The sequence below is a fragment of the Rhodococcus sp. WB1 genome (assembly GCF_001700945.1).
GTDB lineage: Bacteria > Actinomycetota > Actinomycetes > Mycobacteriales > Mycobacteriaceae > Rhodococcus > Rhodococcus aetherivorans.
Genome location: NZ_CP015529.1, coordinates 2,174,562 through 2,635,934, shown reverse-complemented (window position 1 = coordinate 2,635,934; position 461,373 = coordinate 2,174,562). Strand labels below are relative to the sequence as shown.

General features: G+C 71.6%; 376 protein-coding genes, 4 tRNA genes, 3 rRNA genes, 3 pseudogenes and 1 riboswitch (2 of these 387 running past the window's edge). Of the genes and pseudogenes, 153 read left to right on the top strand and 233 right to left on the bottom strand.

Annotated features, from left to right (window positions below; translation table 11 throughout):
• From A4U64_RS11575 to A4U64_RS11565, 3 genes are all read right to left on the bottom strand, one after another.
• Window positions 1-1,505: the 5' portion of an alkyl/aryl-sulfatase gene (locus A4U64_RS11575; RefSeq protein ID WP_065922576.1), read on the bottom strand. It extends 382 nt beyond the left edge of the window; only the first 1,505 of its 1,887 coding nucleotides appear in the window; it begins with the start codon at window positions 1,503-1,505; its stop codon lies off the left edge, out of view.
• A gap of 160 nt (window positions 1,506-1,665) precedes the next feature.
• A complete protein-coding gene (locus A4U64_RS11570; protein ID WP_006936588.1) occupies window positions 1,666-1,860 on the bottom strand; it encodes a hypothetical protein in 195 nt (64 codons plus the stop codon).
• An 11-nt stretch (window positions 1,861-1,871) separates the two neighbouring features.
• Window positions 1,872-2,360: an SRPBCC domain-containing protein gene (locus A4U64_RS11565; protein ID WP_050035217.1), complete on the bottom strand. Its 489-nt coding sequence runs from the start codon at window positions 2,358-2,360 to the stop codon at window positions 1,872-1,874.
• 150 nt (window positions 2,361-2,510) lie between these two features.
• Here A4U64_RS11565 and A4U64_RS28225 point away from each other — a divergent pair, with 150 nt between their 5' ends.
• On the top strand, window positions 2,511-2,672 hold the full coding sequence (locus A4U64_RS28225; protein ID WP_157127583.1) for a hypothetical protein: 162 nt from the start codon (window positions 2,511-2,513) through the stop codon (window positions 2,670-2,672).
• 3 nt (window positions 2,673-2,675) lie between these two features.
• Here the strand turns inward: A4U64_RS28225 and pgl are convergent, their stop codons facing one another.
• From pgl to tkt, 5 genes are read right to left on the bottom strand one after another with little or no spacing between them, the layout of a single operon-like run.
• Complete coding sequence (pgl, locus tag A4U64_RS11560) at window positions 2,676-3,443, bottom strand: 6-phosphogluconolactonase (RefSeq protein WP_050035218.1); 768 nt, start codon at window positions 3,441-3,443, stop codon at window positions 2,676-2,678.
• On the bottom strand, window positions 3,436-4,344 hold the full coding sequence (gene opcA, locus A4U64_RS11555) for a glucose-6-phosphate dehydrogenase assembly protein OpcA (protein ID WP_373566476.1): 909 nt from the start codon (window positions 4,342-4,344) through the stop codon (window positions 3,436-3,438). The genes pgl and opcA overlap by 8 nt, the downstream gene beginning before the upstream one ends.
• Window positions 4,341-5,882, bottom strand: coding sequence for a glucose-6-phosphate dehydrogenase (gene zwf / locus A4U64_RS11550; RefSeq protein ID WP_006936597.1), 1,542 nt, complete (start codon window positions 5,880-5,882; stop codon window positions 4,341-4,343). The genes opcA and zwf overlap by 4 nt, the downstream gene beginning before the upstream one ends.
• A gap of 4 nt (window positions 5,883-5,886) precedes the next feature.
• Window positions 5,887-7,023: a transaldolase gene (tal, locus tag A4U64_RS11545; protein ID WP_029543636.1), complete on the bottom strand. Its 1,137-nt coding sequence runs from the start codon at window positions 7,021-7,023 to the stop codon at window positions 5,887-5,889.
• Between the two features lie 5 nt (window positions 7,024-7,028).
• The gene (gene tkt / locus A4U64_RS11540) at window positions 7,029-9,131 is read right to left on the bottom strand and encodes a transketolase (RefSeq protein ID WP_065922575.1); all 2,103 of its coding nucleotides are present in this window, start codon (window positions 9,129-9,131) and stop codon (window positions 7,029-7,031) included.
• Window positions 9,132-9,315: 184 nt separating this feature from the next.
• Between tkt and A4U64_RS11535 the strand changes: the two genes are divergently transcribed.
• Window positions 9,316-10,293, top strand: a complete 978-nt coding sequence (locus tag A4U64_RS11535; protein ID WP_050035221.1) for a heme o synthase — start codon at window positions 9,316-9,318, stop codon at window positions 10,291-10,293.
• 87 nt (window positions 10,294-10,380) lie between these two features.
• Here the strand turns inward: A4U64_RS11535 and A4U64_RS11530 are convergent, their stop codons facing one another.
• Entirely contained in the window at window positions 10,381-11,346 is a 966-nt protein-coding gene (locus A4U64_RS11530; protein WP_006936604.1) for a quinone oxidoreductase family protein, read from the bottom strand.
• A 22-nt stretch (window positions 11,347-11,368) separates the two neighbouring features.
• Between A4U64_RS11530 and A4U64_RS11525 the strand changes: the two genes are divergently transcribed.
• Entirely contained in the window at window positions 11,369-11,710 is a 342-nt protein-coding gene (locus A4U64_RS11525; RefSeq protein ID WP_006936605.1) for a hypothetical protein, read from the top strand.
• Window positions 11,711-11,789: 79 nt separating this feature from the next.
• Here A4U64_RS11525 and A4U64_RS11520 read toward each other — a convergent pair whose 3' ends face one another.
• The 4 genes from A4U64_RS11520 to mptB are packed head-to-tail and all read right to left on the bottom strand — an operon-like array spanning window position 11,790 to window position 16,290.
• On the bottom strand, window positions 11,790-12,755 hold the full coding sequence (locus tag A4U64_RS11520) for a COX15/CtaA family protein (protein ID WP_006939252.1): 966 nt from the start codon (window positions 12,753-12,755) through the stop codon (window positions 11,790-11,792).
• A 54-nt stretch (window positions 12,756-12,809) separates the two neighbouring features.
• On the bottom strand, window positions 12,810-13,607 hold the full coding sequence (locus tag A4U64_RS11515) for an ABC transporter permease (RefSeq protein ID WP_044476100.1): 798 nt from the start codon (window positions 13,605-13,607) through the stop codon (window positions 12,810-12,812).
• Complete coding sequence (locus tag A4U64_RS11510; protein WP_006939255.1) at window positions 13,604-14,548, bottom strand: ABC transporter ATP-binding protein; 945 nt, start codon at window positions 14,546-14,548, stop codon at window positions 13,604-13,606. Before A4U64_RS11510 ends, A4U64_RS11515 begins: the two co-directional genes overlap by 4 nt.
• Window positions 14,545-16,290: a polyprenol phosphomannose-dependent alpha 1,6 mannosyltransferase MptB gene (gene mptB, locus A4U64_RS11505; protein ID WP_029543646.1), complete on the bottom strand. Its 1,746-nt coding sequence runs from the start codon at window positions 16,288-16,290 to the stop codon at window positions 14,545-14,547. Before mptB ends, A4U64_RS11510 begins: the two co-directional genes overlap by 4 nt.
• A gap of 59 nt (window positions 16,291-16,349) precedes the next feature.
• Between mptB and A4U64_RS11500 the strand changes: the two genes are divergently transcribed.
• The 8 genes from A4U64_RS11500 to A4U64_RS11465 all read left to right on the top strand — a co-directional run bounded on the left by A4U64_RS11500 (window position 16,350) and on the right by A4U64_RS11465 (window position 23,375).
• Window positions 16,350-17,129, top strand: a complete 780-nt coding sequence (locus A4U64_RS11500) for a helix-turn-helix transcriptional regulator (RefSeq protein WP_065922574.1) — start codon at window positions 16,350-16,352, stop codon at window positions 17,127-17,129.
• Window positions 17,130-17,218: 89 nt separating this feature from the next.
• The gene (gene sufB / locus A4U64_RS11495; RefSeq protein ID WP_006939262.1) at window positions 17,219-18,664 is read left to right on the top strand and encodes a Fe-S cluster assembly protein SufB; all 1,446 of its coding nucleotides are present in this window, start codon (window positions 17,219-17,221) and stop codon (window positions 18,662-18,664) included.
• Window positions 18,665-19,900, top strand: a complete 1,236-nt coding sequence (sufD, locus tag A4U64_RS11490; RefSeq protein WP_065922573.1) for a Fe-S cluster assembly protein SufD — start codon at window positions 18,665-18,667, stop codon at window positions 19,898-19,900.
• A 44-nt stretch (window positions 19,901-19,944) separates the two neighbouring features.
• On the top strand, window positions 19,945-20,745 hold the full coding sequence (sufC, locus tag A4U64_RS11485; protein ID WP_006939265.1) for a Fe-S cluster assembly ATPase SufC: 801 nt from the start codon (window positions 19,945-19,947) through the stop codon (window positions 20,743-20,745).
• Between the two features lie 14 nt (window positions 20,746-20,759).
• Entirely contained in the window at window positions 20,760-22,013 is a 1,254-nt protein-coding gene (locus A4U64_RS11480) for a cysteine desulfurase (RefSeq protein ID WP_006939266.1), read from the top strand.
• Window positions 22,013-22,510 (top strand): Fe-S cluster assembly sulfur transfer protein SufU, encoded by a 498-nt coding sequence (sufU, locus tag A4U64_RS11475; RefSeq protein WP_006939267.1) that lies wholly within the window; start codon window positions 22,013-22,015, stop codon window positions 22,508-22,510. The genes A4U64_RS11480 and sufU overlap by 1 nt, the downstream gene beginning before the upstream one ends.
• Complete coding sequence (locus A4U64_RS11470; RefSeq protein ID WP_006939268.1) at window positions 22,510-22,890, top strand: metal-sulfur cluster assembly factor; 381 nt, start codon at window positions 22,510-22,512, stop codon at window positions 22,888-22,890. Before sufU ends, A4U64_RS11470 begins: the two co-directional genes overlap by 1 nt.
• A gap of 8 nt (window positions 22,891-22,898) precedes the next feature.
• Window positions 22,899-23,375, top strand: a complete 477-nt coding sequence (locus A4U64_RS11465) for a MarR family winged helix-turn-helix transcriptional regulator (RefSeq protein WP_029543656.1) — start codon at window positions 22,899-22,901, stop codon at window positions 23,373-23,375.
• 63 nt (window positions 23,376-23,438) lie between these two features.
• On the opposite strand, the gene ku is transcribed toward A4U64_RS11465, so the two are convergent.
• Genes ku through A4U64_RS11450 form a run of 3 tightly spaced genes read right to left on the bottom strand, consistent with a single transcriptional unit; the run spans window position 23,439 to window position 26,370 of the window.
• A complete protein-coding gene (ku, locus tag A4U64_RS11460) occupies window positions 23,439-24,416 on the bottom strand; it encodes a non-homologous end joining protein Ku (protein ID WP_043798807.1) in 978 nt (325 codons plus the stop codon).
• 52 nt (window positions 24,417-24,468) lie between these two features.
• On the bottom strand, window positions 24,469-25,578 hold the full coding sequence (locus tag A4U64_RS11455) for a lycopene cyclase family protein (RefSeq protein ID WP_006939274.1): 1,110 nt from the start codon (window positions 25,576-25,578) through the stop codon (window positions 24,469-24,471).
• A gap of 3 nt (window positions 25,579-25,581) precedes the next feature.
• On the bottom strand, window positions 25,582-26,370 hold the full coding sequence (locus A4U64_RS11450; RefSeq protein ID WP_043798805.1) for an SDR family oxidoreductase: 789 nt from the start codon (window positions 26,368-26,370) through the stop codon (window positions 25,582-25,584).
• Between the two features lie 125 nt (window positions 26,371-26,495).
• Here A4U64_RS11450 and A4U64_RS11445 point away from each other — a divergent pair, with 125 nt between their 5' ends.
• Together A4U64_RS11445 and A4U64_RS11440 are read left to right on the top strand one after the other, a co-directional pair.
• Window positions 26,496-28,124, top strand: a complete 1,629-nt coding sequence (locus A4U64_RS11445; RefSeq protein ID WP_006939277.1) for an ABC-F family ATP-binding cassette domain-containing protein — start codon at window positions 26,496-26,498, stop codon at window positions 28,122-28,124.
• A gap of 154 nt (window positions 28,125-28,278) precedes the next feature.
• Complete coding sequence (locus A4U64_RS11440) at window positions 28,279-28,524, top strand: helix-turn-helix domain-containing protein (protein ID WP_006939279.1); 246 nt, start codon at window positions 28,279-28,281, stop codon at window positions 28,522-28,524.
• A 5-nt stretch (window positions 28,525-28,529) separates the two neighbouring features.
• Here A4U64_RS11440 and A4U64_RS11435 read toward each other — a convergent pair whose 3' ends face one another.
• Together A4U64_RS11435 and acnA are read right to left on the bottom strand one after the other, a co-directional pair.
• The gene (locus A4U64_RS11435) at window positions 28,530-29,102 is read right to left on the bottom strand and encodes a TetR/AcrR family transcriptional regulator (RefSeq protein ID WP_006939281.1); all 573 of its coding nucleotides are present in this window, start codon (window positions 29,100-29,102) and stop codon (window positions 28,530-28,532) included.
• Between the two features lie 97 nt (window positions 29,103-29,199).
• Window positions 29,200-32,004 carry an aconitate hydratase AcnA gene (gene acnA, locus A4U64_RS11430; protein WP_065922572.1) on the bottom strand — a complete coding sequence of 935 codons (2,805 nt, stop codon included), beginning with the start codon at window positions 32,002-32,004 and terminating at the stop codon, window positions 29,200-29,202.
• Window positions 32,005-32,261: 257 nt separating this feature from the next.
• Between acnA and A4U64_RS11425 the strand changes: the two genes are divergently transcribed.
• The 8 genes from A4U64_RS11425 to A4U64_RS11390 all read left to right on the top strand — a co-directional run bounded on the left by A4U64_RS11425 (window position 32,262) and on the right by A4U64_RS11390 (window position 40,996).
• Complete coding sequence (locus tag A4U64_RS11425; protein ID WP_006939285.1) at window positions 32,262-32,807, top strand: Rv1476 family membrane protein; 546 nt, start codon at window positions 32,262-32,264, stop codon at window positions 32,805-32,807.
• 344 nt (window positions 32,808-33,151) lie between these two features.
• The gene (locus A4U64_RS11420; protein ID WP_065922571.1) at window positions 33,152-34,987 is read left to right on the top strand and encodes an NlpC/P60 family protein; all 1,836 of its coding nucleotides are present in this window, start codon (window positions 33,152-33,154) and stop codon (window positions 34,985-34,987) included.
• Window positions 34,988-35,140: 153 nt separating this feature from the next.
• Window positions 35,141-36,301, top strand: a complete 1,161-nt coding sequence (locus A4U64_RS11415; protein WP_006939288.1) for an AAA family ATPase — start codon at window positions 35,141-35,143, stop codon at window positions 36,299-36,301.
• Window positions 36,298-37,251, top strand: coding sequence for a DUF58 domain-containing protein (locus A4U64_RS11410; protein ID WP_029543665.1), 954 nt, complete (start codon window positions 36,298-36,300; stop codon window positions 37,249-37,251). The genes A4U64_RS11415 and A4U64_RS11410 overlap by 4 nt, the downstream gene beginning before the upstream one ends.
• On the top strand, window positions 37,248-38,228 hold the full coding sequence (locus A4U64_RS11405; protein WP_006939291.1) for a VWA domain-containing protein: 981 nt from the start codon (window positions 37,248-37,250) through the stop codon (window positions 38,226-38,228). Before A4U64_RS11410 ends, A4U64_RS11405 begins: the two co-directional genes overlap by 4 nt.
• Window positions 38,229-38,307: 79 nt before the next feature.
• Entirely contained in the window at window positions 38,308-39,057 is a 750-nt protein-coding gene (gene fabG1, locus A4U64_RS11400; RefSeq protein WP_029543667.1) for a 3-oxoacyl-ACP reductase FabG1, read from the top strand.
• A gap of 52 nt (window positions 39,058-39,109) precedes the next feature.
• Window positions 39,110-39,922: an NADH-dependent enoyl-ACP reductase InhA gene (gene inhA, locus A4U64_RS11395; RefSeq protein WP_006939295.1), complete on the top strand. Its 813-nt coding sequence runs from the start codon at window positions 39,110-39,112 to the stop codon at window positions 39,920-39,922.
• Window positions 39,923-39,931: 9 nt separating this feature from the next.
• Entirely contained in the window at window positions 39,932-40,996 is a 1,065-nt protein-coding gene (locus A4U64_RS11390) for a ferrochelatase (RefSeq protein WP_065922570.1), read from the top strand.
• A gap of 85 nt (window positions 40,997-41,081) precedes the next feature.
• Here A4U64_RS11390 and A4U64_RS11385 read toward each other — a convergent pair whose 3' ends face one another.
• Window positions 41,082-41,891: a hypothetical protein gene (locus tag A4U64_RS11385; RefSeq protein WP_006939299.1), complete on the bottom strand. Its 810-nt coding sequence runs from the start codon at window positions 41,889-41,891 to the stop codon at window positions 41,082-41,084.
• 107 nt (window positions 41,892-41,998) lie between these two features.
• On the opposite strand from A4U64_RS11385, the gene A4U64_RS11380 reads away from it, so the two are divergent.
• The 3 genes from A4U64_RS11380 (at window position 41,999) to A4U64_RS11370 (ending at window position 44,553) form a co-directional block, all read left to right on the top strand.
• On the top strand, window positions 41,999-42,820 hold the full coding sequence (locus A4U64_RS11380) for a DUF3097 domain-containing protein (RefSeq protein WP_065922569.1): 822 nt from the start codon (window positions 41,999-42,001) through the stop codon (window positions 42,818-42,820).
• A gap of 62 nt (window positions 42,821-42,882) precedes the next feature.
• Window positions 42,883-43,314, top strand: a complete 432-nt coding sequence (locus tag A4U64_RS11375; RefSeq protein WP_029543671.1) for an NfeD family protein — start codon at window positions 42,883-42,885, stop codon at window positions 43,312-43,314.
• On the top strand, window positions 43,315-44,553 hold the full coding sequence (locus A4U64_RS11370; RefSeq protein ID WP_006939305.1) for an SPFH domain-containing protein: 1,239 nt from the start codon (window positions 43,315-43,317) through the stop codon (window positions 44,551-44,553).
• A gap of 12 nt (window positions 44,554-44,565) precedes the next feature.
• Here A4U64_RS11370 and A4U64_RS11365 read toward each other — a convergent pair whose 3' ends face one another.
• The 3 genes from A4U64_RS11365 to A4U64_RS11355 are packed head-to-tail and all read right to left on the bottom strand — an operon-like array spanning window position 44,566 to window position 46,377.
• Window positions 44,566-45,102 carry a hypothetical protein gene (locus A4U64_RS11365; protein ID WP_050035231.1) on the bottom strand — a complete coding sequence of 179 codons (537 nt, stop codon included), beginning with the start codon at window positions 45,100-45,102 and terminating at the stop codon, window positions 44,566-44,568.
• Window positions 45,099-45,680, bottom strand: a complete 582-nt coding sequence (locus tag A4U64_RS11360) for a hypothetical protein (RefSeq protein WP_006939314.1) — start codon at window positions 45,678-45,680, stop codon at window positions 45,099-45,101. Before A4U64_RS11360 ends, A4U64_RS11365 begins: the two co-directional genes overlap by 4 nt.
• A gap of 31 nt (window positions 45,681-45,711) precedes the next feature.
• Window positions 45,712-46,377 (bottom strand): TVP38/TMEM64 family protein, encoded by a 666-nt coding sequence (locus A4U64_RS11355; RefSeq protein WP_170914090.1) that lies wholly within the window; start codon window positions 46,375-46,377, stop codon window positions 45,712-45,714.
• Window positions 46,378-46,601: 224 nt separating this feature from the next.
• Between A4U64_RS11355 and mutA the strand changes: the two genes are divergently transcribed.
• Genes mutA through meaB form a run of 3 tightly spaced genes read left to right on the top strand, consistent with a single transcriptional unit; the run spans window position 46,602 to window position 51,740 of the window.
• Window positions 46,602-48,467, top strand: a complete 1,866-nt coding sequence (mutA, locus tag A4U64_RS11350; RefSeq protein ID WP_065922568.1) for a methylmalonyl-CoA mutase small subunit — start codon at window positions 46,602-46,604, stop codon at window positions 48,465-48,467.
• Window positions 48,468-50,714: a methylmalonyl-CoA mutase gene (gene scpA / locus A4U64_RS11345; protein WP_065922567.1), complete on the top strand. Its 2,247-nt coding sequence runs from the start codon at window positions 48,468-48,470 to the stop codon at window positions 50,712-50,714. It abuts the gene before it with no gap.
• 6 nt (window positions 50,715-50,720) lie between these two features.
• Window positions 50,721-51,740 (top strand): methylmalonyl Co-A mutase-associated GTPase MeaB, encoded by a 1,020-nt coding sequence (gene meaB / locus A4U64_RS11340; protein ID WP_006939329.1) that lies wholly within the window; start codon window positions 50,721-50,723, stop codon window positions 51,738-51,740.
• Here the strand turns inward: meaB and A4U64_RS11335 are convergent.
• The 6 genes from A4U64_RS11335 to A4U64_RS11310 form a co-directional block, all read right to left on the bottom strand.
• Window positions 51,685-53,115 carry a CoA transferase gene (locus A4U64_RS11335; RefSeq protein ID WP_084648632.1) on the bottom strand — a complete coding sequence of 477 codons (1,431 nt, stop codon included), beginning with the start codon at window positions 53,113-53,115 and terminating at the stop codon, window positions 51,685-51,687. The two genes, meaB and A4U64_RS11335, sit on opposite strands and share 56 nt — an antisense overlap.
• A gap of 21 nt (window positions 53,116-53,136) precedes the next feature.
• Window positions 53,137-54,081, bottom strand: coding sequence for a sulfite exporter TauE/SafE family protein (locus A4U64_RS11330; RefSeq protein WP_006939331.1), 945 nt, complete (start codon window positions 54,079-54,081; stop codon window positions 53,137-53,139).
• Between the two features lie 284 nt (window positions 54,082-54,365).
• Window positions 54,366-55,610 (bottom strand): saccharopine dehydrogenase family protein, encoded by a 1,245-nt coding sequence (locus tag A4U64_RS11325; protein WP_006939333.1) that lies wholly within the window; start codon window positions 55,608-55,610, stop codon window positions 54,366-54,368.
• A gap of 10 nt (window positions 55,611-55,620) precedes the next feature.
• The gene (locus tag A4U64_RS11320) at window positions 55,621-56,007 is read right to left on the bottom strand and encodes a DUF2784 domain-containing protein (protein WP_006939334.1); all 387 of its coding nucleotides are present in this window, start codon (window positions 56,005-56,007) and stop codon (window positions 55,621-55,623) included.
• Between the two features lie 47 nt (window positions 56,008-56,054).
• On the bottom strand, window positions 56,055-56,453 hold the full coding sequence (locus tag A4U64_RS11315) for a universal stress protein (protein WP_006939335.1): 399 nt from the start codon (window positions 56,451-56,453) through the stop codon (window positions 56,055-56,057).
• A 141-nt stretch (window positions 56,454-56,594) separates the two neighbouring features.
• Window positions 56,595-58,037 (bottom strand): SDR family oxidoreductase, encoded by a 1,443-nt coding sequence (locus tag A4U64_RS11310; RefSeq protein WP_006939337.1) that lies wholly within the window; start codon window positions 58,035-58,037, stop codon window positions 56,595-56,597.
• A gap of 146 nt (window positions 58,038-58,183) precedes the next feature.
• Between A4U64_RS11310 and A4U64_RS11305 the strand changes: the two genes are divergently transcribed.
• Complete coding sequence (locus tag A4U64_RS11305; RefSeq protein ID WP_065922566.1) at window positions 58,184-58,408, top strand: PLDc N-terminal domain-containing protein; 225 nt, start codon at window positions 58,184-58,186, stop codon at window positions 58,406-58,408.
• A gap of 76 nt (window positions 58,409-58,484) precedes the next feature.
• Here the strand turns inward: A4U64_RS11305 and A4U64_RS11300 are convergent.
• A tRNA-Leu gene (locus A4U64_RS11300) sits at window positions 58,485-58,570 on the bottom strand.
• A gap of 225 nt (window positions 58,571-58,795) precedes the next feature.
• Window positions 58,796-58,881 (bottom strand) — tRNA-Leu (locus tag A4U64_RS11295).
• Window positions 58,882-58,994: 113 nt separating this feature from the next.
• Here A4U64_RS11295 and A4U64_RS11290 point away from each other — a divergent pair.
• Window positions 58,995-60,356, top strand: coding sequence for a M20/M25/M40 family metallo-hydrolase (locus tag A4U64_RS11290; protein ID WP_006939341.1), 1,362 nt, complete (start codon window positions 58,995-58,997; stop codon window positions 60,354-60,356).
• 29 nt (window positions 60,357-60,385) lie between these two features.
• Window positions 60,386-60,919: a YbhB/YbcL family Raf kinase inhibitor-like protein gene (locus A4U64_RS11285; RefSeq protein WP_006939343.1), complete on the top strand. Its 534-nt coding sequence runs from the start codon at window positions 60,386-60,388 to the stop codon at window positions 60,917-60,919.
• A gap of 110 nt (window positions 60,920-61,029) precedes the next feature.
• On the opposite strand, the gene A4U64_RS11280 is transcribed toward A4U64_RS11285, so the two are convergent.
• The 3 genes from A4U64_RS11280 to A4U64_RS11270 are packed head-to-tail and all read right to left on the bottom strand — an operon-like array spanning window position 61,030 to window position 63,412.
• Window positions 61,030-62,100 (bottom strand): quinone-dependent dihydroorotate dehydrogenase, encoded by a 1,071-nt coding sequence (locus A4U64_RS11280; protein ID WP_006939345.1) that lies wholly within the window; start codon window positions 62,098-62,100, stop codon window positions 61,030-61,032.
• Window positions 62,101-62,141: 41 nt separating this feature from the next.
• Window positions 62,142-62,402, bottom strand: coding sequence for a DUF5703 family protein (locus A4U64_RS11275; RefSeq protein ID WP_006939347.1), 261 nt, complete (start codon window positions 62,400-62,402; stop codon window positions 62,142-62,144).
• On the bottom strand, window positions 62,402-63,412 hold the full coding sequence (locus tag A4U64_RS11270) for a lipoprotein (protein WP_043798797.1): 1,011 nt from the start codon (window positions 63,410-63,412) through the stop codon (window positions 62,402-62,404). Before A4U64_RS11270 ends, A4U64_RS11275 begins: the two co-directional genes overlap by 1 nt.
• 138 nt (window positions 63,413-63,550) lie before the next feature.
• Between A4U64_RS11270 and A4U64_RS11265 the strand changes: the two genes are divergently transcribed.
• Window positions 63,551-63,898: a hypothetical protein gene (locus A4U64_RS11265; RefSeq protein WP_006939351.1), complete on the top strand. Its 348-nt coding sequence runs from the start codon at window positions 63,551-63,553 to the stop codon at window positions 63,896-63,898.
• Here the strand turns inward: A4U64_RS11265 and A4U64_RS11260 are convergent.
• The 5 genes from A4U64_RS11260 to A4U64_RS11240 form a co-directional block, all read right to left on the bottom strand.
• Window positions 63,851-64,753 carry a heme ABC transporter ATP-binding protein gene (locus tag A4U64_RS11260; RefSeq protein ID WP_072635255.1) on the bottom strand — a complete coding sequence of 301 codons (903 nt, stop codon included), beginning with the start codon at window positions 64,751-64,753 and terminating at the stop codon, window positions 63,851-63,853. The genes A4U64_RS11265 and A4U64_RS11260 overlap by 48 nt on opposite strands.
• Complete coding sequence (locus A4U64_RS11255; protein WP_006939355.1) at window positions 64,750-65,829, bottom strand: FecCD family ABC transporter permease; 1,080 nt, start codon at window positions 65,827-65,829, stop codon at window positions 64,750-64,752. Before A4U64_RS11255 ends, A4U64_RS11260 begins: the two co-directional genes overlap by 4 nt.
• Window positions 65,826-66,836 carry a heme/hemin ABC transporter substrate-binding protein gene (locus A4U64_RS11250; protein WP_006939356.1) on the bottom strand — a complete coding sequence of 337 codons (1,011 nt, stop codon included), beginning with the start codon at window positions 66,834-66,836 and terminating at the stop codon, window positions 65,826-65,828. The genes A4U64_RS11255 and A4U64_RS11250 overlap by 4 nt, the downstream gene beginning before the upstream one ends.
• Window positions 66,833-67,507, bottom strand: a complete 675-nt coding sequence (locus A4U64_RS11245) for a biliverdin-producing heme oxygenase (protein ID WP_065922565.1) — start codon at window positions 67,505-67,507, stop codon at window positions 66,833-66,835. Before A4U64_RS11245 ends, A4U64_RS11250 begins: the two co-directional genes overlap by 4 nt.
• A gap of 108 nt (window positions 67,508-67,615) precedes the next feature.
• On the bottom strand, window positions 67,616-68,554 hold the full coding sequence (locus A4U64_RS11240; protein WP_029543698.1) for an aldo/keto reductase: 939 nt from the start codon (window positions 68,552-68,554) through the stop codon (window positions 67,616-67,618).
• Window positions 68,555-68,745: 191 nt separating this feature from the next.
• Between A4U64_RS11240 and A4U64_RS11235 the strand changes: the two genes are divergently transcribed.
• From A4U64_RS11235 to pglX, 7 genes are all read left to right on the top strand, one after another.
• Window positions 68,746-69,591 (top strand): undecaprenyl-diphosphate phosphatase, encoded by an 846-nt coding sequence (locus A4U64_RS11235; RefSeq protein ID WP_170914091.1) that lies wholly within the window; start codon window positions 68,746-68,748, stop codon window positions 69,589-69,591.
• 56 nt (window positions 69,592-69,647) lie between these two features.
• Window positions 69,648-70,328 (top strand): histidine phosphatase family protein, encoded by a 681-nt coding sequence (locus A4U64_RS11230; RefSeq protein ID WP_006939362.1) that lies wholly within the window; start codon window positions 69,648-69,650, stop codon window positions 70,326-70,328.
• A 42-nt stretch (window positions 70,329-70,370) separates the two neighbouring features.
• On the top strand, window positions 70,371-70,955 hold the full coding sequence (locus A4U64_RS11225; protein ID WP_006939363.1) for a DUF3090 domain-containing protein: 585 nt from the start codon (window positions 70,371-70,373) through the stop codon (window positions 70,953-70,955).
• A 4-nt stretch (window positions 70,956-70,959) separates the two neighbouring features.
• Window positions 70,960-71,763 carry an SCO1664 family protein gene (locus A4U64_RS11220; RefSeq protein ID WP_050035239.1) on the top strand — a complete coding sequence of 268 codons (804 nt, stop codon included), beginning with the start codon at window positions 70,960-70,962 and terminating at the stop codon, window positions 71,761-71,763.
• A gap of 51 nt (window positions 71,764-71,814) precedes the next feature.
• A complete protein-coding gene (mshC, locus tag A4U64_RS11215) occupies window positions 71,815-73,056 on the top strand; it encodes a cysteine--1-D-myo-inosityl 2-amino-2-deoxy-alpha-D-glucopyranoside ligase (RefSeq protein WP_029543703.1) in 1,242 nt (413 codons plus the stop codon).
• Window positions 73,057-73,170: 114 nt separating this feature from the next.
• Entirely contained in the window at window positions 73,171-77,379 is a 4,209-nt protein-coding gene (gene pglW, locus A4U64_RS11210; RefSeq protein WP_065923471.1) for a BREX system serine/threonine kinase PglW, read from the top strand.
• Window positions 77,379-80,972 carry a BREX-2 system adenine-specific DNA-methyltransferase PglX gene (gene pglX / locus A4U64_RS11205; RefSeq protein ID WP_065922564.1) on the top strand — a complete coding sequence of 1,198 codons (3,594 nt, stop codon included), beginning with the start codon at window positions 77,379-77,381 and terminating at the stop codon, window positions 80,970-80,972. The genes pglW and pglX overlap by 1 nt, the downstream gene beginning before the upstream one ends.
• 6 nt (window positions 80,973-80,978) lie before the next feature.
• On the opposite strand, the gene A4U64_RS28220 is transcribed toward pglX, so the two are convergent.
• A complete protein-coding gene (locus A4U64_RS28220; RefSeq protein WP_146034285.1) occupies window positions 80,979-81,296 on the bottom strand; it encodes a hypothetical protein in 318 nt (105 codons plus the stop codon).
• Window positions 81,297-81,382: 86 nt separating this feature from the next.
• On the opposite strand from A4U64_RS28220, the gene A4U64_RS11200 reads away from it, so the two are divergent.
• Together A4U64_RS11200 and A4U64_RS11195 are read left to right on the top strand one after the other, a co-directional pair.
• Window positions 81,383-82,189 (top strand): hypothetical protein, encoded by an 807-nt coding sequence (locus tag A4U64_RS11200; RefSeq protein ID WP_146034286.1) that lies wholly within the window; start codon window positions 81,383-81,385, stop codon window positions 82,187-82,189.
• Between the two features lie 1,639 nt (window positions 82,190-83,828).
• Window positions 83,829-84,215, top strand: coding sequence for an MBL fold metallo-hydrolase (locus A4U64_RS11195; protein WP_146034287.1), 387 nt, complete (start codon window positions 83,829-83,831; stop codon window positions 84,213-84,215).
• A 260-nt stretch (window positions 84,216-84,475) separates the two neighbouring features.
• On the opposite strand, the gene A4U64_RS11185 is transcribed toward A4U64_RS11195, so the two are convergent.
• On the bottom strand, window positions 84,476-84,859 hold the full coding sequence (locus A4U64_RS11185; RefSeq protein ID WP_065922560.1) for a hypothetical protein: 384 nt from the start codon (window positions 84,857-84,859) through the stop codon (window positions 84,476-84,478).
• A gap of 87 nt (window positions 84,860-84,946) precedes the next feature.
• Between A4U64_RS11185 and A4U64_RS11180 the strand changes: the two genes are divergently transcribed.
• The 6 genes from A4U64_RS11180 to A4U64_RS28210 all read left to right on the top strand — a co-directional run bounded on the left by A4U64_RS11180 (window position 84,947) and on the right by A4U64_RS28210 (window position 97,321).
• The gene (locus A4U64_RS11180; protein WP_335740038.1) at window positions 84,947-88,975 is read left to right on the top strand and encodes a DUF6079 family protein; all 4,029 of its coding nucleotides are present in this window, start codon (window positions 84,947-84,949) and stop codon (window positions 88,973-88,975) included.
• Window positions 88,972-91,632, top strand: a complete 2,661-nt coding sequence (gene pglZ / locus A4U64_RS11175) for a BREX-2 system phosphatase PglZ (RefSeq protein WP_065922558.1) — start codon at window positions 88,972-88,974, stop codon at window positions 91,630-91,632. The genes A4U64_RS11180 and pglZ overlap by 4 nt, the downstream gene beginning before the upstream one ends.
• On the top strand, window positions 91,629-92,909 hold the full coding sequence (gene brxD, locus A4U64_RS11170; protein ID WP_198163415.1) for a BREX system ATP-binding protein BrxD: 1,281 nt from the start codon (window positions 91,629-91,631) through the stop codon (window positions 92,907-92,909). Before pglZ ends, brxD begins: the two co-directional genes overlap by 4 nt.
• Window positions 92,906-93,553, top strand: a complete 648-nt coding sequence (locus tag A4U64_RS11165) for a hypothetical protein (RefSeq protein WP_146034288.1) — start codon at window positions 92,906-92,908, stop codon at window positions 93,551-93,553. Before brxD ends, A4U64_RS11165 begins: the two co-directional genes overlap by 4 nt.
• 775 nt (window positions 93,554-94,328) lie before the next feature.
• Window positions 94,329-96,431, top strand: coding sequence for a DEAD/DEAH box helicase (locus A4U64_RS11160; RefSeq protein WP_065922556.1), 2,103 nt, complete (start codon window positions 94,329-94,331; stop codon window positions 96,429-96,431).
• A 389-nt stretch (window positions 96,432-96,820) separates the two neighbouring features.
• The gene (locus A4U64_RS28210; protein WP_146034289.1) at window positions 96,821-97,321 is read left to right on the top strand and encodes a hypothetical protein; all 501 of its coding nucleotides are present in this window, start codon (window positions 96,821-96,823) and stop codon (window positions 97,319-97,321) included.
• Between the two features lie 584 nt (window positions 97,322-97,905).
• Here the strand turns inward: A4U64_RS28210 and A4U64_RS11155 are convergent.
• The 5 genes from A4U64_RS11155 to A4U64_RS11135 form a co-directional block, all read right to left on the bottom strand.
• Complete coding sequence (locus A4U64_RS11155; RefSeq protein WP_065922555.1) at window positions 97,906-102,057, bottom strand: TIGR02680 family protein; 4,152 nt, start codon at window positions 102,055-102,057, stop codon at window positions 97,906-97,908.
• The gene (locus A4U64_RS11150) at window positions 102,054-103,424 is read right to left on the bottom strand and encodes a DUF2398 family protein (protein ID WP_029543726.1); all 1,371 of its coding nucleotides are present in this window, start codon (window positions 103,422-103,424) and stop codon (window positions 102,054-102,056) included. Before A4U64_RS11150 ends, A4U64_RS11155 begins: the two co-directional genes overlap by 4 nt.
• Window positions 103,421-104,887 carry a TIGR02677 family protein gene (locus A4U64_RS11145; RefSeq protein ID WP_065923469.1) on the bottom strand — a complete coding sequence of 489 codons (1,467 nt, stop codon included), beginning with the start codon at window positions 104,885-104,887 and terminating at the stop codon, window positions 103,421-103,423. Before A4U64_RS11145 ends, A4U64_RS11150 begins: the two co-directional genes overlap by 4 nt.
• A 183-nt stretch (window positions 104,888-105,070) precedes the next feature.
• Window positions 105,071-106,108: a hypothetical protein gene (locus tag A4U64_RS11140; protein WP_232334189.1), complete on the bottom strand. Its 1,038-nt coding sequence runs from the start codon at window positions 106,106-106,108 to the stop codon at window positions 105,071-105,073.
• Window positions 106,109-106,603: 495 nt separating this feature from the next.
• Window positions 106,604-107,209 (bottom strand): helix-turn-helix domain-containing protein, encoded by a 606-nt coding sequence (locus A4U64_RS11135; RefSeq protein WP_065922553.1) that lies wholly within the window; start codon window positions 107,207-107,209, stop codon window positions 106,604-106,606.
• Window positions 107,210-107,289: 80 nt separating this feature from the next.
• On the opposite strand from A4U64_RS11135, the gene A4U64_RS11130 reads away from it, so the two are divergent.
• Together A4U64_RS11130 and A4U64_RS11125 are read left to right on the top strand one after the other, a co-directional pair.
• Window positions 107,290-108,309, top strand: coding sequence for an NAD(P)/FAD-dependent oxidoreductase (locus A4U64_RS11130; RefSeq protein WP_185113654.1), 1,020 nt, complete (start codon window positions 107,290-107,292; stop codon window positions 108,307-108,309).
• Window positions 108,310-108,533: 224 nt separating this feature from the next.
• The gene (locus A4U64_RS11125) at window positions 108,534-109,592 is read left to right on the top strand and encodes a tyrosine-type recombinase/integrase (RefSeq protein WP_202917443.1); all 1,059 of its coding nucleotides are present in this window, start codon (window positions 108,534-108,536) and stop codon (window positions 109,590-109,592) included.
• 6 nt (window positions 109,593-109,598) lie between these two features.
• On the opposite strand, the gene A4U64_RS11120 is transcribed toward A4U64_RS11125, so the two are convergent.
• Window positions 109,599-110,684, bottom strand: a complete 1,086-nt coding sequence (locus A4U64_RS11120) for a hypothetical protein (protein ID WP_029543732.1) — start codon at window positions 110,682-110,684, stop codon at window positions 109,599-109,601.
• A 365-nt stretch (window positions 110,685-111,049) separates the two neighbouring features.
• Here A4U64_RS11120 and A4U64_RS11115 point away from each other — a divergent pair, with 365 nt between their 5' ends.
• A complete protein-coding gene (locus tag A4U64_RS11115; RefSeq protein WP_231385904.1) occupies window positions 111,050-111,946 on the top strand; it encodes a DUF4436 family protein in 897 nt (298 codons plus the stop codon).
• Here A4U64_RS11115 and A4U64_RS11110 read toward each other — a convergent pair.
• The 4 genes from A4U64_RS11110 to A4U64_RS11095 form a co-directional block, all read right to left on the bottom strand.
• Window positions 111,933-112,268 carry a Rieske (2Fe-2S) protein gene (locus A4U64_RS11110; RefSeq protein ID WP_006931155.1) on the bottom strand — a complete coding sequence of 112 codons (336 nt, stop codon included), beginning with the start codon at window positions 112,266-112,268 and terminating at the stop codon, window positions 111,933-111,935. The two genes, A4U64_RS11115 and A4U64_RS11110, sit on opposite strands and share 14 nt — an antisense overlap.
• Window positions 112,265-114,775, bottom strand: coding sequence for a nitrite reductase large subunit NirB (gene nirB, locus A4U64_RS11105; protein WP_050035254.1), 2,511 nt, complete (start codon window positions 114,773-114,775; stop codon window positions 112,265-112,267). The genes A4U64_RS11110 and nirB overlap by 4 nt, the downstream gene beginning before the upstream one ends.
• Window positions 114,776-114,865: 90 nt before the next feature.
• Window positions 114,866-116,005: an MFS transporter gene (locus A4U64_RS11100; RefSeq protein WP_050035255.1), complete on the bottom strand. Its 1,140-nt coding sequence runs from the start codon at window positions 116,003-116,005 to the stop codon at window positions 114,866-114,868.
• Window positions 116,002-116,895 carry a PAC2 family protein gene (locus A4U64_RS11095; protein ID WP_006931159.1) on the bottom strand — a complete coding sequence of 298 codons (894 nt, stop codon included), beginning with the start codon at window positions 116,893-116,895 and terminating at the stop codon, window positions 116,002-116,004. Before A4U64_RS11095 ends, A4U64_RS11100 begins: the two co-directional genes overlap by 4 nt.
• A 51-nt stretch (window positions 116,896-116,946) precedes the next feature.
• Between A4U64_RS11095 and metH the strand changes: the two genes are divergently transcribed.
• The 6 genes from metH to hisG all read left to right on the top strand — a co-directional run bounded on the left by metH (window position 116,947) and on the right by hisG (window position 124,281).
• Window positions 116,947-120,516, top strand: coding sequence for a methionine synthase (gene metH, locus A4U64_RS11090; RefSeq protein WP_029543737.1), 3,570 nt, complete (start codon window positions 116,947-116,949; stop codon window positions 120,514-120,516).
• On the top strand, window positions 120,509-121,198 hold the full coding sequence (locus A4U64_RS11085; RefSeq protein ID WP_065922552.1) for an HAD family hydrolase: 690 nt from the start codon (window positions 120,509-120,511) through the stop codon (window positions 121,196-121,198). Before metH ends, A4U64_RS11085 begins: the two co-directional genes overlap by 8 nt.
• A 1-nt stretch (window position 121,199) precedes the next feature.
• Window positions 121,200-122,060, top strand: coding sequence for an oxygen-dependent tRNA uridine(34) hydroxylase TrhO (gene trhO, locus A4U64_RS11080; RefSeq protein WP_006931162.1), 861 nt, complete (start codon window positions 121,200-121,202; stop codon window positions 122,058-122,060).
• 2 nt (window positions 122,061-122,062) lie between these two features.
• The gene (locus tag A4U64_RS11075) at window positions 122,063-122,950 is read left to right on the top strand and encodes a pseudouridine synthase (RefSeq protein WP_050036363.1); all 888 of its coding nucleotides are present in this window, start codon (window positions 122,063-122,065) and stop codon (window positions 122,948-122,950) included.
• 77 nt (window positions 122,951-123,027) lie between these two features.
• Entirely contained in the window at window positions 123,028-123,291 is a 264-nt protein-coding gene (locus A4U64_RS11070) for a phosphoribosyl-ATP diphosphatase (protein WP_003937712.1), read from the top strand.
• 126 nt (window positions 123,292-123,417) lie between these two features.
• Window positions 123,418-124,281 (top strand): ATP phosphoribosyltransferase, encoded by an 864-nt coding sequence (hisG, locus tag A4U64_RS11065; protein ID WP_006931171.1) that lies wholly within the window; start codon window positions 123,418-123,420, stop codon window positions 124,279-124,281.
• Between the two features lie 22 nt (window positions 124,282-124,303).
• Here hisG and A4U64_RS11060 read toward each other — a convergent pair whose 3' ends face one another.
• The 3 genes from A4U64_RS11060 to A4U64_RS11050 all read right to left on the bottom strand — a co-directional run bounded on the left by A4U64_RS11060 (window position 124,304) and on the right by A4U64_RS11050 (window position 127,890).
• Entirely contained in the window at window positions 124,304-126,100 is a 1,797-nt protein-coding gene (locus A4U64_RS11060; RefSeq protein ID WP_050035257.1) for an alpha/beta fold hydrolase, read from the bottom strand.
• Between the two features lie 90 nt (window positions 126,101-126,190).
• A complete protein-coding gene (locus A4U64_RS11055; protein WP_006931174.1) occupies window positions 126,191-127,012 on the bottom strand; it encodes a thioesterase family protein in 822 nt (273 codons plus the stop codon).
• Complete coding sequence (locus A4U64_RS11050) at window positions 127,009-127,890, bottom strand: RecB family exonuclease (RefSeq protein WP_006931176.1); 882 nt, start codon at window positions 127,888-127,890, stop codon at window positions 127,009-127,011. Before A4U64_RS11050 ends, A4U64_RS11055 begins: the two co-directional genes overlap by 4 nt.
• Window positions 127,891-127,960: 70 nt before the next feature.
• Here A4U64_RS11050 and A4U64_RS11045 point away from each other — a divergent pair, with 70 nt between their 5' ends.
• Window positions 127,961-128,812: a tRNA (adenine-N1)-methyltransferase gene (locus tag A4U64_RS11045; RefSeq protein WP_029543751.1), complete on the top strand. Its 852-nt coding sequence runs from the start codon at window positions 127,961-127,963 to the stop codon at window positions 128,810-128,812.
• A gap of 35 nt (window positions 128,813-128,847) precedes the next feature.
• Here A4U64_RS11045 and A4U64_RS11040 read toward each other — a convergent pair whose 3' ends face one another.
• The gene (locus A4U64_RS11040) at window positions 128,848-129,321 is read right to left on the bottom strand and encodes a nuclear transport factor 2 family protein (RefSeq protein ID WP_050035259.1); all 474 of its coding nucleotides are present in this window, start codon (window positions 129,319-129,321) and stop codon (window positions 128,848-128,850) included.
• Between the two features lie 174 nt (window positions 129,322-129,495).
• Here A4U64_RS11040 and arc point away from each other — a divergent pair, with 174 nt between their 5' ends.
• From arc to prcA, 6 genes are all read left to right on the top strand, one after another.
• Window positions 129,496-131,271, top strand: a complete 1,776-nt coding sequence (arc, locus tag A4U64_RS11035) for a proteasome ATPase (RefSeq protein WP_029543755.1) — start codon at window positions 129,496-129,498, stop codon at window positions 131,269-131,271.
• A gap of 73 nt (window positions 131,272-131,344) precedes the next feature.
• Window positions 131,345-131,785 (top strand): nitroreductase family deazaflavin-dependent oxidoreductase, encoded by a 441-nt coding sequence (locus A4U64_RS11030; protein WP_050036364.1) that lies wholly within the window; start codon window positions 131,345-131,347, stop codon window positions 131,783-131,785.
• A 10-nt stretch (window positions 131,786-131,795) separates the two neighbouring features.
• A complete protein-coding gene (dop, locus tag A4U64_RS11025) occupies window positions 131,796-133,289 on the top strand; it encodes a depupylase/deamidase Dop (RefSeq protein ID WP_065922551.1) in 1,494 nt (497 codons plus the stop codon).
• A 138-nt stretch (window positions 133,290-133,427) separates the two neighbouring features.
• Window positions 133,428-133,619: a ubiquitin-like protein Pup gene (locus A4U64_RS11020; RefSeq protein ID WP_003937722.1), complete on the top strand. Its 192-nt coding sequence runs from the start codon at window positions 133,428-133,430 to the stop codon at window positions 133,617-133,619.
• On the top strand, window positions 133,616-134,482 hold the full coding sequence (prcB, locus tag A4U64_RS11015) for a proteasome subunit beta (RefSeq protein WP_006931184.1): 867 nt from the start codon (window positions 133,616-133,618) through the stop codon (window positions 134,480-134,482). Before A4U64_RS11020 ends, prcB begins: the two co-directional genes overlap by 4 nt.
• Window positions 134,479-135,258: a proteasome subunit alpha gene (gene prcA / locus A4U64_RS11010; RefSeq protein ID WP_006931185.1), complete on the top strand. Its 780-nt coding sequence runs from the start codon at window positions 134,479-134,481 to the stop codon at window positions 135,256-135,258. The genes prcB and prcA overlap by 4 nt, the downstream gene beginning before the upstream one ends.
• Here the strand turns inward: prcA and A4U64_RS11005 are convergent.
• Window positions 135,246-136,787 (bottom strand): phosphatase PAP2 family protein, encoded by a 1,542-nt coding sequence (locus A4U64_RS11005; RefSeq protein WP_050035260.1) that lies wholly within the window; start codon window positions 136,785-136,787, stop codon window positions 135,246-135,248. The two genes, prcA and A4U64_RS11005, sit on opposite strands and share 13 nt — an antisense overlap.
• A gap of 31 nt (window positions 136,788-136,818) precedes the next feature.
• On the opposite strand from A4U64_RS11005, the gene pafA reads away from it, so the two are divergent.
• The 7 genes from pafA (at window position 136,819) to A4U64_RS10970 (ending at window position 145,382) form a co-directional block, all read left to right on the top strand.
• Window positions 136,819-138,177 (top strand): Pup--protein ligase, encoded by a 1,359-nt coding sequence (gene pafA / locus A4U64_RS11000; RefSeq protein ID WP_006931187.1) that lies wholly within the window; start codon window positions 136,819-136,821, stop codon window positions 138,175-138,177.
• Window positions 138,178-138,243: 66 nt separating this feature from the next.
• Window positions 138,244-139,335 carry a helix-turn-helix transcriptional regulator gene (locus A4U64_RS10995; RefSeq protein WP_084648631.1) on the top strand — a complete coding sequence of 364 codons (1,092 nt, stop codon included), beginning with the start codon at window positions 138,244-138,246 and terminating at the stop codon, window positions 139,333-139,335.
• Window positions 139,332-140,306: a helix-turn-helix transcriptional regulator gene (locus A4U64_RS10990; RefSeq protein WP_050035262.1), complete on the top strand. Its 975-nt coding sequence runs from the start codon at window positions 139,332-139,334 to the stop codon at window positions 140,304-140,306. Before A4U64_RS10995 ends, A4U64_RS10990 begins: the two co-directional genes overlap by 4 nt.
• A gap of 95 nt (window positions 140,307-140,401) precedes the next feature.
• Window positions 140,402-140,662, top strand: a complete 261-nt coding sequence (gene tatA / locus A4U64_RS10985; protein WP_006945773.1) for a Sec-independent protein translocase subunit TatA — start codon at window positions 140,402-140,404, stop codon at window positions 140,660-140,662.
• A gap of 86 nt (window positions 140,663-140,748) precedes the next feature.
• A complete protein-coding gene (gene tatC, locus A4U64_RS10980) occupies window positions 140,749-141,708 on the top strand; it encodes a twin-arginine translocase subunit TatC (RefSeq protein ID WP_029543765.1) in 960 nt (319 codons plus the stop codon).
• Window positions 141,709-141,717: 9 nt separating this feature from the next.
• Window positions 141,718-144,447, top strand: a complete 2,730-nt coding sequence (locus A4U64_RS10975; RefSeq protein ID WP_006945771.1) for a DEAD/DEAH box helicase — start codon at window positions 141,718-141,720, stop codon at window positions 144,445-144,447.
• A 107-nt stretch (window positions 144,448-144,554) separates the two neighbouring features.
• A complete protein-coding gene (locus A4U64_RS10970) occupies window positions 144,555-145,382 on the top strand; it encodes a DUF4333 domain-containing protein (RefSeq protein ID WP_006945769.1) in 828 nt (275 codons plus the stop codon).
• A gap of 19 nt (window positions 145,383-145,401) precedes the next feature.
• Here A4U64_RS10970 and A4U64_RS10965 read toward each other — a convergent pair whose 3' ends face one another.
• The gene (locus A4U64_RS10965) at window positions 145,402-146,385 is read right to left on the bottom strand and encodes a 5'-3' exonuclease (RefSeq protein ID WP_044476482.1); all 984 of its coding nucleotides are present in this window, start codon (window positions 146,383-146,385) and stop codon (window positions 145,402-145,404) included.
• A gap of 27 nt (window positions 146,386-146,412) precedes the next feature.
• On the opposite strand from A4U64_RS10965, the gene A4U64_RS10960 reads away from it, so the two are divergent.
• Entirely contained in the window at window positions 146,413-147,543 is a 1,131-nt protein-coding gene (locus tag A4U64_RS10960) for a M24 family metallopeptidase (protein WP_006945767.1), read from the top strand.
• Between the two features lie 6 nt (window positions 147,544-147,549).
• On the opposite strand, the gene A4U64_RS10955 is transcribed toward A4U64_RS10960, so the two are convergent.
• Window positions 147,550-147,948, bottom strand: a complete 399-nt coding sequence (locus tag A4U64_RS10955) for a pyridoxamine 5'-phosphate oxidase family protein (RefSeq protein ID WP_006945766.1) — start codon at window positions 147,946-147,948, stop codon at window positions 147,550-147,552.
• Window positions 147,949-148,025: 77 nt separating this feature from the next.
• Between A4U64_RS10955 and A4U64_RS10950 the strand changes: the two genes are divergently transcribed.
• Window positions 148,026-148,772: an SDR family NAD(P)-dependent oxidoreductase gene (locus A4U64_RS10950; RefSeq protein ID WP_006945765.1), complete on the top strand. Its 747-nt coding sequence runs from the start codon at window positions 148,026-148,028 to the stop codon at window positions 148,770-148,772.
• Window positions 148,773-148,781: 9 nt separating this feature from the next.
• Here the strand turns inward: A4U64_RS10950 and A4U64_RS10945 are convergent, their stop codons facing one another.
• Both A4U64_RS10945 and A4U64_RS10940 read right to left on the bottom strand, forming a co-directional pair.
• Window positions 148,782-150,248: a dihydrolipoyl dehydrogenase family protein gene (locus tag A4U64_RS10945; RefSeq protein ID WP_065922550.1), complete on the bottom strand. Its 1,467-nt coding sequence runs from the start codon at window positions 150,246-150,248 to the stop codon at window positions 148,782-148,784.
• Window positions 150,249-150,325: 77 nt separating this feature from the next.
• Window positions 150,326-151,156, bottom strand: coding sequence for a cobalamin biosynthesis protein CobG (locus tag A4U64_RS10940; protein ID WP_006945762.1), 831 nt, complete (start codon window positions 151,154-151,156; stop codon window positions 150,326-150,328).
• Window positions 151,157-151,220: 64 nt separating this feature from the next.
• On the opposite strand from A4U64_RS10940, the gene A4U64_RS10935 reads away from it, so the two are divergent.
• Window positions 151,221-151,652, top strand: a complete 432-nt coding sequence (locus A4U64_RS10935) for a PPOX class F420-dependent oxidoreductase (protein WP_006945761.1) — start codon at window positions 151,221-151,223, stop codon at window positions 151,650-151,652.
• 99 nt (window positions 151,653-151,751) lie between these two features.
• On the opposite strand, the gene A4U64_RS10930 is transcribed toward A4U64_RS10935, so the two are convergent.
• From A4U64_RS10930 to A4U64_RS10920, 3 genes are all read right to left on the bottom strand, one after another.
• Window positions 151,752-152,831 carry an ABC transporter ATP-binding protein gene (locus tag A4U64_RS10930; RefSeq protein ID WP_029543775.1) on the bottom strand — a complete coding sequence of 360 codons (1,080 nt, stop codon included), beginning with the start codon at window positions 152,829-152,831 and terminating at the stop codon, window positions 151,752-151,754.
• A gap of 77 nt (window positions 152,832-152,908) precedes the next feature.
• On the bottom strand, window positions 152,909-153,835 hold the full coding sequence (locus A4U64_RS10925) for a glycoside hydrolase family 68 protein (RefSeq protein WP_006945759.1): 927 nt from the start codon (window positions 153,833-153,835) through the stop codon (window positions 152,909-152,911).
• A 46-nt stretch (window positions 153,836-153,881) separates the two neighbouring features.
• On the bottom strand, window positions 153,882-154,964 hold the full coding sequence (locus A4U64_RS10920) for a LacI family DNA-binding transcriptional regulator (RefSeq protein ID WP_231772819.1): 1,083 nt from the start codon (window positions 154,962-154,964) through the stop codon (window positions 153,882-153,884).
• 102 nt (window positions 154,965-155,066) lie between these two features.
• Between A4U64_RS10920 and A4U64_RS10915 the strand changes: the two genes are divergently transcribed.
• Genes A4U64_RS10915 through A4U64_RS10900 form a run of 4 tightly spaced genes read left to right on the top strand, consistent with a single transcriptional unit; the run spans window position 155,067 to window position 159,887 of the window.
• Window positions 155,067-156,416, top strand: a complete 1,350-nt coding sequence (locus tag A4U64_RS10915; RefSeq protein ID WP_050035267.1) for an ABC transporter substrate-binding protein — start codon at window positions 155,067-155,069, stop codon at window positions 156,414-156,416.
• Window positions 156,413-157,360 carry a carbohydrate ABC transporter permease gene (locus A4U64_RS10910; protein WP_050035269.1) on the top strand — a complete coding sequence of 316 codons (948 nt, stop codon included), beginning with the start codon at window positions 156,413-156,415 and terminating at the stop codon, window positions 157,358-157,360. Before A4U64_RS10915 ends, A4U64_RS10910 begins: the two co-directional genes overlap by 4 nt.
• 2 nt (window positions 157,361-157,362) lie before the next feature.
• Complete coding sequence (locus A4U64_RS10905; RefSeq protein ID WP_029543784.1) at window positions 157,363-158,187, top strand: carbohydrate ABC transporter permease; 825 nt, start codon at window positions 157,363-157,365, stop codon at window positions 158,185-158,187.
• A gap of 50 nt (window positions 158,188-158,237) precedes the next feature.
• Window positions 158,238-159,887 carry a glycoside hydrolase family 13 protein gene (locus A4U64_RS10900; protein ID WP_050035271.1) on the top strand — a complete coding sequence of 550 codons (1,650 nt, stop codon included), beginning with the start codon at window positions 158,238-158,240 and terminating at the stop codon, window positions 159,885-159,887.
• Window positions 159,888-160,051: 164 nt separating this feature from the next.
• Here A4U64_RS10900 and A4U64_RS10895 read toward each other — a convergent pair whose 3' ends face one another.
• The 3 genes from A4U64_RS10895 to A4U64_RS10885 are packed head-to-tail and all read right to left on the bottom strand — an operon-like array spanning window position 160,052 to window position 163,725.
• Window positions 160,052-161,419, bottom strand: coding sequence for a metallopeptidase TldD-related protein (locus A4U64_RS10895; protein WP_050035272.1), 1,368 nt, complete (start codon window positions 161,417-161,419; stop codon window positions 160,052-160,054).
• Window positions 161,416-162,927, bottom strand: a complete 1,512-nt coding sequence (locus A4U64_RS10890; RefSeq protein ID WP_065922549.1) for a TldD/PmbA family protein — start codon at window positions 162,925-162,927, stop codon at window positions 161,416-161,418. Before A4U64_RS10890 ends, A4U64_RS10895 begins: the two co-directional genes overlap by 4 nt.
• 30 nt (window positions 162,928-162,957) lie before the next feature.
• Window positions 162,958-163,725: a TSUP family transporter gene (locus A4U64_RS10885; protein ID WP_050035273.1), complete on the bottom strand. Its 768-nt coding sequence runs from the start codon at window positions 163,723-163,725 to the stop codon at window positions 162,958-162,960.
• A 111-nt stretch (window positions 163,726-163,836) separates the two neighbouring features.
• Between A4U64_RS10885 and A4U64_RS10880 the strand changes: the two genes are divergently transcribed.
• The 4 genes from A4U64_RS10880 to A4U64_RS10865 are packed head-to-tail and all read left to right on the top strand — an operon-like array spanning window position 163,837 to window position 168,404.
• Window positions 163,837-164,385: an FxsA family protein gene (locus A4U64_RS10880; RefSeq protein ID WP_006942494.1), complete on the top strand. Its 549-nt coding sequence runs from the start codon at window positions 163,837-163,839 to the stop codon at window positions 164,383-164,385.
• Window positions 164,386-164,404: 19 nt separating this feature from the next.
• Window positions 164,405-166,015, top strand: a complete 1,611-nt coding sequence (locus A4U64_RS10875; RefSeq protein WP_050035275.1) for an amidohydrolase — start codon at window positions 164,405-164,407, stop codon at window positions 166,013-166,015.
• The gene (gene lnt / locus A4U64_RS10870) at window positions 166,012-167,589 is read left to right on the top strand and encodes an apolipoprotein N-acyltransferase (protein WP_050035276.1); all 1,578 of its coding nucleotides are present in this window, start codon (window positions 166,012-166,014) and stop codon (window positions 167,587-167,589) included. Before A4U64_RS10875 ends, lnt begins: the two co-directional genes overlap by 4 nt.
• 35 nt (window positions 167,590-167,624) lie before the next feature.
• Complete coding sequence (locus A4U64_RS10865; protein ID WP_006942500.1) at window positions 167,625-168,404, top strand: polyprenol monophosphomannose synthase; 780 nt, start codon at window positions 167,625-167,627, stop codon at window positions 168,402-168,404.
• 60 nt (window positions 168,405-168,464) lie between these two features.
• Here the strand turns inward: A4U64_RS10865 and A4U64_RS10860 are convergent, their stop codons facing one another.
• From A4U64_RS10860 to A4U64_RS10830, 7 genes are all read right to left on the bottom strand, one after another.
• Window positions 168,465-168,890, bottom strand: coding sequence for an Hsp20/alpha crystallin family protein (locus tag A4U64_RS10860; RefSeq protein WP_006942502.1), 426 nt, complete (start codon window positions 168,888-168,890; stop codon window positions 168,465-168,467).
• Window positions 168,891-169,064: 174 nt separating this feature from the next.
• Window positions 169,065-169,559, bottom strand: coding sequence for a hypothetical protein (locus A4U64_RS10855; protein WP_029543794.1), 495 nt, complete (start codon window positions 169,557-169,559; stop codon window positions 169,065-169,067).
• Window positions 169,560-169,669: 110 nt separating this feature from the next.
• Complete coding sequence (locus A4U64_RS10850; RefSeq protein WP_029543796.1) at window positions 169,670-170,653, bottom strand: AurF N-oxygenase family protein; 984 nt, start codon at window positions 170,651-170,653, stop codon at window positions 169,670-169,672.
• Window positions 170,640-171,491, bottom strand: coding sequence for a prephenate dehydrogenase/arogenate dehydrogenase family protein (locus A4U64_RS10845; RefSeq protein ID WP_206531384.1), 852 nt, complete (start codon window positions 171,489-171,491; stop codon window positions 170,640-170,642). The genes A4U64_RS10850 and A4U64_RS10845 overlap by 14 nt, the downstream gene beginning before the upstream one ends.
• 53 nt (window positions 171,492-171,544) lie before the next feature.
• Window positions 171,545-173,644 (bottom strand): aminodeoxychorismate synthase component I, encoded by a 2,100-nt coding sequence (pabB, locus tag A4U64_RS10840; RefSeq protein WP_029543800.1) that lies wholly within the window; start codon window positions 173,642-173,644, stop codon window positions 171,545-171,547.
• 8 nt (window positions 173,645-173,652) lie between these two features.
• Entirely contained in the window at window positions 173,653-174,018 is a 366-nt protein-coding gene (locus A4U64_RS10835) for a chorismate mutase (protein WP_006931064.1), read from the bottom strand.
• 246 nt (window positions 174,019-174,264) lie between these two features.
• A complete protein-coding gene (locus tag A4U64_RS10830; RefSeq protein WP_006931066.1) occupies window positions 174,265-174,603 on the bottom strand; it encodes an RNA polymerase-binding protein RbpA in 339 nt (112 codons plus the stop codon).
• Window positions 174,604-174,815: 212 nt separating this feature from the next.
• Between A4U64_RS10830 and A4U64_RS10825 the strand changes: the two genes are divergently transcribed.
• Window positions 174,816-175,148 (top strand): hypothetical protein, encoded by a 333-nt coding sequence (locus A4U64_RS10825; protein ID WP_006931067.1) that lies wholly within the window; start codon window positions 174,816-174,818, stop codon window positions 175,146-175,148.
• Between the two features lie 28 nt (window positions 175,149-175,176).
• Here A4U64_RS10825 and A4U64_RS10820 read toward each other — a convergent pair whose 3' ends face one another.
• Window positions 175,177-175,785, bottom strand: coding sequence for a hypothetical protein (locus tag A4U64_RS10820; RefSeq protein ID WP_006931068.1), 609 nt, complete (start codon window positions 175,783-175,785; stop codon window positions 175,177-175,179).
• Window positions 175,786-176,227: 442 nt separating this feature from the next.
• On the opposite strand from A4U64_RS10820, the gene A4U64_RS10815 reads away from it, so the two are divergent.
• A complete protein-coding gene (locus A4U64_RS10815; RefSeq protein ID WP_232334188.1) occupies window positions 176,228-198,301 on the top strand; it encodes a non-ribosomal peptide synthetase in 22,074 nt (7,357 codons plus the stop codon).
• Window positions 198,302-198,524: 223 nt separating this feature from the next.
• On the opposite strand, the gene A4U64_RS10810 is transcribed toward A4U64_RS10815, so the two are convergent.
• Window positions 198,525-198,878: a VOC family protein gene (locus tag A4U64_RS10810; RefSeq protein ID WP_006936832.1), complete on the bottom strand. Its 354-nt coding sequence runs from the start codon at window positions 198,876-198,878 to the stop codon at window positions 198,525-198,527.
• Between the two features lie 317 nt (window positions 198,879-199,195).
• Between A4U64_RS10810 and A4U64_RS10805 the strand changes: the two genes are divergently transcribed.
• The 4 genes from A4U64_RS10805 to A4U64_RS10790 all read left to right on the top strand — a co-directional run bounded on the left by A4U64_RS10805 (window position 199,196) and on the right by A4U64_RS10790 (window position 203,721).
• Window positions 199,196-199,456, top strand: a complete 261-nt coding sequence (locus A4U64_RS10805) for an HNH endonuclease (protein WP_278334657.1) — start codon at window positions 199,196-199,198, stop codon at window positions 199,454-199,456.
• A 1,138-nt stretch (window positions 199,457-200,594) separates the two neighbouring features.
• Window positions 200,595-201,047 (top strand): redox-sensitive transcriptional activator SoxR, encoded by a 453-nt coding sequence (soxR, locus tag A4U64_RS10800; protein ID WP_006936821.1) that lies wholly within the window; start codon window positions 200,595-200,597, stop codon window positions 201,045-201,047.
• Window positions 201,048-201,170: 123 nt separating this feature from the next.
• A complete protein-coding gene (locus tag A4U64_RS10795) occupies window positions 201,171-202,202 on the top strand; it encodes a tyrosine-type recombinase/integrase (protein WP_006936819.1) in 1,032 nt (343 codons plus the stop codon).
• 145 nt (window positions 202,203-202,347) lie between these two features.
• A complete protein-coding gene (locus tag A4U64_RS10790) occupies window positions 202,348-203,721 on the top strand; it encodes an NAD(P)/FAD-dependent oxidoreductase (protein WP_050035279.1) in 1,374 nt (457 codons plus the stop codon).
• Between the two features lie 59 nt (window positions 203,722-203,780).
• Here the strand turns inward: A4U64_RS10790 and A4U64_RS10785 are convergent, their stop codons facing one another.
• On the bottom strand, window positions 203,781-204,227 hold the full coding sequence (locus A4U64_RS10785) for a PaaI family thioesterase (protein WP_006936807.1): 447 nt from the start codon (window positions 204,225-204,227) through the stop codon (window positions 203,781-203,783).
• A 213-nt stretch (window positions 204,228-204,440) separates the two neighbouring features.
• Window positions 204,441-205,160 (bottom strand): hypothetical protein, encoded by a 720-nt coding sequence (locus tag A4U64_RS10780; RefSeq protein ID WP_050035280.1) that lies wholly within the window; start codon window positions 205,158-205,160, stop codon window positions 204,441-204,443.
• A gap of 142 nt (window positions 205,161-205,302) precedes the next feature.
• On the opposite strand from A4U64_RS10780, the gene A4U64_RS10775 reads away from it, so the two are divergent.
• The 17 genes from A4U64_RS10775 to A4U64_RS10695 all read left to right on the top strand — a co-directional run bounded on the left by A4U64_RS10775 (window position 205,303) and on the right by A4U64_RS10695 (window position 229,499).
• A complete protein-coding gene (locus A4U64_RS10775) occupies window positions 205,303-206,721 on the top strand; it encodes a FecCD family ABC transporter permease (RefSeq protein ID WP_029543814.1) in 1,419 nt (472 codons plus the stop codon).
• A complete protein-coding gene (locus tag A4U64_RS10770; RefSeq protein WP_006936803.1) occupies window positions 206,718-207,815 on the top strand; it encodes a FecCD family ABC transporter permease in 1,098 nt (365 codons plus the stop codon). The genes A4U64_RS10775 and A4U64_RS10770 overlap by 4 nt, the downstream gene beginning before the upstream one ends.
• The gene (locus A4U64_RS10765; RefSeq protein ID WP_050035281.1) at window positions 207,812-208,735 is read left to right on the top strand and encodes an ABC transporter ATP-binding protein; all 924 of its coding nucleotides are present in this window, start codon (window positions 207,812-207,814) and stop codon (window positions 208,733-208,735) included. The genes A4U64_RS10770 and A4U64_RS10765 overlap by 4 nt, the downstream gene beginning before the upstream one ends.
• Window positions 208,736-208,744: 9 nt before the next feature.
• Window positions 208,745-209,167, top strand: a complete 423-nt coding sequence (locus tag A4U64_RS10760) for a BlaI/MecI/CopY family transcriptional regulator (RefSeq protein WP_006936801.1) — start codon at window positions 208,745-208,747, stop codon at window positions 209,165-209,167.
• 17 nt (window positions 209,168-209,184) lie between these two features.
• Window positions 209,185-210,138: a M56 family metallopeptidase gene (locus A4U64_RS10755; protein ID WP_006936800.1), complete on the top strand. Its 954-nt coding sequence runs from the start codon at window positions 209,185-209,187 to the stop codon at window positions 210,136-210,138.
• Between the two features lie 70 nt (window positions 210,139-210,208).
• Window positions 210,209-211,660, top strand: a complete 1,452-nt coding sequence (gene gndA, locus A4U64_RS10750; RefSeq protein ID WP_029543818.1) for an NADP-dependent phosphogluconate dehydrogenase — start codon at window positions 210,209-210,211, stop codon at window positions 211,658-211,660.
• A 42-nt stretch (window positions 211,661-211,702) separates the two neighbouring features.
• Entirely contained in the window at window positions 211,703-212,572 is an 870-nt protein-coding gene (locus A4U64_RS10745) for a DMT family transporter (RefSeq protein ID WP_029543820.1), read from the top strand.
• 10 nt (window positions 212,573-212,582) lie between these two features.
• Complete coding sequence (locus tag A4U64_RS10740; RefSeq protein ID WP_006936796.1) at window positions 212,583-214,022, top strand: GuaB1 family IMP dehydrogenase-related protein; 1,440 nt, start codon at window positions 212,583-212,585, stop codon at window positions 214,020-214,022.
• A 338-nt stretch (window positions 214,023-214,360) separates the two neighbouring features.
• Complete coding sequence (locus A4U64_RS10735; RefSeq protein WP_029543823.1) at window positions 214,361-215,737, top strand: hemolysin family protein; 1,377 nt, start codon at window positions 214,361-214,363, stop codon at window positions 215,735-215,737.
• Entirely contained in the window at window positions 215,734-216,819 is a 1,086-nt protein-coding gene (locus tag A4U64_RS10730; RefSeq protein WP_065922546.1) for a hemolysin family protein, read from the top strand. The genes A4U64_RS10735 and A4U64_RS10730 overlap by 4 nt, the downstream gene beginning before the upstream one ends.
• Before the next feature lie 91 nt (window positions 216,820-216,910).
• A complete protein-coding gene (locus tag A4U64_RS10725) occupies window positions 216,911-217,801 on the top strand; it encodes a hypothetical protein (protein WP_006936790.1) in 891 nt (296 codons plus the stop codon).
• Between the two features lie 117 nt (window positions 217,802-217,918).
• Complete coding sequence (locus A4U64_RS10720; RefSeq protein WP_029543828.1) at window positions 217,919-221,023, top strand: ATP-binding protein; 3,105 nt, start codon at window positions 217,919-217,921, stop codon at window positions 221,021-221,023.
• A gap of 97 nt (window positions 221,024-221,120) precedes the next feature.
• Window positions 221,121-222,539 carry an FAD-binding oxidoreductase gene (locus tag A4U64_RS10715; protein WP_065922545.1) on the top strand — a complete coding sequence of 473 codons (1,419 nt, stop codon included), beginning with the start codon at window positions 221,121-221,123 and terminating at the stop codon, window positions 222,537-222,539.
• A gap of 34 nt (window positions 222,540-222,573) precedes the next feature.
• Window positions 222,574-223,974, top strand: coding sequence for an NAD(P)-binding protein (locus tag A4U64_RS10710; RefSeq protein ID WP_050035284.1), 1,401 nt, complete (start codon window positions 222,574-222,576; stop codon window positions 223,972-223,974).
• A 309-nt stretch (window positions 223,975-224,283) separates the two neighbouring features.
• On the top strand, window positions 224,284-226,476 hold the full coding sequence (locus A4U64_RS10705; protein ID WP_029543834.1) for a malate synthase G: 2,193 nt from the start codon (window positions 224,284-224,286) through the stop codon (window positions 226,474-226,476).
• A 109-nt stretch (window positions 226,477-226,585) separates the two neighbouring features.
• The gene (locus tag A4U64_RS29060) at window positions 226,586-228,340 is read left to right on the top strand and encodes a VWA domain-containing protein (RefSeq protein WP_084648630.1); all 1,755 of its coding nucleotides are present in this window, start codon (window positions 226,586-226,588) and stop codon (window positions 228,338-228,340) included.
• Between the two features lie 4 nt (window positions 228,341-228,344).
• Window positions 228,345-229,499 carry a metallophosphoesterase gene (locus A4U64_RS10695; protein ID WP_029543838.1) on the top strand — a complete coding sequence of 385 codons (1,155 nt, stop codon included), beginning with the start codon at window positions 228,345-228,347 and terminating at the stop codon, window positions 229,497-229,499.
• A gap of 151 nt (window positions 229,500-229,650) precedes the next feature.
• Here A4U64_RS10695 and gcvP read toward each other — a convergent pair whose 3' ends face one another.
• The 11 genes from gcvP to A4U64_RS10640 all read right to left on the bottom strand — a co-directional run bounded on the left by gcvP (window position 229,651) and on the right by A4U64_RS10640 (window position 239,423).
• A complete protein-coding gene (gcvP, locus tag A4U64_RS10690) occupies window positions 229,651-232,503 on the bottom strand; it encodes an aminomethyl-transferring glycine dehydrogenase (protein WP_050035285.1) in 2,853 nt (950 codons plus the stop codon).
• Window positions 232,504-232,673: 170 nt separating this feature from the next.
• Window positions 232,674-232,768, bottom strand: a riboswitch (glycine riboswitch).
• Between the two features lie 73 nt (window positions 232,769-232,841).
• Complete coding sequence (locus A4U64_RS10685) at window positions 232,842-233,468, bottom strand: MerR family transcriptional regulator (RefSeq protein WP_006936775.1); 627 nt, start codon at window positions 233,466-233,468, stop codon at window positions 232,842-232,844.
• 259 nt (window positions 233,469-233,727) lie between these two features.
• A complete protein-coding gene (locus tag A4U64_RS10680; protein WP_029543844.1) occupies window positions 233,728-234,201 on the bottom strand; it encodes a bifunctional nuclease family protein in 474 nt (157 codons plus the stop codon).
• Window positions 234,202-234,314: 113 nt separating this feature from the next.
• A complete protein-coding gene (ftsR, locus tag A4U64_RS10675) occupies window positions 234,315-235,052 on the bottom strand; it encodes a transcriptional regulator FtsR (RefSeq protein ID WP_050035286.1) in 738 nt (245 codons plus the stop codon).
• Complete coding sequence (garA, locus tag A4U64_RS10670; RefSeq protein ID WP_006936772.1) at window positions 235,052-235,519, bottom strand: glycogen accumulation regulator GarA; 468 nt, start codon at window positions 235,517-235,519, stop codon at window positions 235,052-235,054. Before garA ends, ftsR begins: the two co-directional genes overlap by 1 nt.
• Window positions 235,520-235,693: 174 nt before the next feature.
• Window positions 235,694-236,098, bottom strand: coding sequence for a glycine cleavage system protein GcvH (gene gcvH, locus A4U64_RS10665; protein WP_050035287.1), 405 nt, complete (start codon window positions 236,096-236,098; stop codon window positions 235,694-235,696).
• Window positions 236,099-236,141: 43 nt separating this feature from the next.
• Complete coding sequence (locus A4U64_RS10660) at window positions 236,142-236,882, bottom strand: DUF881 domain-containing protein (protein WP_044475986.1); 741 nt, start codon at window positions 236,880-236,882, stop codon at window positions 236,142-236,144.
• A gap of 4 nt (window positions 236,883-236,886) precedes the next feature.
• Window positions 236,887-237,243: a small basic family protein gene (locus A4U64_RS10655; RefSeq protein ID WP_029543853.1), complete on the bottom strand. Its 357-nt coding sequence runs from the start codon at window positions 237,241-237,243 to the stop codon at window positions 236,887-236,889.
• A 5-nt stretch (window positions 237,244-237,248) separates the two neighbouring features.
• On the bottom strand, window positions 237,249-238,115 hold the full coding sequence (locus A4U64_RS10650; protein ID WP_065922544.1) for a DUF881 domain-containing protein: 867 nt from the start codon (window positions 238,113-238,115) through the stop codon (window positions 237,249-237,251).
• Entirely contained in the window at window positions 238,112-238,729 is a 618-nt protein-coding gene (locus A4U64_RS10645; protein WP_006936765.1) for a CDP-alcohol phosphatidyltransferase family protein, read from the bottom strand. Before A4U64_RS10645 ends, A4U64_RS10650 begins: the two co-directional genes overlap by 4 nt.
• 76 nt (window positions 238,730-238,805) lie before the next feature.
• Window positions 238,806-239,423: an NUDIX hydrolase gene (locus tag A4U64_RS10640; protein WP_006936763.1), complete on the bottom strand. Its 618-nt coding sequence runs from the start codon at window positions 239,421-239,423 to the stop codon at window positions 238,806-238,808.
• A gap of 131 nt (window positions 239,424-239,554) precedes the next feature.
• Here A4U64_RS10640 and A4U64_RS10635 point away from each other — a divergent pair, with 131 nt between their 5' ends.
• Window positions 239,555-240,493 carry an AAA family ATPase gene (locus tag A4U64_RS10635; protein ID WP_050036365.1) on the top strand — a complete coding sequence of 313 codons (939 nt, stop codon included), beginning with the start codon at window positions 239,555-239,557 and terminating at the stop codon, window positions 240,491-240,493.
• A gap of 24 nt (window positions 240,494-240,517) precedes the next feature.
• Window positions 240,518-241,486, top strand: a complete 969-nt coding sequence (locus A4U64_RS10630; RefSeq protein ID WP_065922543.1) for a vWA domain-containing protein — start codon at window positions 240,518-240,520, stop codon at window positions 241,484-241,486.
• A 603-nt stretch (window positions 241,487-242,089) separates the two neighbouring features.
• On the opposite strand, the gene A4U64_RS10625 is transcribed toward A4U64_RS10630, so the two are convergent.
• The 44 genes from A4U64_RS10625 to infC all read right to left on the bottom strand — a co-directional run bounded on the left by A4U64_RS10625 (window position 242,090) and on the right by infC (window position 289,472).
• A complete protein-coding gene (locus A4U64_RS10625) occupies window positions 242,090-242,293 on the bottom strand; it encodes an SMP-30/gluconolactonase/LRE family protein (RefSeq protein ID WP_050035289.1) in 204 nt (67 codons plus the stop codon).
• Window positions 242,294-242,348: 55 nt separating this feature from the next.
• Entirely contained in the window at window positions 242,349-242,786 is a 438-nt protein-coding gene (locus A4U64_RS10620) for an SRPBCC family protein (protein WP_006936756.1), read from the bottom strand.
• Window positions 242,776-245,436 (bottom strand): bifunctional acetaldehyde-CoA/alcohol dehydrogenase, encoded by a 2,661-nt coding sequence (adhE, locus tag A4U64_RS10615; protein ID WP_029543860.1) that lies wholly within the window; start codon window positions 245,434-245,436, stop codon window positions 242,776-242,778. The genes A4U64_RS10620 and adhE overlap by 11 nt, the downstream gene beginning before the upstream one ends.
• A 261-nt stretch (window positions 245,437-245,697) precedes the next feature.
• Window positions 245,698-245,771, bottom strand: a tRNA-Pro gene (locus A4U64_RS10610).
• Window positions 245,772-245,854: 83 nt separating this feature from the next.
• The gene (der, locus tag A4U64_RS10605; protein ID WP_006936753.1) at window positions 245,855-247,276 is read right to left on the bottom strand and encodes a ribosome biogenesis GTPase Der; all 1,422 of its coding nucleotides are present in this window, start codon (window positions 247,274-247,276) and stop codon (window positions 245,855-245,857) included.
• Complete coding sequence (cmk, locus tag A4U64_RS10600) at window positions 247,273-247,935, bottom strand: (d)CMP kinase (protein ID WP_044475988.1); 663 nt, start codon at window positions 247,933-247,935, stop codon at window positions 247,273-247,275. Before cmk ends, der begins: the two co-directional genes overlap by 4 nt.
• Before the next feature lie 17 nt (window positions 247,936-247,952).
• A complete protein-coding gene (locus tag A4U64_RS10595; protein WP_006936744.1) occupies window positions 247,953-248,957 on the bottom strand; it encodes a pseudouridine synthase in 1,005 nt (334 codons plus the stop codon).
• Between the two features lie 12 nt (window positions 248,958-248,969).
• Window positions 248,970-249,656: an SMC-Scp complex subunit ScpB gene (gene scpB, locus A4U64_RS10590; RefSeq protein ID WP_006936742.1), complete on the bottom strand. Its 687-nt coding sequence runs from the start codon at window positions 249,654-249,656 to the stop codon at window positions 248,970-248,972.
• Window positions 249,653-250,492, bottom strand: a complete 840-nt coding sequence (locus A4U64_RS10585) for a segregation and condensation protein A (protein WP_065922542.1) — start codon at window positions 250,490-250,492, stop codon at window positions 249,653-249,655. The genes scpB and A4U64_RS10585 overlap by 4 nt, the downstream gene beginning before the upstream one ends.
• A 3-nt stretch (window positions 250,493-250,495) precedes the next feature.
• Complete coding sequence (locus A4U64_RS10580; protein ID WP_006936740.1) at window positions 250,496-251,461, bottom strand: ParA family protein; 966 nt, start codon at window positions 251,459-251,461, stop codon at window positions 250,496-250,498.
• Between the two features lie 100 nt (window positions 251,462-251,561).
• The gene (gene xerD, locus A4U64_RS10575; RefSeq protein WP_006936739.1) at window positions 251,562-252,479 is read right to left on the bottom strand and encodes a site-specific tyrosine recombinase XerD; all 918 of its coding nucleotides are present in this window, start codon (window positions 252,477-252,479) and stop codon (window positions 251,562-251,564) included.
• A gap of 4 nt (window positions 252,480-252,483) precedes the next feature.
• Window positions 252,484-253,113, bottom strand: a complete 630-nt coding sequence (locus A4U64_RS10570) for an NUDIX domain-containing protein (protein ID WP_006936732.1) — start codon at window positions 253,111-253,113, stop codon at window positions 252,484-252,486.
• 6 nt (window positions 253,114-253,119) lie between these two features.
• Window positions 253,120-254,886 (bottom strand): CTP synthase, encoded by a 1,767-nt coding sequence (locus A4U64_RS10565; RefSeq protein WP_006936731.1) that lies wholly within the window; start codon window positions 254,884-254,886, stop codon window positions 253,120-253,122.
• Window positions 254,887-255,045: 159 nt separating this feature from the next.
• The gene (locus A4U64_RS10560; protein ID WP_006936730.1) at window positions 255,046-255,996 is read right to left on the bottom strand and encodes a copper transporter; all 951 of its coding nucleotides are present in this window, start codon (window positions 255,994-255,996) and stop codon (window positions 255,046-255,048) included.
• Window positions 255,993-257,177 (bottom strand): putative cytokinetic ring protein SteA, encoded by a 1,185-nt coding sequence (gene steA, locus A4U64_RS10555; RefSeq protein WP_050035290.1) that lies wholly within the window; start codon window positions 257,175-257,177, stop codon window positions 255,993-255,995. The genes A4U64_RS10560 and steA overlap by 4 nt, the downstream gene beginning before the upstream one ends.
• Window positions 257,178-257,232: 55 nt before the next feature.
• Window positions 257,233-259,023 carry a DNA repair protein RecN gene (gene recN / locus A4U64_RS10550; RefSeq protein ID WP_050035292.1) on the bottom strand — a complete coding sequence of 597 codons (1,791 nt, stop codon included), beginning with the start codon at window positions 259,021-259,023 and terminating at the stop codon, window positions 257,233-257,235.
• A 1-nt stretch (window position 259,024) separates the two neighbouring features.
• Window positions 259,025-259,969 (bottom strand): NAD kinase, encoded by a 945-nt coding sequence (locus A4U64_RS10545; RefSeq protein ID WP_006936725.1) that lies wholly within the window; start codon window positions 259,967-259,969, stop codon window positions 259,025-259,027.
• Window positions 259,966-260,790 carry a TlyA family RNA methyltransferase gene (locus A4U64_RS10540; RefSeq protein WP_029543877.1) on the bottom strand — a complete coding sequence of 275 codons (825 nt, stop codon included), beginning with the start codon at window positions 260,788-260,790 and terminating at the stop codon, window positions 259,966-259,968. The genes A4U64_RS10545 and A4U64_RS10540 overlap by 4 nt, the downstream gene beginning before the upstream one ends.
• 1 nt (window position 260,791) lies before the next feature.
• Window positions 260,792-261,016, bottom strand: a complete 225-nt coding sequence (locus tag A4U64_RS28205) for a hypothetical protein (protein WP_029543879.1) — start codon at window positions 261,014-261,016, stop codon at window positions 260,792-260,794.
• 55 nt (window positions 261,017-261,071) lie between these two features.
• Window positions 261,072-262,067 carry an HAD-IIA family hydrolase gene (locus A4U64_RS10530; protein ID WP_029543881.1) on the bottom strand — a complete coding sequence of 332 codons (996 nt, stop codon included), beginning with the start codon at window positions 262,065-262,067 and terminating at the stop codon, window positions 261,072-261,074.
• On the bottom strand, window positions 262,064-263,314 hold the full coding sequence (locus A4U64_RS27705) for a tetratricopeptide repeat protein (protein WP_084648629.1): 1,251 nt from the start codon (window positions 263,312-263,314) through the stop codon (window positions 262,064-262,066). The genes A4U64_RS10530 and A4U64_RS27705 overlap by 4 nt, the downstream gene beginning before the upstream one ends.
• Window positions 263,315-263,390: 76 nt before the next feature.
• A 5S ribosomal RNA gene (gene rrf, locus A4U64_RS10515) occupies window positions 263,391-263,507 on the bottom strand.
• A gap of 146 nt (window positions 263,508-263,653) precedes the next feature.
• Window positions 263,654-266,790 (bottom strand): 23S ribosomal RNA (locus A4U64_RS10510).
• A 295-nt stretch (window positions 266,791-267,085) separates the two neighbouring features.
• A 16S ribosomal RNA gene (locus A4U64_RS10505) occupies window positions 267,086-268,607 on the bottom strand.
• Together the 16S, 23S and 5S rRNA genes form the textbook arrangement of a ribosomal RNA operon.
• A gap of 29 nt (window positions 268,608-268,636) precedes the next feature.
• A complete protein-coding gene (locus A4U64_RS28200; RefSeq protein WP_157127581.1) occupies window positions 268,637-268,789 on the bottom strand; it encodes a hypothetical protein in 153 nt (50 codons plus the stop codon).
• A 282-nt stretch (window positions 268,790-269,071) separates the two neighbouring features.
• The gene (gene tyrS / locus A4U64_RS10500; RefSeq protein ID WP_029543887.1) at window positions 269,072-270,349 is read right to left on the bottom strand and encodes a tyrosine--tRNA ligase; all 1,278 of its coding nucleotides are present in this window, start codon (window positions 270,347-270,349) and stop codon (window positions 269,072-269,074) included.
• Window positions 270,350-270,356: 7 nt separating this feature from the next.
• The gene (locus A4U64_RS10495; protein WP_006936476.1) at window positions 270,357-270,974 is read right to left on the bottom strand and encodes a DNA-3-methyladenine glycosylase; all 618 of its coding nucleotides are present in this window, start codon (window positions 270,972-270,974) and stop codon (window positions 270,357-270,359) included.
• Window positions 270,975-270,976: 2 nt separating this feature from the next.
• The gene (locus tag A4U64_RS10490; protein ID WP_006936479.1) at window positions 270,977-271,210 is read right to left on the bottom strand and encodes a Trm112 family protein; all 234 of its coding nucleotides are present in this window, start codon (window positions 271,208-271,210) and stop codon (window positions 270,977-270,979) included.
• Between the two features lie 43 nt (window positions 271,211-271,253).
• A complete protein-coding gene (locus A4U64_RS10485; RefSeq protein WP_006936480.1) occupies window positions 271,254-274,217 on the bottom strand; it encodes an AMP-binding protein in 2,964 nt (987 codons plus the stop codon).
• Window positions 274,218-274,344: 127 nt separating this feature from the next.
• The gene (gene argH, locus A4U64_RS10480) at window positions 274,345-275,766 is read right to left on the bottom strand and encodes an argininosuccinate lyase (RefSeq protein WP_065923466.1); all 1,422 of its coding nucleotides are present in this window, start codon (window positions 275,764-275,766) and stop codon (window positions 274,345-274,347) included.
• 74 nt (window positions 275,767-275,840) lie between these two features.
• Window positions 275,841-277,040, bottom strand: coding sequence for an argininosuccinate synthase (locus tag A4U64_RS10475; RefSeq protein WP_006936483.1), 1,200 nt, complete (start codon window positions 277,038-277,040; stop codon window positions 275,841-275,843).
• A gap of 59 nt (window positions 277,041-277,099) precedes the next feature.
• Window positions 277,100-277,615 carry an arginine repressor gene (locus tag A4U64_RS10470; protein ID WP_006936485.1) on the bottom strand — a complete coding sequence of 172 codons (516 nt, stop codon included), beginning with the start codon at window positions 277,613-277,615 and terminating at the stop codon, window positions 277,100-277,102.
• A gap of 11 nt (window positions 277,616-277,626) precedes the next feature.
• Window positions 277,627-278,556 carry an ornithine carbamoyltransferase gene (argF, locus tag A4U64_RS10465; RefSeq protein WP_006936487.1) on the bottom strand — a complete coding sequence of 310 codons (930 nt, stop codon included), beginning with the start codon at window positions 278,554-278,556 and terminating at the stop codon, window positions 277,627-277,629.
• A 4-nt stretch (window positions 278,557-278,560) separates the two neighbouring features.
• Window positions 278,561-279,748 carry an acetylornithine transaminase gene (locus A4U64_RS10460; RefSeq protein WP_006936489.1) on the bottom strand — a complete coding sequence of 396 codons (1,188 nt, stop codon included), beginning with the start codon at window positions 279,746-279,748 and terminating at the stop codon, window positions 278,561-278,563.
• Window positions 279,745-280,689, bottom strand: a complete 945-nt coding sequence (gene argB / locus A4U64_RS10455) for an acetylglutamate kinase (protein ID WP_065922540.1) — start codon at window positions 280,687-280,689, stop codon at window positions 279,745-279,747. The genes A4U64_RS10460 and argB overlap by 4 nt, the downstream gene beginning before the upstream one ends.
• Window positions 280,686-281,942, bottom strand: coding sequence for a bifunctional glutamate N-acetyltransferase/amino-acid acetyltransferase ArgJ (argJ, locus tag A4U64_RS10450; protein ID WP_043799640.1), 1,257 nt, complete (start codon window positions 281,940-281,942; stop codon window positions 280,686-280,688). The genes argB and argJ overlap by 4 nt, the downstream gene beginning before the upstream one ends.
• Entirely contained in the window at window positions 281,939-283,012 is a 1,074-nt protein-coding gene (argC, locus tag A4U64_RS10445; RefSeq protein ID WP_043799637.1) for an N-acetyl-gamma-glutamyl-phosphate reductase, read from the bottom strand. Before argC ends, argJ begins: the two co-directional genes overlap by 4 nt.
• 60 nt (window positions 283,013-283,072) lie before the next feature.
• Window positions 283,073-283,459, bottom strand: a complete 387-nt coding sequence (locus A4U64_RS10440; RefSeq protein WP_006936497.1) for a PspA/IM30 family protein — start codon at window positions 283,457-283,459, stop codon at window positions 283,073-283,075.
• Between the two features lie 28 nt (window positions 283,460-283,487).
• The gene (pheT, locus tag A4U64_RS10435; protein ID WP_065922539.1) at window positions 283,488-285,977 is read right to left on the bottom strand and encodes a phenylalanine--tRNA ligase subunit beta; all 2,490 of its coding nucleotides are present in this window, start codon (window positions 285,975-285,977) and stop codon (window positions 283,488-283,490) included.
• A gap of 53 nt (window positions 285,978-286,030) precedes the next feature.
• Window positions 286,031-287,101, bottom strand: a complete 1,071-nt coding sequence (gene pheS, locus A4U64_RS10430) for a phenylalanine--tRNA ligase subunit alpha (RefSeq protein ID WP_006936501.1) — start codon at window positions 287,099-287,101, stop codon at window positions 286,031-286,033.
• 108 nt (window positions 287,102-287,209) lie between these two features.
• The gene (locus tag A4U64_RS10425; protein WP_043799626.1) at window positions 287,210-288,022 is read right to left on the bottom strand and encodes a TrmH family RNA methyltransferase; all 813 of its coding nucleotides are present in this window, start codon (window positions 288,020-288,022) and stop codon (window positions 287,210-287,212) included.
• A gap of 55 nt (window positions 288,023-288,077) precedes the next feature.
• The gene (gene rplT, locus A4U64_RS10420; RefSeq protein WP_003937964.1) at window positions 288,078-288,464 is read right to left on the bottom strand and encodes a 50S ribosomal protein L20; all 387 of its coding nucleotides are present in this window, start codon (window positions 288,462-288,464) and stop codon (window positions 288,078-288,080) included.
• 64 nt (window positions 288,465-288,528) lie between these two features.
• Window positions 288,529-288,723, bottom strand: coding sequence for a 50S ribosomal protein L35 (gene rpmI, locus A4U64_RS10415; protein WP_006936506.1), 195 nt, complete (start codon window positions 288,721-288,723; stop codon window positions 288,529-288,531).
• An 89-nt stretch (window positions 288,724-288,812) separates the two neighbouring features.
• Window positions 288,813-289,472: a translation initiation factor IF-3 gene (gene infC, locus A4U64_RS10410; protein ID WP_029543898.1), complete on the bottom strand. Its 660-nt coding sequence runs from the start codon at window positions 289,470-289,472 to the stop codon at window positions 288,813-288,815.
• Between the two features lie 357 nt (window positions 289,473-289,829).
• Here infC and A4U64_RS10405 point away from each other — a divergent pair, with 357 nt between their 5' ends.
• Window positions 289,830-290,183, top strand: a complete 354-nt coding sequence (locus tag A4U64_RS10405; protein ID WP_006936509.1) for a DUF1844 domain-containing protein — start codon at window positions 289,830-289,832, stop codon at window positions 290,181-290,183.
• A 22-nt stretch (window positions 290,184-290,205) separates the two neighbouring features.
• On the opposite strand, the gene A4U64_RS10400 is transcribed toward A4U64_RS10405, so the two are convergent.
• A complete protein-coding gene (locus A4U64_RS10400) occupies window positions 290,206-292,017 on the bottom strand; it encodes a pyruvate kinase (protein WP_043799621.1) in 1,812 nt (603 codons plus the stop codon).
• A 117-nt stretch (window positions 292,018-292,134) separates the two neighbouring features.
• Between A4U64_RS10400 and A4U64_RS10395 the strand changes: the two genes are divergently transcribed.
• Window positions 292,135-292,851, top strand: a complete 717-nt coding sequence (locus tag A4U64_RS10395; RefSeq protein ID WP_065923465.1) for an alpha/beta fold hydrolase — start codon at window positions 292,135-292,137, stop codon at window positions 292,849-292,851.
• 12 nt (window positions 292,852-292,863) lie between these two features.
• Here A4U64_RS10395 and A4U64_RS10390 read toward each other — a convergent pair whose 3' ends face one another.
• Together A4U64_RS10390 and uvrA are read right to left on the bottom strand one after the other, a co-directional pair.
• The gene (locus A4U64_RS10390) at window positions 292,864-294,012 is read right to left on the bottom strand and encodes a lipase family protein (RefSeq protein ID WP_006936515.1); all 1,149 of its coding nucleotides are present in this window, start codon (window positions 294,010-294,012) and stop codon (window positions 292,864-292,866) included.
• Window positions 294,013-294,052: 40 nt separating this feature from the next.
• Window positions 294,053-296,986, bottom strand: a complete 2,934-nt coding sequence (uvrA, locus tag A4U64_RS10385; protein ID WP_065922538.1) for an excinuclease ABC subunit UvrA — start codon at window positions 296,984-296,986, stop codon at window positions 294,053-294,055.
• 173 nt (window positions 296,987-297,159) lie between these two features.
• On the opposite strand from uvrA, the gene A4U64_RS10380 reads away from it, so the two are divergent.
• Window positions 297,160-297,849, top strand: a complete 690-nt coding sequence (locus tag A4U64_RS10380; protein WP_006936519.1) for an MBL fold metallo-hydrolase — start codon at window positions 297,160-297,162, stop codon at window positions 297,847-297,849.
• Between the two features lie 134 nt (window positions 297,850-297,983).
• Here the strand turns inward: A4U64_RS10380 and A4U64_RS10375 are convergent, their stop codons facing one another.
• On the bottom strand, window positions 297,984-308,543 hold the full coding sequence (locus A4U64_RS10375; RefSeq protein ID WP_065922537.1) for a type I polyketide synthase: 10,560 nt from the start codon (window positions 308,541-308,543) through the stop codon (window positions 297,984-297,986).
• Between the two features lie 514 nt (window positions 308,544-309,057).
• Here A4U64_RS10375 and A4U64_RS10370 point away from each other — a divergent pair.
• The 4 genes from A4U64_RS10370 to A4U64_RS10355 all read left to right on the top strand — a co-directional run bounded on the left by A4U64_RS10370 (window position 309,058) and on the right by A4U64_RS10355 (window position 312,822).
• On the top strand, window positions 309,058-310,440 hold the full coding sequence (locus A4U64_RS10370) for an aldehyde dehydrogenase family protein (protein WP_006936525.1): 1,383 nt from the start codon (window positions 309,058-309,060) through the stop codon (window positions 310,438-310,440).
• A 237-nt stretch (window positions 310,441-310,677) separates the two neighbouring features.
• Window positions 310,678-311,178, top strand: a complete 501-nt coding sequence (locus tag A4U64_RS10365; RefSeq protein ID WP_065922536.1) for a DUF427 domain-containing protein — start codon at window positions 310,678-310,680, stop codon at window positions 311,176-311,178.
• Window positions 311,179-311,482: 304 nt separating this feature from the next.
• Complete coding sequence (locus tag A4U64_RS10360; RefSeq protein ID WP_080688533.1) at window positions 311,483-311,938, top strand: universal stress protein; 456 nt, start codon at window positions 311,483-311,485, stop codon at window positions 311,936-311,938.
• A gap of 239 nt (window positions 311,939-312,177) precedes the next feature.
• A complete protein-coding gene (locus A4U64_RS10355) occupies window positions 312,178-312,822 on the top strand; it encodes a hypothetical protein (RefSeq protein WP_006936531.1) in 645 nt (214 codons plus the stop codon).
• Between the two features lie 83 nt (window positions 312,823-312,905).
• On the opposite strand, the gene A4U64_RS10350 is transcribed toward A4U64_RS10355, so the two are convergent.
• Window positions 312,906-313,745 (bottom strand): alpha/beta fold hydrolase, encoded by an 840-nt coding sequence (locus tag A4U64_RS10350; RefSeq protein ID WP_198163413.1) that lies wholly within the window; start codon window positions 313,743-313,745, stop codon window positions 312,906-312,908.
• A gap of 662 nt (window positions 313,746-314,407) precedes the next feature.
• On the opposite strand from A4U64_RS10350, the gene A4U64_RS10345 reads away from it, so the two are divergent.
• Window positions 314,408-315,874, top strand: coding sequence for a CYTH and CHAD domain-containing protein (locus A4U64_RS10345; protein WP_065922535.1), 1,467 nt, complete (start codon window positions 314,408-314,410; stop codon window positions 315,872-315,874).
• A 59-nt stretch (window positions 315,875-315,933) separates the two neighbouring features.
• Here A4U64_RS10345 and A4U64_RS10340 read toward each other — a convergent pair whose 3' ends face one another.
• Together A4U64_RS10340 and A4U64_RS10335 are read right to left on the bottom strand one after the other, a co-directional pair.
• On the bottom strand, window positions 315,934-317,514 hold the full coding sequence (locus A4U64_RS10340; protein ID WP_232334187.1) for an MBL fold metallo-hydrolase: 1,581 nt from the start codon (window positions 317,512-317,514) through the stop codon (window positions 315,934-315,936).
• Window positions 317,511-318,227, bottom strand: coding sequence for a hypothetical protein (locus A4U64_RS10335; RefSeq protein WP_006936541.1), 717 nt, complete (start codon window positions 318,225-318,227; stop codon window positions 317,511-317,513). Before A4U64_RS10335 ends, A4U64_RS10340 begins: the two co-directional genes overlap by 4 nt.
• Before the next feature lie 1,041 nt (window positions 318,228-319,268).
• Here A4U64_RS10335 and A4U64_RS10330 point away from each other — a divergent pair.
• Window positions 319,269-322,739 carry a serine/threonine-protein kinase gene (locus tag A4U64_RS10330; RefSeq protein ID WP_065922534.1) on the top strand — a complete coding sequence of 1,157 codons (3,471 nt, stop codon included), beginning with the start codon at window positions 319,269-319,271 and terminating at the stop codon, window positions 322,737-322,739.
• A gap of 339 nt (window positions 322,740-323,078) precedes the next feature.
• Here A4U64_RS10330 and A4U64_RS10325 read toward each other — a convergent pair whose 3' ends face one another.
• The 5 genes from A4U64_RS10325 to A4U64_RS10305 form a co-directional block, all read right to left on the bottom strand.
• Entirely contained in the window at window positions 323,079-323,321 is a 243-nt protein-coding gene (locus A4U64_RS10325) for a hypothetical protein (RefSeq protein WP_198163412.1), read from the bottom strand.
• A 440-nt stretch (window positions 323,322-323,761) separates the two neighbouring features.
• On the bottom strand, window positions 323,762-324,958 hold the full coding sequence (locus A4U64_RS10320) for an adenylate/guanylate cyclase domain-containing protein (protein WP_043799585.1): 1,197 nt from the start codon (window positions 324,956-324,958) through the stop codon (window positions 323,762-323,764).
• A 327-nt stretch (window positions 324,959-325,285) separates the two neighbouring features.
• Window positions 325,286-325,513: a hypothetical protein gene (locus tag A4U64_RS10315; protein WP_157127580.1), complete on the bottom strand. Its 228-nt coding sequence runs from the start codon at window positions 325,511-325,513 to the stop codon at window positions 325,286-325,288.
• 208 nt (window positions 325,514-325,721) lie between these two features.
• The gene (locus tag A4U64_RS10310) at window positions 325,722-325,940 is read right to left on the bottom strand and encodes a helix-turn-helix domain-containing protein (protein WP_065922532.1); all 219 of its coding nucleotides are present in this window, start codon (window positions 325,938-325,940) and stop codon (window positions 325,722-325,724) included.
• A 162-nt stretch (window positions 325,941-326,102) separates the two neighbouring features.
• Complete coding sequence (locus A4U64_RS10305; RefSeq protein WP_065922531.1) at window positions 326,103-327,680, bottom strand: alkaline phosphatase D family protein; 1,578 nt, start codon at window positions 327,678-327,680, stop codon at window positions 326,103-326,105.
• A gap of 263 nt (window positions 327,681-327,943) precedes the next feature.
• On the opposite strand from A4U64_RS10305, the pseudogene A4U64_RS29155 reads away from it, so the two are divergent.
• Window positions 327,944-328,060, top strand: a pseudogene (locus A4U64_RS29155) (hypothetical protein); the annotation flags it as partial.
• Window positions 328,061-328,162: 102 nt separating this feature from the next.
• On the opposite strand, the gene nuoN reads toward A4U64_RS29155, so the two are convergent.
• The 18 genes from nuoN to A4U64_RS10215 all read right to left on the bottom strand — a co-directional run bounded on the left by nuoN (window position 328,163) and on the right by A4U64_RS10215 (window position 348,264).
• Complete coding sequence (nuoN, locus tag A4U64_RS10300) at window positions 328,163-329,734, bottom strand: NADH-quinone oxidoreductase subunit NuoN (protein WP_232334197.1); 1,572 nt, start codon at window positions 329,732-329,734, stop codon at window positions 328,163-328,165.
• A gap of 74 nt (window positions 329,735-329,808) precedes the next feature.
• On the bottom strand, window positions 329,809-331,443 hold the full coding sequence (locus tag A4U64_RS10295; RefSeq protein ID WP_065922529.1) for an NADH-quinone oxidoreductase subunit M: 1,635 nt from the start codon (window positions 331,441-331,443) through the stop codon (window positions 329,809-329,811).
• Entirely contained in the window at window positions 331,443-333,461 is a 2,019-nt protein-coding gene (gene nuoL, locus A4U64_RS10290; RefSeq protein ID WP_084648627.1) for an NADH-quinone oxidoreductase subunit L, read from the bottom strand. Before nuoL ends, A4U64_RS10295 begins: the two co-directional genes overlap by 1 nt.
• 122 nt (window positions 333,462-333,583) lie before the next feature.
• Window positions 333,584-333,883, bottom strand: a complete 300-nt coding sequence (gene nuoK / locus A4U64_RS10285; RefSeq protein ID WP_006930999.1) for an NADH-quinone oxidoreductase subunit NuoK — start codon at window positions 333,881-333,883, stop codon at window positions 333,584-333,586.
• Window positions 333,880-334,686, bottom strand: a complete 807-nt coding sequence (locus tag A4U64_RS10280; protein WP_170914106.1) for an NADH-quinone oxidoreductase subunit J — start codon at window positions 334,684-334,686, stop codon at window positions 333,880-333,882. Before A4U64_RS10280 ends, nuoK begins: the two co-directional genes overlap by 4 nt.
• A gap of 33 nt (window positions 334,687-334,719) precedes the next feature.
• Window positions 334,720-335,313, bottom strand: a complete 594-nt coding sequence (gene nuoI, locus A4U64_RS10275; RefSeq protein WP_029543953.1) for an NADH-quinone oxidoreductase subunit NuoI — start codon at window positions 335,311-335,313, stop codon at window positions 334,720-334,722.
• Window positions 335,306-336,721, bottom strand: a complete 1,416-nt coding sequence (nuoH, locus tag A4U64_RS10270; RefSeq protein WP_084648626.1) for an NADH-quinone oxidoreductase subunit NuoH — start codon at window positions 336,719-336,721, stop codon at window positions 335,306-335,308. Before nuoH ends, nuoI begins: the two co-directional genes overlap by 8 nt.
• Complete coding sequence (locus A4U64_RS10265; protein WP_065922528.1) at window positions 336,714-339,185, bottom strand: NADH-quinone oxidoreductase subunit G; 2,472 nt, start codon at window positions 339,183-339,185, stop codon at window positions 336,714-336,716. The genes nuoH and A4U64_RS10265 overlap by 8 nt, the downstream gene beginning before the upstream one ends.
• Window positions 339,182-340,507 carry an NADH-quinone oxidoreductase subunit NuoF gene (gene nuoF, locus A4U64_RS10260; protein WP_006931004.1) on the bottom strand — a complete coding sequence of 442 codons (1,326 nt, stop codon included), beginning with the start codon at window positions 340,505-340,507 and terminating at the stop codon, window positions 339,182-339,184. The genes A4U64_RS10265 and nuoF overlap by 4 nt, the downstream gene beginning before the upstream one ends.
• 1 nt (window position 340,508) lies before the next feature.
• Window positions 340,509-341,372, bottom strand: coding sequence for an NADH-quinone oxidoreductase subunit NuoE (nuoE, locus tag A4U64_RS10255; RefSeq protein ID WP_006931005.1), 864 nt, complete (start codon window positions 341,370-341,372; stop codon window positions 340,509-340,511).
• Window positions 341,369-342,682, bottom strand: a complete 1,314-nt coding sequence (gene nuoD / locus A4U64_RS10250; protein ID WP_006931006.1) for an NADH dehydrogenase (quinone) subunit D — start codon at window positions 342,680-342,682, stop codon at window positions 341,369-341,371. Before nuoD ends, nuoE begins: the two co-directional genes overlap by 4 nt.
• Entirely contained in the window at window positions 342,682-343,365 is a 684-nt protein-coding gene (locus A4U64_RS10245; RefSeq protein WP_231386022.1) for an NADH-quinone oxidoreductase subunit C, read from the bottom strand. Before A4U64_RS10245 ends, nuoD begins: the two co-directional genes overlap by 1 nt.
• 110 nt (window positions 343,366-343,475) lie before the next feature.
• A complete protein-coding gene (locus A4U64_RS10240; RefSeq protein ID WP_006931008.1) occupies window positions 343,476-344,042 on the bottom strand; it encodes a NuoB/complex I 20 kDa subunit family protein in 567 nt (188 codons plus the stop codon).
• A 67-nt stretch (window positions 344,043-344,109) separates the two neighbouring features.
• Complete coding sequence (locus tag A4U64_RS10235; protein ID WP_003937927.1) at window positions 344,110-344,469, bottom strand: NADH-quinone oxidoreductase subunit A; 360 nt, start codon at window positions 344,467-344,469, stop codon at window positions 344,110-344,112.
• 292 nt (window positions 344,470-344,761) lie between these two features.
• Window positions 344,762-345,184 (bottom strand): Rv3143 family two-component system response regulator, encoded by a 423-nt coding sequence (locus A4U64_RS10230; RefSeq protein WP_029543962.1) that lies wholly within the window; start codon window positions 345,182-345,184, stop codon window positions 344,762-344,764.
• A gap of 178 nt (window positions 345,185-345,362) precedes the next feature.
• Window positions 345,363-347,165, bottom strand: coding sequence for a SulP family inorganic anion transporter (locus A4U64_RS10225; protein ID WP_065922527.1), 1,803 nt, complete (start codon window positions 347,163-347,165; stop codon window positions 345,363-345,365).
• An 82-nt stretch (window positions 347,166-347,247) separates the two neighbouring features.
• Window positions 347,248-347,607: an ArsR/SmtB family transcription factor gene (locus A4U64_RS10220; RefSeq protein WP_029543966.1), complete on the bottom strand. Its 360-nt coding sequence runs from the start codon at window positions 347,605-347,607 to the stop codon at window positions 347,248-347,250.
• Between the two features lie 129 nt (window positions 347,608-347,736).
• Complete coding sequence (locus A4U64_RS10215) at window positions 347,737-348,264, bottom strand: SRPBCC family protein (RefSeq protein WP_065922526.1); 528 nt, start codon at window positions 348,262-348,264, stop codon at window positions 347,737-347,739.
• A 127-nt stretch (window positions 348,265-348,391) separates the two neighbouring features.
• Here A4U64_RS10215 and A4U64_RS10210 point away from each other — a divergent pair, with 127 nt between their 5' ends.
• The 3 genes from A4U64_RS10210 (at window position 348,392) to A4U64_RS10200 (ending at window position 352,419) form a co-directional block, all read left to right on the top strand.
• Complete coding sequence (locus tag A4U64_RS10210) at window positions 348,392-349,504, top strand: DoxX family protein (RefSeq protein WP_084648625.1); 1,113 nt, start codon at window positions 348,392-348,394, stop codon at window positions 349,502-349,504.
• A gap of 166 nt (window positions 349,505-349,670) precedes the next feature.
• The gene (locus tag A4U64_RS10205; protein ID WP_157127618.1) at window positions 349,671-351,911 is read left to right on the top strand and encodes a HelD family protein; all 2,241 of its coding nucleotides are present in this window, start codon (window positions 349,671-349,673) and stop codon (window positions 351,909-351,911) included.
• A 94-nt stretch (window positions 351,912-352,005) separates the two neighbouring features.
• Window positions 352,006-352,419, top strand: a complete 414-nt coding sequence (locus A4U64_RS10200) for a DUF732 domain-containing protein (RefSeq protein WP_232334186.1) — start codon at window positions 352,006-352,008, stop codon at window positions 352,417-352,419.
• An 8-nt stretch (window positions 352,420-352,427) separates the two neighbouring features.
• Here A4U64_RS10200 and A4U64_RS10195 read toward each other — a convergent pair whose 3' ends face one another.
• The 3 genes from A4U64_RS10195 to uvrB form a co-directional block, all read right to left on the bottom strand.
• Window positions 352,428-352,880, bottom strand: a complete 453-nt coding sequence (locus A4U64_RS10195; protein ID WP_006948093.1) for a universal stress protein — start codon at window positions 352,878-352,880, stop codon at window positions 352,428-352,430.
• 169 nt (window positions 352,881-353,049) lie between these two features.
• On the bottom strand, window positions 353,050-353,922 hold the full coding sequence (locus A4U64_RS10190; protein ID WP_065922523.1) for an SCO6745 family protein: 873 nt from the start codon (window positions 353,920-353,922) through the stop codon (window positions 353,050-353,052).
• 10 nt (window positions 353,923-353,932) lie between these two features.
• Entirely contained in the window at window positions 353,933-356,086 is a 2,154-nt protein-coding gene (gene uvrB, locus A4U64_RS10185; protein ID WP_006948089.1) for an excinuclease ABC subunit UvrB, read from the bottom strand.
• A gap of 238 nt (window positions 356,087-356,324) precedes the next feature.
• Between uvrB and A4U64_RS10180 the strand changes: the two genes are divergently transcribed.
• Window positions 356,325-356,918, top strand: a complete 594-nt coding sequence (locus A4U64_RS10180) for a DUF3267 domain-containing protein (protein ID WP_050035313.1) — start codon at window positions 356,325-356,327, stop codon at window positions 356,916-356,918.
• 49 nt (window positions 356,919-356,967) lie between these two features.
• Window positions 356,968-357,480 (top strand): DUF402 domain-containing protein, encoded by a 513-nt coding sequence (locus tag A4U64_RS10175; RefSeq protein ID WP_065922522.1) that lies wholly within the window; start codon window positions 356,968-356,970, stop codon window positions 357,478-357,480.
• Window positions 357,481-357,504: 24 nt separating this feature from the next.
• On the opposite strand, the gene coaE is transcribed toward A4U64_RS10175, so the two are convergent.
• Window positions 357,505-358,722 carry a dephospho-CoA kinase gene (gene coaE / locus A4U64_RS10170; RefSeq protein WP_065923460.1) on the bottom strand — a complete coding sequence of 406 codons (1,218 nt, stop codon included), beginning with the start codon at window positions 358,720-358,722 and terminating at the stop codon, window positions 357,505-357,507.
• 216 nt (window positions 358,723-358,938) lie between these two features.
• On the opposite strand from coaE, the gene A4U64_RS10165 reads away from it, so the two are divergent.
• Complete coding sequence (locus tag A4U64_RS10165; protein ID WP_006948069.1) at window positions 358,939-359,154, top strand: hypothetical protein; 216 nt, start codon at window positions 358,939-358,941, stop codon at window positions 359,152-359,154.
• 169 nt (window positions 359,155-359,323) lie between these two features.
• Here the strand turns inward: A4U64_RS10165 and rpsA are convergent, their stop codons facing one another.
• Window positions 359,324-360,787 (bottom strand): 30S ribosomal protein S1, encoded by a 1,464-nt coding sequence (gene rpsA / locus A4U64_RS10160; RefSeq protein ID WP_029543987.1) that lies wholly within the window; start codon window positions 360,785-360,787, stop codon window positions 359,324-359,326.
• Between the two features lie 221 nt (window positions 360,788-361,008).
• Here rpsA and A4U64_RS10155 point away from each other — a divergent pair, with 221 nt between their 5' ends.
• From A4U64_RS10155 to A4U64_RS10145, 3 genes are all read left to right on the top strand, one after another.
• Window positions 361,009-361,857: a class I SAM-dependent methyltransferase gene (locus tag A4U64_RS10155; RefSeq protein ID WP_065922521.1), complete on the top strand. Its 849-nt coding sequence runs from the start codon at window positions 361,009-361,011 to the stop codon at window positions 361,855-361,857.
• A 207-nt stretch (window positions 361,858-362,064) separates the two neighbouring features.
• Window positions 362,065-362,634 (top strand): TMEM175 family protein, encoded by a 570-nt coding sequence (locus A4U64_RS10150; protein WP_232334185.1) that lies wholly within the window; start codon window positions 362,065-362,067, stop codon window positions 362,632-362,634.
• A gap of 97 nt (window positions 362,635-362,731) precedes the next feature.
• Complete coding sequence (locus tag A4U64_RS10145) at window positions 362,732-365,527, top strand: AMP-binding protein (RefSeq protein WP_065922520.1); 2,796 nt, start codon at window positions 362,732-362,734, stop codon at window positions 365,525-365,527.
• Window positions 365,528-365,539: 12 nt separating this feature from the next.
• On the opposite strand, the gene A4U64_RS10140 is transcribed toward A4U64_RS10145, so the two are convergent.
• The 5 genes from A4U64_RS10140 to A4U64_RS10120 form a co-directional block, all read right to left on the bottom strand.
• Window positions 365,540-366,301, bottom strand: coding sequence for an amino acid ABC transporter ATP-binding protein (locus A4U64_RS10140; RefSeq protein WP_006941148.1), 762 nt, complete (start codon window positions 366,299-366,301; stop codon window positions 365,540-365,542).
• Window positions 366,298-367,284 carry an amino acid ABC transporter permease gene (locus A4U64_RS10135; protein WP_006941147.1) on the bottom strand — a complete coding sequence of 329 codons (987 nt, stop codon included), beginning with the start codon at window positions 367,282-367,284 and terminating at the stop codon, window positions 366,298-366,300. The genes A4U64_RS10140 and A4U64_RS10135 overlap by 4 nt, the downstream gene beginning before the upstream one ends.
• A gap of 14 nt (window positions 367,285-367,298) precedes the next feature.
• Entirely contained in the window at window positions 367,299-368,162 is an 864-nt protein-coding gene (locus A4U64_RS10130; protein ID WP_065923458.1) for an ABC transporter substrate-binding protein, read from the bottom strand.
• A 132-nt stretch (window positions 368,163-368,294) separates the two neighbouring features.
• Window positions 368,295-368,624 carry an antibiotic biosynthesis monooxygenase family protein gene (locus tag A4U64_RS10125; protein ID WP_065922519.1) on the bottom strand — a complete coding sequence of 110 codons (330 nt, stop codon included), beginning with the start codon at window positions 368,622-368,624 and terminating at the stop codon, window positions 368,295-368,297.
• A 49-nt stretch (window positions 368,625-368,673) separates the two neighbouring features.
• Window positions 368,674-369,768: an isocitrate/isopropylmalate dehydrogenase family protein gene (locus A4U64_RS10120; RefSeq protein ID WP_006941144.1), complete on the bottom strand. Its 1,095-nt coding sequence runs from the start codon at window positions 369,766-369,768 to the stop codon at window positions 368,674-368,676.
• A 19-nt stretch (window positions 369,769-369,787) separates the two neighbouring features.
• Between A4U64_RS10120 and A4U64_RS10115 the strand changes: the two genes are divergently transcribed.
• The 3 genes from A4U64_RS10115 to trxA all read left to right on the top strand — a co-directional run bounded on the left by A4U64_RS10115 (window position 369,788) and on the right by trxA (window position 372,064).
• A complete protein-coding gene (locus tag A4U64_RS10115) occupies window positions 369,788-370,306 on the top strand; it encodes a 2'-5' RNA ligase family protein (protein ID WP_029544002.1) in 519 nt (172 codons plus the stop codon).
• 238 nt (window positions 370,307-370,544) lie between these two features.
• Window positions 370,545-371,552 (top strand): GlxA family transcriptional regulator, encoded by a 1,008-nt coding sequence (locus A4U64_RS10110; RefSeq protein WP_029544004.1) that lies wholly within the window; start codon window positions 370,545-370,547, stop codon window positions 371,550-371,552.
• Between the two features lie 140 nt (window positions 371,553-371,692).
• Window positions 371,693-372,064 (top strand): thioredoxin, encoded by a 372-nt coding sequence (gene trxA, locus A4U64_RS10105; protein ID WP_006941139.1) that lies wholly within the window; start codon window positions 371,693-371,695, stop codon window positions 372,062-372,064.
• Between the two features lie 65 nt (window positions 372,065-372,129).
• Here trxA and polA read toward each other — a convergent pair whose 3' ends face one another.
• Entirely contained in the window at window positions 372,130-374,856 is a 2,727-nt protein-coding gene (gene polA, locus A4U64_RS10100) for a DNA polymerase I (RefSeq protein ID WP_065922518.1), read from the bottom strand.
• A gap of 260 nt (window positions 374,857-375,116) precedes the next feature.
• On the opposite strand from polA, the gene A4U64_RS10095 reads away from it, so the two are divergent.
• The 4 genes from A4U64_RS10095 to A4U64_RS10080 are packed head-to-tail and all read left to right on the top strand — an operon-like array spanning window position 375,117 to window position 379,252.
• Complete coding sequence (locus A4U64_RS10095; protein WP_206530975.1) at window positions 375,117-376,403, top strand: branched-chain amino acid ABC transporter permease; 1,287 nt, start codon at window positions 375,117-375,119, stop codon at window positions 376,401-376,403.
• A gap of 5 nt (window positions 376,404-376,408) precedes the next feature.
• A complete protein-coding gene (locus A4U64_RS10090; protein ID WP_029544009.1) occupies window positions 376,409-377,398 on the top strand; it encodes a branched-chain amino acid ABC transporter permease in 990 nt (329 codons plus the stop codon).
• Entirely contained in the window at window positions 377,391-378,431 is a 1,041-nt protein-coding gene (locus tag A4U64_RS10085; protein WP_065922517.1) for an ABC transporter ATP-binding protein, read from the top strand. The genes A4U64_RS10090 and A4U64_RS10085 overlap by 8 nt, the downstream gene beginning before the upstream one ends.
• Before the next feature lie 29 nt (window positions 378,432-378,460).
• A complete protein-coding gene (locus A4U64_RS10080; protein WP_037201731.1) occupies window positions 378,461-379,252 on the top strand; it encodes an ABC transporter ATP-binding protein in 792 nt (263 codons plus the stop codon).
• A 62-nt stretch (window positions 379,253-379,314) separates the two neighbouring features.
• On the opposite strand, the gene A4U64_RS10075 is transcribed toward A4U64_RS10080, so the two are convergent.
• Together A4U64_RS10075 and A4U64_RS10070 are read right to left on the bottom strand one after the other, a co-directional pair.
• Entirely contained in the window at window positions 379,315-380,640 is a 1,326-nt protein-coding gene (locus tag A4U64_RS10075; protein ID WP_029544011.1) for an ABC transporter substrate-binding protein, read from the bottom strand.
• Window positions 380,641-380,794: 154 nt separating this feature from the next.
• Complete coding sequence (locus tag A4U64_RS10070) at window positions 380,795-381,409, bottom strand: ANTAR domain-containing response regulator (RefSeq protein ID WP_006941125.1); 615 nt, start codon at window positions 381,407-381,409, stop codon at window positions 380,795-380,797.
• A 110-nt stretch (window positions 381,410-381,519) separates the two neighbouring features.
• Between A4U64_RS10070 and A4U64_RS10065 the strand changes: the two genes are divergently transcribed.
• Both A4U64_RS10065 and A4U64_RS10060 read left to right on the top strand, forming a co-directional pair.
• Window positions 381,520-381,593, top strand: a tRNA-Leu gene (locus A4U64_RS10065).
• Between the two features lie 202 nt (window positions 381,594-381,795).
• The gene (locus A4U64_RS10060; RefSeq protein WP_029544013.1) at window positions 381,796-382,578 is read left to right on the top strand and encodes a hypothetical protein; all 783 of its coding nucleotides are present in this window, start codon (window positions 381,796-381,798) and stop codon (window positions 382,576-382,578) included.
• Window positions 382,579-382,582: 4 nt separating this feature from the next.
• On the opposite strand, the gene A4U64_RS10055 is transcribed toward A4U64_RS10060, so the two are convergent.
• Window positions 382,583-382,903, bottom strand: coding sequence for a hypothetical protein (locus tag A4U64_RS10055; protein WP_065922516.1), 321 nt, complete (start codon window positions 382,901-382,903; stop codon window positions 382,583-382,585).
• A 52-nt stretch (window positions 382,904-382,955) separates the two neighbouring features.
• On the opposite strand from A4U64_RS10055, the gene A4U64_RS29055 reads away from it, so the two are divergent.
• Entirely contained in the window at window positions 382,956-383,087 is a 132-nt protein-coding gene (locus tag A4U64_RS29055) for a hypothetical protein (protein ID WP_256997108.1), read from the top strand.
• Between the two features lie 14 nt (window positions 383,088-383,101).
• Here A4U64_RS29055 and A4U64_RS10050 read toward each other — a convergent pair whose 3' ends face one another.
• The 10 genes and pseudogenes from A4U64_RS10050 to acsA all read right to left on the bottom strand — a co-directional run bounded on the left by A4U64_RS10050 (window position 383,102) and on the right by acsA (window position 397,340).
• The gene (locus A4U64_RS10050; protein ID WP_084648622.1) at window positions 383,102-383,485 is read right to left on the bottom strand and encodes a hypothetical protein; all 384 of its coding nucleotides are present in this window, start codon (window positions 383,483-383,485) and stop codon (window positions 383,102-383,104) included.
• Between the two features lie 139 nt (window positions 383,486-383,624).
• Window positions 383,625-388,166 (bottom strand): cation-translocating P-type ATPase, encoded by a 4,542-nt coding sequence (locus A4U64_RS10045; protein WP_232334184.1) that lies wholly within the window; start codon window positions 388,164-388,166, stop codon window positions 383,625-383,627.
• A 177-nt stretch (window positions 388,167-388,343) separates the two neighbouring features.
• A complete protein-coding gene (locus A4U64_RS10040; protein ID WP_050035320.1) occupies window positions 388,344-390,131 on the bottom strand; it encodes an ABC transporter ATP-binding protein/permease in 1,788 nt (595 codons plus the stop codon).
• A gap of 409 nt (window positions 390,132-390,540) precedes the next feature.
• Window positions 390,541-390,981, bottom strand: a complete 441-nt coding sequence (locus A4U64_RS10035) for a DUF4383 domain-containing protein (RefSeq protein ID WP_037200930.1) — start codon at window positions 390,979-390,981, stop codon at window positions 390,541-390,543.
• Between the two features lie 168 nt (window positions 390,982-391,149).
• Window positions 391,150-391,911 carry a GAF and ANTAR domain-containing protein gene (locus tag A4U64_RS10030; protein ID WP_065923456.1) on the bottom strand — a complete coding sequence of 254 codons (762 nt, stop codon included), beginning with the start codon at window positions 391,909-391,911 and terminating at the stop codon, window positions 391,150-391,152.
• A gap of 97 nt (window positions 391,912-392,008) precedes the next feature.
• Window positions 392,009-392,287 (bottom strand): acyl carrier protein, encoded by a 279-nt coding sequence (locus A4U64_RS10025; RefSeq protein ID WP_006946663.1) that lies wholly within the window; start codon window positions 392,285-392,287, stop codon window positions 392,009-392,011.
• Window positions 392,288-392,296: 9 nt separating this feature from the next.
• A pseudogene (locus tag A4U64_RS10020) lies at window positions 392,297-393,506 on the bottom strand (dihydrolipoamide acetyltransferase family protein).
• A gap of 9 nt (window positions 393,507-393,515) precedes the next feature.
• A complete protein-coding gene (locus tag A4U64_RS10015) occupies window positions 393,516-394,490 on the bottom strand; it encodes an alpha-ketoacid dehydrogenase subunit beta (RefSeq protein WP_029544022.1) in 975 nt (324 codons plus the stop codon).
• Window positions 394,487-395,422, bottom strand: a complete 936-nt coding sequence (gene pdhA, locus A4U64_RS10010) for a pyruvate dehydrogenase (acetyl-transferring) E1 component subunit alpha (RefSeq protein ID WP_373566482.1) — start codon at window positions 395,420-395,422, stop codon at window positions 394,487-394,489. The genes A4U64_RS10015 and pdhA overlap by 4 nt, the downstream gene beginning before the upstream one ends.
• Window positions 395,423-395,502: 80 nt before the next feature.
• A pseudogene (acsA, locus tag A4U64_RS10005) lies at window positions 395,503-397,340 on the bottom strand (acetate--CoA ligase).
• Window positions 397,341-397,825: 485 nt separating this feature from the next.
• Between acsA and A4U64_RS10000 the strand changes: the two are divergent.
• Window positions 397,826-398,308 carry an adenosine-specific kinase gene (locus tag A4U64_RS10000; RefSeq protein WP_029544028.1) on the top strand — a complete coding sequence of 161 codons (483 nt, stop codon included), beginning with the start codon at window positions 397,826-397,828 and terminating at the stop codon, window positions 398,306-398,308.
• Window positions 398,309-398,447: 139 nt separating this feature from the next.
• Here A4U64_RS10000 and A4U64_RS09995 read toward each other — a convergent pair whose 3' ends face one another.
• Both A4U64_RS09995 and A4U64_RS09990 read right to left on the bottom strand, forming a co-directional pair.
• Window positions 398,448-399,107: a uridine kinase gene (locus tag A4U64_RS09995; protein ID WP_065922515.1), complete on the bottom strand. Its 660-nt coding sequence runs from the start codon at window positions 399,105-399,107 to the stop codon at window positions 398,448-398,450.
• 65 nt (window positions 399,108-399,172) lie between these two features.
• Complete coding sequence (locus tag A4U64_RS09990; protein WP_065922514.1) at window positions 399,173-400,126, bottom strand: NAD(P)-dependent alcohol dehydrogenase; 954 nt, start codon at window positions 400,124-400,126, stop codon at window positions 399,173-399,175.
• An 80-nt stretch (window positions 400,127-400,206) separates the two neighbouring features.
• Between A4U64_RS09990 and A4U64_RS09985 the strand changes: the two genes are divergently transcribed.
• Window positions 400,207-400,857 (top strand): TetR/AcrR family transcriptional regulator, encoded by a 651-nt coding sequence (locus A4U64_RS09985; RefSeq protein WP_029544034.1) that lies wholly within the window; start codon window positions 400,207-400,209, stop codon window positions 400,855-400,857.
• A 117-nt stretch (window positions 400,858-400,974) separates the two neighbouring features.
• On the opposite strand, the gene A4U64_RS09980 is transcribed toward A4U64_RS09985, so the two are convergent.
• Window positions 400,975-401,847, bottom strand: a complete 873-nt coding sequence (locus A4U64_RS09980) for an acyl-CoA thioesterase II (RefSeq protein ID WP_029544036.1) — start codon at window positions 401,845-401,847, stop codon at window positions 400,975-400,977.
• Window positions 401,844-403,265 (bottom strand): pyruvate kinase, encoded by a 1,422-nt coding sequence (gene pyk, locus A4U64_RS09975; RefSeq protein ID WP_006947055.1) that lies wholly within the window; start codon window positions 403,263-403,265, stop codon window positions 401,844-401,846. Before pyk ends, A4U64_RS09980 begins: the two co-directional genes overlap by 4 nt.
• A gap of 476 nt (window positions 403,266-403,741) precedes the next feature.
• Between pyk and A4U64_RS09970 the strand changes: the two genes are divergently transcribed.
• Window positions 403,742-404,164 carry a MerR family transcriptional regulator gene (locus A4U64_RS09970; RefSeq protein WP_006947052.1) on the top strand — a complete coding sequence of 141 codons (423 nt, stop codon included), beginning with the start codon at window positions 403,742-403,744 and terminating at the stop codon, window positions 404,162-404,164.
• A 119-nt stretch (window positions 404,165-404,283) separates the two neighbouring features.
• Here A4U64_RS09970 and A4U64_RS09965 read toward each other — a convergent pair whose 3' ends face one another.
• Window positions 404,284-404,823 carry a Dps family protein gene (locus tag A4U64_RS09965; protein WP_006947051.1) on the bottom strand — a complete coding sequence of 180 codons (540 nt, stop codon included), beginning with the start codon at window positions 404,821-404,823 and terminating at the stop codon, window positions 404,284-404,286.
• A gap of 425 nt (window positions 404,824-405,248) precedes the next feature.
• Here A4U64_RS09965 and A4U64_RS09960 point away from each other — a divergent pair, with 425 nt between their 5' ends.
• On the top strand, window positions 405,249-406,691 hold the full coding sequence (locus A4U64_RS09960) for an alpha,alpha-trehalose-phosphate synthase (UDP-forming) (RefSeq protein ID WP_029544039.1): 1,443 nt from the start codon (window positions 405,249-405,251) through the stop codon (window positions 406,689-406,691).
• Window positions 406,692-406,837: 146 nt separating this feature from the next.
• Here A4U64_RS09960 and A4U64_RS28500 read toward each other — a convergent pair whose 3' ends face one another.
• From A4U64_RS28500 to A4U64_RS09910, 11 genes are all read right to left on the bottom strand, one after another.
• A complete protein-coding gene (locus A4U64_RS28500; protein WP_164528073.1) occupies window positions 406,838-406,987 on the bottom strand; it encodes a hypothetical protein in 150 nt (49 codons plus the stop codon).
• A 28-nt stretch (window positions 406,988-407,015) separates the two neighbouring features.
• Window positions 407,016-407,477, bottom strand: a complete 462-nt coding sequence (locus A4U64_RS09955) for an SRPBCC family protein (protein WP_006947046.1) — start codon at window positions 407,475-407,477, stop codon at window positions 407,016-407,018.
• A 44-nt stretch (window positions 407,478-407,521) separates the two neighbouring features.
• Window positions 407,522-409,015, bottom strand: a complete 1,494-nt coding sequence (locus tag A4U64_RS09950; RefSeq protein ID WP_065922513.1) for a glutamate synthase subunit beta — start codon at window positions 409,013-409,015, stop codon at window positions 407,522-407,524.
• Window positions 409,008-413,489, bottom strand: a complete 4,482-nt coding sequence (gene gltB, locus A4U64_RS09945) for a glutamate synthase large subunit (RefSeq protein WP_065922512.1) — start codon at window positions 413,487-413,489, stop codon at window positions 409,008-409,010. Before gltB ends, A4U64_RS09950 begins: the two co-directional genes overlap by 8 nt.
• A 228-nt stretch (window positions 413,490-413,717) precedes the next feature.
• Complete coding sequence (locus A4U64_RS09940; RefSeq protein WP_006947040.1) at window positions 413,718-414,569, bottom strand: TM2 domain-containing protein; 852 nt, start codon at window positions 414,567-414,569, stop codon at window positions 413,718-413,720.
• Complete coding sequence (gene lgt / locus A4U64_RS09935) at window positions 414,566-415,636, bottom strand: prolipoprotein diacylglyceryl transferase (protein WP_065922511.1); 1,071 nt, start codon at window positions 415,634-415,636, stop codon at window positions 414,566-414,568. Before lgt ends, A4U64_RS09940 begins: the two co-directional genes overlap by 4 nt.
• Window positions 415,633-416,442: a tryptophan synthase subunit alpha gene (gene trpA, locus A4U64_RS09930; protein WP_006936959.1), complete on the bottom strand. Its 810-nt coding sequence runs from the start codon at window positions 416,440-416,442 to the stop codon at window positions 415,633-415,635. Before trpA ends, lgt begins: the two co-directional genes overlap by 4 nt.
• On the bottom strand, window positions 416,439-417,698 hold the full coding sequence (trpB, locus tag A4U64_RS09925; protein ID WP_044475995.1) for a tryptophan synthase subunit beta: 1,260 nt from the start codon (window positions 417,696-417,698) through the stop codon (window positions 416,439-416,441). Before trpB ends, trpA begins: the two co-directional genes overlap by 4 nt.
• Window positions 417,699-417,822: 124 nt before the next feature.
• Entirely contained in the window at window positions 417,823-418,632 is an 810-nt protein-coding gene (gene trpC, locus A4U64_RS09920; protein WP_006936963.1) for an indole-3-glycerol phosphate synthase TrpC, read from the bottom strand.
• A gap of 79 nt (window positions 418,633-418,711) precedes the next feature.
• Entirely contained in the window at window positions 418,712-419,401 is a 690-nt protein-coding gene (locus A4U64_RS09915) for a TIGR02234 family membrane protein (RefSeq protein ID WP_065922510.1), read from the bottom strand.
• On the bottom strand, window positions 419,398-420,981 hold the full coding sequence (locus tag A4U64_RS09910) for an anthranilate synthase component I (RefSeq protein WP_006936967.1): 1,584 nt from the start codon (window positions 420,979-420,981) through the stop codon (window positions 419,398-419,400). The genes A4U64_RS09915 and A4U64_RS09910 overlap by 4 nt, the downstream gene beginning before the upstream one ends.
• 58 nt (window positions 420,982-421,039) lie before the next feature.
• On the opposite strand from A4U64_RS09910, the gene A4U64_RS09905 reads away from it, so the two are divergent.
• Entirely contained in the window at window positions 421,040-421,510 is a 471-nt protein-coding gene (locus tag A4U64_RS09905; protein WP_065922509.1) for a peroxiredoxin, read from the top strand.
• 3 nt (window positions 421,511-421,513) lie between these two features.
• Here A4U64_RS09905 and A4U64_RS09900 read toward each other — a convergent pair whose 3' ends face one another.
• A complete protein-coding gene (locus A4U64_RS09900) occupies window positions 421,514-422,281 on the bottom strand; it encodes a dioxygenase family protein (RefSeq protein WP_037200939.1) in 768 nt (255 codons plus the stop codon).
• Between the two features lie 122 nt (window positions 422,282-422,403).
• Here A4U64_RS09900 and A4U64_RS09895 point away from each other — a divergent pair, with 122 nt between their 5' ends.
• On the top strand, window positions 422,404-423,462 hold the full coding sequence (locus A4U64_RS09895; protein ID WP_006936970.1) for an NAD-dependent epimerase/dehydratase family protein: 1,059 nt from the start codon (window positions 422,404-422,406) through the stop codon (window positions 423,460-423,462).
• Between the two features lie 79 nt (window positions 423,463-423,541).
• Window positions 423,542-424,036 carry a MarR family winged helix-turn-helix transcriptional regulator gene (locus A4U64_RS09890; RefSeq protein ID WP_006936971.1) on the top strand — a complete coding sequence of 165 codons (495 nt, stop codon included), beginning with the start codon at window positions 423,542-423,544 and terminating at the stop codon, window positions 424,034-424,036.
• A 51-nt stretch (window positions 424,037-424,087) separates the two neighbouring features.
• Here A4U64_RS09890 and pepN read toward each other — a convergent pair whose 3' ends face one another.
• Together pepN and A4U64_RS09880 are read right to left on the bottom strand one after the other, a co-directional pair.
• A complete protein-coding gene (gene pepN / locus A4U64_RS09885; protein ID WP_065922508.1) occupies window positions 424,088-426,580 on the bottom strand; it encodes an aminopeptidase N in 2,493 nt (830 codons plus the stop codon).
• A gap of 85 nt (window positions 426,581-426,665) precedes the next feature.
• Window positions 426,666-426,845: a tautomerase family protein gene (locus A4U64_RS09880; RefSeq protein WP_029544072.1), complete on the bottom strand. Its 180-nt coding sequence runs from the start codon at window positions 426,843-426,845 to the stop codon at window positions 426,666-426,668.
• Between the two features lie 122 nt (window positions 426,846-426,967).
• Here A4U64_RS09880 and A4U64_RS28495 point away from each other — a divergent pair, with 122 nt between their 5' ends.
• Window positions 426,968-427,117 (top strand): hypothetical protein, encoded by a 150-nt coding sequence (locus A4U64_RS28495; protein WP_006936980.1) that lies wholly within the window; start codon window positions 426,968-426,970, stop codon window positions 427,115-427,117.
• Between the two features lie 72 nt (window positions 427,118-427,189).
• On the opposite strand, the gene hisI is transcribed toward A4U64_RS28495, so the two are convergent.
• Genes hisI through hisD form a run of 11 tightly spaced genes read right to left on the bottom strand, consistent with a single transcriptional unit; the run spans window position 427,190 to window position 435,376 of the window.
• Entirely contained in the window at window positions 427,190-427,537 is a 348-nt protein-coding gene (hisI, locus tag A4U64_RS09875; RefSeq protein ID WP_006936996.1) for a phosphoribosyl-AMP cyclohydrolase, read from the bottom strand.
• Window positions 427,534-428,307: an imidazole glycerol phosphate synthase subunit HisF gene (gene hisF, locus A4U64_RS09870; protein ID WP_006936998.1), complete on the bottom strand. Its 774-nt coding sequence runs from the start codon at window positions 428,305-428,307 to the stop codon at window positions 427,534-427,536. Before hisF ends, hisI begins: the two co-directional genes overlap by 4 nt.
• The gene (locus A4U64_RS09865) at window positions 428,304-429,131 is read right to left on the bottom strand and encodes an inositol monophosphatase family protein (RefSeq protein WP_006937000.1); all 828 of its coding nucleotides are present in this window, start codon (window positions 429,129-429,131) and stop codon (window positions 428,304-428,306) included. The genes hisF and A4U64_RS09865 overlap by 4 nt, the downstream gene beginning before the upstream one ends.
• A 4-nt stretch (window positions 429,132-429,135) precedes the next feature.
• The gene (gene priA / locus A4U64_RS09860) at window positions 429,136-429,870 is read right to left on the bottom strand and encodes a bifunctional 1-(5-phosphoribosyl)-5-((5-phosphoribosylamino)methylideneamino)imidazole-4-carboxamide isomerase/phosphoribosylanthranilate isomerase PriA (protein ID WP_029544076.1); all 735 of its coding nucleotides are present in this window, start codon (window positions 429,868-429,870) and stop codon (window positions 429,136-429,138) included.
• Between the two features lie 50 nt (window positions 429,871-429,920).
• Entirely contained in the window at window positions 429,921-430,268 is a 348-nt protein-coding gene (locus A4U64_RS09855) for a hypothetical protein (RefSeq protein ID WP_029544079.1), read from the bottom strand.
• Entirely contained in the window at window positions 430,265-430,900 is a 636-nt protein-coding gene (hisH, locus tag A4U64_RS09850; RefSeq protein WP_029544081.1) for an imidazole glycerol phosphate synthase subunit HisH, read from the bottom strand. Before hisH ends, A4U64_RS09855 begins: the two co-directional genes overlap by 4 nt.
• A 10-nt stretch (window positions 430,901-430,910) precedes the next feature.
• Entirely contained in the window at window positions 430,911-432,050 is a 1,140-nt protein-coding gene (locus A4U64_RS09845) for an MFS transporter (protein ID WP_029544083.1), read from the bottom strand.
• A gap of 29 nt (window positions 432,051-432,079) precedes the next feature.
• Window positions 432,080-432,235 carry a hypothetical protein gene (locus A4U64_RS28490; protein ID WP_006937015.1) on the bottom strand — a complete coding sequence of 52 codons (156 nt, stop codon included), beginning with the start codon at window positions 432,233-432,235 and terminating at the stop codon, window positions 432,080-432,082.
• Window positions 432,235-432,867 carry an imidazoleglycerol-phosphate dehydratase HisB gene (gene hisB / locus A4U64_RS09840; protein WP_029544085.1) on the bottom strand — a complete coding sequence of 211 codons (633 nt, stop codon included), beginning with the start codon at window positions 432,865-432,867 and terminating at the stop codon, window positions 432,235-432,237. The genes A4U64_RS28490 and hisB overlap by 1 nt, the downstream gene beginning before the upstream one ends.
• Window positions 432,864-433,988 (bottom strand): histidinol-phosphate transaminase, encoded by a 1,125-nt coding sequence (locus A4U64_RS09835; RefSeq protein WP_006937022.1) that lies wholly within the window; start codon window positions 433,986-433,988, stop codon window positions 432,864-432,866. Before A4U64_RS09835 ends, hisB begins: the two co-directional genes overlap by 4 nt.
• A complete protein-coding gene (gene hisD, locus A4U64_RS09830) occupies window positions 433,985-435,376 on the bottom strand; it encodes a histidinol dehydrogenase (protein WP_065922507.1) in 1,392 nt (463 codons plus the stop codon). Before hisD ends, A4U64_RS09835 begins: the two co-directional genes overlap by 4 nt.
• A gap of 130 nt (window positions 435,377-435,506) precedes the next feature.
• Between hisD and A4U64_RS09825 the strand changes: the two genes are divergently transcribed.
• The 6 genes from A4U64_RS09825 to A4U64_RS09800 all read left to right on the top strand — a co-directional run bounded on the left by A4U64_RS09825 (window position 435,507) and on the right by A4U64_RS09800 (window position 441,357).
• A complete protein-coding gene (locus tag A4U64_RS09825) occupies window positions 435,507-435,890 on the top strand; it encodes a helix-turn-helix domain-containing protein (RefSeq protein WP_029544089.1) in 384 nt (127 codons plus the stop codon).
• 176 nt (window positions 435,891-436,066) lie between these two features.
• Window positions 436,067-437,755, top strand: coding sequence for a PHA/PHB synthase family protein (locus A4U64_RS09820; protein WP_050035341.1), 1,689 nt, complete (start codon window positions 436,067-436,069; stop codon window positions 437,753-437,755).
• Between the two features lie 84 nt (window positions 437,756-437,839).
• On the top strand, window positions 437,840-438,256 hold the full coding sequence (locus tag A4U64_RS09815) for a hypothetical protein (RefSeq protein ID WP_006941283.1): 417 nt from the start codon (window positions 437,840-437,842) through the stop codon (window positions 438,254-438,256).
• Window positions 438,257-438,332: 76 nt separating this feature from the next.
• Window positions 438,333-439,457 (top strand): alpha/beta fold hydrolase, encoded by a 1,125-nt coding sequence (locus A4U64_RS09810; protein WP_050036371.1) that lies wholly within the window; start codon window positions 438,333-438,335, stop codon window positions 439,455-439,457.
• The gene (locus tag A4U64_RS09805) at window positions 439,454-440,692 is read left to right on the top strand and encodes a glycoside hydrolase family 1 protein (RefSeq protein ID WP_029544092.1); all 1,239 of its coding nucleotides are present in this window, start codon (window positions 439,454-439,456) and stop codon (window positions 440,690-440,692) included. The genes A4U64_RS09810 and A4U64_RS09805 overlap by 4 nt, the downstream gene beginning before the upstream one ends.
• Window positions 440,693-440,721: 29 nt before the next feature.
• Window positions 440,722-441,357, top strand: a complete 636-nt coding sequence (locus A4U64_RS09800) for a LysE family transporter (RefSeq protein ID WP_065922506.1) — start codon at window positions 440,722-440,724, stop codon at window positions 441,355-441,357.
• Window positions 441,358-441,364: 7 nt separating this feature from the next.
• Here the strand turns inward: A4U64_RS09800 and A4U64_RS09795 are convergent, their stop codons facing one another.
• From A4U64_RS09795 to nadA, 5 genes are all read right to left on the bottom strand, one after another.
• Window positions 441,365-441,661 (bottom strand): DUF2470 domain-containing protein, encoded by a 297-nt coding sequence (locus tag A4U64_RS09795; RefSeq protein ID WP_006941289.1) that lies wholly within the window; start codon window positions 441,659-441,661, stop codon window positions 441,365-441,367.
• Between the two features lie 16 nt (window positions 441,662-441,677).
• Complete coding sequence (locus A4U64_RS09790) at window positions 441,678-443,081, bottom strand: WS/DGAT/MGAT family O-acyltransferase (RefSeq protein ID WP_084648621.1); 1,404 nt, start codon at window positions 443,079-443,081, stop codon at window positions 441,678-441,680.
• Between the two features lie 162 nt (window positions 443,082-443,243).
• A complete protein-coding gene (nadC, locus tag A4U64_RS09785; protein ID WP_006941300.1) occupies window positions 443,244-444,113 on the bottom strand; it encodes a carboxylating nicotinate-nucleotide diphosphorylase in 870 nt (289 codons plus the stop codon).
• Window positions 444,114-445,712 carry an L-aspartate oxidase gene (locus A4U64_RS09780; RefSeq protein WP_065923455.1) on the bottom strand — a complete coding sequence of 533 codons (1,599 nt, stop codon included), beginning with the start codon at window positions 445,710-445,712 and terminating at the stop codon, window positions 444,114-444,116.
• A 2-nt stretch (window positions 445,713-445,714) separates the two neighbouring features.
• Complete coding sequence (gene nadA / locus A4U64_RS09775; RefSeq protein ID WP_050035344.1) at window positions 445,715-446,749, bottom strand: quinolinate synthase NadA; 1,035 nt, start codon at window positions 446,747-446,749, stop codon at window positions 445,715-445,717.
• Window positions 446,750-446,828: 79 nt separating this feature from the next.
• On the opposite strand from nadA, the gene A4U64_RS09770 reads away from it, so the two are divergent.
• Window positions 446,829-447,533: an NUDIX hydrolase gene (locus tag A4U64_RS09770; protein WP_006941309.1), complete on the top strand. Its 705-nt coding sequence runs from the start codon at window positions 446,829-446,831 to the stop codon at window positions 447,531-447,533.
• Window positions 447,534-447,611: 78 nt separating this feature from the next.
• Window positions 447,612-447,953, top strand: coding sequence for a hypothetical protein (locus A4U64_RS09765; RefSeq protein ID WP_065922504.1), 342 nt, complete (start codon window positions 447,612-447,614; stop codon window positions 447,951-447,953).
• A gap of 99 nt (window positions 447,954-448,052) precedes the next feature.
• Here the strand turns inward: A4U64_RS09765 and A4U64_RS09760 are convergent, their stop codons facing one another.
• The 4 genes from A4U64_RS09760 to bioB form a co-directional block, all read right to left on the bottom strand.
• A complete protein-coding gene (locus A4U64_RS09760; RefSeq protein ID WP_006941310.1) occupies window positions 448,053-448,754 on the bottom strand; it encodes an MspA family porin in 702 nt (233 codons plus the stop codon).
• Window positions 448,755-449,021: 267 nt separating this feature from the next.
• Complete coding sequence (locus A4U64_RS09755; protein ID WP_029544094.1) at window positions 449,022-450,278, bottom strand: patatin-like phospholipase family protein; 1,257 nt, start codon at window positions 450,276-450,278, stop codon at window positions 449,022-449,024.
• Window positions 450,279-450,403: 125 nt separating this feature from the next.
• Entirely contained in the window at window positions 450,404-450,598 is a 195-nt protein-coding gene (gene bsaP / locus A4U64_RS09750) for a biotin synthase auxiliary protein BsaP (RefSeq protein ID WP_006941314.1), read from the bottom strand.
• 9 nt (window positions 450,599-450,607) lie between these two features.
• Window positions 450,608-451,621 (bottom strand): biotin synthase BioB, encoded by a 1,014-nt coding sequence (gene bioB / locus A4U64_RS09745; protein ID WP_029544097.1) that lies wholly within the window; start codon window positions 451,619-451,621, stop codon window positions 450,608-450,610.
• A 132-nt stretch (window positions 451,622-451,753) separates the two neighbouring features.
• Here bioB and A4U64_RS09740 point away from each other — a divergent pair, with 132 nt between their 5' ends.
• Window positions 451,754-452,416 (top strand): TetR/AcrR family transcriptional regulator C-terminal domain-containing protein, encoded by a 663-nt coding sequence (locus A4U64_RS09740; RefSeq protein ID WP_065922503.1) that lies wholly within the window; start codon window positions 451,754-451,756, stop codon window positions 452,414-452,416.
• 80 nt (window positions 452,417-452,496) lie between these two features.
• Here the strand turns inward: A4U64_RS09740 and A4U64_RS09735 are convergent, their stop codons facing one another.
• From A4U64_RS09735 to A4U64_RS09720, 4 genes are read right to left on the bottom strand one after another with little or no spacing between them, the layout of a single operon-like run.
• Window positions 452,497-453,243, bottom strand: a complete 747-nt coding sequence (locus tag A4U64_RS09735) for a succinate dehydrogenase/fumarate reductase iron-sulfur subunit (RefSeq protein ID WP_006946166.1) — start codon at window positions 453,241-453,243, stop codon at window positions 452,497-452,499.
• A 2-nt stretch (window positions 453,244-453,245) separates the two neighbouring features.
• Window positions 453,246-455,162 (bottom strand): fumarate reductase/succinate dehydrogenase flavoprotein subunit, encoded by a 1,917-nt coding sequence (locus A4U64_RS09730; protein ID WP_065922502.1) that lies wholly within the window; start codon window positions 455,160-455,162, stop codon window positions 453,246-453,248.
• A 58-nt stretch (window positions 455,163-455,220) separates the two neighbouring features.
• Window positions 455,221-456,036 (bottom strand): hypothetical protein, encoded by an 816-nt coding sequence (locus A4U64_RS09725; protein ID WP_029544101.1) that lies wholly within the window; start codon window positions 456,034-456,036, stop codon window positions 455,221-455,223.
• Complete coding sequence (locus A4U64_RS09720) at window positions 456,033-456,317, bottom strand: hypothetical protein (protein WP_065923454.1); 285 nt, start codon at window positions 456,315-456,317, stop codon at window positions 456,033-456,035. Before A4U64_RS09720 ends, A4U64_RS09725 begins: the two co-directional genes overlap by 4 nt.
• 268 nt (window positions 456,318-456,585) lie before the next feature.
• Between A4U64_RS09720 and A4U64_RS28485 the strand changes: the two genes are divergently transcribed.
• A complete protein-coding gene (locus A4U64_RS28485) occupies window positions 456,586-456,738 on the top strand; it encodes a hypothetical protein (protein WP_006946171.1) in 153 nt (50 codons plus the stop codon).
• A 35-nt stretch (window positions 456,739-456,773) separates the two neighbouring features.
• A complete protein-coding gene (locus A4U64_RS09715; protein ID WP_029544103.1) occupies window positions 456,774-457,202 on the top strand; it encodes a hypothetical protein in 429 nt (142 codons plus the stop codon).
• 108 nt (window positions 457,203-457,310) lie between these two features.
• Here the strand turns inward: A4U64_RS09715 and A4U64_RS28480 are convergent, their stop codons facing one another.
• The 5 genes from A4U64_RS28480 to A4U64_RS09690 all read right to left on the bottom strand — a co-directional run.
• Complete coding sequence (locus tag A4U64_RS28480) at window positions 457,311-457,760, bottom strand: ATP-binding protein (RefSeq protein ID WP_006946173.1); 450 nt, start codon at window positions 457,758-457,760, stop codon at window positions 457,311-457,313.
• 283 nt (window positions 457,761-458,043) lie between these two features.
• Entirely contained in the window at window positions 458,044-458,433 is a 390-nt protein-coding gene (locus A4U64_RS09705; protein ID WP_006946175.1) for an STAS domain-containing protein, read from the bottom strand.
• Between the two features lie 62 nt (window positions 458,434-458,495).
• Window positions 458,496-459,782 carry a PP2C family protein-serine/threonine phosphatase gene (locus tag A4U64_RS09700; RefSeq protein WP_065922501.1) on the bottom strand — a complete coding sequence of 429 codons (1,287 nt, stop codon included), beginning with the start codon at window positions 459,780-459,782 and terminating at the stop codon, window positions 458,496-458,498.
• 245 nt (window positions 459,783-460,027) lie between these two features.
• On the bottom strand, window positions 460,028-460,723 hold the full coding sequence (gene bioD, locus A4U64_RS09695) for a dethiobiotin synthase (protein ID WP_029544109.1): 696 nt from the start codon (window positions 460,721-460,723) through the stop codon (window positions 460,028-460,030).
• Window positions 460,720-461,373, bottom strand: partial view of an 8-amino-7-oxononanoate synthase gene (locus A4U64_RS09690; protein WP_029544112.1) — the 3' portion only. 486 nt of this gene lie beyond the right edge of the window; the window shows 654 of its 1,140 coding nt (coding positions 487-1,140); its start codon lies off the right edge, out of view — the gene reads right to left on this strand; the stop codon is at window positions 460,720-460,722. The genes bioD and A4U64_RS09690 overlap by 4 nt, the downstream gene beginning before the upstream one ends.

The following is a 461,373-nucleotide window of genomic DNA, read 5'->3' as shown; positions in this document are numbered from 1 at the left end:
GAGCCGAAGATCCCGTCGCGGAGCTCCTTCGCGCCGGCCAGGTAGATGCAGCGCCAGGTGCCGTTCTCGGAGCCGTACGCGAGTTGCTCCATCGCGTCGGCCTGCAGGGCCCGGGCGGCCTGGTCGGTGTCGTCGGTGAACAGCAGATGCTTGCAGACCTCGAGCACCCAGCGGTAGTCGCCCTCCTCGAAGGCGTCCCGCGCGACGGCGAGGGCGGCGTCGGCGCCGCCCATGGCGTCGACGTACCGGCGGGCTGCCTCGACCGGGGGATGGGCCCACAGGTTGGCGGGATTGCCGTCGTACCACCCCATGTACCGCTGGTAGATCGCCTTGACGTTGTGGCTCACCGAGCCGTAGTAGCCGTGGGTGTGCCACGCGGCCGCCAGGGCCGGGGGCATCTCGAACCGCTCGGCGATCTCCGCGCCCACGAGCCCCTGGTTCATCATCCGCAGCGTCTGATCGTGCAGGTACAGGTACATGTCGCGCTGCACGGACAGGAATTCGAGCGCACGTTCGCGGCCCCACGTCGGCCAGTGGTGCGAGGCGAACACGACGTCGAGTGCGTCGCCCCACAGGCCGATCGTCTCGTTGAGGTAGTGGCCCCAGGCGTGCGCGTCGCGCACCACCGCGCCGCGCAGCGTGAGGATGTTGTGCATGGTGTGGGTGGCGTTCTCCGCCGCGCACAGGGCACGCCGATCGGGGAACCAGATGTTCATCTCGGCCGGGGCCTCGGTGCCGGGGGTGAGCTGGAAGACCATCCGCACCCCGTCGACGGTGAGTTCCTGCCCGGTCGCGGTGATGTCGACGGTCGGCGCGATGAGCGTGACGGTGCCGGCCGAGGTGGTCTGGCCCAGCCCGGCCCCGATCTGACCGGCCGGACCCTTCTCGAGCGCCGCGCCGTACATGTAGCCCGAGCGGCGCGACATCGCCGTGCCGGCGAAGAGGTTCTCCGCCACCGCGTGTTCGAGGAACCCGGCCGGGGCGACGACGGGGACCGTCCCGGCCTCGACGAGCCCCGGGTCGAGCACACCCTTGACACCGCCGAAGTGGTCGACGTGGGAGTGGGTGTAGATCATCCCGGAGACGGGTCGGTCGCCGCGGTACCCGCGGTACAGGGCCAGGGCGGCCGCGGCGGTCTCCGCGCTGATCAGGGGGTCGATCACGATCACCCCGGCCTCACCCTCGACGACGGTCATCACCGACAGGTCGAATCCGCGCAGCTGGTAGATCCCCGGCACCACCTCGAACAGGCCGTCCTCGGCGAGCAGCCGTCCCTGCCGCCACAGGCTCGGATGCGCCGTCTCCGGCGCGGACCCGTCCAGGAACGCGTAGGCGTCGAGGTCCCACACCACCCGCCCGTCCGCGCCGGTGATCCGCCGCTGCTCGCTGCGGCCGACGAACCCGCGCGTCACGTCCTCGGAATCCTGCCCGTCGTCCGCGGGCAGCGCGGCCGCCGCGGCCTGCAGGTTCCGCCGGGTCGTCTCGCTGGCACCGCCTGCGTTCATGACGCCGCCCTCCTCGGAATCTCGGCTGTGTCGAGGGTACGGTCGGCCCGTCGCGGCGGGTGCACGGAATCGGGGAATCCGCCGCCGGCGCTGCCCGCCGCCGGCGAGGCGGCCGGACCCGTGCAGACGGAGCGTGCGGCTCCGGCGTGCGCGGGCGCAGTCACCGATCCGGACCGTCGGCCTCGTCCAGTTCGACGCGGGCAGCGGTGCCCGCCGCCTCCACGGTCGGATGCGCGTGCGCGAGCAAGGCCTCGTCCCCGGCGGCGACGAGCACGTCGCGGACCACCCCGCTGTCGCGGGCCGGGTACAGACGGATTCCGCGGTGGCCGAGGGCGTCGGCGAGCCGGCCCAGCACCTGTGCGGTGTTCAGCGGTACTCGTCGGCGAGGTCGAGGTAGCCGTCCCAGCGGGGCAGGGCGCGGCCGGCGAGCACGGCGTCGAGCCGGTCGAGATAGTACTGCCAGCCGGGACCGACCTCCGAGGTCTCCGACCGCGGTACGTGCCGGTGGGAGAACTCGAGCGTGGTGACGACACCGACCTGCTTCAAGGTGACCTCGAGATGCCACCCGTCCTGGTCGACGCCGAGCTCGTGGGGTGGATCGCAGCGCAGGATCCGCACGTCCGTCGTCGCCGTGTCGTGCTCGTCGGTCATCGTCAGCCGCACCCGTCCGGAGGTGGGGTCGCCCGTCCACCGTCCGTACCAGCGTTCGAGCCGGTCCGACTCGGTCAACGCCGCCCACACCTCGCCCACCGGCAGCGCGAAACTGCGCACGTAGTGCAGGGTCACGAGCGAGGACCCGTCCGGACAGCCGTGCTCGGGACGGATCTCGCCGAGGACGGTGGTCGGGGTGCTCATCGAACGCTCCTTTCCACGCAGTGCTGTCCCCATTGTGATCCGCCGGGTGTCACCCTGCCGGGTTCGGGGTCGGACCGACTCGGCGGGGAACCGCCGGGGCGGCCGCGGCGTCGAACGAGGCAGGGAACACCACAGGGGAGGAGCCCCACCATGGACCGTAGGACGGTGCGCTGCAGCCGTGCCCGCTTCACCGGGCTGCCCACGACCCGCAACCCGAGCTGGACCGCGCGCCTGCGCTGCGGCGTGACCGACGGCTGCCGGCCCCCGGATCCACGGGCGGGCGAGCCCGACCGGGACGGACCGTGGCGGTGACGGTCAGTCGGCGGGCAGTGCCGCGGCGGCCTCCGCATCGAGGAACCACACGGTCTGCTCGCGGCCCCACGCCCCGGCCGCCGGGACGTCCACCGGGGCGGCGCCGCCCACCGCGGCCGCGACGGCCTCGGCCTTGGCCGCACCGGTGACGAGCAGCCACACCTGCCGGGCGCGACGGATCGCGGGAAGGGTGAGCGTGACCCGCGCGGCGGGCGGCTTGGGGGAGTCCTCGACGCCGACGACGAAGCGGTCCTGCTCGCGCACCGCGTCGGTGTGCGGGAACAGGGAGTTGATGTGGCCCTCGCCGCCCATGCCCAGCAGGTGCACGTCGAACTCGGGGGTCGTGCCGTCGGGGGAGTTCGCGGCGAGCACCTCCTCGTACGTGCGCGCCGCCGAGTCGGGGGAACCGGCCCCGGCCTCGTCGAGGGTGGGCATCGCGTGCACCCGCGCCGGATCGAGCGGCACGTGGTCGAGCAGCGCCGCGCGCGCCTGGACCTCGTTGCGCTCCGGGTCGCCCGGCGGCAGATATCGCTCGTCGCCGAAGTACACGTCGACCGCGGACCAGTCGATCCCACCGGGGGCACGCAGGACCGCATCGAGCACGGCGATGCCGGTGCCGCCCCCGGTGAGCACCACCGACGCGCGGCCGCGGGCGTGCTGCGCGGCGACCACGGCCTCGACGAAGGCTGCGGCGGCCGCTCGCGCGACGTCGTCGCCCGTCTCGCAGCGCCGCACGCGGACGTTCTGGGAAGTGTCGTGCACGTCAGACATACTCCACCTTGGACAGTGCGGTCAGGGCCGAGTGGTACACCTCGTCGGGGTCGAGCCGCCGCAGTTCCTCGGCGAGGCATTCCGAGGAGTCGCGGCGTGCGAGCGTGATCAGCGAATCGGGTTTACCGGTGCGCCGCAACGTCGCGACACGCCCGTCCTGGGGCCGCTCGAGCGAGATCGTCTGGGTGCGGGTGCGCAGTTCGACCCGCAGATCGCCCACCGCGCGCTGGACCGGGCCGTCGATCCGGCTCGCGAGCCAGCCCGCGAGCAGATCCACCGCGGGTTCGCTGCCGAGCCCCGACACCAGCGCCGACTCGATCGGCTCGAACGGCGGCTGGTCGAGCGCGGAGACGAGCAACGCCCGCCAGTAGGTGATCCGGCCCCACGCGAGGTCGGTGTCGCCGGGGGTGTAGCCGGGCAGCCGGGAGACGATCTCGGCCATGGGGCGCGACGAGTTCGTCGCGTCCGTCAGGCGACGCACGGCGAGCCGGCCCACCGGATCCGCCGCGGGCACCTCCGGGGGCGTGTTCGGCCACCACACCACCACCGGGGTGTCCGGCAGCAGGAACGGCACGATCACCGATTCCTGGTGGTCGGCGAGCGGGCCGTGCAACGCGAGGATCAGCACCTCCGAGGCGCCGGCGTCGCCGCCGATGCGGATCTCCGCATCCATGCGCGGTTCGCCGCCCGCGCGGCCGCGGCCGACGACGATCACACGGCACGGATGCTCCCGCGACGCCCCGATGGCCGCGGTGATCGCGGCCTCGAGTCCGCGCGGACCGTCGGTGCACACCACCAGCGTGAGCACGCGCCCCTGCGTGACGATGCCCCCGGTCTGCCGCAGCTGGACCAGCTGCTTGCTGATGTCGATCGCGGTCGCGTTGCGCAACTGCATTCTCACGGGCGTCTCCATTCGCGGCCCGAGCGACGGAGCATCTCGTCGGCTGCCGACGGTCCCCAGGTGCCGGCCTCGTACGGTTCGGGCTTACCGTGTGCCGCCCAGTGCTCGAGCACCGGGTCGAGGATCTTCCACGACAGCTCGACCTCGTCGTCGACGGGGAAGAGGGACGGCACGCCGAGCAGCACATCGAGGATGAGCCGCTCGTACGCCTCGGGGGAGGACTCGGTGAACGCCTGGCCGTAGCTGAAGTCCATGTTGACGTCGCGGACCTCCATGCCCGACCCGGGCACCTTGGAGCCGAAGCGGAGGGTGACCCCCTCGTCCGGCTGCACCCGGATCACGAGTGCGTTCTGGCCGAGCTCGGTGGTCATCGTCTGATCGAACGGCAGGTGCGGGGCCCGCTTGAACACGATCGCGATCTCGGTGACGCGCCGGCCCAGGCGCTTGCCGGTGCGCAGGTAGAACGGCACTCCGGCCCAGCGGCGGGTGTCGATCTCGCACGTGATCGCCGCGTACGTCTCGGTGGTCGAGTCGGCCGCGAAGCCCTGCTCCTCGTGCAGGCCGACGACCTGACCGCCGTTCTGCCAGCCCGCGATGTACTGGCCGCGGGCGGTGGTCTCGTCGAGGGGCTCGGCGAGCCTGGTCGCGGAGAGCACCTTGATCTTCTCCGCCCGCAACTCGGCCGGGTCGAAGCTGATCGGTTCCTCCATGGCGATGAACGCGAGCAGCTGCAACAGGTGGTTCTGGATCACGTCCCGGGCGGCGCCGATGCCGTCGTAATAGCCGGCGCGGCCGCCGAGGCCGATGTCCTCGGCCATCGTGATCTGGACATGGTCGACGTAGTGCGCGTTCCACAGCGGGTCGAACAGCTGGTTCGCGAACCGCAACGCCAGGATGTTCTGCACCGTCTCCTTGCCGAGGTAGTGGTCGATGCGGAACACCGCCTCCTCGGGGAACACCTCGGCGACCAGCCGGTTCAGCTCCCGGGCGCTCGTCAGGTCGTGGCCGAACGGCTTCTCGATGATCACGCGGCTCCACGTGCCCTCCCGCGCGATCGCGAGCCCGGACTGCTTCAGCTGCGCCGACACCACCGGGAACGCATTCGGCGGGATGGAGAGGTAGAAGGCGTGGTTGCCGCCCGTGCCGCGGGCCTTGTCCAGTTCGGCGAGCGTCGACGCGAGTTCGGCGAACGCGGCGTCGTCGTCGAAGCTGCCCTGCACGAAGCGAATGCCCTCGGCCAGGCGGTTCCACACCTCCTCGCGGAATTTGGTGCGCGAGTTGGCCTTCACCGCGTCGTGGACGACCCGGCCGAAGTCCTCGTCGACCCAGTCCCGCCGGGCGAAGCCGACGAGCGCGAACCCGGGCGGCAGCAGGCCGCGGTTGGCCAGGTCGTACACCGCCGGCATCAGCTTGCGGCGGGCCAGGTCACCGGTGACCCCGAAGATCACCAGGGCGCACGGCCCGGCGATCCGGGGCAGCCGCCGATCGCGCTCGTCCCGGAGTGGGTTGACCCACGCCGCCGTCTCGGGTTCGCGCACCGCGTCAGCTCTTCGCGCCGTGCGCGATCAGCTGCTCGGAGGTGGCGGCGAGCAGCTCGTTCCAGGACACCTCGAACTTCTCGACGCCCTCGTCCTCGAGCTTGCGGAACACCTCGGGCAGGTTCACCCCGATCGTCGACAGCGCGGAGAACACGTTCGCGGCGGCCTTCTCGGTGCCGGTGACCGTGTCGCCGGTGACTTCCCCATGGTCGGCGACGGCCTCGAGGGTCTTCTCCGGCATGGTGTTGACCGTGTGCGGGGCGACCAGCTCGGTGACGTACAGGGTGTCCGAGTACTCCGGGTTCTTCACCCCGGTCGACGCCCACAGAGCGCGCTGCGGCCGCGCCCCGGCGGCGGCGAGCTGCTCGAACCGGGCACCCGACTCGAACGCCCGGCGGTACGCCGCGTACGCCAGGCGGGCGTTGGCGACGCCGGCCTTACCGCGCAGCGCGAGGGCCTCGGGGGTGCCGATGGCCTCGAGCCGCGCGTCGATCTCGGTGTCGACGCGGGAGACGAAGAACGAGGCCACCGAGTGGATCGTCGACAGGTCGTGGCCGGCCGACTTGGCGGCGGTCAGGCCGTCGAGGTAGGCCTCGATGACCCGCTCGTAGCGCTCGACCGAGAAGATCAGCGTCACGTTCACGCTGATGCCCTCGCCGATCACGCGGGCGATGGCGGGCAGGCCGGCCACCGTCGCGGGGATCTTGATGAGCAGGTTGGGGCGGTCCACGATGCGCCACAGCTCGATCGCCTGCTGCACGGTCGCGTCGGTGGAATGCGCCAGCCGCGGGTCGACCTCGATAGAGACGCGGCCGTCGACGCCGCCGGTGGCCTCGAACACCGGGGCCAGGACGTCGCACGCGGCGCGCACGTCGTCGGTGGTGACGGTGCGGATGGTGGTGTCCACGTCGGCGCCGGCCAGGGCGAGCTCACGGACCTGGGCGTCGTAGACGTGACCCTTGCTGAGCGCGGCCTGGAAGATCGACGGGTTGGTGGTCACGCCCACCACGCTGCGGGTGGCGATCAGCTCGGCAAGGTTGCCGGACTCGATGCGGTCCCGGGAGAGGTCGTCGAGCCACACGGACACACCGGCGGCCGAGAGCTGGGCGAGGTTCTCGTTCTGGGTTACCTGCTGGGTCATCGGGATCATCCCTTCACTCGGGTCAGCGAGCGGCGGGCGGCGTCGACGACGGCCTCGGCGGTGATGCCGAACTCGCGGAACAGGGTCTTGTGGTCGGCGGAGGCGCCGAAGTGCTCGAGCGAAACGGCCTCACCGGCGTCGCCGAGCAGGCGGTACCACGGCATCGCCAGGCCGGCCTCGACGGAGACGCGGGTACGCACCGCCGGCGGCAGCACCGCGTCGCGGTACGCCTGGTCCTGCTCGAGGAACCAGTCGAGGACCGGCACCGACACCACGCGGGTGGGGACGCCGTCGGCCTCGAGGACCTCGCGGGCCGCGACGGCGAGCTGCAACTCCGAGCCGGTGCCGAGCAGCACCACCTCCGGGGTGCCGCTCGACGCCTCGGCCAGCACGTACGCGCCGCGGGCCAGGCCCTCGGCGGCCTTCTCGCGGGTGCCCTCCAGCACCGGCACGTCCTGGCGGGTCAGGGCCAGGGCGGTCGGGCCGGTCTTGTTCTCCAGCGCGGCGGCCCACGCGAACGAGGTCTCGTTCGCGTCGCCGGGGCGGATCACGGCCAGGTTGGGGATGGCGCGCAGCGCCGTGAGGTGCTCGACCGGCTGGTGCGTCGGGCCGTCCTCGCCGAGGCCGATCGAGTCGTGGGTCCACACGTAGATCGCCGGGGTCTGCATGAGCGCGGCGAGCCGCACCGCGGGACGCATGTAGTCGCTGAACACCAGGAAGGTGCCGCCGTAGGGGCGGGTCGGGCCGTGCAGGGCGATGCCGTTGAGGATCGAACCCATCGCGTGCTCGCGCACGCCGAAGTGCAGCGTCCGCCCGTACGGCTGGGCGTTCCAGTCCTTCGTGGAGATCGACACCGGGCCGAACGAATCCGAGCCGGGGATCGTGGTGTTGTTCGAGCCCGCCAGGTCCGCCGAACCGCCCCACAGCTCGGGCAGCACCGGACCGAGCGCGGCGAGGGCGCTGCCGGACGCCTTGCGGGTGGCCGGGCCCTTGGCGGCCGGCTCGTAGGTGGGCAGCGCCTCGGTCCAGCCGGCCGGGAAGTCCCCGGACTGCAACCGGTCGAACAGCTCCTTGCGCTGCGGCTCCCGGCCCGCCCACGCGTCGAACTCGGCCTGCCATGCGGTGCGGGCCGCCGCGCCGCGCTCGACGACGGCGCGGGTGTGCTCGATCACGGCCGGGTCGACGTCGAAGTGCTTGGCGGGGTCGAAGCCGAGGGCGGTCTTGACGGCGGCGACCTCGTCGGCGCCGAGGGCGGCGCCGTGCACGTCGCCGGTGTTCATCTTGGTCGGCGCCGGGTAGCCGATGATGGTGCGCAGCACGACGAGCGACGGCTTGTCGGTGACGGCCTTGGCGGCCTCGACGGCGTCGAGGATCGCGGTGACGTTCTCGCCGCCCTCGACGGTCTGCACGTGCCAGCCGTACGCCTCGTAGCGCTTGGCGACGTCCTCACCGAGCGCGATCGCCGTGTCGTGCTCGATGGAGATCTTGTTGTCGTCGTAGAAGACGATCAGGTTGCCGAGCTGCTGCACGCCCGCGAGGGACGAGGCCTCCGACGTCACGCCCTCCTCGATGTCGCCGTCGGAGGCGAGGACGTAGACGTGGTGGTCGAACGGGCTCGCGCCGGTCGCCGCGTCCGGGTCGAACAGGCCGCGTTCGCGGCGCGCCGCCATCGCCATGCCCACGGCGGAGGCCAGGCCCTGCCCGAGCGGGCCGGTGGTCATCTCCACCCCCGCGGTGTGCCCGAACTCGGGGTGGCCGGGGGTCTTCGAACCCCACGTGCGCAGCGCCTCGAGGTCGGCGAGCTCGAGCCCGTAGCCCGACAGGTACAGCTGGATGTAGAGGGTCAGGCTCGAGTGCCCGCACGAGAGCACGAACCGGTCCCGTCCCACCCAGTGCGGGTCGGTCGGGTCGTGCCGCATCACCCTCTGGAACAGCGTGTAGGCCACCGGGGCCAGGCTCATCGCCGTGCCGGGGTGTCCGTTACCCACCTTCTGGACCGCGTCGGCGGCGAGCACGCGGGCGGTGTCGACGGCCTTGGTGTCGAGGTCGGTCCAGTCGGCGGGGTGCACTGCCTGGGTGAGAGAGCGGATCTCGTCTGTGATCGACACGAGCAGAAGTCTCCTGACATGGGTATACGGGGAGCGTGCGGGCGCGAAAGCCTCGAGCGCCCCTCCAGAGTAATGTGCTGCGCTTTGCGGGTCGATTCGGTCCGGGCCTGCGCGACGTCTACCATCGTTCGTAGTAGGGCGACGGCGAGCGAAGGTGCGTAATCGCGTGGTGCAAGGAGACAGGGTGCGGACAGGGCAACGGCCGGGAGGACACGGCTTCGGCGCCCCCGAGACACCCCGGGCGCCTCGCCCCGACACGGTGTGGGGACGCGTTTCGGGCACGGTGCTCGCCTATATCGCGCTGACCAAGCCGCGCGTGATCGAGCTGCTGCTGGTGGCGACCATCCCGGCGATGCTCTTCGCCGACCGCGGCGAGGTCGACCTGGTGCTCATCCTGAGCACCCTGTTCGGCGGGTGGATGGGCGCGGCCAGCGCGAATGCGCTGAACTGTGTCGTCGACGCCGACATCGACAAGGTGATGAAACGGACGGCGCTGCGGCCGCTGGCCCGGCAGGCCGTCCCGACCCGGCACGCGTTCGTGTTCGGCATGGTGCTCGGCGTCGTGTCGTTCCTGTGGCTGTGGTGGCGGGCGAACCTGCTCGCCGGCCTGCTCGTCGTTGCCACGATCGCCTTCTACGTGCTGGTCTACACGATGGTCCTCAAGCGCAGGACCTGGCAGAACGTGGTGTGGGGCGGAGCCGCCGGGTGCATGCCGGTGATGGTCGGCTGGGCCGCGGTCACCGGCTCGCTGAGCTGGGAACCGATCGTGCTGTTCCTGGTGATCTTCTTCTGGACGCCGCCGCACACGTGGGCCCTGGCGATGCGCTACAAGGAGGACTACAAGGCCGCCGGCGTGCCCATGCTGCCCGTGATCGCGAGCGAGCAGCACGTCACCAAGCAGATCCTGCTCTACACGTGGGCGACCGTCCTGGCGACGCTGGTGCTCGTGCCGGCCGCCGGCCTGGTGTACGCGGTGGTGACCGTCGCCGCGGGCGCGTGGTTCCTGCTCGTCGCGCACCAGCTGTACCGCAGCGTCCGGGGCGGAGCGGCGGTCAAGCCGCTCAAGCTGTTCCTGCAGTCCAACAACTACCTCGCCCTGGTGTGCCTGGGCCTGGCCGTGGACTCGGTGCTCGACCTGCGCACCGTCGCCTCGTTCTTCTGATCCGCGTCAGCGTCCGCGCCGGGGCCGAGCGAATGTATCGTCCGCTGCCGCTGAGCGACGGAACGATACATTCGCTCGGGGCGGGCCTCAGGGGACCAGCACAATCGAGCCGGTCGTGCGGCGGGCCTCGAGGTCCCGGTGTGCCTGCTCCGCTTGCGCCAGCGGATACCGGGCGCCGACACGGACGGTCAGGGTGCCGTCGGCGACGGCGGCGAACACGTCGCCCGCCCGCCACATCAGCTCCTCGCGCGTTCGCACGTGGTGCGCGAGGGTGGGGCGGGTGACGTACAGCGAGCCGGCCGGGTTGAGTCGCTGCAGGTCGAACGGCGGCACCGGGCCGCTGGCGGCGCCGAACAGCGCCAGCGTGCCGCGGATGCGCAGCGATGCGAGCGACGACTCGAACGTGGCGGCGCCGACCCCGTCGTAGACGGCCGCGACGCCCTCCCCGCCGGTGAGGTCACGGACCCGCTCGGCGAGGTCGTCGGTGTAGCGCAGCACCTCGGCCGCGCCCGCCTCCCGCGACAGGGTCTCCTTCTCGTCGGTGGAGACGGTCGTGATCACCCGCACGTCCTTCGCGGCGGCGAGCTGGGTGAGCAGCAGGCCCACGCCGCCGGCGCCCGCGTGCACCAGCACCGTCTCGCCGGGCTGCGCCGGATACGTCGAATTCAGCAGGTAGTGCGCGGTCATGCCCTGGAGCAGCGCCGACGCGGCCTGCTCGGCGGGAACGGGGTCGGGCACCGGTACGGCCACCGCCGCCGGCACGAGCACCTGTTCCGCGTAGGAACCGTCGGCCGACGCCCAGCTCACCCGGTCGCCGACCCCCACGTCGGCCACGCCCTCACCCACCGCGACGACGCGGCCGGTGCCCTCGGTCCCGGGGACGTACGGCAGCTCCCGCGGGTACAGCCCGGTGCGGAAGTAGGTGTCGATGAAGTTGATGCCCACGGCGTCGGTCCGTACCAGCAGCTGACCTGGGCCGGGCTCGGGAGCCGGGAGGTCGACGAGGGTGAGCACCTCGGGGCCGCCGAACCGTGCCACTTCGATTGCGCGCATGCGTTCACAGTATTCTGCAGGCATGAGCGCCGATACTCAGGTCGTGGCCGCACCGGCCGACATCGTGAAGTCCTTCCGCAGCTTCGTCGCCGCGCACGGCGGCTCCGCCAAGGCGGTGCTGCAGCCGGTCGCGCGGGGCGCGGTGCGCATCACCCTCGTCGCCGAGGACGGGGTGCTCGGCGACCGGGTGGTGCGGGATCTCGCCACCGCGCACGCCGTGGTCCAGGCGTTGCCGGACGTCACCGTCTCGGAGTGGGACCGGGAGGTGACCAGCATCGCGACCCCGCAGCAGGGCCACTGGAAGAAGATGGCCGGCTGGGTGGCCAACCAGACCCGGTTCCCGCGGGCGCGCAACGAGCGCTGACCGATCCTCGAAACGGCTCCGGGGGCCGCCCGTCACGGGCGGCCCCCGGAGCCGTTTCGCCGTATCGCGTGCGCCGGCGTCAGACGGTGACCGGTTCGCGGACCGGTTCGGTGGTGCGGACCCGCCCGGCCGCCCACACCGCCGCCGTGGCGGCCGTGCACAGCCCGGCACCGGCGACGTGCACGGCGACGAGTGCGGCGGGCACGTCGGTGAAGTACTGCACGACCCCGACCAGGGCCTGGGCGACGACGAGAGCGAGCAGCACGTGCAGGCGCTTCTTCACCGGATGGGGGGCGGCGACGGCGTACAGCGCGAAGGCCAGGCCGACGAGCAGGCCGAGGTATCCGACGAGCAGCTCGGCGTGCAGGTGCACCAGCGACTCGATGTCCATCTCGAGGCGCGGCACCGGCCTGTCGGCGCTCTTGTCGCCGGCGTGCGGGCCGGCGCCGGTGACCATCGTGCCCGCGACGAGCACCCCGGCGAGCAGCGCAGCGGACAGGGCGGTGAGGGTCCGCAGCGGGCGGGGGATCGTCTCTACGACCACCCCGTCGTCGGGCTCGCCGACCTTCGCGTACAGCAGCACCGCGAGCCACACCATCAGCATCGACGCCAGCAGGTGCACCGCCACGGTCCACCAGGCCAGGCCGGCGAGCACGGTGATGCCGCCGATGACGGCCTGCAGGACGGTGCCGGCGGGCATCAGCCAGGCATAGGTGAGGACCTCGCGGCGGCGCCGGGCGCGGGTCACGGCCAGCACGACCGCCGCGGCGGAGGCGACGACGACGAAGGTCAGCAGCCGGTTGCCGAACTCGACGACCTGGTGCAGGGTGGCGACCTCCTCGGACACGCCGACGGGCACGAAGCTGCCCGGGAAGCACTGCGGCCAGGTGGGGCACCCCAGGCCGGACGCGGTCACGCGGACGATCGACCCGGTCACGGCGATACCGCCCTGGGTCAGGATCGCGATCAGCGCGAGCAGCCGCTGGGTCCGCAGGGACGGCAGGGGCAGACGGTCGACAAGGCTCAGAAAGCCGCGATACAGCACATGACGATGGTACGGGCCGGTCCACTACAGGCTGTAGTGGGGTGGGGTGCCGGGTCAGACGAAGCGGAACAGCCGGCTCGCCAGGAAGCCGCCGACGGCCGCCCACGCGCCGAGGATCGCGACGGCCAGCCAGTCGATGCTGCCGCGCAGCGCGTCGTCGAGGGCGAGGGCGAGGGCCCCCGACGGAACCAGGCGGGCCACGTGCACCACCGCCTCGTGCAGGCCGTCGCCGGCGAGGACGACGCTGCCGATGCCGAGCAGCACGAACCAGATGATGTTGGCCAGGGCCAGCACGATCTCGGCGCGCAGCGTGCCGCCGAGCAGCAGGCCCAGCGTCGCGAACGTCACGGTCCCCAGCGCGATGACGACGGCCCCGAGGAGCAGCCCGACCGGCTCGGGGCGCCAGCCGAGGGCGAGGCCGATGCCGCCCAGCAGAATCGATTGCAGCGCCACGACGAGCGCGACCGCGCCGCTCTTGCCTGCGATGATGCCCCACTTCGGCAGCGCGGTGGCGCCGAGTCTTTTCAATGCACCGTATCTGCGGTCGAATCCGACCGCGATGGCCTGCCCGGTGAACGCCGTGGACATCACCGCGACCGTCATCACGGCCGGCAGGACCCGGTCGACCCGGGTGGCGCCGAGGTCGCCGATCGGGAGCAGGGTGAGCCCGATCAGCAGGGTGATCGGGATGAACATCGTCAGCAGCAGCTGCTCGCCGTTGCGCAGCAGCAGCAGCAGTTCCATGCGGGTCTGCGCGGCGAGCATCGCCGCCGGGGCGTTCGGCCGGGGCCGCGGGCTGAAGGTGCCGGGGGCGAACCGGTTGGCCGCCAGCCGCTCGTGCGACATGCTCATCCTCGGATCTCCCGTCCGGTCAGGTCCAGGAACACGTCCTCGAGGCTGCGCTGGTCCACCCGGATCTCGCTGGCCAGGACGCCCTGGTCCGCGCACCACGACGCGGCCACCGCGACGACCTGCGGATCGATGGGGCCCTCCACCAGGTACCGGCCGGGACCGGCCTCGCGCACCCGGAACGTGTCCGGCAGGGCGGCGCGCAGGGGAGCGAGGTCCAGACCCGCGGCGGCGGTGAGCCACAACTGGCCCTCCGCGCCGGTGCGGGCGACCTCGGCGGGGGTACCGGCGGCCACGATCCGGCCGTGATCGATGATGACGACCTCGTCGGCGAGCTCCTCGGCCTCGTCCATCAGGTGCGTGGTGAGCAGCACCGCGACTCCGTCGCGCCGCAGGGCGTCGATCAGTTCCCAGACCAGCAACCGCGCCTGCGCGTCCAGACCTGCGGTCGGCTCGTCGAGGAAGACGAGTTCCGGCCGGCCGACGAGCGCGCACGCCAGCGCGAGCCGCTGCTGCTGCCCGCCGGACAGCCGCCGGTACGGGGTGCGGCGGGCCTCCTCGAGCCCGAGGCTGCGCAGCAGCCAGGCCGGATCCAGCGGATCCGCGGAATAGGCAGCCACCAGGTCGAGCATCTCCCCGGCCTTGGACCCCGGGTAGGCGCCGCCGCCCTGCAGCATGACCCCGATCCGCGGGCGCAGGGCCTCGGAGTCGGCGATCGGGTCGAGCCCGAGGACGCGCACGGTGCCGGAATCGGGTGCGACGAAGCCCTCGCACATCTCCACGGTGGTGGTCTTGCCGGCACCGTTGGGGCCGAGCAGCGCGAGTACCTGGGCGCGTTCGACGGTCAGGTCGAGACCGTCGACCGCGGTGAGGTCGCCGAATCGCTTGACGACGCCCTCCAGGCGTACGGCGGGTGGCGCAGCGACGGGGGATCTCGAGGTCACGAGGTTCCAGCGTAGGCGCCGGGCGAATCGGCGGGACGCGGTGGTGCGTCCTCCTCGTCGCGCCAGGGCAGCCGGTTGCGGGTGGCGAAGATGGCCAGGCCCACGACGACGACCGTCGCGATGGCCGCCTGGACGATGATGAACGGCTGGTACTCGCCGCCGTTGGGCATGAGGATCACGCTCACCAGCGACGAGAACGCCACCGTGGGGAGCCGGAAGATCGGCCGGGTGGCCCACGCGGCCAGGGGGATCACCGCCCACAGCAGGTACCACGGCTGCACCACCGGGAACAGCAGCACGATCGCGCCGAGGGACACGCCGAGCGCGCCGACGGGATGCAGCCGGCCGGTGAGCACCGCCAACATCATCCGCACCGTCACCAGCGCCGCGATCAGCGCGGCGACGGGCCGGGTGAGCGACAGGATCGCGGTGGTGTGGTCGCCGAGCCCGAGCAGCACCCCGGCCAGGCCGGTGCCCAGGCCGAGCAGCGTCGGGATGGACATCCAGCTGCGCACCTCGGTTGCGGTGCCGAGCGTCTGGGTCCAGCCGAAGCCGAGGCCGCTGCCCCAGCTGACCGCGCCCACGACGACGGCGGCGACCACGGCGAGCAGTGCGGCGGCGGCGGCCACGGCGCGCAGGGTGCCGCCCCAGCGGTGCGCGAGCGCCATCCCGACGAAGCCGAGGGCGAGCAGCGAGGGGACCTTCACCATCGACGACAACGCGATCACGGCGGAACCGGCCAGCAGCCAGGCGAGTGCCCGGCCGCGCAGCGGCCCCGCCGGATCGGGCGTGTGGATGCCGCGCAGCGCGAGCTCGAGGCCGGCGAGCATGAGGCCGAGCATCAGGGCCTCGTTGTGGATGCCGGCGACGAGATGGAACAGCAGCAGCGGGTTGGCCGCGCCGAGCCACAGGGCGCTGACGGAGGCGACGCCGCAGCGGCGCGCGAGCCGCGGCAGCGCCCACACGATCAGCGCGACCCCGGCGAGCGCGGAGACGCGGTGCAGGAAGACCCCGGCGACGATGTTCTCGCCGGTCAGGTCGGTGATGCGCTGCCCCAGCCACAGGATCGCCGGTCCGTAGGGGGCGGGGGTGTCGCGCCAGATGTTGGGCACGGTACGGGTCAGGACGTGGTCGACGCCCAGGGCACCGGCCGGGCCGATCCCGTACGGGTCGAGTCCGCGGGCGGCGATCTCGCTCTGCGCGAGATACGAGTACACATCCTTGCTGAACATCGGGGGTGCCACGATCAACGGCAGGATCCACAGCAGCAGCGTGCGGTCGAGCTGGGAGCGGGTGAGCCGGCGGGGCACCCCGTCCGGGTCGCGGCGGCCGATCGCGAAGCGGCCGAGCAACAGCCACGCGAGGACCACCAGCACGGTGCCGGTCATGGTGAGGGTCAGCGCGGCGCTGGGCATGCGCGCGGGCAGCCCGAGCAGGCGCAGACCCTGGACGGGATTCTGCAGCACCGGCTGCGCGCCGGCGCCGAGCGCGCCGACCGCCATGAGCACGGTGCCCGTCGCGCCGAACAACCGGATCCGGTGCAACTGGGTGGTCTCGGTGGCGTCGAGGCCGCGGCCCTCGAGTTCGTCGCCGTGCAGGATCGCGGCCACGGCCGGGTCGCCGCCGCGGCCGTCGAGTCCGAGGGCACGGCGACCGAGTTCCACGGCACGGGCTCCGAGGTCCGCGGCGCGGCGGCTCGGCGCCGGGCCGGTCGGGTCGGGTTCCACGGTGGGCGACGGCACCCGAGCAGCGTAGCGGGGCCGGGAACCGGGCCCCGCCGCAGTTAGGTAGGGCACCCTTTGTGGACCGGCCCGGGGAATTCCGTCACACTGGTGTTGTGAAAACGACGTCCGCTGCCCGGGTGCACGAGGAACGCGCAGGTCACACGCCTGTCGCCGCGTTCCCGGTCACCCAGGCGCCGGGCACGCACGAGGGCCAGACCCGGGCGGCGGTGGTGCAGCTGCTGCTCGAGGAGGGTCCGATCACGGCCACCGAGATCGGTGCCCGGCTCGGCCTGAGCGCGGCCGGGGTGCGCCGCCACCTCGACGCCCTCATCGACACCGGCGAGGCCCAGGCTGCTCCGCCGCCGCGGCGGGAGGGCCGGGGACGGGGACGGCCGGCGCGCCGATTCCAGCTCACCGCGGTGGGCCGGGCCCGGCTGGGACACTCCTACGACGACCTCGCCAGTGCTGCGATGCGGCACCTGCGGGAGGTCGGCGGCGAGGCCGCCGTCGAGGACTTCGCCCGGCGGCGCGTGCAGTCCATCCTCGGCGGGGTCCCGCCCGCGGAGTCCGGGAGCGCCACCGAGATCGAGGCCACCGCCGAGGACATCGCGGCGGCGTTCACCGACGCCGGGTTCGCGGCGTCGACCCGGCGGGTGGGCACCGGCGTGCAGATCTGCCAGCACCACTGCCCGGTCTCGCACGTGGCCGAGCAGTTCCCGGAGCTGTGCGAGGCCGAACGGGAGGCGTTCACCGAGATCCTGGGCACCCATGTGCAGCGGCTGGCGACCATCGCCAACGGCGACAGTTTCTGCACCACCCACGTCCCGGTGCTGCCGCCGGACATCGGCAAGACCTGAGCACGACCCGCTTCCCCCGACAGAGCAACACGTTGTCCGCCGGCGATCAGCCCTCGCCGGCACCGAACAAGACTCCGGAAGGAGCTCACATGACCGTCACATCGGATCAGGCGTCGGCCGGCGCGCCGCTGACACAGGAGGAGACCATCGCGTCCCTCGGTCACTACGGCTACGGCTGGTCGGATTCCGACGCCGCCGGCGCCACGGCCCAGCGAGGCCTGTCCGAGGCGGTCGTGCGCGACATCTCCGCGAAGAAGGACGAGCCCGAGTGGATGCTCGACATCCGCCTCAAGGCGCTGCGCACCTTCGAGAAGAAGCCGATGCCGGTGTGGGGCTCGAACCTGGAGGGCATCGACTTCGACAACATCAAGTACTTCGTGCGCTCCACCGAGAAGCAGGCCGCGAGCTGGGAAGAGCTGCCCGAGGACATCAAGAACACCTACGACCGGCTCGGCATCCCCGAGGCGGAGAAGCAGCGCCTCGTCGCCGGTGTCGCCGCGCAGTACGAGTCGGAGGTGGTCTACCACCAGATCCGTGAGGACCTCGAGTCCCAGGGTGTGATCTTCCTCGACACCGACACCGGCCTGCGCGAGCACCCGGAGATCTTCAAGGAGTACTTCGGGTCGGTCATCCCGGCCGGCGACAACAAGTTCTCCGCGCTGAACACCGCCGTGTGGTCGGGCGGCTCGTTCATCTACGTCCCGCCCGGCGTGCACGTCGACATCCCGCTGCAGGCCTACTTCCGGATCAACACCGAGAACATGGGCCAGTTCGAGCGGACCCTGATCATCGTCGACGAGGGCGCCTCCGTGCACTACGTCGAGGGCTGCACCGCCCCGATCTACAAGTCGGACTCGCTGCACTCGGCGGTGGTGGAGATCATCGTCAAGAAGGGCGGGCACTGCCGCTACACGACCATCCAGAACTGGTCGAACAACGTCTACAACCTCGTCACCAAGCGCACCAAGGTCGAGGCCGGCGGCTCGATGGAGTGGATCGACGGCAACATCGGTTCCAAGGTCACCATGAAGTACCCGGCCGTATGGATGATGGGTGAGCACGCCCGCGGCGAGGTGCTGTCCGTGGCGTTCGCCGGCGAGGGCCAGCACCAGGACACCGGCGCGAAGATGCTGCACCTGGCGCCGCACACCTCCTCGACCATCGTGTCGAAGTCGGTGGCCCGCGGCGGCGGTCGCGCCTCCTACCGCGGCCTGGTCCAGGTCAACAAGGGCGCCCACGGGTCGAAGTCGACCGTCAAGTGCGATGCACTGCTCGTCGACCAGATCTCCCGCTCGGACACCTACCCGTACGTCGACATCCGTGAGGACGACGTGACGATGGGCCACGAGGCGACCGTCTCCAAGGTCTCCGACGACCAGCTGTTCTACCTGATGAGCCGCGGACTGACCGAGGACGAGGCGATGGCGATGGTGGTGCGCGGCTTCGTCGAGCCCATCGCCAAGGAACTGCCGATGGAGTACGCGCTCGAGCTCAACCGCCTGATCGAACTGCAGATGGAAGGGGCAGTCGGCTAAATGACTGCGGAAGCGAAGAACACCCCCACCGCCACCGGGGTGCAGGGAGCCGTGCGCTCGGAGAACACCGCCGGGCGCGCGATCAAGACCGCCCGCGGGCCGGCCGTCAACAAGGGGGAGGTCTTCACGTCGTTCGACGTGAACGCCTTCGAGATCCCCTCCGGTCGCGACGAGGCCTGGCGGTTCACCCCGCTGCGCCGGCTGCGGGGCCTGCACGACGGCACCGCGGTCGCCGACGGCGCCACCACCGTCGAGGTCACCCCCGTCGAGGGGGTGCAGGTCGAGACCGTCGGCCGCGACGATGCCCGCCTCGGCCAAGGCGGCGTGCCGGCCGACCGTGTCGCCGCCCAGGCCTACTCGGGCTTCACCACCGCCACCGTCGTCACCGTCGGCCGCGAGGTCGAGGTCACCGAGCCGGTCACGATCACCGTCACCGGCCCCGGGGAGGGGAAGGTCGCGTTCGGACACCTGCAGGTGCGGCTCGAGCCGTTCGCGTCGGTCACCGTCGTCCTCGACCAGCGCGGTTCCGGCACCTACGCGGAGAACGTCGAGTTCGTCCTCGGCGACAGCTCGCGCCTGAACATCGTCGCCATCCAGGACTGGGCCGACGATGCGGTACACGTGACGGCCCACCACGCCCGCCTCGGCCGCGACGCCGTGCTGCGGCACTTCACCGTCGGCCTCGGCGGTGACCTCGTGCGCGTGTCGCCGACCGTCAGGTACGACGCGCCCGGTGGCGACGCCGAAATGCTCGGTCTGTACTTCGCCGACGCCGGCCAGCACCTCGAGCAGCGCCTGCTCGTGGACCACGCGCAGCCGCACTGCAAGTCCAACGTGGTGTACAAGGGTGCCCTGCAGGGCGATCCGGGCTCCGGCAAGCCGGACGCGCACACCGTGTGGATCGGGGACGTGCTCATCCGCGCCGAGGCGGAGGGCACCGACACCTTCGAGCTGAACCGCAACCTGGTGCTCACCGACGGTGCCCGCGCCGACTCGGTGCCCAACCTCGAGATCGAGACCGGCGAGATCGTCGGCGCCGGTCACGCCAGCGCCACCGGCCGGTTCGACGACGAGCAGCTGTTCTACCTGCGTGCCCGCGGCATCTCCGAGGAGCAGGCGCGCCGCCTGGTGGTCCGCGGATTCTTCCACGAACTCGTCGAGAAGATCACCGTGCCCGCCGTCCGGGAGCGGCTCGAGGCCGCCATCGAGGCCGAGCTCGCCGCCGTCGGCGTCTGACCCCCACCCGTTCTCCCCATCTTCGCGAAGGAACCGTTACCGACATGTCCCCCGAGCAGAACGTCCTCGAGATCAAGGACCTGCACGTCCGCGTCGCCCAGACCGACGACAACGCCGAGCCGATCAACATCCTCAAGGGCGTGAACCTCACCGTCCGGTCCGGGGAGACGCACGCCATCATGGGCCCCAACGGGTCGGGCAAGTCCACCCTGTCGTACGCCATCGCCGGCCACCCCAAGTACGAGGTGACCTCCGGGTCGATCACCCTCAACGGCGAGGACGTGCTCGCGATGAGCGTGGACGAGCGGGCCCGCGCCGGCCTGTTCCTGGCCATGCAGTACCCCGTCGAGGTTCCGGGCGTGTCCATGTCGAACTTCCTGCGCACCGCCGCGACCGCGGTCCGCGGCGAGGCGCCGAAGCTGCGGCACTGGGTCAAGGAGGTCAAGTCGGCGATGACCGAACTCGACATCGACCCGGCGTTCGGTGACCGCTCCGTCAACGAGGGCTTCTCCGGTGGCGAGAAGAAGCGCCACGAGATCCTGCAGCTGGGCCTGCTCGCGCCGAAGATCGCCATCCTCGACGAGACCGACTCCGGCCTCGACGTCGACGCGCTGCGCGTGGTGTCCGAGGGCGTCAACCGCTACCAGGAACGCGAGCACGGCGGCGTGCTGCTGATCACCCACTACACCCGCATCCTGCGCTACATCAAGCCGCAGTTCGTGCACGTGTTCGTCGGCGGCCGCGTCGTCGAGTCCGGCGGCGCGGAGCTGGCCGAGGAACTCGAGACCAACGGTTACGTGCGCTTCACCCAGGCCGCCGCCGCGGCCGCGGGTGCCGACAAGTAAGGAGCAGTGAGCCGATGACGGTGCAGGTGCCCACGGTGGACGTCGCCCGGATCCGGGCCGACTTCCCGATCCTCGGGCGCACGGTGCGCGACGGAAAGCCCCTGGTCTACCTCGACTCCGGGGCCACCTCGCAGCGCCCGACGCAGGTCCTCGACGCCGAACGGGCGTTCCTGACCACCTGCAACGCGGCCGTGCACCGGGGAGCGCACGAGCTCTCCGAGGAGGCCACCGACGCCTACGAGGGCGCCCGCGCCGTGATCGCCGACTTCGTCGGCGCGGATCCCGACGAGGTGGTGTTCACCAAGAACGCCACCGAATCGCTCAACCTCGTCGCCTACGCCTTCGCCGACGCCCGGTTCCCGCGGCGCCTCGGGCCCGGCGACGAGATCGTCGTCACCGAACTCGAACACCACGCCAACCTGGTGCCCTGGCAGGAACTCGCCCGGCGCACCGGCGCGACGCTGCGCTGGTTCGGCGTGACCGACGACGGCCGCATCGACGTCGACTCCCTCGAACTCACCGACCGGGTCAAGGTCGTCGCCTTCACCCACCAGTCCAACGTCACCGGGGCCGTGGCGCCGGTCGAGGAGCTGGTACGGCGCGCGAAGGCCGTCGACGCGATCGTCGTCCTCGACGCCTGCCAGTCCGTGCCGCACATGAGCGTGGACTTCCACGCGCTCGGCGTCGACTTCGCCGCGTTCTCCGGCCACAAGATGTTCGGCCCCTCCGGCGTCGGCGTCCTCTACGGCCGCCGTGAGCTGCTCGCCGACGTGCCGCCGTTCATCACCGGCGGCTCGATGATCGAAACCGTCACCATGGAGGCGTCGACGTTCGCGCCGCCGCCGCAGCGCTTCGAGGCCGGCTCACCGATGTCGTCGCAGGCCGTCGGTCTCGGCGCCGCGGTGCGGTACCTGCAGCAGATCGGCATGGACGCCGTCGCCGCGCACGAGCACGAGCTCACCGCGGCGGCCCTCGCCGAACTCGCCGGCATCGACGGTGTGCGGATCGTCGGCCCCACCACGGCCGAGCAGCGCGGCGGGGCGGTGTCGTTCGTCGTCGACGGCATCCACGCCCACGATCTCGGGCAGATCCTCGACGACGAGGGCGTCGAGATCCGCGTCGGGCACCACTGCGCGTGGCCGCTGCACCGTCGATTCGGGGTCGCGGCGACCGCCCGCGCCTCCTTCGCCGTGTACAACACGCTCGACGAGGTGGCCGCGCTCGGCGCGGCGATCCGCCGGGCCCAGGCCTTCTTCGGAGCGCGCTGATGCGGATGGAGCAGATGTACCAGGAGGTCATCCTGGACCACTACAAGCACCCGCACCACCGGGGTCTGCGCGAGCCCTACGGCGCGGAGGTGCACCACGTGAACCCCACCTGCGGCGACGAGGTGACGCTGCGGGTGCATCTCGCCGACGACGGCACCGTCGCGGACGTCTCCTACGACGGGCAGGGCTGCTCGATCAGCCAGGCGTCCACCTCGGTGCTCACCGACCAGGTGATCGGGGAGCCGCTGGACCGGGCCCTGGCCACCGTCGACGCGTTCGCGGAGATGGTCGGCAGCCGCGGGACCGTCGAGGGCGACGAGGACGTACTCGGCGACGGCATCGCCTTCGCCGGCGTCTCGAAATACCCGGCGCGCGTGAAGTGTGCGCTGCTGGGCTGGATGGCCTTCAAGGACGCCGTCGTGCAGATCGCCGACAGCATCCACAGCACCCACAGCACTCACAGCACCGCACCCGTAGCCAGCGGAGGACAGAACTGATGACCGAACCCGTGACCCCGGCGGACGAGACCACCGCCGCAGCCCCGGACGCGGCTCCCACCCTCGACCCCGAGCGGTTCGAGGAGCTCGAGGAGGCGATGCGCGACGTCGTCGATCCCGAGCTCGGAATCAACGTCGTCGACCTGGGCCTGGTCTACGGCATCACCGAGGACGACGAGGCCGTCACCATCGACATGACGCTCACGTCGGCGGCCTGCCCGCTCACCGATGTGATCGAGGACCAGTCCCGCAACGCTCTCGTCCGCAGCGGCCTGTGCGACGAGCTGCGCATCAACTGGGTGTGGATGCCGCCGTGGGGGCCGGACAAGATCACCGAGGACGGTCGCGAGCAGCTGCGCGCGCTCGGCTTCACCGTCTGACGCGGCCGGTGACCCGGCCCAGCTCCCAGGCGCCCCCGGATCCGGGGGCCGGCAGCTCCCCGGATCCGATCACCGCCCTCGAACACGAGTTCATGGCGCTGATGCGCCGCGGCCGGGCACAGATGGGGGAGCGGGCCCGCGCCGTCCACCCCCGGCTGGATCCGGCGTGCTACCCGCTGCTGGTGCTGCTCGGCCGCGCCGACGCGGTGGCGATGTCGGAGCTGCTCGCGGATCTCGCCATCGAGAAGTCGACGTTGACGCGGCGCATCGACGCCGCCGCCCGGCTCGGCCTGGTCGAGCGGACGACGGACCCGCAGGACGCGCGGGCGCGGCTCGTGGCGCTCACCCCGGAAGGCCGGGAGCGGCTGACCGCGTTGCAGCGCGAGCAGACGGCGCGGTGGCGTCGCCGGCTGTCCGCATGGGACACGGCCGACGTGGAGCAGCTCACGGCGCTCCTGCGCCGCCTCGGCGACGGACTGGACTGAGATGTGGTGCCGGCCGCGGCCGGCACCCATCCGACACCTGAGGCCCCGGCCGGTGCCGGGGCCTCAGGCCCGCTTGCGCGCGGTGGACTTCTTCGCGGGGGCCTTCTCGGTGGTCTTCTTCGCCGCCGTCTTCTTCGCGGTGGGCTTCTCGGCCGTGGTCTTCTTCGCCGGCGTCTTCTTCGCGGCGCTCTTCCTGGCGGGTGTCTTCTTCGCCGCCGCGCCCCGGGCGGGCGCGGCCGCGCCCGACTCGTCGCCGGCCGCGGCGGCGTCCACGCTGCGCTGCAGCGCAGCCACCAGGTCCAGCACCTCGGCGTCCTCGGCGGCGGGTTCCCCCGCCGGGGTCACCGGCAGCACCTTCTCGCCGCCCCGGGCGATGATGTCGTCGATCAGCGACCGCAGCTCGACCTGGTACTCGTCGGTGAACTCGTCCGGACGGAAGTCGTCGGCCATCGACTCGACGAGCATCTCCGCCATCGCCAGTTCCTTCTGCTTCGGCGGCTCCGCGTCGTCGAGCACCGGGAACGCCACCGACCGCACCTCGTCCGGCCACAGCAGGGTCTGCAGCACGAGCACGCCGTCGCGGTTGCGCAGCGCCGCCAGCCGGGTGCGCTGCCGCAGCGTGAAGTGCACCAGTGCGGTGCGATCGGTCTGCGTGAGCGTCTCGGCCAGCAGCGTGTACGCCTTCGGCGACGACGAGTCCGGCTCGAGGTAGTACGACTTCTCGAACAGGATCGGGTCGATCTGCTCGGTCGGGACGAACTGCAGCACCGGGATCTCGTGTTTCTCCGCGACGGGCAGCTTGTCGAAGTCCTCGTCGGCGAGCACGACCCGCACGCCCTCGTCGGAGTCGTAGGCCTTGTCGATCTCGGCGTAGGGCACCGACTCGCCGCACTCGGTGCAGATCCGGTCGTACTTGATCCGCCCGCCGTCCTTCGCATGCACCTGGTGGAACCGGATGTCGTGGCTCTCCGTGGCCGAATACACCTTCACCGGCACGTTCACCAGCCCGAACGCGATGGAACCCTTCCAGATCGAACGCATGGTTCCATCATGATCGAGATCGGCGCCCGCCGCGCGGAACCGGGCGAACTCCTCACCACAGGGCGCGCAGCATCGCCCCGCGCAACGCCGGCGAACCCGTCGCGAACATCCGGGTCATCGCCGCCACCGTCCCGCCGAGGTCGGTGCGGCCCGACAGGTAGGAGCGCTGGCGTTCCGGTGGCAGCGTGAAGAACCCCGCGAAGAACGCCGGGGTCTGTTCCGGGCGTAGTCCCAGCAGCACCCGCAGCCCCGAGGCGCGCAGCTGCGCGACCGCACGCGCGGACGGGGACCACAACGCCGCCGTGGCGCTGCGGCCCCCGGCGAGCGCGTGCGCCACCGGATCGGCCGCCGCCAGCGACGCCGCCACCGCGTAGCCGGTGCCCGGGTGCATCAGCCCGCCGCGGGCGCCGAACCGGGCCACCCCGCGCGCCGACCCCGGCGGGGGTTGCACGGCGAACCGCACCCGCTCCACCGGCTCCGTCCCGCTCAGCGTGACCCCGCGCGCGGCGAGCCGGGCCTCGAGGCGGCGCCGCAACTCGGCGAGCGGAATGGCGGGCCGCCCCACCAGGCAGGTCTCCTCCAGCAGCACCCGGCCGCCGCCGAGCGGCACCGCGTACAGGAACGACGGCGCATCCCCGGAGCGGGTGCGGTTGTCGCGCCGCCAGTCCATGAACCAGGCGGCGCGGCCCTCCAGCACGGGTGCGGCAGTGGCGGTGTCGACCGTGACCCCGAAGGCGGTCTGCTGGGCGCGGGAGCGGTCGGCGGGCACCCCGCGCGCGTCGATCACGCTCCGGGCCCGCAGCACGCTTCCGTCCGCGAGGGTGACGCGATCCGGGGCGACGGCGTCCACCCGGCCGGCCCGTACCCGCGCCGGCTCCAGCGCCAGGCTTCGCTGCAGTGCCGACGCATCGAACACACCGTAGGGGCGCTCGATCCGGTGTGGCCGCACCGTCCACGCCGCCGGCTCGTCCACCCGCGCCGCGAGCACCGAGGGGGGCAGCCACGACGGCAGCTCGTCGAGCCACGCCGCATACGTCGCAGTCCACGGCCGATCCGGCTGCGGGTCCACGGCCAGCACGTCGAGACCCGCGGCGACCGCCCGGTGTGCCACCGCACGCCCCGCCGGCCCGAGCCCGACGACCAGCACCTCCGCGTCTATCACCCGCTACATCGCTCCCGTCGCCAGCAGTCCACCGTCCACCCGCACAGTCTCCCCGGTGATCCAGCCGGCCGCATCGGAGACCAGGAACGCGACCAGCTCGGCGACGTCCTCGGGCGTGCCGAGGCGGCCCATCGGGTATCGGGCGGCGGCGGTGTCCTCACCGCCGGCGACGAGCGCGGCCGCGAACCTCGTCTTCACCACCCCGGGCGCGACCGCGTTGACGCGCACGCCCGGCCCCAGCTGCCAGGCCAGCTCCTCGGTCAGCCGGATCAGCGCCGCCTTCGACGCCCCGTACGCGGCGATCACGCCGGTCGAGCGCAGGCCCGCCACGCTCGCGACGTTGATCACGGAACCGCCGTGCTCGGCCATCCACGCGCGGTAGGCCTGCTGCACGAATCCCAGCGCGGCGACGACGTTGACGTCGAAGATCTTGCGGACGGCGTCCAGGTCGGCGTCCATCAACGCCCCGTAGACGGGGTTGATGCCGGTGTTGTTGATCAGGATGTCGAGCCCGCCGAGCTCGGCGACGGTGCGGCGCACCGCCTCGGCGCGGGTGTCGGCGTCCCCGGCGTTACCGGGCAGCTCGAGCACCTGCCCGCCGTGTCCGAGGGCGCGCAGCTCGCCGGCGGCCTCGGCGAGCGGCTCGGCGTGGCGGGCCGTGAGTGCCACGCTCGCGCCGCGGGCGAGCAGCGCCGCGGCGATCGCCTTGCCGATCCCGCGGCTCGCTCCGGTGACCAGCGCCGCGCGGCCCGTGAGGTCGGAGCCGGGGGAGGTGTCGGGGGAAGTGGTCATGCCGGCGAACGTAGCGCATCTCACCCCGGCATCCCGGGGTGGACACGGTAAAATGAATGGTTCGTGCGCCTGCCCCTGCGGCATCATTGGCAGCCAATCCGAGTCGTCCCCGAGGAGCCTCACGCGTGATCACCGCCACCGATCTGGAAGTCCGCGCCGGCGTGCGGACGCTGCTCTCGGCGCCGGGCCCGGCGCTGCGGGTGCAGCCCGGCGACCGGATCGGGCTGGTCGGGCGCAACGGTGCCGGCAAGACCACCACCCTGCGCATCCTCGCGGGGGAGGGCGAGCCGTACGCGGGCGCCGTCGTCCGCTCCGGCGACCTCGGCTACCTGCCGCAGGATCCCCGCGAGGGCAACCTGGACGTCCTGGCCAAGGACCGTGTGCTCTCCGCCCGCGGCCTCGACGAGATCCTGCGCGCGATGGAGAAGCAGCAGGCCGTCATGGCCGAGGCCGTCGACGAGAACGTCCGTGACCGGGCGGTACGCAAGTACGGGTCGCTCGAGGAACGCTTCTCGGCCCTCGGCGGGTACGAGGCCGAGTCCGAGGCCGCCCGGATCTGCACCAGCCTCGGACTGCCGGACCGGGTCCTGGGCCAGCCCCTGCGCACCCTGTCCGGTGGTCAGCGCCGCCGCGTCGAACTCGCCCGCATCCTGTTCGCCGCCTCCGACGGCTCCGGCAAGTCCACCACCACCCTGCTGCTCGACGAGCCCACCAACCACCTCGACGCCGACTCGATCACCTGGCTGCGCGGATTCCTGCAGAACCACGACGGCGGCCTGGTCGTCATCAGCCACGACGTGGACCTGCTCGCCGACGTCGTGAACAAGGTGTGGTTCCTCGACGCGGTGCGCGGCGAGGCCGACATCTACAACATGGGCTGGAAGAAGTACCTCGACGCGCGGGCCACCGACGAGGCGCGCCGTCGCCGCGAACGCGCCAACGCCGAGAAGAAGGCGTCCGCGCTGCGGCAGCAGGCGGCCAAGCTCGGCGCGAAGGCCACCAAGGCCGTCGCGGCGCAGAACATGGCCAAGCGCGCCGACAAGCTGCTCGCCGAGCTCGACGAGGTGCGGGTGGCCGACAAGGTGGCCAAGATCCGGTTCCCGGAGCCGGCGCCGTGTGGCAAGACCCCGCTCATGGCCGAGAGCCTGACGAAGGTGTACGGCTCGCTGGAGATCTTCACCGGTGTGGACCTGGCGATCGACCGGGGCAGCCGCGTCGTCGTGCTCGGTCTCAACGGTGCCGGAAAGACCACGCTGCTGCGCCTGCTCGCGGGGGTGGAGACCCCGGACGCGGGCCGGCTGGCGCCCGGCCACGGCCTGAAGATCGGCTACTTCGCCCAGGAGCACGACACCCTCGACGACGACGCGACGGTGTGGGAGAACATCCGGCACGCGGCGCCGGACGCGGGGGAGCAGGACCTGCGGGGGCTGCTCGGGGCGTTCATGTTCACCGGCCCGCAGCTCGACCAGCCGGCCGGGACGCTGTCCGGCGGTGAGAAGACCCGGCTGGCGCTGGCCGGACTGGTGTCGTCCGCGGCGAACGTGCTGCTGCTCGACGAGCCGACCAACAACCTCGATCCGGTCTCGCGGGAGCAGGTGCTCGACGCGCTGCGCAGCTACGCCGGTGCGGTCGTGCTCGTCACCCACGATCCCGGCGCGGCCGAGGCGCTCGATCCGGAGCGGGTGATCCTGCTGCCGGACGGTTCCGAGGACCACTGGTCGCAGGAGTACCTGGAGCTGATCCAGCTGGCGTGAGGTCCGGCCCTGCGTGACCGTGCGCGGGAGTACCCGGAGCCGATCGTGCCGGCGCGGGGTGCGGCCGCGGCCCGGACCTGCGCGATTCCTCCCGGCACCTCGCCCCGTCCACTAGCCTGGAAGCGGGGCCTTGCCGAGCCGACGGGAGGATCCGATGGCACGCAAATCCGGGCACGCCGGGAATGTACTGACCAAGGGCACACGGGTCACGGGGGAATCGCGTGACCGTCTCCAGGCAGAACTGAAACGCCGCTACGAGGCCGGGGCGAGCATCCGGACGCTGGCGCAGGAGACGGGCCGTTCCTACGGGTTCGTGCACAACGTGCTCGTGGAGTCCCATGTAGCGCTGCGTGGCCGGGGCGGACCGAACCGGCGGAGCGCGGCGCGCGCCTCGACCTGAGCGGGTCAGCCGGCGGCGGTCCGTCGCACGGACTCCTCGACCAGGTCCAGTACCGCCGACAGTTCGCTGTCGGCGGTGCCCGAGGCGAGCCGCGCGATGAGGCCGTCGAGGACCAGGTCCAGGTAGCTGAGCACCACCTCGGTCGGCACGTCGTCGCGCAGCCGGCCGGCTTCGCGTTGCCGCTCGAGCCGGCCCACGGTCGCCTTGGTCAGCTCGGCGGAGTGCTGTGTCCACGCCTTCGCGAAGTCCGGGTCGGTGCGCAGGCGCCGGGTGATCTCCAGCCGGGTGCCGAGCCAGTCGAACTGCTCCGGTGAGGCGAGCATGTCCCGCATCACCTGCACGAGGCCCTGCTCGGCGGCGACGTCGGCCATCCGCGCCGCATCCTCCTGGGCCAGCGCCAGGAACAGCCCGTCCTTGTCCTTGAAGTGATGGAAGATCGCGCCGCGGGACAGTCCCGTGGCGTCCTCCAGGCGGCGCACCGTGGCGCCGTCGTAGCCGAACTCGGCGAAGCACCGTCGCGCGCCGGCGAGGATCTGACTCCGGCGTGCGGCGAGGTGGTCCTCACTGACCTTGGGCACCGCGAACGTCCTTTCGGGGAAGAGACGGCGGGCCCGAGACGAGACGTCCCGAGCCCGCCGCCGGTGCACTGCGTGTGCGGTGAACCGATCTCGGACGTCAGCCCTTGATCATGTTGCGCAGCACGTACTGCAGGATGCCGCCGTTGCGGTAGTAGTCCGCCTCACCGGGGGTGTCGATCCGCACGACCGCGTCGAAGACGACCTTCTCGCCGTTCTCCCGGGTCGCGGTGACCTTGACGGTCTTCGGGGTGACGCCCTCGTTCAGCTTCTCGATGCCCTCGATGTCGTAGACCTCGGTGCCGTTCAGCTTCAGCGAGGCGGCCGACTCGCCGGCGGGGAACTGCAGCGGGACGACACCCATGCCGATGAGGTTGGAGCGGTGGATCCGCTCGAACGACTCGGTGATGACGGCCTTGACGCCGAGCAGGCTGGTGCCCTTGGCGGCCCAGTCCCGCGAGGAACCGGAGCCGTACTCCTTGCCGCCCAGCACGACCAGCGGGATGCCGGCGTTCTGGTAGTTCTGCGACGCGTCGTAGATGAACGCCTGCGGGCCGCCGTCCTGCGTGAAGTCGCGGGTGTAGCCGCCCGAGACGTCGTCGAGGAGCTGGTTGCGCAGCCGGATGTTCGCGAACGTGCCGCGGATCATCACCTCGTGGTTGCCGCGCCGCGAGCCGTAGGAGTTGAAGTCCTTGCGCTCGACACCGTTGGCCTCGAGGTACTGCGCGGCCGGGGTGCCCGCCTTGATGTTGCCGGCGGGGGAGATGTGGTCGGTGGTGACCGAATCGCCGAGCAGCGCGAGCACCCGCGCCCCCTTGATGTCCGTGACCGGAGCCGGGGTCTTGGGCATGCCCTCGAAGTACGGGGGCTTACGCACGTAGGTGGACTGGGGATCCCACTCGAAGGTCTTGCCCTCCGGGGTGGGCAGGCCACGCCAGCGCTCGTCGCCCTTGAACACGTCCGCGTAGCCCTTGACGTACATCTCCTGGCTGATCGCGGAGCCGATGGTGTCCTGGATCTCCTGGGCGGAGGGCCAGATGTCCTTCAGGAACACGTCGTTGCCGTCGGCATCCTGGCCGAGGGCGTCGTGCTCGAAGTCGAAGTCCATCGTGCCGGCGAGGGCGTAGGCGATGACCAGCGGCGGGGACGCCAGGTAGTTCATCTTCACGTCGGGGGAGATGCGACCCTCGAAGTTGCGGTTGCCGGAGAGCACCGCGGTGGCCGTCAGGTCGTTGTCGTTGATGGCCTTGCTGATCGCCTCGTCCAGCGGGCCGGAGTTGCCGATGCAGGTGGCGCAGCCGTAGCCGACGAGGTAGAAGCCGAGCTTCTCGAGGTACGGCCACAGGCCGGCCTTCTCGTAGTAGTCGGTGACGACCTGCGAGCCGGGGGCCATGGAGGTCTTGACCCACGGCTTGGCCGACAGGCCCTTCTCGACGGCGTTGCGGGCGAGCAGCGCGGCGCCGAGCATCACGGACGGGTTCGAGGTGTTGGTGCAGGAGGTGATGGAGGCGATCACGACGGCACCGTGGTCGAGGACGAACTCGCCCTTCTCCTCGGAGACGACCTTGACCGGCTTGGTCGGCCGGCCCTCGGAGCCGTTCGCGGCCGACTGGACATTCACGGCACCGTCGTCGGCGAAGGACAGGGCGACCGGGTCGGACGCCGGGAAGGACTCCTCGACGGCCTCGTCGAGCTGGGTGTGGTCGGCCGGGTGGTGCTCCTCCACGTAGTTGTGGATGTCCTTGCGGAAGGCGCTCTTCGACTCCGACAGCAGGATCCGGTCCTGCGGGCGCTTCGGGCCGGCGATGGACGGAACCACGTCACCGAGGTCGAGCTCGAGGTACTCGGAGTACTGCGGCTCGACATCCGCGTCGTGCCACAGGCCCTGCTCCTTGGCGTAGGCCTCGACGAGGGCGAGCTGCTCGTCGCTGCGGCCGGTCAGGCGCAGGTAGTTCACGGTCTCCTCGTCGATCGGGAAGATCGCCGCGGTGGAGCCGAACTCGGGGCTCATGTTGCCCAGGGTGGCGCGGTTGGCCAGCGGCACCTCGGCGACGCCCTTGCCGTAGAACTCGACGAACTTGCCGACGACACCGTGCTTGCGCAGCATCTCGGTGACGGTGAGGACCACGTCGGTGGCGGTCACGCCCGGCTTGATCTCACCGGTGAGCTTGAACCCGACCACGCGCGGGATGAGCATGGAGACCGGCTGGCCGAGCATCGCGGCCTCGGCCTCGATGCCGCCGACGCCCCAGCCGAGCACGCCCAGGCCGTTGACCATGGTGGTGTGCGAGTCGGTGCCGACGCAGGTGTCGGGGTAGGCCTGGCCGTTCCGGACCATGACGGTGCGCGCGAGGTGCTCGATGTTGACCTGGTGCACGATGCCGGTGCCGGGCGGGACGACCTTGAAGTCGTCGAAGGCGCCCTGGCCCCAGCGCAGGAACTGGTAGCGCTCCCCGTTGCGCTGGTACTCGATGTCGACGTTGCGCTCGAAGGCGTCGGCGCGGCCGGCGACGTCGATGATCACGGAGTGGTCGATGACCATCTCGGCGGGGGCCAGCGGGTTGACCTTGTTCGGGTCGCCGCCGAGGGTCTCGACGGCCTCGCGCATCGTGGCGAGGTCGACGATGCAGGGCACGCCGGTGAAGTCCTGCATGATCACGCGGGCGGGCGTGAACTGGATCTCGACGCTCGGCTCGGCCGACGGATCCCAGCTCGCGATGGCGCGGATGTGATCGGCGGTGATGTTCGCACCGTCTTCGGTGCGCAGCAGGTTCTCGGCGAGAACCTTCAGTGCGTAAGGGAGTTTCTCGGTGCCCGGAACGGCCGAGAGGCGGAAGATCTCGTAGGAGTTCTCTCCGACCTCCAGCGTCCCCTTGGCGCCGAACGAATCAATACTGGTGCTCACGTCAGCTCCACTCGTCGATGAGGCTCGCCGCCGACGGGGCTGTGTCGACGGCCGAAGCGAGGCCCCGGAGCCGAGCCGGGCCGCAGAACAGGGCCGGACGGCGTCGGAGGCGTCTCGCGGCAAGTCTAACAGTACGCTTGTCCTGTGAACCGATGGGACACAACCGCCGATCCGGCGTCCGGCCGCCGCCGCGGCGCCGTCGCGTAGGGTACGAACGGCGCCGCACGAGCGGCGGCCGTCGAGCCCCACGGAGAGAGATGTCTGCGCCCCTGTCACGTGTCCTGACACCGTCGGCCACCGACCTCCCCCCGGGTGTCTCGCTCGAGCAGGTCCTCGCCGATCTCGCCGACGACCAGGTCTCGGCACCCCCGGACCGCGTCGACGACCTGGTCGCCGTCGTCGAACGCGCGCAACAGCACGGCATCGACCTGAGCATCGTCGTGCTCGACCGCGATCCCCGGCTCGACTCGCAACTGCGCGACCTCGCGACCGACGTCGCCGGCGAGGACGGCGGCACCGTGCTCGTGCTGAGCCCCGGCTGGGCCGGCGCCCACAGCGACAGCATCGACCGGGTGCTCCTCGAGTCCGCGCAGGACCGCACCTACACCGGCGATCCGGTCGTCTCGGCGTCCAACTTCGTCGACGCACTCACCGAGCCCGCGCCGCCCTGGACGCTGCTGACGGTGCTGCTGCTGCTCGCGGTCGCGGGCGCGGCGGGGGCGACGTACCTCGCCAAGGCGGTCCGTCGCCGCGGCGACACCGGCGGGGCGGAGACGGTCGCTGCCGACCGGCCCGCCCGCTGACCGGACCGCACCGAGAATTTTCCCGGCCACCACTGTGGCCGTCGTCACAGTTCAGGGCGTTGACACAGGTCGAATTACCCTTCTGTTATTTGTGACTGGAGTTTCCTCGGGGTGCAAAGTGTCGTACGGTGCACTTGGCGCTCTTGGGGAAGGGGTGTCACACATACCCGGAGTCGGGTCGCGGTGCGAACCGTGAGGTGACGCCGGGCTGCCGAGCGATGCAACCGCGGCCTCGTCCGCGGTGGATCGCTGCTGCGGCGACCCCTTTCCAGGTTGCGCTCGGGTGCGTCCCGCCGGCGCGACCGAGGGAGGGCGATGTGAGGCGTAGCGGTATACGGCAGGCGATGTCCCGACAGCCGTCGCGGACGCCCCGAAGACGCCGACTGTCCCGCACGACCCGGCTGGTTCTCGGTCTCGGCCTGGCCGCCTCCCTGATCGCGGGTACCGCCGCGTCCGCCGGCGCGGTACCGTCCCCGCCGCCGAATCCCAGCGATGCCGATCTCGCGGCCGCCGGGGTGGCCGTCGCCGCCGGGGTGGACCAGGTGGGCAGCCTCATCCTCCGGATCGCCACCGCCGACCAGCAACTCGCCGAACTCGAGAATCAGGTCGCGGTCAAGCGGGAGAACGTCAACCGTGCCCTCGTGGACCTGCAGTCCGCCCGCGACGCCGCCGACGCCGCCGCCCACGCGGTCGCCCTGTCGCAGCAGGCGCTGAAGGACGCGGGCACCCGGATCCGGCAGGCGCAGCAGGACTTCGACGCGTTCGCCCGCGACAGCTACGTCCAGGGCACCAATGTCGCCTCCCTCGCCTCGTTCATCGGCTCCACCGGTCCCGACGACCTGCTCGACCGCGCCCAGATCATGCGCCTGCTCTCCGCGGGCCGCACCGTCGTCCTCGACGCCCTCGAACGCGCCCGCACCGAGCAGGCCAACCGGGACTCGCGGGCGCGGGCCAGCAAGCAGGAGGCGGACGCCGCCGCCGCCGCGGCGGAGGAACGCCGGGCCGCCGCCGAGGCGGCCATCGCCGAGGCGCGCACCGCGCTGGCCGCGCAGACGGCCGAGAAGCAACGCATCGAACAGGACCGCGCGCAGGCGCAGGCCGAACTCGACCGGGCCCGCGGCACCGTCACCGGGCTCGAGGGCCAGCGCGCGCAGTACGCGGAGTGGGATCGGCAGCGGCAGGCCGAGGAGGCCGCGGCGGCCGCGGCCGAGACCGCCGCCCGGCAGGCTGCGGCCGACGCCGCCCGGCGCGTCGCCGCCGACGCCGACGCCCGCGCCCGCGCGGCCGAACTGGCCAACGGGCAGCGGCCCCACACCCAGATCGACGACTACGTGCGGCCCCGGCCGGCGGCCGCCGAATCCGGCGAGTCCGAGGTCGGATTCGAGTCGCCGCTGCCACCCACCTCCGACGCGACCACCACCCGGCCGGGCCGCACCACGCCCGAGCAGGACGAGTCGGGTACCGACGGGTCGGGCACCGACGGATCCGAGGACGGCACCGACGGGTCGGGCACCGACGGATCCGAGGACGGCACCGGCGGGTCGGGCACCGACGGATCCGGGGACGGCACCGACGGATCGGGGGACGGCACCGACGGATCGGGCGAGCCGACGACCGACGGCAGCGGCGAGTCCGACTCGGAGGACTCGACGATCCCCGACCGCGCCGACCCGGTCGAGGAGGAGGGCACCACCACGTCTCCGCCGACCCGCAGCCGGCCCAGGACCACTCCCAAGCCGGGCTCGACCCTCGGCGGCACCGCCGCCGTCGAAACGGTGATCGACCGGGCGATGTCGCAGATCGGGGTGCCCTACGCCTGGGGTGGTGGCGACGAGAACGGTCCGACCCTCGGCATCCGCGACGGCGGCGTCGCCGACAGCTACGGGGACTACAACAAGGTCGGCTTCGACTGCTCCGGGCTGATGATCTACGCATTCGCCGGGATCGGGATCTCGCTGCCGCACTACACCGGCTACCAGTACACCGCGGGCGAGCAGGTGCCGTCGGCCGAGATGCGCCGCGGCGACATGATCTTCTACGGCCCGAACGCCAGCCAGCACGTGGGCCTCTACCTGGGCGACGGGCAGATGATCGAGGCGCCGCAGTCGGGTTCGCACGTGAAGATCTCACCGGTACGCTGGGACGGCATGACCCCGTACGTGGTACGGATGGTGTCCTGAGGCACCGCTTCGGCCCGGCCGGAGGCGGGCTCGCTCGACACCGGTGACCGCGGGCGTCGGCTCGGCGACGGCGGGGGCGTCCGGCACCTGGAATAGTGGTGTGGGTAGGTGACTTCGAGCAGGAACGACCTAGGCGAAAGCGGTGGATTCTTGGTGACCTCACGCGAGGGTGGCACGTCGGGCACGGCAACGTCGGACGCGAAGACCGCCACGGCGGCCGCGGCCGCCCCGGCCGGGGACGCGGCACGCACGTCGGACCAGGCACACGATGTGCGCCTGCTCGAGCAGGCGATCTACGAGGTCAAACGGGTGATCGTCGGTCAGGACCGGCTCGTCGAGCGGATGCTCGTCGGCGTCCTCGCCCGCGGCCACGTGTTGCTCGAAGGTGTTCCCGGCGTGGCCAAGACCCTCGCGGTCGAGACGTTCGCGAAGGTCGTCGGCGGCTCGTTCTCCCGCGTGCAGTTCACCCCGGACCTGGTGCCGACCGACCTCGTCGGCACCCGCATCTACCGGCAGGGCCGCGAGGCGTTCGACACCGAACTCGGGCCCGTCGTGGCGAACTTCGTGCTCGCCGACGAGATCAACCGGGCCCCGGCGAAGGTACAGTCCGCGTTGCTCGAGGTGATGGCCGAACGGCACGTCACGATCGGTGGCAGGACCTTCCCCATGCCCGACCCGTTCCTGGTGATGGCCACCCAGAACCCGATCGAGAACGAGGGCGTGTATCCGCTGCCGGAGGCCCAGCGCGACCGGTTCCTGTTCAAGGTCCTCGTCGACTACCCCACGGTCGAGGAGGAACGCGAGATCGTCTACCGCATGGGGGTGGCCGCACCCGAACCCAAGCAGGTCCTCGACAGCGACGAGCTGATCCGCCTGCAGCAGGTCGCCAACCGCGTGTTCGTCCACCACGCCCTCGTCGACTACGTGGTGCGCGTCATCTTCGCCACCCGCGCCCCCGGCGAGATCGGCCTGACCGAGGTCGACGGGTGGATCGCCTACGGGGCCTCCCCGCGGGCGACCCTCGGCATCATCTCCGCCGCGCGCGCCCTGGCGCTGCTGCGCGGTCGCGACTACGTCGTGCCGCAGGACGTCGTCGACATCATCCCGGACGTGCTGCGGCACCGGCTGGTGCTGTCCTACGACGCCCTCGCCGACGACGTCACGCCCGACCAGATCATCGCCCGCATCCTGCAGACCGTCGGCATGCCGCAGGTCGCCCCGCAGGCCAACCCGCCCGCCCCGGTCCCGGTCGGGGCCGCGGCCGCGCCGGCGGCAGGCGTGACCGGGCCGGAGGCGGGTGCGGGGCAGCGGTGAGCCGACGCCCCCCGGTGACCCCGCCGACCTTCCGTTCCGGCGAGCTGCGTGACCCCGCCCTCACGGCGGCGCTGCGGACCCTCGAGCTGACCGTGCGGCGCCGCCTCGACGGGGTGCTGCACGGCGACCACCTCGGGCTCATCCCGGGGCCCGGCTCGGAGCCCGGCGACGCCCGCGAGTACCAGCCCGGCGACGACGTGCGGCAGATGGACTGGTCCGTCACCGCCCGCACCACCCACCCGCACGTGCGGCAGACCGTCGCCGACCGCGAACTCGAGACCTGGTTGGCGATCGACCTCTCGCCCAGCCTCGACTTCGGCACCGGGGTCTGCGAGAAGCGGGACCTCGCCGTGGCCGCCGCCGCCGCGGTCGGCTACCTCGCCGGCGGCGGCGGCAACCGGATCGGTGCCGTCGTGAGCACCGGGGCGCGCACCCACCGCGTGCCCGCCCGCGGCGGCCAGTTGCACACGCAGGCGATGCTCCGCTCGATCGCGACGACCCCGCACGCCCCCGACGGCACCCGCGGGGACCTGCGCGGGCTGATCGAGTCGCTGCGCCGCCCGCAGCGTCGCCGCGGCCTGGCCGTCGTCGTCAGCGACTTCCTCGGCCCCATCGACTGGGAGCGTTCGCTGCGCGCCCTTTCCGGCCGGCACGACCTGCTCGCGGTGGAAGTCCTCGACCGCCGCGACCTCGAACTGCCCGACCTCGGCGACGTCGTGCTGCACGACCCCGAGACCGGGCACACCCGCGAGTTCACCACCAGCGAGCAGTTGCGCGCCGACTACGCCCGGGCCGCCGCCGAGCACCGCGCCGCCGTGCGCAAGGCCGTCCGCGGCTGCGGCGCCCCGCTGCTGAGCCTGCGCACCGACCGCAACTGGATCGACGACGTGGTCCGGTTCGTCGCCGCCCGCCGCCACAGCTTCGGCGCCCCGGTGAAGGGGGGCCGGTGAGCATCTCCGACTTCACCGCGCCGTGGTGGTTGCTGTTCCTGTTCGTCGTCGGGGCCCTCGCCGCCGGATACGTGGCGGTGCAACGCCGCCGGATGCGGCACACGCTGCGGTTCACCAACCTCGAGCTGCTCGAGAAGGTCGCCCCCCAGCGGCCCGGCCGCAGCCGGCACGTCCCGGTCGCGTTGCTGCTGGCCGGGCTGGCGCTGCTCACCGTCGCCGCTGCCGGGCCCACCGCCGAGCAGCGGGTTCCGCGCAACCGCGCCACCGTTGTCCTGGTGATCGACGTGTCGCTGTCGATGCAGGCCACCGACGTCGAGCCCACTCGCCTCGCCGCCGCGCAGGCCGCCGCCAAGTCGTTCGCCGACGACCTGACTCCCGGCATCAACCTCGGCCTGGTGGCGTTCTCCGGCACCGCGTCGGTGCTCGTCTCGCCGACCACCAACCGGGAGGCCACCAAGACCGCGATCGACAACCTGCAGCTGAGCGAGCGCACCGCCACCGGCGAGGCGATCTTCACGGCCCTGCAGTCCGTCGACACCCTCGCCGCGGTGCTCGGCGGCGGCGACCAGGCACCCCCGGCGCGGATCGTGCTGCTCTCGGACGGCAAGCAGACCGTCCCGGAGAGCCCCGACGACCCGCGCGGCGGCTTCACCGCCGCCCGGCAGGCCGCGGACAAGGACGTGCCCGTCTCGACCATCTCCTTCGGCACCGAGTACGGCACCGTCACGATCGAGGACGAGCGCATCCCGGTGCCGGTGGACGACCCGTCCCTGAAGGAGATCGCCAACCTCTCCGGCGGCACCTTCTTCACCGCATCGAACCTGCAGGAACTCGAGGACGCCTACAACACCCTCGAGGAACAGATCGGGTACGAGACCACCCGCGGCGACGCCAGCCGCCCGTGGCTGATCCTTGGTGTCCTCGCCGTCGCCGGGGGTGTCGCCGCCGCCCTGCTGCTGCGCCAACGCCTGCCCTGACCTGCGCCGCGGACCGCGTGCCCGCCGCCGCGGGCGCCTTGTTACCGACCCGTACCGCCACCAGATAGGGTTTGACCCCATGACTGACGCAAGCAGCCCCGCCGGATCGCCGCGCCCCGCGGCCACCCCCCGCTCGGTTCTCGTCACCGGCGGCAATCGCGGCATCGGCCTCGCCGTCGCCCGCCGCCTGCAGGCGGACGGCCACAAGGTCGCCGTCACCCACCGCGGCTCCGGCGCCCCGGACGGACTGTTCGGCGTCCGGTGCGATGTCACCGACAGCGCGTCCGTCGACGCCGCGTTCAAGGAGGTCGAAGAGCACCAGGGTCCCGTCGAGGTCCTGGTCGCGAACGCCGGCATCACCGACGACACGCTGCTGATGCGGATGACCGAGGACCAGTTCGCGAAGGTCATCGACGCCAACCTCACCGGTGCGTTCCGGTGCGCGAAGCGCGCCAACCGCGCGATGCTGCGGGGGCGCTGGGGTCGGATGATCTTCCTCGGCTCGGTCGTCGGCATGGCCGGTCAGGCGGGGCAGATCAACTACGCGTCCTCGAAGGCCGGCGTCATCGGCCTGGCCCGCTCGGTGACCCGCGAACTCGGCTCGCGTTCGATCACGGCGAATGTCGTCGCGCCCGGATTCATCGAGACGGACATGACCGCCGAACTCTCCGACGACGTCCGCGACACCGCGAAGAAGTTCATCCCGCTGCAGCGTCTCGGCAAGCCCGAGGACGTCGCCGCGGTCGTGAGCTTCCTCGCGTCCGACGACTCCGCCTACGTCTCCGGCGCGGTCATCCCCGTCGACGGCGGCCTCGGCATGGGGCACTGACGCCGGCACGCACGCCACCACATCCGAAACTCACTGGAGGACCGACACACTCATGGGCGGACTGCTCGAGGGCAAGACCATTCTCGTCACCGGCATCATCACCGACGCCTCCATCGCCTTCCACACCGCGAAGGTCGCGCAGGAACAGGGCGCGAAGGTCGTCGTCACCGGCTTCGACCGGCTGCGCCTGATCGATCGCATCGCGCAGCGGCTGCCGCAGCCGGTGCCCCCGGCCCTCGAACTCGACGTGCAGAACACCGACCACCTCGACACCCTCGCCGGCCGGGTGCGCGAGCTCGCCCCCGAGGGCCTCGACGGCGTCGTGCACTCCATCGGCTTCGCCCCCCGCTCGTGCCTGGGCAGCCCGTTCCTCGACGCGCCGTGGACCGACGTCGCCGTCGCCCTTGAGGTCTCCGCCTACTCCTACGCCGCGCTCGCCAAGGCCCTGCTGCCCGTCCTCAACGATGGCGCCTCCCTGGTCGGCATGGACTTCGACCCCGCCCGCGCCGTCCCGTTCTACAACTGGATGGGCGTGTCCAAGGCCACCCTCGAGTCCGTCAACCGGTACGTCGCCAAGGAGGTCGGCGGCCGCGGTATCCGCTCCAACCTCGTCGCCGCCGGCCCGATCAAGACCCTCGCCGCCAAGGCCATCGCCGGCGACGCCACCGGCCCCGGCGCCGAGATGAACCGGCTCAACGAGGGCTGGTCCGCGGCGGCCCCGATCGGCTGGGACGTCGATGACCCCACGCCCGTCGCGAAGACCGTGTGCACGGTGCTGTCCGACTGGCTGCCCGGCACCACCGGGTCGATCGTCTACGTCGACGGGGGATTCCATTCCCAGGTCGGCTTCGGTGCCGGCGCCTAGGGTCGAGCCATGACCCGTACCTCCGAGCCGTACGACGCACTGCTGGTGCTCTCGTTCGGCGGTCCGGAAGGGCCGGACGACGTGCGCCCGTTCCTCGAGAATGTCACCCGGGGCCGCGGCGTGCCGCCCGAACGCCTCGACGAGGTCGCCGAGCACTACCTGCACTTCGGGGGTGTCTCACCGATCAACGCCCTCAACCGCGACCTCATCGCGCGCCTCGAGGCGGACTTCGCCGCCGCCGGGCTGGATCTGCCGATCTACTTCGGCAACCGCAACTGGCACCCGATGATCGAGGACACCGTCGCGGCCATGCGCGACGACGGGGTGCGCAACGCGCTGGTGTTCCCCACCTCGGCGTGGGGTGGCTATTCGGGGTGCCGGCAGTACCACGAGGACATCGCCCGCGCCCGCGCCGCCGTCGGCGACGACGCACCCGTGCTGACCAAGCTGCGGCACTTCTACGATCACCCGCTGTTCCTCGACGCCGTCGCCGACGCGGTCGCCGCGGCGCGGGCACAGCTGCCCGCCGACCGCCGCGACGCGGCGCGCCTGGTGTTCACCGCCCACTCGGTGCCCACCGCCGCCGACGCCACCGGCGGCCCACCCGAGCTGGGCGGGCACCTGTACAGCCGGCAGGTCGCCGAGGCGGCCCGCCTGGTCGCCACCGCCGCCGGCAGCGCCGACCACGACCTGGTGTGGCAGTCCCGATCCGGGCCGCCGCAGGTGCCGTGGCTCGAGCCGGACATCGTCGACCACCTCGAGGCCCTGCACGCGCGCGGCGTCGACGCGGTCGTCGTCGTGCCCGTCGGCTTCGTCTCCGACCACCTCGAAGTCGTCTGGGACCTCGACACCGAAGCCCGCGACCGGGCCGCGGAACTCGGCATGGCGTTCGCCCGCGCCGCCACCGCCGGCCCCGACCCGCGGTTCGTGCAGATGGTGCGCGAGCTGGTGCGCGAACACCTCGACGGCGCCGCCCCCGTGCGGCGCGGCGCCCAGCCGCTGCTGGGCGTCGGCTGCAACGGCGTGCTGTGCGCACCGGAATGCTGCCGGCCACCGGCCCGGCCCCGCCGCTGACCGGGCGGGCTCAGCCCACCACCCCGGGCTCGGGGTAAGAGAACGAGGACGCCGGGCCTCTCCGAGGCGTGTCCGCGGCATCGGGTCAGGCGTGATGCCCCGCCCGGACCGCGGCCGCCACCGCCCCGAGCCGGGCGGCCCGCACCGCGGCCCACAGCGGACGCAGCGCCTCCTCCCGCGCGGCCTGCCCGCTGGCCGAGGCGGCCCTCGGTTCCACACCGCGGCCAGCGACCGTGAGGATGGCCGCGACCTGATCGGCCGAGTCGAGGATGCGGGCCGCGCGCCCCGGCATCGACTCCGGATACCGGTGCCGCGCATGTTCGGCGACCTCGGCCGCGATCTGCTCCCGGGGGTCGGCGGTGCGGCCGTCCGCGCCGACGGTCAGCACCCGGCCCACCCTCGCCGCCGCGTCCCGCACCGCCTCGCGCATGGCGAACTCGGCCTCCCCGAGGCCGGGCTCGGCGGGCGGCTCGGGCACCGCCGGGACCGCGAACAGCGTCCAGCGCAGCACGTCGGGCCCCTCCACCGAGGGGACGAAGCCGAGACCGGGGGTCCCGGGTGCGCCGGCGAGCACCGCCTCGCCGGCCGCGACCGCGGCGCGCGCCAGCTCGGTGCCCGGCGGCAGGCCCCGCACGTCGCCGGGCACGGGCAGCACCAGCCGGATCCCGTCCACGCCGGCCGGATCGGCCCGGCGCAGCGCGGACAGCAGCACGGCGGCGCCGTCCACGGGCGAATGCTCGGGCACGGCGGAGAAGTCGGCGGCGGGCTCGTCGCGGGAGACCACCAGATGCATCGGCGCCCAGGCGTGCAGGGCGTCGATGACGTCGTCCGGTGCGGCGTGCCCGGCCAACCAGGAACCGGCCCACACCGTCAGGGTCTGACCGGGTGAACTCACGGTTTCCGAGCATAGGCGCCGTCCCGGCAACGGGGCCACGGCCGGTCGGCGTGCCCTCCCGCCGCGGCGGCCGCGGCGGCCCTAACGTGGCGGGCGTGAGTCCCGACATGTACGGCGGCGACATCTTCGCCGGCCATCCGCGCGCCCGTAAGCCCACGATCCCCGAGGTGCCCGCCGAGAAGGACCTGGTGGTCGAGGACGTCGCGTCCGGTTGGTGCGGTGCGATCGTCGGCATCGAACGCACCTACGACGGCGACTTCGTCCGGCTCGAGGACGCTTCGCGGTGCACCCGGCTGTTCGCGCTGCGCCCCGCCGCGTTCCTCCTCGACGGCCGGCCGGTGACGCTGGTGCGGCCCGCGCCGCGGCCGACGGCGGGCGGCCCCACCCGGTCCGCGTCCGGGTCCACGAAGGTCGAGGGGTTGCGGGCGCGGGTCGCGCGCGGCAGCCGCATCTGGGTGGAGGGCGTGCACGACGCGGCCCTCGTCGAACGCGTGTGGGGGCACGATCTGCGCGTCGAGGGGGTCGTGGTCGAGCAACTCGAGGGCCTGGACAATCTCGGGGAGCGGCTCGCCGGGTTCGCGCCCGGTCCCGGCCGCCGCGTGGGGGTGCTCGCCGACCATCTCGTCGCCGGATCCAAGGAGGAGCGGCTGACCGCGAACCTCGGGCCGCACGTGCTCGTCACCGGGCATCCGTTCGTCGACGTGTGGCAGGCGGTGCGGCCCAAGGCGCTGGGAATCGAGGCGTGGCCGACGATTCCGCGCGGGCAGGACTGGAAGACCGGGGTGTGCCGGGCGCTGGGGTGGGGCAGCCCGCAGGACGGGTGGCGCCGCGTCTACTCGGCGGTGTCGAGCTTCCGGGATCTCGAGGCGCCGCTGATCGGGGCGGTCGAGCGGCTCGTCGACTTCGTCACCGAGCCCACCGGGGACTGACCGCGCCGGGGCCGTGACCTGCGGAGCCACCCGCGATGTCCGATTTGTGGTTGGATGGCGTCGTGTCGGCATTGATATGGCTGATCGCCGGGCTGGTGCTCGCCGCCGCGGAGGCGCTGACGGGTGATTTCGTCCTGCTGATGCTCGGAGGCGCGGCCCTGGCCACCGCCGGGGTGTCCGCCGCGACGGATCTGCCGGTGTGGGCCGACGCGGTGGTGTTCGCGGTGTCGTCGCTGGTGCTGCTGGGCGGGGTGCGGCCGGTGCTGCGCCGGCGCTACGCCCTGCCGCCGGCGAAGGCGACGAACGTGGACGCCCTGCCGGGCAAGCAGGCGCTGGTGCTCGAGGAGGTGGCCGCGCACTCCGGGCAGGTGAAGCTGGACGGTGAGGTGTGGACCGCGCGTCCGCTGGACGTCACCGAGGTGTATCCGCCCGGCACGACCGTGACCGTGATGCAGATCGACGGCGCGACGGCCGTCGTGTGGAAGGGGCCGTAGATGGAAGCGCTGATCGTGCTCGCCGTCGTCGTGGCGTTCGTGGCGCTGGTGGTCGTCAAATCGGTGGCGCTGGTGCCGCAGGCCGAGGCCGCGGTGATCGAGCGGCTCGGCCGCTACTACCGGACCGTGTCGGGACAGCTGACGTTCCTGGTGCCGTTCGTCGACCGGATCCGCGCCAAGGTGGACCTGCGCGAGCGGGTGGTCTCGTTCCCGCCGCAGCCGGTGATCACCCAGGACAACCTCACCCTGAGCATCGACACGGTCGTGTACTTCCAGGTGACGAATCCGCAGGCCGCCGTGTACGAGATCAGCAACTACATCGCGGCGGTGGAGCAGCTGACGGTGACCACGCTGCGCAACGTGGTCGGCGGCATGACCCTGGAGGAGACGCTGACCTCCCGCGATTCGATCAACGGGCAGCTGCGCGGCGTGCTCGACGAGGCGACCGGCCGCTGGGGACTGCGCGTGGCCCGGGTGGAGCTCAAGAGCATCGATCCGCCCCCGTCGATCCAGGAGTCGATGGAGAAGCAGATGAAGGCGGACCGGGAGAAGCGGGCGATGATCCTCACCGCCGAGGGGCACCGGGAGTCGGCGATCAAGACCGCCGAGGGCGACAAGCAGTCCCGGATCCTGTCGGCCGAGGGCGCCAAGCAGGCGGCCATCCTCGAGGCGGAGGCCGATCGCCAGTCGCGGATCCTGCGCGCCCAGGGTGACCGCGCCGCGAAGTACCTCGAGGCGCAGGGCCAGGCGAAGGCCATCGAGAAGGTGTTCGCGGCGATCAAGTCCGGTCGGCCGACGCCCGAGTTGCTCGCGTACCAGTACCTGCAGACGCTGCCGCAGATGGCGCAGGGCGACGCGAACAAGGTGTGGATGGTGCCGAGCGATTTCGGGGACGCCCTCAAGGGCTTCGCCCGGCACCTCGGTGCGCCGGGCGAGGACGGGGTGTTCCGGTTCGAGCCGAGCCCGGTCGACGAGAGGCTCCCGCGGCCGGAGGACGACACCGACGAGGTGGCCGACTGGTTCTCCACCGCGCGCGACCCGGAGGTCGCGCAGGCCGTCGCCGCCGCCGAGGCCGTCGCCCGCAAGCCGGTCGATCCGGCGCTGCACAACCCGACCGGCGCCGAACGCCGGGGCGGGGAGCCGGCCGCGTCCCCCGCGACGGCGTTGCCGCCGTCGGAGCCGATCACGGGCGGATGGGTGCAGCCGCAGCCGGGGCAGCGGCACGGCGAACCCCGGTGACCGGAGGGCCGTTCAGGTGAGCAGGCCCCGCCCGACCCCGCACACCGCGATCGCCCACAGCACGCTGGTGAAGGTGCCGATGATGAACTGCTCGGAGGCCTGGGGTTCGCGCAGTTCGGGGTAGCGGGCCAGGCCCTTGACGGCCAGCACGACGGCGATGCCCTCCGGCCAGCCGGACAGGATCGCGGCGGCGACCGCCGCCCGCTCGAGCAGGCCGATCACCCGCCCGCCGCGCAGCGGCCCGGGCGGCGGTTCTGGGCCGGCCGGCGACGGGGAGGGGGTCGGTCCCGCGTCGGGCTGGCGGCGGGCGATGCGGAACGAGGCCAGCACGGCGGGGGCGCCCCCGGTGACCGCCGCCAGGGTCGTGAGCACCAGGGTCGCGGCGAGGGCGACGCCGTGCACGGCGGGCGTGGCCGTCGCGGTGAGGGCGGCGCCGGCGAGCGCCGCCGTAGCGAGCCCGGCGACGAGCCACACCGGTGCGCCGCGGCGCAGGCTCAGGGCCGGAGCCAGCGCGGCGACGGCGAGCAGAACCAGGGTGACGACGGTCAACGGTCGGCCCTTTCCAGGAGGCGGCGGGCGAGGTCGCGCCCGGCCGGTTCGGCCTGCCAGCCGGCGGCGGCCAGGCGCTGCGACACCGCCTGGGTGCTGATGCCGAGCCGCGCGGCGGCCTCGGCCTGCGTCAGCCCGCCCCGGACGAGGTCGACGGCCTCGTGCCCGGCGTCGGACCGGCGGGTCACCAGCAGCGCCACCAGGGTGAGGGCGGCATCCGCGTCGGCGGCCGCGGCGGCGTCCGAGCCCTCCACGGCGACCCGCGCGGGGGCGTTCTTGGCGCGGTCGACGGCGCGGCGGGCATGCTCGAACGCCGGTCCCCGGCCGGCGCGGGTCTGCGCCGGCAGGGGCTGCTCGACGGCGCCGGCGCCGATGCCGACGCTCCAGCAGCCGCGGCGGACGAGGTCGAGTGCGAGATCGACGACGACGGCCGGGTCGTCGGCGACGGCCTGGACCTCGTCGCCGGCGGTGCGTTCGAACGGGCGCAGCAGCTCGGCGTCGCGCAGCTCGGTGAGCAGGTCCGCGACCCGGTCGACGTCGCGACGGCTGCCGCGCTGGTCGACGGTCAACACGAACATGGCTCAAGGATACAGACTTGAATATGGAAAATCAAGGTTTCAGACTTGACCGGTCGGGCGCGGGGCGGGGCGCCGGGAGGCGCGACTCGAGCCACAGTCCCGACGCGCCGAGAGCGATGCACACCGCCGAGACCGCCAGCAATGCGGGATCGGTCCGTCCCGTCAGGGCGTCGCCGAGCAACACCACGCCCACCGTGCCCGGCAGGATGCCGGCGACCGTGCCCAGCGTGTACGGGACCAGCCGCACCGACGAGACCCCGCAGCAGTAGTTGACCACCGCGAACGGCAGCGGCGCGATCAGCCGCAGCGACCCCACCGCGAGCCAGCCCCGGCGGGCCAGCCGCTCGTCGACCGCCTGCGCCGTCGGATGATTCAGGTGGGCCTCGACCACGCCGCGGCCGATCGCGCGCACCAGCAGCAGCGCCAGCACGGCGCTGACGGTCGTGGCGGCGACGGTCACCGCGATCCCGGTGGCCGACCCGAACAGCACCCCGGCGCTGAGGGTGAACACCGTCCGCGGGAACGGGGCCACGGTCACCACCGCGTGGATCAGGAAGAACAGCAGCGGGAAGAGCGGCCCGGCCGACTCGGCCCACGCACGCACCTCGGCGACGGACGGGTGGGGGAGCAGCACCGCGACGACCGCGAGCGCGGCCAGTACGGCGAGGGCACCGAGGATCCGGCGGTCCCGCAGCATCCTCGTCACGAACGGTCACGATACCGGGGCCGGGGGCCGGACGAGCGGTTGCCTCGGCACGCGGTAGATTCCTTAGGCGACGACATTATCGATCGCTAGGGAAACTGTGGTGATCCCCACAATAGGGCCGGCGTGTATGCGGCTAGCATCACATCGGAATCGGTTTAAGGTTTCCCACGGCCGTGTTCGGCGAGCCCGCCCGCTGCGTACGAGAGGACCCTCACGTGTCATTAGCTTCAGAAGCCGAGGACGCTGCGCGCGCCTATGCGCAGTGGCAGGAGGCGGTGGCGGGGGTGCTGGCCAAGTCCCGCCGCGTCGACCCCGCGGAGCTCGGACCGGAACCGCAGCGGCTGCTCGCGACCACCACCTACGACGACGTCGCCGTCGCCCCCCTCTACGGCGTGCGCGACGAGCGTCCCGAGGCGCCGTTGCCCGGCTCCTTCCCGTTCGTCCGCGGCGGTTCCGCGACCCGCGACGTCAACACCGGCTGGCTCGTCAGCGCCCGCTTCGGCGACACCGCCGGTGACGTGAACGAGCGCATCCTCGACGCCCTCGAGAACGGCGTCAGCGCCCTGTGGCTGCGCGTCGGCGCGGACGGCATCGCGATCGCCGACCTGCCCGCCGCGCTCGACAAGGTCCTGTTCGACCTCGCGCCGGTCACCCTCGACGCCGGCGCCGACACCGCCGCCGCCGCGGCCGCCCTCTACGCCCTGCTCGATGCGCGCACCGACGTCGCCGACCGCGGCGCCGTGCGCCTGCACCTCGGTGCCGCGCCGCTGACCAGCGCGTTCTCGGGTCGGGCCGACGTCACCGTCGCCCAGGCCGTCGAACTCGCCCACGCCGCCGCGGACCGCGCCGAGACCGTGCGGGCCCTCACCGTCGACGGCACCGCGTTCCACAACGCCGGGGCCGCCGACGCCGAGGAACTCGGGGCCGCCGTCGCCGCCGGCCTCGAGTACCTGCGCGAGCTGACCGGCAGCCGCCAGTCCGCGGCCCGTGCGCTCGGCCAGATCGAGTTCCGGCTCGCCGCCACCGACGACCAGTTCCAGACCATCGCCAAGTTCCGCGCCGGCCGGCAGCTGTGGGCCCGCATCGCGCAGGTCGTGGGCGCCGCCGACGCCGGCCACGCCCCCCAGCACGCCGTCACCTCCGCCGCGATGATGACCCAGCGCGACCCCTGGGTGAACATGCTGCGCACCACCCTCGCCGCGTTCGGCGCCGGCATCGGCGGTGCGGACGCGGTCACCGTGCTCCCGTTCGACACCGCCCTGCCGACCGGTGCGCTCGGCGTGTCGGAGGCCTTCTCCGCGCGCATCGCCCGCAACACCCAGCTGCTGCTGCTCGAGGAATCCAACCTCGGCCGCGTCCTCGACCCGGCCGCCGGGTCCTGGTACGTCGAGGAACTCACGGCGCAGATCGCGGCCAAGGCGTGGGAGTTCTTCCAGCAGATCGAGGCGGCCGGCGGCTACCGCGCCGCCCTCGACGACGGCCTGATCGGCGAGCGCATCGCCGCCACCCGCGCCCGCCGGGACTCCGACATCGCCCACCGCCGGACCGCGGTGACCGGCGTCAACGAGTTCCCGAACCTCGCCGAGGCCCCGCTGCCCGCGGAGACCGCCGACGCCGGCGCCGATGTCGCCCGGTACGCCGCGGCGTTCGAGGCGCTGCGCAACCGCTCCGACGTCCATCTCGCCGTGCACGGCACCCGGCCCAGGGCGCTGCTCGCCCCGCTCGGCCCGATCGCCGAGCACAACATTCGCACGACGTTCGCCGCGAACCTGCTCGCCTCCGGCGGCATCGAGACGGTCAACCCCGGCCCGCTGTCCGTCGACGACGACAGCATCGCCGCCGCCGTCCGCGACTCGGGCGCCACCGTCGCCGTCGTGTGCGGCACCGACAAGCGCTACGGCGAACAGGCCGCCGCCGCGGTCACCGCGCTCCGCGGCGCCGGGATCGGTACCGTCCTGCTGGCCGGGCCGGAAAGGGCCGTGAGCGAGACCACCGGCGCCGAGCGCCCGGACGGGTTCCTCACCGCCAAGATCGACGCGATCGCCGCGCTGACCGACCTGCTGACCACCCTGGGAGCGTAAGTGAGCATCGAACACGAGATCGGCAGCTTCGCCGACGTCCCGCTGACGGATCCGGCGGCGCCGGCTCCCGCCGCCCCCACCGAGGAGCAGGCCACGGCGCTCGTCGCATCGGTCGCCGCCGCCAACCACTACACGACCGATCAGGTGGTGTGGTCCACGCCCGAGGGCATCGACGTCAAGCCCGTCTACACCAAGGCCGACCGCGACCGGATCGTCGCCGAGGGCTACCCGCTGGGCAGCTACCCGGGCCTCGAGCCGTTCGTGCGCGGCCCGTACCCGACGATGTACGTCAACCAGCCGTGGACCATCCGCCAGTACGCGGGCTTCTCCACCGCCGCCGAGTCCAACGCCTTCTACCGGCGCAACCTCGCGGCCGGGCAGAAGGGCCTGTCGGTGGCGTTCGACCTGGCCACCCACCGCGGCTACGACTCGGATCATCCCCGCGTGCAGGGCGATGTCGGCATGGCCGGCGTCGCGATCGACTCGATCCTCGACATGCGGCAGCTGTTCGACGGCATCGACCTGTCGCAGGTGTCGGTGTCGATGACCATGAACGGCGCCGTCCTGCCGATCCTGGCGCTGTACGTCGTCGCCGCGGAGGAGCAGGGCGTCAAGCCCGAGCAGCTGGCCGGAACCATTCAGAACGACATTCTGAAGGAGTTCATGGTCCGCAACACCTACATCTATCCGCCCAAGCCGTCGATGCGGATCATCTCCGACATCTTCGCCTACACCAGCGCGAACATGCCGCGCTTCAACTCCATCTCGATCTCCGGCTACCACATCCAGGAGGCCGGTGCGACCGCCGACCTCGAGCTGGCCTACACCCTCGCCGACGGCGTCGAGTACCTCCGCGCCGGCCTCGACGCGGGCATGGAGATCGACAAGTTCGCCCCGCGCCTGTCCTTCTTCTGGGCCATCGGGATGAACTTCTACATGGAGATCGCCAAGATGCGGGCCGGCCGTCTGCTGTGGGCCGAGCTCGTCGAGAAGTTCCACCCGAAGTCGGCCAAGTCCAAGTCGCTGCGCACCCACTCGCAGACCTCCGGCTGGTCGCTCACCGCGCAGGACGTGTTCAACAACGTCGCCCGCACCTGCATCGAGGCGATGGCCGCGACCCAGGGCCACACCCAGTCGCTGCACACCAACGCCCTCGACGAGGCGCTGGCACTGCCGACCGACTTCTCCGCCCGCATCGCCCGCAACACCCAGCTGCTGCTGCAGCAGGAATCGGGCACCACCCGGCCGATCGACCCGTGGGGCGGCTCGTACTACCTCGAATGGCTCACCCACGAGCTCGCCAACCGCGCCCGCAAGCACATCGCGGAGGTCGAGGAGGCCGGTGGCATGGCCCAGGCCATCTCCGAGGGCATCCCGAAGCTGCGCATCGAGGAGGCCGCGGCCCGCACCCAGGCGCGGATCGACTCCGGCCGCCAGCCGGTGATCGGCGTCAACAAGTATCAGGTCACCGAGGACCACGAGATCGAGGTCCTCAAGGTCGAGAACTCCCGCGTGCGGGCCGAGCAGATCGCCAAGCTCGAGCAGTTGCGCGCCGACCGTGATCCCGAGTCCGTGCAGGTCGCGCTGGACGCGCTGACCCGCGCCGCCGGCTCGGCCGACGGCGGCCCGGACCACAACCTGCTGGCCCTGGCCATCGACGCGGCCCGCGCCAAGGCCACCGTCGGCGAGATCTCCGACGCCCTCGAGAAGGTGTACGGACGGCACCAGGCCGAGATCCGCACCATCAGCGGGGTCTACCGGGACGAGGCCGGAAAGGCAGGCAACATCAGCACCGCAACCGAACTCGTCGAGAAGTTCGCCGAGGAGGAGGGCCGCCGGCCGCGCATCCTCGTCGCGAAGATGGGGCAGGACGGTCACGACCGCGGGCAGAAGGTGATCGCCACCGCCTTCGCCGACCTCGGCTTCGACGTCGACGTGGGACCGCTCTTCCAGACCCCCGAGGAGGTCGCGAACCAGGCGGCCGACAACGACGTGCACGTCATCGGCGTGTCGTCGTTGGCCGCGGGACACCTGACCCTGGTGCCCGCGCTGCGGGAGGCCCTCGCCGAGGTGGGCCGCCCGGACATCATGATCGTCGTCGGCGGCGTCATCCCGCCCGGCGACTTCGACGAGCTGTACCAGGCCGGGGCCGCGGCGATCTTCCCGCCCGGCACCGTCATCGCGGACGCCGCGGTGGGCCTGCTGCACAAGCTCGCCGACCAGCTCGGTCACGACCTGGGAGCCTGACCCGGCATGGGCAGCACCCCGGTCGGCAGTCCCACCCGTCGGCCCGCGGTCGACGTCGACGCCCTCGCCGAGGCCGTGCTCGCCAACCGGCGGGCCGGCCTGGCGAAGGCGATCACCCTGGTCGAATCCACCCGGGACGACCACCGGGAGCAGGCACAACAGCTGCTGCTGCGCCTGCTCCCGGAGGCGGGCGGAGCGATGCGCGTGGGCATCACCGGTGTCCCCGGCGTCGGCAAGTCCACCTTCATCGACGCGTTGGGCATGTACCTGCTCGGCAAGGGCCACCGGGTGGCGGTGCTCGCGGTGGACCCGTCGTCGACCCGCACCGGCGGCTCCATCCTCGGCGACAAGACGCGCATGGCCCGGTTGTCGGTGCAGCGCGACGCCTACATCCGGCCGTCCCCCACGGCCGGCACCCTCGGCGGCGTCGCCAAGGCCACCCGCGAGACGATGGTGCTGCTCGAGGCCGCCGGATTCGACGTGATCCTCGTCGAGACCGTCGGCGTCGGGCAGTCCGAGGTCACCGTCGCGAACATGGTGGACTGCTTCACCTTCCTGACCCTCGCCCGCACCGGCGACCAGCTGCAGGGCATCAAGAAGGGCGTCCTCGAACTCGCCGACCTCGTCGCGGTGAACAAGGCCGACGGGCCGTTCGAACGCGACGCGCGGGTCGCGGCCCGGGAACTCGCCGGCGCGCTGCGGCTCGTGCACCCGCACGACGCGGTGTGGAAACCCCCGGTGATCACCATGAGCGGCCTGGAGGGCGCCGGCCTGGACACGTTCTGGGACACCGTCCTCGAACACCGCCGGGTGCTCACCGAGGCGGGCCTGTTCGAGGAGAACCGGCGCCGCCAGCTGGTGGACTGGACCTGGACCATGGTGCACGACCAGCTGCTGCGCCGGCTCGAGACCAACCCGCGGGTGCGTGCGCTCCGCGGCGACGTCGAACGCGCCGTGCGCGACGGCTCCCTCACGGCAGCCCTGGCCGCCCAGCAGATCCTCGACGCGTTCGACGCCGCACCCTAGACACCGGAGCCGGGGCCCAGGCCGCCGGATCGGCGCCCCACGCGCGGGCCGGGAACGGATAGTCCGGATACTCGGCGAGCGCGGGCCGGGCCGCGGTCACCGCCGCGTGCGTGGCCACGGTGCCCGCGCCGGGGCTCGCCGGCGTCGCCGGGTGCGGGTTGCGGCCGGGCGCCTGCAGCAGCCACGCCCCGGTGCGGGCCAGCGCGACCGCTGCGTCGCGGCCCCGCCCGTCCCGGAGCCGCGCGGTGAGCGCGTCGAGCACCCCGGCCGCGAGCAGGTAGCCGCTCGCGTGGTCGAGAGCCTGCACCGGGAGCACTCCCGGCGCGTCCGGGCGGCCCTCGACGACGGCGATCCCGGAGGCGGCCTGCACGATCGAGTCGAAGCCGCGACGGGGCGCCCACGGCCCGGACCATCCCCACGCGCACACCCGGCCGTGCACCACGCCCGGCCGGGCCTGGTGCACGGGTGCGCCGATCAGCGCGTCGAGCGCCCCGGGCCGGTAGCCGGTGAGCAGCACGTCGGCGTCGGCGAGCAGGCGGCGGCACGTCTCCCGGCCGCGGGCGGTGCGCAGGTCCAGCAGCGCGGTGCGCTTGCCCTGCCCGTTCTCGGCGTGCTGCCAGGCGATCTCGGGCAGCGCGGGCGGATCCACCCGCAGCACGTCCGCCCCCAGCAGGGCCAGCGCCCGGGCGGCGACGGGGCCGGCGATCACCCGGGTCAGATCCAGCACCCGGATCCCGGTCAGTGGCCGCGCCGGATCGCCGCCCGGCCGGGTCTCGCCGGCACTGTCGGACCGGGCGAGGATCCGTACCAGCGGGCCCGCCGCCGCGCCCCGGCCCTGCGCGCTCGTGGCCCACTCGTGCTCGGTGCGCACCCGCACCGCGATCGCGTCGTGCGCGGCGGCCGCGTCCTCGACCGCCGCGGCGGGCAGCTGCCGGATCCGGGTGGCGCAGTCGTCCCGGCCCGCACCGTCCGGCAGGTCGAGTGCGCGGAGCAGACGCACGCGGTGGTGCGGGTAGTTGGCGTGGGTGCGCACCCACCCGTCGGCGGCGGCGAAGAACCCGGACAGTGCCGCGAACCCGTGAACGGGCCGGCCGGCCAGGCGCAGCATCCGGTCCCCGGCGAACGAGACGGCGATGCGCTCCGGGTCGAGCCGCGCCCCCTGCGGCTCGAGTCCGCGGGTGTGGCGGTATCGGTCGGCGGCCGACGCGAAGGCCGCCACGGCCCCCGTGGCGAGGTCGCCCACCGGCAGCCGGGCGGCGAGGAAGTGCCCGGCCGGGGCGCAGCGGATGCCGGTGGCCGGGTCGGCCGGGACGTCGAGGCCGGCGTCGGCGAGGGCGGCGCTGTAGTCGTCGAGCAGGGCGAGGGGGCGCGTCATGCGCCGAGCCTAGAGCGAGGTTCAGCTCGTGCGGTCCGCGGCCGGCTCGCGCAGTTCGGGGCGGGCCGGCTCGAGGCGTTCGAGCGCACCGGCGGATTCGGCGCGGGTGAGCCGGGAGCGGCGCCACGAGACCGTGAGCAGCGCGATCCATCCGGCCACGATCAGCAGGTACAGCAGGGTGGAGGCCGTGCCGGAGATCTCGAACGCCGTGAACAGCTTCTGCGCGTTGGTCAGCACGATGACGCCGCCGACGGCGGTGCCGAGCAGGGTGGCCGGCACCCGGCTGACCAGCCATGCCGCGATCGGCGCGGCGATCGCCCCGCCCAGGGCGAGACCGGCCACGACGAGGAGGTTGCCGAGCGATTCCCGGCCGAGACCGACGAGGAAGCCGATGCTGGCGGCGAGCGCGACGAGGAACTCGGAGGCGCTGACCGAGCCGATCACCGTCCGCGGGGCCGTCTTGCCGCGGGAGAGCAGGGTGCTCGTGGTGATCGGCCCCCATCCACCGCCGCCGCTGGCGTCGATGAACCCGCCGAACAGGCCCAGCGGAGACAGGAACCTCGCCGAGTGCGGCGAGGTGCGGGCGTGCGCGACGGCGGGCGGCCGGACGGAGAACCGCAGCGCCACATAGACACCGATGGCCAGCAGGATCGTCGATGTCACCGGAATCGCGGCCTCGGTGGACAGGCTGGAGAGCACGGTGGCGCCGAGGAATGCGCCGACCGCGCCGGGCACGCCCAGCTTCGCGACCACCCCCCAGTCCACGTTCCGGAACCGCCAGTGCGAGGCGCCGGAGACGAGGGTGGTGCCGACCTCCGCGAGGTGCACGGCGGCGCTGGCGTGTGCGGGGCCGATCCCGCTGAAGATCAGGAGGGTGGTGGCGGTGACACCGAAGGCCATGCCGAGGGCACCGTCGACGAGCTGTGCGCCGATACCGACGAGCGTGAACACCAGGAGAGCGAACATGCAGAAGACTCCGACCACGAAGGAGCGAACCGGGGGAGGGTGGGCGGCGGACGCCGCTCAGCAACACTCCTGGTCGAAGCACGCGCCCCGTCGGGTGGGCCAGAACGCCATCAACGCGAGCAGGGTGGCCGGAGCCGCCGCGATGCTCGTCGCCTGCACGTTCGTGTCCCTTCGCCGGTCTGCTGTCCGCCGCGCTCGCGACGATCCGTCCGAGCATAGCCGGTCGTGCGCGGCGGCGGCATCTTCGGGCGGCGTGTCGCGCCCGGGGATGCCGCCGCGGCCGGTCACGGCAGGCGCCGGGCCGTGATCTCGAATCCGGCGGCGCGCAACCGGTCGGTGAGCACGTCCCCGAAGGCCGTCGCGGGGGTGAGCACCCCGCCGCCCGCGTGGAGACGGTCGCCGCCGAGGATCAGCGACAGCGCCGACTCGCCGAGCATCACCGCGGTCGCCTTGTACCCGGGATCGCCCTGGGCGGCGACGCGGGCGGTGTAGCGGGCGCCGGTGCTCGTCGTGGTGTACAGGTCGATGGTGAAGAAGCCGCGTTCGCGCGCCGACTCGGACGGGCCCTGCCCGGGCGCGGGCAGCACCTTGTCGAGCAGGAACCGGGTCGGGGGGAACGCCAGGCCCGCCACCAGCGCCCCGAAGCCGGCCGCGACACCGGTCGCCACAAGGGGCGACAACCGCGACGAGCCGACGTTCATCACCTCCCGGTAGCGGAACCGCGGCCCGTACGCCCAGCCGGTGAGCGCGTTGCTGCGGCGCACCACCCGCGTGTTGTAGGGGCCCATGAAGAACGGTGCGAGCCGGCCGGACAGCTCGGGGGCGACGGACTTCCCGTCGACGGTCGCCAGGTCGTTCTGCCGCCCGAGGTCCGGCTCGCGGGACCGGTCCGGCGACAGCGAGTACGGGGCGAGGGCGACCTTGCGGGCCTCGGCGTCCCGGCGCACCACGTCCACCTGGGTGCGCATCGAGTCGATCGTGCCGCCGCTGACGCCGCCCCGCATCGCACGCACCACCAGGGTCGTGTCGGTCAGGTCGCCGGCGCCGTCGGCCTGTACGGCCCGGTGCAGCGCGTGCACGCCGAGGTCGGAGGGGATCGAGTCGAATCCGCAGGAATGGACGATGCGGGCGCCGGTGCGGCGGGCCACGTCGTCGAACCGGTCGATGCTCTCGCGGTGGAACAGCACCTCGCCGGTGAGATCGACGTAGTCGGTGCCCGCCTCGGCACAGGCCTGCACCAGCGGCAGCCCGTACTTGGCGTAGGGCCCGACCGTCGTGACCACCACGCGGGTCCGGGCGGCGAGGGCGGCGAGCGACTGCGGGTCGCCGGCGTCCGCCGCGAGCACCGGCCAGGCCGCCGCGGCGGCGCCCAGCCCGGTGCGGATCCGTTCGAGGCGCTCGGCGGAGCGGCCGGCGAGCGCGATGCGCACCCCTTCGGGGGCGTGCTCGGCGAGGTAGGCGGCGGTGAGCCGGCCGACGAAGCCGGTGGCGCCGTAGACGACGATGTCGAGATCGCGGGAGGCAGTCATGCGCCACACCCTACTGCCGGGTAAGTCGGGATGCGACGCGGCTCACACGACGGCGCCGCAGCCACCAGCCGAGCCAGGACACCACGATCGTCACCGCCACCGCGGCCCGCACGAGCCCCACCGCCGATTCCGGGTAGATCACCCCGGTCAGGTAGTGGTCGATGAACCCGCTCGGCGGCAGGCCGGCGATCCCGGCGCGGCGCCGCGCCCAGTTCTCCAGATCGGTCAGCGGGCAGTCGAACCCGACGAGGACGGTGGCGAACCCCCACACCACCGCCACGACGTGCAGCACCAGCGTGCGGGGCCACCGCCACGCCAGGAAACCGCCGAACGTCACATACAGCAGGAAGGCCAGGTGCACGACCACGGTGACGTCGGCCAACAGCCGGTACGCCATGCCGCCAGCCTATCCGGATCGGGCGGGGGAGCGGCAGTTCCGGGCTTCTATCCTGCGTCCGCGTCGGTGCCCTTGACGACGAGGACGGGCACCGGCACCTCGAGCAGCAGCCGCTGCAGGCGTCGTTCCAGCAGGAACTTGCCGAGCGCGTTGCGGTCGCGGGTGCCCACCACGAGACGTTCCGCGCCGGACCGCTCCACCAGGTCGACGAGGGCGCCGACCGGGTCCCCGTCGTGCACCGCCGTCCGCAGCTCCCACCCGTCGGCGCCGAGGGCGGCGGTGACGTCCGTGCGGACCGACTCGAGTTCCCGCTGCCCGGACGGGCCGTCGTCGTCGACCGCGACGAGCACGAGGGTCGTGCCGTCGCTGTGTGCGGCCTCGCGGGCGGCCGTGGTGAGCGCGGCATGTCCTTCCGGGGTCGCGGCGTGGACTACGGCAACGGGCATGGGGTCCTCCGGGGGCGGCGGTGACGTGTGCCTTCCAGTATCCCCGTCCGGGGGTCTCCCTGGCCGCTCCCGGCGGTGTGGAACTGGTCTCCACCTGCGGGGACGTGTCGGATGGATCTCAGCTGCCGGGTGCCGGCGCGCTCACCACGGGGCCGGGCGGTAGTCCTTGAGGAAGCAGCCGTACAGGTCCACCCCGGCCTCGCCCTGCACGATCGGGTCGTACACGCGGGCCGCCCCGTCGACGAGGTCGAGCGGGGCGTGGAAGCCCTCGTCGGCCAGGCGCAGCTTCGTGTGGTGGGGCCGTTCGTCGGTGATCCAGCCGGTGTCGACGGCGGTCATGAGGATCCCGTCGGCGCGCAGGTCCTCGGCGCTGGTGCGGGTGAGCATGTTCAGCGCGGCCTTGGCCATGTTGGTGTGCGGGTGCCCGGCGCCCTTGTACCGGCGCCCGCCGAACTGCCCCTCCATCGCCGAGACGTTCACCACGTACGTGCGGCGGGCCGGGGACGCCGCCAGGGCCGGTCGCAGGCGATTGACCAGGATGAACGGGGCCACGGAGTTGCACAACTGCACCTCGAGCAGTTCGAGCGGCTCGACCTCGCCGACCGTCTGCACCCAGCTGTTGGTGTGCACCAGGTCGGGCAGCAGGCCGCCGGCGTCGACCGCGACCCCGGCAGCGATCCGTGCGGGAGTCGCCGACCCGGCGACCAGCGCGAGCGAGGTGAGCGACTCGGCGGTCAGCTCGGACGGCAGCGACCCGGCCAGCGCGGCCGGATGGGCGTCCGAGGGCTTGCCGAAGGTGAGCACCTCCGGCAACGGACCCGCCGGCAACGGGCCGGACTCGGACTCGGCGAGGGCGGAGTACGCGCCGGGGGAGCGGCGCACGGTCTGCGCGGCGTTGTTGACGAGGATGTCCAGCGGGCCCTGCGCGGCCACGTCGTCCGCGAGCGCCACCACCTGGGCGGGGTCGCGCAGGTCGATGCCGACGATCCGCAGCCGGTGCAGCCAGTCGGGGCTGTCGTCCATGGCGGCGAAGCGGCGGATCGCGTCGTTCGGGAAGCGGGTCGTGATCGTCAGGTGGGCGCCGTCCCGCAGCAGCCGCAACGCGATGTACATGCCGATCTTGGCGCGGCCGCCGGTGAGCAGCGCCCGCCGTCCCGTCAGATCGGTACGGGCGTCCCGTTTCGCGTGGTTCTCCGCGGCGCAGCGCGGACACAGCTGGTGGTAGAACGCATCGACCCGGGTGTACTTGTCCTTGCACACGTAGCAGCCCCGCGGCCGGATCAGGGTGCCCGCGCTCGCCCCCGGTGCGTTCGAGCTCAGCGCGATCCCGGCCGTCTCGTCGTCGATGCGGGTGGGCGATCCGGTCGCCGTCGCCGCGAGCACCTGCCGGTCCGCGGCGACCTTGGCCCGGCGGGTCTCGTTGCGGCGCAACTGCTTGAGCTTCTTGAACATGCTCCCGACGGCGCGCTGCACCGTCACCGAATCCGGATGGTCGGCGTCGAGCTCGTCCACGAGGGACAGGACGCGGAGGCAGGTGGCGAGGTCGGCCGGGTCGATGCCCGACGCGTCGGTGTGCGAAGTCATGGGCCTGTTCGTCGTGTGGTGCGGTACCGACCGATGGTATCCGGCGGTGCGCGCGGGGCCGACCCCGCGGGACCTGTGGCCCTGCCCACGGCGCCCGAAACCTGGCAGGCTCGGGCCGGAAGGATCCCCGACCCCAGGAGACGACGATGACCGCACGGCGCCGCCCCAAGTTCCGCGACCTGTCCCCGCGGCAGCAGACGCTCGTTCTCACGCTCGCCTGCGTGCAGCTCTCGCTCGCGGCGACGGCATGGATCGATCTGGCGCGGCGCCCGGCGGACAAGGTTGCGGGCAGCAAGGCGAAGTGGGCTGCGATGATCGCCGTGAACTGGATCGGTCCGATCGCGTACTTCCGCCGCGGCCGGATCGGCTGAACGGCTCCGGCGCCGCAACGGCGAAGGCCCCGAACCTGATCGGTTCGGGGCCTTCGCCGTCTGTCTCGACTCGGAGTGTCCGAGGGGGGACTTGAACCCCCACGTCCGTTAATAGGACACTAGCACCTCAAGCTAGCGCGTCTGCCATTCCGCCACTCGGACATGCTGATGCTCCCCGCTCCCGCGGGTGCCGTTTCAGCGTAACCCACCCGGGCGCGCGGTCCCAATCCGCTGGTCAGCGGCCCGCGTCCGGCCGCCCCCGGCGTCCGGGGGGAACGCTCCGGCGGTGCGCGCCGCCGGGCCCGACGGACGGCCGCGCGGCGCCGCAACGGCGAAGGCCCCGAACCTGATCGGTTCGGGGCCTTCGCCGTCTGTCTCAACTCAGAGTGTCCGAGGGGGGACTTGAACCCCCACGTCCGTTAATAGGACACTAGCACCTCAAGCTAGCGCGTCTGCCATTCCGCCACTCGGACCTGCTCCGCTCCCACTTCCGCGGGCGCTGTGAAAGAGTAACCCACCGCGTCGCGGCGCCCAAATCGCCCCGCCCACCTGCGTGTTTGCCGAGATCGATGGTAGACAGGGGACCGTGTCCACAACATCGAATCCCGCCCAGCCGGCCGGCGGATCCCGCGCCGAGGCCGAAGTCGTCGACCTGGTGTCGCAGCTGATCCGCTTCGACACCTCCAACACCGGAGACCTCGCCACCACCCGCGGCGAACGGGACTGCGCGATGTGGGTGGCGGCGCGGCTCGAGGAGGTCGGCTACACCACCGAATACGTCGAATCCGGGGCTCCCGGCCGGGGCAACGTGTTCGCCCGCCTGCCGGGTGCCGACCCGTCCCGGGGCGCACTGCTGCTGCACGGGCACCTCGACGTGGTCCCCGCCGAACCGGCCGACTGGAGCGTGCACCCCTTCTCCGGCGCCGTCGAGAACGGCTACGTCTGGGGTCGCGGCGCGGTCGACATGAAGGACATGGTCGGGATGATGCTGGCCGTCGCCCGCCGATTCAAGGCCGAGAACATCGTGCCGCCGCGCGACCTGGTCTTCGCGTTCCTCGCCGACGAGGAGGCCGGCGGCACCTACGGCAGCCACTGGCTCGTGCGGCACCGCCCCGACCTGTTCGACGGCATCACCGAGGCCGTCGGCGAGGTCGGCGGATTCTCCCTGACCGTGCCGCGCCGGGACGGCGGGGAGCGCCGCCTCTACCTCGTCGAGACCGCCGAGAAGGGCCTCGGCTGGATGCGGCTGACCGCCAAGGGCCGCGCCGGCCACGGCTCGTTCCTGCACGAGGACAACGCCGTCACCGCCCTCGCCCGGGCCGTCGCCCGGCTCGGCACCCACACCTTCCCGCTCGTGCTGACCGACTCCGTCGCCGAGTTCCTCGCCGCCGTCGCCGAGGAGACCGGACTCGACTTCGATCCAGCCTCGCCCGACCTCGACGGCACCCTCGCCAAACTCGGGTCCATCGCCCGCATCGTCGGCGCCACCCTGCGCGACACCGCCAACCCCACCATGCTCGACGCCGGGTACAAGGCGAACGTCATTCCCCAGACGGCGCAGGCCGTCGTCGACTGCCGCATCCTGCCGGGCCGGCGCGCCGAGTTCGAACGCACCGTCGACGAACTGATCGGCCCGGACGTCACCCGCGAGTGGATCACCGACCTCGACTCGTACGAGACCACATTCGACGGCGACCTCGTCGAGGCGATGAACGCGGCGATCCTCGCCCACGATCCCCTCGGCCGGACCGTGCCCTACATGCTCTCCGGCGGCACCGACGCGAAGGCCTTCGCCAAGCTCGGCATCCGCTGCTTCGGGTTCGCCCCGCTGCAGTTGCCCCCGGAGCTGGATTTCGCCGCGCTGTTCCACGGGGTGGACGAGCGTGTCCCGGTCGACGCGCTGCGTTTCGGCACCCGCGTCATGGAACACTTCCTGCTGCACGCCTGAGCACACCAGCACCCAGAGAAAGGACCGGTATGGCCCACGACCCGTACGCGCCGCTGCCCGACCTGCCCACGTTCGAGCTCACCAGCGAGGACATCACCGACGGTCGGCCGCTGAAGCCGGCACAGGCCAGCGGGATCTTCGGGGTTCCCGGCGGGCAGGACATCTCCCCGCAGCTGTCGTGGTCGGGCTTTCCCCCCGAGACCAAGAGCTTCGTCGTCACCGTGTTCGACCCCGACGCGCCGACCGCGTCCGGGTTCTGGCACTGGGCGGTGGCGAACATCCCGGCCTCGGTGACGTCGCTGCCCGCCGGCGCCGGCGACGACACCGGCTCCGGCCTGCCCGAGGGCGCGGTCACCCTGAAGAACGACGGCGGCCTGCACCGCTTCCTCGGCGCGGCCCCGCCGGCCGGGCACGGCCCGCACCGCTACATCGTGGCCGTGCACGCCCTCGACGTGGACAAGCTCGACGGGGTGGGCACCGGCTCGACGCCCGCGTTCCTCGGCTTCAACGTGTTCTCGCACGCGATCGCGCGCGCGACGCTGCACGGCACGTTCGAGCAGTAGACCGCGTTCCGCGGATCGCCTCCGCACCGGAATCGGACAGGCACACCCGTCCGGACGGGTGTGCCTGTCCGGACGGGCGTGTCCCGGCCCGCCGAGCCGGGCTCGGCGGATCAGACGCGGGCGTCCGCGCCGACCGCCTCGGCGACCGAACCGAAGCCCGCGGCCCGCACCTTGCGGGCGAGGCCCTTGTGGATGCGGCGCGCCCAGAACGGGCCGCCGTAGATGAAACCGGTGTAGCCCTGCACCAGCGACGCGCCGGCGAGGATCCGCTCCCACGCCTGCTCGGCGGTCTCGACGCCGCCGACCGAGATCAGCACCAGCCGGTCACCGACCCGCGCGTGCAGCCGGCGCAGCACCTCGAGCGAGCGCTCCGCGACCGGCGGACCGGACAGGCCGCCGGCGCCGATCTCCGCGATCCGGGCCGGATCGGTGCGCAGCCCGTCCCGCCGGATGGTGGTGTTGGTGGCGACGATGCCCGCCAGCCCGAGCTCGACGGCGAGGTCGGCCACCGCGTCGATGTCGTCGTCGGACAGGTCGGGGGCGATCTTCACCAGGACCGGCACGTGCACGGTGTCCAGCACCGCCGCGAGCAGCGGCCGCAGCGACTCGACCGCCTGCAGGTCCCGCAGCCCGGGCGTGTTGGGGGAGGAGACGTTGACGACGAGGAAGTCGGCGAGCGGGCCGAGCAGCCGCGCGCTGGCGGTGTAGTCGTCGGCAGCGTCCCCGGGCGCGACGATCTTGGTCTTGCCGATGTTCGCGCCGATGGGGACCGTGTGCACGCGGGTGCGCAGGCGGTTCGCGGCCTCCCCGGCCCCGTGGTTGTTGAAGCCCATCCGGTTGATCAGCGCCCGGTCCGCGGGCAGACGGAACAGCCGGGGCGCCGGGTTGCCGGGCTGCGCCTGGGCGGTGACGGTGCCGATCTCGGCGAACCCGAAGCCGAGGGGGCCCCAGGCGTTCACCCCGGCGGCGTCCTTGTCGAAGCCGGCCGCAAGACCGAGCGGGGCCGGGAACGTCACCCCGAACACCGTGTTGCGCAGCACCGGATCGTCGACGACGAGGACCTTCGCGATCAGCGCCCGCAGCGGCGGGACCCGGGTCGCGAGCCGCATCGCCGTGAACGCGATGTGGTGGATCCGCTCCGGCGGCAGCAGGAACAGCAGTCGAAGGAACAAGCGATACACGTAACACTCCCTGCAGGCCCGGGCGGTGCCCGGGGTCGGCGTCAACGAACGGTGGGTTCGGGAACGTGGTGGCCGGTCTTGCGGCGGCGCAGCAGCACCCGGCGGCTGCCGTCGGGATACAGCCGCACCCGCGTCAGCTCCCAGCCGTGGAACTCGGCCTGGATGGCGAGCCGCAGCGACGCGCTGACCCGGGACACGTCGCGCGGCAGCCGCAGCGGCACGTACTCGTACTCGTCGTTGCTGGTGTCCCAGCCCACCGGCAGCCGGGTCCACCGGCCGCCCACCTCGCGTGCCCCTGCCATCACACACCCCCGATCGGGATCCGCTGCAGTCCGTCCCCGGTCGCGGACCCGATCACCAGGACCGCGTCGGTGGCGTCGACCGCCACCGAGTTCGGTTGCCGCACCGTCGCGTACCGGCCCCGCTCCTGCGGAATCCCGGTCGACAGATCGTAGCCGATGACCTCGTTGCTGCCGGTCGAGGTGACCCACACGAGATCGTTCGCGGTGTCGTAGGCGACGCCGTACGGGGCGTTCGGCACCGGGTAACGCTGGCGCAGCACCAGCGGGTCGAGGGTGTACACGTGCAGTTCCCCGCCGCGGGTGTCGGTCACCAGCACCCGGCCGAACGGATCGGTGGTCAGCTGCGTGGCGCCCTCCCCGGCGCGCAACGCCAGCCCCAGATCACCGTCGGCGACGTCGACCTCGGTCAGCGAGGTCTGGCGACGGTCCAGGGCGGCGAGCGACGTGCCCACGGCGGCGAGCGCGTCGACCGAGGCCAGGCCGGGGACGGTCTGCGTCGCACCCGACGCCGGGTCGACGACGTGGGTGACACCGTCGGCGGTGCCCACGGCGAGGCGGCCGTCCGCCAGCACGGCCGCGGCGCGGGCGTCGCCGTCGACCGGCACCTCGGCGACGGTGCCCGCCCGCACATCCACCCGCGCGACGACTCCGGGACCGGGGGCCAGGACCTCGCCGTCGGCCCCGGGAACCACGGTCACCGCCGCGGCCGGCAGCGCGACCTCGCGGGGCGTCGCGGCCGGATCGGCGGCCCCGAGCAGCAGCAGCCGCGACCCGTCGTCGGTGAGCGCGGCGACCGTACTCGTGCCAGGATCGACGGTGAGGGCGTCGACGGCACGGCCCAGCGCCTGCACCGTTCCCGCCGGCGGGACGGCCGGCGCCGGAGCCACGGCCGGCGTGGCCGCGTCGATGGTGGGCAGGTTGTCGCCGCTGTTCGAGGAGGAACACCCGGTGACCAGCGCCAACGCGAACCCCACCGCCGCGGCGGCGCCACGTGCTGCCGGTCTGCCCATCGTCTCGCTCCTCGTACTCGTCCACGGTCGGTCCGGGGCGGCACCGTCGCCGGCCCCGCACCCGACCCCCAGTGTTCCTGATCGCCGCGGCGCCGCCGCAGGCGCCTCGCCCGCCCTCCACCCCGCGAGGAGACCGATGTGACCTGGCCCACCGGCTCGGCCGACGTGCCTGCCGACGGCTTCGCCGTCGAATACGTCAGCCCGGGCGTCCACGCGCACGGGTTCGGTCGCACCGACGAGGGACAGCCGTTCTCGTTCCGGGTGCGCCGCAAGACGCTGCGGGTGGAGGTGTACCGGCCCGCGGGCCGTGTCGCCGTCCCCACCGCGGCGGACGTGATCGCCCGGGCCCGGGCGTCGGTCGCGGAGATCGACCTCGCCGACGAACGCAGCGTGGTGGCGGCGGTGCGGGACACCGTCGCGCGCGCCCGGCCGTGCCGGTCACCGACGCTGCTCGACCGCGTGCTCGGGCTGCTGCCGGGCCGCTGACCCCGCCGCACCCGCCTCGCGGTGCCGCGGCGGCCGGTGCGGCAGCACCAGCGGTGCGCCGGTCTCGGGATGGGCGTGGACCCGCACCGGGTAGTCGTACACGCGGGTGAGCAGCTCGCCGGTCAGCACCTGCGCGGGCGGGCCGTCGGCGGCGACGCGGCCCCGTTCGAGCACGCAGATCCGGTCGGCGTACGCCGCGGCCAGGTCCAGGTCGTGCAGCACCACCACGACGGCGGTGCCCGCGTCGGCGCGGGCCCGCACCACCTGCATCACCGTCTCCTGATGGCCCAGATCGAGCGCGGCGGTGGGCTCGTCGAGCAGCAGCGTCTCGGTGTCCTGGGCCAGTACCCGCGCCAGCGCCACCCGGGCCCGTTCGCCGCCGGAGAGCGCGGGGAACGGCCGGTGCGCCAGGTGCGTGACGTCGGCCTCGGTCAGCGCGGCTGCCACCAGGGCGTCGTCGTCCCGGCTGCGCCCGGTGCGCGCCCACGCCGCGCGACCCATCCGCACCACCTCCAGCGCGGTGAACGCGAAGCCGACGGCGTGCTGCTGCGGCAGCACCGCCCGTCGACGTGCCAGGGCGGCGGCCGAGAACTCCGCCAGCGGGCGGTCGCCGACCGCCACGCGGCCCGCGGCGACGGGATGGTCGCCGGCGAGCGCGGCCAGCAGGGTGGACTTGCCGGCGCCGTTGGGGCCGACGAGCGCGAGCACCTCCCCGACCCGCACCTCAAGGTCGACGCCGTCGAGGACGACGCGGTCCCCGCGGCGGACCCGCACCCCGGCGGCGCGCAGCGTCACCGCGCCGCGGCCGGCACGGGCCGGTACGTGCCGGTCCGGCCACGGCAGGCGCGGGCTCACGCCCAGCCTCCCTGGCGCGCCCGGGTGCGGCGCAGCATCCAGAAGAACACCGGGCCGCCGACCAGCGAGGTCAGCATGCCCAGCGGCAGGTCCGCGTTCTCCACCAGGGTGCGGGCGCCGAGGTCCGCGGCCAGCAGCACCACCGCGCCGCACAGCGCGGCGGCGGGGATCAGCACGCGGTGCGCGGGCCCGAGCGCGATCCGCATCAGGTGCGGCACCACGAGGCCGACGAACAGGATGATGCCGGTGAACGCGACCCCGGAGCACACCAGCACGGCGACGATCACGATGGCGGCCTGCCGCACCCGTTCGACGTCGACACCGAGATGCCGCGCGACGTGCTCGCCGAGGGCGAGCAGGTCCAGCTTCGGGGCGAGCACGACGGCCGCCGCGATCCCGCCCAGCGCCAGCGGCGCGACCACCGCCACGACGTCCCACGTGGCCCCGCCCAGGCTGCCGAGCTGCCAGAAGACGATCTGGTCGCGGGCGGCGGGGGTGGCGACGAAGGTGAACAGGGCGATCAGGCCGCCGGCGAACGCGTTGACCGCCACGCCGGTGAGGATGACCGTCACCACCTCGGTGCGGCCCTCGGAACGCGAGAGCACGTACACCAGGCTCGTGGTCAGCAGACCGGTGGCGAACGCGGCGCCGGCCAGGGCCCATCCGGCGGTGAACGCGCCGCCGAGCACGATCGCGGCGCACGCGCCGACGGCGGCGCCCGCGGACACGCCGATCACGCCGGGCTCGGCCAGCGGGTTGGCGAACACCCCCTGCAACAGGGCCCCCGCGCAGCCCAGCGACGCGCCGACCAGGACGGCCAGCACCACCCGCGGGAACCGCACCTCCCACAGCGTGACCTCCCCGGCCGGGTGGGCGGGCAGCGGCCCCAGGTCGAGCCCGGCGCGGTGCAGCACGCTGCCGATCACCTCGGCCGGCGACGTGGGCACCTGCCCGAGGCACGCCGAGAGCACCGCCAGCACCAGCAGCGCGACCGTCAGGCCCGCGACCACCGCGGCGGTCCGGCCGCGGTGCGCGGCGGGCAGCCGGGCGGGCGCGGCGGTGTCGACGGCGCTCATGCCGGCGCGGCGGGGTAGAGCGCAGCGGCGAGCGCGGCGAGCACCCGCCCGGTGTCCGGGCCGAAGCTCAGCAGCACCGAGTCGGCCATGTCGACGACGTTGCCGTCGCGCCCGGCGGGGGTCTGCGCGACGCCGGGCAGCTGGGCGAGCCCCGCGGGTCCGCCGACGGAGGCGAGGCTCTCGGTCATGATCAAGATCACATCGGGGGCGGACGCGATCATCGCCTCGCTGGTGATCGGGGTGAACTCGGAGGTCAAGCCGGCGACGGTGCCCGCGTCTCGGCCACCGAGGGCCTCGACGAGCGCGTCGGCGCCCGACCCGGGACCGCCGAGCATCTTGATCGCCGACCCGCGCAGGTACAGGAACGCCACGGTCGGGCGGTCGCCGTCGTCCGGCACGGCCGCGCGGGCCGCGGCGATCTCGTCGTCGGTGCGCTGGGCCAGGGCCTCACCCGCCGCGGGCACGCCGAGGGCCCGGGCCACGAAACGGATCTGCTCGCCGACCGTCGCCAGCGTGCGGCGCGGGTCGACGAACACCACCGGCACGCCCGCGGCCCGAAGCTGCTCCTGCACCGCCAGCGGGCCGACCGACGTGTCGGTCAGCACCACCGTCGGGGCCAGGGCCAGGATCGCCTCGGCCGAGAGCCCGTGCCCACCGGGGGTGACATTGGGCACCTGCTCGACGGCGGGGAAACCCGCCGTCGACCGCCCCACCAGCCGGTCCCCGAGACCGAGGGCGAACACGGTCTGCGCGAGGGTGCCCGACCGGTCGGCGGTGACGATGCGGGCGACGTCGGTGACGGTGACCTCGGCGCCGTCGACGCTGCGGACCGTCACCGGCAGCGCCGGGGCGGGAGCCTCGGTGATCGGCCGCGGGTTCGGGTCGTCCACCACCGCGGTGCGCGCCCCGGTCCCGGCACCCCCGGTCGGGGCGGCCGAACAGCCGGCGACGAGCGCGACGAGCGCGAGCGCCGCGGCGAGGAACGCGAAGAGGCCGCGCCGCGTCATGGCAGGGGAGGGGTCGTGCGGTACCGATCGAGGTCGGCGGCCAGGTCGGCGAACAGGTCGCCGTTGAGCCCGAACACGAGGTTGGCCTCGTCGATCACCGTGCGCTGCTGCACCTCGTCGAGCGGCGCCGCGTCCAGCTTCGCCCGGTAGGCGTCCTTGAACGGTTTGGGCTTGGGAATGTCGTCGAAGATGTAGAACCGCAGCCCGTCCCGGTCGAACCCGTAGGCCCGCTCGAGCATGCGCCGGATGATCTGGCCGCCGGACAGGTCCCCCAGATACCGCAGGTAGTGGTGGGCCAGGAACACCTCCGGCCGCGCCGCGGCCACCCGCTCGAGCCGCGCGACGTACCGCTCGGCCGCGGGCAGCGGCGCGATCGTCTCCCGCCACCGCGGGCCGAGCAGGAACGCCAGATCCGCCTCGAGCGCCGGGGTGCGCAGCAACGCGTCGTCCAGGAAGGGCCCGGCGATCGGGTCGCCGGCGTGGCCCCGGCCCACCCGCTCGAGCGCCTCGTAGACGAACCACGACTGGGCGAGCAGCGCCGCGTAGCCCTCCCGGGTGAGCCGCCCGGCCAGCAGTTCGGTGACGAACTGCGCGTTCTCGGTGTCGCTGTGCGCCTGCGCCGTCTCGCGCCGGAGCCGTTCCGCGAACCCCGTGACCTCGATCGCGGTCATCGACCGGTTCCTCCTCGTGCCCGACGTCCACCGTCGGCGCACCCACGCCGACCTAGAAGACAGGCTAACCTGACCCGGCGGCGGATCCGGGGGGCGACGTGTCCGAGGTCACGCACTGACGTCGTCGAGCGCGGCCGCGATCGCGGCCGGCAACTCCAGCTCCTCGGCCACCAGCACCCCGGTCAGCTGCGCCAGATCCCGCGCGCCGACCACCGTGGACGCCACCGCCGGCCGGTCCCGCACCCACGCCAGCGCCACCGCCAGCGGCGACGTCCCGAGCCCGTCCGCGGCCGTCGCCACCGCCTCGACCACCCGCGCCGCCGGCTCGGTCAGATAGCTGCGCACCTCCTCGGTGTGCACGTCGTCGGCGCCGCGCGAGTCCGCCGGGATGCCGTCGCGGTACTTGCCCGTCAACACCCCGCCCGCCAGCGGCACCGCCGCGAACACCCCCACCCCGTGGTGCAGGGCCGCCGGGATCAGCTCCTCCTCGACCCCGCGCGCGAGCAGCGAGTACTCCACCTGCGTCGCCACCAGCGGCGCGTGGCGCGTCGCCACCGCCGCGGCCGTCGCCAGCTGCCAGCCCAGGTACCCACGCACCCCCACGTACCGGGCCCGGCCGCTGGTCACCGCGAACTCCAGCGCCGCCGCGACCTCGTCGACCGGCGTCCGCGGATCCCACGTCGCCACCTGCCACAGGTCCAGGTGGTCGGTGCCCAGCTCCCGCAACGTGCGGTCCAGCTGCGTGAGCAGGCCCGCACGGGAACAGTCCACCCGGCCCGCCCCGACCTTCGAGGTGTCGATGCCCGAGCTGCCGGACACCACCAGCTGATCCCGCGGCACCACGTCGTCGAGCAGCTCCGCCAGGATCCGCTGTGCCACCCCGTCGCCGTAGGCGGGGGACGTGTCGACCAGGGTGCCGCCGGCGTCGACGAACGCCGACAGCTGCGCCGCCGCCTCGTCCCCGTCCGTGCCGCGTCCCCAGCTCAGGGTGCCCAGACCGAGCCGCGAGACCCGCAGCCCGCTCGCACCCACCGTTCTGTGTTCCATATCCGCCCGCGCCTCGTGACCATCCGACCGACGGGGCCGATCCGCCGCAGCCGCGACCGCCGCCCCTGACCCAGCACCCTAGTGCCGCGAGGCCGCGAAAACCGTTCCGCCGCGCCGCGTACCCTCGCCCAGGTGAAAATCGACCCCACCCCCGGCGACCGTCCCCACGATCACCCGGAGGTCGCCGCGTGATCGGCGAATCCATGACCTGGCTCCAGACCCTCGTCCTCGGCCTCGTGCAGGGTCTGACCGAGTTCCTCCCGATCTCGTCCTCCGGCCACCTGCGGATCGTCTCGGAGATCTTCTTCGGCACCGACGCCGGCGCGTCCTTCACCGCCGTCACCCAGCTCGGCACCGAGGCGGCCGTCCTGGTCTTCTTCGGCAAGGACATCGTCCGCATCGTCGCCGCGTGGTTCCGTGGCCTCGCCCACCGCGAACACCGCAGCGACCTCGACTACCGCATGGGCTGGTACGTGATCGTCGGCACCATCCCCGTCGGCGTCCTCGGATTCCTGTTCAAGGACCAGATCCGCACCGGCGCCCGCAACCTGTGGCTCATCGCCACCATGCTCATCGTGTTCGCCCTCGTCATCGCCGCCGCCGAACGCTACGGCCGCAAGACCCGCAAGCTCGACGAACTCACCCTCCGCGACGGCATCCTCATGGGCAGCGCGCAGGCGCTGGCCCTGATCCCCGGGGTGTCCCGCTCCGGCGGCACCATCAGCGCCGGCCTGTTCCTCGGCCTGACCCGCGAGGCCGCCGCCCGGTACTCGTTCCTGCTCGCCATCCCCGCCGTCGTCGCCTCCGGCCTGTTCAGCCTCCCGGACGCGTTCGAACCCGCCGGGGAAGGCCTCAACGCCTCCGGCGCCCAGCTGTTCGTCGCCACCGCCGTCGCATTCGCCGTCGGCTACGCCTCGATCGCCTGGTTGCTCCGGTTCGTCGTCAACCACTCGATGTACTGGTTCGTCGGCTACCGCATCGCCCTCGGCGCCGTCGTCCTGGCCCTGCTCGCCACCGGCACCATCTCGGCCACCTGACCCCGGGACCCACGCCGGGCCCGCTCGTCGGGCGCCCGGCCCATTAGGCTGGCTTCATGACGGTCATCCTGCTGCGGCACGGGCGCTCGACGGCGAACACCTCCCGGGTCCTCGCCGGCCGCACCCCCGGCGTCGAACTCGACGAGATGGGCCACATCCAGGCCAAGGGCCTCGTCGACCGGCTCGCCGGCCTCACCATCGCCGAGATCGTGCACTCGCCGCTGCTGCGCTGCCGCCAGACGGTGACCCCCCTCGCCGCCGACCGCGGCCTGACCCCCCTCGTCGACGACCGCCTCGTCGAGGTGGACTACGGGCAGTGGACCGGCCGCGAACTCGGTGACCTGCTGAAAGAACCGCTGTGGAAGGTGGTCCAGCAGCACGCGTCCGCCGCGGTGTTCCCCGACGGCGAAGGCCTCGCACAGGTCCAGGCCCGCGCCGTCACCGCCGTCCGCGAACACGACGGCCGCCTCGCCGCCGCCCACGGCGGCGACGTCGTCTGGATCGCCTGCACCCACGGCGACGTCATCAAGGCCGTCCTCGCCGACGCGCTCGGCACGCACCTCGACGGCTATCAGCGCATCGTCGCCGAGCCCGCCTCCCTCAGCGTCGTCCGCTACACCGAGACCCGCCCGTTCGTGCTGCGCGTCAACGACACCGGCTCGGACCTGTCCGGGCTCGCGCCGCCGGCGCAACCGGCGCCCGTGCCGGGCGGGGAGGTCGGTCCCCGCGGCGGATAATGGGAGAGCGACACCGGATGGATTCGACAACGAGGAGGTGCGATGGCCCGCGCGATACATGTCTTCCGGACCCCGGACCGGTTCGTCGCCGGCACCGTCGGTGAACCCGGCGACCGGGTGTTCTATCTGCAGGCCGTGCACGCCTCCCGGGTGGTGAGCGTGATGCTCGAGAAGCAGCAGGTGCAGATCCTCGCCGACCGCATGGGCCTGCTGCTCGAGGAGGTGCACCGCCGCTTCGGCACGGACCTGCCCGAGGACGCGGACGTCGACATCAGTCCGCTCGTCACCCCCATCGACGCGGAGTTCCGCGTCGGGACCATGGGCCTGGGCTGGGACGCCGACAGCGGCAACGTCGTCGTCGAGCTGCTCGCCGTCACCGAGACCGAAGTCGACGAGTCCGTCGTCCTCGACGACGCCGAGGAGGGCCCGGACGCGGTCCGCGTCTTCCTCACCCCCCAGCAGGCCCGCGAATTCGCCGCCCGGTCCGAACTCGTCGTCGCCGCCGGCCGCACCCCGTGCCCGCTGTGCGGCGAACCGGTCGGCGGCGGCCACATCTGCGTACGCACCAACGGGTACCTGCGCACCGAGGGCTTCGATCCCGCCGCCTGGCTCGGCGAGGAGACCTGAGCCGGTGGGCAGCCCCGACGTCCGCACCGTGCTCACCGACGGCGAACTCACCGTGGTCGGCCGCGTCGTGCACGCCAGCAACGCCACCCTGGTGTGCGACGCCACCCTCGACGCGACCACCGTGCGCTGCGTGTACAAGCCCGTCCGCGGCGAACGGCCCCTGTGGGACTTCCCCGACGGCACCCTCGCCGGCCGGGAGGTGGCCTCCTACCTCGTCTCCGAGGCCCTCGGCTGGGGCGTCATCCCCACCACCGTGCTGCGCGAGGGACCCTTCGGGACCGGCATGGTGCAGCGGTGGATCGACACCCCCGACCCCGCCGACCCGCCCGGCCGCCTCGACCTGGTCGACCTGTGCCCGATCGACGCCGTCCCGCCCGGCTGGCTGCCCGTCCTGCGCGCCCGCGACCTCGACGGCACCGACGTCGTCCTCGTCCACGCCGACGACCCGCGACTGCAGCGCATGGCCGTGCTCGACGTGATCCTCAACAACGCCGACCGCAAGGGCGGGCACGCCCTCGAGGGCGTCGACGGCGGCGTGTACGGCGTCGACCACGGCATCTGCCTGCATCGGGAGAACAAGCTGCGCACCGTGCTGTGGGGCTGGGCCGGCAGCCAGGTCGACCCGTCGCTGCTCGTCGACCTGGACAAACTCGCCCGCGAACTCGACGGCGAACTCGGGCAGCGGCTGGGCACCCACATCACCGCCGGCGAGGTCGCCGCCCTGCGGGGCCGCGTCGGCGCCCTGCTCCGCCGCCCCGTCATGCCCCGCCCGGTCGGAGAGCGGCGCATCCCCTGGCCGGCGTTCTGAGGACCCGGCCTCCGTCCGGAGCCGCCCGCGCCCTCTACTAGGCTCGTGCGCATGCTGTCATGGTCCGACATCGCGCTCCCGTCCGTCCCCGGTCAGGGCCCCCCGCTCCGGCTGTACGACACCGCCGATCGCGCGGTCCGCCCCGTCACCCCGGGCCCCACGGCCACGATGTACGTCTGCGGCATCACCCCCTACGACGCCACCCACCTCGGTCACGCCGCCACCTACCTCGCCTTCGACCTGGTCCACCGCGTGTGGCGCGACGCCGGCCACGACGTGCACTACGTCCAGAACGTCACCGACGTCGACGACCCGCTGTTCGAACGGGCCGCCCGCGACGGCGAAGACTGGATCGTCCTCGGCATGCGCGAGACCGCCCTGTTCCGCGAGGACATGGAGGCGCTGCGCGTCCTGCCGCCCCGCGACTACATCGGCGCCGTCGAATCCGTCGGCGAGGTCGTCGAACTGGTCGAGAAACTCGTCGCCTCCGGCGCCGCGTACATCGTCGACGACGCCGAATACCCCGACGTGTACTTCCGCGCCGACGCCACCGAGCAGTTCGGCTACGAATCCGGCTACGACCGCGCCACCATGGAGCACTTCTTCGCCGAACGCGGCGGCGACCCCGACCGGCCCGGCAAGCGCGACCCGCTCGACGCCCTGCTCTGGCGCGCGCAGCGGCCCGGCGAACCGGCCTGGCCGTCCCCGTTCGGCGACGGCCGCCCCGGCTGGCACATCGAATGCGCCGCCATCGCCCTCAACCGCATCGGCAGCGGCTTCGACGTCCAGGGCGGCGGCAGCGACCTGATCTTCCCCCACCACGAATTCTCCGCTGCCCACGCCGAGGCAGTCACCGGCGACCGCCGCTTCGCCCGGCACTACGTGCACACCGGGATGATCGGCCTCGACGGCGAGAAGATGTCCAAGTCCCGCGGCAACCTCGTGTTCGTCTCCAAGCTCCGCGGCCAGGGCGTCGACCCCGCCGCCCTCCGTCTGGGCCTGCTCGCCGGGCACTACCGCACCGACCGCGCCTGGACCGATCAGGTCCTCGCCGACGCCCAGGCCCGCCTCGCCCTGTGGCGCGACGCCGCGGCGCTGCCGTCCGCGGCTTCGGTCGACGACACCGTCGCCCGGCTGCGCCAGCACCTCGCCGACGACCTCGACACGCCCAAGGCCCTCGACGCACTGGATGCGTGGGCGAAGTTCGCGGTCGAGCGCGGTGGCGACGACCCGTCGGCACCCGCCGCGTTCGCGGACGCCGTCGACGCCCTGCTCGGCATCCCGCTGCGATAGAACGCATTTCGAGTGTGCACATCTCGTCGCGACACGCCGAGGCGTAACAACGAGATGCGCACACTCGACTCTCTATACATGGGTGACGGATGAGATCGAGAGGTGCGGGACCAGGTGCAGAGTGACCGTTGGGTCGAGATCAGTCCCTCGCAGTTCGAGCATGAGAAGCTCGGCCTCGACTTCGTCAAGAGCCTGTTGCCGGATGCCCCGCCCTTCCGCGCTTGGTCCAACTTCGAGTTCCGCGACAACCGCGGTCGCTGGCACGAGGTGGATCTGCTCGTTCTGAGCCGCGACACCCTCTACCTGATCGAACTGAAGTACTACAGCGGCACGCTGCGCGGCAACGACCACGTGTGGAGCCGTGGCGGCTACCGGTCCGAGGATTCGCCGCTGCTGCTCACCCGCAAGAAGGCCCAGTACTTCTCGTCGCTGCTCAAGGACCGCTTGGCCGAGAAGACCGGGCAGAAGAACCTCAAGGGCGTCATCCCGTTCGTGCAGGAGTTGGTGTTCCTGCACCACCCCGACCTCCGGTGCGCCCTGCCGGCCAGCTCCGCGATCAACCTGTACGGCCTCGACGGCAACGAACGCCGCAGCGGCCTGCCCGGCATCGGCGAGCGCCTGCTCGCGCCGTCCAAGCACGAGCCGGTCAGCGAGGAGAAATCCCTGCTGATCCGCGATCTGATGACCGCGATCGGACTCGCACCCCGTCGGCAGCGGGAACTCGGCTCGTGGGTGATCGACGAACAGCCCTTCGGCGACGGCGAGGGCTGGCAGGACTGGCCGGCCTTCCACCACGTCGACATGGAACGGGAAGCGCGCATCCGCTTCTACCTGCCCAAACCCGGCGCCACCTCCGCGGAGGAACATGCCCGGGCGCGCGGCGTCGAACACGAATACAAGTTGCTGTCGCGGCTCAAGCACGACGGCCTGCAGGTGCCCGTCGACGTCGTCAAGGACAAGGAACTCGGCATCGGCCTGGTGTTCCTGCAGTCCAAGGACGAACTGCGGTTGGACCTGTGGCTCGCCGACCACCGGACCGCGCTCACGCTCGAGCAGCAGCTCGAACTCATCGCTCAGATCGCCGAGATCGTGCACTACGCGCACCGGCATCGGGTGGTGCACCGCACCCTGAATCCGCGCGCGGTCGTCGTGCGCGACCGCGCCGCCGGTCCGCAACCGCAGGTCACGGACTGGGACACCGCCGGGGTGCTGCCCGCCAACGCCGAGACCGGCGTCACCCGCCTGTCCGCCGGCCCACTGAGTCTCATGGCGGGGGCGCTGAGCGACCAGGCCCGCCTGTTCGCCGCCCCGGAAGGCGCCAGCCCCGCCGACCCGGCCCGCATGGATGTCTTCGGGCTCGGCGCGCTGGCCTTCTATCTGCTCAGCGGTGGAGTCTCTCCGGCCACCGAACGCGGTGAACTGCTCGACCGGCTGCGCCGCGACGGCGGCCTCGACCTGGCCGTGGAACTGCCGCAGGTGCCGTCGGTGCTGCGGCAACTCGTCCTCGACGCCACTGATCCCAGCCCGGCGGAGCGCATCGCCACCGTCGCCGAGTTCCTCGACCGCCTCGAACAGGTTCGTGGCGAGCTGTTCCGCGCGGAAGGCGAAACCGACCCGCTCGAGGCCAAGCCCGGTGACGAACTCGGCGACGGCCGCTTCGTCTACAAGCGCCGCCTCGGCGCCGGCTCCACCGCGGTGGGCATCCTCGTCGTCGACCGCAAGGCCGGCGACCACGAACGGGTCCTCAAGGTCGCCCGCGACGACGAAGCCGCCGCCCGCCTGCACGCCGAAGCGCAGGTGCTCGCGAAACTCGACGATCCGCGCATCGTCCAGCTCGCCTCCGAGGAGCACGTCGGCGGGCGCACCGCGCTGGTCGTGCACGACGCAGGTCGCACCACCCTCGCCGAGGAGCTGGCCGCCAAGGGCGGCCGGCTGTCGATCGACCTGCTCGAACGCTGGGGCACCGACCTGCTGCAGGCGTTGATCGCCCTCGAACGCGCCGGCGTCACCCACCGCGACCTCAAGCCGTCGAATCTCGGTGTGCACCAGTCGAGTTCGCGCGCCGATACGCACCTGCGACTGTTCGACTTCTCGATGGCCGGGGTCGACCCCCGCAACATCGAGGCCGGCACCCCGCCGTACCTGGACCCGTTCCTCGGCGCCGGCGGCCGCCGCCAGTACGACACCGCCGCCGAACGCTACGGCGCCGCGGTGGTGCTGTTCGAGATGGCCACCGGCACCGCCCCGCAGTACGGACCCGACCCGCAGGCGAACCCGGCCACCGTCGACGACGACGTCACCGTCGACCCGGCCATGTTCGAGATGCCGGTCGCCGCCGCGCTCATCGCGTTCTTCACCTCGGCACTGTCCCGCGACGCCGCCGCGCGTCCCGACACCGCCGAAGACATGCTGCGCGCGTGGCGTCGAGCGTTCACCGACCTCGACGCTGCCCCCGAACCGGTTCACAAGGTCGAGGCCGCAACGGCACTCGCCGCGGCCGGTTTGAGTGCCCGCGCAGTGTCGGCGCTCGCGGCTGTTCAGGTGACCACGGTCGGGGAACTGGTGGCGCTCGACTCCACCCGCCTCAACCGCCTCGTCGCGAAGGAAGCGAAGGCCACCCGCACTGAGATCCGCGACCGGCACCGCGGCTGGGTCAAGGAACTCGGCCGGTCTGCGACGAAGCCCGCGAGCACCCAGGGGCTGCTCGGCCTCGACGAGGCCGTGGCGCTGCTGCTGTCCGCCGTCGCGACGGGCCGTACCAGCACCCGGCGCCAGGCCGCGGAACTGCTGCTCGGCACCACCGGCACCCTCGACGCGTTCGCGTCCGGCAACGAACTGGCCTCCGCGCTGAAGAAGACCAGCCCGCGTGGCAACCAACTGTTGAAGGAATTGCAGGCCGACTGGGCGGAGAACCCGGCCACCCGTGAACTGCTCGACGAACTGATCGCCGTCGCCGAACAGGTACTGCGCGACTCCGGCGGGGTGGTAGCCGTGACCACCCTCACCGCCGAGATCCGCGGGCGACTGCCGCAACCGCCTGCGTCGCCGTCCGATGCCGTGGCACCGCGCCTCGCCGAACGCGCCGCCGCGGGTCTGCTGCGTGCCGCCCTCGACCGGCTCACCGAACACGAAACCGCGGAAGGCACCCGCCGCTGGGTGCGGCGCCGTCACGCCGGACGCCTCGCCCTCATTGCCGAGGACGAGTTGCTGCTCGCCGGAGCCGAAGCGGCCGGGCGCCGCGCCGACGACCTGATGGCATCCACCCCGGCATCCGAGGTGGTGCGCGTCAGCACCGCCGCTCGCGATCTGCGCGCGGCCTTCACCCGCGCCTACAAGGGCGCCGCGGGGCCGGATGTCCAGGTGCCGCTTCCGTCGGATGCACGGTTGATCCGCCTGGCCGCAGCCATCTCCCGGTACGCGGCCGTGTCGGGTCGTGGTGAACTGCATCGACGCAATCTCGGTCCGTCCGACGCGCTGCGGATCGCCCTCGCCGGTCTCGCGCAGACCGAGGCGCTCTCGCCCACCGAGGTGCGGGCCCGTGTGGCGGCTCGTTTCCCGGAACTCGACCGGCTGCCCGGCCGCCCGGCTCTCGATGCGCACATCGAACGCGCAGGCCTCGGGTTGACATGGGACGGTACCGGATACCGCTACGAGCAAGTCACGCCCGCCAGCGAAACCAGTCTGAACACCCGCACCGCCACCTACACCGGACCCGTCGGCGACATCGCGGGTGCCGCCGCCGGTGGTGGCTCGCTGCGCGGATCGCTCGTCGCGACATCGCTGCGGGAGAACGGCTTCCTCGCCTTCGGTGTGACGGTGCATCGCCCCGGCGACCACCAAAAGGTCGCGGCAGACCTCGCCGCATCCCACGACGGTGACCTGGTGGATGTGACCGGCGAGATCGTCGAGGCCATGCGCGCGTTCGCGGCCGAGAAGGGTGTGTCCTGGGATCTGATCCGCAGCGCCGACGCCGCCGAGGCTGGTAGCCGCGATGCGCGGGGTCTGCGCGCGGTGCTCGATCAGGTGATGCCGCGGGTGTGTGCCCGTATCGAGGCGGAGGTGTTCGACGATGGGGTGCTGGCGACGCCGCTGGTCCTCACCGAATTGTCGCCACTGGCCCGGTACGGCTACCTCGACCTCGTGGCGCGGTTGGCCGACCTCTCGGCGCCGCGGCGGCGGCCGGTGTGGGTGGTGCTGCCGCAGATGCGCGGGGTGCGCGGTGCGGTGATCGACGGCGAGCCGATCCAGCTGGGTTCTCCGGGTGGACAGTTTCTGACGTACTCGGTCGGGAAGACCGAGGCAGTGGAGAGCGAGAAGGTGTGATGGCGGACTTTTCCGCGACCGAGTTGGTGAACGCGCTGCGCAGGCAGGTCACCGTCCTCGAGGACGATCTGCGTGCGCGCGTCGACGGCTCGGATGTCGATGCCCGGCAGGCGGGCGTGGGGGAGCGGTGGCGCGCCGAGCACACCGCGGCGCTCACGGCGCAGCGCACCGCGGCGTCGTGGCAGGCGTGGCGCGACGAACGCGTGACGCAGGCCGCGGTCGCGTGGGTGCTGCTCACGGTGTTCGCCCGCTACTGCGAGGACCAAGTACTGGTGTCAAAGGCGTGGATCGGCGGCCCGGACGCCGACGCGCGCCAGCAGGCCCTCGACGCCCGCCGTGCCTATTTCACCGAATTCCCGGAGCACACCGACCGCGAATGGCTCGAAACGATCATCGCGCACTTCGGGATGATGGAAGCCACCCGCGGCCTGGTCGACGACTACTCGCCGTTGCGCCAGGTGGCACCGTCCGGTGATGCGGCGCGGGCGCTGCTCGAATTCTGGTGGGACAAGGACCCTTCCGGCGAGCCGCTGTGGGGCTTCGTTGGCGTGGACACCCGATTCCTCGGTGACGTGTATCAGGACCTGTCGGAGTTCGCGAAGAAGACTTACGCGTTGTTGCAGACCCCGGAGTTCGTGGAGGAGTTCATCCTCGACCAGACTCTCGACCCGGCGCTCGCCGAGCGACATCTTGAGGGTTTCACGGTGATCGACCCGACCTGTGGGTCGGGCCACTTCCTCCTCGGTGCGTTCCGTCGGTTGCTCGACAGGTGGCAGCGGGAAGCGCCGGCACTGGGCTCGCGGGTGTTGGTGCAGAAGGCACTTGCGTCGGTGTATGGGGTGGACATCAACCCGTTCGCGGTGGCGATTGCGCGGTTCCGGTTGATGGTGGCGGCGTTGGATGCGAGTGGGGACAAGTCGATCGAGAAAATGATCGATATCGAACTGAATCTCGCGGCCGGTGACTCGTTGTTGTGGGGGGCGCGGCAGCAGGCGATCAGTGACGACCTGTGGTCGACGGGCACCGAACAGATGGCATACGCGACGGAAAACGCGGACGCGTTGAAGGCGATCCTGCAGCGGGAACACGATGTGGTGGTGGGTAATCCGCCGTATATCACTGTCAAGGACAAGGCGCTCAACCAAACGTACCGAACCCTCTACTCGACATGTCACCGCAAGTACGCACTGACAGTGCCGTTCATGGAACTGTTCTTCGACCTGGCCAAGAGTGATTCAAACGGGAGCTCCGGTTGGGTCGGGCAGATCACGTCGAACTCGTTCATGAAGCGAGAGTTCGGTTCCAAACTGATCGAAGAATTCCTCGTCCTCCGTGATCTTCGGCGAGTGATCGACACTTCGGGCGCGTACATCCCGGGTCATGGCACGCCCACGGTCATTTTGGTAGGACGGAACCGGTCGCCTGTCGCGAAGACCGTTCGAGCGGTGCTGGGAGTGAGAGGTGAACCGGGCCGACCGGACGACCCCTCAAAGGGCGTGGTGTGGTCTGCGATTGTCGAGCACATTGATGATCCAGGATTCGATGACGCCTGGATCAGTGTGGCTGATTTGGATCGAGCTGCACTGCAAGGACACCCGTGGAGCCTCTCAGGGGGTGGAGCGGTCGACCTTCTCGAACGAGTTGAGGGCGCTGGAGTCTCGAAGCTTCGGTCGCGTGTGCGTGAGATCGGTTTCGGCGCGGTCACGGCAGAGGACTCTGCCTTCATGCTCGGCAAGGATGCACTCGACCGGGCACGTATCAGCGCCATGCACCAACGTTCGGTCGTTGAAGGGGACGTTGTTCGGGAGTGGTCTGTAGCACCAGCGGAAGCAGCTCTGTGGCCCTACAACGAGCAAACGTTGGATGCTGAGCTTTCCGAGGCTGCGCAACGGGCGCTTTGGCCGAACAAGGCGGTGCTGTCACTTCGGATCAACCTTGGGCAGTCACAACTCGAACGTGGGCTCACATGGTTCGAGTACTCGATGTTCTTCAAGGACCGGTACCGGACCCCCCTCTCCATCACCTTCGCCGAAGTAGCCACCCACAACCATTTCGTCCTGGACCGCGGTGGCAAGGTGTTCAAACAAACCGCGCCGGTGATCAAGTTGCCGGAGGGTGCAACCGAGGACGACCACCTGCGTGTGCTCGGTGTGCTGAACAGTTCGGTGGCGTGCTTCTGGCTCAAGCAGAAGTGCCACAACAAGGGCAGTACGGTCGATAACAGCGGTGCGCGAACCACTCTGGACCAGTGGGAAAACTTCTACCAGCTGAACGGCACCACCCTCAGGGACTTCCCGCTCCCGTCGTCCTTCCCGCTGGATCGCGCGCGCTCCCTCGACGCCCTCGCGCAGGAACTCGCTGCCCACGCCCCGGCCGCTGTCGCCGCGAACGAGGTTCCGACCATCAACCCACTCGATGTGGCGCACGAGGAGTCCGAGCACGTCCGCGCGCTGATGATCGCGCACCAGGAAGAACTTGACTGGGAGTGCTACCGTCTCTACGGGCTCATCGACGAGGATCTCACCTACACCGGTGAACTGCCTGGAATCGCATTGGGCGAGCGTGCGTTCGAGATCGCACTCGCGCGTGCCGTCGAGAACGGTGAGCACACGGCGTGGTTCGAGCGTCACCGCTCCACCCCGACAACCGAGATCCCTGCCCACCTGCCCGCCGACTACCGCGACCTGATTCAGCAGCGGCTCGACGTCATCGCGTCGAACCCTCACATCCGCTTGTTGGAGAAACCCGAGCACAAGAGGCGGTGGGCCACTGACCCGTGGGACAAGCGCGTCACCGAAGCCCTGCGCGACTGGCTACTCGACCGCGTCGAGAACCGCGACCTGTGGTTCGAAGACGGGCATCCCACGCCGCGCAGCGTCGCGCAACTTGCCGACAAGCTGGACCGCGACGAGGATTTCCGTCGGGTGCTGCGGTTGTGGGCCGGCAATGCCGAGGTGTCCACGGGGACCGCGCTTGCGAAGCTCCTCGACGAGGAGGTGGTGCCCTACCTCGCCGCGCTGCGCTACAAGCCCTCGGGCCTCATCAAACGAGAAGCATGGGAACACACCTGGGACCTTCAGCATCGCGAGGATGCGGGGGAGAAGCTGGATAGCCCGATCCCGGTGCCGCCCAAGTACAAGCCTGCCGACTTTGTGAAGAGTTCGTACTGGTCGCGGCGCGGCAAGCTCGACATGCCGAAGGAACGGTTCATCTCGTATCCGAACGCGAACCGCGACACCGACCCGACCATGCTTCTCGGTTGGGCCGGCTGGGACCACGCCGAACAGGCTTTGGCCCTCGCCAGTCTCGTCGACGAACGTGTAGCCACCGATGGCTGGGATCAGGAGAACCCCGAGAAGCTGATCCCGATGCTGGCAGGTCTGGCGGAGTTGTTGCCCTGGGTGCGGCAGTGGCACGGCGAAATCGACCCGGAGTACGGCGAATCGGTAGCCGACACCATCGAGGAGGTGCTGCGCTCCCACAGCGCCGATCTCGGCGTCACCACCGAGGATCTTGCCGCGTGGCGGCCCCCGGCGTCCACCCGTGGACGTCGCATCGCCAAGAAGGCTGCGAAGGAAGCTGACCGGGCATAAGCGGCGTCATTGTGTTCTTCCGCACGATCTCGCTGAACCTGCGCCCACCAGCGAGACGGCGCCTTGAGATTCGATCCGGCAGACGAGGAGCGTTTGACTTCCGGTGCCGACCGATGTGCGTAGAGTGCGATCCGATGCACTGATGAGTTGGGCAACCTGATGGCGATGCGTGGCGAGGGGATTGCGGTCGAATACAGCAATCAGGTTCGGCGTTGCGCGCCGTCGAGCCTGCTCGATCATCCTGCTTCCGACCGTGGGATCGACCGGTGGTAGCCCGTCGACCTGTTGCATCTGTACTTGGAGCAGCACGAGTGCTCCAGTCATGATCCGTCGTCATGGACGCCGGAGGGCGAGGAAGGCCCGTTCCAGGTGCTCTCCACTTGTCCGGGGTTGTTGGTAGGTTGCCCGATATGAGCGCATTCTCTGACTTCATGACGGAGTCAAGCTTCTGGTGGGGTGCTGGAGCTGGAACCGTTGTCGCCGGCACGATCAGCGCGGGTATTGCAGCCTTCTCGTTGCGTTCTAGCGATCGACGTAAGGCCGCACAAGAAGACAAAGTGACTGCTCTGAAGCTCAATCATGACTGCCAACTTGCGGAAGAGCGCAGAGCACACGAAGTGGAGCTTGAAAAGTTAAAGCGGCAGCTCGATAACGAAATCGAGGAGAATCGCCGTGCGGCCGAGGGGAAGAAGGAGTACGACAAGCTCGTCCTCGAGGCAGCGACCACATACGCACAGACGTGCTCAGTAGCTCTCGATGAAGCCCTCGACACTGACGGTCTGTTCAATCTTGTCAAGGACGCTTTTGATACCGCGGCTGGTCTGCCCGACGAAAATGCGGCGCGGAAAATTCTCTTTGCAGCCGATCAGACACGGAACCTCAAGGCTTTGGCGCGTGCCTTCAATTCGCTTCAGATGGTCGCCCCACCTGAGGTACTCACCCCTGCAACGCGGTTGAACGCCGCGATGGCCGCACTTCTCCAGACTGTTACTGAACCGCTCGCGAAAGCACTAGCGTTCAAGTCGGCCACGGACGAGTTGAAACAGTTCATCGACGCGTTCCGCGCGTACATCGGGTATGCGCCCTATACCGCCGAAGACGCCAAACGAGATGCCGTCAGTTTCGTGGAAACCTTGCGTCAACAGGTCAACCAGTACGTCATGCGCGCTAAGGAGGAGTTCCGCGCGGCTGGATTCAGCACTACCCCATGGGATTAGCCTGGATCCGTCGAGTGGACTGTGCGCCGGCCCGAGCGACATCTGGCGCGGCGACCATGTATCCAGTGCGTGGCCTCGGTCAATCGCCCGACGCGGTCAGGCGACGTCAAGGCTCACGGCATCGAATACGGACTGGTCCTTGAGCTCGATCAGGTGCGTCCCGGTTGCTCAGGTCGCTCGGAGCAGCACGTCGGCCGCAGTAGCGGCGCTCCGGTGTGCGGGCGTCTGTGACGGCCTCCAAGATGGATCGCTGCTTGCTGGCACGGGATGTGAGAGGCCGGACGACGCCGCCGACCTCAAGTTGACATGCCACGTGAATGGCTGCGTGCAGGCGGGGAGGGTCGGGCACGGCGTCTTCGAAGGCCGGCAGGACTTCCTTGGCGGCCTCGGTCACGTAGCGGGCGACGACTCGCAGCTCGTCCATCGTCAGCTCGAAGTCACCGGAGGCGGTGGGCACGGACTCGATTCTCCCGCAGCGGCTTTCGATGTGGTCCGGGAAGGGCATCGAAGAGGACGCCCTGCGGGCGGCTGCGCCCAACCGATCGGAGACCCTACGGGTCCCTGAGGTTGCTTCGGCCCCTTCCCCACCGCTGCCCGGTCGCCATGCCCCGATAGACCATCTCGGCCAGCACTCGTAGCCCCACGTCGCGGAGGACGTGCGGCTTGCGCTGGACCCGACCGTTCGTGTCGACCCGTTCGATCAGGTGCTCCACCACCAGCTGTGGAGACGAGGGTTACTGGTGCCCAGTCGGTTTCGAACCGCGGGAATGGCCCCCCGGTTCGCAGCGTCGATGCGCTGACGTCGGACTCTGGGAGACGAGCGACGCCGCCCGCCTCGATGTGCCGTGGTTACCGAAACGGCCCGCGCGCACGCCGAGGCAGGCGAGGAAACACCTCCAGCCTCTCGATCGGACCGCTGGTCGCGGGATCGAGGGGCTGGAAGGTCACAGCGTTGGAAGGGAACCTGGTGGCGAGGTGACGTGTCGGCCGGCGCGGAACGCGCTCGCGGCCTGTTGCTGATGCACGCCTCTGCGGGGCGTGTGGATAGAATCCACCGTACGGTGCATGACAGTCCCAATCTGTCGTGTGCCCAGACCCCGGTTGGTGTTCCAGCACCTTCCGGGGTCGACCTGTAGTCAGGCCGGTGCAGGGATGGTCCCACGAGGGCCGGGAAGCGTCAACTCGAACACGCGTTCGTATCGTGGGGCGTGTGGCGCAGTCGGCGCCTGATGGTTCCGACCTCTGCGTGTCGTCGGGCATCGGACACGCACGGGGTTGGGGTGGGGGCCAGTGGGGCGCGTACGGAACGTGGTTCACCGGCTTGGCGACACCCGCTACGGTTGTTGTTGCGCTGCGGCAAGCTCAGCGGCAAGGCGTCGCGGCCGCCGACTTGGGGCGTGGATCTGGTGCTGCTCTCCCATGACCAGCCTGTCGACAACCTCGACGACTCCGGACGAGCACTGCTCGCAGAAATCCAGCTGGTGCTCTCGACGGTCGCTGCGTCAGGCTGTGCCGACGGTGTCACCGGCCTGCCGACGTGGACTGCTCGTCGCCATCCGCTGCCGGGTGGGGCAGCGTCGAGATCCTGGCGGTGCCGGCGCTGCACGGGCCTGAGTGATGCGAGCCGGTGGTGGGGGAGGTGACCGGCTTCGTGCTGCGCCCTGTGGGGCTGCCCACGATCTACATCTCGGGAGACAACGCGTCGGTGGCTGTGGTGGAACAGATCGCCGCCAGGGTCGGGCGTATCGACATCGCGGTGCTCTTCGTCGGCGCGGCCAATGTCGGGCGTTTCGGTGACACCGACCTGACGGTGAATGCCCGCACTGCCGTACTGGCCGCCGGGGTGCTGGGTGACGCCGTGATCGTGCCGGTCCATGCCGAGGACTGGGCGCACTTCAGTGAGAGCCTTAAGCGCCTCGTCCGGGAATTCGGCTACGAGGGGTTGGCCGAGCGGTTGGCGGTGCCGCCGAAGGGGGAGCGTGTCGAGCTGGTGTTCCGAGCTCACGTGGCAACCACACCCAGGTAAGGGAGATGGTGGATCGGGATCTCACGCGTTCAGATGGAGAAGGTGCCTGTATCCGCTTCGAATCAAGCTCTTTCTCAGCCTCTCGGACGGGTGATGGCCGCTCAGCCATCGAGCGATTCCCTGCTCCTTCTCCTCCGCGGACGCGCGAGCGAGGCCGAGTTGAGTGATCAACGAGGTCGTGAACTGGGGTGCGGGCCGGGAATCTGTCGAACGGGAGAAGACGCTGTCGTCGACCAAGCGATCGTTGCTCATCGGCACGGTCAGATCACCTCCACGTCCACAATCGGCAAGTCACCAGTGTAGGCCACATCGAGAACCCGCAGGTGGTGACCGTCGGAAAGCAACAGCTCCTGCTGATACTCCATCTCGGCCGCTCCGACCAGTTTCACCCACGCTGCGGGCGTGCCACGAGGAATCCGGGCGCGGACGAGGCCTGCACCGTCGGCGGACGGGGGCCTGGTGAACTCGTCGACGGCAACCGACCGTGCGATCGAGACAGCCAACAAGCCGTCGGCACGAACTTCGTGTCCAATCAGGGAACTCAGGCCGGCAACGTCCACCTCGAACAGCGCGGATACGTTACGTAGTCCGCGCCATGCGGTGATGTCCGTCGCGAGCCGCCCGGCGGCGATCGCATCCAGCAACAGCTCCGCAACCTCTTCGGCTTCGGGATCGTCTACACCGCTTCGGAGCAGGTTCTGGATACGCCGGTAGAAGCGGACGTCCGCGCGTTGCCACCGTACGAGTGCTGCACGCTGATCCTCCGGCAGCTGCTCGGCCCACTCTCAGTAGTCGGTATCGAGCTGGGAGCTCACGGTTTCTTCGTCGGGTGCGTCGGACACACGGGAATCCCGCACGTGACCGGTAATTGGGACCGATGCGGGGTGTGTGCGTCCGTCGATCGCCTGCTCGGCAGCGCGACGCGCGGACGGGCGAGGCTCGGGCTGTCGCTGTTCTTTGGCAGGATGAGACCCGCAGCGACCCCACTTTATGGCCGCCGCATCACGAGGACCACGAAGGAGGGCAGGCGAAGCGTGAGCATCCTGCTGCGGGACGTCATCGACATCCCCGAACGTATCGGCGCCGACGACTACGTGCTGCGGCTGACCGACAGCACCGACGACGATGCGCACATCCGCGCCACCCTCGACGCCTACGTCCTCACCGATTCGCTCAAGGACAACTTCGTCTCCGCGATCGCTCTCATCGCCGACGCGATCAAGAAGAACACCTCCCGCGGCGCCTACCTCGCCGGCTCCTTCGGCTCCGGTAAGTCGCACTTCATGGCCGTGCTCTACGCGCTGCTCGGCAACCATCCGGCGCTGCGCGTCGACCGGTTCCGCGACCTCACCGGCCGCTACGACGGCGAACTTGCCGGCAAGAAGATCCTGCGTCTCACCTACCACCTCATCGGCGCGAGATCCCTCGAACAGGCCATCTTCCAGGGCTACGTGCGCCAGATCGCTCGGCTGCACCCGGAAGCGCCGCTGCCCGCGCTGCACGTCTCCGACACGCTGCTTGCCGACGCCGAGAATCTGCGCGAACGCATCGGTGACGAGCAGTTCCTCGCCGGCCTCGGCGGCGACTCGGACACCGGCGCCGACGACGGCTGGGGTGGGGTGCTCAGCGACGGCTGGACCCACGACCGCTACCAGAGCGCCCTGGCCGCCCCGGCCGAGAGCGAACTGCGCAAGGAACTCGTCTCCGCGCTGGTGCGCAGTTACTTCTCATCCTTCGTCGAACAGGCCGACTTCATCGACATCGACCGCGGCCTCGCGGTGTTGTCCGAACACGCCAAGTCCCTCGGCTACGACGCGGTGGTGCTGTTCCTCGACGAGCTGATCCTGTGGCTGATTTTCTCCGTCCGCAGCAGCGAGTTCTTCGGCCGCGAATCGCAGAAGATCACCAAACTCGTCGAAGCAGCCGGCAATCCGCGACCCATTCCGCTGATCTCGTTCATCTCCCGCCAGATGGATCTGCGCAAATGGCTCGCCGACGCCGGCGCATCCGGCTCCGAACAGGAAGCATCCGACCGGGCCCTGCAATACCAGCAGGGCCGGTTCCGCACCATCGAACTCGGCAACGACAACCTCGCCGAGGTCGCTAACGTCCGATTGCTGCAGCCGAAGGACGAGCACGCGCGGCAGGTCCTCGACGACGCGTTCCGTTCGGTCACCCGCAGCCCCGAGGTGTGGGACGTGCTGCGCGACTCGATGAACACCACCGAGGACTACCGCGGCGCCTCCGAACACGAATTCCGGCTCACCTACCCGTTCTCTCCGGCGCTCGTGGCGACCCTGCGGGAACTGGCATCGGTGATGCAGCGCGACCGCACCGCCCTGAAGGTGATGCAGCGCATGCTCGTCGAACGGCGCGACACCCTCACCACCGCCGACCTCATCCCCGTCGGCGACGCCTTCGGGCCCATCGTCGACGGCGAAGACCCCATCGACGGCGTCGCCGGCACCCTGTTCACCGCGGCTGCCAACCTCTACAAGGACAAGCTGTTGCCGCTGCTGCTCGCCCGCCACCAGGTGACCGCCGAACAGCTCGAGACGGACCCCGATTCGGTGCCCGCCGGGTTCCGAGCCCACGACCGCATCGCCAAGACGCTGCTGCTCTCGGCGATCGCCCCCAAGGTCCCGGCGCTGCGCGACCTCACCGCCTCCCGCCTTGCCGCGCTCAACCACGGTTCGATCAAGACCCGCATGAAGGGCGGAGAGGCCCGCGTCGTCCTCGGCGTGGTCCGGGAATGGGCCAAGGACGTCCCCGAGATCACCGTCTCCGAGGGCACCAACCCGATCATCCGGGTGCAGCTCGCCAACGTCGACTACAACTCGGTGCTCGAACGCATCCGCGGCGAAGACAATCTCGGCAAACGCAAAGTGCTCATCCGCACCCTCGTGCACAAGGCACTCGGCGTCGACACCAAGCAGGACGACCTCGCCGGCGGCGCCACGCGCACCGTGATCTGGCGCGGATCCCGCCGCGAGGTCGACGTCGTATTCGGCAATGTCCGCGACGCCTCATCGGTCCCCGAACAGAACTTCGACAACCGGCCCGGCACGTGGCGGCTCGTCGTCGACTACCCGTTCGACGAACAGAACTTCTCCGCTGCCGACGACATCGCCCGCATCGACCGGCTCCTCGCCGACGGCGACCGCCACACCATCGTGTGGTTGCCGAAGTTCTTCTCCGACGAGGCGATGCAGGACCTGGCGCTGCTCGTCAAGCTCGACTGGCTGTTCACCGGCACCGGTGACCGCTGGCAGGAGAACACCGACCACCTGTCCCCGTCGGACCGCGCGCAGGCCCGCGGCATCCTGGAAAACCTGTACCGGGGCACGCTCCACTCGTTCGAACGGCTCCTCGAACAGGCCTACGGCATCGAGGCGCCCGACCCGAAGCGATTCATCGACGACCCCGGCCACACCGAGATCCTCGTCTCGCTCAGCAAGGACTTCAGCCCCAAGCTGCCGACCGCGCTCAACCTCGAGGATGCCTTCGACAAGGTCATCGACCAGGCCTTCGCCGCGCTGTACCCGAACCACCCGCAGTTCCCGAGCCCGGACGAGGAAATCACCGCCCGCCACTACGAGATCGTCCGCGGCTTCGTCGAGCAAGCCGTCGCCGACCGACAGGGCCGTGTCCCCACCGCCGGGGCCGAACGTAAGGTCGCGCAGCGCGTCGCCGGGCCGCTGAAGGTCGGCAAGGCCACCGAAGACCACTTCCTCTTCGGGGAAGACACCTTCGCGTTCTGGGCCGGGGAACTCGACCGGGCCGCCGCCGACACCGACCGCGTCACCGTCGGCGTGCTGCAACGCCGCATCGACGCGGTCAGCCCCGCATGGGGCTTGCGGCCCGAAGCCCGCGATCTGATCGTCGCGGCATGGGCACTGCTCCGCAAACGAGCCTGGTTCGAGGCCGGCTCCCCGGTGCCCGCACTGGCCCTGGGACGGATGCGCGAGAGTATCGAACTGCGTGCCGAGGAACTGCCCGAGCAGAACGCCTGGGACGCCGCTCGTCTCTCCGCGACTCAACTGTTCGGCTACACCATCCCGCGCACCTACCTCACCGGCGCGAACGTCGCGGACTTCGCCCAGCAGGTGCGGGTGAAGGCGGGGGAGCGAACCTCAGATCTGCGGCAGGTCGTCGAACGGCTCGCCGACGCCCACCGGGTGCTGGGCTTGGACATCACCGACACCGACCGGATCAGTGCGGTCCGCGCACTCGTCGAACTCTGTGACCGGCTCGTCGGCACCGCCGGCAATGTCGCGCTCATCGATCTGCTCGCAACGGCGACACTGCCCGTCGCGATGGAGACCGCGGGCAACCTGCGTACCGAGGCAGCGGACGACGCGCGGGCGTTGCGCAACGTGCAGTGGAAGCTCGTCGAGACCCTCGTCGCCGGCGCCGAAACCGGGGGTGAGCGCGGTGAATCCGCACGGGTGATCCTGAAGAGCCTGCGCGAGTTGGTCTCGACACCGGGAAGGCAGCTATCGGAGCTGAAGTCGCTGGAAACCCGCGTGGTCGAGTGGGTCGTTTCCGAGGTCAAAGACGACGAGGACGTCATTGACGACGAAGAGATCATCGACGACGGTGGCGACGACGTCGAGGACGGAACCGGGGAGGACGTGGTCACCGACCCCGACACGGTCATCCTTCACGGCATCGATGACATCAAGTCCGTTGCCGACCAGTTGCGGAAGGCATTCGCCAAACACGGACCGGGTCTGCGCGTGAAGTGGTGGGTCGAATGAGCACCCTCACCGTCACCCGCCCCATCATCGCCGCCAAGCTCACGAAGGCCGTGGAGAAGCGGCACCGGAACGGCGTCCTCGGGCTGCGTGCCGCCCCGAAATGGGACGGCGGCGCCTTCGTGCACGACGGCGTGCCCGTCACGGTCGTGCCGTGCCCGTCGACCTTCGCGGTGTGGGAGGCGCTCGAACAACGCAACCACGACGAATGGCTCGTCGTGCTCACCCCCATCGAGGAAACGGAACTCGGTGTCGGGGTCCTTGCGCATCTCGTCGACGGTCGTCTCATCAGTCCCGACCCGTGGGATGCGCTGCGATCCATGTTCTCCGCGACCACCGTCGAACCCGCGCTCTATCGGGTGGCCAACGATCGTGCCCTCGCGATGGGATTGCTCGCCGCGATCCCCACCACCGCGGTCACCCCCGCGCCGGGTGGGGTCCTCACCCGCGCGCACGCGATGTCCGCCGTCGCTCGGGGTGCGCTGGCGATGACCGACGACCCGGCCACCGAGATCGACACGCTCGTCGTCCTCGAATGGAGTCGCCGGCCCGGCGCTGCCGCCGAATTCGAGCGGCTGCGCACCGACGGCGGGACCGAACTCGTCGCCGCCACCACCGCGTGGCTCGCCGAACGAGCGGGCCGCCTCGCCAAACCCGTTGCTGCGCTATTGAAGACCCAGCGCATCGCTGACCTGGTCCCGCTCGGATTGCTCGCCGGCCTCTTCACGGATCCCGGCAGCGACCTCGCGCGCGGCCTGTTTCTCGGTCGCTACGGGCTGACCGGCCTCACGGACGAGGACCTCGCCGCCTGGCACGACGACTCGTCCGGACTCGTCATCGGCACGCTCACCGACAGTGAACGACGTGCCGTACTCGAGTCCGCCGCCGCACACGCGCGTGAACTCGGCATCGACGACCTTGCGGGTCGCTCCGAGTTGCTCCCGCAAGGCCTCACCGCTCGACTCGACGCACTCGCCCACGCCATCGAGGTGGCCATGCCCGGCGACCCCGTCGAGTTCGGGCCGAAACAGGGCGGCCTCGACAATGTCGAACGGGCGTGGCAGCAGACGCTCCGCCACCTCTCGGCCCGTACCTCCTCCTCGTACCGCGCCGCCGAGGCCACCGTGCGATTGCTGCGCTGGCTGGCCGTCGACACCCCCACCACCGGAAACCTCGACGATCACACCCGGCGATACATCGACGGCGACGGCTGGGTCGACGCGGCGCTGGCCGCTGCGTACCGCGGCTCGGACCACCGGGCGCTCGCCGACGCCATCACCCTTGTCATCGACGCTGTCACCGCCCGTCGTCGCGGACACGACCGCCGGTTTGCCGCGGCGCTCGCCGACACGCCACACCCCACCGGGCCGGTCGTCGAACAGCTGCTGCGCACCGTGGTGCTGCCACTCGCCAAGGCCCGACCGACCCTGCTGCTCGTCGTCGACGCGCTGTCGATCGCCGCGGCCACCGACCTTGCTGCTGCCGCGGCCGAACACGGATGGAGCGAAGCCGGGGTGCTCGGCGGCTCCCGCCGGACCGCCGCGCTGGCGGTGCTCCCGACTCTTACGCAACGCAGCCGGTGCTCGTTGCTGTCCGGTGACCTGCGTGAAGGCGACGACTCCGCCGAACGCACCGGATTCCTCGACGCGTTGCGCTCGGCCGGACTCGAAGCAGCCCCCGGCCGGGTCGATCCGATCTTCCACAAGAAGGCCCTCGACACTGTGCCCGCGGGTGCGGACTTGGCCACCGACGTCGCCAACGCGATCGCCGATACCACCGGTCGGCCGCTTGTCACGGCGGTACTCAACTTCGTCGACGACACCCTCCATCACACCGATCCCGGCGGAGCCGATTGGGGAATCGGCAACATCACCCACCTGCGGGCGCTGCTGCAGGCCGCGCAGCGCGCCGGGCGCGCGGTGATCATCACGTCCGATCACGGTCACATCATCGAGCGGCGCACCAGCGTCAAACTCGCTCGCGCGAACCTGTACGGGCAGCGGGCCCACGGCGACCTCGCCCACGTCGAGGACGGCGAGGTCGTGGTGCGCGGACCGCGGGTGCTCACCGACAGCAACACGGTGGTGCTCGCCGTCGACGAGACCGTCCGTTACGGACCGGTCAATGCCGGTTACCACGGGGGAGCGGCACCCGCCGAGGTGCTTGTGCCGGTCCTCGCATTCCACACCGGGGAACGCCCGGCCACCCTCACCGCACTCGATCCAGTCGAACCGCGGTGGTGGTACGCCCCAGTGCAGATCGCAGCACCCGCTGAGCCGCCGACGGCACCTGCGCCCACGAAACAGGCGGCGCCCACCCTGTTCGACACCGACGAACCGGCCCCCGTCACCGTGAACGTCGCCGACCAGGTGATCGCCACCGCGGTGTTCGCCGATCAGGAACGGCTCGCCGGTCGAATCGTGGTGCAGCGTGAACAGATCCGAGCGCTGCTCGCCGCACTGCTCGCGGCGCCAGCGCGGGAACTGACCACGGCGCAAGCGGCGAGCCTGCTCGGCATCGCCCCGGCCCGCGTCGGTGGTGCGCTGCTGCAGATCAAGCGGGTGCTCGACGTCGAGGGCTACGAGGTGCTGCTGCTCGACGGCGGTGTCGTCGGACTCGACGAAGCGGCCCTGCGCGAACAGTTCGGAATCGGGTCGTGACGGCGCCGGTGTCGCCGCGTCGGCGGCGGGAGATCCTCGACGCGTTGCGTCGTGGCACCGTCCCGGCCAACGGGCTCGACCAACTCGCCGTCGGTCTCGGCAAGTTCGAAACCGAACTCGACGCCGAACTCGGCGTTGTTGCCGGGGGTGGCGCGATGTTCAAGGCGGTGCGCGGCGACTACGGCTCGGGCAAGACGTTCTTCGCACGTTGGCTCGCCGACCGCGCCATGAAGCGCGGCTTCGCGGTAGCCGAGGTGCAGATCAACGAGATCGACACTCCGCTGCACAAACTGGAAACCGTGTACCGGCGCAGCATCGAATCGCTGCGCACGGCGTCGATCCACCCGTCGGCATTGCGGCCGATCCTCGACGCGTGGTTGTTCACCGTCGAGGACGACGCCGCGCAACAAGGCGTGGGAGTAGAGGAGTTGCTCGAACGTCGGCTCGCCGACGTCGCCGCACGAGCCCCCGTGTTTCCCATGGCGATTCGCGCGTACCGTCGCATGGTCGAGGAGGACGACCACGACGGCGCCGACGCCCTGGTGGCCTGGCTCGGCGGCCAACCGCACGTCGCCGCATCGGTGAAGCGCCGCGCCGGTATTAAGGGCGACCTCGACCATTTCCTTGCCCTCGGCTTTCTCCGCGGATTGCTTGCGGTGCTGGCCGACGCGGGCAATGCCGGCCTGTTGCTCGTGCTCGACGAGGTGGAGACACTGCAGCGAGTCCGTTCCGACGCGCGCGCCAAAGCCCTCAACGCGCTGCGTCAGTTGATCGACGAGATCCACGACGGGCACTTCCCAGGGCTCTATATGCTCATCACGGGCACCCCGGCGTTCTTCGAAGGTCGGCAAGGTATCAAGTTGCTGCCGCCCCTGGCGGACCGGCTGCACACCGACTTCTCCCGCGATCCGCGGTTCGACAACCCCCGCGCCCCGCAGCTACGGCTGACCGGCTTCGACCTCGACCGGCTCGTCGAACTCGGGGGGCGCGTGCGCGAGTTGTTCTTCACCGGGATCGACGCAGGTGATCGGGTGCGGTCGACCGTCGACGACGAGTTCCTGCGTCGCTTTGCCTCAGCCGTCGCCGGGAACCTCGGTGGCCGCGTCGGCATCGCCCCGCGATTGTTCCTTCGCAAACTCGTCGATGTTCTCGACGTCGTCGAGCTGCATCCCGACTTCGACCCATACACCGACTACGAGATCAAGATCGCGACGACCGAATTGTCCGATGCCGAGCGTGAAGCGCTGTCAGCAGACGACATCGAATTGGATCTATGAACCGTCCCACGATTCCGAGTAGCTCGCGCGCCCTTTCCGATCTGGATCTTCGTATGCGGAGGTTGGAACAAGCGAAGCAGGCTTCCTCGGTCCTTGAATTGAACCGACTGGTCTGGCGTATCAGCAAGCGCGAAGGCTACACCGATAGGCTTCCGTACCTCGATCCGACGTATGGCGGTGTCGACGCGGATGTGATCCTGCTGCTCAAGGCTCCCCAAGCCGACGCCGACCCAAGACGAGGAACGGGCCGGTTAATCTCGCTCGACAACGACGACGAGGTGGCCGCCACGCTGTTCGATTTGTTCCTCGAACTGGGCATCGACAGAGGTCGGTGCGTTGCGTGGAACCTGTGTCCGTTCCCGATCAGCAAGTTCGATCCTGACGACGCCGAGATAATCAGAGGGAAGGATGACTTCAAGTCTTTCAGCGAGCTGATTCACCATCCCCAATCCGTCCTTGTGCTGGGTAGCGTAGTTCGGGACGGGTGGAAGAAGCACTCGTTCGATGATGTAATGCCAGATGCGCATGTTGTCTTCGGCCCGTCGCCGTCTCCTCCAGGAATTAACCGGCCAGGTAGCCTAGACGCTCTGCGTGGCGCATTGATGCGAGCATTCGGGATGTCTACAGAACAGGCGTATCTGTGATCAAGCGGTCTTTCCGCGCTGAGATTCTCTCCTAGGGGAGAGTCAGCATGCACTACTTACCGGTACCGGGAAGTCCACCCTGGTAGATCTGCCTGATACTGCCGGCGCGTTGTCGGCGCCTCGCCGTATCCACGCGATCGATCTCCAACTCGATCGCCCGCTGGAGCGTCACCCCGACCTCGGCGCCATCGGGATAGAGCGTCAGGCCTTCGTGTAGAAGTTGGATTTGTGACTCGCTGCACCCTTGGATGACTGCCCGCATCAGCGGAATGAGTGATCTGCGGAGTTGAGCAGGTGAGCGGTCCCGGCTGAATGTGCTGATTGTGGAACTGATCTGGTCACGTGCGAAACTCAAGGGGTCACTACGACGCCATTCTTCGTACTTGCGTCGTCGCTCCTGCTTCGAGTTGTGCAGATCGGTTGTTCGTTTGGCCTGAGCGCGGCAAGCAGGACACTTTTTGTCCTTACGAGTGGGTCTCCCACACTTGCACATCAGAACCTCACTCGGCGCCGTAGCGGATATTGCGCTTGCGACGATTATGCAGCCGGTTCCGGATGAATACGGCGAAATGCCCTCAAGCAGACGGCCCGAGACGGCGACTATGTGCCGGCGTCACCTACCTGTGCCTGCGACAGTCGGTAGATCCAGCCCTGGCGAACCCGCTACCGAGAAGTAGGGTGACCGCGAGGAGTGAAAGGTGGTACGGGTGTCAGCGTCGAAGTCGAGAACGGACCGGCGGAGTGCCTGCGATATCGCGTGCTCAAGGGATGATCGGTGACCTCTTCCTTCTCGCTTCTCCATCCAGGTGTCCAGTACCACCTCGTCAACACGCTGCGTTGGGACGGCCTTCGCCCCACTCAAGCCGTCGCCGTCGAACCGATCCTCGCGGGCGAGGACGCCCTCGTCCTCGCCCCGACCGCGGGAGGCAAGACCGAGGCGGCGGCTTTCCCTCTGCTCTCGGCGATGGCCGAGCACGATTGGCAGGGCACGTCGGTGCTGTACGTGTGCCCGCTGCGGGCACTGCTCAACAACCTCCAACCACGCATGCACACTTACGCCCAGTGGCTCGGCCGCACCGCCGCCGTGTGGCACGGCGACGTCGGCCAGTCCGCGCGGCAGCGGATCCTGCGGGACCGCCCCGACATCCTCCTCACCACACCGGAATCTCTCGAAGCGATGCTTGTCTCCACGAAGGTCGACCCGCGCGTGCTGTTCGCAGGGCTACGAGCCGTCGTCGTCGACGAGGTCCACGCGTTCGCCGGCGACGACCGGGGCTGGCACCTCCTCGCGGTGCTGGAACGGCTCGCGCGCATCGCCGGCCGTCCCCTGCAGCGCATCGGGCTGTCGGCGACGGTCGGCAATCCCGACGAGCTACTGCAATGGTTGCAGGGTGGGACTCCGGGCCGGCCTCGTCGCGTAGTCAACCCAGCAGTTCCCGCTGCGGCCACGCCACCTGAGATCACCGTCGACTACGTCGGCTCGATCGACAACGCCGCCAAAGTCATCGCTGCCCTGCACCAGGGCGAGAAGCGCTTGGTGTTCGTCGACTCGCGACGCCGCGCCGAAGAACTCGGTGCGGCCCTGCGCGAACGGGGAGTGACCACCTTCCTATCGCACTCGTCGCTCTCGGCTGCCGAGCGGCGCCGGTCCGAAGCGGCATTCGCCGAGGCGCGGGATACGGTGATCGTCGCGACCTCCACCCTCGAACTCGGTATCGACGTCGGCGACCTCGACCGCGTCATCCAGATCGGTTCGCCACGCACCATCGCATCGTTCCTCCAGCGTCTCGGCCGCACCGGCCGCCGCCCCGGCACCACCCGCAACTGTCTGTTTCTCGGCGTCGACGACGAACAGGTACTGCTCACCCTGGGCATGCTCGAATGCTGGTCGCGCGGATGGGTGGAGCCGATTGTCGCACCCCCGTCCCCGCGGCACATCGCGGCGCAACAGATGCTGGCGCTGTGCCTGCAGGAACACCGACTCGGAGAGAGGAGCTGGCGGGACTGGTGGGGTTCTCTGCCGATCTTCGACGAGCACGCCGACGAGATCATGGCGTTCCTCCGCGCGCAGGGCTTCTTCGAGCGCGACGGGAGCTTCCTGCACATCGGACCCGAGGCCGAGCGCCGATTCGGACGGCGATACTTCTCGGACCTGACGGCCGTCTTCAGCGCCCCTCCCGAGTTCACCGTGCTGGCCGGACGCAACGAGGTCGGCACCGTGGGCACCGATCTGCTGGTCGAAGAGGTCGACGGCCCCCGCGTGCTGTTGCTCGGTGGTCGCTCGTGGAGGGTAACTCATATCGATTGGCAACGGCGCCGGTGTTTCGTCGAACCCGTGGACGGCGGCGGGAAGGCCAAGTGGTCCGGCACAGGCGGTGGGGTGTCCTTCGACATCACACAGGGCATGCGCGCAGTGCTGCTCGGCGCCGTACCTGCAGGAGTGACACTGACCCGACGCGCGGAAACGGTGCTTACGGAACTACGGCAGGGCTACGCCGACAGCGTCGATCCGGATGCCTCCGTGCTCACGATGCCGTCGGAAGGCTCGGGACGGTGGTGGACCTGGGCCGGCACCGCCGCCAACCGCACTCTACAAGCATCGCTTCCGGCGCTGGTCGATCCCCGTCAGCGGGTCGATGAGAAGTCCTTGCGTCTCCTTCCGAACATCACCCCGGCAAACGTGAGTGTGGCTCTGGCCGATCCTCGTTGGACCTTCCCGCACGTCGCGCAGAGCGCCGTGGCCGGCCTGAAGTTCTCCTTCGCACTACCACCGGGACTCGCCGAGGAAACGCTGGCGGTGCGGCTCGCGGACGAACCGCACGCCCGAGCAGTCATTGCGATGTGTCACCGGATCCATCGGACCGACCACGACGATTAAGCACCCGTCCGAGTCATGCACTACTCGCACACAGCGCCCGGTGAGTGTGGTCGTGGGCGGAGCTGGATTCGGGGCCCGGTCGAGGGACATGTGAACCGGATGAAGATGCTGAAATGGCAGCTGTACAGGCGAGCCAACTTCGGCCTGCTCCGCAAGCGCGTCGTTGACCACGTATGAACAAGTGCGCAAACAGAATAGCGGAAAGTGCGCCAGGGTCACGCCCTCGCGCCCATTGACATTCTTCGGCTCGGGCGTAAAATTTCCGTGTTCCCTTTATCGCCTGGGCAGATCGGGGGGCAGTAATGGGCGCTCCGTCGCCACGGGTTCTTACCGTTTGCAATTATGCGAGCATAGTTTTGCTCATACTCGGATTTTTCATCCAAAACGTAGTGATGACGGTGATCGGCGCGGTGACCACTGTCATCGGAATGGGAATCTGGATAGCGCTGCGAATATTCGGACGCGTCGCGCTCGTGGCTGCCAGTATATTCGGTGTCAGTATTCTTGTATTTTTTGCAGCAATTCTTCTATTCACGCCCATCCGGTTGATATTCGGGCCGATAGACCGGGATCCACTGCCGTTCCTTGAGTCTCCGGAGCCCGTATCTACGTCTTCCTTTACTCCTTCCATCAGTGTGTGGAGTACGGACGTCGACGGTCTGTGCAGTTCAAGTTCAGAAGGTTCGTCGAGCTCGTCCTTTTCATACGGCGACGCGCGCATCGATCAAGACTCAGGAAAATCGACACCAAGTGGACTTGACATAGTGATCGGAAGGATTGACTTCGAAGTAAGTGAAGAGTGTCACAACCTGGCGGGTAGGCGAATTTGGACGGCCGTGCCGTTCATAGCAGTGATTGTCGCTGCGGTGTATTGGATCAGAGAAGGATGACCCGCCATTCGGGTATCCCTTTCTCGTGCATCGAAAAGTGGCAACAGTAGGTAATTTCTTCGGCAGCCCCCAGGTGTTTCCGGGAAACTCCCGGCGTGATGTCCCGGTCAGTACCCGGGTGGCGTTTCCTGGTGGTGTTCGACTCCAATATCGGGTCCAAACACCATCTTGTTGGTGTAGTCGGGTCGGCGTTCGATGTTGAGCATCTCGGTCACCGGCCGGGGGTGACCGGTCATCGCACCGCCGATGGCTGAAAGCAGCTCTTGGCTGAGCTGGTTCGTATGGACGGGCGAGAGCGGCGGAGCCACATCGTCGCCGGGACCGGACCGAGCGCGGAGGCTATGCGTCGGCTGGCTGTCTCGGGTGCAGACCCGATCTTGCCCCGGTCAAAACCGTTCTTCTGTACGGGTTGCGCTGCCTGTTCGAGTTCGTCGGAGACATCCGCATCCTGCTCGGCCTTGGCTGCGGTGTCTGACTGAACGTCCTGTCAGGTCTTGGAGTTGCCCCCAGCAGGGCCCGCCCCGCGCACCAAAGTAGAGGTGGATCCGCTGACCCCCGGCACCGATCAGGGAGCGCCCGCACCCCTACACGAACTCGAGCGCCCCCTCCACCGCCACCGGCACCCGCCGCGTGCCCGGCGACCCCAGCGCCGCCGCCAGATCCGACCCGTCGTGCTCGGCGAGCAACCCGCCCTCCGACCACACCAGCAACGTCGCCCCGACCGTGTGCTCGGCCACCGAATGCGCCAGATCGTAGTGCGCACACGCCGGCACCCCGGCATACGTGATCCACAGGTCGTAGCCCGTCATGAACAGATCCAGGTCGAACTGCACGCTCAACCCGAGCAGCTCCGCCCGGCCGTTGTCGTCCACCCCGGCGAACGCCTCGTCCAGCGCCAGCAGCCGCGGCGCCTGCGGATCCGCCGAATCCAGCATCACATGCGCCGCCGCGAACAACGGCAGATGCAGCGACACCGACTGCTCACCCCCCGACAACGCCGAATGCCGCGCCACCGTCAGCCGCTCCTCCGCGCCGTCCGCCCCGATCAACCCGAACGCGAACACCCGCCACCGCCGGTAATCCAGCGTCGTCGCCAGGATCTCCGGATACGACCGCTCCGGATGCGCCGCCCGCTCCGCCCGGATCCGCGCCGCGAAATGCGCCCGGACGCTCGCCAGCTCCACCGGCCCCAGCGCCGAAACCTCCCGGTCCAGCAGCCGGCACACCGCCCGCGCCTGATCGTCGAGATGATCGGCCAGCACCCACCGCACCCCCACCGTCGTACCCGACGACATGCGCCGCTGCCGCATCTCCGCCCCCATCCGGGCAATGAGATCCCGCGCGTCCTCGGTGCGCTCGTGGATCTGCTGCGCCAGCCCCGCCAGCAGCGCATCCTCGAGGATGCGCCGCTCCGCGTCGGTCAGCAGCAGCTCCTGATCCCGCCGCGCCGCCGAGATCCGCACCGCGAACTCCGCCACCGACGAAAACCCCTGCTCGTCCTGCACCCGCACCACCGTCAACCCGTCCGGCGCGTCCCACTGCAGCCGATAGTCCTGACCGGCCGCCGCGAGCTGCCCGTCGAACTCCTGCAACGCCGACGTCAACGCCGACCGGGCCGCCTTGCGGGCACCGTCCCCGCCCTTGATCGTCGCCGTCGCCGCCGCCAGCGCCGCGTACAGCGCCCCCACCTCCGCGGGCACCGCAGGCACGTCCCCGCCCGCCCGGGCGAGCCGGTCCACCACCTGCTCCGGCGCCGGCCACGCCGCCGCCGACGGCCACCGCAGCTCCTCCGAGATTCCCAGCAGCGACAGCACATCCGGCCGCGCATACGGCGCCAGCTGTGCGGCGTCGGCCCGCGTCTCGGTCAGCGCCGACCGCAGCGCCTGCTCCGCCGCGACGTGCGCCGCCTCCGCCTTCCCGAGCCGCTCGACCGCGTCGTCGTGCGCGCGGCGCGCGGCGCGCTGCTCCACCCGCGCCGCCTCGATCCGCTCGCGCGCCTGCGCGAGCTGCGCGTCGATCTGCTGCGCGTCGGCACCCAACGCCTCGCGCAGCGTCCCCAGCCGCTGCTGTTGCTGCCCCAGCGACTCCTCGGCCGTCACCGCCCGCTCGGCGGACTCCTCCGCCGCCAGCCGGGCGTCGTCGCGCCGCACCTGCGCCTCCCGCGCCCGCTCGGCCGCGGCGACGTGCTCACGCCGGGCCCGCAGCACCGCCTGGCCCTGCGACTCGAAGAACCGGATCGCCGCCGCCAGATGCTCGAGCTCGCGGGCCGTGTGCGGCGCCCGGTGCCGGGCCGCGACCGAGCGCACCCGCTGCTCCTTCACGGCGCACTCGGCGATCACCTGATCGAGGTCCCGGTCCGCCGCGGCCGCCGCCTCCCCGGCAGTGCGCAGCGCACCCGCGCACTCGCTGACCTTCCGCAGCGCCGCCAGCACCGCGCCGGTGCGCGGCACCGCCGCCGCGGCCCGCTCCAGCTGCGCGAGCCGTCCGTCGAGCTCCGCCCGCTCCGCCTCCGCGCCCGCCATCCGGTTCTGCGCCGCGGCGATCTCCGCGTCGAGCTCGGTCACCCGCAGGCGACGGCGACGGGCCCGCGCGGTGGCCCCGATGTACTCGACCTCCGCCTTCGTGTGCCGACCCAGCTGCACCCCCTGGCGGTAGCCGCCCCGCTCGTCGACGGCCGGGCCGGTCTCGTCCGTCACCGCATCCCGCACCGCGACGGACGCCAGCACCGCCCGCACCCGCTCGGCCGGCACCCCGGTGTCCGGCTCCACCACCAGCACGTCGGCCAACGTCCGGCCGGTGGGGCGCTGCGCCGGCGGCACCGGCATCAGCGCGACCGCCCCCGCGGGCACGTCCCCCGCACCGCCGCACACCCAGCCCGTCAGCAGGTTCGCCGCCTCCAGCGCGGCCTCGAGTCCCGCGGCCGCCTCCGCGCTCACGTCGTCCGCGAACCGCACCAGCCGCCACAGCGGCGCCCCCGACGGGTCCGACGACCCGGTCGGCCGCATCGGGAACGACGGGGGAGCGTCGTCGCGCTCGGCCTCGACCAGGTCCCGTTCGGCCCGCAACACCGCGATCCGCTCCCGCGCGTGCGTGATCTCCGCCTCCAGGCCGCGGCCGCGGAACCGCAACTCCTCGACCACCGGGGCCGTGCGCTCGGCCAGCGCCGCCGCCGGCGTCGCGGCCTCGTCGTCGCCGGCCGCCGCGATCGCCGCGGCCAGCGCCTCGACCAGCTCCTCCGGCAGGCCGAGCACCGACCACGTGTCCCGGTGACCGACCCACCACTCCCGCAACAGGTTCGACGCCTCCGCGCGGGCCAGCTCCACCACCGCGTCCGCCGTGGCCACCGCCGCCCGGGCCGACTCGAGCTGCGCCCGGCCCCGCTCGGCGGTCGTCTCGGCCCGCACCCGCGCCGCCGCCGCGCCCTCCGCGGCCGCCACCGCCGCCCGCACCGCCCGCACATCCGCGGCCCGCTCCTCCGCACACGCCGCCACCGTCGCCGCGATCTGCTCGCCCGGCGCGTCCTCGGCCGGCGGCGCCCACTCCACACCCGCATCCCGCGCCGCCGCGGCGAGTGCGTCCTCGGCGCGGCCCACCGCGGCCGCCGCGTCCGTCGCCGCGGCCGCGGCCCGCCGCGCCTCCTCGTCGCGCTGCGCCAGCTCCGCCCTCGCGCGCTGCGCCTGCTCCGCCTGCCCGGCCGTGGTGCGCTCGAGGTCCGCCACCACCTGCGCCAGATCGTCGAGCTGCTGCTTGCCCTCGTACGCGCTCGACCGCTGCAGCGCCTCGAGAGTCGCCCGGGCCTGCTCGAGGTCCCGCTCCGCGAGCTCGAGCCGCTCGTGGGCCTGCGCCCGCTCCGCGCCGGCCCGGTCGAACGCCGTCATCGACGCCGTCCACTCCGCACTCCCGCCCTCGACCGCCGCCAACCGCGCCCCGAGCCGGTCGACGTCGGCGCGGGCCTGCTGACCCAGGTAGGTCGCATACACCGCGACGAACCGCTGCGCCGCCTCGTCCGCCGCCGCCAGCGACTCCAGCGCGCGCGAGACCTCCTCCATGTCGGCGAACGACCGCGCCGCCTCGAGCACCAGCTGCTCGTCCAGCGGCCGCAACCCGTCGGTCAGCGCCTGCGACAACCCCTTCGGGTCCAGGTTCTTGGCCAGCTGCGGCCGGCGCAGCGTCAGGATCAGGTTGATCAGCTGGTCGTACCGCTCGATCCCGAGCCCGAACAACCGCGCATCGATCGCCGCCCGGTAGTCCACCGGCCGGTCCGTGACCGCGTCGGCCCCGACCTCCTCGATCAGCTGCCGTCGCGTCAGCGGGCGATCGGCCGCATCCAGCAGCGAGAAGTCCACACCGACCCGGCCGTCGACGACGAAATACCACCGCGTGACCTTGTCGTTGCCGCGCGCCGCCCGCATCCCGACCCCCACGGTCACCGCCTCCGGATCGTCCCGGCGGCCGCGGCAGAACTCCATCCACACATACGAATACGCGCTGTCCTGCCCCTGGTACAGCAGGTTGGACCGCATCGTGCGCTCCTCGCCGGCGAACGGGTTCAGCCGCCGCGGCTCGATACGCCCGTCGAACACGAACGGGAACAGCACCTCGAGCGCCTTGGTCTTGCCCGACCCGTTGGGCCCGCGCAGCACCAGCCGGCCGTCCGCGAACGAGAACTCCTGGTCCCGGTAGTCCCACAGATTGATGATCCCGGCACGTGTCGGCCGGAAACGGGCACTGCTCACGACATCTCCGCTTCGTTCGAATCCTCACCGGCCGGCGCGAGGCGCGGGTCGCGTTCGCGCACCGTCACCACCACTCCCCGGAACCGGGCCAGCGCCGGCAACGCCAGCACCCCGCCCGGCACCCGTGCCACCAACCGTTGCCGCTGCAACAACGTCACCGCCGCCTCCAGCAGGCCCGCCGGGTCGGCCTGCCACTGCGCGGCGAAGGTACGGCCGAACTCGTCGACCAGCTTCGCCGCCGTCTCCGCCAGCCAGCTGTCCTCGACCAGCGGATGCGTCGGCGCCGGCTGCTGCGCCGGTGTCGTGTCCGCCGGCCCGGCGCCGGCATCACCGGCCAGCGACGCGAACACCCCGGCCGCCGGAATCGCCGCGTCCAGTCCCGCCTCGAGTTCCGCCTCCGCATCCGCCGGCCTCGGCAACCGCACCGGTACCGACTCCGGATCCGACACCCGCGCACAGATCTCCCCGGCCAGCAACAACGCCACCTGCGGAACCGTTCCCACCCCCGGGAACCGCAGATCCGACATCCGCCCCGACGAATCGACCAGCGCGACGCCCTCCGCGCGCCGCTCGGCCACCAGCCCCGTCAGCAGCTCGATCCCCGCGGTCGTCCGTGGCAGCGCCAGCTGCAGCCGCGCGTCGTCGTCGAGTTCCTCGGCGTACACCACCGGTCGCTGCACCAGCGCCCGCCGTACCCGCCGTGCCACCTCGGCGGTGTCCGCGATCCGGTCCCCGTCGCGGCCGTCACCGGCGGCGAGCAGGCCCCGCACCGAGCGCAGGTGCTGTAGCGCGCGCGGCGGCCGGAACAGCGCCGCCACCACGGGCCGGTCGATGTCGTAGAGCGCCTCACCCCGGTCCGGATCCGACACCCAGCCGCCGGCGTCGCCGTCCGCCAGCGTTATCGCCCCCCGCGCGGCGAGCCACGCCACCGCGTCGACGAACGCGTCCCGGTCGGTCGCACGCTCGGTGGCCAGCTCCACCCCGGGCACCTGGCCGGCCTCGGACGCGACCTGCTCGGCCAGTTCCGACAGCGTGATCTGCCCGCCGGCGCGTCCCAGCGCCGCCAGCGCCAGCGCCAGGTAGGCGTACCGGCGACGGTCGAAGGGCCGGTCGGTGACCGTGCGCGCGCCGCCCCCGGGATCGAGCCGGTCCGCGACGGTGAACAACCGCGCGGTCGTCTCGGTCACCTCCAGCCGGTATCCGAACAACTCGAGCAGGTCCTCCCGCAGCTCCGTCGCCCACCGGCGCAGCAGCGGCAGCGCGGCCCGGTCCGGGTACTGCGCGGTCACCAGATGGTGCGACAGGATCAGGCGCGCCGCCCGCTGGTACGAATCCCGGTCGAGCGGCGAGATCCGCCGGGCCCTCACTGCACGCTCACCCGCAGCCCGTCCAGATGCAGCCGGCCCCGCGCCGTGCGTACCACCGTGCCCTCCGCGGCCGGGCTCAACGTCAGCCGCACCCCGTTCTGCGTGCCCGTCGCCCCCGGCACGGTGCCGCTGACCGGAACGCGCGCCGACAGTGCCGCGTCGAGCAGGCTCAACAGCACCTCGGTCTCCGGCTCGGACAACTCCCGCTCGTCCACGCCGCCCGCCGCCAGGGATCGCGCCGCCTCGGCCCGCGCCCGCTGCGCCGCCAGCTGCCGCTCCCGCAACCGCCGGATCCCGGATTCGTTGCGCTGCACCCGCGCCGGCGCCCCCGCCGACGGGGTGCGCCCGGTCTCGGCCAGCGTCCGGGCGATCGGGACGGGTGCCGCTTCCCACCACGACGTCGTCACCGGGATCGTCTCCGGGTCGGGATGCACGGCGGAGAAGTGACGCGGGCGGCCCAGGTCGAACACCGCTCCGAACAGCGCGTGCGCCGACTCCTCGCTCGGCGCGGCCGCGAACCAGCCGGCCAGGTGCCGCAGCTGCGACTCGCGGCTCACCCCGCCGCGCCGGGTCTCCGTCACCCGGCGCAGCAGCGCCAGCACCGCCGCGATCGCGCTCATCGTGCCCTCCCGCAACCGCTCCGACTCGCTCGGCACGTCCCCGGCGCCGACGAACCACCGCTCGAGGCCGCGCCATCGGGCTCGCCAGTCCGCCTGCCGTTCGGGTGCGGGCAGCAGCACCCGCTCGTCGTGCGCGGCGGCGAACCCCAGCATGCGGTCGATCCCCGTCTCCTGCACCCGTGCCAGCGCGGCCGCCAGCTTCGGTGCGTAGCGGGCCAGGTCCGTGCTGAACTCGCGCATGTGCGCCAGCACCGCATCCTTGTGCGCCAGGAACGACTCGGGCGTGACCTCGGTGGTGCGCACCAGGTCACCGAGCATCAGATAGAACCCCGCGGCCCGCTCGGCCATGTCCGACAACGTCGTGTCCAGCCGCGACAGCTTGCGATAGATGAGCTCTCCGTCCCCGGCCGCGTTCGCGGCCGCCAGCTCGGTCAGGTCGGCCAGCAGATCCGCCAGCGCGAGACGCGACAGCGACGCGTCCTCGCCGCGCGCCCGCAGCACATCCTCCACGGCCCGGAAGGCGTGATAACCGGCCCGGCCGAACTGATACACGTAGTGCCGGTTGCGGTACTCGGCCAGCGACGCCGCCCGGGTGCCGTCGTAGCCGCGCTCGAGCACACCCCAGGCGTGCAGCTGCTCGAGCAGCGGTGCGACGTCCTGGGCCGACAGCGCCGCCGCCGGATCCGCCGAGCCGGTCCGCTCGAGGATCGCCGCGACCTCGGCGGCGTGCAGCAGCACCACGTAGTTGGCGCGGGCGAGGTCGAAAGCACGCAGCACCCAGAGGTATTCGGCCCGCTTCTCGGCCGTCGCGAACGAGAACAACCGGAGCCGGTCGTGCTGCACCCCGGCCCCCGGATCGGTGGGCCCGGCGGGCGGCTGCGTTTCGTTCACCGTGACAGGGTAGGCGGGGGCGGCCCTCGTGCCGCGCAACCCCCGGTGCCGTGCGCGCCACACCCGGGCGGAGGTGCAGCCCGTGCCCCTCATGGGCGTCCGGCCGCCGCCGGGGTCGGGGATCCCGCCGCCCGGTCAGCTCTCGGCCGGCGCCGTCTGCGTCGTGTCCGCCTCGTGGCGGGACTCGGCCGCTGCGGCGCGCGCCGCGGTGAGGTCGACCCGTAGCCGATCCCGCTCGCCGCGCAGGTCGATGATCTCGGCCCGAAGTTCGTCGCCCCGGTCGCGGGCCGCGGTCTCGGCGGCCTGGGCGGCCGCCGCCGCGATGCGGGCCTCTTCCAGGGCGCCGCGCAGCTTCTCGACGCGGGCGCGTTCCGCGGTGAGATCGGTGTCGAGCCGGGCGGTGGCCGCGGCGGCCGTGGCTGCCTCTTTCTCCGCGGCGGCGCGGGTGTGCACCAGATCGTCACGCAGGGCCGCGAGTTCCGATTCGAGCCGGGCGAGCTGCTGTTGCTGGGTGGTGACGGTCGACCGGTACTCGGCGAGCTCCGCGGCGTGCGCGGCCGCGGTGGCATCGATGCGTTCCTGCCAGGTGCGCAGGGTGTCCGCGTGCTCCTGGGCCGCTCGCGTCGACTCGTCGCGATGTGCGGTCTCCAGTTCCCGGATCCGGGTGTCGTGCGCCGCGTGGGCGTCCGCCAGCTCCCGGTCGACGGCCTCGACGGCGGCCTCCGCGTTGTCGCGGTCCTCGGTCGCCTGGGCGAGTTGCTCGCGCAGGCGGGCGATCCTGGCCTCCGCGTCCGCCTTCACCTTCGCCAGTTCCGTGGTGGCCCGGTTCATCTGCGCCTCGAGCGCGTCCGGGTCGGTGAGCTTGTCGACGGCGGCGGTGATCTGCGCGGCGACGGCGCTGTACTGCTCGAGCGTCGTCGCGCTCAGGGTGCGAAGTGCGGCGACGGCGGACGCCAGGTTGGTGGCTGCTTCGGCCGGGCCCGGGGGAGTGGTCGGCTCGGCCAGCGAGGCCGCCTCCCTCTTCTGTCGTTCCCGTTCCCGGTAGGCCCGGACCCGGTCGGCGGCGGACGCGTACTTCCGCGGTCGTCCCGGCTTCGGGCGCTCGTCGGGTAGGGATTCGCCGGTGCTCGCTTCGCTCACGTAGTCCTCGTCTCGGGCAGTGGTTGCAGCCATATCTATCAGGTGGGGGAAGGGGCCGAAACACGGTTACGGAATCGGATCCATACGGAATAGATTAATTTACCGAATACTCCATCCCAGTCGCTTCTCGAGCGAAACCATCCGCCACACCCACAAGGAGAGGGGGCGTTCCGCCCGGGCCTTCGCGGGCCCGATATCGGACTCCGGAGTGTTCATCCGGGTTATCCGTACGTATCACGAAATGAAAATAATTATGAAATGAAATGAATTAAATATAGTAATGCCAGTTCAAGAGGTTAGTGAGGCGATGCGAAACTCGAAACGTTACGAGCAATCGGTCCAATCGTTGCTCGGGAGAGGCAGAGGTACGCACATATGCATGGGTTGGCTTGATCGTCATAACTCCCCCTTATGGTGAGTCAGGGGTGCGGGGGGTTCGAAAAGTGGGGAGGGTGCCGCGACGGACTCGGCGGTGGCCCGTCGGCCCTTCCTGGCCCACCGCCGGGGCGGGGCGCACCGGGTGCCCGGCTACGGATCAGTCTGGTGCGGAACGATTTTCGAGGCCGGTCGGGCACGAAGGTGCGCCCGTTCGCCCTGCTTGCCGAACAGGCTGTGGAACTCGACCGGTTCGGCATCGGCGGCGCCGAACCAATGCGGCACGCGAGTGTCGAACTCGGCCGCCTCCCCGGGCACGAGAACCAGGTCGTCCTCACCCAGGACGAGTCGCAGCCGTCCGTTGAGGACGTAGAGCCACTCGTAGCCCTCAGGGGTCTGGCGATCCGGTTCCCCGCGGCCGCTGTCGGCGGGGATCACCAGCTTGTACGCCTGGATGCCGCCGGCGCGCCGGGTGAGCGGCACCATGGTCATGCCGTGACGAGTGATCGGACGCAGATGAATGCGCGGGTCGCCGGTCGGTGGGGCGCCCACCAGCTCGTCGAGCATCACCCCGTGCACGCGGGCCAGGGGCAGCAACAGTTCGCGCGTCGGTCGGCGGGTGCCGGACTCGAGTCGGGACAGGGTGCTCACTGAAATGCCCGTCGCTGCCGAGAGATCGGCCAACGTGGTCTCGCGTTTGCGCGGCAGCGCGCGAAGCCGGGGCCCGACCGTCTCGAGCGCTCGGTCGAGGTCGTCCATGCCCCACGCTTTGCCATATCGGCAAACAACGTTGCGGGTTCTTCCCGTCGGCTCGCATAGTCGTCGTGGAGGTGATCGAGATGAGCGATCTGCTCGGAAACAAATACGACGTGGTGGTGATCGGCGGCGGGGCTGCCGGGCTGAATGCGGGGCTGATGCTCGCCCGGGCGCGGCGGTCGGTGGTCGTCATCGATGCGGGCGCCCCACGCAACGCTCCGGCTGCGGGCGTGCACGGATTGTTGGCCCGGGACGGGATCCCGCCGGCCGAACTGCTCGGCCGCGGCCGAGACGAGGTCCGCGGCTACGGCGGTGACGTGGTGCACGCGGACGTGACCGCCGTGACCCGCCGCGAGAGCGGGTTCGAGGTGACCCTGTCCGACGGCCGGGTGACCCGCGCCCGCCGGCTGCTGGTGACCACCGGGCTGGTCGACGAGCTTCCCGACGTGCCCGGGCTGCGGGCGCGCTGGGGGCGAGATGTGCTGCACTGCCCGTACTGCCACGGCTGGGAGGTCCGCGACCGGGCCATCGGTGTGCTGGCGAGCGGACCCATGTCGGTGCACCAGGCCCTGCTGTTCCGGCAGTGGAGCGCCGACGTCACATTCTTCACCCACATCGCGCCGGCGCCTGCCGCCGAGCAGGCGGAGCAGCTGGTCGCCCGTGGCGTCTGGGTGGTCGACGGCGAGGTGACCGCCGTGGAGATCGTCGACGACCGCCTCACCGGGGTACGGCTGAGCAACGGCGGGACGATCGCCCGGGAGGCGCTGGTGGTCGCACCGCGGATGGTGGCGCGCGCCGGTTTCCTCGCGGCGCTCGGCCTGCGGGCCGTGGAGCACCCGGCCGGGGTCGGAGAGCACATCCCCGCGGATGCAACCGGCCGCACCGACGTCCCCGGAGTGTGGGTGGCGGGGAACGTCACCGATCCGGCCGCCCAGGTCGGCGCGGCCGCAGCGGCGGGCGCGGCCGCCGCTGCCCAGATCAACGCCGACCTGGTCGCCGAGGAGACCCGCCGGGCGGTCGACGCCTACCGGGAACGGTTCCCGGCCCGGTCGCAAGCGCGCGTGCCCGAACCCGCGGAGGGTGACCCCCGCTGCGGCGTGTGAACCGCAACGGACCGGTCCCTCGCGCGGCGCGCCCGAGCCGGGCGCGCCGCGCTGATCGGCGTCGCCGAGGCGGGGTTTCCGGCCGAGGCGCGTATCGTCCGTTCCGCGAAGGCGGTCGACTCGGCATGAGGAGTGGTGTCACCGTGACGAATCAGTTGCCGGGCAACGCGTCCCTCGAGGCGTCGATCACCACGCCGGTACTTCCCGCCGGGGTGGAGGAGGCGATGCGCCGACTCCGAGCCAAGGCCGCGTCGGACAACACCCGAGCGGCCTTGACCAGCGACTGGAGCAAGTTCGCCCGGTGGTGCGACGCCGTGGGCCACGTGCCGCTACCGGCGCCACCCGAACTCGTGGGCTGGTACCTGACCGAGAAGGCGGGCGAGCTTCGACCCGACGGGCGCTGGGCCTACGCCCCGTCGACCCTCGCGCGGTGGGTCGCGACGATCAACAAGGTGCACGCCCTCGCGGGCCTGCCGAAACCGGGACACCACGAGGCGGTGCGCGACGTGGTGCGCGGCATCCGGCGGACCCGTGCGACGCCCCCGGCACGCCGCACCCCACTGCTCACCGACGACATCCGTGCGATCGTCGGAGCGATGCGCGCCGGCGCCACCGAGTGGCCGGACCGCGTAGCCGAGCGCCGCGACTCCGCCCTGCTGCTGCTCGGACTGGCCGGCGCGATGCGGCGGTCGGAGCTGTCCGCCCTCACCACCTCCGACGTCGTCGCCCATCGGTCCGACGGGCTGTACGTGACGATCCGCCGATCGAAGGCGGACCGCGACGCACGCGGACGTACCGTCACGCTTCCGTACGGCCGCGATCCGCGGACCTGTCCGGTGTGCGCCTACCGGCGCTGGCGCGAGGTGCTCGACGTGTGGGACGCGGACGGTGGGGCCGCAGTCCGGGAGCTGTTGACCGACGATCGTGCCGCCGGCGACGAGCACTGCTGCCGCGGTGTGGCGCCGGGGGAGGGGCGTGCCGAGCGGCCCCTGTTCCGCACGATCCACCGCACCGGTGCCGTCGGGAGCGGTGCCCTGAGCGGGCAGTCGGTGCACTCGATGATCCAGCGGCGGGCGCGGCAGGCCGGGTTCGCCGCCGAGGTGGTCGCCACGCTCGGCGGGCACAGCCTGCGCGCCGGGTTCGTCACCCAAGCCGTCCGCAACGGAGCCACGACTCAGACGATCATGACGCAGACGGGGCATTCCGACGAGCGGATGGTGGCGCTCTACAGCCGCCAGCACGCCGGACTCGTCGGCAATGCCGTCACCACGCTGGGCCTCTGACCGCGGTCAGGTGCGACCGACGGGTCGGCGCCAGGCGCTCTGGTCGGCGGTGAGCGCCGCCAGTAGATGTTCGGCGGCGTTCAGGTTGCGGAACGGTCCGGCCAGCAGGTCTGCATAGACCTGGGACGGTGCCGCGAAGCGCAGGCCGTCGCGCCGCTGCATCCGCTCGAACACCACCGACGACCACGGCGTGGCCACCACGACGTCGGCTCCGCGATCGACGGGGCGCAGACCGAGTGCCTGGGCGAACGCATCCGGGTCGTCGGCGTACACCTCGAGAAGATCGGCGGCCGCGTAGTCGGTGGCGCCGAGGCCGGTGATCGCATAGCTCAGGTCGAGCGGTTCGGAGAGATCGGCCCGTACGGTGCCGACGCCGTCCGGTGCGGCGAACCCCCTTGTGGTACAGGGTTTGCGGTCCGCTGCCCAGGCTCGCAGCATCTTCTCCCAGTGCACCATGGTGATCGGACCGCGCGGAATGCGGCGGATCAGCTCCCGCTCCCCGAGTACCTCGACGACACGGTAGGTGGCGCCGGTGGAGGCGCCCGACAGCCGGATCAGTTCCGGCACCGACATCTCGCCGGTGAAGTCGGCAAGTGCCCGGACGACTCGCTCGGACGGTTCACCGGTGAGCACGCCCGACGGACGGCCGGGCCCGCGCCACGGGTCGGCGTCGGCGCCCCGGTTGCGCACCCAGATCGCCGGCCGGGACGCGACGAGCGTGAGATTCCCGGTCGCGTCGGAGTACGAGATGCCGTGCTGGTCGAGCTGGCGCCGCACCGGATCGGAAAGGTAGTGCGCGCACACGAATCCCCGGTCGGACTCGGACAGTTCGGCGGCGATGCGCGCGACGTCCCCGCTGAGCACTCCGCGGGACGCGATGACGGCGTACGACACCGACTCGCCGTCGGGTGCGGTCACGAGGATGCGCTCGGGGGCGGCAGGGGAGCGGGGGCGGTCGGACGTGGCAGTCCAGCCCAGGGGCAGACACGCTTCCACCACGGCGATCGAGCGACGGTAGATGTCGATGGGGCGCTCCGGGCGGGGCCCCAGCGCGCTGTCGACCGGTTCTGTGGGCTGGGCGGATGCTGTCATGTCTTCACAATAGGTAATCGGTACGACACGGAAGCTCTTCAATTCACGAACACACCGCCATCCGGCCGACCCGGCCAGGGGAGGAGACCGCGACACGCACCCCACCACGACATCTTGATCCGGAGGGCAACCCGATTCGATCGGGGGAGACGGAACGGCGGAACGGACGCGTGAGGAGGGGGTCGGGCCGCCGGCTGGGGTGAGTCGAGGGGTCCTGCTCTCGACTGGCGCTTTGTAGTATCCATATTCTGAGTCTGACGGAAATAAAAAAAATACCAAAATCACCCTCACTTCACGACAAAACCGCACCCAAATACGCCAAGAACAAACGAGTCGGCAGCGGCCCAGCGGGCTACAGTCCGGGAATGCCTGCGCCACGTCCGAATCGCCCGTCTCGCCGGACTCTGCTGGTGTCGCTCGGGGCGGCGGTGACGGCCGCATACCTGGGCGTACTCGTCCTGTTCGGGGTGAGCACGCACGAGTCGCGGGAATGGCGGCCGGTTAACGTCGATGCCGACTCGGTGCTCGTGGTGGTGACGATGAAGTCGCTGCAGCCGACGGTCGACCGGGTGCATGCGGAGGTCACCATCTATCCCGGGGACTCGTTTCTCGATGCGAACGGGGCCACGCTCGCCGTGCCGCTGAGTGTGTTGCTCGTGCCGGCCGTCTCACAGTCGGAGTTGTTCTTCCCGGCCCATTCCGTGCCCGTCGGCTACCCGGTGGAACTGCTTGCGCGCGGCCAGGCGATCCGCTGGCCGTTCGACACCTTCGATGTCACGCCGGTCGTCGTGGAGGCCGATGTGGGGGAGGGGTCGGAGCGAGAACCGGTGCCGTCGGACGTGTTGATCGACGGCCGCATCGACGGGTGGGCGATCGACCAGGGGACCGTCGTCGCCGCTCCGGAGCTCGGCTTTCCCGATGGCGTCGACGGCACCGAGGTGGTGTTCACGCGCACCGGAGGCACTCTCGTGTACGCGGCGATCCTGCTGCTGATGATGGTTGTCCTCGCGGTCCTGGCCGCGTTCGTCGCGGTACAGACGTTCCGGCGGCGCCGCGCGGTGGAGACCGACATGCTGGCGTGGATGGCGGCGATGCTGTTCGCGGTGGTGCCGCTGCGGGGCATCCTGCCGGGCTCACCGCCGATCGGGTCGTGGGTCGACGTGGCGGTGACCATGTGGGTGGTCACCGCCCTCGTCGCGGCTCTGACGCTGTACGTGTTCTGCTGGTGGCGCGACAGCCACCCCTCGCTCACCCGACGGTGACGACGATCCGCCCGTCGTGCACGCGCGCCGGGTAGGTGCGGACCGGGTCGATGCCGGGCGCGGTGCATCGGCCGGTGTCGAACACGAACGCGTACTGGTGCAGGGGGCATACGACGAGGTCGTCGTCGATCTGTCCGTCGGCGAGCGGTCCGCCCCGGTGCGGGCACACCGCGTCCAGGGCTCGGACGGCGCCGTCGCCGAGCAGGAACACGGCGATCTGCCGTCCGCCCACCGTGTACGTGCGGCCTTCGCCCGGGGTCAGGTCGGTCAACGCGCCGACCGCGTACTCCATTGCGGTGGTCCGGCTTTCGGTCGTGGTCATCGGACCGGCACCTGCGGCAGCGGGAGCAACGGCAGCGCGGGGCTGAACTGCGCCGGCGACTTCGGGGTGGTCCGTTCGAGCCAGGGGTCCCGGTATCCCGCCACGGCCGTGGCGACGCGTTCGTCGAGTCCGGTCACGATGTCCTCCTCGTCTCGGACCAGCAGTGCCTGGAGCCGGTCGATGCCGATGCGGGGCACGAAGTCGTAGGTCCGTTCGAGCCACTTGGCGTTCTCGCGGTAGTGCTGGATGAACCGGCCGGCGAGGGCGAGGACTTCTTCGCCGGAGCCGACGGTGGCGAGCAGGTCGCCCTTGCGGACGTGGGCGCCGGCGGCGCCGCCGACGTAGATCTCCCAGCGGCCGTCGCCGACCGCGACGACGCCGAAGTCCTTGCACAGCGCCTCCGAGCAGTTGCGGGGGCATCCGGCCACGGCGAGTTTCAGCTTGGCGGGTGTCTCGAGCCCCTGGAAGCGCTCCTCGAGCGCGATGCCGAGGGCGGTCGAGTCGCCGAGACCGAACCGGCAGAAGTCGCTGCCGACACAGGTCTTGACGGTGCGGAAGCTCTTGCCGTAGGCGTATCCGGAGGGCATGTCCAGGTCGGCCCACACCTTGGGCAGGTCCTCCTTGCGGATGCCGAGCAGGTCGATGCGTTGGCCGCCGGTGACCTTGACCATGGGCACGCCGTACTTGTCGGCGACGTCGGCGATGCGGCGCAGCTGGTCCGGGGTGGTGACCCCGCCCTTCATCTGCGGCACCACGGAAAAGGTGCCGTCGCGCTGGATGTTGGCATGGACACGGTCGTTGATGAACAGCGCACCCCGTTCGTCGACCCAGTCGGGGCCCCACACGGTACGCAGCAGCGACGCGAGCGGCATCTTGGCAGTGGCATCCTCGCGACCGCCGGTGGCGAGTTCGGCGAAGACCTGGGAGACCGCGCGCAGGTCGCGGCGGCGGATCTCGGCGATCAGGTCCGGTTTGGCGAGCGGGATGCACGGCACGTACCAGTTCGCGGCGGGGTCCTCGGCGAGGGCGCCGCCGGCGGCGCAGGCGACGATGTCGGCGACCAGGCCCTTGCACGAGCCGCAGCCCTTCCCGGCGCGGGTGCGGGCGCACACCTGCACGAGGGTGTCGGCGCCGTCGTGGACGCACGCGACGATGTCGCCCTTGCTGACGCCGTTGCAGTTGCACACCTGGGTCTCGTCCGGCAGATCGGCGGCGACGTCGGCGCCCTGCGGGTCGCCGAGGTCGAACAGCAGCACCGCGCGGTCCGCCGGGATCTCGAGCTTGCCGTCGAAGGCCTGGGCGAGGGTGGCGGCCTTGCTCACGTCGCCGAGCAGCATCGCGCCGACGAGCCGGCCGTCGCGCACGACGATGCTCTTGTAGATGCCGCTGCGCGGATCGTAGAACTGGACGAACTCGTCGTCCTCGTGCTCGGGTTCCTTGACCCCCATCGAGGCGACGTCGATGCCGGCGACCTTGAGCTTGGTGCTGGTGCGGGATCCCTGGTAGGCGGCGTGCGCATTCGCACCGGTGAGGTGCTCGGCGAGGACGACCGCCTGCTCCCATACCGGGGCGACGAGGCCGTACACCTCGCCGCGGTGCTGGGCGCACTCGCCGACGGCGTAGATGCTCGACTCCTCTTCGCAGCGCATCTGGTCGTCGACGACGATGCCGCGTTCGACGACGATGCCGCCGGCACGGGCGAATTCGGTGTTGGGGCGGATGCCGGCGGTGACCACGACCATGTCGGTGTCGACGACGGTGCCGTCGGCGAACTGCACGCCGGTGACCCGGCTGTGGTCGTCGCGCAGGACGGCGGTGGTGCGGGTACCGGTGTGGACGGTGATGCCGAGTTTCTCGATCTCGGTGCGCAGCACCCGGCCGCCGCGTTCGTCGAGTTGCTGGTTCATCAGGTGGGTGGGCGAGTGCACCACGGTGACGGTCAGGCCCTGGGTGCGCAGCCCGTAGGCGGCTTCGAGGCCGAGCAGGCCGCCGCCGACGACGACGGCGCGGACGTCGTCGTGGGCGTCGGCCATCTGCAGCATGCCGTTGGTGTCGGCGAGGGTGCGGAAGCCGAAGACGCCGCGGCCGAGCCGGCCGTCGGGTTCGCGCAGGCCGTCCATGTTGGGGAAGAAGGTGTTCGACCCGGTCGCGACGACGAGCAGGTCGTAGGGGACCTGCCGGCCGGATTCGCACGTGACGACCTTGCCGAACCGGTCGAGGTGGGTCGCGCGGTCGCCGGCGTGGAGTGTGACTCCGTTCTCCCGGTACCAGCTCATGGGGTTGAGGACGAGTTCGGCGTCGTCGACGTCGGCCTGGCCGGCCAGCACGTGGGAGAGCATGATCCGGTTGTAGTTGCCGTACGGCTCGTCGCCGATCATTGTGATCTCGAACTGGTCCCGGCCGCCGCGCGCGAGGATCTCCTCGACGGTGCGGGCGCCGGCCATGCCGTTGCCGACGACGAGCAGCCGTCGGCGCGGGCCGTAGGGGTGCGACGCGGTTGGGGTCATGCGTCCAGGGTTGCCGGGGGCGGTGACGGATCGGCGGCACCGGGGTTACGCGGCGGTCAGGAAGTGCTCACCGCCGCCGGGGTGGGGGTGTCAGCCGGGGGCGGTGTCGCGGCGTGGCATCGCCAGCGGGGCGACGACGGCGAGCACGAGGGCGGGCACGACGAAGCTCGCGACCGGCGCCGCGGCATAGAGCGGCGTCAGCGCCAGCGGGGCGACGGCGCCGCCGGAGAACCGGAAGGCCTGCACCACGGAGACGGCGCCGCCGCGGTTGCGGCCCCGGGCGCCGAGGACCGCGGCGTTGACACCGACGAGCACGCACTGCGAGGCGATGCCGGCGACGAACCAGGCGGCCGCGACCAGCCACAGCAGTCCGGCGGTGCCGGCGACGACGACGAGGGCGGCGCCGGCGAGTGCGCCGAGCAGGACGGTGCGGCGGGCGCCGATGCGGTCGATGAGGGTGCCGACGCGGCGGGCGGTGAGGATGCCGGCGACCCCGAATCCGGTCAGGAGCAGGCCCCGCTGGGTGGGGGTCAGGCCGAAGACGTCCTCGGCGCGGAAGGCGAGCAGGAAGTTCAGGCCGCCGAGGGCGCCCCAGCCGAGCAGTGCGACGACACCGATGCGCAACACGTCGGGGCGCAGCGCGTCGCGCAGCCGCGGCGGCGGCTCTCCGGTGGGGGCGGTCAGCTGTTCGGGCAGCCCGATCACGGCGAGGACGGCGGCGGCGGCGGCGATCACGACGAACGCCCACCGCCAGTCGACCTCGGCGGCCAGGCCCCCGACGAGCGGGGCCGAGGTCTGCCCGGCGGCCTGCATCGCCCCGAACAGGCCCAGGGCGCGGCCCAGCCGCGCCCGCGGCACGATCGCGGCGAGCGCGGCGAGCAGCAGCGGGGTGGTGAAGGCGTTGGCCACGCCCTGCAACGCGCGGGACGCGAGCAGCAGCCCGAGGGTGGGGGCGAGCGCGGACGCCAGCGACGCGCAGGTGTACGCGATGTACGCCGTGCGGACGGTGCGGACCCGTCCCCACCGTGCCCCGAGGGTGCCGGAGACGAGCATGGTCAGCGCGAACGGCCCGAGGTACGCGGTGAGCGTGCTCGCGGCCGCGCCGGCGCTCACGCCGGTGGCCGCGCCGATCTCCGGCAGCACGGACGCCACGACTCCACCGCCGAAGGGTCCGAGGAATCCTCCGGCGTAGAGGGCGGCACGCTGCAGCGAGGCGCGTGCCGCGCTCACTGGGTGAAGCCGCCGGGGCCCCGTCGCCGCAGGTAGCGTTCGAATTCGGCGGCGAGGGCGTCGCCGTCGATCTTGGCGATGACGTCGGAGATGTCGGATTCGGCGTCGCCGCGTTCCTCGAGGGCCCGCACGTATTCGGCGATCTCCTCGTCGTCCTCCGTCATCGCGGTGACGGTCTGTTCCCACTCCTCGGCGAGGATCGGCAGTTCGCCGAGAGGCACCTCGAGGTCGAGGACGTCCTCGACACGGCGCAGCAGCGCGACGGTGGCCTTGGGGTTGGGGGGTTGCGACACGTAGTGGGGGACGGCGGCCCAGAACGACACGGCGGGCACGCCGGCGCGGACACACGCGTCCTGCAGGACCCCGGCGATGCCGGTGGGGCCCTCGTACCGGGAGCCTTCCAGGTTGAAGCGTTTGGCGGCGTCGGTGCTGTAGGCGGTGCCGGTGACGGGGACGGGCCGGGTGTGCGGGGTGTCGGCGAGCAGGGCGCCGAGGATGACGACGGTGTGCACGCCGATCTCGTCGGCGAGCTCGATGATGGCGTCGCAGAAGCTGCGCCAGCGCATGTTGGGTTCGATGCCGCGCAGCAGCACCACGTCGCGGTCGCTGCCGGGGGGTGAGCACACCGACAGGCGGGTGGCGGGCCATTCGATCTCGCGGGTGACGCCGTCGACGAGACGCACCATGGGGCGGTTGACCTGGTAGTCGTAGTAGTCCTCGGAGTCCAGTTCGGCGAACGGTTCGGCGTCCCAGATGAGCTCGAGGTGTTCGACGGCGCCGCTGGCCGCGTCCCCGGCGTCGTTCCACCCTTCGAACGCGGCGACCAGCACCGGGTCACGCAGGGTCGGCACGTCCGGTTCCGGGGTCTCGGCGAACTCGCTTGCACTCACCTGTCCAGCCTACGGCGAGAGCCGGACGGGCCGCCCACTAGTCTGGAACGCATGTCCACCCCATTGCACTCTGCCTTGCTCGATGCGCTTTCGCAGCGCGTTGTCGTGGGAGACGGGGCGATGGGCACGATGTTGCAGGCCGCGGATCTGAGTCTGGACGACTTCCGCGGCCTCGAGGGGTGCAACGAGATTCTCAACGACTCCCGGCCCGACGTCATCCGGGGGATCCACCGGGCGTACTTCGAGGCCGGGGCGGATGCCGTCTCCACCAACACCTTCGGCTGCAACCTGCCCAATCTCGCCGACTACGACATCGCCGATCGCATCCGTGACCTGTCCGAACGCGGCGCCCGCCTGGCCCGGGAGGTGGCCGACGAGATGGGTCCCGGCCCGGACGGCATGGGCCGGTTCGTGCTCGGCTCGATGGGTCCGGGCACGAAGCTGCCCACCCTCGGTCACGCCCCGTTCGCCACGCTGCGCGACGCCTACACCGAGTCGGCGCTGGGCATGCTCGACGGCGGCGCCGACGCCATCCTCGTCGAAACCTGTCAGGACCTGCTGCAGGCGAAGGCCGCGATCGTCGGCAGCCGCCGCGCGATGGAGCGGGCGGGCCGGCGCATCCCGATCGTCACCCACGTGACGATGGAGACGACCGGCACGATGCTGCTCGGCAGCGAGATCGGGGCGGCCCTGACGGCGCTCGAACCCCTGGGCATCGATCTGATCGGGCTGAACTGTGCGACCGGCCCGGAGGAGATGAGCGAGCACCTGCGGCATCTGTCCAAGCACGCCCGGTTGCCGGTGTCGGTGATGCCGAACGCGGGCCTGCCGGTGCTGGGAGCGAACGGCGCCGAGTACCCGTTGACGCCGGAAGAGCTGGCGGAGGCGCTGAGCGGATTCGTCGCCGAGTTCGGTCTGGCGCTGGTCGGCGGCTGCTGCGGCACCACCCCCGAGCACATCCGGCAGGTCGCCGAGGCGGTGCACGCGACCGAGCGCGCCGAGCGCGGCCCCCGGCCGGAGCCGGGCGTGTCGTCGCTGTACTCGGCGGTGCCGTTCGAGCAGGACTCGTCGATCCTGATGATCGGGGAGCGCACCAATTCGAACGGGTCGAAGGCGTTCCGGGAGGCGATGCTCGCCGGGGACCACCAGAAGTGCCTGGACATCGCGAAGGACCAGATCCGCGACGGCGCGCACCTGCTGGATCTGAACGTGGACTACGTGGGCCGCGACGGCGCCGTCGACATGGCGGACCTGGCGGGCCGGCTGGCGACGGCGTCGACGTTGCCGATCATGATCGACTCGACGGAGCCGGACGTGATCCGGGCCGGCCTCGAGCATCTCGGGGGCCGGTGCGCGGTGAACTCGGTGAACTACGAGGACGGCGACGGCCCCGGTTCGCGGTTCGAGCGGATCATGGAGCACGTCGTCGAGCACGGCGCCGCGGTGGTGGCGTTGACCATCGACGAGGAGGGCCAGGCCCGCACCGCCGAGCACAAGGTGCGCATCGCCGAGCGGCTGATCGCGGATCTGACCGGCAGGTGGGGGCTCGGCGAGGAGGACATCATCGTCGACGCCCTGACGTTCCCGATCTCCACCGGTCAGGAGGAGGTCCGCCGGGACGCCATCGAGACGATCGAGGCGATCCGCGAGATCAAGCGGCGGCATCCGCGGGTGCACTTCACCCTGGGCATCTCGAATGTGTCGTTCGGCCTGAACCCCGCGGCGCGGCAGGTGCTGAACTCGGTGTTCCTGCACGAGTGTGTGCAGGCGGGGCTGGACACGGCGATCGTGCACGCGTCGAAGATCCTGCCGATGGCGCGGATCCCGGACGAGCAGCGCGAGACGGCGCTGGATCTGGTGTACGACCGGCGGCGCGAGGGCTACGACCCGCTGCAGAAGCTGATGGCGCTGTTCGAGGGGGTGTCGGCGGCGTCGTCGCGGGAGTCCCGCGCGCAGGAGCTGGCCGCGCTGCCGCTGTTCGAGCGGCTCGAGCGGCGGATCGTCGACGGCGAGCGCAACGGGCTCGAGGCGGATCTGGACGAGGCGATGCAGACGACCCCGCCGTTGGCGATCATCAACGACACGCTGCTGTCGGGGATGAAGACGGTCGGGGAGCTGTTCGGCTCGGGGCAGATGCAGCTGCCGTTCGTGTTGCAGTCCGCCGAGGTGATGAAGGCGGCGGTCGCGCATCTCGAGCCGCACATGGAGTCCACCGGCGACGAGGGCAAGGGCCGGATCGTGCTGGCCACCGTCAAGGGCGACGTGCACGACATCGGCAAGAACCTCGTCGACATCATCTTGAGCAACAACGGCTACGAGGTGGTCAACCTCGGCATCAAGCAGCCGATCGCGACGATCCTGGACGCGGCGGTGGACAAGAACGCCGACGTGATCGGCATGTCCGGGCTGTTGGTGAAGTCGACCGTGGTGATGAAGGAGAACCTCGAGGAGCTCAACCATCGCGGGGTGGCGGAGCGGTTCCCGGTGCTGCTCGGGGGTGCCGCGCTGACCCGCTCCTACGTGGAGAACGACCTGGCCGAGATCTACGAGGGTCAGGTGTCCTACGCGCGTGATGCGTTCGAGGGCCTGCATCTGATGGACCGGGTCATGGCCGTCAAGCGCGGCGAGGGCCCGGCGGCGGACAGCCCGGAGGCGATCGCGGCGCGGGAGAAGGCCGCCGAGCGCAAGGCCCGGCACGAGCGGTCGCGGCGGATCGCGGAGAAGCGCAAGGCCGCCGAGACGCCGGTCGAGGTCCCGGAGCGCTCCGATGTGGCCGCCGACCTCGAGGTGCCCACCCCGCCGTTCTGGGGCACCCGGGTGGTCAAGGGGGTGGCGCTGGCCGACTACGCCGGCCTGATCGACGAGCGGGCGCTGTTCCTGGGGCAGTGGGGGCTGCGCGGGCAGCGCACCGGGGACGGGCCCACCTACGAGGAGCTGGTGGAGACCGAGGGCCGGCCGCGGCTGCGGTACTGGCTGGACCGGCTGTCCACCGAGGGGATCCTGGCGCACGCTGCGGTGGTGTACGGGTACTTCCCGGCGGTGTCGGAGGGCGACGACGTGGTGGTGCTGGCGGAGCCGCATCCGGATGCCGCCGAGCGCTACCGGTTCACGTATCCGCGGCAGCAGCGCGGCCGGTTCCTGTGCATCGCCGACTTCGTGCGGTCGCGGGCGGATGCGCGGGCCGAGGGGCAGGTGGACGTGCTGCCGTTCCAGCTGGTGACGATGGGGCAGCCGATCGCGGACTTCGCGAACGAGTTGTTCGCGTCGAACTCCTACCGGGACTATCTGGAGGTGCACGGCATCGGTGTGCAGCTGACCGAGGCGCTGGCCGAGTACTGGCATCGGCGGGTCCGAGAGGAGCTGGTGCTCGCCGGCGGCCACACCCTGGCCGAGGAGGATCCGGCGGACGTGGCCGAGTTCTTCAAGCTCGGCTACCGCGGGGCGCGGTTCGCGTTCGGGTACGGGGCGTGCCCGAATCTCGAGGACCGCGTCAAGCTGGTCGAGCTGCTCGAACCGGGCCGGATCGGGGTGGAGCTGTCGGAGGAGCTGCAGCTGCATCCGGAGCAGTCCACCGACGCGTTCGTCCTGCATCACCCGGAGGCGAAGTACTTCAATGTCTAGTGCGGTGACCACGTCGACGCTGCGGGCCGTCCTGTGGGACATGGACGGCACCCTGCTCGAATCGGAAACGCTGTGGGACATCGGGATCCGGGAGCTGTCGCTGCGCCTGGGCGGGCCGATGGCGGACGAGACACGGCGGGCGACGATCGGGGCGTCGAGCGCGTTCGCATTGCGGACGGTGTTCGCGTCGCTGGACCTCGAACCGGATCCCGACGCCCTGGCCGCGGCGAAGACGTGGCTGTACGGGCGCATGGGGGAGCTGTTCGCGCAGGGGCTGCCGTGGCGGCCCGGGGCGCGTCGGACGCTGGGGGCCGTGCGCGCCGCCGGGCTCGGGTCGGCGCTGGTCACCAACACCGACCGGACGTTGTGCGAGTTCGCCCTGGACACGCTCGGGCGCGAGCACTTCGACCATTCGGTGTGCGGCGACGAGGTGCCGGCCGGCAAGCCGGATCCGGCTCCGTACCTGCGGGCGGCGCAGCTGCTGGGGCTCGAGCCGGCGCAGTGCCTGGCGGTGGAGGACTCGCCCACCGGGGCGGCGGCGGCGGAGGCCGCGGGCTGCACGGTGCTGGTGGTGCCGTCGCTGACGGAGGTGCCGACCTCGCCGCGGCGGGTGTTCCGCGAGACCCTGGACGGGCTGACCGTCGCGGACCTGCACGCGCTGCACCTGCCGGGGGCGTGCTGAGGTGGCGATCCCGAAGATCGTGTTGTTCTACCGGTTCACGCCGCTGGCCGATCCGGAGGCGATCCGCTTGTGGCAGCACACCCTGGCGGCGTCGAACGATCTCACCGGTCGCATCCTGATCTCCGAGCACGGCATCAACGCCACCGTCGGGGGCGACATCGCCGACGTCAAGCGGTACGTGCGCGGCACCCGCGCGTACGCGCCGTTCGCCGACGCCGACATCAAGTGGTCGGACGGCACCGGGCGGGATTTTCCGCGCCTGTCGGTGCGGGTACGGCCGGAGATCGTGACCTTCGGGGCGCCGCACGAGCTGAAGGTCGACGAGCACGGGGTGGTCGGCGGTGGGGTGCACCTGTCGCCGCACGGGCTGCACGAGCTGATCGGCGAGCGCGGCGACGAGGTGGTGTTCTTCGACGGGCGCAACGCGTTCGAGGCGGAGATCGGCCGGTTCCGCGGGGCGGTCGTGCCGGATGTGGGGACCACGCGCGAGTTCGTGTCGGTGCTCGACAGCGGCCGCTACGACCACCTCAAGTCACGTCCGGTGGTGACCTACTGCACGGGCGGGGTGCGCTGCGAGGTGCTGTCCGCGTTGATGCGCAACCGCGGGTTCGAGCAGGTGTATCAGCTCGACGGCGGCATCGTCCGGTACGGGGAGACGTTCGGCGACGACGGGCTGTGGGAGGGTTCGCTGTACGTCTTCGACGGCCGCACGAACGTCGAGTTCTCGGACGCGGCGGCGGTGTTGGGCCGGTGCACGCTGTGCCGGGCGCCGACCTCGCGCTACCGCAACCACCCGGACGTCAACGGCCGGGAGCTGAGCCTGGTGTGCGAGGCGTGCGTGCCGGACCCGGTCGGGCCCTGACGGTGGCTGCGTCGCCGCTGCCGGTACGCGACGGTCTCGGCCCGGACCGGCTGCGGCTGCCCGTCACCGATCCCGCCCCCACGATCCTCGGGTTCCTGCGCGGCGCCGAGCCCGGCGAGGACTGGCACCGCCACGTCGCGGCCGGTGAGCTCGTCGACGAGCACGGCCGGCCGGTGACCGCGCAGACCCGGTACCAGCCGGGCCGGTTCGTGTACTTCTACCGGGAGCCGCCGCCGGAGGTGCCGGTGCCGTTCCCGGTGACGGTCCTGCACCGCGACGAGGGGCTCCTCGTCGTGGACAAGCCGCACTTCCTGGCGACGATCCCGCGGGGCGCGCACATCCGGGAGACGGTGGTGGTGCGGCTGCGCCGGGAACTCGGGCTGCCGGACCTGGTTCCGGTGCACCGTCTGGACCGGATGACGGCGGGCGTGCTGCTGTGCACCACCGATCCGGGATTGCGGGGGCCGTACCAGCAGCTGTTCGAGCGGCAGCGGGTGCGCAAGGTGTACGAGGCGATCGCCCCGTACCGGCCGGGACTCGAGTTCCCCCGCACGGTGCGCAGCCGGATCCGTAAGCGGCACGGCGAGCTCACGGCCGTGGAGGAGCCCGGCGAGCCGAACTCCGAGACGCGGATCGAGCTGCTCGAGCGGCGCGGGGACCTGGCCCGGTACCGGCTGCATCCGCGGACCGGGCGCACCCATCAGCTGCGGCTGCACCTGAGCTCGCTGGGGGCGCCGATCGTCGGGGACAACTTCTATCCGCGGTTCCGGCGCCGCGCGCCGGACGATTTCTCGGATCCGCTGCGGTTGCTGGCGCGGACCGTCGAGTTCGACGATCCGCGCACCGGGCGGCGCCGCCGGTTCGACAGCGGCCTCGCCCTCGAGTTCTGACGGTCCGGGCCGGGCGCCCGGGGCGGTCGCGGCACTGGGTGCGGGAGCACGCCGCGGTCATGAAACAATGAACCCCCGTGAAGACCTTCGATTCCCTGTTCGCCGAGCTGTCCGAGCGTGCCGTCACCCGTCCCGAGGGGTCCGGCACCGTTGCCGCCCTGGACGCCGGCGTCCATGCACAGGGCAAGAAGGTGATCGAGGAGGCCGGCGAGGTGTGGATCGCCGCCGAGTACCAGAGCGACGAGCAGCTGGCGGAGGAGATTTCGCAGTTGCTGTACTGGGTGCAGGTGCTGATGGTCGGGCGGGGTCTGAAGCTCGAGGACGTCTACAAGCATCTGTGACGGCTCGCCGTCGGGCATGTGTGACGGCTCGCCGTCGGGCAGCCGCCCCGGGGCCGGCCGTCGTGCCCGCGAGACCTTCCGCATTTTCCTTCCCTGCTCTTCGCACCGTTGCCGAAAGGACCGTCCATGCTGCGCGTCGCAGTTCCGAACAAGGGCTCGCTGTCCGAGTCCGCCGCCGAAATCCTGCGCGAGGCCGGATACCGGCGCCGCACCGACTCGCGCGACCTGACCGTTATCGACCCGGTCAACGACGTCGAGTTCTTCTTCCTGCGCCCGAAGGACATCGCCATCTACGTCGGTTCCGGCGAGCTCGATCTGGGCATCACCGGCCGTGACCTGGCGCTGGATTCGGCGGCGCCGGTCACCGAGCGGCTCGCTCTGGGGTTCGGGTACTCCTCCTTCCGCTACGCGGCGCCGAAGGGCCGGGACTGGAAGATCGAGGACCTCGCCGGCCTGCGGATCGCGACGTCGTACCCCAACCTGGTCCGCCGTGATCTGACGGCGCGGGGGATCGAGGCGACGGTCATCCGCCTCGACGGCGCGGTGGAGATCTCCATTCAGCTGGGGGTGGCCGACGCGATCGCCGACGTCGTCGGCTCCGGCCGGACGCTGCGCCAGCACGATCTGGTGGCGTTCGGGGAGTCGCTGTGCGACTCGGAGGGCGTGCTGATCGAGCAGGAGGGCGCGAGCCGCGGCGATTCGGCGCGCAACCAGCTCGTCGCCCGCATCGAGGGCGTGGTGTTCGCGCAGCAGTACGTGATGCTCGACTACGACTGCCCCAAGCCGGTTCTCGACGAGGCGGTGCAGATCACTCCCGGTCTGGAGTCGCCGACGATCTCACCGCTCGCCGACGACTCGTCGGTGGCGGTGCGGGCGATGGTGCCGCGCAAGGGTCACAACGCGGTGATGGATCGGCTCGCCGAGATCGGGGCGCGGGCGATCCTGGCAACGGACATCCGGTCGTGCCGCGCGATGCGCGGCGCCGAGTAGCCGCGGCCGAGCGTCCGGCGCGTCAGCGCCCGGGGCAGGTGCCGGGGGCGGCGATGCCGGCGAGACGCTGTTCGGTCCAGGTGAGTAGTTCGGGTACGAGCGGGGAGTCCTCGGCGACGAGCCCGAGGTGGTCCCGGCCGGGATAGCTGCGGTAGTCCAGGGCCCAGTTCTCGGCGCAGCGGTCGCGCACGTAGCCGTCCTGCACGGCGGCGGTGACGAGGGAATCGGTGGCGCCCTGCGCGAGCAGGACGGGCACGGCCGTCGTGCCGGTGGGGACGTTCTCCGCGAGGCGGCGGCCGAGGGGTCCGGTGGTGGGGTCGGTGCGCAGCACGGACCGGTCGCGACTGAGCGAGAGTGCCGACAGGACCGAGACGTAGACGGCGGGTTCGGACAGGCACCTTGTCGCCATCTCGCGCACGAGGGTGCGGGCGGCGGGCCCGACGTAGGTGTCGCCGTCGACGTCGTCGTAGACCGCGGTGTAGGCGGCGAGGACGTACGAGGCGAACACGCTGCCGCCGGGAACGGTGTCGAGTCCGGTGGTCAGCGCGACGGTGTCGCTGGCGGGGGCCATCGCGGCGATCCCGGCGACGGGTGTGTCCGGGGCGTAGGTGGGGGCGAGCAGCCCCGCCCACAGGGCCGCGTGCCCGCCCTGGGAGTGCCCCCAGACGACGGTGCGGTCGGCGAGGTCGAAGTGGTCGAGGTGGTGGGCCGCACGCACAGCGTCGAGCACCGAGCGTCCTTCGCCCTGCCCGATCAGGTACGGGTGCGGGCCTGCGGTGCCCAGGCCGACGTAGTCGGTGGCCACCAGGGCCCAGCCGCGGTCGAGGAGCGCGGACTCGGCGGGCAGGGCGCCGGCGCCGAGCGGGTCGTCGAGGAGGGTGGGCGCACAGGGTTCGGCGAAACCGGTGGTCCCGTGGGCCCAGGCGATCACCGGTCGAGGTCCGGGCGGGGCGTTCTTCGCGACCACGACCAGGGCGCTGGCCACGGCGGGCTGGTCGTCGTCGCGGGTGGTGGTGTAGAGGATGCGCCAGGCCTCGGCGCCGTCGGGGACGGCGCGGGTGAACGGTTCGGCGCGCAGCAGCGCGCCGGGATGATCGGGCATCCGGTGCGGTGCGGTGTAGAACGCGTCGACGACGGGGGAGCCGGCGCGCAGGCGGACCGCCACGCCGGCTGCGGCGACGGCCACGAGCAGCGCGAGAACCGCCACGGCCGGTCGCCGGTACCGGGCCGGGGTGCGGCGGGGCGCCGTCGGGGTGGGTCCGGGGGTGCGGTCGTCGAGGGCGGCGAGTCCGTCGCCGATGCGGGCGAGGCCAAAGAACACGGTGCGGATGCCGAACAGGAAGGCGACGACGAGGACCGTGACGTCGGGCCAGCGCCAGGCGAGGACACCGAACACGATGTCGGCGAGGCCGAGGACTGCGGTGGTGAGTCGCTCGTCGAGGTCGCCGCGGGCGGCGCGGACCAGACGCAGGGCGCCGCCGACGACGAGGGCGAGCGCGACGGCGGGGGCGAGCAGATCCAGGGCCCGGCCGAGCCAGGCGAGGACGGCGATGCCGAACCCGATCCAGGCGAGGGCGGTGGCGGTCGCCACCGCCCCGGCGTGGGAGCGGTACGCGGCGAGCAGGTCGGCGGTGCCGGCGGTGATCGCGGCCAGGCCGATGAGCAGGCCCAGCGCGGACAGTGAGGTCAGCGGTCTCGTCGTGAGCAGCAGGCCGAGCAGCAGGCAGACGAGTCCGAGGAGCACGGACGTCCACCACGGTGCCGTGCGCAGCGCGGCGGTGGCGGCGCGGGCTCTGCGGTGGGGACCGGTCGCGGGCATGTCGTCCTCCCCTTGGTGCCGACCGAAATGTCCGGTCGAGTGTGGCACGGTCCGCCGGCGCCCGCCCGGTGATCGGTGCCCGCGGCGGGGTCAGCGGGGGCGGACCTGCACGGTTTGCGCGATCCGTCCGACGGCGCCGTCCTCGTCGTACAGCACCCCGGCGGTCATGCCCACCCCGTCCGGGCCGGTGGACGTCTCGGCGCTGATGCCGACCCACTCGCCGACCGGTTCCCGGAACAGGTGCACCGTCAGGTCGGTGTTGAGGAAGGTCCAGACGGCGGGGTCGAGTTTGGAACCGACGCCGTTGGCGACATCGGCGACGGTGAACAGCCGCTCGACCGGGGTCGGGGCCTCGCCCTCGACGAGCGCCAGGTCGGTGCGCAGCCACGCCGCCGACGGCCCCGGCGCCCCGATCGGGGTGATCGTGCGCCAGTCCAGGGTGCGCACGAATCCGGTCTGCCAGAACGCCGAGCCGGGGTGTTCGACGACGCCCTGCGCCGGCGGCGGCAGCGGCGCGTCCGCGGCGTGGGCGACCTCGGGCAGGTCGGCGGTCTGCATGCGCCAGGCGGTGCCACGGGCCACCGCTCGGGGGGTGCCGTCCGGGCCGGCGGCCCACAGCTCGGCGACGACGAGTTCGACCTTGCGGCCGGGGCGGTCGATGCGGGTGCGGACCTCGATCTCGGTCAGCGGCACCGGGCCGAGCAGTTCGACGCAGATGCGGGTCAGTCGGGCGTCGGGGCGGCGGCCGCAGCGTTCGAGGGCGCGGGCCAGCAGCGCCGACGGCGGGGCGCCGTGCTGCATCGTCGGTGCCCACGTGCTGACCGTATGGGCGGTGGGCCGAAACCGTTCGACGGCAGTGCCCCCGTCGCCGGGGCCGCCGTCGATCGGCACGAAGTACGCCGCGTCGCTCACTCGCTCGTTTCCTCCTCTGGACGGGCCGCGCCGGCGGGCTCGTCCGGCCGGCCCGGATAGGGCGGGGCGGTGCCGCCGAATGCCGGGCACCGCACCCGATGATCGCACCACCGGCACAGCGGCCCCGGGTTGGGCTGGAAGTCCCGTGCGTCGGTCGCGGTGCGCACGGCCGCCCAGAGGGCGCGCACGGTGCCCTCGAAGCGGCGCAGTTCGTCCCCGTCGGGGGTGTAGTCGAGCACCTGTCCGTCCGCCAGGTACAGCAGCCGCAGCCGCGCCGGCACCACCCCGCGGGTGCGCAGCACCATCAGCGCGTAGAACTTCAGCTGGAACAGCGCCGCCGCCTCGCCGGTCTCGCGGGGTGCCCGGCCGGTCTTGTAGTCGACCACGCGCACCAGCCCCTGGGGGGAGATGTCGATCCGGTCGACGAAGCCCCGCAGCCGCAGCCCGTCGTCCAGTTCGGTTTCCACGCGCAGCTCGCACGCTTGCGGGGTGAACCCGGTGGGATCCTCGAGTGCGAAGTAGCGGGCGACGAGGGCGCGGGCCTCGGTGAGGAACCGGTCGCGCTCGCCCGGGCCGATCACGTCGGCGAGGTCGGGTGCCTCCTCGAGCAGCCGCTGCCACGCCGGTGCCACCAGCTCGCCGGCGGGTCCGGGCCGCCGCTCGGCGGCCGGCAGCGCGAACAACGCCTCGAGGGCTGCGTGGACGACGCTGCCGCGCAGCTGGGCCCGCGACGGGACCTCGGGGATCCGGTCGATCGCCCGGAACCGGTACAGCAGCGGACAGCGTTTGAAGTCGGCGGCGCGCGACGGCGACAGCGCTGGCGTCCGCGGGGCCGCGGGCCGGTCGTCGGTGGGGGGCGTCGTCGCGGCTGTGCTCACACCTGGCAGGGTATGGCCCGGGACCGACACGGTGTCGGTACCGGCGGAGCGGACGAAGGTGGATACGGCGATGGCAGCAGGTGGACTCGGGCGCAGCGGACCGTTCGAGGTCGGTGACCGGGTGCAGCTCACCGACGCCAAGGGCCGCAAGTACACGGTGGTGCTCGAGGCGGGCAAGGAGTTCCACACCCACCGCGGCGGCATCCTGCACGACGCGCTCATCGGCACGGACGAGGGCAGCGTCGTCACCTCCACCAACGGCACCCCCTACCTGGCGCTGCGGCCGCTGCTGACCGATTACGTGCTGTCCATGCCGCGCGGGGCGCAGGTGATCTACCCCAAGGACGCCGCGCAGATCGTGCACGAGGGCGACGTGTTCCCCGGCGCCCGGGTGCTCGAGGCGGGCGCCGGTTCGGGTGCGCTGACCTGTTCGCTGCTGCGGGCCGTGGGGCCGACCGGCCGGGTGATCTCCTACGAGGTGCGCGACGACCACGCCGAGCACGCGGTGCGCAACGTCGAGACGTTCTTCGGGGAGCGTCCCGGGAACTGGGATCTCACGGTGGGCGACGTCGCGGACTACGACCTCGACCGGCACGGTCCGGTCGACCGGGTGGTGCTGGACATGCTGGCCCCCTGGGACGCGCTGCCGACGGTGGCGAAGGCGCTGGTACCTGGTGGGGTGCTGATCGTGTACGTGGCGACGGTGACTCAGCTGTCGAAGGTGGTCGAGGCGCTGCGTGAGCAGACCTGCTGGACCGAACCGCGGTCGTGGGAGTCGATGGTGCGCGGCTGGCACGTGGTCGGCCTGGCCGTGCGTCCGGAGCATCGGATGCAGGGGCACACCGCGTTCCTGGTCAGCGCCCGCCGCCTCGCCGAGGGCACCGTCACACCGAAGCCGCAGCGCCGGCCCAGCAAGGGCTGACCGCTCCGGTCCGCACGGCGGCCGAGCCGCCCCGGTCACGAGCAGTTCAGCGACCCCATCGCCAGGACCTGGCAGGTGCTCTCGTCCGCCAGCCGCCAGGTGCCGTCCTCCCGCTCGAACGTCAGCGGCATCGGGGCGCCGCCGTGCGGACCGGTGACCTGCACGGTTGCCGAGACCGTGTCGTCGTCGACGGCGTTCACGGACTCGACGTCGGCGGTGAGCGGGTAGCCGGCGAGCACCCCGTTGAACTGCTCGAGCAGCGCGCCTCGGTCGTCGCCGTCCTCGACCACCACGGCCTTGTCCGCCGCCGACACCGCCGGGTCGAAGAACGTCGTCAGTACCGCTTCGAGCTCGCCCTCGGTTGCCGCGGCGGCGGGGTCGGCCGCGGACGTCGTCGCGGCGGAGGATGTGGGCGACCCACCGGCGGAGTCGTCGGCGGCGCAGGCGGGCAGCGCGGTCAGTGCGGCGACGGCGACGGCGGCAGCGGCCCGTCTGGTGCGAGTGGTCACGGGAATCCTTTCGACCCGGCAGAGAGAAAGGCAAGGCTAACATCGGTATCGGGGATTCGGGCCCGCGGCCGTGAGGAGTCCGACACGCATTCGCAGCATGCCGATTTCGCGTCGCACCACACAGTCGGCCGTCTGCCGGTAGCGTGGAAAGACCGATAGTGGAGGGAGTCGCACATGAGCTCGACAGAGAACCCGGATTCGGTTGCGGCGGCACAAGAACTCGAAGCGCTGCGCGCCGAGGCGACCGCCCTGCGGCGGCGGCTCGTCGAACCGTCCGAACAGGTCCGTGACCTCGAGGCCCGGATCGACTCCCTGACCGTGCGCAACGGCAAGCTGATGGACACGCTCAAGGAGGCGCGCCAGCAGCTGATCACCCTGCGCGAGGAAGTCGACCGGCTCGGTCAGCCCCCCAGCGGCTACGGGGTGCTGCTCGGCATCTACGACGATCAGACCGTGGACGTGTTCACCTCCGGCCGCAAGATGCGGGTCACGGTGTCCCCGAACCTCGAACCCGATGGTTTCGTCTCCGGCCAGACGGTCCGGTTGAACGAGGCGCTGACCGTCGTCGAAGCCGGCGGATTCGAGCGGGTCGGAGAGATCACCACCCTGCGCGAGGTCCTCGACGACGGCACCCGCGCCCTCGTCGTCGGACACGCCGACGAGGAGCGCATCGTGTGGCTGGCCGCGCCGCTCGCCGCCGCGGCCGCCGCGGCGGCCGGCACCGTCGAGGTGAGCGAGGACGCCGAGCCGTCGTTCAAGCTGCGGCCGGGTGATTCGCTGCTGGTCGACAGCAAGGCCGGCTACGCCTTCGAGCGCATCCCCAAGGCCGAGGTCGAGGACCTCGTCCTCGAGGAGGTTCCCGACGTCGACTACAACGACATCGGTGGCCTCGGCCGGCAGATCGAGCAGATCCGCGACGCGGTGGAACTGCCGTTCCTGCACAAGGACCTGTTCCGTGAGTACGCGCTGCGCCCGCCCAAGGGCGTGCTGCTGTACGGCCCGCCCGGCTGCGGCAAGACCCTCATCGCCAAGGCCGTCGCCAACTCGCTGGCCAAGAAGATCGCCGAGGCCCGCGGCGAGGATTCGAAGGAAGCGAAGTCCTACTTCCTCAACATCAAGGGCCCCGAGCTGCTCAACAAGTTCGTCGGCGAGACCGAACGCCACATTCGGCTGATCTTCCAGCGGGCCCGCGAGAAGGCCTCCGAAGGCACGCCGGTGATCGTGTTCTTCGACGAGATGGACTCGATCTTCCGCACCCGCGGCTCCGGTGTGTCGTCGGATGTCGAGACCACGGTGGTGCCGCAGCTGCTGTCCGAGATCGACGGCGTCGAGGGTCTCGAGAACGTCATCGTGATCGGCGCGTCCAACCGCGAGGACATGATCGACCCGGCGATCCTGCGGCCCGGCCGACTCGATGTGAAGATCAAGATCGAGCGGCCCGACGCCGAGGCGGCGCTGGACATCTTCTCCAAGTACCTCACCGAGGGACTGCCGGTGCACGCCGACGACCTCGCCGAGTTCGGCGGGCACCGCGGGGCGTGCGTGCGCGCCATGATCGAACGGGTCGTCGACCGGATGTACGCCGAGAGCGAGGAGAACCGCTTCCTCGAGGTGACGTACGCCAACGGCGACAAGGAGGTCCTGTACTTCAAGGACTTCAACTCCGGCGCGATGATCCAGAACATCGTCGACCGCGCCAAGAAGTACGCGATCAAGTCGGTACTCGAGACCGGCGCGCCCGGTCTGCGGGTGCAGCACCTGCTCGACTCCATCGTCGACGAGTTCGCCGAGAACGAGGACCTGCCCAACACCACCAACCCGGACGACTGGGCCCGGATCTCCGGCAAGAAGGGCGAACGCATCGTCTACATCCGCACCCTGGTCACCGGCAAGAACGCCAGCGCCAGCCGGGCGATCGACACCGAGTCGAACACGGGCCAGTACCTGTGACGCCGCGCCGGTGGGGTCGCCGCGTCCCGCGGCGGCCCCACCGGCGTGCGACGCGACCGGCAGGAGGCTGACCGTGCCGCTGCCCCGCGCCCTGGCCCGGTTCAACAGGGTCGTCACCAACCGGCTCGCCCGGCCGGTGGCCGGACACCTACCGCTGACGGCGGTGATCGAGCACCGCGGCCGGCGTTCCGGGCGCCGCTACCGCACCCCGGTGCTGGTGTTCGGTCGCGACGGCGGCTACCGCATCGCCCTGACCTACGGCCCCCGCACCGACTGGGTGCGCAACGTCCTCGCCGCCGGCGGCTGCACCCTGCACACCCGCGGCCGCCGCATCGACCTCGTCGACCCCGTGCTCGGCCGCGACCCGGCCGTGCGGTGGGCGCCGCCCGGCGTCCGCACGGTCCTGCGCGCGACCGGCTCGGTCGAGTATCTCGACGCCGCCGTCGCCCCGTCCGCCGCCCGCCCCGGTCCGCCCGCCCCGCCCGGCCCGGCCGGACCGGCACCGATCACCTAATCTCGACGTCATGCAGCGGATCATCGGCATCGAGGTCGAGTACGGGATCTCCTCACCCAACGAGCCCACAGCGAACCCGATCCTCACGTCCACCCAGGCGGTCCTGGCGTACGCGGCCGCCGAGGGGGTGCCGCGCGCCAAGCGCACCCGCTGGGACTACGAGGTCGAATCCCCACTGCGCGACGCCCGCGGATTCGACCTGGGCCGCTTCAACGGTCCGGCCCCCGTCATCGACGCCGACGAGGTCGGCGCCGCCAACATGATCCTCACCAACGGCGCCCGGCTGTACGTCGACCACGCCCACCCCGAATACTCGGCGCCGGAGGTCACCGACCCCCTCGACGCGGTGATCTGGGACAAGGCCGGCGAACGGGTGATGGAGGCCGCCGCCCGGCACGCCTCGAGCGTGCCCGGCGCGCCGCGCCTGCAGCTGTACAAGAACAACGTCGACGGCAAGGGTGCCTCGTACGGCACCCACGAGAACTACCTCATGGCCCGCGACACCCCGTTCTCGGCGGTGGTGGCCGGGCTGACCCCGTTCTTCGTCTCCCGGCAGGTGATCACCGGTTCCGGCCGGGTCGGCATCGGCCAGTCCGGCGACGAGGCCGGATTCCAGCTGTCCCAGCGCGCCGACTACATCGAGGTCGAGGTCGGGCTCGAGACCACCCTCAAACGCGGCATCATCAACACCCGCGACGAGCCGCACGCCGACGCCGACAAGTACCGACGCCTGCACGTGATCATCGGCGACGCCAACCTCGCCGAGATGTCGACCTACCTCAAGGTCGGCACCACTGCGCTGGTGCTGGACCTGATCGAGGCCGGGGTGGACCTGTCGGACCTGCAGCTGGCCCGGCCGGTCACCGCCGTGCACCACATCAGCCACGACCCCACGCTGCGCAAGACCGTCGCCCTGACCGACGGCCGTGAGCTGACCGGCCTGGCGTTGCAGCGGATCTACCACGAGCGCGTCGCGAAGTTCCACGACGGCACCGACGACAAGCGGGTGCGCGACATCCTCGACAAGTGGGCGATAATCCTCGACCTGCTCGAACGCGACCCCATGGAGTGCGCGCACCTGCTGGACTGGCCGGCCAAGCTGCGCCTGCTCGAGGGCTTCCGGAACCGGGAGGGCCTGGCGTGGTCGGCGCCGCGGCTGCACCTGGTGGACCTGCAGTACTCCGACGTGCGGCTGGACAAGGGCCTGTACAACCGGCTCGTCGCCCGCGGCTCGATGGAGCGCCTGGTCGCCGAGCAGGATGTGCTCGACGCGGTGCACACCCCGCCGTCGGACACCCGCGCGTTCTTCCGCGGCGAGTGCCTGCGCCGGTTCGGCGCCGACATCGCCGCCGCCAGCTGGGACTCGGTGATCTTCGACCTCGGCGGCGAATCCCTGGTGCGCATCCCCACCCTCGAGCCGCTGCGGGGCAGCCGCGCGCACGTCGGCAAGCTGCTCGACTCGGTGGATTCGGCGGCCCAACTGGTCGACGAACTGACCAGCTGACCCGTCCGGGCGGGCGCGACACGCGCGTAGTCGCGCGGAGTGTCGCATCTGCTCGGTAGGGTGGAGGTCCGAGCAGTCGGAGCTCGCACCGGCCGAGGCCGGAGCGGGCCCCACGAACGAACGAGGAGGTCGACCGCTATGGCTCAGGAGCGGACCACACGCGGTGGCGGAGGCGACGACGACGAGGTCGTCGGCGACGGCGGTGCCGGTCAGGAACGACGCGAGAAGCTCGCGGCCGAGACCGACGACCTGCTCGACGAGATCGACGACGTGCTCGAGGAGAACGCCGAGGACTTCGTGCGTGCGTACGTGCAGAAGGGCGGCCAGTGACAGCGGAGCGTTCGCCGATCCCGTTCCCCGTCCACCCGCCGCGCATGCCGTTCGGTTCCCCGCTGTCCTCGTTCTCCGACCACCTGCGCATGCATGCGCCGGAACTGCTGCCGGAGAACCGTCCCGGGCTGCGGGGCGCCGACGCGGACATCGCCCCGCACGGCACCACGATCGTCGCCGTGACGTTCGCCGGCGGCGTGCTCATCGCCGGTGACCGGCGCGCCACCATGGGCAACATGGTCGCCAGCCGCGACGTGGAGAAGGTGTTCGTCACCGACAGCTACTCCGCGGCCGGTATCGCCGGCACCGCCGGCCTGGCCATCGAACTCGTGCGCCTGTTCGCGGTCGAGCTCGAACACTACGAGAAGATCGAGGGTGTGCCGCTGACCTTCGACGGCAAGGCCAACCGGCTGTCGTCGATGGTGCGCGGCAACCTCGGGGCCGCGATGCAGGGCCTGGCGGTGGTGCCGCTGCTGGTCGGCTACGACCTCGAGGCCCCGGAACCGCAGCGCGCCGGCCGGATCGTGTCCTACGACGTGGTCGGGGGCCGCTACGAGGAGCGCGCCGGCTACCACGCGGTGGGCTCGGGATCGCTGTTCGCCAAGTCGTCGCTGAAGAAGCTCTACCGCGCCGACGCCGACGAGGCGGCCGCGCTGCGCACCGTCGTCGAGGCGCTCTACGACGCGGCCGACGACGACACCGCCACCGGCGGCCCGGACACCACCCGCGGCATCTATCCCACCGCGGTGGTCATCACCGCCGACGGCGCCACCGAGGTGCCGGAGCAGACCTTGTCGGCGCTGGCCCGCACCGTGGTCGCGGACCGCACCGTCGCCGAGCACGGGCAGGGAGGTGCGCAGTGACGCTGCCGTACTATGCGTCCGCCGAGCAGATCATGCGCGATCGCTCGGAACTGGCGCGCAAGGGCATCGCGCGGGGCCGCAGCGTGGTCGTGCTGATCTACGCCGACGGGGTGGTGTTCGTTGCCGAGAACCCGTCGAAGGCGCTGCACAAGGTCAGCGAGCTCTACGACCGCATCGGGTTCGCCGCGGTCGGCAAGTACAACGAGTTCGAGAACCTGCGGCGCGCCGGGATCGTGCACGCCGACATGCGCGGCTACTCCTACGACCGGCGCGACGTGACCGTGCGGTCGCTGGCCAACGCGTACGCGCAGACCCTGGGCACCATCTTCACCGAGCAGCCCAAGCCGTACGAGGTGGAGATCTGCGTCGCCGAGGTCGGCCGCGCCGACTCCGCCGACACCGCGCAGCTGTATCGCATCACCTACGACGGCTCGATCGTCGACGAACCGCAGTTCGTGGTGATGGGCGGGCACACCGAACCCATCGCCACCGCCCTGCGCGAGTCGTACCGGCCGGGTCTGTCCCTCGCCGAGGCGGTGCAGGTCGCGGTGCAGGCGCTGCAGCAGGTGCCCGCCGCCGGGGCCGAGATCGGCACCCGGGTGCTCGGCCGCGCCGAGCTCGAGGTGGCGGTGCTCGAGAAGCCGCGCCCTCGTCGCGCGTTCCGCCGCATCACCGGCGCCGCGCTCGACCAGTTGCTGCCCGGCACCGGCGAGCGGTCCGGCGACGACACCGGCACCACCGGGCCGGACGGGTCGGGGCCCGTTCAGGGTTCCTGATCGAGGGGCCGGTAGAGGGTGAGCTCGCCGGGGACGCTGCGGAACTCGAACAGCGCGCCCTCGGCGAGCACCTCACCGTCGGTGGCCAGGGCGACCCGGCCGCTGCGCACCCGCACCGACAGCGCCGGCGCTTCGCGCCGCACGTGGATCGGGGATCCGGCGAGGCTGCCGGTGACCGCGGCCGCGAGCAGCCGGGTCCGCGACCAGTGCAGGTCGGCCCGCAGATACCGCACGTCCAGGGTGCCGGTGTCGATGCGGGGCCGTGACATCGGCACCCGGTCGTCCGGCGCGTACCGGCCGCTGCCGACGAACAGCAACCACACCGCGGTGGGCACCCCGTCCAGCGACACCCGCAGCGGGCTCGCGGTCGCGAGGACCGCGGCCAGCGCCGCCGCCGCGGCCGGCCACTTGCCGATCCTCGGCTCCCACCGCTCACGCAGCCGCACCGAGTCCGGATAGCCGCCCACGCTGGCGGTGTTGACGAACACGTGTCCACCCCGGTCGGCACCGTCCGGGCCGGACCGGTCGGTACCGTCCGGGCCGGTGCCGTCCACCCACACCCGGCCGAGGTCGACCCGCAGCGCCTGCCCCCGCTCGACCGCGCGCACGGTCTGCTCCAGGTCGAGCAGCCCGGCGTCGCGGGCGAAGTGGTTCAGGGTGCCGCCCGGGAACACCGCCAGCGGCAGCCCGTGCGCGACGGCCGCGCTCGCCGCGGCTCGCACGGTGCCGTCCCCGCCGTGGACGCCGAGCGCTGCGGGGGTGTGCTCGGCGACGAACCGGTCCAGCTGGGCGGTGAACTCCTCGTCCGGGTCGAGGGTGACCACCCGTGCCTGGGGCAGCGCCGCCGCGATCACGCCCGCGTCGTCGTCGCGGCCGGCGCCGGGGTTGACCAGCACCAGCAGGTCCCGGCCCTGCGGCAGGGCCGGGGCCGGGCCGGGCGGGCCCAGCCGGGCGGGCTCGTCGGGGCGCACCGCCCACCAGCGGCGCGTGGCCAGGGCCACCGCCGCACCGACGGCGACGCCGGTGACCACGTCGGCCGGCCAGTGCACCCCGGTGTGCACCCGGGAGTAGGCGACCGCCGCGGCCACCGGCGCGAGCAACGCCCCCGTCACCGGGGATTCGAGGGCCATCCCGGTGGTGAACGCCGCCGCCGACGCCGAATGCCCGGACGGGAACGACGACGAGCGCGGCGTCGGCAGCGAGCGGCGCAGCGGGCCGTCCTGCCGGGCCGGGGGCCGGCGGCGCGGCAGCAGCGGCTTGAGCACCCCGTTGGCCAGGGCACTGGCCCCGGCCAGCGCCAGCATGCCGCGGACGGCGCCGCGGCGGGGCCGGCCGCCGATCGCGGCGCACGCCGCCGCGCAGCTCATCCACAGCCGACCGTGGTCGGCGGCGCGGCTCAGGCCCCGCAGCACGGGGTCGGCGGGGGAGGGACGCAGGGCGGCGCTGCCGGCGAACAGGGACCGGTCCAGGCGCGTCAGCGGGGCGGGAGCGAAGATCACGGGTACAACCGTAATCTCGTTGCGGCTCATGCTCGGTGGTTCCGCGCGGTACTGTCGAAGTGTGCAGCGACGAATCATGGGCATCGAGACGGAGTTCGGCGTCACGTGCACCTTCCACGGGCACCGGCGGCTGAGCCCCGACGAGGTCGCCCGGTATCTGTTCCGTCGGGTGGTGTCCTGGGGCCGCAGCTCGAACGTGTTCCTCCGCAACGGGGCGCGCCTGTACCTGGACGTGGGTTCGCACCCGGAGTACGCGACCGCCGAGTGCGACGACCTCCTCCAGCTCGTCGAGCACGACCACGCCGGGGAGCGGGTGCTCGAGGAATTGCTGATCGACGCCGAACAGCGCCTCGCCGAGGAAGGCATCGGCGGCGACATCTACCTGTTCAAGAACAACACCGACTCGGCCGGCAACTCCTACGGCTGCCACGAGAACTACCTCGTGGTGCGGGCCGGGGAGTTCTCCCGCATCTCGGACGTGCTGCTGCCGTTCCTGGTGACGCGGCAGCTGATCTGCGGCGCCGGGAAGGTGCTGCAGACCCCCAAGGCCGCGACCTACTGCCTGTCGCAGCGCGCCGAGCACATCTGGGAGGGCGTGTCGTCGGCGACCACCCGGTCCCGGCCGATCATCAACACCCGCGACGAGCCGCACGCCGACGCCGAGAAGTACCGGCGGCTGCACGTGATCGTCGGCGACTCGAACATGTCCGAGCCCACCACGATGCTCAAGGTCGGCTCCGCGTCGCTGGTGCTCGAGATGATCGAGGCCGGCGTGGCGTTCCGCGACTTCGCCCTCGACAACCCGATCCGGGCCATCCGGGAGGTCAGCCACGACCTGACCGGGCGGCGGCCGGTGCGCCTGGCCGGGGGCCGGCAGGCCAGCGCCCTCGACATCCAGCGCGAGTACCACGGCCGGGCGGTGGAGTACCTGCGCACCCGCGAACCCGATCCGCACGTCGAGCAGGTGGTGGATCTGTGGGGCCGGGTGCTCGACGCGGTCGAGTCGCAGGACTTCGCGAAGGTGGACACCGAGATCGACTGGGTGATCAAACGCAAGTTGTTCCAGCGCTACCAGGACCGCTACGACCTGGAGCTGTCCGACCCGAAGATCGCCCAGCTGGATCTGGCGTACCACGACATCAAGCGCGGGCGCGGGGTGTTCGATCTGCTCCAGCGCAAGGGGCTGGCGGCGCGGCTGACCGACGACGAGTCCGTCGACGCGGCCGTGCACACCCCGCCGCAGACCACCCGGGCGAAGCTGCGCGGCGACTTCATCGCCGCCGCGCAGGACGCCGGCCGGGACTTCACCGTGGACTGGGTGCACCTCAAGCTCAACGACCAGGCGCAGCGCACGGTGCTGTGCAAGGACCCGTTCCGCTCCGTCGACGAGCGCGTCGAACGGCTCATCGCCTCGATGTAGCGTGCCGCGGGTCGTCCGCGTCCGGTAACCGGGTCGGCCGGCGGGCGGGGGATTAGGCTGCACCGCGTGGCGAATTCCAAAGTCGAGCGGCTGGTGAACCTGGTCATCTGCCTGCTGTCCACCCGCCAGTTCCTCACCGCCGAGAAGATCCGCGCCTCCGTCGCCGGATACGACGAATCGGGCAGCGACGAAGCGTTCAGCCGCATGTTCGAACGCGACAAGAACGAGCTGCGCGACCTGGGCATCCCGCTCGAGACCGGCATGCCGTCGCGGTTCTCCACCGTCGAGGGCTACCGCATCAACCGCGACGCCTACGAACTGCCCGAGATCGAGCTGACCAGCGCCGAGGCGGCCGCCGTCGCGGTGGCGGCGGCGCTGTGGGAGTCGCCGGAGCTCACCTCCGCGGCGCAGGGCGCGCTGCTCAAGCTGCGCGCCGCGGGGGTGCAGGTCGATGCCGACCCGGCGGGCGCGATCACCGCGATGCCGACCCGCAGCCGCGGCTCCGAGCCGGTGCTGGGGCAGGTGCTCGCCGCCGTCGACACGCGCCGCGCGGTGCGCTTCCGGCACCGCAGTTCCCCGACCGACCCGTGGACCGAGCGCACCGTCGAACCGTGGGGCGTGGTCACCGTGCACGGCCGCTGGTACCTGGTGGGGTTCGACCGGGACCGGGGGGCGCCGCGCACCTTCCGGCTCTCCCGCATCGACGACGACGTCACCGCGTTCGGCCCCGCCGGGGCCGTGCGGATCCCCGACGGGGTGGACCTGCGGGCACACGCCCTGACCGCCACCACCTCCGGCGACGTGACCGGGCATGCCCGCGTATGGGTCGCGGACGGGCGCGCGTTCGAACTGCGCCGGCTCGGCACCGAGCACGAGCGCCGCGCGGTCGGCGACCGTCCCGGCACCGTCCTCGACGTGCCGGTGCGGTCGTGGGAGTGGATCGGGCGGGTGATCGCCGGGCAGGGCGCCGACGCGCTGGTGCTCGACCCGCCGGAACTGCGCGCGGAGGTGCGCCGCATCCTCACCCGGGTGCTGGCCACCACCACGACGGCCACCGTCGGTGCCGTCTCGAACAGCGGCGGCGGTGCCGTCTCGAACAGCGGCGGCGGTGCCGTCTCGAACAGCGGTGGCGGTGCCGACCGGGGGGAGAGCCGATGAGCACACGACTGTCCGGGCGGTTGACCCGGCTGCTGAACCTGGTGCCGTACTTCACGGCCCATCCGGGGATCAGCGCCGCCGAGGCCGCCCGCGATCTCGGGGTCACCCCGAAGCAGATCATGGACGACCTGAACCAGCTGTGGGTGTGCGGGCTGCCCGGCTACGGTCCCGGCGACCTGATCGACCTCTCGTTCTCCGAGGACAGCATCGTCGTCACCTTCACCGCCGGGATCGACCGGCCGTTGCGGCTGACGTCCACCGAGGCCACGGCGCTGCTGGTGGCGTTGCGGTCGCTGGTGGAGATGCCCGGCGTGGTCGACCCCACCGCGGCGCTCGGGGCGATCGCGAAGATCGAGGCCGCCGCCGGCACCGCGGCCGCCGCCGACCGCACGCCCGCCCCCGCGCAGCCCGTCGCCGAGGATCCGGTCGCGGCGACCGTGCGCTCGGCGGTGCAGCACCGCCGGGTGCTGCACCTGACCTACTACTCGGCCTCCCGCGATGCGGTGTCCGAACGCGACGTCGATCCGATCCGGATCGTGCTGGTCGGCGAACACACCTACCTGCAGGCCTGGTGCCGGGCCGCCGAAGGGGTGCGGCTGTTCCGGTTCGACCGCATCGACGCCGCCACCGAACTCGACGAACCGGCGGACCCGCCCGAACGGGCGCTGCGCGAGGACGACCACCTCGACCTGTTCGCCGGCGACCCGACGCTGCCGGCGGCCCGGCTGCGGATCGACCCCGGCTACGGGTGGCTGCTCGACTACTACCCGCTGACCGACGTGCGGGTGCACGACGACGGGGTCATCGACGCGGTGATGCACTACGCGTCGCTGGACTGGATGGCGCGGTTGACCGTCGGCCTCGGCGCGGGGGTCAGTGTGCTGGGTCCGCCGGAGCTGGTCGCGGCGGTGCGGGACCGGGCGCAGGCCGCCCTGGCCGCGTACGACGCCCCCGCCGGGAACGGGCTGTGAACCTGCTCCGAACTCGTCGTGAACGCCCCTGTGCGGCGCGCCGGTGCAGGGTCGGTCCGGTAGCATCGACGCCAGCAGATCAGTGGAGGTTGATAATGGGTGCAATGAGCCCCTGGCACTGGGCCATCGTCGCGATCGTCGTGATCATCCTGTTCGGTTCGAAGAAGCTGCCCGACGCGGCCCGCGGTCTCGGCCGGTCGCTGCGCATCTTCAAGAGCGAGGTCAAGGAGATGCAGAACGACGACGCGCGCCCCGCGCAGCAGCAGGCTCCGAGCCCGTTGCCGCCGGCCCAGCCGGCCCCGGCCCCCGTGGAGCCGCAGCCGCAGACGCCGCAGCCCGAATCACGTTCGGCCTGACCGTATTTCCCTGACCGGGGCATCCGTGCGGATGTCCCGGTCCTCCGCTGATCCCGGCGGCCGTGACAGGAGCTGAGAACCGCACCGTGCGCATCCCGTTCGATCCGCGTCGAAGCCGGCGCAAGACCAATCCCGACGGCACCATGTCGCTGGTCGAGCACCTCTACGAACTGCGCACCCGCCTGCTCATCGCCCTCGCCGCCGTGGTGCTCACCACGATCGTCGGGTTCGTCTGGTACAGCGCCGGCCTGTTCGGGCTCCCGAGCCTCGGCGAGATCCTGCGCGGCCCCTACTGTGATCTGCCGGCGTCCGCGCGCGCCGACATCAGCGCCGACGACAGCTGCCGGCTGCTCGCCACGGGACCGTTCGAACAGTTCATGCTGCGGCTGAAGGTGGCGCTGACCGCGGGCATCGTGCTGGCCTGCCCGATCTGGCTGTACGAGCTGTGGGCGTTCATCACCCCCGGCCTGTATGCCAAGGAACGCCGTTACGCGATCGGCTTCGTCGTCTCCGGCGCGGTGCTGTTCGTCGCCGGCGCGGTCCTGGCCTACCTGGTGGTCTCGCACGCGTTGTCGTTCCTGCTCACCGTCGGTAACGACGTGCAGGTCACCGCGCTGTCGGGCTCGGAGTACTTCGGGTTCATCATCAACCTGCTCGTGATCTTCGGGGTGTCCTTCGAGATTCCCCTCGTCATCGTCGCGCTCAACGCCGTCGGGGTGCTCAGCTACGCCAAGCTCAAGTCGTGGCGGCGGGGGCTGATCATGGCGATGTTCGTCTTCGCCGCCATCGCCACGCCCGGCCAGGACCCGTTCTCGATGCTGGCGCTGGCCGCGGCCCTGACCCTGCTGCTCGAACTCGCCATCCAGCTCGCCCGCCTCAACGACAGGCGCCGCGCCCGCCGCGACCGGGAACAGGGCTGGGGCGACCTCGACGACGACGAGAGCTCCCCGATCACGGCACCCACCCCGGTGCCCGCGCCCACCTCGACGGTGCCGCCCGGCCCCACGGCCCGGCCCGCGCCGCCCGACTACTCCGACACCCTCTAGCCGCCGCCTGTGACCGACTCCACCGACACCGGATCCACCGCGACCGCGCTGCCGCCCCGGCTCGCCGAATTCGCCGCCGAGCTGTCCTTCCCGCTCGATCCGTTCCAGGTGCAGGCCTGCCGCGCCCTCGAGGGCGGGCACGGCGTGCTCGTGTGCGCCCCCACCGGCGCCGGCAAGACCGTCGTCGGTGAGTTCGCCGTGCACCTGGCGCTGCGCGCCGGCAGCAAGTGCTTCTACACCACCCCCATCAAGGCGTTGAGCAACCAGAAGTACGCCGATCTCGTCGCCCGCTACGGCAAGGCCTCGGTCGGCCTGCTCACCGGCGATCAGTCCGTCAACCCGGATGCCCCGGTGGTGGTGATGACCACCGAGGTGCTGCGCAACATGCTCTACGCCTCCTCGACCACCCTGATCGGGCTGACCCACGTGGTGATGGACGAGGTGCACTTCCTCGCCGACCGGTTCCGCGGCGCGGTGTGGGAGGAGGTCATCCTGCACCTGCCCGAGGACGTGCGCCTGGTCAGCCTGTCCGCCACCGTCTCCAACGCCGAGGAGTTCGGCGACTGGATGGAGACCGTGCGCGGCGACACCACCGTCGTCGTCGACGAGGTGCGGCCCATCCCGCTGCACCAGCACGTCATGGTCGGCCCCCGCATCTTCGACCTGTTCGAATCCACCGCGCACCCGGACGCCGCGGACGGCACCGGCCGCCGCGGCGTCGTGGTCAACCGCGAACTCGTCGAGCAGGTGCGCCGCCGCGCCGCCCTCGACTCGACCGGCCGGTGGGGCGGTCCCCGCGGGCGCATCGGGTTCCGGCCGCTGCCGCGTCCGGAGGTGGTCGCCCGCCTCGACCGGGAGGGGCTGTTGCCGGCGATCACCTTCGTGTTCAGCCGTGCCGGCTGCGACGCCGCCGTCGGCCAGTGCCTGCGCGCCGGTCTGCACCTGGCCTCCGACGCCGAGACCGCGCAGATCCGGGCCATCGTCGACGAACACACCGGCGACCTGCCGCGCGCCGACCTCGAGGTGCTCGGCTTCCGGGAGTGGCGCGCCGCCCTCGAACGCGGCATCGCCGCCCACCACGCCGGCATGCTCCCGGCCTTCCGGCACACCGTCGAGGACCTGTTCGTCCGCGGCCTGGTGCGGGCGGTGTTCGCCACCGAAACCCTCGCCCTGGGCATCAACATGCCGGCCCGCACCGTGGTGCTCGAGAAGCTGGTCAAGTACAACGGCGAAACCCACGCCGAGCTCACCCCCGGCGAGTACACCCAGCTCACCGGGCGGGCCGGGCGCCGCGGCATCGACGTCGAGGGCCACGCGGTGGTGCTGTGGCAGCCGGGCCTCGAGCCCGCCGACGTCGCCGGGCTCGCCTCCACCCGCACCTTCCCGCTGCGCAGCTCGTTCCGCCCGTCGTACAACATGGCGGTCAACCTGATCGACGCGGTCGGCGCCGAGCACTCCCGGGCGCTGCTCGAACGGTCCTTCGCCCAGTTCCAGGCGGACAAGTCGGTCGTCGGCCTGACCCGCGGCATCGAACGCAACGAGAAGGCCCTCGCCAAGCTCCGCGATCAGCTCGGCGGCGAGGACGGCGACATCATCGACTACCTGCAGCTGCGTGAGGAACTCACCCAGCTCGAACGCCGACGCGAACGCCAGGCCCGGCAGGACCGCCGGCAGGCCGCGGTCGCGTCGCTGCTCGCGCTGCGCCGCGGCGACATCGTCGCCATCCCCGGCGGCCGGCGCACCGGACTGGCCGTCGTCCTCGAAACCGACACCGACGTCACCGACCCCCGGCCCCTGGTGGTCACCGCGGACGCCTGGTCCGGGCGGGTCTCGGCCGCGGACTTCCCGGCACCGGCCACCGCGCTCGGCAAGCTCCGGCTGCCCCGGCACGCCGACGCCCGCACCGCCCGGGCCCGCCGTGACCTCGCGTCGGCGCTGCGCAGCACCGGGATTTCCGCGCCGCGCCGCCCCAAGCACGCCAAGAACGGCGACACCCGCGAGATCGACGACCTGCGGCGGCGCCTGCGCCGGCACCCGGCCCACCAGCATCCCGACCTCGACCGCCTCGCCCGGCTCGGGGAACGCTACAACCGGCTCGGCCGGGAGGTCGCACAGATGCGCCGCCAGTCCGCGGCCACCACCAACTCCCTCGCTCGCACCTTCGAGCGGATCGTCGCGTTGCTGACCGAGCGGGGCTACCTCACCGCCGGCGACGACCCGTCGACCACCGAGGCGGGGGAGCGGCTCGCCCGCATCTACAGCGAGAGCGACCTGCTCGTCGCCGAATGCCTGCGCCACGGCGTGTGGGCGGGACTCTCGCCCGCCGAGCTCGCCGCGGTGGTCTCGGCGGTGGTGTACGAGGCGCGCGTCGAGGAGGGCGCCACCGAGTACGGGCCCACCGGGCCGCTGCGCCGCGCGCTCGCCGACACCGTCCGCCTGTGCGGGCAGCTGCGCGCCGACGAGGTTCGTTTCAAGCTGCCCCCCACCCGCGAACCGGATCCCGGGTTCGTCGATGCCATCTACACGTGGGTGAGCACCCAGTCGTTGACGGAGGCCCTGATCGCCGCCGGGGCCGCCGGACGCGACCTGTCGGCGGGCGACTTCGTGCGCTGGTGCCGGCAGGTGATCGATCTGCTCGACCAGATCCGCACCGGCGCGGTCGACCCTCAGATCGCGAAGACCGCCGCCCGGGCGATCGGCGCGATCCGGCGCGGTGTCGTCGCGGTCGATGCGGCGTGACGACACCGCGTGTGGTTTGATACGCGCGCTGCCACACGGCTTTCTCGTGGTGGGTGGGGCGCTACGGCTACGGTAATTGGACACAGCGAAGGCAGGTGGAGGCGACAATGAGCGGTCCGCACGACCCGCAGGATTCCGACGATTCGACCAAGCAGTGGGCGCCGTCGCCCCCGCCGTCCTCCGGAGCCGAGCAGGGGCCGGCCCCGACGCAGGCGTTCGGCACGCCGCAGCAGGGGCAGCCCGCCGGCCAGCAGTGGGGCCAGCAGGGCCAGCAGACCCCCGGCCAGCCGCAGCAGGGTCAGCCGCAGTGGGGGCAGCAACCCGGCCAAGGCCAAACCCCCGGCCAGCAGTGGGGCCAGCAGCCCGGCCAGGGCCAGCAGTGGGGACAACCCCAGCAGGGTCAGCCCCAGTGGGGGCAGCCCGCCCAGGGGCAGCAGTGGGGCCAGCAGGGTCAGCAGACCCCCGGCCAGCCGCAGCAGGGCCAGCCGCAGTGGGGGCAGCAGCCCGGCCAGGGCCAGCAGTGGGGACAACCCCAGCAGGGTCAGCCCCAGTGGGGACAGCAACCCGGCCAGCAGTGGGGGTCGACCGGCGCGAGCCAATGGAATGCCGGTGCGCCGCAGCAGAAGTCGAAGACCGGGCTGATCGTCGGCCTGGCCGTCGCCGGGCTCGTGGTGATCGGCGCGATCATCGGCGCCGTGCTGCTCCTCGGCGGCAACGACACCCTCGACCCCGAGGCCGCGCAGGCCGGCGTCGAGAAGGTCCTCACCGAGTCCTACGGCGCCACCGACGTCTCCGACGTGCAGTGCCCGGACGGTGAAGAAGTCAAGGCGGGCAACAGCTTCGAGTGCACCCTCACGGTGGACGGCCAGTTCCGGTCGGTGACGGTGACCTTCACCGACGACGAGGGCACCTACGAGGTCAGCCGCCCCAACTGAGCGCGCCGGTCCGTCGCCCTCACCCCGCGGCCAACGCCGCGGTCAACCGGGCGACGGACCGCCCGATCCCCAGCTCCTGCGCCAGCCGCTCCAGCGCCTGCGGATCGACCGGGGTGGACGGCACCGTGTCCGGCCGCGACACCCGGACGGGGGCGTCGGTGGCGACCCGCACCACCGGCACCGCCGCGTCGAGATACGCGCCGGCGTCGATCAGCTTGCCGCGCACCCCCTTCGCCAGCCCCGACTCCGGGTCCACCGCTGCCGCGCGCAGCGCCGTCAGCGACCCGTACTGCAGCAGCAGGGTCGACGCGGTCTTCTCCCCGACGCCCTTCACCCCCGGCAACCCGTCCGACGGGTCCCCGCGCAGCGCCGCCAGCTCGGCGTAGGCCGCGCCGGCCCGCTCGGGTGGCAGCCCGTACCGCGCCGCCACCTCGGGCGGCCCGAACAGCTCGGCCTTGGCCAGGCCCCGCCCGACGTACAGCACCCGCACCGGCACCGAGCCGTCGCGCACCACCTGCAGCAGGTCCCGGTCCCCGCTGACCACCAGCACCGGATCCCGGGACTCACCGGCGGCGAGAGTACCGATCACGTCGTCGGCCTCGAACCCGGCCGCGCCGGCGGTGGCGAGGCCGGCGGCGGCCAGCACGTCGGTGATCATCGGCACCTGCGACGGCAACGCCGCCGGCACCTCCTCGACGGTGCCGTCCGAGCCGGCGGCCACCCGGTGCGCTTTGTAACTCGGCACCGCCGCCACCCGGAACGCCGGCCGCCAGTCCAGATCCAGGCACACCACCAGCCGCGCCGGCCGATGCTTGGTGATCAGCGACGCCACCATGTCGGTGAACCCGCGCACCGCGTTGACCGGGCGGCCGTCCGGGGCGGTGAGCGACTCGGGCAGCGCGTGGAACGCGCGGAACCACAGGCTCGCCCCGTCGAGCAGCATCAACGGGCCGGTGGGGGGCACGGGGGCGGCGGACGCCGGCGTCGCAGTCACGACGATCATCCTGCCAAACGCCACTACGCTGTCCGCATGAATTCCCCCGCGCGCCGCTTCCCCGCCTCCGCATACGCCGACCGTCTCGCCCGGGCCGCCGCCCTCGGCCGCGACGCCGGCCTCGACGCGCTGCTCGTCACCCCCGGCCCGGACCTGCGCTACCTCCTCGGTTCGCGGGCGGAATCGTTCGAACGGCTCACCTGCCTGGTGGTGCCCACCGACGGCGCCCCCGCCTCCGTCGTCGTGCCGCGGCTCGAGCTGGCCGCCCTCACCGACTCCGCCGCCGCGGACCTGAACCTGCCGGTGCACGACTGGGTCGACGGGCAGGACCCGTACGCGCAGGTGGCGGCGCTGCTGCCGGAGCGCCCGCGCACCGCGGTCGCCGACGCCATGCCCGCCCTGCACCTGGTGCCGCTCGCGACCCGGTTCGCGGTGCCGCCCGTGCTGGCGACGGAGGTGGTGCGGCAGCTGCGCATGATCAAGGACGACGCGGAGGTCGAGGCGCTGCGCCGCGCCGGCGCCGCCATCGACCGGGTGCACGCGCAGATGGGACGGTGGCTGCGGCCCGGGCGCACCGAGGCGCAGGTCGCGGCCGACATCACCGCCGCGATCGTCGCCGAGGGCCACACCGAGGCCGCGTTCGTCATCGTCGGCTCCGGCCCGCACGGCGCCGACCCCCACCACGAGGTCTCCGACCGGGTCCTCGAACCCGGCGACGTCGTGGTCGTCGACATCGGCGGCCCGGTCGAGCCCGGCTACTACTCCGACTCCACCCGCACCTACAGCCTCGGCGCGCCCGCCGCGGACGTCGCGGCGAAGGTGGCGCTGCTCGAGGCCGCGCAGCAGGCGGCCGTCGACGCGGTCCGGCCCGGGGTCAGCGCTGCCTCGGTCGACGCCGCCGCCCGCGACGTGCTCGCCGCGCACGGCCTCGCCGAGGTGTTCGTGCACCGCACCGGGCACGGCATCGGGCTGTCCGTGCACGAGGAGCCGTACATCGTCGACGGCAACACCGATGTGCTGCGGCCCGGGATGGCGTTCAGCATCGAACCGGGCATCTACTTCCGCGGCGCATGGGGTGCGCGCATCGAGGACATCGTGGTGGTCACCGAGGACGGCTGCGAGCCGCTCAACCACCGGCCGCACGGGCTGACCGAGCTGCCGGGATGACCGGCCCTACCGGTCCAGCACCGAACCCATCACCCGTTCGACGGTGATCTCCACCACCACGCGGGTCGGGTTGGGCCGCGGCGGCCGGTACCGCGCGGTGTAGCGGCGCACCCCCTCGGCGACGGCCTCCGGGTCCGTGCGCACCCGGGCCGGACCCTCGAGGGTGAGCCAGCGGCCGCGCTCGACTTGGCTGACAGCGCCGTACCCGCCGCGCTCGGCGTTGAGCGCCTTCTGCGACGTCGCGTTGGTGATCACCCGCACCACCGCGGCGTCCGGGTCCCAGGTGAAGCCGACGGCCACCACGTGCGGGCTGCCGTCCGTGCGCAGCGTCGTCAGGGTGCCGAGATGGTATTCGGTGAGGAACTGCAGCGCGGCATCGCCGAGCGCGGCGGGGGTTCGGGCCATGCCTGCGACGGTAGCCGAACCCGGCACCGCCGGACCCGCCCCGGACGGCCCCGGCGCCGCCCGGGCACACTGGTGCGGTGAGCAACGAGCAGGGTTCGATCGTCGTCTTCGGGGGCCGCAGCGAGATCGGGGCGGCGGTGGCCGTGCGGCTGGCCCGCGGCCGCACCGTGGTCCTGGCCGCGCGCCGCGCCGGGGACCTCGAGCCGCAGCGCCGCGCCGTGCTCGACGCCGGGGCCGCCGCCGTGCACACCGTCGAGTTCGACGCCGACCGGCTCGACACCCACGAGCAGGTTCTCGCCGACATCCGGGCCCTGTACGGCCCGATCGACGTCGCGGTCCTCGCGTTCGGCATCCTCGGCGACCAGCGCCGCGCCGAACACGACGCCGCCCACGCCGTCGCGATCGTGCACACCGACTACGTCGCCCACGTGGCGCTGCTCACGCACCTCGCGGCGCAGCTGCGCGCCCAGGGTTCGGGCCGGATCGTGGTGTTCTCGTCGGTGGCGGGGGTGCGGGTGCGCCGGGCGAACTACGTGTACGGCTCCGCGAAGGCCGGCCTCGACGGATTCGCCGCCGGCCTGGCCGACGCGCTGCACGGCAGCGGCGTGTCCCTGCTGCTGGTGCGGCCCGGGTTCGTGATCGGCCGGATGACCGAGGGCATGAGCCCCGCGCCGCTGTCGAGCACCCCGGACCGGGTCGCCGATGCGGCGGTGCGGGCGTTGCACCGCGGCCGCGGCGAGGTGTGGGTGCCGGCGGTGCTGCGGCCGGTGTTCTTCGGGATGCGGCTGCTGCCGCGCCCGATCTGGCGGCGGCTGCCGCGCTGACCGGCGCGGTCAGCGGCGGCGCGACTCGAGCAGCCGCAACCACACCTCGCCGACCGTCGGATATGCCGGTACCGCATGCCACAGCGTCTCGAGCGGCACCGCCCCGACCACCGCGACGGTGGCCGCATGCAGCAGCTCGGCCACTTCGGTGCCCACGAACGTCGCCCCCACCGCGGTGTCGGTCGCGCGGTCGACGACGAGGGCGGCGCGGCCGGTGAAATCGTCCCGGGCCAAAGCGGATCCGGCCACGGCGATGTCGACCTCGAGCACCTCGACGTCGAGGCCGTCGGCGCGGGCGCCGGCGGCGGTGCGGCCCACCGACGCAACCTCCGGGACGGTGAACACCACCTGCGGCACCTGCCCGTGGTCGGCGCTCGCCCGGTAGCGCGGCGCGTCGAGGTCGCGGCCCTCGGCGCGGGCGGCGATCACGTCGCCGCACACCCGGCCCTGGTACTTGCCCATGTGCGTCAGCGCCGTCCGGCCGGTGACGTCGCCGACGGCGTAGAGCCAGCGTCCGTCCGTCCCGGCGACGGTCATGTGGTCGTCGGTGCGCAGCGGGCCGTCCCCGGCCACCCCGACCGCGTCGAGACCGAGGTCGGCGGTGGCGGGCCGGCGTCCGGTCGCGACGATCAGCTCGTCGACCTCGAGGTCGCCGCCGTCGTCGAGACGCAGCCGCACCGGGCCGCCGTGGAGGCGCCCCACGCCGGTGTCCGCGACGTCCGGGCGGGACACCTCCGCCACCGTGGTGCCGAACCGCAGCCGCACGCCGTGCTCGCGCAGCGCCGCGGCGACCGCGTCGCCGGCGAACGGTTCGGTGCGGGCGAGCAGCCGCTCCCCGCGCACCAGCATCGTCAGGTCCTCGGTGCCCAGCTCGCGCAGCCACGTGGCGACCTCGCAGGCGACGACGCCGCCGCCGACGATCGCGGCGCGCCGCGGCACCTGCTGCAGGTTCGTCGCGTCCCGCGACGTCCACGGCCGGGCGGCGCGCAGCCCGGGCAGGTCGGGGACGGCGGCGGTGGTGCCGGTGGCCACCACCACGGCGTGCCGTGCCCGCAGCCGGCGCGGCTGCGGGCCGTCGACGGTGACCTCGCACGGCCCGCTCAGCCGGCCGTGCCCGCGCACGACGTCGATCCCGGCGCCGCGGGCCCACTCGACCTGCGCGGCGTCGTCGCGGCCGCTGGTGAACGCGTCGCGGCGGGCGAGGACGTCGGCGACGTCGACGCCGTGCGCGGCGACCTTGGCGGCGACGCCGGGCATGTGCCGGGCCGCGCCGAGCACCTGCCCCGGTCGCAGCAGCGCCTTGCTCGGCATGCACGCCCAGTAGGAGCATTCGCCGCCGACCAGTTCGTGTTCGACCAGCACCGCGGTGCGGTCGCTGCCGGCGATCGCATAGTCGGCGGCATTCTCCCCGGCGGGCCCGCCGCCGAGGACGATGACATCGAACACGTCGGACTCGGAACCGGCACCGATGGTCATGACCTCACGGTAGGCCGCGCCCGGACCGCGCGACCCCGGAATGCGGCGACCCCGGAATGCGGCGGCCGCGGCGCGGATCAGCGCAGGGCGGGGGAGTCGGCGTCGAAGATCAGCCCCATCGGGGCGAGCACCCGCACCACCTGTTCGGCGGCCCACTCGTCGAGGTCGCACAGCAACAGCACCGGCCACGGCGTCACCACCAGGGGGCGGTCCACGGCCGCGAGGAACTCCGCCATCCGCGCCGGCAGCACCGCCCCGGGCAGACCGCCGCCGAGGGTGACCGCCCCGTCGGGCTGGTCGAGCCATCCCACGGGCCGGGCCGGGGCCGGCGGGTGCGGCGCCGCCGGCTCCGACGGCTCCAGGCCCAGGGCCGCGAGGGTCGCGGCGACGCCGGCGCGGCGGGGCCGCTGCGCCGCCGCGACCAGCGCCTCGACGACGTCGCCGGGGGGCAGGCGCACCCCCGAGTCGGTGCCGTCGAGCAGCAGCGCCCACCGCCCGTCGGGCAACGCCAACGCCCCCACCTCGGGGGCCAGGGCCGCGATGTCGCCGGTGCCGTCGTCGATCCCGACGACGATCTCGCGGTCCGGTACGGTCCCGTCGAGGCGGTCCTGCACCCCGGCCAGCGTCTCCCACACGTCCACGTGCCCGCCGATGCGACCGGACAGCGGCGAGACGAGCAGGCGGTGCCGGTGCTCGCCGGGCAGGTCGAAGCCGTGACCGGTCAGCCGCGCGGTGAGCTCGGTGCGGTCCCCGCGCATCCCGAGGCCGCCGGCGGTGAGGACGAGGGTGCCCCCGGCGTGCTCGTGGGCGAGTTCGGCGAGGACCTGCAGCTGCGCCGCGGTCAGCCGGCCCCCCGGGAGGGGCACCTCGACCAGGTCGGCCACGGCGGGATCATGGGCATGCGGCATGCCCTCCAGGCTAGACGGCGCCGGTCGGCGCGCCGGCGGCGCGGTTTTCCGTAGGGTGTGCCCCATGACCCCGACCTTCGCCGACCTCGCCGCCGCGAAGTACGTGCTGCTGACCACGTTCCGCAAGGACGGCACCCCGGTGCCGACCGCGGTGTGGGCGGCCGCCGACGCCGACCGGCTGCTGGTGTGGACCGTCACCGACTCCTACAAGGTCAAGCGGCTGCGCCGCGATCCGCGGATCACCCTCGCGGTGTGCGACGTGCGCGGCAACCCGCGCAGCGACGCGGTCCCCGGCACCGCCACCGTGCTCGATGCCGCCGGCACCGAGCGGGCGCGGGCCGTGATCGCCCGCAGATACGGGATCCTCGGGTGGCTCACGGTCAAGGGCAGCGTGCTGCGCCGCGGCCGCGCCGGCACCGTCGGCATCGCCTGCGCCGTCGACGCGGGCGCCACCGCTCCGGAGACGGGCACCCCGGCCCCCGGGCACGGCGGGTGACGGGGAGCGCAGCGATGCCGCACAGCTGAGAGCGCGTCGGCGCACATCCGATGCCGGCGGTCCGGGGTGCGAGGCACGAAGCCCTCGACAGCTGTGCTGCTAGTGCGGTAGCCGGGCGCCGCCGGGGGTGGTGGCGAAGACGTGGGCGTGCGACGGGTCGATGCGGACGTGCACGACCTGGCCTTTCTCCGGTGGATTTCGCCAGTGGACCCTGGCCACCATTGGCTCGTGCCGTCCGCCCACCTGAGTGCGTCCGAAGATGAACGCTTCCGAGCCGAGTTCTTCGACCACGTCGACCTCGAGTTTCAGTCCGCCGGAGTCGGCGATCTCGACGTGCTCGGGCCGGATCCCGAAGACAACCTCCCGGCCGGCGGCCGCCAGGGTGTCCCGCGGCACCGGAATCACCTGCCCGCCGAAGCGGATTCCGCCGTCGGTGACGGGCACGGTGAACAGGTTCATCGACGGTGAACCCATGAATCCGGCGACGAAGACGTTCGCGGGCCGGTGGTAGAGCTCGCGCGGTGACGCGCACTGCTGCAGCACCCCGCCCTGGAGGACGGCGACCCGGTCGCCCATCGTCATCGCCTCGACCTGGTCGTGCGTGACGTAGACGGTGGTCGTGCCCAGGTGGCGCTGCAACTGGGCGATCTGCGTCCGGGTCTGCACCCGCAGCTTCGCGTCGAGATTCGACAGCGGCTCGTCCATGAGGAACACCTGAGGCTGGCGGACGATGGCGCGGCCCATGGCAACTCGCTGCCGCTGGCCCCCCGACAACGCCTTCGGCTTGCGGTCCAGATACGCGCCGAGGTCGAGCATGTCGGCGGCCTCGGCGACGCGGCGGCGGATCTCGGACTTGTCGGTACCGGCGAGTTTGAGCGCGAAGCCCATGTTCTCCGCGACGCTCATGTGCGGGTAGAGGGCGTAGTTCTGGAACACCATCGCGATGTCGCGTTCCTTGGGTTCGGCGTGCGTGACGTCGCGGCCGCCGATGGTGATGCGACCGCCGTCGACGTCCTCGAGGCCGGCGAGCATGCGCAGCGACGTCGACTTACCGCAGCCGGACGGGCCGACCAGGACGAGGAATTCGCCGTCCTCGATGTGCAGGTCGAGTTGGTCCACCGCGGGGCAGTCCGAACCGGGGAACAGTCGGGTCGCGTGGTCGTACGTGATGGTTGCCATGAGAAAAGAGAGTCCCTCCACCGGCAGGAACGTGCCGGACGATCCGAGTGAGGTGAGTGGTGTGGGTATCGGTGCTGTCAGGGCGTCGTGGTCGAACTGTCGGTACCGGTGAACGGCACGTAACTCGAGGAGGAGATGGTGCCGAATTGCGGTCCGTCGCCGTTGTCGAAGCCCCACGTCGTCCAGTTGCCGTCCCGTGTCCGCCGCATCTGCACCGCGTACAGGTCGGCGGTGTCGATGTTCGCCGCCTCGGTGATCTTCCACGGCCCGAGCGGGGACTGTCCTTCGGCGATCCAGGTCCCCGCTTGGTGCCCGGCGTGAACGCTGGTGTTCTTGGGCGCGCAGGAGAACACCAGGACCGGTTTCCCGTTGACGGTGTGTGCCTGCAGGACTTCCATCTCGCCGAATCCGGCGGGCGTCGAGAGTGGGGGGTGGATGTGCCAGTGGCTCAGGTCCTTGCTGGTGGCGTGGCCGACGACGGCGCGGCCCTCGGGATCGCCGGAGTTGGCGCGGGCGGTGATCAGCATGTGCCACCGACCGGCGTGTTCGAAGACGTAGGGGTCGCGCCAGGCTTCGTCCGGCCAGGTGCCCTCGCCGAGGCGTTCGTACCAGCGGCCGTCGGCCTCGAGGACGAGGTCGGGGTCCTTGGTCCAGGTGACCAGGTCCGAGGAGGTTGCGCGGCCGATGCGTTGTACGAGGCCGTTCTCGGCCCGGCTCACGCCGGTGTAGAACATGCTCCAGCGTCCGCCGGTGTCGCGGACGACGGAGCCGGTCCAGGTCGCGAGGTCGTCGAACGCCGGGGCGTCGGAGGCCGCCACTGCGTCGGCGGTCAGGGTCCATTGCTCGCCGTCCCGCGAGGTCGCGTGTCCGATGGCCGCACGGTAGTGGCGGCGTTCGCGGTCCTGCAGGGCGCGCGAGGCGCGGAGGAAGAACAGGTGGTAGTCGGTGCCGTCGTCGGTCATCCAACTGTCCCAGACCCAGTGGTCGGGAAGGGCGAGGCGCATCAGGTCTCCTGGGGTGTTCGGCAATCGGGGCGCGACCGTCGTGCTCTCAGCACGGAGAGTCGTCTGCGGTCGCCGCTGTCGGCCGCCTTCGGTCCGGCGCCGGTCCGGTGCTGGCGCGGACGGTGAGTGTCACCGGGGCCGTGACGGCGGTGGGTACGCCGCCGTCCGCGGTGGGGCTGGGATTCAGCGTTTCGAGGACCAGGCGGGCGGCGATCTCGCCCTGCTCGCGGACGGATTGGTGCACCGTGGTCAGGTCGGTGAGTGCGGCGAGGGGGTGATCGTCGATCCCGACCACGGAGACGTCGTCGGGTATCCGCAGGCCCCGGCGGCGCAGGGTTCTGATCGCGCCGAGGGCGAGTTCGTCGCTGTGCGCGAACACAGCCGTCGGGGCGCGCTCCGGGGCCGCGTCGAGAATGTCGGCCATCGCCGATGCGGCGTTGAGGCCGCCCCAGTCGACGTCGCGGATGAGAGCGTGATCGACCGCGATCCCGGCCTCGGTCAGGGCGTCGACGTACGCCGCCGAGCGGCCCGGGCGGGCCGGCCAGCCCGGCTGGTCCGGGTCGTGGGCGGCGATCATGGCGATGCGCCGGTGGCCCAGTTCCAGGAGGTGGTCGACGGCCAGGCGGCCGGCACGATAGTCGTCGATGCAGACGTAGGGGTAGTCGGCGTTCTGCCCGCCGGCGGCGATGATGCTGACGCCCATCAGGGCGAGCCGTTCTTGCTCGTGCTGGTCGACCGGGAATGCGACCACCACGACGGCGTCGACCTTCCGGCGGGCGGGCAGCCGGGTGAAGAAGTCGTGGCGGTCGTCGGGGCCGCCGACCTGGTACAGCAACAGGTCGAAGTGGGCCGCGGAGAGCACCGTTTCGATGCCGCTCACCATCTCGCCGAAGAACCAGCGCTCGATGTGGGGGACGGCCAGCGCCACCCGTCGTGTCGGGCCGCCGGCGAGGCGGACCGCATCCGGGGAGACGACGTAGTCGAGACGGCGGGCGGTGGCGAGGACCTTCGCCTTCGTCGCCGCGGACACACCGTACGAGTCGTTGAGGGCGCGTGAAGCCGTCGTCAGTGAGACCCCGGCCTCCCGGGCGACGTCGCTGAGGCTCAACGCTGCAGGTCGATTGGACACAAGCCCGATGGTAGACCGATCGACCTTGATTTCGGAAGCGCTTCCGACATACGCTTCGGAAGCGCTTCCGAAATGTGATGCGCATCTCAACGCGGAGGAGTTATGGACTCACACCACTCGACCCCGGCCCGGCGGGCACGCAGATTCGCCGCCCTCGCAGGCGCCGCGGTCCTGCAGACGGTGGTGGCGTGCGCGCCGCCGGGCAGCGGTAACACCGCGACCGTCCCGACCGACCCGGTGCCGGTGAACATCGATCTCGGCACCGACCCGATCGAGTTGACCCTGTACGACGGTGCGGGGTTGAAGAAGATCGACGAGGCCCTGATCGCGGCGTTCACCGAGCGCCATCCGAACGTGACCATCACCCCGCGCTACGACCCGGACGAGGTGCAGGCCGTCAACGCCCCCCGGGTGCTCGCGTCGGAGAATCCGCCGGACATCGCGCGGATCATCGCGCTGCCCGCCGCGGTAGCCAACCACCAGCTCACGGCCCTCGATCCGTGGGCCGACGCCTACGGCTGGAACACGCTTCCGCCGGGGCAGAGTGCCATGTACCGGGTCGATGCGAACGGAATCCGCGGCACCGGCCCGCAGTACACGATGGCCAGCGGGTTCACGGTGACCGGGCTCTACTACAACAAGGAGCTTGCGAACCGGATCGGGATGGTCGAGCCGCCCACCACCGTCGCGGAATTCGAGCAGGCCCTGGCGTCGGCGAAAACTGCCGGACTGATCCCGATCATGGCCGGCAACAAGAGCGCGCAGGTCACCTTCCTGGTCCAGATGATGCTGAACACCGCCCTCGGCCCGGACGCGGTCAACGGCTGGGTCTTCAACGCGCCCGGCGCCACCCTCGACACCCCCGCCGCGGTCGACGCGGCCGCGGTGGTGGCCGGCTGGGCAGCGAAGGGCTACTTCCCCGCGGACACCAACGGCACCGACGCCACCGCCGCCGCCGGACGGTTCGCTGCGGGCGAGGCCCTGTTCTATGTCTCCGGGAACTGGGATGCCGCGACCCTACAGGCCAAGATGGGCGAGAACGTCGGCTTCACCCTTCCACCCGCGCCCGCCGGGTCACCCGTGCTCGCCATGTCCGACCCGGTGTCGAACTTCGCAATACCCTCGGGGTCGGACGACAAGAACGCCGCCGCAGCCTTCCTGGACTTCCTCCGCTCCGACGCGGGCCGGCAGGTCGTGGTCGACGCCGGCTTCGCCCCGTCCGGTACCGGCCCGGTCCCGGCCACCGCACCCGGATCGCTGGGCGCCCAGATCCAGGCGGCCTTCGACATACTGGTCGCCGCCGACGGCCAGGTCCAATTCGTCCAGAACGCCACCAACGGCATGTCCGGCACCTGGCTACCGCAGGTCCAGATGCTCGTCGCCGGCCGAACCACGCCCGGCGAGATGATGGCCGCCGTCCAATCCGCATACGAGCAGGACCTCCTGAGATGACCTCCACCGCACACGCCCCCCAGACATCCCCCACCCGGGCGTTCCCGCATCGCGTCGCAACCCGGCCGGGGCGGGGCCACCGCGCCAAACGGGCCCTGACCGGATGGCTGTTCGTCCTGCCCGCCGCGGCGGTGTACACCGTCTTCGTCCTCCGGCCGCTGCTGAGCACCCTCTGGTACTCCCTCTACAACTGGGACGGCATCTCCGTCGGCAGCTGGGTGGGGCTCGGCAACTACCGCCGCGTGCTCACCGACCCGCAGCTGCTGTCCTCGATCGGGCACGCGTTCTTCCTCATCCTGTTCTTCACCGTCCTCCCGGTGATCGGCGGCCTTCTCGTCGCTGCCCTGCTCCAGGAGATCCGCATACGCGGCCTCGGTACCCTCACCCGCACCCTGCTGTTCCTACCGCAGATCATTCCCGGCGCGGCCGCGGCGGTCGCGTGGGTGTGGATGTTCTCGACCAACGGCACCGTGAACCAACTGCTCTCGGCCGTCGGCCTGGGCGGGCTCACCCGCTCCTGGCTCGGCGACTTCGACTGGGCCCTGCCCGCCGTCGGCGTCATCGGCACCTGGCTCGGCCTCGGATTCTGCACCATCCTGCTGATGGCCGGCATCGGGAAGATCGACATCTCGATCTACGAGGCCGCCCGGCTCGACGGCGCCAGCTTCCTCAGCACCTTCCGATACGTCACCGTTCCAGCCCTGCGGGCAGAGATCGGGGTCTGCGTCACCGTCACCATCATCGCCGCCCTCGCCAGCTTCGACATCGTGTTCATGTCCACCCAGGGCGGACCCGGCTACGCGACCACCGTGCCCGGCGTCCTGATCTATCAACTCGGCTTCACCGAATCCCGGGTCGGTCTCGCCAGCGCCCTCGCTGTCGTCCTCACCGGCCTGATCCTGATGGTCATCCTGCCGATCCAGCGCTTCTTCAGAGAGAAATGATCATGAAAACCTCCGCTCGCCAACGGATTCCCGGACTCGTCCTGCTGCTCGGCACCATGATCTTCTCGATCCTGCCGTTGCTCAGCATGCTGTCGGCGGCACTGCAACCGCAGGGCACCGTCCCGCTCGGGCTGTCGTGGCCGTCGAACCCGCACTGGCACAACTTCCTCGACGCCTGGCGCGTCGCGGAGGTGACACCGCTGATGGTCTCGAGCATCATCCTCGTCGCCGGCGTCGTCCCCGTCGCAGCGCTGTTCGCTGCGATGGCCGGTTACGGGCTCGGGCAGCTGCACGTGCCCGGAGGCACCGTCGTCTTCCTGCTCCTGCTGCTGGGGTTGACTCTCCCGAAGGAGGCGACGATCGTGCCGCTCTACTACCAGCTGCGCGAGATGAACCTGCTCAACACCCGCCTCGGACTCATCCTGGTTCTCATCGGCACGTTCACGCCCTTCGCCGTCTTCTGGATGCGAGCCCATTTCCTGTCCATGCCGAAAGAGCTCACCGAGGCTGCGGCCCTGGACGGGGCGGGCCCCTGGCAGGCCTTCCGTCACATCCAGATCCCGCTCGCGGTCCCGGCGCTGGCCTCGCTGTGTCTGCTGCTGTTCCTGTGGACCTGGAACACCTTCCTGCAGGCCATCGTCCTCATCGACGACCCCGGTAAGCGGACCATGGCGGGCGCACTGCAGAACTTCGTCGGCCAATACTCGACCGACGTCGTCCTTCTCAACGCCGGATCCCTGCTGATCATGGCCCCGACCATCGTGGTGTTCCTGCTGTTCCAGCGCCACTTCGTCAAGGCGATGATCGCCGGCGCCGTCAAGGGCTGACCGTGCCCGCCCACACCACTACCACGCCCACACCACCCGCAGGGGAAACCATGCCCACATCACGACAGTGGTGGCACGACGCTGTCATCTACCAGGTGTATCTGCGCAGCTTCGCCGACGGCACCGGCGACGGCATCGGCGACCTCGCAGGGCTCGCCGAGCGCCTGCCGTACCTCGTCGACCTCGGCGTCGACGCAATCTGGATCACCCCCTGGTATCCGTCACCGATGGCGGACGGCGGCTACGACGTCGCCGACTTCCGCGACATCGACCCCCTCTTCGGCACTCTCGACGACGCGGACACCCTGCTGGCCGCCGCCCACGCTGCCGGACTCCGCATCATCATCGACCTGCCCGCCAACCACACGTCCGACACCCACCCCTGGTTTCGGGAGGCGTTGCGCAGCGCCCCCGGTTCGCGGGAGCGCGCCAGGTACTTCTTCCGCGCCGGCCGCGGCGACACGGGCGAACTCCCGCCGAACGACTGGATCAGCGCATTCGGCGGACCGGCCTGGACCCGCACCACCCGAGAGGACGGACAAGCCGGCCAGTGGTATCTGCACTTGTTCGCACCCGAACAACCCGACCTCGACTGGACCAACCCCGAGGTCCGCACCGAATTTGCTGACGTTCTGCGCTTCTGGTTCGACCGCGGCGTCGACGGCATACGCATCGACGCCGTGTCGGCGATGGCCAAGGTTCCCGGACTGCCGGATGCCGGCCACGCACCGGGAGCCCGGTTCGAATCCAGCACGTGGGTCGACAATCCGCACTGGGATGTCGACGAACTTCACGACATCCTGCGCGAGTTTCGCACCATCGCCGACGAATACGGCCCCGACCGCATGTTCGTCGCCGAGGCGATCGTCCGCAGCCCCGAACGTCTGGCCCGCTACGTGCGTCCCGGCGAGTTGCACACCGCCTTCAACTTCGACTTCCCCAGAGCCGGCTGGGACCCGGCAGCACTGCGCGAGGCCATCGACCGCAGCCGCGAGGCGCTCCGCGAGGTCGGTGCGCCGACCACCTGGGTGCTCTCGAGCCACGACGAGACTCGCCACCTCACCCGATTCGGGCGCGCCGAAACCAGCACACTGCCGATGACCCTGACCGCCGCCACCGACTCCGATCTCACCCTCGGCACCCGCCGCGCCCGCGCGGCGGCCCTGCTCATGCTCGCCCTGCCCGGCGGTGCCTACCTCTACCAGGGCGAAGAACTCGGCCTCGAGGAAGTCGCCGACCTCCCTGCGGAACTGCTGCAGGACCCGACCTGGGAACGGTCCGGGCACACCATCCGCGGCCGCGACGGATGCCGGGTCCCGCTGCCCTGGAGCGGTGACCACCCACCCTTCGGGTTCGCCGCCGACCACGTCCAGCCGTGGCTACCCCAACCCGACAACTGGAAGTCGAAGACCGTCGCCGCCGAATCCGACGACCCCGATTCGATGCTCACCCTCTACCGCACCGCACTACGACTCCGACGCACACTGCCCGCCCTGCGCGATGACTCTTTCGGCTGGCAGCCGTCGGCCACCGATGCCCTCGTCTTCGACCGCGGACCGACGTTTCGGTGCGTCGTGAACCTGTCCCGTCAACCGGTTGCGATCGACCCGGACGCAACCGTCCTGCTCGCCTCCGCCGCCCTGACCGATGCCCGTTCTCTGCCACCGGACACCGCAGTCTGGCTGCGCACCAACCGATAGGGCCGTGACACAGCCACTCCATCGAAGAACTTGTCGGATCCGGCGGTGACCACATCGAACGAGCCTTCTCGCCCAAATCCGCCCGATTTTCGGGGGACACTACGTCGAGCCCGTAGGTCGGCAGCCCGGCCCGGTTCCACCGCGCCCTGCCCTGAGCGCCGGGCTCAGCGAGCGCGGCTGACCGACGACATGTGGAAGTCGGGGACCCGCAGCGGCGGCATCGCGGTGCGGGTGAACCAGTCCTTCCATTCCCGCGGCAGGGTCCGCTCCGTGCGGCCCGCCTCGGTGGTGCGCCGCAGCAGATCCAGCGGGCTCTCGTTGAACCGGAAGTTGTTCACCTCCGCCGTCACCGCACCGTCCTCGACCAGGTACACGCCGTCGCGGGTCAGACCGGTCAGCAGCAACGTCGCCGGGTCGACCTCCCGGATGTACCACAGCGTCGTCAGCAACAGTCCCCGCTCGGTGCGGGCCACCATCTCGTCCACGTCGGCCGCGCCGCCGCCGGTCAGCACCAGGTTCTCCCCGGGCGCCGCCACCGGCGCCCCGAACTCGGCGGCCGCGGCCCGCGGGTACGCCAGCGCGTGCACCGCGCCCCCGCGCACCCAGTCGACCCGCCCGGCGTCCATCCCGTTGTCGAACACCGACACCGAGTTCGACGAGGCGGTGGCCGCGACGAACGGCGCGTACTCCAGGCCGGGGGCGGCCGGATCGGAGAACAGGGTCAACGGCAGCGCGGTGAGCCGTTCGCCGACGCGGGTGCCGCCGGGCCGCGACAGCGCGGTGTGCCCCTCCTCGGCGCCGCGGCCCTCCATCGACCACATCAGGTAGATCATCAGGTCCGCCACCGCCGACGGCGGCAGCAGCGTCTCGTAGCGCCCGGCCGGGAGGTCGACCGTGCGGCGCGCCCAGTCCAGCCGCCGCGACAGCTCCGCGAGCAGGGACGGTGTGTCGACGTCGGTGAAGTCGCGGGTGCCGGCCCCGGCCCACGCGCTGGCCCCGTTCAGCCCGCCCCGCTTGCCGTTGATCTCCACCGATCCTTCCGGCTCGGTGAACCGGCGCCGCACCCCGTTGGAGGTGCCCAGCCAGGTCGTCGACACCCGGTGGTGGGCGAAGCCGTAGAGCTGATCGGCGCCGTCGAATCCCGCGGCGAGATCGTCGACGAGCCGCCCGAACACCGAGATGTCCGTCCCGGCCGCGGCGTCGGCCCAGTCGCCGGGCACGCCGTCGCCGCCGACGAGCGGCATCGCGTCCTCGGCCGGGGACGCCGCCGCGGCCGCCGCCCCCGCCGCCCGCACGGTCGGGGCGATGTCGGCCGGGTCGACGCTGCTCGACGTCACCACCCCGACGCGGGGGGTGTCGCCGCGCTGCACCGCGATCACCGTCCAGCTGCGCGAGCGCGAGATCCCGTTGGTGGTCATCGAATTTCCGGCCCACCGCAGCGACGCCTCGCCGGTGTCGGTGACCAGCACGATGGTCTCGTCGGCGGTCGAGCAGCGCAGCGCCCGCTCGAGCAGTTCCTGCGCCTCGATCATCGCCCGCCCTCCGCGCGTGTGTTGAGCACGTTCACCGACCGCAGCAGCGCCGACGGGCAGCCGTGGCTGACCGGGGCGACCTGACCGGGCTGGGCCTTGCCGCAGTTCACGGCGCCGCCGAGCTGCCAGGTCGACGGCCCGCCGACCGCCTCGAGCGACCCCCAGAAGTCCGTCGTGGTGGCCTGGTACGCCACGTCGCGCACCTGCCCGGCGAGTTCGCCGCCGCGGATCCGGTAGAACCGCTGACCGGTGAACTGGAAGTTGTAGCGCTGCATGTCGATCGACCAGGACTTGTCACCGACGACGTAGATCCCGTCGTCGACCCGGGCGATGAGGTCGGCGGTGGTCGTGTCGGCCGACGGGTCCGGCTGCAGCGACACGTTCGCCATCCGCTGGAGCGGTACGTGATGCGCCGAGTCGGCGTACGAGCAGCCGTTCGAGCGTCCCAGGCCCAGCCGCGGCGCGAACACCCGGTCGAGCTGGTAGCCCACCAGGATCCCGTCCCGCACCAGGTCCCAGGACTGGGCGGCGACCCCGTCGTCGTCCCAGCCGACGCTGGCGAGCCCGTGCGCGACGGTGCGGTCCGCCGTCACGTGCATGACGTCGGTGCCGTAGCGCAGCGTGCCGAGCCCGTCCGGGGTGGCGAACGAGGTGCCCGCATAGGCCGCCTCGTACCCGATGGCCCGATCGTATTCCGTTGCGTGCCCGACCGATTCGTGGAGGGTCAGCCACAGGTTGGTGGGGTCGATCACCAGGTCCGTCGGCCCGGCCTGCACGCTGGGGGCCGCCGCCTTCTCCGCCAGCCAGCCGGGGATCCGCTCCAGCTCCTCGTTCCAGTGCCAGTGCGCGTCGCCGGCCAGATACTCCCAACCCCGCCCCACCGGCGGGGCGAGGGTGCGCATCGTCTCGAACTCGCCGGTGCGCCGGTCGACGGCGGTGGCCTCGAGCTGCGGTGCCACCCGCACCCGCTGCTGGGTGATCGTCGAGCCGGCCAGGTCCGCGTAGAACGTCTGCTCCTTGATCTGCAGACAGCTCGCCGTCACGTGATCGACCCCGTCGGTGTCGAGCAGCCGCCGCGAGAAGTCCGTCAGCCGCGCCACCTTCTGCGCGGTGGGCACCGTGAACGGATCGACCTCGTACGGTGACACCCACACCGCGTCCGGGTAGACCGGTTCGTCGGCGAGCTCGACCCGTTCCCGGTTCAGCGCCCGCAACGCCCGGGCCACCTCGATCGCCTGCCCCGCGGTCGCCGCCGCGACGGGGGGACTCAGCTCGGCGTGCGAGGCGAACCCCCACGTGCCGTCGACCACCACCCGCACGGCCAGCCCCGTGTCGACACTGTCGACGGCCGCCTGCACGGCGCCGTCCCGCAGGCTCAACGACTGGCTGTGCACGCGATGCACCCGCAGATCCGCGTGGGAGGCGCCCGCAGCGCGGGCGACGGACAGCGCGGCGTCCGCGAGCGCCCGCAGCGGCAGGGCGAGGAAGTCGGCGTCGACGGTGCTCACCCGCAACACCGTAGCGGCCCGTGCGCCGGCTCAACCGAACTGCTGCCATCCCAGCCGCACCACCATCACCAGCACCACGGTCAGCAGCACCACCCGCACGAACCCCGAGCCGCGCCGCAGCGCCGTCCGCGACCCGGCCACCGCGCCCGCGATGTTGCACACCGCCAGCGCCAGCCCCATGGACCACCACACGTGCCCGGTCGCCGCGAAGTACACCAACGCCCCGAGGTTCGACCCGAGATTGATCACCTTCGCCATCGCCGCCGAGCGCACGAACTCGGTGCCGAGCAGCGTCGCGAACGCGATGATCAGGAACGTGCCGGTGCCGGGGCCGAGCAGCCCGTCGTAGAAACCGATCACCGCGGCCGCCAGCAGCACCACCAGCACCGTGCGCCGCAGCGTCGGGCGTTCGTGCGCCAGCGTCGTGCCGACCTGCGGTCGCAGCGTCACGAACACCGCGACCGCCACCAGCACCACCATCACGATCGGAATGAACAGGTCCCTGTCGATCCGCGAGACCGTCGCCGCACCCGCCGCGGCCGCGACTGCGGCCAGCGCCGCCGCCGGAGCCAGGACCGGCCACTGCAGCCGGATCCGACGGGCGAACGTCACCACCGCCGCGCCGGTGCCGCAGATGGCGGTGAGCTTGTTCGTCGCCAGCGCGGCCGCCGGCGTCAGTTGCGGGGCGACGACGAACAGTGCCGGCAACAGGATCAGCCCACCCCCACCGACGACGGCGTCGACCCACCCCGCGGCGGTCGCCGCCACCATCAGAACCGCCCAGTCGCCCGCACCCACGCGGCCATTCGATCACAGCGGTCGGGAGCAAAACCGCCGCGCCGTTCGTTGACCGGGTGTGACCGTCGCATCCGCATTCGTGCCGCCCCCGGCGCCTGGGAGGATCACCCCATGATCGCGCTGCTGTTCCTGGCCTACGTCGTCGTCGAGATCGGGGTGCTGGCCTGGCTCGGCTCCACCCTGGGCATCGGCGCGACGATCCTGCTGTTCCTCGGGGTGAGCGTCCTCGGCTACCTCGTCCTCGGCGCGCAGGGCCGGCGTGCCCTGCAGAACCTGGGCCGCGTCCGCAGCACCGCCGCCGACCGTGCCGGATTCGCCGGCGCCGCCGACCGTGCCCTCACGGACGGCGCCCTGATCGGTGTCGGTGCCGCCCTCGTCCTCGTGCCCGGCCCGGTCACCAGCGCCGCCGGAATTCTGCTGCTGCTGCCCCCGACCCGGGCCCTGCTGCGGCCCGCCGTCCGGGCCGTCGCCGCCCGCAAGGTGGCCGCGGCCGCCGCCCGCGGCGGCGGATTCCGCGGCGAACGGCTCGTGGTCGTCGACGGCGAGGTCGTCGAGCACACCGTCGTCGGCACCCCGCGCCTCGGCGCCGCGACACCCGGCGCGGGCACCGTGCTCGAGGGGGAGATCGTCGACCCCCCGCAGCGCCCGCACCTGCCCTGACGGGGCACACTGGGTAGCCGTGAGTTCCCCAGCCCCCCGCACCCAGCTTCTCGTCGGCGGCCGCATCTACAGCGCCAGCGCCCCCGACGCCACCTCGATGGCCGTCACCGACGGGCAGGTCGTGTGGGTGGGGGAGGACCGGCCCGGCCGCGCCCTGCACCCGGACGCCGAGACCGTCGACCTCGACGGCGCGTTCGTCGCACCCGCGTTCGTCGACACCCACGTCCACGTCACCGCGCACGGCCTGGCCCTGACCGGCCTCGACCTGTCCGGCACCCCCTCCCGCGAGGACGCGCTGCACCGGCTGCGCGACCACGCCGCCCGGCACGCCGACGCCCTCGTCTGGGGCCACGGATGGGACGAGACCCGCTGGCCCGACCCCACCGCACCGACGACCGACGACCTCGACGCCGCCGCCCCGGGCCGCGCCGTCTACCTCACCCGCGTCGACGCCCACTCCGCGGCCGCCTCCACCGCGCTGCGCGCCGCCACCGACCTCGTCGGACTCGACGGCTACCACCCGCAGCGTCCGCTCACCGCGGCCGCGCACCACACCGTCCGCGCCGCCGCCCGCGCCCTGCTCACCCCCGCCCAGCGGGCCCGCGCCCGCGCCGCCGCCCTCGACGACTACGCGGCACACGGCATCGTCGCCGTCCACGAGTGCGGCGGCCCGGACATCGCCGGCCGCGACGACTTCGCCGAACTGCTCGCCACCGACCACGCCGTGCAGGTCCGCGGCTACTGGGGCGAGGCCGTCACCACCGCCGACCAGGCCCGCGCGCTCCTCGCCGCGACCGGCGGCCACGCCCTCGGCGGCGACCTGTTCGTCGACGGCGCCCTCGGGTCGCACACCGCGTGGCTCGCCGCGCCCTACACCGACCGCCCCGACTGCTGCGGCACCGCCTACCTCACCGTCGAGCAGATGGCCGCGCACCTGCGGGCCTGCACCGAAGCCGGCATCCAGGCCGGCTTCCACGTCATCGGCGACGCCGCCGTCGACGCCGCGGTGCAGGCGTTCGCGGCCGTCGTCGCCGAGCTCGGCGGCCCGGCCGTCGCGGCCCGCGGGCACCGGCTCGAACACCTCGAGATGGTCACCGCCGAGCAGACCGCCCGGCTCGGCGGCTGGGGTGTGATCGCCAGCATGCAACCGGCCTTCGACGCGCTGTGGGGCGGGCCGGACGGGCTGTACGCCACCCGCCTCGGCGCCGACCGCGCCGCCGGGCTCAACCCGTTCGCACCGCTCGCCGCGACCGGCATGTCGCTCGCCTTCGGCTCCGATGCACCGGTCACCGCGGCCCGGCCGTGGCCGATGCTGCGCGCCGCCGTGCACCACCGCACCCCGGGCAGCGGAATCTCCCCCCGCGCCGCGTTCGCCGCCGCGACCCGCGGGGCGTGGCGCGCCGGCGGGGTGCGCGACGGAGTCGCCGGCACCCTCGACCCCGGCGCGCCCGCGTCGTACGCGATCTGGGAGGCGGACGAGCTCGTGGTCAGCGCCCCGAAGGACAGCGTGCAGCGCTGGTCGACCGACCCGCGGTCGCGGGTGGCGCCGCTGCCGGACCTCGAGCCGGGCACGCCCGACCCGGTGCTGCTGCGCAGCGTGCACCGCGGCCGCGTCGTGTACGCACGGTGATCGGGCCGCGCGCCGCCGCCCGGCCGGTGGTGGCCCGCAGCGTCGCCGCCGTCGCGGCGGGGCTGCTGTTGTTCACGAGTTTCCCGCCGCGTCCGCTGTGGTTCCTCGCGCCGCTGGGCATCGCGCTGCTCACCACGATCCTGGCGGCGCCGACGCGGCGCCGCCGTGCCGGCTTCGGCTACGGCTACCTCGCCGGCCTGGGGTTCTTCGTGCCGCTGCTGCCGTGGATCGGCGAGTACGTCGGCCCGCTGCCGTGGCTGGCGCTCGCGGCCGCCGAATCCGTGTTCGTCGGCCTGTTCGGGGTGATCGCGGTGCAAGTGCGTGCCCTGCCCGGTGCCCCGGTGTGGATCGCGGCCGGCTGGAGCCTGACCGAATACCTGAGGGCGAGCGTGCCCTTCGGCGGCTTCCCCTGGGGCCGGCTCGCGTTCGGGCAGCCGGACGGGCCGCTGGTCGGTCTCGCCGCGGTCGGCGGGGCGCCGCTGGTGTCGTTCGCCGTGGCGCTGACCGGCACCGGCCTGTGGGCGTGCGGCCGCGCCGGCCTGCGCTACGCCCGCGGGCACCGGGAGCGGTCACCGCTGCTGCGGGCCGCCGCGGTGACCGTCGCCGCGCCGCTGCTCGCGCTGGCGACCTGGCCGGCGCTGCCCGCCCCCGAGTCGGGCGAACGCATCGTCACCGTCGCCGCGATCCAGGGCAGCGTGCCGCGGCTGGGACTGGACTTCAACGCCCAGCGCAAGGCCGTGCTGAACAACCACGTGGCCCGCACCCTGGAGCTGGCAGACCGGGTCCGGGCCGGCACCGCGCCGCGCCCGGACGTGGTGATCTGGCCGGAGAACGCCTCCGACATCGACCCGCTGCGCAACCGCGACGCGGCCGCCGACATCGGCGCCGCGGCGGCCGCGGTCGGCGCCCCGATCCTGGTGGGCGCCGTGCTGGTCAACGGGGACGGCACCACCACCAACTCGGTGATCGTGTGGGACGCGGCCGGCGGGCCGGGGGAGCGGCACGACAAACGCATCATCCAGCCGTTCGGCGAGTACCTGCCGTACCGCTCGTTCTTCCGGTTGTTCTCCGACTACGCCGATCGGGCCGGGCACTTCGTACCCGGCGACGGCGACGGCACCGTCCACGCCGCCGGCATCCCGATCGGCGTGGCCACCTGCTACGAGGTGGCGTTCGACCGGGCGCTGCGGGACTCGGTGCGCGCCGGCGCGCAGCTGCTGGCCGTGCCCACCAACAACGCCACCTTCGGCGACACGGAGATGACCTACCAGCAGCTGGCGATGTCCCGGGTGCGGGCCGTCGAGCACGGCCGTGCCGTGGTGGTGGCCGCCACGAGCGGGGTCAGCGCGATGGTCGCGGCGGACGGTACGGTCACCGAGCGCAGCGCCCTGTTCGTGCCCGAGGTGCTGGTGGCGCAGGTGCCGCTGCGCACGACGGCTACGCTGGCTACTCGGCTCGGACCGATTCCGGAGCTCGTGCTCTGCGTCGGTGCCGTCGCCGCCGTCGGCGTGGCGCTGGTGCGCTCGCGCGGGCGGGGCACCACCGTGCCGGCCGCAGCCGGCACCGCGAGATGACCGGTCCACGGCCGGTTCGACAGGAAGGACCTTCGATGGCAGCGGCGACGCCGGCCGGGAACGACAGTGCGCCGAGCGCCCGGACCCTGGTGATCATTCCGACGTACAACGAACGCGACAACATCGGCCTGATCGTCGGCCGGTTGCACGCCGCGCTGCCGCACACGCACGTGCTGATCGTCGACGACGGCAGCCCGGACGGCACCGGGGACGTGGCCGATCGTCTCGCCACCGCGAGCGAGGGCCGCATCCACGTGATGCACCGCACGGAGAAGAACGGTCTCGGCGCCGCGTACATCGCCGGGTTCCGTTGGGGACTCGAGCGCGGCTACACCGTGCTGGTGGAGATGGACGCCGACGGCAGCCACGCCCCCGAGCAACTGCACCTGCTGCTCGAGCGGATCGACGCGGGCGCCGACCTGGTGCTGGGCTCGCGGTACGTGCCCGGCGGCACGGTCGTGAACTGGCCGTGGCACCGGGAGGTGCTCTCCCGCGGCGGCAACATCTACTCGCGGCTCGCGCTGGGGGTGAGGATCCACGACATCACCGGCGGCTACCGCGCCTACCGCCGCGAGGTGCTCGAGAAGCTCGATCTCGCCGCGGTCGCCTCGCACGGCTACTGTTTCCAGGTCGACCTCGCCTGGCGGGCCGTGCAGGCCGGGTTCACCGTCGCCGAGGTGCCGATCACCTTCACCGAGCGGATCATCGGCGAGTCGAAGATGAGCGGCAGCATCGTGCAGGAGGCCCTGATCAAGGTCACCGTGTGGGGTGTGCGCAACCGGTGGACGAAGCTGCGCGGTCTGCTGCGCCGCTGAGCAGCGGCCGGGGGGAGGGGTGGACGCCGACGGGCGTGCACCCCTCCCGGGTGCCGGGGCTCATTCGACGTTCTTGACCTCGATCTTCTTCCCGGCCTCCTGCTGCTCGGCGAGACCGATCGACACGGTCAGGATGCCCTTGGTGTAGGACGCCTCGACGTCGTCGTCCTTCGCACCCGGGGGCAGGGTCACCGAACGGCGGAACGAGCCGTAGTGGAACTCCGAGCGTCCACCCTCGGACTTCTCCTCGGTGCGTTCGGCCGTGATCTCGAGCTGCCCGGCGTTGATCGAGACGTTGATGTCCTTCTCGGGGTCGAGCCCGGGCAGTTCGGCCCGCAGGACGTACCGGCCGTTCTCGACGCGGTCCTCGACGCGGATGAGGTTGCCGCCGAGGGCGGGACGCAGGCCGGTGAAGGGGAAGGCGTCGAAGAACTCGGACAGGTCCGGGAACACCGAACGGGGACGGCGCGCTGGCACAGTGGACATGTCTGCTCCTCTCTGGGAGTCGGATCGATGGGGAGGTCGTTCCGACTCCATTCGACTCCTCTCGACGAGGTCCCGACAGGGCCGGAAGTCCCGGACCCGGCGGCGCCGAACGTTCGAAGAAGAGGTACTAGGGCAATCGATCGTTCGGCACCGAGCAGGACCGCCGAACGTTCGTCAGGCCGGGTCCGCGGTGCGACGATCGCGTTCGCGCCGCAGCTCGGCGACCTGCACCTGCAGCTCGGCGATGTGCGCGCGCGCCTCGCGCAGCTGGGTTGCCCGCTCGTCGGCCAGTTCGGCGCGCACCATCGCCAGATCCGCCTCGAGTTCGGCGACGCGCTGCCAGGCCTCGGCCGCGGCCCGCAGCGCCTCGTCGCGTTCGGTGCGCAGCCGTGCCGCCTCGAAGTCCACCGCCCCCGTCCCCGCCGCCCGGGGGGCTGCCGGCACGGCGCCGATCCGGGCCGCCGCGGCCTCCGGTGGCCCCGGATCCGGTACCGCCGGGGGCGGCGCCGGATCCGGGGAGGGGGTGGCACCGGCGGGGGCGGAGGTCCGGCGTTGACGCTCGCGCCAGGCGCGCGCACGTTCGGCGCTGTTGGCGTACTGCTTGCGGCGGCCGCCCGTCGCCGGGGTGTCCCCGATCGGTGTGCCGCCCGACGAGGCTGCATCGCTCACGACCGCAGGTTACCAGGGCGAACACCTCCGAACGTTCGAAACAAACGTTCGGAGGTCACGAATGGGTCATCTTTGCGAACGTTCGAATCGTTCGTTCGGTTTCGGTCGTTCTACCAGGTGACGGACAGATCGTCGGCGACACCCAGGTCGGCGCACAACCGGCGGATCGCGCTGCAGTCCTGCACCACCCGCCGCGGATGCGGCGCCGCCGCGGTGTCCGCGAGCATCTCCCGCCCGCCCGGAACGCGCTCCGCCTCCACGATCGCCGCCCAGGTTCCCAGATCGCTGCCGGTGAAGGCCTCGATGCCCGCCGCCAGGGCCTCGACCAGCTGCGCCCGGTCGCCGGGCCCGAGATCGGTGAACACCATCTTCAGCAGCTCGGCCGCGAGGGAGGCGTGGCTGAGCTCGTCGCGCCGGTGCAGGGCCACCGTCGTGCGGTTGACCGGCTGCAGATCCTCGTCCTCGGTCATCAACCCGAGAAACGCGCTGATGGACGTCTCCGCGACGGTGGTGAACGCCAGCCGGATCAGGGCCTGCGCCCGCGGATCCGGCGCCGCGTCGACGGCGGCGCGGTGCTCGCGCACGGTCCGGCACGGCGGCAGCGCCGACTCGGGCATCCGCCAGCCGCGACGCCGGCGGATCACCGCGCTCGCGTTGAGATGCATCAGGGTGTGGTACTGCTCGTCGACCATCGCCTGCAGCACCCCCGCGGTGACGGTGTCCGACGGTCCGACCTCGAAGAAGTCCGTCGTGATCAGCGCGAAGCCGGGGTTGACCACGTACTGCTCGATGTCCATGACGTTCTTGTTGTACGCGATCCACCCCCAGCCCCGCAGCCGGGCCCGGCGCTCCTCGTCCAGGGCACGGTACGCGGGGTGGGCGTGGAACGGCACGAGTTCGTCCGGGAAGTCCAGCCGGGTCGGATCGAACAGCTCGTCGAGATCGGGTTCGCGCTTCTTGACCGTGGCGCGCCGCCCCCATGACCGCGCCAGGCCCCGCACGACGGCGCTCTCGACGACGTCGTGCGGATCGTGGTCGGGCAGCGCGGGCGCGAGCAGCGGGCCCCGCGCCCCGGACAGATCAGGCTCGGCCATGGCGGCTCTCCGTTTCCTCGTGCGTCAGCTCCGCGAACAGTCCCGCACACAGCTCCCGATACCGGTCGGCGTCCGCGCCCAGCGGCGTTCCGGCCCGGGCCAGCAGGTCCGCGAACCCGGCCACCGAACCGGCGCCGACCACTGCGTCGAGTTCGTCGAGGGAGGCGCGCAGCGCCGCCCGGGCGGCGGCCGCGTGCGGATTGCCGGCCTGCACGTCGAGATACACCTCGGGCGCGCCGGCGGTGATCCGCGCGAGCAGCGCCCGCAGCAGCACGTGCGGCGGCGGTGCCGTCGCCCCCGCCACCGACGGGGACACGTCGAGCCGGCCCAGCGCCAGCCCGAACGCCAGAACGGCCGCGTGGGTGGCGGCCTGGGTGGCCGCCGCGACCCGGTCGTGCTCGTCCGCCGTCAGCCGCACCACCTGCGCACCCCACCGGCCCAGCGCCCCGACCAGCGACTCGACCGCCGGGCCGGGCCGGTGCTCGACCACCGCCACCGGCCGGCCGGCCATGCCCAGCGCCGGCGCGAACATCGGGTTCAGCCCCACGCACTGCGCGGACCACCCCGGCTCGCGCACGGCCCGCGCCCACGCCGACTTCACCGACAGCGTCTCGACGAGCACCGCGGCCGGCGACAGCAGCGCACCGAGCGGGGCGGCGGCGGCGAGTGCGGTGGTCTCGGGCAGGGCCAGCACCACTGCCGGAGCGACCCGGACCGCGTCCCGCATCGCCGCCGTGGGGGCGGTGACATCGCCGCGCAGCGCGGCCGGGTCGTCGCCGGCGGCCGGGTCGATCACCACCACGGCGGTGCCGTCGCGACGGAACGCCTCGACCAGCATCCGGCCGACCGCGCCGGCACCGCCGGCGACGACCACGGGACCGGCCGCGGCGTTCACGCGCGGGGGCCGTCCTCGGGCGACTCGTTCACCGACAGGGTGCGGCGCATCGCCACCGCCTTGACCATCGTCTCCTCGAGCTCGTCCGCCGGATCCGACAACGCGACGATGGCGCCGCCGATTCCGAACCCCACCTCGTGCTCGGTGGCGACCATGGTGCGGATGACGATCGACAGATCCGCCGCCCCCGTCGGGGACAGATATCCCAGCGCCCCCGAATACACGCCGCGGGGGCCGTCCTCGAGCTTGTCGATGATCTCCATGGTGCGCAGCTTCGGAGCCCCGGTCATCGACCCGCCCGGGAACGCGGCCCGCACGCAGTCCACCGCGGTCGCATCCGGGCGCAACGTGCCCCGGACCGTGGAGACCAGTTGGTGCACGGCCGCGTACGTCTCGACGTCGAACAGCTTCGGCACGTGCACCGAGCCGGGTACGCACACCCGCGAGAGGTCGTTGCGCACCAGGTCGACGATCATCAGGTTCTCCGACCGGTCCTTCTCGCTGTCGAGCAGGCTCTGCCGCAACGCCCGGTCCGCGTCCTCGGTGGTGCCGCGCGGCCGGGTGCCCTTGATCGGCTTCGACTCGACCACCCGGTCCGGGCCGATCCGCAGGAACCTCTCCGGCGAGGCGCTGAGCACCGACACCTCCGGGAAGCGCAGCAGGGCGCTGTACGGGGTCGGGCTGAGTTCCCGCAGCGTCTCGTAGGTACGCAGCGGATCCACGCTGCGCTCCACGGTCGCCGCATTGGTCAGGCACACCTCGTACGTCTCGCCGCTGCGGATCTCGGCGATCGACTGGGCGATCAGCTCGAGGTACCGCTGCGGCTCGTGCCGCAACCGCACCTGCGGATCCTGCTCCGCCCGCACCAGCGGCGCCGTGGCCGGCGCCGTGGCGGACTCCGGCAGGGACTCGAGCACCGCGGCGGTCTCGTCGAACCACGCGGTCGTGGCCGGCTCACCGGTCCGCTCGCTCAACGCCAGCAGATAGCAGCAGCGCGCCTCGTGGTCGAGCACGACCGCGCGGTCGGCGAACACCATCGCCGCGTCCGCGATGGGGGACGTGTGCACCAGCTGGCCGCCGGTGTCGGCCTTGAGCTCGTACCCCAGGTAGCCCACGTACCCGAGAGCGAACGCGAACGGCAGGTCGTCCCGCCGGGCGACCGTGCGCTCGGCGAGGCGACGGTCGACGTGGTCGAAGAAGGTGGTGTGGAACTCGGCGACCGGTTCCCCGGCCCGCTGTTCGCGCACCAGGGTCTCGGCGACGCTGTAGGTGACGAACTCGGCGCGTGGTCCCGATCCGTCCCCGAGGATGGAGAACCGCGAGTTCGGCTCGGTGGCGGCACTGCCGTCCAGCCAGAAGCTGTGCGGGCCCTCGGCGAACAACGCTTCGAACACCCGCTGCGGGTCCGGGTTGTGTGCGATCCGGCGGCTCTCGAGCACCAGCGCCGGGGGCGGGGCCGTCGGCGCTGGCGGTAGGGCCGGCTCCGGCGGGTGGGGCCGGGCCGGGGTCGCGTCGCGGAAGTTCGCCAGCAGTTCGCGGCCGTACTCGGTGCAGATCGATTCGGGGTGGAACTGCACCCCCCACAGCGGACGGGTCCGGTGGGCGACCCCCATGAGCAGCCCGTCCTCGGTCCAGGCGACGGCCTCGAGCTCGTCGGGCACCCGGTCGACGACCAGCGAGTGGTATCTCACCGCCGCGAACGGCGAGGGAATGCCGGCGAACAACCCGGTGCCGGTGTGCCGGATCCGCGAGAGCCGTCCGTGCACCGGTTGCGGGGCGCGCACCACGTCGCTGCCGAACAGGTTGCACAGGCCCTGGTGGCCCAGGCACACCCCGAGCACCGGCAGACCGGAGTCGAGCAGGGCGTGGGAGCTGATCCCGAAGTCGCGGGCCCGGTCGGGCCGCCCCGGCCCGGGGGAGACGACGACGTTGTCGAACCGGTCCAGGTCCAGGCACTCCCACGGGGTGTCGTTGCTGACGACCGTGGGCGCAACACCGTTGACCTCCGCAAGCAGGCTGTAGAGGTTGTAGGTGAACGAGTCGTAGTTGTCGATCAGCAGGGTGCGGATCGAACCGGCGGGCGGCGGCGCGGCCATGACCGGCCTCAGGTCCGGGTCTCGCGCAGCTCGGCCGACGCCGAGCCGGTGCCGTCGATGATGAGGTCCTCGACCCGGCACGCCTCAGCGATGAGCAGCGCGTACAACGAGTGCAGGAACTCGGGCGACATGGCGTTGCGGTGCGCGTAGGTCTCCGCGCGGTCGTGCACGACCTGCATCCGCCCCGGCTGCAGCATCGGGATGGCGTGCCGCTGTTTCAGGTGCGCGATGCGGGCGCAGATCCGCAGCCGGTCCCGGACGTCGTCGAGGAGCCGGGCATCGACGCGGTCGAGTTCGGTGCGCAGCCCGTCGAGCAGGCGGTCCGGCGTGGATTCGGCGGTGCCGCCGGCCCTGCGGTCGTTGCTGTTGTCCATTGCTTCTCGCCCCCTGTACCACGTCCCGAAACCCCAGTGGGTCATTCCGTTTCGCGTCGTCCGAGGTCGCCGGTCCGAGAATCCGGCCGGTGTTCGATCATGATGACACGCGCGCGAAGGCGCTGTCGGCGTTTGATCTTTTTGTGCCGTGCGCGCAACACGGCCGACCCCTGGGGGCCGTGATACGCGATGCCGCCCCCGGGACGGATCCCGGGGGCGGCATCGTGAGGTGCCGGTGGGGGCGGGTCAGGCGCCGCGCCGCTTGGTCTTGAGCAGTTCGAGGCGCTCCTTGAGCAGTTCGTCGAGCTCGTCGATGGAGCGGCGCTCGAGCAGCATGTCCCAGTGGGTGCGCGGCGGCTTGACCTTCTTAGTCTCCGGTGCCGCGCCCTCGACCAGGGAGCCTTCCAGGCCGTTCTTGCAGATCCAGGTGCCGGGGATCTCCGCGTCGTCGGCGAACGGAACGTCGAACTCCTCGCCGTTGTCACAGCGGTAGCGGGCGATCCGCCGCGGCGCCAGATCGTGGTCACGGTCGGTCTCGTAGCTCACCGCCCCGAGCCGGCTGCCTCGCAGTACACGATCTGCCATGGTGGTGTCCTCTCTTGTGTGCTCCGCCCGGTGCGCTCGCCTCCGAGGGAAGCGAGCGTCCACAGTGCGGTCGACATCGGCGGATGCCGACCACTCTTGTCAACGCCCGCGCGGTCGAATCGGTTCCCGACCGCCCCGGGGCCGTGGGCGCGGGTCATTCTACCGGGCTGCCACGGCCGCTCCGGCGCCGCGGGCCGGTAGGGTGTGCGGCCATGACCGGACGTACCCGTAAACCGGAGAACTGCCTCTGGTGCGGCCGGCCGGTCGCCGACGCCCCGCTCGGGCGCCGCCGCCGCTATTGCCGCCGCTCGTGCCGCCAGCGGGCCTACGAGCACCGCACCCTCGCCCGGGAGGCGGGCCTGCCGGAGGACGCGGTGGTCCTGACCGCCGACGAGGCGAGCGCGGTCGCCGACCGCGCCTTCGAGGTGCGGTGCGCGGCCGAGGACGTCGCGACCGCGGTGGGCGAGGGCGCGGGTCCGGAGGAGCTGGCGCCGCTGTGCGCCGACCTGGTGCGCCTGGCTCGCGCCGCCGAGCGGCTCCGCTGAACCGGGCTCCGCCGAGCCGGCGGCGGCCTCAGGCGAAGAACGCCCCCATCGTGTACACCACCTGGCAGAAGGTGCCGTCGACGTACTGCACGGAACCGAACAGTGCCGACAGCACCGGCCCGGTGCCGGTGTCGAGGGTCTTCGACAGCTGCGGCACCCCGCCGACGGTGTCGTCGAGGGTGGCCACGCCGCCGCGGAAGTTCTCCATGTTCAGCCATACGAACTTCAGGTCGGCCCGCGCCGGCAGGGTGGGGATCGTGGGGGAGACGAAGATCTTCAACTGCCCGATCTGCACGGGCGGCACCGCGTTGGGGCCGGGCTGGGCCCAGCCGGTGGTCATCGCGTACGGGGTGAAGCCGCCGCCGCAGCCGAGCCCGAACGTGGGGGCGGGCTGCATGAACGGCTGCGGCGTGTTGCGCGGCGGCGGCTCGAACAACGCCGGGGTGCGGGCCGCGTCGAGCAGGGACTCCACCGCCCGCAGCGCCTCGGGGGAATCCGCGGCGGCCGCCGCCCGCAGCGCATCCGGCGGCAATCCCGGGGGTGCCGGCTCCGCGACGGCGTGGGCGGGCACGGCCACGGCGACAGCCGCGGCCGCCGCGGCGGTGAGCGAACGAACGGTCCATCGACGCTGCTGCATCCAGAGCTCCTCGAGGATGGGGCGGGCACGGGCGACGGCGTGGTCGGCTCGACAATAGGGGGACCGGGTCCGCCGCGGGGCGTTTCCGGGGTCCGGTTCGAAAAGCGGTTACCGAAACTGTGATTCGAGCGCATCCGGTGACCGGATCGCGATCGAACGGTAACAAATCCTCGTCGATTCGCCGCGAGCGCCGCGACAGGTCCCCCCTCCGGTCTCGACTCGGGATCGATGCGGCCCGAGGGGTCGATTTTTCGGTCCGGTTTCGGGCCGAGACGTCGTCGCGGTGGTCTAGCTTGAGGGAGCGCTCCTGTCACACATTCGAGGGCGCGGACGATCGAAGGGGAAAGAGCTACAGCCACGTCGATCCGACCGAGGGGTTTTCCTGCACGGTGCCGGGGGGTGCCAGGACATCACTGGAATCACTTTCGTGAAGGGGAGTTCGTTGCAAGAGCGGCTGCACATTCCGCCCGGGGCCTTCCCGTTGTCCTCTGCCCAGCGCTCGATCTGGTTCGCACAACAGCTGGCACCCGAGGTGCCCGTCTGCATCGCCCAGTACGTCGACCTGCCCGGGGACCTCGATCTGGATCTGCTGCGCGAGGCCGCGCACGAGGCCGCCCGCGAGTTCCAGTCGCCGTACCTGCGGGTCGTCGAGGTCGACGGTGAGCCGTACCAGTACGTCGATCCCGACCTCGACCTCAGCGACATCCCGCTGCTGGACTTCTCCGATGCGCCCGATCCGATGGCCACGGCGCAGCAGTGGATGAACACCGACTACGCCACCCCGGTCGATCTGGCCGACGACTCGCTGGTGAACATGACGATCCTGCGGATCGGTGAGCGACGGCACCTGTGGTACAGCCGGATCCACCACGTCGCCCTCGACGGCTTCGGTGCCATGACGATGGTCAACCGGATCGCCGCGCTGTACTCGGCGGCCCACGAGGACCGCGTCCCCGAGCCACCCACCGCCGCCGACCTGCACGACCTCTACCAGTCGGATCTCGACTACCGCGGTTCGAACCGGTACGCGAGCGACCGGGACTACTGGATCGGGCGGGTCGCCGGGCTCGAGGATGGATCGACCCTGGCGCGGCGGGCGGTGCCGACCGCCGCGCGCAGCACCCTCGAGAGTGTCACCCTGCCCGACGACCTGGTCGCCCGATTGACCGACGCCGATGCCACGAGCGGATCCTCGGCCGCCGCGACGGTGGTCGCGGCGGCCGCGTGCTATCTCTCCCGGCTGACCGGCCGCGCCGACGTGATGCTCAATCTGCCGGTGTTCGCGCGCACCACCGCGGCGGCGAAACGCTCCGGCGGCATGCTCGTCAACACCGCACCGCTGCACATCCGTCTCGAGGACGACGACACCCGCGCCGACCTGGTGCAGCGGGCCCAGCTGGAACTGACCGGTGCGCTGCGCCACCAGCGGTTCAGCCTCGAGGACCTCCGCCGCGAGACCGGCACCGCCGGCCGGGCCCACAGCTACGGCGGACCGATGATCAACGTGATGCTCTTCCGGCAGGAGATCACCCTCGGCCCGGTCCGCGGCGAGTTCCACATCATGACCTCGGGTCCGGTCGACGACCTGCTGGTCAACATCTACCAGAGCGGCACCCCCGCGCGGACGTTCCTCGACTTCCGCGGCAACCCCAACCAGTACGAGCCGGACGAGCTGCGCGCACACCACGGCAGCTTCGTCGAATTGCTCGCCGAGTTCCTGCGGGCCGACCCGGACACGCCGGTCGCCCGCATCCACCACGCGACCGCCGCCGTCGCCGAGCGCCTGCGGCGCGATGCCGACGTCGAGCGGTTCTGGCGTGCCGCCCTGGCGGGGGCGCCCGAGCACCTCGAGCTGCCTGCCGACCGCCGCCGCACCGGCCCGCGCGCCCCCACCGCCGCCCACCTCGAGGTGCCGGTCCCCGCCGCGCTCGGGGACCGGGGCACCGAGCTCGCCCGGCGTCACGGCGCCACCTCCACCGAACTACTGCACGCCGCCGTCGCGGTGCTCGTCGGCCGGCTCACCGCCGGCACCGACACTCTCGTCGGCGTCCCCGGCCCCGCCGGGGCGCTGCCGCTGCGGGTGCAGTTCGACGAGAGCGAGCCGTTCGCCGCGCTCCTCGGCCGGGTCACGGCGATACACGCCGCCGCGACCGCCCACGCCGACGTGCCGGCGGATCGGCTCGCCCGAACCTTCGACGGGCAGCACGTGCCGATCCTGCCGGTGCTGCTCGACAGCGGCGAGCCCGCCGGGGGCGGCGGGCTCCTCGCACACGCCGAAGTCGCGGTGCACACCGCGACCGGCCCCGAGGGCACCCGCCTGAGGTGTACGTACGCCGCCGACCTCTTCGACGCCGATACGGTGCGATCGTTCTGCGAACGTTTGCTGCGGATCCTCGACGCCGTCACCGCCGACCCGACGGCACCGATCGGGGACGTCGACATCGTCTTCCCCGACGAAGCCGCGGAGCTGAGCCCGGTCCGCGGACTGCCCGGCTCGTCCCCACAGCTGTGGCCCGAGATCCTCGCCTCCGTGGCCGCGCACGTGCCCGACGCGACGGCCCTGGAATTCGAGGGCCGCACGATGACGTACGGGGAGCTCGACGCCTGGTCCAACCGGGTCGCCCGGGTGCTGATCGACGCCGGCGCCGGCCCGGAGACGTTCGTTGCCCTCGGCATCGCCCGGTCCCTCGAATCCGTGGCCGCGATCTGGGCGGTGGCCAAGTCCGGCGCCGCGTACATGCCGGTCGACCCCGCCTACCCGGCCGAGCGGATCGAGTACATGCTCGCCGACTCCGGGGCCGTCCTCGGCGTGACCACCACCGCCCACCGCGACGGCTTGCCCGCCGACGTGCCGTGGCTGGTGCTCGACGACGCGGAGTTCGTCGCGGCGCTGGACTCGGTCTCCGACGGGCCGCTGTCGGACCTCGACCGTCACGGCGCGCTGCATTTCGACCATCCCGCCTACCTGATCTACACCTCCGGGTCCACCGGCCGCCCGAAGGGCGTGGTGGTGCCGCACCGCGGGCTGGCGAACCTGTGCGCCGAACTGCACGGCCGGCACAGCCCCACCCCGCACTCGCGGGTCTCGCACTTCTCGTCCCCGAGCTTCGACGCCTCGGTGTACGAGTACATGACCGCGTTCGCGATCGGCGCCACCCTCGTCGTGGTGCCCCCGACGATCTACGGCGGCGAGGAACTGGCCCGCTTCTTCCGCGAGCAGCGCATCACCCACGCCTTCTCCACCCCCGCGGCGCTGGCCTCCGTCGATCCGGAGGGCGTCGCCGCCGAGTCGGTCACCGTCGCCGGCGACGCGTGCCCGCCCGAACTCGTCGCCCGCTGGTCCCGGGGCCGGCGGATGTTCAACGCGTACGGCCCGACCGAGTGCACGATCGTCGTCAACATCTGCGGTCCGCTCGCGCCGGCCCCCACGATCCCGATCGGCACCCCCGTGCGCGGCACGCACGAGGTCGTCCTGGACTCCCGGCTGCGGCCGGTGCCGATCGGCGTCGCCGGCGAGCTGTACATTGCCGGCCCGGGTATCACCCGCGGCTACCGCGGCAAGCCCGGGCTCAGCGCCGGCCGGTTCGTCGCCGACCCGTTCGGGGCGCCGGGGGAGCGGATGTACCGCACCGGCGACGTGGTGCGCTGGCGGCGCGACGGCGCCCTCGAATACCTCGGCCGGTCCGACTTCCAGGTCAAGGTCCGCGGCTTCCGCATCGAACTCGGCGAGATCGACGCGGTCCTGACCGCCCACGAGGACGTCACGTTCGCGGTGACGATCGGGCACACCGCCCCGTCCGGCGACACCGTGCTGGTGTCCTACGTGCTGCCCGCGACCGGGCGCACCGCCGAACCCGCCACCCTCACCGCGCACCTGTCGCGGAGCCTGCCGGCGCACATGGTGCCCACGGCGATCGTCGTCCTCGACGAGATCCCGCTCACCCCGGTCGGCAAGCTCGACCGCCGCGCCCTGCCCGTGCCCGTGTTCGCGGCGGACGGCACCACCTACGTCGCGCCGTCCACCGACGCCGAGAGGACGGTGGCGCAGGTGTTCGCCGAGCTCCTCGGCGTCGACCGCGTCGGTCTCGACGACAGCTTCTTCGACCTCGGCGGAAACTCGCTGATCGCCACCCGTGTCGTCGCCCGCATCAACGCCGCCCTCGGCACCGACCTGGGGGTCCGGGCACTGTTCGAGGCCCCCACGGTGCGGACCCTCGCCGCCCTCACCGCCGACGTCGGCACGGGCACCCGGGTGCCGCTGGTCGCCGGGCCCCGTCCGGGGGTGCTGCCGGTCTCCGCGGCCCAGCAGCGGATGTGGTTCGTCAACCAGCTCGACACCGCCTCGCCGGCCTACAACATCCCGATGGCGATCCGGCTGCGCGGCCGGCTCGACCGGGACGCGCTCGCCACCGCCGTCACCGATGTGCTCGCCCGCCACGAGGCGCTGCGCACCGAGTTCCCGGCCACGGCCGACGGCCCCGTCCAGCGGATCCGCCCGGTCGAGCAGGTGCGCCTCGATCTCACCGCGACGACCGTCGCCGCCGAGGAGCTGCCGCAGCGTCTGGCCGCCGAGGTCACGGCCGGGTTCGACGTGGCGGTGCAGGTGCCGGTGCGGGCGCGGTTGTTCGCGCTCGGCGACGGGGAGCACGTGCTGGTGTTCGTGGTGCATCACATCGCGGCGGACGGGGCGTCGATGGCGCCGCTGGCCCGGGATCTGATGACCGCGTACGCCGCCCGCACCGGCGGCCGCGCCCCCGACTGGACGCCCCTGGAGGTGCAGTACGCCGACTACGCGCTGTGGCAGCGGCAGGTCCTCGGCGATCCGGCCGACCCGGATTCGCTCGCCGCCGCCCAGCTGCGGTACTGGCGCGAAACCCTTTCCGGCGCACCGGAAGTGCTGGCGTTGCCCACCGACCGGCCCCGCCCGCCGCAGCAGTCGTTCCGCGGCGCCACCGTCCGCTTCGAGGTCGGCGCCGAACTGTACCGGGCGGTCGGCGACCTGGCCCGCACGCACGGCGCCACCCCGTTCATCACGGTGCACGCGGCCCTGGCGGTGCTGCTGGCCCGGCTCTCGGGCAGCGACGACGTCACCGTCGGCACCCCGGTCTCCGGTCGCGGCGACCGCGCCCTCGACGATCTGGTCGGCATGTTCGTCAACACCGTCGTCCTGCGCACCCCCGTCACCGCACAGCACACCTTCGCCGAGCACCTGACCCACATCCGCGACCGCGACGTCGACGCCCTCGCCCACGCCGACCTGCCGTTCGACGCCCTCGTCGACGCCGTCACCGACCACCGATCCGAGGCCTACGCGCCCCTGTTCCAGGTGATGCTGGCCTTCCAGAACACCGAGTCCGCCCACTTGCGGCTGCCCGACCTGACCGTCGACGTCTCCGAAATCGACACCGGCACCACCAAATTCGACCTGCACCTGATGCTGGCCGAGGTCCCCGGCGACGACGGCGCCCCCGCCGCCCTCACCGGCGCCCTGTCCTACGCGACCGACCTGTTCGACGCCGGCACCGTCACCGCCCTCGCCGACCGCTTCGTGCGGCTGCTCACCGCCGTGACCACCACCCCGCACGTGCCCGTCGGCGACCTCGACCTGCTCGAGCCGGGCGAACGCGAGCTGATCCTGCGGCGCTGGAACGCCACCGACGCCCCCCGCGGCCCGCACACCCTCGCCGACCTGTTCGCCCGGCAGGCCGCCCGCACCCCCGACGCCATCGCCGTCGTCTTCGGCGACGAGGCCCTGACCTACGCCGAGTTCGATGCCCGCACCAACCGGCTCGCCCGGCGGCTGATCGCCGAGGGCGTCGGCCCGGACCGCCTCGTCGGGCTCGCGATGCGCCGCTCGATCGAGCTGCTCGTCGGAATGTACGCGGTGATCAAGGCCGGCGGCGCCTACCTGCCGCTCGACCCCGACCACCCCGCCGACCGGCTCGAATACGTTCTGGGCAACGCCCGTCCGGTGTGCGTGCTCACCACCGCCGCCGACCGGACGGCGCTGCCCACCCCGGCCCCGATCCTCGAGGTCGATCGCCTCGACCGGACCGGCGCCTCCGACGCCCCCGTCGCCCCGGAGGAGCGCACCGCCCCGCTGACGGGGGACCACCTCGCCTACGTGCTGTACACCTCCGGCTCCACCGGCCGGCCCAAGGGCGTCGCGGTCGCTCACGCCGCGATCGTCAACCGGTTGCGGTGGATGCAGCACGCCTACCCGCTCACCGCCGAGGACACCGTCCTGCAGAAGACACCGTTCACGTTCGACGTGTCGGTGTGGGAGTTCTTCTGGCCGCTGCAGACCGGGGCGCGCCTCGTCGTCGCCGCACCCGACGGGCACCGCGATCCCGCCTACCTCACCGCCGTCGTCGAGCAGCAGCACGTCACCGTGGCGCACTTCGTGCCGTCCATGCTCGCGGTGTTCGTCGCCGCCACCGACCCGGCCCGCTGCACGTCGCTGCGGTTGCTGTTCTGCAGCGGCGAGGCGCTGCCCCCGGCCACGGTCGCCGCCGCCCACGCCGCGTTCCCCGCCGCGGACCTGCACAACCTGTACGGGCCCACCGAGGCCGCCGTCGACGTCACGTTCTGGGCCTGCACCGACGACGACGTCGACGTCGTCCCGATCGGCGCCCCGGTGTGGAACACCCGCGTCCACGTCCTCGATGCGCGGCTGCACCCGGTTCCCGTCGGCGCCGTGGGGGAGCTGTACCTGTCCGGCATCCAGCTCGCCCGCGGCTATGTCGGGCGCGGCGACCTGACCGCCGACCGGTTCGTCGCCGATCCGTTCGGTCCGTCCGGCACCCGCATGTACCGCACCGGCGACCTCGTGTCCTGGCGCCGCGACGGCAATCTGATCTACCTGGGCCGCACCGATTTCCAAGTCAAGCTCCGGGGCCTGCGGATCGAGCTCGGTGAGATCGAGCAGGCCTTGCTCGCCGACCCGGCCGTCGCGCAGGCCGCGGTCGTGGTGCACCGGCACCCCGCCGGCGCCGCCGACGGCTCCGACGGGGTGCTCGTCGCGTACGTCGTGCCCGAACCCGGCCGAAACAGCGATACCGCGGCGAGCCGCGCATCCGATACCGCGGCGAGCCGCGCATTCGATACCGCGGCCCTGCTCGGGGCCGCCGCGGCCCGGCTGCCCGGCTACATGGTGCCCGCCCACGTCGTCGTCCTCGACGGGTTCCCGCTCAACCCCAACGGCAAGCTCGACCGCAAGGCACTGCCCGCCCCGGACCTCACGGCCGTGCGTGCGGCGGAGCACGTCGCGCCGCGCACCCCGGTCGAGCAGGTCCTGGCCGAGGTCTTCGCCGGCCTGCTCGGGGTGGAGCGTCTCGGCGTGCACGACAGCTTCCTGGATCTGGGCGGCAACTCGCTGCTGGCCATGCGGCTGGCCGCGCGGATCGCCGCGGCGACCGGCACCGACGTGGGCGTGCGTGATCTGTTCGACGCGCCCACCGTCGCCGCCCTCGCCGAGCGGCTCCGCGACCGCGATGCCGCGGCGCGGCCCGCGCTGACCGCCGCCGCGACCCGGCCCCCCACGATCCCGCTGTCCCCGGCCCAGCAGCGCATGTGGTTCATCAACCAGTTCGACACGACCTCCCCGGCCTACAACATCGCCGTCGCGCTGCGTCTGACCGGGGAGCTGGATCTCGCGGCGCTGCGGGCCGCTGCCGCCGACGTCGTCGCGCGCCACGAGACGCTGCGCACCCGCTACCCGCTCACCGACGACGGCCCGATCCAGGTCGTGCTGCCGGTCGCGGTGGCGCAGCCCGACTTCACCGTCACCCGCGTCGAGACCGAGGACACGGTGCCCGCGCACATCGACCGGATCGTCGGCGCCGGGTTCGACGTCGCCACCGAGGTGCCGGTGCGGATCCGGCTGCTCACCCTCGCCGACACCGACCACGTGCTGGTCCTGGTCGTGCACCATATCGCCGCCGACGGGTTCTCGATGGGACCGCTGGGCCGGGATCTGATGACCGCGTACGCCGCCCGCGCCGGTGGTCACGCCCCCGACCGGTCGCCGCTGCCGGTGCAGTACGCCGACTACACGCTGTGGCAGCACACCGTGCTGGGCGACGAGTCCGATCCCGCCTCCACCGCCGCCCGGCAGCTCGCGTTCTGGCACGACGCGCTGGCCGGGGCGCCGGAACTGCTCGAGCTGCCGTGGGACCGGCCCCGCCCGGTGCAGCAGTCCGGGCGCGGTGCCCGCGTGGCGTTCGAGATCGACGCCGACACCCACCGCGGCATGCTCGCGCTGGCCCGCGAGCACGACGCGTCGTTGTTCATGGTCGTGCATGCGGCGCTGGCGGTGCTGCTGGCCCGGCTGTCCACCAGCGACGACATCGTGGTCGGCACCCCCGTCGCCGGGCGCGGTGACCGCGCCCTCGACGATCTGGTCGGCATGTTCGTCAACACCGTGGTGCTGCGGGCCCGAGTGGACGAACGCGAACGGTTCGACTCGCTGTTGCGGCGGGTCCGTTCGGCGGACCTGGCGGCGTTCGGCCAGGCCGACGTCCCGTTCGAGCGGCTCGTCGAGGCCCTCGACCCGCCCCGGTCGACGTCCTACCCCCCGCTGTTCCAGGTGCTGCTCGAGTTCCAGGACATCGAGCGCCCCGAGATCGCGCTGCCGGGGGCGACGGCGCGGGTGCTCGACCTCGATCCCGGCCTGTCGCCGTTCGACCTGCAGCTGTCGATCGCCGAGCGGCCCGGCGGCGGATCCGGCGTGCGGGCGGCGTTCACCTACGCCACCGACCTGTTCGACGCGGACACGGTCGCCTCGTTCGCGGACCGGTTCGTGCGGATCCTCGACGCGGTCACCGCGGATGCGTCCGTGACGGTGGGGGACGTGGAGATCGTCACCCCGCGTGAGCTCGCCACCCTGGCCCCGGCGCGGGGCCGGCCCGCGGTCTCCCCTCAGCTGTGGCCCGAACTGCTGTCGTCGGTGGCGGCGATCGTGCCGGAGGCGGTCGCCCTGTCCTTCGAAGGCCGCACCGTCACCTACGGTGAGCTCGACGCCTGGTCCAACCGGCTCGCCCGCGTCCTCACGAGCCACGGGGTCGGACCGGAATCCTTCGTGGCCCTGGGAATTTCGCGTTCAATCGAGTCGGTCGCGGCGGTGTGGGCGGTGACCAAGTCCGGGGCGGCGTTCGTCCCCGTCGACCCCGGCTACCCGCCCGAGCGGATCGCCTACATGCTCGACGACTGCCGGGCCACCCTCGGCCTGACCACCACCGCCCACCGCGACGTGTGGCCCGCGGACGCGGTGTCGTGGCTGCTGCTCGACGACCCCGGCCTGCGCCGCCGCCTCGACGACGTCTCGCCCGCCCCGGTCACCGACGACGACCGCCGCACCCCGCTACGGTACGACCATCCGGCATACCTGATCTACACTTCCGGCTCGACCGGCCGCCCGAAGGGCGTCGTCGTCACCCACCGCGGCCTGACCAACCTCAACGCCGAAGTGCGCGAACACTTCTCGATCACCCATCGGGCCCGCGTCTCGCACCTGGCGTCGCCGAGCTTCGACGCGTCCCTCTTCGAGCTGACCAAGGCGTTCTGCGCCGGCGCCACCCTCGTCATCGTGCCGCCCAGCGTCTACGGCGGCGAGGAACTCGCCCGCATCCTGCGCGAGGAACGCATCACCCACGCGTTCGTCACCCCCACCGCCCTCGCGTCGCTCGATCCCGCGGGCCTCGACGAGCTGCGCGTGCTCGTCGTCGCCGGGGAGGCCTGCCCGCCGGAACTGGTCGACCGCTGGGCGCCGGGCCGCCACATGTACAACGGCTACGGCCCGTCCGAGGCCACCATCGAGACCAGCGTCAGCCCCGACATGCGCCCGGACACCACCGTCACCGTCGGTGGCCCCGCCATCGGCTTCCACGAGGTCGTCCTCGACGAACGGCTGCGGCCCGTCCCCATCGGGGTCGCCGGCGAGCTCTACATCGCCGGCGCCGGCCTGGCCCGCGGCTACCACCGCCGACCCGAGCTCACCGCGTCCCGGTTCGTCGCCGACCCGTTCGGGGCGCCGGGGGAGCGGATGTACCGCACCGGCGACGTGGTGCGCTGGCGCACCGACGGCACCGTGGAATACCTCGGCCGCTCCGACTTCCAGGTCAAGGTCCGCGGCTTCCGCATCGAACTCGGCGAGATCGACACCGCCCTCGCCGCTCACGACGACGTCGCCTTCGCGGTGACGATCGGGCACACCGCCCTGTCCGGCGACACCGCCCTGGTCGCCTACGTCCTGCCGGAGACCGGCCACCACGTCGATGCCGCCGCGCTGCGGGGGCACGTCGCCGGGCAGCTGCCGGCGCACATGGTGCCCGCCGCGATCGTCGTCCTCGACGAGATCCCGCTCACCCCGGTCGGCAAGCTCGACCGCCGCGCCCTGCCGGTACCCGACCTGTCGGCCACCGGCGAATACCGCGCCCCGGCCACCGACACCGAGGCCACCCTCGCCGACATCGTCGCCGAGGCCCTCGGCCACGAGAAGGTTTCCGTCGACGACAGCTTCTTCGACCTCGGCGGAAACTCGCTGATCGCCACCCGTGTCGTCGCCCGCATCAACGCCGCCCTCGGCACCGACGCCGGCGTGCGGGTGCTGTTCGAGGCCCCCACCGTGCGGACCCTCGCCGCCCGCATCCTCGACGACCACGCCGGTGGCACCCGCGTCCCCCTCACCGCGGGCCCGCGCCCCGACCGGATCCCGCTGTCCCCACCCCAGCAGCGGATGTGGTTCGTCAACCAGTTCGACACCGCCTCGGCCGCCTACAACATCCCGATGGCGATCCGGCTGACCGGCCGCCTCGACCGGGCGGCGCTCACCGCCGCCGTGCACGACCTGATCACCCGCCACGAAACCCTGCGCACCTGGTACCCGAACGAGAACACCGGCCCGGTGCAGCTGGTCACCGACCCCGCCCAGGCCACCCCCGACCTCGATCCGGTCCCGGTGTCCGCCGACGAGCTGCCGCAGCGTCTGGCCGCCGAGGTCACGGCCGGGTTCGACGTGGCGGTGCAGGTGCCGGTGCGGGCGCGGTTGTTCGCGCTCGGCGACGGGGAGCACGTGCTGGTGTTCGTGGTGCATCACATCGCGGCGGACGGGGCGTCGATGGCGCCGCTGGCCCGGGATCTGATGACCGCGTACGCCGCCCGCACCCGGGGACAGGAGCCGGCGTGGGCGCCGCTGCTGGTGCAGTACGCCGACTACGCGCTGTGGCAGCGGCAGGTCCTCGGCGATCCGGCCGACCCGGATTCGCTCGCCGCCCGGCAGCTCGAGTTCTGGCGCACCGCCCTGGCCGACCTGCCCGAGATCCTGTCCCTGCCCACCGACCGGCCCCGCCCGCCGCACCAGTCGTTCCGCGGCGCCACCGTCCGCTTCGACGTCGAGCCCGAGCTGCACCGCCGGCTCGCCGACCTCGCAGCCGCCCACGGCGCCACCGTGTTCATGGCCGTGCACGCCGCCCTCGCGGTGCTGCTGGCCCGGCTCTCCGGCAGCGACGACATCGCCGTGGGCACCCCCATCGCCGGCCGCGGGCACCGTGCCCTCGACGATCTGGTCGGCATGTTCGTCAACACCCTGGTGCTGCGCACCCCCGTCGCCCCCGGCCTGCCGTTCGCCGATCACCTCGAACGCACCCGCGAGGTCGACCTCGCCGCCTTCGGGCACGCCGACCTGCCCTTCGAGAAGCTCGTCGACGCCCTCGCCCCCACCCGCGCCACCGACCACGCCCCGCTCGTGCAGGTGGTCCTCGAATTCCAGAACAACGAACGCGCCCACCTCGCCCTGCCCGACCTGACCGTCGACGCCCTCGACGCCGACGCCCCCGTCGCCAAGTTCGACCTGCAGCTGACCATGGGGGAGAACCCGGCCGCCGGCACCGACCCCGCCGGCATGACCGGGGCCTTCACCTACGCCACCGACCTGTTCGACGCCGACACCGTCACCGCGTTCGCCGACCGGTTCCTGCGGGTCCTCACCGCCGTCACCGCCGACCCCGCCCGACCCGTCGGCGACCTCGACCTGCTCGACCCCGCCGAACGGCCCGCCGCCGCGCGACGCCCCGACCCCGACCGGCACGCCGAGACCCTCCCCGCCCTCTTCGCGCGGTCCGTCGCCGCAGCACCCGACACCGTCGCGATCACCGCCCCCACCGACCCGGCCACCCCGGCGCTGACCTACCGCGAACTCGCCGCGCGGGCCCGTCGCCTCGCCCGCGCCCTGATCACGCACGGCGCCGGACCCGACCGGCTCGTCGCCGTCGCCGTGCCCCGCTCGACCGACCTGATCGTCACGCTGCTCGCCGTCCTCGAGACCGGCGCCGGATACCTGCCCGTCGACGTGTCCTACCCGCCGGAACGGCTCGCGTTCCTCTTCGCCGACGCCCGGCCGGTCTGCATCGTCACCACCGGCGCCGACGCCGCCACCCTGCCCGCGGGGGACGCCCCGGTGCTGCTGCTCGACACCCAGGACACCGCCGCCCGGCTCGCGGAACTGCCCGACGGCCCGCTCACCGACGCCGACCGGCTCGGTGTGCTGCACCCCGACCACACCGCCTACGTCATCTACACCTCCGGCTCGACCGGCCGCCCCAAGGGCGTCGTCGTCCCGCACCGCAACGTCGTCACCCTCCTCGCCGAAACCCACGACAGGTTCGGATTCGACGAGCACGACGTGTGGACCATGTTCCACTCGTACGCCTTCGACTTCTCGGTGTGGGAACTGTGGGGCGCACTCGCCTACGGCGGCCGCCTCGTCGTCGTCGACCACCACACCGCCCGCTCCCCGGAGGCATTCCTCGACCTGCTGCGCCGCGAGCACGTCACCGTGCTCAACCAGACACCCACCGCGTTCTACCAGCTGATCGAGGCCGACCGCGCCGCCGGCGAGCACACCCTGTCGCTGCGCTACGTCGTCTTCGGCGGCGAAGCCCTCGACCTCGCCCAGCTCGAACGCTGGTACCGCCGCCACCCGGACACCGCGCCGGTGCTGGTGAACATGTACGGCATCACCGAGACCACCGTGCACGTGACCTTGCAGCCGCTGGACCGGCAGTTCGCCGCGACCGCCTCGGCCAGCATCATCGGCGACGCCATTCCCGGCCTGACGGTGCACGTCCTCGACCGGCGGCTGCACCCGGTGCCGGCCGGCGTGATCGGCGAGATGTACGTCTCCGGCGGGCAGGCCGCCCGCGGCTATCTCGGCCGCCCCGCCCTGACCGCCGCGCGCTTCGTCGCCGACCCGTTCGGCGGGCCCGGCGCCCGCCTGTACCGCACCGGCGACCTCGCCCGCCGGCGCCGCGACGGCCGGCTCGAATACGTCGGCCGCAGCGACTTCCAGGTGCAGCTGCACGGTTTCCGCATCGAGCTGGGGGAGGTGGAGGCGGCGCTGCTGCGCTGCCCCGGCGTCGCCCGCGCCGTCGTGGTGCTCCACCGCGACGACCGCGCCGCCGACCGCCTCGTCGGGTACGTGGTTCCGGAGACCGCCGCGACCGTGGATGTGGCCGCCACGCTGAACCGGGTCGCCGGTGACCTCGCCGCCTACATGGTCCCGGCCACTCTCGTCGTCCTCGACACCCTGCCGGTCACGGCCACCGGCAAGCTCGACCGCAAGGCCCTGCCCGACCCCGACTTCGGGGCGCTGGCCACCGAGACCCGTGCCCCCGCCGGCCACCTCGAAAAGCAGCTCGTCGAGCTGTTCGCGCAGGTCCTCGGCCTCGAGACGGTCGGAGTGGACGACTCGTTCTTCGCGCTCGGCGGCGACAGCATCATGTCCATCCAGCTGGTCTCGCGCGCCCGGGCCGCCGGGATCGAGCTGACCCCTCGGGATGTGTTCGAACGCAAGACCCCCGCCGCGCTCGCCGCCGTCGCCACCCTCGGCGACGGCCCGGCCGTCCTCGCCGAACTGCCCGGCCGCGGCGTCGGCCCCGTGCCCCTGACCCCGATCGTGCGGTGGATGCTCGAACGCGGCGGCAGCATCGACCGCTACTCCCAGGCCGCGCTGCTGCGGCTGCCCGCCGGCCTGGACCGCGTCACCCTCGCGGCCACGCTGCAGACGGTGCTGGACCGGCACGACATGCTCCGCGCCCGCCTCGTCCCCGACGTGGACGACCCCGCCGGGGTCGGCCTGCAGGTCCGCGGTCCCGGCGCGGTCACCGCCGACACGCTCATCCACCGCGTCCCCGTCACCACCGCCGCCGACACCGACGACTTCTTCGCCCTCGCCGCCGCCGAACTCGACGCCGCCGCCGACCGGCTCGACACCGCCGCCGGAATCCTGCTGCAGGCGGTGTGGTTCGACGCCGCCGCCGGCTCCGGGCGTCTGCTGCTGGTCGTACACCACCTCGCCGTCGACGGCGTGTCCTGGCGCATCCTCGTTCCCGACCTCGCGGCCGCGTGGGCCGCCGCCCTCCACGGCACCGCGGTCGAGGAGCCCCCCGCCGGCACCTCCGTGCGGCGCTGGGCGCACGCCCTCGTCGAGGCCGCGCACCGGTCCGACCGCGTCGCCGAACTCGACCGCTGGACCGCGATCCTCGACGGTGACGACCCGCTGCTCGGGGACCGTCCCCTCGACCCGGTCGTCGACACCAACGCCACGGTCCGCACCGTCTCCACCGACCTGCCCGCCGACGTCACCGCCGCGCTGCTGACCGCGGTGCCCGGCGCCTTCCACGGCACCGTCAACGACGGCCTGCTCACCGCCCTGGCACTGGCGGTCACCGCCTGGCGCCGCGACCACGGCACCGACGTGGACGACGTGCTGGTCGGCCTCGAGGGACACGGCCGGGAGACCGCCGTCGCCCCGGGCGCGGACCTGTCCCACACCGTCGGCTGGTTCACCACCATCCATCCGGTCCGGCTCGACCTGAGCGGTGTCGACCTGCCGGACGCGCTGCGCGGCGGCGACGCCGCCGGTGCCGCGATCAAGGCCGTGAAGGAACAGCTCGCCGCCGTCCCCGACCACGGCCTCGGGTTCGGCCTGCTGCGCTACCTCAACGCCGGCACCGCCGTCCGGCTGCGGACCCGCCCCGCCCCGCAGATCAGCTTCAACTACCTCGGCCGCCTCACCCCGGCCCTCACCGAAGCGGACACCCCGTGGCTGCCGGTGGACGCCTTCGACCGCGGCGGCGCCCAGAGCCCGGACATGCCGGCCGCCGCCGCCGTCGACATCAACGCCGTCACCGTGCCCACCCCCGACGGGCCGGTGCTGCGCGCCACCTTCTCCTACCCGCAGCACCTGCTCGCCGACGCCGACGTCGTCGCCCTCACCGACCGGTGGGCGGCCGCGGCCGCCGCCCTGGCCCGGCATGCCCGCGACCCGCACGCCGGCGGCCTGACCCCGTCCGACGTGCCCCTCGTCGCCCTCGACCAGCCCACCCTCGACCGCCTCGAACGCCACTACCGGGCGGCCGGGCACGACACCGGCCTGGCCACCGTGTGGCCCGTCGCCCCGCTGCAGGCCGGGTTGCTGTTCCACGCCCTGCTTTCCGCGCAGTCCGCCGACGCCTACGTCGTGCAACTCGTCCTCGACCTGCACGGCACCGTCGACCCGGACCGGCTGCGCCGCGCCGCGCAGGTGCTGCTCGACCGGCACCCCAACCTGCGGGCCGCGTTCGCCGACGACGGCTCCGGCGGCTTCGTCCAGGTCGTCCCCGCCCGCGTCGAACTGCCCTGGACGGTGCTGGACCTGACCGGCCTCGACGATCCGGACCGTCAGGCGGCGCGCCTGCTCGACGAGGACCGCCGCACCCGATTCGACACCGCCGTCGCCCCGCTGCTGCGCGCCACCCTCGTCCGGGTCGCCGCCGACCGGTACCGGCTGGCCCTGACCAATCACCACATCCTGCTCGACGGCTGGTCCACGCCGCTGCTGGTCAAGGACCTGCTGCTGCTGTACGCCACCGACGGCGACACCGCCGCCCTCGACCGGCCCCGCAGCTACGGCGACTATCTGCAGTGGCTGGCCGGGCAGGACCCCGACACCGCCGCGGACGCCTGGGCCCACACCCTCGCCGGTCTCGACGAGCCCACCCTGCTCGCCCCCGCGCACCGCCCCGGCCGCACCGCCGCGGTCTCGCAGGACCTCGACCTGGACCTGCCGTCCGGTCTCGCCGCGCGCCTCGACGCCGTCGCCACCGACCGCGGCGTGACCGTCAACACCGTGGTGCAGACCGCGTGGGCGCTCGTGCTCGGCGCGCTGACCGGCCGCCACGACGTCGTCTTCGGCGCCACCGTCTCCGGCCGACCCCCACAGGTCGCCGGCATCGAGTCGATGGTCGGGCTGTTCATCAACACCGTCCCCGTCCGGGTCACCGTGCGGCCCGCCGAGACCCTCGGCGCCCTGCTCGACCGGGTGCAGGCCGAGCAGGCGGCCATGCTCGACCACCACCACATCGGTCTGAGCGCCATCGAACGCCGCGTCGGCGCCGCCGCCGGCTTCGACACCCTCACCGTGTTCGAGTCCTACCCGGTGGACCGGGCCGGGTTGACCGAGGACACCGACATCGCCGGGATGCGGGTGGCCGGCATCAGCGGCCACGACGCCGCGCACTACCCGCTGAGCATCGTCGCGCACCCGGCCGGCACCGGCGACACCGCGACCCTGCACCTGCGGCTGAAGTACCTGCCCGAGGTGTTCGACCGCCCGGCCGTCGAGACCGTCGCCCGCCGCATCGAGCGGGCCCTGACCACCCTGGCCACCGATCTCGACGCCCCGGCCGCGGCCGTCGACGTGCTCCTCGACGACGAACGCGCCGTCCTCGCCCCGGTCCGCGGTCCCGCCGGCGGCACCACCCGCACCCTGCCGGAGCTGTTCACCGCGACCGCCGCCGCCCATCCGGACGCCATCGCGATCGTCGACGGCGCCGCCCGGTGGACCTACCGCCGGCTCGACGAATGGTCCACCCGCGCCGCCCGCGTCCTGCTCGACCTCGGCGTGGGTCCGGAAACCTTCGTGGCCCTGGGGATTTCGCGATCGTTGCACTCGGTGGCCGCGATGTGGGCGGTCACCAAGACCGGCGCCGCATTCGTGCCCGTCGACCCGAACTATCCCACCGACCGCATCGCCTTCATGCTCGCCGACAGCGGCGCCACCCTCGGCGTGACCACCGCCGCGCACCGCGACACGCTGCCGGACACCGCCCGCTGGCTCACCGTCGACACCGACGCCTTCGCCGCCCGGCTCGCCGACGCCTCGACCGACCCGATCGGCGACGCCGACCGCCGCAGCCCGCTGCGCCTGGACCACCCCGCCTACCTCATCTACACCTCCGGCTCCACCGGCCGCCCGAAGGGCGTGGTGACCACCCACCGCAGCCTCGAGAACTTCGCCCTCGACCAGCGCAGCCGGTTCGGCGCCGGCCCCGGCGCGACCGTCATGCACTTCTCCTCGCCGAGCTTCGACGCCTCGATCTTCGAATACCTGCTCGCGTTCGGTTCCGGTGCCACCCTGGCGGTCGTACCGCCCACCGTGTACGGCGGCGACGAACTCGCCCGCGTCCTACGCGCGCACGGCGTCACCCACGGCTTCATCACCCCCGCCGCCCTGGCCTCCCTGCCCCCCGACAACCTCGACGCCTTCGCCGAGCTCGCCGTCGGCGGCGAGGCATGGCCGTCGGAACTGCGCGACACCTGGGCGCCCGGCCGGCGCCTGGTCAACGCCTACGGCCCCACCGAAACCACGATCATGGCCGCCATCAGCGCCCCGATGACCGTCGCCGGCCCCATCACGCTCGGCGGCCCGCTGCGCGGCGTCCGCGCCCTCGTCCTCGACGCCGCCCTGCGCCCCGTGCCCACCGGCGTCGCGGGCGAGCTGTACCTCGGCGGCCTCGGCCTGGCCCGCGGCTACCACGCCCGCCCCGACCTGACGGCCGGCCGGTTCGTCGCGGATCCGTTCGGGGCGCCGGGGGAGCGGCTGTACCGCACCGGCGACGTGGTGCGCTGGACCGACGCCCTCGAACTCGCATACGTGGGCCGCTCCGACTTCCAGGTCAAGGTCCGCGGCTTCCGCATCGAACTCGGCGAGATCGACGCCGCGCTGTGCAGCCACCCGGGCGTCGCATTCGCCGCGACCCTCGGCCACACCGCCCCGTCGGGGGAGACCGTACTCGTCGCCTACGTCCTGCCCACCCCCGGACACGACATCGACGCCGACGCCCTGCGCGCGCACGTCGGCGACCGGCTGCCGGCGCACATGGTGCCCGCCGCGGTCGTCGTCCTCGACGAGATCCCCCTCACCCCGGTCGGCAAGCTCGACCGCCGCGCCCTGCCCGCACCGGACCTGTCCGGCGGCAGCGGCGACTACGTCCCACCCGCCGACGCACTCGAAACCGCCGTCGCCGGGGTGTTCGCCGACGTCCTCGGCGTCGACCGGGTCTCGGTCACCGACAGCTTCTTCGACATCGGCGGCAACTCCCTCGTCGCGACCCGCGCCGCCTCCCGCCTCGGCGCCGCCCTCGGGGTCGACCTCGGGGTGCGGGCCCTGTTCGAGGCCCCCACCGTCCGCGCCCTCGCCGCCCGCCTCGCCGAAACCCCGGGCGCCGAACCCGCCATCGGCACCGGACCGGCCCGGCGCCCGCGTCCCGACCGCATCCCGCTGTCCCCGGCCCAGCAGCGCATGTGGTTCGTCAACCAGTTCGACACCAGCTCCCCGGCCTACAACATCCCGCTCGCGATCCGGCTGACCGGCCATCTGTCCGTCGCCGCGCTCGACACCGCCGTCCGCGACGTCCTGGCCCGGCACGAGAGCCTGCGTACCGTCTACCCGGCCGGCCCCACCGGGCCCGTGCAGCGGATCCTCGACGCCGACGACGTCGGCCTCACCGTCGACGTCGTGCCCGCCACCGAGGACACCGTCGTCGCCGCCGCCGGAGAGTTCGCCGCCACCGGATTCGACGTCACCGTCGACGTGCCGCTACGGGCGCGGGTGTACACCCTCGGCCGCGACGACCATCTCGCCGTCCTCGTCGTGCACCACATCGCCGCCGACGGCTTCTCCACCGCCCCCCTGGCCCGCGACCTGATGACCGCCTACCAAGCCCGCACCCGCGGCGACGCCCCCGCCTGGGCGCCGCTCGAGGTGCAGTACGCCGACTACACCCTCTGGCAGCTCGGCCGTCTCGGCGACGCCGACACCCCCGGCTCCCTCGCCGCCACCCAGCTCGACTACTGGCGCACCACCCTCGCCGGCCTGCCCGAGGTCCTCACCCTCCCCACCGACCGGCCGCGGCCCGCGCAACGGTCCTTCCGCGGCGACGTCGTCCGCTTCCCGATCGACGCCGCCCTGCACGACCGCCTGACCCGCCTCGCCCACGCCCACGGCGCCACCGTGTTCATGGCCGTGCACGCCGCCCTCGCGGTGCTGCTGGCCCGGCTCTCCGGCAGCGACGACATCGCCGTGGGCACCCCCATCGCCGGCCGCGGGCACCGTGCCCTCGACGACGTCGTCGGCATGTTCGTCAACACCCTCGTGCTGCGCACCCGCGTCCCCGGGCAGATCACCTACACCGACCTGCTCACCGACGTCACCACCACCGACCTCGACGCCTTCGCCCACGCCGACGTCCCCTTCGAACAGGTCGTCGACGCCGTCGACCCCGCCCGCTCCACCGCCCACGCGCCGCTGTTCCAGGTCTCCCTCGAATTCCAGAACACCGAACGCCCCCGCCTGGAACTGCCGCACCTGACCGTCACCGGCCTGCCCCTGGATCCGACGGTGGCCAACTTCGACCTCGAACTGTTGCTCGGCGAGAACCACGACGACACCGGCGCCCCCACCGGCTTCGACGCCGCCCTCGTCTACGCCACCGACCTGTTCGACGCCGACACCGTCGCCGCCGTCGCCGACCGGTTCGTCCGCCTCCTCGACGCCGTCACCGGCGCCCCCGACACCCCCGTCGGCGACCTCGACCTCGTCACCGCCGACGAGACCCGCGCCCTGGTCCCCGCGCACGGCCCGCACACCCTCGGCACCCGGCTGTGGCCACAGATCCTCGCCGACGCCGTCGCCGTCGATCCCGACGCCCTCGCCGTCGTCGACGGGCCCCGCCGCGCCACCTACCGCGATCTCGACGCCCACTCGAGCCGCCTCGCCCGGATGCTCGTCGACTACGGCGTCGGCCCCGAGACCGTCGTCGCCCTCGGCCTGCCCCGCAGCCTCGACTCCGTGACCGCGCTGTGGGCCGTGACCAAGACCGGCGCCGCCTTCGTGCCCGTCGACCCGAGCTACCCCCGGGACCGCATCGAATACATGCTCGCCGACAGCGGCGCCGCCCTCGGCCTCACCGTCACCGCCCACCGCGACGGGCTGCCCGCCACCGTGCCGTGGTTCGCCCTCGACTCCGCCACCACCGTCGCCGAACTCGCGCCGTACCCGCCCGAACCCCCGACCGACACCGACCGCACCGCGCCCCTCGAACCCGACCATCCCGCCTACCTGATCTACACCTCCGGTTCGACCGGCCGGCCCAAGGGCGTCGTGCTCACCCACCGCGGCCTGTCCGACCTCGCCGTCGAGGAACACCTCCACCTCGACGTCCGGCCCGGCAGCCGCGTCTCGCACCTGGCCTCACCGAGCTTCGACGCCTCGGTGTTCGAACAGATGATGGCCCTCTCGGCCGGCGCCACCCTCGTGATCGTGCCCCCGACCGTGTACGGCGGCGACGAACTCGCCGACGTCCTGCACACCGAACAGGTCACCCACGCGTTCATCACGCCCACCGCGCTGGCCTCCCTCGACCCGGACGCCGTCGACAGCCTGGAGGTGCTCCTCGTCGCCGGCGAGGCGTGCCCACCCGAACTCGTCGCCCGCTGGGCCCCCGGCCGCCGCATGGTCGACGCCTACGGCCCCACCGAGGCGACCATCATGACCTCCATCAGCGACCCCCTGACGCCGGGCGAACCCGTCACCATCGGCCGGCCGACCCGCGCCTTCCACGCCGTCGTCCTCGACACCCGGCTGCGCCCCGTGCCCGTCGGCGTCGCCGGCGAACTGTACGTCGCCGGGCCGGGCCTCGCGCGCGGCTACCACGCCCGACCCGACCTGACCGCCGCGCGCTTCGTCGCCGACCCGTTCGGGATGCCGGGGGAGCGGATGTACCGCACCGGCGACGTCGTGCGCTGGACCAAGGAGCACGACCTCGAGTACGTCGGCCGCTCCGACTTCCAGGTCAAGGTCCGCGGCTTCCGCATCGAACTCGCCGAGATCGACGCCGCACTCACCGGACACCGGGACGTGGCGTTCGCCCACACCATCGGCCACACCGCCCCGTCGGGGGAGACCGTCCTCGTCTCCTACGTGCTGCCCGCCCCCGGCGCCGCCCCCGGCCCCGCCGACATCAGAGAGCATGTGTCGCAACACCTTCCGGCGCACATGGTGCCCACGGCCGTGATCGTGCTCGACAGGATCCCGCTCACGCCCGCCGGCAAACTGGACCGGCGCGCCCTGCCGGAGCCGGACTTCTCGGCGCTCGGCGGCGCCTACCGCGCCCCGGCCACGGACCTCGAGCGCACCGTGGTGGGGGTGTTCGTCGAGCATCTCGGCCTCGACCGGGTCTCGGTCGACGACAACTTCTTCGACCTCGGCGGCACCTCGCTGCTCGCCACCCGGATGCTGCCGGCGCTCGGCGAACGTCTCGGCCGTCCGGTCCCGCTGCAATCGATCTTCGTCCATCCGACCCCCGCCGGCCTCGCCGCCCACCTCGGCGGCCCGCAGGAACGCACCGGCATCGACGAGGCCCTGCAGGTGCTCGTGCCGCTACGTGAAGGCACCGGCGCACCGCTGTTCTGCCTCCACCCGGCCGCCGGCCTGTCGTGGGCGTACGCGCCGCTCGCACAACGCATCGGCGGCGACCGGCCGGTCTACGGGCTGCAGCTGCCCACACTCAGCGGCGGCCCCGCCCCGGAGTCCGTCACCGCGCTGGCCCAGCGGTACGTCGAGGAGATCCGGCGCATCCAGCCCCACGGCCCCTACCACCTGCTCGGCTGGTCGCTCGGCGGCGTCGTCGCCCACGCGGTCGCCGTGGACCTGCGCCGGGCGGGGGAGCGCGTGGACACCCTGGCCCTGCTCGACAGCCACCTCAGCGTCCGGGGCGCCGGGTCGGTCGGGGTCCGCGACATGCTCCGCGACCTCGGCGTGCCGGTCGACGCCGAGCAGGACCCGACCTACGACCAGGCGTCGGCGCTCCTCGACGCCGCGCTCGGCGGCGGCACCGGCCTGACCGCCGCGCACCTCGAGCGGATCCACCGCGGCTCGGCCGCCGCGTTGCGGGCCGCCCGCCGGCACACGCCCGCCACCTTCGACGGGGACGTGCTGTTCTTCACCGCCACCCGGTCCGCGGCACCGGCGCCGGCGGTCGCGGCCTGGCACAACGTGGTGTCGGGGGAGATCCACCAGTACCGGATCGACTGCGACCACCACGAGATGGTGGCCCCGCACGCGGTCGAGGCGATCGTGCGGGTCCTGTCGGCGCGGCTGGCGGACACCGCGATCACCGGCGCGGGCCCGCGGGGCTGAGACCACCGCCCGGCACATCGGGGCGGACCGGATCGACCTCCCGGTCCATAACGTCAGAAGGCGACCGCGCTTGCGCGGCCGCCACGTCCCGGCGATCTCGCCCTCGATGAGCACTGCGCGCGGCCCTGACGAGCTGCCGCCGGCCCCTCCGGTCATATATCCGATCCGGCGCGTCGACCCAGAACAGGTCGGCACGCGGCGGGGACGTGGGGTCTGCGACCGATCACCGCCCGAGCGGGCTGTAGAAGACCAACCCGTTGCCCTTGTTGTCGTACACCACGGCGCGGCGCTCGTGCGCGTCGTCGTACGGGCCCTTCACGATGCCGCCGCCGGCTTCTTCGATGGCCTTCGCGGCGGCGTCCACGTCGGCGGTCTTGATGCCGACGACCACCTGGCCGTGGATCGGATGGTCGATTGCGGTCGCGAGTGCGAGGGTGACCCCGCCACCGTCGAGGGCCGCGAAATGAGCGCCGTCGCGGAACTTCAACGCCATGCCCAGGGTCTCGCTGTAGAACTTGATCGACTCGTCGAGATCGTCGGTCGACAGCACGATCATCTTCACTTCATGGCCGCTCACGAAAGTCCTCCTTCGGCGAATGTCCGGAAAGCCTAACGGGATCGACACCAGGGCAGCGAGAGTCGATCGTCCCTTCGAGCGCCGCCGGTCGACCCCTCCCAGTCCGATTTTTGTCACAGTGACGTATCAGGGTCGATGAATTTTGTGCGGCGCGAGGGGAGGGGAGGCGGTTCGAGGCCGGCGGTGTCGGCAGCGCCGCTGGTTACCATCGACGAGTGGACCGTGCCGCCAGACTCGTGCTCGCTGTCGACCGTCAGGGCGGCCGATGCCTGTGGTGCGGCAGACGGTTCGGGCCCCTTGGTACCACCGACCACCTCATGCCGCGAGTCAAAGGCGGTCCCAGCATCGCCGTCAACGAGGCTGCCGCGTGCCCGCGGTGCAACGCGGATCGCGGACACATGGGCCCGATCGACTGGCTCGCACAGTGCCGACACCGACACGGATGGACCCCTCAGGCGAGTCTGCTGGCAACGCTGCTGACCGAGTTGAACCTCGAATTCGACAGCGCGGGTGGACATCGCCGCGCCAAGCGCTACCTGTCCGGCCAGCTGCGGCGTTGCCGACCCGGCGACCGCTGAGGGACGCTGACCGGGATTCACCCCAGCAATCGTCACTGTGACGAATTCCTTCGCGAGAGGCCCGCAGGGGGGCGAGGGCACGCCACGCCGGAGCACGTGGTCGATTGCTGATCCCGGGGTGGCATCCGGCCGCTCGGCGGCAGGCACGTCCGGGCTCTGGGCGGCGCGGTTCGGCAGCGAGCCCGCGATACAAAGTGCCCGACGTTGCGCCGCGACGCCGAAAGCCGAGCAGATGAACGTCGTCACGACGGGCAGGCCCGCGACATTCTCGACACCCGACCGGATCCCGCGTCGGCGAAAAGGCTGGTCGAGGCCGGTACTCGTATTGCCGATAATCCACATTATGTCAACTAACGGATCGGAGAACTCCCCAGCCGGGATCGAATACAGCGCCGTGGTGGTCGACGCCCCGCGTCGCGACGGCGGAGGTGATCGAGCAGACGGCGGATTGGATCCGCTCCGGCAGCGACGCCCGCCGCCTTGGCAACGCCGGGAACGGCGGGCCGCCCCATGGAACGGCCGGTGCGCTGCTGCGACGTTCTTCGGCGCGACGGCCGATCTCCACATACGGGATCACGACATCTCGCAGACGATCCGACCTGCCGTAAAGATATACCGCACGGACCCGTCCCGACGCCCCTGCGGCGCGCGACGTTCGGTATGGACGAGACCTCCTCCCCGATGCCCGAGCACCCCGACGGCCGGGAATGCCCCGCGCCGCCGGCGACCGGCCGGCATGCCCGGCCCCACGGCGCACCGCGTCGATCCTCTCCTCGGGGTCGGCGCCGCACTCCTCGCCATTTATAATAACGATTATGATGGATAATCACCGTTATCCATCATGCGCGGCAGAGGTCGCGGCGGGACGCTCCCGGATGCCGGCGGAACGCCGCCGTGTGGGCAATCCCGGGGTCGCCGCCTCCTCCCTTGCGCCCCGGGCGCGACGAACCGGCCCGCGTGCGGGTGAGCGCCGGGAAGGCAACCCTCGCGCTCGTCCCCGGGCGGCGATACGTCTCGCCCACCCCCTCCCGTCCCGGACCTCTCCCCGCACGGCACCCCCTTCCGCGTCGACGTAGATTCGGGTTCGACAGGTATGGTCGGTTCCGCCGGGCCGGCCCGGGGTACGGGAGGGACGTCGATGCGGCCGAGCGTGTGGTTGACCCCGGGCGAGCTGTCCGCCCGCTCCGGGGTGGCGGTGTCCGCGCTGCACTACTACGAGGCCCGCGGCCTGATCGACAGCAGGCGCACCTCCGGGAACCGGCGCACCTACCGGCGCGACACGCTGCGTCGCCTGGCGTTCATCCGGGTCGCCCAGGGCGTCGGAGTCTCCCTCGACGAGATCCGGGAGGCGCTCGATTCGTTGCCGGACAGCCGGGTGCCCACCGCCGCGGACTGGGCCCGGCTGTCGCGGCAGTGGCACGACCGGCTCACCGAGCGGATCGAGGCGCTCACCGCCCTGCGGGACAGTTTCACCGACTGCATCGGTTGCGGCTGCCTGAGCCTGGCCTCGTGTCCGCTGGCCAACCCCGGCGACGTGCTGGGAGCGCAGGGGCCGGGACCGCACCGGCTCGGCAGGTCCGTGCCCCGATAGGAGTCCGGCACCCGCGCCCCGCCTCGGGTCCCCACTCCCCTTTCCTGTTGTCACACCGTTCCCGTCGGTCCCGGATGTCACACTGGTATCGCACAGGTGTACGACCGGTACGTGAGGAGGGGCATGACGAGCCGGGTGGATCCGGGGTTGCTGGACTGGGTCGCCGCGTATCTCGAGACGTTGCAGACGGCGAAGCGGTCGGCGCACACCGTCAAGGCGTACCGACTGGATCTGCAGGCGGTGTGCGAGGAACTCGGCGTCAAGCTCTCGGTCGCCCCGGAGGACCTGTGCGTGCAGGACATCACGATCCGGGCGATGCGCTCGGCGTTCGCCGCGTTCGCGCGGGAGCGGCAACCGGCGTCGGTGCGGCGGGCCTGGTCGGTGTGGAACAGCTTCTGCAACTTCCTCGTCTCCGAGGGGGTGTCGGAGGGCAACCCGATGGCGTCGATCGCCCAGCCGAAGCGGCCGCAGCACACCCCGAAGTCGTTCACGCCCAAGGCGATCGGTCAACTCGTCGACACCCTCACCGTCGAGGCGCAGCGCCCCGCCGCCTCGGGCCGGGAGTGGCCTCAGCGCGATCTGGCGCTCATCGCGACCCTGTTGCTGACCGGCATCCGCTCGGAGGAGCTGATCCGCCTCGATCTCGGCAGCGTTCTCGGCGGCACCGAGGCGCCCGTGCTGCGGGTGATGGGCAAGGGATCGGTGGAACGGCGGATTCCGCTCGAGGAGAGCTGGACGGCGATCGTCTCCGGGTACCTCGAGGAGCGCTACACGCGGTTCCCCCCGTCCCAGCGGTCCCGGCGCGGCGACGACGAGACGCCGGCGGTGTGGGAGCGCTATCCCCCGTCCGATCCGTTGTTCGTCGGCGCCGACGGCCGGCGCATCACCCGCGGCACGCTGCAGTACCGGGTGCGGCGGATGTACCGGATGGCGGGCATCGAGGGTGAGCGCAAGCGGGGCGCCCTCGCGCACGCGCTGCGGCACACCTTCGCCACCAGTCTGGCCGACGGCGGCGCGACGATGGTGGAACTGCAGCAGTTGCTCGGACACCGGTCGCTGCAGACCGTGCAGATCTATACGTCGGCGACGGACGACGCGGTCCGGCACGCCGCGCGGCACAATCCGGTCTACGGGCTGCTCGACCGGCGCGAGTGAGGCCCGGCGCGCGGGGGCCGGCCGGTGGCGGACGCGTAAGCCTGTGGTGAGCGGGTATTGCTGACAGACTGGGGGCGGCGCGGGAGCCCCGTCGCTCGTCCCGCCACCGGTTGCCCGGTCGACCCGAGACATCGAGGAGCACGGAATGAGCATCCAGTCGGTTGAGCCACGTCGTCACCATGTCGTGGTGATCGGATCCGGATTCGGGGGCCTGTTCGCCACCAAGGCCCTCGCACGTGCCGACGTGGACGTCACCGTCGTCGCTCGGACCACGCACCACCTCTTCCAGCCGCTGCTGTACCAGGTGGCGACGGGCATCCTGTCGGTGGGCGACATCGCGCCCCCGACCCGCCTGGTGCTGCGCAAGCAGAAGAACGCGCAGGTGCTGCTCGGCGACGTCGAGTCGATCGATCTGACGCAGCAGACCGTCACGTCCCGGTTCCTCGAGCACGAGACGGTGACGCCGTTCGACAGCCTGATCGTCGCCGCCGGTGCCGGGCAGTCGTATTTCGGCAACGACCAGTTCGCCGAGTTCGCGCCCGGCATGAAGACGATCGACGACGCGCTCGAGCTGCGCGGCCGGATCCTCGGGGCGTTCGAGCAGGCGGAACTGTCCGAGGATCCGGCCGAGCAGCGGCAGCTGCTCACGTTCGTGGTGGTCGGGGCGGGCCCCACGGGGGTGGAACTCGCCGGGCAGATCGCGGAGCTGTCCCATCACACGCTCCGGGGCGCGTTCCGCACCATCGATCCGTCGTCGGCGCGGGTGGTGCTGCTCGACGGGGCACCGGACGTGCTGCCGGTGTACGGGGGCAAGCTCAGCGCCAAGGCCCGTCAGACCCTCGAGAAGCTCGGCGTGGAGATCCAGCTCAACGCGATGGTCACCGACGTGGACGCGACGGGCCTGACGATCAGGGAGAAGGACGGCACCGAGCGCCGGATCGAATCGCAGTGCAAGGTGTGGTCAGCGGGCGTGTCGGCGAGCCCGCTGGGCCGGCAGCTCGCCGAGCAGTCCGGCGCCGAGGTCGACCGGGCGGGCCGGGTCCAGGTGAATCCGGACCTGTCGCTGCCCGGTCACCCGAACGTGTTCGTCATCGGCGACATGATGTCGTTGGACAAGCTGCCCGGCCTGGCGCAGGTGGCGATGCAGGGCGGTAAGTACGCGGCGCGGCAGATCGTGGCGGGCCTGTCCGGTCACAGTCCGGCCGAACGCAAGCCGTTCAAGTACTTCGACAAGGGTTCGATGGCCACGATCAGCCGGTTCAGCGCGGTCGCGAAGGTCGGCAAGCTCGAGATCAGCGGGTTCGTCGGCTGGGTGGCCTGGCTGGGGATCCACCTGCTGTACCTGGTGGGGTTCTCGAACAAGCTGTCGACCCTGCTGTCGTGGGCCACGACGTTCCTGACCCGGGGCCGCAACGAGATGGCCTCGACGGAGCAGCAGGTGTTCGCCCGCAACGCGATCGATCGGCTGCAGCGGCACACCGAGGAGGCCGAACGCGGCAGCCGCCGCGCCGCGGGCTGAGTCGCGGCCGCCGCCGCGCCGCGGGCTGAGGCTGGTTCCGGTGGCCCCCACCGCTGTGGTCAGCCCCCCAGGGCGTCGGGATCGAGGATGTTGGCGAGGCGCACCTGCCCGTGGGCGACGGTGCGGTCCTGTTCGTCGGTGATGGCGACCTGCCACAGCTGCTGGCTGCGCCCGCGCTGGATGGGGGTGGCGGTGGCGGTGAGCACACCCTCGCGGGTGGCGCGGATGAAGTCGGTGTTGTTGTTGACCCCCACCACCTTGCCGCGGTCGCCGAGCCAGATGCTGCCGGCAAAGCTGGCGACGGACTCGACGACCGCGCAGTAGACGCCGCCGTGGACGATGCCGAACGGCTGGTGCTGGGTCGGGGTGACGGTCCAGTGCGCGCGGACCCGGTCCGGGCCGAGTTCGGTGAACTCGAGGCCGAGGACGGAGCCGAAGCCGTTGTTGTGCTGTTCGGTGACGGCCGCGGGGTCGGTCAGGTGCTCCTGCGTGGGCAGATCGGTCATGTGTCACTCCGTCCGGGTCGTGCCAGCTCCCTGGCGCGGGCCCGGCGGCGGTCGCCGGGTCTGGAAGGGATGCTAGGACATCGCCGGTGGCACGCAGTGCCGGGACGAGCCGGCGGGCCTCGCGTCGTGGACGCGAGGCCCGCCGCGGGAAGGACCGGGAGTCTCTGCAGCCCTCAGGACTCCGGCGCGGTCCGGCGGTCGCAACACTCTCGACTATAGGTAAGGCTTGCCTAATTTGGCAAGCCCTCGGACCGGCAGGCCCAGCGTCAGGAACGCATCCAGCAGAAGCTGGCCGCGACGCGCCGCGACGGAGCGGGAGGTGCCGGCCAGCAGGGGAATCTGGGCCGCACCCGCCACGACGGCGCGGCCCAGGAGGGACCAGAACCGCAGCGCGTCGGTGGGGGCGCACAGTGCCAGCGAGGCGTGCGCGGCATGCAGCGCGGTGCCGGCCCGGTGGGCGGTCCACCGCGCGAGCGCCTCCTCGCACGGCAGCACGACGACCGTGTCGTCGGCGGCCGCGGGGTCGTCGGGCAACACGCGCAGGGTGTCGTCGGCGACCGCGGCCCAGTCGATGCCTCCGTCGCTGTCCTGGTGGATCCACAGGTTGTCGAGTCCGGGGTCCCAGCAGCGTGCCTCGAGCAGGTAGGGGGCGAGCACCCGGCCCGCGACGACATGGACGAGGGCGCCGGCCACCTGGTCGGCGGCGATCCGCGGGTCGGCGACGTCCTCGAGCGCGCGGGCGTGGAGCAGCGCGATCCGCCGGTCCCGCTCGGCGTCGGCGAGCCGCCACCAGCGGCGGCGCGGCTCGTCGTCGATGCGGGCGACGGCGTAGACGCGCGGGGCGTGCGGCGTCAGCAGGCGCAGGCGGGCGTCCGTGTCCACGAACGCGCGGACCTGCGCTGCGGTGGATCGGGGTGGCAGCAGGGTTGTCATCCACACCTCCTGATCGGCGAGCTGCTGTGGTTAGGTAAGCCTAACCATTACATTACGGGCCGGCGGATGCAACCCGGAAGATAGGGTTCGGTAACCTAACCTCCGTTCGGCCGAGTTCGCGTCCCCCGAGGAGCCCGCCCCTGTGACCACCCTCCGCCCCCCGGACACACCGGCCTCTGCCGCTGTACCTCCCTCCCTGGCCCGACGCCTCGTCGCCGAGGCCCTCGACCTGGCCCTGCTCGCCGTTCCCGCCGGCATCGGCCTGCTGCTCGTGCAGGCACTCGCCGACGCCAACGGCGGCGGGCAGACCGACCGGGTCGTCTTCGGGGGCACCGCACTGGCCGCCACCGTCGGCCTGCAATGGTGGAACCGCGGGCACCGCGAGGGCAGCACCGGGTGCAGCCTCGGCAAGCAGTGGACCGGCCTGATCACGCGCGACGCCGCGGACGGCGGCCCGGCCGGCACGCGGCGCAGCCTGCTGCGGCGCGGCACCGAGGTCGTCACCGACCGCGTCGCCGCCGCCGCGGGCTTCACCCCCCGCGCCGCCGACACGAGCCTCGCGGCGCTCCGCCGTCGCCGGCTCCTCGGCCTGCTCGCCATCGGCGGCGTCCTGGGGGTGGTGCTGCTCGCCGGGATCGCCGTCGGCGCGCGACCGATGACCATCGCCGAGGTCGTCCACGCGCTGACCGTCGACGACGGCTCCGACACCGACGTCATCGTGCACACCCTGCGGATCCCGCGCACGGTCCTCGGACTCGTGGTCGGCATCGCACTCGGCGTCGCCGGCGCCCTCATCCAGGGCCACACCCGCAATCCGCTGGCCGACGCGGGACTGCTCGGCCTCAACGCGGGCGCCGCGTTCCTGGTGGTGCTCTCGATCTACCTGCTGGGCATGTCCACCCCCGCCCAGTACCTGTGGTTCGCCTTCGCCGGGTCCCTCGCCGCCAGCGTCGTGGTCTTCGGGCTGTCCTCCCTCGGCGGTGGCCGCGCCGGGCCGCTGAGCCTGGCCCTGGCCGGCGCCGCCGTCGCCTTCTTCCTGCAGGCCATGACGCATGCGGTGGTGCTGCTCGACCAGACCACCCTCGACGGATACCGGTTCTGGATCGTCGGCTCCGTCGCCGGACGCGACCTCGAGGTGCTGTGGCAGGTGCTGCCGTTCCTCGCGGCCGGGCTCGTCATCGCGGTGGCCAACACGCCCGGCCTCAACGTCCTCGGACTCGGCGAGGACGTGGCCCGCTCCCTCGGCACGAACGTCGTCGCGGCCCGCACCGTCGGCATCGTCGCCATCACCCTGCTCACCGGCGCGGCCACGGCGGCGTGCGGGCCGATCGCGTTCATCGGGCTCGTGGTCCCGCACGTGGCGCGGGCCGTCACCGGACCCGACTATCGCTGGCTGGTCCCCTATTCGGGCCTGCTCGGCGGCGCGCTGCTCGTCCTCGCCGACGTGATCGGCCGGATCGTCGTGCGGCCCGGCGAACTGCAGGTCGGCATCGTGCTCGCGCTGATGGGGGCGCCGTTCTTCATCGCCCTGGTCCGCCGGCGCCGGCTGGTGGCGCTGTGACCGCGCCCGCGACGACGCACCCCGCACCGGACCGGCCGACGGTCCCGTCCCGTCCGGCCCTGCGGCTCGGCCCGGTCTCGCTCGTGTGGCGCCCGCGCATGGTGGTCGTGTGCCTGGCGCTGGTGGTGGCGACGTTCCTGCTGCTGTGCGTGGGCCTCGGCCGGGGCGACTATCCGTTGTCGGTGCCGCAGGTGCTCGCCGTCCTGGCCGGCGGCGGGGAACAGCTCGACCGGTTCATCGTGCTCGAGTTGCGGCTGCCCCGTGGCCTGGCGGCGGTGCTCGTCGGCGCGGCCCTGGCCGTCTCCGGGGCGCTGACCCAGACGGTCTCGCGCAATCCCCTGGCCAGCCCCGACATTCTGGGCATCACGGCCGGGGCGAGCGCGGCCGCCGTCGCCCTGATCGTCGCCACCGGGTCCGGAGTGCTCGGCGGGGCGCTCGGCGCGCTCGGCCTGCCGCTCGCGGCGCTGCTGGGGGGCCTGCTCACCGCGGCGGCGGTGTACGTGCTGGCCTGGCGCGGCGGCGTCGAGGGCTTCCGGCTGGTGCTGATCGGCATCGGCGCCAACGCCCTGTTCGTCGCGCTGACCAACTGGATGCTCGTCTCGGCCGACATCAACGACGTCTCGCAGGCCCAGGTGTGGCTCACCGGGTCGCTCAACGGTGCCGGGTGGTCCCAGGTGGTGCCCACGGCGCTCGCGCTCGCCGTGCTCGGCGGCTGGCTCGTCACCGGCGCGTTCACGATGGGCGCGCTGCGGCTCGGGGACGACACCGCCCGCTCGCTCGGGGTGCGGCTGCAGACCCAGCGGGCGGTGCTGCTGCTCTCCGCGTGCGCGCTGGCCGGGATCGCCACCGCGGCGGCCGGCCCCATCGGGTTCGTCGCATTGGCCGCCCCTCAGGTCGCGTTGCGGCTGGTCCGCTCCCCCGGCCCGCCGCTGATCGCCTCGGCCCTGACCGGGGCGGCGCTCGTCGTCGCGGCCGACATCCTCGCCCGGACGGTGCTGCCGGTGGCCCTGCCCGTCGGGCTGGTCACCTCCGCGCTCGGCGGCCCGTTCCTGCTGTACCTGCTCGTGCGCTCCAACCGAAAGGTCTCCGTATGACCGGCATCTCCCGCGACATCGGCGCGCCCGCAGCCCAACCGGCGGCGGCCGCGGCGCCGCGGCTCGTCGCCGAGCACCTGGCCCTGGGCTACGGCGACCGGCTCGTCGTCGACGACCTGGATCTCACCGTGCCCACCGGCGTGATCACCACGGTGATCGGTCCCAACGGTTGCGGCAAGTCCACCCTGCTGCGGGCCCTGGGCCGGCTGCTGCGCCCGCGTCGCGGCACCGTGCTCCTCGACGGGCACGCGATCTCCTCGATGCGCACCCGCGACGTCGCGCGGGTGCTGGGGATGCTGCCGCAGGCCCCCGTCGCGCCGGAGGGCCTGACCGTCGCCGACCTCGTCGCACGCGGACGGCATCCGCACCAGTCGTGGCTGCGCCAGTGGTCCGCCGACGACGAGGGCGAGGTCGCCGTCGCGCTGGAACGCACCGGCATCGCGGATCTGGCCGACCGCCCGGTCGATCAGCTCTCGGGCGGGCAGCGGCAGCGGGCGTGGATCTCGATGGCGCTGGCGCAGGGCACCGACATCCTGCTGCTCGACGAGCCGACCACCTATCTGGATCTGGCGCATTCGGTGGAGGTGCTCGACCTCGTCGACCGCCTGCACTCGGAGCTGGGGCGCACCGTGGTGATGGTGTTGCACGATCTGAATCTCGCGATCCGCTACAGCGACCATCTCGTGGTGATGAAGGACGGGCGGATCGTGCGGTCGGGGGCGCCGGCGGAGGTGATCACCGAGGAGTTGCTGCGGGAGGTCTTCGCGCTCGACGCCGCGGTGATCGACGATCCGGTCTCGGACCGGCCGCTGATCGTGCCGATCGGCACCCGCCACGTCGTCGGCACCGCGGGCGGCCCGGCGGCCACGAGAACACGTACTACTTCGGGTAGTACGACACGTACGTCGGAGACCCGGTAAACTCGTGTCATGGCAGCACTCGGAGAACTCGAACGCGCAGTGATGGACCACCTGTGGTCCTCCACCGAACCCCAGACCGTCCGGCAGGTCCACGAGGCCCTCGCCGCCCGGCGCTCCCTCGCGTACACCACCGTCATGACCGTTCTCCAGCGCCTCGCGAAGAAGAACCTCGTCATCCAGCAGCGCGACGACCGCGCCCACCGCTACGTGCCGGTGCACGGCCGCGAAGAACTCGTCGCCAGCCTCATGGTCGACGCCCTGGATCAGGCCGACGAGTCCGCCGGCCGGGTCGCCGCCCTCGTCCACTTCATCGGGCGTGTCAATCCCGACGAGGCCGCCGCGCTGCGCGAGGCCCTCGCCGCCCTCGAGGCCGAGGAGGAAGGGCACGCCCGTCCCGCCGTCGCCGACCCGGGTACCGGTCGGGCGAGCTGACTGGCACACTCGGTGCCATGAACGCGACCACTGCGCTGGTCTTCGGCATCCTTGCGCTGCTGCTGGCAGGACCGGTACCGGCCCTGCTCAGCCGTGCCACCTGGCCGTACCGCAACCCCCGCGCCGCCCTGGTGCTGTGGCAGGCGGTGGCCCTCGCGGCCGTGCTGTCCGCGTTCAGTTCCGGCCTGGCCATCGCGTCGCTGCTGCTCGTCCCCGGCGAGGACGGCCGCCCCACCACCGCCCCGCTGCAGGAGATCGACGCGCTGGGCCTGCCCCTGTGGCTGACCTACGTGGTGGTCTTCGCCCTCACCCTGCTGATCGGTGCACGGTTGATGTATTCGATTCTGCGGGTCGGCGTCCGAACCCGCCGCCGCCGGGCCCGGCACCGCATGCTCGTCGACCTGCTCGACCGGCGCGACAGCGGCGCGTCGGTACGCCAGCTGTCCTACGTGCGCGTCCTCGACACCGCCGAACCCGTCGCCTACTGCCTGCCGGGCCTGCGGCACCGGGTCGTGCTCAGCGAAGGCACCCTCGACCACCTCGGCGACGACGAGATCCGCGCCGTCCTCGGCCACGAGCACTCGCACCTGCGGGCCCGGCACGACCTCGTGCTCGAGGCGTTCACCGCCGTCTACGAGGCGTTCCCCCGCTGGGTGCGGTCCAAGTCGGCGCTCGGCTCGGTGCAGCTGCTCGTCGAGATGCTCGCCGACGACTCCGCCGTGCGCGTCACCGGACCCACCCCGCTGGCCCGGGCCCTGGTGGCCTGCGCCGGCGCCCGCACCCCCCAGGGCGCCCTCGCCGTCGGTGGCCCCTCCACGCTGCTGCGGGTCAAACGCCTCGCCGAACCCGGACCGGACCTGCGCACCGCCGTCATCGCGTACGCCGCCGCCGTCGCGATCCTCGTCGTGCCCACCATCGCGGTCGCCGTGCCGTGGCTGACCGAACTCGGCCGCCTGCTGCGCGCCTGGTGAACCGGCGCCGGCCCCACCCGTAGCACGCCCCCGATTTCGATCCCGTCCGGGTTCGGGGGAAGCTGTACCCATGACCGTCGAACGCACCGAGAATCCCCGCGCCCAGATCGGCGTGACCGGCCTGGCCGTCATGGGATCGAACATCGCCCGTAACTTCGCCCGCCACGGCCACACCGTCGCGCTGCACAACCGCAGTGTCGCCAAGACCGACGCCCTGCTCGAAGCCCACGGCGACGACGGCGACTTCGTGCGCACCGAAACCATCGAAGAGTTCGTCGCCGCCCTGCAGAAGCCGCGCCGGGTGCTCATCATGGTCAAGGCCGGCGAGGCCACCGACGCGGTCATCGAGGAACTCGCGAACGCGATGGAACCCGGCGACATCATCATCGACGGCGGCAACGCCCTCTACACCGACACCATCCGCCGCGAAGCCGCACTGCGCGAACGCGGCCTGCACTTCGTCGGCGCCGGCATCTCCGGCGGCGAGGAAGGCGCCCTCAACGGGCCGTCGATCATGCCCGGTGGCCCCACGGAGTCCTACGAGGCCCTCGGCCCCCTTCTCGAGTCCATCTCCGCCCACGTCGACGGCACCCCGTGCTGCACCCACATCGGCCCCGACGGCTCCGGCCATTTCGTGAAGATGGTGCACAACGGCATCGAGTACGCCGACATGCAGCTCATCGGCGAGGCCTACAACCTGCTGCGCGACGCCCTCGGCTACGACGCCACGACGATCGCCGACGTGTTCTCCGAGTGGAACACCGGCACCCTCGAGTCCTACCTGATCGAGATCACCGCCGACGTCCTGCGCCAGACCGACGCCACCACCGGCAAGCCCCTCGTCGACGTCATCGTCGACGCCGCCGAGCAGAAGGGCACCGGCCGCTGGACCGTCAAGTCCGCCCTCGACCTCGGCGTCCCGGTCACCGGCATCGCCGAGGCCGTCTTCGCCCGCGCCCTGTCCGGCTCCCGCACCCAGCGCGCGGCGGCCCGCGGCCTGGCCTCCGGCGCCCTCGGCGACAAGCCCGCCGACGCCACACAGTTCACCGAGGACATCCGCCGCGCCCTGTACGCGTCGAAGATCGTCGCCTACGCCCAGGGCTTCGACCAGATCGCCGCCGGCAGCGCCGAATACGGCTGGAACGTCGACCGCGCCGCCCTGGCCACCATCTGGCGCGGCGGCTGCATCATCCGCGCCCAGTTCCTCAACCGCATCAAGGAGGCCTACGACGCCGACCCGCAGCTGCCCAGCCTGATCCTCGCCCCCTACTTCCGCGAGGCCATCGAAGCCGGCATCGACAGCTGGCGCCGCGTCGTGGCCACCGCCACCATGCTCGGCATCCCCGTCCCCGCGTTCGCCTCGTCGCTGTCGTACTACGACGGGCTGCGCGCCGAACGTCTGCCCGCGGCCCTCACCCAGGGCCAGCGCGACTTCTTCGGCGCCCACACCTACGAGCGCATCGACGCCGACGGCAAGTTCCACACCCTCTGGAGCGGCGACCGCAGCGAGATCCGCGCCTGACCGCGCCCGCACCGACGCCGCCGTAGGGCATAGTTTGTGCCCATGAGCGGCACCGTCACGGCGTCCGTCGTGTGCGCGCTGGCCGCCGCGATCCTGTTCGCGGCGGCCAGCGTCGCCCAGCAGCGCTCCGCCGAAGCCGTCCCCGCCGGCGAGTCCCTCGTCGCCGCCCTGATCCGCAGCCCCCGCTGGTGGGCCGGGGTACTCGGTGACGGCGGCGGCTACCTGCTGCAGGTCGCCGCGCTCGCCCTCGGGCCGGTCCTGGTGGTCCAGCCGCTGCTGGTGTCGTCGCTGCTGTTCGCCCTCCCCCTGTCCGCGGCGTTCTCCGGGTCTCGCATCACCCGTCCCACCTGGCTGACCGCGGCGGCACTGTGCGCGGCTCTCGTCGTGTTCCTCGTCGTCGGCGACCCCACCGCCGGGGAGATCGACGCCCCCGGGCACGAGTGGGTGCTCCCGCTCGGCGTGGTGTGCGCCGTCGTGCTCGCCGCCACCGCGATCGGGCTGTTCGGCCGCGACCGCGGCACCCGGGCGCTGGCCCTCGGCGCGGCCAGCGGCCTGCTCTACGGGGTGGCGGTGGCGTTCACCAAGTACGTCACCGACCTGTTCGAGCACGGCCTGCGGCCCGTGGTCGGCGCCTGGCAGACCTGGGCCCTGGTCACCGCCGGCCTCCTCGGCGTCTACCTGCAGCAACGCGCCTTCCAAGCCGGCCCGCTCGCCGCATCCCTGCCGGCCGTCACCATCGGCGAGCCCCTCGCCGCCGTCTTCCTCGGCATGACCGTCCTCGACGAACGGCTCCGGGTGGACGGCCCGGGACTCGCCCTCGTCGTCGCCTCGGTCGGCGTGATGCTGATCGCCACGGTGGCGCTCTCACGCAGCCAGGCCCGGCTCACCGCACCCGCCGGCGCCGGCGCGTAACATTCGCCGGGTGCGCTTCCTCGACGGTCACCAGCCCCCGTACGACCTGACGTACGACGACGTGTTCCTCGTCCCGGACCGATCCGCCGTCGCATCCCGGTTCGACGTGGACCTGTCCACGGTCGACGGCTCCGGCACCACCATCCCCATCGTGGTCGCCAACATGACCGCCGTGTCCGGCCGCCGCATGGCCGAGACCGTCGCCCGCCGCGGCGGGCTCGTCGTGCTCCCCCAGGACCTGCCGGCCGGCACCGCCGCCGAGACCGTCGCGTTCGTCAAGAGCCGCCACCTCGTCGCCGACACCCCCGTCACCCTCGGCCCCGAGGACTCCGTCTCCGACGCCCTCGCCCTGCTGCCCAAACGCGCCCACCGCGCCGTCGTGGTGGTCGACGAGAACCGCCGCCCCGTCGGCGTCGTCACCGAGGCGTCCTGCCGCGAGGTGGACCGGTTCGCGCGGCTGCGGTCGGTCGCCATCCGCGACTTCGCCACCGCCCCCGTCGGCTCGTCCCCGCGGGAGGCGTTCGCGCTGCTCGAGGCCAAGCACGACCCGTTGGTTGTCCTCACCCACGACGACGGCACCCTCGCCGGGGTCCTGACCCGCACCGGCGCCGTCCGCGCCGGCATCTACAGCCCGGCCGTCGACGCCGACGGCGCCCTGCGCATCGGTGCCGCCGTCGGCGTCAACGGCGACGTCGCCGCCAAGGCCGCCGGACTGGTCGACGCCGGCGTCGACCTGCTCGTCCTCGACACCGCGCACGGGCACCAGGAGAAGATGCTCGACGCCCTGAAGCGGATCAAGGCGCTCGATCTGCCCGTCCCGCTCGTCGCCGGCAACGTCGTCTCCGCCGCCGGCACCCGCGAACTGCTCGACGCCGGCGCGGACATCGTCAAGGTCGGCGTCGGCCCCGGCGCCATGTGCACCACCCGCATGATGACCGGCGTCGGGCGCCCCCAGTTCTCCGCCGTCGCCGAATGCGCCCACACCGCCCGCGACCTCGGCGCGCACGTGTGGGCCGACGGCGGTGTGCGTCACCCCCGCGACGTCGCGCTCGCCGTCGCCGCCGGCGCCGCCAACGTCATGATCGGGTCCTGGTTCGCCGGCACCTACGAATCCCCCGGCGAGCTGCGCTACGACGAGACCGGACACCCCTACAAGGAGAGCTTCGGCATGGCCTCCAAGCGCGCGGTGGCCGCCCGCACCGTCGACGACTCCGCCTTCGACCGCGCCCGCAAGGCCCTGTTCGAGGAGGGCATCTCCACCTCCCGGATCCGCATCGACCCGCAACGGCCGGGCGTGGAGGACCTGATCGACCACATCTGCTCCGGGGTGCGCAGCACCTGCACCTACGCCGGCGCCCGCACCCTCGAGGACCTGCACGAGCGGGCCGTGCTCGGGGTCCAGTCGGCGGCCGGCTTCGCCGAGGGACGGCCCCTGCCCACCGGTTGGTGACCGCGCCGCCGCTGCGGAGCCGGACACGGCCCGTAGAATGAGGCCTCACCGTGAAACGCCCGCCCCTTTTCGATGATCGGGCCCGACGAGAGGAACCCGGTGCCCGCGGCACCCACCACCACTTCGACAGGACCCCTGGCCACCGCGGCCGACGCGGAGTCCGACTCCGCCGGTTCGGAGGGCTCCCCTAGCGAGCCGGGTGACAAACCCGGCGGGACCTACTCGACACCGGAGCGCAGCTTCCATTCGATACCGGAGCGGAACTCCCGGTCGGCACCGGAGCGGAGCTCCCGGTCGGCACCGGAGCGGAGCTCCCGGTCGGCACCGGGACGGTGCTGATGTCCGTCTTCCTGTCCATTCTCAGCCTGGTCGGCTTCATCGCCCTCACCGCGGGCACCGCCGTGTTCGTGGCGGCCGAATTCTCCCTGACCGCCCTCGAACGCAGCACCGTCGACGCCCACGCGCGCGACGGCGACCTGCGCGCGCGACAGGTGCAGCACGCCCACCGCACCCTGTCCTTCCAGCTCTCCGGCGCCCAGCTCGGCATCACCATCACCACCCTGATCACCGGCTACCTCGCCGAACCGGTCCTCGCCCGGTTTCTCGACCCGCTGCTGCGCGCGGCCGGGCTCGGCGCCGGCGTGGCCTCCGGCATCTCCCTGGCCCTGGCGCTGATCATCGCCACGTCGTTCTCGATGATCTTCGGTGAACTCGTGCCGAAGAACCTCGCCATCGCGCGGCCCCTGGCCACCGCCCGCGCCACCGCGGGCCTGCAGGCCGGCTTCTCGCTGGTCTTCAAGTGGGCCATCGTCGGGCTCAACGGCGCCGCCAACCGGATCGTGCGGCGATTGGGCATCGAACCGGCCGAGGAACTGCGCTCGGCGCGCTCCCCGGAGGAACTCGGTTCCCTGGTCCGGGCCTCGGCGGAACGCGGCGCCCTCGACGAGAACACGGCGCTGCTGGTCGGGCGCTCGCTGCGCTTCGGGGAACGCACCGCCGAGGACCTCATGACCCCCCGCGTGACCATCGAGTCACTCGACGTCCACGACACCGTCCTCGACCTCATCGACGCCTCGTCACGCACCGGCTACTCCCGCTTCCCCGTCGTCGACGGCGATCTCGACGCCACCGTCGGCGTCGTGCACGTCAAGCACGCGTTCACCGTGCCCGCCCGGCGCCGCGCCCACACCCAGCTGCGCACCCTCGCCCGGCAGGTGCCCGTCGTGCCGTCCACCCTCGACGGTGACGCGGTCATGGAACGGGTCCGCTCCGACGGCATGCAGGTCGCGCTCGTCGTCGACGAGTACGGCGGTACCGCCGGCATCGTCACCATGGAGGACCTGATCGAGGAGATCGTCGGCGACGTCCGCGACGAGCACGACGAACCCGAGCCCGAGGCGCAGCGCGTCGAGCAGGGCTGGTCCTGCTCCGGGCTGCTCCGCATCGACGAGGTGGCCCACCTGACGGGATACCTCGCCCCGGACGGCGAGTACGAGACCCTCGGCGGCCTGATCCTCACCGAGCTCGGGGAGATCCCCGCATCCGGCGACGAGGTGCTGCTGCCGCACCGGCCCGGCGACGCCCATCACCGGTGGCGTGCCCACGTCCTCGAGATGGACGGGCACCGCATCGACCGGGTCCTGCTCGTCCCCGTCGACGAGCCCGCCGGCGAGGACGACCACGCACCGGACGACGAGAGGGGGGACCGGCGATGAACGACTGGCTCGCGGTGCTGCTCACCGTCCTGCTGCTCGCCGGCAACGCCTTCTTCGTCGGCGCCGAGTTCGCCCTCATCACCGCCCGCCGCGACCGGCTCGAAACCCTCGTCGGGCAGGGCAAGAAGAGGGCACGGACCGTCATCGACGCGGGCGAGCACCTGTCGCTGATGCTCGCCGGGTCCCAGCTCGGCATCACCATCTGCTCGATCCTGCTCGGCCGCGTCGGCGAACCGGCGATCGCCCACCTGATCGAACAACCCATGCATGCGCTCGGCGTCCCGGACTCCCTGCTGCACCCGATCGGCTTCGCGCTCGCCCTCGCGATCGTGGTGGTGCTGCACATCCTGCTCGGCGAGATGGTCCCGAAGAACATCGCCATCGCCGGACCGGAGCGGTCGGCGATGCTGCTCGTGCCGGCACACCTGCTGTTCATGAAGGTGGCCCGGCCGCTGATCGCCTTCTACAACCTGTGCGCCAACGTCAGCCTGCGGTTGCTGCGGGTGGAACCGAAGGACGAACTCGACGTCACCGTCACCGAGATCGAACTGTCCGAGATGATCGGTGAGTCCCGCTCCGAGGGGCTGCTGGACGAGGAGGAACACCGGCGCCTGACCAAGGCACTCGCGACGAGCGGACGAACCGTCGCCGACGTGACGATCCCCCTGTCCGGGGTCCGCACCGTTCCGCTCGGCCCGGCCGGCACCACCCTCGGGGCCGTCGAGCGGGCCGTCATCGAGACCGGCTACTCCCGGTACCCGGCGGAGACCCCGGCCGGGGAACTGGCCGGCTATCTGCACCTGAAGGACGTGCTCGACCTCGTCCGCGACGAGTCCTCGGGACCGGACACGATCATCGCGACCGCGGAGATCCGGCCGTTGCCGCCGGTGCCGGTCGACGCCCCCCTCGACGACGCCCTGTCGCTGCTGCGGCGCACCAGTTCCCACCTCGGCGGAGTCGTCGACGAGCACGGCAGGGTCATCGGCATCGTCGCGCTCGAGGACCTCGTCGAACAATTCGTCGGCACCGTGCGCGACACCACCCACCGGATCGCCGACCCGGGACCGGGACCCCGGACGTGAACCCCGCCCCGACCACCCCGGCGCCCGCCGGCCGGCGCAGCACCGCGATGGAATCATTGCAGCACCGATGCAGTCGTTACGGGCGGGAACCATGAGTGCGGTCCTGGCACCCGAGCAGTGGCTGCCGCGCCGGGAGCGGCACCGCCACCGGCTGACGGCGCTGCTCGGCCCCTACCTCGACCGGCGAGCGCGCGGCGCCACCCACCCGGTGATCGACTTCCTGTTCACCTACTACAGCTTCACGCCGTCCCAGCTCATGCGCTGGCACCCCGGCTTCGGATCCACCCTCACCGGCTCCGCGTCGGCGGAGTACGCCACCCTGCGGGGCTACCGGACCACCGGCACCGGGGTCACGGTCGACCCCACCCACCTGGCCCGGCGGCGCGAGACCGTCCGATACGTCGCCGGCCTGCTCGAGGCCACCGCATCCCGGCCCGCGCACTTCGGCTGCTTCGGTCTCCACGAATGGGCGATGCTCTACCGCACTCGGCCCGAAGACGTCCGCCACAGCTCCGTACCCCTGCGCCTCGGCCACACCGGCACCGACACCGTCGTCGAGTCGTTGCAGCTGCGCTGCACGCATTACGACGCGTACCGGTTCTTCACCCCGGACGCCGGCCCCCTCAACATCGAACCGCTCACCCGCGACGACCAGGTACGGCGGGAACAACCGGGCTGCCTGCACGCCGCCATGGACCTGTACAAATACTGCTACAAGCTCACCCCGCTGCTCGACACGGACCTGACGGTCGACTGCTTCGAGCTGGCCTACGCCGCCCGGGAACTCGACATGCGGGCCAGCCCGTACGACCTGAGCGAGTACGGCTACCCCCCGGTACCGATCGAAACACCCCGCGGACGAGCGGAGTACGTCCGCGAGCAGACGGTCCTGGCCGAGCGGTCCACCGCGCTGCGCGCGGCGCTGCTCGACCGGTGCCACCGGCTGCTCGACGCCGACCGGGAGCACGCCGGCCGCCGCTGAGCGGACACCGCCGCCTGCCCTCTCCCCGGGACGTCCCCGGCGCGCGACTCGGCACCCGCGACGATCGATATCCCTCCCCGCCGGGTCTACGCTGAAGTCTGGAGAGGCCACGACCCGATGCTGTACGTCTCCGTCCTGGGTGAGCAGTCGATCACCGACGACACGACCGGCGCCGTCGTGACGCGGTCCCCCCGCGGCACGACCCTGGTCGCCTACCTCGCCCTCCACGCCGGAGTTCCACAGCCCCGCCAGCTCATCGCCCCCCTGTTCTGGCCCGACTCGACGACCGCCCAGGCCCTGACCAACCTGCGCCGCGAACTGCACCACCTGCGCCGCGCCCTCGACGACGACCCGGCCGTCGGAGTGACCTCCCGGGATCTGTGCTGGCGCGACACCGAGACCAGCCGGGTGGACCTACGGACCTTCACCGTCGAGTACCACGCCGCCCTGGCGGCCGCGACGAGCGGCGACGACGAGGCGGCGCTGCGGCACGCCACCACGGCGCTCGCCGAATACCGCGGCTCCCTGCTGCCCGGCATGTACGACGACTGGATCCTCGAGGCCCGTTCGGATCTCGAACGGCACTGCGTCGACCTGTGCGATCTGCTGTGCCGGCTCCGGGCCCGCACCGGCGACCTCCCCGGGGCGATCGACGCCGCCCGCCGCCGGATCCACCTGCGGCCCCTGGAAGAGGGCGGATACCGCACCCTGATGCACCTGCAGGCCGAGCACGGCGACCGCGCCGCCGCGGTGAGCACCTATCACCGCTGCGCCGCCCTCCTCGAACGTGAACTCGGGGTGGCACCGGACCCGGCGACGCGCACACTCGCCGACCGCCTGCTCGCCCACGCGGCCCCCACCGCGGCCGCCCGCCCGACCGCCGAGCCGGCGGCCCGGCGGCCCGGACTCGCCGCCCCGGCACTCGTCGGACGCTCACGCGAACTCCGTCGGCTGCACGAGGCGTGGCGCACGGCGGCCGCCGGCCGCCCCACCCTCGTCCTCGTCACCGGCGGCGCCGGCGTCGGCAAGACCCGCCTGGTCGCCGAGATCGCCGACACGGCCCGCGCACAACCCGCAGTGGTGGCGAGCACCCAGTGCTTCGGAACGTCCGGACGGCTCGCCCTCGCCCCGGTCGCGGACTGGCTCCGAACCCCCGCGGTCCAGCCCACGCTCGCCGCGCTCGACCCGCTCTGGCGCGCCGAGGTCGACAGGCTCGTACCGTCCGGCACCACCCGCCCGGAACCCGGCGCCGGCCTCCGGGCGATGGTCGACGCCTGGCAGCGCCTCCGGTTCTTCGAAGGCCTGGCGCGGGCCCTGATCGGCGGCGGCCGCCCGGTCCTGCTGACCCTCGACAGCATCCAGTGGTGCGACCCGGAGACGCTGACGTTCCTGACGTTCTGCCTGTCCCTGACCCCCGACGCGCCCCTGATGGTGGCCGCGACAGCCCGCACCGACGACACCGACGAGAGCCGGGACCTCGAGCAATGGGCCGTCCGGATGCGGACCGCCGGTCTGCTCACCGAGCTGCCACTGCAGCCCCTGGGGGTCTCCGGCACCGCCCGCCTGGCCGAGGCGCTCGGCGGGTGCCCGCTCGACCTGCAGGACGCCGAACTGCTGCACGCGACCACCGGAGGCTTCCCGCTCTACATCATCGAAGCGATGCACAGCGGACCGGACCTCGCCCCCGCCGGCAGCCTGGCCGACGTGCTGCACGACCGGATCGAGCAGGTGAGCCCCGCCGCACGGGACGTCGCCGGACTCGCCGCGGCGGTAGGCCGCAACTTCACCCTCGACCTGCTCACCGAGGCCAGCGACCTCGACGCCGACGCCGTGGTGCGCGCCGTCGACGAGCTGTGGCAACGCAGAATCCTGCGACAGTTCCGCGACGGCTACGACTTCTCCCACGACCTGCTCCGCGACGCCGCCTACGCCCGGATCAGCCCGCCCCAGCGCTGGCTGCTGCACCGCCGTCTCGCGCAGAGCCTCGAATTGCTGCACGCCGACGACAGCGACAGCGTCTCGGCGCAACTCGCCGAGCAGTACGCCCGCGGGGGACGACCGGACCGGGCAGTGGCCTACTACCGTCGCGCGGCCGATGTCGCCTCGAGCACCTTCGCCCACACCGAGGCGATCCGACTGCACAAGAAGGCGCTCGTCATCGCCCGCACCCAATTCGAGGGGCGCAGCGCCGCCGTACAGGAACTCGCCGTCCGCGAAGCGATGGCGGCGCCGCTCAACGCCAGATACGGCTACTCCTCCCCCGAACTGCAACAGACCCTCGAGCGCTCGATCCGGCTGGCCGCATCCCTCGGCCGCAAGGACTCCCTCCTGGCCGGCCTCGTCGGGCTCTGGTCGTCGCGGTTCGTGCAGGGAAACATTGCCGGCGCCCACGAGGTGGCGACCCGCGCCCTGACCCTCGTCGACCCCGGCTCCCCGCTGAGCGGATCGGCCCACTTCGCATTCGCCGGTTCGGCGGTCGAGCTCGGCCGCCCCGAGGAGGCGCTCCACCACTTCGACCGCGCGGCCGCACTGACCCGGGGCGCTCCCTCGTTGACCGTCGGCACCCGGCCCGACGTGCACGGCAGCGCCTGGGCGGCACACGCCCACTGGCTGCTCGGCCACAACGACGCCGCACTGACCTGCTGCAACGAGGCCGTCCGGCTGGCCCGGACGATCGATCATCCGTACAGCCTGGCCGTCGCCCTGGCCTACAGCGGCATCACCCACCACCTGCGGGCAGACCCCGCCGCCCTCGACGTCGCCGTCGCGGAACTGACCGACCTGTGCGTCCGGTACGGATTCGCCTACTACAGCGAGTGGGCGCTGATTCTCGGCGGTTGGTCCCGCGGCGGCGAGGCCGGCCTCACGCAGGCGCGGCGCGGCATCGACACACTCCGAGCGGCCGGTTCGTTCGCCCGGATGCCGTACTGGCTCTCGCTGCTCGCCGACCTGTCGGTGCGGGAAGGAGATCCCGGCGCCGCCCGCGCCGCGCTCGATGCCGCCCTCGTCGCCGGACAGGCCCGCGACGACCTGTGGTGGCTGCCCGAGGTGATGCGGATGCGCGCGGCGCACGACGACCACGACGCCGCGATCGCGCGGCTGCGCGCCGCCGCCCGGACCGCGGCCGCCCACGGCAGTGCCGCCCTGCTCCGGCGCTGCGCGCGGGACCTCGCCGAACACGGCGTTCACCTGCCGCTCCCGGGCGTTCCCCCGGCCCCGTGACCGGCTGCGCGCACTCGAACGCTGCGCGAACGCCCCCTTCCTAGGGTCGACGGTACAACGCCCGCACCGGCGAGCGACCGACCCGAAAGGGACTCCCGTGACCACCATCTCGACCCGGTCGGCCGGCGCCGTGCCGTACGACGACCTGGCCGCGGCCCTGCGCGGCGACCTGATCACCCCCGGCGACACCCGCTACGACACGGCGCGTGCCGTCTACAACGGCATGATCGACAAACACCCCGCGGCGATCGCACGCTGCCGGGACGCCGCCGACGTCGTTTCCTGCGTCCGCTTCGGCCGCGCCCACGCCCTCACCCTGGCCGTGCGCGGCGGCGGGCACAACGCCGGCGGCCTCGGCGTGTGGGACGACGCGCTCGTCGTCGACCTGTCCCTGATGCGCAGTACCACGGTCGATCCGGCACACCACACCGTCCGCGTCGACGGCGGATGCACCTGGGGCGACGTCGACCACGCCACGGTCGCCTTCGGCATGGCCACCCCGTCCGGCTTCCTCTCGTCCACGGGTGTGGGCGGGCTGACCCTCGGTGGCGGCATCGGCTATCTCTCCCGGCGCTTCGGGCTGACCGTAGACAACCTTCTCTCCGCCGACGTGGTGCTCGCCGACGGCACACTCGTGACGGCCGACGAGAGCTCGCACAGCGACCTGTTCTGGGCGCTGCGCGGCGGCGGCGGGAACTTCGGCGTCGTCACCTCCTTCACCTTCCGCTGCCACGACATCGGCGAAGCCGGCATGATCGTCGGCGGCCCGGTGCTCTACGACCTCGCCGACACCGCCGACGTCATGCGCTGGTACCGGGAACTGCTGCCGGCGCTCCCGGAGGAACTCAGCGGCTGGATCGCGCTGCTCACCGTCCCACCCGCCGCCCCGTTCCCCGAGGACCTCTGGGGCCGCAGGTGCTGCGGCATCGTCTGGTGCTACACCGGACCGCACGCCAAGGCCGACGAGGTGCTCGAGCCCATCCGGACCTACGGCTCGCCGCTGCTGGTCGGCCTGCACGACATGCCGTTCACCGTGCTGCAGAGCGCATTCGACGCCCTCTACCCGCCCGGCCTGCAGTGGTACTGGCGGGCGGACTTCTTCGACGAGATCACCGACGCCGCGATCGACGTGCACTGCCGGTACGGGCAGCAGTTGCCGACCGGTCACTCCACCATGCACCTCTATCCCATCGACGGCGCCACCAGCCGCGTCCCCGAGGACGCGACCCCCTTCGCGTACCGGGGCGGCGGATGGGCGGGAGTCATCGTCGGCGTCGACCCCGACCCCGCCAACGCCGGCCTCATCACGCGGTGGGCCCGCGACTACTGGGAGGAACTGCACCCGACCTCCGCCGGCGGCGCCTACGTCAACTTCCTGATGAGCGAGGGACAGGACCGGGTCGAAGCCGCCTACCGCGGGAACTACGACCGGCTCACCCGGATCAAGCAGCGCTACGACCCGGACAACGTCTTCCACATCAACCAGAACATCCGGCCCGCCGCCCCCGACCGGTAGCCCGGAACCGCACCTGCGCGGAGAGGAACGGGACATGCCCACCCACAGGCTGGAAACGGACTATCTGGTGATCGGCTGCGGCGCGGCCGGCATGGCGTTCGCGGACGCATTGATCACCGACTCCGACGCGGACGTCGTCATGGTGGACCGGCGGCACGCACCCGGCGGACACTGGCAGGAGGCCTACCCGTTCGTCCGGCTGCACCAGCCGTCCGCGTACTACGGCGTCAACTCACTGCCGCTCGGTACGGACACCATCGACGACGTCGGCCCGAACCGGGGCATGTACGAGCAGGCGGGCGCCCCCGAGATCTGCGCGTACTACGACCGGGTCATGCGCCGGCGTCTCCTGGCATCGGGATCCGTGCGGTACTTCCCGATGAGCGAGTACGTCGGCGGCCACCGCTTCGTCTCCCGGGTCGCCGCCGACCGGTACGAGGTGACGGTCCGGAAGGCGCTCGTCGACGCCACCTACCTCGAGCCGGCGGTCCCGGCGACGTTCGCCCCGCCGTTCGACGTCGCCCCCGCCGTCCGCTGTGTCCCCGTGAACGCGCTCGCGCGGGTCGCCGAGCCTGCCGAGCGGTACGTCGTCATCGGCGCCGGCAAGACAGCGATGGACGCATGCCTGTGGCTGCTGCAGATGGGGGTGCCACCGGACGCCGTCCGCTGGATCAAACCGCGCGAGGCCTGGCTGCGCAACCGCTGGTTCGCGCAGGGCGGCGAACTGGTCGGCAACCTGATCGACGGACTCGCCCGGCAGATGGAAGCCGCAGCGCAGGCGACGAGCACGGACGACCTGTTCGCCCGGCTCGAGGCGAGCGAACAGCTGCTGCGCGTCGACGAGCGAGTCACCCCCACCATGTACAAGGGCCCGACGGCGAGCACCGCCGAACTCGCCCAGCTCCGGCGCATCGACGACGTCGTCCGCCTCGGGCACGTCCGGCGCATCGCACGCGACGAGATCGTGCTCGACCACGGAACGATCGGTACCGGGCCCGACCACCTGCACGTGCACTGTGCCGCCCCGGGCCTGAACCCGGCCCCGGCCGTCCCGATCTTCGAGGAGGGCCGTATCACGCTGCAACCGATCCGGACCGGGCTCATCCCGTTCAACGCCGCCCTCGTCGGATTCGTGGAGGCCACCGGCCGGGACCTGGCCGAGAAGAACCGGCTCTGCCCACCGAACCGGCTACCGGACGTCCCCCTCGACTGGATCCGCGGAACGCTCGTCGAGACGAGCGCCGAGTACGCGTGGTCGAAGGAACCGGACATGGCGGACTGGCTCGAGCGTTCCCGCCTCAACACGTCCCGGGGGCTCCGGCACCGCGCCGACCGGCCCCTTGTCCGGGAAGCGACGAGGCGATTCGGCACCCACGTCCGCCCCGCCCTCGCCAACCTCACCGGACTGCTCGACGACGCCCGGCGGGCCGCGTGAGCGCCCGGCCGCCCGGCCCGCCCGGGCGGGCCGGGTTCGCGGGCCACCCCGTATGATCTGAGCGATTACGGCTACTCGCCGATCACGATCGAGACCGCTTCCGGGCGCGCACAGTACGCCCGCGAGCGGTCGGCGCTCACCATCGCGCCGCGGCCCTGGAGAGGAGCTGCTGAATCGATGTACCGCCCCGGCGGCGGGTCGAACCGACCTGCCCGAAACTACCGGCGGGTAACGTGAGTGCTGTTCGTCGTGCTGCCCGTCGGCACCGCCGACGCGAGCGCACAGGTCCCGGAAAGAGTGAGGCAGGTAATGACTGAACGCGTGCAAGTCGGTGGACTCCAGGTCGCCAAGGTGCTCTACGACTTCGTCGTCGACGAGGCGATCCCCGGCACCGGGGTGGACGCGGCCGAGTTCTGGGCCGGCGCCGACAAGGTGATCCACGACCTCGCCCCCCGCAACCGCGCCCTGCTCGCCGTGCGCGACGACCTCCAGGCGCAGATCGACACCTGGCACCGCGACCGCAAGGGCCAGCCGCACGACGCCGCTGCCTACAAGGCGTTCCTCCAGGACATCGGCTACCTCGTCCCCGAACCCGCCGACTTCCAGGTCACCACCGGTGGTGTCGACGCCGAGATCGCCACCACCGCCGGGCCGCAGCTCGTGGTGCCCGTCCTCAACGCCCGCTTCGCCCTCAACGCCTCCAACGCCCGCTGGGGCTCGCTGTACGACGCCCTCTACGGCACCGACGCCATCTCCGAAGAAGGCGGCGCCGAGAAGGGCACCGGCTACAACAAGGTCCGCGGCGACAAGGTCATCGCCTGGGCCCGCAACTTTCTCGACACCGCCGCCGCCCTCGCCACCGGATCGCACGCCGACTCCACCCGGTACTTCGTCGACGGGAAGGAGCTGAAGGTCGAACTCGGCGACGGCACCGTCACCACACTCGCCCAGCCCGAGAAGTTCGTCGGCTACCTCGGCGAGAAGGACGCCCCGACGTCCGTGCTGCTGCGCAACCACGGTCTGCACGTGGAGATCCAGATCGACCCCGAATCCCCGATCGGCAAGACCGATGCCGCCGGTGTCAAGGACGTCGTCCTCGAATCGGCCATCACCACCATCATGGACTTCGAGGACTCCGTCGCCGCCGTCGACGCCGACGACAAGGTCATCGGCTACCGCAACTGGCTCGGCCTCAACCGCGGCGACCTCGCCGAGGAGATCTCCAAGGGCGGCAAGTCCTTCACCCGCGCCCTCAACGCCGACCGCGTCTACGTCGCCCCCGACGGCTCCGACCTCACCCTGCACGGCCGGTCCCTGCTGTTCGTCCGCAATGTCGGCCACCTCATGACCAACCCCGCCGTGCTCGACTCCGAGGGCAACGAGGTCCCCGAGGGCATCCTCGACGCGCTGATCACCAGCCTCGCCGCCGTGCACGGCCTGTCCGTCGGCGAGGACACCGGGCCGCTCGCCAACAGCCGCACCGGCTCGATCTACATCGTCAAGCCCAAGCAGCACGGCCCCGAGGAAGTCGCCTTCACCACCGAACTCTTCGGCCGGGTCGAAGAGGTGCTGGGCCTGCCGGCCAACACCCTCAAGGTCGGCATCATGGACGAGGAACGCCGCACCACCGTCAACCTGAAGGCCTGCATCAAGGAGGCCAGCGAGCGCGTCGTGTTCATCAACACCGGATTCCTCGACCGCACCGGCGACGAGATCCACACCTCCATGGAGGCCGGCGCCATGGTGCGCAAGGCCGAGATGAAGAAGCAGAAGTGGATCCTCGCCTACGAGGACTGGAACGTCGACACCGGCCTGGCCACCGGCCTGCAGGGCAAAGCCCAGATCGGCAAGGGCATGTGGGCCATGACCGACCTCATGGCCGACATGCTCGAACAGAAGATCGGCCAGCCCAAGGCCGGCGCCAACACCGCCTGGGTCCCCTCGCCCACCGGCGCCACCCTGCACGCCACCCACTACCACCAGGTCGACGTGTTCGCCGTGCAGGACGAACTGAAGGGCAAGCGCCGCGCCACCGTCGACGACATCCTCACCATCCCCCTCGCCCCCAGCACCGACTGGACCGACGAGCAGAAGCGCGAGGAGCTCGACAACAACTGCCAGTCGATCCTCGGCTACGTCGTGCGCTGGATCTCCCAGGGCGTCGGCTGCTCCAAGGTGCCCGACATCCACGACGTCGCGCTCATGGAGGACCGCGCCACCCTGCGCATCTCCAGCCAGCTGCTCGCCAACTGGATCCACCACGGCATCGTCACCGCCGACGACGTCGTCGCCGCCCTGCAGCGCATGGCCCCCGTCGTCGACCGGCAGAACGCGGGCGACTCCACCTACCTGCCGATGGCCCCCGACTTCGACGGCAGCATCGCCTTCCAGGCCGCCAAGGAACTGATCCTCGAAGGCACCACGCAGCCCAGCGGCTACACCGAGCCGATCCTGCACCGCCGCCGCCTCGAGTTCAAGGCCGCCCACGGCTGCCGAGCCTGAGCCACGGCCCACGGCCCCCGATCCACCGGATCGGGGGCCGTGGCGTCTCACCGGCCGATCACTAGACTCCGGGAACGGCGGGGCAGGCACGACGACAGGCAGGAAACACGTGGGTCGACATCGCGGCACGGGCCGCGCCAGAGGCGTCAGCAAGGGCCCGATCATCGCCGTCGCCGTAGCACTCGCACTCGTCCTCGCCACCGTCGGCTGGTTCCGCCTGCGCGAACGCATCGACGCGCAGGCCACCGAAGCCGCGCATACCTGCGTCGAAGGCGACGCGCTCCTCGACGTCGCCGCCGATCCCGCCGTCGCCCCCACACTGACCACCCTCGCCGCCCGGTGGGTCACCGACACCCGCCCCGTCGTCCGCGACCACTGCATCGACGTGCGCGTCACCCCCGTCGCCACCACCCCGGCCACGACCGCCCTCACCGCCGATCCCCGCTGGGACCCCACCCTCGGCCCCCCACCCGCACTCTGGGTCCCTTTCAGCAGCGACGCCACCGCGCGCGCGGCACAGGCCCTCGACGGCCAGACCCGCTCCCTCGCCACCTCCCCGGTCGTGCTGGCCGTCCCGGCCGAGCTCGAGCGCGCCCTCAGCACCGCCGGCACCGGATGGCGCCAGCTGCCCTCCCTCCAGTCCGACGGCAGCACCCTCGCCGGCCTGGGCCTCGACGGCTGGGCCGGCCTCCGCCTGGCCCTGCCCACCGGCACCGACGCCGACGCCACCACTCCCGCCCTCGAGGCCGTCGCCGCCGCAGCCACCGACGCCGGAACCGGTCCCCTGACCGCCGAACAGGCCGCCTCCCCCGCAGCCACCTCCGCCGTCGGTGCGCTCGCGCTCGGCGCCGACGCCCTCGGAGACGGCGCCGGACCGACCACCGCCGCAGCCCTGACCACCCTCGCCGACGGGCCCGGCGCCGACGGGGCGGTGCACGCCGTACCGATCACCGAGCAACAACTGCACACGGCGGTCGCCTCGGGTGGCGCCGCCGGCCTCGTCGAATTCGTTCCCGCCGGCCCCACCCCCACCGCCGACTTCCCCGCCGCCGTGGTCGACGCCCCGTGGGTCGACGAGACCCTCTCCCGCGCCGCCGCCGAACTCGCCGGCCACCTCCGCGAACCCGACGCGGCCCGCGTCCTCGCCGACGCCGGCTTCCGAGTCGACGGCCAGCCCGTCCCCCGCACCGACGCGGTTCCCTTCCCCCGCATCGAACAGAACCTGAACCGCGCCGCCCCAGCCGTGGCCGACATCCTCCTCGACCACCGGCGCGCACCCGTCGCACCCCGCGCCACCACGATCCTCCTCGACACGTCCACGTCCATGGGAACCGTCGAGGGTGACGACACCCGTCTCGCCCACATCGCCACTGCCCTGGACCAGCACGTCTCCCGCTCGCCGGATGCCTCGACACTCGCCGTGTGGGTCTTCGCCCGCGACCTCGACGACACGACTCCGTACCGCGCCACGGTGGCGCGCGGCACCCTCACCGCGGACCAGCGCACCGCGCTGACCGCCGCCCTGACCGGTGCCGACACCACCGACGGTTCCGCCGTCTACCGGTCTCTGGCCGCCGCCTACGTCGACGCCGTCCGCAACCACACCCCCGGCAGGCCCAACTCCGTCCTCCTGATCACGGACAGTGCCAACGACGACGACACCTCCCGCCAACGCATCCTCGACCTCGTCGCCGCCGCCGGCGACCCCGATCGACCCGTCCGGATCGACGTCGTGGCGCTCGGCGACGACACGAACCGCAACACCTTGCAAACACTCGCCGACCGCACCGGCGGTGCGCTCGTCCCCGTCGCCACGACCGACGGACCCGATCTCGCCGCCGCCATCCGAAAGCTGATGTCCTGACACCGTGATCCGCCTTCTCGTCGCGGGGACGTTCCTCGCCCTCGTCACCTTCTGGCTCCACCGCCGTCTCGTCCGAGCCCCCGGCCTGCGCGGCCGCTCGGCAATCGCTGCGAACACCGCGCTCGGCGTCCTCCTCGTCGTCGCTCTGATCGGCGCGCAGAGCGGCACGTCGCTCGACCCGCGCTGGGCCCGCCCGTTCGGATTCCTCGGCTGGACCTGGCTCGGCGTCGTGCTGTACCTGGTCCTCGGCACGCTCCTGATCGGGATCGTGTGCCTCGCGGCGCGAGCGGTACGCCGTTTCCGGCGCGGCGACGCCCACCCCCCGGATCCCTCCAGGCGGCGCGCCCTGCAGATCGCGACGGGCACGCTGACCGTCGCCGCGGTCGCCGCGGTCGGCTACGGCACGGTCGAGGCCGCTCGGCCCCGGGTCGTGCACACCCGGATCCCGTTGCGCCGGCTTCCGGCCGGATTCGACGGGATGCGGGTCGCCCTCGTCACCGACCTGCACGTCGGCCCGTCCCGCGGCCGCGAATTCACCCGTCGCGCGGTGGACCTCGTCAACGCGCAGCAGCCGGACCTGATCGTTCTCGGCGGGGACCTCACCGACGGCACGATCGCGTTCGTCGGGCAGGATCTCGCTCCCCTCGCCGACCTGCGGGCTTCCCTCGGGGTCTACGGAGTCAGCGGCAACCACGAGTACTACGCCGACGACGCGCTGTCCTGGCTCGATTTCTGGGAAACCCTCGGCGTACGCACCCTCCGCAACGAACGAGTCGCCCTGGAGCGCGGCGGCGATGTCATCGATCTCGCGGGCATTCACGATTACTCGGCACCGGCCCCGAACGAAGCGGATCTCACCGCAGCGTTGCAGGGCCGCGATCCCGAGCGCTTCGTCCTCTTGGCCGCCCATCAGCCCCGGCAGGTGTTCGAGGCCCGCGACCACGGCGTCGACCTGCAATTGTCCGGCCACACGCACGGCGGACAGATGTGGCCGCTCGGATACGTCGTGCCTCTGCAACAGCCGACGGTGACGGGACTCGACCGGTTCGGCGACACTCTCGTGTACACCTCCCGCGGTACCGGCGCCTGGGGTCCGCCGGTACGGATTGCCACCCCTCCGGAAGTGGCAATCCTGGAACTGAAGACCTTCCCGGGCTGACCTTTTTGTCTGGGCTGTTTTTGTGCGGTTGTTTCGCGGTTGAGGTGGCGTGGGGTGTTGTTCGGTTATTTATAAAGTTCCGTTAGGCTCGGAATACTGTCCGTAGTCTTTCGGGGGCTGGGCTACCGACACCCAGCCCCCGAAAATGCGCTCAGCTGCTGTAGGCCTCCAACGGCGGGCACGAGCACACGAGGTTCCGATCCCCGTACGCCCCGTCGATGCGGCGCACCGCGGGCCACACCTTCGCGCGGCTCTGCCCCAGCGGATACACCGCGATCTCACGGCTGTAGGGGTGGGTCCACTCCCCGACCAGGCACTGGGCGGTGTGCGGTGCGCCGCGCAGTGGGTTGTCGTCCACCGGCCACTCCCCTGCCCCGACGCGATCGATCTCGCCGCGGATGGCGATCATCGCGTCGATGAACGCGTCGAGTTCGGAGAGATCCTCGCTCTCGGTGGGTTCGACCATCAGGGTGCCCGCGACGGGGAAGCTCATGGTCGGCGCGTGGAAGCCGTAGTCCGCCAGGCGCTTGGCCACGTCGTCGACCGTGACCCCCGTATCCTTCGTCAGGGGGCGCAGATCGAGGATGCACTCGTGCGCCACCATGCCGTTCTCGCCCGTGTACAGGACGGGAAAGTACTCGTCGAGCCGGCGCGCGATGTAGTTCGCCGACGCGATCGCCGTCAGCGACGCCCGCCGCAGGCCTTGGGCCCCCATCAGCTTGATGTACGCCCACGTGATCGGGAGGATGGAGGCCGATCCGAACGGCGCCGCCGACACCGGCCCACCGCCCCCGAGACCCGGTTCGGCCGGGTGGCCGGGCAGGAACGGCACCAGGTGCGCGCGCACGCCGATCGGCCCCACGCCGGGGCCGCCACCACCGTGCGGGATGCAGAAGGTCTTGTGCAGGTTCAGATGACTCACGTCGCCTCCGAACTTGCCGGGACGCGCCAGCCCGACGAGGGCGTTCAGGTTGGCGCCGTCGATGTACACCTGCCCGCCGGCGTCGTGCACGGCACCGCAGATGTCGGCGATCTCGTGTTCGTAGACCCCGTGGGTCGACGGGTACGTGATCATGATCGCGGCGAGACGTTCGGCGTGGTCGGAAATTTTCGCACGCAGATCGTCGAGGTCGACGTCACCGTTGGACCGGCACGCCACGACCTCGACGCGCATGCCGGCCATGACCGCGGAGGCGGCGTTGGTGCCGTGTGCACTCGACGGGATCAGGCAGGTGTCCCGATGCTCGTCACCCCGGCTCAGGTGGTAGTGGCGGATGGCGAGCAGCCCGGCGTACTCGCCCTGGCTACCCGCGTTCGGCTGCAGACTCACCGCGTCGTACCCGGTCACCGCGGCCAGCCACCCTTCCAGGTCGCCGATGAGCCGGCGGATGCCCGCGGTCTGCTCTGCAGGGGCGAAAGGATGCAGCGCCGAGAACTCGGGCCAGGTGATCGCCTCCATCTCGGTGGCGGCATTGAGCTTCATCGTGCACGAACCCAGCGGGATCATGGTGCGGTCGAGCGCAAGGTCCATGTCCGACAGGCGGCGCAGGTACCGCATCATCGCGGTCTCGGTGCGGTACCGGGTGAACGCCTCGTGCTGCAGGTACGCGCTCGTGCGCGCGAGCTGCCGCGGCACGGCGGGTGTGGCTGCGGCCGAGGTGTCCTCCGCCCCGAACGCGGCCAGGACCGCGGCGACGTCCGCGTCCCGGGTCGCTTCGTCGCACGAGATCCCCACGTGGTCCCCGTCGACGCGACGAACGTTGATGCCGGCCTCGAGAGCCGCCGCGACGACCGCGTCGGCGCGGCCGGGAACGCGGGTCAGCACGGTGTCGAAGAAGCTGTCGTGCACCACGTCGATACCGGCCGCCTTCAGCGACGCCGCGATACGGGCGGCCTGGCCGGCCACGCGGGTCGCGATCCCGGCCAGGCCCTCGGCCCCGTGGTACAACGCGTACATGGCAGCGAGCACCGCGAGGAGAACCTGTGCGGTGCAGATGTTGCTGGTCGCCTTCTCGCGCCGGATGTGCTGCTCACGCGTCTGCAACGCCAGCCGATAGGCCGGTGCGCCGTCCGCGTCGACCGACACACCGACGAGCCGGCCCGGAAGGTTGCGGGCATGGGCGGCGTGCACGGCGAGATAGCCGGCGTGCGGCCCGCCGAACCCCATCGGCACGCCGAAGCGCTGGGTGGTGCCGAAGCACGCGTCCGCGCCCTGTTCCCCGGGCGGGGTGAGCAGAGTGAGCGCCAGCAGGTCCGCGCCCACCGCGACGAGCGCCCCACGCTCGTGCGCCGCCCCGACGAGGGGGCCCGCGTCGAACACCCGGCCGGAGGCACCCGGGATCTGCAGGACGACGCCGAAGAACTCTCCCTCGGGCAGGCCGTCGTCGACGAGGTTCGCGGTGACGATCTCGATCCCCAACGGTTCTGCCCGGGTCGCCAGGACCGCGGCGGTCTGGGCGAACAGGTCGGCGTCCACGACGACCCGCGCACTCCTGGACTTGCGGTTGGCGCGCTTGAGCAGCGTCATCGCCTCCGCGGCGGCGGTCGCCTCGTCCAGCATCGACGAGTTGGCGACCTCCATACCGGTCAGGTCCGAGACCATGGTCTGAAAGTTGAGGAGCGCTTCGAGGCGCCCCTGGCTGATCTCCGGCTGGTACGGGGTGTATGCGGTGTACCAGGCGGGATTCTCGATGATGTTTCGCAGCAGTACCGGCGGGGTCAGCGTGCCGTAGTACCCCTGGCCGATCATCGATGTCGCGACGGTGTTCCGGCCCGCGAGTTCCTGCAGCGCCGTCAGTACCTCGTGTTCCGACATCGGCGCGTCGAGCGACTCGAGTCCGTCCGCGACTCCGTCGGCCCGGGCGTCGAGGATGCCGGCGGGCACCGCCTTGACGGCCAGCTCGTCGAGGGATTCGACGCCGATGACGTCGAGAATGCGGCGCAGTCCCGCCGCGTCGGGGCCGACGTGGCGGTCGGCGAAGGTGTACGTAGCGGCGTCGGTCATCGCGACTCCCTGAGGTCGGAGGTCCGCATCCGCGCAGGGGGTCGCACGGTGCGTGTCCTCCCCCTCTGTCGCGAGCTCGCCGGGGCGAGCGCCTGAGAGATTCGGTACCGGAGCGAGCCGGCCCTTTCCCCGTGGGCGGGTGGGTGCTCCCACCGCTTTCCAGAGACGTCGGTGCCCGCACGGTCCTCGATGCCTGAGAGATTGACGGGGAGGTGCTGCTCCTTCGGCGTCCGGAACAGGTCCGGAACTCTCCCGCACGGCGGCGACGTATCACCGATTCTAGGGCACGGGGACACCCGGGCAGCACCGAGGCCGCAGGTGTTTCGTGTGACGAGCGTCTAGCCGATCCGCCGATTGACACGTTCGCGACGGCGGGAGGCCAGTTCGTCCTCGGGACGCTGCTCGATGTCGCCGCCGTCCGCCCGCTCGGCCGGGAAGTCGGCGATGCTGCCCGTCAACTCCCGCATCGCGCCGCTCACCGCGATCCCGAACACGCCCTGTCCGCCCTGCAGTAAATCGACCACCTCTTCCGGTGAGGTGCACTCGTACACGGTGGTGCCGTCGGAGAACAGGGTGATCTTCGCCAGGTCCCGCACTCCGCGTTCCCGGAGGTGGTCGACCGCTACCCTGATGTTCTGCAGGGAGATGCCCGTGTCCAGCAGACGCTTGACGATCTTCAGGACCAGGATGTCCTTGAACGAGTAGAGCCGTTGGCTGCCCGAACCCGCCGCGCCCCGGATGGACGGAACGACCAGATTCGTCCGCGCCCAGTAGTCGAGCTGACGGTAGGTGATGCCGGCGATCTGGCAGGCGATCGGCACGCGGTAGCCGACGAGCTCGTCAGGCACCGAATCGTCCGGGAACAGACCCGGCTGCATCTCGTCGGCGTCGAGAGATGCCCGTGACGGGGCCTCGCGGTCGACGGCGTCGAAGCTGAGCTGCTGTCCCTGCGGCCGATCTCCCACTGTTGTGACTCCCTCTCGCGTGCACAGGCGTGCCCCGGAACGAACGACGGGCGGATCCCCCACCCCATCCGATCGTCGAGCGCCCGCTTGACCCACCGAGTCGATCCGTAGCGATTCACTCAGCGTACGCCCCGTGCGAAAAGTTGGGCAGCAACACGCCGACCGGACAACGATCTTCCGGTCCTGTACCACTCGTCGCAGAGCGCGCCCCGGCCACCGTGACCGGGAGTCGCGACAGAACCTCGGCGATGGTCGACGATCAGCCGTCCGTCGCCTTGAAGTCGTCGGGGGACACGGATTCGAGAAACTCCTTGAACTTCTCGACCTCGTCCTCCCGCTCATCCGGCATGACGAGGCCCGCTTCCACCAGCACCGGCTCCTCCACGAAGACCGGCGCGCCGATGCGCAAGGCTACAGCGACCGCATCGGAAGGACGGGACGACACGCGCAGACCACCGTCGAAGACGAGATCGGCGTAGAACGTCCCCTCTTTGAGATCCACGATCCGGACCTCCTGGAGGGTGCGGCCGAACGCATCGACCAGATTCTTGATCAAGTCGTGCGTCAGAGGCCGGACCGGCTCGACACCCTGCTGTTCCAGCGCTATCGCCGTGGCCTCCATCTGGCCGATCCAGATCGGCAGATACCGATCACCGTCGACCTCGCGCAGCAGAAGGACAGGCTGATTCTGCGGTTGCTCGACCCGAATCCCCACTACTCGCATCTCGCTCATCGAGCCGCCTCCCATCCCTGCTGTGCGTCGGTGGCGAACCGTCCGCCGATATCCCCCTGAATTCTAGTGCCAACGAGCCGCCGTCGTCAGAGTCGTTGCCACCGCTGCCACACTCACCGATCGAGAGCGCCCCGAACGGCCGCCTTGACGAGGCACGTGTGCATCGTCAACGACAACGCCGCCAATTCCCGCACCATTTCCTCGGCCCGGGCGCGCGCCCCGACGTCCCGGCCCTTCGCGACCGGACCGGCGATCTGCGCCACCAGGCCCGCCTCCCGGTCGGCCGCGAGCTTGAAGGCACGCAGGTGCCGGACCTCGAGGCCGAACTCGGCCATGGCCTTGGCGGTGCGAGCCAGCAGCACCGCATCCTCGTCGAAGAAGCCGGCCGCGCCGGGCACGATGAGCCCGGCGCGGATCAGCTCCGTGAGGAAGGACGATTCGATGCCCGCCTGCCGGCACAGGTCCTCCCGGCCGACCCGCACCTCCCGGTCCGTGCGCAGATCCTCCGGCGACACCTCGCCCGGCGCCACCGCCAGGGGCCGGGGCCGCTTCGGGCGGCTCTCCACCGAGCCCACCGTCGCGACACCACGGTCGATCGCCTCGAGCTGTTCCTTGATCACCTTCAGCGGCAGGTACTGGTCCCGCTGCGCGGTTAGCACGTACCGCAGGCGCTCGCAGTCCGCGATCGAGAAACGTCGATAACCCGACGGGGTGCGTTCCGGACTGATCAGTCCCTCGGATTCGAGGAAGCGGATCTTCGAGATCGTCACGTCCGGAAACTCGGGACGGAGCCGATCGAGCACGGACCCGATCGACATTCCCCCCGGTGACGGCTGGCGGGCAGCGGTCATCAGCTACCCGTGCCCTGCGAACCCCGCGGGCCGGTGAGGAACACCAGCCGGAACTTTCCGATCTGCACCTCGTCGCCGTTCGCGAGAACCGCCGAGTCCACCGGCTCGCGGTTGACGTAGGTGCCGTTCAGGCTTCCCACATCGACGACCTGGAACTCGCCCTCGTCCTGACGGAACTCGGCGTGCCGGCGGCTCACCGTCACGTCGTCGAGGAAGATGTCGCTGTCCGGGTGACGCCCGGCCGACGTCGTCGGCTGATCGAGCAGGAAACGCGACCCGGCGTTCGGGCCGCGCTTGACGACGAGCAGCGCCGATCCTGTGGGAAGCCCCTCGACCCCCGAGACGGGGGCCTCGGTCGTCCCCGTGCCCGCGCCGGTGGTATCGAGTTCGTTCAGGAAGTCGGCACGAAACACCGAAGTGGTTTCCGCAGGGGTTTCCTCGTAGCCCGCGTTGCCGTTCTCGCTCACCGTATCTCCTTATCCGTTCGACCCTTCGGGATCGCTCCCCCTGGGCCGCAGTTTCGTTCAGCCACGATCACTTCCGGTACGGACCCGCGCCCCGACCCGGCACACGCCTACCGTTGACCGTACCCTGCGCAACGTCCTTCGTGCAGGCAGACGCGGTCCCGGCCGGACGCGGCGTCAGTTCTGCGTGATCGCGCGGTACCCGTCCGCGTCGAGCGTGCTCGCCAGAGCGGCGTCGAGCTCGTCCTTGCTGCCGACCTCGAGGTCCACCAACCAGCCGGCCTCGTACGGGTCGCTGTTGACGAGCTCGGGATTGGCATCCAGATCCGGGTTCACCCCAACGACTTTCGCCGTGAGCGGCGCGTACACGTCGGAAACGCTCTTGGTCGACTCCACCTCGCCGAACGAGTCGCCCGCGGTGATCTCCGCTCCCGTCTCCGGCAATTGCACGAAGACGACGTCGCCGAGCTGTGACTGGGCGTAGTCCGTGATGCCGACGCGCGCAGTCGCGTCACCGGTTCGGCGAACCCACTCGTGCTCCGCCGTGTAACGCAGATCGGCGGGTGTTCGGAACTCACTCACGACAGGTCCTTTCGGGCAGCGACATTCGCGTGGAACGCCGGGTTCAATTACCGGGCTGAGAGTATTGTCGCGGCTCGATCTCCCGCAAGGCGGGTACCTCGACCTGCGGCGACTGTTCGATCTGTACCGACCCGCCCGCGCGCGCCACCGTGTCGACCACGCCGCCGGGGATGTTCAGAGCCGCCGCCAGCGTGGGCGCGTCCCCGATCGCGGCGACGGCGTAGGGCGCTGCGATCGATCGATCGTCGACGACCAGCGCACCGGCGGTGCCGCCCACCCAGGAGTCCACGCCGATACGGACGGCGGGGCCGCCGGTTCCGGCGACCTGGACGGCCTCCGCCCCCGCGGCGCGCAGCTCCTGGATCGTGTCGAGGAGGACTTCCGGTCCCACGCCGCGCCGAGGGTCGGCAATGGTCAAGATCACTCCCGGACCGGCCGCCGGGGCGGTACCCACCTGGATCTCCAGGGCCGAGAGGCGCTGCTGCGCCTCCGCGAGTGCGGCTTCGGAGCCGTTCCGTTCCAGGCTGGCCAGCGTCTGTTCCAGTGTGGTGATCTCCTGCCGCAGCTCCGCTTCGCGGCGGTTGAGGTTGTCGAGCACCACCAGCAGGTCGGCCGGCCGAGCGGAGTCGAGCGCGTCGCCCGAACCGGTGTTCCTGACCTGCGTGGCGATTCCCACGCCCAGCACCACCATGAGCAGCGCCGCCAGGGCGGAGAAGACGATCCGCGAGCGGCGCGCCGCGCCGCTCTCGGCCGGTTCGTGCCATTCGTGCTTGCCCTCATGCATCCGGCTACGCCCCGAACAGTCTGCGTCGCAGCGCGGATGCATTGCCGAAGATCCGGATACCGAGGACCACGACGACCGCGGTGGAGAGCTGGGTGCCCACCCCGAGCTGGTCGCCGAGCCAGACGATCAGTGCGGCGACGAGCACGTTGAAGGTGAAGGAGACGACGAACACCTTGGCGTCGAAGATCTCGTCCAGATAGGCGCGTAGTCCCCCGAAGACCGCGTCGAGCGCGGCGACCACCGCGATGGGCAGGTAGGGCTGGACCACGTCGGGCACCTGGGGGCTGAAGATCACACCCACGGCGATGCCCACGCCGAGGGCCAGCACCGCATAGAGGGCGTATCCGCGCTTGGTCGCCACAGTCTTCACCGCTCTCCCGTTTCCCGTGCCGATGCGACGTCGCGTACCGAGGCGCCCGGCAACGCGAGGTCCGTCGCCTCCGTGATGGTGAAACCTACCCCGTACAGCTGTTGCACCCCCGACATACGCAGGTAGGCGTCGCTGACGACGAAGCCGGTCTGCAGTTCGGCCGGTGACCCGACGGCGGCGACCGTGTAGGGCGAGAAGACCGGCTGGTTGTCCACGAGCATCGCTCCCCCGGCCTGCCGGACGGTGACACCGGGACCGACCCGTACCCCGTTGATCGCGACGGCCTCGGCCCCGCCGGCCCAGAGGGCGTTGACGACCGACTGCAGGTCGCGGTCGAGGATCACCGAGGTGCTGCGGGCGCGGTCCTTCTCCGCGGAGTCCGTCAGGTCGGGACGCGAGGTCGGATCGGCGAGGGTGACTGTGATGCCGGGGCCGCGCACGGGAGCCGCGGCGGCGGCCTCCTCGGCTCGGGCGAGCCGGTCGAGCACCGCCGCACCCTGTTCGTCGTCGGCGAGCACCTCGATGCGGCGCTGTTCCACCTGGGTGGCCACGTCGTCGCGGGTGGCCGCGAGTACGTCGTTGCGGTCCTCGGCGGTGCGGACGGTGGCGAGGATCTCGTTGCGTGCCTGGTCGGTACCGGATTCCCGCTCGATGTTCTGGGCGTAGGCCACTCCGAGGACGAGTCCGGCGAGCAGGCCACCGAGGACCAGCCAGAGCCCGATGCCGACCCGGGTCGGCCGGGCGTGGCCGGCGGCGCGGTCGTGCGCCGCGGCCGCGTAGCCGGGGTCGAGGTGGTCCTCGAGAAGCGCCTTGAGCAGCGACGGCACGGGGTTGCGGCGGATCTGCTCCCAGTTGCGGCTCATTCGGTGGCAGGCCCTCCCGGGGTGGGTACCGCACGGGCCGTCCGCACCGCCTGCGACAGGTAGAGCACGCCCGTCCACACGTAGAGGGCAGTACCCCAGAGGAGGGCGGCCCACCCCGCGGGCGCGAGGACGCCGGCCGCGGCGGGAAGCGCTTCCGCGGCCAGCAGGAGCGGCAACGCGAACATCAGCAGGAAGGTGGCGCCCTTACCCAGGTACAGCACCTCCGGGGGCGGCAGGCCACGGCGACGGTAGACGGCCAGGGTCGGAGCGAGGACCAGCTCCCGGCCGATCAGAACCACGGCGATCCACCACGGCACTATGCCGCGGGCCACCAGGGCGAGGAGGGTGGTGACGACGTAGAGGCGGTCGACGAGCGGATCCAGCACCGCGCCGAGCCGCGAGGCCTGGTCGAGCAGCCGCGCGAGCTTGCCGTCGGCCCAGTCGGTGATTCCGCTGAGCATGAGGACCGCAAGCGCCCATCCGTCGGCGTGCCGGACGAGGACCAGATAGAGGAAGATCGGGATGCCGACCAGGCGGACGACGCTCAACACGTTGGGGACGGTGACGATGCGGTCGGATCGAGCCGGCGCACCGGCCGTCGTCGCGTCGTTCATCGTCCGTCCTGTCGTTCGGGTGGGGTCGGTTCCGACAGCCTTGCACACACCTCGTCGCCGCCGGCCGGCCGACTCGTCACCTCCACGCGAACACGGGCTGTTCCAGGTCGTCGATGCGGGTGCTGCGACGGTGGAGCACGACTTCCCGGAACTGGTACACCACCGCCGCGGTGGGGGCGTGGACGAGATGTCCCCGGAACGGCCACTGGATCACCGGCTTGTCCGATTCCGGTATGGCGACGAACCGGGGTTCGCTGTCGAGCTCGGATGCGGTGACGGCATAGAGTGCGGCCACCTCGTCGGGGTTGGGCACGAGATCGTCGATCGCGGCATCCGCCCAGACGACGTACGGGGAGATGACGTAACCCGAGCGGGTGATGTAGTCGTCGAGGCGGCCGAGAATGCCGCCGGGGTCGGTGCGCAGGCCGAGTTCCTCGTGCAGCTCGCGCAGCGCGGCCACCTCGGGTGTCTCCCCGTCGTCGAGACGTCCGCCCGGCAGGGCGAACTGGCCGGGGTGCGCTCGCAGACGGGTCGGGCGGCGGGTGAGCGGCACGACAGGGTTGCCGTGCCCGTCGTCGAGTACGGCGACGACCACCGCCGCGTGACGCCGGCCTTCCAGCGGCAGGGAGCGGGGTTCGAACGCGGCGAGCGCCGACCCGATCTCGGTCGGGTCCAAGGGGTTCGGGACGGTCATTGCGTCGACATTAGGGGGTGGGGACTGCGATTCTGCGCATGGATCGCCGAATCGGTCCGCCCCGTGGGTCCACCCGGTGCATAGTTGTCCGAGGAAACGAACGGATCCCAGGGGTACACGAGGACGTGAGCATGCAGCGCACCACCCGACCGATGGCCGAGGTCCGCCGGGGAGTCGCGGACCGGGTGGTGGGCCGGGCCCGGGAAACCGACCTCCTGCTCGCTGCCATCGGCGCGGGGCGCGACGTGCTGCTCGAGGGGCCACCGGGCACCAGCAAGTCCACCCTGCTCGGCGCCATCACCGCCGAGCTCGGCAGTCCGCTGATGTTCGTCGAGGGGAACGCCGATCTCACGCCGGCACGCCTGGTCGGCTATCACGATCCGGCACGGGTGCTGTCGGAGGGCTACCACGAGGACAACTTCGTGCCCGGCCCGCTGGTGGCGGCGATGCGGGCCGGCGGGGTGCTCTACCTCGAAGAGTTCAACCGCTCGCCCGAGGACACACTGAACAGCCTGCTGACCGCGATGGCGGAGCGGCGGATCACGGTGCCGCGGGTGGGCACGGTCGAGGCCGATCCGGCGTTCCGCGTGGTGGCCTCGATGAACCCGTTCGACAACATCGGCACCGTCCGGTTGTCGATGAGCGTGCACGACCGGTTCTGCCGGCTGGCGGTGGACTATCAGGACACGCAGGCCGAACGTGAGATCGTCGTCCGGCGCACCGGGTGCGGGTCGGCGCGGCTCGTCGCCGACGCGGTAGCCCTCACCCGCGCCACGCGCGGGCACCCTGACCTGCGCGGCGGGTCCAGCGTCCGCGGCGCGATCGACCTGACGCTCGTCGCGATGCAGCTGATCGACATGCGGGACGTGCGCGGCGAGCTGCCGGACTCGGCCGACCCGCCGCGCGATCTGCCGCCGGCCTACACCGGCGCCGTGCTCGACGCCCTGCTGGTGGCTTTGTCCGGGCGGATCGCGGTGGACGAGGTCGCCGAGACCACACCCGAGGCGGTGTTGCGGGAGATCTGGCAGGACCACTTCCTCCTTCGCCCCAGCTCCGCGGCCCCCGGTTGAAGAGCCGTCCCCGCGGACGGCCCCGTGCACCGGCGCGCCCAGCGTCACTCCACCGGTCGGGGAAAGCCTTTCCGGCGCAAGCCGAAGCAGCTGTCGACGGTCCCGACGCTGTACGAGAACCGAGGCAGCGGCCAGGGTTTGGCGATGGTCGGCGGTCCGCATCGTCAGGGGCGCAGCCCCGGAACGGGTCCCGGTGCGGGTCCCGGGATGACCGACGAGCCGGCCGAGGTGCTGACACTGGGCGAACTCGATGCGTCGGGCCCTGCCGGCGACGCCGAGGTCCGACGCCGGGCCCGCGAGATCGCTGCGCGCCTGTCCGTGCCGCGCCCGCGGCACCGTCGCCTGCCTCGGCGGGGCGTCGGCAGACTGCGAACCCTGCCGTATCAGGACGGCGCCGAGGAACTCGATCTCGACCGCACCGTCGAAGTGCTCGCGGAGGACCCGCTCGCGCGGTCGACCGATCTGGTGATGCGGGACCGGATCCGCGACCGCCGGAAGGTGGTGCTGGTCGTCGACATCTCCGGGTCGATGCGCGGCGAACGCATCCGCACCGCCGCGGCCGCGGTGGGTGCCGTGGCCGGCGAGCTCGGCCACGACGATCTGGCGGTGGTGGCGTTCTGGTCCGAAGCCGCCGTGCTCAGCGCTCTCGGTGAGCCGGTCTCCCCGGCCCGGCTCGTGGACCTGCTGCTCCGGATCCCGAGCAAGGGTCTGACGAACGTCGGCTTCGCGCTCGAGGTGGCGGCGCGTCAGCTCCGGGACGTACCCGCCGACGAGGGACGGGTGCTGTTGCTGTCCGATTGTGTGCACAATGCCGGGCCCGATCCGCGGACCGCCGCCTCCCGGCTCCCTCGGCTCGACGTGCTCGCCGACATCTCCGGCGAACACGATCTGCTCACCGCCCGCGATCTCGCTCATGCCGGCCGTGGGCTGGCCCTGCCGATCCGGGGCCACCGCGACGTCGCTGCGGCCATCTCCCGCGCGTTCGGCGCCTGACTGTGCGCGGTGCCTCTTGGGGGTTTCGGTGGGGAGCGTGGAGTCGTGATGAATTTCGGAAAATACTTCTGTTCCGTACTGGTCGGATAATGTAAGCCGGACTTGGGTGCGCCGAGCGGTCTTCTTCTTGAAATTATTGTGTTCCGTTTGCTTCGAATTCGGATGCGGCGGTGTCAGCGGGGGCCCGCGCCCCTCCCCTCTCGTGCCCGAGGGGGCACCGCTCGGAACGGGCGGGAGAACCGCGCCGTCGTGGCTCGCTCATCGCGCCCGGTCCACGTCCACGCACAGGATCGCCGAGTCGCTCAGGGGCTTCCCAGGTACAACCGCCCGGCATGCTCGACGACGCCCGTCACCTCGCCGAAGGGCACATCCCGGCACCCGAAGTCGTGCAGCAGGCGGCCGTCCTCCCCCACCCCAGCACCCAGGTCGTGCGAGCGGGACGAGCCAGTCGCGCCACCGGCAGCCGCCACAACGCCCGGCGTACCACGGGTCAGCTGCCTCCGAGCCGGTCGAGGACACCATTGCGGGGCGCAACCATCGCCACCCACATCCGGCCGCCGCGCGCCCGGGAGACGTTGTCCGGCATTCCCGGAAGGTTCGTCATCAGCGGCCGCGGGGCGTGGGGGCACGGACCGGCAGTCCGGTCAGGCAGTAACCGCCGGTTTCGGCGAACAGGACAGTGGATTCGTCCTCCGTGAGAGTGATGCCATTCGGGAAGTGGAGCCGGTCGAGTACGACAGGGACCGAACCGTCCGGGTCACGGCGCAGCAGCCGGCCGCTGCCGCGGTGCTCGGGCAGGGCGCCCACGTAGTGGTCCAGACCGTGGCGGGTGTGGACCGGGTGGGCCCCGCGCCGCCCGCGTTCAGCTCTCCAGGCGCTTCTTCAGACCGGTGAGCGTACTGTCGACCAGGCCCTTGATCACCCGATTCCGCAGGAAACCGGGCAGCGGCAGGTTGTGGTGGATGGTCAGCTCGTACGTGACGGAGGTGCTGGCCGGACCGACCGCGTCGAGTTGGTAGCGCCCTTCCTGCCCGGTCTGCAGGCGTCCTTGGAGCATCGACCAGCTCATGCCGTCGTCGCGGTGCCGGTAGGTCAGGGTGTAGCTGTCGGTACCGACGGTGGCCGACGCCTTGAACCGGGCGGTGCGCGGCAATCCGGTCTCCTCGTCGACCTCGAGCACCTCGGCCTCGAGGATCTCGGGGATCCACTCGGTCTGGCTCTCGAGGTCACGGATGGTCGCGAGCACGGTGCCCAAGGGCGCCTCGACCTGGACGGTCTTGGTGGCGCTGTCAGTGGGCATGCTCGCCGTCCCCGTAGTAGCCGAGCCGGAGCAGGGTGGTGATCTCGCTGATCAGCGGCATCCGCGGGTTGGTGCGGTTGCTCAGGTCCTGGAACGCGGTCATCGCCAGCTCCGGCAGGGCGGCGAGGAACTCGTCCTCCGCGATGCCGATCTCCTTCAGGGTGCGCGGCACCCCCATGCGGCGGAGCAGGTCCTCGACACCCTGGAAGAGCCGGCGGCGGCTCTCCTCGGGTTCGTGCCCCCCGAAGACGATCCGCCCGAGCTGAGCGTACTTCTCGGGCGCGACGTACGCGGAGTAGCCCGGGGCCGGCATGAACTTGGTCGGCAGGCTGGCGTTGTAGCGCAGGGTGTGGGGCAGGAACACGCCGTTCACCCGGCCGTGGGCGATGCCGAACCTGGCGCCGACGGAGTGCGCGAGGGCGTGGTTCGTGCCGACGAAGGCGTTCGAGAAGGCGAGTCCGGCAAGAGTGGCGGCATTGGACATGTCGGTGCGGGCGGACAGATCGTTCGGGTCGTCGTACACCCGCGGCAGCGCCTCGAAGATCAGGCGCGCGGCCTGGACACAGAACGCATCGGTGTAGGGCGAGGCGAAGATGGAGGCTACCGCTTCCAGCGCGTGGGTCAGCGCGTCGATGCCGGTGTCGACGGTCAGGGTGCGCGGCATCGAGAGGGTGAGCATCGGGTCCACCACCGCCATATCCGGAACCAGCGAGTAGTCGACGAGGGTCTCCTTGCGGCCGGCGACGGTGAGGACGGCCGCGGGTGAGACCTCCGATCCGGTGCCGGCGGTCGTGGGGATTGCCACCAGCCGCAGCTTGTGTGGATCCTGCGGGTATTCCGCCATGCGCTTGCGGGGGTCGAGGAACGGCAGCGTCAGCTCCGCGAGATCCTTCTCCGGGTGTTCGTAGAACAACCGGATCGCTTTCGCCGCGTCGATCACCGACCCACCGCCGATGGCGATGAGCAGGTCCGGCGGGTACCCCTCGAGCAGCGCAACGCCGCGGCGGATGGTGGCCTCGTCCGGTTCCGGTTCGACCTCGCTGAACACCTTGATGTGCTCCGCGCGCAGGTGGGCGCGGAGCTCGTCGACGACTCCCCGCTGTTCGCTCAACGCGTCGGTGACGACCACAACGCTCGTACACGGGACCTCGCGGAGGTTCTCGAGGGCACCGGCATTGAAGTAGGTGTTGGAGGGCACGCGGAACCACTGCGGCGGGGTGCGCCGGTGCGCGACGGTCTTGATGTTGAGCAGCTGCTGGTAGTTGACGTTCTCGGTGGTGCTCGATCCGCCCCAAGTGCCGCAACCCAGGGAGAAGGTGGGGGTGAGGTTGTTGTAGATCCCGCCGAGCGCGCCGACCGCGGTGGGGGCGTTGACGAGGATCCGTCCGGTGCGCACGGCCAGACCGTAGGCGTCGATGACCGCCGGATCGGTGGCGTAGATGGCGGAGGTGTGGCCGAGGCCGCCGTGTTCGGTGACGAGCACGGCGGCGTCGATGCCGTGCTGGACGTCGCGGGCGCGTACGAGACCGAGGACGGGCATCAGCTTCTCCTGCACCAGAGGGTGCGCGGCGAGCTGGTCGAGGTCGGAGGGCAACGGCGCCAGGAGCACCTTGACCGCTGGATCCACGGTGAAGCCCGCGCGGGCGGCCAGTTCGGGAGCCTGCTGGCCGAGAGCGGCGAGGTTGACCTTGTCGCCGCAGCCGAAGGCGAATTCGGCCACCGCGGCGGCCTGATCGTCCGTGAGTACGTGCGCCCCCATCCGCTCGAACTCGGCGACGGTGGCGTCGTAGATCTCGTCGTCGATGATGCAGGTCTGTTCGGCGGGGCAGATCACGGAGGCATCGAAGGTCTTCGAGATGAGGATGTCGACGACGGCGCCCTTGATGTCGGCCGTGCGGTGCAGATAGATGGGGGCGTTGCCGGGTCCCACGCCGAGCGCGGGTTTGCCGGCCGCGTTGGCGAGGGAGACGATCTTCTGCCCGCCGGTGACCCAGATGAAGTCGACCCGAGGATGCTTGAACAGGTAGTGGGTGACCTCGTGGGCGGCGTCGGGAATGACCTGCAGCGCGCCGGGGGGCATACCGGCCGCTTCGGCTGCCGCGCGCAGGATCTCGACCGTGCGTTCGCACGACCGCACGGCGAAGGGCGAGGGCCGGAAGATGACGGCGTTGCGGGTCTTTGCCGCGACGATCGCCTTGTACAGCACCGTGGAGGTGGGGTTGGTGACCGGGGTGATCGCCAGGACCACGCCGATGGGTTCGGCGACGCGGACGATGCTGCGCTCGACGTCCTCCTCGATCACGCCCACGGACTTCTTGTCCTTGAGGTAGTCGTAGAGGAACTCGGTGGCCACGTAGTTCTTGACGACCTTGTCCTCGAAGACGCCGAATCCGGTCTCCTCGATCGCCACCGATGCCAGTTCCGCGGCCGCCCGGATGCCGGCCTGCGCCATGGCTTCGACGATCGCGTCGACCTGTTGCTGGTCGAGGGTGCGGAACTCGGCCGCCGCGGTGGTCGCCGTGTCGACGACCGCGTCGATCTGCTCGTGCCGGACCGGGCCGGTGTCGACGGCGGGAGTCGCCTCCGCCGTGGCGGCGTCGCCGGTGCTGTTGGTGGCCTGGGATTCGGTGCCGATCCGGGTTTCGGTCATGTTGTCTCCTCGGACTGGAGATGCCCGTCGCGCCTCGGTGTGGCCGCGGCTCCTGTTCGCGACAGTACTCGCGGCTCGAGGTGTTGACTGCGGTCTTTGGACCCTGACCGTGGGCCTTTCGCGGAGCTGCCGCTGCCGCACCCTGGGCGGCTGGTTCCGGGGTGGGCCGGAGCGGCACGGCAGTCCTGGAACCGGGCCGCGGAGGGTGGCCCGCACGCGAACGAGGCGGTCCCGGTGAATTCGGGACCGCCTCGTCGTGGGTCGGGCTGACAGGATTTGAACCTGCGACCACTTGACCCCCAGTCAAGTGCGCTACCAAGCTGCGCCACAGCCCGTCCGCGCTCTCGTCGAGCGCTCGTTGAGATTACAACAGGGACGGACCGATTCACCAATCGCCTGGTCAGGACCGTTTCGGGTGCTACTTGCCGCGGCGGTCCCGTTTCTCGCGCACGCGCACGGAGATCCGCACCGGGCTGCCCTCGAAGCCGAACTCCTCGCGCAGCCGCCGCTCGAGGAATCGGCGGTAGCCGGCCTCGAGGAAGCCGGTGGTGAACAGCACGAACGTCGGCGGCCGGGTGCCGGCCTGGGTGGCGAACAGTACCCGCGGCAGGCGGCCGCCGCGCATCGGCGGCGGAGTCGCGGCGACGACCTCCTTGAGCCAGGTGTTGAGCCGGCCGGTGGAGATGCGCTTGTCCCAGGACTCGAGGGCGGTCTCCATGGCCGGCACGAGCTTCTGCACGGCCCGGCCGGTCTTGGCGGAGATGTTGACGCGCGCCGCCCACGGCACGCGCAGCAGATCGCGTTCGATCTCCCGGCTCAGCTCGTAGCGGCGATCCTCGTCGACGAGGTCCCACTTGTTGAAGGCGATGACGAGGGCGCGGCCCGCGTCGGCGACCATCGAGATCACCCGTTGGTCCTGCTCGGTGATGGGCTCGGAGGCGTCGATCAGCAGCACCGCCACCTCCGCGGCCTCGATGGCGCCGCGGGTGCGCAGCGAGGCGTAGAACTCGGCCCCGGAGGCGGTGTTGACGCGCTTGCGCAGGCCGGCGGTGTCGACGAACCGCCAGGTCTTTCCGCCGAGCTCGACGAGGGAGTCCACCGGGTCGACCGTCGTGCCGGCGACGTTGTGCACCACCGACCTTTCGTCGCCGGCCAGCTTGTTGAGCAGGCTGGACTTGCCGACGTTGGGCTTGCCGACCAGCGCGACACGACGCGGGCCTCCCCCGCCGGTGCCTTCGCGCGGGGTCTGCGGCAGCACCGAGAGCAGCTCGTCGAGCAGGTCCCCGGTGCCGCGACCGTGGGTGGCCGACACCGAGTACGGCTGCCCCAGGCCCAGCGACCACAGGGCGGCCGCTTCGGACTCGACGCGGTCGTCGTCGACCTTGTTCGCGACGAGCAGCACCGGCGTCTTGGAGCGGCGCAGGACCCTGGCGACCGCCTCGTCGACGGCGGTGGCGCCGACGGTCGCGTCGACGACGATCAGGATCGCGTCGGCTGTGCGCATCGCAATCTCCGCCTGCCGCGCGACGGACTGTTGCAGGCCCTTCGCGTCGGGCTCCCAGCCGCCGGTGTCCTGCACCATGAATCGGCGGCCGTTCCAGTTGGCCTCGTACGAGACGCGGTCGCGGGTCACGCCCGGCACGTCCTCGACGACCGCTTCGCGGCGGCCGATGATGCGGTTGACCAGGGTCGACTTGCCGACGTTGGGTCGTCCGACCACGGCGACGGTCGGCACGGGCACGAACTCCTCGAGTTCGTCGTCCCCGACGAGCTCGAGGTCCCAGTCCGCTTCCTCCGACCAGGTGCCGTCGCCGGCGAATTCCGTCACATCCTCGCTCACAGGGTCGCTCCCGTCTGCTCGGCGACCACGGCGGCGAGCGCGGCGATCACTTCGTCGATGTCCATGTCGCTCGTGTCGACGACGACCGCGTCGTCCGCCGCGCGCAGCGGGGAGACCGCGCGGGTGGAGTCGAGGTGGTCGCGGCGCTGCACCGCGGCGAGCACCGCCTCGTAGTCGTCGCCGCGGCCTTCGGCGATGTTCTGCCGGTTGCGCCGCTGTGCCCGGGCCTCGGCGGAGGCGGTGAGGTAGATCTTCACATCCGCGTCGGGGAACACGACGGTGCCGATGTCGCGCCCCTCGACGACGATGTGCCCGGCGTCGCGGCCGATGCTCTGCTGCGCTGCGACGAGGGCCCGACGCACCGCGGGGACGGCGGAAACGGCGGAGACGGCGCCGGTGACCTCGCCGCCGCGGATGATCTCGCGGACGTCCTCCCCGGCGAGCCGGATGTCCTCGACTTCCGGGTCGGTGCCGATCGACCAGGGCAGGGACGCGGTGGCGGCGGCGATGGCGGCGGGATCGGTCAGGTCCGCCCCCGCTCGCAGGGCGTGCAGGGTCGCGACCCGGTACATGGCGCCGGTATCGAGATAGGCGGCGCCGAGGCGGCGGGCGAGCCGCTTGGAGACGGTGGACTTGCCGGTGCCGGACGGGCCGTCCATGGCGACGATCAGGGAGCTCACAGGCCCACCGCCTGGTAGAGGCCGCCGACTTCCTTGCGGCCGAGCACCCGCAGGGTGCCGGGTCGCTGGTCGCCGAGCGCGACGGGTCCGATGTCGGTGCGCACCAGGCGGATCACGGGGTGGCCGACGGCGTCGAGCAGGCGGCGCACGATGTGCTTGCGGCCCTCGTGCAGTTCGAGGCGGACGAGGGACTGGCCCTCGTTTACCTGCAGGAGCGCGAAGGAATCGACCTTGGCGGGGCCGTCGTCGAGTTCGACGCCGGCGCGCAGCTGCTTGCCGATACCGCGCGGGAGGACGCCCTTGACGGTGGCGAGGTAGGTCTTGGTCACCTCGTAGGAGGGGTGCATGAGCCGGTGGGCGAGCTCGCCGTCGTTGGTGAGCAGCAGCAGCCCTTCGGTGTCGGCGTCGAGCCGGCCGACGTGGAAGAGGCGTTGTCCGGCGGCGACGCGTTCGGAGACGATGTCGCCGACGCAGGGGCGCCCGAGGTCGTCGGACATGGTGGACTGCCAGCCGCGCGGCTTGTTGAGCACGAGGTGGACGAGGTCCTTGTTGACGACGACGCGCACGCCGTCGACGCGGACGACGGCGTTCTCGGGGTCCACGCGCAGGCCCTGTTCGGTGACGATGGAGCCGTCGACCTCGACGCGGCCGGCGGCGATGAGTTCCTCGGCGGCGCGGCGGGACGCCACTCCGGCCTGGGCGAGGACCTTCTGCAGGCGCATGCCTTCGCCGGCGGGCAGTTGGGGGCGCTCGGCGGCGTGCTGGTGCCGGGCGGGTTTGGCGTTGCTGATCTTGGGGAGGGCCGCCGGGCGCTGGGCCTGGGGCTTGGGGGCGGCGGGACGGCCGCGCTTGTTGAGCGGGGTGTCGCCCTTGCGGTGTGCCTTCTTGGGCGTGGCCGCGCGGGCGGCGGGTTCGCCCCGTCGTTCGCGCGGGGGGTTCCCCGCGCGGGAGGTGGTCTTTCTGCGGTCCGGTGTGCCATCACGGCGAGCGGGCTTGTGCACTTTTTTCCTGTCTCAATCGGGATCGAACGGCGCGGGCGAGGTGGACTCGGTGCGCGGGTTCCTTCCCATTCTCGCAAATCGTGGGTCGGCCTCGAGACTTTCGCTGATGTCGTCGATCACATCGACGTCCGGGAGCAGCGGCGCGAGGGGCGGCAGGTCCTGCAGGGAGGCCAGGCCGAGGCGTTCGAGGAACAGTTCGGTGGTGACGTAGCGGGTGCCGCCGGTCTCGGGGTCGGTGCCGTCCTCGGCGATCAGGTCGCGGGCCAGGAGGGTGCGCATGACGCCGTCGACGTTGACGCCACGGACGGCGCTGACGCGGGCGCGGGTGACGGGCTGGCGATAGGCGACGACGGCGAGGGTTTCGAGGGCGGCACGGGTGAGCTTGGTGCGGGCGCCGCCCTGCAGGAGCCGTTCGACGTACGGGGCGTAGTCACGGCGGGTGTAGAAGCGCCAGCCGTCGCCGGCGTAGCGCAGGTCGATGCCCGAGCCGCGCGCGTCGAGGTCGGCCGCCATGCGGTGCAGGGTGGTCTCGACGCGGGTGGCGGTGACGCCGATCGCGTCGGCGAGCTGGGCGTTGGGGGCGGGGGTGTCGACGACGAGGAGCAGCGCCTCGAGGGCGGCGGCGAGTTCGTCGTCGGTCATCTCGAGCAGTTCGGCGTCGAGTCCGCGCGGGTCGGGGTCCGGCGTGTCGCTGCTCACCCGTAGTCCTCCTCGAATGTGGTGACGGCGTCGTCGTTCTCGCCGGTCCAGGCCACCTGGAGCGGCCCGAGCGGCTCGGGTTGGTCGAAGGTGACGGCTCGTTCGCGGTAGAGCTCGAGCAGCGCGAGGAACCGGGCGACGATCTGCAGGCTGTTGTCGCATTCGGCGACGAGTTGGCCGAAGGTGGCCCAGGTGCCGGCGCCGTGGGCGCGCAGCAGGGTGAGCAGGCGGGCGGCCTGCTCGGGGACGGAGACCCGGGGGGTGTGGAGGTGGTCGAGGCCGACGCGGGGTGGCGGCTTGGGCCGGAAGGCGGCGGCGGCGATCTCGGCGAACCGGGCCGCGTCGACGCCGAGGACGACCTCGGGCACCAGGTTCTCGTACTGCGGTTCGAGCGAGACCGCGCGTGGGTAGCGGCGCAGGGCGGCGGCTTCGAACTCGGCGAACAGGTCGGCGATCTGTTTGAAGGCGCGGTATTGCAGCAGGCGGGCGAAGAGCAGGTCGCGGGCCTCGAGCAGGGCGAGGTCCTCGGGGTCGTCGACGTCGCCGGAGGGCAGGAGGCGGGCGGCCTTGAGGTCGAGCAGGGTCGCGGCGACGACGAGGAACTCGGTGGTCTGGTCGAGTCCCATCTCGGGGCCGCGGGCGCGGGTGTAGGCGATAAACTCGTCGGTGACCTCGTGCAGGGCGACCTCGGTGACGTCGAGGCGGTGCTGGGAGATCAGGGTGAGCAGCAGGTCGAAGGGGCCCTCGAAGTTGCGCAGCCGTACCTGGAAGCCCGCGGGGGGCGGGGCGGGGCGGGCAGGGTCGGGCGCGGCCGGGCCGGGGGTGTCGACGGTCACGGGCTATCGGCCGGAGCGGTGGATCACTTCGCGGGCCAGGGCCCGGTAGGACTCGGCGCCGGCGGACTTCGGCGCCCAGGTGGTGATGGGTTCTCCGGCGACGCTGGTCTCGGGGAACCGGACGGTGCGGGCGATGACGCTGTCGTAGACGAGGTCGCCGAAGACCTCGACGACCCGGGACATCACCTCGCGGGCGTGCAGGGTGCGCGAGTCGAACATGGTCACGAGGATCCCGGCGAGGCTGAGCTTGGGGTTGAGCCGGTCGCGCACCTTGTCGACGGTGTCGTTGAGCAGGGCCAGTCCGCGGAGGCTGAAGTACTCGCATTCCATCGGGATGATCACCGCGTCGGCGCAGGCAAGGGCGTTGACGGTGAGCAGGCCGAGGGACGGCTGGCAGTCGACGAGGATGTAGTCGTAGCGGTCGAGGACGGGGTACAGGGCGCGGCCGAGGGCTTGTTCGCGGCCGACCTCGGAGACGAGCTGGATCTCGGCGGCGGACAGGTCGATGTTGCTGGGCAGCAGGTCCAGGCCTTCGACGCGGGTGTGCAGCAGTACGTCGTCGACGGAGACGCCGCGTTCGACGAGGAGGTTGTGCACGGTCAGGTCGAGGTCGTGGTGGGCGACACCGAGACCGGCGGACAGGGCGCCCTGCGGGTCGAGGTCGACGAGCAGGACGCGGCGGCCGTATTCGGCGAGGGAGGCACCGAGGTTGATGGTCGAGGTGGTCTTGCCGACCCCGCCCTTCTGGTTGCACATCGCGATGATCTTCGCGGGCCCGTGGCTGGGCAGCGGCTGCGGTTCCGGGACGTGCCGGCGGGGCCGGCCGGTGGGGCCGAGCTCGGCCTCGGGTTCCGCGGTGTGGGTGTGCTCCGGGCCGGCGTGTGCCGCGTCGGCGCCGGGGCGGCCGTGGAGCAGGGCGTGCTGTGCTGCCGGCGCTGTGTCCGCTGCGGGCGGTTGTGGTGTCCCCACTATCCCCTGCTCCCCCTGTCCTGCTCGCTCGGCTGTCGGATCAACGCTACCGCTTCGGGTGGTGCGATGGCGCCGTGGACACGCCCTGCCGTCGCGGGCGCTATCGGGCGCGGGGGTGGGCCCCGGCCCACACCTCGCGCAGCGCACCGGCTGTGACCTGCGTGTAGATCTGTGTGGTGGTCACCGAGGCATGGCCGAGCAGTTCCTGCACCACGCGCACGTCGGCGCCGCCGTCGAGGAGGTGGGTGGCGAAGGAGTGGCGCAGGGTGTGCGGGGAGACGGCGGCGGTGACCCCGGCGCGGGTGGCGGCGGTCTGCAGCACCTGCCAGGCGCTCTGCCGGGACAGGCGGCCGCCGCGGGCGTTGAGGAACAGTGCGGGGGTGCGGCCGGTGGCCAGCGCGGGCCGGCCCCGCACGAGATAGGCGTCGACGGCGGCCAGGGCGGGACGGCCGACCGGCACGACGCGTTGCTTGCCGCCCTTGCCGCGCAGGAGCACCGACCGGTTGGTGGTGTCGAGGTCGTCGACGTCGAGGCCGACGGCCTCGGAGATGCGTGCCCCGGTGGAGTACAGCAGTTCGAGCAGCGCCCGGTCGCGCAGGTCGCGCGGCCCGTCGGCGCTGGTGCCCGCGGAGCCGAGGATGGCCAGCACGTCGGCGACGGACAGGGCCTTGGGCAGGCGCCGGCCCGCGGCGGGGGGTTTGACGGCGCGGGCGACGTCGACGGGGGTGCGGCCTTCGGTGGTGGCGAAGCGGTGCAGTCCGCGCACGGCGACGAGGGCGCGGGCGGCGGAGCTGGCCGCGAGGGCGGGCCTGCCGCGGTCGGGGTCGCCTCGGCGCAGCGCGGTGACGAAGTCGCCGACGTGCTCTTCGCGGACGTCGGCGAGGTCGTCGATGCCGCGGTCGGTGAGGTGGTCGAGGTAGCGGGTGAGGTCGCGCCGGTAGGACGCCAGGGTGTTGGGGGCGGCGCCGCGCTCGACGGTGAGGTGGTCGAGGTAGGCGTCGAGCTGGCGGGCGAGCACCGCGTCAGTTCCCGTCGCGCTTGGTGCGCAGCAGGGCGCGGGGCCGGTCGGGCCACTCGGCCTCGGCGGGGCGCAGGGCGCCCGCGTCGCGGCGGGTGGCGGCGAGGGCGAGGATCCCCGACACGGCGGTGGCGTTGACGATCCGGCCGCCGAGCACCATGGCGACGGCCTCGTCGACGGGGACGCGGCGGATCTCAAGGTCCGCCTCCTCGTGTTCGGGGTCGGGCCGGTCGGCCTCGGACAGGCCCCGGGCCGCGTACACGCGCACGGCCTCGTCGGTGAATCCCGGCGAGAGGGCGAGGTCGACGAGCAGGTCCCAGCGGGCGGCGGCCAGGCCGGTCTCCTCGGCGAGTTCCCGGCGGGCCGCGTCGAGCGGGTCCTCGCCGGGCGCGTCGAGCAGCCCGGCGGGCAGCTCCCAGAGGCGGTGGCCGAGCGGGTGGCGGTACTGGTGGATCAGGATCAGCCGGTCCTGCTCGTCGACCGCGGCGATCGCGACGGCGCCGTGGTGTTCGACCACCTCCCGTTCGGCCTCGTGCCCGTCGGGCATGGCGACCCGGTCCACACGCAGCGACACGATCGCGCCGGTGTAGATCCGGCGCGTGGACAGCGTCCGGAACTCGTGTCGCTGCGTCACGGTCGGCTACTTGCCGCCGGCGGTGGCGTTCTCGGACGTGGTGACCACCGCGTCGCCGCCGTCCACGTCGACCTCGTCCGCGTCGTCGCCGTGCACGTCCACGGGCAGGCGCTCGGCGGCCTTGTACCGCAGCGCGGCTGCGATGAACGCGGAGAACAGCGGGTGCGGGCGGGTGGGGCGGCTCTTGAGCTCGGGATGCGCCTGGGTGGCCACGAAGAACGGGTGCAGGTCGGCGGGGTACTCGACGAACTCGACGAGATGCCCGTCCGGGGAGGTGCCCGAGAACCTCAGGCCCGACTTGGCGATCCGGTCGCGGTAGGCGTTGTTGACCTCGTAGCGGTGGCGGTGCCGCTCGGAGACCTGCTCGCCGCCGTAGGCGCGGGCGACGACCGAGCCCTTGGCGAGTACGGCCGGGTAGGCGCCGAGCCGCATCGTGCCGCCGAGATCGGCCTCGCCGGCGACGGCCTGCTCCTGATCGGCCATCGTGGAGATCACCGGATGGGTGGTGTCGGGATCGAACTCGGCGGAGTTCGCGTCGGTGATGCCCACCGAGCGGGCCGCCTCGATGACCACGCACTGCAGGCCCAGGCACAGGCCGAGCAGCGGGATCTTGCGGGTGCGGGCGTAGCGGATCGCGCCGAGTTTGCCCTCGATGCCGCGGATGCCGAAGCCTCCGGGGATCAGGACCGCGTCCACGTCGCCGAGCGCGGCCTGGGCGCCGGCCTCGGTCTCGCAGTCGTCGGAGGGCACCCAGCGGATGTCGACCTTGGCGCGGTGCGCGAAACCACCGGCGCGCAACGCCTCGGTGACCGACAGGTAGGCGTCGGGCAGGTCGACGTACTTGCCGACGAGCGCGACCCGCACGGTCTCACGCGGCTGGTGCACCCGGTCGAGCAGGTCGCCCCACACGGTCCAGTCCACGTCGCGGAACGGCAGGCCGAGCTGGCGGACGACGTAGGCGTCGAGTCCTTCGCGGTGCAGGACCTTGGGGATGTCGTAGATCGACGGGGCGTCGGGGCAGGAGATGCAGCCGTCGACGTCCACGTCGCACATCAGCGCGATCTTCGCCTTGAGGGCGGCGGGGACCTCCCGATCGCAGCGCAGCACCAGCGCGTCGGGCTGGATGCCGATGTTGCGCAGCGCCGCCACCGAGTGCTGGGTGGGCTTGGTTTTCAGCTCACCCGACGGGGCCAGATAGGGCACGAGGGAGACGTGCAGGAAGAAGACGTTGCCGCGGCCGACGTCGTGACGGACCTGACGGGCCGCCTCGAGGAACGGTTGGGACTCGATGTCGCCGACGGTGCCACCGATCTCGGTGATGATCACGTCGGGAACGTTGCCGTCCTTGTCGGGGCCGGCCATCGCCATGATCCGGTTCTTGATCTCGTCGGTGATGTGCGGGATCACCTGGACGGTGTCGCCGAGGTATTCGCCGCGCCGCTCCTTGGCGATGACCGTGGAGTAGATCTGGCCGGTGGTGACGTTGGCGGCGGCGTTGAGATCGCGGTCGAGGAAGCGTTCGTAGTGGCCCACGTCCAGGTCGGTTTCGGCGCCGTCCTCGGTGACGAAGACCTCGCCGTGCTGGAAGGGGTTCATGGTGCCGGGGTCGACGTTCAGGTAGGGGTCGAGCTTCTGCATGGTCACGCGCATGCCGCGCGCGGTGAGAAGAGCGCCCAGGCTCGATGCCGTCAGCCCCTTGCCCAGTGAGGAGGCGACGCCCCCGCTGACGAAGATGTGCTTGGTGGCGGTACGCGAGTGGCGTGACTGTGGCAAAGAAGCTCCCGTGACGTCTGGTGCAGGACTTCGGACTGATGACGGAACTGCTGGGGCCTGCACGACCCACGGAACTTCACGGTAACACCTGTCGTGGGTCCCGCGTGCACGACTCGCCCGGATCGGACGGGGATCACACCGTTCGCCGCGCCGCGCCCCTCAGCGGGCGGCGGTTCCGACGGTGACGGCGCCGGCGTTGGGGCCGGTTCCGTACCGGCCCGACACCCCGGCGAGCTGTTCCTGCAGCGCCAGCACCGTGGTGATGCGGCCGGATTCGCGGTCGACGGTGTCGACGGTGGACAGACCGGCCGACAGCGCCGCGTCGGCCCGCACCACCGCGACGGCCCCGTTGCCGACGGCGGCGCCGGGCCGCCCGGCCAGGACCGTGCCGGCACCGCGGGAGTCGAACGCGGCGGCGAAGCGGGCCAGCAGCGCACCGCGGTTGCCGCCGCCCTCGGCGCCGGCTCCCCCGTCGCCGGTGACGACGATGGCGGTCTGGGCGGGTTCGACGGTCCCGTCGTCGTACGCGACGAACCCGCCGCCCCGCAGCGTGGAGAGCGCGAGGTCACGTTCCTGGGGGGTGCTGCGCGGCTGCCCGCTCGCCGGCTCGACGAGCAGCACGGCTCCGAGCAGGTCCCCGGCCAGGCTGCCCTGATCCACGGCGCCGGTCTGCAACTGCACCCCGGCGGGGACGACGTTGGTGACGGTGGTGCGCAGCTGGTCGGCGCCGGCGGCGTCGACGAAGGGCTCGGTCAGCGAGATCCGGCCGGTCACGGCGGCGCCCGCCGCCTCGACCGTGCGGATCACCGCGTCCAGGTCCGCCGGGTCGGTGTCGGGAGTGGCGATCATGAGCACCGTGCGGCCGGCGAGCGCGTCGCGCACCACACGCCCGGACACCGCGGCGTCGAAACCGTCGGCCGCGTTGAGCTGCTCGGTGAGCACGTTGGTGCGGTCCTCGGCGTCCTGTAGCCGGCCCTGCAGTTCGGACCGGTCGTCGCGGAGCCCGGCGACGACGCTGTCCGACAGCAGCCCGGAGCCGAGGACGATGCCCACGGCGAGGGCGAGGAAGACCGCTGCGATCGAGATTGCGTGGTGACGCAACGAGATCACGCGGTCAGCCCCTGCACCCACACCACGAGACTGTCCCAGCTCTGCACGGCCCAGTCCACGACGTCGCCGCCGAGGTTGGACACGATCAACGCGACGATCACGGCGATCAGCGCGGCGAACACCAGCAGGGCGATCACCCCGCCGGAGACGCGGCTGCGGTAGAGGGTGGCGACGGCCTTGGCGTCGACCAGTTTCGGCCCCACCTTCAGCCGGGTCATGAACGCCGACGGGTTGCTGTCACGGCGGCCCTGGTCGAAGAACTCGTCGAGCGAGACGGTGCTGCCGACGGTGACGATGAGGGCGGCGCCGTGATGGTCGGCCAGCAGCAGCGCCAGGTCGGCGGGGGCGCCGGTGGCGGGGAACGTCATCGCGCCGATGCCCAGGTCCTGGATGCGTTCGAGACCGGGGGCGTGGCCGTCGTGATCGGCGGGCAGCACCACCTCGGCGCCGGACTTGAGGGTCTCGGTGCCGATCTCGTCCGGGTCGCCGACGATCAGATCCGGCCGGTATCCGGCCCGGACGAGGGTGTCGGCGCCGGTGCCGACGCCCACGAGGATCGGCGAATACTCCTTGATGAACGGCTTGAGGTTCTTCAGGTCCTGCTCGTGGTCCGGCCCGTCCGCGACCACCACCACGTGCCGGTCGCGCAGGTCCACGTCGACGTCGGGCACTCCGACCCCGTCGATGAGCAGCGGGCTCTCCGAACGGATGAACTCGATGGTGTTGCCCGAGAACGCCTCGAGGTGGTCGACCAGGCCGGTCTTCGCCTCGATCATGCGGTCGGAGATCTCGGTTTCGGTCTGCTCCTCGCCCTGGATCAGCAACCGTTCCCCGGAGTAGACACCGCCCTCGTGCAGGCGGACCTTGGCGCCGTCCTTGACCTTCTTGAACACCTCGGGACCGGTGTTGTCGATCAGGGCGATGCCGTTGGCGACGAGCACCTCCGGGCCGAGGTTCGGGTAGCGGCCGGTGATCGACGTCGAGGCGTTGACCACGGCGGTGACCCCGGCCTCGACGAGCGCGTCGGCGGTGACGCGGTCCATGTCGACGGCGTCGAGAACGACGATGTCGCCGGGACCGACCCGGCGCAGGAGCCTGGCCTGGTTCTTGTCGACCCGGGCAATGCCGCTCACTCCGGGCAACGTTTCGTTATTGCGTGACAGCAGCGCCGGCATCTTCATGGCATCGATGATGAACCCGGGCCGGGGCCGGGCAACGGAGGCGCGCCGGGCGGGATCAGCCTCGTCGTTCGGCGTGCGCGGTGGCGAGCAGTTCCTCGGCGTGGGCCCGGCCCGTCTCGGTGTCGCCGAGGCCGGCGAGCATGCGGGCGAGCTCCGCGACCCGCTCGGTATCGGTGAGCGCGCGCACCCCGCTGCTGACGACGCCCCCGGCATCGTCGACTTTGTCGACGACGAGGTGGGTGTCGGCGAACGCGGCGACCTGCGGCAGGTGGGTGACCACGATGACCTGATGGGTGCGCGACAGGCGGGCCAGGCGCCGGCCGATCTCGACCGCAGCCCGACCGCCCACCCCCGCGTCGACCTCGTCGAACACCATCGTGGCGCCGCGTTCGGACCCGGCCAGCACCACCTCGAGCGCGAGCATGACGCGGGAGAGCTCACCGCCGGAGGCGCTGCGCGCGATGGGCAGGGACCGGGCCCCGCTGTGCGCGGCGAGCCGGAACTCGACGTCGTCGACGCCCGAGGTGCCGGCGTGCAGCACCCGCCCGCCGACCTTCAGCGGTGCGGTGTCCTGCGGCCCCGCCTCCCGGTCCCGCACCTGCACGTCCAGACTCGCCCGGCCCATCGCCAGGCCGGACAACTCCTTGCTGACCGCCCTCGCGAGCTTGTCGGCGGCCTTCCTGCGGGCGGCGGAGAGGGCGGTCGCGGCCTCGGCGGCGGCGGCCGCCTCGCGATCGGCGCGCGCGGCGAGGTCGGCGACCGCATCGGCGGACACGTCGATCCTCGACAGCCGGTCGCGGGCCTCGCGAGCCCACTCGAGCACACCGTCGATGTCCGCGGCGTACTTGCGGGTGAGCGATTTCAGCTCCGCCTGGCGGTTCAGCAGCGTCTCGAGGGCCCCCGGGTCCGACGGCAGGTCCGACAGGTATCCGGACAGCTCGCCGGCGACGTCGGTGACCACCGCGATGGCCTCGTCGAGCCGGGGACCGAGCTCGCGCAGGGCCGGGTCCTCGGCCGCCTCGAGCCGCGCCCGCGACTCCCCCAGCAGATCCAGAGCCGCCGCGGCCACGTCGTCGCCGTCCCCGCCGGTGAGCGCGGCCTGCGCGCCCTGCGCGGAGTCTCGCAACGAATCGAGGTCGCCGAGCCGGCGCACCTCGGCCACGATCCGGGTGTCCTCCCCCGGCTGGGGGTCGACGGCGTCGATCTCGTCGAGCGCGAACCGCAGGCGGTCCGCCTCCTGCGCGAGCTCCCGGGACCGCTCGGTGCGTTCGCTCAGCTCGGCCCGCGCGGTCAACCACCGCTGGCGGTGCTCCTGGTACGCCGCCAGCAGCGGCGCGATCGCCTTGCCGGCGAACCGGTCGAGGGCGGCGCGCTGCTGGTCGGGCCGCAGCAGCCGCAACTGGTCGTTCTGGCCGTGCACGGTCAGCAGCGGATCGGTGAACTCCGACAGCACCCCCACCGGGACGCTGCGCCCGCCGAGGTGGGCGCGGGAGCGGCCGTCGCTGCCGACGGTGCGGACCGCGATGATGCTGCCGTCGTCGTCGCGCTGGGCGCCGGTCGTCTCGAGCAGGCGTGCCACTTCCCGCTCGACGTGGCTGGGCACCCCGCCCGCCGCGCTCGACCCGGCGTCGGCATCGATGCAGAAGCGACCCTCCACGACGGCGCGGGAGGCGCCGACACGGACGCGGGTGGGGTCGGCGCGCGCCCCCGACAGCAGGTGCAGGCTGGTCACGACCATGGTCTTGCCGGCTCCGGTTTCGCCGGTCAGGACGGTCAGCCCGCCGTGGAACTGGGCGCCGGCCTCGGAGATGACCCCCAGATTGTCGATCCGGATCTCGGCAAGCACCTCACAGTCTCCTTCCCCGCCAGCCCTTCACCGGAAGATCGAACTTGCGCACCATGCGGTCGGCGAACGGCGCCGAGTCCAGCCGCACCCACCGCACCGGGTGCTTGCCGCGCACCACCTCGAGTCGGCCGCCGGCGGGCAGGTCCAGGGTGCGGCGGCCGTCGCAGAACACCAGCCCGTCGTGGCTGCCGGCGAGGGTCTCCACGGCGATCAACGACTCCGGGCTGGTCACCATGGGCCGGGCGAACAGGGCGTGCGCGTTGCTGGGGATCACCAGCAACGCCTCGAGTTCCGGCCACACGATCGGGCCGCCGGCGGAGAACGCGTACGCGGTCGATCCCGTCGGGGTGGCGATCAGCACGCCGTCGCACCCGAACGCCGACACCGGCCGGCCGTCGACCTCGAGCACCACCTCGAGCACGCCCAGACGGGACTTGTTCTCGAGGCTGGCCTCGTTCAGCGCCCACCCCCGGTCGACGATCACGTCGTCGACCCGGATCGCGACGTCCAGCGTCATCCGCTCCTCGACCCGGTACTCGCGGCGCACCACCTGCGCCAGTGCCTCCTCGAGATGTTCGGCCTCGGCCTCGGCGAGGAAACCGATGCGGCCCAGGTTGATTCCGAGCACGGGCACCCCGGCGCGCTGGGCCAGTTCGGCGGCGCGCAGGAAGCTGCCGTCCCCGCCGAGCACGATCACCATCTCGCAGCCCCGGGCGGCGTCCGGTCCGGGTTCGACGATGCGGACCCGTCCGTCCGGGCCGGCGAGCGGACCCAGACCGGTGCTGGCGACCTCGTCGTCGAGCACCCGCAGCCCGATGCCGGCCTCGCCGAAGATCTTCGCCATGCGCTGCGCCGTCGCGGCGATCTCGACCCGCCCCGAGTGGGACACGAGCAGGACCTCGCGGGTCGCCCGCTCCGGGCCGGTCGCTGCACTATCTGCGGTCACTGGGGTCCTTCCTGCACGGCTCGTTCGACGAGTTCGACCACGTCCGCGCCCAGTTCGACCGGGCCGGGTTCCCCGGCGCGCAGCCACAGGAAGTACTCGACGTTGCCGGACGGGCCGGGCAGCGGACTGGCCACCACCCCGAGCGTACGCAGCCCCAGAGCCTGGGCCTCCCGGGCGACACCGAGGACCGCCTCGGTGCGCAGAGCCGCATCCCGGACGACGCCGCCGCTGCCGACCCGCTCCTTCCCGACCTCGAACTGCGGTTTGACCATCGGCAGCAGATCCGCGCCCGGAGTCACGCACCGCACGAACGCCGGGAGCACCAGCTTCAGCGAGATGAACGACAGATCCGCCACCACCAACTCGACCGGCCCTCCGATCGCGTCCGCACCGATGTTACGCACGTTTGTTCGATCGATCACGTGGACGCGCTCGTCGGACTGCAGCCGCCACACCAACTGGCCGTAGCCCACGTCGACGGCGACGACCTCGCGGGCGCCCTCGTGCAACAGGACGTCCGTGAAGCCGCCGGTGGAAGCCCCGGCGTCGAGGCACCGCCGTCCGGTGACCCGCAATCCCTGGGGGGTGAACGTCTCGAGGGCGCCGAGCAGCTTGTGGGCCCCTCGCGAGGCCCACGCCACCTCCTCGGCGACCTCCGTGACCAGCAGGGGCGCCCCCGGATCGACCTGGGTCGCGGGTTTCGTCGCGACGGTGCCGTTGACGAGGACCCGCCCAGCCGTGATCAGTTCACCGGCGTGCTCGCGGGACCGGGCGAGGCCCCGGCGCACCAGCTCCGCGTCGACTCGCGCTCGCCGGGCCACGTCAGATCTTGTCCACGGTCGCGAGCGCCTGGACCAGCAGGTCGTGCGCCTGTTCGAGCAGCTGCGCCTGCCGCGGGATGATCTCGGACGGATCGGGCTCACCGTCGGCGGTGACGTCGCGGGCGCGCGTGAGCAGACCCTCGACCTCGATATGGATCGACGCGGGATCCACGCCCGGATGGGGGCGTGGAAGGTGGTCGCCTGGGCGTGGAATCGACGTGCTCATCGTCGACCACGCTAGTGCATGCCGGTGACGAACCGGCACACCACGCAGACCCGACTCAGCGGGATATTCCCCACCGTGCCAGCAGGTCGTCCGCCGCCACGACCCGACCGAAACCGGGGTTGGCCCAGGCGACGTCGAGCACGGCCCGCAGCGCGGCCATCGGGTCCGCCGCGAACTCCGAAGCCAGGTGCACATCCCGTCCGTCGAACGACACCGCTCCCGGCTCGCGCGGTCCCACCCGCAGCGCGGCCGCCTCGGCGTCGAGACCGGCGAGCGAGTCGGCCACATAGGTGGGGCGCTGATCCTGCGGCGCCCGGAGCAGGTCCGCGACCGTGCTGACGCCGGTCAGCACCAGCAACGAATCGGCGCCCACGGCGTTCGCACCGGCGATGTCGGTGTCGAGCCGGTCGCCGACCACGAGCGGACGCGAGGCGCCGCTGCGCACGACGGCGTCCTCGAGCAGCGGCGCGGCCGGTTTGCCCGCCACCAGCGGCTCACAGCCCGTCGCCGACCTCAGGGCCGCGACCATGGAACCGTTCCCGAGCACCAGGCCCCGCTCGGTGGGCAACGTCGAATCGACGTTCGTCGCCACCCACAGGGCGCCGGAGCGCAGTGCGAGCGTCGCCTCGGCGAGGATCGCCCACCCGGTCTCCGGGGAGTGTCCCTGCACGACCGCCACAGGCTCGGCGTCCGCGGAACGCACCGGAGTCAGACCGACCGCGGCGACCTCGTCGACGAGGGCCTCGGTACCCACAACCAGCACCGGGGCGCCGACCGGGACCCGCTCGGCCAACAGCCGGGCCGCGGACTGGGAACTGGTGACCACGCTCGACTCGTCGGCCGCGAAACCGAGTTCGCGCAGGTGTTTGGCGACCTCCGCCGGGCGACGGCTCGCGTTGTTGGTGACATAGAACAGCCGCTCGGCACCCTCCGACAATGCCTCGCGGGCCCCGGGCACCGCCTCGGCGCCGCGGTAGACGGTGCCGTCCAGATCGAGGAGGAGTACGTCGTAGAGCGCCCGCAACGACGCGCCGCCGGATGTACCGGTCACTGATCCTCTCCGGTGAGCTCGGCGACGCGTTCCTCGGCGTCGGTGTCCCCCTCGAGATCCGCCGCGGCGGCGTTGAGGAACCACTTCAATCCGTCCTCGGTACGTCCCGCGGCCACGAGTGCATCCGCGTACGCATAGAACAGGCGCGCGGCGGACGGGCCGGTGCGCGAGGCATCCAGGTCCGGGGTCTGCAGGGTGACCACCGCCTGGTCGAACTGTCCCAGATCCATCCGGGCGCCCGCCACGACGATGCGCAGCTCGGTGGCCTCGTCGCCGGTCAGCGCCCGAGCCTCGTCGCTGCGGCCCAGCTCGATCGCGCGCTCCGGCCGGCCGAGACCGCGCTCGCAGTCCGCCATGACCGCCAGCAATCCCGGTCCCCCGGCCATTCGTCGGGCGGCCCGCAACTCGGACAGCGCCTCCGCCCATTCGCCGGCGTGGTAGGCCGTGATGCCCGCTGCCTCACGAACCACGGCGATACGGCCGGCGCGCTGCCGCGCAGCACGAGCGTGCGCCAGCGCCAGACGGGGATCGTCGTCGATCAGGCGGCCGGCCATGACCAGGTGCCGGGCCACTGCATTGGCGTTCGACTTGTCGAGACTCAGCAGGTCCCGGCGGATCGTCGGATCGAGGTCCGACGCTTCGACGTCCTCGGGCAGGTCCGGCTCGTCCGGCCGGGCTTCGCGACGCGGAGCCGGAGCACCCTCGCGGCCACGGCTCGGGCCGAATCCACCCTCGCCGCCACGGCGACGCGGAGCGCCCCCGTCTCGCCGTTCGGGTCCGTGGCCAGCACGGGACGTGCCCGTGCGCCGATCGTCACGGCCCCGATCGTCGCGCCGGTCACCGGTGCGCCGATCGTCCCGACGGTCGTCGTTTGTGCCTCGATGCGGGCGCTCGCTGCGGGAACGGTCGTCGCGGGAACGGTCGTCGCGGGAACGGTCGTCGCGCCGCTCACCGTAGGGCCGATCTCGCCGGTCCCCCGACGGGCGATCGCTGTGGGGTCGCTCCGAGCGGCTACTCCCGCGGGAGTCGTCCGCGGAGCCCTTCGCCGGCTCGCTTCGCCGTTCCCCGCGGAAAGTGCGGTCCTCGCCGCGACGATCCGGTCGGCCGGCGACTCCCTGCCGGCGATCCTCGCCGCGGGCCGGGCCCCGGTCGCCACCCTGGCGGCGCTCGCCGCTGTCTCCGCGTCCCGACCTGGGAGTGGACCCTCCACTCCGGAAGGATCGACGCTCACCATCGTTGTCGGACACAGAAAAATCCTTTCATGAAAAACCAGAAAAACCACGAGAGGGGACCCAACTGGTGGGTCCCCTCTCGTAAACGGGTGTTCGGCGGTGTCCTACTCTCCCACACCCTGTCGGGTGCAGTACCATCGGCGCTGGAGGGCTTAGCTTCCGGGTTCGGAATGGGACCGGGCGTTTCCCCTCCGCTATGGCCGCCGTAACTCTGTGAAACTGTCCACACTCCTTCGGAGTGAATGGAGTGAACGCCGCCCTCTTTCACGGGGGCTGCGCCCACTCGATTCCCCGAAGAACATGGTGAATCGAGTGTGTTGTTTCAGATACCGCACAGTGGACGCGTAGCTTCTTTGTGGTAAGTCCTCGGCCTATTAGTACCGGTCACCTGCATGCGTTACCGCACTTCCAGTTCCGGCCTATCAACCCGGTGGTCTGCCGGGGGCCTTACCCCCTCGAGGGGGTGAGAAACCTCATCTTGGAACAGGCTTCCCGCTTAGATGCTTTCAGCGGTTATCCCTTCCGAACGTAGCCAACCAGCCGTGCCCCTGGCGGGACAACTGGCACACCAGAGGTTCGTCCGTCCCGGTCCTCTCGTACTAGGGACAGCCTTCCTCAAGTTTCTAACGCGCGCGGCGGATAGAGACCGAACTGTCTCACGACGTTCTAAACCCAGCTCGCGTGCCGCTTTAATGGGCGAACAGCCCAACCCTTGGGACCTACTCCAGCCCCAGGATGCGACGAGCCGACATCGAGGTGCCAAACCATCCCGTCGATATGGACTCTTGGGGAAGATCAGCCTGTTATCCCCGGGGTACCTTTTATCCGTTGAGCGACACCGCTTCCACATGCCGGTGCCGGATCACTAGTCCCGACTTTCGTCCCTGCTCGACCTGTCGGTCTCACAGTCAAGCTCCCTTGTGCACTTGCACTCGACACCTGATTGCCAACCAGGCTGAGGGAACCTTTGGGCGCCTCCGTTACATTTTGGGAGGCAACCGCCCCAGTTAAACTACCCACCAGGCACTGTCCCTGAACCCGATCAGGGTCCGAGGTTAGAGGTCCAATACGATCAGAGTGGTATTTCAACAACGACTCCACCCACACTGGCGTGCGGGCTTCCCAGTCTCCCACCTATCCTACACAAACCGAACCGAACACCAATACCAAGCTGTAGTGAAGGTCCCGGGGTCTTTTCGTCCTGCCGCGCGTAACGAGCATCTTTACTCGTAGTGCAATTTCGCCGAGTCTGTGGTTGAGACAGCAGAGAAGTCGTTACGCCATTCGTGCAGGTCGGAACTTACCCGACAAGGAATTTCGCTACCTTAGGATGGTTATAGTTACCACCGCCGTTTACTGGGGCTTAAATTCTCAGCTTCGCGGAGTGAACTCCGCTGACCGGTCCTCTTAACCTTCCAGCACCGGGCAGGCGTCAGTCCGTATACCTCGTCTTACGACTTCGCACGGACCTGTGTTTTTAGTAAACAGTCGCTTCTCTCTGGTCTCTGCGACCACCCCCGGCTCACGGAGCAAGTCCGGTCACCGGGACTGGTCCCCCTTCTCCCGAAGTTACGGGGGCATTTTGCCGAGTTCCTTAACCACAGTTCTCTCGATCGCCTCGGTATTCTCTACCTGACCACCTGTGTCGGTTTGGGGTACGGGCCGTGTGAAAGCTCGCTAGAGGCTTTTCTCGGCAGCATAGGATCATGGAATTCGCCTCATTCGGCTACGCATCACCTCTCAGGCTGTGTGCGACACGGATTTGCCTGTGTCACGCCCTACGGGCTTACACCGGTACAACCACTGACCGGCCCCACTACCTTCCTGCGTCACCCCATCGCTTGGCTACTACCACCGAAGGTCCCGTGCAGCAGGCTCTCGGCTCCCGAAGGAACTCGATCACCCTTTGGACGGTTAGTACCGATGATTCACCAGGGGCGCGTTCACACGGGTACGGGAATATCAACCCGTTGTCCATCGACTACGCCTGTCGGCCTCGCCTTAGGTCCCGACTCACCCTGGGCGGATTAACCTGGCCCAGGAACCCTTGGTCATTCGGCGGACGAGTTTCTCACTCGTCTTTCGCTACTCATGCCTGCATTCTCACTCGCGCAGCCTCCACACCTGGATCACTCCGGCGCTTCCCCGGCTGCACGACGCTCCCCTACCCACCCACACACCTGGCTCGCCCCCCGCAGGGAACGAGCGGGCTAATGTGAGTGCCGCGGCTTCGGCGGTGTACTTGAGCCCCGCTACATTGTCGGCGCAGAACCACTTGACCAGTGAGCTATTACGCACTCTTTCAAGGGTGGCTGCTTCTAAGCCAACCTCCTGGTTGTCTCAGCGATCCCACATCCTTTTCCACTTAGTACACGCTTAGGGGCCTTAGCCGGCGATCTGGGCTGTTTCCCTCTCGACTACGAAGCTTATCCCCCGCAGTCTCACTGCCGCGCTCTCACTCACCGGCATTCGGAGTTTGGCTGATTTCGGTAAGCTTGTGGGCCCCCTAGACCATCCAGTAGCTCTACCTCCGGTGAGAAACACGCGACGCTGCACCTAAATGCATTTCGGGGAGAACCAGCTATCACGGAGTTTGATTGGCCTTTCACCCCTACCCACAGCTCATCCCCTCAGTTTTCAACCTAAGTGGGTTCGGGCCTCCACGACGTCTTACCGTCGCTTCACCCTGGCCATGGGTAGATCACTCCGCTTCGGGTCTAGAACATGCCACTACAGACGCCCTGTTCGGACTCGCTTTCGCTACGACTACCCCACACGGGTTAACCTCGCGACATGCCACTAACTCGCAGGCTCATTCTTCAAAAGGCACGCCGTCACCCCCAGCAGACCAAACTGCTCGAAGGCTCCGACGGATTGTAAGCGCACGGTTTCAGGTACTATTTCACTCCCCTCCCGGGGTACTTTTCACCTTTCCCTCACGGTACTAGTCCGCTATCGGTCACCAGGGAGTATTCAGGCTTATCGGGTGGTCCCGACGGATTCACAGCAGATTTCACGGGCCCGCTGCTACTCGGGTACCCTCCACGAGAGCCGGCATGTTTTCGTCTACGGGATTCTCACCCTCTACGACAGGCCGTTCCAGACCATTTCGACTAACACACCGGTTTCTTACTCTCGCCCACCATGACAGTGATGGGAAGAAGGGCCCCACGACCCCACGAGTGCAACGCCTGCCAGCTCTCACACACCCGCGGTTTAGCCTCTTCCGTTTTCGCTCGCCACTACTCACGGAATCACATGTTGTTTTCTCTTCCTGTGGGTACTGAGATGTTTCACTTCCCCACGTTCCCTCCACACGCCCTATATATTCAGGCGCGGGTAACACGACATCACTCGTGCTGGGTTTCCCCATTCGGAAATCCTCGGATCACAGCTCGGTTGACAGCTCCCCGAGGCATATCGCAGCCTCCCACGTCCTTCATCGGCTCCTGGTGCCAAGGCATCCACCGTACGCTCATAAACACTTACAACAAAGATGCTCGCGTCCACTGTGCAGTTCTCAAACAACACACAACAACCCCTACCGCAAGAAAACCATGTCCTCTTGTTTCGCGGATCATCGTCGCTGACAAAACACTCGCGTGTTCTCTCAGGACCCAACAGTGCACCGATATAACCACCGCAGAAGGACACTCGGGTCCTTCCCGCGCGGTGATGACTGTCAGCGTTCCACCCATGAGCACCACCGGATTACGTGTGAATCCGAAATGGCTCTGCCCGTGGCGGAGTCACCTGTGTGACCCACCGACGGGAGTTGCTCCTTAGAAAGGAGGTGATCCAGCCGCACCTTCCGGTACGGCTACCTTGTTACGACTTCGTCCCAATCGCCGATCCCACCTTCGACGGCTCCCTCCCACGAGGGGTTAGGCCACCGGCTTCGGGTGTTACCGACTTTCATGACGTGACGGGCGGTGTGTACAAGGCCCGGGAACGTATTCACCGCAGCGTTGCTGATCTGCGATTACTAGCGACTCCGACTTCACGGGGTCGAGTTGCAGACCCCGATCCGAACTGAGACCGGCTTTAAGGGATTCGCTCCACCTCGCGGTATCGCAGCCCTCTGTACCGGCCATTGTAGCATGTGTGAAGCCCTGGACATAAGGGGCATGATGACTTGACGTCGTCCCCACCTTCCTCCGAGTTGACCCCGGCAGTCTCCTGCGAGTCCCCAACCGAATTGCTGGCAACACAGGACAAGGGTTGCGCTCGTTGCGGGACTTAACCCAACATCTCACGACACGAGCTGACGACAGCCATGCACCACCTGTACACCGACCACAAGGGAAACCCCATCTCTGGGGCGGTCCGGTGTATGTCAAACCCAGGTAAGGTTCTTCGCGTTGCATCGAATTAATCCACATGCTCCGCCGCTTGTGCGGGCCCCCGTCAATTCCTTTGAGTTTTAGCCTTGCGGCCGTACTCCCCAGGCGGGGCGCTTAATGCGTTAGCTACGGCACGGATCCCGTGGAAGGAAACCCACACCTAGCGCCCACCGTTTACGGCGTGGACTACCAGGGTATCTAATCCTGTTCGCTACCCACGCTTTCGCTCCTCAGCGTCAGTTACTGCCCAGAGACCCGCCTTCGCCACCGGTGTTCCTCCTGATATCTGCGCATTTCACCGCTACACCAGGAATTCCAGTCTCCCCTGCAGTACTCAAGTCTGCCCGTATCGCCTGCAAGCCCGCAGTTGAGCTGCGGGTTTTCACAGACGACGCGACAAACCGCCTACGAGCTCTTTACGCCCAGTAATTCCGGACAACGCTCGCACCCTACGTATTACCGCGGCTGCTGGCACGTAGTTGGCCGGTGCTTCTTCTGTACCTACCGTCACTCGCGCTTCGTCGGTACTGAAAGAGGTTTACAACCCGAAGGCCGTCATCCCTCACGCGGCGTCGCTGCATCAGGCTTGCGCCCATTGTGCAATATTCCCCACTGCTGCCTCCCGTAGGAGTCTGGGCCGTGTCTCAGTCCCAGTGTGGCCGGTCGCCCTCTCAGGCCGGCTACCCGTCGTCGCCTTGGTGGGCCGTTACCCCACCAACAAGCTGATAGGCCGCGGGCCCATCCTGCACCGGAAAACCTTTCCACCCCGGAACATGCATCCCGAGGTCCTATCCGGTATTAGACCCAGTTTCCCAGGCTTATCCCGAAGTGCAGGGCAGATCACCCACGTGTTACTCACCCGTTCGCCACTAATCCACCCAGCAAGCTGGGCTTCATCGTTCGACTTGCATGTGTTAAGCACGCCGCCAGCGTTCGTCCTGAGCCAGGATCAAACTCTCCGTTGAAGACTCACAATCAAACCCCGAAGGGCCGATCAGTCATAGACATCGAGCCAAATCACCAGCAAAAAACTCAAACCAGCAAAAAACACTGACCACCACAGACGGAAGAATGCGGCAGCCAGCAACAACCACCCCCCCGAAAAGAGAGGCGGTCGCACCAAAAATATTTTGGCACTGACATTCATCGGCACACTGTTGAGTTCTCAAAGAACACGCACACACCATCGCTCCGCGCCTTCGCGCCTTGCTCCGGGGCAACCGTTCTAGCCTAACACTCTGAACTCGCGGACGCAAACACTGTCTGCGATCTTCGTGTTGGCTGCTCGACCGATCAGGGCGCAACCGCTTTCCGTACCTCTCGGTCCGGGTCGGCGTCCGTGTCGCTCGAACGACGACAAAGTTACGCCACCGCTAACGGGCCGTCAAATCCGCAGGTCAGCGGCCCGTCGGCGGTGGCGGCAGTGCGCTCAGCCGCGTTCGACTCGCACGCCGGCAAAGTTGCGCTTGCCTCGCCGCAGGACAAGCCAGCGGTCGTGCAGCAGATCCGCGCTCGACGGGGTCCACTCCTCGGATGAGATCCGTTGGTTGTTCACGGAGGCACCCCCCTCCTTGATCGTGCGTCGGGCAGCGCCCTTGCTCTCGCACAGGCCGGTCGCGACGAGCAGGTCCACGATCGTGCCGGGCTGCCCGTCGTGCACTTCCGCGACGGAGGCCTCCGCCAGCGCGGCCGAGAGGGTCGCTTCGTCCAGGTCCGCCAACTCTCCACGACCGAACAGCGCCCGGCTCGCAAGTTCGACCGCCCGGGTGTTGGCCTCGCCGTGAACGAGGGTCGTCATTTCGGCCGCAAGGCGGCGCTGCGCCTCGCGCGCCTGCGGCCGCTCGGCCGTCGCCGTCTCGAGTTCGGCGAGTTCGTCCTGATCCAGGAACGTGAACCACCGCAGGTACTTCACGACGTCGGCGTCGGCGGCGTTGACGAAGTACTGGTACCAGGCGTACGGCGTGGTCATCTCCGGGTCGAGCCAGAGGCTTCCGCCGCCGGTGGATTTCCCGAACTTCTTGCCGTCGGCCGAGGTGACGAGCGGGACGGTGAGCGCGTGCACGGCGGCACCGTCGGTCCGTCGGTTGAGCTCGACGCCCGCGATGATGTTGCCCCACTGGTCCGACCCCCCCACCTGCAGCGTGCACCCGTGCTCGCGACGCAACTGCACGTAGTCGTTGGCCTGCAGCAGCATGTAGCTGAACTCGGTGTACGAGATGCCGTCGCCCTCGAGCCGGCGCTTCACCGTGTCGCGAGCGAGCATGACGTTGACGGAGAAGTGCTTGCCGATATCGCGGAGGAAGTCGACGACGCTGAGCGAGGAGGTCCAGTCGGCGTTGTTCACGACGATCGCGCTGGTCGGCGACTCGTCGAAGTCCACGAACCGCTCGAGCTGACCGCGGATGCGTTCGGCCCATTCGGCGACCGTGTCCGCCGAGTTCATGGTCCGCTCCCCTACCTCCCGCGGATCTCCGATCATGCCGGTAGCGCCGCCCGCCAGCACGATGGGCCGGTGGCCCGCTCGCTGGAAACGCTTCAGGGCCAGCAACGGCACGAGGTGACCGGCATGCAGACTCGGCCCGGTGGGATCGAATCCGGCATAGAGCGTGACCGGGCCCGCGGCGAGATCGCGGCGGAGTGTGTCGAGGTCGGTCGATTGGGCGATCAGTCCACGCCAGGTCAGTTCGTCGAGGATGTGCTCAGTCACCGCTCGATCATCCCATCCGACGGGGAGCGGCCGGCGCGCGCGGGCTGCGCCGGTACGCCGACACCCCCACGGCGCCGGGGATCCACAGCCGCCACGGTCGTTCGGCCGCGACACTGATGCCCACGCGTGGGCCCGACGCGACCCGGTCGACGTCACCCAGAGTGAGTTTCGCGGTTGCGCCATCGTCGAGCACATCGATCCCGTTGTCCGCCAGCGTCAATCCCAAGGCGGCCGCGAGGTTGCCGGGTCCGCGGGCAAGGTTCGGTGCGGGAGTCCCGGCCGTTCGCCGGGAACGGACGATCTCCTCCCCCGCGACTACTTCGGCACCTCGCAGCAGTACCGCCGCGGCCACTCCGTCGGGCCCCACGGAGATGTTCGCGCAGTGGTGCAGCCCATAGCTGCGGTAGATGTAGAGATGGCCGGCAGGGCCGAACATCACCGCATTCCGCGGCGTACGTCCCCGGTAGGAGTGCGCCGCCGGATCGGGCCAGGGACCGTCCTCGGGCCCGCCGTAGGCCTCGACCTCCGTGATCCGCAGGACCACCTCGCCCGCGCACAGCGTGGCGCCGAGGATCGTGTGCGCCGCAGTCAGCGGGTCGACCCCGGTGAGCCGCTCGAACGCCACGCTCAGTCCGCCACCCGGTCCTCGGTCCAGCCGGCCACGCCGCGCGCGACGAAGTCCTCGTGTTCGGCCTCGGTCACCGCTCGGGCCTCGTCGACGAGGAGGACGGGGATGCCGTTCTCGATCGGATACGCGCGGCGCAACCGCGGGTTGTAGAGAACCGAATCGTCCACGAGGAGCAGCGGCCCCTTGTCCTGCGGGCAGGCCAGGATGCTCAGCAGCGTGGGATCGACAGCCACGGTGGTCCTCTCGACGGTGGTGCGGGACTCGGACGGCCCCAGGCTACCGTGCGCCCGGTGCCGGACCTGTGCCGACGCCGGTGAATCTCGCCGCGACCGCTTTGGTGAACCGCTTGTAGGTTCCGGTCGCCGGGTCGGCGAACCACGACCGCACGGTCGGCTTCGGCAGGCCCCGCGCCGGCAGGTCACCGGACATCGGCCGATACGTGGGCCCGAGTGCGATGTGCGGCACGACATGGACCAGGTCGGGCCGTTCCGGAGCGGGAACCGCGTCGAGTGCCGCCGTGATCTCGGCGGCGCTCGGCGCGCGGTTCTCGCGCAGGGTGCACGCGGCCACGGCGACTTCGGTGTCTCCGGTGCGCACGCCGTATACGACGCAGAGATCGACCCGCGGGATACCGCCGAGGGCATCCACCACCGGCTGGCCGTACACCGGTCCGTGCGGGGTGCGGATGACACTGTGCTTGCTGTCGAGCAGCCAGTAGTCACCGTCCTGGTCTCGTCGGAAGAGGTTCTCGGTGGGCACCCACACGTCGCCGAGTTCGAACACTCCCCGCATGACGCCGGGCAGCGCTTCCGTCGACGCGCTGGGCCGGCCGAGCAGGAGGCCGACCTCGCCGGCGGCGCTCTCGCGGACGAAGCCCCGCGCGTCCTCCACCAGACGACCGGTGGTCGGGTCCCACGCCGCCAGGCGTGCCTCGGCGCTGCCGGGCAGCGGCCGTCCCTTGCATCCGATCTTGGCACCCGAGACGTTGGCCAGGACGATCTCGCCGTCGGTGGAGGCATAGAACTCGAGCACCTGGGCGGGAGCGAAGCGTTCGAGGGTCCGCCGCCACAGGCCGGGCGTCATGCCCGAGCCGATGAAGAGGCGGACGGGGTGGATCTCGTCGATGTGCAGTGCCGGGCTGTCGAGGACGTCCCGCATCATCGCCCAGGTGTAGGTGACGACGGTGACGCCGTAGCGGTGCACTTCCTCGCTGAAGCGGGCGGGGTCCAGGCCGTGGGACAGGGCTATGCGGCAGCCGCCGGCGAGCGCGCCACCGAAGCTGACCAGGAGACCGGACGAATGATGAAGCGGGGCAAGGCAATACACCGTGTCACCACGCCCCAGTGCGGCGGCGGTGGCGGTGCCGAAGGCCGAGAGCGCCCATCGGTGGTTGGAGATCTGACGCATCTCCAGGGTGTCGCCGCTCCCGGTGAACAGGAGGAAGGCGAGTTCGCGCGCGACGCCGGGGTCGGGCGCATACCAGCCGGGGAGTTCGACCGTGGTGATGTCGAGGTGTTCGAGATCGACGACGTCGGCGCCGGCCGGGATGTCCAGTTCGCGGATGCTGCCACCACCGAGGACCAGGGCCGGGATGCCGGTGGCGATCGCCTGCTGGAGGTTCTCGGGATCGGTGATGATCTTCTGGACGGCGCCCAACCGGATGGCCTCGTCGAGGTCGGGGCCGGGCGGGAGCAGGACCGACACCGCGCCGATGCGGGAGACGGCCGTGACCGCGGCCATCGCACTGGGACGGGTGTCCATGAGGACACCGATGTGGGCGGCGGGGCGGACACCGGAGTGCACCAGCCCGCGCACCACGTTGTCGATCCGCCGATTGACGTCGGCGAAGGTGTAGACGCGGTCCTCGTAGATGAAGCACTCGCGGTGCGGCCCCTTGCGGCACTGCTCCGTCAGGACGCCGGCGAGCGAGATGCGGGTTCGTGGCTGAATCTGTCCGAGCCGGGCCAGGCGCGGAAGGGCCCGGGCCGCCTCCCCCGACAGCTCCCGGGCCCCGCGCACCGTTTCGGAGGCCAGGTCGGCGATGCCCTTGCCGACCTCCACACCGACCTCGGCGATGGTGGCGACGGTGTGGGTGAGGCGGGCCGCGACGGACACCCCGGTCTCTCCTTCTGCGTGGAGCTCGGGGATCGCCATCCGGCCGACGCCGACCGGCCGGTCGCCGTGCCCTTCCCGCCACTGCACCCATTCGCCGACGGCGGGCCAGGTCTGCCGCGCCGCGGTGCCGCCCACGACGAGCCCGAAATGGCCTGCGCGCAAGGAGTATTCGAACACCTGAGCCCGGGGGGCGGCCTTGCGTATGCCGCGCACCGCGAGGGGCTGCCCGATGTCGTCCACCTCGCCGACGAACGCGAGGATGGGGCAAGTGATCTCGGCCAGGCTCACGGCCCGGTCGTTGATGACGAAGCCGCCGCTGACCATGCGGTTGTGCACGATGAACTGGCGAAGCAACTCGGCCACTGCAGGACCGGACCAGGCCACCCACCCCTCCGTGTCGAGGAAGCGGCGCTGAGGTTCGCGCGGCAGGAGGGCTTCCCGGTCGTGCAGCTGCATGAGGAACTCGATGCGCGAACGCACGGTCTTGACGGGGTCGAGGAACTGGAAGCCGGTCTTGGCCATCCACCCGGTGATGGCGAGCCGGTTGAAGACGTGGTCGGCGAGGAAGTCGGCGGCCCGGACGGCGACGCCCTCGGGAATCCCGAACGGCAGGGCGGCCAGGGTGTCCACGGGGCTGCCGAAGGTGATCAGGCTGGCGACGTGCCGACTGCGGCGGTAGGCCGCGGCCTGATAGCAGAACATGCCGCCCTGCGAGTACCCGGCCAGGTGGATGTCCCGGCCGGTGTATTCGTGCACGTGATCGATGATCTCGTCGAGGGCGATGATGTGGTCGGTGAGGGTGCGGTCCCACCCGCCTTCTTCCCGGTCCGGGGAGCCGAAGTCGACCACCCAGGGGTCGAGACCCATCGAGTGCAGGATGCCGACGGCTCCGGTATCGCGGGTGACGTCGTAGACGTCCGCCGACATCATCATCGGGGGGACCAGCACCACCGGAGCAGCATTCTCGGCGGCGTCGGATTCCGGGTAGTAGTGCCGCAGCCTGTACATGCCGGTCCGCTCGACGATCTGGAACGGCGACGGTGTCGCCCCCGTTTCCAGACCGCCGTGACGGACCACCTCGAGGCCGTTCTGCGCGGTCGCCACCACGCGCCGCAGGGGCCCCATCACCGATCCACCGCCCAGTGCCACGAACCTCTTCCCATCCGCCGAGTTCTGCGTGTGTCCACCCTGTCAGGAATGACAGCCTGCCACATTACGTCGAGGCGATGGCCCTGTTCACCGAGCGGGCCGGTCAGCTGCGCACCCAGTCCCGCAGCGCGCGAGCGGCGGCACGAACTCCGACGAGCTGTTCACCTACCCGGGCGCCCGCGGTGCCGCCGCGGGCGTTGCGGGAAGCGATGGAGCCCTCCACGGTGAGCACCTCGCGGACCTTCGGCGTCAGCGCGGGGTCGACCGCCGTCAGCTCGTCGTCGGTGAGTTCCTCGAGGCCGACGCCGCGCGCCTCCGCCGCGCGCACGCACGCCCCGGCCGCCTCGTGTGCGACGCGGAACGGGACACCCTGGCGCACCATCCACTCGGCGATGTCGGTGGCGAGGGTGAATCCGGCGGGTGCCAACTGGGCCATACGATCGGTGTGGAAGGTCAGGGTGGACACGAGACCGGTGATCGCCGGCAGCAGCAGCTCGAGCTGCAGGACCGAGTCGAACACCGGCTCCTTGTCCTCCTGCAGGTCCCGGTTGTACGCCAGCGGTTGGGCCTTGAGGGTGGCGAGCAGGCCGGTGAGGTTGCCGATGAGGCGACCTGCCTTGCCCCGGGTCAGTTCCGAGACGTCCGGGTTCTTCTTCTGCGGCATGATCGACGATCCGGTGGACCACTCGTCGGCGAGGGTGATGTAGCCGAACTCCGGGGTGCTCCAGAGGATGACCTCCTCCGCCATGCGGGAGAGGTCGACCGCGATCATGGCGAACACGAACGCGGCCTCGGCGGCGAAGTCGCGCGCGGAGGTGGCGTCGATCGAGTTCTCGGCGGCGGAGTCGAAGTTCAGTTCTGCCGCGATCGCGTCGGGGTCGAGGCCGAGGGAGGAGCCGGCGAGCGCTCCCGAGCCGTACGGGGACACCGCCGCACGCGCGTCGAAGTCCCGCAGCCGCTGCACGTCGCGCAGCAGCGGGTGGGCGTGCGCGAGCAGGTGGTGCGCGAGCAGTACCGGCTGTGCTGCCTGCAGGTGGGTCTTGCCCGGCATCACCGCGGCGGGATGCGCGGCGGCCTGGTCGGCGAGGGCGTCGACGACGGCGAGGACACCGTCGGCGATACGTCGCGCCGCGTCGCGCAGCCACATCCGGAACAGGGTGGCGACCTGATCGTTGCGGGAGCGGCCGGCTCGCAGCCGGCCGCCGACGTCGGGACCGACCCGCTCGATGAGCCCACGTTCGAGGGCGCCGTGGACGTCCTCGTCGGACTCGGCCGGGGCGAACGCGCCGGAGGCGACGTCGGCGCCGAGCCGGTCGAGGCCGTCGAGCATGGTGGCGAGGTCGGCCTCGCTGAGCAGGCCGGCCTTGTGCAGCACGCGCGCGTGCGCCTTGGAGGCCCGGACGTCGTAGGGGGCGAGCGCCCAGTCGAAGTGGGTGGACTTGCTCAGTGCCGCCATGGCGGCGGCCGGTCCGGATGCGAACCGGCCGCCCCACAGGGCGCCCTCGTTGGTGCCGTGACTCTGGATGCCTTCGGCATCGTGACTCTGGATGCCTTCGGCATCGTGACTCCGGATGCCATCGGCGTCGTGGGCGGTCATGACTACAGGCCCAGGTCCCGCTTGGCGGCGACCTTGGAGGACAGGCCGTGGATCTGGACGAAGCCCTTGGCGTTGGACTGGTCGAAGCTGTCGCCCTCGTCGTAGGTAGCGAGGTTGAAGTCGTACAGCGATTCGGCGCTGCGGCGGCCGTTGACGGCGATGTGGCCGCCGTGCAGGACGAGCCGGATGTCGCCGGAGACGTGCTCCTGGGTGTTCTGGACGAACGCGTCGAGCGCGTACTTCAGCGGCGAGTACCAGAGACCGTCGTAGACCAGCTCGCTCCAGCGCTCCTCCACGCGGCGCTTGTACCGGCCGAGCTCGCGTTCGAGGGTGACGTGCTCGAGCTCCTGATGGGCGTGGATGAGGGTGAGAGCGCCGGGGGCCTCGTAGATCTCGCGGCTCTTGATGCCGACGAGGCGGTCCTCGACCATGTCGAGGCGGCCGACGCCTTGGGCGCCGGCGCGGCGGTTCAGTTCCTGGATGGCCTCGAGCACGGTGACCGGCCGGCCGTCGATCGCGGTGGGCACGCCCTTCTCGAAGGTGATGATCAGCTCGTCGGGGGCCTGCCAGTTGAGGCTGGGGTCTTCGGTGTAGTCGTAGACGTCCTTGGTGGGGGCGTTCCACAGGTCCTCGAGGAAGCCGGTCTCGACGGCACGGCCCCACACGTTCTGGTCGATCGAGAACGGGGACTTCTTGGTGACGTTGATCGGCAGGTTGTGCTCGCCGGCGAAGGCGATGGCCTTCTCGCGGGTCCAGGCGTAGTCGCGGACGGGGGCGATGACCTCGAGGTCGGGGGCGAGGGCGCCGAAGCCGACCTCGAAGCGGACCTGGTCGTTGCCCTTGCCGGTGCAACCGTGCGAGACGACCGTGCCGCCGTGATCGCGGGCAGCCTTGACGATGTGCTTGACGATCAGGGGGCGGCTGATCGCGGAGACCAGCGGGTAGCGGTCCATGTAGAGGGCGTTGGCCTGGACGGTCGGCAGGCAGTACTCCTCCGCGAACTCGTCCTTGGCGTCGACGACGACGGATTCGACCGCGCCGCAGTCGAGGGCGCGCTGGCGCACGACCTCCATGTCCTCGCCGCCTTGGCCGAGATCGATGGCGACGGCGACGACCTCCTTGCCGGTCTCCTTGCCGATCCAGCTGATGGCGACGGAGGTGTCCAGCCCGCCCGAGTAGGCGAGTACGACGCGATCGGCCATTGTGTTTGTGCTCCTTCTTGATTGAACTTGCGTCTATCGGTGCTCGGTGCGCGATCGGATCAGGCCAGGGATTCGATCTTCGCGGCGAGGTCGGCTCCGGTGAGGGGCTCGCGCGCGATCACCGCGATGGTGTCGTCGCCGGCGATGGTGCCGACCACTTCGGGTAATGATGCCCGATCGAGTGCGCTGGCCAGATAGTGCGCTGCTCCGGGTGGGGTGCGGAGCACGGCGATGTTGCCGCTCGAGTCGGTGGAGACCAGCAGTTCGCCGAGGAGGCGGGAGAGCCGGTCGGTGCCTCCGGACACGCCGCGGACGGGGCTCCCGTCCTCGGGGACGACGTACACGCCGGGCCCGCCGTCGGCCCCGCGGAGCTTGACCGCTCCGAGCTCCTCGAGGTCGCGGGAGAGGGTGGCGTTGGACACCTCGATGCCTTCGGCGGCCAGCAGCGCGGCGAGTTCCGGCTGGCTGCGGATCGCGTGGGTGGCGACGAGCGCGGTGATCCGGGCCTGCCGGGCCGCGCGGGTCGGGGCCGCGGCGGCGCCGGCCGGTCCGGCGCCGCTCGACGGTTCGGCCACGCTGCTCACGGTTACCGTTCGCGCTGCTCGAGCAGCCACACGAGCAGCGCCTTCTGTGCGTGGAGGCGGTTCTCGGCCTCGTCCCACACCACCGACTGCGGTCCGTCCAGGACCTCGTCGGTGACCTCGTCGCCGCGGTGGGCGGGCAGGCAGTGCAGCACGACGGCGTTCGGGTCGGCGAGCGCGAGCAGCTCGGCGTTGACCTGGTACGGGCGGAAGGGACCGACGCGGTCGAGTCCGTCGTTCTCCTGGCCCATGGAGGTCCAGGTGTCGGTGACGAGGGCGTCGGCGCCGGCGACGGCGGCGCGCGGGTCCTCGGTGAGGGTGATCCGCGCGCCGGTTTCGGCGGCGCGGGCGCGGGCCGCGTCCACGACGGCGGGGTTCGGGACGAAACCGGCGGGGGCGGCGATCGTGACGTCGATGCCGGCGGTGACACCGCCGAGCAGCAGCGAGTGCGCCATGTTGTTGGCACCGTCGCCGAGGTAGGTCAGCTTCAGCCCGTGCAGCTCACCCTTGTGCTCGCGGAGGGTGAGCAGGTCCGCGAGGACCTGGCAGGGGTGGTACTCGTCGGAGAGGGCGTTGACGAGGGGCACGGTGGCGCCTTCGGCCATCGCCTGGAGCCGGTCCTGGCCGAAGGTGCGCCAGACGACGGCGTCGACGTAGCGGGACAGGACGCGGCCGGTGTCCTGCAGGGTTTCCTCGCGTCCGAGCTGGGTGGTGCGGCCGTCGACGACGACGGCGTGGCCGCCGAGCTGGGCGATACCCATCTCGAAGGAGAAGCGGGTGCGGGTCGAGTTCTTCTCGAAGATGACTCCGACGCCGCGCGGGCCCTCGAGGGGACGGGCCGAGAACGGGGCCTTCTTCAGGGCCGCGGCGAGGTCGAGGACCTCGCTCTGCTGCGCGGGCGTGAGGTCGTCGTCCTTGAGGAAGTGCTTCACCATGGGTCTAGTTTCCTTCCTGCTGGGCGGCGTCGAGCACGCAGGGCAGCGTCGCGACGAACCCGTCGGCCTGTTCCTGGGTGAGGATCAGCGGCGGCGCGAGGCGGATGACGTCGGGGGCGGCGGCGTTGACGAGATAGCCGGCGTCCCGGGCGGCCGCTTCGACGGCGGGTGCCTTGGTGTCGGTGAGGACGATGCCGAGCAGCAGGCCGGCGCCTCGGACGTGGTCGACGAGGGGGTGCCCGAGCGCTTCGATGCCGGTGGCGATGGATTTGCCGACGGCGTCGACGTGGGCGAGCAGGTGCTGTTCGTCGATGGTGCGCAGGACGGCGAGCGCGGCGGCGGCGCACACCGGGTTGCCGCCGAAGGTGGTGCCGTGCTTGCCGGGCTGGAAGAAGTCGGCGGCCGGTCCGGTGGCGACGACGGCGCCGATGGGCAGGCCACCGCCGAGCCCCTTGGCGAGGGTCATCACGTCGGGCACGATGCCGACGGCCTGGTGGGCGAAGAACGTGCCGGTGCGGGCGATGCCGGTCTGCACCTCGTCGAGGACGAGCAGCGCCCCGCGTTCGGCGGTGATGCGGCGGGCGTGGGCCAGGTAGCCCTCGGGGGGCACGACGACGCCGGACTCCCCCATGATCGGTTCGAGGAACACGGCGGCGGTGTTCTCGTCGACGGCGGCGTCGAGGGCGTCCGCGTCGCCGTAGGGGACGAATTCGACGCCGGGGGGCATGGGTTCGAACGGGGCGCGCTTGTCGGGCTGGCCCGTGAGTGCCAGGGCGCCCATGGTGCGGCCGTGGAAGGCCTTCTCGGCGGCGATGATCTTGGGGCGTCCGGTGAGCCGGGCGAGCTTGAACGCAGCCTCGTTGGCTTCGGTGCCGGAGTTGCAGAAGAACGCCCGGCCGGGGTGCCCGAAGTGCGCGAGGAGACGCTCGGCGAGTTCGACGACGGGTCCGCTGGCGTAGAGGTTGGACACGTGGCCGAGCGTGTCGAGTTGCGCGGTGACGGCCTCGCGGATGGCGGGATGGCGGTGACCGAGGGCGTTGACGGCGATGCCGCCGAGCAGGTCGAGGTACTGCTTGCCGTCGGCGTCGGTGACGACGGCACCGTCGCCGGCGACGAGGGCGACCTTGGGGACGCCGTAGTTGTTCATCAGCGACCCGGCCCAGCGCTGCTGGAGTTCGGAGGTGCCGGTCATGAGGTGCCTTCCTGGGTGGGTGCGGTCGTCCGGGGGTGGGTGGGAGTGACCATCGTGCCGATGCCTTCCTCGGTGAGGAGTTCGAGCAGCACCGAGTGCGGCTGGCGTCCGTCGATGACGTGGGCGGTGGGCACGCCGCCGCGGACGGCCCGCAGGCAGGCCTCCATCTTCGGGACCATGCCGGCGTCGAGGGACGGCAGCAGATCGGCCAGGGCGTCGGCGTCGATGCTGGTGGCGAGGGAACTGCGGTCGGGCCAATCGGTGTAGAGGCCCTCGACGTCGGTGAGGACCACGAGCTTCTCCGCGCCGAGGGCCTCGGCGAGGGCGGCGGCGGCGGTGTCGGCGTTGATGTTGTGGACCACGCCGTCGTCATCGGGGGCAATGGTGGAGACGACGGGGATGCGGCCGGCCGCGATGAGGTCGTGGACGGCGGCGGGGTCCACGGTAGTGACGTCGCCGACGAGACCGATGTCGGTGTCCTCGCCGTCGACGACGACCGTGCGGCGGGTGGCTGTGAAGAGGTGGGCGTCCTCGCCGGAGATGCCGACGGCGTACGGGCCGTGGGCGTTGATCAGGCCGACGAGTTCGCGGCCGACCTGGCCGAACAGCACCATGCGGACGACGTCCATCACCTCGGGGGTGGTGACGCGGAAACCACCGCGGAACTCCCCTGCCATGCCCAGTCGCTTCAGCATGGCGTTGATCTGCGGTCCGCCGCCGTGGACGACGACGGGATGGACGCCGACGGTGCGCAGGAACGCCATGTCGGCGGCGAAGGCGCGCTTGAGGTCGTCGTCGATCATGGCGTTGCCGCCGTACTTGACCACGACGATCTTGCCGCGGAACTTCTGCAGCCACGGCAGGGCCTCGGCGAGGACGTACGCCTTCTGGTGGGCGGTGAGCTGCGCGATGGGATCGGTGGCCATATCGGTTCCGGTCATGACGAGTAGGCCGAGTTCTCTTCGACGTAGCCGTGGGAGAGGTCGGTGGTGCGGATGGTCACCTCGGCGTCGCCGACGCCGAGGTCGATGTCGAGGGCGATGTCGGGGCCGGAGAGGTCGACCTCGCGGGCGCCGGGGGCGCCGACACCGTCGATGCACACCGGGGAGCCGTTGAACGTGACGGAGATGCGGTTCGGGTCGAGGTCGATCGGGGCGATGCCGATCGCGGCGAGGACGCGACCCCAGTTGGGGTCGGAACCGAACAGGGCGGTCTTGACGAGGTTGTCGCGCGCGACGGTGCGCGCGCCGACGAGGGCGTCCTGTTCGCTTGCGGCGCCGCGGACGGTGACGGTGACCCGCTTGGTGACGCCCTCGGCGTCGGCCATCATCTGCCCGGCGAGGTCGTCGCACACCGCGAGGACGGCGGCGTCGAGCTGTTCCTGGGTGGGGGCGATGCCGCTGGCACCGGACGCGAGCAGCAGCACGGTGTCGTTGGTGGAGGTGGACCCGTCGACGTCGAGGCGGTCGAATGTCAGCCGGGTGGCGGCGCGCAGGGCGCGGTCGAGCTGCTCGGCGGTGGCGACGGCGTCGGTGGTGACGACGCACAGCATGGTGGCCAGAGCGGGGGCGAGCATGCCGGCGCCCTTGGCCATGCCGCCGACGTTCCACTTGTCGGCGTGGTGCAGGGCCGCCTGCTTGGGCACCGTGTCGGTGGTCATGATGGCGTAGGCGGCGTCGGTGCCGCCGGAGATGCCGCCGGCGAGTTCGTGGACGATCTCCTCCACGCCGGCGAGGACCTTGCCCATGGGCAGCCGGTCGCCGATGAGCCCGGTAGAGCACACGGCGATCTCGCCCGCACCGGTCTCGGTGCCCCAGTTGCTGAGGGTTTCGGCGACCTTCTCCGCGGTGGCGTGGGTGTCCTGGAACCCGCCGGGGCCGGTGCAGGCGTTGGCGCCGCCGCTGTTCAGGATCACCGCGCGCAGGGCGCCGGAGGTGAGGACCTGCTGCGACCACAGCACGGGTGCGGCCTTGATCTTGTTGGTGGTGAACACGCCGGCGGCGGTCAGCTCCGGACCCTCGTTGAAGACCAGCGCGAGGTCCGGGTTGCCGGAGGCCTTGATGCCGGCGGGGATGCCCGCGGCGCGGAACCCGGCGGGCGACGTGACGCCCTGGGTGCGGATCAGGCGTCCGCCGGCGATGTCGACGGCGTCGACGTAGACGTGCTCGTCGGTGGAGTGTCTGTCGATGCTCACGGGGCGACTCCCACGGTGGACAGGCCGGCGGTCTCGGGCAGGCCGAGTGCCAGGTTCATGGACTGCACCGCCGCGCCGGCGGTGCCTTTGGTCAGGTTGTCGAGCGCGGCGATGGCGACGAGGACGCCGGCGTCGGGGTCGACGGTGACGGCGAGCTGCACGGCGTTGGAGCCGAGCACCGCACCGGTGGTGGGCAGCACCCCTTCGGGCAGCACCTGGACGAACGGCTCGTCGGCGTAGGCCTTCTCGTACACGGCCCGGGCCTCGTCGGCGGTGGCCGTGGTGGGGGCTGTGCAGGTCGCGAGGATGCCGCGGGGCATCGGCGCCAGCACGGGGGTGAAGGAGACGGTCACGGCGGCGTCGGTCAGGGCGGCGAGGTTCTGCTTGATCTCCGGCGTGTGCCGGTGCGCTCCGCCGACGCCGTAGGCCCGCACCGAGCCCATCACCTCGGAGCCGAGGAGGTCGACCCTGGGGGACTTGCCGGCGCCGGAGGTGCCGGACACGGCGACGACCTGGACCCTCGGCTCGACGATGCCGGCCGCGACGGCGGGGGCCAGGGCGAGGGTGGCCGACGTGGGATAGCACCCGGGGACCGCGATGCGGGTGGCGCCGATCAGGTGCTCACGCTTGCCGGGCAGCTCGGGCATGCCGTAGGGCCAGGTTCCTGCGTGGTCGCCGCCGTACCAGCGTTCCCAGTCGGCCGACTCGGACAGACGGAAGTCGGCGCCGCAGTCGATGACGACGGTGGTGTCGGGCAGTTGCTCGGCGATGACGGCGGAGTGGCCGTGGGGCAGGCCGAGGAACACGACGTCGTGGCCGGCCAGGGTGTCGAGATCGGTGGCGCCGAGGATGCGGTCGGCCAGCGGAAGCAGGTGGGGATGGAACTCGCGGAGCGTCGCGCCGGCGTTGCCGCCGGCGGTGAGCGCGCCGACGACGAGCCGGCCGTCCTGATAGGCGGGATGACCGAGAAGCAGGCGCAGGATTTCGCCGCCCGCGTACCCGCTGGCCCCCGCGACGGCGACCCGAATCGGTGACTGTGCGGTCGCCGTGAATTCCGGTGAGTTACCCATACGATTGATTATGCATCATCATGCAACTTCATTCATACGGGTGGGTCGGACCGGACCGGCTCACCCCTCGGCCAGCGAACGGCGGATCTCGGTCAGCTTGTCGGCGGCGGCCCGTCGGCGCTCGTCGAACTGTTCCTCGAGCGTGCGCCCCGCCGCGCTCTCGCGGGCGAGTTCCTCCGCACCGATCGCCGTGCCTGCGCGGCGTTCGATCTTCTCACGCACCGAGTCGAACGTGGGCACTCCGGCCGAGGTGTAACCGGCGGCCGCCCCCTCGGCGGGTGTCACGTCCGGCCCGACCGGGGACGGCGGGACGTCCGGCACCGACGGCGAGCCCGGTTCCGCCGGTGTCACGTCCGGGACCGACGGAGAACCGGGCTCGGCCGGGGTGACGTCGGGCACGGGCGCGTCCGGAGCGTCGGGGTCGGGGGACGACGGATCCGTGGTCATGCTCCCAGGCTACGTCCGCAGGCCCGGGTCAGTGCCGCAGTTCGGCACCGACGGCGGCGGACGCCGACGCGACGGCGGCGGCGCGGGCGGCGCTGGCCTCGTCCTCCGTGAGCGTGCGGTCTGCCGCCCGGAACCGCAGCGCGAAGGCGAGCGACTTGCGGCCCTCCCCGACCTGCGCCCCCTCGAACACGTCGAACAGGCGAATGTCCTCGAGCAGCTCGCCGCCACCCGCGCGCAGCGCTTCCTCGACGTCGGCGGCCGGGACCTCCTTGGCCACGACGACGGCGACGTCCTGCAGGACGGCGGGGAACGGGGAGACCTTGGGCGCCGGCAGCGACTCCATGATCGGCAGCGCGTCGAGGTCCAGTTCGAACGCGCACGTGCGGGCGGGCAGGCCGCCGCGCTCGAGCACCGCCGGGTGCAGCTCGCCGGCATGGCCGACGACGACACCGTCGACGAGCAGCTCGGCGCAGCGGCCCGGATGCCAGGGCAGGTACTGCGCCGCGCGGCGCTGCAGCCGCACACCGGCGGCGGCCGCGACGGTCTCCGCCGCGGCGAACGCGTCGGTCGCGTCCGCGGGCCGGCCCGGGCCCCACGGCCCGGCGGGCTCCCGCAGGCCGCACAGCACCGCCCCGACATGGACGGGCTGCGCGGGCAGCGATCCTTCGAGCAGCGCGATCTGCTCGTCGGTGGGACGCCGGTCCACCGGCAGCGGCGGCACGGGCCGGGTGCCGGGTCCGGGCAGGACGACCTGCGCGATCGCATAGAGCGACAGGTCGCGCTGGCCACGGGAGACGTTGCGGGCGAGCACCTCGAGCAGGCCGGGCAGCAGCGTCGTCGCCAGCTCGGGGCGGTCGGCCTCGAGCGGGTTGAGAACCTTGGTGGTGGTGCGGCGCGGGTCGTCGGCGTCGAGACCCCACGTGTCGAACACGTGCGCCGGCAGGAAGACGGGGGCGAGGACCTCGACGTGGCCGTCGGCGGCCAGGGCGCGGCCCACGGCGCGGCGGCGCTTCTGGCTCGGGGTCAGTCCGCGGCCGGCGGGGGCGGCGGGGAGCACGGACGGGATCTGCTCGAGTCCCTCGAGCCGCAGCACCTCCTCCACCAGGTCGGCCGGCTGGCGCAGGTCGGGTCGCCACGTGGGCGGCGTGACCACCAGCTGGCCGTGCCCGTCCGGGCCGACGCCGACCTCGACGCCACATCCGATCTGGGTGAGCCGGCGGGCGGCGGTGCCGGTCGGGTAGGCGACCCCGGCCATGCGGTCGGGCAGGTCGATGTCCATGCGGATCGAGACCGGCTCGACGGGGACCGAGATGTCGGTCAGGACCGGCTCGACGCGGCCACCGGCGATCTCCACGAGCAGCGACGCGGCCCGGTCCAGCGCCGGCAGCGCCACTTCGGGGTCGACGTTGCGCTCGAACCGCTTGCCCGCCTCGCTGACCAGCTTGTGGCGCCGCGCGCTCCGGAACACGGCCAGCGGATCCCAGGTGGCGGCCTCGAGGAGGACGTCGGTGGTGGTGCCGCTCACCTCGGTGGCGACGCCGCCCATGATCCCGGCCAGGGAGATCACGCCGGAGTCGTCGGTGATGACGACGTCCTCGGGGTCGAGGTCGCGTTCGATGCCGTCGAGGGTGGTCAGCTTCTCCCCCGCCTTCGCGCGCCGCACGACGAGCTCACCCTGGAGGGTGGCGGCGTCGAAGGCGTGCAGCGGCTGGCCGAGTTCGAGCAGCACGTAGTTGGTCACGTCGACGGCCGGGGAGATCGGGCGGATGCCGGACAGCAGCAGCCGCCGCTGCAGCCACCACGGGGACACGGCCTTGGGGTCGATGCCGGTGACCTTGCGGGCGGCGAAGCGGGTGGCGTCGGTCTCCGGCTCGAGCCGGATCGGGTAGGCCTGGCCGCCGTCGGCCGGATTGGGCACGACGTGCGCGGGGTCGGCGAACTCGAGGTCGAAGCCGCACGCGAGTTCGCGGGTCAGGCCCCGCAGCGAGAAGCAGTAGCCGCGGTCGGGGGTGATGTTCAGCTCGATGACGGTGTCGCCGAGGCCGAGCAGGTCGTTGGCGTCGGTACCCGGTTCGGCGGTGCCCTCCTCGAGGACGAGGATGCCGGAGTGGTCCTTGCCGATGCCGAGCTCGGCGACGGAGCAGATCATCCCGTCGGAGACCCTGCCGTAGGTCTTGCGGGAGGCGATGGCGAAGCCGCCGGGCAGCACCGCGCCGGGCAGCGCGACGACCACGAGGTCGCCCTCGGTGAAGTTGCGGGCGCCGCACACGATGCCGCGCGGGGCGTCTTCGCCCACCTCGACCTGGCAGAAGCGGATGGGCTTCTTGAACTCGGTGAGCTCGGTGATCTCGAGGACGCGGCCGACGACGAGGGGGCCGTCGAGGCGCGCGAGGGTGTCGACCTCCTCCACCTCGAGTCCGACCCGGACGAATCCCGCATCGAGTTCCTCGGCGGTGACGTTCCACTCGGGGGTGGCCCGCTGCAGGATCTCGGTCAGCCAGGACTGCGCTACTCGCACTTGTGCTCAGCTCTTTCGGTCGGTTCGGTGGTCGGGTCTCGGGTCGGGCGGCGTCAGCCCTGCACGCCGAAGGGCATGGTGAATCGGACGTCGCCCTCGACGATGTCGCGCATGTCGGAGATGCCGTTGCGGAACTGCAGGGTGCGCTCGAGGCCCATCCCGAACGCGAAGCCGGTGTACTCGTCGGGGTCGATGCCGCTCGCGCGCAGCACGTTGGGGTTGACCATGCCGCAGCCGCCCCATTCGACCCAGCCGGCACCGCCCTTCTTGTTCGGGAACCACACGTCCACCTCGGCGGACGGCTCGGTGAACGGGAAGTAGTTCGGGCGCATCCGGGTTCGGGTCTCGGGTCCGAACAGGGCACGGGCGAACGCGTCCAGGGTGCCGCGCAGGTGGGCCATGGTCAGCCCCTTGTCCACGGCCAGGCCCTCGATCTGCGAGAACACCGGGGTGTGGGTGGCGTCGAGCTCGTCGGTGCGGAAGGTGCGGCCGGGGCACACCACGTAGATCGGGATGTCGCGGTGCAGCATGGTGCGCACCTGCACCGGCGAGGTGTGGGTGCGCAGCACCTGCCGTGAGCCCTCCGGCGCGATGTGGAAGGTGTCCTGCATCGTGCGGGCGGGGTGGTCCGGCAGGAAGTTCAGCGCGTCGAAGTTGAAGTGCTCGGTTTCGACCTCGGGGCCCTCGGCCACCTCCCAGCCCATGCCGACGAACACGTCGGCGATCTGGTCGGAGATGATCGTGATCGGGTGCCGCGCGCCGGCGGGCCGGCGGTTGGCGGGCAGGGTGACGTCGATGGCCTCGGCGACGAGGACCGCGGCGTCGCGCTCGGCGAGGAGCTCGGTGCGGCGTTCGTCGAAGGCTGCGGTGACCGCGCCGCGGGCCGCGTTGACCCGCTTGCCGGCGTCGGCGCGCTGGTTGCCGGGCAGGCCGCCCAGGGCGCGCTTGGCGAGGGAGACGGGGGCCTTGTCGCCGAGGTGGTCGATCTTGGCCTGCGCGAGCGCGTCGAGGTCGGGGGCGGCGGCGAACGCGGCCAGCGCGGCCTGCGTGGACGCGGCGAGCGACTCCTCGCTCAGGGCGCTCGGATCGACTGCCGGCGGGGTGCCGCCCTCATTCTTGGCCACGACCGGTGCAACTCCTTCTTCGGGCGAACGGTGGGTGTGGTGCCACGTTCGGCGTCGAACGGATCGCGCCAGCGCAGCACCCAAATCCTAGGCGATGGCCGGGCCGCGCTAGGGCACGGCCCTGTCGGCGCGATGCTGCACGCGGGCGCTTGCGTACAGGCAGATCGACGCGGCGGTGGCAAGGTTCAACGATTCGGCGCGGCCGCGGATGGGGATGCGCACCCGGTGGTCGGCCCGCGCCGCGACCGCCGGGTCGAGGCCGTGGGCCTCGTTGCCGAACAGCCACGCCGTGGGGGCGGCGAGCAGCTCGTCGGCCTCGTCGAGATCGACCTCGCCGTCGGCGGCGGTGGCGAGCACCTGGAGTCCGGCGGCGGCGAGCGCGTCGAGGACGGTGCCGGTGTCGCGTTCACGGGCGAGCGGGAGGTGGAACACGCTGCCCGCGGAGGCGCGGACGCACTTGCCGTTGTGCGGGTCGACGCTGTCGCCGGCGAGGACCACCGCGTCGGCGCCGACCGCGTCGGCCACGCGGATGACGGTGCCGGCGTTGCCGGGCTCGGCGATCTCGACGGGCACGGCGAGCAGCCGCGGCGGCGGGGTCAGGGCCCGGGCGAGCGGCACGTCGAGCAGATCGCACACGGCGACGATGCCGGGCGGGGTGACGGTGTCCGACAGCCGGGCGGCCGCGCGCTCGGTGACGGTGGAGACCCGCACGTGTCGGCGCCGGGCGGCGCCGAGCAGATCGGGGTAGCGGGCGGCGGCGGCCTCGGTGACGAACACCTCGTGCACGACGGCGGTCGTGAGGGCCTCGCCGACGGAGTTCTCGCCCTCGGCGAGGAAACGGCCGGCCTTGCGGCGGTCGGAGGTGCGCAGGAGTTTGACAGCAGAAACGACCCGTGGGGTGCGCTCGGTGAGCGGGTCCACGGGTCGTTCCTGTGCTGGTCGGTCGTTCAGCGTCGTCTCGGCGTTCGCGCTGCGCTCAGGCGGCGTCGGCCGGCGCGTTGACGTCGGCGGGCAGCGCGGCCTTGGCCACGGCGACCAGGCCGGCGAACGCCTCGGCGTCGGAGACGGCGAGCTCGGCGAGGATCTTGCGGTCCACCTCGACACCCGCGGCCTTCAGGCCCTGGATGAAGCGGTTGTAGGTGATGTCGTTGGCGCGGGCAGCGGCGTTGATGCGGCTGATCCACAGCTTGCGGAAGTCACCCTTGCGCGCGCGACGGTCGCGGTAGGCGTAGGTCAGCGAGTGGAGCTGCTGTTCCTTGGCCTTGCGGTACAGACGCGAGCGCTGCCCGCGGTAGCCCTTGGAAGCCTCGAGGATCGAACGGCGCTTCTTCTGGGCGTTGACGGCCCTCTTCACGCGTGCCACTGATATGTCCTGTCAATCTCGGGGGGCAGTCGATCGCCCCCGGGGGTCGGTCGGGGAAAGAAGCTCAGATGCCGAGCATGCGCTTGACGCGCGGGGCGTCGACGTCGGAGACGGCGGCCTTGCCGTCGAGGCGACGCGTCACCCGGGAGGACTTGTGCTCGAGCAGGTGGCGGCGGCCGGCCTTCTGGCGCAGGATCTTTCCGCTGCCGGACACCTTGAATCGCTTCGCGGTGCCGCTGTGGGTCTTCGACTTGGGCATGGAGTCCTCAGTTCGTCGGGGATTTACTCGTGTTCGTCCGGCTTGCGCGCAGCGGCCGGCCGGGCGGTGAGCCCGGTCGACCGGCGGAGCTACGCGGTGCCGTCGCCTGCCGCGGGCTTGTCCGCGGCAGGAGCCGGCCTGGCGACGGAGGCCTGGGCGGTCTCCTGCGCCTTGGCGCGGGTCTTGGCGCCCTTGTGCGGGGCCAGGACCATGGTCATGTTCCGACCGTCCTGCTTGGGGGCGGTCTCGATGAAGCCGAGATCGGCGACGTCGGCGCCGAGGCGCTGCAGCAGCCGGAACCCGAGCTCGGGGCGGGACTGCTCGCGGCCGCGGAACATGATCGTCACCTTGACCTTCGACCCCGCCTCGAGGAAGCGCACCACGTTGCGCTTCTTGGTCTCGTAGTCGTGGTCGTCGATCTTCGGCCGGAGCTTCTGCTCCTTGATCACGGTCAGCTGCTGGTTCTTGCGCGACTCGCGCGCCTTCTGGGCAGCCTCGTACTTGAACTTGCCGTAGTCCATGATCTTGCAGACCGGCGGACGGGCGTCAGGGGCCACCTCGACCAGATCGAGATCGGCTTCGAATGCCAGGCGGAGTGCATCTTCAACACGCACGATTCCGACCTGTTCCCCACCCGGTCCGACGAGTCGGACCTCGGGAACTCGGATGCGTTCGTTGATGCGGGTCTCAGCGCTGATGGGGCCTCCTAGGTAGAGCGGTGCGGTCCGGGTGACCGCGCCGCAGCACATGGGGCCGACTTCCGACGAAAAACCCCGCCGACGGTGCTTGCGCACCGGGCGGGGTCCGAATACCGACCGGCCCGACGGACCCCACGACGCGAAGGCCGTGCGCTCTCGTCCCCCGATCACTCGGGGTGCACGCTCCCCGGATACCCCGGTGGGCGGCGGACCGGACCACTGAGCGAAGGTCATGACCAGGTCATGTGCCGCGCAGAGGTGGGAGTCGGACTCCACTTTGCTGCCCACGCGCAGAGCACGCGGACGGTCGTAACTCACAGCTTAGCAAACTTCGGGCCGTCGATCGAATCGCCGGCCGCGGCCCGACCCGCCCCAGCGGCAGCGAGGCGCGGGTGGGATCGTGGACCCATGACCGACACCCCCGATCCGACCGTGGCCGGTGACGTCCGGCACCTGGGCGAGATCCCGGCCGTCGAGGTGATCAGCCGCGCCGCCGTGATGCTCATGAGTTCCGCCGCCGAGAAGCTCGGCCTGGCCGACGAGGATCCCGAGGCCGGCACCCACCGCGACCTGGACGAGGCGCGCCGGGTGATCACCGCCCTCGCCGGGCTGGTCACCGCGTCCGTGGAGTACCTCGGCCCGCACGCCGGGCCGCTGCGCGAGGGGCTGCAGGCGCTGCAGCGGGCCTTCCGGGAGGCGTCGGCCTACCCGGACGAGCCGGGCAAGGGCCCGGGCGAGAAGTACACCGGCCCGGTCTTCTGACCCGGCCTCGGCCACCCCGGTCTCAGCGCAGCGGCACGCCCGGCTCCTCCCAGGCCCGCAGGCGCCGCAGCAGCGAGTCCTTCTTGCGTTGGTGGTCGGCCATCCGGCCCAGCACGTCGTCGAGGAAGCGCACCGCGTGGTCGACGTACGGGCCCTTGTTGAGCATCACGCACTCGGCCCGGCCCGACGCCGCGGCGTCGGTGATCTCCGCGCGCGACGGCCGGCCGGTCCGGGCGAGGGTGTCGAGGACCTGCGTCGCCCAGATCACCGGGACGTGCGCCGCCTCGCACACCCACAGGATCTCCTCCTGCACCTCGGCCAGCCGGCCGTAACCGGCCTCGACGGCGAGGTCGCCGCGCGCGATCATCACGCCGACCCGCGGCGAGTGCAGGGCCGCGAACAGGATGGACGGCAGGTTCTCGAACCCCGCCACCGTCTCCACCTTGAGGATCACCCCGAGCCGCGCGCCGCCGAGTTCGGCGAGCCGGTCCTGCAGGCGCGCGACGTCGGCGGCACTGCGCACGAAGGACAGGCTGACCGCGTCCGCGTGCGCGACCACGAACGGCAACCGGTCCAGGTCCTCGTCGGTGAGCGCCGGCAGCCGCAGCTCGGTGTCGGGCAGGTTGATGCCCTTGGCCGTCCCCAGCCGGGAGCCGCGCAGATCCGCGTCGGTGATGCGGATCCGCAGCCGCCCCGGAGCGGCCTCCTCGACGATCCCCCCGATCCGGCCGTCGTCGAAGAAGATCCGGTGCCCGATCCGGGTGTCCTCGAACACCCGGGGCAGGGTGCAGCCGATGCGGGGCGGGTGGGCGTCGGGGTCGGCGGGCGTGAGGTCCGGATCCAGGATCAGCTCGTCGCCGACGTGCAGGGTGAGCCGCCGTTCGCGCGGCGGGAGGGCCGCGACGGCGGTGGCGTCGCCGTGCGCGGTCAGCCGGGTGCCGGGCACGAGGTAGGCGGTGTCGGTCAGCTCGGTGCGCACGTCACCGGCGGCGGTGCCGGTGACGACCAGCATGCGCTTGGAGCCGCGGGTGTCGCGGAAGGCGATGCGGTCGCCGGGTCGGCGACGGGCCAGCCACAACTCGTCGGTGACGGGGACGACGACCTCGCCCGCGGCGGCCGCGGGGCCCGGGCGGGTGAGCCGCACCTGGACGGGTGCGACGGTGCGGCCGAGCGCGTCCCGTTCGGGTTTGGCGTGCACGACCGCGGGACCGGGCGCGACGGGGCCCGTGCGCAGCTTCGGGCCGGCGAGGTCCATGGTGACGGCGACGTGCCGGCCGTGGGCCCGTTCGGCGCGGCGCACGTGGTCGATCATGGCGGCCCACGCGTCCGGGCCGTCGTGCGCGCAGTTGATCCGGACGAGTTCGGCGCCGGCGCCGACGATCCGGTGGACGAGTTCGGCGTCGGTGGCCGCCTCGCTCGGCAGCGTCACCATGATGCGGGTCCGGCGGCCGCCGTGGACGGGACCGAGCAGTGCGGTGGCGTGGCGTTCGAGCAGGCGCTCGCCGGTGACGAAATCGACCGGACAGGGCCGGGCATCGATCTCGGGCAGGTCGGCGAGGCTGCCCACGGCCCGGCGCACCGCGTCGACGGAGGCCAGCACGTGGGCCTCGGCGCGCCCCAGGGACGAGAGCCCCCACGCGGCGAGGTCGGACTGCAGGTCGCGGATGTCCCGGCGCCGCAGGGCGACGTAGTGCGCCAGGTTCTCCGCGCCGGGCCGGTGAGCGGGGTGGGCCTGGGCCCAGCGCTCGTCGGCGTCCGCGGCGGCGACGAGCCCGTCCCGCAGCTCGTCGAGCGCGGCGGCGAGGGCCGCGAGGTCGCCGTGCGCACCGGTCATGCGCCCACCGTAGGGGCGCGGAGTTTCGCGGGGTTTGCGCCCGGTTGAACAATGTCGTTCCGGCAACGACCGTGTCGGTGACCCGCACCGTCGCCTGCATCCCCGAGGATGGGTGTCGTGGGCGCACACGTGATCCTCGTTCCCGGATTCTGGCTCGGCGCATGGGCATGGGAGGCCGTCGCCGAGGACCTGCGGGCGCGGGGGCACAGGGTCGACGCCCTGACTCTGCCCGGGCTCGGGTCCGTCCGGACCGACCGCTCCGGCATCACCCTCGACGACCACGTCGGTGCCGTCGTGGATGCGGTGGCGGGCGGTGCGATCGTCGTCGCGCACAGCGGCGCCGGCCCGGTCGCGTACGCGGCGTCGGACCGGGTCCCGACGGACGTGGCCCGCCTGCTGTACGTCGACTCCGGTCCGCTGCCGGATGCCGCTGCACTGCGACCGGATCTCGATGCCGCCGTGGCGGAGATCCCGCTACCGCCGTGGGCGGAGCTCGAAGCCGACGGCAACAGCCTGCACGGGCTCGACGACGCTGCGCTGCAGCGGTTCCGGGAGCGGGCGGTGCCGCATCCGGCCGGTCCGGCGCGGACTCCGCTCGCCCTGCACGACGACGCCCGCCTGAGGGTGCCGACCACCGTCGTGTGCAGCAGCTTCCCGTCCGGGGCGATCCCGCGGATGGCGCAGTCGGGGCATCCGGTGGCGTCCGAGCTCGGCCGGTTGACCGACGTGGAGTACGTCGACCTGCCGACCGGTCACTGGCCGATGTGGTCCCGTCCCGCCGATCTCGCGGCGGCGATCGATACGGCGACGATCGATACGGCGGGGCGCCGCTGACGCGGTCGCTCGCTACCGGCCCGCGGCGAACAGGTCCTCAACGAACGCTGTGACGTCGTCCAGGGACGCCCGCATCGTCTCCAGGTGGCCGACGGGATACGACCGGAACACGAACCGCTCCCCGGCCGCGGTCAGGTCGGCGACGAGCTTGAACGTGAACGGCGCCGGGGTGACGGTGTCCGTCAGGCCCTGGCCGAGGAACAGTGGACGGTCGTAGCCGCGGGTGGGGATCTCGAGCATGTCGCGGGCGGCCCGGACCAGGGCCGGATCGTCGGTGCGTCGCGCCAGCAGGTCGCCGATCGACAGATCCCCGACCTCGGCCGCCGCCTCCTGGTAGCACAGGTCCTCGAGCCGGGCGAGGACCTCGCGGCCCCGCGGGCTGAGGAAGCGGTCGACGTCGACGTCGGGGCGGGTCGCGCGCATCCCGGCCAGCAGGTAGGCGATGAACACGGTGGTGCCGGTCAGCGGCAGCGGCGGAAGGCGCGGGTCACCGAACGGCACGAGGTGCTCGATGTTCGACGGCACGCCCAGCGCGACGGCGCCGCGGTAGTCGAGCTCGGGTGCGTACCGGGTCGCGAGGGAGGCCGCGACCATCGCGGCTTGACCGCCCTGCGACTGGCCGAGTGCGACCCAGCGGGACCCGAGGGACGGTTCCACCGCCCGCGCGGCGCGCACCATGTCGATCAGGGCGTGGGCCTCCGACGGCCCGTCGAGGTAGGCGTGGAGGCCGGGGGTGCCGAGACCGGGGTAGTCGGTGGCGACGACCGCGTATCCCTGGGCGAGCCAGTGCGCCAGGTATCCGTTGTCGATGCGGCCGTCGACGGTGGGGGCGCACCGGTCCGCGATTCCGACCGCGCCGTGTCCCCACGACACCACCGGCCAGCCGCCGGTGGGCGCGGCGCCCGACGGCACGAAGACCGCGCCGGTGCTCAGGGCCGGCACCCCGCGCGGTCCGGTGGTGCGGTAGGTGAGCACCGACGCGGCGGACGCACCCGGCAGCCACCACTGCCGCGGCAACGGATCGACCCGGACGACGGTGCCCGGCGGGTCCGCCTCGCTGCCTGCGGGCCGGGCCGCCGCAACCCCGGCCGTGAGCAGCATCGCCGTCACGAGCGCGGCGACGATCCCGCGGACACGACCACCGGAGAACGTCCGTGCCACCCCATCCCCCTTCGCGGTCCGCGGCGCGTCGGCGCCGAGGTCAGCTCGCGGCCGCCACCTTCCGCGGCGCGCGCTTGCGCGCCGGCTTGCGGGCGGGCGCGGGCTCCTGGGCGACGGACTCGGCGAGCGCCTCGCGCAGGAACGTGCCGGTGTAGCTGCCCTCGACCGTCGCGACGTCCTCGGGCGTGCCCTGCGCGACGACGGTGCCGCCGCCGGAGCCCCCTTCGGGGCCCATGTCGATGATCCAGTCCGCCGTCTTGATCACGTCGAGATTGTGTTCGATCACGATCACCGTGTTGCCCTTGTCGACGAGCCCGTTGATCACGCCGAGCAGCTTGCGGATGTCCTCGAAGTGCAGACCGGTGGTCGGCTCGTCCAGCACGTACACGGTGCGGCCCGTCGACCGCTTCTGCAGCTCCGCGGCGAGCTTGACGCGCTGCGCCTCGCCCCCCGAAAGGGTCGGGGCCGGCTGGCCCAGGCGCACGTATCCGAGGCCGACGTCGACAAGGGTGCGCAGGTAGCGGTGGATCGAGGTGACCGGCTCGAAGAACTCGGCGGCCTCCTCGATGGGCATGTCCAGCACCTCGGCGATGGTCTTGCCCTTGTAGTGCACCTCGAGGGTCTCGCGGTTGTAGCGGGCCCCGTGGCACACCTCGCACGGCACGTACACGTCGGGCAGGAAGTTCATCTCGATCTTGAGCGTGCCGTCACCCGAGCAGGCCTCGCATCGGCCGCCCTTGACGTTGAACGAGAACCGGCCCGGCTGATAGCCGCGCACCTTCGCCTCGGTGGTCGCGGCGAACAGGGTGCGGATCTTGTCGAACACGCCCGTGTAGGTGGCCGGATTCGACCGCGGGGTACGGCCGATCGGCGACTGGTCCACCTGCACGAGCTTGTCGAGCTGGTCGAGCCCGTTGACGCGGGTGTGCCGGCCGGGCACCTGCCGCGCGCCGTTGAGCTTGTTGGCCATGACCGTCGCGAGAATGTCGTTGACTAGGGTCGACTTGCCGGATCCGGAGACACCGGTGATGGAGGTGAGCACGCCGAGCGGGAAGGCCACGTCGATGCCGCGCAGGTTGTTCTCGCGGGCGCCGACGACGGTGACCTGACGCTTGCGGTCCACCGGCCGGCGCTGCTCCGGCACCTCGATCCGCTGACGTCCGGACAGGTACGCGCCGGTGAGCGACTCGGTGCACTCGAGCAGTTCCTTGTAGGGGCCGGTGTGCACGACGCGACCGCCGTGCTCGCCGGCGTACGGCCCGATGTCGACGACCCAGTCCGACGCGCGGATGGTGTCCTCGTCGTGCTCGACGACGATCAGGGTGTTGCCGAGATCACGCAGCCGCGTGAGGGTTTCGATGAGCCGGCGGTTGTCGCGCTGGTGCAGGCCGATGGACGGCTCGTCCAGGACGTACAGGACACCGACCAGGCCCGAGCCGATCTGGGTGGCGAGACGGATGCGCTGTGCCTCCCCGCCGGACAGGGTGCCGGCCGCGCGGGACAGGGTGAGGTATTCGAGTCCCACGTCGAGCAGGAACCCGAGACGCGCCTGGATCTCCTTGAGCACCTGCCCTGCGATGGCCTCCTCCCGCGCCCCGAGGGTCAGGGCGTTCAGGAACTCGGCGCACTCGGCGATGGACAGGTCGGAGACCTCGGCGATGGACTTGTGTCCGTGCTCGCCCGCGGCGATCGTCACCGCGAGGATCTCCGGACGCAGCCGCGCGCCCTCGCACGTGGGGCACGGGATCTCCCGCATGTACCCGTCGTAGCGTTCCTTCATCTGCTCGGACTCGGTCTGTTCGAGCCGGCGGTGCAGGAACGGCATCACGCCCTCGAACTCGGCGTAGTACGACCGTGTCCGGCCGTACCGGTTCTTGTAGCGGACGTGGACCTGTTCCGGGCTGCCCTCGAGGATGGCCTTGCGGGCCTTGGCCGGCAGCTTGTTCCACGGGGTGGACATCTCGAAGCCCATGATGTCGGCGAGCCCGGACAGCAGCCGGGTGAAGTACTCGGAGGTCTGCCCCATCGACCAGGGCGCGATCGCACCGTCCTCGAGGCTGAGTTCCGGGTCCGGCACGACGAGCTCCGGGTCGACCTCCTTGCGGATGCCGAGGCCGGTGCATTCGGGGCAGGCGCCGTACGGGGAGTTGAACGAGAAGGACCGGGGTTCGAGTTCGTCGATGGACAGGGGGTGCCCGTTCGGGCAGGCGAGCGTCTCGGAGAAGCGACGCTCGCGGTCGGCGGCGTTCTCGTCCCGGTCCACGAAGTCGAGGACGACGATGCCCTCCGCCAGGCGCAGCGCGGTCTCGATCGAATCGGTGAGCCGCTGCTTGGCGCTCGCCTTGACCGCGAGGCGGTCGACGACCACCTCGATGTCGTGTTTCTCCTGCTTCTTCAGCTTCGGCGGATCAGTGAGGGGATAGACCACTCCGTCGACCCGCACGCGGGCGTACCCCTGCACGGTCAGCTGCTCGAACAGGTCGACGAATTCCCCCTTGCGGGTGCGCACGACCGGGGCGAGCACCTGGAACCGGGTGCCCTGCTCCATGTCGAGGACCTGGTCGACGATCTGCTGCGGCGTCTGCCGGGCGATCTGCTCCCCGCACTGCGGGCAGTGCGCCGTGCCTGCGCGGGCGTAGAGCAGGCGCAGATAGTCGTAGACCTCGGTGATGGTGCCCACCGTCGAGCGCGGGTTCCGGTTGGTGGACTTCTGGTCGATGGACACCGCCGGCGACAGGCCCTCGATGAAGTCGACGTCGGGTTTGTCCATCTGGCCGAGGAACTGGCGCGCGTAGGCGGACAGCGACTCGACGTAACGGCGCTGCCCCTCGGCGAAGATCGTGTCGAACGCCAGGCTCGACTTGCCCGACCCGGACAGGCCGGTGAAGACGATCAGGCTGTCACGCGGCAGGTCCAGGTCGATCCCCCGCAGGTTGTGCTCCCGCGCGCCACGCACGATCAGGCGATCCGCCACGCCACGTCCCTCCTCGTCGGATCCCCTGGACGGTCGGATCCGGTCGCATCTCGATTCACCGACGTCACGTCGCGCAACTCGGCCCTGGACCATGGTAGGCGCGCCCACCGACACGTTCCGGTTCCCGACCGCCGCGCACGCGGGCGACGGGCCTCGGCGGTAACGTGCCTCACATGTCGCAGCAGCCCTTGGTCATCGACGACGACTACACCGGCGAGGTCACCCCCGGCGGTCCCGCGCAGCGCCGCACCGTGCCCGGCGCGACCATCGTCAAGCTGTCCGTCGGACCCATGGACAACAACACGTACCTGGTCACGGATTCCGCCACCGGCAGATCTGTGTTCCTCGATGCAGCGAACGAGCCGGAGTTGCTGACCCGGTTCCTCGCCGAGCACGCCCCGAAACTCGAGCTGATCGTCACGACCCACCAGCACTGGGACCACTGGCAGGGCCTCGAGGCGGTCGCGGCGTCGACCGGGGTTCCCACGGCGGCGCACCCGCTCGACGCCGAGCAGCTCCCGGTCACGCCCGATCGGTTGCTCATGGAAGGCGACACCGTCGCCGTCGGCGAGCTCGGTCTCGAGGTGATCCACCTGTCCGGGCACACCCCCGGCTCGATCGCGCTGGTCCTCACCGAGGCCGGCACCGGACGGCACCACATCTTCACCGGTGACTCCCTCTTCCCCGGCGGCCTGGGCAAGACCGCGGACGCCGAGAAGTTCACCTCGCTGTACGACGACGTCGACACCAAGCTCTTCGGCCGCTTCGGTGACGACACGGTGATCTACCCCGGCCACGGCAAGGACACCACCCTCGGCGCCGAGCGCCCGCACCTCGCGGAGTGGCGCGAGCGCGGCTGGTGACCGGGTGGGCTGCGGGAGGCCGCCGTTCTCACGCGGCGCGTTCGCGCAGCTGCGACGGCGGCAGCTCGATGGCCGGGGCCGGTGTCCACTGCGCAGACCGCATCCCGGCGGTCACCGGGAGATTGCTCGTCGGCTCACAGACCCCGGTCGATGATGTCGAGGATCTCGTCACCGGTCGCGGCGTGAATCCTGTCCACCGTGTCGGCGCGGCCCCGCTCGGCTCCCGCGAGGTCGGCGAGCAGGGCTTCGAGCCGCTGCGCGACCGCCGCGCGTGCCTCGTCGTCGGCACCGAGGTCGGCGACGACCGCCTGCAGGCGGTCGATCCCGGCGACGGCCACCGACACCGGGTCCGGGACCAGCTCCGCGCGCAGGAACTCGGCGACGGCCCGGGGGCTGGGGTGATCGAACACCACCGTCGGCGGTAACCGCAGACCGGTCGCGGCACCGAGATGGTTGCGCAAGGCCACTGCCGCGAGCGAGTCGAAGCCGAGTTCCTTGAACGCCTGGTCGGGATCGACCGAGTCCGACGCGTCGTGGCCGAGGACTGCGGCAGCTCCGGCTCGCACCAGCTCCAGCACGAGGTGCCGCTGTTCGGGCACCGACCGGTCCGTGAGCCGCTGCGCCCACTCCAACGGCCCTGATCCGTTCGGTCCGGACAACGCCGACCCCGAGCCGGCCGCGCGCGGCCGCGCTTGCCGCACCAGTCCCCGCAGCGGAGCGGGAACGGACGTCGCGGCCGCACCGGGGTGCTCGAACCGAGCCCCTACCACGGCGGAGAGGTCGGACGCCAGGGCGCTGTCGAACAGGTCCAGGCCGTCGGCCTCGCTCATCGGAACCAGTCCGCTACGGCGGGCCCGGGCGAGATCCACCGCGCCGAGCCTGCCGGTCATGGCGCTCGGCGGTGCCCACATGCCCCACGCGATCGAGACCGCGGGCCGGCCGTGGGCTCGCCGATGCTGGGCGAGGGCGTCGAGGAACCGGTTCGCCGCCGCGTAGTTCCCCTGCCCGGGCGCGCCGAGCACACCGGCGAGCGACGAGAACAGCACGAAGGCGTGGACCCCGGCGGTCAGCCGGTGCAGGTGCCAGGCCGCGTCGACTTTCGGCCGCAGCACCGCGTCGAGCCGGTCGGGGGTGAGCGAGGTGAGGGTGGCGTCGTCGAGGACTCCGGCCGCGTGGATCACCGCGGTCAGGGGGTGCTCGGCGGGGATCCGGGCCAGCAGACCGGCCAGTGCCGCCGCGTCGGCGGTGTCGCAGGCGACGATGCGCACCTCGGCGCCCGCATTGCGCAGTTCGCGGCGTAGCCGGTCGCTTCCGTCGGCGTCGGGTCCGCGTCGGCTGGTCAGCACCAGATGCCGCGCCCCGTGCGTGCTGACGAGATGGCGCGCCACCGACCCTCCCACGGTGCCGGTGCCGCCGGTGACGAGCACGGTGCCGCGGGGGTCGAACAGCGGACCGGATCGCTGCACGGCCGGTATGCGCCGCAGGCGGGGCACGAGCACGGCCCGGCCCCGGACCGCGACCTGCGGTTCCCCGCTGGCCAGGGCCGACGTGATCGCCGTGTCGACGTCCGTCTCCCGGTCGAGGTCGAGCAGCACGAACCGCCCGGGGTTCTCGTTCTGCGCGGAGCCCACCAGACCCCACACGGCGGCGGCCGCGAGGTCGATGTCGACCCCTTCGCCCTCCTCGCCGGTGGCCGTCGCGTTGCGGGTGACGACCACCAGCACACTGTCGGCGAACTCGGCGTCGTCGAGCCAGTCCTGCAGCAGTCGCAGCGTCCGGGCGCACAGGTGGTGGGTCGCCTCCGGGCCCGGGTCGCCGTCGGTGCCGCACCCCACCAGCACCGTCCAGGGCCGCCCGTCGTCGGGCGTGGCTGCCCTCGCGGTGCGCAGCGCCGCCGCGTCGGGACAGCGCGACAAGCTCGATTCCAGATCCGCGGCGCCGAGTACCACCATCGGGCCGGGCGGCGGCTCGGACGGGAGGTCGTCGATTCGGGTCCATGCCAGGCGGTGCAGTCGCCGCGCGCCGGACGGGCCCGCGCCGTCCCCGTCGCCCGTCCGGGGCACCACGTGCAGCGCCTCGACGGTCAGCACCGGCGCGCCGTCGGCATCGGTGGCGTCGACGCGGTACCGCCCGTCCTCGCCCGTCGCGCACCGCACCGACACCGCCTGCGCACCGGTGCGGTGCAGCCGGGTTCCCGACCAGGTCAGCGGCCAGTCGTCCGGCCCGAAGACGGGGTCGAGCGCCGCCTGCAGCAGTTGCGGATGGATCCCGAAGCCGCTCGGGTCGACGCCGTCGTCGAGGCGCACCTCGGTCGTGGTGTCGCCCGGGAGCCGGTCCGGCTGCGCGGCGAGCACGTCGTCGACGGTCGCCGACGCGTTCCGCACCCAGGGGCCGTCGGCCGGTCCCATGTTCGACGAGACGGTGACGGTGCGCGCGCCGTCCTCATCGGCCGGTGACACGAGCACCCGGATCGGCAGCGACCCCGCGGCCGGCAGGCCCAGCGCGTGGTGCAGCGTGAGAGCGGCGATGCGGTCGCACCCGACGTGGTGGGCGGCGTGCAGGGTCAGCTCGACCAGGACGGCCGGTACCAGGGTCTGCGGAGCGTCGGTCGGCGGATCGCCGGGCTGCGGCGCCGCGAGCGACGAATCCCGGTGCCGGGACAGCGCTCCGGTGAACACGGTGGTGTCGTCGTCGAGGGTCACGGCCGCGCCGAGCAGCGGATGGTCCGCCGGGCTCAACCCCAACTCCGTCGGATCACCGCTGGTGCGTGCGGGCGCCGACGGCCAGAAGGAGCGACGCCGGAAGGCGTACGTGGGCAGGTCCACCCGGCGGCGGCCGGGCAGTACCCGATCCCAGTCGATCGCCAGGCCCTGCACGGACGCAGCGGCGACCGCCTCGACGAAGCCCCGTGCGTCGTCCCCGCGCCCGGGCAACGTGGCGATCGGGTGCGGGACGACCTCGGCGGCGTGAGCGGCCAGGGCCGCGCCGGGTCCGATCTCGACGCAGCGGGAGACGCCGAGTTCGGCGAGGGTGCGCATGCCGTCGTGGAAGCGCACGGCTCGGCGGATGTGCCGGCGCCAGTACTGCGGCGACGTCAGTTCCTCGGCCGTGGCGACGCGCCCGGTGAGAGTGGAGACGACGGGGATCGTCGGCGGCTGCGCCGCCGGCCGCGACACGACGGTGGTGAACTCGTCGAGGACGGGGTCCATCAGCGCCGAATGGAACGCGCGTTCGACCTGCAGCGTGGTGACCGCGATTCCCGCGGTGGACAGTTCGGCGGCGACGGCGTGCACGTCGGCTGCAGCTCCCGCGAGCACCACGGATTCGGCGCCGTTCACCGCGGCAAGGTCGACTCGGCCGTCGATCCGCGACCGGACGTCCTCCGGGTGGGCCCGGACGGCGATCATCGCCCCGGGGGCGGTGGCCTGCATCAGCCGTCCGCGCGCGGCCACCAGGGCGGCGGCGTCGGGCAGGCTGAACACGCCCGCGACGTGGGCCGCGGTGAGTTCTCCGATCGAATGTCCGATCAGGTAGTCGGGGGTGAGGCCCCATTCCCGCAGTAGTCGGTAAAGGGCGACCTCGACGGCGAACAGGGCCGGCTGGGTGTACTCGGTGCGGTCGAGTCTCGCGGCGGCTTCGTCCGCGTCGCCCCAGATCACCTGCCGTATCGGGGTGTCGACGTGCTCGTCGAGGGCGGCGCAGGTCTCGTCCAGGGCCCGGGCGAACACCGGGTAGGTGTCGTAGAGGCCGCGGCCCATTCCGATCCGCTGCGCGCCCTGGCCGGTGAACATGAATGCCGTCCTCCCGCGGGCGCTCGTCCCGGCGACGGCGTTGCCGCCTGCGCGTCCCTCGGCGAGGCGGGCCAGGCCGTCGCGTAGGTCGGCGAGCGTCTCGCCGGTCACGGCGGCGCGGTGCGTGAAGCCGGACCGGGTGGTGGCCAGCGAATAGGCGAGATCGGCCGGATCCGGCGGGGCCCCCGTGTCGAGGGCGTCCCTGTCGAGGACGTCCGTCAGCCGGGCGGCCTGCGCGCGCAGCGCCTCGTCGGTCTTGGCGGAGAGCACCCACACCAGGGGCGACGCCGACCGCGGCGGGGCCGCCGGTGCGGCGACGTCGGGCGGCTCCTCGAGGATCATGTGGGCGTTGGTGCCGCTGATGCCGAACGAGGAGACGCCGGCGCGGCGGGGGCGCCCGGTCTGCGGCCATGCCACCGCCTCGGCCAGCAGCGCGACCTCGCCGGAGGTCCAGTCGACGTGCCGGGTCGGGGCGTCGCTGTGCAGGCTCGGCGGCAGCACACCGTGTCGCATCGCCATCACCATCTTGATCACGCCGGCCACCCCGGCCGCCGCCTGGGAGTGGCCGATGTTCGACTTGACCGACCCCAGCCACAGCGGCCGGCCGTCGCGTTGCTGCCCGTAGGTGGCCAGCAACGCCTGGGCTTCGATCGGGTCGCCGAGTGTCGTGCCGGTGCCGTGGGCCTCCACCGCGTCGATGTCGGCGGGGTCGAGGGCAGCGTCGGCCAGCGCCTGCCGGATCACCCGTTCCTGCGACGGACCGTTCGGGGCGGTCAGGCCATTCGAAGCGCCGTCCTGATTGACCGCGGAGCCGCGGATCAGTGCCAGCACCCGGTGGCCGTGGCGCTGGGCGTCGCTCAGCCGCTCGAGCACGACCATGCCCGCGCCCTCGCTGAGCCCGGTGCCGTCCGCTCGATCGGAGAACGGTTTGCACCGCCCGTCCGGGGCGAGTCCGCGCTGGCGGCTGAATTCGATCAGCACGCCGGGGGTCGCCATCACCGTCGCCCCACCGGCCAGCGCGAGGGTGCATTCGCCGTCGCGCAGGGCCCGCGCCGCCAGGTGCAGCGCCACCAAGGACGACGAACACGCCGTGTCGACGGTGACCGCGGGACCGGTGAAGCCGAGCGAGTAGGCGATCCGCCCGGAGGCCACGCTGTTGCTGGTGCCCGTCATGAGGTAGCCCTCGGCGTCGGTGCTCCGCCGGGTCATGAGGTGGAATCCGTAGTCGCCGCCCATCATTCCGACGTACACGCCGGTGTCGGTGAGCCCGGGCGAGTTCGGCGGGATTCCCGCGTATTCCAGTGCTTCCCAGGCGCTTTCGAGCAGCAGTCGGTGCTGCGGATCCATCGCGACGGCCTCGCGGGGGCTGATCCCGAAGAACGCGGCGTCGAACCGGTCGGCGTCGTAGAGGAATCCGCCGGCCCGCATGTAGGTCGTGCCGCTGCGCTCGGGATCCGGGTGGTACACCTCGTCGAGGTTCCAGCCGCGGTTGTCGGGGTACGCGCCCACCGCGTCGCGGCCGTCGCGGACGAGGCGCCACAGCTCGTCCGGGCATGAGACCTGGCCGGGGTATCGGCAGGCCATCCCCACGATCGCGATCGGGTCGTCGTCGTGGCGCCGGCGCGCCGTGCGGGTCGGTTGCGGGGCGTCCTCGGGGCCGAGCAGCCGTGCCGCGATCTCGCGGGCGAGCGCGTCCGCGGTGGGGTGGTCGAACACCACCGTCGCGGCCAGCCGCACCCCGGTGGCCGTCGTCAGCTGGTTGCGTAGCTGCACCGCGGTGAGCGAGTCGAAGCCGAGTTGCTTGAAGGCCCGTTCCGGATCGATGGCCTCCTTCCCGTCGTGGCCGAGTACCGCCGCGACGTGCGTGGTGACGATTTCGAGGACCCGGGCGTGCCGCTCGGCGGGGTCGAGCGCCCGCAGTTCGTCGGCGAGGCCGGGGGCCGACGGGGCGGCCGCGGCGCGCCGACGGGACGTGCCGAGCACTCGGCGCAGGATCGGGGGGAGGGCCTCGCCGTCGGAGCGGCGGGCGGGCGCCGAGAGCCGTATCGGCACCGTCAACGGACGGTTCGCGGCGAGCGCCGCATCGAACAGGGCCAGCCCCGCTTCGGGGGTGAGGGTGTCTATGCCGGTGCGCTGGAGCCGATCCAGATCGGCCGCATTCAGATGGGAGGTCATCCCGCTGGGGCGGTCCCACAGTCCCCAGGCCAGGGACAGTCCCGGCAGTCCCTCGGCGCGGCGGTGCTGCGCGAGCGCGTCGAGGAAGACGTTGGCCGCCGCGTAGTTCGCCTGGCCGGCGCCGCCGAGCACACCCGCCGCGGAGGAGAACAGCACGAACGCCGCGAGACCGCGATCGCGGGTGAGCTCGTGCAGATGCCACGCACCGTCCACCTTGGGGCGCAGGACGGCGTGCAACTGGTCCGGAGTCAAGGTGGCGGCGGTGGCGTCGTCGAGCACCCCGGCGGCGTGGACGACACCCGACAGGTCGGGGACGGCGTCGAGCAGGGCCGCCACCGCGGCTCGATCGGCCACGTCGCAGGTCACGGCGCGGATCTCGGCGCCCGCCTCGGCGAACTCGGCGCGCAGGTCCGTCGCCCGCTCGCCGCGGACCGCGTGTCGGCCGGTCAGCACGAGCCGGCGCACCCCGTACCGCCGCACGAGGTGACGGGCGACGAGCCGGCCGATGGTTCCGGTGCCGCCGGTGACGACGACGGTGCCGTCGGGGCCGAACGGCACCGGATCCGCGGCTGCGTCGGTGGCGGTCGGCACCGCCGCGAGCACGGGCGCGAGGAGTGTCCCGGCGCGGACCGCCAGTTGTGGTTCGTCGCAGGCCAGGGCCGCGGACAGCACGGTGGGATCGGGCAGGTCACCGGGCGGCCGGTCCAGGTCCACCAGGGTGATCCGGTCCGGGTGTTCGTTCTGCACGGCACCGATCAGCCCCCACACGGGCGCGGCGCCGACGTCGATCGGTTCGTCGTCGGTGACCGCCACGGCGCGGCGCGTCGTCACCAGCAGTCGGGTCTCGGCGAGCCGCTCGTCGGCGAGCCAGGCCTGTACCGCCCGCAACGCCGCCTCCGCGGCGGCGTGCGCGCGCGTCGGCACGTCGGATTCGTCGTCCGGTTCCCCGGCCAGCAGCAGGGTGCGGCCGGCGGGATCGCCGCCGGTGAGTGCCTCCCCGAGCGCGGCGAGGTCCGCCGTCGGGGCCGCGCCGGCCTCGACCGGGATCCATTCCACGCGGTAGAGGCCGGTGCCGGTCGTGGCGGCCGGCGCCCGCGGACCTGCGAACGGCCGCAGCGCCAGCGAGCGCGCGGTCAGCACGGGCTTGCCGGCGGTGTCGTACGCGGCCACCCGGTACCGTTCGGGTCCGGCCGGGGCGATGTGTACGCGCAGGGCGGTGGCACCCACGGCGTGCAGTTGCACGTCGTCCCATGCGAACGGCAGTCGCAGGTCGCGGGCGCCGGCCTCGGCGGCGGCGAACGCGATCAGGTGCAGCGCCGCGTCGAACACCGCCGGATGGATCCCGTACCCGGCGACCGCCGCGGCGGGGTCCTCTCCCCCCAGGCGCACCTCTCCGTACAGGTCGTCACCGCGGCGCCACGCCGCGCGCAGGCCCCGGAAGACCGTCCCGTACCCGTATCCGGTCTCGTCGAGCGCGTCGTACAGACCGCTCACGTCGATCGGCGTCGCATCGGCCGGGGGCCACTGCCGGATCGGAACCTGCGCGGTGTGCACCGCGCCCGTGAGTGTGCCGACGGCGTGCCGGGTCCACGGTGTCTGCGCCGGGGCGTCCGCCGGGCGGGAGTGCACCGACACCGTGCGGTGCCCGGCGTCGTCGGCGGTGAGGACGGCGACCTGCACCGCGAGCTCCCCACCGGTGGGAACCGTCGCGGGCGTCTCGAGGGTGAGTTCCGCGAGGCGGCTGCAGCCGGCGCGATGCCCGGCGTGCAAGGCGAGTTCGACGAACGCCGTGCCGGGCAGCACCACGGTGCCGTCCACGGCGTGCTCGTTCAGCCACGGCAGTCGGTGCGGCGACAGCACGCCCGTGAACACCGCGCCGCGACCGTCGCCGAGTTCGACCGAGGCGGCGAGCATCGGGTGGTCCCCGGCATCCATGCCGGCTGCGGCGGCATCACGTTGCGGCGCGCCCCCGTCGAGCCAGTAGCGGCGATGCTGGAAGGCATACGTGGGCAGGTCCACCCACGGCCGGTGACCGGCGCGGCGAGCCCACCCGACCCGGTCCCACTCGATGTGCGCCCCGGACACGTGTGCCTCGGCGAGGGCGGTGGTGAACTGGCGCAGGCCTGCCCGGTCGCGCCGGAGGGTGCCGAGGGCGCGACCCGCGATGCCGGCCGCGTCCAGGGTCTCCTGCAGCGGCACGGTCAGGACCGGATGGCTCCCCGACTCGACGAACAGCCGATACCCGTCGCGGGCCAGAGATCTCGTCGCGTCCTCGAAGCGCACCGGCCGGCGCAGGTTCCGGTACCAGTAGTCGGCGTCGAGTGCGGTGCCGTCCATCATGTCCCCGCTCACCGTCGAGTAGAACGGGATCCGCGAACGCTGCGGGGTGATCGGGGCGAGAGCGTCGAGAATGGGCCTGCGCAGCACCGAGACGTCCGCGCAGTGGGAGGCGTAGTCGACGGTGATGCGCCGGGCCTGGACACCGTCGGCCTGCCACCGCGCGACCAGTACCTCGAGGGCGTCGCCGGGGCCGGACACGACCGTGGCGGCCGGACCGTTGATCGCCGCCACCTCGACGGTCCCGGCCCAGGGTTCGATCTGCTGCCGCACCGCGTCCGCCGGCAGACCCACCGACGCCATGCCACCGCCGCGCCGGGCCGATTCCGTGATCACCCGGCTGCGGGCCGCGACGACGAGCGCCGCGTCGGGCAGGGTCAGCGCGCCGGCGACGTGGGCGGCGGCGATCTCGCCCTGCGAGTGCCCGACCACGGCCGCCGGTTCGACGCCGTGTGCGTGCCACAGCCGCGCAAGACCGACCATCACCGCGAACAGCGCGGGTTGCACGACGTCGGCCCGGTCCAGGGCCGCCGGATCGCGGTCGCGGAGCACGTCGAGCAGCGCGAACCCGGTGTGCGGGGCCAGGGCGTCGGCGCACTCGCGCAGGCTGTCGGCGAACACCGGGGAGGACTCCAGCAGTTCGGTGGCCATGCCCACCCACTGCGCGCCCTGCCCGGGAAAGACGAACACCGGCCGGTCGCCCGCCTCGACCGCCACGCCGGTGATCACACCGGGGTCGGGGGCGCCTCGGCCGAGCGCGTCGAGACCGGACAGCAGGGTCGTCCGGTCGGTACCGAGCACGGCGGCACGGTGGTCGAAGGTCGCGCGGGAGGTCAGCAGCGGGCCGGCCACCTGGGCGGGTGTCAGCTCGGGGTGGTCGGCGACGTAGTCCCGCAGCCTGTGGGCCTGCGCGCGCAGCGCCGGTTCGGTGTGGCCCGACACGAACCAGGCCACGACGTCGTCCGATCCGTCGATCCCGTCGGTGGGCGCAGCGTCCGGCGGTGGGGCCGGCCGCTCCAGCACGACGTGGGCGTTCGTGCCGCTGATGCCGAACGAGGAGACCGCCGCCCGGCGGGGCCGGTCGGTCGCCGGCCATTCCCGGTTCTCGGTGAGCAGGGACACCGATCCGGCGGACCAGTCGACGTGGGGGGTGGGGCGGTCGACGTGCAGCGTTCTCGGCAGCACACCGTGCCGCATCGCCATGATCATCTTGATCACTCCGGCCACTCCGGCGGCTGCCTGGGTGTGCCCGAGGTTCGACTTCACCGAGCCGAGCCACAACGGCCGGTCGGGGGGCCGATCGCGGCCATAGCCGGCCAGCAGGGCGGACGCCTCGATGGGATCGCCCAGCGTGGTGCCGGTGCCGTGGGCTTCGACCGCGTCGACGTCGGCCGGGCCGAGTCCGGCGTCGGTCAGGGCCTGCCGGATCACCCGTTCCTGGGCCTGCTTGCTCGGGGCGGTCAGGCCGTTGCTGGCGCCGTCCTGGTTCACCGCGCTGCCGCGGACGACGGCGAGGATCCGGCGGTCGTTGCGCTCGGCGTCGGACAGGCGTTCCAGCGCGAGGATCGCGGCGCCTTCGCCCCACGCCGTACCGTCGGCCGCGGCGGAGAACGCCTTACAGCGCCCGTCGTGGGCCAGTCCACGCTGCCGGCTGAACTCGACGAACACCGCGGGCGTCGACATGACGGTCGCCCCGCCGGCCAGGGCGAGTTCGCACTCGCCGTTGCGCAGTGCCTGCATGGCGAGGTGGACGGACACCAGGGACGACGAGCATGCCGTGTCGACGGTGATCGCGGGTCCGTTCAGTCCGAAGCTGTATGCGACACGGCCGGAGGCGACACTCATGGCGGTGCCGGTGATGAAGTAGCCCGCGAGTTCCTCGGGCGGGGCGCCGCCCGCCCGTGCCGAGTAGTCGATTCCGGACAGACCGGTGAAGACGCCGATCTGCCTGCCGTGCACGGACCGCGGATCGATGCCGGCGTGCTCGAAGGTCTCCCAGCTCGTCTCGAGCAGGAGTCGCTGCTGCGGGTCCATCGCCAGTGCTTCGCGAGGCGAGATTCCGAAGACCTCCGGGTCGAAACCCGCTGCATCGTCGAGAAAGCTACCTTGCACCGTGTACGTCCTGCCGGCCTGCCGGCCCGTCGGATCGTAGAGATCCGCCGCTTCCCAACCCCGGTCCGTGGGGAACCCGGAGACGGTCTCCGAACCGGATTCCACCAGGTGCCACAGATCCTGTGGGGAGCGGACGCCGCCGGGGAACCGGCACCCCATCCCGACGACGGCGATCGGTTCGCGACTCACCCCCTCGACCTCGCGGAGCTTCTCCCGGGCCTGATAGAGCTCTGCGGTCACCCGTTTCAGATAGTCGAGGAGTTTCGCGTCATCGGCCATAATCGAGCTCCAATCCGAGAGCCGTCGTGCCAGCGCCGAGAACTCGATGGTATCCGCCGCCCCCACCCGGACACAGCGATCTGCTCGTGCGATCGTGACCGGTGCGTCGTGCGAGACGACTGTGGGCACGCCTCGGACGCATACCGTCCGGAGCGCTCGGCGACCTCCGAGGCCTTCCGATCGAGTTGCCCGTCGGGCTCCTGCCGTGCACTGAACACGTAATCGGCCGACACGTATCCGCAGGCACCAGCGGGTCCTAGACTGTGGCGATGGGCATCGCTCCGGATGTCGGGGCACCGCGTCGGCGCGGCACCGCCCGATTCGGTGCCACCCGCCGCCGCGGGCTCGGGCCACCGTCCGGGTGCCGCTTGCGCCGGCGCATCCCCACGACCCGCGCCCGAGGCCCTGTCGTCGACGACCTCGCCCCGGCCCCCGTGCCGCCGTCCGCCCATTCGCCGTTCCGCCGCGACAGGCCGACCGCACATCCACTCTCGACTTCCGCCTGGAGGACCACATGACCGTCACATCCACCGACACATCGACCGAACTCCTGACCCGACTGCGGAAGGCCTACGCGACCGGACGCACGCGCGATGCCGGATGGCGCATCCGCCAGCTCCGCGGCATCGAGAAACTCGCCGACGAGCGCGAAGCCGAGATTGCGGCCGCCCTGCAGGAGGACCTGGGCCGAAACGCGGTCGAAGCCTGGCTCGGCGACGTCGCTTCCACCCGGGCCGAAGCCGCCTACGCCCGCAAGCGGGTCCGGCGATGGATGCTTCCTCGACCGAAGTCCTTGTCGATCAACCAGTTTCCCGCACTCGGCTGGGTGCAGTACGAGCCGATGGGAGTGGTCCTGATCATCGCACCGTGGAACTACCCGGTGTATCTGACGCTCGGTCCGCTCGTCGCGGCAGTGGCCGCCGGAAACTGTGCCGTGATCAAACCGTCGGAGCTGGCCCCCGCCACGTCCGCGCTGCTCGCCCGGCTGATTCCGCAGTACCTCGACCCGGAGGCCGTCGTGGTCGCCGAAGGCGATGCCGAGCTCACCCAGAGCCTGCTCGCGCAGGGATTCGATCTCGCCCTGTACACCGGCGGCACCGAGGTGGGCCGCAAGATCATGGCCGCCGCCGCCCCGCAGCTCACGCCGGTGATCCTCGAACTCGGTGGCAAGTCTCCGGTCATCGTCGCCGAGGACGCCGATCTCGAGGTCACCGCGCGGCGCATCGCCTGGATCAAACTCCTCAACTCCGGACAGAGCTGCATCGCGCCCGACTACGTACTGGTCGAGCGGTCCGTCCGCGACGGGCTCGTCGACAAGATCGTCGACACGATCGCCCTGTTCCGCAGCGAGGAACCGCAGCCGGGGATGCGGGTGGTCAACCACCGTCACTTCGATCGGCTCGAGGCGTATCTGGAGTCCACAACCGGACGCATCGTCACCGGCGGCAGGTGCGATCGTGACACTCTCACCGTCGAACCGACCGCGATCGTCGATCCGGCACCCGACGACCCGGTCATGACGGACGAGATCTTCGGGCCCATCCTGCCGATCCTCACCGTCGACTCGGTCGACGCAGCCCTCGACTTCATCGGTGCCCGCCCCAAACCCCTTGCAGCGTACGTGTTCTCCAAATCCCTGAACACCCAGAAGAAGATCACGCAGCGAATCAGCGCGGGTGGCGTGGTGGTCAACCACGTCGGCATGCACGTCCTCGCCCCACAACTGCCGTTCGGTGGCGTGGGCGCCAGCGGAATGGGGGCGTACCACGGGCGCTACGGTTTCGAGGCGCTCAGTCACCGCAAGGCGGTGCTCGTCAAGCCGTTCCGCCCGGATCCGGCGATGAACTACCCGCCCTACACCCAAGCTGCGCTGAAGATCATGCGGCGCCTGTTCTGAGCGGTCCACCGACACCGTCGGGAGTGGAGGGCACCGGCACGGCCGAGGAGGGATCGGCCGGTAGCGTAGTGGACGGCCTCGACGACTCGGAACCGACGAGCCGCGCATTGCTGCGGTCCTGACTCGTCGCCCACGGACGCAGGGGCCGCAACTCGGTTACCCGGCACCCTCGGTCCCGACAGCCCCGGCCCCGCGGTCGTGCCCGTACCCTGGGGAGGTGACCACGAGGAGGTCGCCGTGACAACCCGTCCGAGACCCGTCGAACCTGCCGCCGGGCAGGAGTCGGTGTGGGACTACCCGCGCCCGCCCCGCGTGGAGACCTTCACCGGCTCGATCACCGTGGAACGGGGCGGCCGGACCATCGCGTCGAGCACGCGCGCCTGGCGGGTACTGGAGACCAGCCATCCGCCGACCTACTACCTTCCCGCCGACGCCTTCGCCGAAGGGGTGCTTCGGGAGACGCCGGGCTCGTCGTGGTGCGAGTGGAAGGGCAGGGCGAGCTACTACGACTTGGTGACCGACTCGCGGGTCGCGCCGAAAGCGGCATGGACCTACCGTGATCCCACCCCCGCCTTCCGCGCGATCGCCGGGGCCGTCGCGGTGATGGCCGCCCAGGTCGACCGGTGCACCGTCGACGGCGAGGAGGTCGTCCCGCAACCCGGCGGGTTCTACGGCGGCTGGATCACCAGCTCGGTCGTCGGCCCGTTCAAGGGAATCCCCGGATCGGCGGGCTGGTAACCGCTCCGCAGTACGTCGACGCCGATGCGTACCTGCGGGCGAGCGCGAGCATAGACTGGGTCCATGGGCATCGTTTCCGATGTCGATACGCACCGCGTCGGTACAGGGCACTCCCGCTGCGCGGTGGTCGAGTCCAGCTTTCCTTCCGGCACGAGCTTCGAGAGTTCACCCGGGCGGTCACGCACCGGCCCGCACGAAGCCGTACCACCCGGATGCGGCGGCGAACGACCGTCCCTCGGCGCCGCCTGCGTCGAGGATCCCGGCGCCGACCGTTCCGACCGCGCCGGGCAGGAGAGGAGTCGTCGTGACCGATGACGGAATGACCGGCCGCGTCGTGGTCGGAGTGGACGGTTCGGAGCCGTCGAAGGGGGCACTGCGCTGGGCACGATTCGTCGCCCGCTCGGCAGGGTTCGAGGTCGACGCCGTGGCGGCATGGGAGATTCCCTGGGCCGCCGCGGAAGGCTGGCCGAGCGATTGGGATCCGGAGCGGGAAACGTCCGGGATGCTGCACGAGACGGTCACCGGGGTCCTCGGGAGCGAGCCCGGCGTGTCCGTGCAGGAACTGGTTCGCCGCGGCGGAGCCGCGCGCGTCCTGCTCGACGAGAGCCGCGACGCGCAGTTCCTGGTGGTGGGAAGCCGGGGGCACGGCGGCTTCAGCGGCCTGCTGCTCGGTTCGGTCAGCGCCGCATGCGCCGAGCACGCACACTGCCCGGTGCTGGTCATCCACGGCGATACCCCGCCTCCGCCCGTCTCGCCCTGAGGCGATCGCGGCGACGATCCCGCGCCCCCGTCGCACCGCTGTCCCCGATCTGCCGGTCCGGTCGTTCCCTTCCCCGGATCGGTCCCCGCCGCGTGTTCTCGTCCCGGAAAACGCTGCGAACAGCACCCGGTGCGGCGGATGATCGAGAAACAGCGCCCGAGGGCGGTGGATCGTACGCGCGACCCTCCCGTTCCTGCGCGTGTCCGACTCGTTCGCTCGACCTTCGGGAGAGGCCCGCCATGAGACTCGGCATCCTCGTTCTCGCCGTCGGCGCGTCGCTGCTCGCCGGCACCGGTGTTGCAGCGGCCGCCGATCCGGCCGTCCTCGGCGGCGGTTCCGGTATCGTCATGGACGGCCGGAACTACTGCACCCTCACCACGATCGGCCCCGATTCCGGGGGCCGGCTGGTCGGATTCACGGCGGGGCACTGCGGAAACGCCGGGTCCACGGTCGCCTCGGAGGCCGATCCGGACGCCGGTGTGGTCGGCACGATCGCCTACACCGATGCGGACTTGGACTACGCGGTGATCGTGTTCGAGCCGGCGAAGGTGGCGCCCGTGAATCGGGTGGGAAACACGACGATCACGGGGATCGGGGGACCGGCGCAGTTCCCGGACATCGTCTGCAAGCAGGGCCGCACCACGGGGCATACCTGCGGGGTGGCCTACGGCGATGTGTTCGGTTCGGGGCAGACCTGGACGCAGACGTGCGTCGACCTCGGCGACTCGGGAGGTCCGGTGGTGGTCGGAACCACGCTCGTGGGCATGGTGAACGGCTATCTCAGCGTTGCCTGCCTCGGTCCGGAGGTCGGCACGAGCATGACGGCCGTCGTCGGTGACGCCGATGCGCGGGGCGGCGCCGGGGCGGGGTTCCGTCCGATCTAGGAGGCGCAGGTCGAGACGATGTCGCCCGGGTGAGGGGCGGACCTGTCGGACCGGCGGCCACGCACCCCGGGGGTTCTCCTCGGTCAGCCGACCTCGGCGAGAAAACGCTCCAGGATGCCGGTGACCCGGGCCGGGTCTTCCAGCGTCGAACTGTGGCCCACCCCGTCGAGTTCCACCAGTCGCGAGCCCGGGATCAGCGCGTGCATTTCGCGGGAGAGATGCGGCGGCATCTCGACATCCAGTTGTCCCGCGACGATCAGCGTCGGCACGCTCACCGCGGGGAGCTCGTCCCGGATGTCGGGGCGGACCATCATGCCGAGCATCGTGTTCGCCAGTGACGACCGGTCGGCCTGCGCCCACCGCCTGCGCCACGCCTGACGCTCGGGTTCCCGGGCGGGGTCGGTGCGGAACGGTGCGCCGTAGAGTTCCTTCTCGATGCCGCGCAGCACGAGGGCAGGTGACGGCCCGAGGAGCCGGGCCACGGCCGTCAGGGCCAGGTGCAGCGGGTACTTCGCGGGCGGGTGCGGGGTTGCGCCGGTGTTGAGCAGGGTCAGCGAGCGCACCTGGTCCGGTTCCCGCGCTCCGATGCGCATCCCGACGAAGCCGCCCATCGACAGCCCCACCAGATGCGCGGGTGCGAGGTCGAGCCGCCGGATCACGGTGAGCACGTCGGCGGTCAGTTGCTCGAGCTGGTAGCCGCTCCGGGCGTGCCCGGAGCGGCCCTGTCCCCGGAAATCGAGGGTGAGGCAACGGTATCGATCCCTCAGCGCCGCGATCTGCGCCTCGTACATTCGCCCGTCGAAGAAGAACCCGTGCAGGAACAGGATCGGCTCGCCCTCACCGCCGGTGTCCTCGCAGTACAGGTCGACGTCCCGCACCCGCAGGTACGACCGGCGCATGTCCGGAACTCGGGGCGTTGTCATGGCATGCTCCGTTTCGAGCTGTGACGGGGACCGTCGCGGAATGAGGTCGAGGATCGGTTCCGAGCACCGCCGGTGTCAAGGGGGGCCGCAGCAACCGCAGTGGCGCCGTGGATCCGTGTGCCCGCGATCTCGCGACACCACTTCAGCACGTGCAGTTGTGCCTCGGTCAGATTCGTGAAAGCCTGATCGGCCCAAGAGCTTCCGCGCACATACTGCACCGCGCGTTCGACCCGGGGTTTACGCTTCGGTGACCGCACCCGCGCCGGATCGGGCCGGGCCGTCCGGTCCGTCGCCGGCGTCGGCAGGGGCCTCGGTGCGACCGTCGCCGCATTCTCCGGCTGCGTCGACGACCGCGCCGGCGCAGCAGCGGTGGTGGTACCGGACTGGACTCGGGTGGTGGGCCGGTACGGGATCAGCCGTTTCGCGGCCGGTGCCCCGTCCCCGACGGCGGCCGGCACCGGCCAGTCCACCAGCCCGGTGCTGCCGAGGGCGGCCAGCGTCGCCGCGGCCGCCGGGGTCGAGTCGGTGACCAGACGAGCGGATGTAGCACGTATTCCCGGAGATCCTCGACCGTCGATTGGCCCACTGCCGAAGACCATCCTGCGGCGGGAACCCGGCGCGTTCACTGCCGAAGCCCGGCCGGATGCGACAGACTCGAAGTCATGGCCTCGTCCGCGCCCGCCCACACCACGTATCTCGCGTCGTCCCGGGGGGACCTGCCGCGATGGCAGGACATCCTGCCGAAGGCACGGCACGTCGAGCACCCCGGCCCCGAGCGCCACAGCATCTACCTCGACACCGACGACCGCGATCTGCGGCACTGGGACAGCGTCCTCCGGTACCGAAATCCCGGCCCCGACGACGAGCCCGGCTGGGAACTGGCCGTTCCCGGCGGCACGCTCGGTACCGAACTGCACCTCGCCTCCACCGACAGCGACCTCGTGCCCGACGAACTCACCGCGGCGGTGGCGGGCCTGACGGGCGGGCGGCCGCTGCGACGCTCGGTCACCCTCGGCATCGGCGAGCACCGGCACGAGTGGTACGACCGCAAGGACCGGCTGCTCGCGCAGATCATCGTCGAGACGGTCCAGGCCACCGTGATCGGCCGGGTGGCAACCGTCGAACAGTGGCACCAGCTCCACCTCGACCTCGGTACGGCGGCGACGAAGAAGCACCGCACCGCCGTCACCGCGGCCCTGGCCCGCGCCGGCGCCGCACCGGCCCCGCACCGCAGCGAGCTCGAGCACGCCCTCGCCGCAACCGACCCGGCCCCGGGCCCCCACACCCCCACCGGGAAGGCCCCCACAGCGCGGCGGATGCTCGGTGCCTACCTCGACGCCCAGATCGAGGCGATCGGCGCGGGGGACGTGTGGCTGCGCCGCGGTCTGGACCCGATACATCCCACCCGGGTCGGTATCCGGCGGCTGCGCAGCACCCTCCGGGTGTGGCAGGACCTGTTCGAACCCGCGCAACGCACCTGGCTCGATTCCGAATTGTCTTGGTATTCCGGGCTGCTCGGTCATGTTCGGGATCGGCAGGTGCAGCGCGCCCGGCTGGCCGCCGCGCTCGAGACACTGCCGCCGGAAGTGGTGATGGGCCCGGTGGCGTCCCGGCTCGACACCGATCTGCTCGCCGACGAGCGCCGCCACCTCGACGAGGTGCTGCGCGCCCTGGACTCCGACCGGTATCGCATGCTGCTCGCCGCGCTGGCACGCTGGCGCACGCAGCCACCGCTGACCGACCATGGGGACGGTGCGCGGGTGATCGAGAAGGCGGTGCGCACCGCCGAACGCACGGCCCTGAGCCGGGTGCGGGCCGCCGCCGACGAGGACGAGGCGGCGCCGAGTCGGGCCCGCAAGGCCGCCGAGCGGGCCCGCTACGCCGTCGAGTTGGCTGCCCCGCTGCTGGGCCGCACACGCGCGAAGCGCAAGATCGCCCGCTACACGAACATCCAGCAGGTCCTCGGCGAACATCGGGACAGCGCCGTCGCCACCGACCTGCTGCGCGAGTTCGGTGCCCGGGCCGGGACCACACCCGGGGAGAACGGGTTCACCTTCGGGTTGCTGTACGGGCTCGAGCTGCAGGCGGCCGAGCGGGCCCGTCGCCACGCCGCCGACCTGGCCACCTGAACGGCACCCCCTGGTCCGGTCGAGGCGGCGGCGCGCCTCGTCGAGGCTGCCGGCCTCGGTCACCGTGTGCACCACCGCGCCGATCCCCGGGAGCCGTCACTGCACCACCGCGGCGAGGGTCGGTCGATCCATGATCCGAGCAAGGTCGTGATCGACCTGGCGATGGCGACGACCGCCGCGATGCCGCACAGCACCCGCATGGCGGCGTATGCCGCGATGGGGGTCCGACCCCCGGCGGAGCACAGGGCGGGTGCTCGACGTCGAGCAGGCTGCGACGGTAGCCGGCCATGGGCCGCCAGGTCCCCCGGAGGTGGGCGAATGTCGGGGAACGCAGTACCGGGCGGGGCCGCTCTTCGGGTGACGGTCATCGCGGTGCTCTCGTCTGGTGGGCCGGCTGTCCGCTGTCGGTGACCCGGAACACCGGGTAGCGCGGTGCCACAGCCGCCAACTCTTCCCCGCAGCAAGTAGGCGCGGAGGAGGCCGGCCCGGTCGGCGACCGGCACCTCGACCAACGTGACAGCCCTGCGTCGGCGGCCGCGGGCCAGCACCGCGCGCCCGCCGGCGGCCCCCACGTTGCGGGCCCACTGGGACTGCCCGGCCAGCGACAGCAGGTACTGCTCGCCGTCGTGGTCCAGCAGCACCAGGTTGGTCCGGCGCACGACACCGGAGCGGCGCCCGGGAACCTCGAGCGTCACGACATATCGCGGGCTGAGCCGCAGCCGGGTCAACGCGTGACCCAGCCACTGCAGCCGGGCGTACACCAGCGGTGGGGGCCGATACCGGCCCGCTCCGCCGTACCGGGGTGCGGCCACAGCGACCCGGAGCGTGCGCAGCCCCCGGCGCAGCCGACCGGCCCGAGGCCGGTCCAGTTTCCGGGCCAGGTGGTGCAGTGCCTCGGCCGCTGCGGTGGCCAGCGGCAGCCCGTGCCCGGGAGCGAGCACCCGCGGCTCCAGCGCCGCCAGGGCAGCGACGGACCGCACCGCCGCCGGCTGGTCCCAGGTGGTGTACCGGGGTGGTCCGGCGAGCCGCCGCCGGCCGGTCAGCGTCCCGAGGACCGAGTTCAGGTCCACGGTCACCGCGGCGTCCCCGGCGATCAGCACGCCGTCGCTGCGTCGCAGGTAGGCCACGTGACCCGGGGTGTGCCCGGGAGTGTGCACCCATTGCCAGTCGGGCAGCGCCGGCACCACGCCGCCCGGCCCCAGCGGACGCACCACGTCGGTGAGGCTGCCCGCCTGTTCGATCCGGGCCCGAGTCCGCCGGGGCAGCAGCCGCATCAGCGGGATCACCACCCACCGGTCCAGCGGCATCGTGTACTCCGGCAGGTACCGGCCCGGGGCCATCGGCAGCTCAGCGGGGTGGACGTACACCGGCACCCCCCAGGTCCGGGCCAGGGCCCCGGCGGCCCCGGAGTGATCCGGGTGGAGGTGGGTCAGCAGAATCGCCGCCGGCTTCGTGCCCGTGCCGAACAGTGACTCCGCCGCCGCGGTGATGGTCTCGGCGCTGCCGGCCCAGGCCGCGTCCACCAACACCCACGTCGACCCCGACGCGATCAGGTAGACGTTGGAGGCGGCGGCGCTCCGGCCGGCCCGGAGCAGGTGGACGCCGGGGGCGATCTGGTGCGGTCGGGCACGGAAGGTCATCGGGTGCCCCTGCTGCGGTGGCCGCTGCCGGGTTGCGCGTGTGCGACGCCGCGCCCGGCCTCGAGCCGGTCGCGGGCCCGGGCCGCCGGCAGCGCCAGGATCACCCCGCCGAAGGCCAGCACCATCAGCCCGTACACCCCGGCAGGACTCGTCGAACCCCACACCGCGTGCATCACCAGAGTGCCCGGGACCAATCCCAGGTAGCCGACCACGCCGGCTCCCAGCGCCCACGGCCACATCCGTGCCAGGGAGCGCCTGGCTGCGCCGAAGTGCTGCGGGGATACGGCCGGCCAGGCTGCGCCCAAGCCCAAGACGATGCCCAGCAGGGGCGGCCCGAACCCGCCGCCCACGGCCAACAGCAGCAACGACAGCCCGAGCAGCAGCGGCCCTGCGTGCCGGCGGTGCACGCCGACGATCGCCCAGGCACCCAGCGCGGTCGCCACCACCACGGTGACGACCCCGGAGACCAGCAGGTCGGGGAGCACGGTCAGGGCGGGCTCGCCGCCGAGGGCCTCGAACGCCGCGTGCTCGGGCCAGGACCGGATCACCCACCCCGGCGGTGGGCCCGAGCCCTGAAGCATCTCCCCGACCCCGTGCTCGATGCCGGCCAGGGCGGCCAGCGCCCCGAACACGGCGACCACGGTCCCGGTGGCGGCACCCGGCCGGACCTGCTGCCGGCTGCCGCCGGACTCGGCGTTCTCTGCGGTGGTCACCCGAATCACCCCGGGGCGGTCACGGGGGCGCCGGTCGACTCGACTACGTATTCCGCGGAACCGGCTTCGGATGCAGTCATCTCTCACCTCGGATCCTCGAAGGTGTGCACGGCGCCCTTCTCCGACCGCGGTTGCGGTGGGTGCACCCACTGTAGGTGCGCATCGCGGCAGATCGGCACGAGATCTCGTGCCGATCTGCCGAAGAAGCCACACGACCCCAGAAACCGCCACTACAGGCGGCGAGCGGGAACGCCGCCCAGCTGCGGGCCGGTCCCGCCTTCCACCGCGGGAGTGCGGTGTGCGCAGGCGCGGTCATGACTGCCGCGGTGGGTGAAAGTCCAGTTCCTGCAGCGTGGTCAGGGAGGTCGACGGCAGGTCGGGGAAGCGAATCGCTCTCATCGAAAGAGCCATTGAGGTTCGACGTCGAGTTCCACACCCTCCTCGCACACGCCGCCCAGAATCCGCTGCGGGTGACGCTGCACGGTGCCCTCCGAGCCTCGAGCGGCGTCAAACCCGCCCGACGCCCGGACCCGGTCCCCGCCGGCCCCGAACTGCCGGATACACCATCGCCGGCCAAGACGAGGTGAACAGTCTTGTCCCCGGCTACCCGATCATCCTCGAGGACCCGTTCCGCGCCGAATCCTGGCGACAGACGAGGCCCCTCGTACCAGCTCCAGCTCTGGGGTGCGGCCAACACACCGACGTCGCCGCCGCGCGGCCAACCGCTCGCTGAGCGTCCGCTGAGAAGGCGGTGCGTCACGCGTATCGGCGAATGGCCAACCGGGGCCGACAACCGGCCGACAGCCGACTTCGGCGTCGCGGCCGACGCCGCCGCGACGCCGACGCGTAGGTCGACGAGTCGGGTTCTGCTGCCGCACAATGGTTCTCGGGGAACATGCGACCCCAGGCGTGGGTGCCCGCCGACAATGCCCACTCCCTCGATGGACAGGCCGCTGGTCGTCCGTTCGATCGCCCCGCCTCCGATCCCACGGGGATATGATCAGGGCATTCGACCAACCCCGGCTATGAGTGAGGCAGCCGATGGCCGAGAGCGATCCGCTGGCGACGCAGCGGGAGACCCCGCCGCGCATCGTGGCCGAACTTGTCGCGGCCGGGTTCGAGGACGTGCACGAGATCGGCCGGGGTGGTTTCGGCGTCGTCTACCGGTGTCGGCAGCCCGCCCTGGACCGCACCGTGGCGATCAAGGTGCTGACCTCGGAACCGGACCCCGACAACCTCGAACGCTTCCTGCGTGAGCAGCGCGCAATGGGGCGGCTGTCCGGCCACCCGAATATCGTCACCGTCCACGAGGTCGGCGCCACCGCATCCGGTCAGCCGTACATCGTGATGGAGTACCACCGCCGCAACTCGCTCGAGGCCCGGATCCGGGAGCAGGGCCCACTGCGGTGGGAGGACGCACTCGGGATTGGCGTCAAGATCGCCGGCGCGTTGGAGACCGCGCACCGCATGGGCATGCTGCACCGGGACGTGAAACCGGCGAACATCCTGCTCACCGACTATGGTGAGCCGCAGCTGACCGACTTCGGAATCGCTCGGGTCGCCGGGGCTTTCGAGACCGCCGCCGGCGCGGTCACGGGATCTCCGGCGTTCACCGCCCCGGAGGTGCTCGCCGGACAATCCCCCTCCCGCTCGGCGGACGTGTACGGGCTCGGCGCGACTTTGTTCTGTGCCATCACCGGGCACGCGGCGTACGAGAGGCGCCGCGGCGAATCCGTGGTCGCGCAGTTCCTACGGATCACCCGCGGGCCGGCACCTGACCTGCACGGCGGCACCGGCATCCCGGATGATGTCGGCGAGATGCTCGAGCGCGCGATGGACCGGGATCCGACCTCACGCACCGGCACCGCCGCCGCATTCGGCGAGCAGTTGCGTGCGGTCGAGGAACACCACGGGCTGCCGGTGGACGAGCTACCGGTGCCCGATGCCAGCGAGCCCACCGACCTCGGCGCCGCGCACCCCCGCGCCACGACCGGCACCGGCCGCCGGCGGCGGACCGGATCCGGCCGGCTGACCCCACCGGTGCCTGCCACGCGGCTGCGCCCACCGACGGCGACCCGCCCCCTGGTGGTCCGCGAGCGCCTGCTGCGGCTGCTGCGTGTGGGTGGGCGGCGCATCCTGACGGCCATCACCGCCCCGCCGGGCTTCGGCAAGACCACCCTGGCCGCACAATGGTCGCGCGAACTGGCCGACAACGGCGTCCAGGTGGCCTGGCTGTCCGTCGACAGTGACGACAACGGGGCCGTGCGGCTTCTGGCGCATCTGCTCGAATCCCTCCGACAGGTGCGGCCGGCCCTGGCCCAGGATCTCGGCGCGGTCCTCGAGGAGTACGGCGACGACGCCACGCAGTATGTGCTCACCGCGTTGATCAACGAAATCCAGGAGTCCGAGGAGCACGTCGCGCTGATCATCGACGACTGGCACCGAGTCTCCGACTCCGCGACCATCGCTGCGATGGCGTACCTGTTGGACAACGCCGACCCCAATCACCTGCAGATCATCGTGACCAGCCAGGCGCGCACCGGACTGCCGCTGAGCCGCATGCGGCTGCGCGACGAGCTGATCGAGGTGGACGCGGCCACCCTGCGGTTCGACCCTCCGGAGGTACGACGGCTGCTGGTCGAGCTGGCCGGACTCCGCCTGACCGACAACGACGTCGACGCACTGACCCGCGCCACCGGCGGCTGGGTGGCCGCGCTGCAGCTGGTTTCGCTGTCGCTGCGCGACAGCGACGATCCGGCAGAGCTGATCCGCGGAATCACCGGCCGCCACCATGTCATCGGGGAGTACCTCGCCGAGAACGTCCTCGACACCCTCGAACCCCGAATTCTCGAGTTCCTGCTCGCCACCTGCATCTGCGAATACGTCTCTGCAGAGCTGGCAACCGTGCTCACCGGAACGACTCGATGCCAGTCGTTGCTCGAGGAGATCGAGGACCGCGGCCTGTTCCTGCGCCGGATGGACGAGGACCGCACCTGGTTTCGCTACCACCACCTGTTCCGAGAGTTCCTGCAACGCCGAATCGAACGCGAGACCCCCGAACGCGTGACGCAGCTGCACCGCACCGCGGCCCAATGGTTCGCCGAGCACGCGATCATCCGCGACGCGGTGACCCACGCCCAGGCCGCGGGGGATCAGGAGATGGCCGTCGACCTGGTCGAACGGCACGGCGCGAGCCTGCTCGAGCACTCCCAGGTGACGTCCACGCTGGCGCTTCTCGACAAGCTACCCCCGGCGGTGCTGTCCAACCGCCCCCGCTTGCAACTGATGGTGGCATGGACCACGATCCTGTTGAACCGCGTTCGCCCCGCCGAACAGGCCCTCGAGGCCGTCGAATCCCTCCTCACCACCGCGCCTCTCACCGCCGACGAGACCGAGGACCTGCGAGCCGAAGTCGGGGTGGTGCGTGCCGTCGTAGCGGCCCGGTGCGACCGCTTCGACACCATCGACGAGCTGGTCCGCCCCAGCCTGGCCCGGGCCGACTCGCTCTCACCCTGGGTAGTGTCCGCGGCCGCGAACCTCGCCAGCATGGCCGCGATCTACCGGTTCGATTTCGACGCGACGGAGCGGCTTCAGGAGTGGGCCGCGCCATACCACGCCCGCAACCACGGGCCATACGCCCACATGCACAGCTATTGCTGCCTCGGCCTCGCCGCGCACGAACGACTCGACATCGCCACCGCCGAGGAGCGGTTCCGGCAGGGTCTGCGGGTATCCCGCAGCCGGGGCGACGGGCACTCTCTCGCCGCCCGACTCGCGGCGTCACTGCTCGGCGAGCTGCTGTACGAACAGGACCGCCTCGACGAGGCGGAACGACTCCTCGACGAGGCCTACCTGCTCGGCTACGAGGGCGGTGCCGTGGACTTCAAGGTGGCCCGGTACGCGATCGGCGCCCGGATCAAGGCGGTGCGGGGCGATCGCGCGGCGGCCGCGCAGCGCCTGGATGCGGGCGCTCGGGCCGCGCACACGCTGACGTTGCCCAGGCTGCGGGCCCGGATCGAGGAGGAACGCGTACGGTTGCGGCTGCCCCCGACCGCCGGCATTCCCCCGCGCCCCCCGATCGCCTATGCGGAGCGGCGCCGGCCGGTGCACGGGGTCGACGCGATCACCGCCCAACTCGACGAGACCGTCGCCATCTGGGCACTGCTCGACGACGACACACCGGCGGCGACGGAGTTGGCCTGCACCTGGGCGCAGGAATGGGTGGACATGCTCGCAGACGCCGGCCGGCCGCGGGCGCTACTGCAGGCACGGCGGCTGCTGGTCGACACCCTCGCCGCGGCCGACCGCGCCGACGAGGCCAAGGAGTTGCTCGCGACGATCACCGCGCAATGCGCCACGCTCGGCATCGTGCGCTACCTGCTCGACGGCGGGCCGCACCTGGTGGCGCTGCTCGCGGATCTGCGCGCGGCCTGGGAGGCCGGGCGGTGGCGAGACGAGTGGCCCTCGGTGCCCGACCGATTCTGGGACGCGCTCACCCCGACAGAACCGTGATGCCCCGCCCATGCGCTCATCGCATCGTCCACAACGTCAGCGGCGCCTCCACCCGCATCCCGCGGCCCCACTCCGACCGCGAGAGGGCGCGAACCTGCGGACCAACGCCCGGCCTCGTCGCGCCACCCGCCAGACTGGTCGATGCGTTGGTCAGAATCTGCCGCGCGGGGTGTTCGGCCGACGATCGGGTGTGCGAGAGGATGAAGCGTTCCTGACGCTCTCCGTCACGGTGCGTTGTTCGAGGTAAACCGCCGCAGTGGCCGAATCCGAATTCCGGCATTCTGCCCGATGCGGTCACCGATGCCGTGGACGCAGCGCACGGCCACATCCGGGCCCTGCTCATCCGTCGTCCTCCACGTGGGCGGGGATCGCTTCGCGGCCACCATGGTGGTCCTGCCGGAAGGGCTGTACTTCGGCCGGCTGGGCACCGACAGCGCCGACGACCTCGTCGACACGTATCCGGCCGGCACCCTGGCCCTGCCCCACGTGCGCGGCCGCGCCGCGTTCTCGCTTCCGGCGAAGGCCGTCGAGCACGCCGCACGCCAGGCCGGCGGCATCACCGCCGTCGACGCGCTCGAACACCTCCGCGAGACCGTCGGACCCGATTCGGACAGCCCCACGGTCGACGCGCATCTGGCGCAGCGCCGGTACCGGGTGGTGGTGCGCGCAGGGAAGCCGCAGACTCCGTCCACCACGGATACGGAGCCGGCGCACCGGTCGCCTGGAATCGGTGGATCGTCGAGGAACTACACACGATCCCGTCGAGCCGACTTGTCCACGCCGCTCCCCTCACCGGCGCGGTCCACCTACAGAAAAAACTCTGCGGCTCAATTACATCCGGTTGGTGAACATGGTGGATCTCGTCTACCTCGCCGTGGCAGCGGAAGTGCCGGCAGCAGACCTGCTGCAGCCGCGGCCCAATTATTGCCGGATGACCGGGGAACTCCGACTTCGCGGGCGGCCGCGGGATTGCTCCAACCGCGGGCGCAACTCACCACCCGATCCTCTATCGGGAGGAGCCGCTACGGGGAGTGCTCGAGTCCCGTCTCGCTCGGTGACCTTCGGACCGCATGGACCCGATAAAGCTCGTGCTCGCCGGCGAAGCCTTTCAGCGTGTACCTGCCCGCCGGCTCCGCGGCCACTGCCGCGCTGTCCAGCCGACGCATCGCCGCGACGTCGACAAGCACCTCGAGTGGTTTGGCGATCGAAGCGATGCGGCTCGCCCGGTTGAGCGGTCGACCGATCCAATCACCGGCACTGCGCACGGCAGTGCCCCATGCGATCCCGGCATGCAGCGGCGGAAGACCCTGCCGGTGCGCGGCAGCAAGGAGCTCCAGCACCACCGTGGCCAGACTCGTCGGGTCCGGGGACAGCAGCAGCACCGCGTCCCCGACGGTCTTCACGAACCGCACCGGCGGGGCCACCACATCCGTGGTCAGAGCATCGAGTCGATCGGCCAACTCGCCGAGCTCCGATGGCGACAGTTGCTCCCCGAGACCGGTGAACCCGACCAGATCGGCGAAGCACACCGCGACCTCGTGTGCCCCGGGATCACGGTGATCGACCGTATCGGCGTGGATCTGCTGACGCAGATACTGCCGAAGGCGCGTGGTGACGGCGCGACCGAGCAAGCGGGATTGAAACTCCGCGAACCGTCGCAGCTCGCGGGCATAGCGCAGTGCCATCTCGGGGTGATCGGCGTCGGCATCGAGCTGCCGCTGAATCAAGGACACGGTCGCGCCGGCGAGGGTCGCGGTATTTCTGCCCACAATCCGGGCGAACGCGAATAGGTCGGCGTCCGCGCCGCCGAGAGCGCGGTACTCGGCCAACAGCCGGGCCAGACGCAGGTCGTCCTCGCTGTAGTCCGCCGCCCCCGCGGTCGACACCCCACGGCCCATCGAGCGAAACCACCGCTCCACATCCGACCTGGAGAGGCCGGTCCGGCCCGAGATCTGTTCGATCGTGTAGGTGACCCCGCGGGGAGTCAACGCATCGTCGAACAGCAGATATCCCAGCTGGCCTCGCCGGGTGGCCTCGGTCAGCGCTGCCACGTTTGCGCCATGGTCGGCGAGGTGCAGCAGGACGCGGATGCGGCGTGCTCTGGCTACTCCCCCCAGCCCGTCCAGCAAGCCGGCCGCCGCGAACTCACGAACGCGACGTCGGCGGCGGCACAGCCGGGACGGCGCGGACAGCAGACGCCTCGCCAACGAAAGGAGCACTTCTGGATTGTCCCGGCTCGCGCCGCCTCCTGTCCCAGGAGTCTCGCGTCCATGACGACGACGTCGAAACGACCGGCGTCGGACATGGCCACTGCTGCCGCAAACGTCACTCGGTACCTCGGGGTGACCCGGATGCCCTTCAGGATCAGCACTCGGTACCGGTGCCTCACATGCAGCACACAGAACCCGGTCGGTCGATCGGGGCGGTCGCCTCGACGTCGACGAGCCGTGCCTGAACGCCGTGGGCGAGCGCACCGAGAATCCGGGGCACCGCACCGCCGAGGATGCGATCCCTCGCGCTACCGGCTCCGGCCGACGGCCGGTGCTCTAATTCCTCCCCGACTCACACGGCCGCAACCCCCGAAAAAGCCTGTCCGGGTCGAGTTCGGCGGCGGGGGGAACGACCACACCGATCGCCCGGGCCTCGGTCACCGCCCGGGCGAGCAACAGGCGGGCCTGCTCGTAGCGGCACCGAAGGTCCTCGGGCAACGCAACATGGCGCAGTGCGACTCCGGCGGGGACCTCGTCGAGCGCCTCTGCGACCAGGGATCGCACGATGAGAATTCCTGTCTGCACACCCTCGACCGCCCAGCGTTGTTGCCAATCCATGCCGACCGCCCTCGACTCGGCTCAGCACCGATTTCACCTGCCGCAATTATCCGCCCCACAAGTCCCTGTAGTCACGCCTCGAAACTGGGCATCGCCGTCGGCGTCGGTGCACATCGTCCGTAGCTGCTCGAGGGGGACCGCTTCCGCGAGGGGTCTACTCCGCTTCGGCAGTGAAGTACCCCGCCAGGCGCGCCTCCGCGAGAGCGCGCCTCAACAGATCCGTTGCCTGCACCTCCAACACCAGGCCGATATAGACGAGATCCACCATGTCGGTGATTCCTTCGCCTCGTTCCAGGCGCAGGATCGTGTGGTGGCTGACGCCGCTCGCCTTGGCGAGAGCGCCGTGAGTCAGGTGCCTGCGGAGTCGCTCCACTCGAAACTCCTCGGCAACCGGTCGCTGTGGTCGATTCCGCGGTCGTCGGGACAGATGACCCGGCCATGACTCGAACCTACGTCACCGAACGTGCAGGCGACAGAAGTGCGGCCGACGAAACGGGCCCGCCGCCGACCGGCCGAGGATCAGTGCTGAACCCCGTCAGGCCTCGGTGACACTGGGCTTCTGATCCTCGACAACAAAGCTGGCACGGGTGTGGATGGGCGCGCCCGGGCGCCGGACATAGGGAACGACGCGGAAGTCGTTTCGCCACACCTGATGATCCAGGGTGACGCGCACGTATCCACGCTGCGCGTTGAAGAACTTCATGTCGGGATTGGCGGCCAGCAGGCGGCGCCCGGTGTCGTTCATGTCGGCGCCGTCGCCAGCTGAGGTGATCGACGTTCCCGAGAATTCCGCCGCAACGACCGGTGATTCCGGATCGGCGTAGTCCCGGCGCAAGTCGGCGACGATGTTCTGGTGACGGTCCCCGGTGATCACCACCAGATTGCGGACGCCGCGATCCGCCGCAGCGCCGAGGACGGTGTTGCGATCGGCGACGTACCCGTCCCAGGAATCGGACGACACGACCGTCTCCGGCCCGGGATCGTTGTCGGTCTGGCCCATCGCCACCTGATTGCCGATGATCTGCCAACGGACCGCCGAGTCGATGAATCCATCGATCAGCCAGTCCCGTTGCGGTGCACCCAATATCGTGCGGTCGGTGTCGAGCCGGTCGGCGCAGTTCGCGGTGACGTCCTCCCCGCAGGCCTGCCGGTCCCGATATTGCCGTGTATCGAGCATGGTGATCTGCGCGAGATCACCGAAGCGATAGCGACGGTGCAGGCGCATCCCCGGCCCGGAGGGCCGCTGCGCGAGTCGCAGCGGCTGATGCTCGTACAGCGCCTGGAAGGCAGCGGCTCGGCGCCGACGGAACAGCGCGGAGATGCGATAGATGTCGATGCCCAGTCCCGGCGCATCGGCGGCCCAGTTGTTGTCGACCTCGTGATCGTCCATGGTCACAATCCAGGGAAAAGCTGCATGTGCGTCCCGCAGCGGCTGCTCCGCTTTGTACTGTGCGTAGCGCAACCGGTAGCCGGGCAGATCGACGGCTTCGTCACGGTCCACTCCCATCGACATTCCCTCACGGCCGCGCCTCCACCCGCGTTCGTAGATGTAGTCGCCCAGATGGACGACCAAATCGAGGTCCTCATCGCTCATGTGCTCGTATGCGGTGTAGAACCCCGAACTCCACGATTGACAGGAGGCGAACGCAAACCGCATCCGCGAGGTGGGTTGTCCCGGAGCAGGGGCCGTGCGGGTCCGGCCCACCGGAGAGATCGCCGAGCCGGCACGAAACCGGTAGAAGTACCAGCGAGAGGGCTCCAAGCCGTGGATCTCCGGGTGCACGCTGTGGGCGAGTTCGCGCGTCGCGACAGCCGTTCCGCGCGTCACCACCTGCCGGAAGCTCTCATCGTGCGCGACTTCGTATTCGACGGTCACCGGATCCCACCCCATGCCGCCGCGCCCGCCGGGGGCAAGCGGGTCCGGTGCCAGACGGGTCCACAGGACGACACCGTCCGGTGTCGGATCTCCCGATGCCACACCGAGTACGAACGGGTCATCTCCTCGCCACCGCGGCGCCGGCAAGCGCGCGCTGCTCACCCCCGACGTACCCACCAGCACCGCAGCCGCTCCGGCCATACCGACTCGCAACACCTGCCGACGGGAGAGGGACATACACCACGGTATATCCCGGCTGCGGTCAGCGAGCCGGACGACGGGGTGCATCACTATCGAGACTGCTCCAGGCCCGCTTCGGCCGCCGGTGCCGCCCTGGCAGCCCGAACCTCACCCGCCTGCCCCCGCACCGGCGCAGTACACGTCGCTCGTCGCCCCCGGCCCCGATTGGCTGGCCGAGCGGCTGTGCGACCGACGGATCGTCCGGCTGACGGGTCGTCTCGACCACGCTCGCGCTGCTCGACACCTCCGGCGACGACCCGGTGCAGCTGTGGCCGCACGACGTCGAGCCCGACCGGCAGCAGTTGCGGGCACTGCAGCAACACCTCGCGGACGTCTGCCGGCGCCCCGTGGAAGAGATCGCCGAGAACATGCGCGCACACCGGATCCTGACCGCCGAGCAGGCCCGTGACTACGGCCTGATCGACGCGGTCGGCGGAAACCGGACGCCGCCGCGCCGCGACCGCCGGGTGACGCGGCGGTCAGCCGAGGAACACCGCGAAGCGATCCGCGAGATCGAGCAGCGGCTGCGGGAAGACGCCGAGCACCACCGTTATCACCGCCCCGGCGGCGACCGCGACGGTTGTCAGCACACTGGGCACCACGACCGTCGGGGCGTCGCGGTCCGGCTCGTCGAAGAACATCAGCACGATGACGCGCACGTAGAAGTACGCCGCGATCGCGCTGCTGACCACGCCGACGATCACGAGTGGAACGGCTCCGCTGCCCGCCGCCGCCCCGAACACGGCGAACTTGCTGACGAACCCGCTCGTGAGCGGGATGCCGGCGAACGCGAGGAGGAACAGGGCGAAGACCGCGCCGACGAGGGGTGAGCGCCGGCCGAGCCCCGCCCAGCGGGACATGTGGGTCGCCTCCCCGAGATCGTCGCGGACCAGGGTCACCACGGCGAACGCGCCGAGGGTGCTGAATCCGTAGGCGAACAGGTAGAACATCGTCGACGCCAGCCCCGCCCGGTCGGCGGCGATCAGGCCGGTGAGGATGAAGCCGGCGTGGGCGACCGACGAGTAGGCCAGCATCCGCTTCACGTCGTTCTGCGTCACGGCCAGCACCGATCCCGCCACCATCGTCAGGATCGCGACGCCCCACAGCAGGGGACGCCAGTCGTCGCGCAGCCCGGGCAGCGCCACGTAGAACACCCGCAGCATCGCGCCGAACGCCGCGACCTTGGTGGCCGCCGCCATGAAGGCGGTGATCGGTGTGGGCGCCCCCTGATAGACGTCGGGGATCCACGAGTGGAACGGCACCGCCCCGATCTTGAACAGCAGGCCCACCGCGAGCATCGCCGCGCCGATCAATGCCAGTGTGTCCCCGTCCGCGCGGCCCGCGACGGCGTCGGCGATGCCCGCCAACCGGACCGTGCCCGCGTAGCCGTACAGCAGCGCCACGCCGAAGAGGAAGAAGGCCGAGGAGAACGCGCCGAGCAGGAAGTACTTCAGTGCCGATTCCTGCGAGAGCAGGCGCTGCCGCCGGGCCAGGCCGCACAGCAGGTACAGGGGCAGCGACAGGACCTCGAGCGCGATGAACATCGTGAGCAGGTCGTTCGAGGCCGGGAACAGCAGCATCCCGCCGACCGCGAACAGCACCAACGGGAAGACCTCGGTCTGCGACATCCCCACCGCGGCGGCCTCGCGCTCGGCGAGGCTGCCCGGCACCGCGGACGCCTGCGGGGCGAATGCGTCGGCACCGCCGGCGCCCGTCGCCGCCGCCGCGCCCGGTCCCCCCGCAGTGGCGCCGCGGGCGCCCGGCTCGATTCCGCGTTCGGCGACGAGCAGCACCGCGAGGATCGAGACGAGCAGGATGGTGCCCTGCAGGAACAGAGTGGGCCCGTCGACCGCCACCGCGTCCACCGCGGCGGTGTACCCGGGCGCGGCCTCGGCGGAGAAGTCCAGCCCCGCGGCGAGCACGACGACGGCCACGAACGCGGCCACGAGACCGCCGAGCGCGAGCAGCAGCTGGCTCGCGTACCGGCCGCGGCGGGGAACGAACGCCTCGACGAGCACTGCGGCGACGGCCACCCCGAACACGATCAGCATGGGAGAGAGCGGGCCGTATTCGAGGTCGGGGGCCGGAATCGCCTGAGCGAGAACGGTGGTGCCGTCCGAGAGAGTCACCTGTGCGTCCCTCCGTGAGTGTCGGGCCCGGTCCCGCCGCCCGCGACGGGCTCGGCCGGCGCGGGCGGCGCCGGATCGGGCTGGTCGACCGTGACCAGGACCCGGCTCACCGCCGGGGTGATCACGTCGAGGGCGGGTTTCGGATACACGCCCAGGACGAGGAGCAACGCGATGAGCGGCACCACGACGGCTAGTTCGCGGGGCACCAGATCGGACACGTGCTCGTTGCCGTCGGTGACCGGTCCGGTCATCATGCGCTGGTACAGCCACAGCACGTAGATCGCCGAGAGGACGAGTGCGAGCACTGCGAACACGGCAGCGACCTGGTAACGCGGATACGTGCCGATCAGCACCAGGAATTCGCTGACGAACGGCGCCAGGCCGGGAAGGGACAGGGTCGCCAGTCCCGCGACGAGGAACGTGCCGGCCAGGACGGGGGCGACCTTGCGGACGCCACCGTAGGCGGCGATCGCGCGGGATCCCCGCCGGGAGACGAGGAACCCGGCGATCAGGAACAGCGCCGCGGTGGAGATGCCGTGGTTGACCATGTACAGCGTCGAACCGGCCTGCCCCTGGCTGGTCATCGCGAAGATGCCGAGGATGATGAACCCGAAGTGCGAGATGGAGGTGTAGGCGATCAGGCGCATCACGTCCGTCTGGCCGATGGCGACCGCCGCGCCGTAGACGATGCCGATCACCGCGAGCGTGACGATCACCGGCGCGAAGTACACCGACGACTCGGGAAACAGTTGCAGGCAGTAGCGCAGCATGCCGAACGTGCCGACCTTGTCGACCACGGCCATCATCAGCACCGCCCCGGCCGGGGTGGCCTGCACCGCGGCGCCGGGCAGCCAGGTGTGGAACGGCCACAACGGTGCCTTCACGGCGAAGGCGAACATGAAGCCGAGGAACAGCGCGTGGAGCACCACGGCGTCGGCGCCGAGACCGCCGCCGGTCACGGCGGCGACGATGTCCCGGAAGTCGAAGGTGCCGGCGCCCTGCCGGGCGGTGACCACGTACAGCCCGATGACCGCGGCCAGCATGATCAGTCCGCCGAACAGGTTGTAGAGCAGGAACTTCACCGCCGCGCGGGAGCGCTGCGTGCGATCCCCGAGACGATCCCCGAATCCTCCGATGAGGAAGTACATCGGAATGAGCATCGCTTCGAAGAAGATGTAGAACAGCAGCACGTCGAGGGCGGTGAACGACACCATCACCATCGCCTCGACCGTCAACATCAGCGCCATGTACAGCTGCGTGGTGCGCCGCGGCGCGGATCCCCGGGCGGTCGCGGCGGACTCGGCCTGTGTCGCGTCGTTCCAGCCCGCCAGCATCAGCAGCGGAAGCAGCACCGCGGTCAGCAGCACCAGCACGAGCGCGATACCGTCCACGCCCAGCGTGTATCGGGTGCCCAGGGCCGGAATCCACTCGTGGGATTCGACGAACTGGTACTGCTCACCTGCCGGATCGAATCCGACCGCCAGTGCGCAGGCCAGTACGAGCACCACGGCCGCGACCGCCAGCGCCGTCGTCTTGGCGAGGCTTCGCATGCCGGCGGGAAGCGCCAGCACGACGACGGCACCGACGAGCGGAACCACCCACAGGGTCGTCAACCAGGGAAAGTCGTCCACTACAGCCTCCCCAGCACCATCGTCGCGACCACGACGGCCGCGCCTACCAACATGGACAAGCCGTAGGACCGCACGAAACCGGTCTGCAGGTGCCGCATCCGGGCGGACAAGGCGCCGACCGTGGCGGAGATCCCGTCGACCGCGCCGTCGACGCCCTTGTCGTCGACGGTCACCAGGGTCGAGGTCAGGGACCGTCCGGGCCGCATGAACACCGCCTCGTTGACCGCGTCGCCGTAGAGATCCCTGCGGGCGGCGACGGTGAACACCGATACCTCGGCGGGGGCGACCTCGGGAATGTCGCGCCGAGCGTACTGCCGGTAGGCCACCGCGGCACCGGCGAGCACGACGGCGAGGGTGAGGGCGGTGGTCACCCACACCGGCAGCAGGTGTTCGGCCTCGTACGTCCCCACCACCGGCTCGAGCCAGTTCTGCAGCGCTCCCCCCAGGCTGAGCGCAGCACCGGCGCCGACCGAACCCACGGCCAGCACGATCATGGGCACCGTCATCACGGCCGGCGCCTCGTGGGGATGGACGTCGGCGGCCCAGCGACGCCGGCCGAAGAAGGTCATCAGCATCACCCGCGTCATGTAGAACGCGGTGATGCCGGCACCGAGCAGGGCGGCCGTCCCGAGGACGACGCCTTCGGCGCCGCCCGCTCCGAAGGCGGCCTCGATGATCTTGTCCTTGGAGAAGAAGCCGGCGAACGGCGGGATGCCGATGATCGCGAGGTAGCCGAGGCCGAAGGTGACGAACGTGACGGGCATGACGGTGCGCAGGCCGCCGTAGCGGCGCATGTTCACCTCGTCGTTCATCCCGTGCATCACCGATCCGGCACCGAGGAACAGTCCGGCCTTGAAGAAGCCGTGGGTGAGCAGGTGCATGATCGCGAAGGCGTACCCGGCGGGACCGAGGCCGGCGGCGAGGACCATGTAGCCGATCTGGCTCATCGTCGACGCGGCGAGCGCCTTCTTGATGTCGTCCTTGGCGCAGCCGATGACGGCCCCGAACAGCAGGGTCACCGCGCCCACGAGCACGACGGCGAGTTGCGCGGTGGGGGCGAGGTCGAAGATCGCATCGGACCGGACGATCAGGTAGACGCCCGCGGTGACCATGGTAGCGGCGTGGATCAGCGCCGACACCGGTGTCGGGCCTTCCATCGCGTCACCGAGCCAGGACTGCAGCGGCACCTGCGCGGACTTGCCGCAGGCGGCGAGCAGCAGCACGAGGCCGAGTGCGGTGAGCACGCCGTCGCTCGCACCCTCGGCCCCGCCGAAGACGTCGTCGAAGGTGACGGAACCGAACGTCGCGAACATGATCATCATGGCGACGGCCAGGCCCATGTCGCCGACGCGGTTGACGACGAACGCCTTCTTCGCGGCGGTTGCGGCGGACGGCTTGTACTGCCAGAACCCGATGAGCAGGTACGAGGCGAGACCGACACCCTCCCAGCCCACGTACAGGCCGAGGTAGTTGTCGGCGAGGACGAGCAGCAGCATCGCCGCAAGGAAGAGGTTGAGGTAGGCGAAGAACAACCGGCGCCCGGGAGCGGCGGAGCGACCCGACGCATCCGGAGCGGGGCCGGCGGAGCGACCCGACGCATCCGGAGCGGAGCCGGCGGAGCGACCCGACGCATCCGGAGCGGAGCCGGCGGAGCGACCCGAGGGGTCGGGGCCGTGTGCCATGTACCCGACCGAGTAGATGTGGATGAGTGAGCCGACGCCGGTGATCAGCAGCACGAAGCACATCGACAGCTGGTCGAGCTGGAGCCCGAAGTCGATCTGCAGGCCCGCGACCGGTATCCATTCGAAGAGGCTCTGGTTCACGGCACGGTCGGCGGCGTCGCGGCCGAGCATGTCGACGAAGAGGGCGACCCCGAGCGCGAACGAGGCGAGTGCCGTCGCGCATCCGAGCAGGTGTCCCCACGTGTCGCTGCGCCGGCCGGCCAGCAGCAGCACGGCCGCGCCGAGCAGCGGCAGCGCGGGCAGCAGCCAGACGGTGGACGAGATTCCGCCGTTCATGCCGGTCCGCCCGTCGGGGCGCCGCCGGCGCGGGCCGTCGTCTCGGGCGCGGTCGTCTCGGGCGCGGTCGTCTCGGGCACAGTCTCCTCCTCGTGCGTGTGCGGACGGGCTGTCCGGGGTCGTCAGTACTTCAGGAGGTTGGCGTCGTCGACGGACACCGAACGCCGGGCGCGGAAGATGGTCATGATGATCGCCAGGCCGACGACGACCTCCGCGGCGGCGACGACCATGGTGAAGAACGCGATGACCTGACCGTCGAGGTTGCCGTGCATGCGGGCGAACGTGACGAACGCCAGGTTCGCGGCGTTGAGCATGAGCTCGATGCACATGAACACGACGATCGCGTTGCGGCGCAGCAGGACACCGGCCGCACCGATGGTGAACAACAGGGCGGACAGGTACAGGTAGTTCTCGGGGTTCACCGCGATCCCTCCTCACCGGACGAGCCGCGTCGGGGTGCGTCGCCCGCGCGTGGGCCGGCTGCTCCGTCGGCGGACATCGCCCGCCGCCGGAGCACCTCGCTGACCGACAGGTCCGAGTACGATCCGTCGGGCAGCCGGGCCGGCACGTCGACCGCGTTGTGGCGGGCGTAGACCCCGGGACTCGGCAGCGGGGTGGCGCGGCCGCCGGCGCGGAAGCGTTCCTGCGACAGTTCCTGCTGGGTCTTGCGCAGCCCGAAGCGTTCCCGATGGGCGAGGACCATGGCGCCGATCGTGGCGGTGATCAGCAGGGCTCCGGTGAGTTCGAACGCCCAGACGTACCGTACGAAGATCAGCTCGGCCAGGCCGGCGATGTTGCCTGCGGCGTTCGCGTCGTCGAGGCCGGCGAACTCCCCGACGGCGGCGTTGCCGAGACCGCCGACGAGCAGCAGCCCGAATCCGAGGCCGGCCGCGATCGCGGCGACCCGCTGGCCGCGCAGGGTCTCGACGAGCGCGTCGGAGGAATCGACGCCGACGAGCATGACCACGAACAGGAACAGCATCATGACCGCCCCCGTGTACACCACGATCTGCACGACGCCGAGGAACAACGCGTCCTGGGCGATGTAGAACACCGCGAGGATGATCATGGTGACGGCGAGGAACATCGCCGAGTACACGGCCTTGGTCGCGGTGACGACGCCCAGTGCGCCGATCACCGCGAGTGTTCCGAGGATCCAGAACAGCACGGCCTCACCGGTGGACGTGCGGGTGAAGGCCTCGGCCGCCAGCAGCGCCGGAGTCATCGGGTCCATCGAGACCACTCCCCTCTCCGCCGGTCACGCCACATCGCGGCCGCCTCGCGGCTGCGTCGGTTCCCGGTCGGCTTCGACGGTTCCGTCGGCGGCCGACGTGGTGCCGGGCGCGGCCTCGGTCACCGTGCCGAGGTAGTAGTCCTCGTCCGTCGTGCCCGGGTACATGTCGTGGGGCGGGGCGGCCATGCCGGGCGCGAGCGGCGCGAGCAGCCTGGTCTTGTCGTAGATCAGGTCGGTCCGGTTGTCGTCGGCCATCTCGTACTCGTTGGTCATGGTCAACGCCCGCGTCGGGCAGGCCTCGATGCACAGCCCGCACCCGATGCACCGCAGGTAGTTGATCTGGTAGACGCGTCCGTAGCGCTCCCCCGGCGAGTATCGCTCGGTGTCGGTGTTGTCCGCACCCTCGACGTAGATGGCGTCGGCGGGGCACGCCCAGGCACACAGTTCGCACCCGATGCACTTCTCCAGTCCGTCGGGATGGCGGTTGAGCTGATGTCGGCCGTGGTAGCGCGGTGCGGTCGGTTCCTTCTGCTCGGGGTAGCGCTCGGTCTGGGCCTTGTGGAACATCGCCCTGAAGGTCACTCCGAATCCCGCGATGGGATCGAGGAAGTCAGGCATCGCGGTTCTCCTCGGTGGTCGGATCGGAACGGCGCCCGGCGCCGCCCTCGGCGGCTGCGGCGACGGGGGTGCGTCGCTGCCGCGGCGGCAGCGTCTGGCCGGGCAGCGGCGGGACGGGGAAGCCCCCGGCCATCGGGTCGAACGGCTCGGCGGTCGCCGCAACCGGAGGGGCCGCCGTCCCGCCGGGGGTCCCGGTGGGCCGGGGGCGGCCGGCGCGCATGCGGTTCCACATGAGCGACGGCACCGCCAGGGCGACGACGACACCCGCCGCGGCGAGGACGATCTGCCACCGGTCCAGGCCCTCCGTGCGCAGGACGCGGATCACGGCGACGACCATGATCCAGGCGAGCGCCACCGGAATCAGCACTTTCCAGCCCAGGTTCATGAACTGGTCGTACCGCAGCCGGGGCAGTGTGCCGCGCAACCATACGAACAGGAACAGGAATCCCCACACCTTGAGGACGAACCAGAGCAGCGGCACCCAGCCGGAGTTCGCGCCCTCCCACATGTTCAGCGGCCACGGCGCGCGCCAGCCGCCGAGGAACAGGGTGGTGGCCAGCGCCGAGACCGTCACCATGTTGACGTACTCGGCGAGCATGAACATCGCGAACTTCAGCGACGAGTACTCCGTGTGGAAGCCGCCGACGAGTTCGCCCTCGGCTTCGGGCAGGTCGAACGGTGCCCGGTTGGTCTCGCCGACCATCGCCGTGACGTAGATCAGGAACGAGGGCAGGAGCAGGAAGACGTACCAGACGCCGTCCTGGGCGGCGACGATGCCGGAGGTGGACAGCGTGCCCGACAGCAGGAAGACGGCCGCGAACGAGAGGGCCATCGCGATCTCGTAGGAGATCACCTGCGCCGTCGAGCGCAGACCGCCCAGCAGCGGGTAGGTGGACCCGGACGCCCAGCCGGCGAGCACGATGCCGTAGACGCCGATCGAGGTGGCCGCGAGGATGTACAGCACGGCCACGGACAGGTCCGTCAACTGCAGCGGCGTGCGCTGGCCGAACACGGAGACCACCGGCCCGAGCGGGATGACGGCGAACGCCATGAACGCCGGCACTGTCGCGATGATCGGCGCGAGGACGTAGATGGGTTTGTCCACGCCCGCGGGCACGATGCCCTCCTTCAGGGCGAGTTTGACGCCGTCGGCGAGGCTCTGCAGCAACCCGCGCGGGCCCACCCGGTTCGGGCCGACCCGCATCTGCATGCGCGCCAGGATCTTTCGCTCCGCAAGGATCGCGACGAGCACCGTCAACACCAGGAAGGCGAAGACGGCCACCGCCTTGACGACGACCAGCCACCACGGATCCTGACCGAACGACGCCGGATCGGGGTACCCGGACTGCGCCGACAGGGCACCGGGAACCGGCACCGCCGCGGCGCCGAACAGAACGGCGTCACTCATCGGTCACCTCCTGCGACCGGGCGTCGCCCCGGCGGATCCGGACGGTGTCCCCCACGGACGCGGCCAGTTGCCGATGCACCGCGCATCCCGGCGAATTGAGCGGCACCCACACGACCCGGTCGGGCATGTCGGCGATCGCCAAGGGCAGCGTGATCGAGCCCCGGTCCGTCGCGACGGTCACCGGATCCCCGGCGTCGGCGCCGATCTCGGCGGCGGTGACGGCGGACAGCCGGGCCACCGGCCGGCGGGCGGTCCCGGCGAGATGCGGTTCGCCGTCCTGCATCCGTCCGCGGTCGAGGAGCATCCGCCATCCCGCGAGCACCGCCTCACCGGGGCCCGGCTGCGGGCGGTCCCGCGGCGCGACGTCCGGCGGACCGGCAGGTGCGCCGTCCCAGGAACCCAGCGCCACGAGCTCGTCGAGAGCCGCCGCGGCGTCGACGAGGCCGAGGCGGACGCCCATCTCGTCGGCGATCGCGCCGAGGACCCGCTGATCCGGCAGGGCGCCGGTGTTGCGCAACGCGGCGGCGAAGGGGCGCGCCCGGCCCTCCCAATCGAGGAAGGTTCCCGGTTTCTCCATCGCGGGTGCGACGGGGAAGACGACGTCGGCCCGGTCGGTGATCGCGCTGCGCCGCAGTTCCAGGCTGACGACGAAGCCGGCGGCGTCGACCGCGGCGACGGCGGCGTGCGGGTCGGGCAGGTCGTCGACGTCGACCCCGCCGATCACCAGGGCTCCGAGCGTGCCCGACGCGGCGTCGGTGAGGATCTGCGCCGTGTCCCGGCCGGCGGACGGCGGCAGGTCCGGCACGCCCCAGACGGCGGCGACCTGGCGTCGGGCGTCGGCGTCGGTGACCGGTCGGGCGCCGGGCAGAAGTCCCGGCAGGGTCCCGGCCTCCAGCGCACCGCGTTCACCGGCCCGCCGCGGGATCCACGCCAGCCGCGCGCCGGTGTCGTCGGCGAGACGGCCGACGGCCGACAACGCCCCCGGCACCGCGGCCAGCCGCTCCCCCACCAGGACGACCGCACCGGGTCGGCGCAGGAGCTCGGCGGTGTCCGCTTCGTCCCGGTGTCCGGGCCGACCGGCGAGGCGGAGGGTGTCGAGCAGGTCCGGTTCGGCGCCCGGGACGGCCGGCAGGAGCCGGCCGGACAGCTTCTCGAGGCCACGGCTCGCGAACGGTGCGATCGCGCGCACCGCCAGCCCCCGCCTGCGGACCGCCTTGCGCAGCCGCAGGAACACGATGGGCGACTCGTCCTCGGGCTCGAATCCGGCGAGCAGCACCGCGGGGGCGTTCTCGAGGTCGTCGTAGGTCACGGCGCCGGCGCCGGGCCACCGCCCGGCGACCCGGGCCGCCAGGAATTGTGCCTCCTCCGCGGAATGCGGACGCGACCGGAAGTCGATGTCGTTGGTGTCCAGGCCGATACGCGCGAACTTGCCGTACGCGTACGCGTCCTCGACGGTGACGCGGCCGCCGACGAGCACGCCGGTACGGCCGCGCGCGGCGGTGAGTCCGCGGGCGGCGACCCGCAGGGCGTCGCGCCACGAGGCGGGTGCGAGCGTGCCGTCGTCGCCCCGGACCAACGGGGTGGTGAGGCGGTCGGGCTGGGTGGCGTAGGTGAAGGCCCACCGGCCCTTGTCGCAGTTCCATTCCTCGTTGACCTGCGGGTCGTCACCGGCCAGCCGGCGCAGCACCGTGCCGCGCCGGTGGTCGGTGCGCTGGGCGCAGCCGCTGGCACAGTGTTCGCACACGCTCGGGCTCGACACCAGGTCGAACGGCCGGGCGCGGAACCGGTAGGCCGCCCCCGTGAGCGCGCCGACCGGGCAGATCTGCACGGTGTTGCCGGAGAAGTAGGACTCGAACGGTTCCTTCTCGTAGATGCCGACCTGCTGCAGGGCGCCGCGTTCCATCAGTTCGATGAAGGGGTCGCCGGCGATCTGCTGGGAGAACCGTGTGCACCGGGCGCAGAGCACGCATCGCTCGCGGTCCAGGAGGATCTGCGAGGAGAGCGAGATCGGTTTGGGGAACGTGCGTTTGACCTCGGTGAAGCGGGACTCGGCACGCCCGTTCGACATTGCCTGGTTCTGCAGGGGACATTCGCCGCCCTTGTCGCAGACCGGGCAGTCCAGCGGATGGTTGATCAACAGCAGCTCCATCACGCCCTTCTGCGCCTTGTCGGCCACAGGCGACGTCAGCTGCGTGTGCACGACCATGCCGTCCGTCACCGGGGTTGTGCACGAGGCGACGGGCTTGCGCTGGCCCTCCACGTCGACCAGGCACTGGCGGCACGCGCCGACGGGTTCGAGCAGCGGGTGGTCGCAGAATCGGGGAATCTGGACGCCGAGCAGTTCCGCGGCGCGGATGACGAGGGTGCCCTTCGGGACGCTGATCTCGACGCCGTCGACGACGACGGTCACCAGATCGGGCGGGGTCGGCAGGCCGGTGGTGTCGTGGTTGGTGTGGACGCTCATCGCGTACCCCCGTCGTTCGGTCGGCCCGCACCGGCCCCCGCCATGAGGGTGGACAGGTGCGGGTCGAACGGGCAGCCGCCGTGCTCGAAGTGCGCCAGGTACTCGTCGCGGAAGTATTTGATCGACGACGTGATGGGGCTGGTCGCGCCGTCGCCGAGTGCGCAGAACGACCTGCCGAGGATGTTGTCGGAGAGGTCGAGCAGCTTGTCCAGGTCGGCTCCGGTTCCGTCGCCTCGCTCGAGCCGCCGCAGGATCTGCACCAGCCAGTAGGTGCCCTCCCGGCACGGTGTGCACTTGCCGCACGACTCGTGCGCGTAGAACTCGGTCCAGCGCAGCACCGCGCGCACCACGCAGGTGGTCTCGTCGAAGATCTGCAGTGCCTTGGTGCCCAGCATGGAGCCGGCCCCGGCGACGCCTTCGTAGTCGAGCGGGACGTCGAGGTGCTCGTCGGTGAAGAGCGGCGTCGACGAGCCGCCGGGGGTCCAGAACTTCAGCCGGTGCCCGGCCCGCACGCCGCCCGCGTAGTCGAGCAGTTCCCGCAGGGTGATTCCCAGGGGCGCCTCGTACTGGCCGGGTGTCGTCACGTGACCGGACAGGGAGTAGAGCGTGAAGCCCGGTGACTTCTCGGTGCCCATGGAGCGGAACCACTCGATCCCGTTGTGGAGGATCGACGGCACGCTCGCGATCGACTCGACGTTGTTGACGACCGTCGGGCGCGCGTACAGGCCCGCGACGGCGGGGAACGGCGGGCGCAGCCGGGGCTGGCCGCGTCGGCCCTCGAGGGAATCCAGCAGCGCGGTCTCCTCACCGCAGATGTACGCCCCGGCGCCGGCGTGCACGACGAGTTCGAGGTCGTAGCCGCTGCCGAGGATGTCGCGGCCGAGGAAGCCTGCGGCGTAGGCCTCGGCGACCGCGGCCTGCAGCCGGCGCAGCACCGGCACCACCTCGCCGCGGACGTAGACGAAGGCGTGCGCGGCGCGGATGGCGTACGCCGCGATGACGGCGCCTTCGACGAGCGCGTGCGGTGTGGCCAGCAGCAGGGGCATGTCCTTGCAGGTGCCCGGCTCGGATTCGTCGGCGTTGACCACCAGGTAGTGGGGTTTGCCGTCACCCTGGGGGATGAAGCTCCACTTCACGCCGGTGGCGAAGCCGGCGCCGCCGCGGCCGCGCAGGCCCGCCTCCTTGACGGTGGCGATCACCTCGTCCGGGGGCATGCGCAGTGCCTTGCGCAGGCCCTCGTATCCGTCGTGGCGGCGGTAGGTATCGAGTGTCCAGGACTCGGGCTCGTCCCAGTACCGGCTCAGGACAGGGGTCAACGGCACGTCAGCCTCCTTCGGATCGGGGTCCGGCGACCGGGCCCGGGTCGGAGGACTGGTCCGGCTCCGGCGCGGGGGCCCGCATGCCCCGCTCACGGGCGATGCGCAGGCCCGCGAGCGATGCCGCACCCGCGCTGCCGCCCGCCGCCAGGGCGCCGGGACGCTCGTCCGGGAACCCGGCGAGGATGCGGGCGGTCTGCCGGAAGGTGCACAGCGGTGCGCCCCGGGTGGGCGTGACGGGGCGGCCGGCGCGCAGGTCGTCGACGAGCGCGCGGGCCGAGTCCGGGGTCTGGTGGTCGAAGAACTCCCAGTTGACCATCACGACGGGTGCGAAGTCGCAGGCGGCGTTGCATTCGAGGTGCTCGAGGGTGATGGTGCCGGCCTCGGTGGCGTCGCCGGCGGCGTCCTCCGCGGTGCCGGCGGCTGCGGTGCGCAGCCCGAGGTGTCCCTCGAGCGCTTCGAGGATCTCGTCGCCGCCCATGATCGCGCACAGGGTGTTGGTGCAGACGCCGACGAGGTAGTCGCCGGTGGGCTCGCGCCGGTACATGGAGTAGAACGTGGCCACCGCGCCGACCTCGGCGCCGGTGAGCCCGAGCCGGTCGGCGCAGAACTCGACGCCGGCCGGGGTGATGTACCCGTCCTCGGACTGCACCAGGTGCAGCAGCGGCAGCAGGGCGGAGCGTGGCTGCGGGTAGCGGCCGATGATCTCCGCGGCGTCGGTCTCGAGGCGGGCCCGCACGTCCGCCGGGTACCGCTCGCGGGCGCCCGGCCGCACCAATCGGGTCCGCTCCTCGGGTCGTGGGCCGAATTGGATGAACACCGGGCCGGGGGCCGGGTCCGGCTCGATCGCTACTCGCTGCTCCTGCGTCAACGGTCCACTCCCCCCATCACGGGATCGATGCTGGCGACCGCGGCGATGACGTCGGCGACCATGCCGCCCTCGCACATCGCGGACACCGCTTGCAGGTTCGTGAAGGACGGGTCCCGGAAGTGCACCCGGTACGGCCGGGTGCCACCGTCGCTGACCATGTGCACGCCCAGTTCCCCGCGCGGGGACTCGACGGCGGTGTACACCTGGCCGGGTGGGACGCGGAAACCCTCGGTGACGAGCTTGAAGTGGTGGATCAGGCCCTCCATCGAGTTGCCCATGATCTTCCGGATGTGCTCCGGGGAGTTACCGAGACCGTCCGCGCCGAGGGACAGGTCGGCCGGCCACGCGATCTTCTTGTCCTCCACCATGACCGGCCCGGGTCGCAGGCGGTCGAGACACTGCTCGACGATCCTGATCGACTGCTTCATCTCGTCGATCCGGATCAGGTAGCGGCCGTAGGCGTCGCATCCGGTGTCGGTGCACACGTCGAACTCGTAGGTGTCGTAGCCGCAGTACGGTTGCGACTTGCGCAGGTCGTGCGGCAGGCCGGTCGAGCGCAGGACGGGGCCGGTGATGCCGAGGGCCATGCAGCCGGTCAGGTCGAGGTAGCCGATGCCCTGGGTGCGGGCCTTCCAGATGTGGTTCTCATTGAGCAGGTCCGCCATGTCCCGCAGCCGCCGGGGCAGCAGGTCGAGCAGGTCGCGGATCTTCTCGACCGCCCCGGCCGGCAGGTCCTGCGCGAGCCCGCCCGGACGGATGTAGGCGTGGTTCATGCGCAGACCGGTGATCGTCTCGAACACGTCGAGGATCAGTTCCCGCTCCCGGAAACCGAGGAACATCGCGGTCATCGCGCCGAGTTCCATGCCGCCGGTGGCCAGGGCGACGAGGTGCGAGGAGATCCGGTTGAGCTCCATGAGCAGCACGCGGATCACGGTGGCCCGTTCGGGGATCGCGTCGGTGATGTCGAGCAGCTTCTCGACGCCGAGGCAGTAGGCGGTCTCGTTGAAGAACGGCGACAGGTAGTCCATCCGGGTGACGAAGGTGACGCCCTGGGTCCAGGTGCGGTATTCGAGGTTCTTCTCGATGCCGGTGTGCAGGTAGCCGATTCCGCAGCGGGCCTCGGTGACGGTCTCGCCCTCGATCTCGAGCACGAGCCGCAGGACGCCGTGGGTCGACGGGTGCTGGGGCCCCATGTTGACCACGATGCGTTCGTCGCCGCGGTCGGCGGCCGAGGCGCGGGCGGCCTCGACGATGCTGTCCCAGTCCTCGCCGACGACGGTGTGGACCGGCCCCTCGGTGATGTCGGTCATCAGCTGTACGCCCTCCGCTCGTCGGGCGGCGGGATCTCCGCCCCGTGGTACTCGACGGGGATGCCGCCGAGCGGATAGTCCTTGCGTTGCGGATGCCCCGACCAGTCGTCGGGCATCTCGATGCGGGTCAGCGACGGGTGGCCGTCGAACACGATCCCGAAGAAGTCGTAGGTCTCGCGCTCGTGCCAGTCGTTGGTCGGATACACCCCGTACAGCGACGGGATGTGGGGGTCGGCGTCCGGGGCCGACACCTCGAGCCGGATGCGGCGGTTGTGGGTGATCGACATGAGCGGGTACACCGCGTGCAGTTCGCGGCCGGTGTCCTGCGGGTAGTGCGCCCCGTCGACGCCGAGGCACAGTTCGAAGCGCAGGTCCGGTTCGTCGCGCAACCGCCGGGCCACCTCGGGAAGGTGCTCGCGACGGACGTGGAAGGTCAGCTCACCGCGGTGGACGACGACCTTCTCGATCGCCGCCTCGACATCCACCCCGGACTCGGTGACGGCGGCGTGCAGGGCGTCGGCCACGTCGTCGAAGTACCCGCCGTACGGGCGCGGGGTGCTCCCGGGCAGGGTCACCGGGCGTACGAGCCGCCCGTAGCCGGAGGTGTCGCCGCTGCCGCGGACCCCGAACATGCCCGTGCGGACGCCGATCACCTCGGCGCCGCCGTCGGGCCGCGCCGGCAGCGTTCCCTCGGGGCCGGTGGTGGCCGCCCGGTCCACCGGCAGTGCGGTGTCCTGCGCGCGCGTCGCGGGATCCGTAGGGCGCGAGGACCGTTCGTTGTCGGAGGAGGAGGTCACCGGGCCGACCCCCGCACCTGGAGGGTGGGCACGACGGGCCGGGCGGCGGCCAGGGCCGCCTCCTCGGCGGCCTGCACGGCCTTCTCCCGGTCCACGCCGAGCGGCATCTGCTGGATCTTCTCGTGCAGCATCAGGACGGCGTGCAGCAGCATCTCCGGCCGGGGCGGGCACCCGGGTAGGTAGATGTCGACGGGAACGATGTGGTCGACACCCTGGACGACGGCGTAGTTGTTGAACATGCCACCCGAGGAGGCGCACACACCCATGGCCAATACCCATTTCGGCTCGACCATCTGGTCGTAGACCTGCCGCAGCACCGGGGCCATCTTCTGGCTGACCCGGCCGGCGACGATCATGAGGTCGGCCTGTCTCGGCGAGGCGCGGAACGCCTCCATCCCGAACCGTGCGATGTCGAACCGCGGCGACACGGTGGTCATCATCTCGATCGCGCAGCACGCGAGCCCGAAGGTCGCGGGCCACAGCGAACCCTTGCGCGCGAAACCGGCGAAACTCTCCACCGTGCTCAGCAGAAAGCCGCTCGGCAACTTCTCCTCGAGACCCATGTCCGACTCTTATCACTTTCGGTCGGTGTTCGAATCCATTACGGCACAATCCCATTCCCTGTCGCGGTCATTCCCAGCCGAGACCACCCCGCCGCCACTCGTAGACGTAGGCGACGGCGACGTTGAACACGAACAGCGCCATCGCGGCCAGCCCGAAGACCCCCAGGGCATCGAGGTGCACGGCCCACGGATAGAGGAACACGATCTCGATGTCGAAGATGATGAACAGCATGGCCGTCAGGTAGTACTTCACCGGGAACCTGCCGCCGCCCGGCGGCTGCGGCGTCGGGTCGATCCCGCACTCGTAGGCTTCGAGCTTGGCTCGGTTGTAGCGGCTCGGGCCGATCACCGAGGACACGACGACCGAGAACACCGCGAAGGCGACCGCGATCCCTCCGAGCACGAGGATCGGGATGTAGACGTTCATGGCGCCTGGCTCCTCTCCGTGCGAGCCGGCCACCCGCGCCGACCCCGTTGCCCTTGCCGACCTCCACCGGCCGCTGGGGCCGAACGATCACGATACGGAGACAGTGCCGTGAGTCACTTCAACCGCATCATTGTGATGTACGGCTCAGCCTACCGGCGCGGTGTCCCGCCGAGGCGGATACGACGCGGCGTGATTTCTCCGTTTCGCCCGACCCTTGCGGGGGTGCCGGGACGCCGGGACCGCCAGATCGCCCGGACCGTGGGCCGATGCCGGCGCCCGCTTCGCGCCGCCCTCAGGTGGTGCTGCGGCCGCGCAGCAGCGCGACGACCGTCTCCGCGAGGCGGAACGGGTCGAGAGGCCGCGGCACCGCGGCCTCGGCGCGGGACCAGTCGGCCAGCCACGCGTCGTCCGCCCGGCCGGTCAGCACGACGACGGGCGGGCACTGTTCGAGTTCGTCCTTGAGTTGCTTGGCGATCCCCATCCCACCGGCGGGGGCCGCCTCGCCGTCCAGGATCGCGAGGTCGATACCGCCGGCGTCCATGCGGCGGATCACCATCGGCTCGGTCGCCACCTCGACGAAGTCGAGTTCGGGGAGTTCGGGATCGGGTCGCCGGCCCAGCGCCCGGGTGACCTGCTCGCGCGTGTCGGCGTCGTCGCTGTAGACGAGAACGCGCAGGGCGGCAGGACGGCTGGTACTCGCGGTCGAGTCGGTCACGGAGCAGATGCTACTGGCCGGAACGGAGGGGCCCGGGAGGCGAGCCGCGGCACGCACGGCTCGCGGCCGCCTGCGCCCCGCCGGTCCCGCCGACGGCAGGCGACCGGTCCCCGTGCTCACCTGGCGTTACCGGGTGAGGAGAGCCAGGCTGCCACGAGGGCCGGTCACACCGCCGATTCTACTCGCCCGGAAGAGCTTCGGAATCTCCCGGCCCCTTCCCCTCGGAACCGGCGGCGGCCTGGGCGTACCGGTGTTCCGGCAGCACCAGCATGCGGGCGTACGCGATCGCTCGGGGCGTGGTCGCGAAGACGTGCCGCTCCTCGCTGTCCTTGGTGGTGAAGACACCCAGCGCGGACAGCGGCCGCAGGTGCTCCGGTTTGGCCCCGGAGATCAGGACCGTGATGTGCCGGTGCTCGAGCTTGGTGATGGCGTCCTTGAGGACGAGGGCGCCGGTGGCGTCGATGGCCGTCACCCGGGACATGCGCAGGATCACGACCTTGACGTCCGTGACGTCGGCGAGCTCGAGCAGGAATCGGTGGGCCGCGGCGAAGAACAGAGCGCCGTCGATCCGGTACGCGACGATGTGCTCACGCAACAGCTCGTGTTCCTCGGCGGCGTGATCCCCTTCCTCGTCGAGGGGAACCTGCTCGATCCGGGCGGACTTCGCGACCGCCCGCAGCGCGAGCACCGCAGCGAACCCGACACCGATCGCGACCGCCGTCACGAGGTCGAGGGCGACGGTGACCAGGAACGTCACCGTCATGACGATCGCATCCGCGCGGCTCGCCCGTGTGATCGCGACGATCGAGGCGGTCTCGACCATGCGCACCGTGGTGGCGAGCAGAACGCCGGCGAGCGCGGCAAGGGGGATCTGGGCGACGAGCGGCGAGGCGAGGTAGACGATCCCGGCGAGGATGACGGCGTGGGTGAGGGCGGACAGCCGGGACCGCGCCCCCGAGCGGACGTTGACGGCCGTCCGGGCGATCGCGCCCGTGGCCGGAACGCCGCCGAACAGGGGGGCGGCGATGTTGGCCAGGCCCTGCCCGAACAACTCCCGGTCCGGGTCGTGCCGGGTGCCGACGCTCATCGAATCCGCGGCGGTCGCGGACAGCAGCGATTCGAGGGCCGCGAGCGCGGCCACCGCGAGCGCCGGCGCGAGAAGCGACGTCAGCTCACCCAGGTCGAGGAATCCGAGGCTGGGGGCGCTGAAGCCGGACGGGATGGACCCGATCCGCGTGACGTTCAGATGGAACAGCTGTGCGACGACGGTGGCCACCACCACCGCGACGAGCGAGAACGGCAGCTTCGGCAGGTACCGGCCGCCGATCAGGATGGCCGCCGCGACAAGCACCGCCACGACCGTGGGCAGAAGGGACGGCTGGTCGACGAACTGCCGGGCGGCGTCGAACGCGCTCTGCCACACCTTCTCCCCCTCGGCGTGGGCGATGCCGAGCGCGGCCGGAACCTGCTGCAGGGCGATGACCACGGCGATCCCGGCGGTGAAGCCCTCGATCACCGGGGCGGGCATGAACCGCACCGCCCGGCCGATGCCGGCGAAGGCGAGGACGACGAGAACGACGCCGGCGACGAGTCCCACCGCGAGGACGCCGGAGGCGCCGTGCTCATGGAAGATCGGCACCAGGACGACGGTCATCGCGCCGGTCGGGCCCGACACCTGGAAGCGGGAGCCGCCGAACACGGCGGCGACCGCTCCCGCGACGACGGCGGTCGCGAGGCCCGCCGCGGCCCCGAGACCGGAGCTGATGCCGAAGCCGAGCGCGAGGGGCAACGCCACGAGGGCGACGACGAGTCCGGCGGTCAGATCGGCGCGGGGCGAGCGCAGGGCCGGTTTCCACTCGACCCAGCGCGGCATCAGCGCGGCGACCGACCGCGCGGCGCGAGCCACGACGGTGCCGGCTCCCGCCGCCTCTTCCTCGGTGCGCCCGGTCACCGCATCCTGCTGCTCTGTCGACATCGACATCGTGCCTCCACCACAAACAATAAATAAGCACTTAATAAAGTCTGCAATCAATGCGCGCGAAGCGCCCCGGTGCGCGACCGGCTCAGCGGCGCGCTCGGCCCGCCGGTTCGGCTACGTCGTCCTCGAGCAGCTCCGCCTGTCCGGCGACCACCCCCGTGAGGATGGCGCGGGCGACGCCCAGCAGTTCCGCGACCCGCGGCGACGTCAGCGCGTACGTCACCGACAGCCCCTCCCGGCGCGCGGTGACCAGGCCTGCGCGCCGGAGGATCGCCAGTTGCTGGGAGAGATTGGCGGGTTCGATCCCCACCTCGGGCAACATCTCGGAGACGGCATGCTCGCGCTCGCTGAGCAGCTCGAGGACGCGGATGCGCGCCGGATGTCCGAGCGTCTTGAAGAAGTCGGCCTTCATCCGATAGAGGGGCTGACGCGCCTGCGCGACCATCACCGTTCCCGTCGTCCGAGCCACCGCCGGCGGGCGATGCCGTTACTTGCGTAGTTTAGCAATCAAAGAGGTAGGGTGTGCGTGACATGCGACACACCGGACACCGACACCGTCGGCACCCGGCGCGGTTCAGGAACGCGCCGCACGCCCGAGCCGGGCGAGGCTCGCGGACATCTGCGCGGGCAAGACCCGCGGAAGCCGCACGCGACGCAGGTACGCGGTGTCGGTCACCGCGGACCAGTCGCACGTCTGGCTCACCGCAGCGCCCCCGGTCGTCCCGGTGAAGGACCACTCCCACCGGATGCCGAGCGGCGGCGTGTCCGGGTTGGCCGGCAGCCACGCCAGCAGCCGGTCGGGTTCGAACGCCACCACGTGGTTGACCACCGGATACGCGCTGCGCCCGGGCAAGTGCACCTGCGCGGAGAAGCGCCGGCCGACGGCGGTGATCGGGGGCTGCCCCGCGGGCACCTGCACCGTGCCCGAGCCGTCGATCTCGCTGTGCCGCAGCGGGTCCCGCATCACCCCGAACAGCGCCGCGGCCGACACCGGTATCGTGGCCTCGACCCGGACCGATGTCGTCGTGCGCACCACGCGCACCCCGGCCCCACCGATGTCGCCGCCCCCTGCCGCGTCTCCCCCATCGTTCACGCCGCACATCGTGCCACCTCGGCGCGCAATCGTTGCGCGGCGTCCGGAGCGTGATCCGGGTCGAACGCGCATATCGCGCCGGGCGGCGGGGTATGCGTGCAAAGGTGGAACCGCCACCGATCACGGGAGGAAGCACATGATTGTCCGCAGAATTGCCCGCCCCATGCTCGCGTCGGTCTTCGTCGCCGGGGGCATCGACGCGCTGAGAGACTCGTCCACCAAGGCGGCGGCAGCGCAGCCGGGACTCGACCGGGCGGTGGGCATGCTGCCCGACACGGTGACGCAGAAGCTCCCGGACTCGGTGAGCGAGAAGCTCACGAACGATCCGGAGACACTCGTGCGGATCAACGCGGCCGTGCAGATCGGGGCGGGTGCGCTGCTCGCGGTCGGGAAGGCACCGCGGCTGGCGGCTCTTGCCCTGGCCACCACGCTCGTGCCCACGACGGTGGCGGGTCACGACTTCTGGAACGTCGAGGATGCGGAGGCCCGGGCCATCCAGCGCACCCAGTTCCTCAAGAACGTCAGCCTGCTCGGCGGGCTGATCATCACCGCGGTGGACACCGAAGGCAAGCCGTCGCTGGGGTGGCGCGGACGGCGGGCCGCACGGCGCGCCCAGGAGGCCGTCGCCGGTGTCCTGCCTCATCAGGACGACGGCGCGGGCGATGCGGTCACCGAGAGCCTGCACAAGGTGGCCGAGCGGGTCCGGGTCCTGTCGGAGGAGGCAGCGGAGGTGGCCGGCACCGCCCGTGAGCGTGGAAGCCACCTGCTGGGCGTTGCCCGCGAGCGCGGACCCGAGCTCGCCGAGGTCGCCCGCGAGCGCGGCACGCACCTGCTCGACGTCGCCCGCGAACGCGGCCCCGAACTCGCCGACGTCGCCCGCGAACGCGGCACCGAACTGCTCGACGTCGCCCGCGAACGCGGCCCCGAACTCGCCGACGTCGCCCGCGAACGCGGCACCGAACTGCTCGACGTCGCCCGCGAACGCGGACCCGAACTCGCCGACGTCGCCCGCGAACGCGGCACCGAACTGCTCGACGTCGCCCGCGAACGCGGACCCGAACTCGCCGAGGTCGCCCGGGAACGGAGTTCGCTGCTGTGGGGCACGGCCCGTGAGCGCGGCCCGGAGCTGGCGAAGGTCGCCCGCGAGCGGGCGCTGACGGCGGAGGAGCGTTCCCTGTTGCTGGCGCAGCAGGCCCGTCACCGCGCCGAGGAGGCCCTCACCCGCGCCCGCCTGCAGTTGCAGCGCTGACAGCACGGTCCCGCACCCGGCGATTCTGCGCCGGTGCGGGACCGCCACTAGACTTCTTGGGCACTTCGTGGCGACGCACCCGCCGCCCGTCCGACCCCGAGGAGACCCCTTGCCGGCCGATGGCCTGTCCCACCCCGACCATGAGCGTGAGCAGGTCTACCTGTCGATGCTGTACGGCCACCTCGACTCCATGCGGGCCTACGCCAAGACCCGGCTGAGCCGGGTGCTGCTCGACACCGGCGGCACTCCGCAGGCCCGCAGCGAGCGGGAGTCCTTCACGCAGCTGTACACCGAGGACATCGCGAAATACGACGCGGCCGAGCACGGGCTGTGCTTCGGCCGGATCGACGTGCGCGACGGCGAGGACGGCGACGGGACCGAGGTGCGGTACATCGGCCGCATCGGCATCCTCGACGAGGCGAACGACTACGAGCCGCTGCTGCTGGACTGGCGGGCGCCGTTGGCCCGGCCGTTCTATCTGGCGACGCCGGCGGCGCCGGAGGGCGTGACGCGGCGCCGGCACATCCGGTCGCGCAGCCGCGCGATCACCGCGCTCAACGACGAGTACCTCGATCTCGACGCGGCCCAGGCGCACGACGCCACCGTCTCGGCGGGGGGTGTCGCCGGCGAGTCGGCGCTGCTGGCCGCGCTGAACGCCGCGCGGACCGGGCAGATGCACGACATCGTCGCGACGATCCAGGCCGAGCAGGACGCGATCATCCGGTCCGAGCACAAGAGCGTGCTCGTCGTCCAGGGCGGCCCGGGCACCGGGAAGACCGCGGTGGCCCTGCACCGGGCGGCGTTCCTGCTGTACACGTACCGTCGGCAGCTCGCGAAGAGCGGTGTGCTCATCGTCGGACCGAACTCGACGTTCCTGGACTACATCGGGCAGGTGCTGCCGTCCCTCGGCGAGACCGGCGTGTTGCTGTCCACGATCGGTGACCTGTACCCCGGGGTGCGCGCGAGCGTCGAAGACTCCCTCGAGGCAGGCGCCATCAAGGGCTCGCTCGGCATGATCGAGGTGCTGAAGAAGGCGGTGCGGGACCGTCAGGAGATCCCGACGACGCCGATCCCCCTGGTCTTCGACACCTACCGGCTGACCCTCGACCGCAAGACGGTCACGCGGGCGCGGGGCCGGGCCCGGTCGTCGCGCCGGCCGCACAACCTGGCTCGCCCGATCTTCGTCTCCGCGGTGGTGGACGCGCTCGCCGACCAGCTCGCGTCGATCATCGGTGCGAATCTGGTCGACGGCGGAAACCTGTTGAGCCGGGACGACATCGACGACATCCGGGCCGAGATGCGGGCGGACCGCGACATCACGGCGGCGATCGACTCGCTGTGGCCGCAGCTGAGCCCGCAGCAGGTGCTCGCGGAGCTGTTCGCGTCCCGGGAGCGGCTCGCGTCGGCGGCGCCGGAACTCGACGAGGACCAGCGCGCACTGCTGCTGCGCCCCTCGGCGACGCGGGTGTTCAGCGCCGCGGACGCGCCACTGCTCGACGAACTCGCCGAGTTGCTCGGCGTCGACGACGCGGCCGAGCGGGAGCGCGTCGCGCGGCAGTGGCGCAAGCAGATCGCCGACGCGCAGGGCGCCCTGGACATCCTGACGGGGTCGGCCCCGCAGGATCTCGAGGACGAGCTGGATCCGGAGATCCTGATGGCGTACGACCTGATCGACGCCGACCAGCTCGCGCAGCGACAGAGCCGCTCGAGCCACGAGACCACGGCCGAACGGGCCGCCGGGGACCGGACCTGGACGTACGGGCACGTGATCGTCGACGAGGCGCAGGAGCTGTCCGAGATGGCCTGGCGGATGCTGATGCGGCGCATCCCGAACCGTTGGATGACCCTGGTCGGCGACACCGCGCAGACCGGGGATCCGGCCGGCAGCTCGTCCTGGCAGCGGATCCTGGAGCCGTACGTGGCCAACCGGTGGAAGAAGGCCGAGCTGACCGTCAACTACCGCACGCCCGCGGAGATCATGGAGATCGCACATGCGGTCCTCGCCGAGATCGATCCGCACCAGGTGCCGCCCCGCTCGGTGCGCGAGTCCGGGTTCACACCGTGGGTCCGGAACGTCGACGCGGACGGCCTTCTCGAAGCCGTGCACGGCGCCCTCGCGGCCGAGGACGGCCCGGGCCTCACGGCGGTGATCGTGCCGCACGATCTCGCGGCGCAGTGGGCGCATCTGCGGTCGGATTCGGTGCGGGTGTCCACCGTGAAGGACGTCAAGGGACTGGAATTCGATTCGGTGCTGCTGGTGGAGCCGACCGCCATCGTGGCGGAGTCGCCTCGCGGGCTCAACGACCTGTACGTGGCGCTCACCCGCGCCACCCAACGGCTCGGGGTGCTGCACACCGGGGAAGTGCCCGAGGCACTGGCGGCGCTGGTGGCGCCGGCCCGGCTGTGACAGGTCACCGATGTGCCGTTTCACCGACTGCGCCGTTCGGCCGGGCGGTATGTTGCGGACGAACGTGCGACCGGTCGGAGCGGGAGGCGGGGCGGTGAGAGCGGTGTGGCCTCGGGGGCGCTGGGCGCGCATCCTGGCAGGGTTCGGGGTCCTCGCCACCACCGCGGGTTGTGCGGGGACCGCGGCCTCGGAGGACTCCGCGGCCGCCATCCCGGTCACGGTCCCGATGGCGGCCGCACCGGTCGAGGCGGAGGCGCTGGACGGGCCGGCCCTGCGGTTCAAGCAGGCCCTGGCCGAGGCCGGGCTGGCCGCCGGGGTGCCCGACGAGACGCTGGTGGCACTGGTCCGGGGGACGTGTGCCCAGCTGGCCGCCGGCCTGCCGGAAGAACAGATCCTCGGCTCGGTCCGGTCCGTCGCGGCCTTCGCGGCGTCCGTCTCGCGGGCGGAGTTGCAGGGCGACGACGCCGCCCGGTTCTACGTGGGTGCCGCCCGCGAGACCTACTGCTGATCGACGCGTCAGCGGACGGTGTGCACGATGAGCACGTCCGAGGTCGACTTGCGGGCCAGATCCGAGGGTACGGAGCCGAGCAACCGGCCGGTGAGGGTGTTCAGGCCCCGGTTGCCCACGACGAGCAGGTCCGCCTCCACCTCGTCGACCAGTTCGAGGAGCGAGTCGACGGGAGCCCCGACGACGGCCCGTTCGAGGACGTTCTTGGCGCCGGCTGCGTGGGCCTTCTCCCGGGCGGTGCGCAGGATGTCGTAGGTGGGCGCCGATCCGGTCACCTGGTAGGCGTCCTCACCGAGCACGTCGGCGGCGCGGGCGCTGTCCTTCGGATCCACCGGGTAGTAGGCGCACGCGATGACGAGACGGGCCTCGGCGTCACCGGCGAGAGCTGCTGCCTTCTCGACGGCGCGGTACGACGACTCGGAACCGTCGGTTCCGACGACTACGGTCCGGTAGGCGCTCATGCATTCCTCCATGAAATTGGTCGGGTTTCGCCGGCGGGCGACCGTCGTTGCGTCCCCCTTCCGACTGCTGCGTCGACAGTAGCGGCCGACCGGACGGGGTTGACGGCCTTTGGGGTGGATCCCACAGGGCCCGCCGCCGTGCGCTCGACGCCACTGACGACCGTTGACGTTACCGTGCGTCACCGTAACGCGGGCCGAACATCTGCGCGGGGAACACGCCGGACTCCACGATGGCGTCCCGCCACGGCAGCGCGAGCTCCGTCAGCCGGTCGGCCTTGTCTTCGCCCAGCGTCGCCCACGGCACCGCCGCGAGGTCGTCGGTCAGGTCCTCGACGAGTTCGCGGACCTCGAAGCCCTCGTCCGTGAGCGCACCGGAGCGGTCGAGCAGTCCGCGCGAGCGCAGCGCCGTCTCCGCGTCGGCCCACTCCTCCTTGCTCCAGCCGCGGCGCGCGCGGGCGAAGTCCTCGCTGAACCCGATCCCCGCGGCGGTGTGGGTGACGAGGGCCTCGATCCCGGTCAGGCCGGCGGTCTGCAACGCCGCGACGTGCCCGTCGCCCCGGTATTCGCGCAGCAGGGTCAGCGCGTGCCACAGGATCAGGTGCGGGGCGTCCGGCCACGGCAGGTCGGCGTGCCCCGCGTACAGCGGCCGGCCCTCCGGTCCCGGGACGGCCCGGGCGGCGCTCGCGGCGAGGTCCGCCGCCTCGCGCATCTCCGGCGAGTCCAGCACCTCGGGCCCGAGGATTCCGGCCAGCGACTCGTCGATGCCGCGCAGCCGGGCGGCCACGACGGCCTCCGGGGTGGCGAGCCGCCAGGCGTGCGGGATCGCGGACGCGACGAGACGGGGACTGAAGTTGTAGAAGGTGGCGGTCACGACGCCCGCCCCGACCGCCCCGAGCGCGGCGGAACGCGCCGCGAAGTACCGCATCCGGCCGGCCTCGAGGCCGGTGTCGCCGAGCGCGGCGTCCACTTCGGGGGCGAAGTACCCGACGGAGTGGATCAGTTCGAGGGCACGGGCGATGCGGCCGGCAGACTGTGGGTCCATGCCGCAGACGCTACGCGAGGCCGGCGGCGTCCATCCCGCGCAGTTCCTTCTTCAGGTCGGCGATCTCGTCGCGCAACCGCCCGGCCAGTTCGAACTGCAGCTCGCGGGCCGCGTTCATCATCTGGTCGGTCAGTTCCTGCACGAGGTCCGCGAGTTCGGCCCGGGGCATGGACTTCACGTCGCGGCCCTCGTAGACGCCGGCGCTCACGGCGCGACCGGATTCCCCCTGGGCGCGGCGGCCGCGGGAGGCGTTGCGGCCCGAGCCCCCGACCTCCACGGTGTCGTCGGCCTCCTCGTAGACCTGGTCGAGGATGTCGGCGATCTTCTTGCGCAGCGGCTGCGGGTCGATGCCGTGCTCGCGGTTGTACGCGATCTGCTTCTCGCGGCGCCGCTCGGTCTCCTCGATGGCACGCGCCATCGAGTCGGTGACCTTGTCGGCGTACATGTGGACCTCGCCGGAGACGTTGCGGGCGGCCCGGCCGATGGTCTGGATGAGGCTGGTGGTCGAGCGCAGGAACCCCTCCTTGTCGGCGTCGAGGATCGCCACGAGCGAGACCTCGGGTAGGTCGAGGCCCTCGCGGAGGAGGTTGATGCCGACGAGGACGTCGTACTCGCCGAGCCGCAGCTGCCGGAGCAGCTCGACGCGCCGGAGGGTGTCGATGTCCGAGTGCAGGTAGCGCACCCGGATGCCGAGCTCGAGCAGGTAGTCGGTGAGATCCTCGGACATCTTCTTGGTGAGGGTGGTGACGAGCACCCGCTCGTCCCGGTCGGCGCGCTCGCGGATCTCGTGTACCAGGTCGTCGATCTGGCCCTTGGTGGGCTTGACGACGACCTTCGGGTCCACCAGTCCGGTCGGCCGGATGACCTGTTCGACGAACTCGCCGCCGGCCTGCCCGAGCTCGTACGGGCCGGGGGTGGCCGACAGGTAGACGGTCTGGCCGATGCGGGCGGCGAACTCCTCCCAGGTCAACGGGCGGTTGTCGACGGCCGAGGGCAGCCGGAACCCGAATTCGACGAGGTTGCGCTTGCGCGACATGTCCCCCTCGTACATGGCGCCGATCTGCGGGACGGTGACGTGGGACTCGTCGATGACCAGCAGGAAGTCCTCCGGGAAGTAGTCGATCAGGGTGGCCGGCGCGGAACCGGCGGGACGGCCGTCGATGTGCCTCGAGTAGTTCTCGATGCCGGAGCAGAACCCGACCTGGCGGATCATCTCGAGGTCGTACTGGGTGCGCATCCGCAGGCGCTGCGCCTCGAGCAGCTTGCCGCGGTTCTCGAGGTCGGCGAGACGGTCCTCGAGTTCGGCCTCGATGTCGGTCACAGCCCGTTCCATCCGCTCCGGCCCGGCGACGTAGTGGGTGGCGGGGAAGATCCGCAGCGAGTCCACCTTGCGCACCACGTCCCCCGTCAGGGGGTGCAGGTAGTAGAGCGCGTCGATCTCGTCGCCGAAGAACTCGATGCGCACGGCGAGTTCCTCGTACGCGGGGATGATGTCGACGGTGTCGCCCTTGACCCGGAACGAGCCGCGCGTGAACGCCATGTCGTTGCGGGTGTACTGCACGTCCACCAGCAGGCGCAGCAGGGCGTCGCGGGGCACCTCCACCCCGACCTCGAGCGCGATGGAACGGTCCAGGTAGGACTGCGGCGTGCCCAGGCCGTAGATGCACGACACGGACGCGACCACCACGACGTCGCGACGGGAGAGCAGCGCGGAGGTGGCCGAGTGCCGCAGCCGTTCCACGTCGTCGTTGATCGAGGAGTCCTTCTCGATGTACGTGTCGGTCTGCGCGATGTACGCCTCGGGCTGGTAGTAGTCGTAGTACGACACGAAGTACTCGACGGCGTTGTGCGGCAACATCTCCCGCAGCTCGTTGGCGAGCTGCGCGGCGAGGGTCTTGTTCGGCGCCATCACCAGGGTGGGGCGTTGCACCCGCTCGATCAGCCACGCGGTGGTGGCCGACTTGCCGGTGCCCGTGGCGCCGAGCAGCACCACGTCCTTCTCCCCCGCCTGCAGGCGGCGCTCGAGTTCGTCGATCGCGGCCGGCTGATCCCCGGCAGGCTTGTGGTCGCTGACCACCTCGAACCGGCCCTCGGCCCGTTCGATCTCCCCCACGGGGCGGAACTCGGAGTGGGCGACAACGGGATGCTCGCTTGCGAACGCCATGGGAACCAGGGTAGGCGGCGGCACCGACAATGCCGATCGGCGGCGGCAGGGACCCGGTGCCTGGCCGCCGGGACACGGAGTCATCCGCCGGGACACGGAGTCATCCGCCGGGACACGGAGTCGTCCGCCGGGACACGGAGTCGTCCGCCGGGCATGATCGGTCGGACCGGCCCGCCCGTCCACCGTCGGCTCTCGTCGGACCGTCCGCCCGGGAGACCGCGAAATCCAGGGGGTACACGTGAACGCTCGCAACGACCCGAAGCCCGCGGTGGCGCCCCCACCGGACTATCGGGTCCACACCCGGCTGGACCTGAAGAACGACACGCGGGCGGCCGCGGCCGTCCGGACCGTCCTCGTCCTCACCGTCGCCGTGCTCCTCGGCGCGGCAGTGGTCCTGGGCCTGCCGCTGCGGAGCGGGTGGGGCACGGCGCCCACGGTCGTCGTCACCGTCGTGGCGTGCCTCGGCTACCTGGCGGTGCACGAACTGACCCACGGCCTGGTCTCCCGGATCCTCTCCGGCGTGCGCCCGACGTACGCGGTGCGGTTCCCCTTCCTGACGACGGGCAGCGACGCCTGGCTCACGCGGAACGCGGCCGTGACCGTCACGCTCGCCCCCGTGGCGCTGTGGGGCGCGGTCCTGGTGGCCTTGCTGTTCGCCGTGCCCGTCGACTTCGTCCTCACCGTCTTTGTCGTCACGGTGGTGAACTTCGCGGGGTCGGCCGGCGACTACGTCCAGGCCGGCGCGCTGTGGCGGCTGCCCGCCTCCGCGCTCGTGCAGGACAACGGGCACGAGACGACGACGGTGGTGCCGGCCGGGCCGGCGGGCCGGTAGGTCCGGCACCGGCGGGTTCGCCGGCCCGGACCGCAGTAACGTTCAGCCCATGTCCGAGGCGAAACTTCACCACGTCAAGGTCGAGACCTTCGATGTGGCCGCGCACACGAACGTCGACCCGAAGGGCATCGTGCGGGAGGTGGAGGTGTACCGGGTCGAGCGGTGGGGCCTGTACATGGCGCGGCCCGCCGACCACCCGCAGTTCGGGTATCTCGAGTCGTGGCTGCTGCCGGACCTCGGCCTGCGCGCGTCGATCTTCCACTTCCGGCCCGGTTTCGAACGCGACCAGGACCGGTACGTCGACGTCGGCGAGTTCTGGTGCGAGGGGAACGTGTGGCACTCGCGCGACCACTACCTCGATCTCGTGGTGCGCACCGGCCGCGACACCGCCGTCGAGGACGTCGACGAACTGCTCGCCGCCGCGGCGGCGGGACTGCTGGATCCGGGGACCGCCGAGCGCGCGGTGCAGCGGGCGTTGCGGGCGGTGGACGGCATCGCCACGCACGGCCACGATCTCGATGCCTGGCTGGCCGCGCTGGCCATGCCGGTCAGCTGGCGCTGAGCGGGTCCCGCCTCGGTCCGGGCGTCAGGCCGACCAGCCGGTCTTCTCTGCCCACTCCCAGGCACGCGTGTAGGCGCCGTCGAACCAGGGGGCCTTCTCCCCGGCGTAGACGGCGGCGGCCTCGGCCGGGTCGTGCCGGGCGGCCGCGTCACGGGCCGCGGCCTGCTTGATCTCGGCGAATTCGGCGACGGCCTCGGGGTTCGCGCGCAACCAGTCCCGCAGCAGCAGGGCGAACTGCTGGCCGGGCCAGCCCTGCACCCGCAGATGCACGTACGCGGGCCGACCGGGGTCGGCGCTGCCGTGCAGGCGCGCGCCCCACACGGCCGGGTCGGTCTCGCCGCCGGCACCGTACGACGGCCGCGGGTCGTCGTGGTCGACGTGGGCGATGCGGGGGAATCCGGCGCCGGCGAGGGGGTCCTCGAGTGCGTCCGCCGCGGCGAGGTCCGGCACGGTGATCTGGAGGTCGAGCACATCGACGGCGGCCAGCCCGGGCACGGCGGTCGAGCCGATGTGGTCGATCCGCACGGCGCCGCCCCCGGCGGCGAGCGCGAGCCGGCCGATCAGCCGCTGCGCCTGCCGGTGCCAGTCCGGATTCGGGTCGCGGAGCACCGGCGCCGGCTGCACGGGGGTGCGGCTGCGCAGGTTCGCCTCGAACGGCACGAGCCGCTCGGTCCACAGGGCGCGCACGGCCGCCGCGAGGGCGTCCCGGTCGCCGTTGTTGTCCAGCCAGACGTCCGCGGCCGCGCGGCGCTGTTCGTCGGTGGCCTGGGCGGCGATGCGGGCACGCGCGTCGCCCTCGGGCATCGCACGCAGTTCGACCAGGCGGCGCAGGCGCTCGCCGGCGTCGGTGTGCACCACGGCGACGAGATGGAACGCGGGCGCCATGCCGCCCTCGACGAGGAGCGGGATGTCCTGGACGACGATGGCGTCGGCGGGTGCGGCGGCGACCAGTTCGGCGGTGCGCGCCCCCACCCGGGGATGGGTGATCGCGTTGAGCACCGCCCGCGCCTCGTCGCTGGCAAAGGCCTTGGCGGCCAACGCCGGTCGGTTCAGGGATCCGTCCGGCAGCAGGATGTCGTCACCGAAGGCCGCGGCGAGTTCGGCCAGGCCCTCGCTGCCCGGCGCGACGACTTCGCGGGCGATGGTGTCCGCGTCGACGAGCACCGCCCCCAGCGCGACGAGTTCGTGGGAGACGGTGGATTTGCCCGCTCCGATGCCTCCGGTCAGTCCGAGTCTCAGCACGTCGAACAGTGTCGCATCACCGATCCGGGTGCCGGACACCGGCCGGTCGTCACACTGCAGTCACAACGGGGTCACGGACTGGTCGCGACCTGGGATTTCGTCGGCAACACGCCCATCTCACCCGCCTCGCCTGCCCCAGTATCATCGGCGCGTCGGATATCGTCGGACCGAGCGTCCGACCATCGTCATTACCCGCCCCACTCGAAAAGGCACCGCATGCGATCCTCCCCTCAGCTGCCCGGTCGGCATCGCCTCGGCATGGAGAACGGTGTTCACTGCATCCTCATCCCCGAGGTCGCCGCCGCGCTCGCCGAGCACCGGCGTAACTGGTTCACCATGCTGCTCAGCAACGCCCGCCACAGCCAGGCGGCGATCCGCAAGCGCGCCGCCGAACTGCCGGCCCAGTGGGCCAGCACCCCGGCGGTGAGCTGAGCACCTCCGGCATCCGGTCGGCGCGACGCCGAAGGCCGCGGCCCCGCTCCTCGAGGAGCGGGGCCGCGGCCTTTTCCGGGGGGACCAGCGTCCGGTGCAGGCTGTCTGCCGGCGCGGAAAACGCGAGGGGCCCCGCACCGGCAGGTGCGGGGCCCCTCGCTCGAACGTGTCAGGCGTTGCCGGACAGCTTCTCGCGCAGCGCGGCGAGCTGCGCGTCGCTGGCCAGCGAACCACCGGTCGACTCGGCGGTGCCGGTCTCGGCACCCGTCTCCGACGAGTAGTTGGTGCCGGAGACACCCGCGGCAGCCTCGGCGGCCTCGTCGGCAGCCATCTTCTCGATCTGCGCGGTGTGCATCTTGTGGCGACGCTCGGCCTCCGCGTAGCGGGACTCCCACTCCTCACGCTGCTTCTCGAAGCCCTCGAGCCATTCGTTGGTCTCGGGGTCGAAGCCCTCGGGGAAGATGTAGTTGCCCTGCTCGTCGTAGCTGTCGGCCATGCCGTACTTCGACGGGTCGAACTCGGCGTTGTAGTCCTCGTTCGCCTGCTTCAGCGACAGCGAGATGCGGCGACGCTCCAGGTCGATGTCGATGACCTTGACCATCGCGTCGTCGCCCACGGCCACGACCTGGTCCGGAACCTCCACGTGGCGCTCGGCCAGCTCGGAGATGTGCACCAGGCCCTCGATGCCCTCCTCGACGCGGACGAACGCGCCGAACGGAACGAGCTTGGTGACCTTGCCCGGGACGATCTGACCGATCGCGTGGGTCCGGGCGAACTGACGCCACGGGTCTTCCTGGGTGGCCTTGAGCGAGAGCGACACGCGCTCCCGGTCGAGATCGACGTCGAGAACCTCGACCGTGACCTCGTTGCCGACCTCGACGACCTCGGACGGGTGGTCGATGTGCTTCCAGGACAGCTCGGAGACGTGCACCAGACCGTCGACCCCGCCCAGATCGACGAACGCGCCGAAGTTGACGATGGAGGACACGACGCCCTTGCGGACCTGGCCCTTCTGGAGCTGGTGCAGGAACTCGCTGCGGACCTCGGACTGGGTCTGCTCGAGCCAGGCGCGACGCGACAGGACCACGTTGTTGCGGTTCTTGTCGAGCTCGATGATCTTGGCCTCGATCTCCTTGCCGACGTACGGCTGCAGATCGCGGACGCGGCGCATCTCGACGAGCGACGCGGGCAGGAAGCCACGCAGGCCGATGTCGAGGATCAGGCCGCCCTTGACGACCTCGATGACGGTGCCCTTGACGGCCTCGTCCTTCTCCTTGAGCTCCTCGATCGTGCCCCACGCGCGCTCGTACTGCGCACGCTTCTTCGACAGGATCAGGCGGCCTTCCTTGTCCTCCTTGGTGAGAACCAGGGCCTCGACCTCGTCGCCGACGGAGACGACCTCGTTGGGGTCGACGTCGTGCTTGATGGAGAGCTCGCGGGACGGGATGACGCCTTCGGTCTTGTAACCGATGTCGAGCAGCACCTCGTCGCGATCAACCTTGACGATGGTGCCTTCCACGATGTCGCCATCGTTGAAGTACTTGATCGTGGCGTCGATGGCGGCGAGGAAATCCTCGGCGGAGCCGATGTCGTTGACGGCTACCTGCGGCGAGGTGACGGTGGTGGAGGGCATGTGTTGAGTTGCTCCGGACGGGTTGGTGTCGGTTGATGAAGTTCGGTCGGACAAGCGGACCGCGCGCCGCGCGAACGCCACGCACACTCCGCCGCGGGCGCCCGCGCCGGATCCTTATCGGGCCACGGGCGGACACTCGCGATCATCAGGCTACGCGTCCCGGTGCTAGCTGGGCAAACCCGGCCCGGGCGCGGCGGGCCCGCGGCTCTACGCTGAACGACATGTCCGACGACCGTCACGCCCACGCCCAGTCCGTCCTGGGAGCCACCCGCGCAGGTCGGGCCCGCCTCGGCACGCGGGACAGTGAGCGCGCGAGCCGCACCTGGTGGGACGCCGACGCCGCGGACTACCACCGCACCCACGGCGAGTTCCTCGGCGTGGACTCGGCGGAGGGCGAGTTCGTATGGTGCCCGGAGGGGCTGCACGAGGGCGACGTGCACCTGCTCGGCGACGTCGCCGGCAAGGACGTCCTCGAGCTCGGCTGCGGGTCGGCGCCGTGCGCCCGCTGGCTCGCGGGCCGGGGCGCCCGGGCGGTGGGTCTGGACATCTCCATGGGGATGCTCGCGCGCGGGCTGACCGCGATGGACCGCGGCGGGCCGCGGGTACCGCTCGTGCAGGCCGGCGCGGAGGACCTGCCCTTCCCGGACGCGAGCTTCGACATCGCGTGCTCGGCGTTCGGGGCGGTACCGTTCGTCGCCGACTCGGCGCGGGTCATGCGGGAGGTCGCGCGGGTGCTGCGCCCGGGCGGGATCTGGGTGTTCGCGGTCAACCACCCGATCCGCTGGATCTTCCCGGACGACCCCGGTGAGCGGGGACTGACCGCGATGCTGCCGTACTTCGACCGCACCCCGTACGTGGAGGTCGACGAGGCCGGCGTCCCCACCTACGTCGAGCATCACCGCACCGTCGGGGATCGGGTCCGAGAACTCGTCGCGGCCGGCCTCGAGGTACGCGACATCGTCGAACCCGAATGGCCGGAGGGGCTCGACCGCGAGTGGGGCCAGTGGAGCCCGCTGCGCGGGGAACTGTTCCCCGGCACCGCGATCTTCTGCAGCCGTAAACCGGACTGACCCGCCCGCGACCGCCCGCCCGGCCGATCACCCGTCCGGCCGATGCCCGGTCCCCGCCTGTGTCATGGTCGTGGGGTGACGCCCGCCGAGGACGACTCCGGCGCACCGCGAGCGCCCCGCGCCGATCACCGCGACCCGCCGCGGCACGGCGGCCGGTAGCTGCCCACCACGCGGCTCGACGCGTTCTCCGACGGCGTCTTCGCGATCGTGATCACCCTGCTCGTCCTCGAACTGGACGTACCCGACTCCGCAGCCCGGCTGCTCGAGGACCTGCGCGCCGAGTGGCCCTCCTTCCTGGGATACCTGGTCAGCTTCGCCTTCATCGGTGGTGTGTGGGTCGCCCGCAGCAACCTCACCCGGTTGCTGCGGGCGACCGACGGGGTCTTCCTGCGCCTGAATCTGCTGCGGTTGCTGTTCGTGACCGTCCTGCCGTTCACCACCAGCCTGATGGCGACCCACCTGTCCGACGCGGCGCGAAGGTCGGCCACGGTGGCGTTCGGCCTGAACCTGGCCCTGGCGATACTCATGAGCAACGTGCTGATCGCCTACGCCGTGCGCAACGCCGACCTGACCGACGAGGCGGGCCGGGCCGAACTGCCGGCGCTGGCCCGGGAACGATGGTCGGTGGCGGTACTCATGGCCGCATCGACCCTCCTGGCGGCGTTCCTGCCGCAGCTCGCGGTGGCGTTCTACCTCGCGGTGGCGGTGCTTCTGCTCGTCGAGCCGTTCCGGCTTCTCCGGGTGCCCCGGCACCGAGCAGGCACCGGGTCCGCGTGAACCGGCACCCGGGGGCCTTCGGCCCTTCTGGTCGCCGGAGCGGCCGCCTATGTTGGGCAGCAGGACGACCCGTCCCTCCCACAGACGGGAGACGACCGTGAGCGAGCCTGCGACCCCGGGGCAGGACGATGCCCTGCTGCTCTCGGTGGTCCGGGATCTGGTGGCCGAGAGGTACACGGTCGATCGCGCGGCCGGCACACGGCTCGACAGCGTCTTCGATCGTGATCTCGGGCTCGACAGTCTCGCGGTCACCGAGCTGATCTCCCGCGTCGAGGATGCGTTCGGGGTGAGCCTGGATCATGGGGTGCTCGGCACCGTGACCACCCCGCGTCAGCTGCTGACGGCGGTGCACCACGCACCCGCGCGGGAGCGCCGCCGGCCGGTGCCCGCGCGACGGGCGGCGCCCCCATGCACCGACCGGACGCCGGACGCGACCGCGACCCTGACCGAGGCGCTCTCGTGGCACGCCCGCACCCATCCGGATCGGGTCCACCTGCGCATTCTCACCGAGGGACACCAGAGCGAGATCAGCTACGGCGAGCTGCATTCCGCGGCTGCCACGGTGTCCGCCGCGCTGCTCGCCCACGATCTCCGGCCCGGTGACGCGGTCGGCCTCATGCTTCCCACCAGCCGGGACTACTTCACCACGTTCACCGGCGTGCTCCTGGCCGGGGGCGTCCCGGTACCGGTCTATCCGCCGGCGCGTCCCTCCCAGCTCGCCGAGCACCTCCGTCGGCAGGTGCACATTCTCGACAACGCACGGACCCGTGTGCTGGTCACCGACCCGGAGGCCGCCCGCCTGGCCCGGTTGACGCGCGGCCAGGTGGAGACGGTGCGCCACGTCCTGACCCCGGGCGACCTGGCCGGCTGCGGGGAGGCGACCGGCGGACCGCGCGGCGCCGGCGACATCGCCCTGTTGCAGTACACCTCCGGCAGCACCGGCGACCCCAAGGGCGTGACCCTGACCCACGCGAATCTGCTCGCCAACATCCGTGCGATGGGCAAGGCAGCCGAGGTCTCCACCTCCGACGTCTTCGTCAGCTGGCTGCCGCTCTACCACGACATGGGCCTGATCGGCGCCTGGTTGTCCGGCCTGTACTTCGGGGTGCCGCTGGCGGTGATGTCCCCGCTGGAGTTCCTCGCCCGCCCGGCGCAGTGGCTGTGGGCGATCCACACCCACCGCGGCACCCTGTCGGCGGCTCCGAACTTCGCCTACGAGTTGTGCCTGCGCCGAATCGCCGACGCCGACGTCGAGGGGCTCGACCTCGGCTCGCTGCGCATGCTGTTCAACGGCGCCGAAGCCGTGAACGCGGACACCGTGATCCGGTTCGGCGAGCGGTTCGCCGCCTACGGACTCCGCCGCGAGTCCCTGGCCCCGGTCTACGGGCTGGCCGAAGCATGTGTCGGCCTCACCTTCCCGCCCGTGGGACGGGGACCGGTGATCGATTCGGTCGCCCGCGAACGTTTCCTGCGCACCGGCCGGGCGGCCCCCGCCACCGACGAGGACCCGAACCCGCTGCGCTTCGTCGCCTGCGGCCGGCCGATCCCGGATCACCGGATCCGGGTGGTCGACTCGGCTGCGAACGTGCTCGGCGACCGGCGCGAGGGCCGGATCGAGTTCCGCGGCCCCTCGGCCACCGCGGGGTACTTCCGCAACCCGCAGGCGACCAAGGCGCTGTCCCGGCACGGCTGGCTCGACACCGGCGACCTCGGCTATCTCGACGACGGCGAACTCTACGTCACCGGCCGCATCAAGGACCTCGTCATCCGCGCGGGCCGCAACCTGCACCCGGAGGAGCTCGAGCGGGCGGTGGGCGAGATCCCGGGACTCCGGAAGGGCTGCGTGGCGGTCTTCGCGACCTCCGCGCAGACCGCCGGCACCGAACGCCTGGTCGTGCTGGCCGAGACGCGCGAGACCGAGACAGCCACCCTGGACCGGCTCCGGGAGCGCATCGTCGGGGTCTCCGTGGATCTGCTCGGAACACCGCCGGACGACATCGTGCTCGCCCCACCCGGAACGGTGCGCAAGACCTCGAGCGGCAAGATCCGGCGTTCCGCCACCCGGCAACGCTACGAGCAGGGCGACGTGCGGGCCCGTCCCCGGCCGGTGTGGTGGCAGCTGACCCGCTTCGCGGTCCGCGGCGCGATCCCGAGCCTGCGGCGGGCGGCGCAGCTCGTCCGGACCGGTGCGTTCGCCCTGTGGTGCTGGTCGATGGTCCTCGCGGTCGGCCTGCCGACCCTGATCGCCATGGCGGTGCTGCCCCGCCTCCCGGCGCGCCGCGCGGCCGCGCGCAGGGCCGCCCGCGGTCTCGCCCGCCTGACCCGCACCCCGGTGACCGCGCAAGGGGCCGAGCATCTCGTGCGGCTGCCGAACTGCGTAGTGGTCGCCAACCACGCCAGCTTCCTCGACGGCATCGCGTTGTCGACGATCCTGCCGGGCCGCTACACGTTCGTGGCCGGGGAGGTCTTCGAGCGCAAGCCGTTCATCGGTTTCCTCCTGCGGCGGATCGGTACGCGGTTCGTCGAACGGACCGAACGTGAGCAGAGCGTGGCCGACGCCGATCGGCTGGTCGAGGAGGCACGCGCCGGGGGCCGCCTGGTGGTGTTCCCCGAAGGCGCGCTGTCGCCGGTGCCCGGGCTCCGGTCCTTCCACCTGGGTGCGTTCGTGATCGCCGCACGGGCGGGTCTTCCGGTGGTCCCCGTCGCGATCACCGGCACCCGCGCGATGATGTGGCCCGATCACGGCAGGATCATCCACCGCGGAGCGATCCACCTCGTCGTCGGCGAGCCGATCCTCCCGTCCGGAGACGGCTGGGACGCGGCCGTCGCGCTGGAGCGCGCAGCGCGGGCCGTGATCGCCGAACACTGCGGAGAGCCCGACAGCGGCCGCTGAGGGGCCCGACCGCTAGAGCAGCTTGGACAGGAACGACTGGGTTCGTTCGTGCTGCGGATTGCGCAGCAGTTCCCTGGGAGCACCGGCTTCGACGACCACGCCGCCGTCCATGAACACCAGTTGGTCGGCGACCTCGCGGGCGAAGCCCATCTCGTGGGTGACCACCATCATCGTCATCCCGCCGGCGGCGAGGTCCCGCATCACCGCGAGAACCTCGCCGACGAGCTCGGGGTCCAGGGCGGAGGTGGGCTCGTCGAAGAGCATGAGCTTCGGCTCCATGGCCAGGGCGCGGGCGATGGCCACGCGCTGCTGCTGGCCGCCGGAGAGCTGGGCCGGGTAGGCGTCGGCCTTGGCCGCGAGCCCGACCTTGTCGAGCAGTTCCCGCCCCAGCGCGACGGCGTCGGCGCGGCGCATCTTCTTCACCAGCATCGGCGCCTCGATGACGTTCTCGAGGGCCGTGCGGTGCGGGAACAGGTTGAAGTGCTGGAACACCATGCCGATCTCGCGGCGCTGCTTGGCCGCCGCCCGCGGGCTCAGCTCGTAGAGCTTGCCCCCGCGTTCGGCGTAGCCGACGAAATGGCCGTCGACGTGCAGGCGGCCGGCGTCGATGTTCTCGAGGTGGTTGATGCAGCGCAGGAAGGTGGACTTACCGGAGCCGGAGGGCCCGATCAGGCATGCCACGGTGCCGTCGGGCACGTCGAGCGACATGCCGTTGAGCACCCGCAGGGCACCGTAGCTCTTGTAGACCCGGTCGGCCTGGACCATCGGTGTCATCGGCGTTCTCCTCCGGGGATGTCGGGTGCCTGCGCCGCGCCGGGCTCGACGGGGACGGGCTTGCCCTGCGCGTCGGCGAGAGCCTGCAACTGCCGCGCGGTGAGCTGGCGGCTCAGGCCCTTCGAGTAGTGCCGTTCCAGGAAGTACTGGCCCACCATGAGCAGGCTCGTGATGGCCAGGTACCACGTGGCGGCGACCAGCAGCAGCGGGATGGGCTGGAAGTTGGCGCCGGAGATGTCCCGGGCGCGGCCGTAGAGCTCGAGGCTGTACGGCACCGCCGCGACCAGCGAGGTGGTCTTGAGCATGCTGATGAGCTCGTTGCCCGTCGGCGGAATGATCACCCGCATCGCCTGCGGCAGGACGGTGCGGCGGATGGTCTGCGACCACGACATGCCGAGCGCCACCGAGGCCTCCGTCTGGCCTTCGGGGACCGAGCCGATCCCGGCGCGCACGATCTCGGCCATGTAGGCGGCCTCGTTCAGCCCGAGGCCGATCACGGCGAACAGGAAGGCGGCGTTGATGCCCTGCAGGTCGATGTGCACGAACTGGTGCACGAACGGGATGCCGAGGTCGAGCTGCTTGTAGATCGAGGGGAACAGACCCCAGAACACCAGCTGCACGTAGACGGGGGTGCCGCGGAAGATCCACAGATACACCCACGAGACGGTCTTGAGCACCGGGTTCGGTGACAGGCGCATGACCGCGAGGAGCACGCCGAGGAGCACGGCGAGCAGCATCGCCAGCACGGTCAGCTGCACGGTCTTCCAGGCCGCCTCGGTGATGCGGCGGTCGAACAGGTACTGCGCGTACACGTCCCAGCGGTACGCCTCGTTGGTGGCGGCGCCGTAGAGGAACAGCGCCAGCAGCACGGCGACGACGATGCCGGCGATCCAGCGGCCGGGCCGGCGCAGCGGCACGGCCTTGATGGTTTCCGGTTCGGTCTGCGGTTCCGGTCCGGTGACGGATGTCGAGCGGTCGCTCATCGCACCCCTTTCGCTCAGCTCGTCGCCGCGTTGATCTGCGCGGTGTCGATGGTTCCTTCTTCCATGCCCCACCGCTGCGCGATGCGCGCGTAGACGCCGGAGTCGATGAGGTGCTGCATCGCCTGCTGCAGCACGGGTCCGAGGGGCGAGCCCTTCGCGACGACGAAGCCGTAGGGGGCGGCGTCGAACACGGCTCCGGCGGTTTCGAGCCGGCCGTCGCTACGGGCGATTGCGTACGCGGTGATCGGCGAGTCGGCCGAGAGGGCGTCGACACGGCCGAGGATGAGGGCGTTGGTGGCCTCGTCCTGGCTGTCGTACTTGACCTTGTCGATCGGCGGTTTGCCGGCGGCGACGCACGCCTCGCTCTTGGCGGGCACCTCGTCGATGTCCTCGTAGGTGGTGGTCTGCACCGCGACCCGCAACCCGCAGGCGTTGTCGGGGTCGACGTCGTCGCCGACGCGCTGGGCCCATTGCACGCCGGCGCTGTAGTAGGTGACGAAGTCGACGGACTGTTCGCGTTCCTCGGTGTCGGTGAACGACGACGAACCCATGTCGAACGTGCCGGCCTGGACTGCGGGGATGATGCGGTCGAAGTCGGATTCGCTGAACACCGGACGGACGCTGAGGACGTCGCCGAGGGCGTCGACGAGTTCGACCGCGAAACCGACGATGCGCCCGTCGTCGTCCTTGAACTCGTTCGGGGCGTACGGCACGTTGACGCCCACCTTCAGCTCGCCGGTCGCCGCGACGGGCGCCGGCAGCTGGTCGGCGATCGCCTCGACCCGTTCGGCGCCGACCGGTTCGCCGGGCGGCACGGTCGACTCGGTGTTGACGACGCAGCCGGACAGGACCGCGGCCGTCAGCAACGTCCCGAGCAGCCCCGCGACGAGGCGTCGGCGGCCGGTCGGTCCGGTAGGTGCTGGTTCGTCCACAACCGCACAGTATCCATCGGCGGGCCCGGATTACGGAATCCGCGCCGGACGGCCCTCGGTGTCGACGGCCGCACCTGCCTACCGGTCGCCGGCGGCGACCGGTACGTAGTTGCCGAGGTCGGCGACGACGCCGAGCTCGAGCCGGAACGCGGCCGGGTCGAACCCCCGGCGTGCGTGGCTCTCCTGCAGGGCCGCCCGGGCCCGCTGCAGTGCCGAGTGGTCCGCCCAGCGCACCACGGTGACGATGTTGTATTCGCTCGGGCCGGAGCACAGTTCGACGACGTCGTCGCCGTGGAACCCGGGCTGGGTACGCAGCTCGCGGTGCGTCTCGTGGACCGCGGCGAGGAAGGTCTCCCGTGCGGCCGCGGGCACGGAGAACTTGTCGATGCGCAGGATCTCGGTCGTCATGGCGGCCACGGTAGGACCTCGAGCCGACTCGAGGTCAAGAGCTGCGAGCTCAGCGGCGACGAGTGCGGGCGACGACGGCCTCGGTGAATTCGGCGGTCGAAGCGAGGCCGCCGAGATCCGCGGTGGCCACGCCCGCCTCGACGGTCGCGTCGACGGCGTGCTCGATCCGGCGGGCCGCGGCGGCGAACTCCGGCAGGTCGTGGGCGGTGCCGAGCCGGTCGAGGAGCATCGCGGCGGACAGGATCAGTGCCGTGGGATTGGCGCGGTTGCGGCCGGCGATGTCCGGGGCGGCGCCGTGTGCGGCCTGCGCCATGGCCTGGGTGTCGGATGCGTTGATCGACGCCGCGGTGCCGAGCGAGCCGGACAGTTCGCCCGCGAGGTCGGAGAGGATGTCGCCGAACATGTTCTCGGTGACGACGACGTCGTAGTCGGCACCGTGGCGGACGAGGTGGGCGGCCATGGCGTCGACGTGCTCGTCGTCCACCGTCACCGACGGATACTGTGCGCCGATCTCGCGGCAGACGTCCCGGAACAGGCCGGTGGTCAGGGACAGGACGTTGGCCTTGTGCACGATCGTGACGCGGCGGCGGCGACGGGTGGCGAGCCGGAAGGCCGTGTGGGCGATGCGTTCGCAGGCCGCCCGGGTGACGACGCCGACGGCGAGCGCGACGTCGGGGGTGGGCATGAATTCGCCGCTGCCGACGACCATGTTGCGGTCCGCGTAGAGCCCTTCGGTGTTCTCCCGCACGATGACGAGATCCATGCGCGGGGACACGGCGCGGACACCGGGCAGGGCGCGGGCGGGACGGATGTTGGCGTACAGATCGAACCGCTTGCGGATCTGTCCGCCCGGGGTGAGCTGCGCGCGGAACGGGTCGGGATAGGCGGCGCTGTCGTGCGGTCCGAGGATCCACGAGTTCAGGCCCGCGAGTGCGTCGAGGGTGGATTCGGGGGTGGGTGTGCCGTGGGTGGCGATCGCATCGGCGCCGAGCGGCAGCGGCACCCAGTCGATCTCCGGGCCGTGCACGGCGGCGACGGCGGCGTCGACCACCCGGCGGGCGGCCGGGACGATCTCGTGACCGATCCCGTCTCCTTCGAGCAGTCCGATGCGGTGCGGGGCGGGGATTGCGACGGCGTCGGTCATGCGGCAATCATTACCCACCATGGTGCAGTCGGTGGAACTGCTCCTCGACGACCGTCTGGATCAGGCGGTCCGCGAGGAATGGTCGCGGTTGCTGGACGTGGGACTGTCCAGTCAGGCCCGCAATCGGTCCGAGTCGAACCGCCCGCACATCACGCTCGCGGTCGCCGCGTCGATTCCGCCGGGCGTGGAAGGGGCGATGCGGGAGCAGATCACGGGCGAGCCGTTGCCGGTGCGGCTCGGGGGGATGGTGCTGTTCGGCTCGCGTACCGCGACGGTGGCGCGGCTGGTGGTGCCCACGGCCGAACTGCTCGAGCTGCAACGGATGGTGTTCGCGCTGATCGACGGTTGTCCGGGTGTCCCGGCGCACATCCGGCCCGGCGAGTGGACCCCGCACGTGACCCTGGCCCGCCGGGTGCCGCCCGGCCGGCTCGGATCGGCGCTGACGGCGACCCGAGCGGGCACCCGGGAGCTGACGGGCGTGTCGGCCGGCATCCGGCGGTGGGACGGCGAGGCGCGACGCGAGTGGCGGGTGGTGTGACGCCGCGCCGCCGCGGCCCGGTGCCGGGTCAGACGCGGTAGTCGCCGAACTGGGTTTCCTCGCGGTGGGTATCGGGCGTCCGGCCGGCCAGCGCCAGGGCGTCGAGCGCCACGAACACGACGAGGACGAACAGGAGGACGGTCATGGTCTCAGCCTGGTCCCCGGACCGACCCGCCGACAGCGGCAGAAACGACACGTATCGTCGATTTCCGGCCAACCTGGTGGCAGACTGGGCGGCATGCTGACGACGGTGGTCGTGCCGCTGCTGCCCCGCACCGAGGCCTTCGAACTCGGCGTCGCCTGCGAGGTGTTCGGCTTCGACCGATCCGACGACGGGCTGCCCGTGTACGACTTCAGCCTCGTCGCGGGCAGCCCCCGCCCGGTCACCACCCGGTTCGGGTACACGATCGACGTCCCCTACGATCTCGATCGCCTCGACGACGCGGATCTGATCGTGATTCCCGCCGGCGGCACCGGAATCGCCGACCTGGACGAGTCGTTCGTGTGCGGCGTCGCCGACGAGATCGCCGACCTGCAGCCGCTGTTCGCCAAGCTGCGGGCGGCGGTGGACCGTGGCACGCGGGTCGCGAGCCTGTGCACGGGAGCGTTCGTGCTGGGCGCCGCCGGCCTGCTCGACGATCGCCGCTGCACCACCCACTGGCGCCACGCCCCGCGGCTGGCCGAACGCTTCCCGGCCGCGAAGGTCGATCCGGACGTGCTCTACGTCGACGACGACCCGGTGTTCACGAGTGCCGGCACCGCCGCCGGAATCGACCTGTGCCTGCACATCGTCCGCAAGGAACAGGGCTCCGACGTGGCCAACGGCATCGCGCGCCGGATGGTGGTCCCGCCGCACCGCGACGGCGGGCAGGCCCAGTACGTCGCCATGCCGCTGCCCACGGCACCCGCCGAGACACTCGCACCCCTGCTCGACTGGATGACCGAGCACCTCGACGAGGATCTGCCCGTGGCGGCGCTCGCCGCGAAGGCGCACATGTCCGCGCGGACCTTCGCGCGGCGGTTCCTGGCCGAGACCGGGACGACGCCCGCCCGCTGGCTGCGCGATCAACGGGTCCTCGCGGCCCAACGGTTGCTCGAGACCACCGACCTGCCCGTCGACGTCATCGCCGACCGCGTCGGCTTCGGGACGGCCGCGGTCCTGCGGCAGCACTTCCTGCGCCTGCGCCGCACCACCCCGCACAGCTACCGTCGCACCTTCCGCACCGAACCCGCCCGCGTGCGGTGACCCACCGGGTGCCCACGGACGCGCTCGGAGCCGGCGCAGCAGGTATCGACGGGGGTATCGACGGGCAGAACGGGTACCCGCGGGAAGAAACGGTCGCGACACGACGTTGACGCGATCAGTACCCGACCGAAAGGATCCCCGTGGCCACCCAGACTCTCACGCAGCAGAACTTCGACGACATCATCACCGGTAACGACGTGGTTCTCGTCGACTTCTGGGCATCGTGGTGCGGGCCGTGCCGCTCCTTCGCCCCCACCTTCGAGTCGTCGTCGGAAAAGCATCCGGATGTCGTGCACGCCAAGGTGGACACCGAGGCCGAACAGGGCATCGCGGCGGCGGCGAACATCCGGTCCATCCCGACGATCATGGCGTTCCGCGAAGGCGTCCTCGTGTTCAACCAGGCCGGCGCCCTGCCCCCGGCCGCGCTCGAGGACCTCGTGACCCAGGTCAAGGCCCTCGACATGGATGAGGTGCGCCGCCAGATCGCCGAACAGAACCAGAAGCAGGGCTGAGCGACCCCGGGTGCGCACGTCCCGCCGCGACAGGGCGACGGGACGTGCGCACCGCCGTGTCGGGGTCAGTGCGCGGCGGCGTCCCAGCTGCGCCCGAAGCCGACCGAGACGTCCAGCGGAACCGACAGGTCGATGACCGAGGCCATCTTGTCCCGCACCAGCTGCTGCACCTGTTCGCGCTCGTCGGCGGTCACCTCGAGCACCAGTTCGTCGTGCACCTGCAGGAGCATGCGCGACCGCAACCCGGCCCCGCGCAGCGCCGCCTGCACGTCGATCATCGCGACCTTGATGATGTCGGCGGCGGTGCCCTGGATCGGGGCGTTGAGCGCGGCCCGCTCGGCGACCTCCCGGCGCTGACGGTTGTCGCTGTTCAGGTCCGGCAGGTAGCGCCTGCGGCCGTAGAGGGTGGAGGTGTAGCCGTCCTTGCGGGCCTGCTCGACGACGGCGTGCAGGTAGTCGCGCACGCCGCCGAAGCGGTTGAAGTAGGCCTCCATCTGTTCGCGGGCCTCTTCGGTGGAGATCTTCAGCTGCTGCGCCAGCCCGTACGCGCTGAGCCCGTAGGCCAGCCCGTACGACATCGCCTTGACCCGTCGCCGCAGCTCCGGAGTGACCTCCTCGATCGGCACCCCGAACGCCCGGGAACCGACGAAGCTGTGCAGGTCCTCGCCGGTGTTGAACGCCTCGATCAGGCCCTCGTCGCCGGAGAGGTGCGCCATGATCCGCATCTCGATCTGGCTGTAGTCCGCGGTGAGCAGCAGGTCGTAGCCGGGGCCGACGACGAACGCGTCGCGGATGTGCCGGCCCGCCTCCGTGCGCACCGGGATGTTCTGCAGGTTCGGCTCGGTCGAGGACAACCGGCCGGTGGCGGCCACGGTCTGGTTGAAGGTGGTGTGGATCCGGCCGTCGTCGGCGATGGACTTGACCAGGCCGTCGACCGTGGTCTTCATCTTCATCGCTTCCCGGTGCGCGAGCAGGTGCTCGAGGAACGGGTGCCCGGTCTGCTCGAACAGATTCTGCAGCGCCTCGGCGTCGGTGGTGTAGCCGGTCTTGGTCTTCTTCGTCTTCGGCATCCCCAGCTCGTCGAACAACACCACCTGCAGTTGCTTCGGTGAGCCGAGGTTGATCTGCTTGCCGATCACGTCGTAGGCGGCCGACGCCGCGGCGGCGACGTCCGCGGCGAAGCCGGACTGCAGGTCGTCCAACCGTCCGGCCTCGACCGCGATTCCGGTCGTCTCGAGGTCGGCGAGCACACCCAGCAGGGGCAGTTCCATGTCGGTCAGCAGGGCGGTGGACTCGATCCCCTCGAGCTCGGTGTCCAGGGCCGCGGCGAGGTCCACCACCGCCCGGGCCCGCAGAATCGCCGCCTCCGCGGCCTTCGCGTCGGCGGCGTCGGCGTCGTCGAGCAGCGAGAGCTGCTGCTCCCCCGACTCCTCCACCCGAAGCTCCCGCTTGAGGTAGCGCAGGGACAGGTCGTCGAGGTTGAAGGTGCGCTGACCGGGACGCACGAGGTAGGCGGCGAGGGCGGTGTCGCTGGTGACCCCGGCCAGCGTCCACCCGCGGCCCCGCAGTGCGTGCAGGGCCGCCTTCGCCTCGTGCAGCGCCTTGGGCACGGCCGCGTCGGCCAGCCAGGCGGCGAGCGCCGCCTCGTCCTCGGGCGTGAGGGTGGTGGTGCTCACGTACGCGCCCTCACCGTCGGCCGCGGCGATCGCCACGGCCGTGGCGTCGCCGCCGTACGGGATGCAGGAACCGAGCACCGCCATGCCGTGCCGCACGCCCGGCACGGCGTGCGCGGCGAGCCATCCGGCGAGCGTGCCCGGCTCGAGCACGCCGCCGCGCACCTCGAAGCCCTCCTCGGCCTCCGGCTCGACCGAGCTGAGGGTCGCGAACAGCCGGTCGCGCAGCACCTTGAACTCGAGGTCGTCGAACAGCCGGTGGATGCGGTCACGGTCCCAGGGGGTCAGGGCCAGCTGATCGGGGGTGTAGGGCAGGGCCATGTCCCGCACCATCTCAGTGAGCTGACGGTTGAGCAGCACGCTGGACAGGTGTGCGCGCAGGGCGTCACCGGTCTTCCCGCGGACCTCGTCGACGCGGTCGACGAGCTCGGTGAGGCTGCCGAACTCGCGGATCCATTTGGCGGCGGTCTTCTCCCCCACCCCCGGGATCGAGGGCAGGTTGTCGCTCGGATCCCCGCGCAGCGCCGCGAAGTCGGGGTACTGCTGCGGGGTCAGGCCGTACTTCTCCTCCACCGCCCCGGGCGTGAACCGGGTCAGGTCCGACACCCCGCGCCGAGGATAGAGGACGGTCACGTCGTCGGTGACCAACTGCAGCGAGTCCCGGTCGCCGGTGACGACGAGCACCCGGTACCCCTGGGCGGCGGCCTGCGTGGCCAGGGTCGCGATGATGTCGTCGGCCTCGTAGCCGGGCTCGGCCATCACCGGGATGCCCAGCGCCTCGAGCACGTCCTTGGTGATGTCGACCTGACCGCGGAACTCGTCGGGCGCCGAGCTGCGATTGGCCTTGTACTCGGGGTACGCCGCCGCCCGGAACGTGTCGCGGTTGACGTCGAAGGCCGCGGCGACGTGGGTGGGCTGCTCGTCGCGCAGCAGGTTGATGAGCATGGAGGTGAACCCGTACACCGCGTTGGTGGTCTGGCCGCTGTGGGTCTTGAAGTTCTCCGCCGGCAGGGCGTAGAACGCGCGGAACGCCAGGGAATGCCCGTCGAGCAGCAACAGGGTCGGTCGGTCGCCGGCGGTGGCGGCGGCGGGCGCGGAGGAGGTGGATGCACGAGTCACGGTTCCTCAGTCTAGGGACCGGCTCGGACAACCCGGGCCCCTCCGCGACCGTGCGCTCGGCGCGGCACCCGAAACAGAACAGATACGCGGCGGAAATCGCAGAGCCCCGTGGAAAGCGGTTGCAGCCGCTAAAGTCCGGTTCCACGACGCCGGTCCCCCGGCGCCGCGCTCGACGACCCGACGTGATCCGGAGGACCTGCGTGGCCCCATCCGTGCCGCTCCGGGGGCGACCACCGATACCTCGGCTCGCCCCGACGCTCCTGCTCCTGCTCGTCGCACTCGCGCTCGCCGGTGTCGGAGCCGGGGCGGCCTCCGCGCAGGAACCCACCCCACCCCCGGCGCCGACCACCACCGCGCCGCAGCCGAGCGAGGAGGTGCGGGTCAGCGGCAGTCTCAACAACGCCGGGCAGCGCCTCGGCGGGGTCACGGTCCGGGCCCGCGACGCCGCGGGCGCCGAGGTCGCCCGGGCCACCTCGGCGCCCGACGGGCGCTGGCAGATGACCGTACCCCCCGGCACCTACACGTTCGAGGTGGACGAGCAGTCCCTTCCCGAGGGGGTGAGCGTGCAGGCCGCCGTGCAGCGCGACGTCGCCGCCGGCCGGGCGAACACGGTCATCTTCTCGTTCGGCGAGTCGCGGTCCGGGTTCGCCACCTCGGGGTGGGAGACGCTGATCCGCACCGTCGTCGACGGACTGCGGTTCGGCCTCGTGATCGCGATCGCCGGGGTCGGGCTGAGCCTGATCTTCGGAACCACCGGCCTGACGAACTTCGCGCACGGCGAGCTCGTGACCCTCGGCGCGGTGGCCGCGTGGATCTTCAACGTCAGCCTGGGTATCCAGTTGATCCCCGCGACGCTGCTCGCGATCGTGGTGGGCATCGTCATCGGCCTGCTCAACAACGGGCTGATCTGGGCGCCCCTGCGGCGCCGGCGCACCGGCCTCATCGCACAGCTGGTCGTGTCCATCGGCCTGGCGATCTCGCTGCGCTACCTGATCCTCGCGCTGTTCTCCGACCGGGCCGAGGCGTTCGCCGACTATCAGGGCCAGCGCCAGCTGGAATGGGGTCCGATCGCGATCACCCCGGTGAACCTGGCCTGCATCGTGGTCAGCCTCGTCGTGCTGGTCGGGGTGGCCCTGCTCATCCAGCGCACCCGCATCGGCAAGGCGATGCGGGCGGTGGCCGACAACCGGGATCTGGCGGCCGCCTCCGGCATCGACGTCGAACGCGTCGTCCGGTTCGTGTGGGCCCTCGGCGGTGGGCTGGCCGCCCTGGGCGGCGTGCTCTTCGGCCTGTCCGAGCTCGGGGGCCGCGTGCAGTGGGAGATGGGTTTCAAGCTGCTGCTGCTGATGTTCGCCGGGATCACCCTCGGCGGCCTCGGCACCGCGTACGGGGCGTTGCTCGGCTGCGTCATCGTGGGCCTGCTGGTGCAGTTGTCGACGCTGGTCATCAACCCCGACCTGAAGTACATCGGCGGCCTGCTCGTGCTGATCCTCATCCTCGTCGTCCGGCCCCAGGGCATCCTGGGCAGCCGGGCAAGGGTCGGGTGACCGCCGTGGACATCGCTGCCGTTCTCCAGGTTTCCTTCGCCCAGTTGATCGGGCCGTCGGCGATCTTCTACGCGCTGCTGGCCATCGGGCTGAACCTGCACTTCGGGTACGCCGGACTGCTCAACTTCGGCCAGATCGGGTTCGCCCTGCTCGGCGGGTACGGCGTCGGGATCATGACCGTCACCTACGACCAGCCGCTGTGGCTCGGCATCCTCGTGGGCCTGGCCGCCTCGGCCCTGCTGGCCCTGGTGCTGGGCATCCCCACGCTGCGGCTGCGCGCCGACTACCTCGCCATCGTCACCATCGCCGCCTCCGAGATCCTGCGGCTGGTGTTCCGGTCCACCGCCTCGGATCCGGTGACCGGCTCGACGAACGGCCTGTTCGGGTTCGCCGGGCCGTTCACGCAGCTCAGCCCGTTCGACTCCGGGCGGCAGTACTCGCTGCTCGGGATGCGGTTCTACGGCGACGACCTGTGGGCGATGGTCGTGGGCTGGACCCTGGTGCTGCTGCTGTGCGGGCTGGTGTATCTGCTCAGCCACAGCCCGTGGGGCCGGGTCCTCAAGGCCGTCCGCGAGGACGAGGACGCCGCCCGATCGCTCGGCAAGAACGTGTTCGTGTACAAGATGCAGGCGCTGGTGCTCGGCGGCATGATCGGCGGGCTCGGCGGCGTCTTCAACGCGCTGCAGACCAAGTCGATCAACCCCGACTTCTACTCCACCGCGCAGACGTTCTTCGCCTTCGGCGCCCTGATCCTCGGTGGCGCCGCCACCGTGTTCGGTCCCGTGCTCGGCGCGATGCTGTTCTGGTTCCTGCTCACCGTTCCCGATGCCCTGCTACGCCAGTCCATCTCGGGCCCGGACCCGCTGCTGGCCCTGTCCGAGCAGCAGGTCGGGGCGATGCGCTACATCCTCCTCGGTGTGCTCATCGCAGTCATGATGGTGTTCCGGCCCCAGGGCATCCTCGGCAACAAGCGGGAGGTGCAGCTCGATGCCTGACGCGACCCTCTCCGCGGCGCAGCGCTCCGCGCTGTTCGACTCCGTGGCACGCGAGCCCGGCGCGGCCAAACCGGATCCGATCCTCGTGGTGGACGGGCTCTCCCGCACCTTCGGCGGCCTCAGAGCGGTCGACGTGGCGCACCTCGAGATTCAGCGGGGGTGCATCACCGGGCTGATCGGGCCGAACGGCGCAGGCAAGACCACGCTGTTCAACCTGCTCACCGGCTTCGACCGCCCCGACACGGGGACCTGGAGCATGGACGGAATGCCGCTCGGCGGCCTGCACCCGCACCAGCTGGCGCGCCGCGGGATCGTGCGGACGTTCCAGCTGACCAAGGCGCTGTCGAAGATGACGGTGCTCGACAACGTGCGGCTCGGCGCGACGGGCCAGCGCGGGGAACGGATGCTCGGTGCGCTGCTGCCGTGGATGTGGCACCGGCAGGAACGCGCCGTCACCGAGCGGGCTCGCGAACTGCTGGCGCGGTTCGCCCTGGACGCGAAGGCCGACGACCTGGCCGGCTCCCTGTCCGGCGGGCAGCGCAAGCTCCTCGAGATGGCGCGGGCCCTGATGACCGAGCCGACGGTGGTGATGCTCGACGAGCCGATGGCCGGAGTCAATCCCGCGCTGACGCAGAGCCTCCTCGGGCACATCAAGGCCCTGCGCGACGACGGGATGACCGTCGTGTTCGTCGAACACGACATGGACGTCATCCGCGACATCTCCGACTGGGTGGTGGTGATGGCCCAGGGCTCGGTGATCGCCGAGGCCCCGCCGGACCAGCTGTCCTCGAGTCCGGCCGTCGTCGACGCCTACCTGGGCAGCCACCACGACCAGGCGCTCGAGTTCGACGACGAGGGCAACCCCGTCGGCGCCACGGCCGCGCTCGCCGTGGCGATCGAGGAGGCCGAGGCCCACACCCTCGAGTCCGGCGGCGACCTGTCCGAACCGAGCGCCACCGTCCTCGCCGACATGCCCGGCGCGGCCGGGCAGCCCGAGACCGGTACCGAGCCTCCGACGCAGGAGAAGCCGTGAGCGAGACGCCCTCCCCCAGCCCGGCGCAGATGACCGCGGCCGAGCGCGCGGCCACTCCCGAGGAGCACGCCCGTCTCGCCGAGGGGGCGCTGGTGCGCGCCGACGACATCGTCGCCGGGTACTTCCCCGGTGTCGACATCCTGCGCGGCTGCAACTTCTTCCTCCGCGACGGCGAGATCGTCGGCATCATCGGACCCAACGGCGCCGGCAAGTCGACCCTGCTCAAGGCGCTGTTCGGGTTGATCCCGGTGCGCCGCGGCACGGTGACGCTGCGCGGCGACGACATCACCGCCGCGCCCGCGCACGTACTGGTGCGCAAGGGTCTCGGCTACGTGCCGCAGACCCGTAACGTGTTCCCGTCACTGACCATCGAGGAGAACCTCGAGATGGGAATCTACTTGCGGCCCAAGAAGTTCGAGGAACGTTTCGCGTTCGTCGCGGAGCTGTTCCCGCTCCTCGGTGAGCGCCGCAAGGTCAAGGCCGGTGCCCTGTCCGGCGGTGAGCGGCAGATGGTGGCGATGGGCCGGGCGCTGATGATGGATCCGTCCGTGCTGCTGCTCGACGAGCCGTCGGCGGGCCTGTCGCCGATGTTCCAGGACGAGGTGTTCATCCGCTGCAAGAAGATCAACGCCGCGGGGGTGTCGATCATCATGGTCGAGCAGAACGCGCGACGGTGCCTGCAGATCTGCGACCGCGGCTACGTGCTCGACCAGGGCCGCAACGCGTATACCGACACCGGGCCGAATCTCATGCACGACCCGAAGGTCGTCGAGCTGTACCTCGGGACGCTCGCGGGCAGCCAGGAGAAGAAGCGCAGCTGACGGGTGGACGACGGACGGGGCCGGGAACCGATCGGTTCCCGGCCCCGTCCGCGGGGTCGTCGCTACTCACCGACCACGATGTAGTCCTCGGTGGTGAGCCTGTTGTCCGGCCCGAACACCAGGTGCCCGTAGGACCCGATGCCGGGCTCGCCGGCGTCGGTGAAGTTGAGCCGGCCGGTGACACCGTCGTAGTCGATGTCCTGGCCCCCGCGCAGCAGATCCAGGCACTGCTGGTAGCTGGTGCACGTCGTGCCGTCCTTGGTGACGCTGTTGATGTTCGCGGCGATGTCCACCCCGGCGGTGGAGCCGGCCTGTTCCGCGGCGAGCGCCGAGATCACCACGGCGTCGTACGATTCGCCGGCATAGTTGAAGTCGATCAGCGCGGGATCGATGGCCTTGAGCCGATTCTGGAAGTCCGGGCCGACGTCCGTGAGCGGAGTGGTGCCGCGCATCGTGTCGACCAGCCCGGGCGCGACGGCCTCACCGAGGGCGTTGCCCATGTTTCCGTCCACGCCGTAGACGAGCATGCCGTCGGACGGCCCGATACCCACCTCGTGCATGCGGGTGAGGATCTTCGCGGACTCCTCGAACCCGATGATCGCCACGGCGTCGGGGCCGAAGTTCTTGATCTGGTCGACCTCGGCGTTGAACGACTGCGCGTTGGGGTCGTAGATGATCTTCTGGACCTGGTCCTCCGGCACGCCGGCCTCGACGAGGTTGTTCTGGGTGTTGGTGGCCAGGCCGGTGCCGTACGGGTCGTTGAGCGCGATGATCGACACCCGCTGGGCACCGTCGTCCGAGATCAGCTGCGCCAGGGCCTGCGCCTGCAGCACGTCGGTGGGGGCGGTGCGGAAGTACAGCCCCTTGTCGGGATAGCAGACGAACTGGTCGGAGGTGTTCGCCGGCGAGAACATCACCACCCCGGCGCTGGCGATCTTGTCGAGCACCTTCAGCGACACCGACGACGAGGCCGCCCCCACGATCACCTGCGTTCCCGCCGCGAGTTCCCGGTCCACCGTGGAGTTCGCGGTGTCGGTCGTGGTGTCGCCCGAGTCGCCGGTGATCAGCTCCACCGGCTGGCTCAGCACACCGCCGGCGGCGTTCACGTCGTCCACCGCGAGCCGCACCGCCGCCACCTCCGGGGGCCCGAGGAAGGCGAGGCTGCCGGTCTCGGGAAGCAGGGTGCCGATCTTCAGCGGGGTCGTCACCGGCGTGGCACCGGCGGTCGCCTGCGCGGGTTCGCAGTCGGTGGTCACGGTCGTCGCGGACGCCGCGCTGTCACCGGAACCGCCCGCGGCGGAATCGTCGCTGTCCGAGCTACAACCCGCGAGGGCGAGAGACGCTGCTCCGAACACCGCAGCGGCGCGGACGAAGGTCCGTCTGGCCATCCAACTCTCCTTCGATCGGCATGCACACCGTCCCGGATGCGTCACCGGGACGTGGCCAGAAACCTATCCGTCCCGCGCCGTCCGTGAACCCGGGCGAAATCCTTGTGACGCGACCGTTATCGAAGAATTAACGCCGGTGTGACGGGGAGCTCCGTCATCCCGCCGCGGCACCACCCAGCGTCTCGATGACCACCTCGGCGACGTGCTTCATCGTGGTGCGCCGATCCATTGCCGCCCGCTGGATCCAGCGGAACGCCTCCGGCTCCGTCATCGCATGCTTGTCCATGAGCAGGCCCTTGGCTCGGTCGACGAGCTTGCGGGTCTCGAACCGCTCGGTCAGCCCCGCCACCTCGCGCTCGAGTTCACGGATCTCCGCGAACCGGCTCGCCGCCACTTCGATGGCCGGAACGAGATCGGACTTGGAGAACGGCTTGACGAGATACGCCATGGCGCCGGCGTCCCGGGCACGTTCGACAAGCTCGCGCTGACTGAACGCCGTGAGGATGACCACAGGCGCGATGCGGCGGGCGGCGATCTCCGAGGCGGCGTCGATGCCGTCGCGCCGGGGCATCTTCACGTCCATGATGACCAGGTCGGGCTTCAGCTCCTCCGCCAGCTCGACCGCCCGCTGCCCGTCGCCGGCCTCACCGACGACCTCGTAGCCTTCCTCGCGGAGCATCTCCACCAGATCGAGCCTGATCAGCGCCTCGTCCTCGGCCACTACGACGCGCCGCGGCTGAGCGGGATTCTCGTGCGGGGCGGCTGTCATCGTCGGCCATCTCCTGTCGCTCGGGCGGCCCCCGCGGAGGGGGTGGAACGTTAGAAGGGTACCGGTGGTCGACGGCAGTTACCGATCTTCTACAGTGGTCTCCGCACGACGCCCCCGTATCCCAATTGGCAGAGGAAACGGATTCAAAACCCGTACAGTGTCAGTTCGAGTCTGACCGGGGGCACCCACAGTGCGCCGCCTCATCGGAGCGGCGCCCCGAGCGACCCGCGGGTCCCCGCCCCGTCGCCCTCTCGACCGGTGCGCCGCGCCGACGTCCGGGAACGCTGGTAAGGTGCCGATTTCGGTTGCGCCGGCCGGTGTTCCGGTCGGGACCACCGCCGACCGTTCCCGGGCCCTGCGGAACGCGGATCGAGATCGGAGAAGGCATGGGACGCGCCCTTCCCGTCGTGGCGGCCTGCGCGGCTGCGCTGCTCGCCCCGGCTCCGGGTGCGGCCGCGCACGTGCCGGACGATCGGATCGTGCTGCGCCCGGGCGACGGCATCACCTTCACCGCCGCCGATCCCGCGCCGGGTTGGTGCTCGGTCGCCGCGGTCGGCCACGACCGCGCAGGGCGGCTCGTCGCCATCACCGCCGGCCACTGCCGGCAGACCGGCTCGGCGGCCGTGTGGAAGGCCGGCGAGCAGAGCCGCGGGCCTGTCGGCACCGAGACCTCCGTCCACAGCCCCGGGTCGGTGGACTGGCTCGGAATACCGACCGACGCGGTGCCGGACTATGCGGTGCTCCAGCTCGACGAGACGAGGGTACGCGGCTCGAACACCTCGGCGCCGGACGCCGACGGCGAGGTCGTGGTGCTCGAGTCGATCGGCTCGCTGCCGGACGGCGACCAGGACATCGGCAGGCACTGCGCGGCCGGGCACACGACCGGGATCGCGTGCGGGCCCGCCCCGCTCGTCGACACGCTGGACGTCGCGGGCACCCGCGACGTGCTGGTGAACCCGAACTCGGTCAACTCGTGGCTCGTGATGCAGCAGGGCGACTCCGGCGGCCCGCTGGCCCGCACCGACACCCACGAGTGGCTCGGCCTCGCGGTCGGATACCGGCCGAACGACGTGCGCTTCGCGGTGTACCAGCGGGCCGACCGGATCATCGAGGACCTGGACGCCCGGGGCGGGATCGGCGCGGGATTCACGCTCGTGTGCACCCCGTGACGAGTCAGGTCGTCGCCTCCGCGGACGTCGTCGCCGTGCCTGCGCCGGCGGCGGTCGGCGTCCCGGGGCGGTGCGTCGCGGCCGCGGCACCGCGGTGGTTGTGCTCGGTGACCACTACCTGGCCCGCGGCGATGGCCACCGCCACCGGCCACTCGATCAGATCCAGCGCCACCAGCGCCGCCAGCCCGGCGAAGTAGGCGAGCTGGTCGGGCCGTGGGATCCCGACTCGGCCGACGAGGGGCAGGTGCACGGCGAAGCGTTCGGCGTCGCGGGCGAGCCGCGCCATCGTTCGGTGGGATTCCCAGAAGGACTGTTCGTCGGCCATTCTTTCCTCGCTCGTCAACTTCGGTTCACCTGACGTCCCTACCGTCGGGGGCATGTCGAACCCGATGGCCGCCGTGGGCCCGGATGCGGTGGTCGGCGCCGTGGTCCGGCTGCTCACTCCCCCGCTGTGCGAGCTGTACGCCGTGTTGATGCGCGCCGGCGTGGTGGTCGTGGTCGACGACTGACACCACCGGCCGAACTAGCTCGTCGCCACGGGGGGAGTCTTCCGTGCCGGCTGCGCCGTCGGTGCGGGTGCGGTGACCGCCCCGGGGGCGGCGGCGGTCGCGCCGGGACGCGCCGGGCCGGGGCGGGGCGCGAGGAGCCGGACGGCGAGCGCGCCTCCGCCGACGGCGACGACGACCGGCCATTCCACGAGCCCGGTGAGCCCGAGCGCCGCGAGGGTCAGCGCCGCCGCCGGGGTGGAGCCGGAGCCGCTGCTCACACCGGAGCGGGCGCCGTCGAGCGCACCGCGCACGCTGCCGACGAGCCCGCCGACAGCGGCGCCGCCGACGGCTCCCGCGGCGCTGGTGGTGGCGTACGCGGTGCGGGTGACCAGGTGGCCGGTGGTGTCCAGTAGCTGCATGGCACGTCCCTGCTCTGCTTTCGGTCGCCAGCGTGCGCGGGGTCTCGGCGGGACGGTGGCGCGGGGGTCTGCGGCGAGCTCGGCGCCTCGAGGAGCCGTCGTTCCCGGGGCACGGCGGCCGTGACGGTCGGACTCGCCCCTACTGTAGTCCCGATGTCGGCGAGAGCCGAGCGGTCGGCGCCGACGTTTTCCCGGAAGCGCCACCGGCATCCCGGGACTCGAGCACCGATGTCACCACCTCCCCGATCGCCGGCAGCCGGAGCGCGGCGGTCGGTGCGACGGCGGCGGCCACGGTGGCCGCCGCAGCGCACCCGAGTGCCTGCGTCCATCCGACCGGACCGACCGGCACGCAGCCCAGCAGCCCGCTGACCCCCGGCGTGCTGATCAGTGCGGCCATGGCGGCGAGCGAGCCGAGGACGGTGGCGACGACGAGGGGGCTGCGGGACTCGAGCAGTGTCTGCCCGAGCTGAGCGCCGACGAGCGCGACGAGCGCCACGGTCGACGCGCGCGGGTTCGAGCCCGTGACCCTGGCCATCGCCCACGCCGCGGTGGCCGCGGCCGCGGTCGTGGCGCCGCGGGCGGCCATGGCGTGCAGCAGCACCGACTCGTCGGGCCGGGGCGCGGGGCCGGAGCCGTCGGTGCGGGGGGTGCTGACGGCGAGGGCCGCCGCGGGCAGCGCGTCGGTGAGCATGTTCACCAGCAGCAGCTGGCGGGCATTGAGCGGCGAGCGGCCGGTGATCAGGCTACCGAGCAGCGCGAAGGCGACTTCGCCCGCGTTGCCGCCGAGCAGGACCGACACGGCGGCCTGGACCCGCTGCCACAGCACGCGGCCCTCGTCGAGCGCGTCGAGCAGGCCCGCGACGCGGCCCTCGAGCAGCACGACGTCGGCCGCGCCGCGCGCGGGGTCGCTGCCGCGGGAGGCCACGCCGATGCCGACGCTCGCGGCCCGGATCGCGGCGGCGTCGTTGGCGCCGTCACCGACCATGGCGCACACGTGTCCGGTGTGCTCGAGGGCCTGTACGATCTGCACCTTGTGCTCGGGGGACATCCGGGCGAAGACGAGGCGCTCCTCCACGGCTCGTTCCCGTTCGGTGTGCGAGAGTCCGTCCCATTCGGCACCGCTGAGCACCTGATCCGTCGTGACGGGCAGGCCCAGTTCGCCGGCGATCGCGACGGCGGTCACCGGATGGTCGCCGGTGACGAGCCGGACGGCGACGCCCTGCTCGAGCAGCGCGGGCAGCAGTCCGGCCGCGTCGGCCCGCGGTGTGTCGGACAGCCCGATGAGGCCGACGTGCCGCAGCCCGTTTCCGGACAGCTCCGCGAGGGCGTCGGGATCGTCTGCCGCCCCAGCGGTTTCGGCATCGGTCAGGTCGCGCTGTCCCACGGCGATGACCCGCAGTCCGTCGGCGGCCAGGGCGTGCACCCGCTCGCGGACGTCGGGATGGTCGTCGCCGTAGGCGCCGAGCATCATCTCCGGCGCACCCTTGACCGCGAGGCGGTTTCCGGCGATCGCAGCCGCGTAGGCCCGGCCGGACCGGAACGGCAGGTGGGCCGTCCGTTCGGCGGCCCGGTCCGCGACGGCGGCGGCGTGCGCGGACTCGACGATCGCGACGTCGGTGGCGTGCTCGGGTGGTCCCCCGTTTGCCGGAATGCCGGTGCGGGCGGCGCAGGCCAGCACGTCCTCCCGGGTGAAGCCGGGGGCGGGTTCGACCGCCGCGACCCGCAGGCGGTTCTCGCTGAGTGTGCCCGTCTTGTCGAAGCAGACGACGTCGACCCGGCTGAGGGCCTCGATCGAGCGGGGCGCCCGCACGAGGGTCGAGCGCTTGGTGAGCCGGCGGGCGGACGCGACCTGCGCGAGGGTGGCCACGAGCGTCAGCCCTTCCGGCACGGCCGCGACGGTGACCGCGACCCCGCTGGTCACCGCCGCGCGGACCCCGGTGCCGCGGAGCAGGCCCAGCGCGGCGACGAGGACGCCGCCGCCGAGGCTGACGGGCAGCGCCCGGCGGGTGAGGGTGCTCAGCCGTGCCTGCAGGCCCACCTCCCGGACCCGCGCGGGCGCCATCGCGGTGGCGCGACGGGTCTCGGTGGCCCCGCCCACCGCCGTCACGACCGTCACCGCGGTGCCGGTGAGCACGGTGGTGCCCGCGTAGAGCATGCAGGCGCGTTCGGCCAGCGGGGCCCCCGGCGTCGAGTCGCTCTGCTTGACGACCGGGAGCGACTCCCCGGTCAGTGCCGACTCGTCGACCTCGACCCCGTCGGCGTGGAGGATGCGCCCGTCCGCGGGCACGACCTCGCCGGGACGGACCTCGACGACGTGCCCGGGACGCAGCCGGGCCGCGGGGACTCCGACGTATCGCCTGCCGCCGCGTGGTCCGGCGACGCGGCGCGCGGGCGGATCCTGCACCGCCAGAAGCCTTTTCAGAAGTCGCTCGGCACGCAGGCGCTGGGCGGCCGAGATCGCGGCGTTGAGCAGCAACACCGATCCCACGAGCACGGCGTCGAGCGGCGAACCGAGCACCGCACTCGCCGCGGAACCGGTGGCGAGGACGGGGGTCAGCGGGTCGGACAGCTCGGTGCGTACCGCACGGGTGAAGTCGACGGCGGAGCCGACCGGGCGGGTGCCGACCCGCCGCACCACCCGCACCGCCCGCGTGCGGGTCCGCACCCGCCAGCCGGAATCCTCCGCGGGCAAGAACAACTCGTCCGGCGACGGCGCGGGGAGGAGCGCGCACACCTCGGCCACCGACAGCGCATGCCAGTCGTGGGCCGAACGCGGTGGCGGCAGCGGCGCGGCGAGCGCGGTGCGGGCCGCCGACGTTCCGGCCCACAGCCCGGCCGCGGCACCGGCGGTGACCGATTCCGGACCGGTGCCCGGCACACCGGGCAACATGAGCAGCGCTCCGAGGGCGGAGGCGTCGCGGGCGATCTCCACGCCGCGCCGGCTCGCGGTCCGGGCGGCCGGGAGCGCGTGCAGGATCCGCCACGCACCGGTGAGGTCGCGGACCATCAGGTCCGCCGGCCAGGGCGGCCGGCTGCCATCGCGCAGGACACCGATGCCCACGTCGGCCAGGGCGAGGGCCTGCGCCGCCTCGGCGGTGAGGACCACGACGGTGCCGCCGCCGCGCTGCAACCTCTCGACGATGCCGAGCAGTGCGGCGTCCATCGACTCGACGAGAGGTTCGAGGCGATCGAATCCGTTCCGCAGGGAGCCCGCCCCCTCGTCCTCGACGGAGACCACGACGATCCCGGCGCGCCGGGCGGCGGCGAGCACGGCGGACGCGTAGCGGTCGTGGACGGGACCGATCAGCACCCGCGCGTCGGCGGGAAGGTGCCCGGGCACGTCCGGCACGGCGGAGACGGGGTGCCAGCCGGGGGTGAGGACGCCGCGTTCGACCGCCGTCCGCGCCCGGTCCCACACCACGCTGCGGTCGCGGTCGGGCACGCCGTTCAGGCGCGTCACCGCGAGCCCGGGGGTGTACAGGGCGCGGGGGTCGACGACGATCGCGTCGACCCGGTCGAGGCGGCGCAGCACGGCCGGTCGCAGGGTCAGCACGCCGCGGGCGGCGAGCCCGCGCGCGAGGGTGGCGGCGAAGGATTCCCGCGCGGTGCGGGTGGCCTTGGGGACGGCGACGAGCGCCGCGGAACCGGCGGTGGTGGGTCGGCCGGTCAGGAGCCCGGCCGCCGCCGCGCCGGCGAGGCCGGCCCAGCCGGCACGGTCGGTGTAGCGCTCGACCGGACCGGCCGGGGGTTCGGTGGGACGGACCGGCCGGCGCGGGCAGCGGGCCGTGGCCGCGTGGGGGGCGAGGTCCGGTTCGAAGTCGCGCCAGGCGCGCCGCATCGCCAATGTCTCGCCCACGAGGACGGTCCGGGTGGCGGCCTCGACGGCGGAGGAGGCAGGCGAGAGGGTCAGGGTGTGCAGCACGGAGGTCCCGGCGGCCAGCAGCAGGTCGGCCCTGCCGGGGCCGAGCGCGGACTCGACGAGAGCGCGGATCCGCGGGTGGTAGTCCGACACCAGGACCGGAGCGGCTGCGCCGCCGTGCAGGCGCGGCAGGCGCAGGTAGCGCCCCGCCGCGGTCAGCGCCAGTCCGGTGCCGGCGGTCGCCGCGGACACGCCCCGCCGGACGAGCAGGACGTCGTCGCCCGGCAGCTCGTGCGGAACACCGCGGGGTGCGGTTGCGGCGCCCTCCGCTTCGGCGTGTTCGACGAGGCGCCGGAGCGTGCCGGCCGTCGGTCCGGCCGGGTCCGTGGACACCACGAGACGGCACCAGGGGCGGTGCAGTTCGGCTGTGGCCACGCCCGGTGTGTCCCGGATCGCGGCGAGCACCCGGTCGCCGAGCGCCTCCCCGTCCGGGCCGTCGAGGCCGCGGACCTCGATCCACGTTCGGGCACCGTTCGCTGCGCAGCGCCGGGCGGGGCGGCCGCCGGCCGCCTCCCGGGCGACGTCCGCGACGAGCTGGACAACGGCCGCGGGGGCGGGGGCCGCGGCGGCGGTGACGGGTGCGCGCAGCAGGGCCGCCCCCACGCCGGCCGCCGTGGCGGCGCCGACGATCGCGGTGTCGAGGGCGACGCCGGCACCGGCGGCCGCCACCCGCACGCCGGCCCGCAGGGCGGATCCGGGAAGGGCCACGAGGGTGGCGACCGAACCGCGCGGACGCCGCCGGTAGGAAGTGCTGTGGTGCATGGTGTCCTCCTCGGCTGCCGCACGAGCATCCCGGCTCGGGACCGGACACCGGGTGCCGACGCTCGGACATGCCCGCCGGCAGTCGCCGGCATCGAGGTCACCGCGCTTTCAGCGTAGTTCCGCCGTCGGGCGGTGGACACGTCTCGGGGTGATTCGCCCGGTGACCTCGCGTGGAGCTCAGCGGACGCTCTCGGTGACCGTCCAGCGACCCTCCCCCTGCAGTTCGAGCACCCGATCGTGGAAGCTGTCGAGGGTGCTGCGGTGCCCGACGCTGACGAGGACGCTGTCCGGCAGCGCCTCGCGCACGGTGCGATAGAGCGCGTGCTCGAGTCCCTCGTCGACGGCGGCGGTGGCCTCGTCGAGGAACACGGTCCGCGGCCGGGCCAGCAGCACCCGCGCGAACCCGAGGCGCTGCTGCTCCCCGGGGGACAACACGCGCGCCCAGTCGGTGTCGTCGTCGAGGCGTTCCCTCAGGTGCCCGAGGTGCACGCGTTCGAGCACCTCGCCGAGTTCCGCGTCGTCCCGTACGGGCGGACGAGGATACGACAGCGCTTCGCGCAGCGTCCCGAGCGGCACATACGGGTCCTGGGACAGGAACAGCGCGTCGCCGTCCGGGCGCGCGATCCGACCGTGGGCGTACGGCCAGAGCCCGGCGAGGGAGCGCAGCAGCGTCGTCTTGCCGCTGCCGGACGCGCCGCGGACGAGCAGCGCCTCGCCGGGGGACACGTGGATGTCGAGGCCGGTCACGAGCGGCCGGCCGGCCGGGGTCCGCACGTCGAGACCGCGCAGGTCGAGGGTGTCACCCTGCTCGGTCGCGACGAGGACGGGCAGCTTCGCGGACTGGTCGGTGGCGTCGACCAGGCCGTTGAGACGGATGGTGGTCGCCCGGAACGCGGCGAAGTCGTCGTAGGACTCGCGGAAGAAGGACAGCGATTCGTGGACCTGACCGAAGGCGTTGCCGGTCTGCATCACGTCACCGAGGGTGACCTGACCGGCGAACAGCCGCGGCCCCTGGATGAGAAACGGGAAGATCACCGCGATCTGGTTGACGGTCAGGTTGAAGCCGTCGAACTTCAGGATCCGGAACACGATGCGCCACCAGTTGCGGATCACCGCGGCGAATCGGCCCAGCAGGCCACCCCGCTCGACGTTCTCGCCGCGGTAGAAGGCGATGTTCTCGCCGTACTCGCGGACGCGGACCAGGGCGTAGCGGTAGGTGGCGCCGAGCTTCTCGTTGAGGAAGTTCAGCCGGATCAGCGGCCGGCCGATCCAGAACGCCACCGCGGTGGTGACCAGCACGTAGATGTAGACCAGGAACACCATTCCGCGGGGGATCTCGGTGCCGAACACGGTGATCGGGCCCGACAGGTCCCACAGGATGCCGGTGAAGCTGACGATGGACAGCACCGCGGTGACCGCCCCCATCGACAGGACGCGGGTGGTGGTGACGAAATCGGTGACGTCGACCTGGATGCGCTGGTCGGGGTTGTCCACCGGCTTGTCCACGAACCGGTCCCGGTAGAACGCCCCGGTGTCGAGCCAGGTGTCGACGAGCCGGTTGTTCAACTGGGTGCGCCAGTGGATGTCGAGGGTCTGACCGAGCAGGTACGCGACCAGGCTGCGCGCCACGTGGATGGTGGCGAGCACGGCGAAGACCCGCATGAACCGCCAGAACGCGGCCTCGTCGAGGTCCTGGATCGCGGTGTAGAAGTCGTTGTACCAGTACGAGAACAGCACGTTCATCCGCACCGCGAAGACGGTGAACAGCAGAACCAGGGCCACGAGTCCGAGCGGGCCGAGGCCCCGACGCGGATCGAAGTAGGGCCACGCGATGCGCCACCACTGCCGTCCCCAGTGGGTCGTTCGCGCGAGCAGCGCCACCACGACGACGAACACCACCGTTGTGATCACATACGCCTTCAGCGTCCACCAGACGCTGTCGACGAGCACACTTCCCCATTCCATCCGTCGCCGCTCCCGTCTCCCGCGCGATCGCGCGGTCCATGCGAGAGATTGTGGACCCCGCCCCGGGGTGCGCGACGCCGATTCCGCGACCGATCGTGGGGCTGCCCCCGCGGCGGAGCCGGTGGCCGGCGCGCGCCGGGCACCGGACCGCTGCTTCGTCACGGGTTCTGCGGGTATCCGACGGTCATGGAGGTTCTGGGCATTCTCATTCTCGTCGGGGTGGTCGTCTACGTGGTGGTCCAGCGTCGCAGGAGCGGGCCACGGAGGTGACCACGGCTCGGCCGGGCTCGCCGTGCGGTCGAGCCCGGCTGGGCCGTGCCCGCAGGACGGAACGATCCGCGGGTGCACACGAACGTCGCCGGTCCTCGCTCCTGGCGGCGAGGACCGGCGACGGGTCGGTGGGTGGCTGTCAGCGGGTGCCGGGCACGGTGCGGTGCGTCGTGGTCCGGCGGGTGAGCAGGAAGCCGAGGGCGATCATGGCGGCCCCGAGCACGAAGTGCAGCCAGTCGTCGGCGGAGTTGACCGGCACGAAGTTCGCCGAGCTGTCCTTGTCGATCACCAGTCCGTAGAGCCACAGCACCAGGTAGATGATGCCGCCGCCGATGAGGTAGGACCGAGCGGCACCGACCGTGCGGGCCATCGCGACGCCTGCCACACCGAAGAGCAGATGCACGATGTTGTGGAGGATGGAGACCTCGAAGATCCCGAGCAGCAGCGCCCCGGACTCGTGCCCGGCGAACGTCATGGTGTCGTAGTTGGTCGTGATTCCGGGAACGAACCCGAGAATGCCGACGAGGAGGAACACCACACCGACAGCGAGGGCGGCTGTCTGCACCGGTGTCCGGGTCATAGTTCGTCCTGCGTGCTCGGCCATGGCCGGCTCCTTTCGTTCGAACAGGTGACCGGAGCGGAGTGGCTGCGGCTGCCGGAGAGATACCTCCGTGGGCGTTCGTGAAACCTTGCCCGCGAGGATTTTCGTGGGACGGCGACGGGCCGTGCGTGCTGCCGATAGGAACGGTCACCGGTCCCGGGTCATCGGCCCCGGCCGCGGGTCGGTTCCGGCGGGGGTGAGCTGGGCGACCAGTCGGGCAGCGACGTCGCGCAGCTTGACGTTCTCGTGCTGGGACTGGCGCACCAGCACGGCGAAGGCCTCCTCGGCGGTCAGACCGCGCGCGGCCATGACGATCCCGACGGCGTGGTCGATGGTCGGACGCGAGCGCAGGGCCCGATCGAGTTGCGTGATCTCCGCCCGGGCCCGGGCACAGCGACGGGCCTGCCGCAGTGCGGTCTCCACGGCCGTCGTGAACACCTCCACCAGCGTCTCGTCCAGAGAATCGAACCCGTGGTCGTGTTCGCTGTAGAGGTTGAACGATCCGGCCGTCTCGTCGTCGATCCGCAGCGGCGCGGCCAGCGAACTCGCCGTCCCGAACCGTTCCGCGCGCTCGGCGAACGCCGGCCAGCGTCGCCGCATCTCGGCGCGGTCCGCGCGCACCACCTGGCCGGTCCGCACGGCGTCGAGGCCCGGGCCGGCGCCGGCGAGGTACTGGGCGTGGTCGAGTTCGTAGAGCAGCGGATTGCTGCAGGCCTCCGTCTCGGGGCGGCCGCCCCGCAGGACCGTCACCCCCGCCATGCCGGTCTCGGGCACGATCTTCACGACGTTGCCGACGAGCAGGTGCAGCAGCTCGGGCAACTCGTCGCCCTCGTCGAGCGCGGCGGACAGCCTGCGCAGCGCCACGACGATCTCCCCGACTCGTCCACACAGTGGATCGTTCCCGGCCATGTCCCCGTCCACGACTGCATCCCCGTCGGTCGTTCTTCTCACAGAATGCACCCGGTGAGACCGGCCGGGCACAGTTCTCGGGTCATCTGGTGCGGCCTCACCGCCCGAGGCGCTGCGCCAGGTATCCGACCAGGCCGTCGAGGGTGCTCAGGTGCGCGTAGTCCGCCTCGGGGATGTCCACCCCGAGCGACGAACGCAGTCCGATCAGCACGTTCAGCCAGTCCATCGAGTCGAGGTCGACCTGCTGGCGCAGCGGCCGGTCCCCCGCCAGTTCGATGTCCTCGATCTCGGGGGCGACGTCGGCGATCGCGGCGACGACGGCGGCGCGGATGTCGGCACGGGCGGTCTCGCCGGTATTGGTCTCGTCGGTGGTCACGATCTCACCTCACAGTCGTTCCGGGTGCTGGAGCAGTTCAGCGATCTCGGCCAGGAACAGGGCGCCACGCCGGCCGTCGCTGACCCGGTGGTCCGCGGCGAGGGTCGCGGTGACCACCGGGACGGGCCGCACCGCGTCGCCGTCGACCCACGGGCGCCGGGTCGGCTTGCCGAAACCGACCAGTGCGACCTGCGGCGGGTAGATCACCCCGTACACCGAGTCCACGCTTTCCTCCCCCAGGTTGGTCACGGTGACGGTGGGGTCGGACATCTCCGAGCTGCGCAGCGAGCCCGCCCGGGCGCGCTTGACGAGGTCGGCGAGGGCCGCCATGAGCTCGGGCAGGGCGAGGTCGGCGACGTCGTGGATCGCCGGGGCGATCAGCCCGCCCTGGCGCAGGGAGACCGCCACCCCCACGTGCGCGGCCGGGGCCGGGTGGAACTCGCCGTCGGTCCAGAATCCGCTCATTTCGGGGTACCGGCGGGTGGCCAGGGCGACCGCCTTGAGCAGCAGCGCCGCAAGCAGGACGCGCTCGGTGACCGGGCGTTGCGCGTTGTACTCGGTGAGCCAGTCGAGGGCCCGCGCGAGCGGGATCTGTTCCGACAGGTAGTAGTGCGGAATCTCCCGCTTGGAACGTCCCATCGCGGACGCGATGGCGCGGCGCATCTCGGCGGCCTTGTCGATCGGGGCCCTGGCCGGTGCCGCCGCGGCGGCAGCTCGTGCCGGCGCCGGCGCGGCGCCCGCACGAGCCGCCGCCCGATCGACGTCCTCGATCGTCACCGACTCCCAGGGTCCGGTGCCGGTCACGGTGTCGAGGTCCACGCCCAGCTGCCGGGCCTGCCGGCGGGCGGCCGGCGAGACCCGCCGCCCGCGCGGCCGGGGCGGCCGGAGCGGGCGCCGGCGGCGCCTCGGTGACGGGGGCGGCGCCGCCGGCCGCGGCGACGGGGGCCACCACCGGGGCCTCGGCGACGGGCGGAGCGTCCTCCCCGGGCTCGAGCAGGGTTGCCATCACCGCGCCGACCGGCAGCGTGACACCCGGTTCCGCGACCAACCGGTGGACGACCCCGTCCCGCCAGATCTCGACCTCCACCTCGGCCTTGGCGGTGTCCACCGAGGCGATCACCTGGCCGCGCTCGACCGTGTCCCCGGGCGCGACGCGCCATTCGGTCAGGGTGCCCTCGTCCATGTCGGCGCCGAGGGACGGCAGGGTGAACTCGAACACGTCGCCTCCTCAGCTCTCGCCCATCAGGGCCTGCACGGCGGCGACGATCTTCTCCGGCTGGGGAATCGCCGCCTGCTCCAGGTGCCGGGCGTAGGGCACCGGCACCTCCTCGCTGCACACCCGCGCCACGGGTGCGTCGAGGTCGTAGAACGCCTCCTCGGCGATCCGGGCGGTCACCTCCGCGGAGAGGCCGACGCTGCGCCAGCCCTCGTCGACGACCACCACCCGGTGGGTGCGACGGACGGAGTCCACGACGGTGGCCGTGTCCAGCGGGCGCAGCACCCGCAGGTCGACGACCTCGGCCTCGATTCCGCTGCCCGCCAGGGTTTCCGCCGCGACGAGGGACTTGCCGACGGTGCCGCCGTAGGCGACGAGGGTCACGTCGCCGCCCGGCCGGAGCACCCGCGCGCTGTCGATGTCGACCGGTTCGTCGGGGTCGATGTCGGCGGTGGTGTTGTAGAGCAGTGCGTGCTCGAACACGACGACCGGGTCCGGATCCGCGAGAGCGGGGGCGAGCATGCCGCGGGCGTCCCGCACGGTCGCCGGGGCCAGCACCCGGATGCCGGGGATGTGCGCGTACCACGCCTCGAGGCTGTGCGAATGCTGCGCGGCCAGCTGCCGCCCGGCGCCGGTGGCCATGCGGATCACGATCGGCACGGAGAACTGGCCGCCGGACATGTGGCGCAGTGCGGCGGCGGTGTTCACGATCTGATCGAGGGCCAGCAGGCTGAAGTTGACGGTCATGATCTCGACGATCGGCCGCATCCCGCCGAGCGCCGCACCGATGCCCGCACCGACGAAGCCCAGCTCGGACAGCGGGGTGTCGCGGATGCGTTCGGGTCCGAACTCGTCGAGCAGGCCCTTGGTCACGGCGTACGTGCCGCCGTATCGCCCGATGTCCTCGCCCATGAGGAACACCCGCGGATCGGTGCTCAGGGCGTCGTGCAGCGCGGCGCGCAGGGCCTCGCGGTAGCTGAGTTTCACGGTGCCTCCCCGGCCGGTGTGGTCACGTCGCGGAGCAGGTCGGACTCCGGCTCCCAGGTGCCGGCCTCGGCGAAGGCGACGGCGTCGTCGACCTCGGCCACGGCCTGGGCGTCGAGCTGCCGGAACTGTTCCTCGGTGAGCAGAGTCAGCGCCTTCAGCCGCGCCGAGAACGTGTGGATGGGGCCGCGTTCCTTCCACCGTTCGACCTCGGCCTTGTCGCGGTAGAGCTCGGGGTCGAACATCGAGTGGGCACGGAATCGGTAGGTCTGGAACTCGAGGAACATCGGTCCGCCCGTGCTGCGGACGTGGGAGACCCCGGCCCGGGCCGTCTCGTGGACGGCGAGCACGTCCATCCCGTCCGTCCGGAGTGTGGGCACCCCGAACGCGGCGGCCTTGGCGCACAGGTCGGTCTGCGACTCGGACCGGGCCAGGGCGGTGCCCATGGCGTACAGGTTGTTCTCGCAGCAGAACAGCACCGGCAGCTGCCACAGGGCCGCGAGGTTGAGCGCCTCGTGGAACGCGCCCTCGGCCATCGCCCCCTCACCGAAGAAGCACGCGGTGACCCGCGGGATCTTCTGCATCTTGTCGGCCAGCGCGAGGCCCACCGCCAGCGGCAGGCCCCCGCCGACGATCGCGTTGCCGCCGTAGAAGCGGGTCGCGGCGTCGAACAGGTGCATCGAGCCGCCGCGCCCGCGGGAGCAGCCTTCCTGCTTGCCGAACATCTCCGCCATGATCGCGTTCATGGACAGCCCGTGGATCAGGGCGTGCCCGTGCTCACGGTAGGTGCCCACGACCGTGTCGCCCGGGTCGAGCGCGTGCAGCGCGCCGACCGCCACGGCCTCCTCCCCCACGTACAGGTGCAGGAATCCGCGGATCTTGCCGGCGCCGTAGAGTTCGGCGGCCTTCTCCTCCATCCGGCGGATGCGCAGCATGTCGGCCAGCAGCGCGAGCGCGAAGTCGCGGTCGTAGGGGAATCCGGCGGCGCCCCCGCCGGCCTGCTCGGTGTCGCTGGTCATCCGGCCACCTCCGGGGTCTCGAGCGTCGACGTGTCGCCTTCCGCGAGGCCGAGTTCGCGGGCCTTGAGCAGCCGGCGCAGGGTCTTGCCGCTGCGGGTGTGCGGCAGCGAGTCGACGAACGTGAGTTCCTTGGGGGCGACGGCCGCACCGAGCCGGACGCGGGCGTGCCCGATCAGCTTGCGGCGCAACGCGTCGTCGGGTTCGACGCCGCGCTCGAGGACGACGAACGCCTTCACCCGTTCGCCGAGGATCTCGTCCGGCACACCGATCACGGCGGCTTCGAGGACGGCCGGGTGTTCGGCGAGCGCGCTCTCGACCTCGAACGGTCCGATGAGATGGCCGGCGGACTTGATCACGTCGTCGGCGCGGCCGACGAACCAGAAGTATCCGTCGGCGTCGCGGCGCGCGAGGTCCCCGGTGAGGTAGAGATCGCCGGCGAAGCACTTGCGGTAGCGCTCGTCCTGGTTCAGGTAGCCACGGAACATCGACGGCCAGCCCGCCCGCAGCGCCAGTTCACCCTCGGTGTCGGCGGCGGTGACCTCGTGCACCGTGCCGTCCTCGTCGCGGCGGACGATCCGGGCGTCGACGCCGGGCAGGGGCCGGCCCATCGATCCGGGCTTGATGTCGAACGCCGGCGTGTTGGCGATCATGATGCCGCCGGTCTCGGTCTGCCACCAGTTGTCGTGGATGGGCAGCCCCAGCACCTCGGTGCCCCACCACACGGCGTCGGGTGCCAACGGCTCGCCGACGCTGGCGACGAACCGCAGGTTCGGGAACCGGTAGCGTCCCGCGACCTCGGGTCCGGCGCGCATGAGCATCCGGATGGCGGTGGGGGCGGTGTACCACACGCTGATCTGCTGGTCCTGCAGGATCCGGTACCACCGTTCGGCGTCGAACTCGGCTTCGTCGACGATCGAGGTGACGCCGTGCAGCAGCGGCGCGACGATGCCGTACGACGTGCCCGTCACCCAGCCGGGATCGGCGGTGCACCAGTAGATGTCGTCGGGATGCAGGTCGAGGGCGTAGCGGCCGGTGGCGTAGTGGGTGACGACGGCGCCGTGCACGTGCAGCGCCCCCTTGGGGGTGCCGGTGGTGCCGCTCGTGAAGTGCAGCAACGACGGGTCGCCGGCGGTGGTGGGTGTGGGATCGGCGGCCGGCTCGGCGGCGTCGAGCAGGGCCCGTAGGTCGAGGGTGCCGGGAACGTCGGTGGCGGCGGCTTCGTCGTCGCCGACGAGCAGCACGTGCTCGAGGGTCGGCACCCGGTCGCGCACCCCCGCGACGCGCCGGTGGTACAGCGCCTCCGTGGTCACCAATACCTGTGCGGAGCCGAGTTCGAGGCGGGTGAGCAGGGGTTCGGGACCGAAGGCCGAGAACAGCGGGGTGACGACCGTGCCGTTGCGCAGGGCACCGAGGACGGCGATGTACAGCTCGGGGATCCGGCCGGAGAACACGAACAGCCGGTCGCCCTTGCCGATTCCGAGGTCGCGCAGGACGCGGGTGAAGCGGCGGACGCGGTCTGCGAGGTCGCCGTACGACAACTCCGTGACGTCGATACGGCCCGTCGCGTCACCGGCACCGAGGAACCGGAGGGCGGGACGGTCCCGCAGCGGGCCGTCGGCGTGCCGGTCGACCGCCGACCAGGCGATGTTGCACCCCCCGCCCGGGGGCCCGGCACCTGCGCCGCCGCCTCGTCCCACGTGAACCGGGCACAGGTGGCCTCGTAGTCCGACAGGTTCGGCGGGACCCGCAGGTCGTCGGCCGTCTTGCGGATCACCGCGTCGCTGCTGGTCGTCACGGCCGCTCCCTCCGGTGCAGATCGCGTCGAGCCGATCATGCGCCGCCCGGAACGGCCGGCATAGGGGCATTGGTCCCTCGGGCATCCGCCGCACGGGCGTGCGGGTGCTGCCGCGGACCCGCACGGACACGACGGGGAGCCCTCCGGGCCTTCGACCGTCCCGCGTTGCCGGCGCGCGCAGCGGTGCATGCCGGTGTGACTCACGGTGACGGCGATCCTGCCGAGGACCCCGTCGACGCAGGCTTCGGCTTCGGGCAGCCCCACCAGCCGAAGCCCGCGCCGGCGTCGGTCGCTGACGCGGTGCGGGACCGGCTGGGCGAGAACACCATCCGGGATGTTGCGTGCCGAGAACCCGAGCCGGTCCGATCCCGGATCCGGCCCTGCCAGCGCCGCACCCCAGCCGGGTTCGGCAGATCCGCTCCGGTCCTCTCCCGTTCTCCCGTCGTTGCCCCCGGGTTGCCCAGCGGGGCAGACTGTCTGTCGACGCTGGCCTGCCGAGCCGCAGGGCATCCGAGGAGGCGATCGTGGAGCTGCACATCGTGGCGATCGACAAGCCCGACGACATGAACGTCGTCGTCGGGCAGGCCCACTTCATCAAGACCGTCGAGGACCTGCACGAAGCACTGGCCGGGGTGAGTCCCCACCTCCGGTTCGGAGTCGCGTTCTGCGAAGCCTCCGGACCTCGCCTCGTGCGCTTCTCGGGCAACGACGACCGGCTCGTCGAATTGGCCAGGCGCAACGCCCTGGCGGTCGGCGCAGGCCACTCGTTCTTCGTGTTCGTGGAGGACGGCTATCCGGTGAACATCCTGAACACGCTGAAGCAGGTACCGGAGGTATGCGGCATCTTCTGCGCCACGGCCAACGCCGTCGAGATCATCGTGGCCGAGACGGAGCTCGGCCGAGGCATTGCCGGGGTGATCGACGGGAACCCACCCCTCGGCGTGGAGACGAGCGCCGACGTCGCCGACCGCAAGGCACTGCTGCGCACGATCGGTTACAAGCTGTGACCGCCCGTGCGCCCCATGACGCGCACAGGGCCCCCGGGGGGAGGATGTAGCGCTCGTTGACCGGTCGAGGCTCGACGTCGGGGCCCGGTGTGCGTGCGATCGCCCGCCGCCCGGGATCGGGACCCACCCGCCGACCGGCTCATTGCCGCTGACCGGATCGCCGGTCCCCGTTCCCGGACCGGATCGCACCGGCGGCGTGCATCGCCGGGCGATCCGGATGGTCGTACCGCACGACGATGTCGGCCTCCGCGGCCGCGGCGGCGTCGTGCTCGAGCAGCGGCGGGATCGTCCAGCAGTCCTCGTCGGGCGTCAGCCGGCCCAACGCGGCCCGCGACATCGCCAGGTGCACCGCGACGTCGAAGGCGAGTCCGCGACCGAGCAACATCGGGCCGGCGACCACGAGCACCTGACCGTCGGGAGCGTCCACCCGGCGGGCACGAGCCGACCGGTCCCCCGCCTCGTCCCACAACCGCGGCAGCCATCGCTTCTTTTCGTGAAGTCCCCGAACGACTTCGCGGTCGAGCGCGCCGTAGTCGAACCAGTTCGTCCGGTAGCTCTCGTAATCGGTGCGTCCGTGCTCGAAACGGAGCGAGGCCGGGCGCACGAAGTCGTGGAGCGACAGCACTGCCGCCGGCCGGCCCTCGACGCGCAGGCGCGCGGCGACCTCCTCCGCAAGGTTCAGCGGTGCGGCCGCGTCGGCGGCAGAGATCCCGACGCACACCCGTCGGCGGTGCCCGGCTGCGCGTTCGGCGATGACGCCGGCCAGGTCGGCCGGGTTGATCGGGGTGAACATCGTCATCGGCCCAGTTTCCGCCATCGCAGGGCCACCCGCTCGACAGAATCCTCGGCTTCGGCGTGGTGCCGTCACCCCGCGGGCCGGACGATGATGTTGCCGACCTTGTGGCCGGAGTCCACTCGCGTGTGGGCCGATACGATCTGGTCGAGACCACCGATGTCGTCGGTGACGGCGACGAGCCGACCGGCGGCCGACAACTCCAGGAGGAACTCGACGTCCTCGGGTCGCTCGGGCGCAGCACCCGTCTTGACATCGACGCCGGGGCGCATGGTCTCCCACAGGTTTGCCACCGCAAGCAACAGAACGCCCCCGTCGGTGAGGAGCTTCCGTCCGGACGAGGGGGTGAGGTTGCCGACAGTGTCGAGTACGACGTCGAAGCGGTCGGTCAGGTCGGACACATCGGTGACCGTGTAGTCGATGACCTTGTCGGCGCCGAGGTCGGAGACGAGGCCGAGGTTGGCGGTGCTGGTGACGGCCGTGACGGTGGCGCCGAAATGCTTGGCCAGCTGAACGGCGTTGGTTCCGATCGCGCCCGACGCCCCGTTCACGAGCACAGAATCGCCGCGTCCCGGTGAGGCCTTGTCTCGCAGGAAGTGCAACGCGGTGGTCCCGCCGAAGAGCAGCGCCGCCGCATCCGGGTGAGTGACCGCTGCCGGTTTGCGAACCACCCGCTCCGCCGGGACCGTGACGTATTCCGCGTGCGCCCCCATTGCGAGTCCGGTCATGCCGCACACTTCGTCGCCACGGGTGTACCCGCCGGCCCTCGCGCCGACCGACTCGACGACACCGGAGAAGGTGCCGCCCAGGATCTTTCGCCTGGGCCGGAACACGCCGAACATCAGCCGGGCGAACGGGCCGAATCCGCGGGGGAAGCGGGCCGCGCGGATCCGCGAGTCCGCGGCCGTCACGGCCGCGGCGACGACGCGGACGAGGACTTCCGTGTCCCGGGGGACCGGAATGGGCACCTCCGCGACGCGGACGACGTGCGGTGGCCCGTACCTGTCGACGATTGCGGCCTTCATGAGCCCTCCCTTACGGATGTAAGTCTTGTCCGGGAAGACTAGGCTTACGCCTGTAAGTACGCAAGAGTCGTGAGGGAGACATGAACGAACGGCCGGGGCTGAGCCGCATCGGGATCATCGAGGCCGCGGTTCGCGTAGCCGACCGCGGCGGCCTCACCGCGGTGAGCATGCGCAACGTCGGCAAGGAACTCGGCGTGGAGGCAATGTCTCTCTACCACCACGTCGCCAACAAGGACGATCTGCTCGATGGGCTCGCGGACTGGATCTTCGCGGGAATCGTGCTGCCCGGACCGGGCGAACCGTGGCGGCCTGCGATGTTGCACCGGGCGACCTCGGCGCGGAACGTGCTCGCCCGGCATCCCTGGGCGCTGACCTTGATCGAGTCCCGCCGTTCGCCCGGTCCGTCACTCTTGCGGCACCACGACGCCGTGCTCGGTTGCCTGCGCACGAACGGCTTCCCGGTTGCCCTTGCGTCCCACGCCTTCTCGGTGATCGACGCATACGTGTACGGCTTCGTGCTCACCGAACTGAAACTGCCCTTCGCGTCGGCGGACGGCGCCGAGGAGTTCGCCTCGGAGATCGACGTGCCGGCCGACGCCTACCCCTACCTGGCGGAAATGGTCGGCGAACTGGTGATCGGAAAGGACTACTCGTTCGCGGACGAGTTCGACTACGGACTGGGGCTGATCCTCGACGAACTCGACCGCCGCCGTCGCCGGGTGGAGGAATGAGAAGCGCCCCACGCGGGACGAGGGACTGCGCGGCAGGCGGCGGACCGGGCGGTGACGGCGAGGGCGCGTGTGTCCGCGCCCCCGCGGCCGGCGGGGGCGCGGACACGGTCGCCCACGTCAGCCGCGGCGCGGGAAATGACGGATCAGTCCCTCCTGCACGACCGTCGCCACGAGTTCCCCCTCGAGGGTGAAGTAGCGGCCCGTCGCCAGCCCGCGCGATCCCGCCGCGACCGGGGACTCGGTGGCGTACAGAATCCACTCGTCGAACCGGACCGGCCGGTGGAACCACATGGAGTGGTTGACGGTGGCGGCGACGATCCGGTCCAGCCCCCAGGACAGCCCGTGGGTGGTGAGGATCGAGTCGAGCACGGTGGTATCGGAGCTGTAGGCCAGGGTGGCGGCGTGCAGGAGCGCATCCTCGGGCAGCGCGCCGTCGGCGCGCATCCACACCCGGTTGTGCGAGAGACGTTCCCCGGTGCCCTTGAGGATCCAGGCGGGGTCGTTGGCGTACCGCATGTCGATCGGCTTGAGGGCGTTGACGAAGTGCGGCAGGTGATCCTCGAACCCGGACAGGTGGTCCCCGAGCGGCGGCAGCACATCGGGGTAGGGCACCTCGGGAACGCTCACCGCATGTTCGAGCCCTTTGCCCCACCGCTGGAAGGCGGCGAGCATGACGAACAGCTCCTGGCCGTTCTGGGAGGCGGTGACCATGCGGTTCGCGAAATCCCGGCCGTCGCGGTGCCGGACCACCCGGTACTCGATCGGCGCCTTGACGTCGCCGCCGCGGATGAAGTGGGCGTTGAGCGCGTGCACCGGCCGGTCCCCGACCGTGCGGCCGGCCGCGATCAGGGCCTGAGCGACGAGCTGGCCGCCGAAGGTGCGGCTGCCCACCTGGATCGGGTGCTCACCCCGGTAGAGGTCCTCGTCGACCTGCTCGAGATCGAGCAGGTCGACGAGGACCTCGAGATCGGTCGCGGTGCGACGGCTCAATGGGTGTCCTTCTCCCCGATCCGGTGCACGTGGATCAGGTTGGTCGACCCGGAGCGGCCGGGCGGGGACCCGGCCACGATGACCACGAGGTCGCCGCGCTGGTACCGGCCGAGCGAGAGCAGCGCCGCGTCGACCTGCTGCACCATCACGTCGGTCGTGTCGACCGGCTCGACGGAGAAGGTCTCGGTGCCCCATGTCAGCGCCAGCTGGCTGCGGATGTGCGGGACCGGGGTGAACGCCAGCAGCGGCAGCCGGGTGTGCAGCCGCGCCAGGCGCCGCACCGTGTCGCCGGACTGGGTGAACGCCACCAGCGCCTTGGCGTCGAGCCGCTCGCCGATGTCGCGCGCCGCGTAGGAGATCACCCCGCGCTTGGTGCGCGGCACGTGGGTCAGCGCCGGCACCCGGGTGGGATCGGACTCCACGGCCGCGATGATGCGGGCCATCGTCCGCACCGTCTCGACCGGGTACTTGCCCACCGACGTCTCGCCGGAGAGCATCACCGCGTCCGCACCGTCGAGGACCGCGTTGGCGACGTCGGAGGCCTCGGCGCGGGTCGGCCGGGAGTTCTCGATCATCGACTCGAGCATCTGCGTGGCCACGATGACGGGCTTGGCGTTCTCGCGGGCGATCTGGATCGCCCGCTTCTGCACCAGCGGCACCTCCTCGAGCGGCATCTCGACGCCGAGGTCACCGCGGGCGACCATCACCGCATCGAACGCCAGCACGACCGCCTCGAGATTCTCGATGGCCTCGGGCTTCTCGAGCTTGGCGATCACCGGCACGCGGTGGCCCACCCGATCCATCACCTCGTGCACGAGCTCGATGTCGGCCGGGGAGCGCACGAACGACAAGGCGACGAAGTCCACGCCGAGCCGCATGGCGAACTCGAGATCCTCGATGTCCTTCTCCGACAGCGCCGGAACCGAGATGTTCATCCCCGGCAGGGACACGCCCTTGTTGTTGCTGACCGGCCCACCCTCGGTGACGCGGCAGACCACATCCCTGCCCTCGACGTGCTCGACGACCAGGCCGACCTTGCCGTCGTCGACGAGCAGGCGATCCCCCGGGCGCGCGTCGTCGGCGAGCTGCTTGTAGGTGGTCGAGACCCGGTCGTGGGTTCCCTCGACGTCGTCGACGGTGATCCGGACGATCTCGCCGGTATTCCACACCGTCGGCCCCTCGGCGAACCGGCCGAGGCGGATCTTCGGGCCCTGCAGGTCGGCGAGGATGCCGACGGCATGCCCGCTGGTATCGGAGGCCTCCCGCACGCGGCGGTAGTGGGCCTCGTGATCGGCGTGTTCGCCGTGGCTGAAGTTGAGGCGGGCCACGTCCATCCCGGCGTCGACGAGTTCCCTCAGGACCTCGGGGTCTGCCGTGGCCGGGCCCATGGTGCAAACGATCTTGGTGCGTCGGGTCACGCGGTCGAGCCTAGTACCCGTGCGGCGGTGGCGGAGCACAGCCGGTGCAGCGCCGACGCCGTGCCCGCTCGGCCGAGGGCCGACGTCCGGTTGCCCCGGGCATCGGTCCGGCCGTCCCCGTACCTCCGCCGGATGCGGCGCCCGATCTCGTCGGTGCCGGAGCGGCCCGCGGAACCCCCTGTGACGGAGACGGATCCGGCGGGGTGCGCCCGCGGCGCAGGACGGCACTCCCGTCCGGACGGCGGGGGCGGGGCACGGAAACGGCGCGGCATCGATCGCGGCCACCCCACGCGATGCATAAAATGTGTGTCATACAAGAGAGATATTCGTACCGGAGAGCCCGCTTCCCGGCGGTCCGGGTCCGCGCCGGCGTCGCCCGGGAATTGTCTCCGGCACGGAAGGTTTCCTGTGGCGATCGGGTAGATTCGGCACACCGGAGGCCATGGCAGCGAGGACACCGAACGAGGGAATCTGAAATGGAGAAAACGAGGAAGGAGCCGCTACCGCACTCCCGCCGCGGTGTCTACGGCATCTCGGTGGCCTCCGAGCTGTCCGGGGTCGATCCGCAGTCCATGCGCCTGTACGAACGCCGCGGACTGCTCAGCCCCGCGCGCACCGAAGGCGGCACCCGCCGCTACAGCGACGAGGACGTGGCGCGCCTGCGACGCATCGGCGAACTCCTCGCCGAGGGCATCAATCTGGCCGGCATCGCCCAGATCTTCCGCCTCGAGTCGAACCACGCCGAACTGGCGTCCCACAACGCACGTCTCGAATCCCACAATGCCCGGCTCGAATCGGACAAGGCTCGCCTGGAATCCGACAAGGCCCGGCTCGAGGATGCCAATGCGCGACTCGAGTCGGACAACGCGCGCCTGCGGGCGGACAACGGCAACAGCTGAGCGACCTCCAGCGGACACCCCCGGCCGCCGGACGGCGCGGGGTGTGCAATGCGCTGTCCGGCGACCGGTGATGTCTGCGCGCAGCGGCGGGCGAAGGACCCGGCCGGCGGCTCGCCCGCTCAGCGGGCTTCGTCCGCGGCCTGCCGTTCGGTGCGCGCGCCCTCGTGCGCGAGGGTTCCGGCCGAGTTCTCGAGATGTGCCCGGACGAACCACTGGAACTTCTCGAGGTCGCGCGTCTGCCCGATGAGCAGGTCCTCGGTGATCGGATCGATCTCCCCGACCTCCGAAATCGCCTTGCGGCAGTCCCCGATCACGCCGTCGTACACCAGGTCGAGGGCGGCGAGGTGGGCCTGGGCGGTGTCCCGCCCCACCGAGTAGTCGTCCCACGAGCGGTCCTTCTCGATCGCGCCCGCGGTCCCCTTCGGGGACGACCCGAGCGCGGCGATGCGTTCGGCGACGTCGTCGGCGAATCCGCGGACCGCGTCGACCTGCGGATCGATCATCTCGTGCACGCCGATGAAGTTCGGTCCCACGACGTTCCAGTGAACGTGCTTGAGGGTGAGGTGCAGGTCGTTGTAGGCGCTGAGCCGATTCTGCAGCACTTCGGCCACCCGGACGCCCTCGCTGTCGCTCAGGCCGGGGACGGTGAACTTCGCCATCTTCGATTCCTCCTACAGGCTCGTGTGTAGTACCTCCGCGGGCCGTCTCGCCGGCCCGCCGGTGTCGGCACGTAGGTGCCGGGCACCCCGCAGCCGGATTACCCCGGCACCCGGGCGCCGAAACCGCCGGCAAGCAAGCCCGTGCCACCCTCCGCGGGAAGGACATCGTCGATACCCTCCCCGTCGCACCGCACCGGGCCGGTGTTCCGCGGTAATTGCATCTTCCATTTGACAAAATTTCTATTGTGCGAGACAGATTATCTACCAGCGGGGTGCGGGGGCGTCGCTTCCCGGGATACCGAGCGCGGCGAAGTGCCTCCGCGCCCCGCCCCGAGTGATACACAAAAACTACTTGTCATAAGTACGAGTTCGACGGCAGTTGCCGGAGCGACCGGCCCCGGTGTCGAGCAAGGAGGCGCGACGCGATGACCGCAGCGGACCTGGTGGTGGTGGCCAATCGGCTCCCCGTGGACTACGACCCGTCGGCCGACGACGGGCGCGGCGGGTGGCGCCGCAGCCCGGGCGGGCTCGTCACCGCCCTGGAGCCGGTGCTGCGCGCCGCCGACGGCGCGTGGGTGGGCTGGCCCGGCGCCCCCGACGTCGCCTTCGATCCGTTCACCGAGGACGGCATCACGCTGCATCCGGTCTCCCTCACCGAAGGCGAGGTCGCCGGCTACTACGAGGGATTTTCCAACGCGACGCTGTGGCCGCTGTACCACGACGCGATCGTCGCTCCCGCCTACGACCGCACGTGGTGGCGGACATACGTCGCGGTCAACCGCCGCTTCGCCGAGGCCGCGGCCGACGCGGCCGCCCCGGGCGCGACGGTGTGGGTGCACGATTACCAGCTCCAGCTCGTGCCCAAGATGCTGCGCGACCTCCGGCCCGACCTGAAGATCGGCTTCTTCCTGCACATCCCCTTCCCGCCCACCGAGCTGTTCCTGCAACTGCCGTGGCGAACCGCCGTCGTGGAGGGCCTGCTCGGCGCCGACCTGGTGGGCTTCCACCTGCCCGGCGGCGCCCGCAACTTCCTGTTCCTGGCACAGCGGCTGCTCGGTCTGCACACGAGCGCGCACTCCGACCTGGACTCGTGCGTGGGCACCGTCGACGTCGGCGACCGGCGGGTGCAGGTCGGCGCCTTCCCCATCTCGATCGACTCGGCCCACTTCGCCGAACGCGTCCGGTCCCCCCACATCCGCGAGCGGGCCGCGCAGGTTCGCGAGGAACTCGGCAACCCCGAGACCCTGCTGCTGGGCGTGGACCGGCTCGACTACACCAAGGGCATCGACATTCGGCTCGAGGCGCTGCACGAGCTGCTCGACGAGGGCACCCTCGACCCCGAGAAGGTCGTCATGGTGCAGCTGGCCACCCCGAGTCGCGAGCGCGTGTCCGCCTACGCCCAGTTGCGCGAGGACATCGAGCGCAAGGTCGGCCACCTCAACGGCGAGTACGGGCAGCTGGGCCGGCCGGTGGTGCACTACCTGCACCGGCCCGTCGACCGAGACGAGCTCATGGCCCTGTACAGCGCGGCGGACGTCATGCTCGTCACACCCCTGCGCGACGGCATGAACCTCGTCGCCAAGGAGTACATCGCCTGCCGGACCGACGGCACCGGTGCCCTCGTCCTGAGCGAGTTCACCGGGGCGGCCAGCGAGCTGCGCCGCGCTCATCTGGTCAACCCGCACGATCTCGACGCCGTCAAACGCGCGATCGTCATCGCCGCCACCGAGGAACCGGCGACGGCGGCGCGCCGGATGCAGTCCCTGCGCACCCAGGTGCTCCACCACGACGTCGACCGGTGGGCCAACGCCTTCCTCACGGACCTGCGCGCGAGCGGATCCGGCGCCACCGCGGCCGCGAGCGCCTGAATCACAGCCGGGCGCGGGCTCGAAGCGGGGTCGGCGGCGCCGACGGAGGACGCCCTCGACCCCGGCATGCCGTGACCGTCGACAGCCCGTGCGACGGCGGAAGGGGCGATGCGGTTCGGCCGCATCGCCCCTTCCGGCCTCTGCGATCAGTCGTCGGTGGAGTTCTCGGCAGTGGGATTCTCGGCGATTTCCGGGGCGTGCTCCCGAGTCGCCATGCCGCCGTTCTTGCCCTCGTCCACCGGGCCGGGCCGGCCCCCCTTGGGCCGGTTGCCGTCGGTCGGCTTCTTCTCCGTCACGGGGTCTCCTTCGGTCGGAAGTCCACGGTCACGGGCCGGGACGATCGACCTCACCGCGCCATGCGCCGTCGGCGACGCCGCGTTCCTCGATGAACTGCTTGAAGTGCCGCATGTCGCTCTTCACGCGGCGATCGAGGAGGCCGAGCTTGTCGGCGACGTTCTCGAAGAAGCCCTCGGGGTCGATGTCCATCTGCGCGGTGACCCGCGTGGTGGTGTCGTCGAGCCGGTGGAAGGTGATCACGCCGGCGTGGTCCGGCCCGGCGTCGGACCTCCATGCGACGCGCTCGTCGGGATGCTGCTCGGTGATCGTGGCGTCGAACTCCTTCGTCCCGCCGGCGACCTTGACGACCCAGTGGGTGTGGGTGTCGTCGATCTGGCGGATCCGCTCGACGCCCTCCATGAAACGGGGGAACTCCTCGAACTGCGTCCACTGGTTGTAGGCCGTACGGATCGGGACATGGACGTCGACCGACTCGGTGATCGTGCTCATGACGCTCCTTTCCTGCGGCGACCGGTGCGCCGCTCCCGGGTGGCCTACCCGGGCGGCCGAGCCGGGAAACGCCGGGGGTCCAGATGCAGCGACCGGGGATGGACCGGCGCCGGCAGCGCCGACTCGCCCGTGAGGAACGCGTCCACACCGCGCGCCGCCGCGCGTCCCTCGGCGATCGCCCACACCACCAGCGACGCACCGCGGTGGGCGTCGCCGCACACGAACACCCCCGGGGCCGAGGTCTGCCAGCGCTCGTCGCAGTCGAGAGTGCCCCGGACGCCGGGGGTCAGGCCGAGGGCGTCGAGGAGCGGTCCGCGCTGGACCCCCTCGAAGCCGACGGCGAGGAGGGCGAGGTCGCAGGGAATCTCGAAGGGGTCCCCGAGGGGGAGGCGGCGCGCGTCGACCTCGGCCAGTTCGAGCGCCCGCACCCGCCCACGGGAACCGACGAAGCGCTGCACCGTCACTTCGAACCGGCGGGTCCCGCCCTCCTCGTGCGCGGGCGCCGTTCGCAGCACCCACGGCGCGAGCGGCCACGGCGTGACGTCCTCGTCGCGGCGTCCGGGCGGCCGGGGCCGATAGTCGAGCTGGGTGACGGAACGCGCGCCCTGACGCAGTGCGGTGCCGAAGCAGTCGGCGCCGGTGTCCCCGCCGCCGACGATCACCACGTGCCGTCCGGCGGCGGTGAGGGCCGCGGGCCCGTCGCCCTCGCACTCGTGGTTGGCGGCGACGAGGTACTCCATCGCGGGGTGCACCCCGCCGAGTTCCCGCCCCGGGACGGCCAGGTCGCGGGCGCGGCCGGCCCCGACCGCGAGGACCACCGCGTCGAAGCCGGCCCGCAGCGTGGCGACATCCGGGTCGATCCCGGCCTCGGTGCCGGTGCGGAAGACCGTGCCCTCGGCGCGCATCTGCGCGAGGCGCCTGTCGACGAGGGCCTTGTCCATCTTGAACGCCGGGATGCCGTAGCGCAGCAGTCCGCCGAGCCGGTCTGCGCGCTCGAGGACGGTCACGGCGTGTCCGGCGCGGGTGAGCTGCTGGGCCGCGGCGAGACCCGCCGGTCCGGAGCCGACGACGGCGACGGATCTCCCGGTGCCACGGGCCGGGGGGCGCGGCGGCACGCGGCCGTCGGCCCAGGCCCGGTCGGCGATCGCCCGCTCGATCCGTTCGACGGTCACGCCCGCGGTGTGGTCGTCCCGGGCGAGCACGCAGGCGGATTCACAGGGTGCCGGGCACAGCCGGCCGGTGAACTCGGGGAAGTTGTCGGTGGCGTGCAGCCGGTCGGCGGCCTCGGCCCACAGGTCACGACGCACCAGGTCGTTCCATTCGGGGATGAGGTTGCCGAGCGGGCAGCCGGTGCCGGCGCTGTGGCAGAAGGGGATACCGCAGTCCATGCAGCGGGCGGCCTGCTCCCGGATCGAGAGCGCCTCCTCGTCCGGGGGCTGCGCCCGGTGCACCTCCGCCCAGTCGCGGACGCGCTCGGCGGCGGGCCGGCGCGGCGGTTCGCGTCGGTCGTAGCGCAGGAATCCGCGGGGATCAGGCACCGTCGGCTCCCACCGGGGTGGGGCGCTCGCACGCCGCGGCGCGGACGCGGATCAGATCCTCGGGCACCACCGCGGTGAACCGGACCGCACTGCCGGGCCATTCGGCGAGGATCTCCCCGGCGACCGCCGATCCGGTGCGCGCGTGGTGGCGGGCGATCAGGTCACGCAGCGGAGCGAGGTCGCCGTCGTCGACGGGCTGCAGTTGCACGGAGGCGGTGTTGACGCGGCCGGGCTCGAGGTCGAGGACGTAGGCCAGCCCCCCGGACATGCCGGCGCCGAGGTTGCGGCCGGTGGCGCCGAGGATCACGACGCGGCCCCCGGTCATGTACTCGCAGGCATGGTCGCCGGTGCCCTCGCACACGGCGTCGGCGCCGGAATTGCGCACCGCGAAGCGCTCCCCCACCCGGCCGTGCAGGAACAACTCCCCGGAGGTGGCCCCGTACAGGACGGTGTTGCCGGCGACGATCTGCTCGTGCGGGTCGAACGGCGCGGCCGGGTCGGGGCGCACCACCACCCGTCCGCCGGACAGACCCTTGGCGACATAGTCGTTGGCGTCGCCGGTGACGGTGACGGTGATGCCGACGGGCAGGAAGGCACCGAGGGACTGCCCGGCGCTGCCGTACAAATCGATCCGCACCGTGTCGTCGCTCAGGCCGGTGGCGCACCGTCGACCGGCGGTCCAGCCGAGCAGGGTGCCGACGGCGCGGTCACGGTTGGTGACGGCGGCGGTGAGATGCACGGGACGGCCGTCGTCGAGGGCGGGGGCCGCGCGGGCGATGAGGTCACGGTCCAGCGGCGCGTCGGGCGGTCCGGCGGCGGGGCGGGTGCGGCGGCGCTGCGGGGGTGCCCCGAGGGCGTCGGCCGGCGGGGTGAACAGGGGTGCGAGGTCGAGTCCCCGGCGACGCCAGTGCTCGAGTGCCGCGTCGGGTTCGAGCAGGTCGACCCGGCCGACGGCGTCGTCGAGGCGGGACAGGCCCAGCGCCGCGAGCCGCCGGCGCACGTCCCCGGCGACGAACCGGAAGAACTGCTCCACGAATTCCGCTCTGCCGGTGAACTTCTCCCGCAGTTCGGGGTTCTGGGTGGCGATGCCGACGGGACACGTGTCGAGGTGGCACACCCGCATGAGGATGCAGCCGAGGACCACCAGGGGCGCCGTGGCGAACCCGAACTCCTCGGCGCCGAGCAGCGCCGCGATCATCACGTCGCGGCCGGTGCGCAGCCCGCCGTCGCACTGCACGGTGATGCGGTCGCGCAGGCCGCTCAGCACGAGGGTCTGCTGGGTTTCGGCGAGCCCGATCTCCCACGGGGTGCCGGTGTGCTGCAGGGCGGTGAGCAGGGCCGCCCCGGTGCCGCCGTCGTGGCCGGAGATCAGCACCACGTCGGCATGGGCCTTGGCGACGCCGGCGGCGACGATGCCGACGCCGACGCCGCTGACGAGCTTGACGTGGATGCGGGCCTGCGGGTTGGCGCACCGCAGGTCGTGGACGAGCTCGGCGAGGTCCTCGATGGAGTAGATGTCGTGGTGCGGCGGCGGGGAGATCAGTCCGACGCCCGTGGTGGCGTGCCGGGTACGGGCGATCCACGGGTACACCTTGTGGCCGGGAAGCTGGCCACCCTCACCGGGTTTCGCTCCCTGCGCCATCTTGATCTGCAGGTCGGTCGCGTCGGCGAGGTAGGCGGCGGTGACACCGAAGCGGCCGCTGGCGACCTGCTTGACGGCGCTGCGGCGCAGCGGGTCACCGAGGCGGTCGGGATCCTCCCCGCCCTCCCCCGAGTTCGACCGGCCGCCGAGGCGGTTCATCGCGACGGCGAGGGTCTCGTGCGCCTCACCGGAGATCGAACCGTAGCTCATCGCCCCCGTGGCGAAGCGGCGCACGATGTCCTCCACCGGCTCGACCTCGTCGAGCGGGATCGGATCCGCGGCGACGGTGCGCAACAGCCCGCGCAGGGTTCCGCCCGCGGCGGCGAGCCGGTCGATCTCGGCGCAGTACCGCGCGTAGACGTCCGCCCGCCCGGTGCGGGTCGCGTGCTGCAGCAGGAACACCGTCTCCGGGGTGAACAGGTGAGGTTCGCCGTCGCGTCGATACCGGTAGACGCCCCCACTGTCGAGAGCCGTTTCGGCGCACCGGTTCTCGAAGGCGGTCCGGTGCCGGCGACGGGCGTCGCGGGCCAGGTCGGCGAGGCTCGCGCCGCCCAGCCGGGAGACGGTGCCGGGAAGATACGCGTCCACGACCTCGCGGGCAAGGCCGACGGCCTCGAATGTCTGCGCCGCCGTGTACGAGGCGAGGGTGGAGATTCCGAGCTTGGCCATCACCTCGCGAACCCCGGAGACGACGGCGCGCCGGTAGTTCGCCGCGGCCGTCGCCGGGTCCGTGCCGGGGATGCGCCCGGCGGCCGCGAGTGAGCGCACGGTGTCGAGGGCGACGTAGGGGCACACCGTCGCGGCGCCGAATCCGACGAGCGCGGCCACGTGGTGGACCTCGCGCGCATCCCCGGATTCGGCGATCAGCGCGACGCGGGTGCGCCGCCGCGTGCGGACGAGGTGGTGGTGCACGGCGGAGACGGCGAGCAGGGAGGGGATGGGGACGCGGTCCGGCCCGCAACCGCGGTCGGTGACGATCAGGATGCCCCGGCCGGCGTCGATGGCGGCGTCGGCGGCGCGGCGCAGGTCCGCGAGCCCGGCGGCGAGGGCCTCGCCGGGGTCGCCGCCGGCCGCGAAGTGCGCGGGCAGGACCCGGGAGGCGAGGTCCGGGCGCGGCCCGTCCGGGCCGAGTGCCGCGACGGCGGCGAGTTCGTCGGTGTCGAGGACCGGGCCGGGCAGCACCAGTTGCCGGCACGACTTCGGGGACGCGTCGAACAGGTTGTCCTCCGGGCCGGCGACGCGCCGCATCGAGGTGACGACCCGTTCGCGGATCGCGTCCAACGGCGGGTTGGTGACCTGCGCGAACAATTCGACGACGTAGTCGTAGAGCAGCCGGGGACGCGGCGACAGCACCGCGGGGGCGATGTCGGCGCCCATCGAGCCGAGCGGTTCGGCACCGGTCGCGGCCATCGGTTCGAGCAGCACCTCGAGGTCCTCGCGGGTGTACCCGAACAGCCGGTGCGTCCGGCCCTGGTCGTGGTCCGGGGCGGGGTGCCCGCCCGGGCGGGGCAGATCCGCCAGGTCGATCTGCCCGTCACGCAGCCACCGACCGTAGGGGTGGGCGGCAGCGAGGGTGTCGAGCAGTTCGTCGGGCGGCACGATGCGGCCGGCGACGGTGTCGACGAGGAGCATCCGGCCCGGCTCGAGTCGGCCCTTGTGCACGATGTGTTCCGGTGGCAGGTCGAGGATTCCGGTTTCACTGCCGAACAGGACGCGGTCGTCGGCGGTGCGGCACCACCGGCCGGGTCGCAGCCCGTTGCGGTCGAGCACGGCACCGAACAGCCGTCCGTCGGTGAAGGGCAGGCACGCCGGCCCGTCCCACGGTTCGAGCAGCGCGGCGTGGAAGCGGTGGAAGGCGCGTCGCCGGGGATCGAGGTCGGGCTCGTTCTCCCATGCGGGCGGGACGAGCATGGTCACCGCGTGCGGCAGCGAGCGCCCGGCGAGGTGGAGCAGTTCGAGGACCTCGTCGAGGGAGGCCGAGTCCGACATGTCGGGGGCGCAGACCGGGAACAACCGGGTCAGGTCGCCGGGCAGCAGGCCGGTGCGCAGGAGTCCCTCGCGGGCGTGCATCCGGTTGCGGTTGCCGCGGATCGTGTTGATCTCGCCGTTGTGGGCGCTGTACCGGAACGGTTGGGCGAGCCGCCACGACGGGAAGGTGTTGGTGGAGAAACGGCTGTGCACGAGCGCGATCGGGCTGGCGCAGCGCGGATCGCGCAGGTCGGGGAAGAACGCCGGCAACTGCTGTGCCGTGAGCATGCCCTTGTAGACGACGGTGCGGGCGGACAGCGACGGGAAATAGACGTCGCCGGTGTGCTCGGCGCGGCGCCGCAGCGGATACACCCGCCGGTCGAGGTCCACGCCGGCGGGCCGGACGCCGCCCGTGCGGGGGGCGGCGACGAACAGCTGGCTGATGTGGGGTCGGCACGCTCCGGCGGTGCGCCCGAGGCCGGACGGGTCGACGGGAACCTCGCGCCAGCCGAGGATCTGGAGATCCTCCTCGGCCGCGAGCGCGTGGATCCGCCGTCGCGCCGTCGCCCGGCGCCGCGGGTCGCGGGGCAGAAAGCACAGGCCGGTGGCGTAGTACCCCGGCGGCGGGAGTTCGAAGCCGGTGACGGCGTCGAGGAGCGCGGCGGGGACCGCGAGGGTGATGCCGGCGCCGTCACCGCTGGCGGGTTCGCGACCGCAGGCGCCGCGGTGGCCGAGGTTGCGCAGCGCGGTGAGTGCGTCGGCGACGGTGCGGTGGGTGCTGCGGCCGCGCAGGTCGACGATCGCGCCCACGCCGCAGGAATCCGATTCGCGGTCGGGGTCGTAGAGTCCGCGGGCCTCGGGCATCCCGGAATGCCGCACCGGTCCACCTCCACGTCGCCGGTGTGGCGGCGACGTCGCGCGTCGTCGGATGGGCGGCCCCGACGGGGTCGCCACGACGGGCGTGCGCTGCGGTATGGGTGGCCGGACCAGTTCCGCCCGACGATCGAACCGGGGATCGGTCCCGGTGGCGGCCAGTCTACGCGCGCGACGGCCCGCCGCGCGAGAGGCGCGACCGGCCGTCGGGTGGGTGGGTCAGGGCCGCAGCGGGCGGCCGTCGGAGTCGCGGACGCTGCCGGTGAGCATCATGATCCCGTCGATGACGGACCACACCCAGATCACCGGGATGATCACGAAGCCGACCAGGAGGATGGTCAGCAGTCCGCCGATCCACAGCCCCAGGAGCTGGATGAGGCCGACCGCGGTGCTTCCGAGGTAGAGCCGCCCGACCCCGCAGATCCCGACGAAGGGCAGCAGCAGCTGCAACAGGCCCGCGGTGGTCTTCGACTTGTCGGAGTAGGGCTCGCCCGTCGCCGGATCCCGTCCGTACGGCGCGGAGGGATCGCCGTAGGCGCCGTAGCCGGTGGGACCGTAGCCGCCGGTGGGACCGTAGCCCGGCCCGCCCGGGGACGGGTGCTGCGGCCCGCTCTGGAACTGCGGGTCGGGGGCCCCGTAGACGGGTCCGCTGCCGGCGTACTGCCCGCCGGTCGGCGCCTCGGTCCCGCCGGTGTGTGCGGTGCCGTACTGCGCTTCGCTCGACGGCGGTGGATAGCTCGGCGTGGTGCCCCAGCCGGGACCGTTGCCCATTCCGGAGTAGGTGTCCCAGCCCGGTCCGGCCGTGCCCCATGTGGGCGCGGTCGACTCGGTGGTGGGCGGCGGAACGGACAGCGACGCCTGGGCGGTCGGATCGTAGTCGGCGGTGCCGCCGAACGTGGGCAGCTCCGCGGTGGGGGCCGGCTCGCCGCCCTGCGGCGCGGCGCTCGACCCGGCAGCGGGGGCGGCCTCGGCGTCGGACTGTTTGCGCAGGTCCGGTCCGGCGGACGTCTCGTCTTTCTTCCGCAGATCCGGGCCCGTGGGGTCCGGGGATCCCGCGTCGGATGTGGTCACGACTTGTCCCCTCCGTTCTCGCTGCGCCTACCTGTCTCGACCTTACCGCCGGCCTCGGCCGATGCCACGGGCCCGGATGCGCCGTCCCGCTTCTCGTCGTCGGCCGCCCCACCGTCTCCGATCCCGTCGCCGGTTGCGGTGGCATCGGCTGCAACTGCGGCTGCGGTGGCGCCGTGCGGGTGACGGGACTTCAGTTCCTCCGGCGCTTCGCGACCCTTGCGGGCGAAGACGACGTAGGCGACGGCGAGGACGAACACGATGGCGGAGGTGAAGGAATTGATCCGGATACCGGCGATCTCGGTGGCCGGGTCGGACCGCATGAGTTCGACGAAGAAGCGGCCCGCGCTGTAGCCGGCCACGTAGAGCGCGAACAGCCGGCCGTGTCCGATACGGAAGCGCCGGTCGACGAACACGAGCAGCAGCACGACGAGCAGGTTCCACACCAGCTCGTACAGGAACGTCGGATGCACCACCGCCGCGACCTGCCCGGTGGAGATCCCGTCGATCAGGTCCGGGCTGGTCTGTCCCGCGTCGTTGCGACGCTCGTAGATCTCGAGGCCCCACGGCACGGTCGTCTCCCGGCCGTAGAGTTCCTGGTTGAACCAGTTGCCGAGCCGGCCGATGGCCTGCGCCAGCAGGATCGCCGGGGCCACCGCATCACCGAGGGCGGGCAGCGGCACACCGCGGCGCCGGCACCCGATCCAGGCGCCGACGCCGCCGAGGGCGACCGCCCCCCAGATCCCGAGTCCGCCCTGCCAGATCTTCAGCGCGTCGACCGGGTCGGCGCCCGCGCCGAAGTACTTCTGCCAGTCGGTGGCGACGTGGTACAGGCGCCCTCCGATCAGGCCGAACGGCACCGCCCACACGGCGACGTCGAGGACGGTGCCCGGCTCGCCGCCACGGGCGACCCAGCGGCGGTCGCCCCAGAAGATGGCGACGACGATCCCGACGATGATGCACAGGGCGTAGGCCCGCAGCGCGATCGGCCCGAGGTACCACACCCCCTGCGGTGGACTGGGCAGATACGCCAGGACGGTAGCGGCGGCGGGTACGGCGGTGGAGGTCACGTGGCCACGCTAGCCGAGCGCACGCCCTCCGCGAGTTCCGTGGTGAGCGTGCGCAACGCGTCGGGGCCCTGCGCCACGGCGGCCACCAGCGCCGAGCCGACGATCACCGCGTCCGCGTAGGCGGCGATCTGCGCGGCTTGTTCCCGGGACCGCACGCCCAGGCCGACACCCACGGGGATCTGCGAGTGCTCCCGCACCCGGGCGACGAGTTCGGGCGCCATGTCGGAGACGGCGTCGCGGGCGCCGGTCACGCCCATCGTGGAGGTGGCGTAGACGAACCCGCGGCAGGAGTCGACGGTCATGACGAGGCGCTCGGCGGTCGACGACGGGGCGACCAGGAAGATGCGGTCGAGCCCGTGCCGGTCCGCCGCCGCGATCCACTGCTCGGCCTCGTCGGGGATGAGGTCCGGGGTGATGATCCCCAGTCCCCCGGCGGCAGCGAGGTCGCGGGCGAATTCGTCGATCCCGTACTTGAGGACGATGTTCCAGTAGGTCATCACGACGGCGTGGCCGCCGGCCGCGGCGACGGCCTCGACGACGCGGAACACGTCCCGCACCCGGAAGCCCGCGGTGAGCGCCTCGTCGGCGGCGGCCTGGATGGTGGGTCCGTCCATCACCGGGTCGCTGTAGGGGATGCCGACCTCGACGATGTCGCAGCCGGCCTGCACGAGCGCTTCGAACGCCTCGATCGAGCGCGGCAGGTCGGGGTATCCGGCGGGCAGGTAGCCGACGAGCGCGGCGCGGTTCTCGGCCTTGCATCGGGCGAAGACCTCACCGAGGCGGGACTGCGGCTGCTGGGCGCTCACTGCGCGGATCCTTCCGTCGTGTCGGAGGTGGCGGGGTCGGCGGGAAGGAGCCCGAACCACCGCGCGGCGGTGTCGACGTCCTTGTCGCCCCGGCCGGACAGATTGACCAGCACGACGGCGCCGGAGCCGAGTTCGCGGCCCAGCTTCAGGGCCCCGGCGACGGCGTGCGCCGACTCGATGGCGGGGATGATGCCCTCGGTGCGCGAGAGCAGCGAGAACGCCTCCATGGCCTCGGCGTCGGTGACGGGCCGGTAGTCGGCGCGGCCGATGTTCTTGAGGTAGGAGTGCTCGGGTCCGACGCCGGGGTAGTCCAGGCCGGCGGAGATCGAGTGCGACTCGATGGTCTGGCCGTCCTCGTCCTGCAGCAGGTAGGAGTAGGCGCCGTGCAGCGCGCCGGGCGTGCCGCCGGTGATGGTGGCGGCATGCCGCCCGGTTTCCACCCCGTCGCCGCCGGCCTCGAAGCCGACCAGGCGGACACCGGGGTCGTCGATGAAGGCATGGAAGATGCCGATGGCGTTGGATCCGCCGCCGACGCAGGCGGTGACGGCGTCGGGCAACCGGCCGGTGAGCGCCTGCACCTGCGCGCGCGCCTCGAGGCCGATGATGCGCTGGAAGTCGCGCACCATCATGGGGAACGGGTGCGGGCCGGCGGCGGTGCCGAAACAGTAGTAGGTGTTGTGGGCATTGGTGACCCAGTCGCGCATGGCCTCGTTGATCGCGTCCTTGAGGGTGCGCGAACCGCTGGTCGCGGCGACGACCTCGGCGCCGAGCAGGCGCATCCGGGCGACGTTGAGGGCCTGCCGCTCGGTGTCGACCTCGCCCATGTAGACGACGCAGTCGAGGCCGAGCAGGGCGCAGGCGGTGGCGGTGGCGACGCCGTGCTGCCCGGCACCGGTCTCCGCGATGACCCGGGTCTTGCCCATCCGCTGGGCGAGCAGGGCCTGCCCGAGCACGTTGTTGATCTTGTGCGAGCCGGTGTGGTTGAGATCCTCGCGCTTGAGCACGATCCGGGCGCCGCCGGCGTGTTCGCTCAGCCGCTTGGCCTCGTACACCGGGGAGGGCCGGCCGGTGTAGTCGCGCTGCAACCGATCGAGTTCGTCGAGGAATCCGTTGTCGACCCGCGCCTTGTCGTATTCGGCGGTGACCTCCTCGATCACCGCCATCAGCGCCTCGGGGACGAACCGGCCGCCGAAGACCCCGAAGTGGCCGCCGGGGTCGGGTTCGTGCGCGGTGTGCTCGGCCACTGCGGCGCTCATGCGGGGCAGACCGCGGCCCTTGGCGGAAAGTACGGGATCGTCTGTGCTCACCCGTCCAGTCTGCCCCAACGGCGGCCCCGGCCCGTCGCCGGGTCCGGCCCGTCGGCGCCGCGCCGGAATGCGGTCAGCGTGCGGGCTTCGGGCAGGACGGATGGGTGCCGGCGGTGACCAGTTCGGCGACCGCGTGGCGCGGGTCGCCGCTGGTCACCAGTCCCTCGCCGACGAGCACCGCGTCGGCACCCGCGCCGGCGTAGGTGAGCAGGTCGGAGGGACCGCGCACGCCGGACTCGGCGATCTTGACGACCTCGGTCGGCAGTCCCGGCGCGATGCGGGCGAACGTGCTCTTGTCGACCTCGAGGGTCTTGAGGTTGCGGGCGTTGACCCCGATGACGGTGGCGCCGGCCTCGAGGGCACGGGTCGCCTCCTCCTCGGTGTGCACCTCGACGAGCGCCGTCATGCCGAGAGATTCGACGCGGTCGATCAGCGACGTCAGCACGGGCTGCTCGAGCGCGGCGACGATGAGCAGCACGATGTCCGCGCCGTGGGCACGCGCCTCGTGGATCTGGTACGGGCCGACGATGAAGTCCTTGCGCAGCACCGGGATCCGCACCGCGCGCCGCACGGCGTCGAGATCGTCGAGACTGCCCTGGAAGCGGCGCTGCTCGGTGAGCACGCTGATCGCGCGGGCACCGCCGGCCTCGTAGGCCTTGGCGAGTTCGGCGGGGTCGGTGATGTCGGCGAGCGCCCCCTTCGACGGGCTGGCCCGCTTGACCTCGGCGATGACGGCGATTCCCGGCTCGAGCAACGCGGCCTTGGCGTCGATCGGCGGGGGCGCGGCAGCAGCGGCGGCCTTGACCGCGGCGAAGTCGAGGACCGCCTCCCGGGCGGCGACGTCGGCGCGCACCCCTTCGAGTATCGAGTCGAGAACTGTCATCGTGGCTCGAAGTCCTTTCGCCCCTGTCAATCCGATGTGAGAAAACTCATCGGAGTTTCTTGAAGAGTAGTGTGCGCGCTCACCGGCCCGTGCGGCGGGTCCCCGAATCGTCGGCGCCGCCCTCTCCCCCTCGATCGGCGGCCGGGTCGTCGGCGACGTCCACCGTGGGGTCCTCGCCCGCGTCGAGCGCGTCCCACAGGGTGCGTTCGGTGACCGGCTCGTCGGCGGTGTCCCGGCGGGTGGTGGCCTCGCGGCGGGCGGCCGGGCTGTCGTACTTCGACGACAGTCCGGCCTCGGCCCGCGGGGTGCGCCACAGCTGCACGGCGGCGGCCAGCGCGGCCACGGCGCCGGCGAGGGCGAGCACGGCCGGCCCGGCCGCGACGGTGAGGGAGGTGACCTCGGCGCGTGCGGGCAGCTCCGCGATGCGCGCCGCGGTCGCGTCGTCGGCGCCGCCGGCGAGCAGCCCCACCGCCGGGACGGCGGCGGCGACCGCGACGACCGCGACGAGCACGGCCAGTATCCGCAGCGCCCATCCGCGCACCGCGAACGACGCCGCGACGGCCGCCAGCAGCGTCAGCGCGAGCGGAGTCAGCGCCGCCGCCCAGGTGCCGCCGACGAGGGTGGTGACCCGGTCCTCGCCGAGGCCGTCGGAGGACGTGACGGTCACCCAGGTCAGGCGGCTCGCGCCCCACAGCGCGACGGCGCCGATCGCGAGCAGCAGCGCGGCGACCGCGCCGGCCCGCCGCCGGGGCGCGCGGGTGGCGCTCACCTGCGGTCCCCCTCGTACGGGGTGAGGGTGCCGGCCGCGGCGACGGCGGAGAGCACGGCCATGGCCTTGTTGCGGGCCTCGGTGTCCTCGTAGACCGGATCGGAGTCGGCGACGACGCCGGCACCGGCTTGCACGTAGGCGACGCCGTCCTTGACCAGGGCCGAGCGGATGGCGATGGCGGTGTCGGCGTCGCCGGCGAAATCGAGGTAGCCCACGATGCCGCCGTAGATGCCGCGGCGGGTCGGCTCGAGTTCGTCGATCAGTTCCATCGCCCGGACCTTGGGCGCGCCGGACAGGGTGCCGGCGGGGAAGCACGCGGTGACCGCGTCGAGGGCGTGCCGGCCCGCGGCGAGGCGGCCGGTGACGGTGGAGACCAGGTGCATGACGTGGCTGTAGCGCTCGATGTGCCGGTAGTCGTGGACCTTGACGGTGCCGGGCTCGCACACCCGCCCGAGGTCGTTGCGGCCGAGGTCGACGAGCATGAGGTGCTCGGCGTTCTCCTTCTCGTCGGCGAGGAGGTCCTTCTCGAGGAGGATGTCGTCCTCCTCGCTGGCGCCGCGCCAGCGCGTCCCGGCGATGGGATGGGTGGTGGCGACCCCGTCGGCGACGGTCACGAGCGCCTCCGGGCTCGAGCCCACGATGGAGAACGCCGTGCCGCCGGAGCCGTCGGGGACGTGCATGAGGAACATGTACGGACTCGGATTGGAGGCGCGCAGCATCCGGTACACGTCGATCGGCGCCGCGTGACAGTCGATCTCGAAGCGCTGGGACAGCACCACCTGGAACGCCTCGCCGGCCTCGATCTCGCCGATGAGCCGGCGCACGTCGGCGCCGAAGCTCTCGGTCGTGCGCTGGCGCCGATAGTCGGGGGCGGGCCGGGCGAACGTGGAGACGGTCGACGGGGCGGGCGCGGCCAGGGCCGCCGTCATCCGGTCCAGCCGGGCCACCGCGTCGTCGTAGGCCTCGTCGACGCGTTCGTCGGAGCCGTCCCAGTTGACGGCGTTGGCGATGAGCGTGATCGCACCCTCGTGGTGGTCGACGGCGGCGAGGTCGGTGGCGAGCATCATCACCGTCTCGGGAATCTGCAGGTCGTCGACGGCGTGCTCGGGCAGCCGCTCGATGCGTCGCACGACGTCGTAGCCGAGGTAGCCGACCATGCCGCCGGTCAGCGGCGGCAGGCCGTGCAGCCGCTCGGTGTGCAGCAGCTCCAGGGTCCGGCGCAGCACGTCGAGCGGGTCGCCCCCGGTGGGGGCGCCGGCGGGCACGTGGCCGTACCAGGTGGCCTCCCCGTCGACGACGGTGAGCGCGGCCGGGCTGCCGGCTCCGATGAACGACCACCGCGACCACGACCGGCCGTTCTCGGCGGACTCGAGCAGGAAGGTGCCGGGCCGGTCGGCGGCGAGCTTGCGGTACGCCGACAGCGGGGTCTCCGCGTCGGCGAGCACCTTGCGGGTCACCGGAACGACGCGGTGCTCGGCGGCGAGCAGCCGGAACTGCTCGCGGGTGGTGGTGGAGTCGGGTCGGCCGCCCTCGGTGAGGTCGGGGGCCGCTGCGGGGATGGTGGTGGGCTCGCCGGACATGGCGCCCATCATCCCAGGGCCTGCCGCGGCGGGCGCGGCCGCGGTAGCGTCGCCGGACATGAGAGCCGGTGACATCGCCCCCGATTTCACGTCGAGCGACCAGGACGGCCGTCCGCGGACGCTGTCCGCGCTGCTGGCGGACGGGCCGGTGGTGCTGTTCTTCTACCCGGCCGCGTTCACCCCGGTCTGCACGGCCGAGGCGTGCCACTTCCGGGATCTGGCGGCCGAGTTCGCCGCCGTCGGCGCCACCCGGGTCGGGATCAGCACCGACCCGGTGGACCGGTTGGGCGCGTGGTCGACGCGGCAGTCGTTCGACTACCCCCTGCTGTCCGATCCGGACGGCGCGGTGGCGGCGCAGTTCGGGGTGCGCCGGGGGCTGCTCGGCCGGCTCTCGCCGGTCAAGCGGACCACCTTCGTGCTGGACACCGACCGCACCGTCCTCGAGGTGATCGCCAGCGAGGTGCGCCCCGGCGTGCACGCGGACCGCGCGCTCGCGGTGCTGCAGGCCCGGCGCGCGAGCCGGGACTGACGGTCAGTCCACCTGGACGGAACGCTTGGCCAGGCCCATCCAGAACCCGTCGATCACCTGCCGGGGCGCCTGCTCCGGGTCGCTCGACGCGCCGAGGGTGACGAACAGCGGGGCGAAGTGCTCGATCGTGGGGTGGGCGTACGGCATGCCGGGCGCCCGGGTGCGGAAGTCGAGCAGGCCGTCGACGTCGCCGGCAGCGAGCCGCTCGGCGGCCCAGGCGTCGAACTCGGCGGACCAGCCGGGCGCGACGGCCTCGGGGCGCGGGTCGCGCAGGAACGGCAGGCCGTGCGTGGTGAAGCCGGAGCCGATGACGAGCACCCCCTCCTCCCGGAGCGGGCGCAGCCGCCGGCCGAGCGCGAGCAGGCGCTGCGGATCGAGGGTGGGCAGCGAGATCTGCAGGACCGGGATGTCCGCGTCCGGGTACATGACGGTGAGCGGCACGTACGCGCCGTGGTCGAGACCGCGGTGCGGCTGCTGCACGACCGGTTCGCCGTCGGGCATCAGCGCGGCCACCTTGCGTGCGAGGTCGGGGGCGCCGGGCGCAGGGTAGGTGACCTCGTAGAAGCGGCGGGGAAAGCCGCCGAAGTCGTACACGAGCGGGGTGCCGGTGGTGGTGGCACCGATGGTCAGCGGCGCGGACTCCCAGTGCGCGGAGACCACGAGGATCGCGGTGGGGGTCGGCAGGTCGGCGGCCCAGCGTTGCAGCTGCGCCACCCACGTCGCGCTGTCGACCAGGGGCGGTGCGCCGTGGCTGAGGAACAGGGCGGGCATGGGGCTCACACGGACTCCTAAGGTTGAAGCTTCAACAATACTACCCGATACAGCACCGGCACCGTCCGAAATGTTCCCGGCCTGCGGGGATGGATCGGCGCGGGCGCGGGTATCCGCCCCCCATGACCGGAACAGAGGGCCTGAAGGTGGTCGTCACGGGCGCGACCGGAAACGTGGGCACCAGCGTCACGGCGGCGCTCGGCGCCCAGGACGCAGTCGGATCGGTGGTCGGCATCGCCCGCCGCCCCACCGACTGGCGCTGCCGCAAGACCGAGTTCGTCGTCGCCGACGTCGCCGACGACGACCTGCACGAGCTGCTGCGCGACGCGGCGGCCGTCGTCCACCTCGCCTGGCTCTTCCAGCCCACGCACAAACCCGAGATCACCTGGCGCAACAACGTGCTCGGATCGATCCGGGTGTTCGAGACCGTCGCCGAGGTGGGCGTGCCCACCCTCGTCCACGCGTCGTCGGTCGGCGCCTACTCGCCGGGACCGCAGGACGAACGGGTCGACGAGCGCTGGCCCACCCACGGCTGGCCCGGCGCGGCGTACCCGCGGGAGAAGGCGTACCTCGAACGCTGGCTCGACACGTTCGAACTGCGGCACCCCGACATCCGGGTGGTCCGGATGCGTCCCGGATTCCTCTTCAAGCGCGAGTCCGCGACCGCGCAGCGCCGGTTGTTCGCCGGGCCGCTCCTCCCCGGCCGCCTCGTCCGGGCCCTGCCGGTCGTCCCCCGCACCGCCGGACTGCGGATGCAGGTCCTGCACACCGACGACGCCGCCGACGCCTACGTCCGGGCCGTGCTCCGGCCGGTGCGGGGCGCATTCAACCTCGCCGCCGAACCCCCCGTCGACGCCGAGGTCCTCGCCGAGATCCTCGGCGCCCGCACGGTGCCCGTCCCGCCGGCGGCGCTGCACGCGGCCGTCGCCGCGGCCTGGCACGCACGGCTCGCCCCCGCCTCCCCCGGCCTGGTCGACACGGTGCTGCGGCTGCCGCTCATGGACTGCACCCGCGCCCGCACCGACCTCGAGTGGATTCCCCGGTTCTCGCCGCGCGCCACCCTCGAGGAGTTCCTCACCGGGCTCCGCGACGGCGCCGGGCTGCCGACACCGCCGCTGGCGGAGGACAGCGTGGGCCGCCGGCTGCACGAGGTCGCCACCGGCATGGGGCAGCGCCCCTGACCGCCCGCCCCGACGGACGCCCGGCGTCCCGCGCCGGCCGTCCCGATAGGGTGGACGATCGAGAAAGGACGGTGCATCAGTGGGCTCCGCACAGATCGACGACACCGAGTGGCTGACCGCATCCCAGCAGCGGGCCTGGCGGAAGCTGGTGGCGCTGATCACCCGCCTGCCGGCCGCGCTGGACACGCAGCTGCAGCGCGACTCCGCGCTCACCCACTTCGACTACTCGGTCCTCGCCGAGCTGTCCGAGGCACCCGAGCGGCGGCTGCGGCTGTCCGAGCTGGCACAGCTGTCGAACGCGTCGCTGTCCCGGCTGTCGCACGTGGTGACCAAGCTGGAGAACGCCGGATGGGTGTGCCGCCGGAGCGTGCCCGGCACGCGCGGCTCGTACGCGGTGCTCACCGACGCCGGCATGACCAAGCTCGTCGAGGCGGCACCCGGTCACGTCGCGACCGTCCAGGCCCTGGTGTTCCAGGGCCTCGACGACGATCAGGTCGCCGCGCTGACCGACCTCGGTACCGCGCTGCTCACCCAGCTCGACAAGGGCATCGCCGCCGGCACCGGGAAGGCCTGACCGGGCAGGGTGCGCCCCCGCTGTGGCCGCGGCCGCGCACCCGTCGAACCCTCACCCGTTGAACCCCTGGGCCCGCAGATCGCGGGCCAGATGGTCGCGCTGCTCGATCACCAGGCGCCGCAACGCCGCCGGGGCGTCGGCGTGCGCGTCGAGCCACCGGTCGCACGGCCCGAGCGTGTTTCCGGCGGGGAACAGACCGACCACGATCCGGCGCGCGATCTCGATGCTGCGCTCGGACCACACCGCCCGGAGCGCGGCGAAGTAGTCGTCGTCGTACGGGGCGATCAGATCCCGGTGCGCCCCGGCCCGGAACCCCGCGATGGTGGCGTCGAGGTGCTCGTTCGACAGCGCCGTGTCGGAGAAGACCGCACTCCAGGCCTGCGCCTTGACCGCGGCGAGCGGTCGCGCGGCCAGGGCGCGCAGGTGCGCGGTCCGTCCGGAACCGGTGTCGTCGCGGGCGAGTTCGCCGTCGAGATCGGCCGGCTCCGCGTGCCCGGTCGCCGCCAGCGCGGTCCACATCTGCCAGCGCAGATCCGGGTCCAGCGGCAGCCCCGCGGGTGCCGGACCGGTGCCGTCGAGGATCGCGCGCAGGTCGGCGGCGTGGGCGTCGTCGACAGTGGCGGCCGCGGCGACCGCGCGGGCCCAGGCGAGCTGCTCACCCGATCCCGGGGTGGCGGCGCACACGGCCGTCCATGCCGCCTCGAGCCAGACGCGACGCTGCCGGGACCGGCTCGCGGCGGGCAGAAAGTGCTCGATCGCGTAGGGTGCGTTCGCCAGCAGTGCGGCCAGCAGGGCCGGATTCGGTTCGGCCACCGCGAATCCGCGGACCATGGACAGGTACCGCGCCGCGGTCAGCTCGCTGTCGCGGGTGGCGTTCCACAACGCCGACCAGATCAACCCCCGGGCCAGCGGGTCGACGACACGATCGAGCGAATGCTCCACCGTCTCCAGCGACCGCGGGTCGAGCCGCACCTTGGCGTAGGTCAGGTCGGCGTCGTTGAGCAGGATCAGCGGCGCGGCCGCCGACTCGATCGGTGTGCGCTCGGCCTCCAGGTCGACCTCGACCCGCTGCCGGCAGACCAGGTCGCCGGCCTCGTCGAAGTCGTAGTGGCCCACAGCCAGCCGGTGGGGCCGCGCCGGCGTCTGGACGATCGCGGACCGTCCCTCCCCCGCGTCCTCGAGCATCAGGGTCGACACGCCGGTGGTCTGCAACCAGGCGCGCGCCCACCCCGAGAGGTCTCGTCCCGAGGTCGCCGACAACTCGGTGAGCAGATCGGCGAGGGTGGTGTTCCCGAAGGCGTGCCGGCGGAAGTAGCGCCGTGCACCCTCGAAGAAGGCGTCCCGCCCCACGTACGCGACGAGTTGTTTGAGGACTCCCGCGCCCTTCGCGTACGTGATGCCGTCGAAGTTCAGTTTGGCGGCCTCGAGGTCGACGATGTCGGCGACGATCGGGTGGGTCGTGGGCAACTGGTCCTGCAGATAGGCCCAGGCCTTGCGCCGGTTGGCGAAGGCGACCCAGGCGTCGGTCCACTCGGTGGCCTCGGCACTGACCAGCGAGCCCATGTAGTCGGCGAACGACTCCTTGAGCCACAGGTCGTCCCACCACTTCATGGTGACGAGGTCCCCGAACCACATGTGGGCCATCTCGTGCAGGATCGTGTTCGCGCGGGCCTGGTACTGCGCGGCGGTGGCGGCTCCGCGGAACACGTACGCTTCGGTGAAGGTGACGCACCCGGGGTTCTCCATGGCACCGAGGTTGTATTCGGGGACGAACACCTGGTCGTACTTGCCGAACGGGTAGGGGTAGCCGAAGTGGTCGGCGTAGAAGTCCATTCCCTGCCGGGTCACTTCGAAGATCGTGTCGGCGTCGAGGTACCGCGCCAGGGAGGCGCGGCACAGCACGGCGAGCGGCACCGCGAGTTCGTTCCGGCTCCAAGAAGATTCGGCGTGGTGGTACGGGCCCGCCACGATCGCGGTGATGTAGGTGGAGATCGGCAGCGTCGGTGCGAACACCACCTTCTGCGCGTCGCCGATCGACTCGCGTTCGGCGACATGCTGATTGGACAGCACCTGCCATTTCGCCGGGGCGGACACGACGAACGTGAACGGCGCCTTCAGATCCGGCTGCTCGAAGCACGCGAACACCCGTCGCGCGTCCGCGGGTTCGTACTGCGTGTACAGGTAGGTCTGCCCGTCGGCCGGATCGACGTACCGGTGCAGGCCCTCACCGGACCGGCTGTACTCCGCGGCGGCGACGACGGTGACGACGTTGTGCTCACGCAGGCCGCTCAGCGCGATGCGCGCGCCGTCGTAGCGGACGGGCACCGGCTCGCCGTTGAGCACGACCGACTCGACGCCGGCGCCGAGGAAGTCGAGCCACGTCGCGTCCGCGGCTGCCGTGAACTCGACCGTCGTCGTGGTCGCGAAACAGGCGCTCCCGGCATCCGGGGCGCCGCGCAGGTCGAGTTCCACCCGGTAGCTGCGGACCGTCACCGCCCGGGAACGCTCGGCGGTTTCGGCTCGGGTCAGATTCGCGGACGCCATACGCCGATCCTGCCAGGATCCGCTCGCCGAGATCGACGGCCGGCAGCGCCCGTCGCGGGGCGCCCTGTCCCGGGGGCGGTGCACCTCACCCGAGCGGGACACCCCCGACGCCCCACTGCTCCCGCGGCACCTCGGTGATGGTCACCCACACCGACGTCGCATCCTTGCCGGTTGCCTCGGCGTAGGCCTTGGTCACCGCCTCGATGGTGGCGCGCTTCTGTTCGACGGTGAGACCGGGGGTCTGGCTGATCTGGATGAGAGGCATGGGGAGATTGTGCCGCACCGCCGACGGAGCGGGCACCGGGAGGTGTAACGAAACAATCCGGTCGGTCGATTTGGTTCACGACCGCCGTTCACGACCTGCCTCGCCTCTCGGAAGGATGCAGCATGGGATCCTCGGAACTGTTCACGGAGTTCGTCGGTTGGGCCGCAGAAGGTTTCCTCACGGACGATCCGATCCGGTCCGCCATCGGCACCGTCGTGTACCTCGGCCTGGGTCTCTGGAGCCTGCTCACCGGCGCGCCGATCGTCATCTGACGCCCGCGACACCGCCGGTGTGTCCTTTGGACGGCTGGAGCCGCCCAAAGGACGCACCCGCGCCGAAGGCGCCTACTCGCCGGCGAGCAGGACGTCGGCGTCGAAGCACGTGTGGGTGCCGGTGTGGCACGCGGCCCCGACCTGGTCGACGACGAGCAACACCGTGTCGCCGTCGCAGTCGAGCCGCACCTCGTGCACGTACTGGGTGTGGCCGGAGGTCTCGCCCTTGACCCAGTACTGGCCGCGCGAACGCGAGAAGTAGGTGGCGGTACGGGTCTCTAGGGTACGGGCGAGCGCCTCGTCGTCCATCCACGCCATCATCAGCACCTCGCCGGTGGCACGTTCCTGGGCGACGGCGGCGAACAGCCCCGCCTCGTTGCGCTTGAGCCGCGCCGCGATCGCCGGATCCAGCCTGCTCATCGCACCTCGATCCCCTCGGCGCGCATCGCCGCCTTGACCTGCGGGATGGTGAGTTCCCCGAAGTGGAACACGCTGGCCGCGAGGACCGCGTCGGCGCCGGCGTGCACGGCGGGGGCGAAGTGCTCGACAGCTCCCGCGCCGCCGCTGGCGATCACCGGCACGTGCACCGCGGCGCGCACCGCCTGGATCATCGGCAGGTCGAAGCCGGACTTGGTGCCGTCGGCGTCCATCGAGTTCAGCAGGATCTCCCCCACGCCGAGTTCCGCGCCGCGGCGTGCCCATTCGACGGCGTCGATGCCGGTGCCGCGGCGGCCGCCGTGCGTGGTGACCTCCCATCCCGACGGGGTGTCCTCCTCGCCGTCGGGCACGGTGCGGGCGTCGACGGACAGCACGATGCACTGCGACCCGAACCGCTCGGACATCTCGCGCAACACCTCCGGGCGGGCGATGGCGGCGGTGTTGATGCTGACCTTGTCCGCGCCGGCCCGCAGCAGCCGGTCCACGTCCTCGACGGTGCGGACGCCGCCGCCGACGGTGAGCGGGATGAACACCTGCTCGGCGGTGCGGCTGACCACGTCGAGCATGGTGCCGCGGTCGCCGCTCGACGCGGTGACGTCGAGGAAGGTCAACTCGTCCGCGCCCTGCAGGTCGTACGCCGCGGCGAGTTCGACGGGATCACCGGCGTCGCGCAGGTTCTCGAAGTTCACCCCCTTGACGACGCGGCCGGCGTCGACGTCCAGACACGGGATCACCCGGACTGCCAGGGTCATGGAATTCGGTCCTCCTCGGGGACGGGACCGGGAAGCGATCCCACGATGTCGAGTATCTCCTCGTGCACGCCGGGGGCGCCGGCGACCACAGAGCCGGAGCCGATGCGCCAGGGCTTGCCGGCGAAGTCGGTGGCGAGACCACCGGCCGCCCGCACCAGGGCCACGCCGGCGGCGTTGTCCCACGGGTGGTGCCCGAAGACGACGGCGGCGCCGAGCACCCCGGCCGCCGTGTACGCCAGGTCCACCCCGGTGGAACCGTGCATGCGCAGGCGCGACACCCGGCGGCTCAGCTCGGTGATGACCTCGAGCCGGCGCCGGCCCGGGATACGCCCGCGGCTGTCGATGTCGAAGCTGCCCACGCCGACCATCACGTCCGCCAGCGCCGCCGGCTGCAGCGGCGGCTGGGGACGACCGTTGCGCAGCAGCGGCCCGTCCGCGGCGGCCGCGAACCGGTCGCCGACGAACGGCAGCCAGGTCAGCCCGAGGATCGGGTCGCCGTCGCGGACGAGTGCGAGCAGGATTCCCGCGGTGGGCAGCCCGGCGGAGTAGTTGACGGTGCCGTCGATCGGGTCGAGCAGCCACACCGTGCCCGAATCGGCTTCGGGACCGCCGAACTCCTCACCGTGCACGGCAATGCCCGTGCGCCGCTCCAGTTCCGTGGAGATGCGCCGTTCGAGTTCGAGGTCGAGGTCGGTGGCGAAGTCGTTGGGCCCCTTGTTCACCGAGCGCGGCGCGCCGCGACCGGCGACGAAACGCTCCGACGCCGCGTCGAGCACCTCACCGGCGACGGCGAGCAGGCTGGACAGATCGGCGGGCGCGGTCATCGGATCAGCGTGAGACCGCGTCGAGGGCCTCGGTGAGCGTGAACCGGCCCGCGTACAGCGCCTTGCCGACGATGGCGCCCTCGACGCCCCGGTCGACGAGGCCGGCGATCGCCCGCAGATCGTCGAGGGCGGACACGCCGCCGGAGGCGACGACGGGAGCGTCGGTGGCTGCGCAGACCTGGGCGAGCAGATCGAGGTTGGGGCCGGTGAGCGTGCCGTCCTTGGTGACGTCGGTGACGACGTAGCGGCTGCAGCCGTCGCGGTCGAGCCGCGCGAGGACCTCCCACAGGTCGCCGCCGTCGGAGACCCAGCCGCGGCCGCGCAGGCGCCACTGCCCGTCGATGAGCTTGACGTCGAGCCCGACGGCGATGCGGTCGCCGTACTCGGCGATGGCGCGGGCGCACCAGTCGGGATCCTCGATGGCGGCGGTGCCGAGGTTGACGCGAGCGCACCCGGTGGCCAGCGCCGCCTCGAGGGACTCGTCGTCGCGGATCCCGCCGGAGAGCTCTACCTTCACGTCCAGTTCGCCGACGACCTCGGCGAGGAGTTCGCGGTTGGAGCCGCGTCCGAAGGCGGCGTCGAGATCGACGAGGTGCACCCATTCGGCGCCGGCGTTCTGCCACTCGAGGGCGGCGTCGCGGGGAGAGCCGTAGCTGGTCTCGCTGCCCGCCTCTCCCTGGACGAGGCGAACTGCTTCACCGTTGGCGACATCGACTGCAGGCAAAAGGACCAGGCTCACTGCGCCCATGCTAGTGGGTCGCGGCGGTCGCGGAGAACCGGCCCCGACGGTCACCCCGCACCGTCGCCGCGCGGCGTGTCGTCACCGTCGCCGCGCGGCGTGTCGTCACCGTCGCGGCGCGGCGTGTCGCTGCCGTCACGGCGCGGGGTGTCGTTGCCGTCGGGACCGAAGGCGCGGCGCGTCGTCCGGGTCGAGACGACGCCCATCGCGGCGATCGCGCCGGCCACGCCGGCGAGGGCGACGATCAACCCGACGACGGGCCCCGGTCGCAGCACCACGATGACGACGGTGGCGAGCAGGAGCACGCCCGTGGCGGCGCCCAGTGCCGTCAGCGCGAGCCGGCCGAGCGAGAACTCCGGCCGGGCCGGGTCGTCGCCGCCGGCCCCGCCGCGGTTCACAAACTGCCGACCCAATTGCGCAGCAGCTCGGCCCCCGCGTCGCCGGACTTCTCGGGATGGAACTGCGTCGCAGACAACGGGCCGTTCTCGACCGCGGCGAGGAACCGCCCGCCGTGCTCCGCCCAGGTCAGCGCGGGCGGGGCGAACAGCTCCGACGGCGGCAGCTCCCACTTCTGCGCGGCGTAGGAGTGCACGAAGTAGAACCGGGTGTCGCGGTCCATGCCGGCGAACAGCACGCTGTTGTCGGGGGCCTCGACGGTGTTCCAGCCCATGTGCGGCAGCACCGGCGCGTCGAGACGTTCGACGGTGCCGGGCCATTCGCCACATCCGTCGGTCTCGACACCGAATTCCACGCCCTTGTCGAAGAGGATCTGCATGCCGACGCAGATGCCGAGCACCGGACGGCCGCCGGCGAGTCGCTGCCCGATGATCCGGTCCCCGCGCACCGCCTTCAGTCCCGCCATGCACGCCGCGAACGCGCCGACGCCGGGCACGACCAGGCCGTCGGCGGCGAGCGCGACCTGCGGGTCGGCGGTCACCTCCACCTGCACGCCGGTGCGCGCCACCGCGCGCGTCGCCGAATGCAGATTGCCGGAGCCGTAGTCGAGGACGGCGACCTTGGTTGCGCTCATGGGCTCGATTCTATGGGGCCGCGGCGGGCCGCTCCGACGGCCCGGCGATCCGGGCGAGCAGCGGCAGGATCGGCACGAGCAGCGCGGCGGTCGCGAACGCGGCGGGATAGCCTGCGACGGTGGCGATCCCGCCGAGCAGCAGCGATCCGGCCCCGGTGCCCGCGTCGAAGCCGATGTTCCAGGCGGCGCTCGCGGCGCCGACATGGGCGGGCCCGGCGCGACGGAACGCAAGCATCAGGGCGTCGTTCTGCACGACGCCGAAGCCGAGGCCGAATGCCACCGCCGCACCGAGCAGGACCGCCGCGCCGCCGCGATCGTCCGCGGCGAGCGCGAACGGCACCATCGCCACGGCGGCCAGGCCGAGCCCGGCCGGCAGGAGCCGGCCCGCGCCGATCCGGTCCGCGACCGCACCGGCGCCGTAGCGACCGACGAGGGTGGACGCGCTGATCAGCGCCAACGCGAGCGCCACCTGGCCCGAGGCCGCGGGCACGGCGATCGACAGCAGCGAGGTGAGGCCGCCGTAGGCGACGGCACCCGCGGCGATCGCCACCGCCGGCAGGGCCAGAGCCCGCAGCGGCGTGCGGCTTCCGGCCGCGCCGGTCTGCCGGGTGACCACCTGCGGCAGGCGCGCGATCGCGACGAGCGCGAGCGTGGGCACCGCCGCGCCGAGCACGAACACGGGTGCGGTGGAGGCCCGCTCGGCGACCGCCAGTCCGAGCGGCAGTCCGACCATCTGCGCCGCGGCGATCGCGATGCCCTGTGCGCCGGTGGCGCGGCCGAGCAGCCGGGCGGGCGCGAGTTCGGCCACGAGGGCGGCGCTGGCCACGGTGATCATGCCGAAGCCGATCCCCCGCACCGCGGAGGTCGGCAGCACCACGGCCGGGTGCAGCGACAGCAGGAGCAGCAGCGACGGCAGGCCCAGCAGCAGGCATCCTGCGGCGAGCACGGGCCGGTAGCCGCGGGCCCGCACCAGGCGCGGCACCGCCGGTTGGGTGAGCACCGTCGCGCCCATGAACACCGCCGTCACCGCGCCGGCGAGGGTGCCGCTGCCGCCGGCGTCGGCGACGGCCCGGGGCACTACGGGCAGCAGCAGGGAGAACCCGGCGAACGCGCCCGCCGCCATCGCCCAGGCGGCGGGCAGCCCCGGCACCGCGAACAGGCCCGGCCGATCCGACGACGTCAGAGCAGCCTCAGCACACCGGCGATCGCGGCGAGCAGGGTCAGCGCCAGCAGCACCCCGGCGAAGAGGGTGTTGCCGCCCCGCCACGTCGACCAGGTGCCACCCGCGGCGAGGCCGGCGAGCATGAACAGGCCGTACGTCAGGACGACGTCCACTACAGGGTGCCCTTGGTCGACGGCACGCCGCTGACCCGGGGATCCGGTTCGACGGCCTGGCGCAGCGCCCGCGCGACGGCCTTGAACTCGGCCTCGGTGATGTGGTGCTGGTCGCGGCCGTAGAGCACGCGTACGTGCAGGGCGATGCGGGCGTGGAAGGCGAGGGATTCGAACACGTGCTTGTTGATCACGGTCGAGTACGGCACGCCGGGGTAGCCGCCGATCACCGAGTGCACCATGTAGTCCGGTTCGCCGGTGTGCACGCAGTAGGGCCGGCCGGAGACGTCCACCGCCGCGTGCGCGAGGGTCTCGTCCATCGGAATGAACGCGTCGCCGAAGCGGCGGATGCCCCGCTTGTCCCCGAGTGCCTGATTCAGCGCCTGACCGAGGACGATCGCGGTGTCCTCGACGGTGTGGTGCGCCTCGATCTCGATGTCGCCCTGGGCGCGCACGGTCAGGTCGAAGCTGGCGTGCTGACCGAGCGCGGTGAGCATGTGGTCGTAGAACGGGACACCGGTGGTGATGTCGGTGCGGCCGGTGCCGTCGAGGTTCAGCTCGACGACGATGGACGACTCCTTGGTGGCACGCTCGATCCGCGCGGTGCGCGGGGTGGGGGTGGTCTGCTCGCTCATCGCCCGTCCTCGATCTCGGTGGCGGCGAGCTTCTCGCTCACCCGTAGCAGTTCGTCGTTCTCGTGGGCCAGGCCCACGGTGGTGCGCAGGAACCCGGGGATACCGACGTCCCGGATCAGCACACCCTCGTCGAGGTAGCGCTGCCAGGTCGCGGCGGCATCGGCGAAGCGCCCGAACAGGATGAAGTTCGCGTCCGAAGGCACCACGTGGTAGCCGAATCGGGTCAGCTCGGTCGCGATGCGGTCGCGTTCGGCGCACAGCCGCGCGACCGAGCCGAGGGTCTCGTCGGCGTGCCGCAGCGCGGCCCGGGCGGCAGCCTGGGTGATCACCGACAGGTGGTAGGGCAGCCGCACGAGCAGCAGTGCCTCGACGAACGCGGGCGCGGCGGCGAGGTAGCCGAGCCGGCCCCCGGCGAACGCGAACGCCTTGCTCATAGTGCGCGAGACGATCACCTTGGCCGGGAACTCGTCGATCAGCGCGAGCGCGCTGGGGGCGGCGGAGAACTCGGCGTAGGCCTCGTCGACGATCACGATGCCGGGCGCGGCCGCGCAGATCGCGCGCAGCTCGTCGAGCGGGATGCTGTGCCCGGTGGGGTTGTTCGGGCTGGTGACGAACACCACGTCGGGTTGCTGCCGGCGGATCGCGGCCACCGACGAGTCGAGGTCGAGGGTGAAGTCCTCGCCCCGGTAGGTCGGCAGCCACTCGGTCTGGGTGCCGTCGGCGATGATCGGGTGCATCGAGTAGGACGGCACGAATCCCATAGCGGATCGGCCCGGCCCGCCGAAGGCCTGCAGGATCTGCTGCAGGATCTCGTTGGACCCGTTGGCGGCCCAGACGTTCTCGACGCTCACGCCCACCCCGGTCTGCCGGGTCAGGTAGGCGGCGAGGTCGGTGCGCAGCGCGACGGCGTCACGGTCGGGGTAGCGATGCAGCTGCGCGGCGGCCTCGCGCACCGACTCGGCGACGTCGTCGATCAGGGCGCGGGTCGGTGGGTGCGGGTTCTCGTTGGTGTTGAGCTGCACCGGCACCGTCAGCTGCGGCGCACCGTAGGCGGACTTGCCGCGCAGGTTCTCCCGCAGCGGCAGGTCGTCGACGGTGATGCCGGATCCCGGGGCGCTCACTGCAGGTCCTCGAAGCGCAGCCGCACGGCCTCGCCGTGCGCGGGCAGGTCCTCGGCGGTGGCGAGGGTGATCACGTGCCCTGCGACGTCCTCGAGCGCCTCGCGGCTGTACTCGACGACGTGAATGCCGCGCAGGAACGTCTGCACGCTCAGTCCGGACTGGTGCCGGGCGCAGCCGGCGGTGGGCAGCACGTGGTTCGAGCCGGCGCAGTAGTCACCGAGGCTGACCGGCGCCCAGGGGCCGACGAAGATCGCGCCCGCGGCCCGTACCCGCGCGGCGACCGCGGAGGCGTTCTCGGTCTGGATCTCGAGGTGCTCGGCGGCGTAGGCGTCGACGACCTTCAGGCCCTGGTCGAGGTCGTCGACGAGGACGATCCCGGACTGGCTGCCCGACAGCGCGGTCCGTACGCGTTCGCGGTGCTTGGTGAGCTCGAGCTGGGCGGCGACGGCGGCGTCGACGGCGTCGGCGAGCTCGGCGCTGGTGGTGACGAGGACCGACGCGGCCATGACGTCGTGCTCGGCCTGGCTGATCATGTCGGCCGCGACGTGGACCGGATCGGCGGTGTGGTCGGCCAGGATCGCGATCTCGGTGGGGCCGGCCTCGGCGTCGATGCCGACGACGGCGCGGCACAGGCGCTTGGCGGCGGTGACGTAGATGTTGCCCGGGCCGGTGATCATGTCCACGGGCGCGAGTTCGGCGTCGTCGACGGCGGTGCCGTCCGGTGTCACGACGGCGGTGCCGTCCGGTGTCACGACGGCGGTGCCGTCCGGTGTCATGTCGGTGCCGCCGTAGCTGAGCAGCGCCACGGCCTGGGCACCGCCGACGGCCCACACCTCGTCGACGCCGAGCAGGGCGGCAGCGGCGAGGATGGTCGGGTGCGGCAGGCCTCCGAAGTCCGCCTGCGGCGGGGACGCGACGACGAGCGACTCGACGCCGGCGGCCTGGGCGGGCACCACGTTCATCACGACCGACGACGGGTAGACGGCGTTGCCGCCGGGCACGTACAGCCCCACCCGCTCGACCGGCACCCAGCGTTCGGTGACGGTGCCGCCGGGCACGACCTCGGTGACGGTGTCGGTGCGGCGCTGGTCCTGGTGCACCGTGCGGGTGCGTTCGATCGCGACGACCAGCGCCGAGCGCACGGCGGGATCGAGTTCCTCGAGGGCCCGGTCGAGTTCGGCCTTCGGCACCCGCACGCGGTCGGGGCGCACCCCGTCGAACTTCTCGCTGTAGTCGAGGGCGGCGGCGGCGCCTCGGTCGCGCACGTCCTCGACCACGGGCCGCACCTGATGCAGCACCGCGTCCACATCCACTCCGCCGCGGGGCAGCGCGCCCCTCAGCTCCGCAGTGGTGGGGGTTCGACCACGCAGGTCGGTGCGGGCAAGCATGAGGTGTCCTCTCTCGCGAACGGGGGTCCGTTCCATTATCCGTGATGGCGGCGATCGCCCTCGACGGCAGTCCCCGAACGCGCCGTCCGTGCGCCTCGGGGCGGCCGGCGGCCGGACCTATGCTGACCACATGGAGGACGATGTGTCGCACCCCCCGACGTTGGGGGAGCTGATCCGCCGGCAACGTGAGCTCGCCGAGTTGCCCATGCGGCAGCTCGCCGCGATGGTGGGGATCTCGAACCCGTATCTGTCGCAGATCGAACGGAACCTGCGGGCGCCGAGCGAACGCGTGCTGCAGGCCATCGCCGAGCAGCTGCATCTGTCGGCGGATGCGTTGACGGCCGAGGCGGGGCGGCCGGATCCGGGAGAGTCCGCGGTGGTGCACGCGATCCGGGAGGATCCGGATCTGACGAACGCGCAGCGGCGGTCGCTGGTGGAGATGTACGAGGCGTTCCGGGAGGTGACCGTGGGTAAGCGGCGCCGGGGTGCGCGCTCCGACGACGATGCGGAGTGAGTAAGGTCACATCGGACGGCATAATGTGAGCCATCCTCAGGTTTCGGCTGGTGGGGCGCCGCGTCCCCGCCCGCCCGCCCCACGTGCAGCTCGCATGTACTTCGCGGTAAGATGCGCGACCCGGCACGCGGTGTCACCCTCGGGGCACACCCCTCTTCCCCATCTGGAGATGTCCCTTGCTCGACCACGTGCACAAGAAGTTGAAGTCGACCCTGGACCCGATCGGCTGGGGTCCCGCGGTGAAGTCGGTGGCCGGACGCGCCGTCCGCAACCCCCAGGCCGTCACCGCCGCCACGACGGAATACGCGGGCCGGCTGGTGAAGATCCCCGCGGCGGCCACCCGCGTGTTCAACGCCGACGATCCCAAGCCGCCGATGCCGCTCGACCCGCGGGACCGCCGTTTCTCCGACACCGCCTGGCGGGAGAACCCCGCGTACTTCTCGCTCCTGCAGAGTTATCTCGCCACGCGGGCCTACGTCGAGGAACTCACCGACGCCGGCGCCGGCGATCCGCTGCAGGACGGCAAGGCCCGCCAGTTCGCGAACCTGATGCTCGACGTGCTGGCCCCGTCGAACTTCCTGTGGAATCCGGGCGTGCTCACCCGTGCATTCGAGACGGGCGGGGCAAGCCTGCTGCGCGGCGCCCGATATGCCGTGCACGACGTGCTCAACCGCGGCGGCCTGCCGCTGAAGGTGGACTCGGACGCGTTCACCGTCGGCGAGAACCTCGCGGCCACCCCGGGCAAGGTGGTCTATCGCAACGACCTGATCGAGCTGATCCAGTACACGCCGCAGACCGAGCAGGTGCATGCGGTGCCGATCCTCGCCGCGCCGCCGTGGATCAACAAGTACTACATCCTCGATCTCGCACCCGGTCGCAGCCTCGCCGAGTGGGCGGTCCAGCACGGCCGCACCGTGTTCATGCTCTCGTACCGGAACCCGGACGAGTCGATGCGGCACATCACCATGGACGACTACTACGTCAACGGCATTGCCGCCGCGCTGGACGTGGTCGAGGAGATCACCGGGTCGCCGAAGATCGAGGTGCTGTCCATCTGCCTCGGCGGCGCGATGGCCGCGATGGCCGCCGCGCGCGCATTCGCCGTCGGCGACAAGCGCGTGACCGCCTTCACCATGCTCAACACCCTGCTCGACTACAGCCAGGTCGGGGAACTCGGGTTGCTGACCGATCCGTCCACGCTGGACCTCGTCGAGTTCCGGATGCGGCAGCAGGGCTTCCTGTCCGGCAAGGAGATGGCCGGCAGCTTCGACATGATCCGCGCGAAGGACCTCGTCTTCAACTACTGGGTCTCGCGGTGGATGAAGGGCGAGAAGCCTGCGGCCTTCGACATCCTCGCGTGGAACGAGGACAGCACGAGCATGCCCGCGGAGATGCACTCGCACTACCTCCGGTCGCTGTACGGCCGCAACGAGCTGGCCGAGGGCCTCTACGTGCTCGACGGACAGCCCCTGAACCTGCACGACATCACGTGCGACACCTACGTCGTCGGCGCGATCAACGACCACATCGTGCCCTGGACATCGTCGTACCAGGCGGTGAACCTGCTGGGCGGCGACGTGCGCTACGTGCTCACCAACGGCGGGCACGTCGCCGGCGCGGTGAACCCGCCCGGCAAGAAGGTGTGGTTCAAGGCCGTCGGGGCGCCGGACGCCGAGACCGGCTCGCCGCTGCCCGCGGATCCGCAGGTCTGGGACGACGCGGCCACCCGCTACGAGCACTCGTGGTGGGAGGACTGGACGGCCTGGTCGAACAAGCGCGCCGGGGAGCTGGTGCCGCCGCCGGCAATGGGCAGCGCCGCCCACCCGCCGCTCGAGGACGCTCCGGGCACGTACGTCTTCAGCTGAGGACTTGCGCGTTAGCATTCATCTTGCTAACCTGCTAACAGCGTCCTCCGAGGCGCCCTCACACACCCGAACGGAAGGTACGCCATGACCACCGCCAAGACCCCCGTCGACGCCGCTGTCGCCAAGACCACCGCCGACACCGCCAAGGCCAACGAGGCTGCTGCCAAGGCCACCGCGGACGCCACCGCCGCCGCTCAGAAGATCGCCGAGTCGGCCACCACCGCCGCGAACCAGGCCACCGCCGAGTTCACCAAGGCTCTCGACGAGAGCGCCGCCCGCCTGAGCGAGTTCAACGACAAGGTCGTCGACGCTGCCAAGCAGAGCGGCAACCTCACCGTCGACACCTACGAGCGCGCCGTGACCAGCCTGCTCGACCTGCAGGAGAAGATCGCCTCCGCCACCCCGATCGCCTGGGTCGAGGACCTCACCAAGGCGCAGGTCTCCTTCGCCCGTGAGCTCACCACCACGGTGACCACCACCGCACGCGATCTCCTCAAGTGATCGATTGTGCGTCTGTTCCGACGCGATCGCGTCGGAAGAGGGGCACCACGCACCGGGCGCCGGTTCAATGAACCCCATGAACGCCCTGCAGACCGTCGCGATCGCCGCCGCCCCGTTCCGTCTCGGGGCGGCGGCGATCGCCGGCTGGAGCACCTACCTGGCCACCCTGAGCCGACGCGGCGCGCACCCGCTCGACGTCGCCGGCGACATCGCCGACTGGTGGCGCGTGCTCACCGACCGCGAACCCCCGCGCTGGGCCCACCCGTGGCCCGTCGCGCACTCCTGGCCGCTCGCCCGGCTGCGTGACTGCAGCGACCCCGACGCTCCCGCCCCCGAGGCCGTCCCCACCCTGCTGCTGCCGCCGCAGTCCGGATCGCACTCGTGCATCGTCGACCTCTCCTCCGACCGCAGCCAGGTCTCCGCCCTGCGCAGCGGCGGGTTGTCGCGGCTGTACTGCCTGGACTGGGCGCCCGCCGGCCCGGTCACCGACGGCGCCTCCCTCGACGACCATCTCGCCGTCCTCGCCGAGGCCGTCGAACTGCTCGGCGGACGGGTCAACCTGGTCGGCGGCAGCCAGGGTGGCTGGCTCGCGGCGATGCACGCCGCACTGCATCCGCGGACCGTGCACAGCCTCACCGTCGCGGGGGCCCCGATCGACTTCCACGCCGACCGTCCCGGTGCCGGCGCCCTCGAACACGTGCCACGCTCGGTGTCCGCGTCCGTGCTGAACCTGTGGTACGACGCCTCTCGGCTGTTCGGGGTGCTGCCCACCGACCCGGTGAGCGAGGTCCAGCGCAGCCTCGAACTGCTGGGCCTGCTGAACGACCCCGACACCCTCGGACAGGCGATCGACGAACGACGGTGGTTCCTCTGGCGCCAGGAGATCCCCGCCGCATTCCGCACGTGGATCCTCGAGCACCTGTTCGTCGGCAACGACCTCGTCGCCGGGGCCGTCACCACCGCGGCCGGTCCGGTGGACCTGGCCGCGATCGAGTGCCCCGTGCACATCGTCCTCGGCCGGCACGACCTCGTGGTGCCACCGGGACAGGTCCTCGCCCTCGCCGACCACGTCAGCACACCCGCCGGCGACATCACGGTGCACGACGTCGACGCCGGCCACCTCGGCTTGTTCGTCGGCCGGCGCGCCCTCACCGAGCTGTGGCCTCGGCTTGCGGCCGGGATCGCCGCGCACTCCCGATGAGGACCGCCGTCGCGGCGGTACGGAGGGCTGCTGCCGCCGTGGTGCTGACGGCCGCCCTCGCGGCCGCCGCCGCGGCGGGGTCCTCCCCGCCCGCCCACGCCGCGGGAGACGGGTTCCTGTGGGGCGTGTCGAGTTCCGGCTTCCAATCCGAAGGCTCCCCGCCGGACAGCAACTGGACCAGGTACGCCGCGTCGGGCCGCACCCACGAACTCGTCGGCACCTCGGTGGATTTCCGTCACCGCTACCGGGAGGACATCGCCGCGGCCGCGGACCTCGGGGTGGACGTGTTCCGGTTCTCGGTCGAGTGGTCCCGCATCCAGCCCACCCCGCACGGCTGGGACGAGGCCGAACTGCGCTACTACGACGACGTCGTCGCGACGGTGCGCGGGCACGGCATGATCCCGATGATCACCCTCGACCACTGGGTGTACCCCGGGTGGATCGCCGACCGCGGCGGTTGGCGCGATCCCGCCACGGTCGGGGCATGGCTCGCCAACGCCGAGCAGGTCGTCGCCCGGTACGCCGGGCTGGGCGCGATGTGGGTGACGATCAACGAACCGACGATCTACGTCCAGAAGGAACTCGCCTTCGGCGGGATCGACGCTGCCGACGTCCCCCGCATGTTCGACGCCCTGGTCGCCGCGCACCGCTCGATCTACGCCCGGATCCACGAACTGGACCCGGGCGCGCGCGTGACGTCCAACGCCGCGTACATCCCCGGGGTGCAGACCGGACTCGACGCCCTGTTCGTCGACCGGGTCCGCGACACCCTCGACTTCCTCGGGCTCGACTACTACTACGGGGCCACCCTCGCCAACCCGAGCGCGATCCACGCGCTCACCGACGACTTCGCCTCGATCGTCCCGCATCCCGACGGGATGTACGAGGCGCTGATGCACTACACCCGCCGTTTCCCGGGGCTGCCGCTGTACGTCGTGGAGAACGGAATGCCCACCGCCGACGGGGCGCCCCGCGCCGACGGCTGGACCCGGGCGCGACACCTGCGCGAGCACGTCGACCGGATGCGCCGCGCCGCGGCCGACGGCGCCCCCGTCTTCGGGTACAACTACTGGTCGATCACCGACAACTACGAATGGGGAAGCTACACACCACGTTTCGGCCTGTATACCGTCGACGTGCGCACGGATCCGAACCTGACGCGCCGTCCCACCGACGGGGTCGACGCCTACCGGGCCGTCACCGGTGAGCCGTGGCCGGTGCCGGTGCCGGGCTGACCGGCCCGGCCCGGTCGTAGAATCGCCCGATGACCTGGCAGACGTGGGTGGCCCTGCTCGGCGCCGCCTGGGTGATCAGCCTCTCCCCCGGCGCCGGCGCGATCGCGTCCATGTCCTCGGGCCTCGCCCACGGACTGCGGCGCGGCTGGTGGAACATCGTCGGGCTGCAGTTCGGCCTGCTGCTGCAGATCGTGGTGGTCGCCGCCGGCGTCGGCGCGGTCCTCGCCGGGTCCGCGGCGGCATTCACGGTGATCAAGTGGTTCGGCGTGGCCTACCTCGTGTACCTGGGGGTGCGCCAGTGGCGCACTCGCCCCACCGAGGTCGACCCCGGCGCGGCGCCGGGACTCGGCTCGGCGCCGGCGCTGGTGGCGCGCGGGTTCCTGGTCAACGCGAGCAACCCCAAGGCGGTGGTGTTCATGCTTGCCGTGCTGCCGCAGTTCCTCGATCCCGCAGCCCCGCTGCTGCGGCAGTACCTGATCATCGCGGCGACGATGGTGACCGTCGACATGATCGTCATGACCGGCTACACGGGCCTGGCGGCGCGGGTGCTGACGCTGATGCGCTCGCCGCGCCAGCAGCGCATCACGGGCCGGGTGTTCTCCGGGCTGTTCTTCACGGCCGCCGCGTTCCTGGCCACCGTGCGCCGCGCGGCCGCCGCGGCATAACGGCCGGTCAGTGCGGCCGCGGCGCCACCCCGAGCCGCTCGCACGCGGCGTGATACAGGGCGACCACTGCGGTGCGGATCCCCGCCCGGTCGGAGACGGGCTCGAGCCACGGCACCCGCACCGTCGTCTCGATGCCGCCGACCTCGACGACCCACTCGCCGAACTCGGTGTGCACGCCGGTCATGCGGGCGGCGCCCGCCGTGGGTTCCGCGAACGCGCGGACCACGAGCAGGTTGTCGTCGGCGTGGTCGTCGTTCATGTGCCCGGTCACGGCCGCGACGACGGCGGCGTCGAAGGAAGTCACGCCGGCGAGCCTAGCCTCACCGATCGCCGTCGGCGCCCGCCACCCCGACGGTGCGTTCGAGCGCGGCGAGCTCGTCGTCGAGGTGCGCGATCAGGCGATCGAGCTGCGGGACGCTGCGGCTGCACGAGGTGAGCCCGAACGCGATCCGATCGTCGGTGCTGGTGCAGGTGATGTTCAGGGCCTGCCCGTCGACCGGCACCGACAGCGGGTACAGGGCGTCGACGCGGGCGCCGTTCCAGTACAGCGGCTCGACCGGGCCCGGCACGTTGGAGACGATCACGTTGAACGGCGGCCGCACCACGGCCCGGTTGCCGGTGAGCACCCCGACCGCGAGCGGAGCCATGCCGAGAGCGCTCGTGGCCAGCAGCGCGGTCTGGGACCGGCCCCGCATGGACTCCTTGCCGTCGACCATCGCGTCCCGGATGGCGGCCAGGCGGGCCGCCGAACCGTCGACGTGGGTGGCGAGCGGGCACATCAGCACGCCCACGTCGTTGCCGCCCTCGGTGGTCTTCCCGCGACGCAGCGACACCGGCACCATCGCGACGAGCGGATCGTCGGGCAGGGCCTCGTGGTCGAGCAGGTAGGCGCGCAGCGCTCCCGCGGACATCGCGAGGACGACATCGTTGACGGTGGCGCCGGCGGCCTCGGCGACGCGCCGCAGCCGCGTCAGCGACCAGTCGTGCGCGGCGAAGCGGCGGCCACCGGCGATGGACACGTTGAGCATCGTGCGCGGCGCCGTGAGCGACACCGCGCCGCCGCGGCCCCGCAGGGCCCGGTCCACGGTCCCCACCAGCGCGGGCACCATCCCGGCGGCCTCGTCGACGACGCCGCGCACGGCCCGCACGGTCATGCTCGGCAGGTCGAGCGCGGTCCCGACCGCGGAGTGCGGCGGGTCGGCGGACGGGAAGCGCGCCCAGGGCGGCGGCATGTCGGTGCGGTCCGCGTCGGAGCTCAGGGCCCGGTGCAGCAGCCGCATCGCGCCGACACCGTCGGCGAGGGCGTGGTGGATCTTCGTGTAGATCGCGTACCGCCCGTCGGCGAGGCCCTCGATCAGGTGCATCTCCCACAGCGGCCGGCTGCGGTCGAGGAGGGTGCTGTGCAGCCGCGACACCAGGGCGCGCAATTCGGCGATGCCCCCGGGGCGTGGCAGGGCGTCGCGACGGACGTGGTGTTCGAGGTCGAAGTGCGGGTCGTCCTCCCACGTCCACATCCCCAGGGTGGCGAGGGAACGGACCGCGCGCCGGCGCCACAGGGGCGCGACGTCGTCACCGGCGAGGGCCGCGTCGAACAGCGCGCGCAGGGAACGGGCGTCGCCGCCCGGCGGCGGCTGCAGCAGGATCAGCCCCCCGACGTGCATGGGATGCTCGCGCGACTCGCCGAGCAGGAACATCGAGTCGATCGGGGACATCGGCAAACGCATGCGAGGTCTCTCCGTTCCCCGGCGACGGGGAACTGGTTAGTGGCGGACCCCCTGTGACCCGCCGGACGCGCGCCGCCGCCGTGAGGTGCCTCACGGCGGCGGATACGTAGCCAGTTGTACGCGATCGATGCGGCCGGTGCCAAGCGCGGCCCCGGCGTGGCGTCACATGTCGAGACCGAGGTCGAGGACGGTCACCGAGTGGGTCAACGCGCCGACGGCGAGGTAGTCGACCCCGGTGCGGGCGTAGTCCGCGGCCACGTCGAGGGTCAGGCCCCCGGAGGACTCGAGGCGGGTCTGCGGCGCGTGCGTGTTGCGCCGTTGGACCGCGATCTGCGTCTGCCACAGCGGGAAATTGTCGAGCAGGATCAGCTCGACGTTCTCGGCGAGCACCTCGTCGAACTGCTCGAGGCTGTCGACCTCCACCTCGCACTCGAGGTCGGGGGCCTGGGCCCGCACGGCCCGCAGCGCCGCGACCACCGAACCGGCGGCGACGACGTGGTTGTCCTTGATCAGCGCGGCGTCGCCGAGACCCATCCGGTGGTTGACACCGCCGCCGACCCGCACCGCGTACTTCTGCAGCGCCCGCAGGCCCGGCAGCGTCTTGCGGCTGTCGCGGATCTTCGCGTCGGTGCCGGCGACGGCGTCGACCCACTGCGCGGTGGCGGTGGCGATCCCGGACAGGTGGCACATCAGGTTCAGCATGGTGCGCTCGGCGGTGAGCAGGCCCCGGGTGGGGGCCTGCACCGTGAGCACCGCCTCCCCCGCCGCGGCACGATGCCCGTCGACGGCCCGGTCGAGCACCTCATAGTCGCCGGCACCGAGGACCTCGTCGAGTACCAGCAGACCGATGTCGATCCCGGCGACGGTGCCGGGGCTGCGCGGCACCACCGACGCCGTGGCCACGGCGTCGGCCGGCACCGTGGCGGCGGTGGTCACATCCGGGCCGTAGCGCAGGTCCTCGTCGAGGGCGACGCGCACCAGCGCGAGCGTCTCGTCCCGATCGAGTCCGGCGGGCAGCTCGGTGCTGGCCATTCAGTGTGCTCCTGTGAGTTGTGGTGTGCGCAGCGTGATCTCGCCGTCGGCGTCGAGACGCGTCTCGAGGCTGCGACGCTGCGCGGGGTCGGATGCGGGATGGTCGTCGCGGGTGTGGCACCCGCGGCTCTCGGTGCGGGCGCCGGCCGCGAGGGTCAGGGCCCGGGCCGCGACGGTGAGCGCGGCGTCCTCGAGCGCCGCCGCGTCGGTGCACCGGCCGGTCGGGGCGGCGGTGAGGCCCGCCCCGGCGACGGCGAGCCCGGCGGCGTCGCGGACGACGGAGGCGTGCCGGGTCATCAGCTGCTGCAACGCCGCCCGGTCCGCGCGGGGCCGGACGGGCAGGTCGGCGTCGGCGGTCTCGACGCGCAGCCCCCCGCGCTCCTCGGCCGCGGCCAGACCGGCGCGCTCGCCGACGACGAGGCCCTCGAGCAGGCTGTTGGAGGCGAGCCGGTTGCCGCCGTGCAGGCCGGTGCGGGCGACCTCGCCCGCCGCGTACAGCCCGGGTACACCGGTGCGGCCGCACACGTCGGTGACGACCCCGCCGCACGAGTAGTGCGCGGCCGGAGCGACGGGAATCAGGTCGCGGGCCGGGTCCAGGCCCACCTGCGCCAGGGAGGCGGTGACGGTCGGGAAGCGCCGCGCGAACCCGTCCAGGTGCCGGGCGTCGAGCAGGACGTGGTCGTCGCCGAGCTCGGCGAGCCGGGTGGCGATGGCACGGGAGACGACGTCGCGCGGCGCGAGGTCGCCGAGGGGGTGCACCCCGGCGGTGACCGGGCGGCCGGCACTGTCCACGAGGCGGGCACCCTCGCCGCGCACGGCCTCGCTGACGAGCGGGCGGCGGCCGACGGATCCGGCCGCGAACAGCACGGTCGGGTGGAACTGGACGAACTCGAGGTCGGCGACGGCGGCACCGGCGTGCAGGGCCAGCGCGATACCGTCGGCGGTGGCGCCGGGCGGGTTGGTGCTGCACGCGTACAGCTGCCCGAGGCCGCCGGTGGCCAGCAGCACGGCCGGGGTGTGGACGACACCGAGGCCCCGGTCGTCGAGGACGAGCAGGCCGGTGACGCCGCGCGTGTCGGTGAGGACGCGGGCGGCGGCGGCACCGAAGAGCACCGGCAGTCCGGCCGCGCCCAGGGCACGCTGGATCTCGGCACCGGTGGCGTCGCCGCCGGCGTGGATGATGCGGCGGGTGCTGTGGCCGCCCTCGCGGGTGCGGGCGATGCCGCCGTCACGGCCGCGGTCGAACACGGCTCCCAGGTCGGTGAGGGCCGCGACGGCGTCCTGCCCGCCGGAGACGATGGACCGCACGGCCGTCTCGTCGCACAGGCCGGCGCCGGCGGCGCAGGTGTCGGCGACGTGGGAGTCGACGGAATCCGCCGGCCCCGGGGCGACGACGGCGATGCCGCCCTGCGCGTACTGGGTGGCGGTGTCGGTGGGGCCGCCCTTGCTGACGGTCAGCACCCGCAGTCCGCGCCGGGACGCGGCGCGGGCTGCGGTGAGGCCGGCCACGCCGCCCCCGACCACCACGAGGTCGGCGCGGGCTTCCCAGCGGATCGTGTCCCGCCGCTCCGCTCGACCCGCGCCGACGCCGGAGGACATCGTCACTCCCCGCCGCCGGGGTTGCCGATCGCGATCATCCGCTGCACCGACTGCCGGGCCCGCTCGGCGACGGCCGGGTCGACGTGGACCTCGTCCTTGCCCTCCTGCAGGCAGCGCAGCAGCGCGGCCGGAGTGATCATCTTCATGTAGGGGCAGGACGCGCGGTCGTTGACGGCCTGGAAGTCCACGCCGGGCGCCGCCTTGCGCAGTTGGTGCAGCATCCCCACCTCGGTGGCGACGAGGACCTGCTTGGCGCCGGTGGCGCGGGCCGCGTCGAGCATGCCGCCGGTGGACAGGATCTTGACCTTGTCGTCGGCGACGAAGCCCTCACCGGCGAGGTACAGCGCGGAGGTGGCGCAGCCGCACTCGGGGTGGACGAACAGCTCGGCGTCGGGGTGCGCCTTGGACTTGGCGGCGAGCTCGTCGCCGTTGATCCCGGCGTGCACGTGGCACTCGCCCGCCCAGATGTGCATGTTCTGCCGGCCGGTCACGCGCTTGACGTGGGCGCCGAGGAACTGGTCGGGCAGGAACAGCACCTCGCGGTCGGGGTCGATGGAGGCGACGACGTCGACCGCGTTCGAGGAGGTGCAGCAGATGTCGGTCAGGCCCTTGACCTCGGCGGTGGTGTTGACGTACGAGACGACGACCGCGTCGGGGTGGTCGGCCTTCCATTCGCGCAGCTGGTCGGCGGTGATCGAGTCTGCGAGCGAGCACCCGGCCCGCTCGTCCGGGATGAGGACCGTCTTGGCGGGGCTGAGGATCTTCGCGGTCTCCGCCATGAAGTGCACGCCGCAGAAGACGATGGTGTCCTCCTCGGCCTCGGCGGCGATGCGCGAGAGGGCGAGGGAGTCGCCGACGTGATCGGCGACGTCCTGGATGGCGGGCAGCTGGTAGTTGTGCGCCAGCAGCGTGGCGTTGCGTTCGCGCGCCAGTCGCCGGATCTCCTCGGCCCACTCCGGGGTCGCCTCGACGCCGGTGTAGCCGCCGGGTCCGTCCTGGATCGGGGTGTGCGCGCCCGCCCACGTCGTAGTGGTCATGGCCTGCTCCTTCGCCGTGCACCGGGCGGGCTTTGCCCGGATTTCCGTATTCGGGGGTTTTCGACTTAGGATCGAAAACATGACACATGGTAGCACCCTTCACGAAGTGCTCATCGTCGTGTTCCAGGTTCGCCGATTTCCGGACACCCAGGGCGGCACGAAGACCGAGCTCGGGGTGCTGTTGTGGCAGCGCGCCCTCGACCCGGAGGCGGGCACCTGGTCGCTGCCCGGCGGCCGCCTCCGCGACGACGAGGACCTCACCACCTCCGCCCGTCGCCAGCTCGCCGAGAAGGTCGACGTGCGCGAGGTGGCGCACCTCGAGCAGCTCTCGGTGTTCTCCGATCCGCACCGGGTGCCGGGACCGCGCACGATCGCCTCGACCTACCTCGGGCTGGTGCCGATCACCTCCGATCCCCACCTGCCCGAGGACACCGCCTGGCATCCCGTGTCGGACCTGCCGGCGATGTCCTTCGACCACGGGGTCATGGTCGAGAACGCACGCACCCGCCTGGCCGCCAAGCTCTCGTACACCAACATCGCCTTCGGGCTGGCCCCCGCCGAGTTCGCCATGTCCACGCTACGTGAGATCTATTGTGCGGCACTCGGATACCAGGTGGATGCCACGAACCTGCAGCGCGTGCTCAAGCGCCGCGACGTCCTGACCCCCACCGGCACCACCGCCCCGCCGGGGCGTGCCGGCGGCCGTCCCCCGGCACTGTTCCGCTTCACCGAGTCGCGCCTGCGCGTCACCGACGAGTTCGCCGCCCTGCGCCCGCCGGGCTGACGGTTGGTGTGGTTCTCTGTTTCGGTATCGGCAACTGCAGGACGGCCCGGCCGAGTGGACGGTGGCGGCGAGCGCGTAGTGAGCTACCTCGAGGAGGTCGGTGCCGGCAAACGCGCCGAATCCGCGGAGCCGCTCGTCGCGGTGGCACAGGGCTGCGGCGAGCCGGCCGAGCCGGTTCGGGGGCTCGGCGAAGAATCGCAGGCGCGCGTCGCGTTCACCGAGATGCTCGGCGCCGTCGCCGGCCGTTGGGGGCTCCGGCGGCAGACGGCGGCGTCGGCCGGCAGCGGGTGCCCGCAAGTGGGCCCGCTCGAAGGCCTGAGAGTCGTCCGGGCGGATGCGGACCGCGTCCCCCTCAGGGGCGACATCGAGAATCCGGTAGGTGTCGTCGATCAGCGTCATCGCCACGGCAGTGCACGGTAGAAGCTCGACGTCAACGCTCGGTCACACGCCGATGAGCATCGCCTCCGCCTCCGTCGGTGGTGACCCGCTGGGATCCAGGGCCACCACCGACGGAGCCCGTCAGTTGAGGCGCTGCGGGACGCCGTAGGTGACCACGGTGTCGTTGTTGGCGGTGATCGCGCGAGCGAACGGCCGGACCGTCACCGGCCCGACGGCACCGGAGACCGAGCCGTGCACGCCGGCGATCCGGACGGTGACCGAATCCCCGTCGAACTCGTGATCCTCGACGATGGCGACCTCGGTGATGCCGCCGGGGGCGAGTTCGACCTCGATCTCCTGCTCGGGAATGATCGAGCCGCCGATCGTCGCGCCGGTGCTCGCGTCGAGGCCCAGCGCGAATTCGGGTGCCAGTTCGACGTTGACGCCCACCTCGTTGCCGACCTCCCAGTCCAGGCTGGGGGTGAAAATGTGCACCACCGCACCGGGCACCGCGACCGGGTAGCCGATCTGATATCCGAGGGTGAGCTTGGTGCCGGTGTAGTCGGCGGCACCGGGCCCGGTGATGTTCACGGTGGCGGAACCGTCGTGGAAGAACTCGACACTGAGCGGGGAGCTGTCGAGCGGGAGAACGCCCTGGATGGAGGTGTCGGCCTGCAACACCTCGATCGCGTTGCCGTCCGCGAGGGGCAGCACGCGGGCGTTGTCGACGGCGGCGGTGGCGGCGCCCGGGCCGACGAGCACGCTCAGCGCCACGGCTGCGGTGAGCGCGGTGCCCCGGACGACATTCGGACGGAATCGGTTGCCGGAGAATCGGTGGACCATCGTGACGACCTCGTTCCTGGAGGGTGGGAAGCGGCGTGACCTCCGACACGCAGGCACAGCCTAGAAGCAGCGCACGCGATTTCGCCGGACGAACCGGGGCGCGGCGTGTCCTGAACGTGACGCCGCCACGGGCGCGCAGGCAGGATCCGCGCAGGCAGGATCACAGCACTCCGGCAGCGCCTGGTTCACACCGCTGTGGCACCGACCGGCCGCTCATAGATGACAAGTTCCGCGAGAACCTACAGCGAGGTCCGGCACATGCCGGCCTTACGTATACCGGGCGTCGGCCGGGTACCGGGGGAAGCCGTCGCCGGCCGCGCGCCAGTCGGCCAGCCACCGCTCGGTGAGTTCCGTGCCCTCGGCCCGCAACGCCGCCAGGTGCCGCGGACTCCGGTCGAGTTTCGAGGCGTGGTCCAGCGTCCACGCCGAGTCCCGGCTCATCTTGATCGTGCGGACCACGACGGTCTTGCGGTCCGTCAGGGGCGGGGCGTCGTTGCCGTACTTGTCGATCCACCGGTTGACGGTGAGGATGTGGTCGAGTTCCTGGTTCAGCGACAGGTTGCCGGCCAGATCGTTCTCCCGGTCGCGGATCTCCTCGAGACCGACGCGCAACGAGGTCGGCGAGTACTCCTGCGGGTTGATCCGCACCACCCAGATCTCGTCGGGCTTGTCGTCGCAGGTCTCGGTGTCCAGCAGGTCCCGCACCGGCGGGTTCTGCGAATACAGGCCGTCCCAGTAGTAGCCGGTGCGCCGGACGGTGGTGCCTTCGTCCGCAGTGGGGAACTCGAGGTTCTCGATCGGTTGTGCGGGCAGCAGCTCGGGCAGCGTGCCCGACGCCGCCACCCCGTCGAGCGACAGGGCGCGTCGCATCCGCCACCGCGTCGCGCCGTACTGGTCGCGCTCCGGCGGGGGCTTGAGCCCCAGTTCCTCCAGGGTCTTGTCCGAGTCGAAGGTCTCGAAGTTGCCGCTGAGCACCTCGATCGCGCCGGCGATGACCCGGACATTGTTCTGGGCGAGGAGCTTCCAATCGACCGAGTCGAAGTCCGGGCAGAGCGAGGCGAGCAGGCCCTGGAATCCGAGGTACTCCGGGCGGGCACCCACCGATCCCAGGCCGAGCAGCCCGAGGCGGCCCGCCGCGGCGTACGGACTCGATTCGGGGAGGGCCACGCCCGCGGCCTTCCAGCGCAGCAGCACCTGCCCGGCCAGGTTGTGCAGCGTCTCGGCGGGGTTGGTCGCCGCGAACACGGTCCACAGGTGGTCGAGTCGTTCGACGGCCTTGTCGACGGTGCCGCAGTCCGGGTCGGATCCGTTGGGGGCCAGGCCGTACCAGGTCGCAAGCGCGCACAACGCGCCGGCGGACGTGCCGCTGAACGAGACCAGATCGAAGGAGGTGCCGCCGTCGGCGTCCCATCGCTGCTTGGCCCGCAGAATCGAGGTGAGCGCACCCCAGGTGAAGGCGACGTGCGTGCCTCCACCCTGACAGGCGATGGCAATCTTCTTGCGCCGCACGGACTGCACCGACACGTTGATCCTTCCGGAGGGGACGTCGCGCTGATTGTGTCGCATCTCCGGCCGCCTGTCCGCGCGGGCCCCGGGCGCGGCGGTCCCTCCCCGGCCGCACCCGCCACGGTCGGCGGGCGCGGCCACGCTCAGCGACGTTCCGTCAGGCTCGAGTCGAGCGTCCCGTGCCGGGAGCACCGGGCCCACCAGCCGTCGGGGGCGACCTGCACGATCATCCGGCGCCCGCACTGCTCGCAGAACCGGGGCGGCTCGAGACCGAGCCGGGCCGCGGCCGGGACCGGGGCGTTCTCGTCGACGGGCCGGCCGGTGAACGGGTTGAACACGCCGGCCTCCTAGAGGGTCTCGCCGAGCGCCTTGATCGGCATCTTCAGCTCGCCGAGCAGGTCGATGTCGGACTCGGCCGGCCGGCCGAGGGTGGTGAGGTAGTTGCCGACGATGACGGCATTGATGCCGCCGAGGATGCCCTGCTTGGCGCCGAGGTCGCCGAGGGTGATCTCGCGGCCGCCGGCGAAGCGCAGGATCGTGCGCGGCAACGCGAGCCGGAACGCGGCAACGGCCTTGAGCGCCTCCGCCGCCGGCAGGACCTCCAGATCCCCGAACGGGGTGCCCGGGCGCGGGTTGAGGAAGTTCAGCGGCACCTCGTCGGGCTCGAGCGCGGCCAGGTCGGCGGCGAATTCGGCACGCTGTTCGAGGGTCTCCCCCATGCCGAGGATGCCGCCGCAGCACACCTCCATGCCGGCCTCGCGGACCATCCGCAGGGTCTCCCACCGCTCCTCCCAGCTGTGGGTGGTGACGACCTGCGGGAAGAAGGAGCGGGCGGTCTCGAGGTTGTGGTTGTAGCGGTGCACTCCCATCGCGGCGAGCTGGTCGACCTGCTCCTGGGTGAGCATGCCGAGCGAGCAGGCCACCTGGATGTCGACCTCGTTGCGGATCGCTTCGACCCCGGCGGCGACCTGGGCCATGAGCCGCGCGTCGGGCCCCCGGACGGCGGCGACGATGCAGAACTCGGTGGCACCGGTCTTGGCGGTCTGCTTGGCGGCCTCGACGAGGCTGGGGATGTCGAGCCATGCCGAGCGGACCGGGGAGGCGAACAGCCCCGACTGGGAGCAGAAGTGGCAGTCCTCGGGGCAGCCGCCGGTCTTGAGACTGATGATGCCCTCGACCTCGACCTCGGGGCCGCACCAGGTCATGCGGACCTCGTGGGCGAGGCCGAGAAGATCCTCGAGCCGCTCGTCGGGCAGCTGCAGCACCTCGAGGACCTGCTCACGGTCGAGTCCCTCGCCACGCCCCAGCACCTGTTCGCGGGCGAGGGTGAGGATGTCGGCACGGGCGGGGGCCTGGGTCACGGTCGTCTCCTGGAGGGTGCGGGTCACGGCGAACTTGAACACCGTTCACTTGAACGCTGTTCAGGCTAGGGTGGCGGTGGTCTACTGTCAACGCGACGAATGGTCGGGAACCAGGTACGACGGGAGCGAACGGTGCAGTTGCGACGCGGCGACGTCCTCGACGGCGCGATGGCGATCCTCGACGAGTACGGTCTCGGCGACCTGACGATGCGCAAGCTCGCCACGTCGCTCGGCGTCCAGCCCGGGGCCCTGTACTGGCACTTCCCCAACAAGCAGACCCTGCTCGGCGCGATGGCCGACCGCATCCTCGACGGCGTCGACGCCCCGTCCACCGCCCCCGCCTGGGACGGCGCACTCACCGAACTCGCGCACCGCTTCCGCGCCGCACTGCTCGCCCACCGCGACGGCGCGGAACTCGTCGCCGCGACCTACGCGTCGCGCCTGACCACGTCGCGCGTGCGGGAGGCGTTCGTCGCGGCGGGCCTGCGGGCGCGGTTGTCCCGCGCCCACGCCGAACTCGCCGGGTACGCGCTGCTGCACTACGTCCTCGGCCACACCGTCGACGAGCAGTCCCGTCTGCAGCTCGCCGAACTCGGGGCGCTGACCCGCAAGCCCGTCTCGCCCGACGTGTCCACCGAGACCGCGGCCGGCTCGGACGACGACCTGCTCGACGGGGATCCGTCCGTGCGGTTCGACTTCGGCCTGACCCTGTTCGTCGACGGCATCCGCAGCCGCCTGCGCGAGGGCGATCCCGCTGCGTCGCGGCCGAATGTCACACCGGTGCAACCCACCTGAACGCATGTGACATTCGGCCACCAGGACGGACGGGGGTCGGCCGCGCGGTGGCCTGCTACCGGTGGGCCGAGCGGGTGGGGTCAGCGCCGGAACAGCTTGTTGCCGAGCCAGACGATCGGGTCGTACCGACGGTCGACGACGCGTTCCTTCATCGGGATCAGCGCGTTGTCGGTGATGTGGATGTTCTCCGGGCACACCTCGGTGCAGCACTTGGTGATGTTGCACAGCCCGAGTCCGTGCTCCTCCTGCGCGGCGGTGCGCCGGTCGGCCACGTCGAGCGGGTGCATCTCGAGTTCGGCGATCCGCATCAGGTACCGGGGACCGGCGAACGCCTCCTTGTTCTCCTCGTGGTCGCGCACCACGTGGCAGACGTTCTGGCACAGGAAGCACTCGATGCACTTGCGGAACTCCTGCGACCGCTGCACGTCGATCTGCTGCATCCGGTACTCCCCCGGCGCCAGGTCGGGCGGGGGCGCGAACGCCGGGATCTCCCGGGCCTTCTCGTAGTTGAAGGACACGTCGGTGACCAGATCGCGGACCACCGGGAACGTGCGCAGCGGGGTCACGGTGACCACCTCGTCCTCGGCGAAGACCGACATCCGGGTCATGCACAGCAGCCGCGGACGGCCGTTGATCTCCGCCGAGCAGGACCCGCACTTGCCGGCCTTGCAGTTCCACCGCACCGCCAGGTCGGGAGCCTGGGTCGCCTGCAGTCGGTGGACGATGTCGAGGACGACCTCGCCCTCGTTGACCTCGACGGTGTAGTCACGCAGTTCACCGCCACCGCCGTCGCCGCGCCAGATCTTGAATGCCGCCCGGTACCCCATGGCTACGGCCTCCGTCCCGGATGTTCCGCGAGTTCGTCGTCGGTGTAGTACTTGGCGAGTTCCTCGAAATCGAACAGCGCCAACAGGTCCGGTCGCATGGGCACCTGCTGTTCGGGTGCCACCGTGACATCCGGGATCGACTCGTCACCACCGTCCGTGCGGCACACGAGCAGCGTCCGGCGCCAGTTCGGGTCCATCGACGGATGATCGTCGCGCGTGTGCCCGCCGCGGCTCTCCGTGCGCAGCAACGCCGCCCGGGCCACGCACTCGCTCACGAGCAGCATGTTGCGCAGGTCCAGGGCGAGGTGCCAGCCGGGATTGAACTGCCGATGCCCCTCCACGGCGACGTTCCGGATCCGCGCCCGCAACGCGCCGAGGACGTCGAGGGCACGGGCGATCTCGTCGGCGCGCCGGATGATGCCCACCAGGTCCTGCATGGACTGTTGCAGCCCGGTGTGCAGGGTGTAGGGGTTCTCCGCCGTCGCGGGCTCGGCGGGATCGAACGGGGCCAGCGCCGTGCGCGCCGCGGCCGTGACGTCCGCCTCGGCGACGCGCGGGCGGTGCCCGAGGCCCTGCACGTAGTCGGCGGCGCCGAGGCCGGCGCGCCGGCCGAACACCAACAGATCCGACAGGGAGTTGCCGCCGAGCCGGTTCGACCCGTGCATGCCGCCCGAGCACTCGCCGGCGGCGAACAGTCCGGGCACGGACGCGGCACCGGTTTCCGGATCGACCTCGATGCCGCCCATCACGTAGTGGCAGGTGGGGCCGACCTCCATCGCCTCCGCGGTGATGTCGACGTCGGCGAGCTCCTTGAACTGGTGGTGCATCGACGGCAGCCGCCGGACGATCTCCTCGGCGGGCATGCGCGAGGCGATGTCGAGGAACACCCCGCCGTGCGGGGTGCCGCGACCGGCCTTGACCTCGGAATTGATGGCGCGGGCGACCTCGTCGCGCGGCAACAGGTCCGGGGTGCGGCGGTTGTTCTCCTGGTCGGTGTACCAGCGGTCGGCCTCCTCCTCCGTCTCCGCGTACTGGCCATTGAACACCGGTGGGATGTACGAGAACATGAACCGCTCGTTCTCGGAGTTCTTCAGGACCCCGCCGTCGCCGCGCACCCCCTCGGTGACGAGGATGCCCTTGACGCTCGGCGGCCACACCATCCCGGTGGGGTGGAACTGGACGAACTCCATGTTGATCAGGGCGGCCCCGGCCCGCAGCGCGAGAGCGTGACCGTCGCCGGTGTACTCCCACGAGTTCGACGTCACCTTCCAGGACTTGCCGATCCCGCCGGTGGCCACGACGACGGCGGGCGCCTCGAACAGCACGAACCGGCCGGACTCGCGCCAGTACCCGAACGCACCGGCGATGCGGCCCTCGGCGTCCTTCAGCAGTTCGGTGACGGTGCATTCGGCGAACACCCGCACCCGGGCGTCGTAGTCGCCCGTGGCGGCGTGGTCCTCCTGCTGCAGGGACACGATCTTCTGCTGCATCGTGCGGATCAGCTCGAGGCCGGTGCGGTCACCGACGTGCGCCAGCCGCGGATAGGTGTGACCGCCGAAGTTGCGCTGGCTGATCCGGCCGTCGGGGGTGCGGTCGAACAACGCACCGTAGGTCTCGAGTTCCCACACCCGGTCGGGCGCCTCGCGGGCGTGCAGTTCGGCCATGCGCCAGTTGTTGAGGAACTTGCCTCCTCGCATGGTGTCCTGGAAGTGCACCTGCCACGAGTCGTGCGGGTTGGCGTTGCCCATCGCGGCGGCGCAACCGCCCTCCGCCATGACGGTGTGCGCCTTGCCGAACAGCGACTTGCACACGACCGCGACCCGCAGTCCGCGTTGACGCGCCTCGATGACGGCGCGCAGCCCCGCCCCGCCCGCGCCGATGACCACCACGTCGTAGCTGTGCCGTTCGACGTCCGCCATCCAGTCCTCCTTCGCTGCCGAGTCGGCCCGGGGCCGGCGCCCGGGCCGTCGTCGTGGCTCAGCCGACGAACCGCAGGTCCGAGATGGTGCCGCTCGCCACGAGCATGATGTAGAAATCCGTGATCATCAGGGTGCCCAGCGTGGTCCACGCCAGTTGCATGTGCCGGGTGTTGAGCCGGGAAACCGCCGTCCAGATCCGGTAACGCAGCGGGTGTTTCGAGAAGTGCTTGAGCCGGCCGCCGGTGACGTGCCGGCACGAGTGGCACGAGACGGTGTACGCCCACAGGAGCAGCACGTTCCCCACCAGGATGAGGTTGCCGAGGCCGAAGCCGAACCCGCCGCCGGAACCGTGGAACGCGACGATCGCGTCGTAGGTGTTGATCGCCGAGATGACGAGCGCGACGTAGAAGAAGTAGCGGTGCGAGTTCTGGATCAGCAGCGGCAGCCGCGTCTCCCCCGTGTACCGGGCGTGCGGCTCGGCGACGGCGCAGGCCGGCGGCGCCAGCCAGATCGAGCGATAGTAGGCCTTGCGGTAGTAGTAGCACGTCAGCCGGAATCCGAGCAGGAACGGCAGCGACAGGAACGCCAGGGGGATCCACATGGGCAGCTCGCCCACCCACGTCCCGAAGTGCCGGGCGCCGGGCACGCACGACGCGCTGACGCACGGCGAGTAGAACGGCGTGAGGTAGTGGTACTCCTCCACCCAGTACGCGGTGCGCACGAAGGACCGAATCGTCGCGTAGACGACGAAGACGGCCAGCCCGAGCGTGGTGAGCACGGGCGGTTGCCACCACCGGTCGGTGCGTAGCGTGCGCGCCGCGATCCGGGCCCGCGTCGAGGACCGGACGCCGGCGCCTGCCGCGGGGGCGCTCACCGCGAGCCGTGCAGGCCGCCGAGCCCCTCGTCGTCACAGTCGACGCCGCGGAAGATCTCGTCGTACGGGGTGTCGGGGATCGGAATCCGCTCGCCGGACGGCCGGGACGTCTCGCGCGGCGGCGAGGCCGCCAGATCCTGCGCGTCGATGTCGAGCCGGTCCACGTCGTTGATCAGGCGGCGCACCGCAGCGGCGTCGCCGTACCTCGACCGGAGCGAGGTCAGGCAGTGCCGAAGGTGACCGATGGTGCGGTGCAGTTCCTGCATTTCGGTGGTGGACATTCGTACCTCCGAGAGGGCGGTCGGCACGTCGACACCTGCCGACTCGATGTGACAGCTATCACAGTACGACATTCGCGCGGCAACACATGCGAATCCGGCGATCGGCGCGTAAACGCCCCGCCGGGCGGCCTATCCGCCCCGGATCCGGACATTTCAGTCCAGGAAATGTGAAATCTCTGCTACAGGTTTCGAAAATCCCGCATCCGGGAAAGCTTTGGTGCCAGTGTGAAAACAGCTCGCGCTGAAGAGAGTAAGGACCGAAACCGTCATGCAGACCACCTTGTTCGCCTCCGCCGCTTCCCGTCGCGCCACGGCCTCGGCCGGCTCGGCCATGAGTACCGAGGAGATCAAGCGCCGCATCGAGGCGATGTTCGCCGAACCACGCACCGACGAGCGGTCGGCGAGCACCGGGCGCGCATGAGGTCGACGACGTCGATGTGGAAAGCAGGGGATCAGATGAGTTCAGGATCGATCGAAGGGGTACCGGCCGGCGAACTGCTGATCGTCGGTGACTGCTCCCGGGTGCTCGACGGCGCCCGCGGTGCCGAGCTGCGGACGTGGGCGCGTCACCACGGACTCGGTTTCACCGACACCTTCGCCCCGGGCCGGGTGGTGTGCGCGATCGTCACCGAGGAGGTGCTCGACGGCGCCTGCTCTCCCGCCGAGGCGATGACGATGCAGTCCGTGCGCGCCGCCGGCATCCCCTGCGTCTGCGTGCACGACGCCCCCGAACGGATCCTCGAGGCACTCGTCGAACACGACCTGCTCGGCGACACCGTGACCCGGTCCCGCGGGGACGTCACGGTGCCCGCCGGGACCGTGTGCACCTCGGTGTTCGCCCTGAACGGTGACGCCGGGGCCCGCCGGGACCCGCAACCGGCCTGACTCCGTCCACGAAATCGACTCCGGCCCCGGCGCGTCGTGCGCCGGGGCCGGAGTCGTTCGGTCGACCAGCCGTCGGGCGAGCAGGAGACGCCGCCCCGGCGGCCCGGATCAACCCGAGAAGGCCGAGGCCTCCTGCGGCAGGTGCCAGCGCATCGCCACCACGGTGCCGTCGGAATTGACGGCCAGGTCGGTGTCCGCGGCCAGGTTCCGGATCAGCGTCAGGCCGTGCCCGCGCGAGCTCCCGGCGGTCGGCACGGCCGATTCCCGCCAGTGCCCGCGATCGGTGACGACGATCTCGACGCACCGGTCCTGAGGCGAGTACTTCGCCTCGAGGTCGACCGTGCCGTCACCGTCGGCGTAAGCGTGCTCCACCGCGTTCGCGAGCGCCTCGTAACTGGCCAGCAGCACATCCTGGCCACCGACCTCGGCGAGCCGCAGGCCGCTGAGCCACCGATCGAGAGCCTGCCGCAGCATCGTCACCTGCGAGGCCTCGGCGCGTACGCCGCGGTAGTACAGTCCGGTCGTCAGAAAGGCTGGTGCTACGCCTCGCGTCTGCATCCTCGTTCCCTCGTCGTCGACAGGTCCCCGACCGGTTCGTGTCCGGCGTGCCAGGTCTCCGCCCGGCGCATGCCTCCCTGCCGCCCTTGTCGGCTCATGCCTCCCTGCCGCCCTTGTCGGCTCATGCCTCCCTGCCGCCCTTGTCGGCTCATGCCTCCCTGCCGCCCTTGTCGGCTCATGCCTCCCTGCCGCCCTTGTCGGCTCATGCCTCCCTGCCGCCCTTGTCGGCTCATGCCTCCCTGCCGCCCTTGTCGGCTCATGCCTCCCTGCCGCCCTTGTCGGCTCATGCCTCCGTGCCGGCCTTGTCGGCCTGCAGGGCGGCCAGCGCCTCGTCGAGGCGGCTGTGGATCGGGAACACCTCGTCGAGCCCGAGCAGCGACAGGGGCCGCGCGGTGGCCGAGCCCTGCGCGACGACGGCGTAGGGGATCGTGCCGGCGGTCTTCTTCGACAGGTCCACCAGCACGGCGATGCCCACCGAGGCAAGGAAGTTGACGGCACCCAGGTCCACGATCAGACCCCGGCACTTGTCGTTACCCAGGGTGGCGACGGCTTCCTCCTCGAGCTGCGGGGCGCTGACCAGATCCACGTCACCGGCCACCGACAGCACCGCGATGTCGCCGCTCCACGTCTGGGATACGGCCATGATCGGCTGTTCGGAAGTCGCTTCGTTCATCTGTCCATCATGCAAGACTCTGTCCTCCTGTGCGATAGCGGGTCCGATCCGGGGATCGGAAGTCAACGGGGTACACCCACGGCGAGCAGGGCGATGTCGTCCTGCGCCCGCAGGCTGGGAATCAATTCGGAAAGCTCGGCGACGAGGCTGATCGGGGTGGCGTCCGGCACTCGCGCGGAGAGGAATGCGACGACGTTTTCCTCCCCGAAGATCTCCCGCCCGTCGGGGCGGGCCTCGGTGAGTCCGTCGGTGTAGAGCAGCAGCGTTTCCCCCGGCTCGAGGTCGACGGTGCACGCTCCGAAGCGGGCCTCGGGCAGCGCGCCCACCAGCATGCCGCGCACGCCGACCGCAGCGCAGACCGCCCCCGAGCGCCGCAGCAGCAGCGCGGGCGGATGCCCGCCGGTGGCGAGGGTCACCCGGGCGCCCTCGCGACCCTCGAGGTTCGGTTCGATGATCCCGAGCATCACGGTGCAGAACCGGTGCTGCTGCGGGTCGAGCAGCAGGACGGTGTTGAGTTCGGCCAGCGCCAGCCGCGGGTCGGAGAATCGCACGGCGGCCGCCCGCAGCGTGTACCTGATCAGCGAGGTGACCGAGGCCGCGACGGGCCCGTGCCCCTCGACATCCCCGAGGAAGAACGCCCACCTGTCGTCACCGAGGTGGAACACGTCGTAGAAGTCGCCGCCGACCTGCTGGGAGGACGCCGCATGGTAGTGGCACGCGAGCTCGATGCCCTCGATGGCCGGCAGCGACGGCGGCAGCAGGGTCCGCTGCAGGGTCGTGGCGAGTTCGGCGAGCACGTGCCGGTCGCGCTCGGCCTGCAGCCGCAGGTCCCGTTCGGCCCGGACGGTGGCCAGCGCCGACAACCGCAGCTCCAGCTGATCCATCACCACCGACGCGAGGTCCTCGAGGACGGACAGGTCCGCGGTGGAGACCTCCCGGGGCCGGGTGTCGAGGACGTTGACCGTGCCGAGCCGGTAGCCGTCCGCGGTGGTGATGGGGGCGGCGGCGTAGAACCGCACCCCCAGCTCGCCCTGGACGAGGGGATTCTGCGCGGTCCGCGGGTCGGTCCGGGCATCGGCCACCACATAGGGACGGTCGCAGAGAATCGCGGAGGCGCACAGGCCCGGGTCGCGGTCGATCTGCCGCACCCCCTCGAGGCCGTGGGCGGCCTTGAACCAGATGCGGTCCTCGTCGACGATCGTCACCGTGGCGATCGGGGTGCCGAACCAGGACGCAGCCAGTCGGGCGATCCGGTCGAACGTGCCGTCGGCCGGGGTGTCGAGAATGTTGTAGCGGGAAACGGCCCGCATGCGGGCAGTCTCCCACTGCTGGTGATCGAGCACCGTCATCGCCTGCGCTGTCTCCTACACCGACTTCCGGTCCTGCCTCGGTCGGTGAAACGCAGCAGTCGACACCCAACGCGACGAGCACTGCGTAGCACTGACGTAGGGACGCGTAGTCGGAACGCGTACCTCACAGGCACTACGGCTGGTGTCTCAACCGCATCGGACACCCTACCCGAACTCGCCGTCTTCGCACATTCGTTCACCTGCAGGAAACGTGCCGGGGCGCCGAGCGCGGGCCGCGACGGGCGTCAGGATCGCATCGGCAGCCCGGTCCGGTCGGCCGGCAGCCAGCGTGCGGCCTGCTCGCCGAAGGCCACGGCGTCGAGGGCACCACTGCCCGCCGGGATACGCCCGACGACGGGCACGCCGGTCACCTCGGGCAGGTCCTGCAGATTGCACCGCTCGGCCAGACCGGGCTGCTCCGGCCACGCGCCGATCACCAGGCCCGCGCACTCGACGCCGCCGGCCTGCAGCGCGGCGACGGTCAGCGCGCTGTGGTTCAGGGTGCCCAGGGCGGGGGCCGCCACCACCACGGTGGGGGCGCTCAGCGCGGCGGCGACGTCGAGGAGGGTGAACCCGTCCGCCCCCAGCCGGACGAGCAGCCCGCCGGCCCCCTCGACGAGCACCAGGTCGTACGCGTCCGCGAGTGCCCGCACGGCGGTGACGACGTCGGGCAGGTGCAGCGGCGGCCGCCCGCTGCGCCGCGCCGCGGTGTCCGGTGCGAGCGGCTCCGGGTAGCGGGCCAGTTCGACGGTGTGGACCCGGTGCCCGGTGAGCCGGGCGATCTCGGCGAGGTCGCCGGGTGCGTCGTCGGCGACGCCGGTCTGCGCCGGTTTGCACACGGCGACCCGCAGGCCCGCCGCGGCGGCCACGGCGGCGTAGGCCGCCGTGACGACGGTCTTGCCCACCTCGGTGGAGGTGCCGGTCACACACAGGACGGTCATGCCCGCACCCCGGCCAGCACGTCGGTGAGGACGCTTTCGATGCGGGCGAGCTCGTCGGCGCCGAGATTCGCGCGCGCGGTCAGCCGCAGCCGGGACGTGCCCTCGGGGACGGACGGCGGCCGGAAGCAGCCGACGTGGACGCCCCGGCTGCGGCACGCCTGGGCGGCGTCGAACGCGACCTGCGGGTCACCGAGGATCACCGACACCACCGCCGACGTGGGGGCGGCGACGCCGGTGATCCGGGCCAGGTCGGCGGCCCGTTCGAGCACGGCGGTGGCCCGTTGCGGCTCGTCGCGCAGCACGCGCAGCGCACCGCGGGCGGCGCCGACGGCCGCGGGCGCGAGACCGGTGTCGAAGATGAAGGTGCGGGCGGCGTCGATCAGGTGGGCCCGCACGCGGGTATCGGCGAGGACCACGCCGCCCTGCGAGGCCAGGGACTTCGACAGCGTGGCGGTGACCACGACGTCGGGTTCGCCGGCGAGACCCGCCTCGTGGACGAGTCCGCGGCCCCCCTCACCGCGGACTCCGACCCCGTGGGCCTCGTCGACGAGCAGCAGTGCGCCGTGCGCGCGGCACGCCGCATGCAGTTCCGGCAGCGGCGCGAGGTCTCCGTCGGCGCTGAACACGGAGTCGGTGAGCACGAGGGCGCG

Excerpts from the sequence above, each read along its gene's own strand:
- A4U64_RS11565 (WP_050035217.1), bottom strand. The coding sequence starts at position 2,360 with ATGAGCACCCCGACCACCGTCCTCGGCGAGATCCGTCCCGAGCACGGC.
- A4U64_RS28225 (WP_157127583.1), top strand. The coding sequence starts at position 2,511 with ATGGACCGTAGGACGGTGCGCTGCAGCCGTGCCCGCTTCACCGGGCTG.
- pgl (WP_050035218.1), bottom strand. The coding sequence starts at position 3,443 with ATGTCTGACGTGCACGACACTTCCCAGAACGTCCGCGTGCGGCGCTGC.
- tal (WP_029543636.1), bottom strand. The coding sequence starts at position 7,023 with ATGACCCAGCAGGTAACCCAGAACGAGAACCTCGCCCAGCTCTCGGCC.
- A4U64_RS11530 (WP_006936604.1), bottom strand. The coding sequence starts at position 11,346 with ATGCGCGCAATCGAAGTGGCACGGTTCGGCGGCCCCGAGGTGCTCACC.
- A4U64_RS11525 (WP_006936605.1), top strand. The coding sequence starts at position 11,369 with ATGAGCGCCGATACTCAGGTCGTGGCCGCACCGGCCGACATCGTGAAG.
- A4U64_RS11515 (WP_044476100.1), bottom strand. The coding sequence starts at position 13,607 with ATGAGCATGTCGCACGAGCGGCTGGCGGCCAACCGGTTCGCCCCCGGC.
- sufB (WP_006939262.1), top strand. The coding sequence starts at position 17,219 with ATGACCGTCACATCGGATCAGGCGTCGGCCGGCGCGCCGCTGACACAG.
- sufD (WP_065922573.1), top strand. The coding sequence starts at position 18,665 with ATGACTGCGGAAGCGAAGAACACCCCCACCGCCACCGGGGTGCAGGGA.
- sufC (WP_006939265.1), top strand. The coding sequence starts at position 19,945 with ATGTCCCCCGAGCAGAACGTCCTCGAGATCAAGGACCTGCACGTCCGC.
- A4U64_RS11480 (WP_006939266.1), top strand. The coding sequence starts at position 20,760 with ATGACGGTGCAGGTGCCCACGGTGGACGTCGCCCGGATCCGGGCCGAC.
- sufU (WP_006939267.1), top strand. The coding sequence starts at position 22,013 with ATGCGGATGGAGCAGATGTACCAGGAGGTCATCCTGGACCACTACAAG.
- A4U64_RS11470 (WP_006939268.1), top strand. The coding sequence starts at position 22,510 with ATGACCGAACCCGTGACCCCGGCGGACGAGACCACCGCCGCAGCCCCG.
- ku (WP_043798807.1), bottom strand. The coding sequence starts at position 24,416 with ATGCGTTCGATCTGGAAGGGTTCCATCGCGTTCGGGCTGGTGAACGTG.
- A4U64_RS11450 (WP_043798805.1), bottom strand. The coding sequence starts at position 26,370 with ATGACCACTTCCCCCGACACCTCCCCCGGCTCCGACCTCACGGGCCGC.
- A4U64_RS11440 (WP_006939279.1), top strand. The coding sequence starts at position 28,279 with ATGGCACGCAAATCCGGGCACGCCGGGAATGTACTGACCAAGGGCACA.
- A4U64_RS11425 (WP_006939285.1), top strand. The coding sequence starts at position 32,262 with ATGTCTGCGCCCCTGTCACGTGTCCTGACACCGTCGGCCACCGACCTC.
- A4U64_RS11420 (WP_065922571.1), top strand. The coding sequence starts at position 33,152 with ATGTCCCGACAGCCGTCGCGGACGCCCCGAAGACGCCGACTGTCCCGC.
- fabG1 (WP_029543667.1), top strand. The coding sequence starts at position 38,308 with ATGACTGACGCAAGCAGCCCCGCCGGATCGCCGCGCCCCGCGGCCACC.
- inhA (WP_006939295.1), top strand. The coding sequence starts at position 39,110 with ATGGGCGGACTGCTCGAGGGCAAGACCATTCTCGTCACCGGCATCATC.
- A4U64_RS11390 (WP_065922570.1), top strand. The coding sequence starts at position 39,932 with ATGACCCGTACCTCCGAGCCGTACGACGCACTGCTGGTGCTCTCGTTC.
- A4U64_RS11380 (WP_065922569.1), top strand. The coding sequence starts at position 41,999 with ATGTACGGCGGCGACATCTTCGCCGGCCATCCGCGCGCCCGTAAGCCC.
- A4U64_RS11370 (WP_006939305.1), top strand. The coding sequence starts at position 43,315 with ATGGAAGCGCTGATCGTGCTCGCCGTCGTCGTGGCGTTCGTGGCGCTG.
- A4U64_RS11360 (WP_006939314.1), bottom strand. The coding sequence starts at position 45,680 with ATGTTCGTGTTGACCGTCGACCAGCGCGGCAGCCGTCGCGACGTCGAC.
- A4U64_RS11355 (WP_170914090.1), bottom strand. The coding sequence starts at position 46,377 with ATGCTGCGGGACCGCCGGATCCTCGGTGCCCTCGCCGTACTGGCCGCG.
- meaB (WP_006939329.1), top strand. The coding sequence starts at position 50,721 with ATGGGCAGCACCCCGGTCGGCAGTCCCACCCGTCGGCCCGCGGTCGAC.
- A4U64_RS11335 (WP_084648632.1), bottom strand. The coding sequence starts at position 53,115 with ATGACGCGCCCCCTCGCCCTGCTCGACGACTACAGCGCCGCCCTCGCC.
- A4U64_RS11330 (WP_006939331.1), bottom strand. The coding sequence starts at position 54,081 with ATGTTCGCTCTCCTGGTGTTCACGCTCGTCGGTATCGGCGCACAGCTC.
- A4U64_RS11325 (WP_006939333.1), bottom strand. The coding sequence starts at position 55,610 with ATGACTGCCTCCCGCGATCTCGACATCGTCGTCTACGGCGCCACCGGC.
- A4U64_RS11320 (WP_006939334.1), bottom strand. The coding sequence starts at position 56,007 with ATGGCGTACCGGCTGTTGGCCGACGTCACCGTGGTCGTGCACCTGGCC.
- A4U64_RS11315 (WP_006939335.1), bottom strand. The coding sequence starts at position 56,453 with ATGCCCGTTGCCGTAGTCCACGCCGCGACCCCGGAAGGACATGCCGCG.
- A4U64_RS11310 (WP_006939337.1), bottom strand. The coding sequence starts at position 58,037 with ATGACTTCGCACACCGACGCGTCGGGCATCGACCCGGCCGACCTCGCC.
- A4U64_RS11305 (WP_065922566.1), top strand. The coding sequence starts at position 58,184 with ATGACCGCACGGCGCCGCCCCAAGTTCCGCGACCTGTCCCCGCGGCAG.
- A4U64_RS11285 (WP_006939343.1), top strand. The coding sequence starts at position 60,386 with ATGGCCCACGACCCGTACGCGCCGCTGCCCGACCTGCCCACGTTCGAG.
- A4U64_RS11275 (WP_006939347.1), bottom strand. The coding sequence starts at position 62,402 with ATGGCAGGGGCACGCGAGGTGGGCGGCCGGTGGACCCGGCTGCCGGTG.
- A4U64_RS11270 (WP_043798797.1), bottom strand. The coding sequence starts at position 63,412 with ATGGGCAGACCGGCAGCACGTGGCGCCGCCGCGGCGGTGGGGTTCGCG.
- A4U64_RS11255 (WP_006939355.1), bottom strand. The coding sequence starts at position 65,829 with ATGAGCGCCGTCGACACCGCCGCGCCCGCCCGGCTGCCCGCCGCGCAC.
- A4U64_RS11250 (WP_006939356.1), bottom strand. The coding sequence starts at position 66,836 with ATGACGCGGCGCGGCCTCTTCGCGTTCCTCGCCGCGGCGCTCGCGCTC.
- A4U64_RS11245 (WP_065922565.1), bottom strand. The coding sequence starts at position 67,507 with ATGACCGCGATCGAGGTCACGGGGTTCGCGGAACGGCTCCGGCGCGAG.
- A4U64_RS11240 (WP_029543698.1), bottom strand. The coding sequence starts at position 68,554 with ATGGAACACAGAACGGTGGGTGCGAGCGGGCTGCGGGTCTCGCGGCTC.
- A4U64_RS11230 (WP_006939362.1), top strand. The coding sequence starts at position 69,648 with ATGACGGTCATCCTGCTGCGGCACGGGCGCTCGACGGCGAACACCTCC.
- A4U64_RS11225 (WP_006939363.1), top strand. The coding sequence starts at position 70,371 with ATGGCCCGCGCGATACATGTCTTCCGGACCCCGGACCGGTTCGTCGCC.
- mshC (WP_029543703.1), top strand. The coding sequence starts at position 71,815 with ATGCTGTCATGGTCCGACATCGCGCTCCCGTCCGTCCCCGGTCAGGGC.
- pglX (WP_065922564.1), top strand. The coding sequence starts at position 77,379 with ATGGCGGACTTTTCCGCGACCGAGTTGGTGAACGCGCTGCGCAGGCAG.
- A4U64_RS28220 (WP_146034285.1), bottom strand. The coding sequence starts at position 81,296 with ATGACTGGAGCACTCGTGCTGCTCCAAGTACAGATGCAACAGGTCGAC.
- A4U64_RS11200 (WP_146034286.1), top strand. The coding sequence starts at position 81,383 with ATGAGCGCATTCTCTGACTTCATGACGGAGTCAAGCTTCTGGTGGGGT.
- pglZ (WP_065922558.1), top strand. The coding sequence starts at position 88,972 with ATGAGCACCCTCACCGTCACCCGCCCCATCATCGCCGCCAAGCTCACG.
- A4U64_RS11165 (WP_146034288.1), top strand. The coding sequence starts at position 92,906 with ATGAACCGTCCCACGATTCCGAGTAGCTCGCGCGCCCTTTCCGATCTG.
- A4U64_RS11140 (WP_232334189.1), bottom strand. The coding sequence starts at position 106,108 with ATGGCTGCAACCACTGCCCGAGACGAGGACTACGTGAGCGAAGCGAGC.
- A4U64_RS11135 (WP_065922553.1), bottom strand. The coding sequence starts at position 107,209 with ATGGACGACCTCGACCGAGCGCTCGAGACGGTCGGGCCCCGGCTTCGC.
- A4U64_RS11130 (WP_185113654.1), top strand. The coding sequence starts at position 107,290 with ATGAGCGATCTGCTCGGAAACAAATACGACGTGGTGGTGATCGGCGGC.
- A4U64_RS11125 (WP_202917443.1), top strand. The coding sequence starts at position 108,534 with ATGCGCCGACTCCGAGCCAAGGCCGCGTCGGACAACACCCGAGCGGCC.
- A4U64_RS11120 (WP_029543732.1), bottom strand. The coding sequence starts at position 110,684 with ATGACAGCATCCGCCCAGCCCACAGAACCGGTCGACAGCGCGCTGGGG.
- A4U64_RS11115 (WP_231385904.1), top strand. The coding sequence starts at position 111,050 with ATGCCTGCGCCACGTCCGAATCGCCCGTCTCGCCGGACTCTGCTGGTG.
- A4U64_RS11110 (WP_006931155.1), bottom strand. The coding sequence starts at position 112,268 with ATGACCACGACCGAAAGCCGGACCACCGCAATGGAGTACGCGGTCGGC.
- nirB (WP_050035254.1), bottom strand. The coding sequence starts at position 114,775 with ATGACCCCAACCGCGTCGCACCCCTACGGCCCGCGCCGACGGCTGCTC.
- metH (WP_029543737.1), top strand. The coding sequence starts at position 116,947 with ATGTCCACCCCATTGCACTCTGCCTTGCTCGATGCGCTTTCGCAGCGC.
- A4U64_RS11085 (WP_065922552.1), top strand. The coding sequence starts at position 120,509 with ATGTCTAGTGCGGTGACCACGTCGACGCTGCGGGCCGTCCTGTGGGAC.
- hisG (WP_006931171.1), top strand. The coding sequence starts at position 123,418 with ATGCTGCGCGTCGCAGTTCCGAACAAGGGCTCGCTGTCCGAGTCCGCC.
- A4U64_RS11060 (WP_050035257.1), bottom strand. The coding sequence starts at position 126,100 with ATGCCCGCGACCGGTCCCCACCGCAGAGCCCGCGCCGCCACCGCCGCG.
- A4U64_RS11045 (WP_029543751.1), top strand. The coding sequence starts at position 127,961 with ATGGCAGCAGGTGGACTCGGGCGCAGCGGACCGTTCGAGGTCGGTGAC.
- arc (WP_029543755.1), top strand. The coding sequence starts at position 129,496 with ATGAGCTCGACAGAGAACCCGGATTCGGTTGCGGCGGCACAAGAACTC.
- dop (WP_065922551.1), top strand. The coding sequence starts at position 131,796 with ATGCAGCGGATCATCGGCATCGAGGTCGAGTACGGGATCTCCTCACCC.
- A4U64_RS11020 (WP_003937722.1), top strand. The coding sequence starts at position 133,428 with ATGGCTCAGGAGCGGACCACACGCGGTGGCGGAGGCGACGACGACGAG.
- A4U64_RS11005 (WP_050035260.1), bottom strand. The coding sequence starts at position 136,787 with ATGAGCCGCAACGAGATTACGGTTGTACCCGTGATCTTCGCTCCCGCC.
- A4U64_RS10990 (WP_050035262.1), top strand. The coding sequence starts at position 139,332 with ATGAGCACACGACTGTCCGGGCGGTTGACCCGGCTGCTGAACCTGGTG.
- tatA (WP_006945773.1), top strand. The coding sequence starts at position 140,402 with ATGGGTGCAATGAGCCCCTGGCACTGGGCCATCGTCGCGATCGTCGTG.
- A4U64_RS10970 (WP_006945769.1), top strand. The coding sequence starts at position 144,555 with ATGAGCGGTCCGCACGACCCGCAGGATTCCGACGATTCGACCAAGCAG.
- A4U64_RS10965 (WP_044476482.1), bottom strand. The coding sequence starts at position 146,385 with ATGATCGTCGTGACTGCGACGCCGGCGTCCGCCGCCCCCGTGCCCCCC.
- A4U64_RS10960 (WP_006945767.1), top strand. The coding sequence starts at position 146,413 with ATGAATTCCCCCGCGCGCCGCTTCCCCGCCTCCGCATACGCCGACCGT.
- A4U64_RS10955 (WP_006945766.1), bottom strand. The coding sequence starts at position 147,948 with ATGGCCCGAACCCCCGCCGCGCTCGGCGATGCCGCGCTGCAGTTCCTC.
- A4U64_RS10945 (WP_065922550.1), bottom strand. The coding sequence starts at position 150,248 with ATGACCATCGGTGCCGGTTCCGAGTCCGACGTGTTCGATGTCATCGTC.
- A4U64_RS10940 (WP_006945762.1), bottom strand. The coding sequence starts at position 151,156 with ATGCCGCATGCCCATGATCCCGCCGTGGCCGACCTGGTCGAGGTGCCC.
- A4U64_RS10935 (WP_006945761.1), top strand. The coding sequence starts at position 151,221 with ATGACCCCGACCTTCGCCGACCTCGCCGCCGCGAAGTACGTGCTGCTG.
- A4U64_RS10930 (WP_029543775.1), bottom strand. The coding sequence starts at position 152,831 with ATGGCAACCATCACGTACGACCACGCGACCCGACTGTTCCCCGGTTCG.
- A4U64_RS10925 (WP_006945759.1), bottom strand. The coding sequence starts at position 153,835 with ATGCGCCTCGCCCTTCCCGACCACTGGGTCTGGGACAGTTGGATGACC.
- A4U64_RS10915 (WP_050035267.1), top strand. The coding sequence starts at position 155,067 with ATGGACTCACACCACTCGACCCCGGCCCGGCGGGCACGCAGATTCGCC.
- A4U64_RS10910 (WP_050035269.1), top strand. The coding sequence starts at position 156,413 with ATGACCTCCACCGCACACGCCCCCCAGACATCCCCCACCCGGGCGTTC.
- A4U64_RS10905 (WP_029543784.1), top strand. The coding sequence starts at position 157,363 with ATGAAAACCTCCGCTCGCCAACGGATTCCCGGACTCGTCCTGCTGCTC.
- A4U64_RS10900 (WP_050035271.1), top strand. The coding sequence starts at position 158,238 with ATGCCCACATCACGACAGTGGTGGCACGACGCTGTCATCTACCAGGTG.
- A4U64_RS10895 (WP_050035272.1), bottom strand. The coding sequence starts at position 161,419 with ATGATCGAGGCGCAGGAACTGCTCGAGCGGGCGCTGCGCTGCTCGACC.
- A4U64_RS10880 (WP_006942494.1), top strand. The coding sequence starts at position 163,837 with ATGATCGCGCTGCTGTTCCTGGCCTACGTCGTCGTCGAGATCGGGGTG.
- A4U64_RS10865 (WP_006942500.1), top strand. The coding sequence starts at position 167,625 with ATGGCAGCGGCGACGCCGGCCGGGAACGACAGTGCGCCGAGCGCCCGG.
- A4U64_RS10860 (WP_006942502.1), bottom strand. The coding sequence starts at position 168,890 with ATGTCCACTGTGCCAGCGCGCCGTCCCCGTTCGGTGTTCCCGGACCTG.
- A4U64_RS10850 (WP_029543796.1), bottom strand. The coding sequence starts at position 170,653 with ATGGCCGAGCCTGATCTGTCCGGGGCGCGGGGCCCGCTGCTCGCGCCC.
- A4U64_RS10845 (WP_206531384.1), bottom strand. The coding sequence starts at position 171,491 with ATGCTGGTCGAGGCGTTCCGTCGCGACGGCACCGCCGTGGTGGTGATC.
- pabB (WP_029543800.1), bottom strand. The coding sequence starts at position 173,644 with ATGGCCGCGCCGCCGCCCGCCGGTTCGATCCGCACCCTGCTGATCGAC.
- A4U64_RS10835 (WP_006931064.1), bottom strand. The coding sequence starts at position 174,018 with ATGGACAACAGCAACGACCGCAGGGCCGGCGGCACCGCCGAATCCACG.
- A4U64_RS10830 (WP_006931066.1), bottom strand. The coding sequence starts at position 174,603 with ATGGCAGATCGTGTACTGCGAGGCAGCCGGCTCGGGGCGGTGAGCTAC.
- A4U64_RS10825 (WP_006931067.1), top strand. The coding sequence starts at position 174,816 with ATGACCGGACGTACCCGTAAACCGGAGAACTGCCTCTGGTGCGGCCGG.
- A4U64_RS10820 (WP_006931068.1), bottom strand. The coding sequence starts at position 175,785 with ATGCAGCAGCGTCGATGGACCGTTCGTTCGCTCACCGCCGCGGCGGCC.
- A4U64_RS10805 (WP_278334657.1), top strand. The coding sequence starts at position 199,196 with ATGCCGCGAGTCAAAGGCGGTCCCAGCATCGCCGTCAACGAGGCTGCC.
- soxR (WP_006936821.1), top strand. The coding sequence starts at position 200,595 with ATGCGGCCGAGCGTGTGGTTGACCCCGGGCGAGCTGTCCGCCCGCTCC.
- A4U64_RS10795 (WP_006936819.1), top strand. The coding sequence starts at position 201,171 with ATGACGAGCCGGGTGGATCCGGGGTTGCTGGACTGGGTCGCCGCGTAT.
- A4U64_RS10790 (WP_050035279.1), top strand. The coding sequence starts at position 202,348 with ATGAGCATCCAGTCGGTTGAGCCACGTCGTCACCATGTCGTGGTGATC.
- A4U64_RS10785 (WP_006936807.1), bottom strand. The coding sequence starts at position 204,227 with ATGACCGATCTGCCCACGCAGGAGCACCTGACCGACCCCGCGGCCGTC.
- A4U64_RS10780 (WP_050035280.1), bottom strand. The coding sequence starts at position 205,160 with ATGACAACCCTGCTGCCACCCCGATCCACCGCAGCGCAGGTCCGCGCG.
- A4U64_RS10765 (WP_050035281.1), top strand. The coding sequence starts at position 207,812 with ATGACCGGCATCTCCCGCGACATCGGCGCGCCCGCAGCCCAACCGGCG.
- A4U64_RS10760 (WP_006936801.1), top strand. The coding sequence starts at position 208,745 with ATGGCAGCACTCGGAGAACTCGAACGCGCAGTGATGGACCACCTGTGG.
- A4U64_RS10755 (WP_006936800.1), top strand. The coding sequence starts at position 209,185 with ATGAACGCGACCACTGCGCTGGTCTTCGGCATCCTTGCGCTGCTGCTG.
- gndA (WP_029543818.1), top strand. The coding sequence starts at position 210,209 with ATGACCGTCGAACGCACCGAGAATCCCCGCGCCCAGATCGGCGTGACC.
- A4U64_RS10745 (WP_029543820.1), top strand. The coding sequence starts at position 211,703 with ATGAGCGGCACCGTCACGGCGTCCGTCGTGTGCGCGCTGGCCGCCGCG.
- A4U64_RS10735 (WP_029543823.1), top strand. The coding sequence starts at position 214,361 with ATGTCCGTCTTCCTGTCCATTCTCAGCCTGGTCGGCTTCATCGCCCTC.
- A4U64_RS10730 (WP_065922546.1), top strand. The coding sequence starts at position 215,734 with ATGAACGACTGGCTCGCGGTGCTGCTCACCGTCCTGCTGCTCGCCGGC.
- A4U64_RS10725 (WP_006936790.1), top strand. The coding sequence starts at position 216,911 with ATGAGTGCGGTCCTGGCACCCGAGCAGTGGCTGCCGCGCCGGGAGCGG.
- A4U64_RS10720 (WP_029543828.1), top strand. The coding sequence starts at position 217,919 with ATGCTGTACGTCTCCGTCCTGGGTGAGCAGTCGATCACCGACGACACG.
- A4U64_RS10710 (WP_050035284.1), top strand. The coding sequence starts at position 222,574 with ATGCCCACCCACAGGCTGGAAACGGACTATCTGGTGATCGGCTGCGGC.
- A4U64_RS10705 (WP_029543834.1), top strand. The coding sequence starts at position 224,284 with ATGACTGAACGCGTGCAAGTCGGTGGACTCCAGGTCGCCAAGGTGCTC.
- gcvP (WP_050035285.1), bottom strand. The coding sequence starts at position 232,503 with ATGACCGACGCCGCTACGTACACCTTCGCCGACCGCCACGTCGGCCCC.
- A4U64_RS10680 (WP_029543844.1), bottom strand. The coding sequence starts at position 234,201 with ATGAGCGAGATGCGAGTAGTGGGGATTCGGGTCGAGCAACCGCAGAAT.
- ftsR (WP_050035286.1), bottom strand. The coding sequence starts at position 235,052 with ATGACCGCTGCCCGCCAGCCGTCACCGGGGGGAATGTCGATCGGGTCC.
- A4U64_RS10660 (WP_044475986.1), bottom strand. The coding sequence starts at position 236,882 with ATGCATGAGGGCAAGCACGAATGGCACGAACCGGCCGAGAGCGGCGCG.
- A4U64_RS10650 (WP_065922544.1), bottom strand. The coding sequence starts at position 238,115 with ATGAGCCGCAACTGGGAGCAGATCCGCCGCAACCCCGTGCCGTCGCTG.
- A4U64_RS10645 (WP_006936765.1), bottom strand. The coding sequence starts at position 238,729 with ATGAACGACGCGACGACGGCCGGTGCGCCGGCTCGATCCGACCGCATC.
- A4U64_RS10640 (WP_006936763.1), bottom strand. The coding sequence starts at position 239,423 with ATGACCGTCCCGAACCCCTTGGACCCGACCGAGATCGGGTCGGCGCTC.
- A4U64_RS10635 (WP_050036365.1), top strand. The coding sequence starts at position 239,555 with ATGCAGCGCACCACCCGACCGATGGCCGAGGTCCGCCGGGGAGTCGCG.
- A4U64_RS10620 (WP_006936756.1), bottom strand. The coding sequence starts at position 242,786 with ATGCCCACTGACAGCGCCACCAAGACCGTCCAGGTCGAGGCGCCCTTG.
- adhE (WP_029543860.1), bottom strand. The coding sequence starts at position 245,436 with ATGACCGAAACCCGGATCGGCACCGAATCCCAGGCCACCAACAGCACC.
- cmk (WP_044475988.1), bottom strand. The coding sequence starts at position 247,935 with ATGGACGGCCCGTCCGGCACCGGCAAGTCCACCGTCTCCAAGCGGCTC.
- steA (WP_050035290.1), bottom strand. The coding sequence starts at position 257,177 with ATGAAGATGCCGGCGCTGCTGTCACGCAATAACGAAACGTTGCCCGGA.
- A4U64_RS28205 (WP_029543879.1), bottom strand. The coding sequence starts at position 261,016 with ATGAGCACGTCGATTCCACGCCCAGGCGACCACCTTCCACGCCCCCAT.
- A4U64_RS28200 (WP_157127581.1), bottom strand. The coding sequence starts at position 268,789 with ATGAATGTCAGTGCCAAAATATTTTTGGTGCGACCGCCTCTCTTTTCG.
- A4U64_RS10485 (WP_006936480.1), bottom strand. The coding sequence starts at position 274,217 with ATGGGGCCCCTGCGGCGCGTGGTGGCGACCGCGCAGAACGGCCTCGAG.
- A4U64_RS10475 (WP_006936483.1), bottom strand. The coding sequence starts at position 277,040 with ATGGCCGATCGCGTCGTACTCGCCTACTCGGGCGGGCTGGACACCTCC.
- argF (WP_006936487.1), bottom strand. The coding sequence starts at position 278,556 with ATGGTGAAGCACTTCCTCAAGGACGACGACCTCACGCCCGCGCAGCAG.
- A4U64_RS10460 (WP_006936489.1), bottom strand. The coding sequence starts at position 279,748 with ATGACCGGCACCTCCGAACTCCAGCAGCGCTGGGCCGGGTCGCTGATG.
- argB (WP_065922540.1), bottom strand. The coding sequence starts at position 280,689 with ATGACCGGAACCGATATGGCCACCGATCCCATCGCGCAGCTCACCGCC.
- argC (WP_043799637.1), bottom strand. The coding sequence starts at position 283,012 with ATGGGTAACTCACCGGAATTCACGGCGACCGCACAGTCACCGATTCGG.
- A4U64_RS10440 (WP_006936497.1), bottom strand. The coding sequence starts at position 283,459 with ATGACCACGGATCCGTCGTCCCCCGACCCCGACGCTCCGGACGCGCCC.
- rpmI (WP_006936506.1), bottom strand. The coding sequence starts at position 288,723 with ATGCCCAAGTCGAAGACCCACAGCGGCACCGCGAAGCGATTCAAGGTG.
- infC (WP_029543898.1), bottom strand. The coding sequence starts at position 289,472 with ATGTGCTGCGGCGCGGTCACCCGGACCGCACCGCTCTACCTAGGAGGC.
- A4U64_RS10405 (WP_006936509.1), top strand. The coding sequence starts at position 289,830 with ATGACCGACACCCCCGATCCGACCGTGGCCGGTGACGTCCGGCACCTG.
- A4U64_RS10400 (WP_043799621.1), bottom strand. The coding sequence starts at position 292,017 with ATGACCGGTGCGCACGGCGACCTCGCGGCCCTCGCCGCCGCGCTCGAC.
- A4U64_RS10380 (WP_006936519.1), top strand. The coding sequence starts at position 297,160 with ATGTCGCAGCAGCCCTTGGTCATCGACGACGACTACACCGGCGAGGTC.
- A4U64_RS10375 (WP_065922537.1), bottom strand. The coding sequence starts at position 308,543 with ATGGCCGATGACGCGAAACTCCTCGACTATCTGAAACGGGTGACCGCA.
- A4U64_RS10370 (WP_006936525.1), top strand. The coding sequence starts at position 309,058 with ATGACCGTCACATCCACCGACACATCGACCGAACTCCTGACCCGACTG.
- A4U64_RS10355 (WP_006936531.1), top strand. The coding sequence starts at position 312,178 with ATGAGACTCGGCATCCTCGTTCTCGCCGTCGGCGCGTCGCTGCTCGCC.
- A4U64_RS10350 (WP_198163413.1), bottom strand. The coding sequence starts at position 313,745 with ATGACAACGCCCCGAGTTCCGGACATGCGCCGGTCGTACCTGCGGGTG.
- A4U64_RS10345 (WP_065922535.1), top strand. The coding sequence starts at position 314,408 with ATGGCCTCGTCCGCGCCCGCCCACACCACGTATCTCGCGTCGTCCCGG.
- A4U64_RS10340 (WP_232334187.1), bottom strand. The coding sequence starts at position 317,514 with ATGACCTTCCGTGCCCGACCGCACCAGATCGCCCCCGGCGTCCACCTG.
- A4U64_RS10330 (WP_065922534.1), top strand. The coding sequence starts at position 319,269 with ATGGCCGAGAGCGATCCGCTGGCGACGCAGCGGGAGACCCCGCCGCGC.
- A4U64_RS10305 (WP_065922531.1), bottom strand. The coding sequence starts at position 327,680 with ATGTCCCTCTCCCGTCGGCAGGTGTTGCGAGTCGGTATGGCCGGAGCG.
- nuoN (WP_232334197.1), bottom strand. The coding sequence starts at position 329,734 with ATGCTGATCGTGTTCGGGGTGGCCGTCGCCGCAGTGCTCGTCGAGGCG.
- nuoL (WP_084648627.1), bottom strand. The coding sequence starts at position 333,461 with ATGAACGGCGGAATCTCGTCCACCGTCTGGCTGCTGCCCGCGCTGCCG.
- A4U64_RS10280 (WP_170914106.1), bottom strand. The coding sequence starts at position 334,686 with ATGACTCCGGCGCTGCTGGCGGCCGAGGCCTTCACCCGCACGTCCACC.
- nuoI (WP_029543953.1), bottom strand. The coding sequence starts at position 335,313 with ATGCCTGACTTCCTCGATCCCATCGCGGGATTCGGAGTGACCTTCAGG.
- nuoH (WP_084648626.1), bottom strand. The coding sequence starts at position 336,721 with ATGAGTGACGCCGTTCTGTTCGGCGCCGCGGCGGTGCCGGTTCCCGGT.
- A4U64_RS10265 (WP_065922528.1), bottom strand. The coding sequence starts at position 339,185 with ATGAGCGTCCACACCAACCACGACACCACCGGCCTGCCGACCCCGCCC.
- nuoD (WP_006931006.1), bottom strand. The coding sequence starts at position 342,682 with ATGACCGACATCACCGAGGGGCCGGTCCACACCGTCGTCGGCGAGGAC.
- A4U64_RS10240 (WP_006931008.1), bottom strand. The coding sequence starts at position 344,042 with ATGGGTCTCGAGGAGAAGTTGCCGAGCGGCTTTCTGCTGAGCACGGTG.
- A4U64_RS10235 (WP_003937927.1), bottom strand. The coding sequence starts at position 344,469 with ATGAACGTCTACATCCCGATCCTCGTGCTCGGAGGGATCGCGGTCGCC.
- A4U64_RS10225 (WP_065922527.1), bottom strand. The coding sequence starts at position 347,165 with ATGTCGATGTCGACAGAGCAGCAGGATGCGGTGACCGGGCGCACCGAG.
- A4U64_RS10220 (WP_029543966.1), bottom strand. The coding sequence starts at position 347,607 with ATGGTCGCGCAGGCGCGTCAGCCCCTCTATCGGATGAAGGCCGACTTC.
- A4U64_RS10215 (WP_065922526.1), bottom strand. The coding sequence starts at position 348,264 with ATGTGCGGCGTGAACGATGGGGGAGACGCGGCAGGGGGCGGCGACATC.
- A4U64_RS10210 (WP_084648625.1), top strand. The coding sequence starts at position 348,392 with ATGATTGTCCGCAGAATTGCCCGCCCCATGCTCGCGTCGGTCTTCGTC.
- A4U64_RS10205 (WP_157127618.1), top strand. The coding sequence starts at position 349,671 with ATGCTGTACGGCCACCTCGACTCCATGCGGGCCTACGCCAAGACCCGG.
- A4U64_RS10195 (WP_006948093.1), bottom strand. The coding sequence starts at position 352,880 with ATGAGCGCCTACCGGACCGTAGTCGTCGGAACCGACGGTTCCGAGTCG.
- A4U64_RS10190 (WP_065922523.1), bottom strand. The coding sequence starts at position 353,922 with ATGGACCCACAGTCTGCCGGCCGCATCGCCCGTGCCCTCGAACTGATC.
- uvrB (WP_006948089.1), bottom strand. The coding sequence starts at position 356,086 with ATGGCGTTCGCAAGCGAGCATCCCGTTGTCGCCCACTCCGAGTTCCGC.
- A4U64_RS10175 (WP_065922522.1), top strand. The coding sequence starts at position 356,968 with ATGTCCGAGGCGAAACTTCACCACGTCAAGGTCGAGACCTTCGATGTG.
- A4U64_RS10165 (WP_006948069.1), top strand. The coding sequence starts at position 358,939 with ATGCGATCCTCCCCTCAGCTGCCCGGTCGGCATCGCCTCGGCATGGAG.
- rpsA (WP_029543987.1), bottom strand. The coding sequence starts at position 360,787 with ATGCCCTCCACCACCGTCACCTCGCCGCAGGTAGCCGTCAACGACATC.
- A4U64_RS10155 (WP_065922521.1), top strand. The coding sequence starts at position 361,009 with ATGTCCGACGACCGTCACGCCCACGCCCAGTCCGTCCTGGGAGCCACC.
- A4U64_RS10140 (WP_006941148.1), bottom strand. The coding sequence starts at position 366,301 with ATGACACCGATGGTCCAGGCCGACCGGGTCTACAAGAGCTACGGTGCC.
- A4U64_RS10135 (WP_006941147.1), bottom strand. The coding sequence starts at position 367,284 with ATGAGCGACCGCTCGACATCCGTCACCGGACCGGAACCGCAGACCGAA.
- A4U64_RS10125 (WP_065922519.1), bottom strand. The coding sequence starts at position 368,624 with ATGACGACCGAGATCCTGCGCATCGACAAGTTCTCCGTGCCCGCGGCC.
- A4U64_RS10120 (WP_006941144.1), bottom strand. The coding sequence starts at position 369,768 with ATGACCGACGCCGTCGCAATCCCCGCCCCGCACCGCATCGGACTGCTC.
- A4U64_RS10115 (WP_029544002.1), top strand. The coding sequence starts at position 369,788 with ATGGTGCAGTCGGTGGAACTGCTCCTCGACGACCGTCTGGATCAGGCG.
- A4U64_RS10110 (WP_029544004.1), top strand. The coding sequence starts at position 370,545 with ATGCTGACGACGGTGGTCGTGCCGCTGCTGCCCCGCACCGAGGCCTTC.
- A4U64_RS10085 (WP_065922517.1), top strand. The coding sequence starts at position 377,391 with ATGCCTGACGCGACCCTCTCCGCGGCGCAGCGCTCCGCGCTGTTCGAC.
- A4U64_RS10080 (WP_037201731.1), top strand. The coding sequence starts at position 378,461 with ATGACCGCGGCCGAGCGCGCGGCCACTCCCGAGGAGCACGCCCGTCTC.
- A4U64_RS10075 (WP_029544011.1), bottom strand. The coding sequence starts at position 380,640 with ATGGCCAGACGGACCTTCGTCCGCGCCGCTGCGGTGTTCGGAGCAGCG.
- A4U64_RS10070 (WP_006941125.1), bottom strand. The coding sequence starts at position 381,409 with ATGACAGCCGCCCCGCACGAGAATCCCGCTCAGCCGCGGCGCGTCGTA.
- A4U64_RS10060 (WP_029544013.1), top strand. The coding sequence starts at position 381,796 with ATGGGACGCGCCCTTCCCGTCGTGGCGGCCTGCGCGGCTGCGCTGCTC.
- A4U64_RS10055 (WP_065922516.1), bottom strand. The coding sequence starts at position 382,903 with ATGGCCGACGAACAGTCCTTCTGGGAATCCCACCGAACGATGGCGCGG.
- A4U64_RS29055 (WP_256997108.1), top strand. The coding sequence starts at position 382,956 with ATGTCGAACCCGATGGCCGCCGTGGGCCCGGATGCGGTGGTCGGCGCC.
- A4U64_RS10050 (WP_084648622.1), bottom strand. The coding sequence starts at position 383,485 with ATGCAGCTACTGGACACCACCGGCCACCTGGTCACCCGCACCGCGTAC.
- A4U64_RS10045 (WP_232334184.1), bottom strand. The coding sequence starts at position 388,166 with ATGCACCACAGCACTTCCTACCGGCGGCGTCCGCGCGGTTCGGTCGCC.
- A4U64_RS10040 (WP_050035320.1), bottom strand. The coding sequence starts at position 390,131 with ATGGAATGGGGAAGTGTGCTCGTCGACAGCGTCTGGTGGACGCTGAAG.
- A4U64_RS10035 (WP_037200930.1), bottom strand. The coding sequence starts at position 390,981 with ATGACCCGGACACCGGTGCAGACAGCCGCCCTCGCTGTCGGTGTGGTG.
- A4U64_RS10030 (WP_065923456.1), bottom strand. The coding sequence starts at position 391,911 with ATGGCCGGGAACGATCCACTGTGTGGACGAGTCGGGGAGATCGTCGTG.
- pdhA (WP_373566482.1), bottom strand. The coding sequence starts at position 395,422 with ATGCTGCGCATCCGCCGGATGGAGGAGAAGGCCGCCGAACTCTACGGC.
- A4U64_RS09995 (WP_065922515.1), bottom strand. The coding sequence starts at position 399,107 with ATGACGATGTTCACCCCGATCAACCCGGCCGACCTGGCCGGCGTCATC.
- A4U64_RS09990 (WP_065922514.1), bottom strand. The coding sequence starts at position 400,126 with ATGAAGGCCGCAATCGTCGACAGGTACGGGCCACCGCACGTCGTCCGC.
- A4U64_RS09985 (WP_029544034.1), top strand. The coding sequence starts at position 400,207 with ATGAACGAACGGCCGGGGCTGAGCCGCATCGGGATCATCGAGGCCGCG.
- A4U64_RS09970 (WP_006947052.1), top strand. The coding sequence starts at position 403,742 with ATGGAGAAAACGAGGAAGGAGCCGCTACCGCACTCCCGCCGCGGTGTC.
- A4U64_RS09965 (WP_006947051.1), bottom strand. The coding sequence starts at position 404,823 with ATGGCGAAGTTCACCGTCCCCGGCCTGAGCGACAGCGAGGGCGTCCGG.
- A4U64_RS09960 (WP_029544039.1), top strand. The coding sequence starts at position 405,249 with ATGACCGCAGCGGACCTGGTGGTGGTGGCCAATCGGCTCCCCGTGGAC.
- A4U64_RS09955 (WP_006947046.1), bottom strand. The coding sequence starts at position 407,477 with ATGAGCACGATCACCGAGTCGGTCGACGTCCATGTCCCGATCCGTACG.
- gltB (WP_065922512.1), bottom strand. The coding sequence starts at position 413,489 with ATGCCCGAGGCCCGCGGACTCTACGACCCCGACCGCGAATCGGATTCC.
- trpB (WP_044475995.1), bottom strand. The coding sequence starts at position 417,698 with ATGAGCGCCGCAGTGGCCGAGCACACCGCGCACGAACCCGACCCCGGC.
- trpC (WP_006936963.1), bottom strand. The coding sequence starts at position 418,632 with ATGACAGTTCTCGACTCGATACTCGAAGGGGTGCGCGCCGACGTCGCC.
- A4U64_RS09910 (WP_006936967.1), bottom strand. The coding sequence starts at position 420,981 with ATGTCCGGCGAGCCCACCACCATCCCCGCAGCGGCCCCCGACCTCACC.
- A4U64_RS09905 (WP_065922509.1), top strand. The coding sequence starts at position 421,040 with ATGAGAGCCGGTGACATCGCCCCCGATTTCACGTCGAGCGACCAGGAC.
- A4U64_RS09900 (WP_037200939.1), bottom strand. The coding sequence starts at position 422,281 with ATGCCCGCCCTGTTCCTCAGCCACGGCGCACCGCCCCTGGTCGACAGC.
- A4U64_RS09895 (WP_006936970.1), top strand. The coding sequence starts at position 422,404 with ATGACCGGAACAGAGGGCCTGAAGGTGGTCGTCACGGGCGCGACCGGA.
- pepN (WP_065922508.1), bottom strand. The coding sequence starts at position 426,580 with ATGGCGTCCGCGAATCTGACCCGAGCCGAAACCGCCGAGCGTTCCCGG.
- A4U64_RS09880 (WP_029544072.1), bottom strand. The coding sequence starts at position 426,845 with ATGCCTCTCATCCAGATCAGCCAGACCCCCGGTCTCACCGTCGAACAG.
- A4U64_RS28495 (WP_006936980.1), top strand. The coding sequence starts at position 426,968 with ATGGGATCCTCGGAACTGTTCACGGAGTTCGTCGGTTGGGCCGCAGAA.
- hisI (WP_006936996.1), bottom strand. The coding sequence starts at position 427,537 with ATGAGCAGGCTGGATCCGGCGATCGCGGCGCGGCTCAAGCGCAACGAG.
- hisF (WP_006936998.1), bottom strand. The coding sequence starts at position 428,307 with ATGACCCTGGCAGTCCGGGTGATCCCGTGTCTGGACGTCGACGCCGGC.
- A4U64_RS09865 (WP_006937000.1), bottom strand. The coding sequence starts at position 429,131 with ATGACCGCGCCCGCCGATCTGTCCAGCCTGCTCGCCGTCGCCGGTGAG.
- hisH (WP_029544081.1), bottom strand. The coding sequence starts at position 430,900 with ATGAGCGCAACCAAGGTCGCCGTCCTCGACTACGGCTCCGGCAATCTG.
- hisB (WP_029544085.1), bottom strand. The coding sequence starts at position 432,867 with ATGAGCGAGCAGACCACCCCCACCCCGCGCACCGCGCGGATCGAGCGT.
- hisD (WP_065922507.1), bottom strand. The coding sequence starts at position 435,376 with ATGCTTGCCCGCACCGACCTGCGTGGTCGAACCCCCACCACTGCGGAG.
- A4U64_RS09825 (WP_029544089.1), top strand. The coding sequence starts at position 435,507 with ATGGAGGACGATGTGTCGCACCCCCCGACGTTGGGGGAGCTGATCCGC.
- A4U64_RS09815 (WP_006941283.1), top strand. The coding sequence starts at position 437,840 with ATGACCACCGCCAAGACCCCCGTCGACGCCGCTGTCGCCAAGACCACC.
- A4U64_RS09810 (WP_050036371.1), top strand. The coding sequence starts at position 438,333 with ATGAACGCCCTGCAGACCGTCGCGATCGCCGCCGCCCCGTTCCGTCTC.
- A4U64_RS09805 (WP_029544092.1), top strand. The coding sequence starts at position 439,454 with ATGAGGACCGCCGTCGCGGCGGTACGGAGGGCTGCTGCCGCCGTGGTG.
- A4U64_RS09800 (WP_065922506.1), top strand. The coding sequence starts at position 440,722 with ATGACCTGGCAGACGTGGGTGGCCCTGCTCGGCGCCGCCTGGGTGATC.
- A4U64_RS09790 (WP_084648621.1), bottom strand. The coding sequence starts at position 443,081 with ATGCGTTTGCCGATGTCCCCGATCGACTCGATGTTCCTGCTCGGCGAG.
- nadC (WP_006941300.1), bottom strand. The coding sequence starts at position 444,113 with ATGGCCAGCACCGAGCTGCCCGCCGGACTCGATCGGGACGAGACGCTC.
- A4U64_RS09780 (WP_065923455.1), bottom strand. The coding sequence starts at position 445,712 with ATGTCCTCCGGCGTCGGCGCGGGTCGAGCGGAGCGGCGGGACACGATC.
- nadA (WP_050035344.1), bottom strand. The coding sequence starts at position 446,749 with ATGACCACTACGACGTGGGCGGGCGCGCACACCCCGATCCAGGACGGA.
- A4U64_RS09770 (WP_006941309.1), top strand. The coding sequence starts at position 446,829 with ATGACACATGGTAGCACCCTTCACGAAGTGCTCATCGTCGTGTTCCAG.
- A4U64_RS09760 (WP_006941310.1), bottom strand. The coding sequence starts at position 448,754 with ATGGTCCACCGATTCTCCGGCAACCGATTCCGTCCGAATGTCGTCCGG.
- A4U64_RS09735 (WP_006946166.1), bottom strand. The coding sequence starts at position 453,243 with ATGGGGTACCGGGCGGCATTCAAGATCTGGCGCGGCGACGGCGGTGGC.
- A4U64_RS09730 (WP_065922502.1), bottom strand. The coding sequence starts at position 455,162 with ATGGCGGACGTCGAACGGCACAGCTACGACGTGGTGGTCATCGGCGCG.
- A4U64_RS09720 (WP_065923454.1), bottom strand. The coding sequence starts at position 456,317 with ATGTCCACCACCGAAATGCAGGAACTGCACCGCACCATCGGTCACCTT.
- A4U64_RS28485 (WP_006946171.1), top strand. The coding sequence starts at position 456,586 with ATGCAGACCACCTTGTTCGCCTCCGCCGCTTCCCGTCGCGCCACGGCC.
- A4U64_RS09715 (WP_029544103.1), top strand. The coding sequence starts at position 456,774 with ATGAGTTCAGGATCGATCGAAGGGGTACCGGCCGGCGAACTGCTGATC.
- A4U64_RS28480 (WP_006946173.1), bottom strand. The coding sequence starts at position 457,760 with ATGCAGACGCGAGGCGTAGCACCAGCCTTTCTGACGACCGGACTGTAC.
- A4U64_RS09705 (WP_006946175.1), bottom strand. The coding sequence starts at position 458,433 with ATGAACGAAGCGACTTCCGAACAGCCGATCATGGCCGTATCCCAGACG.
- A4U64_RS09700 (WP_065922501.1), bottom strand. The coding sequence starts at position 459,782 with ATGACGGTGCTCGATCACCAGCAGTGGGAGACTGCCCGCATGCGGGCC.
- bioD (WP_029544109.1), bottom strand. The coding sequence starts at position 460,723 with ATGACCGTCCTGTGTGTGACCGGCACCTCCACCGAGGTGGGCAAGACC.